The following is a 455,953-nucleotide window of genomic DNA, read 5'->3' as shown; positions in this document are numbered from 1 at the left end:
CTGGGCATGCTGATGATCTTCGTCGGCCTGTGGAGCCTGTGGCTGCGCAAGCGCGGCACACTGTACAGCTCGCGGCCGTTCCTCTATCTGACCTTGTGGATGGGGCCGTCGGGGTTGATCGCCATTCTTGCCGGCTGGTTCACCACCGAGATCGGTCGCCAGCCCTGGGTGGTCTATGGGCTGATGCGCACCGCCGATGGCGTGTCCAACCATAGCTACGCGCAGCTCGGCTTTACCCTGGTGATGTTCGTGGTGGTCTACTTCGCGCTGTTCGGCACTGGCATCGGCTACATGATGCGTCTGGTGCGCAAAGGGCCGAAGACCGGTGAGGGCGATGAACACACCCCCGGAGGTCCAGGCCAGAAACGTACGCCGGCGCGGCCGTTGTCCGCCGCCGATGATGATGGCCACGAGGCCGACTCCACCCGCCTGAGCAAGGGGAACTGAGATGGGTATCGATCTTCCGCTGATCTGGGCCGTGATCATCATCTTCGGCGTCATGATGTACGTGGTGATGGATGGTTTCGACCTGGGGATCGGCATGCTCTTCCCCTTCGTCAAGGACGAGCGTGACCGTGACGTGATGATGAACACCGTGGCTCCCGTGTGGGACGGCAACGAGACCTGGCTGGTGCTGGGGGGCGCGGCGTTGTTCGGCGCCTTCCCGCTGGCGTACTCGGTGGTGCTCGAGGCACTTTACCTGCCGTTGATCCTGATGCTGGTCGGCTTGATCTTCCGCGGCGTGGCCTTCGAGTTCCGCTTCAAGGCCAGGCCCCACAGACGCCACATCTGGGACAAGGCGTTCATCTGGGGCTCGCTGGTGGCGACGTTCTTCCAGGGCGTGGCCCTGGGGGCCTTCATCGAAGGCTTCAAGGTGGTCGATCGCAAGTTCGTCGGCGGCACCCTGGACTGGCTGACGCCGTTCACGGTGTTCTCCGGCCTGGGCCTGATCGTCGCCTACACCTTGCTGGGCTGCACCTGGCTGATCATGAAGACCGAGGGGCCGTTGCAGCAGAAGATGCATGACGTGGCCCGACCGCTGGCGCTGGTTCTGTTGGCGGTGATCGGCATCGTCAGCCTGTGGACGCCGATCGCCTACCCGCAGATCGCCGAACGCTGGTTCAGCATGCCCAACCTGATCTGGTTCATGCCAGTGCCGATCCTGGTGCTGGTGACCTTCTACGGGTTGCTGCGGGCGGTGGCGCGCAATGCGCACTACACGCCATTCCTGCTGACCCTGGTGCTGATCTTCCTTGGCTACAGCGGCCTGGGCATCAGCCTGTGGCCGAACATCATTCCGCCGTCGATCAGCATCTGGGATGCTGCCGCGCCGCCGCAGAGCCAGGGCTTCATGCTGGTCGGCACGCTGTTCATCCTGCCGTTCATCCTTGGCTATACCTACTGGAGCTACTACGTGTTCCGCGGCAAGGTGACCCATGAAGACGGCTATCACTAGGAGCGCCAGGCGATGACTATCGAAGAGAAGAAACCGTTGTGGCAGCGCCTGGGCTGGCTGGTGCTGATCTGGGTGCTGAGCGTGGCGGCGCTGGGTGTGGTGGCCTACGGCATGCGCATGTTCATGAGCGCGGCCGGCCTGAGCACCCACTGAGTCGCTGATCCATCGCGGGGCAAGCCCGCTCCCACGTCATTGCTGGACAGCCCGGCAATGACGTGGGAGCGGGCTTGCCCCGCGATGCTTTATTTTCTGGCCTTGAGCACCACGAACTTCGGTGTCGCCGCCACTTGTTCCACGCCCCGGAACAAGCGCGCCAGCTTGCTGTGGTAGCCCAGGTGCCGGTTGCCGACTATGTACAACGCGCCACCGACCTCCAGTGCCTCCCGGGCCTGCTGGAACATGCGCCAGGCGAGGAAGTCGCCCACCACCTGCTGCTGGTGGAACGGCGGGTTGCACAGCACCACGTCCAGCGATTGTTTCTCCTGGCCGGCGAGACCATCCGCCGCACGGACTTCCACCTCGCGAGCACCCAGCGCCGCTTGCCAGTTCTCCCGTGCCGACTGCACCGCCATGTACGACTCGTCCACCAGCGTGTAGTGCGCATCCGGGTTGAGCAGGGCGCTGGCGATGGCCAGCACGCCATTGCCGCAGCCCAGGTCCGCGACCCGGGCGCGGCCCAGGTCGCGCGGCAGGTGTGGCAGGAAGGCACGGGTGCCGATGTCCAGGCCCTCGCGGCAGAACACGTTGGCATGGTTGACCAGCGTCAGGGCTGGTGTATCCAGGTGGTAGCGAGTCGGGTAGGGGGAGCGTGCGCTCGGGCGCTCGGCCACGGTGGCGATGAGCAGGCGCGCCTTCTTTTGCGCCAGCGATGCCTGGACCGGACCGATGTACTTTTCCATCAGCTCGCCAGCGGCGCGCGGCAGGTGCTTGATCATGGCGCCGGCGATCACCTGGGCGCCGGGGGCCAGCTGGCCTTGCAGGCGGATCAGCTGTTCCTCCAGCAACGCCAGGGTCTTGGGCACGCGCACCAGCACACGGTCGAACGGGCCTTGCCAGTTTTCGCTGGCCGCCACGAAGGGCACCGCATCGAAAGGCCGGTGATTGCGCGCCAGGTTCTTCTCCAGCGCCATGCGCGCCAGGTGCGAGTCGCCACTGCTGGTCACTTCCATCTGGCCGGCAAGGCTCGCGGCCAGTGCCCCGAAGCTGTCGTTGAGTACCAGTACTCTGCGACCCGCAGCCGGCGACTGGGCTGCCAGATGCTCCAGCAAGTACTGGTCGGCGGCATCGAAAGCCAGCAGCGGGTCGTTGGCCTGTTCCGGCTGGCGGATCAGGTCGAGTTCGGCGAAGGGGCTGTTGAACAGGGGCATGACAAGGGGCTCTGCTGCGAATCTGCTTGAAGTGGGCGATTCTACAGGGCTTTGTGCGTTACAGGGGCGCGCAGGCGGTCAGAGCAGGCCGCGCATGACGGCAATGGCGATGGCTCCGGCCTTGTTGGAGGCGTTGGTCTTGGTAATCAAGCTGCGTATATGGAAGTTCACGGTGCTGGTCGACAACGTCAGGATGGTCGCCACTTCTGACGCGGTTTTGCCAGCGGCGGACCATTTGAGCACTTCCAGCTCGCGCGTGCTCAGTTGTGGCGCAGGGCATACCAGGTTCAGATGATGCTCGCTCAACGCGGCGTGCAAGACGTTGCACAGCCACATCACCTGGGCAGCTTTCTCGTACAGCTCATCATATGCAATGGTGTTTCTTGGCCTGGACACGCTGAGCTGGGTCTCGTTGTGCCTAACGTCATGGACTGACTGGGTCCAGCCATGGGTGATGCCGTGCGCACGCGCCCCTTCGCGAAGGTGCGGTACCTCATGGAATAGTTCGTCGCTCCACAGCACCGGCAACAATGATTGGTGGCACTTCGATACCACTGGGTCTATGGTGATGAAGTTGTCCGCTTTATAGCGCTCGTTCCATTCTCGCGGATAGTTGTTGTACAGCACCACCTGGGGGCTATGGGCAGCGACGTGCAGGTGTAGCGACAGACCGAGAAACTCCATGTCCAATGCCTGGACCAGTTCCACGGCGTTAGCGATCATATCCTTCGGCTCTTGCTGTCCCAGCATTTTTTCGAGCTGTTCAGGTTTCCATTGTGGCATCGATGTCGCTCCCTTCACGCTATCGTGGATCCAATGCGTGTGCTGTACCGGGGGGAGTGTAGGAAATGTCCTCATTCTGCGCTGGTTTTTTTTGCTATAGCTGCCGCAAATTTTTGGCTATTTGTTGCATGCCATGGACGATGCCTTACAAACCGACGGTTTTTATCCTGGCCGCTTTGCGCGACACTTGGCGCATTCGAACCATGGAGCTCGTCATGACCGCCAGCGCTGACAAATTCACCCGCCAGACCCTGCTCGACGTCCAGCCTTTGACGCCCAATCTGTTCTCCCTGCGGGTTACCCGCGACGCGGGGTTCCGTTTTCGTGCCGGGCAGTTCGCGCGACTGGGTGTGAGCAAGGCGGATGGCAGTGTGGTCTGGCGTGCCTATTCCATGGTCAGCGCCCCCCATGACGAACATCTCGACTTCTTTTCTATCGTCGTGCCGGGGGGGGAATTCACCAGTGAGCTGAGCCGTCTTGGCGAGGGCGATACGCTGATGATCGACCGTCAGGCTTTCGGTTACCTCACCCTCGATCGTTTCGTCGGTGGACGTGACTTGTGGCTGTTGGCCACCGGTACCGGCATCGCACCATTCATGTCGATCCTGCAGGACTTCGAGGCCTGGGAGCGTTTCGACAACATCAAGCTGGTGTACTCGGTGCGAGAGGCGAAGGAACTGGCTTACGTGGATGAGATCGCCGGGCTCGAGCAGCGTGAGTACCTGGCCGAATTCGCCGGCAAACTGCAGTTCATTCCGGTGGTTACCCGGGAGGCGCATCCAGGCGCGCTGAACGCGCGGATCACCACGCTCATAGAAAATGGCGAATTGGAAAAGGCGGCGGGGCTCGAGCTGTCGCCGGAGCACTCGCGGATCATGTTGTGCGGTAATCCGGAAATGATCGACGAGACGCGCAAGGTGCTGAAGGCACGCGACCTGCAACTGAGCCTGAGCAAGCGGCCGGGACAGGTGGCTGTGGAGAACTACTGGTAGCTGCAAGCTTCAAGTTGAAGCAGAAGCAGGCCAGAGGTAGCGTGCTCTACTTGCAGCTTGCAGCTTGCAGCTTGCAGCTTGCAGCTTGCAGCTTGCAGCTTTACTTCTGATTCTGCGCCTTGAGCAGGTCGCGGATCTCGGTCAGCAGGGTTTCCTCGGGGGTGGGGACCGGCGGAGCGCTCGGTGCCACGGCTTCTTCACGCTTCAGGCGGTTGATCGCTTTCACGCCCATGAAGATGGCGAAGGCGACGATGACGAAGTCGAGGATGGTCTGGATGAACTTGCCATAAGCCATCACCACTGCCGGCACATCGCCTTCGGCGGCCTTCAGCGTGATGGCCAGGTCGCTGAAGTCCACGCCACCGATCAGCAGGCCGATGGGGGGCATGATCACGTCGCCGACAAAGGACGAAACGATCTTGCCGAACGCCGCGCCGATGATGATACCCACCGCCATGTCGACGACATTTCCCTTGACCGCGAAGGCCTTGAATTCACTGAGCATGCCCATGCTGTATTCCTTTGTTACGAATGGAGAGGTAGTCGGAGTGTAAGCCACTAAAACGCTTCATGCGTGACGTTCGCAGCTAAAGACTCCGTTTAGAGCGAATAGTTTTGTCGCTCCCCGAGCTCTGCGGGACACGTCCACGTTCGGCTATCATGGCGGTTTTTGCCAGGAGACCCAGCCCATGGCCAAGGCCAAGCGCTTGTATGGCTGCACCGAGTGCGGCGCGACCTTCCCCAAATGGGCCGGCCAGTGTGGCGATTGCGGAGCCTGGAACACCCTGGTCGAGACCATGATCGAAAGCGGCGGTGCCGCGGCGCCGAGCGGGCGTGCCGGCTGGACCGGGCAGCAGGCGCAGATCAAGACCCTGGCCGAGGTGAGCGTCGAGGAGATCCCGCGCTTCACCACCAGCAGCACCGAGCTCGACCGCGTGCTCGGGGGCGGCCTGGTGGATGGCTCGGTGGTACTGATCGGCGGTGATCCCGGGATTGGCAAGTCCACCATCCTGCTGCAGACGCTGTGCAACATCGCCACCGCCATGCCGGCGCTCTACGTCACCGGCGAAGAGTCGCAGCAGCAAGTGGCCATGCGCTCTCGGCGCCTCGGCCTGCCCCAGGACCAGCTCAAGGTCATGACCGAAACCTGCATCGAGACCATCATCGCCACCGCGCGCCAGGAAAAGCCACGGGTAATGGTCATCGACTCGATCCAGACCATCTTCACCGAGCAGCTGCAGTCGGCCCCGGGCGGCGTCGCCCAGGTGCGCGAGAGCACGGCGCTGCTGGTGCGCTATGCCAAGCAGAGCGGCACGGCGATCTTCCTGGTCGGCCATGTCACCAAGGAAGGTTCGCTGGCCGGTCCCCGGGTGCTCGAGCACATGGTCGACACGGTGCTGTATTTCGAGGGCGAGTCCGATGGCCGCCTGCGCCTGCTGCGGGCGGTAAAGAATCGCTTTGGCGCGGTCAACGAGCTGGGCGTGTTCGGCATGACCGACCGTGGCCTGAAGGAAGTCTCCAATCCCTCGGCGATCTTCCTCAATCGCGCCCAGGAGGAAGTGCCCGGCAGCGTGGTCATGGCCACCTGGGAGGGCACCCGGCCGATGCTGGTGGAGGTCCAGGCGCTGGTCGACGACAGCCATCTGGCCAACCCGCGGCGCGTCACTCTGGGCCTGGACCAGAATCGCCTGGCCATGCTGCTGGCGGTCCTGCACCGGCACGGCGGCATCCCCACCCATGACCAGGACGTGTTTCTCAACGTGGTCGGCGGCGTGAAGGTGCTGGAGACCGCCTCCGACCTGGCCCTGCTCGCAGCGGTGATGTCGAGCCTGCGCAACCGCCCGTTGGCCCATGGCCTGCTGGTGTTCGGCGAAATCGGTCTGTCGGGCGAGGTACGCCCGGTGCCCAGTGGCCAGGAGCGACTCAAGGAAGCGGCCAAGCATGGTTTCAAGCGTGCGATCGTGCCCAAGGGCAACGCGCCGAAGGAAGCGCCCGCCGGTTTGCAAGTGATCGCGGTGACCCGTCTGGAGCAGGCACTGGATGCGTTGTTCGAATAAGCCTATTTCTTGCAACTGATTCTCAATAGCCAGTAGCATACCGCCACCTTGCGACCACCCCATGGAGTGCGTGTGGCGGAGTTCGACCTCAAGCGGCTGTTCGTAAAGCACGCGAAAAACCTTCAGGGCCTGCTCTCGCGCAAGGTGCGCGACCCTCAGCTGGCCGCCGACCTGGTGCAGGACAGTTTCCTGCGCCTGGCCGAGCAGCAGCGTCAGGCGCCAATCGAGAACGCCCAGGCCTACCTCTATCGCACCGCGCACAATCTGATGGTCGACCATGTGCGCCAGCAGCAGCGACGCAAGACCGACCTGGTCCCCCATGAAGCGCTCGAAACCATCGTCGAAGAACGCCCAGGGCTCGATGAACAGGCTGCCCGCGAACAGCACCTGCGCCGGCTACAGGCGATTCTCGGCGAGCTGCCCGAGCGCACTCGCGAAGTGTTTAGGCTCAACCGCCTGGAAGGCATGACCCATGCCGAGGTCGCGCGTCACCTGGGCATTTCCGACAGCTCCGTGCAGAAGCATCTGGCCAAGGCCCTGGCCTATGTGATGCAGTGCCTGCAGGAAACCGAATGACCAACGGTTTACTGACAAATGCCGCTTCAGACGTCAGCCCAGACATAACCAGATCGCGAGAGAACCGTGTGAGCAGCCAGAACGAGCAAGCCATCCGCGAGCAGGCCGCCGAGTGGGTGGTGCTGCGGCAGGCCGGTCCCCTGAGCCCGACGCAGCAGCAAGCCTTGGAGCAGTGGTGCGCCAGCGACCCTCGGCACGCCCGGGCCTATGACTTTGCCCAGGCCACCTGGGCCGACCTCGGGCAATTGGCGAACCTGCCCGCAGCCCCATCGCCTCGTGCAGTGGTCCCCCGGCACGGCACATCGCCGCGGCGCCGCCCGCGGCTGCGGCGAATCTTCGCCAGCGCGGCGGTGCTGTTGCTGGCGGTGCTGGCCGTGCAACAAGGGCCGCAAGCCTGGCTGGGCTGGCGCGCGGACTATCTCACTGGCACCGGGGAAGTACGCCAGGTGACATTGCCGGATGGCAGCCAGGTCGAGCTGGACAGCCGCAGCGCCATCGCGCTTGCCTTCGATGGCCACGAGCGCCGCGTGCGTCTGCTCTCGGGCGAGGCCGTGTTCAGCGCCGCACCGGTCACCGTTCAGGAAGCACGTCCATTCGTGGTCGAGTACGCCGGAGCCACCAGCCGTGCCCTGGGGACGCGCTTCGTGGTGGGCGCGGCGGGCGACGGGGGCTGGGTCGGCATGCTCGAGCACAGCGTCGCCGTCGAGCTGCAGGCGCCGCCGCAGCAAGGGCAGGCCAGCCAGGTGCTGGAGCAGGGCGACAGCCTGCGCTATGACCAGCGCCTGGGGGTACGACCATGGCCTGATCACGATCTGCGGCGGGCCACCGACTGGCAGCGTGGCGTGCTGGTGTTCGAACGCCAGCCGCTCGCCGATGTGGTCGCCCGGCTCAATCGCTACCGCGCGGGTCAGCTGGTGGTCGCCAACGATGCACTGGGCCGGCGCGAGGTCAGCGGGGTCTTCCGCCTGGACCAGTTGAGCCGCGCGCCGGCCGTGCTCGGTGACGAGCTCAAGGCCCGCCTGGTCGAGCTTCCGGGCCTGGCCGTGCTCTACTGACATGCCGCTTCGGCAAAAAACTTTCGATTTTATTTACTGACTTTTTCCGCGTTGCTCGTCTGATTGTTGAGATTGATTTTCATTACTAGAAAACGCCAACAACGGACGAGCAATCGCAGTGAGCACGCCACGACAACAACCCTTGCGCCCTCTGGGTCGCTTCGCCCTGGCCGGCAGCCTGGCCCTGGGCAGCTGTGCATTGCCGATGGGGATCGGCATGGCACACGCCACCGATTCGCCAAGCACCGCCAGTCGCAACCTGGTTCGCTTCGACATCCCGGCCCAGTCGCTCGACAGCGCGGTACTGGCCTACGCCGAGCAGTCCGGCGTGCAGGTGTTCTTCGACAGCCGCAAGCTGGCCGGCCTGCGCAGCGAAGGGCTGCACGGCAGCTACTTGGCCGAAGAAGGGTTGCGCCAGCTGCTGCGCGGCACGCCGGTACGCTACCACTTCAGCGCCGCCGGACAGGTCGGCCTGGAGCGTGTTGTCCAGGACGATGAGGCCCTGGAGCTGGGCGCGACCCATGTCGATTCGCAGCGCGATGGCGACTGGGTGTACCAGACCCCGCGATCGGTCAGCGTGATCACCCGTGAGCAGATCGACCAGCGCCCGCCACGGCATGCCGCCGACATGCTCGAACAGACCGCGGGTGTGTACACCGCCGTCAACCAGCGCGACCCCGGCCTGTCGGTGAACATTCGCGGCGTGCAGGACTATGGCCGGGTCAACATGAACATCGATGGCATGCGCCAGAACTTCAACGTCAACGGCCACCAGCAGCGCAACGGCGTGATGTTCATCGACCCCGAGTTCGTCCAGGGCATCGAGATCGACAAGGGCACCTCGGCCGGCATGGGCGGCGCCGGGGTGATCGGTGGCATCGCCAGCTTCAACACCATCCAGGCCAGCGACCTGCTTGGCCCGGGCAAGGAAGTTGGCGGCCGGCTGCGTGCCGGGCACGGCATCGGCGAGCTGGGCAACGGCACCTACTTCAACGGCAGCGCCCTGTTCGCCGCCGGCAACGAGATCGGCGACATCCTGGTCGGCCACAGCGAACGGCACTACGGCGACTATCGCAGCGGCACGCAGAACGCCGACAACCTGGGCACCCAGATCCGCGGCAAGCTGGACAACCGCGAGGCCTGGAAAGGCTGGCTCAACGGCGAGGTCGGCGCCATGGACAGCGTGACGCGCTCGCAGCTGTTCAAGCTGGGCCTGAACTTCGCCGACGATCAGCGTCTGCAGTTCAGCTACTTCGAAACCGATACCGACAGCAAAGACGCCTGGACCTACAGTGACTCGGTGACCAATCGCTACTACTACCGGGTCACCAGCACCAACGACATCAATGCCAAGAACGCTGCGCTGGACTACAGCTACAAGCCTGACAACGACCTCATCGATTTCAAGGCCAAGCTGTACTACGTCACCACCCGCCAGGACCGCTGGAACGCTGACAACATGTCATCGCTGGCAACAGGCAACCATGTGCAGGCCTACACCGATCGCTACCAGACCGACACCTGGGGCCTGCAGCTGGAAAACACCTCGCGCTGGCAGGTGGGCAGCGCTGGCGCGCTGGCCTTCAACTACGGCAGCGAAGCGTTCCAGGACACCTTCCGCCCCAGCACCAACCGCGTCGCCGCGCCCAACGAGATCGACGCGCTGCCCTATGTCGAAGGGCTGACGCCCAAGGGCAAGCGGATCATGGCCAGCCTGTTCGGCAACCTGCGCTACGACCATGGCGACTGGCTGACGATCGATGCCGGCCTGCGCTACGACCGTTTTCGCCTGACCGGCGAGACCGGGGTGACCACCTGGATGTACCCGATGGGCGTTACCGAGCCCAACCTGCGCCGCCAGGAAACCCACATGCTGTTCGATGTGGATCGCGAGCAAGGGCGCTTCTCGCCGACCTTCGGCATCGCCGTCAAGCCCGGCCCTGATTGGCTGCAGGTGTATACCCGCTGGGGCCGTGGCTGGCGCCCGCCGCAGGTCACCGAGGCGTTCATGACCGGCCGCCCCCATGGCGGTGGTTCGGAGATGGTCTATCCCAACCCCTTCCTCAAGGCCGAGGAGTCGCACAACTGGGAGCTGGGGGTGAACATCTTCCGCGAATCGCTGTTTCGCGACGGCGACCGCTTCGCCGCCAAGGTCGCTTATTTCGACACGCGTATCGACAACTTCTCGTTCCTCGATATCAACGCCACCCTGCCTGGGTCGAGCATCAGCGGTATCTCGCTGGGCCGCTCGGTGTACGAGAACAACCTCAGGACCACGCGCTTTCGTGGCGTCGAGTACAGCCTGGACTATGACGCCGGTGCCTACTACGGCCAGCTCAGCTACACCCACATGATCGGCAGCAATGACTTCTGCTCCAAGCAGTACTACCTCGGCGGCGCCCAGCGCCTGGTCAATGCCGGCACGGTGAGGCGTCCGGTGCAAGTGGGCAGCCGGATCATCATGCTGCCGGTGCGGGTGTCCCGCGCCGAGTGGGCGGACGACCAGAACGCCGTCACCAGCTGCGGCGAGATCATGGGCAACGCCGCCTACATGCCGGCCGACCGTGGCGCCTTGACCCTGGGCATGCGCTTTCTCGAGCGCACCCTCGACGTGGGCATGCGCGCCCGCTACAGCGAGGGCAATGGCGAGAATCTCAACACCCACACCTACAGCCAGATCGACCAGGCGCTATGGCCCAAGTACCTGGTCTACGACCTCTACGCCAGCTACTGGATGACCCCGCAGCTCAACGTCGCGCTGTCGCTGGAGAACGCCACCGACGAGGCCTACTTCGTCGCCATGGGCGATGGCAACAACCTGTCGCTGGCCCGTGGTCGGACCCTCTCCGGGATGCTCGAGTACCGCTTCTGAAACACCGGGTTTGCCCATTTCGGGCGACACGAAGGCCGTCATCGCGCCTTCGTCTCAACTGTGCAACATCGAGGAACCGTCAATGACTCTTTCCGTAACCTACGACGCCGCCTTCGCCGGATCCACCATCGACGACTACCTGGCCTTCTGGACCGCCGGCTTCGTCACCGCCGGCCATGGCTACAGCAACACCGGCGGCTTCAGCAACGGCACCTTCAATGGCGACCAGTACGCCACCCATGGCGCCAATGGCTCGGACTACGCGTTCATCGCCGACAGCAACACCGCCAACGGCCTGCACTACGTGTTCGATCCGTCCAAGGCCCCGGGTGACAACCTCAACCACTACCTGTGGGGCTCGCTGGACAACGTCTCCCTGGGCGAAGTGCTCGGTGGCGGCAGCGGCAGCGACTTCAGCCTGAGCAACTACGTGGTCAGCTTCAACGGCCTGGACCTGGATGCCGCACTGGGCGCCGGCCGTGCCGGCAACGAAGTGCAGAGCGTGATCTACGGCCTGATGCAGGGCAACACCAGCGCCCTGGAAAGCGCCCTGGACACCCTGCTGGCGGCCTATGGCACCTCGACCAACGACACCTTCGAAAGCGTCGCCGCGCACCTGGCCGCAGGCCCGGTCAATGCCGCCGAAGCCGTGGGCGTGCAGGCCCTGCCGGAAGACCTGGCACTGGCCGCCTGACAGCCGGGGACAAAAAAGCGATTGGAAGATCACTCCTCCAATCGCTGTCCACTCGTCGCCACATCCGCTGTCCTGGCCGGGCTCGGGAGTGGCGACACCGAATTCTGCGAGGCGGCGGCCCGCCGGTCAATGGGGCCGCCGTCCACTCTCCGGGATCATCAATGAAGACCAACCGCAACATGGCCCCTGGTGAACTGTGGCAGGCGCTGTCGGGTTGCCGCGCCGGCCTGGGCAACGTCGCCTTGTTCAGCGCCGTGATCAACCTGCTGATGCTGGCGCCGGCGCTGTACATGCTGCAGGTATACGACCGGGTGCTGTCGTCGGGCAACGAGATGACCCTGCTGATGCTCAGCCTCATGGTGCTGGGCCTGTTCGCCTTCATGGGTGCGCTGGAGTGGTTGCGCAGCCAGGTGGTCATTCGCTTGGGCACGCGGCTGGACCTCAGCCTGGCGCCCCGGGTGTTCGACGCCGCCAGCCAGGCCAGCCTGGCCGGGCACCGCGACGGCGCCCAGCAGGCCCTGAGCGACCTGACCGGGCTGCGCCAGTTCGCCACCGGCCAGGCGCTGTTCGCTTTCTTCGATGCCCCCTGGTTCCCGTTCTACCTGCTGGTGATCTTCCTGTTCAGCCCATGGCTAGGCCTGCTGGCCCTGGTCGGCGCGCTGTTGCTGGCGGCACTGGCCTGGCTCAACGAGCGGCTGACCCAGGCGCCATTCGCCGAGGCCGGACGTTTGTCGCACCAGGCCGGGCAGCAGGCCGCAGGCAACCTGCGCAACGCCGAGGCCATCGCCGCCATGGGCATGCTCGATGCCGTGCGTCAGCGCTGGAGTCTGTTGCAGCATGGCTTTCTGAGTCTGCAGAACCTGGGCAGCGAGCGCACCGCGGCGGTCACCGCGTTGTCCAAGGTGGTGCGCCTGGCCCTGCAGTCGCTGGTGCTGGGGTTGGGTGCCTGGCTGGCGCTGGAGCACCTGATCACGCCGGGCATGATGATCGCCGGATCGATTCTCATGGCCCGGGTATTGTCGCCGATCGACCAACTGATCGCCGTGTGGCGCCAGTGGGGCAGCGCGCGCCAGTCATACGAGCGCCTCGACGCTTTGTTGCGCACGTACCCACCGCAGACGCGCGGCATGCCGCTGCCAACGCCAAACGGACATGTGCGGGTCGAGCAACTGGTGGCGCTGGTGCCGGGCGGACAACGCCCGTGCCTGTCCGGTATTGGTTTCGAGCTGGCCGCCGGCGAGTCGCTGGGGCTGATCGGCGCGTCCGGTTCCGGCAAGACCACCCTGGCGCGGCTGCTGGTAGGCGCGGCCAGCCCGGCGACGGGCAAGGTCTGCCTGGATGGCGCGGCGCTGGGGCAATGGGACCGCGAGCGACTGGGCCGGCACATCGGTTACCTGCCCCAGGATGTTCAGCTGTTCGCCGGCAGTATCGCCGAGAACATCGCCCGCCTTGGTCCGGTGGACGCCGACCAGGTAGTGGCGGCGGCGCAGCTGGCCGGCGTGCACGAGCTGATCCTCAAGCTGCCGCAGGGCTACGACACGCTGCTGGGCGAGGGCGGCGCCGGCCTTTCGGGCGGGCAGCGCCAGCGCATCGGGCTGGCGCGGGCGCTGTACGGACTGCCTGCGCTGGTGGTGCTCGATGAGCCCAATTCGAACCTCGACGAGGCCGGTGAACGGGCCTTGTTGGCCGCCCTCGGCGAACTGAAGGCGCAAGCGCGCACGGTGGTGATGATCAGTCACAAGTCCAGTCTGCTGGCAGGTCTGGACAAGCTGCTGGTGCTGCAAGGCGGCCAGATGCAGAACTTCGGGCCGACCGCGCGGGTGCTGCAGGGCACGACCCGCCCAGCAACGGCATCGCCCGCCGCACGCGGCGGTGTCACTTACAGCTTCAATCAAGGCAGTCAGAGATCCTGAGCATGAGCGTGCATCCATTGTTTTCTTCAGGAGCCGCCAGCCAGGCGCAGAATGTCCAGCCGTTGCGCGACGATGCCCGGGGGCCGGCGCGGGCCGGACGCTGGCTGGTCCTTGTCGGACTCGGCGGTTTTCTGCTCTGGGGCGCGCTGGCGCCACTGGACAAGGGCGTGCCGGTCAGCGGCAACGTGGTGGTGGCCGGCAGCCGCCAGGCCGTGCAGCACCCCACGGGCGGGGTGATCGAGCAGTTGCTGGTGCGCGACGGTGACCAGGTCCACGCCGGCCAGGTATTGCTGCGTATGGACGCCACCCAGGCCGAGGCACAGCAGGGCTCGCTGCGCGTGCAGTACGTCAATGCCCGGGCCGGGGAGGCACGCTTGCTCGCCGAGCGTGATGGCAGGTCAGTAATCGACTTCCCGGCGATATTGCGTGAACAGGCCGCGACACCGTGGGTGGCCACGGCGCTGGAGGCTCAGCGGCAGCTGTTGGCCAGCCGTGGGCAGGCGCTGCGCCTGGAGCTCGATGGCCTGGGCGAGAGTATCGCCGGGGCCGAGGCGTCGCTGCTCGGGCTGCAGGGTTCGCTGGCCAGCAAGCAGGCCCAGCGTGATGCGCTCGACGAACAGCTCGGTGGCCTGCGGGAGTTGGCTCGCGATGGCTACATTCCGCGCAATCGGCTGCTCGACAGCGAGCGTCTGCTGGCCCAGGTCAACGGTTCCATCGCCGAGGACATGGGCAGTATTGGCCGGACCCGACGTCAGGTGCAGGAGCTGAAGCTGCGCATCGGCCAGCGCCACCAGGAATTCCAGAACGATGTGCGCCAGCAGTTGAGCGAGCTGCAGGCCAGCGCCGAAGACTTGGACAATCGTCTGCGCAGTGCCGGCTTCGAACTGGCCCACACCCAGGTGCGCGCGCCGGTGAGTGGCACCGTGGTGGGCCTGAGCGTGTTCACCAACGGTGGCGTGATTGCGCGAGGCCAGCAACTGATGGAGATCGTGCCCAGCGATGCGCCGCTGCTGGTCGATGCCCGTGCCTCCGTCGAGCTGGTCGATCGGCTCAGGCCCGGATTGCCGGTCGAGCTGCTGTTCGCCGCTTTCAACCAGAGCACCACGCCAAGGGTGCCGGGCGAGGTGACTCTGGTGTCGGCCGACCGTCTGCTCGACGACAAGACCCAGCAACCCTACTACCAGGTACGTATCAAGGTCAGCGAGCAAGGCCAGCGGCAGCTGGCCGGTCTCGACATTCGTCCAGGGATGCCGGTGGAGGCCTTCGTGCGCACGGGCGAGCGTTCGCTGCTCAACTACCTGTTCAAGCCGCTGCTGGATCGGGTGCATGTCGCCCTGGCGGAGGAGTGATGCCGATGCGACTGCTGTTGCCCGCCTTGTTGCTGGGCCTGAGTCTCCCCGTTCACGCCTTGGACCTGGGCGATGCCTATGCCCTGGCGCTGCGCAACGATCCGACCTGGCAAGGCTCCATCGCCGAGCGCCAGGCCGGGCTGGAGAACCTGGCGATCGGTCGTGCCGGGCTGCTGCCTCGGCTGTCGTACCGCTACAACCGGGCCCGCAATGACTCGGAGGTTACCCAACGCAGTCAGTTCGGCGACGTGACCACCCAACGCGACTACCGCAGCTACAGTTCGACCCTGACCCTCGAGCAGCCCCTGTTCGACTATGCCGCCTGGAGTGACTATCGGCGTGGCGTGGCCCAGGCGGCGTTGGCCGACGAACGCTATCGTGGCCGTGGCCAGGAGTTGATGGTGCGCCTGTTCGGCGCCTACAGCGAGGCGTTGTTCGCCAACGAACAGATTGCCCTGGCCCAGGCCCAGCGCCGCACCTACGCCGAACAGCTGACCCTCAACGAACGCTTGCTCAAGGGCGGCGAAGGTACCCGCACCGATGTGCTGGAGACTCGTGCTCGTTATGAGTTGGCCCAGGCCCAGGAAATCGAGGCCGGCGACAATCTTGATGCGGCGCTGCGCGCCCTCCAGGCGATCATCGGCGAGCCGGTGGCGGTCGAGGACCTGGCGCCGATGACTGGCGACTTCCGCGTCCAGCCCCTCACCCCCACGCGTTTCGAGCCCTGGCGCGACCTGGCCGTCGCCCACAACGCCGAGCTGGCCAGCCAGCGCCATGGGCTCGAAGTCGCCGAGCAGAACATCGAGCGGCAACGGGCCGGGCACCTGCCTTCGTTGAGCGCCTATGCCAGCAAAGGCATTTCCAGCTCCAGCTCCGAGAGCAGTTACAACCAGCGTTACGACACCGACAGCATTGGCATCCAGTTGAGCGTGCCGCTGTTCGCCGGTGGCGGTGTTTCGGCGTCGGTGCGCCAGGCCCGGGCCCAGCGTGATGCCGCGGGTTTCGAATTGGATGCGCAGATGCGTGACACGCTCAATCAGCTGCGTCGGCAGTTCAACTTGTGCGCCAGCGGCACGGCGAAGATCCGTGCCTATGACCTGGCGGTGAAGGCGGCTGCGGCGCTGGTGCAGGCCACGCGCAAGAGCGTGCAGGGCGGCGAGCGAGTCAATCTCGATGTGCTGGATGCCGAGCAGCAGCTGTTCGGTGCCAGGCGTGACCTGGCGCAAGCCCGGCATGAATACCTGCGGGCGTGGTTGCAGTTGCGCTATCTGGCGGGGGTGTTGGAGGCGGGGGATTTGAATGTGTTGAACCGGTACTTCGGGACGCACGGCTAGGGCGACTCAGCGGGGCATTGTGGGAGCGGGCCCCACAGGTTCTACGCCAACCTGTAGGAGCGGCCTTGCCGAGGCGTCGGACCGGTCGGAAAGGGCTGCGCAGCAGCCCCGGGATTTCAGCGTAGTTGCAGATATCGCTGGGGCCGCTTTGCGGCCCTTTCCGACCGGTCCGACGCCTCGGCAAGGCCGCTCCTACAGAGATCACGCCAGTTGAGAAAACTCAGCAAGACAGTTGCTCCCACAACTCCCGCATACCACGCATGCACCAGACGAAAAAAAGGAGCCGACGATGCGCGTCGGCTCCCCCTCGTCGACCGTCCTGGTCAGCGATCAGTGTTCGGCAACCGCCTTGCGCCTGGGCGTCTCGTTGCCATGTTCGTCCAGTTCGAGCACCGGCACTTCGTTGCCATCGGCGTCGAACAGCTTGCCATCCTTGAAGTAGTCGCCATCGCGCAGGGCCGAGATGTCCGAGTACTGGATGGTCCGTTCGTAGGCGGCGGCGAATACCGACTGGTTTTCCGAGTTGCCGGTGGTGAAGTGGTTGAAGATCAGGTTCAGCAGAATGGCCATGATCGCCGCCGAGCTGATGCCGGAGTGGAAGATGGTTTCGAACCAGCTCGGGAAGTTGTGGTAGAAGGTCGGCGCCGCGATCGGGATCATGCCGAAGCCCAGCGAGGCGGCGACGATGATCAGGTTGACGTTGTTCTTGTAGTTGACCTTGGACAGGGTACGGATGCCGCTGGCCGCCACGGTGCCGAACAACACGATGCCCGCGCCGCCGAGGACCGGGGTCGGTACCGCGGCGATGACCCGGCCCATGATCGGCAGCAGGCCCAGCACCACCAGGATTACCCCGCCGGTGGCCACCACGTAGCGGCTCTTCACCCCGGTCACGGCCACCAGGCCGACGTTCTGGGCGAAGGCGCTCTGGGTGAACGAGCCGAAGATCGGTGCCAGGATGCTCGATGCCATGTCGGCGCGCAGGCCGTTGCCCAGGCGCTTGGAGTCGACCTTGGTGTCGATGATCTCACCGACCGCGAGGATGTCCGCCGAGGTTTCCACCAGGGTCACCATGATCACGATGCACATCGACAGGATCGCGGCGATGTGGAAGGTCGGCATGCCGAAGTGGAACGGTGTGGGGAAGGCGAAGATCGGGCCTTCGGTGACCTTGCTGAAGTCGGTCATGCCCAGCGCCCAGGCAATGAGGGTGCCGGCGACCATGGCGAGGAGGATCGACAGGCGCGAGATGGTCGCGCTGCCCAGCTTGCTCAGCAGCAGGACGATGGCGAAAGTCAGGGCCGCCAGGCCGATGTTGGCCACGCTGCCGAACTCCGGTGAGGCGCTGTTGCCGCCCATCACCCAGCGTGCGGCCACCGGCATCAGGGTCAGGCCGATGGTGGTGATGACGATCCCGGTCACCAGCGGCGGGAAGAACTTGGTGATGCGCGAGAACACCGGGGTGATCAGGAAACCGATCAGCGAGGCCGCCATCACCGCGCCCAGCACCGAAGGCAAGCCGCCGCCACTCTGACTGCCGAGGATCGCGCCCATGGTCGCCACGCCCGCGAACGACACGCCTTGCACCAGCGGTAGCTGGCAGCCGAAGAACGGCAGGCCAAGGGTCTGCAGCAACGTGGCCAGGCCTCCCGCGAACAGCGAGGCGGCGATCAGCAGGCCGATTTCCGCCGGCGCCAGGCCCGCGGCCTGGCCGAGGATCAGGGGTACGGCGACGATCCCTCCATACATGGTCAGGACATGCTGCAGCCCGTAGGCCAGGTTGGCGCCAAGGCCGAGGTTCTCGTCCTCGGGGCGCGGGGCGGGAGACGTGCTGGGGGACGTGGTCATGGAGCAGGCTCTCTGTTTATTGTTGTGGCGCTACTGTAGACAACTCTTACAGAACATTGCCATAGGAATTGTATACAAAGTTTTGATCGTAGCGCCGGAAAGGGTGCGTACAGGATGCGCCAAGCCCCGATGCACGTTGTGTTCCAACGTGAAGGAGGCTGTTCCAGAGGGGTGTGTACAAGAGGGGGGAAAAGCAGGTAAAGCTGTCTGGCCGGACAGGAAAGCCGTTACGGCCAAATGATTAGCAGGCTAAGAGATATCAATCTTCGATGAGTTCGCGCAGCTCGCGCATCATTTCGGTGCTGTCAGCTAGGTTCAACTCCACAAGACGGTGCAGGTGGGTCATCGAATCGATGTCGATGTACAGGCAGACGAAGCCCAGGCGGGTCTCTTCTTCGTGACGCAGCTCGACCTGCATCCTGACTTGGGTGGTTCTATCGTTCAGGTGGATTACTGCATCGAAATCCTGGGTGAGATCGGCCTCCCACGGCCGCGGGCGCTCGATCAGCAAACCCTTGAGCGACAAATCGAGGAGCTTCGCCGGCCAGCGGCGTTCGCCCTGGCGCAGCTCGATGGGGGCATCGAAGGCGATGCGCTGGAAACGGCGGCGTTCGTCGTGATCGCTCATGGCGGGTTCTCCGGGTGACATCCTGACTATAGTTAGTTTGGTATGTGCATCAGGTACCGCAATCTGGCCGCAGAGGCTCTAGACCAAAGCAAGTGTGGCAATGCGCGATGACACGCCCTAGACTCGATGGGCGGTCTTTCCAATCCACCAGCTGGAAGTAAACCATGAACAACAATAATAGCCTGCTACGCCACATTCCGTGGCTGGCGCTGGCAGTCATAGGGGCCTGCGCGCTGGGTGTGGTTGCCCTGCGTCGCGGTGAGGCGATCAACGCCTTGTGGATCGTGGTCGCGGCAGTGGCCATCTACCTGGTTGCCTACCGTTACTACAGCCTGTTCATCGCCACCAAGGTGATGCAGCTCGACCCCCGCCGGGCCACGCCCGCGGTACTCAACAACGACGGCCTGGACTACGTCCCGACCAACAAGCACATTCTCTTCGGCCACCACTTCGCCGCCATCGCCGGCGCCGGCCCGCTCGTGGGCCCGGTGCTCGCGGCGCAGATGGGCTACCTGCCCGGCACGCTGTGGCTGATTGCCGGCGTGGTGCTGGCCGGCGCGGTGCAGGACTTCATGGTCCTGTTCCTGTCCACCCGCCGCAACGGACGCTCGCTGGGCGACATGGTCCGCGAGGAGATGGGCCGCATTCCCGGCACCATCGCCCTGTTCGGCTGCTTCCTGATCATGATCATCATCCTCGCGGTGCTGGCGCTGATCGTGGTCAAGGCCTTGGCCGAGAGCCCATGGGGCATGTTCACGGTGATGGCGACCATCCCGATCGCGATGTTCATGGGCATCTACATGCGCTTCATTCGCCCGGGTCGCATCGGTGAGATCTCGATCATCGGCGTGGTCCTGCTGCTGCTGTCGATCTGGCTGGGGGGCCAGATCGCCGCTGATCCGGTCTGGGGCCCGGCGTTCACCTTCACCGGCGTGCAGATCACCTGGATGCTCGTTGGCTATGGCTTCGTCGCCGCCGTGCTGCCGGTATGGCTGGTGCTGGCGCCACGCGACTACCTGTCGACCTTCCTCAAGATCGGCACCATCGTCGGCCTGGCCATCGGTATCCTGATCATTGCGCCCGAGCTGAAGATGCCGGCGCTGACCCAGTTCACCGACGGCACCGGCCCGGTATGGAAGGGCACCCTGTTCCCGTTCCTGTTCATCACCATCGCCTGCGGCGCGGTATCGGGCTTCCATGCGCTGATCTCCTCGGGGACCACGCCGAAGCTGCTGGACAACGAAACCAACGCCCGCTACATCGGCTACGGTGGCATGCTGATGGAGTCGTTCGTCGCCATCATGGCCATGGTCGCCGCCTCGGTGATCGAGCCAGGCGTGTACTTCGCCATGAACAGCCCGGCCGCGGTGGTCGGCGCCGACGTGGTCTCGGTGGCACAGACCGTCAGCAGTTGGGGCTTCACCATCACTCCCGAGCAGTTGGAAGCCACTGCCCGTGACATCGGCGAGCACACTATCCTGGCGCGTGCCGGCGGTGCGCCGACCCTGGCGGTCGGTATCGCGCAGATCCTTCACCAGGTGCTGCCGGGCGAGAACACCATGGCGTTCTGGTATCACTTCGCCATTCTGTTCGAGGCGTTGTTCATCCTCACCGCGGTGGATGCCGGTACCCGTGCCGGTCGCTTCATGCTCCAGGACCTGCTGGGCAGCTTCGTGCCAGCCCTGAAGCGCACCGAGTCGTGGACCGCCAACTTGATCGGCACTGCCGGCTGCGTGGCGCTGTGGGGCTACCTGCTGTACCAGGGCGTGATCGATCCGCTGGGCGGCATCAACACCTTGTGGCCGCTGTTCGGTATCTCCAACCAGATGCTGGCCGGTATCGCCCTGATGCTGGGCACCGTGGTGCTGATCAAGATGAAGCGCCAGCGCTATGTCTGGGTCACCCTGTTGCCGGCGGTCTGGCTGCTGATCTGCACCACCACCGCGGGCCTGATCAAGCTGTTCGACCCGAACCCGGCAGTGGGCTTCCTGGCCCTGGCCAAGAAGTACAGCGCCGCGCTGGATGCTGGCCAGGTGCTGGCGCCGGCCAAGGACATCGGCCAGATGCAGCACGTGATCTTCAACGCCTATACCAACGCCGGCCTGACCGTGCTGTTCCTGGTGGTGGTGTTCAGCGTGCTGTTCTTCGCCGTCAAGGTCGGCCTTGCCGCCCTGGGCCGCAAGGAGCGCACCGACAAGGAAACCCCTTTCCAGGCCCTGCCTGACGCTTGAGAGGACTGCCGCGATGTTCAACGACCTGGGTCGACTGGGTAAGTACCTGGGGCAGGCCGCCCGTCTGATGGTCGGCATGCCCGACTACGACAACTATGTCGAGCACATGCAGACCAAGCACCCGGACAAGCCGGTGATGAGCTACGAAGAGTTCTTCCGCGAGCGCCAGGAAGCGCGCTATGGTGGCAAGTCCGGGCCCAAGTGCTGTTGAACCCGCCTCATGGGTAAACAGGGGGAGGCAGGCAAATGGCCTCCCCCTGATTGCCACATCACTTTTTGGATTTGCCAGGACCCTGTGGGAGCGGGCTTGTCCGCGAATGCGCCGGTGAATTCAATGCCGCAGTCGCGGGCAAGCCCGCTCCCACAATGGCCCCCTGCAATCATTTCCTGATTCAGGAGTTTTCCGCGTGCAAACGCCCATTCCCGTTACCGTGCTGACCGGCTTCCTTGGTGCCGGCAAGACCACATTGCTCAAGCACATGCTCAAGGCCGAGCACGGCCTGAAGCTTGCCGTGATCGAGAACGAGTTCAGCGAGGCCGGCATCGACAGCCAGCTGCTGGGCGATGAGCCGGTGCAGGTCATGACCCTGGCCAACGGTTGCGTGTGCTGCAGCATCCATGGCGACCTGACCCGTGCCTTGTACCTGCTGCTCGAGCGCCTGGATGCCGGCGAGATCGCCTTCGACCGCCTGGTGATCGAGTGCACCGGCCTGGCCGACCCGGCGCCGGTGGCGCAGACGTTCTTCATCGATGAAGAGCTGCGCGAGCGCTATATCCTCGACGGCATCATCACCCTGGTGGATACCGCCCACGCCGAGCTGCACCTGACCCAGGCCATCGCCCAGGCCCAGGTCGGCTTCGCTGACCGCCTGCTACTGAGCAAGACCGACCTGGTCGAGCCACCGCTGGTGGAGGCTCTGCGCGAGCGTCTGGCGCGCATCAATGGCCGAGCGGCGATCCGCGTGGTGGAGCATGGTCGCATCGACCTGGCCGAGCTGCTCGATGTGCGCGGCTTCAATCTCAACCCTGACCTGGGACTCAGCCTCAAGCCGGGCCTGCGCCCGGTGCTCAAGCCCGCGACACCTGATCGCATTTCGACCCTGGTACTGCGTACCGAGACCCCGCTGGACATCGATCGTCTCAGCGACTTCATGAACGCGCTGCTCGAGGAGCACGGCAAGCAGTTGCTGCGCTACAAGGGCGTGCTGAACATCGCCGGCGAAGACCGCCGTCTGGTATTCCAGGGCGTGCTGAAACTGTACGGTTTCGACTGGGATGCCGAGTGGCGGGACGACGAGGCGCGGGAAAGCGTGATGGTGTTCATTGCCGATGAATTGCCGGAGGCGAGGATTCGGGCAGGCTTCGAGGCATTGGGACACGCATGAGTGGGATGTAGCTGACTGGTTGATGCCGCCGAATGGCGGCATTTTTTTGCTTCGTTCAATTGATCGGGCCAGCCGGCGTGGTCTCTCTTGAAAGGAGCACCTTTTTTGGTACACTTGGTCGCGACACCTCCTCAAGTCAGCGTGCTTTTCTTTCGCACAGAACTTGGCAACGAGCCCGTGCGGGAGTGGTTGAAAGCCTTGCCGCGCGATCAGCGCCAGTTGATCGGGGCCGAGATCAAGACCGTGCAGATCGGCTGGCCACTTGGCATGCCTCTGGTGCGAAAGATGGAAGGCGGGCTTTGGGAGATTCGTGTCGACCTGGGAGACACCGTGGGACGCGTGCTGTTCACGATCATCGATGGGGTGATGGTATTGCTCCATGGGTTCATCAAGAAAAGTCAAAAGACGCCCTCGGTCGACCTCGCATTGGCCAGGAAACGCAGGGCGAGCCTTAGGAGGCAAGCGATATGAACCCGCACATCGGTTCGGATTTCGACGATTTTCTCGCTGAAGAAGGCCTCCTGGAGGAGGTCACCGCCGCAGCGCTCAAGCGGGTGATCGCCTGGCAGCTGACAGAGGCCATGAAGCAGCAGAAGGTCAGCAAGAAGGCGCTCGCAGAGCGCATGCACACCAGCCGCACCGCAGTCGATCGAGCGCTTGACCAGACGGATGCCGGCATGACGCTGGCAACCCTGGCCAGCGCGGCGAGAGCCCTGGGGCAGCGTGTGGAAATACGCCTGGTGCCCGAGGTCACGCCAGCGCGATGAGGCGCATGAAAAAGCCCGGCACATGGCCGGGCTTTTTCACATCAGGCGTCTGCCAATCAGTTGCCGTACACCGGCAGCTTCTTGCAGATGGCCTTGACCTTCTCACGCACGGCGTCGATCACCGCTTCGTTGTTCAGGTCGGCCAGGATGTCACAGATCCAGCCAGCCAGTTCGCGGCACTCGGCTTCCTTGAAACCACGGGTGGTGACGGCCGGGGTGCCGAAACGCAGGCCCGAGGTGACGAACGGCGAACGTGGGTCGTTCGGGACCGAGTTCTTGTTGACGGTGATGAAGGCCTTGCCCAGGGCGGCGTCGGCGTCCTTACCAGAGATTTCCTGCTTGATCAGCGACAGCAGGAACAGGTGGTTCTGGGTGCCGCCGGAGACGACATCGAAACCACGCTCGATGAACACTTCGGCCATGGCCTGGGCGTTTTTCACCACTTGCTGCTGGTAGGCCTTGAACTCAGGCTGCAGCGCTTCCTTGAAGCAGATCGCCTTGGCGGCGATGACATGCTCCAGCGGGCCGCCCTGGGCGCCCGGGAACACGGCGGAGTTCAGCTTCTTCTCGATGTCGGCGTTGGCACGGGCCAGGATCAGGCCGCCGCGCGGACCGCGCAGGGTCTTGTGGGTGGTGGTGGTGACCACGTCGGCGAACGGAACAGGGTTCGGGTACACGCCGGCGGCGACCAGGCCAGCCACGTGGGCCATGTCGACGAACAGGTAGGCACCGACCTTGTCGGCGATTTCGCGGAAGCGGGCGAAGTCCAGGACCTGGGAGTAGGCGGAGAAGCCGGCGACGATCATCTTCGGCTTGTGCTCCAGGGCCAGCGCTTCGACTTCGTCGTAGTCGATCAGGCCGTTGCCGTCGATGCCGTACTGGATGGCGTTGTACAGCTTGCCCGAGGACGAAACGCTGGCGCCGTGGGTCAGGTGGCCACCGTGGGCCAGGCTCATGCCCAGGATGGTGTCACCGGCCGACAGCAGGGCCAGGTAGACCGCGGCGTTGGCCTGCGAGCCGGCGTGCGGCTGGACGTTGGCGTAGTCGGCGCCGAACAGCTCCTTGGCGCGATCGATGGCCAGCTGCTCGACCACGTCGACGTACTCGCAACCACCGTAGTAGCGCTTGCCTGGGTAGCCTTCGGCGTACTTGTTGGTCAGAACCGAGCCTTGGGCCTCCATGACCGCCGGGCTGGTGTAGTTTTCCGAAGCGATCAGCTCGATATGCTCTTCCTGGCGCAGGGCTTCTTGCTGCATGGCTTCGAAGAGCTCGGCGTCGTACTTGGCAATGGTCAAATCACGGCTGAACATGGCGGTCCTCAAGGATCGGGCAGAATTGGGGGTGCATTCTAACCGATTGATTCGCCGCTGGCATATGAAGTGGCATCAAGTCGCGGACCAATGGCCCTCATGTTGCAACCCGCGCCGTTTCTGGGCTGGAGTTGACTTCGGGGTCCGGTTTTCCAGCGCCGCGCCGTGCCCCTGTAGGAGCGGCCTTGTGTCGCGAAAGGGCCGTGCAACGGCCCCAGGATGTCAGCATTCACGCCAAGATCGCCGGGACCGCTTTGCGGTCCTTTCGCGACACAAGGCCGCTCCTACAGGGACCGTGTGGCGCTTCGATCACTGGAACATGAACAGGGTCTCGTTGCTGAACTGCGCCTCGAACTGGTTGGCCGGCATCGGTCGGCCGAACAGGTAACCCTGCACTTCGTCGCAACCGTGCTCGCGCAGGAACTCGAGCTGCTCGTGGGTTTCCACGCCCTCGGCGATCACCGCCAGGTTGAGGCTGTGGGCCATGGCGATGATCGCCCGGGCGATCTGCGCGTCCTGTTCGCCCTCGGGCAAGCCGTCGACGAAGGTGCGGTCGATCTTGAGCACGTCGATGGGGAATTGCTTGAGGTAGTTGAGCGACGAATAGCCGGTGCCGAAGTCGTCGACTGCGATGCTCAGGCCCAGGTTCTTCAGGCTGTCGAGGATCTGCATGGCTTCGTTGACCTCACGCATCAGGATGCTCTCGGTCAGCTCCAGCTCCAGGCACGCCGGCGGCAGGCCGGTTTCTTCGAGGATGGTGGCGATGCGCGTGCCGAGCTGGCCGTCGGAGAACTGCCGGGCGGAGATGTTCACCGACACTTTCGGCACCCGCACCTTCTCCATGTGCCAGGCCTTGAGCTGGCGGCTGGCCTCGCGCAGAACCCAGTCGCCGACATCGACCACCAGGCCCAGCTCTTCGATCACCGGGATGAAGTCGCCCGGCGGCACCAGGCCGCGGGTCGGATGGCGCCAGCGCAACAGCGCCTCGGCGCCGGTCAGGCGCTTGCCATCGCCGCTGAACTGCGGCTGGTAGTAGAGGATGAACTCGTTCTGCTCCAGGGCATGGCGCAGGTCGCTTTCCAGTTCCAGGCGCTCCAGGGCGCTGGCGTTCATATCGGCCTGGTAGAACTGGAAGTTGTTCTTGCCGCGTTCCTTGGCATGGTACATGGCGGTGTCGGCGTTCTTCATCAGCTGGCTGAGCTCGCTGCCATCCTGCGGGCTCAGGGCGATGCCGATACTGGCGGTGACGAAGAACTCGCGGTTTTCCAGGACGAACGGCGTGACCAGCCCGCCGAGGATGTTCTCGGCGACATGGATGGCGCGGTTGAGCGCCTGTTCGCGCGTGGCACGGGGTTGCAGCAGCAGGGTGAACTCGTCGCCGCCCATGCGCGCCACGGTGTCGTCGTCGTCGACGCAGGCCAGCAGGCGCTCGGCCATGTCCTTGAGCATGCGATCGCCCGCGGCATGGCCAAGGGAGTCGTTGATCGGCTTGAAGCGGTCGAGGTCGAGGAACATCAGCACCACCCAGGCCTTGTGCCGTTCGGCCTGTTGCAGGGCGGTGTAGAGGCGGTCCTGGAACAGCGTGCGGTTGGGCAGGTGGGTCAGGGCGTCGTAGTAGGCCAGGCGATGAATGCGCTGCTCGCTGGCCTTGCGTTCGCTGATGTCGGTGAAGAAGCACACGTAGCTGGCCAGGTCGCCTTCGTCGTCGAGCACCGCGGTGATGCCAACCCAGGCCGGGTAGTGTTCGCCATTGCGCCGTTTCAGCCATACCTCGCCTTCCCAGCTGCCGCGCTGGCTCAGCTGCTTGAGCACGTAGCCCAGTTGCGCACTCTGCTGGGTTTCGACGGTGAGCATGCCGGGCAATTGGTCGAGCACCTCGGCCACGGCGTAGCCGCTGACCCGGCTGAACGCTTCGTTGGCCTGAACGATGTATCCGGCCGGATCGGTGATGAGGATCGCCGAGGTGGAGTGCTCGAATACCGTCGCCGCCATGCGCAGGTCTTTCTCGGCGCGGCGCTGCTGGCTGATGTCGCGGCCCACGCCGAGCACGCCCTCGAAACGGCTGTGTTCGTCCCAGACCAGCACCAGGCGCAGCTCGATGGGAATCTTGCGGCCATCGGCGCGCAGGCAGTCGAACAGGAACAGCTGGGTGGGCAGGGTGTCGCGCAGCTGGTTCAGCTGGGTGCTGTCGCCCAGTGCCTTGCTGACCCGCTCCAGCAGGCTGTAGACGCCGGTCAGCTGGCCGGGGTTGGCGATGATCGACTGCCAGCCGTTGGCGAAGATCCAGTCGGCCTGGTAACCCAGTACTGCTTGCACCGAAGGGCTGACATAGTTGAGTTGCAGTTGATTGTCGGTGGAGAAGATCACGTCGCTGATACTTTCGGCGAGCATGCGATAGCGCTGCTCGCTGTCGCGCAGCGACTCGCTGGCCTCGATCTGCACCGTGACGTCCTTGCCCACGCCGATGATGCGGGTGACCTGGCCTTCGCTGTCGCGGGTCAGCACCTGCTCGCGGATGTCATAGCAGCGCCAGCCACCGTCGCGGTGGCGGAAACGCAGCTGGCAGTGCAGCGATTGCCCATAGCTGGTGTCGCGCTGCTGCTGGCGCAGGGTGCGATAGTGCTCGGCGTCGCCGGGGTGCAGCAGCATCTCCCAGAAGCGGTCGCCCATCTGGGCCAGTTCCGCGCGCGCATAGCCCAGTGTCTGGCCCAGGTGGCGGTTGCTGAAGATCATTCGCTGGCTGTTGACGTCCTGCACGTAGAGCTGGTCGGGCACGGTGCGCACCACGTCCGACCAGAAGCTCTCGCGCTCGAGCAACGACAGTTCCACCTGCTTGCGGCTGGTGATGTCGCTGATGCTCAGGATCACGGCCTGGTAGTCACGACGCTGCTGGGGCAGACGCGCCATCAGCCACAGGTGCAGCTCGCCGCCCAGCGGGGCGGGCAGGCGCACCTCGAGCTCCAGTTGCTGGCGTTCCTCGATCAGGGCATCGATCAGTTGCATGCCGATGCTGTCGCAACCATTACCGCTGCCCTGGATCAGGCGCTGCCAGGCACCTTCGTGGCACTCGACGTTGAGCAGTTGGCGCGCCACCTGGTTGATCTCGGTGATCTTCAATTCCGCCAGCAGCGTGCGCCGCAGGTTGCAGTCCAGCGCCAGGCTCTGCTTGAGCGCGGCGCGGTTGCGCAGGTGGTAGCGATCCAGTTGCCCGGGCAGGCTGGAAAGGTCGAGCACGCACAGGGCCACGCCAGTGCCTTCGAAGATTTCCTGGTAGCGCCGGCGATCCTCCTGCAGGGCGCGCTGGCGGCGGCGCATGTTGATCAGGGCCAGCACCGGCAGCAGGGCGCAGAACAGCACCAGCACGCCTTTGCCGAGCAGGGCCGGGAGCAGCTTGTCGCGGGCCTGGCCGGCATCGAACAGGCCACGCAGTTGCCAAGTGCTGTTGTCGATGAAGGCAAGCATCACGCTCTGCAGCGGCTCTTCGCTGGTCTGGCGATGGCCGTGGCGCTTGATCACCTCGGCGTTGCGGCTGTTTTCCAGCAGCCAGAGGGGGTGGCTCGCCGCGTCTAGGTGTTCGGTCAGCTCCTGGTAGAACCGGCTGTCCAGCCTCAGGAGCCAGTAGCCGCGGTCCTGTTCGGTCGGTTGGCGCAGCAGCAGGTAGATCCTTTGGTTGTCAGGTGCGTTGCCATAGAAGAAAGCGCGGCCCTGGTTCAGTTGCAGGAGCCCGTCAATCAACTGACGGTCTGGGGTGCCGTCCAGTGTGTCGCTGCGCACCTGTCCGGCGCTGTTCAGCCAGGCCAGGTCGCGCAGCGATGGCAGGCGCGCCTGCAAGGTGGCGAGCAAGGGGGGCAACGCGGCGGGTGTCGGCGGATTGACGTACGCTTGAACCAGATTCAGCGACTGCTGGGCCTTCAGGGCCATGTTCAGGCTCAGATGGTCGGCCAGTTCCGCGCTGGTCGCCAGGCTTTGCTGGCGCAGGTCGGCCTGGGTATGGCGGAACTGGGCGAACAGTTGCCAGAGCAGCAAACCCAGCAGAACCAGGGCGAGCAGCGCCAGCGCTCCCTTGAGCGAGCCACGCGGGTGCATGCCCGCCTTGGAGTCGGCAGGAGGCAGGGATGACGGTTGCGTGAGATTGGTCAAGCGTTGGGTCCTGCGATTGTGCTGGCGATGGCAGGGGGCTGCGATCCCGGTGCATGCACGGCGCGTGCCGTGGTCGCCGGGCGAACTATATAGGTGCACCGGGGAAGCCGGCTAGCATGCCTTCAAATATGGCAAAGTGCCAGTCCGTGTGTCCGATGGCGAGATGTCAACTGGTCATGTCGGTTCGGCAAGACCCTGCCAGCTGTGCGAGAATGCCGCCCGCTTCAATAGTCAACGCATCGGAGATGTACGGTTTTGGTTACCCACTATTCCACCAATGGCCTCGATTCCGCCTGTGGGCGCAGCAGTCAGACCCTGGTCAGCACTGCCGTGACCGAGGACGTATCCTGCAAGACCTGCCAGCGTTCGCTGGCCAAGCCGGACACGGCTGCCGCCAGTGCCAACAAGACGCCGTCGCTGGCCGAGCTGCGCAAGCAGGCCAAGCCTGCGCTCGAGGCCGTCGCCCCGGCGCCTGCCAAGCCTGCTGCCGCGCCCGCCAAGATCGCGAGCAAGCCCGCCGCCAAGGCTGCTGAAAAAACTGCCCGCAGCGGCGGCTTCAGCGTCAAGGCCGCCTGGGCCGCGCGCCTGGCCGAGCAAGCGGACCGTTGCCGCCTGCCGCGTGGCAAGGTCAAGCAAGCGCACGTCTGATTCCTGCAAGGCCGTTGTCGGCCCTTTCGCGGGCAAGCCCGCTCCCACAGGTGTTGCTCTGCCCACGCAGACCCTGTGGGAGCGGGCTTGCCCGCGAAAGGGCCCTGACAGGTGGACACGCCTAGGCGTGCCACTCGCTTCGGCCACCCTGTGCAATAACGCAGGTTGGCGTAGAATGGCCCACTTTGTTCAACGACACCCCGTAATCACATCCCCTGGCCCATGCCGGGGCGCATGTCTTTACCTATCTGATAGAGGGCTTGGTTTTGGCTCAATACGTCTACACCATGCATCGGCTGAGCAAGGTCGTGCCGCCGAAGCGGGAAATTCTCAAGAACATTTCCCTGTCGTTCTTCCCAGGCGCCAAGATCGGCGTGCTGGGCCTGAACGGCGCGGGTAAATCGACCCTGCTGCGGATCATGGCGGGCGTCGACAAGGAATTCGACGGCGAAGCCCGTCCGATGCCCGACATCAACGTCGGCTACCTGCCCCAGGAGCCGCAGCTGGACCCGGCCAAGACCGTGCGTGAAGTGGTCGAGGAAGCGGTCAGCGTGATCAAGGACGCCCAGGCCCGCCTGGACGAGGTCTACGCCGCCTACGCCGACCCGGACGCCGACTTCGACAAGCTGGCCGCCGAGCAGGCCAAGCTCGAGGCCATCCTCCAGGCCGCCGACGGCCACAACCTGGAGCGTCAGCTGGACGTTGCCGCCGACGCCCTGCGCCTGCCGGCCTGGGACGCGAAGATCGAGCACCTGTCCGGTGGCGAGAAGCGCCGTGTGGCCCTGTGCCGCCTGCTGCTGTCGGCCCCCGACATGCTGCTGCTGGACGAACCGACCAACCACCTGGACGCCGACTCGGTGGCCTGGCTGGAGCGCTTCCTCCACGACTTCCCCGGCACCGTGGTGGCGATCACCCACGACCGTTACTTCCTCGACAACGTCGCTGGCTGGATCCTCGAACTGGACCGCGGCGCCGGCATCCCTTACGAAGGCAACTACTCGGGCTGGCTGGAGGCCAAGTCGGATCGTCTGGCCCAGGAGTCCAAGCAGCAGAGCGCCCATGAGAAGGCCATGAAAGAGGAACTGGAGTGGGTGCGCAAAGGCGCCAAGGCCCGCCAGTCCAAGTCCAAGGCTCGTCTGCAGCGCTTCGAGGAGATGCAGTCGCAGGAATTCCAGAAGCGTTCCGAGACCAACGAGATCTACATCCCGGCGGGTCCGCGCCTGGGCGACAAGGTCATCGAGTTCAAGAACGTCACCAAGGGCTACGGCGATCGCGTGCTGATCGACAACCTGTCGTTCGCCATGCCCAAGGGCGCCATCGTCGGCGTGATCGGTGGTAACGGCGCGGGTAAATCGACCCTGTTCCGCATGCTGATGGGCAAGGAGCAGCCGGACTCGGGCAGCATCGAGATCGGTGAAACCGTGCAGCTGGCCTGCGTCGACCAGAGCCGTGAGGACCTGGACGGCAGCAAGACCGTGTTCCAGCAGATCTCCGACGGTTCCGACCAGATCCGCATCGGCAGCTACGAGATCCCGTCGCGCACCTATGTTGGCCGCTTCAACTTCAAGGGCGGCGACCAGCAGAAGTTCGTCAAGGACCTCTCCGGTGGTGAGCGTGGCCGCCTGCACCTGGCGCTGACCCTGAAGGAGGGCGGCAACGTCCTGCTGCTCGACGAACCGTCCAACGACCTCGACGTCGAAACCCTGCGTTCGCTGGAGGAAGCCCTGCTGGACTTCCCGGGCGCCGCCATCGTGATTTCCCACGACCGTTGGTTCCTGGACCGTGTGGCCACTCACATCCTGGCGTACGAAGACGATTCGAGCGTGGTGTTCTTCGAGGGCAACTACACCGAGTACGAAGCCGACCGCAAGAAGCGCCTGGGCGACGCCGCCGCCCAGCCGCACCGTGTGCGTCACAAGAAACTGGCCCAGTAAGCCGGTTTACGCTGCACAGCAATGGGGCCCTTCGGGGCCCCATTTTTGTGCCTGGAATATGCTGTTTGTTTTTGTTTGCGTGGGAGCGGGCTTGCCCCGCGATGGTCCGCGCCCAGGTAATCGCGGGGCAAGCCCGCTCCCACGATCCAACCATTGTTTTGTATACACTTATAAAAATTGCACCAAATAATTTCATAAAAACGACATTTCGCCCTGTTCCAGTGCGATTGGTTCTTGGTACATTCCTGAAAAAACCAAAAACAATCCCCTCTTGGTGAGATGTCTACCATGATCGAATCTGTCGACGCCTTCCTGGCCCGCCTGCAACAGCGCGACCCGGCACAGCCGGAATTCCACCAGGCCGTGGAAGAAGTGCTGCGCAGCCTGTGGCCGTTCCTCGAACAAAACCCTCACTACCTCCAAGCCGGTATCCTCGAACGCATGGTCGAACCCGAGCGCGCCGTGCTGTTCCGCGTGTCGTGGGTCGATGACCAGGGCAAGGTCCAGGTCAATCGCGGCTACCGCATCCAGATGAGCAGCGCCATCGGCCCGTACAAGGGCGGCCTGCGCTTCCACCCGTCGGTGAACCTGGGCGTGCTCAAGTTCCTGGCCTTCGAGCAGGTGTTCAAGAACTCCCTGACCTCGCTGCCCATGGGTGGCGGCAAGGGCGGCTCGGACTTCGATCCGAAGGGCAAGAGCGACGCCGAAGTGATGCGTTTCTGCCAGGCGTTCATGAGCGAGCTGTACCGCCACATCGGTGCCGACCTCGACGTGCCGGCCGGTGACATCGGCGTCGGCGCCCGCGAGATCGGCTTCCTGTTCGGCCAGTACAAGCGCCTGGCCAACCAGTTCACCTCGGTGCTGACCGGCAAGGGCATGACTTATGGCGGCAGCCTGATCCGTCCGGAGGCCACCGGCTATGGTTGCGTGTATTTCGCCGAAGAGATGCTCAAGCGCCAGGACAAGCGTATCGACGGTCGCCGTGTGGCGATTTCCGGCTCGGGCAACGTCGCCCAGTACGCCGCGCGCAAGGTCATGGACCTGGGCGGCAAGGTGATCTCGCTGTCCGACTCCGAAGGCACCCTGTTCTGCGAAGCCGGCCTCAGTGATGCGCAGTGGGACGCACTGATGGAGCTGAAGAACGTCAAGCGCGGTCGCCTAAGCGAGCTGGCCGGGCAGTTCGGCCTGGAGTTCCGCAAGGGCCAGACGCCGTGGGACCTGGCATGCGACATCGCGCTGCCGTGCGCGACCCAGAATGAGCTGAATGCCGAGGATGCCCGTACCCTGCTGCGCAACGGCTGCATCTGCGTGGCCGAAGGCGCCAACATGCCGACTACCCTCGAGGCTGTGGATATCTTCATCGAGGCCGGCATTCTCTACGCGCCGGGCAAGGCTTCCAACGCCGGTGGCGTGGCCGTGTCGGGGCTGGAGATGTCGCAGAACGCCATGCGCCTGCTGTGGACGGCGGGTGAGGTGGACAGCAAGCTGCACCACATCATGCAGTCGATCCACCATGCGTGCGTACACTATGGCGAAGAGGCCGATGGCAGCATCAACTATGTGAAAGGCGCCAACATCGCGGGCTTCGTGAAAGTCGCCGATGCCATGCTGGCCCAGGGCGTGGTCTGATCTCGGATCGTAGGGGGCCGCTCTGCGGCCCTTTCGCGACACAAGGCCGCTCCTACAGAAAAGCGCAATTCCCTGTAGGAGCGGCCTTGTGTCGCGAAAGGGCTGCAAAGCAGCCCCTCAACCCTCAACCTCGATCCCAGTAATTTCGATCATCTGATCACCTGCCGGCCTTCGCCACAGCACTTCATCCCCAGGCCCGGCCCCCAGCAATGCCTGCCCCAGCGGCGACCCCCAATTGATCAACCCACGCACCGCATCTGCCTGGTCCTCGCCCACCAGCTGCACCTGATGCTCCCGGTCATCCTCATCGACGAAGCGTACCCGGCTGCCAATCTGCACTTTCTCCGTGGAAGTGGCCGCCGGCACCACCTGCGCACTTTGCACGCGGGCGCTGAAGTAGCGCAGGTCACGCTCGGTCTCGGCCAACCGTTGCTGGTCGGCGCGCTCGCCCTGCGCCTGCAGTTCGCTGCGCAGTGCATTGAGCTCAACCAGACGTTGCTGCAACTGGGCAAGGCCCGTGGCGGTGACATAGTTGGGCTGGTCACTGACCCGTCGCTCCACCGGTTGGTCAGCTTGGGCGGCGGCCTGGTCCTCGTTGACGAATGCTCGGCTCATTCCAGCTCCAAGCTTGAAGCTGCAAGCTTCAAGCTGATCGAGAGTGGCAGGGATACGTGCTTGATCAGAAAGCTCGTTGGCTTTTGCTTGGAGCTTAGCGCTTGAAGCTTGAGGCTTGCGTGTCTGTTTGCGACGTTACTTGCGGCGATAGGCGCGGGCGGCATCCTGGTCCTTTTCCTGCTGCCAGTCGCGGTCGCGCTCGTCCCAGTAGCGTTCGCGGTACTCGCGCAGGTCTTCGTTGGACTGCATCGCGTGGCACTGGCGAAAGCCGTCGTCCCAACCGCTTTCGTACTGGCGATTGTGCAGGTAGCGCGGCACATCCTTGCGAAAGTCGCCGATCATCAGCCCGGCGGCCTGGCGTCCGCTGCTGCAGCCGTCCTGGAAACCATCGGCGTAGGCGGGGGGATAGCCTTGATTGACCATCTGCTCGTGGGTGGTTTCACAACCGGCCAGCAGCAATGCGACACACAGGCCCAACCAATACCGCGACATATCCACAAGACCTTTGACGTGATGGTGGAAAGTCTAGGGGGTGAATTGTTGGCGCGATGTCAAAACGCTGTCGAAGGATCGCGGCGCAGTCGTGGGAGTGGGCTTGCCCCGCGATAAGCCAGCAGAGGTATCGCGGGACAAGCCCGCTCCCACGAGGAAGGCCATGTTGATCAGTATTGGTACCACTTCAGCTCCAGCATCACCTCGTTCTGCGCCGTGGCCAGGTGGCTGAACTGCCGCGAGGCGCTCAGGCGCAACCCCAGGTCCCGGCTGATCTCCCACTGCTGAGTCAGGCTGATGCCGCGCCGCACCTCGCCGTTGATGAAGTAGTCGCCCTTGGCCTCCAGCGTCAGGTTGCCCAGCGGGTTGCGCCACAGCAGTCCGCCGTTGAACCCGGCGGCCGGCGATATGAATTCGGCGAAGTCGTTATGGTGTTCCACCCGTACCGTGCCCAGGGCGAAGCCCAGCAGGTCGTCGCTCAGTTGCCAGGTGCCACCGGCGCCGCCGTTGACATGGCTGACCAGCACTTCGTCGTCGTGCTTGCCCGGCACGCGCTCGAGGCCGCCGGCAACCTGCCACGACCACGGCTTGAGCAAGGCATTGCGCGGTGTCAGCGAGCGGATCGTGGCCAGGTCCAGGCGCTGTACCTGCCAGTCGTTGCCTTCGTACTGGCGCAGCTTGAGCTGCAGGATCTCGATCTGCGCGCCCAGCGGGAAACCGTACAGGTTGTCGTTGAGGTCGTGATAGGCCATGCGCAGGCCGTACTCGGCGTAGGCGCGATCCTCGCGCGTACCGACCCCCAGCTGCCAGGTGCGTGATTGATGGCCGTCCTCGGGCAGGCCTGGACGTTCGATCTGCAGTGGCGGGGGCGGGTTGCCGTTGATTGCCCTGAGCAGTTCGTAACTGCGCCTGGCCTGCGCCGGGTCGCGCTCCTGGCCGTTGGCCCGGTAGCGCTCCAGGCGGTAGGCGGCGTCCTGCACCAGGGCCTGGCGCGCGCGGGGCAGGGCGCTGAAGTCGGGGCTGTGCAGATACGCGGTGTCGGCGCTGATGGCCAGCACCTGTTGTTGCTCGTCGTGACTCAGCGGTTCGGCGCGGGCCAGCAGTTCGCGCTCGCGGGAGGGGCGGTAGCGCACGTCGCTGACCAGCCCGGACTGCTTCACGGCCTTGACCGTGTCGGTGGGGATGGCGGTCAGCGGGAACTGCGAGGTCAGGTCCAGGCTCGGACGCGCCACCTGCAGCAGCTCCAGCAGGCGGTAGGAGCAGTTCTCGTCGAAAAAGAAGTAGTCGAACTTGATCTGCTTGAGTTCCCACACGTGTTCGACCATGCGCCCGGTCTCCTGGGGCGTCAGGTCCAGCTGGTATTCCCACAGGTCGCGGTTCTCCAGGCTGCGGTATTCGGACAGTTTCTCCTGGTAGGGCATCATCGCGAACAGCCCGGGATAGCCGCCCATCAGGCCTTTCCAGGCGTACAGGATGCTGTTGTCGCTGCCTTCGATGTAGGCGCCGAAGTTGATCGCGTAGCTCAGCAGCGTGGTGTCGTCGCGGCGGGTGTTGGACTTGTCGATGCGCAGCAGCGTGTGACCGAACATCGACGATGGGCTGTTGAGGTAGGCGGCCGGGAAGATCAGCGCCGCGCTGTGGGGGTCGATGGATTGGTACCAGGTGGCGAACTCCTGGCAGTGCGGGCTCGGCAGGTCGGCGAGGTTCAATTGCTCGCGCAGCCAGCGGGTACGTGCCGGGAAGACGCACTGGGCGTGCTTGTCGCCCAGGCTGGCCGGGGCGTACAAGGCGGCGACCGTGGCCTGCAGCTCTTGCTCCGGATGGTGCGCGCCGTCCTCGGCGAGGAAGAAGCGCTCGTCGTCCACATAGCTGCGCCAGCCGCCGAGCTTGGCGGTCTCGTAGTGTCCCAGGGCTATCCAGTAGGGCGTGGCGGCCAACTGCTGGATACGGGCCGGGTCGATCTGCGGTGCGGCATGAAGCGGGGCGCTGGCGATGAGCGCCAGGGGAGCGAGGCGTTTGAGCATGTCGGGCAACTACATCCTGATGATGCCGAAAGGTGATGCGCCAGACCCGCCCCGCTGCCGGGGCGGGAGGCGTGGAACTCAAGCCTCGGTGGCGTACTTGGCCAGTTGCGGGTCGCTCTTGAGCACGGCCAGGGTGTTGCTGTGCACGGTCTCGGCAGTCGCGTCGGCGCTGCTGAAGATCTGCTGGAAGTGCTCGTGGGTGACGGCGGCGAAGTGCGCGCGGTCTTCAGGCGCCACGCCGAGGACCACGGCGTAGGTGGTCAGGGCTTCGCCCCCACCCTTGGCCATGTCTTCGGACAGCTCGTTCATCATGCCGTTCATGGCGAACCAGGATTTGCCGCCATAGGAGAGGGCGGCCTTGGTCGAGCAGCCGTTGGTGCCCGAGGTCATGCCGAAGGTGGCGTTGCCGGAGGTGCCGTTGGTGGTGGATGCCAGGAAGTGGGCCGGGGTGCCGCGCTGGCCCTCGAACAGCATGTTGCCCCAGCCGCAGTTCGGGCCGCCCGGCGCTTCGGCCATGGCGTTGATCGAGACAGCGGCGAACAGAGTACCCAGAAGAATCCGTTTCATAGCGTTGTTCTCTTTCTCAAGTGACGTACCAATGGTCAGGGTTCTGGCGGCAATGTCGCCAGGTCGGGGAGGTGAAAGCATCCCCCCGCGCAGCTTGGAGTTTAGGCACGATCCAAAGGTTGCGTTGTTTATTGCGAAAAATTGCTTGCGCGATGCGAGTTGTTGGGCTGCGACATAAAGTCCTGCCGAGCCTTGCCGCTGCGCGCTGGCAGCGCCAGAATGCCTCTCATCCGCCCCGCCGAAGTAAGGAAACCCAATGCCCGATCCTGTCGCCTCGCGCCTGCGTCTCGCGCCCGAAGCCCTGACCCGGCGTTTCTCCGCTGAACAGTTTGCCTTTACCAATACCGACGATCTGGAGCCGTTTCGTGGTGTCCTGGGCCAGGAGCGTGCCGTCGAGGCCCTGCAGTTCGGCGTGGCCATGCCGCGCCCCGGTTACAACGTGTACGTGATGGGCGAGCCCGGCACGGGCCGCTTCTCGTTCGTCAAGCGCTACCTCAAGGCCGAGGGCAAGCGCCAGCTGACCCCGGCCGACTGGCTCTACGTCAACAACTTCGAGGATTCCCGCGAGCCGCGTGCCCTGGAGCTGCCGGCCGGCAGCGCCCATGAGTTCATCAGCGACATGAACGGCTTGATCGACAACCTGCTGGCGACCTTCCCGGCGGTGTTCGAGCATCCGTCCTACCAGCAGAAGAAAGGCGCCATCGATCGCGCCTTCAACCAGCGTTACGACCGTGCCCTGGATGTGATCGAGCGCGCCTCGCTGGAAAAGGACGTGGCGCTGTACCGCGACAGCAGCAACGTCGCCTTCACCCCCATGGCCGACGGCAAGGCGCTGGACGAAGCCGAGTTCGCCCAACTGCCGGAGGAGGTGCGCGAGCGCTTCCATGAAGACATCGCTGAACTGGAAGAGCGCCTGAACGAGGAGTTGTCCAGCCTGCCGCAGTGGAAACGCGAGTCGAACAACCAGCTGCGCCAGCTCAATGAAGAGACCATCACGCTCGCCCTGCAGCCGCTGCTGGCGCCGCTGTCGGAGAAGTACGCGGAGAACGCCGCGGTCTGCGCCTACCTGCAATCGGTGCAGTTGAACCTGTTGCGCACCGTGGTCGAACAATTGGTCGACGACAGCAAGACCGACGCGGTGGCGCGCAAGATGCTCGAAGAGCAGTACGCGCCCAACCTGGTGGTCGACCATCCCGGCAAGGGCGGGGCGCCGGTGGTGTTCGAGCCGCACCCGACCTACGACAACCTGTTCGGTCGTATCGAGTACAGCACCGACCAGGGCGCGCTGTACACCTCCTATCGCCAGCTGCGCCCCGGCGCGCTGCACCGGGCCAATGGCGGCTTCCTCATTCTGGAAGCCGAGAAGATGCTGGGTGAACCCTTCGTCTGGGATGCCCTCAAGCGCGCCCTGCAGTCGCGCAAGTTGAAGATGGAGTCGCCACTGGGCGAGCTGGGCCGGGTCGCCACCGTCAGCCTGACGCCGCAGATGATCCCGCTCAGCGTCAAGCTGGTCATCATTGGCTCGCGCCAGTTGTACTACGCGCTGCAGGACCACGACTCGGACTTCCAGGAGATGTTTCGGGTGCTGGTGGACTTCGATGAAGACATGCCGATGGTCGAAGAGAACCTGGAGCAGTTCGCCCAGTTGCTGCGTACCCGCACCAACGAGGAAGGCATGGCGCCGCTGACCAGCGACGCGGTCGCGCGCCTGGCCACCTACAGCGCCCGCCTGGCGGAGAACCAGTCGCGCCTTTCGGCGCGCATCGGCGACCTGTTCCAGCTGGTCAGCGAGGCGGACTTCATTCGCCAGCTGGCCAACGAAGACATGACCGACGCCGGGCACATCGAACGGGCGCTCAAGGCCAAGGCCACGCGGACCGGGCGAGTGTCGCAGCGGGTACTCGACGACATGCTCGCCGGGATCATCCTGATCGACACCGAGGGCGCGGCGATCGGCAAGTGCAACGGCCTGACCGTGCTGGAAGTAGGCGATTCGGCGTTCGGCATGCCGGCGCGGATCTCGGCCACCGTCTATCCAGGTGGCAGCGGCATCGTCGACATCGAGCGCGAGGTCAACCTCGGGCAGCCGATCCACTCCAAGGGGGTGATGATCCTGACCGGCTACCTGGGCAGCCGCTACGCCCAGGAATTCCCCCTGGCGATCTCGGCGAGCATCGCCCTGGAGCAGTCCTACGGCTACGTCGATGGCGACAGCGCCTCGCTGGGCGAGGCCTGCACGCTGATCTCGGCGCTGTCGCGCACCCCGCTCAAGCAGTGCTTCGCCATCACCGGCTCGATCAACCAGTTCGGCGAGGTGCAGGCAGTCGGTGGAGTCAACGAGAAGATCGAAGGCTTCTTCCGCCTGTGCGAGGCCCGTGGCCTGACCGGCGAGCAAGGGGTGATCATCCCGCGTGCCAACGTCGCCACGTTGATGCTTGACGAGCGCGTGGTGCAGGCGGTCGAAGCGGGTCGCTTCCATGTCTATGCCGTGAGCCAGGCCGACGAGGCCCTGAGCCTGCTGGTGGGCGAGGAGGCCGGCGCGCTGGACGACAAGGGCCAGTTCGCCGAGGGCAGCGTCAACGCCCGGGTGGTCGAGCGCCTGCGGGAGATCGCCGAGATGATCAGCGAGGAAGAGATCAAGGAGGCCGAGAAGGAGCGGCTGGAAGAGGTCATCGCCCAGGCCAAGCCCGCCTGAGTCAATAATCCGGCGCTAACGGCGAAGTGCTACCGTTCAGCGCCGGTTTTCTAACTTATTCCTCAAGTCGGCTACAGTGGAACTTAAGGACGCTATCAGGGTTCAGGATGGAAACAGCCTGACGGTTTCGGGCTGAACAGGGCTTTACAGAGGGGACGCCGTCATGCGCAACCTCAGCCTCACCCGCCAGTGCCTGGGCCTGGTGACCCGCATCGAATGCAGCATCCGTCCACTGGCTGGCGACAATGGCATGTGGACCCTGCTGTTCGCCGCCGGCATGGCCGGTGAACAACCCTCGGCGATCAAGGCCCAGGGGCCGTTCCACGGCCCGCAGGTGGCCGAGTCGGTGATGAACGCCATCGTCGACAGCCTCACCCTTCATGGTTATCAGGTGGCGGAAGACCCGCAGATCTGGTGCTTGCACCTGCAGGCGCAGTTACGGCGGATCAATGGCGAGCGCTGCCGCAACCTTGGGGACTACCAGTTCCACCCCGAAACCTGAGCGTTTTTCCTGTGCAGCCAGGTTCCCGTGGGAGCGGGCTTGCCCCGCGATAAAGGTCCGGCTTGGCTATTGTGACAGGGCGGCTGGCGCCATCGCGGGGCAAGCCCGCTCCCACGAAGCCTCCTCCACAAAGCTCGCACGATGCGCTGCGGCAAGCCGCCGCAGGCTTTTGCTGTCGCAGGTGGCTGGCTATACTCGCCGTCGCTTTTCCAGTCACCTCACGAGTCCCCTACTGTCCATGGAACGTATCCTCGAAAACGCGATGTATGCCTCGCGCTGGCTGCTCGCCCCGATCTACTTCGGCCTCTCGCTGGGCCTGTTGGCATTGGCCCTGAAGTTCTTCCAGGAAATCATCCATGTCCTGCCCAACGTCTTCAGCCTGGCCGAGGCCGACCTGATCCTGGTGATCCTGTCGCTGATCGACATGTCGCTGGTCGGTGGCCTGCTGGTGATGGTGATGATCTCCGGCTACGAGAACTTCGTCTCGCAACTGGACATCGACGAGAGCAAGGAAAAGCTCAACTGGCTGGGCAAGATGGACTCTTCGTCGCTGAAGATGAAGGTCGCCGCGTCGATCGTCGCCATCTCCTCGATCCACCTGCTGCGGGTGTTCATGGATGCGCAGAACATCTCCACCGAGTACCTGATGTGGTACGTGATCATCCACATGACCTTCGTCATCTCGGCGTTCGTCATGGGTTATCTGGATCGCCTCACCAAGCACTGATGCCTGCAAGGGCCATTCGCGGGTAAACCCGCTCCCACAGGTCCTCTGCCAACCCTGTGGGAGCGGGTTTACCCGCGAAGAAGGCAATGCGCTGCAACTGACGAGTGGTGCCTTGTCTAATCCAAGGTTCTGTACAAAAAATGAGCACTCATGCGTGGTTCCCGCAGCGAGGTGCGCCCATGAACCTGCATCAGCTCAATACCGAGGCCAGGGCTGGCCATGTCGACGAACTCAATCTGATCGCCATCGAAGGCGGTGACTACCTGCTCGAGGCCCGGGTCAAAGGCCGTACCCATCCCTTGGACGACCAGCGTGGCCAGCGCCTGCGCGTGCACTCGGTCGAAGATGCGCGCCTGCTTCTGCAAGCGACCCCTTTGCTATCGATGAATCTGGTGCACTGGTCCGTGCAGGACGAGATGTGCGGCATGGGCTTGCACCCGGAAGAAGACCTCAAAGTCCCGATTTCCCAGCGTTCGGCCTGGTAGCTGCTTCGCGCGGCGCCAGTGTGCTAGGCTGCTCGCCCTTTTCATCAGGGCGCGGTTGCAGCGCGCCCTAAAGCGGAGCAAGCCAATGTCCGAACTCAACCTGTCCACCGACGAATCCCGCGTCAGCTACGGCATCGGCCGTCAGCTGGGCGGCCAGCTGCGCGACAACCCGCCACCAGGCGTCAACCTGGACGCCATCGTGCTCGGCCTGACCGACGCCTTCAACGGCGCCGACAGCCGCGTCAGCGAAGCCGACCTGTCGGCCGCCTTCAAGGTCATCCGCGAAGTGATGCAGGCCGAAGCGGCCGCCAAGGCTGAAGCCGCCGCTGCCGTCGGCAAGGAATTCCTGGCGGACAACGCCAAGCGCGAAGGCATCGTGACCCTGGCCTCGGGCCTGCAGTACGAAGTGCTGACCGCAGGCGAAGGCGCCAAGCCGTCGCGCGAAGACAACGTGCGTACCCACTACCACGGCACCCTGATCGACGGCACCGTGTTCGACAGCTCCTACGAGCGCGGCCAGCCGGCCGAGTTCCCGGTCGGTGGCGTGATCGCCGGCTGGACCGAGGCCCTGCAGCTGATGAACGCCGGCAGCAAATGGCGCCTGTACGTGCCGAGCGAGCTGGCCTACGGCGCCCAGGGCGTCGGCAGCATCCCGCCGCACAGCGTGCTGGTGTTCGACGTCGAGCTGCTCGACGTTCTGTAATGCCGCCGGGGCCGCTTTGCGGCCCATTCGCGGGCAAGCCCGCTCCCACAGGAAGCTCGCTGTAATCGAGAGCAATGAGAGACCTGTGGGAGCGGGCTTGCCCGCGAAGAGGCCAGTGATGCCGGCCTCAATTCCAGTCTGTTCCCCCGGGGCGCAACGCCCGCGCATAGCAGAACAGAAACAGATTCCTCACCAGCTCCTTGAGCACCCCAGGTTCACTCGAATTCAGGCCCATGAGGTCCAGGTCGCCCTGGTCGCGCAGTTCGTCGAGCGCGTCTTCCTCGAGCACGGCGCACACCTCGCCGGTTTCGCGATGCAGGATACGCAGGTAAGGGTGGGGGCGGTCGAGCCAGGCGTCGATCAGATAGGTCATGGCTATTCTCCTTGGATAGCGGTTCCAATGAGAATAATTCTTATTATCAAAATAGCAAGGGACTATTGGAAGAATTCTTCCGAATGGTGCAGGCGATCCTGTTGCAGGATCTGTCAGGGCCGCCCGCTGGGCAGCCCCGAGGGATAGGAGATCAGACCTTGCGCACGAACTCGGACTTGAGCTTCATCGCGCCGATGCCGTCGATCTTGCAGTCGATGTCGTGGTCGCCGTCGCACAGGCGGATGTTCTTGACCTTGGTGCCGACCTTGACCACCAGGGACGAGCCCTTGACCTTGAGGTCCTTGATCACGGTGACGGTGTCGCCGTCCTGCAGGACGTTGCCGACCGAATCCTTCTTCACCACGTCGTCGCTGGCGGCTTCGGCGTCGCCGTTGGCCGACCACTCGTGGGCGCATTCGGGGCAGATCAGCTGGGTGCCATCCTCATAGGTGTATTCGGAGTTGCATTGGGGGCAGGGTGGCAGAGTGCTCACGGCTTTTCCTTTCAAGTACAGGCGGGACAAAGGCGCACATTGTATAAGGTTTTGCCGGGAAAATGTGTTTTGCCTGTGCAAAAGCATTCGCGGGTAAACCCGCTCCCACAGGTATCCCATGCTTTTCAAGAGCAGTGGGGGACCTGTGGGAGCGGGTTTACCCGCGAAGAGGGCGACGCGATTCTTTTTAGTGAGTGCGTGCCACGGCAAATTCGCTCAGCTCGACCAGGGCATCCCGGTACTCGCTCGCCGGCAGCACTTCCAGGCAGGCGATGGCGCGGGCGACATAGTCGCGGGCCATCTGCGCGGTGTAGTCCAGGGCGCCGGACGCCTCGACGGCGATGCGGATCTGCTCCAGGTCTTCCAGGCCGCCCTTCTGGATCGCCTGGCGTACCAGCGCGGCCTGCTCCGGGGTGCCTTCGCGCATGGTGTAGATCAGCGGCAGGGTCGGCTTGCCTTCGGCCAGGTCGTCACCGACGTTCTTGCCCAGGGTCTCGGAGTCGCCCTTGTAGTCCAGCAGGTCGTCGACCAGCTGGAAGGCCACGCCCAGGTGGTCGCCAAAGGTGCGCAGGGCTTCGCGCTGCGCGTCGGTGGCCTGGGCAAGCGCGGCGGCGCTGTGGGTCGAGGCCTCGAACAGCATCGCGGTCTTGCCGCGGATGACGTCCATGTACACCTCTTCGGTGGTGCTGGCGTCACGCACGCGCGACAGCTGCAGCACTTCACCCTCGGCGATCACCCGGGTGGCCTTGGAGAGGATCTGCATGACCGGCATCGAGCCCAGCTCGACCATCATCTCGAACGAGCGCGAGTAGAGGAAGTCGCCCACCAGCACGCTCGGCGCGTTGCCCCACAGGGCGTTGGCGGTGGAGCGGCCACGGCGCATGCCGGACATGTCGACCACGTCGTCGTGCAGCAGGGTGGCGGTGTGCAGGAACTCGATGGTCGCCGCCAGCAGGCGCAGGTCGTCGCCTTCGCGACCCAGGGCCTTGCCGCACAGCAGCACCAGCAGCGGACGCAGGCGCTTGCCGCCGGCGGACGTGATATAGTCGCCGATCTTCGATACCAGCGGCACGCGCGAGGTCAGCTGCTTCTTGATGATCTCGTCGACGGCGCTGAAATCGTCAGCTACCGCGCGGTAGAAGGATTGGGGTTGCATCGGCTGCTCCATTGAGGTTGCGCGGCATGCTAGGTCGCAGGTACCGGTGTGTCAAGGCGCGGTGCCCGCGAGGCCTGGCCGCCACTTGCAAGCATTTATAGGGTTGCGTACAATCGCGCACCCTAACTTTCCTGGGCAGCACCTGCCTTACGCAATTGCACAGGGCCGTTCCAGCCCCGTGCAGCCATGCCAGCCAATACTCATCATATAAAGCGCTGGGTGAGCAGGATTATCGGAGATTCAAAATGTCTTACGCAGTAATCGTTACCGGCGGCAAGCAGTACAAAGTCGCTGAAGGTGAATTCCTCAAGATCGAAAAGCTGGAAGTCGCCACTGGCGAATCCGTGACCTTCGATCGCGTTCTGCTGGTCGCCAACGGTGAAGAAGTCACCATCGGCGCTCCAGTCGTTGCTGGTGCTAAAGTAGTGGCCGAAGTCGTTTCCCAAGGCCGCCACGACAAGGTTCGCATCATCAAGTTCCGTCGTCGTAAGCACCACATGAAGCGCATGGGCCACCGCCAGTGGTTCACCGAAATCAAAATCACCGGTATCCAGGCTTAATCGCCCCGATCCCCTGAATTTATTGGAGAATTGAACCATGGCTCACAAGAAGGCTGGTGGTAGTACTCGTAACGGTCGCGACTCAGAATCGAAACGCCTTGGCGTGAAGATGTATGGCGGCCAGGTTATCAAGCCAGGCAACATCATCGTCCGTCAGCGCGGCACCGAATTCCACGCTGGCTACGGCGTTGGCATGGGCAAGGACCACACCTTGTTCGCCAAGATCGAAGGCGTGATCAAGTTCGAGAAGAAAGGCGAGTTCATGCGCCGTTACGTGAGCATCGTCGCCGCTTAATCGCGACGTCGCTCCAGAAGCCCCGTCATGCGACGGGGCTTTTTCGTTTGTGGTGAGCCTCTTGCAAAGCTGTTTGAATGGGCTGCCGGCGTTGGTTTCTGGTTCGTACGGGGCCGCCGCGCTCATCTTCGCAAGAGCCTCATGGTTTTCTGGTTTTCGACTCGTCATCCGACGAGAGGCGGTTTTGAATGAAGTTTGTAGACGAAGTATCGATCCGGGTTAAGGCCGGTGACGGCGGCAACGGTTGCATGAGCTTCCGCCGCGAGAAATTCATCGAGAACGGCGGCCCCAACGGCGGTGACGGTGGCGACGGCGGCTCGGTGTACATGGTGGCCGACGAGAACCTCAACACCCTCGTCGACTACCGCTACACCCGCCACCACGAAGCCCAGCGCGGCTCCAACGGCGGCAGCACCGACTGCACCGGCAAGAAGGGCGACGACTTGTTCCTGCGCGTGCCGGTGGGCACCACCGTGATCGACGCGGCCACCCAGGAAGTCATCGGTGACCTGATCACTCCGGGCCAGAAACTGATGGTCGCCCAGGGCGGCTGGCACGGCCTGGGCAACACCCGCTTCAAGTCCAGCACCAACCGTGCGCCGCGCCAGACCACCCCGGGCAAACCCGGCGATCAGCGCGACCTGAAGATGGAAATGAAGGTCCTGGCCGACGTCGGTCTGCTGGGCCTGCCGAACGCCGGCAAGAGCACCTTCATCCGCTCGGTCTCGGCCGCCAAGCCGAAAGTTGCCGACTACCCGTTCACCACCCTGGTGCCGAACCTGGGCGTGGTCAGCGTCGACCGCTGGAAGAGCTTCGTCATCGCCGACATCCCCGGCCTGATCGAAGGCGCTTCCGAAGGTGCCGGCCTGGGTATCCGCTTCCTCAAGCACCTGGCGCGTACCCGCGTGCTGCTGCACCTGGTCGACCTGGCGCCGCTGGACGGCAGCAGCCCGGCCGATGCCGCCGAGATCATCATCAACGAGCTGGCGCAGTTCAGCCCGGCGCTGGTCGATCGTGAGCGCTGGCTGGTGCTGAACAAGGCCGACATGATCATGGATGACGAGCGCGACGAGCGCGTCAAGGAAGTGGTCGAGCGCCTGAACTGGGAAGGTCCGGTCTACGTGATCTCGGCCATCGCCAAGCAGGGCACCGAGAAGCTCAGCCACGACCTGATGCGCTACCTCGAGGACCGCGCCGACCGCCTGGCCAACGACCCGGCCTACGCCGAGGAACTGGCCGAACTCGACCAGCGCATCGAAGACGAGGCCCGCGCCCAGCTGCAGGCCCTGGACGACGCCCGCACCCTGCGCCGCACCGGCGTCAAGAGCGTGCATGACATCGGCGACGATGACGACTGGGATGATTTCGAGGACGACGAAGACGGCCCGGAAATCATTTACGTGCGCGACTGATCGGTTGCTATACACTGAACGCCGCTCTCTGGAGCGGCGTTTTTGTATCCACGGTATCTACAGATTCGACATAGGTTGGAAGAGAAGATGCGAAGCAAGGTGACTGGCGCCAAGCGCTGGGTCGTGAAGATCGGCAGCGCGCTGCTGACCGCCGATGGCAAGGGCCTCGACCGCGGCGCCATGGCGGTGTGGGTCGAGCAGATGGTGGCCCTGCGCGAAGCGGGCGTGGAACTGGTGCTGGTCTCCTCCGGGGCCGTGGCCGCAGGCATGAGCCAGCTGGGCTGGACCACGCGACCGAGCGCGATGAACGAGCTGCAGGCCGCCGCCTCGCTCGGCCAGATGCGCCTGGTGCAGGCCTGGGAGTCGAGCTTCGGCGAGCATGGCAAGCACACCGCGCAGATCCTGCTGACCCACGACGACCTCTCCGATCGCAAGCGTTATCTCAACGCCCGCAGCACCCTGCGCACCCTGGTCGACCTGGGCGTGGTGCCGGTGATCAACGAGAACGACACCGTGGTCACCGACGAGATCCGCTTCGGCGACAACGACACCCTGGCCGCCCTGGTGGCCAACCTGGTGGAAGCCGACCTGCTGGTGATCCTCACCGATCGCGATGGCATGTTCGACGCCGATCCGCGCAACAATCCCGAAGCCCAGCTGATCTACGAAGCCCGAGCCGATGATCCGTCGCTGGATGCCGTGGCTGGCGGCACGGGTGGCGCCCTCGGTCGCGGCGGCATGCAGACCAAGCTGCGCGCCGCGCGCCTGGCCGCCCGATCCGGTGCCCATACCATCATCATCGGTGGTCGTATCGAGCGCGTGCTCGATCGCCTGAAAGCCGGTGAGCGCCTGGGCACCCTGCTGTCGCCCGAGCGCGGCATGCTGGCCGCGCGCAAGCAGTGGCTGGCCGGCCACCTGCAGACCCGAGGCACCCTGGTGCTTGACGACGGCGCCGTGAAGGCGCTGCGCGAATCGAACAAGAGCCTGCTACCGGTCGGCGTGAAGACCGTGCAGGGCAGCTTCCGCCGTGGCGAGATGGTGGTCTGCGTCGGCCCCGACGGCCTGGAAGTGGCCCGTGGCCTGGCCAACTACAGCGCCCTGGAGGCGCAGAAGATAATCGGTCAACCGTCCGACGCCATCGAGAACCTGCTGGGCTACAGCGCCGAGCCTGAGCTGGTGCACCGCGACAACCTGGTCCTGGTCTGAAGGAGATCACCGTGCTGAAAAGGATGATTGCCGTGGCGGCGCTGGCGCTGCCGATGCTGGCCGGGGCCGAAGAGATTGGCCAGGTATCCACCGTGTTCAAGTTCGTCGGGCCGAACGACCGCATTGTCGTCGAGGCTTTCGATGATCCCAAGGTCGATGGTGTGACCTGCTACCTGTCGCGAGCCAAGACCGGTGGCTTGAAGGGTGGCCTGGGGTTAGCCGAGGATCGTGCCGAGGCGTCGATCGCCTGTCGCCAGGTCGGACCGATTCACTTCAAGGGTGAATTGAAAGACGGTGAAGAGGTGTTCAAAGAGCGCACCTCGCTGGTGTTCAAGACCATGCAGGTGGTGCGTTTTCTCGACAAGAAGCGCAATACGCTGGTGTACCTGGTGTACAGCGATCGGGTGATCGAAGGCAGCCCGCAGAATGCGGTGACGGCGATTCCGATTGTGCCGTGGGCACAGCAGTAACTTCCCGAATTTTGGGAGGCCTTTGGCCTCCTTTCGCGACACAAGGCCGCTCCTACAAGGGGTACGCAAATCCCTGTAGGAGCGGCCTTGTGTCGCGATAGGGCCGCAAAGCGGCCCCAATACATCGAATCAGGCCAGTTCCTCGGCCTCATCCTCGCGCACGATGGCTTTGACCTCGTCGCGACGGCTGATGTACTTCCAGTCCGCCTCGTCGATGTAGATGCCGTTCGGCCCGCTGCCGCCTTCCAGGTCGATCGCCACCCGCGCCGACACCTGCGGCTTCACGCTCGCCAGGATCGGCACGAAGCCCAGCTGCTGGCTGGTCTCCAGCAGCGCCGCCTGGTTGCGTTCGTCGATGTCCGCCGCCTCGTCGAGGTAGTAGGGCAGGCGAATGCGCCCGGCCAGGTCGCGGTCCATCAGGTGCAGCAACAAGTACATGTTGGTCAGCGCCTTGATGGTCATGGTGGTGCCGTTGGACGCGGCGCCGTCGATGTCGGCGTGGATCACCGGCTGGCTGTTGATCTTGGTGATCTCGAAGGCCAGTTCGAACAGGTCCTTCAGGCCCAGCTGGTTGTGGTTGGCTGCCACCAGTCGCGCCAGGTACTCCTTGGCCTCTTCGTTCTTGTGATCCTGTTCGGCGCTTTGCGTCAGGTCGAACACCGACAGTGTTTCGCCTTCCTCGTACTGGCCGGCACTGTGGATGATCTGGTCGATGTGCTTGAGCGCTTCCTTGTTCGGTGCCAGCACCACGCGGAAGCTCTCCAGGTTCGATACCTGGCGCTTGTTGATCTCGCGGTTGAACAGCGCCAGCTGGTGCTCGAGGCTGTCGTAGTCGCTGCGGATGTTGCGCAGGGTCCGGGCGATGTCGGTGACCGCCGCGCGGCGGGCCTTGGCCAGGGTCAGCGCTTCCTCGGTGCGGTGCGAGTAGGCGTTGATCAACAGCTGCAGGCGGCGTTCCATGTCGTCTTCGCTGTCGAACTTGGCCACGCCCTTGAGGCGCACCTGGGCGTACAGCGCCTCGATCTGGTTGTCCACGCGCTGCAGCGCCTGCCAGCTGTCCTGGTAGTCGTTGAGCAGCGGCAACAGGTTGTCCATGGAGTCGTCGATGGCTTCCATGAACGGCGTGCCGAACGGCAGGTCGGCCGGCAGCAGCTGGCGACGGCGCAGGGCGTCTTCCAGGGTGCGCTGCTTGGCTTCCAGGTCGGCGATCTGCCGGCCCACCAGCTGCAGCTTGGCCGACAGCTGCTGGACGCGTTCGGTGAAGGCGTCGCTGGAGCGCTTGAGTTCGTCCTGGGCGGCTTCCAGCTGGCCGAGCTGTTCCATCTTCTCCGGCTCTTCTGCGGTCAGGGTTTCGGTGCGGCGGAAGTCTTCCAGGGCCTTCTGCGCATCCAGCACCTGCTGGTACAGGGCTTCGGTCTGGGCCTTGCTGGCGGCGCGGTCGAGGGCCACGGCCTGCTGGGTCTTGAGCTGCTTGAGTTCTTTTTCCAGGCGCTCTTTCTGGTCGCGCAGGGCAGCGCGGTCGGCCAGGGCCTGTAGCGCGGGCGGGTCGATGTGCGAGATATCGATGGACAGGCCCGGCACTTCGAAGCGCTCGCCCTTGAAGCGGTCGAGCACGCCTTCGAGGGTCTTCACCCAGACGTCGCTGTCGTCCAGCTCGATGCCACGGTCACCCAGCGGCAGGCTGAACAGCGCGCCGTTGAACAGACGCATCAGGCGATCGACGTCCTGCTGCGAGAACTCCTCGCGCAGGCGGGCATAGCTGTTGTTGTCGGCGTGGTCGAGCTGCAGCTTGACCGCCTTCACGCGTTTTTCCAGGTCGCGCACGCGCTCGTCGAGATCCTCGGCGGAGAACTGCCGCGACTGGGCCAGGGCACCGGCCAGTTCGTCGTGGGCGTCCTTGGCGGCCAGCAGCTGCTGCTCCAGCACCTTGACGTCGGTGACCAGGGCGAAGCGGTGCTTGAGCACCGACAGCTCACCCAGCCAACGCTGGATACCGGTGATCTCGCGCTCCAGGCGCATTAGCTCCTGGGTGCCGCCGCGCTGGTCGTTCTGCAGGCGGTCCTGCTCGCCACGGTAGTGCTCGGACTGGATCACCAGCTCTTCCTTGCGCGCCATGGCGTATTCCTGCCAGGTGCCCAGCAGGTTGTCGAGCAGCGGCGAGATGCGGTGCAGCTTGCCGCGCAGGATGTCGCGCTGGGCCACGCCGCCGGCCAGGGCCTCGACCAGGGGGCCGGCGGCCACCAGGGCGTTGTAGTCGCCCTCCATGCGGCGTACGTCGCGGAAGGCCTCTTCGCAGGCGGCGATGTAGTCGACGCTGCCCGAGCGCAGGCTGTGCTCGAAGGCGTCGAGGAACAGCTGCTTGAGCTTGGCGGCGGTGATCTCGCGCATGTGCAGCAGGTTGATGAACAGCGCGCGGAAGGTCTTCAGGCTCTGCTCGCTGGTCGAGCGCAGCGGGATCAGGGTCAGGTCCAGCGGCACCGAGGTGTGGCCGCCGACCAGCAGCCGGCGCAGCTCGTCCGGCTTGAGCTCGTAGGCTTTGAGGCCATGGCGCTCGAGGTTGGTGAACAGCTCCTTCTGGCGCAGGCAGGTGTCGTCTTTCTGGTAGTGGGCCAGGTCCAGCTCGCCCTGGTAGGCGAAGAACTGGTGGCCGAAGCCGCCGCCCGGGCCGCGGCCGACCACGCCGATCACGTGCGGGCCGTGGGGCAGGTTCAGCTCGGTGAGGATGTAGCTGGTGTCGCTGGCGAAGTAGAAGCGCCGCGACTGCTCCAGGCTGTACTTGCCGAAGCTCATGTCGGACATGCGCGCCAGGATCGGGAACTGCAGGGCGTTGATCGACGCCGATTTACCCAGGTTGTTGGCGCCGTAGACCGACAGCGGGTGTTCCAGGGGGAACAGGCCGAGGCTGTAGCCGGCGGTGTTGAGCAGTGCGAAGCGGCGGATGCCGTAGCGTTCCTGGCTCATGCGTCAATCTCCTGTTGCTCTTCGCGGATCGCCCGGGCCAGGGCGTCCTCTTCGCTTTCCTCGCCGTCGAACGGGGTGAGGTCGAGCGGGTCGTCGGTGCGGTTGAGTTCCTCGGGGGTTTCCTCCACCACCAGCACGGGCACCGGCAGCGGCAGGTCGCTGTGCAGGGTGGCGGCCAGGTCGCGGTCCTGCTGGACCGACAGGCACACGTCGAGGAAGCGGTGCATCGGCGGCATGAAGCGGTAGATGCCGCCCTCCTCGAAGGCGAAGCCCAGCTGGGTCATGCGGCGCATGATCTTTTCTTCGAGCTCGTCGACGGTCTGCACTTCGGCCTGCAGGAACAGGTCGCGGTACTTGTCCAGCAGCGACGGCAGTTCGTCGCGGCCGATGCTGCCGCCGTCGAGCACGGCCATCGGGTCGCGGCCCTGGTCGGCCAGGTGCTCGACCAGGATGAAGGTGAACAGCGACAGGCGCTGGGCGGTCTTGTTGACCTGCGCGGCGGCCTGCTCGGGGACGAAGTAGTAGAAGCCGCGGGTGTCGCAGACCAGCTCGAAGCCCAGGGCCTTGAACAGGGTGCGGTACTGGTCCTGGAAGTTCGACAGCTGGGCGTACAGCTCCGGGTCGCGGCGGCTGATGTGGAAGCCCTTGAACAGCTCGCGGAAGATCGGCGCGAGCTGGGACAGTTCGGAAAGATCAAGATGCATGGACGGGGCTCGCGGTGGATTCGGTCGGGGTCGCCTGCTTGTTGTCGCGGCTGGAGGTCAGGGCGAAGGAGCGCAAGCTGACCAGGTGTTCGCGGGTAAGGTATTGCTGGCGATCGAGGCGCTCGCGGCTGAAGCGCTTTTCCCGCGACAGGCGCGAGAACCAGTACAGCAGCTCGTCGGTGGCGCCCTCGGGCTCCTGCTCCAGCAGCCAGACCATCAGGTCCGGCAGCGGCAGGGCGTCCTCGCAGCGTTCGAGCATTTCCTTGACCGTGCGCGGGGCGCGGGGCAGAGGGCCCTTTTGCGTCTTGTGCGCCTTCGGGAAGCGCGCAGGCTTCGGCTCGAAGCGGGCCAGGGCGTAGACGTAGGCCTCGACCTGGCTGGCGCTGCCGAGGAAGGTGCTCTGCGGGCGGGTGAACAGCGGCATGGCCGCCTGCGGCACGGCGTCGATGCCCTTCTTGCGGATCACCGACAAGGCCAGTGCGGCACCTCGGGTCACGGCGTTGTGCCGGCGCGCTTCTTCACGCAGCGGCAGCAGCAGTTCGCGGGCGTGGCGCAGGGTCAGCTGGGCGCTGGTCTGCATCTCGAGGATGCGCGCGTGGGTGCGCAGCAGCATGTCGTCGTCGACCAGGTGGCCGAGGCGCGCCTGCTCGCCCAAAAGGCGCAGCAGCACGGTCTCGACCTTGCGCACGCCTTGCTCGAAGGCGCCGTCGGCGTTGACCAGCTGGATCATCGGCTCGACGTACTCGTCCCAGGTCGCCAGTACCTCGGCATAGCGCTGGCGTAGAGGGATCTGCCGGTTGCTGGTCTTGGCCCGCTCGGCCACGGCCACCAGCGCCTGCTCGTCGTTGTCGAGTTTCTTCAGCACATCGCGCACGCGCATGTCGAGCAGGCGCAGCTGGCGCGCCAGGTCGTCGCTGTCGCGGTTGTCGAAGGCGTCCTGGATATGCCCGGCCAGGCGTTCCAAGTGGCGCAGGTAGGCCTCGATCTCCAGGCACAGGCCCAGCCGGTGTTCGCGGCGCAGGTAGGCGAGGAAGTCGTGGATCTGCGCGTTGAGCTCGAAGCGGTTCGGGCTCTTGGCCACCGGGACCAGAATGTCCAGGCGGATCCACACATCGAGCAGCTGGGTGATGTCCTGCGGGGTGCTTTCCACCTGCTGGCGGGCCAGCTGCTGGCGCAGCTCGACCAGGCTCAGGGTGCCCTGGTCGAAGCGCTCGCACAGCGGCTCGATCAGGGCCCAGTGTTCGGCTAGGGCGCGCAGGACGCGCTTGGGTTCGATCATTGGCGGGTCGACTCGTTGCCAAATAAAAGGGGCGATTGTACTGCATCCGGGGGGGAGGATTTCACCCCTTGGTCTGTTATGGGGATAACCCTGAGGCTTTAAGGGGGGATTCACCGGCCCCATCGCGGGGCAAGCCCGCTCCCACGCCCTAATGCAGGCGTGGGAGCGGGCTTGCCCCGCGATGGCCGATAATCTGTTGCGGCGCATCCGGGGCGACGGAGTTAGAATGCCCGCCTGATTTCGTCCACCGGATACCCGCGCCTTGCTGATCGAGTCCCGCCGCCGCGCCTACCTGTCCGCCATGCAAGTGGTGCACTGGCTGCCGCGCGCCGAACTGCCGTTCGCCGCCCCGTCGCGGCCGGAGCTGCTGTTGCCGGTGGCGCCGGTCGAGGAGGTCGACTTCGAGGTGCGTCCGGCCGCTCCGGCAGCGGTGCCGAGTGCCACCCCGGCAGCGCCCCTGGCGCGTGCCGAGCGCCCGAAGATCGAGATCCCGCGCCCTGGCAGCGCGCCGAAACCCGCCGCCAAGCCGGTCGAGGCCGAGCGGGAGGCCCCCGCGCCACGCCCGGCACCGGTGCCTCCACCCCGCTTCGCCCTGCAGTTGCTGCGTGCCGGCAGTTGCCTGCTGCTGGTCGAGCTGGCCACCGGCCAGCCGTTCCAGAGCCGCGACCCGTCGTACCTGCTGCTCAAGGACATGCTGCGCGCCGCCGGCCTGCCGGATTCCCCGCAGATCATCGGCGAGCCGGTGCGCTGGCCGCTGCTGATGCGCGGCAACATGGACCAGGGCCCGGATGCCGCCCGGGACTTCGTCCAGGGTTTCATCGCCGCGCGCCTGGAAGAAGCGCCATGCACCTGCCTGTGGCTGATCGGCCTGCCGGCCATTCGCTTCGCCGGCCAGGCCGACGCCGATGCTTACTACCAAGAACTCAAGGTCGACCTGCTCGGCGATGCCTGGGCCTTGCCTGGCCTTGAACTGTTGATGGATGAGCCGCCGCGCAAGGCGGACGTCTGGAAAGCCATGCGCCAGCTGATGGCGCGCTGGAAGAGCGTTGAATGAGTGACTCGATCAGTTTCCGCCCGGCAACCGAGGCGGATCTGGATGCCCTGCTTAAGATCGAATATGCCGCCTTCAGCCACCCCTGGACCCGCGGCATCTTCCAGGATGCGCTGAAGTCCTACGAAGTGTGGCTGATGTTCGTTGGCCAGCAGCAGGTCGGCCATGGCGTGATCAACGTGATCATCGACGAGGCGCACCTGCTCAACATCACCGTCAAGCCGGAAAACCAGGGCTGCGGGCTGGGGCTGCGCCTGCTCGAGCACCTCATGGCGCGGGCCTACCAGCTCAATGGTCGCGAGTGTTTCCTCGAAGTGCGCGCCAGCAACCAGTCGGCCTATCGCCTGTATGAGCGCTATGGGTTCAATGAAATTGGCCGGCGTCGTGACTACTATCCGGTGGCGGGTGGGCGGGAAGACGCGCTGGTGATGGCCTGTACGTTGCTCGAAGACTGAGCACCGTCCCCTGTAGTAGCGGCCTTGTGCCGCGAAAGGGGGGCGAAGCGCCCCCAGATCTGCGCATCAAGCGGATAATGCCGGGGCCGCTACGCGGCCCTTTCGCGGCGCGAGGCCGCTCCTACAGGGACCGCGTAAGCAGTCGGCTCAGATCTGCGGGTGTTCCACCTCGATCGGCTTGCGCAGATCTCGCAGGCTGCGCGTCACCGTTCCGGTATTGCACTTGGCCGCCGCCTGCTCCGGCTTCATGTCGCGGATGGTGCGGTAGAACAGCTCGCAGGTCTGCTTCTTCTGGGTCACCTGCCACTTGCTGGTGCAGGCTTGCAGGGTGAGCTTGGCATCGGCCTGCGGGTTGCGGCCCATGCCGGCCTGCCAGCAGGCAGCAGAGAGGTCCTGGCCCATCATCTTCAGGCCGGCGGCGTCGGCCTTGTCCTGGTCGCCGTCGTAGCTTTTCGGGTCGGCCGCGTACCAGATCGCGCTCGGGTGGTTGGCGCCGAGCACGGGCACCTTGGCGCTGTCCGGCTCCGGCACGATGCTGACCAGCCCCAGCACGTTGACCTTCGGCCCGTACTGCTGCTGGATCCACGCACGCACCGGCGCGCCGAAGGCGACCATCGGCAAGGCGGCCTTGCCGTCGTGGGTGAGGGCTACTTCCTTGACCATCCGCACCTGATAGTCGTTGAAGTAGGCGTAGACGCCCTCCAGGTCCTTGCCCGCGCTGGCGGGCGCGGCGATCGGGGCGATGTCGACGATGGTCTGGTAGGCCGGGGTCTGGGTCGCCTCGACGCCGTTGAAGGTCAGCAGCTGCGCCCAGCGGTCGGTGGTGTTGGACTTCAGGTAGTCCTGGTAGCGGGTCAGCGAATAGTCCGGCGGGAAGTGCAGCAACTCGACGCTGCGGCGGTTCTCCAGGGCCATCCCCAGGGGTAGGAACAGGTACCAGCTGTAGTCCCAGCCGCCTTTCTGGTTGAGGCGGGTAGCGCCCTGGTAGGCCAGATCGCCGCTGTCGAGCAGCTTGCGCAAGGGCTCGGTATAGCCGGCCGGCACGCCGGTGATGCTGGCGTGCAGCGTGTCGTGGTCGCGGTTCACCGTGACCTTGGCATTGGCGTAGCCATCGCGCTGCACGCTCTGGGTGAGGTAGTGCTCGACCGTCTGCTCGAGGCTCCAGTCGCGGTAGCAGATCACGTTGCAGTTGTTGGGGTAGGCGAACAACCGGGTGACCCGTTGGGCATCGCCCAGGTCGATCTGCGCGTCGGCCATGGCCAGGCCGCTGAAGGCGAGGGCGGCCAGGCCCGATACAGCAATTTTGTGCATGCTTAACTCCTTGTCAGTGGCCGCCAGGACGGCGGGCGCCCATGGTGGATGAAGAGGTGGGGGCATGAAAAGCGGCAAGGCATGGCTATTGGCTAGCCTGTTGATCGGGCAGGGGGCGGTCCAGGCGGACGAGCGGGATGTGTGGATGTTTGCCCAGTGGGCAGGCGATCACGAGAACCGCAAATTCCGGGAAATGCTGGTGGATGCGCGGTTGTACGGCGTGGTGCCGATCCACCAGCTGCTGCGCTCGGCCTCGGATTGGCGGCTGTGCAAGGCATCGCCCTTCGCGGTACCGCCGGCGAGCCACTGGCCGGCGGTACGCTCGACCCTGGCATTGATCAAGACGCTGGACGAACACGGGGCGCTGCGTCAGTTCGAAGTGGTCTCGGCCTATCGCGACCCACGGCTCAATGCCTGCGCTGGCGGTGCGTCGAGCAGCGCGCACATGCGCGCTTTCGCTGTCGACCTGCTATTGCCGCCCTGGGCCGATCCCAATCCGCTGTGCCTGTTCTGGCAACGGCATGGCCAGGCCTGGAACATGGGATTGGGTCGTTACCCCTCGGGGCGCATCCATATCGATACGGCCGGTTACCGAACCTGGGGCGGCGATGGCGGCGCCGGTTCGTCGTTCTGCAGCAAGCCCAGATGAGCCAGACAGGCTCGGCATTCGGCACTGACCCACTGCGCGAAGCGCTGGCGCTTGCTGCCGTCATCCAGTGCTTGTGGGCTGAGCAGGTGGTAGCTGGAGCCATCACGCAGGAAGCCGAAGGGGGCTTGTAGCTGACCGTTTTCGAGTTCGTCGCGAACCATCAGTGCTGACGCCACGGCCAGCCCCATGCCAGCGCTGGCGGCCTGGATCGACAGGTAGAAGTGCTCGAAGTCGCTGCGCTGTTCCTGGCGAATATCCTGGCCGCTCAAGCGCAGCCAGGTCGCCCAGGCATCCGGGCGGGTGGCGCTGTGCAACAGGTGCTGGCCGGCGAAGGCCGGCGTGGCGACCGGCCCGATCCATTCATCGCAGATCTTCAGGCTGTGCAGTTGGCGATCCCAGTGGAAGTCGTCGCGGCGCAAGGCCAGGTCGATGCCGCCACGCACGAAGTCCACCGGGCCGCCCGCCGCCACCAGGTGCAGCTGCAGGTCGGGATGTTCGGTGTTGAAGCGTGGCAGGCGCGGGATCAGCCAGCGCATGGCGATGGTCGGCTCGCAGGACACCACCAGCACGTTGTCCTGGAGGGGTTGCTGCAAGCGCTGCACGGTGCCTTCGAGCTGTTCGAAGATCGCCTGGGTGGTGGCGTGCAGGTCGCGCCCGGCGCGGGTGAGGAAGACCGCCCGGTTGCGTCGTTCGAACAGTTCCACGCCGAGGCTTTCCTCGAGCAGGCGCACTTGGCGGCTGACGGCGCCGTGGGTGACGTGCAGCTGTTCGGCGGCGCGCACGAAGCTTTCGCTGTGGGCGGCGATGTCGAAGTAGCGAAAGGCGGTGAGGGGAGGCAGTTTCATGTGCTGGCCTGTTCCGGCGCTATCGCGGGGCAAGCCCGCTCCCACGCGATAGCGGCGTTAGAGTTCATGAGGATATGTCAGGAAAACTAGCAGATCAGCCTCAATATAAATCGATTTTTACTTGTTCCAGGCATCAGGATAATCCCATCTTCCGTGAATTTTCATCGAGGATACCTGTTCGTGAACGAACTCATCGCCGTCGCCCTGTTCACCATTCTGGCCGTCATCAGCCCAGGCGCCGACTTCGCCATGGTCACCCGCAGCAGTTATGCACAGGGCCGCAAGGCAGGCCTCGCCGCCGCGGCGGGCATCGCCCTGGGCGTGCAGGTGCATGTGCTGTACACCGTGCTTGGCATTGCCGTGATCATCAGCCAGAGCCCGTCGCTGTTCCTGGCGATGAAGGTGGTGGGCGCGGGCTATCTGGTCTATCTCGGCTACAAGTCGCTGACCAACACCACGCGCATCAGCCTCGACGGCCTGGCGTCCAGCCAGGCAAGCGTGGCCAGCGCGCTGCGCACGGGCTTTCTGACCAATGCGCTGAACCCCAAGACCATGCTCTTCGTGGTCAGCGCCTACACCCAGGTGGTGCAGCCGGGCAGCCCGCTGGCGCTGGATTTCGCCTATGGTGCGTTCATGTCCTTCGCGCACTGGGTGTGGTTCAGCCTGGTGGCGGTGTTCTTTTCCAGCGCGGGCCTGCGCGCGGCAATGATCGAGCGACAGCGCGTCGTCGATCGTGTCATCGGGGTAGCCTTGATCGGCCTGGGGTTGGCGGTCGTGGTGGCGGGGGTGAAATAGACTTTTTCGCAGGCAAAAAAAAGGGCTTATCTTTCGATAAGCCCTTTTTAAAAGGTGGTGGCTACACAGGGACTTGAACCCCGGACCCCAGCATTATGAATGCTATGCTCTAACCAACTGAGCTATGTAGCCAACTTGGCGCGCATTATTAGCTCGAATCGCGATCCTGTCAACAACGTTTTCAAAAAAAATTTCCAACCTTTCAAAAACTTAGCCGAGAAGGGTGGTTCAGCGCACGATCAGCCAGTGGCCGAGCAGATTGTGCAGGCGCAGTTGCTGATCGGCGGCCAGGCGCTCGAGGCTCTGCGCCGGGCGGTCGAGGTCGAAATCGCCGCTGACGCGCTGGTAGGCCGTTTGCTCATTCATCATCCAGACCCGCTGGCCACCGTAGTTGGCCAGGCGTTCCAGTACCTCGCTCAACGGCAGGTTCCTGGCCTTCAACTGGCCGTTGCGCCAGGCATCGGCCAATTTGGCGTCGATCTTCTCGACCGGATTGATGCGGTTTTCGCTGAACGTCACCCGTTCGCCGGCATTGACCAGGCGCTGGTCGCCACCCTGCAACACCGCAGCCTTGCCGCCGAACACCACCAGTTCGTCGTAGTTGGCATGGCGGGCGATCTGCAGGCGGCTGCCGAACACCTGGATCCGGGTGTCATCGACCTGCACCTCCATGGCGCGGCCATCGAGCATCACCTCCAGGTACACCTGCCCTTGCACCAGTTGCAGCAGGCGGGTGCGGCCACGCAGGTCGACATTCATCGCGCTGGCGCTGTCCAGGTGCAGGGTCGAGCCATCGGCCAGGCGCACGCTGCGACGCTCACCGCTGTCGGTGTGCAGTTCGCTGCCCAGGCGCTGCATCACTGGCCAGTAGAGCCAGACCAGCGCGCCCACCAGCATTAGAAACAGCAGCGCCAGGCACAGTCCGGCACGGCTGCGGCGGACCTTGGCGATGCGTGGTCGCGGGCGCGTCGCCGGGACCTGCAATTGCTGCCAGTAAGCCTCGAGCTGGGCATAGGCCCTCGCGTTGAGCGGATCCTGGCACCAGCTGGCGAATGCCTGGCGCAGGGCCTCGTCGCAGCCGGGTTGGCGCAGGCGCGAGAACCAGTCCAGGGCTTCCTGTTCGGGGTCGGGCGTGGGCTGCAAGGCGGGCATCGGGCTCATGGGATCGGTCTGCTCGCAGGGGCGGGGCGGTTTCGCCCAGCGTTTACGGGGGAAAGAGGCAAGGATGCTAAATATATTGAGAATTATTTACAAGTACGTGTCGGATGGAAGGCGCGCCAGAATAAAAAGGTAGCTTCGTATCTATTTGTTTCACGATAATCGGAGCCCAACCCGCGGACGGACATCCAGCCCATGGCCATCAGCAGTACCACGACTTCCAGCGCCAGCAGCCCGGCAAGCCAGGCCTCCCCGTTGGTGATGCGCATCATCGGCTTCTGCGCCCTGGCGCACCTGATCAACGACCTGATCCAGTCGGTGCTACCGGCGATCTATCCGATGCTCAAGGCCAACTACGACCTGAGCTTCGCCCAGATCGGCCTGATCACCCTGACCTTCCAGATCACCGCCTCGCTGTTGCAGCCGTGGGTCGGCTTTTTCACCGACAAGCGGCCTACGCCAAACCTGCTGCCGATGGGGACCCTGTGCACCCTGGTGGGCATCGTGATGCTGGCGTTCGTCGGCAGCTTCCCGATGATCCTGCTGGCCTCGGCGCTGGTGGGCATCGGCTCGTCGACCTTCCACCCAGAGACCTCGCGCATTGCCCGGCTCGCTTCGGGCGGGCGCTTCGGCCTGGCCCAGTCGAGCTTCCAGGTCGGCGGCAACGCCGGCTCGGCCCTCGGCCCGCTGCTGGCGGCGGCGATCGTCATTCCCTTCGGCCAGAGCCATGTGGCCTGGTTTGGCGTAGCCGGGCTGTTCTTCTTCGCCGTGACCCTGATGCTGCGCCGCTGGTACAAGGAACACCTCAACCAGGCCAAGGCGCGCAAGGCGGTGCAGGCTACCCACGGCATCTCGCGCCAGCGGGTGATCCTGGCGCTGGTGGTGCTGGGGCTGCTGGTGTTCTCCAAGTACTTCTATATGTCCAGCTTCACCAGCTACTTCACCTTCTACCTGATCGAGAAATTCCAGCTGTCGGTGGCCAGTTCGCAACTGCACCTGTTCCTGTTCCTCGGCGCGGTGGCGGCTGGCACCTTCTTCGGCGGGCCGATCGGCGATCGCATCGGGCGCAAGGCGGTGATCTGGTTCTCCATCCTTGGCGTGGCGCCGTTCACCTTGGCGCTGCCGTATGCCGATCTGTTCTGGACCACCGTGCTCAGCGTGGTGATCGGCTTCATCCTGGCGTCGGCGTTCTCGGCCATCGTGGTGTATGCCCAGGAGCTGGTGCCAGGCAATGTCGGGATGATTGCCGGGATTTTCTTTGGACTGATGTTTGGTTTCGGCGGCATCGGCGCGGCGCTGCTGGGGTATGTGGCTGACCTGCGAGGGATCGAGTACGTGTATGGGGTCTGCTCGTTCCTGCCGTTGTTCGGGTTGTTGGCGGTGTTCCTGCCGTCCACCGGCAAGCGCTGAAAGTCTGCCGGATGCATTCTTTGTAGGAGCGGCCTTGTGTCGCGAAAGGGCTGCGAAGCAGCCCCGGCAATCTGTGCCTTAACGCGATAATCCTGGGGCCGCTGCGCAGCCCTTTCGCGACACAAGGCCGCTCCTACAGGGAAGTGTGTAGACCCTGGCGATTGACGGCCCGGATCCGCATGGCCTAGAGTGCCGCCTCCTCTTTACCTGCGTAGTCGATGCAATGCGCCGTACCCGTAGTCTCCGCTCCCATCGCCAGCCTGTCGCCCCGACAGCGCGCCGCGCGTGGCCGAGCGACACGGTGCTCAAGCGTCGACGCAGCGTGCTGTTCGCCTTCACCTTCTCGCCACACCTTGCCCTGATCTGATTCGCGCCCCTGCATCCCGCGCCTTTGCAGCGTGATCGCGGGCGTCTGCGTTCGAACATCTTTCAGCGGATTTTCCAGTCGGCCAGGGCCAGAGCTCCTGCGCGCCGGCTTGCAAGGAGTGGTACATGAACATGCGTTTGCTGGCGGGCCTGCTGTTCGCCGTGTCGGTGGTCGGTTTCAGCCTCGGGGCGAGCCTGCCGCTGGTGTCGTTGCGCCTGCACGAAGCAGGGGCGGGGACGCTGGAGATCGGCATCATCTCGGCGATCCCGGCGGCGGGCATGATGCTCTCGGCATTCATGGTCGATGTCTGCTGCAAGCACCTGACCCGGCGCGTCATCTACCTGCTCAGCTTCAGCCTGTGCACCCTGAGCATCGCCCTGCTGGAGTGGGCCTTCGACTCGATGGCGTGGCTGGCGCTGCTGCGCCTGGGGCTTGGCATCGGCATGGGCATCGCGATCATCCTCGGCGAGTCGTGGGTCAACGAGCTGTGCCCGGAGCACAATCGCGGCAAGATCATGGCCTTGTACGCCACCAGCTTCACTGGTTTTCAGGTGCTCGGCCCGGCGCTGCTCGCCCTGCTCGGCGCCGATAGCCCGTGGCTGACCGGCGTGGTCACGTTCTGCTACGGCCTGGCGCTGCTGTGCATCCTGTTCACCGTGCCCAACGACCATGTCGAGCACGAGGAAGGCGAGAAGAGTTTCGGCCTGGCCGGCTTCTTCCGCGTCGCCCCGGCGTTGTGCGTGGCGGTGCTGTTCTTCTCGTTCTTCGATGCCGTGGTGCTGTCGCTGTTGCCGGTGTATGCCACCAGCCATGGCTTTGCCGTGGGCGTGGCGGCGCTGATGGTGACCGTGGTGTTCGCCGGCGACATGATCTTCCAGCTGCCCTTGGGCTGGCTGGCCGATCGGGTCGAGCGCACCGGGTTGCACCTGGTGTGCGGGTTGGCGGCGATGGCCATCGGCATCGCGCTGCCGTGGCTGCTGCAGATGACCTGGCTGCTGTGGCCGCTGCTGGTGGTGCTCGGCGCTGTGGCGGGTGGCATCTACACACTGGCGCTGGTTTTGATCGGGCAGCGCTTCAGAGGCCAGGACCTGGTGACGGCCAACGCCAGTGTCGGCCTGCTGTGGGGTGTCGGCAGCCTGGTCGGACCCCTGGTCAGCGGCGCGGCGATGGATGTGGCGCCCCATGGCCTGCCCATGGCGCTGGCGCTGATGGCGGGGCTGTTCGTGTGCTTCGCGCGCCAGGCCTATCGCCGGGCGGGCAAGCTGCAGGCGGTGGCGGACTGATCCCCGGCCATCGCGGGGCAAGCCCGCTCCCACGCGTAACTGTGCTCGTGGGAGCGGGCTTGCCCCGCGATGGCCATGGTCAGGTCAGAACGTTCCGCGCAAGGTCACCGACACATTGCGCGGGTCGCCCCAGTAATACCCGGTCGGCGTCGGCGCCACCTGGCGGTAGTACTGCTTGTCGAACAGGTTGTTGGCGTTCAACTGCAGCGAATAGTGGTCGTTGAATCGGTAGTTCACCATCGCGTTGTACACCGCGTAACCCGACTGCGAGGCTTCGGCGCTGCCGCTGCGGTTGTAGATGTCGCTCTGCGCCTGCACGCCGCCACCCACGGTCCAGGCCTGCAACTCGCCCGGCAGGCGGTAGCTGGTGAACAGCCGCAGCATTCGCTTGGGGTCGGTGGTGCGGATTGGGTTGCCGTTGGTGCCGGTGGTGTCCTTGAGGTACTCGGTGGTGTTGTAGGTGTAGCCACCGGTCACGTTCCAGCCCGGCAGAACTTCGCCAGATATTTCCAGCTCGAAGCCCTGGCTGCGGTTCTTGCCCGCGGCGACCTTGCAATAGCCGCTGGTGTAGTTGGGCAGGCACGGGTTCGGTCCGCTTAGGTCGTCCAGCGCGTTGCCGACCTGGTAGATGCGGAAGAACGCCAGCGAGGTATTCAGCCGGCCCTCGTAGAACTCGCCCTTGATTCCCGTCTCGTACGCCTCGCCGGTGACCGGCTCGAGCACGGAGCCGGCGGCGTCGGTGTTGGTCTGCGGGTTGAAGATCTCGGTGTAGCTGGCGTAGGTGCTGAAGTTTTCGTTGAGGTCGTAGATCAGCGCGGCGTACGGCACGATCTCGTTGTCGACGCTGAACTTGCCGCTGGCCTTGGTGTTGTTCTCCTGCTCGTAGTCGTACCAGTTGGCGCGGGCGCCGATGATCGCGGTAAGCGGGTCGGCCAGGGAGATGCGCCAGGTGGCATAGGCGCCTTCCTGGGTGGTACGGGTGCGCACCGGGTGGGCGCTGATGTTGATGCTCGGGTTGGCCAGGCTGGTCTTCGGGTCCCAGGTGCGGATGTCGAACACGCCCGACTGCACATTGTTGGTGGCCGAGGCGTAGGAGTCATTGCGGATGCGCTCGACGCCCAGCATCAGCTCGTGGGTGCGGCCAAGCAGGTCGAACGGGCCGTTGAGGGTGGCGCTGAGGTTGTTCTGCAGGCTCTCGCCGCCATCGCCTTCGGTCACCTGGTAGCTCATCAGGTAAGGGTTGCGGGTCGGGTTGGCGGTGCCGGTGGCGCGGCTGAAGTAGGTCTGCTTGAAGCCGTTGTCGTCCAGCTCGAAATGGGTGCGCTGGGCCATCAGCTTGAGCGTCCAGTCATTGTCGAAGCGGTGCTCGAGCTCGGCGAAGGTCTGCAGGTTGCTGCGGTTCCAGCGGTTCCAGTCGGCGCCCAGGTAGGTGCTGCGACCGAATGGCAGCGGCGAGCCGTCGTAATCGGCCGGCAGATTGCCCCAGGCGCCGGTGGCGTCGAGCTGGGTCCATTCCAGGCCGGTGGTCAGGGTGGTGCTGTCGTCGAGGTCGAAAGCCATCACCCCGTACAGCACGTCCTTGCGCTCCTGGCGCGATTGCTGGAAGTGGTCCTTCTCGTCGTGCACCGCGATCACCCGGCCACGCACGTTGCCGGTCTCGGTCAAGGGGCCGGAGAGGTCGGCGACGTAGCGCTGGGCGTCCCAGGTGCCCAGGGTGACGCTGCCTTCGCCCTGGAACTCATAGGTCGGGCGCTTGCGCACCAGGTTGACGGTGCCCGAGGGGTTGCCGGCGCCGCGCAGCATGCCGGTGGCGCCGCGCAGGACCTCGGCGCGGTCGAGGATCGCCGAGTCGCTCTGGATGAACGAGCCGCCGCCGCTGCTCTGCACCACGGTGGCGCCGTCGTACTGGATGGCGTCGATCTGGTAGCCGCGCGAGAAGTACTGCACCCGCTCGCTGTCGGTGAGGTTGACCACCACGCCGGGGGTCTGTTCGAGCAGGTTGGTGAGGTTGGTGATGTTCTGGTCGTCGATCCGCTGGCGGGTGACCACGGTCACCGACTGCGGGGTGTGGCGGATGCTTTGCGGGGTCTTGCCAATGGTCACCGCCCCGGTGGTGTAGGAGCCGGTATTTTCCGTGGTCTCGCCCAGGCGGTTGCTGGAGATGCTGGTGGCGCCCAGTTGCAGGGCGTCGCCGACGTCCAGGGCCGGGAGCAGCAGGAAGCTCTTGTCGCTTTCCTGCTGGACCTGCACGTCGCTGCCCCGCAGCAGGATCTGCAGGGCCTGGGCGCTGTCATGCCGGCCCTGCACGCCCTGGGTGGTCTTGCCCCGCAGGCTGCCGGCGTCGAACGACAGGTTCAGTCCGCCCTGGCGCGCCAGCTGGTCCAGCGCGGCGGCCAGCGGGCCGGCGGGGATGTTCCAGTCGCGCTGCTGGCTCTGGCTGGCGGGGGCGGCAAGGGCGAGGGTCGGCAGCACGCCGGCGCAGGCCACGCCCAGGCCCAGGGCGGCGGCGCGGATGGCATGGCGCAGGGTGGCGTTGCGGGGGGAACACGGGCGGATCATGAAGCGCTCCTGAAGGTTGGCAGACCACTGTTCGGGCTTGTTTCCTTCAGGCCGGACGAGAATGAGATTCCACCTCATTTATTTTCAAAAGAGTTTTTCAGGCGGCGCCGATGCTCACCCAGAAGCGTGTGCGGTAATCGATGCGTACCGGCAGGCTGCGGGCCAGCAGCAGCAGGATCTGCTCGGTATCGTCCAGTTGATAGGTGCCTGAGACTGCAAGCCCAGCCACTTCCGGTGCGCAGCGCAGCACGCCGGGGCGGTAGCGCGACAGCTCGTCGACGAACTCGCCGAGCGGCATTTGCTGCACGCTGAGCACGCCGTCGGTCCAAGCCCAGGGGTCGCCGTGCAATGTGGCCGCTTGATAATCACCCGCCATGGCCACCTGCAGCACCTCGCCCGGTTTGACCCGATGTTCGGCGGCGGTGTCGGGGAACAGCGTTACATCGCCCTGGCGAACCGCCAGCAACAGCCCCTGGGCGTTCTCGCGCAGCAGCAGCTGGCCGCCTTGGGTGACCAGGCCACCGACGCGGGTGTCGATGCTGAAGGGCCGGTTGTCGTTGGCGTTGCTGTCCAGGCTGACTTCGCCGCGCAGCAGGGTCAACCGGCGCTGCTCGACGCTGTAGCGCAGGTCGATAGCGCTGGCGGTGTTGAGGCGCACGCGGCTGCCGTCGCTGCCCAGCACTTCGCGGCGCTCGCCGGTGCCGGTGCGGGTGTCGGCCAGCAGCGCCGGCAGCCCAAGCGGCTCGCGCGCGGCCCAGCCGGCGCCCGCAGTCAGCGCCAGCACCGAGAGCAGCTTGAGGTGCTCGCGGCGGTTCATGCGCTGGTGCTCGCTGCCGGCCAGCGTGCGTCGGCTCAGCTCGCCCGGCAGGTCGGCCAGCTCGTCGCCGAGCGTGCTGACTCGCTGCCAGGCCGCGGCATGCTGTGGATGGCTGGCCAGCCAGCGCTGGAACTGTTGCTCGGTGCGCGGGCCAGGACTGTCGTAGCGCAGCTTGACCAGCCACTCGATGGCCTGGTCGACCTGGGCCTGGGTGGGCGTTGCTTCAGGCGTCGGCATAGCGCAACCGATAGCAGACACCCAGGGCCCGGGCCAGGTCGCGCTCGACGGTGGCGCGGGAGACGCCGAGGCGCAGGGCGATCTGGGTGAGGGTCAGGCCGTCGAGCTGGGCCATCAGGAAGGCCTGCCGTGCTCGCGGCTTGAGGCGGTGCAGGGCGCGGTCCAGGCGCTCGAGGGTGTCGAGGATGACCAGGCGCTGTTCCTCGCTGGGCGCCTCCTGCTCGGGCAGGCTGGCCAGGCTCTCAAGGTAGGCGTTTTCCAGGGCGCGACGGCGGAACTGATCGATCATCAGGCCGCGGGCGATGCTGCTCAGGTAGGCGCGTGGCTCCTTGAGCGGCGACACCTGGCGGGCCTTGAGCAGGCGCACGAAGGTGTCCTGGGCCAGGTCCGCGGCATGTTCGCGGCAACCCACTCGCGCCCCGAGCCAGCCGCGCAGCCAACGATGATGGGCTTGGTAGAGCAGATCGACCTGGGCCGGTTTCAGCGTGTCATCGATCTGCATCGTCTGGCGTGCCTGCGGATAATGTGATTGTTAATAGTTCTCAATTCTAGGCGGAGCCGTGTTGCCGGATCAATGGTATGCCAGGTATTCGATGCGCAAGATTGAGCGTTTCACCGATGAGCGGTTGGGCTAGGCTGGGGGATCGTGTTCTGATCGAGCCTTATCGATGATCCTTGCAGACCTTTCACCCCAGGCGTTTGATGCCGCCGCCGCGTGGCTTGCCGAGCAGGATCCGGATTGGGCGCGGCACATCGCCGCGGTAGGCCCTTGCCTGCACCAGGCCACGCCTGGGCGCGAACCGTATGAGGCGCTGGTGCGGGCCATTGCCTACCAGCAGTTGCATGCGCGGGCGGCCGAGGCGATTCTCGGGCGATTGTTGGCATTGTTCCCGGATGTGGCGTTTCCCGCGCCCGAGCAGTTACTGGCGGTGACCCCGGAGACGATGCGGGCCTGCGGCTTCTCCGCGAGCAAGAGCGCCACCCTGTACGCGATCGCCCAGGCTTGCCTGGAGGGTGTGGTGCCAGGCCGGGAAGAGGCCATGCAGTTGCCTGACGATGAGTTGGTCGCGCGTCTGGTGTCGCTGCGTGGCGTTGGCCGGTGGACGGTGGAGATGCTGCTGATCTACAGCCTGGAGCGATCGGATATCCTGCCGGTGGATGACTTTGGCGTGCGCGAGGGGTATCGGCGCATGAAGGGCCTGGACAAGGCGCCGACGCCAGCGCAGATGCGGGTATTGGGCCAGGTGTGGAGCCCTTATCGCACTGTGGCGGCTTGGTACCTGTGGCGGGCTTGAAGCCTACCTGCATGGCCCTATCGCGGCTCCCACGAGGATGGACCATGCTCCTGTGGGAGCGGGCTTGCCCCGCGATAGGGCCCGTGAAAACACCGCAAGAATCGGAGTTCCACGCATCATCCACCCTGCCAGGCTGATGGTATCGAATCCCAGGAGAGGCCCCTGATGAAGCCCGCCCCGACCACCTATACCACCGACGCCGAACGCTGGCACGCCGTGCAGTCCCGCGACACGGCGGCGAGCGGCCACTTCGTCTACGCCGTGCGGACCACAGGCGTGTATTGTCAGCCCGCCTGCAAGTCGCGCCTGGCCAAGCGCGAGAACGTCGAGTTCTTCACGCTTGCCGACCAGGCCGAGGCCGCTGGCTACCGCCCCTGCAAGCGTTGCAAAGGCGGGCAGGGGAGCCGGCGCACCGAGCTGGTGGCGCGTGCCTGTCGCCTGATCGAGGCCAGCGAGACCGCGCCCAACCTCGACCGGCTCGGCGCCGAGCTCAATGTCAGCCCGTTTCACCTGCACCGCCTGTTCAAGGCCGAGACCGGGCTTACACCCAAGGCCTACGCCTCGGCGTTCCGCGCCCAACGCCTGCGTCAGGGCCTGGACGCAGGCGCCAGTGTCACCGACGCCATCTATGAGGCGGGCTACAACTCCAACAGCCGCTTCTACGAAAGCGCAGGCTCGCGGCTGGGCATGCGCCCGAGGGATTACCGTGCCGGCGGGCAGGGCGCGACCATCCGTTTCGCCCTGGCTCAGTGTTCGCTGGGGGCGATCCTGGTGGCGCAGAGCGAGCGCGGCATTTGCGCCATCCTGCTGGGCGACGAGCCCGAGCCCTTGCTCAAGGATCTGCAGGACAAGTTCCCCAAGGCTCACCTGATCGGCGGTGATGACGCCTTCGAGCGCCTGGTCGCCGAGGTGATCGGCTTCGTCGAGGCGCCGGCGCTGGGCCTCGCGTTGCCGCTGGATGTGCAAGGTACGGCGTTCCAGGAACGGGTCTGGCAGGCGCTGCGCGAAGTTCCGCCTGGCACGCGGGTCAGCTACACCGACATCGCCGAGCGCATCGGCGTGCCGAAGGCGGTCAGGGCGGTGGCCCAGGCCTGCGCCGCCAATGCGATCGCCGTGGCCATTCCCTGCCACCGCGTGGTGCGCCGTGATGGCGAGCTCAGCGGCTACCGTTGGGGTATCGAACGCAAACGTCAGCTGCTGGACCGAGAAACGGCACTCTCCTGAGCGTCCGGACCGCGTAGAATTCACGCCCTGTCGAGTTGTGTAAGAGGAACATTCGATGAGGCGTGTCAGCCTTGACCGATTTTACCCAGGGATTCTGGCCCTGCTGCTATGCCTGGCCATCCCGGCCTGGGCCGCGCCGGCCACGCCTGTATCGCGGCTGGCCGTGGCCGAACAGCAGGAGCTGGACGAAAACGCCAGCCTGGATACCTTGAGCGAACGGCTCGACCAGATCCGCCAGGGCGTCACCGGCGATGCCAACGACGACCTGCTCGCGCAGCTGCGCCAGTCGGCCCTGCAGGTGCAGCGCCAGGCCGATGTGCTGACCACCCAGCGCACCGCCGACGTGCAGCGCCTGGATGATCAGCTCAACGTGCTCGGTCCGCCGGTGGCCGAAGAGGCCGAAAGCCTGACCCGCCAGCGCAAGCAGCTCAACGACGAGAAAAACGCGCTGGTCGCCGAACAGAAGGACGCCACCACGCTGGCCCAGTCGGCCCGTGACCTGTCCACGCAGATCGTCAACCTGCGCCGCAGCCTGTTCAACTCGCAGATCACCAGCCGCGCCGCGAGCCCGTTGAGCCCGGCGTTCTGGTCGAGCCTGATCCGCCCCACCGAGGATGACGTTGCCCGCCTGCGCGACCTGCGCGGCGAGGTGGCCGATGCCGTGGACAGCGCCTTCGGCGCCGAGCACCGTTGGTGGTTCATCGGCGCCCTGGTGGCCGCGGTGCTGGTCTGGACCCTGGTACGGCGGATGTTCGAGCGCCTGCTGGCCGATGCCATGGTCCGCTGGCTGCCCGTGGGTCGCCTGCGCCGCAGCGCCTTGGCGCTGGGTGTCAGCCTGGCCACCCTGGGCACCATTTCCGGTTCGGTTTCGTTGCTGCGCTGGGGCCTGGAGAGCAGCGCGGATCTGGGCACCGATCTTGCCAGCCTGACCAATCACATCCTCACGCTGGTGATCTTCAGTGCCTTCATCTCGGGCCTGGGCCGCGCCATGCTGATGCTGCAGCGCCCGTCCTGGCGCCTGCCGCCGATCCCCGACGAAGTGGCCAGTGCCCTGGGCTGGTTCCCGCAGGTGCTGGCCCTGACGTTGATGGTGCTGCTGACCCAGGAGCGCATCAACAGCGTGATCGGCACCAGCCTGGCCCTGACCCTGGCCACCAACGGCCTGACCGCGCTGGTGGTGTCGCTGCTGTTCGTCGTGGCCCTGGTTCGCTACCGCCGCGCTCGCCGCCTGCACGATCTGGAACGGCCGAAGGGGCTGGCCGGGCTGATCCCGTTCGTGATCGTGGTGTGGGTGCTGGCGATCCTGCTGACCCTGCTGGCCGGCTACCTGACGCTGGCCTATTTCCTCACGGCCAAGCTGCTGTGGGTCAGTGTGGTGGTGACCTGCGCCTACCTGCTGGTCACGGTGTTCGGCGACCTCTGCGAGACATTGCTGTCGCCTCGTCAGCCAGGTGGCCTGGCACTGGCCTCGGCCCTCGGCCTGCAGCCTCGACACCAGGCGCAGGCCACCACGGTGCTGGCGGGCATCGGCCGCACCGTGCTGCTGTTCGCCGCCGCGCTGCTGGTGTTCATGCCCTCGGGCACCAGCCCCGGCGAGTTGCTGCTGAGCCTGGCGGATTGGGACGGCACCGGTGGCAAGGTGTTGGGCAACCTGAACATCGTGCCCCAGGACATCTTCCTGGCCGTGATCATCTTCCTCGGTGGCTGGTTCGCCATCCGCGTGGTCAAGCGCTGGCTGAGCGAGCGCCTGCTGCCGGAGACCGACATGGACGCTGGCATGCGCGCCTCGCTGGTGACCCTGGTCGGCTACCTGGGGTTCCTGTTCCTGGCCATGCTGGTGATGTCCACCCTGCACATCAACCTGACCAGTCTGACCTGGGTGGTCAGTGCGCTGTCGGTGGGTATCGGTTTCGGCTTGCAGCAGATCGTGCAGAACTTCATTTCCGGCTTGATCCTGCTCACCGAGCGCCCGGTGAAGGTCGGCGACTGGGTGAGCCTGGCCGGTGTCGAGGGTGACATTCGCCGGATCAACGTGCGCGCCACCGAAATCCAGATGTCCGACCGCTCGACGGTGATCGTGCCCAACTCGCAGTTCATCTCGCAGAACGTGCGCAACGTGACCATGGCCAATGCCCTGGGGGTGGTGAGCATCACGCTCACGCTGCCGCTGGAGACCGATGCCAACCATGTGCGCGAATTGCTGCTCAAGGCCTACAAGGAGCACGACTCGATCCTCGATGCGCCGGCCAGTTCGGTGACCTTCAAGGACCTGACCAGCAGCGGCATGGTGATCGCGGTCAGCGGCTACGTGGCCTCGCCACGGCAGGTGTCGAGCACGCGCAGCGACTTGCTGTTCACCATCCTTGGACAGCTGCGCGACGAGGGGATTGCCCTGTCGTCGCCGCAGAGCATGGTGCTGGTGCAGGAGAATGGGCGACCGGCCGACGAGCCGGCGTGATGCCATCTCGGCTCTTGTAGGAGCGGCCTTGTGTCGCGAAAGGGCCGCAAAGCGGCCCCGGCAATCTTTGCTCAACACTGAGATCTGGGGCCGCTACGCAGCCCTTTCGCGACACAAGGCCGCTCCTACAGGGATCGCGCAAGGCTTGAGGTTGGCGCGTGCTTGCCCCGCGATGATTTCAATGCTGCTTGGCTCGTCGAATCCTCATCAGGATTACCAGCAGCACCAACCCCGCCACCGGTGCCATCCCCAGCATCGCCTCCCGCGCCGTCAACCCCGCCCCCAGCACGTTCAGCCCGCCATACAGCAGCTTGAACAGGTTCAGCAGGTAATAGGTGATCGCAATGATCGACAAGCCTTCCACCGCCCGCTGGATCTTCACCTGAGCGTCGGCCCGGGCGTTGAGGCTGCGCAGGATCTCGGCGTTCTGCTCCTCCATCTCCACCTGTACCCGCGCCTGCAGCAGGTCGCCCAGGTTGGCGACATTCTTCGCCAGCTGTTCCAGCCGTTGTTCGGTGGCCGCGCAATAGCGCAGGGTCGGCTTGAAGCGTCGCTCGATGAACACTCCCAGGCGCTGGCAGTCGGCAACATGGCTCTCACGCAGTTCGCCCAGGCGCTCGAACACCAGTTGCGCATAGGCTTGGCTGGCGCCGAAGCGATGGCGGGTCTGTACCGTGCGGTCGACCACCTGCCGCGACAGCAGGGCGATGGCCTCGAGCAGGGCCTTGGAATCGTGGGCCGCGCTGCTGGCGCTACGTTCGGAAAGGTTCACCAGGGTCGCGTCGAAGGTGTCCAGTTCCTGGCTCAGGTTCTTGGCCGTGTCCAAGGTCAGCGAGGCCATCATGCGGTAGGTCTCGATCTCCAGCAGGCGGCGGATCATGCGGCCCTGGCGATAGGCGTTGAGCCGGCGGTTGATGAACAGGAAGCGGTTGGTGCCGTCCTCGGTCAGGCGGAAATCGCTCCACACCACCGCATCGCCGCCGCCGACGCTGGAGCCGCAGGGGTCCTTGAAGCCATAGCGGGCGAGGTCCAGGTCCTGTTCGCCGCGTACCAGCACCTGCACGGCGTTGATCACCTGCGCCGCCTGCGGTGCGATGGCTTCGGCCAGCACGTCGGGCAGGGGTTGCCAGTCGCTGTCGTGGCTGGCACAAGGCACCACCAGAGTCAGGGTGAAGAACTCGGCGTGGCGCTCCCACTTGAATGGTTGGCCGTCGAGCTGGGTGATGCCGTGGGTGGCCTGGGTGTCGAGGGCCTCTAGGCGGCAGCGTTGCAGCAGCGCCTGGCAGTCGGCCTCGCCGCCGAGCAAGGCGAAGTGGAAGACATGCGCAGGGTCGTCGAAGTACAGCGACGGGCGGGCGTGCAGTTCATTGTGCAGGACGGTGCGAAGTGAATGCATGGAGGTTGGCCTGGTGTTGTGATTGTGGGGCTACCAGGAGGTGTGACTTCGCAGGGCGGGGCAAAAGTCACGGGGTGCCGGGGCCGCGTGTTCGGGAATTACACCTGCCTGTGTAGGAGCGGCCTTGTGTCGCGAAAGGGCCGCTCCTACAGGGATCGCGCAGGGCAGGTCTGTTGGCGTCAGTCGCAAGAGCAGCAGTATTCGTCGAAGGTGTCTTCGATGCCGCGCATCAGCTGGATGGCGTGAAGCAGCGCCTCGGGGGTGGGTATTCGGAAATGTCTTACGGCTGAAGAGGTATTGATCGTCGTGGGAGCGGGCTTGACCCGCGATGGTGTTCCAAGTGATATCGCCAGAAGGCGACCATGTGTTCGCCGAGAGCCTTGCAGCGCCTGTGAGATCGAGCGCCGCCCGCGCGGCGCATCGCGACGCAAGGCCGCTCCTACATTTGTTGCAACGTGCCGAACCTGTCAGGCCATGGTTGCCCGCCTTGGTGCATGTCTTGAGACAGGTGAGGCGCCAGTGGTGCCCACGCTGCGACCGCGTCGTACCAACAAGGCGGACCCGGTAATGGCACAGGATTGACTGGCCCGAAACAGATGTAGGAGCGGCCTTGCGTCGCGATGCGCCGCGCGGGCGGCGCTCGATCTCACAGGCGCTGCAGGGCTGCCGTCGAACACCTGCCAGCCTCACGCGCCCTGTGAAAGGGCTCAGCTTCTCACCCCAGACACCGCGTCACATGCTTCACCGACTGATACCCCGAGAGCCCCCAAGGCCCAAGCTCTCGGCCAATCCCGCTGCCCTTGGTCCCGCCCCACGAGGTTTCGACGAACACCGCCTGCACCGAGTTGATCCACACATGCCCGACCTCCAGCGCGTCGGCCACGCGCTCGGCGCGTTCCAGGTCGGCGGAGCACACGGTGGCCACCAGCCCGAAGCGGCTATCGTTGGCCTGGGCGATAGCCTCGGCCTCGTTGCCGAAGCGCCGTGCGCACAGCACCGGCCCGAAGATTTCCTCGCCCCACAGGCGGCTGCTCACCGGCACATCCACATACAGCGTCGGGCTGACGAACCAGCCATCGCGGTCCAGCGCCTTGCCGCCGGCCAGGCACTTCAGGCCCTCTTCGCGGGCGGTGGCGAAATAGCCGGCAACCTTGAGCCATTGCGCCTGGCTGGTCAGCGGCCCCATGTCCACTTCTTCAGCCAGCGGGTTGCCCACGCGCAAGGCCTGCAGCGCCGCCTGCAAACGCGGCAGCAGCGCGTCGGCGATGCCTTCCTGCACCAGCAGGCGCGAGGTGGCCGAGCACATCTGCCCGGCGTTCCAGGTGATGCCGGCGACAATCCATTCCACCGCCTGGTCGACATCGCAATCGTTGAACACCACGATCGCCGACTTGCCGCCCAGCTCCAGCGTCACTGGTCTGCACTGGGCCGCGGCGGCGCGCATCACCTGGCTGCCGACACCGTTGCTGCCGGTGAACGACAGCTTGTCCAGGCCGTTGTGGCCGCTCAGCGCGGCGCCGGTCTCGGCCTTGCCGTTGACGATGTTCAGCACGCCGGCCGGCAGGCCCAGCACCTCGGCGATCTGGCCATAGGCCTGCTCGATCAGCGGGGTGACTTCGGAGGGCTTGAGCACCACGGTGCAGCCGGCTGCGAGGGCCGGGGCGAGCTTCCAGGCGCTGGTCACCAGCGGGAAGTTCCACGGCACGATCAGGCCGACCACGCCCACCGGCTCCAGACGGGTGCGGGCGGAGAAGCCCGGCGCGGCCAGGGGCACGTCGCGGTTCTTCGCCGGCAGTTGCTCGGCCAGGTCGGCGTAGTAGGCGAAGGTGGCGATGGCGTCGTCCAGGTCGATCTCGGCCTCGTGGCGCGGCTTGCCGTTGTTGCGCATCTGCAGGGCGATCAGTTCGTCGCGGCGCTGGCCCAGCTGTGCGGCGAAGCCGCGCAGGTAGGTGGCGCGCTCGGCGGCGCTGACTGTCTTCCAGGAGGTCAGGGCACGACGCGCGGCGGCCACGGCCTGGTCGACCTGGGCGCTGCTGGCGGCCATCAGTTCGGCGAACGGCTGGCCGTCGGACGGGTTGTGGACAACGATGCAGTCGCTGCCTTGGCCTTCGACCCAGCGGCCGTCGATGTAGTGAGGTGTGGTCATGGTCGGATTCCAGTCAGGCCATTTCGGCGGTGGTCACGGGCTTTACGGGCGTGCTTTTGCAGCGCACCCAGCGCGGGCCTTGTGGGCCATACACGCCAGCGGGTTCGGGGAACAAGTTGAGCAGGGTCAGGTACAGCACGGCGGCGATGCCGAGGGTCACCGGCAGGCTCAGGTCGATACCGCCGGCGAGTGTGCCCAGCGGGCCGACGAACTGCCCCGGCAGGTTGACGAAGCACAGGCCGACGACCGCGCTGGGGATCCACGCGCCCATGCCACGCCAGTTCCAACCGTGGTCGAACCAGTAGTGGCCGCCTTGCTGGCCACGGGTGAATACCTGCAGGTCGTCGGCATGGTAGAAGCCGCGGCGGGTGATCAGGCCGAGGATCATGATCACCATCCAGGGGCTTGTGCAGGTGATGATCAGCACGGCGAAGGTCGACACGCTCTGCACCAGGTTGAAGGTGAAACGGCCGACGAAGATGAAACCGATGGCCAGCACGCCGATCAGCAAGGTGGCGGCGGCGCGGCTGAGCAGGCGCGGGAACACGCTGGACATGTCCAGGCCGGTACCGTACAGCGCCGTGGTGCCGGTGGACATGCCGCCGATCACCGCGATCAGGCACACCGGCAGGAAGAACCAGCCCGGCGAGATCGCCAGCAGCCCGCCGACGTAGTTGTTGGCGGCGATGTAGTCCGGTGCCTGGCTGGCCACCAGGGTGGCGGTGCACAGGCCGAACAGGAACGGGATCAGTGTGGCCGCCTGGGCGAGGATCACTGCCAGCATGATGCGTGACTTGGGCGTTTCGCGTGGGATGTAGCGCGACCAGTCGCCGAGGAACGCGCCGAACGACACCGGGTTGCTCATGGCCAGGATCGCCGCGCCAACGAACGCCGCCCAGAAGCCAGCCTGGCCGAGATTGACGCTGCCGGCGTAGCCCGCGTCGAACGGCCCGGCGAAGGCGAAGATGCCCAGCAGGAACAGCAGGCTCGAGGCCCACACCGCGATCTTGTTGACCCACAGCATGAAGCGGAAGCCAAAGATGCACACCACCAGCACCAGCACCGCGAACAGGCCGTAGGCCAGGCCCAGGGTCAGGTCGGTTTCCGGCAGGCCGACCAGGCGCTTGGCGCCGCCGACCAGGGCATCGCCCGAGCTCCACACCGACAGCGAGAAGAACGCCACGGCGGTCAGCAGCGACAGGAACGAGCCGACGATGCGCCCGTGCACGCCGAAGTGCGCGCCGGACGACACTGCGTTGTTGGTGCCGTTGAGCGCGCCGAACAGGCCCATGGGCGCGAGGATCAGCGCACCGACGCCGACGCCGAGCAGGATCGCCCAGACCCCGGCCTGGAACGACAGCCCGAACAGCACCGGGAAGCTGCCCAGCACGGCGGTGGCGAAGGTGTTGGCGCCGCCGAAGATCAGGCGGAACAGGTCCAGCGGGGCGGCGTCGCGTTGATCGTCGGGGATCTGTTCGACGCCATTGGTCTCGATACCGGTCGAGTGGCTCATGGTGGTGCTCCAGCGCGAATGTTGTCGGCCGTCGGGCGGCCTTGTTGTGGATGCGATGGCAGTGCGGCAGGGCCGCTTGAAAGGAGATCAGGCCGGCGAGATGACCGACAGGTGCTCGTGACAGGCCAGCCAGCGTTCGTCTTGCCGGCGGAAGACGATGGTCTCGCGTTCGTTCAGGTCGAGGATTTCGCCAGCGACGCGCAGGCGCGTGGCCACATCGTGCATGAAGATCGCCACATCGCCCTGCAAGCTCACCTGCGCGTTGCTCGACTCACAGCCGAGCACGGCGAATCCGTCCGCCTGCCAGCTCGCCCAGAGATCTTCATAGGCGCGGCGAGACAGCAGCGGTTGCGGCACGGTGTGGAAAAGGAAGGTGGCGTCTTCGCTGAAGCAGGCGAAGTAGCGGGCGGTGTCGTTGCTGGCGAAGGCGGCGACGAGGTCGGCGGCGGCCTGCCGTACCTGGAGTGTCTGGTCCACGGGAGTGGCCTCACGGTTTATTGTGATTGTTGGTGAAGCGATTCTGGTGGGGGCAGGCGGGGGGAAAAATCGCTGCGGGCAAATAATCAGTTCAGAAATTTGTGAAGTGTTATGGGCTGCTCCCAAAACACTGTCCCGTTCAGATTCCTGCGATCCCTGTGGGAACGGGCTTGCCCCGCGACAGCGATATCGAACCGTGTGTCGTTCTTCATATGGAACTCTGAGGGTTCATCCATGGACCTACCGGCCCATGCCTCCATGCCTCTACCTTTGGGCTCGTTGCCCGCTTGGCCAAAGGCCGCTCGGGCTGCCTCGACATTTGTCGATTTCCCAAGGTCACCGACTGACGGTCGTCCCGATCAGCCGGTGTTGCCTAATCTCATAATCCCCACTGTGGACTTGTGGGTCGCGGTCCCTCCGCATTGGCCAGGATGGCCTGTTCTCCAAACCAACGAGGAGAGAACGATGAGCAATTTCGCGCAAGCCGCCAACTTCGAAGGTCAGGCCCCACGCATCGACCCCGATAACGCCACGATGCTGCTGATCGATCACCAGAGCGGTCTGTTCCAGACGGTCAAGGACATGCCCATGACCGAACTGCGGGCAAACGCCATCACCCTGGCCAAGATCGCCAGCCTGGCGAAGATCCCCGTCATCACCACCGCATCGGTGCCGCAAGGTCCCAACGGCCCGCTGATTCCGGAAATCCATGAGGCCGCGCCGCACGCGAAGTACGTGGCTCGCAAAGGCGAGATCAACGCCTGGGACAACCCTGAGTTCGTCGCCGCGGTGAAGGCTACCGGGCGCAAGCAACTGATCATCGCCGGGACCATCACCAGCGTGTGCATGGCCTTCCCCAGCATCAGTGCGGTGGCCGCCGGCTACCAGGTATTCGCGGTCATCGATGCGTCAGGCACCTACTCCAAGATGGCCCAGGAAGTGACCCTGGCGCGGGTGGTGCAGGCCGGCGTGGTGCCGATGGACACCGCCGCCGTCTGCTCGGAAGTGCAGCGTACCTGGAACCGCCCGGACGCCGCCCAGTGGGCCGAGGCCTACAGTTCGGTGTTCCCGCATTACCAACTGCTGATCGAGAGCTACATGAAGGCTCAGGCCGTCGTCACCCAGAATGAGCAACTGGACTCGCAGCGCAGCTGAACCACGCCTTTCAATCCACGCAAGGAGAAGCATCATGGCATTCCAATACAAGCGTCTGGACAAGAACGACGCCGCGGTATTGCTGGTCGACCACCAGACCGGGCTGCTGTCGCTGGTGCGCGACATCGACCCGGACCGGTTCAAGAACAACGTATTGGCACTGGCGGACCTGGCCAAGTACTTCAAGCTGCCGACCATCCTCACCACCAGCTTCGAGACCGGTCCCAATGGCCCGCTGGTGCCCGAGCTCAAGGAGCAGTTCCCCGACGCGCCCTATATCGCTCGCCCAGGCAACATCAACGCCTGGGACAACGAGGATTTCGTCAAGGCGGTGAAGGCCACCGGCAAGAAACAGCTGATCATCGCCGGTGTGGTCACCGAGGTGTGCGTGGCCTTCCCGGCGCTGTCGGCGCTGGAAGAGGGCTTTGACGTGTTCGTGGTCACCGACGCATCGGGCACCTTCAACGAATTGACCCGCGACTCGGCCTGGCGTCGCATGGAGGCCGCCGGCGCGCAGCTGATGACCTGGTTCGGCGTGGCCTGCGAGCTGCACCGCGACTGGCGCAACGACATCGAAGGATTGGGCACGTTGTTCTCCAACCACATTCCCGACTACCGTAACCTGATGACCAGCTACAGCAAGCTGGCCAAGTGACGGTGTGTCCGGGCCCCGGTGCGGGGGCCCGGACCCGCCTTGTCGGTTACGAGGTAATGGATGGCTCCACTGATTGCCTATTTCAGGCTTGCCCTGCGCCCCGGGCGCGATGTGTTGCTGTTCGCGCTGCGTACAGTGGTGGCGGGCCTGCTGTGTCTCTACCTGGCGTTCTTGTTCGACCTGGAACAACCGAAATGGGCGCTGATGACGGTGATCATCATCAGCCTGCCGCTGGCCGGCATGACCCTCAAGCGCAGCCTCGCGCAGGTGCTCGGCACCGTGGTCGGCGCGGCGGTGGCCGTGCTGCTGATGGCGTTGTTCGCACAGATGCCATACACCCTGGTGGTCAGCCTGGCGCTGTGGCTGGGGCTGTGTACCGCCGGCGGCACCTTGCTGCGCTACACCGATTCCCATGCCTTCGTGCTCAGTGGCTTCACCGCGGTGGTGGTGGCCATGCTGGCCGTGCCCGAGCCCGAGGGCACCTTCATGCTGGCCGTCACGCGGGTTACCGAGACCTTGCTGGCGGTGGCCTGCGTGGCCGTGGTCAGCCTGCTGAGCGCCCGTCCCCAGGCCGTGGCCAATAGCTATTTCGCCAAAGTCGACAGCCTGCTGAAACTGATCGCCCAGCATGCCGCCGAGGTGATCCGCACCGAAGAGGACGAAGCCGCATTCGGTCAGCGTCAGGCCCGGTTGATCGCCGAGGTCAGCGCTCTGGAGGGGCTGCGTCGGCACCTGTATTTCGATGCCCCGCACCTGCGCAGCGGCGATGGGCTGGTGCAACTGTTCGCCAACCAGCTGGTGCTGCTGGTTTCGCGACTGCTGGTGCTGCGTCAGCAGCGTGAGCTGATCAAGGCCCACTGGCAGGGGCCGCTGCCAGCGGATATCCAGTTGCTGCGCGACGCCGAACTGGCGAGCCTGGATGCGCTGGCGCGTGACGGCATGGCACTCTCGGCAGCGGACCGCGAGGCCCTGCGCACCCTGCACAAGGGGTTCGATGACGCCGCCGACCGTGCCGAATTTCTCAACGAGCCACTGCCCCCGCACCTGCGTGCCCTGGCCTGGGCCTTGCGCTGGGAGCAGGCGCGCCTGCTGCAGCAACTGGACGAGCTGATCGAACTGAACGAGGCGATCCAGCAGGGCCGTCTGGCCAGTTGTCCCCAGCAGCAGGGGCGCGCCAGCGCCTTGCACCTGGACTGGCCGCTGGCGGCGATGAACGCCGTGCGCGCCTGCCTGGCCCTGTTGCTGATCGGCGGGCTGTGGATCGAGAGCGCCTGGGACGGCGCGCGCTCAGCGGTGATTCTCATGGGCGTGATGTGCTCGCTGATGGCGACCTTGCCCCGACCTCTGCTGGCCAGCCAGAACTACAACCGCGGGCTGTTGGTGGGCATGGGCTTGTCCGCGCTCTATCAGTTCGCCCTGCTGCCGCTGTTCACCGACTTCGAGATGCTTGCCCTGTGCCTGGCACCGTTGCTGTACCTGGCGGCGGTCGGCCTGGCCAACCCGATGACCGCGGGGATCGGCATGGGCATCGGTCTGATCAGCCTGCTGATGATCGGGCCGCAGAATATCGGGGCCTATCACAACAGCGATATCCAGTGGTTCGAGTTCGCCGGTGGCTACCTGGTGGCCGGGGTGCTGGCGATGGCCGTGTTCGCGCTGGTATTCCCGTTCAATGCGCAGAAACGCATCGTCCGATTGTTTCGCCAGACCCGTGAGGATGTGCGCCGCCAGGTGCTCGGGAGCGGTTCGCTGGCTGGGCAGTTCGCCTTCGAGAGCCTGCTGCTCGATCGCCTGTCGGCGCTGATCGGTCTGTTGCCGGCCGCCCCGGACATTACCTCGCGCGAGCGTGTCGAGTGCGCGCTGGTATGTCCGGCGCTGGCCATCGCCCTGGGCCAGGCGCGCGCCTTGTGCAACAGTGACCTGGCGTTGCCGTCGGCGACCCGGACACGCTTGCGGGAAAGCCTGCAGGGTGTCGCCGACTTCATCGGTGGCCAGGGAGCGGTGGCGCTCGATCCGCTGTTGCGGGAACTGGACGACCAGGCGCAGCTGCTCGATGCCCTGCATGGCGCGCCAGGGCAGATGGGGCCTGACGCCTTGCGCCGACTGTTCATCCTGCGGGTGGCGCTGGCGGTGGCCGGGCAGTTGCTGGCGCGTTATCGCCAGGTGCTGGAAGCTGAACGATCGCGGCTGTCGCCGGAGGTGGCCAATGCCCATTGATTTCGAGGTGGGCGGGGTCTACCTGCCGCCCATCGCCCAGGCGCTGCTGTTGGCGCTGCCGTTGTTTCTGCTGGTCGATGCCTTGTTGCGCCGGGTGGGCGTGCTGGCATTCGTCTGGCATCCGGCGCTGTTCCAGGGTGCCTTGTACACCGCGATTTGCGCGGCCTTGCTGTTGTGGATGGGAGTGAGTGCGTAGATGTCGTCGATCAAGCCGCTGTTATCGCGCAGCCTGACCCTGGCCATGCTGGTGGTGGCCATCGTGCTGGGTTGGCTGGCCTGGAGCCATTACACCCAGGCGCCCTGGACCCGTGACGCCCGGGTGCGGGCTGATGTGGTCACCCTGGCGGCGGAGGTCAGTGGTCGCATCGTCGCCTTGCCGGTGCGGGACAACCAGTTCGTGCACAAGGGCGACCTGTTGCTGCGCATCGACCCGGCGCGCTATGAGCTGGCGGTGCTGCATGCTCGGCGCGCGGTCGAGGTGGCCCGGGCCGCCCTGGGTCAGTCGCAGGCCAATATCGTCGCCAACCAGGCACTGCTCAGGCAACGGCGTAGCGAGGAACAGCGCCGCAGCAAGTTGCAGTCACTGTCGGCGATTTCCGCAGAAGAGTGGGAAAAGTCCAAGACCGAGGTGGCGGTGGCCCAGGCCGACCTGCTGCGCGAGCAGTCCAGCCTTGGCCTGGCACAAGCCAATGTGCAGCTGGCCGAGGCCACGCTGGAGCAGGCGCTGCTGGACCTGCAACGCACCGAGCTGCTGGCGCCGGTCAATGGTCATGTCACCAACCTGCTGACCCGCCAGGGCGACTTCGCGCAGCCGGGCGCCGCGTTGCTGGCGCTGGTGGACAGCGACTCGTTCCATGTCAGTGGCTACTTCGAAGAGACCAAGCTGCCACGTATCGCCATTGGCAGCCGTGCGCGCATCGTGCTGATGAATGGCCAGGCCTTGCAGGGCACGGTGGAGAGCATCGCCTACGCCATCACCGACCGTGAGAACCAGCCGGGCAATCGCCTGCTGGCCAACGTCAACCCGAACTACACCTGGGTCAAGCTGGCCCAACGCGTGCCGGTGCGCCTGCGCCTGGATCCCCAGGGCAGCGATGCTCCACCCTTGCGGGCCGGGACCACCGCCACTGTGACGATCCTCGAGGAATGACGGATGATGCAGCGGTGAGCCGTGGACGAGTGTTGCCGATGTTCGACCTGAACGACCTGTATCTCTATGCCAAGGTGGTGGAACACAGTGGCTTCGCTCCCGCCGGACGGATCCTCGGCCTGCCCAAGTCGCGCCTGAGCCGGCGGGTGGCCAAGCTCGAGGAGCGCCTGGGCGTGCGTCTGATCCAGCGCTCCACGCGGCAGTTCCAGGTCACCGAGGTGGGGCTGGAGTATTACCGTCATTGCCTGGGCATGCTCGAGCAGGCTGTCGCCGCCGAGGATGCCGTCGAGCGCAACCGCGCCGAGCCGCGTGGCATCGTGCGCCTGGCCAGCAGCACCGAGTTGCTTGACTCGCGGCTGGCGCCGATGCTGGCGAGCTTCATGGCGCAGTGCCCGGTGGTCGAGCTGCTGGTCAAGAGTTTCAATCGCCGGGTGGATGTGATCGGCGAGGGTTATGACCTGGTGCTTAGCGTGCAGCACCAGCGCCTGGAAAGCAGCGAACTGATCATGCGCCGGCTGGCGCCGAGCCGGCAGTGCCTGGTGGCCTCCCCGGGGCTGTTGGCCGAGCATGGCCAGCCTGCTTCGCCGGCGGCACTGGATGCCTTGCCGAGCCTGTGCTGGGGGGGCAACGTTCAGGATTACACCTGGGCCCTGATCGGGCCGCAGGGCGCCGAAGCCTCCGTGCGGTTTCGGCCTCGGGTGGTATCGGACGACCTGGCGGTGCTGCGCGAAGGCGCCCTGGCAGGAGTCGGCATGGTGTTGCTGCCGGAGGAGGCAGTCAGGGCCGACCTCGCCAGTGGACGCTTGCGCCATGTCCTCGAAGGCTGGGCCCCACGGGATGGCGAGGTGGTGGCCCTGTTTCCTTCCCGGCGCGGCTTGATGCCGGCTGTGCGCAAGCTGATCGACTTCCTGGCCGATGCCTTCGAGCAGGAACAGCAGGACGCTATGCCAGCTCGCGCTCGCTGAAGCTCGATGGGCGGGGCGGGCGTGCCGACCAGAGCGCCAGTGCCGCCGCCATCGCCGTCAGCAGCGCGCCGGCCCAGGGCGTGGCGGCCAGCGTCGCTTGGCTGATCACCACGCCACCGATGGCCGAACCCAGGCCGACGCCCAGGTGCATCGCCGACATGTTCAGGCTCATGCCGGCGGGGAAGGTGTCCGGTCCACGGCTGGCCAGATAGCTCTGCACCACCGGCGAGGTGGTCCAGCTCAGCCCGCCCCAGAGCATCATCGCCGGCAGGAACAGCCAGGGCGAGCCCGCGCTGAAGGGCAGTAGCAACAGGCTGGCGAGATACAGCAGCGGCGCGATCGCGATCGCCTTGCCTGCGCCAAGCCGATCGGCCATCCAGCCACCGACATAGCCGCCCGATACCCCCGCGATACCGAATATGGCGAACACCGCGGCCAGCCACTGTACCGGCACATCGGCGACCAGTTGCGCATAGGGGGCCAGGTAGGCGAATACCGTGAAATGCCCGGCGATCATCAGCAGCGATACGGCCTGTGCGGCTACCAGGCGCCCGTCACGCAGATGGCGCAGGTAGCTGCCCAGCGCCACGCGTTCGCTGCTTTGCAGCTGTGGCAGCCCGCGCCAGGCCAGCAGCAACACCGCCATGGCCAGCCCGCTCAGCCCGATGAAGACCCCACGCCAGCCTGCCATGTCGCACAGCAGCATGCCGGCCGGAACCCCCAGCACCAGCGAACTGCAGATACCCATGAAGATCACCCCGATGGCCCGGCCACGCAGGGCCTCGGGAACCATGCGCGTGGCCATCAGCGTGCAGGTCAGGCAGGTGAGGGCGCTGGTCGCCGCCATGCCGATACGGGCGATCAGCAGCGCCGTGTAGCCCGGCGCCAGTGCCGCCGCGAGGTTGCACAGGGCGAACAGTGCCAGCGTGGCGCACAGCAGGCGACGCAGCGGCAAGCGTGTGGTGAGCAGGGGCGAGAAGGGCGCGGCAAGGGCGAAGCTCAGGGAGAAGACCGTGGTCAGTTGCCCGGCGATGCCCAGGGGGACGTCAAGGCCGTCGGCCAGTGCCGGCAGGATGCCGACGGTGATGTTTTCCGCCATGCCCGTGACGAACGTCGCCAGGGCCAGCAGCCAGATACGCGGGCTCATGTGTTGCCTCCGATAAACGGGCCGGCCAAGGTCCGGACCCATTCGTCCCGACGGTTGACCGGCAGTGGTCAGGTCCATCGGGTTTCGAGGCAGTGCTTCGGTTATCCCGGTTCAAGCAGGGGAGAGTGTAGAGGGTTACGCGGAGGCGGTGAAGCCTTGGAAAAGCGAAGCCTGTGGGAGCGTGTGTATCCGGGCTACTTCAACCCGGTCTCGATGAATACGATCTCGTGGTCACTGGCATTGATTGCATTGTGCTGGATTCCCGCCTGACGGAATTTGTGTCGTGGGGTAGCTTTTCCCCGCGCAAACGCATCGCGGGGCAAGCCCGCTCCCACAGATCCTCAATCGAGTCAGGGGGAGCGGGCTTGCCCCGCGATGGGGGACGCCGGCTTGCGCTTAGACGTTGAAGCGGAAGTGCATCACGTCACCGTCCTTGACGATGTAGTCCTTGCCTTCCAGGCGCCATTTGCCGGCTTCCTTGGCACCGCCTTCGCCCTTGAACTGGATGAAGTCATCGTAGGCCACCACTTCGGCGCGGATGAAGCCTTTCTCGAAGTCGGTGTGGATCACGCCCGCAGCCTGTGGCGCGGTGGCGCCGACGCGCACGGTCCAGGCGCGGACTTCCTGCACGCCGGCAGTGAAGTAGGTCTGTAGGTTGAGCAGCTCGTAGCCGGCGCGGATCACGCGGTTCAGGCCTGGCTCTTCCAGGCCCAGGGCCTCGAGGAACATGTCCTTCTCTTCGCCGTCGTCCAGCTCGGCGATCTCGGCTTCGATCTTGTTGCACACCGGCACCACCACCGCGCCTTCTTCTTCGGCGATGGCCTTGACCACGTCCAGGTGCGGGTTATCTTCGAAGCCATCTTCGGCAACGTTGGCGATGTACATCACCGGCTTGCTGGTCAGCAGGTGGAAGCCACGGATGACTGCTTTTTCGTCGTCAGCCATGTTCTTCATCAGGCTGCGTGCCGGCTTGCCTTCGGTGAAGTGCGGAATCAGTTTTTCCAGGATGGCCTTCTGCGCCAGGGCATCCTTGTCGCCGCCCTTGGCGTTGCGGGCGACCTTCTGCAGTTGCTTCTCGCAGCTGTCGAGGTCGGCGAAGATCAGTTCCAGGTCGATGATCTCGATGTCGCGCTTGGGGTCGACGCTGTTGGAAACGTGGATCACGTTCTCGTCTTCGAAGCAGCGCACCACATGGGCGATCGCGTCGGTCTCGCGAATGTTGGCGAGGAACTTGTTGCCCAGGCCTTCACCCTTGGAGGCACCAGCCACCAGGCCGGCGATGTCGACGAACTCCATGGTGGTCGGCAGGATGCGGTTGGGTTTGACGATCTCGGCCAGCGCGGCCAGGCGCGCGTCGGGCATCGGCACGATGCCGCTGTTCGGCTCGATGGTGCAGAAGGGGAAGTTCTCCGCCGCGATGCCGGACTTGGTCAGGGCGTTGAACAGGGTGGACTTGCCGACGTTGGGCAGGCCGACGATGCCGCAATTGAAACCCATGGATATTCCCCTTTCTTGAATGTCAGGCCTTCTGGCTGTGCAGCTCGCGCATGGCCTTGGCGAAGTCGCCGGCCAGCACGTCGGGCATCACGCCGAGGGCAAAATCGATGCTGGCGTCGAGCTTCTCCTGCTCGGCGCGCGGCGCGCGGCCCAGGACGAAGTTGGAGACCAGTTTGGCGTCGCCCGGGTGGCCAATGCCAAGCCGCAGGCGGTGGAAGTCGTTCTGGTTGCCGAGCTGCGCGATGATGTCGCGCAGGCCGTTGTGCCCGCCATGGCCGCCGCCCTTCTTGAGCTTGGCGACGCCGGGAGGCAGGTCGAGTTCGTCGTGGGCCACCAAGATCGCTTCCGGCTTGATGCGGAAGAAATTCGCCAGGGCCGCCACGGACTGGCCGCTACGGTTCATGTAGGTGGTGGGGATCAACAGGCGAACATCGTTGCCCTGATGGCTGAACTTAGCCGTCAGGCCGAAATACTTTTTGTCAGCGGACAGCGAGACGCGCTGGGCGCTGGCGAGGCGTTCAACGAAAAGAGCCCCTGCGTTATGCCGGGTCTGTTCGTATTCGGGGCCGGGGTTACCCAGGCCGACGATCAACTGGATGGCGGTCACGTCAGGGGCTCTTCCTTGGAGTTGGTGGGTTACGGTGCGCGCGGCACTGTAACCCGATCAACGCCGGCGTGCGAGTGGATTACTCGGCAGCGCCTTCAGCAGCGTCAGCGGCTACGCGCGGGGCGTGGACGTTGGCGACAGCTTTGTCATCACCGTGGGCCAGAGCGACGAACTCTACGCCTTTCGGAGCTTTCAGGTCCGACAGGTGGATGATGGTGCCGATTTCGGCCTTGGACAGGTCGACTTCGATGAACTCAGGCAGGTCCTTGGCTTCGCAGGACACTTCGATCTCGGAAACGACGTGCGAGATCTCGCCGCCTTTCTTGACCGGGGCTTCTTCACCGACGAAGTGAACTGGAACCTTGGCGGTCAGCTTCTGGCCAGCAACGACGCGAACGAAGTCGGCGTGCATGATGAAGCCTTTGGCCGGGTGACGTTGCATGGCCTTGACCACGACGTTCTGCTTGGCGCCATCGACGTTCAGCTCGATAACGTGGCTGAAGGCAGCTTCGTTTTCGAACAGCTTGGCGATTTCCTTGGCCAGGATGGTCAGGGATTGGGCTTCTTTATCGCCACCGTAGACAACGGCAGGGATGTTGGCGGAGTGACGCAGGCGGCGGCTCGCACCTTTCCCCAGGTCAGTACGCGCTTGGGCGTTCAGGATGAAGTCAGTCATTTTGTTTCTCCAAATTAGCCTCCCGCAAGGCGTTTGCGACCAGCGCCAGGCGGGGATGGCAAAAAAGCCCCGCCCCAACAACCAGTGTTGGGGCGGGGCGCTTTTCGTCAGCGAGTGTTCCGCTTAGCGGAACATCGCGCTGATCGATTCTTCGTTGCTGATGCGGCGCACCGCTTCAGCGACAACCGGTGCGATATCCAGCTGGCGGATACGGTCACAGGCTTGAGCAGCGGCGGACAGCGGAACGGTGTTGGTCACCACCAGCTCGTCCAGTACCGACTTCTCGATGTTCTCGATCGCACGGCCCGACAGCACAGGGTGCGTGCAGTAGGCATAGACCTTGGCGGCACCGTGTTCTTTCAGGGCCTTGGCCGCGTGGCACAGGGTGCCGGCGGTGTCGACCATGTCGTCTACCAGGATGCAAGTGCGTCCCTCGACGTCGCCGATGATGTGCATCACCTCGGAGTGGTTAGCTTTCTCGCGGCGCTTGTCGATGATCCCGAGATCGACGCCCAGGGACTTGGCGACGGCGCGAGCGCGCACCACACCACCGATGTCCGGGGAAACGATCATCAGGTTCTCGAAACGCTGGTCCTCGATGTCGTCGACCAGCACGGGCGAGCCGTAGATGTTGTCGACGGGGATATCGAAGAAGCCCTGGATCTGGTCAGCGTGCAGGTCGACGGTGAGTACACGGTCGATACCCACGACAGTGAGCATGTCAGCGACGACTTTGGCGCTGATGGCTACACGTGCCGAACGCGGACGGCGGTCCTGGCGGGCGTATCCGAAGTAGGGAATCACGGCGGTGATTCGCGACGCTGAGGAGCGGCGGAAGGCATCGGCCATCACTACCAGTTCCATCAGGTTGTCGTTGGTTGGAGCACAGGTGGGCTGAATGATGAAGACGTCTTTACCGCGGACATTTTCATTGATTTCAGCACTGATCTCGCCGTCGGAGAACTTACCGACAGACACGTCACCCAGTGGAATATGCAGCTGACGTACGACACGCCGAGCCAGATCGGGGTTGGCATTCCCCGTGAAGACCATCATCTTGGACACGCGCAGTACCTGGAGGCTGAGGGTAACCTGGATGAGTATAAGAAATGGCAGGGGCGGCTGGATTCGAACCAACGCATGGCAGGATCAAAACCTGCTGCCTTACCGCTTGGCGACGCCCCTGTATCTGTTGCTGCGAGCTCTTATGAACTCGACTTCTTGATCAGACTTTGCAGCTTGCGATGCAACATCGAAACGTTGCTTCCTTTCGCCACAAACCCTGTTTGGGTCTCTGAAAGAAGGGCCAGAACTCTATCAGCTTCGGCTTTGCTTGGGAAGGCCCCAAACACACAACTTCCAGTTCCGGTCATTCGAGCTTCGGTGAATTTACCCAGTGAAATCAGCGCATTGCGAACTTCTGGATAACGTTGCTCTACTACCGGTTGGCAGTCATTTCGACTGTTTCCCTCGGGAACGGGGCGCATCTTAAGGGGGAGGGAATCACGTGTCAACTCCGGATGCGAAAAAATTTCCGCTGTGCTGACAGACACTTGCGGCACCAGCACGACGTACCAGGGTTCCTCGGGATCGACCGGGGTAAGTTGTTCGCCAACACCCTGGGCGAACGCCGCGTGGCCGCGCACGAATACCGGCACATCGGCACCGAGCGCGAGGCCCAGCACGGCCAGGCGATCTTCGTCCCAATCGAGTTGCCACAGGTGGGCGAGTGCCAGCAGGGTGGTCGCCGCGTCGGAGCTGCCGCCGCCGATGCCGCCGCCCATGGGCAGTACCTTGTGCAGCCAGATGTCGGCGCCCAGGGTGGTGCCGGACCGTTCCTGGAGCATGCGCGCGGCACGCACGATCAGGTTGCTGTCGTGGGGGACGTCGGCGATCTCGTTGTGCAGGCGTATCACGCCGTCCTCGCGTAGCGCGAAGCCCAGTTCATCGCCGTGGTCGAGGAACTGGAACACGGTTTCCAGCTCGTGATAACCGTCGGCGCGGCGGCCGGTGATGTGCAACCACAGGTTGAGCTTGGCCGGGGCGGGCAGTGTGAGCTTTGCCATCGAATCAGTGCCCCAGCTGGCGAGGTTGCCAGTCCTTGACCACCAGGGTCACGTCGATGTTCTCGCCGTGCAGCTTCAGGCGCTCGGGCAGCCAGTAGCCGTTCTGTTCTATATAGCTGAGGTATTGGACCTTCCAGCCATCCTGGTCGAGGCTGGCCAGGCGGCTGTCGCCATCGAGGGTCAGCTGGCTCTTGCTGTCCGGGGCGGGCAGGCCGCGCACCCACCAGACCAGGTGGGACACCGGCAGGCGCCAACCCAGCTGTTCTTCCAGCAGGGTCTCGGGGTTCTCGGCCTCATAGCGGCCCTGGTTGGCCACTTCCAGCACCACACCGCCGGGGCGTCCGGTCAGGCGTGCCGCGCCGCGGCCCAGCGGGCCGGCCAGGCGGATGTCGTAGTAGTCCTGGCGCTGCAGCCAGAACAGCGTGCCGCTGCCGGAGTCGCGTGGGGCGCGGATGCCGACCTTGCCGCTGATCTGCCAGCCGTCGAGGTTGCCCAGTTGCTGCTTGTGCTCGCGCCACAGCTGTGGGCTGCCCTGGCCTTGCACGGCTTCCTTGCTGCCGAAACCGGCGCAGCCGGCGAGCAGGGCGATGAGGGTGAAGGTGATGCAATGACGCAGGAACATGGTTTACAGGCTCTCGGATCCGGTCAGGCGCAGCAGAGTCTTGCGCAGGATGGGGCTGTCGGCCTGGGCTTCGAAACCCTTGGCCCAGACTTGACGGGCTTCGCGGCGCTTGCCGTTGGCCCACAGGACTTCACCCAGGTGGGCGGCGACTTCATGGTCGGGGAAGCGCTCGAAGGCCAGGCGCAGCTGGCGCTCGGCCTCCTCGAGATTGCCCATGCGGTAGGCGATCCAGCCCAGGCTGTCGAGCACCGCCGGGTCGTCCGGGGTGAGCTGGTGGGCCTTATCGATCAGGGCTTTCGCCTCGGCGTAGCGGGTGGTGCGGTCGGCCAGGGTATAGCCCAGGGCGTTGAGGGCCATGGCGTTTTCCGGCTCGCGGACGAGAATGGCGCGCAGGTCTTTCTCCATCTGCGCCAGGTCGTTGCGCTTCTCGGCAAGCATGGCGCGGGTATAGAGCAGGTTGAGATCGTCCGGGTAGCGCTTGATCGCCTGCTCCAGTACCTGGCCGGCCTGGGCCTCCTTGCCGTTGTTGCCCAGGCTCTCGGCTTCGATCAGGTACAGCTGGATGGCGTAGTCGGGCTGCGCTTCGCGGGCTTCGGCGAGCAGGCGCGAGGCCTCGGCGGTGCGGCCATTGGCGATGAGGATGTCGGCCTGGCGCAATTGTGCTGGCAGATAGTCCGGGCCAGGGCCGACCAGGGCGTATTCGCGCAAGGCGGCGGCCGGCTGGCTGCGCTCTTCGCGGATGCGGCCGAGGTTGAGGTGGGCGGCGTCGACGTTGGCATCGCGCTCGACCAATTCCTGCAGGTAGCCCTCGGCTTCGTCCCAGTGCTTGGTTTCCAGGCATACCAGGGCCAGGGAATAGCGGATTTCGTCGTCTTCGGGGTACTGCTGCAGCAGGCTTTCGAACTCGGCCTTGGCATCGTCGATGCGGTCCTGTTCGACCAGGGTGCGCGCGTAGGTCAGGCGCAGGCGCTTGTCGTCGGGGTTGTCGCGGATCGCGCCGCGCAGCAGCGGCAGTGCCTCGGGGCCGCGGTCCAGCGCCTGCAGCAGGCGGGCGCGCAGCAGCACCGGGGCGATTTCACCGTTCTGCGGCGGGTGGCTTTCGAGCAGGTCGAGGGCCTGTTCGGGCTTGTCGTCCTGGTTGAGCAGCAGTGCCTTGCCGAAGATCAGCTGGCCGTTTTCGGGGTATTTCACCAGCAGGCGGTCGAAGCTTTGCATCAGGCCGTCGCGGGTGCCCTGGTCGGTTTCTGCCGCCGACAGGGCGAGGAAGTCGAAATGGGTGTCGCCCTGGCCCTGCAGTACTTTTTCCATGTAGACCATGGCGTCGTCGTAGCGTCCGGCGCGGGCCAGCTGGATGGCGGCGGCGCGCTGGGCGTCGAGGTCCTGCGGGGCGTTGCGGGCCCAGATCAGCGCGCTTTCCAGGGCGGGCTCGTCGGCGCCGAGGTATTCGGCGATGCGGTAGGCGCGCTCGGAGACGCCTGGGTCCTGGGTCTTCTCGGCCTGGTCGGTGTAGTTGGCCAGGGCGATGTCGAAGCGGTTGCGCTGGCCGGCCAGCTCGGCCACCAGCAGGCTGTACAGGGTGTCTTGCTTGAACGATCCGTACACCACGGGCTTTTCCGCGCTCTTGCTGGCGTCGGCGGCGGGCGACTGGGCGTCCGTCTTCTGCGGGGCCAGGCTCTGGCAGCCCTGGAGCAGGGCGAGGGCAAGCAGCAATGCGTAGGGTTTGTTCATAGGGGGCTTTGGAGGGCTAACCGGCGGTCGGAGCATGATGACACAAGCGCGGTGGCAAACCCACCTGCTAAGGTCGTGATGTGAAGCGGCGCTTCGCAGTATAGGGACAGTGCGCCGGGGCGGTGGTTCGCAACCACTCCACGGCATCCAGCTTTTGCCTTTGCCTTTGCCTTTGCCTTTCCGCGCGCGGTAGTTCAGGCAACGCAAAATGCGACTTCAGGAGGCCGAACGCAGGTCTTGCGGAGGGAGGTGACGGGCATGGATGCCCGTCAAGCGCTGCGCCCCAGGATGGGGCGTTCAGCGCGGTCCTCCCGGGAGCAAGACCGGAGTGAGGGGACCCCGGAGCGAAGCGTAGGGGCCGGATGAATGGAGCGAGGATTTTTTGGTTCCTTTTTGATCCTTCAAAAAGGGACCCGCCGTAAGGGCGGAAAGGTGACTACGCGTCGCCATCGCCAATGAATGAGCGTATAACTTTCAAAACTCACGCTCTGAAAGTCAAAGTCAAAGTCAAAGTCAAAGTCAAAGTCAAAGTCGGTCGGCGTGGGTTTCTACAGGTGCAAGCGCATTCATTTACGATGTCGACGCATAGTCACCTTTCCGCCCTTACGGCGGGTCACTTTTTGTCAAACGCGACAAAAAGTAACCAAAAAACGCTGCGCTCCATTCATCCGGCCCTCCGCTGCGCTCCGGGTCCCCTCACTCCGGCCTTGCTCCCGGGAGGACCGCGCTGAACGGCCCATCCTGGGCCGCAGCGCTTGACGGGCATCCATGCCCGTCACCTCCCTCCGCAAGGCCTGCGTTCGGCCTCCTGAAGTCGCGAAGTTACGGGCGGCGCCTGGACTGGCGCAGCTGTCGCTAGCTGGGTATGGCGCTAGACTCCTGATCGGCAACGGCAACGGCAACGGCAACGGCAACGGCAACGGCAACGGCAACGGCAACGGCAACGGCAACGGCGGGGAGGGGGAAGGTGCGGGCCGATAGACCGGCCTCATCAGCACAATAGCGAACGGTGGTTGTTCTAAAACCTGCGAAGTAGGACAATTATCGGCTTCACGTCCCAACCAGCGACCTTGCATGGCCTTTCTTGCACTTGGTATCAACCATAAGACTGCCTCGGTAGACGTACGCGAGCGCGTGGCGTTTACTCCAGAGCAGCTGGTCGACGCCCTGCAGCAGCTGTGCCGACTGACCGCCAGCCGCGAGGCTGCGATCCTGTCGACCTGCAACCGCAGCGAACTCTATATCGAACAGGACCACCTCGCCGCCGATGCCGTGCTGCAGTGGCTGGCCGACTATCACCAGCTGAGCCTCGAGGAGCTGCGTGCCAGCGCTTACATCCACGAGGATCACGACGCGGTCAGGCACATGATGCGCGTGGCCTCGGGCCTGGATTCGCTGGTGCTCGGCGAGCCGCAGATCCTCGGCCAGATGAAATCGGCCTACGCGGTGGCCCGCGAAGCCGGCACCGTCGGGCCGCTGCTCGGGCGCCTGTTCCAGGCCACCTTCAGCGCCGCCAAGCAAGTACGCACCGACACCGCCATCGGCGAGAACCCAGTGTCGGTGGCGTTCGCCGCGGTGAGCCTGGCCAGGCAGATCTTCTCCGACCTGGGCCGCAGCCAGGCGCTGCTGATCGGCGCCGGCGAGACCATCACCCTGGTCGCTCGCCATCTGCACGAGCAGGGCGTGCGCCGTATCGTCGTGGCCAACCGTACCCTGGAGCGCGCCAGCATCCTTGCCGAGCAGTTCGGCGCCCATGCCGTGCTGCTCTCGGACATTCCGCAAGAGCTGGCCAACAGCGACATCGTCATCAGCTCCACCGCCAGCCAGCTGCCGATCCTCGGCAAGGGCGCGGTGGAAAGCGCGCTGAAGCAGCGCCGGCACAAACCGATCTTCATGGTCGACATCGCCGTGCCGCGCGACATCGAGTCGCAGGTCGGCGAGCTGGACGACGTCTACCTCTATACCGTCGACGACCTGCATGAAGTGGTCGCGGAAAACCTCAAGAGCCGCCAGGGCGCGGCCCAGGCCGCCGAGGAGCTGGTTTCGGCCGGCGCTGACGACTTCATGGTGCGCCTGCGCGAGCTGGCGGCGGTGGACGTGCTCAAGGCCTACCGGCAGCAGAGCGAACGGCTGCGCGACGAAGAACTGCAGAAAGCCCAGCGCCTGCTGGCCAACGGCGGCAATCCCGAAGACGTGCTGCTGCAGCTGGCGAGGGGCCTGACCAACAAACTCCTGCATGCACCCAGCGTGCAACTGAAAAAGCTCTCTGCCGAAGGCCGCCTCGATGCGCTGGCCATGGCCCAGGAACTCTTCGCCCTCCACGAGGGCTCGACGGACAAGACCCCGCAATGAAAGCGTCGCTGCTGAACAAACTGGACACGCTCCAGGACCGCTTCGAGGAACTCACCGCGCTGCTCGGTGACGCCGAAGTCATTTCCGACCAGACCCGTTTTCGTGCTTACTCCCGCGAGTACGCCGAGGTCGAGCCGGTGATCGGCGCCTATAAAGAGTGGCGCAAGGTCCAGGACGACCTCGAGGGCGCCCAGGCGCTGCTCAAGGACGCCGACCCGGACCTGCGTGAAATGGCCGTGGAGGAAGTGCGCGAAGCCAAGGAGCAGCTGGTCGGGCTGGAGTCGCAGCTGCAACGCATGCTGCTGCCCAAGGACCCCAACGATGGGCGCAACGTGTTCCTGGAAATCCGCGCCGGCACCGGTGGCGACGAAGCGGCGATCTTCTCCGGCGACCTGTTCCGCATGTATTCGCGCTATGCCGAAAAACGCGGCTGGCGCCTGGAAATTCTTTCCGAGAACGAAGGCGAGCACGGCGGCTACAAGGAGATCATCGCCCGGGTCGAAGGCGACAGCGTCTACGGCAAGCTGAAATTCGAGTCCGGCGCGCACCGCGTGCAGCGCGTGCCCGAGACCGAGTCCCAGGGGCGCATCCACACCTCGGCCTGCACCGTGGCGGTGCTGCCCGAGCCCGACGAGCAGGTGGCCATCGAGATCAACCCGGCCGACCTGCGCGTGGACACTTACCGCGCCTCCGGCGCTGGCGGCCAGCACGTCAACAAGACCGACTCGGCGATCCGTATCACCCACTTGCCCACCGGTATCGTGGTCGAGTGCCAGGAAGAGCGCTCCCAGCACAAGAACCGTGCCCGCGCCATGTCCTGGCTGTCGGCCAAGCTCAACGACATGCAGACCAGCGCCGCGCAGAACGCCATCGCCAGCGAGCGCAAGCTGCTGGTGGGCTCGGGCGATCGCTCCGAGCGTATCCGCACCTACAACTATCCACAGGGCCGGGTCACCGACCACCGTATCAACCTCACCCTCTACTCCCTGGACGACATTCTCGCCGGCGGCGTGGAAGCCGTGATCGAGCCGCTGCTGGCCGAATACCAGGCCGATCAGCTGGCCGCCCTGGGGGATTGAATGACCATCATCGCCAGCCTGCTGCGCAACGCGCAGCTGCCGGAGTCACCGACCGAGCGCCTGGACGCCGAGCTGCTGCTGGCTGCCGCCCTGGGCAAGTCGCGCAGCTACCTGCACACCTGGCCCGAGCGCATCGTCAGCAGCGAGGCGGCCGAGACCTTCGCCGGCTACCTCGAGCGCCGTCGCGCCGGCGAACCGGTGGCCTACATTCTGGGCCAGCAGGGGTTCTGGAAGCTCGACCTGGAGGTCGCGCCGCACACGTTGATCCCGCGCCCGGATACCGAACTGCTGGTGGAAACCGCCCTTGAGCGGATGTCGCCGAAACCGGCGCGGGTGCTCGACCTGGGGACCGGCACGGGGGCCATCGCCTTGGCCCTGGCCAGCGAATGTCCGGGATGGCAGGTGACGGCGGTGGACCGTGTCGAGGAGGCCGTGGCACTGGCCGAGCGCAATCGCCAGCGTCTAGGGCTGGGCAACGTCCAGGTGCGCGTCAGCCACTGGTATGACGCCCTTGGCGGCGAGCGGTTCGACATGATCCTGAGCAACCCCCCCTACATCCGCGCGCAAGACCCGCACCTGGTGGCCGGGGATGTGCGTTTTGAACCCAGTAGCGCCCTGGTGGCGGGCGAAGACGGCCTGGACGACCTGCGGGTGATCGTCGCCCAGGCGCCGCAATACCTGCTGCCCGGTGGCTGGCTGCTGCTCGAGCATGGTTACGACCAGGCCAGTGCAGTGCGTGAGCTGCTGGCTTCGAGCGGTTTCACCGACGTTGCCAGCCGCCTCGACCTGGGTGGCCATGAGCGCATCAGCTTGGGGCGCCTGCCATGCTGACCGACCAGGAGCTGTTGCGTTACAGCCGGCAGATCCTGCTGTCGCAGGTGGATATCGACGGCCAGCTGCGCCTCAAGCACGGCAAGGCGCTGGTGGTCGGCGTGGGCGGGCTCGGCTCGCCGGTGGCGCTGTATCTGGGCGCGGCGGGTGTCGGCGAGCTGCATCTGGCGGACTTCGATACCGTCGACCTGACCAATCTGCAACGCCAGATAATCCATGACAGCGACAGCGTCGGCATGAGCAAGGTGGATTCGGCCATCAAGCGCCTGCGGGCGATCAATCCCGAGATCACCCTGGTCGCCCACCGCCAGGCCCTCGACGAGGACTCGCTGGCCGCTGCCGTGGCGGCGGTCGACGTGGTGCTCGACTGCTCCGATAACTTCACCACCCGCGAAGCGGTCAATGCTGCCTGCGTCGTTGCCGGCAAGCCGCTGGTCAGTGGCGCGGCGATCCGCCTGGAAGGGCAGCTGTCGGTATTCGACACGCGACGCGACAGCAGCCCTTGCTACCACTGCCTCTATGGTCATGGCAGCGACGCCGAGCTGACCTGCAGCGAGGCCGGCGTGATCGGCCCGCTGGTAGGGCTGGTGGGCAGCCTGCAGGCACTGGAGGCGTTGAAGCTGCTGGCAGGCTTCGGCGAGCCGCTGGTGGGCCGGTTGCTGTTGATCGATGCCCTCGGCACGCGCATGCGTGAACTGCGGGTCAAGCGCGACCCGGCCTGCGCCGTGTGTGCCAGCCGCCATGGCTGATCGCGCGGCGCCGGTCGGCGTGATGGACTCGGGGGTCGGCGGCTTGTCGGTACTTGCCGAGATCCAGCGGCTGCTGCCCAACGAATCGCTACTGTATGTGGCCGACAGCGGCCATGTGCCCTATGGCGAGAAGTCCCCGGACTACATCCGCCAACGCCTGCGCCATATCGCCGCGTTCTTCCACGAGCAAGGTGCCAAGGCCATGGTCCTGGCTTGCAACACTGCTACCGTGGCCGCCGTGGCCGATCTGCGCGAGCTGTATCCCGACTGGCCCCTGGTGGGCATGGAACCGGCGGTAAAACCGGCGGCGGCGGCGACCCGTTCGGGCGTGGTCGGGGTGCTGGCTACCACCGGCACGCTGCAGAGTGCCAAATTCGCCGCCTTGCTCGATCGCTTCGCCAGCGATGTGCGGGTCGTCACTCAGCCATGCCCCGGACTGGTCGAGCGCATCGAGACCGGCGACCTGACGAGTGCCGAGCTACGCCAATTGCTGCTGCAATATGTGCAACCTCTGCTGGCGGCCGGATGCGATACGCTGATCCTCGGTTGCACGCATTACCCGTTCTTGCGCCCGATGCTCGCGACCATGGTGCCAGCGGACGTCGCGATCATCGACACGGGCGCCGCCGTGGCGCGGCAACTGCAGCGCTTGCTGGGCGCGCGCGATCTGCTCAGTGACCAGCCGGCACGGACCACGGCGTTCTGGAGCAGCGGCGAGCCGGCGGGCATGCAGAAGGTGCTGCCGCTGTTGTGGACGCAGCCAGCCAGCGTGCAGCGCTTCTTGCCCTAGGACAAGGCGGGCCTCTATGGCAATGGCCACAGTTCGGTCGGGCTCAGAACCTCAAGCACCAGCTCCGAATCGCGTTGGTCCAGGCGCATCAACAGCGCCTGTGCCGCTTGTTCAGCCGTCCAGGGTTCCGGAATGGCCTGCAATGGGGTCACCGGTGTTTTCAGCGACTGTGGCGCCACGATGGTGAGGTCGATGCCCTGCGCCTTCATGTGCTGACGTCGTTCGCGCAGCCAGTGCACGGCACTGTTGTTCCCGCTCAGTGGTTGGTTCGGCTCGTGCAGTTGCAGTGCCGAATAAGGGCTGAAAATCCCCACCACCTGCGGTTTTTCCCCTTTGATCAGCAAGGGGGTGGCGTGCTCGACAAGGTTTTCCATCGCGCGCAGGTTGCTGCTGACGATCCGCTCGAACAGCTCGCTTTGCGGCAGGTCGGCTGGCAGGTAGTCGCAGGCCCCGGCGTTGATGATCAAGCCGTCGAGCATGCCCCATGTCGCCAGCAATCGCTGGCTGGCGAGTTCGGCTTGCGCGGGCTCCTGCAACTGCGCTGGCAGCGCCAGCAGGTCGGCGCCGTAGCGTGCCAGCAGCGCGTCGAGCGAAGGGCTTTCGCCACTGCTGACGGCAACTCGGTGCCCCTGTTCGAGTAGTTGTTCAGCCAGGGCCAAGCCCAGGCCCTGGGTGGCGCCGGTAACCCAGAATGTGCGTGTGCTGCTCACGAGAGCTCCCCCTGATACTGCATGCCAGGCAAGCTTTTGAATGCTTCCAGTGCCCGCTGGCGACTACTTTCAAGATCGACGATCGGTCTCGTGTAAAGGTCCGTTTCGAATAGACCGGCTGATTGCCGAGGTTGATGAATTCCTTTGTCATCGAGGTCTTTCAGCTCGGGGAGCCATTCTCGAATGAATACACATTTAGAATCAAATCTATTCGATTGGGTGATTGGGTTGAATATCCGGAAGTAGGGTACCGCGTCGGTACCGGTCGACGCGCTCCATTGCCAGCCGCCGTTGTTGGCGGCCAGGTCGCCGTCGATCAGGTGGCGCATGAAGTGCCGCTCACCCAGGCGCCAGTCGATCAGCAGGTTCTTGCTGAGAAACATGGCGACAATCATGCGCAGGCGGTTGTGCATCCACCCGGTGTGCAGTAGTTGGCGCATCGCGGCGTCAATGATCGGGAAGCCTGTACGGCCCTGTTGCCAGGCGGCGAAGTCGTCCGGGGCGTCGCGCCACGGCAGCGCCTCGGTGTGTGGGCGGAAGGCCCGGTGCCGTGAGACGTGTGGGTAGCCCACCAGGACATGCTTGTAGAACTCACGCCACAGCAGTTCGTTGATCCAGGTCTGCACACCTTTGCTGCCGCTGTCGAATTCGCCTTGGTTGCTGGCCAATGCCGCATGCAGGCACTGCCGGGGCGAAAGCACGCCGGCAGCCAGGTAAGGGGAGAGCTGGCTGGTGCCGGCTTCGGCGGGTAGGTCGCGCCGTTCCGGGTAGTCCTGGATGTCTTCGTCGGTGAAGCGTGCGAGCCTTCGTTGCGCTTCCTGTTCGCCGGCAGGCCAGTAGTCGCGCAAGGATTCGGGCGGTTTCTCGAACCCTTCGATATGCCGGGGAATAGGGTCGCTGGTGATGCCCACAGGCGCTTGGCGATGCACTGGAGGAATCAGGGCGGGCAGGCTGCGATGCAGATGGTCCAGGCAGACACGCTTGAACTGGCTGAATACCTGGAAGTAGCGACCACTGCGGTTCAGCACGCTCCCTGGCTTGAACAGCAACTGGTCGAGATAACCGGTCGCGTTGATGCCTGCATTGTGCAGCAGGTCGCGGGTCGCCTCGTCGCGTCGGCTTTCGTTGATGCCGTATTCATCATTCCAGTGCACGGCCTCGATCCGGTGCTGACGACAGACATCGAGCAGGCACTGAGGTACGTCGCGCCAGGTTGGTACTGTGCGGATCAGCAAGGGGATGTTCAGCGCCTCCAGAGACTGGCGCAGCAGGAGCAGGTTGCGCAGCCAGAAGTCGACTTTGCACGGCGCATCGTCATGAGCCAGCCACTGGTCGGGGCTGGCGATCCATAGCGCCACGGTCGGGCCGCGCTGGCAGGCGGCGCTCAGGGCGGTGTTGTCGGCGGTGCGCAGGTCGCTGCGTAGCCAGATCAGTTGCATAGGGACACAAGCCTGTCGGTCATGATTGCTGGAGGCCGCGCAGGGCGGCCATTGGGCTGTCGAACAGCTGCAAGCCTGGTAGATCCAGGGCATCGAGTTCAGCCTTATGAAGAAGGACCGCGGCGCCTCCCAGGAGTTTCGGTGCATCGACATCGTGCAGTGCGCGGCCCAGCGCGCGGATGTCGGGGTGGCCGCCAAGGTGCAGTACCAGTGCGCGTGCTCGCAATTGCGTCATGGCATGGCGCAGTTGGCGGGGCTCGACCGGCCACTCGAGGATTTCCAGCGCATGGCCATTGCTGCTCAGCAGCCAGGCACACAGCCAGAAGTGGGCGTCGAAAGGCGTCTCGTCGGTGCGCGCTAGCAACACGCTGGGGCCTGGCAGCGAATGACTGTCGTGGTAGACCCGGGCGCCCAGCTTGCTGCGTAGCCAGGTTTGGAAGAAGGCCTGCTCCAGGCGCGCATCGAAATCCGTTCGCCAGCGCAGGGCAAGCGCGTCGAGCAGGGGCAGGAGCAGGTGTTCGCAGACGGTCCGTGCGGGGTAGAGGGCCATCGCCTGGTTGAGCTGCTGGTCCAGTGGACGCTGGGCCAGGCGGCCTACGGCCCCGACCAGCTGTTCGATCCGCGATCCCCATTCACCCTGCGGCGCAGGCGCGTCCTGCGGGGCGCGATCCAGTAGCTCACGCACCTGACTCACGACTGCGCCGCGCTCCAGCCAGCGCAGGACGGCCTGGACCCGCACCACCTGCTCCTGTGGATAAAGGCGATGGCCCTTTGCTGTGCGCTCGGGCGTGATCAGCCCGTATCGACGCTCCCAGGCGCGCAGGGTGACCGGGTTGACACCGGTCAGGCGGGCCACCTCGCCGATGGGCAACAGTTCTTCAGATGGCATTGCGCAGTCCCATGGCTTCAGGGTGGGGGCGCAGGTAGGCCTGTTGCGCCAGGTATTCGGTGGGGTGGTTGCGCAGGTGGTGCCTGAGCAAGGTCAGGGGCACGACCAGTGGCACCATGCCTTGCTGGTACTGGGTGATGACCTGCTGCAGTTCGGCCTTGTCCGCCGGACCGAGATGGTTGCGCAGGTAGCCTGTCAGGTGCTGCAGCACATTGCCGTGGGTGCCCCTGCTGGCGCATCGGCGCAGAGCCTGCATCAGTTGCAGGAAGTAATGATGTCCCAGGTGTTCGGGGTCGTCCGTGCGGCTCATGTTGCCGAGCAGACGACCAAGCGCCCGGTACGCCTGGGGGTTGTGGGCCATCAGCAGGTATTTGTAGCGTGAGTGGAAGCGTATCAGGGCGCCGCGGCTCAGGCCCTGGCCTCGCAATTGTCGCCAGTCGGCGCAGGCATAGACGCGGGTGATGAAGTTCTCCCGCAGCACGGGATCGTGCAGACGGCCTTCCTCTTCGACCGGCAAGTCGGGGCGAAGGGCGCAGAATGTCGCGGCATAGGCGCCACGCCCGTGGAGAGGCGCACGGCCGTCTTCCTGGTAGACCTTGACCCGCTCCAAGCCGCACGATGGAGACTTCTGCATGAAGATGTAGCCGCAAATCGTCTGCAACTGCTCGGCCATCTGCTCGCCATATGCCCGCAGCGGGCCAGCCAGGTCGGTGCCGCCATTGCGTGAGCCGGTGACGACGGGATGAGCCGGATCACCGACCAGGCGAATGGGCTCGCGTGGCGTGCCCAGGCCAATGGCGACCTCGGGGCACACCGGGACCCAGTCGAAATGTTCGTCGAGCAGCTCCAGGCACAGGCTGGAGGCCTTGTGCCCTGCGTTGTAACGCACGTTGAGGCCGGTCAGGCAGGCGCTGATGGCCAGGCATGGCTTGTTCTGCGCGGAAGGGGCGTTCATCGCTGTCTCCGGAGTGACTTGTACAGGCGGCATGTTTTGTACAAGTCAATTCCAGCACACGTGAAAACTTATACAAGAAATATTTTTGTATAAGTTCCCGCTGCGTTACTCCAGATGCTCCAGCAGGCGTTTTGCCGCTTCCTGACCACTGAGCCAGGCCCCCTCGACTCGGCCGGACAGGCACCAGTCGCCGCAGGCGTACAGTCCCAGGTCGGCATCGGCCAGGGCACCCCATTCGTGGTTGCCGGCCGGGCGGGCGTAGAGCCAGCGATGGGCGAGGGCGAAGGTCGGGGCGGGGACCACGCAGCCGACCAGTTCGGCGAACTCGCCCCACAGCTGTTCGATCACCTCTTCCTTGGGCAGGTCGATGTGCTGTTTGCTCCAGCTGGAGGTCGCATGCAGCACCCAGGTATCCAGGTGCTCGTCGCGCTCTGGCTTGCTGCGGTTGCGCGCCAGCCAGTCGAGCGGGTTGTCCTGCACGAAGCAGCCTTGCATGGGCGTGTCGAGCGGCGTCTCGAAGCCCAGGGCGATGGCCCAGGTCGGCTCCATCTGCACCCCGGCGACCACCGCCGCGAGTTTGGGGGTTGCGGCCAGCAGCGGCGTGGCCTGGGGCGCCGGCACGGCGATCACCACCTGGCTGAATGGTCCATGGCTGCAGCCCTCGGTGTCCTGAAGGTGCCAGTATTGCTTGCCACGGAACACTTCGGCGATGCGGCAGCCGAAGTTGACCGTGACGTCCTTGAGCAGGCCGCGGGTAATGGCGCTCATGCGCGGTACGCCGACCCAGCGGATCTGCTCGTCGGGGGAGGGGGTCAGTTCGCCATCGCGGTAGTTGTACAGCTGCGGTTTCCACTGTGCCGCCCAGCCGTCGGCGACCCACTGTTGAACTTGCTCGACGAAGCGTCGGTCCCGGGCAGTGAAGTACTGAGCGCCGAGGTCCAGCGCTCCGGCTTCGCTGCGCTTGCTGGCCATGCGCCCCCCGCTGCCATGGCCCTTGTCGAACAAGTGAACGGTGTGCCCGGCCTTTTGCAGGGCCTGGGCGGCGGACAGGCCGGCGATGCCGGCTCCGATGATGGCGATAGGTACTGTCATGATGGCCTCTTCGAACCTAGCTATGCGCAGCCTACGCTGCCAGGCAAACCTGTACAATGCACAATGTTTGTATAAGGTTATTCCGCTCGATAGGCAGGTTGGCCTATGGTTATCCGAGAGCGTTTGGTCAAAAAAGTGCCTTGATCTTAAAAATAGACCACGCCCGCCAACTGTGAGGACACAGCCATGCATATATTGCTGACCGGCGGTACCGGCCTGATCGGCCAACACCTGTGCCAACTCTGGCGAGGCCAAGGGCATCGCCTGACGGTCTGGAGTCGCCGGCCCGAGCAGGTGGCGAGAATCTGCGGTACCGGTGTACGCGGTGTCGCCCGCTTGGATGACATTGCCGCTGACGATGCCGTGGATGCGGTCATCAACCTGGCGGGCGCGCCGATTGCCGATCGTCCCTGGACTGCGACGCGACGCTCGTTGCTGTGGGCTAGCCGGGTGACGCTCACCGAGCAGTTGCTGGCCTGGCTCGAGCGGCGAGAGCAGCGTCCGCAAGTGCTGATTTCCGGCTCGGCAGTGGGCTGGTATGGCGATGGCGGCGAGCGCGAGCTCACGGAGGCCTCACCCCCGGTGAAGGAAGATTTCGCCAGCCAGCTGTGCATCGCCTGGGAAGAAACCGCCCAGCGTGCCCAGGCGCTTGGCATGCGCGTGGTGCTGGTGCGTACCGGGCTGGTGCTGGCCGCCGACGGCGGCTTTTTGTCGCGCCTGCGCCTGCCTTTCAAGCTGGGACTGGGCGGGCCTTTGGGCGATGGTCGGCAGTGGATGCCTTGGGTGCATATCGACGATCAAATCGCCCTCATTGATTTTCTCTTGCAGCACAACGACGCCAGCGGTCCCTATAATGCCTGCGCGCCGGAGCCGGTGCGCAACCGTGAGTTCGCCAAGCGCCTGGGCCGCACCCTGCATCGTCCGGCGTTCATGCCGATGCCGGCGCTGGTGCTCAAGGCCGGGCTCGGCGAGCTGTCGACGCTGCTGCTTGGTGGCCAGCGTGCCCGTCCGGTGCGCTTGCTGGCGGCGGGCTTCACGTTCCGCTTCAACGATCTGCAATCGGCCCTGGACAACCTGTCCAGCCGCCTCTGACATAGGACGCTGCATGACCGATCACGCCCTGCTGCTGGTCAACCTGGGTTCGCCGGCCTCCACCTCGGTGGCCGACGTGCGCCGTTACCTCAACCAGTTCCTCATGGACCCGTACGTGATCGATCTGCCCTGGCCGGTGCGACGGTTGCTGGTGTCGCTGATCCTGATCAAGCGCCCGGAGCAGTCGGCCCATGCCTATGCCTCGATCTGGTGGGACGAAGGCTCGCCACTGGTGGTGCTGACCCGGCGTCTGCAGCAGGCGATGGCTGCCCATTGGCCCCATGGGCCGGTGGAGATCGCCATGCGCTATGGACAACCGGCCCTGCCGGAAGTCCTGGAGCGCCTGACCGCGCAAGGTGTGCGCAAGGTGACGCTGGCGCCGCTTTATCCACAGTTCGCCGACAGCACCGTGACTACCGTGGTGGAGTTGGCGAAGCAGACTATCGCCGAGCGCGAGCTGCCTTTGCAGACCCGCATTCTGCAGCCGTTCTACGATCACCCTGAATACATCGATGCCTTGGTGGCCAGTGCCCGTCCGTACCTGGAACAGGATTACGATCACCTGCTGCTGAGCTTCCATGGTTTGCCCGAGCGGCACCTGAAGAAGCTCGACCCCACCGGCAATCACGATTTCCAGGCCGCCGACTGCTGCAAGGACGCCAGCGCCCAGATGCGTGCGGTGTGCTATCGCGGCCAGTGCCTGGCCACGGCCAGGGCGTTCGCCGAGAAGATGGGCATCCCGGACGGCAAGTGGTCGGTGTCGTTCCAGTCGCGCCTGGGCCGGGCCAAGTGGATCGAGCCCTACACCGAGACGCGCCTGGACGAGCTGGGCAAGGCGGGTGTGAAGAAGCTGTTGGTGATGTGCCCGGCGTTCGTCGCCGATTGCATCGAGACGCTGGAAGAGATCGGCATGCGCGGCAGCGAGCAGTTCGTCGAAGCCGGTGGGAAGGAGCTGGTGCTGGTGCCGTGCCTGAATGATCACCCGGAGTGGGTGAGGGTGTTGGCGGGGATGTGTGAGAAGGCGTGAGAAACTTGCCTAGCTTTGAATCGAGGGGCTGCTTTGCAGCCCTTTCGCGACACAAGGCCGCTCCTACAGGGGACCGCGATCATCTGTAGGAGCGGCCTTGTGTCGCGAAAGGGCCGCAAGGCGGCCCCAGGATTTCAAGAAAGACTCAAGGCAGCTGATCATCCAGCTTCTTGTTCTTCCAGCCATCGTTGCCCGGCAGGATCAGGTTCAGCGCAATGGCCACTACGGCGCACAGGGCGATGCCCTTCAGGCCCCAGTCGTCCGGGCCGTCACCGCTGCCGATCAGCACGCCGCCGATGCCGAACACCAGGGTCACCGAAACGATCACCAGGTTGCGCGCCTCGGCCAGGTCGATCTTGTGGCGGATCATGGTGTTCATGCCCACCGCCGCGATCGAACCGAACAACAGGCAGAGAATGCCGCCCATCACCGGTACCGGAATGCTTTGCAGCAATGCGCCGAACTTGCCGATGAAGGCCAGGGTGATGGCGAACACCGCCGCCCAGGTCATGATCTTCGGGTTGTAGTTCTTGGTCAGCATCACCGCGCCGGTCACCTCGGCGTAGGTGGTATTGGGCGGACCGCCGAACATGCCCGCCGCGGTGGTGGCCAGGCCATCGCCGAGCAGGGTGCGGTGCAGGCCGGGCTTCTTCAGGTAGTCGCGACCCGTCACGCTACCCACCGCGATCACCCCGCCGATATGCTCGATCGCCGGGGCCAGGGCCACCGGTACGATGAACAGGATCGCCTGCCAGTTGAACTCCGGCGCGGTGAACTTCGGCAGCTCCAGCCAAGGAGCGGCGGCGATCTTGGCGGTGTCGACCACGCCGAAGGCGAACGACAGGCCAAAGCCTACCAGCACGCCTGCGATGATTGGCACCAGGCGGAAGATGCCCTTGCCGAACACGGCGACGATCAGCGTGGTCAGCAATGCCGGCATCGAGATCAGCATGGCGGTCTTGTACGGCATCAGCACGCTGCCATCACCACCCTTGCCCATGGCCATGTTGGCGGCGATCGGCGCCATGGCCAGGCCGATGGAGATGATCACCGGGCCGATCACCACCGGTGGCAGCATGCGGTCGATGAAGCCGGTGCCCTTGATCTTCACCATCAGACCCATGAAGGTGTAGACGAAGCCGGCGGCCATCACGCCGCCCATGGTCGCGGCCAGGCCGAACTGGCCCTTGGCGAGGATGATCGGGGTGATGAAAGCGAAGCTCGAGGCCAGGAACACCGGAACCTGACGACCGGTCACCAGTTGGAACAGCAAGGTGCCGAGGCCTGCGGTGAACAGCGCCACGTTAGGGTCCAGACCGGTGATCAGCGGCATCAGCACCAGCGCGCCGAATGCCACGAAAAGCATCTGCGCGCCCGAAACGACCTGACGCCAGAGCGGGTCGTTGAAGCCGTCCTGCATGATCAGGCGTCCTTCTGCTTGGTGCCGAAGATCTTGTCGCCGGCATCGCCCAGTCCGGGGACGATGTAGCCGTGTTCATTCAAGCGCTGGTCGATCGAGGCGGTATAGATCTGCACGTCCGGGTGGGCTTTTTCCACCACGTCGATGCCTTCGGGGGCCGCGACCAGGACCATGGCGCGGATTTCCTTGCAGCCAGCCTTTTTCAGCAGGTCGATGGTGGCGACCATCGAGCCGCCGGTGGCGAGCATCGGGTCGATGATCAGGGCCAGGCGCTGGTTGATGTCCGGCGCGAGTTTCTCGAGGTAGGTGTGGGCCTCGAGGGTTTCCTCGTTGCGGGCGACGCCCACGGCACTCACCTTGGCGCCCGGCACCAGGCTGAGCACGCCGTCGAGCATGCCGATGCCGGCACGCAGGATCGGTACCACGGTGATCTTCTTGCCGGCGATCTTCTCGACCTGGACCTTGCCGCACCAGCCGTCGATCTCATAGGTTTCGAGCGGCAGGTCCTGGGTGGCTTCGTAGGTCAGGAGCGCGCCGACTTCCTGGGCGAGTTCGCGAAAATTCTTGGTGCTGATATCGGCACGGCGCATCAGGCCGAGCTTGTGGCGGATCAGCGGATGGCGGATCTCACGAGTAGGCATAGGGGGAGGGCTCCGGGAGGCGGGCAAAAAAACCGCGCTAGATTAATCTATTCAGTCCTTGATGTCGTGCAGTCATTGTGCACGTTAGTCCATAAAGGCTTGATCTGGGACGAGCGGATGCGTACCTTTGCCCGCTTTTCCAAAACGCACCCCCTGGAGAGCGCCATGTCCGCCGATCTCGAGCATATCCGTCAAGTGATGCGCGAGGCTGATTGCCTGTACAACGAAGCCGAGGTCGAGGCCGCCATCGCCGAGGTCGGCAAACGGATCTGCCAGGACCTGCACGACAAGAACCCGGTGGTCTTCTGCGTGATGAACGGCGGCCTGATCTTCTCCGGCAAGCTGCTCACCCACCTGCAGTTCCCGCTGGAAGCCTCGTACCTGCACGCCACCCGCTACCGCAACACCACCAGCGGCGGCGAGCTGTTCTGGAAGGCCAAGCCGGAAGTGTCGTTCATCGACCGTGACGTGCTGATCGTCGACGACATCCTCGACGAAGGCCACACCCTCAGCGCCATCATCGAGTTCTGCAAGCACGCTGGCGCCCGGGCGGTGCACACCGCCGTGCTGATCGACAAGGATCATGACCGCAAGGCCAGCCCAGGCCTGAAGGCCACCTATAGCGGCCTGCCATGCGTGGATCGCTACATCTTTGGCTACGGCATGGACTACAAGGGCTACTGGCGCAACGCCAACGGCATCTTCGCCGTCAAGGGGATGTGAGCATGCGCCAGCCCGCGTTCCTCGATCAGGCGCTGTTCGACGGGCTGGCGCAGCAAGCCGCCGACAGTCCGCGCCGGCGTCAGCACCACAACTTCCATGACATGGCCGAGCCTTGCCACCGCCTGGCGGTGGGCTTGCAGCCGGATACCTACATTGCGCCGCACCGCCACCTGAGTGCCGACAAGGCTGAAGTACTGGTCGTGCTCAAGGGGCGTCTTGGCCTGCTGATCTTCGATGACCATGGCCAGTTGATCGACAAACGTGTGCTGCAAGCGGGTGGCGACTGCCTGGGAGTGGATCTGGCGCCCGGCACCTGGCATGGGCTGGTGGCGCTCGAGGCGGACAGCATTCTGCTTGAGTGCAAGGCCGGGCCTTATCGAGCGCTCGGCGAGGGCGAGCATGCGCATTGGGCGCCGCGCGAGGGCGACGAGGGCGTGGCCGAGTACCGTGCCTGGATGCGCGCGCAGTTCGACTGAGCGCGCTTGCCCAGCGGCAAGCCCTGTGCGTAGAGTGCCTGCTCATGCCTAGGAGCCTCACATGCGTGCGATCGTCCCCCTGCTGCTGGCGGTGAGCCTGCCACTGTCCGCCGCCCCGCTGCACAGCCAGTTCCTCCCGCCCGATGACCTTTCCCTGCGCCAGGAAGCCCCAGGCACTCAGCAACTGCTGCAGGTCACCGACTACACGGTGGTCGTTGCTACCCAGCGCCAGTCCGACCAGCAACCCATACCGATCACGTCCTCGTTGCAGATGCGCCTGAAGGGCAAGCCGCTGAGCAAGGGCGCGACCATCGGCCAGGTGCTGGTCAATTTCGACGGCGAGGGTGGCAAGAGCCTGAAGAAGCCGGTCTATGACGAGAAGACCCGGACCCTGACCCTCAATTACCCGGTGGCCGACTACCGGGTGATCATGGATCTGCTGCGCAACGAAACGCTCTACGTACAGTTCCTGACCTACGCCAACGGCCACGTCTGGGCCGACCTGCACACCGGCACCGTACGTACGCGTTGAGGCCCGCGGGTGCCGGGGGGTAAACTGCCGGCCTTCGAAAAATGCCCGTGATGGCCCAGTTGGAGTCGGCGATGCGTAAAGACAAGAAACAAGTGATTGGTGACGAGATCAGCGATGAGTACATCAAGGCCTTCCTGCAGTTCGAGCCGGCCGATGGCCTGACCTCGCCGTCGCATCACAAGCTGATCAAGGGCTACCGTGGCCTGCGGGTCGATGATTTCGAGCGTTTCGTCGGCTTCTTCGTCGAGGCGGGGTACGACCTCGATGGCAAGGACGAGCACGGCAAGACTTTCGCCGAAGTGATCGCCGACCAGCGCAATGCGCCGGAGTACATCGAGATCATCGACAACGCCCGCGTCTGATCCACAACCTGCATTGGCCTCTTCGCGGGTAAACCCGCTCCCACAGGAGGTGCACGCTACCTGTGGGAGCGGGTTTACCCGCGAAGAGGCCTGTACAGCCTGGCAAAGAGACAGGCAAAAAAAACGCCCCGAGGGGCGTTTTTTCGTTTCGGCCGGGTCAGGCGTAGTGCTTGGCCGGGCTGCTTTCCACCAGTTCCAGCGCCACGTCGTTGTCGGCGCTGATCTTGTGGTAGAGCGCGGCATCGTTGGCCAGGACCTTTTCGCGTGCCGGGAAGATCTCCTTGAGCTTGGCGGCCCAGGCGCCCTTGGCCTGCTCGGGGAAGCAGCGCTCGATCAGTTCGAGCATGATCGACACGGTGACCGACGCGCCTGGCGAGGCGCCCAGCAGGGCGGCCAGGCTGCCGTCCTGGGCCGCGACCAGCTCGGTGCCGAACTGCAGGATGCCGCCTTTCTTCGGATCCTTCTTGATGATCTGCACGCGCTGGCCGGCCACTTCCAGGCGCCAGTCTTCGGCCTTGGCCTCCGGATAGAAGCGGCGTAGCGACTCCAGGCGCTGCTCCATCGACTGCATCACCTCGCTGACCAGGTACTTGGTCAGGTCCATGTTGTCGCGGGCCACGGCCAGCATCGGGCCGATGTTGCCCATGCGCACCGACAGTGGCAGGTCCATGAGCGAGCCGTGCTTGAGGAACTTGGTGGTGAAGCCGGCGTAAGGGCCGAACAGCAGCGACTTCTTGCCGTCGACCACGCGGGTGTCGAGGTGCGGAACCGACATCGGTGGCGCGCCGACCGCGGCCTGGCTGTAGACCTTGGCCTGGTGCTGCTTGACGATTTCCGGGTTGTCGCAACGCAGCCACTGGCCACTGACCGGGAAACCACCGAAGCCCTTGCTCTCCGGAATCCCGGACAACTGCAGCAGCGGCAAGGCGGCGCCACCGGCGCCGAGGAATACGAAGCGAGCGTCGACCTCACGGCTGCCGCCGCTGTTGACGTCCTTGATGCTCACGGTCCAGCCGCTGCCGTTGCGGCGCAGGCCGACGACTTTCTTGCTGTACTTGACCTGGGCGTCCGGCGAATCGCCGAGCAGCTTGAGCAGCTTGTTGGTGAGCGCGCCGAAGTTGACGTCGGTGCCTTTCATCACGCGGGTGGCGGCGATGTGCTGATCGGCCGGACGGCCAGGCATCATCAGCGGCATCCAGTCCTTCATCACGGCTTTGTCTTCGGTGTATTCCATCTCGGCGAAGGCGTGGTGCTGCTTGAGCATCTCGAAACGCTTCTTGAGGAAGGAAACGCCCTTGTCACCCTCGACGTAGCTCAGGTGCGGCACCGGATTGATGAAGGCGCGCGGCGAGCCGAAGCTGCCCTTCTTGCTCAGGTAGGCCCAGAACTGGCGCGAAACCTCGAACTGGGTGTTGATGTGCACAGCCTTCTTGATGTCGATGCTGCCATCGGCGGCCTGCGGCGTGTAATTCAGCTCGCACAGGCCGGCATGGCCGGTACCGGCGTTGTTCCAGGGGTTGGAACTCTCCGCGGCCCCGGAGTCCATCGCCTCGACGACCTCCAGCTTGATCGACGGGTCGAGCTCCTTGAGCAGTACGGCCAGGGTGGCACTCATGATGCCCGCGCCTACCAGTACTACATCAACCGATTCGTTCTGCGCCATTTAACGCGTCTCCACAATCTACAGCACCTAATTGACAGCACAGGATTCCTGGGATGGCCAGGAACGCCATGTCCGACTCTTCGCAGTTCTTGCAACTTCCGCGGACACCGCCAATCAGTCTTGGGTGTTCGGCTATTGAACGCCCTTTGCCGCGGGTGCGGCAATTCGACTTATGGTCAAGTGGTCCGTCGTGCGTTATGGACCGGCCTCAGAGGCTCATCAGTGATGAACGCTTTTGCCGTCTGTTCAGGGCTGTTCGGGACACATCTGCCGCTCTTGCACATGCCAGACTGTTCATTTGCTCGCCACACTCTCGTGAAGTTGTGAAAAACCGTTTTTTCACGCTCTTTTGGAGTCGTGAACCTCAAAAGTGGACTGCGCGATGGCAACCCGCAGGTTCATGCGAAGCAGAAGGCCGGAAACAGCAGGCACGACAGCCAATGCAAGACCTGAGTGGAAGGCTCTCTGTGGGCGAAGCGTCGAGGGTGCCGGGGTCAAGCGGCGAATGCGGGGCCCGATCAGGAGACGTCCTTATAATCGGGGGGAGATTATAACGAGGTCGCGGGCAGAAAGGTCGTTCTTCTTGGTTTTTATTGCAGCGTTTGTCAGGCAGACAGGATGCGCTGTTGCCAACGGCGCGTTGCACGGGCGCAAACCCGGGCGCTGGCGGGTAGTGGCTGGCCGAGCCAGCCCAGGTACGCATCGCTGACCTGCACCCAGCCGCTCCCGGCGGGCTGCTGTACGCATTGCTTGAAGCCAAGACAGATGCCGTGGTCGTCAAGGCGGGCGTAAGTGTTGTGGCGCGGGCGGTGGAAGAGCAGGGTCCAGAGCGAGGCCATGGTGGCGAGTCCTGTGCGTGAGGGCTGGCGTAAGGATAACCGCAGGGGCATGAAACGATTGTGACAAAGGCGCAGCTTGCAAGTGACCAGGGCTGCTTTTTCTTGCCGCTTGCCGCTTACAGCTTGCCGCTAGGTATACTGTGGCCTTTGCCGCTTTTTCTGGAGAAATGCGCATGTTGCAACGTCTGTTGGTCGGTTTGTTCGCGGTGGCCAGCCTGAGCCTGGCCGGTTGTGCCCACAGCCCGCAGCAACTCAGCCCGCAACCCAAGCTCACCCAGCAGCTCGCCCCGGTCGGCCACGGTCAGCCCGTGGTGGTCAGGGTCGTCGATGGACGCGCCTCGCAATCGCTGGGCACCCGCGGTGGCATGTACCCCGAGACCAGCACCATCACCGTCAACGGCAACGACATCGTGCCGAAGCTGCAGGCCCAGGCCGAGGCGGCGGTGCGCCTGCTCGGCTTCACCCCGACGCCCAATGCCGGCAATGCGCCGCAGCTGACCGTGACCCTGGCCGAACTCAAGTACCAGTCGCCCAAGGACAAGATGTATGTGACCGAGGCGACCATCGGCGCCACCTTCCGTGCCGACGTGTCCAATGCCAACCGTCGCTACAGCGGCCGTTACGGGGCCTCCCTCGACCAGCGTTTCGGCATGGCGCCGAACCAGGAGACCAACACCAAGCTGGTGAGTGATGTGCTCAGCGATGCGCTGACCCGCCTGTTCAAGGACCCGACCATCGGTCAGGTGCTGGGCGAGTAAGGCATCAGAAATGAAGAAACCCGCCGCCTGTGCCCAGGTCGCGGGTTTTTTTGTTGCCTAGGGTTTGTACGAAAAGTCGCCGAGCGGCGATCAGGCAAGGCGAAAACAGGCGAGGAACGGTCGGAGTCGCGCTCGACTTTGCTAGTTGCAAATGAGCATTCCGAGCCTGTTTTCAACGCAGCATGATCGTCGCGCAGGCACTTTTCATACAAAGCCTAAAGCCGCTTCCACAGGGATCGCACTTGCGCAATTGCCGTGGGAGCGGGCTTGCCCGCGAAGAAGGCGATGCGATTCAGGCGGCCTGCACGTTGAAATCGAGCAGGCTGATCCCGGTGTGCGGGTCGACCTCCGGCAGGTCGTGGTGGGCATGGCCGCCCAGCGCGCAGTAGACCAGCCACTGACGATCCTGGACGTTGATCGCGAAGCCGTCGATCAGCGCCTGCTGCTCTTCGCTCTGGGTGACGAGATACAGGCGGTCCTGGTTTTCGGCGTGCAGCATGACAAGCTCCGGTTCGGTTGAAGGCCGACAGGGTGGCCTGCCTGGATGACGAGCGTGTGACAGATGAAATTAAATGACAGTTGGTCGCAAAGTCGCGGTTCGGCCTGTGGCCTTGGGTAGAATGCCGCCCTTTGTTGCACGTGATACCGAGGTCGCGCAATGTCGTTGCAAGTGCTCTGGGGCTTTCTGGCCGCCCATCCGGCCAAGCTGATCAACCTGCTGGCCCTGTTCATCACCTGTCCTGGCGGGTTGCTGCTGCAAAGCGCACGGCGGCGCGCGGCGCTGAGCCGGGAACGCCTGGCTGTGGATGAAGGCGTGGTGGATGGGCTCGAACAGCGGATGCCGCGCTACTACTACATTCTTGGCTTCTGCTGTCTGGCGATGGCCTTGCTGCTGTCCTGGTTCAGTACCTGGATCTGATTCGTGGGAGCGGGCTTGCCCCGCGAAGGCATCAGACCAGACAACATCATTGCTTGGTCTGACATCATCGCGGGGCAAGCCCGCTCCCATGAGTCGTATTGTCAGGCCGATGCCGGCTGACGCTTCACCTGGTACTGGTTGCGCACAGGCGTCGCATACTGCTGCACCAGATACGGCTGATGCTCCACCGGGCAGGCGTCCAGCCGGCGCTGCCACTCCTGCTTGGCCTTGGCCAGCTCATCGGCCGGGAACAGCGTCTCGGCGCTTGGCACCTCCAGCTCGGTCTCTTTTTCCGCCCACATCGCATAGGCCAGGTAATGCACCGGGAACAACCGGTAACCGCCGAGGATCTGTCGGTCGATCGCCTGCGCCAGCTGTTTGGTGTCCTCGTGGTACTCGGTCACCGGGGGGGCGAAGTTGATGTGTACCCGCCCTTTGTAGCCAGTGATGCCCTGGGCGATGCTGTTGTCGTCCTCGCCCGGCGCCTTCTTGTAGCTGCCGGTGGTGGCGCGGATGTACAGCTCGCGGGCCTTGGCCTGGTCGCAAGGATCGTATTCGTAGCTGATCGACACCGGGATCAGGTTGAGGCCCTGGATCACCGCGCCGAACGGTTCGTCCTTGCGGCTCATGTGGAACATCTTGAGGATCGCCGAGTCGGTGCGGTCGTCACCGTCCTTGGCGCGGCCCTCGGCCTGGGCAATCCAGATCGACACGCAATCGTTGCGGATCGAGTGGTTGATGTACGCCGAGAGCAGCTGATAGGCCGCCAGCTTTTCGCGGCGTCCGCTGATCGAGCGATGCACGATGAAGCTTTTGTTCAGGCGCATCATGTCGCTGACGAACGGCTTCTGCAGCAGGTTGTCGCCAATGGCGATGCGCGGCGTCGGCAGGCCGGCGTGGTACACCGCATAGTTGACGAAGGCCGGGTCCATCACGATGTCGCGGTGGTTGGCCAGGAACAGATAGGCAGTGCCGGACTTGAGCTGCTCGACGCCGGTGTAGGTGACGCCGTCGGTGGCACGGTCGATGGTGCGGTCGACATAGTACTCGACCTTGTCCTGCAGCGTGGACACGCAGCTCACGCCGGCGAACTCCTTGCGCAGGCGCCGGGCGATCAGCGGTTTGAGCAGCCAGCCGAAGGCGCCCGCCGCGCGGGGGAAACGGAAGTGGGTGAGGATATCGAGGAATGCCGGGTCGCTGAGCAGGCGTGCCAGAACGGCAGGGACCTCAGCGTCGTCGTACGGTCGGATGGCATCGAATTCGCCCATCATGCTCTCTTGTTGGAAACGGCTAGGGTAATAAGGTAGGGACGGGGTCCGAAAAACGGCTCGAACACACACAGGCCCCGTAAACAGACCGGCAATTATACGCACAAGTCACTCGGGAGGCCGCGATGCTGGAGACTGCGATCTACGATTGCCCCTATTGTGGTGAGGAAGTCGAAACCACCGTGGACCTGTCCGCAGGCGATCAGGAGTACATCGAGGACTGCCAGGTGTGCTGCAAGCCTATCCGTTTTGTGCTGCAGGTACATGGCGAGGAATGGATGCTGGACGTATACGGTGAGAATGACTGATGCAGCGAATCTACGACCCGGAAAGCCTGCTGGAGGCCCAGATGCTGGTAGGCATGCTGACCAGCGAAGGCATCGAGGTGCATCTGGTCGGGCGCGACCTGATGGGGGCGATGGGCGAGTTGCCGACCCAGGGGTTGCTGGGCCTGGCGGTGGCGGATGAACAGGCCGAGTACGCACGGCAGCTGATCGATGCGTACAATGCCGCCCAGCCACTTGCCGGCGACGAACCGGAGAGTTATCCGGGAACCCTGATCTGCTAGGTTTTGAATTCGCCCATGTGTGGACGCTATGCCCTGTTTCGCTGGTCCCAGGCCTTTGCCGGCTTGCCGGGCTTCCCCTCGGGCCAGCAGGCCCAATGGAACATCTCCCCCGGGGCCTCGGTGTTGATCCAGCGCCAGCTCGATGGCCAGCTGCAACTGGCCAGCGCGCGCTGGGGGCTCACCCCGGCGTGGCTTACCGACCTGTCCCGTACCCCGGCCCAGGCGCGTGCCGAGACCCTGGCCGAGCAACCCATGTTTCGCGAACCGTTGCGCAAGCGGCGCTGCCTGATGCCGGCCAACGGGTTCTACGAGTGGCGCGGCACCGCGCGCAAGCGACCGTACTGGGTGACGCCGGGGGAGGGGGCCTCGCTGTTCTTCGCCGCGCTGTGGGAAGTCTACCCGGTGCAAGAACAGCAGTGGCTGAGCTGCGCGGTGGTGACCCAGGCGGCGATGAACCAGCGCCGGCCACTGATTCTGGATGAGGCCGAGCAGGCGCTGTGGCTGGATCCCGAGACACCGATGGCGAGGCTGCACGAATTGTTGGCCAAGCCAGCGACGGCATTGCGTGAGCGAGCACTGGCGTTTTTCGTCAACGATCCGAAGCTCAATGGGCCGGAGTGCCTGACACCGGCGTAGGTGGCGTACGGTACTCCGTGTAGGAGCGGCCTTGCCGAGGCGTCGGACCGGTCGGAACGGGGCGCGTAGCGGCCCCAGATTCCGAGCCATCATCGAAATTGCTGGGGCTGCTGCGCAGCCCTTTCGCGACGCAAGGCCGCTCCTACAGGTGCGCGACCTGAGCTACACCCTGAACTGATTGATCAACCGCCGTTGCTGTTCCGCCAGCTTGGTCAGCTCGGCGCTGGCCTGGCTCGACTCGTCGGCGCCACCGGCCACTTCGCCGGCCACCTGGCCGATGTTGATCACGTTGCGGTTGATGTCCTCGGCCACGGCGCTCTGCTCCTCGGCGGCGCTGGCGATCTGGGTGTTCATGTCGTTGATCACCGACACCGCCTGGGTGATGCTCTCCAGCGCCTGCGCGGCGCGGCTGGCCTGCTGCACGCTGTCGTCGGTCTTGCCCTGGCTGTCCTCCATCACCTTGACCACTTCGCGGGTGCCCTGCTGCAACTGCTGGATCATCTGCTGGATCTCTTCGGTGGCCTGCTGGGTCTTCTGCGCCAGGTTGCGCACCTCGTCGGCGACCACGGCGAAGCCACGGCCCTGCTCGCCGGCGCGGGCCGCCTCGATGGCCGCGTTGAGCGCCAGCAGGTTGGTCTGCTCGGCGATGGCGCGGATGGTCACCAGGATGGCGTTGATGTTCTCGCTGTCGCGCGCCAGGTCCTGGACCACGGTCACCGCGCGGCTGATCTCGGTGGCCAGGGCGCCGATGGCGTGGGACGTGTCGCGCACGATGCCCAGCCCCTGGTTCGCCGCCCGGTCGGCATCGCTGGCGGCCTGGGCCGCCTGCGTCGCATTGCGTGCCACGTCCTGTGCGGTGGCGGTCATTTCATGCACGGCGGTGGCCACCTGGTCGATCTCGGCCATCTGCTTGTGCACGCCCTGGTTGGTGCGGATGGCGATATCGGCGGTATGTTCCGACGAGTCGCTGACCTTCTGCACCGAGCTCACCACCTGGCTGATCATCGCCTGCAGTTTGGCCAGGAAGGTGTTGAAGCCCTTGGCGATGGCGCCCAGTTCGTCGGCCCGATCGCTTTGCAGGCGGCGGGTCAGGTCGCCTTCGCCCTGGGCGATATCGTCGAGCATGGCCACCATCTGCCGCAGCGGACGGGCGATGCCATGGGCCAGCAGCCAGATCACCAGCAGGCCGAGCGCCGCGATGCCCAGGCCGACGATGGTCATGCCGGTGATGTCGGTACGACGCTGTTCGGCCAGGTCTTTTTGCAACTGGTTGGCGTCGGCCATCACGGTGCTCAGGGGCAGTTCGAGCAGCAGCGTCCAGCGTGCGTCGGTGCTGGCGATCTTGAACGGCAGGTACAGCTCGATGCGGTCCTTGCCGGCGTCCACCTGATACTGCAGGGCCTCGCCGCTCAGGCTCGCGAGGGTGCTGGCTTCGTCGCTGTCCAGCACATCGCTGGCCTTCTCGCCGAACTTCGCCGGGTCACGGGTGTAGGCCACCAGGCGGCCGTTGCTCGACACCAGCGCCAGTTCGCCGGCGCCATCGTACAGCTGGCGGTCGGCGGCATTGAGCAGGTCCTGGATGAAGTTGACCGACAGGTCGGCCCCAGCCATGCCCTGGAACTGGCCGTCGATCATGATCGGTTCGACGAACGAGGCGAGCATGACCATCTTGTCGCCTACCTTGTAGGGGGCCGGGTCGATCACGCAGGCCTTCTTCGACTCCTTCGGGCACAGGTAGTACTCGCTGGCGCGCACGCCTGTGGCCAGCACGGTGCGGTCGTCGACATCGGCCAGCTTGTCCTGGCCGAGGCTGCCGTCGCCGTTGCGGAACCACCAGGGCAGGAAGCGGCCGCTGGCGCTGTCGATGCCGACCAGTTGGCTGCCGACATAGCGGCTGTCGGCATGGTCGAGCGCGTTCGGCTCCCAGCCAAGGTAGGCGCCGAGCACGCTCGGGTTGACCTCGACGGTACGTTTGAGCTGGTTGATCAGGTGTTCGCGGTCGACGCGCATCAGTGGCTGGCCGTCGGCACCCTGCATGCCGATCATCGCATTGGCGGTGGCGAGGCTGCGGGCGATCGACAGGGGCGCCTCCAGGCCGCGCTGGATCTCGCTTACCTGGGTGCGCGCCAGGGCCGTGAGGCGCTGCTCGATGACCGTCTCGAACTGTTGCTGGGTGCGCGTTTGCACCAGCGACTGGGTCCGCTGCCCGGCATACACGGCATACAGCACCAGGGCCGCGACAATGCTCAGTACGATGGCTCCGGCCAAGGCGGCCACGGAAAACTGGATCGACTTGAATTTCATGGCAAGGCTCCGCGCGCAAGCAGGTTGTTACCGGGTGTTATCGGCGGGCTAATACCAAAGCATGAGGACCGTGCGAGAAATCTTCCCTGCGGCTCTGGCCCAGGCGGACGTCTGGGCCTAGGATACGCGGCATGTAAAAAGGGAGTGTTTTCATGCGTAAGTCATTCGTCGTCGGCCTGCTCGGTGCCAGCGTCCTGCTGGGCGGTTGCCAGGCGGTCAATACCACCAGCGGTGGCGCCGTGGGCGTCGAGCGCAAGCAGTACATGTTCAGCATGCTCTCGACCGACCAGGTCAACCAGATGTACGCGCAGTCATACCAGCAGACACTTGGCGAAGCCTCGAGCAAGGGCGTGCTGGACAAAAGCAGCAACGATGCCAAGCGCGTGCAGGCCATCGCCAAGCGCCTGATCGCCCAGGCGCCACAGTTTCGGCCGGATGCCGCGCAGTGGAACTGGGAAGTCAATGTGATCAAGAGCGATGAGCTCAACGCCAACTGCGGCCCGGGCGGCAAGATCATCGTCTACACCGGTTTGATCGACCAGCTGAAGCTGACCGATGCCGAGATCGCCGCGGTGGTGGGGCACGAGATCGCCCACGCCCTGCGTGAACACAGCCGCGAAGCGATGTCCAAGGCCTACGGTGTGGAAATGGCCCGCCAGGGCGCCGGGGCGATCTTCGGCCTGGGCCAGGACAGCATGGCCATGGCCGATACCGTGGTGAACTACGCCATGACCTTGCCCAACAGCCGGTCCAACGAGAACGAGGCCGACCTGATCGGCCTGGAGCTCTCGGCCCGCGCCGGCTATGACCCGAATGCCGCGATCACCTTGTGGAACAAGATGAGCAAGGCGTCGGAAGGCGCGCCACCCGAGTTCATGAGCACCCACCCGGCTTCGAGCAGCCGGATCGCCTCGTTGCAGGCGGCGATTCCGAAGGTGATGCCGCTGTATCAGGCGGCCAAGCAGTAAAAAAATAGCTTCAAGCTTCAAGCTGCAAGCTTCAAGAGGAAGCCGATACACTTTTGCTTGCAGCTTGCAGCTGTCTTACCCAATCCAGCCACTGGTCTTCATCGCCGAATACACCGCGACGATCGCCAGCACGAAGAACGCGGTCGCCGCCAGGCGACGGATCAGCGTCAGCGGCAGTTTCTCTGCCGCGAAGTTGCCCGCCAGAACCACCGGCACGTTGGCGATCAGCATGCCCACGGTGGTGCCGAGGATGACCATGATCAGGTGTGGATACTGAGCGGCCAGCATCACCGTGGCCACCTGGGTCTTGTCGCCGATCTCGGCGAGGAAGAAGGCGATCAGCGTGGTGACGAACGGCCCGAAGCGCCGCGCGTTGCTGGTTTCGTCATCGTCCATCTTGTCCGGTATCAGGGTCCACAGCGCGGTGGCGGCGAAGCTCGCGGCGAGGATCCAGTGCAGCACCGACTCGCTGAAGAAACCGCTGACCCAGGCGCCCACGGCACCCGCGGCTGCGTGGTTGGCCAGGGTCGCGGCGATGATCCCGGCGATGATCGGCCAGGGTTTGCGAAAGCGGGCGGCGAGAATGAGCGCGAGCAATTGCGTCTTGTCGCCGATTTCGGCGAGCGCAACGATGGCTGTGGGGACGAGCAACGATTCCAGCATCAGGATTCCTACGGGGGCGGGTCGACACGGCTATGACACGTACAACCTTCCCGCCCCGGGTAAGGTGTGCGTGTCATAGGTCTTGTCAAACCCTGGATCTGTCTGCGCAGATCGTGGGTCGCACGCGCCATGGCCTGTGGGCCAAGTGTGTTGACGCGTACCGGGCGAGCAGGGCGCTCGCGGGAGACTACTCCCCTAGGACGGAGCGGATTCTGCCTAGTGCGATCGCTTTCGGCAAGCTCTGTTTTTATCAGCGTGTTGCACGGTAGATCCGAAAGCCATGTGCTTCGGCACGGATTTCACAATTGCCCAAGGCGCCTTCGATCAGCGGTTGGTAGCGCAGGAAGCTGTTGGCGACCAGGCGTATTTCCCCGCCTTTTCGCAGATGTTCGCCTGATTTTTTCAACAGGTTTTCCGATGCCTGGTAATCGGTATGCACCCCGGTGTGGAACGGTGGATTGCTCAGGATCAGGTCCAGGCCGGTGGGCGCGGCATCGATGCCGTCACCGCTGATCACTTCGCCTTCCAGGCTATTGGCGGCCAGGGTCATGCGACTGGCCGCGACCGCGAAGGCATCGACATCGAGCAGGGTGATCCGGCTCTGCGGATAACGACGCTTGATCGTCGCGCCGAGCACGCCAGCGCCGCAGCCGAAGTCCAGGACATGGCCGGCGGGCAGTCCGTCGAGGTGTTCCAGCAGCAGCGCGCTGCCCTTGTCCAGACGCCCATGGCTGAACACCCCCGGCAGGCTGACCACGTGCAGCGGGCCATCGGCCAGTGGCAGTTCGAAGCGTTCGGCCAGGCTTTCCAGTTGTTTGGCCTCGGGGGCGTTGTCGATGGTCACCTGCCAGAGCTGGCAGTGTCTGGCGCTGTCGAGCTTGCGCGGTTTGCCGAAGGCCTGCAATTGCTTGGCCGCGCCTTCGATGCCGCCGCGCTTCTCCCCTACCAGGTACAAGATGCGCCCGGCCAGGCGCGAGGCCAGGGCGTTGAGCAGGTAGGCCGCCAGCTCGCGGGACTTGGGCAGGAACAGCACGGCGGCGTCGAAGGCCACCTCCGGCACCTCGACCCCATAGTGGCTGCGCCCGTCGAAGCGGCCTGCGAGCAACGCCTGGTCACCCGCGTGCCAGGTCCAGCCATGGGCGCCAGGCAACTGGCCGAGCAGGCCATCGGCCTGGACCCCGGCGATCAGCAGCGGGCCCTGGAACAGGTCCGCCTGGCGGAGCAATACTTCACTGCGCGGGTCCATGGACGACGCCTCCTGAAAAAAGTGGCGCAGTGTACCAGAGGCGTCGGTGGATCAGCCGACCACTCGCCGAGGCTGGCCAGCGAAGTAGGCCTGGGCGTTCTCGGCCAGCTGGCCGACGATGCGCTGGCGCGACTCCACCGCGCCCCAGGCGCTGTGCGGGGTGATGATCAGACGCGGGATGTCCGTCGCCAGCAATGGATTGCCGTCGACCGGCGGCTCGACGCTCAAGACATCGGTGGCGGCGCCGCCCAGGTGGCCACCCCGCAGGGCATCGACCAGGGCCTGCTCGTCGATTAGTCCGCCGCGGGCGGTGTTGACCACCAGCGCATGAGGCTTGAGCAAGGCCAGCTCGCGGGCGCCGATCATGTGCCGGGTCTGCTCGTTGAGCGGGCAGTGCAGGGTCAGGGCATCGACCTGCGGTAGCAGTTCGTCCAGCGGCAGGCGATCGGCGCGGGGCGGGCGCCCGGGGATCTGCCCGCTCAGCACGCGCATGCCGAAGGCTTCGGCCAGGTGCGCCACCGCGCCGCCCAGCTCGCCATGGCCGAGCAGGCCGAGGGTCTTGCCCTCCAGCTCGACGATGGGAAAGTCCAGCAGGCAGAACTGGCTGGCCTTGGCCCACTGCCCGGCCTTCACCGCCTGGTCGTAGTCGCACAGGCGCGTGGCCAGGGCCAGCAGCAGGGCCAGGGTGTGCTGGGCCACCGATGGCGTGCCGTAGCCCTGGCAGTTGCATACGGTGATGCCTTGGACGCGGGCGGCGGCCAGGTCGACATTGTTGGTGCCGGTGGCGGCGACCAGGATCAGCTCGAGCTGTGGGTTGGCGGCCAGCGTGGCGGCGTCGAGCATCACTTTGTTGCTGATCACCGCCGTGGCGCCTTGCAGACGTTCGGCGACCTGGTCCGCAGTTGTGGCGGCGTGCAGTTGCAGGTCATCGAACTGGGCATGCAGTGGCGAAAGGTCGAGGTCACCCAGGTCCAGTGACTGGTGATCGAGAAACACGGCGCGACGTGGGCTGGGCATGGAGGCTCCGGTGCAGGGCTGGATACATTCTTGGCGTTGGTTCGAGGCTGTGGGAGCGGGTTTACCCGCGAATACGCAGGCGAGCCCATTGCGCATTCGCGGATAAGCCCGTTCCCACAGGGCTCGCGATCCGTTCAGAACAGTGTCTGGCCCGGCATTGCCGTTCGTCAACGCCAGCATCGCCGCTCATACCTTGGCGCGGCAAATCATTCCTTCGGCTGATTTGACCGATGCGTCACCGCACTACAGTTGATCCCTGAATCGTCCGGCCCGCTTTGAAAAAGGGATACCCATGTTGCAGACGCGCATCATCAAGCCCGCCGAGGGCGCCTACCAGTACCCCCTGCTGATCAAGCGCCTGCTGATGTCCGGCAGTCGTTACGAGAAAACCCGAGAGATCGTCTACCGCGACCAGATCCGCCTCACCTACCCGCAGTTGAGCGAGCGCATCGCCCGTCTGGCCAACGTGTTGACCGCGGCCGGTGTGAAGGCCGGTGACACCGTGGCGGTGATGGACTGGGACAGCCACCGCTACCTGGAGTGCATGTTCGCCATCCCGATGATCGGTGCCGTGGTGCATACCATCAACGTGCGTCTGTCACCCGAGCAGATCCTCTACACCATGAACCACGCCGAGGACCGCTTCGTGCTGGTCAACAGCGACTTCGTCGGCCTCTACCAGGCCATCGCCGGCCAGCTGACCACGGTGAACAACACGCTGCTGCTGACCGATGGTCCGGACAAGACCGCCGACCTGCCGAACCTGGTGGGCGAGTACGAGCAACTGCTGGCCGCCGCCAGTGCGCATTACGACTTCCCTGACTTCGACGAGAACTCGGTAGCCACCACGTTCTACACCACCGGCACCACCGGCAACCCCAAGGGGGTGTATTTCACCCATCGCCAACTGGTGTTGCATACCCTGGCCGAAACCTCGGTGCTCGGCAGCCTGGACAGCGTGCGGCTGCTGAGCAGCAACGACGTCTACATGCCGATCACGCCGATGTTCCATGTGCACGCTTGGGGCATCCCCTACGCGGCGACCATGATGGGTATCAAGCAGGTCTACCCGGGGCGCTACGAGCCGGACATGCTGGTCAGGCTGTGGCGCGAGGAGAAGGTGACCTTCTCCCACTGCGTGCCGACCATCCTGCAGATGCTGCTCAACTGCCCGTCGGCGGCCGGTCAGGATTTCGGTGGCTGGAAGATCATCATTGGCGGCAGCGCGCTCAATCGCGCTCTGTACCAGGCTGCGCTGGCCCGTGGTATCCAGCTCACCGCCGCCTACGGCATGTCGGAAACCTGCCCGCTCATCAGCGCCGCGCACCTGAACGACGAGTTGCAGGCCGGCAGCGAGGATGAGCGCACCAGCTACCGGATCAAGGCCGGCGTGCCGGTGCCTCTGGTCGAGGCTGCCATCGTCGATGGCAATGGCAACTTCCTGCCCGCCGATGGCGAAACCCAGGGCGAACTGGTGCTGCGCGCGCCCTGGCTGACCATGGGCTACTTCCGCGAACCGGAGAAGGGCGAGGAACTGTGGCAGGGCGGCTGGTTGCACACCGGGGATGTCGCCACCCTGGACGGCATGGGCTATATCGAGATCCGCGACCGGATCAAGGATGTGATCAAGACCGGTGGCGAGTGGATTTCGTCGCTCGATCTCGAAGACCTGATCAGTCGCCATCCGGCGGTGCGCGAAGTGGCGGTGGTCGGTGTGCCGGACCCGCAATGGGGTGAGCGGCCATTCGCGTTGCTGGTGGCGCGTGACGGGCAGAGCATCGATGCGCGCGCGCTCAAGGAGCATCTCAAGCCATTCGTCGAGCAAGGGCACATCAACAAGTGGGCGATCCCCAGCCAGATCGCCCTTGTTACTGAAATTCCCAAGACCAGCGTCGGCAAGCTCGACAAGAAGCGCATTCGCCTGGATATCAGCCAGTGGCAGGCCAGTAACAGCACGTTCCTTTCCACGTTGTAACCGGGGAGCGGGTCATGCCCTTTCTAGCATGACCCGCGGACTAGACACCGTGCCGCCTTGTCAAACGCTGGAATTGAGCCATGCTTGAGCACTGCCAGCGCACGGGCCGGTCGTTCGGGGCGGCCATCAGCAGGGAACGCAAATCACACTTTAGAGGGATCAAGCACCTGTGGTCGCTGGCTATAGTCGGGTCAGGGGATTTTCAGGAATGGGGGAGGGCGTCGTACCGCAGCGGGCGACGTCACCGGCAGGAGCCTGCTTCAACCAGGCGCTCGGGCCGTTTCTGAAAGGACTCACTGCCATAACAAAAAAGTACATGGAGTAGCGTCGATGACATCTGCAAACCCGTTCTGGCGCCGGGCTAAACTGCCTCTGGCCGTCAGCCTCGCTTCTACGCTCGCAAGTCCAGCTTTCGCGGTCAGCTTCAACATCGGGGAAATCGAAGGCCAGTTCGACTCGTCGCTCTCCGTCGGTGCCAGCTGGTCGACCGCCAACCCCAACAAGAACCTCATCGGTGCCAACAACGGCGGCAGGGGGCTGTCGCAGACCTCCGACGATGGCCACCTGAACTTCAAGAAAGGCGAGACCTTCTCGAAGATCTTCAAGGGTATCCATGACCTGGAACTCAAGTACGGTGACACCGGCGTGTTCGTCCGCGGCAAGTACTGGTACGACTTCGAACTCAAGGATGAAAACCGCCAGTTCAAGGACATCAGCGATTCGGGCCGCAAGGAGGGCGCCAAGTCCTCGGGCGCCGAGCTGCTCGACGCGTTTGTCTACCACAACTACAGCATCGCCGACCTGCCGGGCACGGTGCGCCTGGGCAAGCAGGTGGTGAGTTGGGGTGAAAGTACCTTCATCGGTGGTGGCATCAACGCCATCAACCCCATCGATGTCTCGGCGTTCCGCCGTCCTGGCGCGGAGATCAAGGAAGGCCTGATCCCCGTCAACATGTTCTACGTGTCGCAAAGCCTGACCGATAACCTGACCGCCGAAGGTTTCTACCAGATCGAATGGGACCAGACCGTCGTCGACAACTGCGGGACCTTCTTCTCCCAGCCTGACGTGATCGCCGATGGTTGCAACAACAACCTGGCGGTGCTGGCCAAGCAGGCGAACGTGGCAAGAAGCCTGTCCGCACAGCTTGGCCCGTTCACCGGGGCGGCGATGAACGCGCTGTCCGGGCAGGGCGTGAGCTGGGGTTCGCCTGACGAGGGCGTGATCGTGCGCCGTGGGCCGGACCGCGATGCCCGTGACAGCGGCCAGTTCGGCGTGGCCCTGCGCTACATGTACGAGCCGCTGAACACCGAGTTCGGTGGTTATTTCATGAACTACCACAGCCGGGCACCGATCTTCAGTGGTCGGGGCGCGGCAGCTCGCTTCTACAACCCGGCCAACCTGGCTGGCGCATTGGCGCGCGCGGGCGTTCCGGCTGGCGCCGCAACCAACCCGGCCCTGCTCCAGGCGCTCATGCCCCTGTATGTCGCGGGCAACTCCAGCTACTACGTGGAGTATCCCGAGGACATCCGCCTCTACGGCCTGAGCTTCTCCACCACCTTGCCCACCGGCACGGCCTGGAGCGGCGAGATCAGCTATCGGCCGAATGCGCCCGTGCAGCTGAACACCACCGACATCCTGTATTCGGGCCTGACGCCACTCGACCCCAACACATCGGTGCTCAAAGGCACGCCGGACGCTGACCAGCCAGGCTATCGCCGCAAGGAGATCACCCAGCTGCAGACCACCTTCACCCACTTCTTCGACCAGGTCATGGGCGCCGAGCGTCTGACCATGGTCGGTGAAATTGGCTGGACTCACGTCGGCGGACTGGAAAGCTCTTCCAAGGCGCGCTATGGCCGCGACCCGGTCTACGGCCCCGGCCCGCTGCCCAATGGCCGCTGCCGAAGCCTCAACGCCACCACGCTGGCCGGTGTCGAGCAGAACAACCTGTCGCGCTACTGCGAAAACGAAGGCTTCACCACCTCCGACTCCTGGGGTTATCGCGTTCGCGCCATCTGGGACTACAACAACGTCTTCGCCGGTGTGAACCTGCGTCCGAGCGTGGCCTGGTCCCATGACGTCGATGGTTACTCCCCAGGCCCTGGCGGCAACTTCGAGGAAGGTCGCAAGGCGGTCAGCCTGGGCCTGGACGCCGAGTACCAGAACACCTACACGGCGAGCCTGTCGTACACCAACTTCTTCGACGGCAAGTACACCACCGTGGATGACCGTGACTTCGTCGCGCTCAGCTTCGGCGTGAACTTCTAAGAACCCTGATCCAGGACGACAACAGAATGAAAATGACCACACGTCTGCTGCAAGCCGGTGTACTGGGCATGTCCCTGCTGGCAACCAGCGTCATGGCTGCGGTTTCCGCCACCGAAGCGGCCAAGCTGGGCTCGACCCTGACCCCGATGGGCGCGGAGAAGGCCGGTAACGCCGACGGCTCGATCGGCCCGTGGGAGCCTCTCTCGAAGACTGCCGGCAGTGTCGACAGCAAGGGTTTCCTCTCCGATCCGTATGGCAGTGAGAAGCCACTGTTCACCATCACCGCGCAGAACGCCGAGCAGTACAAGGACAAGCTTTCGCCTGGCCAGCTGGCGATGCTCAAGCGTTACCCGGACAGCTACAAGATCCCGGTGTACAAGACCCACCGTGGCTCCACCGTGCCGGACGACGTGTTCGCCGCGATCAAGGAAAACGCCACCAAGACCACCCTGGTCGCCGGTGGCAACGGCCTGGAAAACTTCCGCACCGCCATTCCGTTCCCGATCCCCAAGGACGGGCTGGAGGTGATCTGGAACCATATCACCCGCTACCGTGGCGGCAGTGTGACCCGCCTGGTTACCCAAGCCACCCCGCAGCAGAACGGCTCGTACAGCCTGGTGTACTTCCAGGACCAGTTCGTGTTCCGCGACAAGATGAAGGATTACGACCCGGCCAACCCGGGCAACATCCTGTTCTACTTCAAGCAGGAAGTGACCGCGCCCGCTCGTCTGGCAGGCACCGTGCTGCTGGTCCACGAAACCCTCGACCAGGTCAAGGAGCCGCGCAAGGCGTGGATCTACAACGCCGGCCAGCGCCGCGTGCGTCAGGCGCCGCAAGTGTCATACGACGGTCCGGGTACCGCCGCCGACGGGCTGCGCACCTCCGACAACCTGGACATGTACAACGGCGCGCCGGATCGCTACGACTGGAAGCTCGAGGGCAAGAAGGAGATGTATATCGCCTCCAATGCCTACAAGCTGGACGATCCGAAGCTCAAGTACAGCGATATCATCAAGGCCGGGCACATCAACCAGGACTTGTCGCGCTACGAGCTGCGCCGCGTCTGGCATGTGGTCGCAACCCTCAAGCCAGGCCAGCGCCATATCTACGCCAAGCGTGACTTCTACATCGACGAGGACACCTGGCAGGCCGCGGTGATCGACCAGTACGACGGTCGCAACCAACTGTGGCGCGTGTCCGAGGCCCACGCCCAGCCTTACTACAACGTGCAGGTGCCGTGGTACACCCTGGAGGCCATCTATGACCTGCAGTCGGGCCGCTACCTGGCCCTGGGCATGAAGAACGAAGAGAAGAGCGCCTACAACTTTGGCTTCAGCGCCAGCAAGGCCGAGTTCCAGCCAGCCGCGCTGCGTCAGTCAGGCGTGCGTTGAGCTGAAAACCGCAAACTCCGTGTGATCCCCCAGAACGCCCCGGCTTGCCGGGGCGTTTCTGTTTGCCGCTGGCGTGGAGCGCAATCGGCATTGTTTCTTTTTGTCGTAGTCTTTTTGGACTATTGCTGGCCGATCGTCTTCAAATGTGTTGCGTTTGCCGTTAGTCTCGCAACCATCCGTACCGCCGCATTATTCCAATCAGAACGAGCCGGCCATGACAGACCTGTCCCGTACGCATGGAGTCGCCAGCCAGGCCCTGGGCCTGTTGGACGGGCGTTTTTTCCGGCCACCGTTGCCGGAAGCGCACGTTCCTCGGGCACGTCTGTGCCAGCGCCTGCACACGGGTCTGGCAGGGCGCCTGCTGCTGGTGAACGCCCCCGCGGGGTTCGGCAAAAGCTCGTTGGCCATCGAGTTCTGTCAGGGTTTGCCGGCCCACTGGCGTAGCCTCTGGTTGGGCCTGAGTCAGCGTGACGCCGACCCCGGTCGCTTCCTCGAGCGCCTGCTCGAAGGCCTCCAGCAGTTCTGCCCGGCGCTGGGTGGGCAAGCCTTGGGCTTGCTCAAGATGCGCCAGCGCCATCAGCCCTTCGCCTTCGAGGAATGGCTCGATGGCTTGCTCGATGAGCTCACCTTGTACCTGCAACCCGATACGCCCCTGCTGCTGGTGCTCGATGACTACCACCTGGCACAAGGGCCGGTGCTGGACCGTTGCCTGCAGTTCTTCCTCAACCACCTGCCCGCCGGGCTGTTGCTGTTGGTCACCAGCCGCCAGCGCCCCGACTGGCATCTGGCGCGCCTGCGTTTGTCGCGGCAACTGATCGAGCTCAACGAACAGGACCTGCGGCTCACTTCCGAGGAGGCCCTGGCGGTAATCGGTCGGCAACCCACCGGCTTGCGCGGCCAGGCCCTCGACAATCTGATCCAGCGCAGCGACGGCTGGGTGGCAGGGCTGCGCTTCTGGCAACTGGCGGCGAGCGAGTCGGGCGAAGACAACGCCTTGCCCCAGGCCTTGCACGGTGGGGAAGGTCTGATACGGGACTACCTGCTCGAGGAAGTCATCGACATCCTTCCCGCGCCGGTGCAGGCGTTCCTGTACGACACGGCCTGTCAGGAGCGCTTCTGCGCCGAGCTTTGCGACGCCCTGCGCGAGCGGCATGACAGCGCCGAAATCCTGCGCTATCTCCAGGCCCACCAGGTGTTTCTCGTCCCGCTGGATGAGCACGGGCGCTGGTTCCGCTATCACCATCTGTTTTCCGACCTGCTGCGCAGTCGACAGACTAGCGAGCCCCTGGCGGGCCTGCATCTGCGGGCCTGCCGCTGGTTCGAAAGCCAAGGGCTGCTGGACGAGGCGGTGGAGCAGGCGCTGCGTGCCGGACACCTGGATGTGGCGGCCGACCTCGTGCAAAGCCTCTCCGAGGAGCAGTTGCTGGCGGAGCAGAACGTCGGCATGTTGCTGCGCTGGAAGATGGACCTGCCCGATAGCCTGCTGATCAGCACGCCACGGCTGATCGTGCTATACAGCTGGGCCCTGGGGCTGGCCTGCCAGCTGGATGCCGCCGAGGAACTGGCGGCGTACCTGAGCCGTTTCCTGCCGGCGCCGTCGGCGACCGCGCAAAAGTCGATGCTGGCCCAGTGGCTTGCCCTGAGCGGTGTCATCGCCCGTGGCCGCGGTGATCGCGAGCGCACCCTGGCGTATTGCGGCGAAGCGCTGCAGAGCCTGCCGTGCAAGCGCTACGGGCAACGCCTGGTGTGCTTGTCGACGCTGTCCAACCTGGCGATCGCCGATGGCGACTTCTGGCGTGCCCGGGGCTGGAACCGCGAGGCGCTGGAGCTGGCGCAGCGGGTCGGCAATCCGTTGTTCGAGGCCCTGGCCCACTACGACCGGGCCAGGGTGCTGCATGCCCGTGGCGAAGTGCTGCGCGCACTGGACGAGACACGCCAGGGCTTGCTGCGCTTGCAGGGGCTCTCGGGGCAGCGGCTCTACGCGGTGCGTGCCCGTCTGACCCTGTACGAAGGCTATCTGCTCGCGGCGCGGTTGCAGCCAGGGCAGGGGCGTGCCCGACTGCGCGCGGGGCTGAGCGAGGCGCGCACCTGTCGCGACATCAGCGTGCTGATAGGGCACTGCGTGATCGCGTCGCTGGAAGGACGCGAAGGGCGTTTTGCCGAGGCGTTCGCCGAGCTGGCCGAGGCCGAGCGGCTGATGCATATCTGGGACGTGCCACCGATCTTCTACCTGGCCATGATCACCCTGGTGAAATGCGAGCTGTGGCTGGCCCAGGGGCGCACGGACCTTGCCGAGTCGTGGTTGTTGCGCCTGGGCCAGACGTACGGGGGCGAGCAGCCGGCGGCGGCCCCGGAGTTCCATCCACTGCTGCCGTTGCACATCGAGTTGCAGCAGGCATTGCTGGAGCGGGTGCTGGAGCGTCCGCGTGATGCCGAAGCGCGCTTGCGCGCACTCGTCGAGCGTGGCCAGGCCGGCGGCGGCATGACCCTGACGGTCAGTGCCGTGTGCCAGCTGATCCTGCTGTTGCTGGACGAAGGACGGGAGGACGAAGCCGGCAGGCACCTGCCCCTGGCCCTGGCGGCAGCGCAGGGCGGAGCCTTGCAGGCGTTTCAGCGCTTGCTGGAGGAGCGGCCGCACTGGCTGCGCGAGCAGCTCGCCACCTGCGCCGCCTGCCCAGTCCAGGTCGAGTTGCTGTCGCGCCTGCCAGAAGCCGCGCCATCCCTGTTGGCGACTGCCGACGCCCTGAGCGGTCGGGAACTGGCGGTGCTGGAGCTGATCGCCCAAGGCTGTTCGAACCAGCAGATCAGCGAGCGGTTGTTCATTTCGCTGCATACCGTCAAGACTCACGCCAGCCACATCAACAGCAAGCTGGGGGTCGAGCGCCGCACCCAGGCGGTGGCCAGGGCCAAGTCGCTGGGTCTGTTGGCCTGACGCACTGGATCTGCGCTGGCGTCGATCTTTGCGCGCTCATCTTTCCCCAACCCCTGCCGATACAGGTTTCGGCGGTACGCATCGCCACTTCCCTCTTCTCTCGATACAGGTCGTGTTGATGCTGCAGTACGGGCAAAAAAGCTTTCTCATCGTCGACGACTTCACCGACTTTCGCACGTCGACCCGCTCGATGCTTCGCGAGCTGGGCGCGCGCGACGTGGACACCGCCGACAGCGGCGAGCAGGCGCTGCGCATGTGCGGGCAGAAGCGCTATGACTTCATCCTCCAGGACTTCCACCTCGGCGATGGCAAGAAGAACGGCCAGCAAGTGCTCGAGGACCTGATCCTCGACAAGCTGATCAGCCACGAATGCGTGTTCATCATGGTCACGGCCGAAAGCAGCCAGTCCATCGTGCTCAGTGCCATCGAGCACGAGCCCGACGCCTACCTGACCAAACCGTTCAACCGGGTCGGGCTGGCTCAGCGCCTGGAGAAACTGACCCAGCGCAAGACGCTGCTCAAGCCGATCCTCCAGGCCCTCGACCGTGGCCGGCCCGCCGAGGTGCTGGCGGCCTGTGCCGAGCTGTGCAAGCAGGATCCGCGGTTCGCGCCGTTGTGCCTGCGCTATCGTGCCGATGCCTTGCGCGATCTCAACCGTTTCGAAGAGCTGGAGAAGTTCCTCAAGAACATCCTCGCCAGCCGCCCTCAGCCGTGGGTCTACGCGGCGCTGGGCAGCCTGCTGCACAAGCGTGGCCAGCATGCCCAGGCCCAGGGGGTCTACGAACAGGCGCTCAAGGCATTCCCGATCATGCCCAACCTGTATGACGGCATGGCCGAGGTGCTGGTGGCCCAGGGCGAGAGCAAGCGTGCCCAGCACATGCTCGAAGAGGCGGTACGCCTGTCGCCGCTGGCCGTTCGACGCCAGGCCGCGCTGGGCAAGCTGGCGCTGGACAACGCCGACTTCGACAGCGCGTCGAAGGCCTATCGCCATGCGGTGAACCAGGGGCAGAGCTCGCGCTACAAGGATGCCGAAAGCAACCTGGGCCTGGTTCAGGCGCTGATGAACAAGAACGTTGGCAACGGCCTCGATGCCCGTACCCGGGTCGAGATCAACACGGTGCTCAGCGAGGTGGCCAAGGAGAACGTCGAGGACCAGGGCCTGCAGGTGCGAGCACGGCTGATGAAGGCGGCCAGCCTGCAACAGGCCGGCGACCCGGAAACCGCGGCCAAGCTCACCGAGCAGGCCATGCAGCGCCTGGACAAGATGGATCAGTTCTTCTCCGTGGAAGCCGCCCTGACGGTCGCCAGGCAGTTGCAACAGCTCGGCCAGGATGCGGCGGGTACCTCGATCCTCAAAGGCTGCGTGGAAACCTATGGCGATGATCCCAAGGTCATGCAGAACGTGGCCAAGCTCACCGATGACCCCGTGGTGCTTGGCGCGGTAACCGAGGCGGTGGACCTCAATCGCCAGGGCGTGCGCAGCTATCAAGGCGGCGAACTGAACGAAGCGCTGGGCATGTTCCGCAAGGCGTTGTCGCTGCAACCGAAGAACATCAGCATCGCCCTGAACACCGCCCAGGCGCTGCTGCGCATCGGTGGCGAGACACCACCGCCGGCGCTCATGCAGGAGTGCCGCGACTGCCTCACCCGCGTGGCCGGCATCCCCGCCAGCGACAGCCGCTACGATCGTTATCGCAAACTGCACATCCGGGTCTTCGGCGCATGAACCAGGACAACCAGGGGCTGGATTTCTCCACGGTGATCGCCTCCACCGTGCACGACCTGAAGAACTCCCTGTCGGCGCTCACCCATGCGCACAGCCAGTGGCTGGCGCGCCTGCCCGAGGCGCTACGCGGGGGAACCGAGCAGGGCGTCGTGGAGCATGAGCTGAGCCATCTGAACGGCATGCTCGTGCAGTTGCTGGGCTTGTACAAGCTCGGCGTCAACCAGCTGCCCATCTGCCCGGACTACCATGAGCTGGACGATTTCATCGAGGCTCAGCTGGCGGCCCAGGAGGACGTGATCAAGCACCGCGATATCCTCGCCACCTGGCGCATCGAGACTGAAAGCCCGCTGGGCTTCTTCGACCGTGAACTGGTCGCCTCGGTGGTGGCCAATGTGCTCACCAACGCTATCCGCTACGCCGGCCATGCCCTGCTGATCAGCATCGAGGAAGAGGGCGAGCAGCTGGTGATCAGCGTCAACGACGACGGTGCCGGTTATCCACAGCGCATGCTCGAACGCCAGCACGACTACGCGCAGGGCATCGATTCGCAGAGCGGCAGCACCGGACTGGGGCTGTACTTCGCCGCGCGAATTGCCGCGCTGCATGAGCGCAACGGGGTACGCGGGCGGATCGAAATCGCCAATGGCGGGACGCTGGGGGGCGGGTTGTTCCGGTTGTACCTGCCTTGATGCCGGTGTCGTATTTTGTCGCCAAACCGGGGCCGCATCCCAAGATCAAGTGAGGCATTTCCCACTGGCATCAAGTGGACTTTTTCCGCAACTGGAGGAGTGGCAGTGTAGATACCTGGTCTCTACATTTCACTTGCTATCGCCGGGAGGGTTTCTACTATGTATCTACCGTGGGAGATACTTATGCAGATAAAGATTCAACAGTGGGGCAACAGCGCCGCCATTCGAATTCCCTCCACAGTCCTCAAGCAGATGCGTCTTGAAGTGGGGTCAACCCTGAGTCTGGACACGGCTGGCGAAAGCATGGTGCTCAAGCCTGTCAGGGCGAAGCCTAAATACACGCTTGAAGAACTGATGGCGCAATGTGATCTGAACGCACCAGAGCCGGAGGACATGGCCGCCTGGAATGCCATGCGTCCGGTTGGACGTGAAATGTGAGGCGCGCCAAGTTCGCCAGAGGGGACATCGTCAGGGTCAACCTGGACCCCACGGTCGGTCGGGAGCAGCAGGGCGCAGCGCGACCTGCGCTGGTTCTGACTCCGAACACGTTCAATGTTTCCGGGCTTGCGGTGATCGCTCCGATTTCCCAGGGCGGGGACTTTGCGCGGCACGCGGGTTTCGCGGTGACGCTCAGCGGTGCCGGTACGCAGACGCAGGGCGTCATGCTATGCAACCAGATACGCATCGTTGATCTGGCGGCGAGAAACGCCACGCGTATCGAGTCTGTTCCCGAAGCTGTCGTCCTGGATGCGCTGGCTCGCGTTCAAACACTTTTCGAGTAATTGGTTATCCCTTCATGGCACATCCTGCGACAGCCCTCATCCGCGAAACCTTCCCCGTAGGCCCCCTGCAGTGCAACTGCACCCTGATCGGCGACCCTGTCAGCAAGAAGGCGATTGTCGTCGACCCGGGCGGGGACGAGCAGAAGATCCTCGCCCGCCTGCAACACCACGGCCTGACCCTGGTGAGCATCATCCACACCCACGCCCACTTCGACCATTTCCTTGCCTCGGGCAAGCTCAAGGAGCTGACCGGCGCCACGCTGCACCTGCACAAGGCTGACCAGCCGCTGTGGGAAAACCTGGAAATGCAGTGCCAGATGTTCGGCATGCCCTATACGCCGGTGCCGTCGCCGGACCGCTGGCTGAGCGACGACGAGGAGTTGGCGTGCGGCTGTGGCGTGGCACTGCACACACCGGGACATACGCCGGGATCGATGAGTTTCTGGTTCGCCGAGCACAAGCTGCTGATCGCCGGCGACACCCTGTTCCGTCGCGGCGTCGGCAGGACCGATTTGTGGGGTGGCGATCAGCGGGCTATCGTTCGTTCCATCAAGGAGCGGCTGTACCGCCTGGATGAAGATGCCATCGTGGTGACCGGGCATGGCCCGCAGACCCGCCTCGGCGACGAGATGCGCGAGAACCCGTTCGTGCGCGCCTGAGGTTTCATGGAATTTTTTCACCGTGCTGCAATCCAAGGCTGGCACAGATCCGCGTGTGATCCGCCGCACTTTTGAATTTCAGTAGGAGCTTGTCCATGTTCACCATGCGTCGTCTGATTATCGTCGCTACCGCCGCTGCCCTGATGTCCGGTTGTGCCAGCCCCAACCCCTATGACAACCAAGGCCAGGCGCAGGGCTCCACAGGGATGAGCAAGACCGCCAAGTACGGTGGCCTGGGCGCGCTGGCCGGTGCCATCGCCGGTGCCGCCATCGACCACAACAACCGCGGCAAGGGCGCGCTGATCGGCGCGGCCGCGGTGGGCGCCGCCGCCGCCGGCTATGGCTACTACGCCGACAAGCAGGAGGCCGAGCTGCGAGCGCAGATGGCCAACACCGGCGTGGAGGTGCAGCGCCAGGGCGACCAGATCAAGCTGATCATGCCGGGCAACATCACCTTCGCCACCGATTCGGCGAATATCGCCCCGAGCTTCTACTCGCCGCTGAACAACCTGGCCAGCTCGTTCAAGCAGTTCAACCAGAACACCATCGAAGTGATCGGCTTTACCGACAGCACTGGCAGCCGCCAGCACAACATGGATCTGTCGCAGCGCCGCGCCCAGGCGGTCAGCACCTACCTGACCTCGCAGGGCGTCGATGCCTCGCGGGTCAGCGTGCGTGGCATGGGCCCGGACCAGCCGATCGCCAGCAACGCCGATGCCAACGGGCGGGCGCAGAACCGTCGGGTCGAGGTCAACCTCAAGCCGATCCCGGGTCAGCAGTATGACCAGCAGGGCACTGTTCAGCAGTATCCCTGAGCCGTTGCTGTAGCGAAGCGTCTTCAATCGGGGCCGCAAAGCGGCCCCGATTGCTGCCGGAACGGCAACGGTCATGCGACTTGGCGGCGTTTCCAGAAGGGTTGGTCGGCGTAGCGTGATTCGACGCCGTAATAGCCCCGTTTCATCGCCTGATACTCGCTGACGTGCCGTTGGATATCGATGCGATAGGCCTGGGACTGCTCGGCTTCATGGCTGGCGTCCGCGAGGCTGATGGCGGCCAGCCGGGCGCTCTGGATTCCCGTGCTCAAGGCATAGCCGATGCCCATCGACGACAGTGGGTCGAACGCCGCCACCGCGTCGCCCGCCGCCGCCCAGCCGTCGCCGCAGCACGGCACGAGTTGCTGCGAATGAGCCGGCCAGACGCGCAGGTCGCCTTCGATCGGTCGTTCGCCCAGGCGCGCACGGGTATTGGGCGCTTGGGCCAGTGCCGTGTGCCAGAAATGCTCGCGGTCATCGTGCGAGGCCTGGAGCAGATCGGCGTCGGTCATCAGCACGGCGATCAGGCGACCGTCCGGCACCGGGGCGCTGTACCACCAGCCCACTGCCACGGCTTCGACCAGCGAGCAACCTTCCACGACGCTGTCGCTGGCGGCGTGATACGCCGAAATGCCCACCAGCCGATCCTGCTGGACGCGGCTGGCGCCTACCGCTCGAGCCAGCCAGGCGCTGCGCCCGGTGGCATCGATCAGGTAGCGGCAACGCACTTCGGGTGAGCCTTCCAATCCATCTATCCGCAGCTTCCAGGCGTCGCCGTCGCGCTCTACCGCCCGCACCCGAACGCCGGTGAGCAACTGCGCGCCCATGCTGCGCGCGGCATTGGCCAGGCCGGCGTCGAAGCGCGTGCGGTCCAGGTGCCAGCCATGGCCGCGTCCGGTGAACAGAAAGTCCTGCGCGCGGACCTCGCTATCACCCCAGGCGGCGGTGAAGGCGAACGACTGACTGAAACCGGCCTGGCGAAAATGCTCGCCGACGCCGAGGTAGTCGAGCAGGGGCAGGACGCCGGGGGAGAGGGTCTCGCCGACCTTCTCCCGAGCGTATTCTCGTTGTTCCAGCACCATCACCGAGTGACCGCTGTGGCGTCGCAGGGTGAGGGCGGCCGCACTGCCGGCCGGCCCTCCCCCGACGACGACCACGTCCACGGTCCTCGGTTGGTCAGCGAACAAGATGCCCTCGGGCTGTGACCACTTGACGCCCATCGATGCTCGGTAGCTTCTCGTCCGGCTTGAGGTACCAGGTGTTGAAGAAGTTGCCGCTGGCGCCAGACAGCACGTACTCGGCCGGGCCGACGGCGTAGCTGGCCGCCACGAAGCGGTCGTTGTTGCGCTCGGTCTCGACGAAGTAGGGGTACAGGTCGCGCAGCGGCCCCTGGGCCTCATTGGTGATGAAGCCCAGGTAGTGCCAGGCCTGGATCATCTCGGTGTAGCCGTTGATGCCCCGACTGTAGATCGACTGCATGCCGGCCGAGATCCCCGAGGCCTGCTGGGCCGCGGCGGTCATGTCGGCGGGGATGACGTTCCACGGGCTTTGCGGTGGCCACCAGTAGGCGTAATAGGACGGTGCCTTCGGCACGCCGTCGTCCTTGTTGAGCGCAGGGTCGGTGAAGTTCACGTTCTGCACCGTGCACTGGTAGAAGTCGGCCTGCCACGGGATGGCCATGCGCTTGGTCAGGTCGCCGGGCTCGCAGCCCTGGAACGGCCCTTCCGGATCGGTTTCGTTCTCGCTGACGCTCAGGCCGTTGGCGTAGTAGTAGTCGCTGTCATGGCGATGCCTGATCTGATAGGGCTTGTCGTAGAGGGAGGGGCTGTAGAGGCTCCAGGTCACTTCGATGCCCGGGCACAGTGGGCCGCCCACGCAGTTGCCGATGCTCGCCTGATCCAGCGCGCTGACACCCGGCAACGGTTTCGGCGGTTCCACGACGAACTGGCCGGCCGCCCATTGCCCCAGCAGGAAGTACTGGGTGCGGGTCAGGGTGAGAAACTTGTCCAGCAGCTGGTTGCTGACCGAGTTGGAGCCGGAATTCAGCGGCATCAGCGGAATGCCGGACTTCTGGTCGAACAACTGCGCCTGGGCACCGTCGGTGAAGCCGTTGCTGCCGGGGTTGCGGAACAGCGAGAAGTAGTCCTGGCGCTGCTTGAGGCTCGCCGATGAGCGATCCTTGGCATCGAACGGGGGTGGCGAGAAGCTGTTGAGCGACGGGATCGCCGCGACCCAGCGATAGCCCGCAGGACGCCGCAGGATCGGCTCGATGTCGCGTTCGTAGTTGGCGATGTAGCTCGTCTGGTACTGGCCGTTGCGATACAGCTCCGGCAGCAGGTTGAGTTCACGCACCGCCACGTCGAAGGCCAGGTCGTCGAGGGTGACGATGTTCTCAAGCTCCGGGGCGAACTTCGGCGAGCCGACGATGCACCAGGCGGTGAGTACCTGTACGGGCTGGTTGGTCAGTTTCAGGGTGCAGGTGACGGGGCCGTCGGAGACATCGTCATGCCAGGTGTCGGCGCCAGCGAAGCTGCTGATCGATTCGTTGCCGCCGGCATGGCCATGCCCGCCAAGCACCAGCAGACGCCCCTTGGCATCGGTGCGCAGGGTGCCCAGGGTATTGATCTGCTGGCCCTGGGTGGCGCGTTTGGGGAAGGAGCGGAAACGGTAGTCGTTGCTGGTGTTTTCCCGGGAGAGTTCGACTTTGCTCTGGCGGCCGGACACAGGATAGGGGCCCGGGTCGATGATGAGTTGCTGGCGTTCGCTTGGATCGGTGACGGTGGCGTTGCGCAACGGCACGTCCTTGGCCTCGTAGCTGTTGTCCGCGCCCAGCAGCAGGTTGCCTTCCAGTTCGGCGAAGTTGTACCAGATGGCTTTCTTGTTGGCCAAATGGACCGACCAGGTCATGGACTCGACATTCGGGCTATCGAGGGTGAGCTCGGTGGCCTTGCCATTGTCGTCCACGGCGAAGATGCAGAATCGCGCGGCCTGGCGCTTGACGCTGCCATTGGCGTCCTTGTAGCGGCTGACGTACACCGGCTGCTGCTGTGGGTCGAACGTCTGGTTGCCGTACCCGTCGCACTCCAGCGGTCGGCCGCCGAGGGTTTCCGGGGCCAGGTAGAAGCCCGTCTCACTGTTGCCCACACGCGCAACCCCGATGCTGGGGCCTATGACGTATTTCATGACCACTCTCCTTGTCGTGCCTTTCCTTCACTGTGCGATCACGCCCGATCGCCTGGGTCTTGCGAGGTGACGCAAGCCGTTATGCCGCGCAGGCGGCACAGAGGACGGGATCAGAGACAGGGGAGGGCCGGATACAGCGGTCGCGCGCTCGCCATGGGTCGGGTCGAGCGCTGCGCTTCCTTGACGCCTGCTGTGATTTCATCCTGACAGCATTGAACGCTAGCCCTGGGCAAAGGGAAGTCAAATGACGTTGGTCGGCAGCCGACGAGGGGCGCGGAACCGCCCAAGAAGGGGCTGTCCGCCCCTCATGGGCAAGCTTCAGGAATTGCGCGGTCCTGTGGGAGCGGGCTTGCCCGCGATGGGCCGCAAAGCGGCCCCAGCATTACGGCTAGGCCGGCATCTTCCCGCCATGATGAGCCTGGATCGCGGTCAGCGCGATGGTGTGCACGATGTCCTCGACCTGCGCCCCGCGCGGCAGGTCGTTCACCGGCTTGCGTAGCCCTTGCAGCATCGGCCCCAGGCTGACGCAGTCGGCGCTGCGCTGCACCGCCTTGTGGGTGGTGTTGCCGGTGTTCAGGTCGGGGAACACGAACACCGTGGCCCGCCCGGCGACCTGGCTGCCAGGGGCCAGTTGGCGGGCGATGTCCGGGTTGGCCGCGGCGTCGTACTGCAACGGGCCGTCGATCAGCAGGCCATGTTCGGCTTCCTGCGCCAGGCGCGTGGCCTCGCGGACCTTCTCGACCTCCTCGTCGCTGGCCGCCGAGTCACTGGAGTAGCTGAGCATCGCCACCCGTGGCGCGATGCCGAACGACTCGGCCGACTCGGCGCTCTGCCGGGCGATCTCGGCAAGCTCCGCGGCGCTGGGATGAGGATTCATCACGCAGTCGCCATAGACCAGCACCTGGTCGGGGAACAGCATGAAGAACACCGACGACACCAGGCTGCTGCCTGGCGCGGTCTTGATCAGTTGCAGGGCCGGACGGATGGTGTTGGCGGTGGAGTGCACCAGGCCCGAGACCAGGCCGTCGACCTCGCCGAGCGCCAGCATCATGGTGCCGATCACCACCGGATCCTCCAGTTGCTGCTCGGCCATCGGCGCGTTGAGGTTCTTGCTCTTGCGCAGCTCGACCATGGGCTCGACATAGCGGCCGCGGATCAGCTCGGGGTCGAGCACTTCCAGGTCCGGCGGCAGGGTGATGCCTTGCGCCCGTGCCACCGCGTCGACCTCCTCGGGCTTGGCCAGCAGCACGCAACGCGCGATGCCGCGTGCCTGGCAGAGCGCCGCCGCCTGCACCAGCAACGGTTGCGCCCCTTCGGGCAGGACGATGCGCTTGTTGGCCTGCTGGGCGCGCTGGATCAACTGGTAGCGGAACACCGCCGGCGACAGGCGTAACTCGCGCGGGGTGCCGCAGCGCTGATGCAGCCAGGCGGCGTCCAGGTGGCTGGCGACGAAGTCGGTGATGAACTCGGCGCGCTCGCGGTCGTCCACCGGAATTTCGCGGTTCAACGAGTTGAGCTGGTTGGCGGTGTCGTAGGAGCCGGTGCCCACCGACAGGATCGGCAGGCCGGCCTGCAGGGCGCCGCGGCACAGTTCGAGGATGCGTGGGTCGGGCTTGCTGTCGCTGGTCAGCAACAGCCCCGCCAGGGGCACGCCGTTGATCGCGGCCATGCACACGGCGAGGATGATGTCGTCGCGATCGCCCGGGGTCACCACCAGGGTCCCGGAAGTGAGCAACGGCACGGTGTTGGCCACGGTGCGCGCGCAGATGATGATCTTGCTCATGCGCCGCTGATCGTAGTCGCCGGCGTTGAGCACCTGGGCGCCGAGCAGTTCCGCTACGTCACGGGTGCGTGGCGCGTTGAGCTCGGCCTGCCAGGGAATGCAGCCGAGCAGGCGGAAGTCGTTGCCGCGCAGCAGCGGCGAGTGTTCGCGCAGGCGCGTGGCGAAGTCGGCCATGCTTTCGTCGGTGCGTACTTTGTTGAGAATCACCCCCAGCACCTTGGGGTCGCGTGGGCCGCCGAACAGCTGTGCCTGCAGTTCGACGCGGCCGGACAGCTCGCTGAGCACTTCGTTTTCCGGCGCCGACACCAGGATCACCTCGGCGTCGAGGCTCTTGGCCAGGTGCAGGTTGACCCGCGCGGCGTAGCTGGCGTGGCGGGTCGGGACCATGCCCTCGACCACCACCACGTCCTTGCCTACGCAGGCCTGCTGGTACAGGCGGATGATCTGTTCGAGCAGCTCGTCGAGCTGGCCGTCGCCGAGCATGCGCTCGACGTGGCTCAGGCTCAGGGGCGTGGGCGGCTTGATACCGTGGGTACGGGCCACCAGTTCGCTGGAACGCTCCGGGCCGGTGTCGCCGGGGTGGGGCTGGGCGATTGGCTTGAAGAAGCCGACCTTGAGCCCGGCCCGCTCCAGGGTGCGGACCAGGCCCAGGCTGATGGAGGTCAGGCCGACGCCGAAATCGGTCGGCGCAATGAAAAATGTCTGCATGCGTGCTTCTCGAAATAAGCGATGCCAGGAAGTCAACGGCCAAGGGTAGCGCCAACGGCACCCTGTGCGCACCAGCCGCAGGCGAATGCCTGGCCGATGCGTCGCGCGCGCTCGTCGGCGTCGAGCACCCAGGGGCGTGCCTGCCACGGCGGCTGGTGGCGCAGGTGCTGGGTATGACCGCACGATAGCTCCACCACCCAGTGGCCTTCTTCGTCGCGGTGAAAGCCGATGATCCGACTGATGGGCTGCCCCTGATCGGGCTCGCGTTCGCAATCGGCCGGTGCGTTGGTTACACTTGTCCGTTCTACATTCTTTTGCAAAAGGTCTCGCCCCATGCTGATCGCCGCCAACAAGGCTGTCTCCATCGACTATACCCTCACCAACGACGCAGGTGAGGTCATCGACAGCTCCGCCGGTGGTGCGCCGCTGGTGTACCTGCACGGTGCAGCCAACATCATCCCAGGTCTGGAAAAGGCCCTGGAAGGCAAGCAGGCCGGCGACGAGCTGAGCGTTGCCATCGAGCCGGAAGAAGCCTACGGCGAGTACATGGCCGAACTGGTCAGCACCCTGAACCGCAGCATGTTCGAAGGCGTCGACCAGCTGGAAGTCGGCATGCAGTTCCACGCCTCGGCGCCGGATGGCCAGATGCAGATCGTCACCATCCGCGACATCGACGGCGACGACGTGACCGTCGACGGCAACCATCCGCTGGCCGGCCAGCGCCTGAACTTCAAGGTCAAGGTTGTCGACGTGCGTGATGCCAGCGAAGAAGAGATCGCTCACCGTCATATCCACGGTGAAGGTGGCCATCACCACTGATTTTCTGCGCTAAGCTCAGAGAGTCGCCAGGCGCTCGGGCAAGCCGGACTTGCCCTCCTCAGGAGGGTGGACGGTTTGGCCGCGCGCCTTTTTAGTGGGCGCGATTCGCCCCTGCGACAACCGGGAACCTGAGAGGGGAATCAACATGAGTGCATTTCACGACCTGACGTTGAAGGCGCTGAACGGCGAGGACCTGCCCCTCGCACCGTTCAAGGGCCAGGTGGTGCTGGTGGTCAATGTCGCCTCCAAGTGCGGCCTGACGCCGCAGTACGCGTCACTGGAAAAACTGCACCAGCAGTTCAAGGGCCAGGGTTTCAACGTGCTGGGCCTGCCCTGCAACCAGTTCGCCGGCCAGGAGCCTGGCAGCGAGAAGGAAATACAGGAGTTCTGCAGCCGCAACTACGGCGTCAGCTTCCCGCTGGGCGCCAAGCTGGAAGTCAACGGTCCACAACGCCACTCGCTGTACCGCCTGCTGGCGGGCGAGGGGGCTGAGTTCCCCGGTGATATCACCTGGAACTTCGAGAAGTTCCTGGTTGGCAAGGATGGTCGCGTACTGGCGCGTTTCGCGCCGCGTACCGCGCCGGACGATCCGACCGTGGTGCAGGCGATCGAGAAAGCGCTGGCCTGAACACCACTGCGGGGCGGCCCCGCGTCGAGGAGGGGCTGCGTGGCAGCCCCTCTGCGGTCGCCCGCGATACTGTGCAATCACTCCAATCAATAATGCTGTGCCCGCCGGCGGGCTCTCTCTAATCTCAGGCGCATTTCCTCATCTGCCGGGAGCGCCGCATGTCCAGCAACCCTTTGTTCCAGCCTTTCACCCTCGGCTCCCTCGACCTGCCGAGCCGTGTGGTCATGGCGCCGATGACTCGCACCTTCTGCCCAGGCGGCGTGCCCCATGACGGCGTGGTCGAGTACTACCGCCGCCGCGCCGCCGCCGGTGTCGGCCTGATCATCACCGAAGGCACCACGGTCGGCCACAAGGCCGCCAACGGTTATCCCAATGTGCCGCGTTTCCATGGCGAGGACGCCTTGGCCGGCTGGAAGCGCGTGGTCGATGCCGTGCATGCCGAGGGCGGGCGCATCGTGCCGCAGTTGTGGCATGTCGGCAGCGTGAGGCGCCTGGGCACCGAGCCGGACGCCGAGGTGCCGGGCTACGGTCCGAGCGGCAAGGAGAAGGACGGCAAGGTGCTGGTCCATGGCATGAGCCGCGACGACATTGGCGAGGTGATCGCCGCCTTCGCCCAGGCCGCGCGCGATGCCCAGGCCATCGGCATGGACGGAGTGGAGATCCATGGTGCCCATGGCTACCTGATCGACCAGTTCTTCTGGGAGGCCAGCAACCGTCGTGACGATGAGTACGGTGGCGACCTGGCCGCGCGCTCGCGTTTCGCCATCGAGCTGATCCAGGCGGTGCGTCAGGCGGTCGGTGCGGATTTCCCGATCATCTTGCGCTTCTCGCAATGGAAGCAGCAGGACTACAGTGCGCGCCTGGTGGAGACCCCCGAGGCCCTGGCAGCGTTCCTCGCGCCGCTGTCCGACGCGGGGGTGGATATCTTTCACTGCTCCACCCGCCGTTTCTGGGAGCCGGAATTCGCTGGCAGCGACCTGAACCTGGCCGGTTGGACCCGCCAACTGACCGGCAAACCGACCATTACCGTGGGCAGTGTAGGGCTGGACGGTGAGTTCCTGCAGTTCATGGTCGCCACCGACAAGGTGGCCAAGCCCGCCAGCCTCGAGGGCTTGCTGCGTCGGCTGCAGGACGAGGAATTCGATCTGGTGGCCGTGGGCCGAGCGTTGCTGGTGGATGCCCAGTGGGCGCAGAAAGTGCGCGACGGGCGTGAGGCGGACGTGCTGCCGTTCAGCCGCGAGGCGCTGACGACTCTGGCTTGATCGCCAGGACCGTCGATGGTGCCTGGATGTGGCTGTTTTCCTGGCCCCGACAGGCACCGTACAGATACCCTTCGAACTGCTCGACGATCGCCGGCCAGCCCTGGCGGCTGGCGTGCTGCCGGGCATTCAGGCGCACTCGGCGCAGGGTCTCGCATTCTTCCAGCAGCCAGCAGGCCGCATCGATGAATGCCAGCTGATCACCTGGCATGGCCAGGGCGCCGCTATGGCCATGGCGGATGTGCTGGGCCGCGGCGGCCTCATCGTAGGCGACCACCGCCAGACCCGAGGCCATGGCTTCCAGCACCACGTTGCCGAAGGTCTCGGTCAGGCTCGGAAACAGGAACAGGTCGCCACTGGCATAGTGTTCGGCCAGCGCCTCGCCACGCTGCGCGCCACAGAACAGCGCCTCGGGCAGTTGCTGTTGGAGTTGAGCGCGCAGCGGACCATCACCGACCACGATCAGGCGCAGACGCTGTCGTGGATAACTCTTCTGCAGTGCCTCCAGGCACGGGCGCAGCAGGGCCAGGTTCTTTTCCGCCGCCAGGCGGCCGACATGCAGCACGGCGATGTCATCGGCGCCCAGCCCCCACTGCTCACGCAGCGCCTGGCTACGGCGCGCCGGGTTGAACAGGCCGGCATCGACGCCACGCGTCATCAGCCCCAGCCGTTCGAAGCCACGGCGTTCCAGCTCCAGGCGCTGGCTGACGCTGGGCACCAGGGTGATGGCCGTGCGTCGGTGAAACCAGCGCAGGTAGTGGGTGAGCATCCGTGACAGCAGGCCCAGGCCGTACTGGCCCGAGTACTGCGGGAAGTTGGTGTGAAAACCGCTGACCACCGCCACCCCGAGGCGCCGGGCCGCGCGCAGGGCGCTCAAACCCAGCGGGCCTTCGGTGGCGATGTACAGCACATCCGGGCGCTGTCGGCGCCAGCGGCGCCACAGCTTGTGCATCGACACCTCGCCCCATTGCAGGCCGGGGTAGCCTGGCAATGGCCAGCCCCGACACAGCAGCAGTGCGTCCTGGGGGCCCGTGGCGGCGTCGGTGGCCTGGCGTGGGCGTACCAGCTCCACGTGATGGCCGCGCTGACGCAGCCCTTCGCTGAGCCGGCCAAGGGTGTTGGCCACGCCGTTGATTTCGGGTGGAAAGGTCTCGCTGACGAGGGTGACGCGCAAGGACGGTGTGCTCATGGCGAAAAGTGTCCGCCGGCCCGATTGCGCTCATTTGACGGTTTTGTGACGTGCTGATGACGCCTGATTTCCGGCACATTCATCCGTATGACTATTTCCTTGCAAGGCACTCAAGAACTCGCTGGAGCCAGCCGATGCAGATGCATTCGATTACCGCAATGCGCTCCGGGAGAGCGGCCATGTTCAACAGCAAACTGAAGCAAGAAATCCAGCAACTGCGCGAAGAGCTGATGTCCGTCGAGCAGGTCAAGAACAGCCTCGACAGCGAGATGCTGGTGCTCCAGCTCGATCCCCAGGGGCGCATCGAGTCGGTCAACGGCAACTTCGAGGCCGAAATGGGCTACCGCGCCGAGCAACTGATCGGGCGCAACATCGAGGAGATCGTGCCGGCTCATGTGAAGAAGCTCGATTTCTATCAGCGCATGAAGCATGCGATCACCCGTGGCGAGCACCTCAACGGCGCCTTCCGACTGTTGCGCGGCAATGGCGAGGAAGCCTGGCTGCGCTCGATCCTGCAGCCGGTGAAGAACAGCGAAGGGCGCATCAAGTACTTCTCCCTGCACTCCAGTGACCTGACCCGGACCATCGAGACTTCCCGCGAGCATGAAAGCCTGATCAAGGCCCTGATGCGTTCGACTGCGGTGATCGAGTTCAACCTCGAAGGCCAGGTGCTGACCGCCAACGACCGTTTCCTGCAGACCATGGGTTACAGCCTGGAGCAGATTCGTGGCAAGTCGCACCGCATGTTCTGCGAACCGGAAGAAGCCAACTCGCCGGGTTACCAAGCGTTCTGGGAGCGGCTGCGTCGTGGTGAATATGTTGCCGAGCGCTTCAAGCGTATCGACGCCCATGGCCGAGTGGTGTGGCTGGAGGCGTCCTACAACCCGATCATCGATGCCCACGACGTACTCTACAAAGTGGTCAAGTTCGCCACGGTGATCACCGATCAGGTCAACCAGGAGATGGCCGTGGCCCAGGCCGCGGACATCGCCTACAACACCTCGCTGGAAACCGACAGCAGCGCGCGCAAGGCCACCGACGTGGTGACCCAGACCGTCGAGGTGATGCGTGGCCTTGAAGGCTCGATGCAGGACGCCGCCGACGGCATCCAGGCCCTGGACAAGCAGTCCAAGGTGATCGGCGCGATCATCAAGACCATCAGCGACATCGCCGGGCAGACCAACCTGCTGGCGCTCAACGCCGCCATCGAGGCCGCCCGTGCCGGCGAGCAGGGCCGTGGCTTCGCCGTGGTCGCCGACGAAGTGCGCCAATTGGCCTCGCGCACCAGCAGCGCCACCGAGGAAATCGCCAAGGTCGTGCAGCAGAACGAACAGCTGGCCCAGGCCGCAGTGGACATCATCGACACCAGCAAGCGCCAGGCCGAGCAAGGGCTGGCCCTGGCGGCCGATACCGGTGGGGTGATCGTGGAAATTCAGGAAGGGGCGAAGAAGGTGGTGGATGCGGTGGGGCAGTTCTCCAGCCAGTTGAGTCACTGACCGGGTACTTGCCCCGCGATGGTCGGTCAACCGCGCTCGCGCACCCAGAACAACGTGGCGCCGGCCACCGCCGCCGGCATCATCAGCACGTTGACCCCCGGGATCATCAGCGCCAGATAGGTGATCCCGCCAAAACCCATCGACTGCCAGCGTTTTTCGCGCAGCCAGGCGAGCATGTCCTGCCAGCTCATCTTGTTGTTGTCCGCCGGGTAGTCGATGTACTGGATGGCCATCATCCAGATACCGAACACCAGCCACAGCGGCGCGGCGATCACATTGACCACCGGGATGAACGACAGGATGAACAGGCCGATGGCCCGCGGCAGGAAGTAACCCAGCTTGCGCATCTCGCGGCTGAAGGTGCGCGGCACCATGGCCAGCAGCTCGCCCCAGCTGAACGGTGGGAAATTGTCTTGCCCGCGCGCCACCACCTCGACCTTCTCGGCGAGAAAACCGTTGAACGGCGCGGCGATGACGTTGGCCAGCATCGTGAAGGTGAAGAACACCATCAACAGCAGCAGGGCGACGAACAGCGGCCAGAGGATATAGCTGAGGAAGCTCAGCCACTCGGGCAGGGTCGGCATCAGCGCATCGACCCACAGGCTGAACTGGTGCCCGGCGAAGTAGATCAGGCCACCGAACAGCAGCAGGTTCACCGCCAGGGGCAGCAGCACGAACAGCCGCAGGCCGGGGCTCAGGACCAGTTTCAGGCCTTCGCGCAGGTACTGTGGGCCGGAAAGGACGGGGGCTTGCATCGGAGTGCTCCGCTTGAGGAAATCGCGCTGACCTTACCGAGTTTGACGCGCCGACGAAAGGCGCGGCGCTTCAGGGACACGGCATGTAACAAAGGATCTGGACAATGCCTATCGGTTTCTTCATCGGATAGAGACTGTCTATAAGGTGGATTGTCGAAGGATATTTCCTTAATCTCTGCGGCCTCGCTACAGTGCGCTCAACTTTTTTGCTTTTGGACCGACGCGTTGTAGCCTTCCCCAAGTGCTGCGTGGGTCCTTTTTAATTCCAGCTGGCGCATCCGGCACCATGATGCCGGCCCCGTGCGGCCCGCTCGACAGGAGTTCGACATGTCTGAAGTACGTCATTCGCGCGTCATCATTCTCGGTTCCGGCCCTGCCGGTTACAGCGCCGCGGTGTATGCCGCCCGTGCCAACCTCAAGCCGCTGCTGATCACCGGCATGCAGGCTGGCGGCCAGCTGACCACCACCACCGAAGTCGACAACTGGCCGGGCGACCCCCATGGCCTGACCGGCCCGGCCCTGATGCAGCGCATGCAGGAGCACGCCGAGCGTTTCGAGACCGAGATCGTCTTCGACCACATCAACGCGGTCGACCTGGCCAACAAGCCGTTCACCCTGCGTGGTGACAGCGGCACCTACACCTGCGATGCGCTGATCGTCGCCACCGGTGCCAGTGCCCGCTACCTGGGCCTGCCGTCGGAAGAAACCTTCATGGGCAAGGGCGTGTCGGCCTGCGCCACCTGCGACGGTTTCTTCTACCGCAACAAGCCGGTCGCGGTCGTCGGTGGCGGCAACACCGCCGTGGAAGAGGCGCTGTACCTGGCCAACATCGCCAGCAAGGTGACCCTGGTACACCGCCGTGACACCTTCCGCGCCGAGAAGATCCTGATCGACAAGCTGCACGCCCGTGTCGCCGAAGGCAAGATCGAGCTCAAGCTCAACGCCACCCTGGACGAAGTGCTGGGTGACAACATGGGCGTGACCGGCGCGCGCCTGAAAAACAACGATGGCAGCTTCGACGAGATCAAGGTCGACGGCGTGTTCATCGCCATCGGCCACACCCCGAACACCTCGCTGTTCGAAGGCCAGCTGACCCTCAAGGACGGCTACCTGGTGGTGCATGGCGGCCGTGAAGGCAACGCCACCGCCACCAACGTCGAAGGCGTGTTCGCCGCCGGTGACGTGGCCGACCACGTCTACCGCCAGGCCATCACCTCGGCCGGCGCCGGCTGCATGGCGGCCCTGGACGTCGAGCGCTACCTGGACGGCCTGGCCAACGCCGCGCACTGATCCAGCCGTTGCGGGTCAGCCCCGCGATGAAAAAACCGGCCATCTGGCCGGTTTTTTCATGCCTTGCGAAAACCTCAGAGGCTAAGGCGCATCGACAGGTCCACCGCCTTCACGTCCTTGGTCATCGCGCCAATGGAGATGTAGTCCACGCCCGTCTCGGCGATCACCCGCAGGGTGCTCTCGTTCACCCCACCGCTGGCCTCCAGCTTGGCCTTGCCGGCGGTGATGCGCACTGCCTCGCGCATCTCATCCAGGGTCAGCTCGTCAAGCATGACGATATCGGCCCCGGCCGCCAGCGCCTGGCGCAGTTCGTCCAGGCTCTCCACCTCGATCTCCACCGGCTTGCCCGGCGCGATGCGGTGCGCCGCCGCCACGGCCTCGGCCACGCCGCCGCTGGCGGCGATATGGTTCTCCTTGATCAGGAAGGCGTCGTACAGACCGATGCGGTGGTTGTGACAACCACCGCAGGTGACCGCGTACTTCTGCGCCAGGCGCAGGCCCGGCAGGGTCTTGCGGGTGTCGAGCAGGCGCACCTGGGTGCCCTCCACCAGGTCGGCCAGAAAACGCGCGCGGGTGGCCACGCCCGAGAGCATCTGCAGGAAGTTCAGCGCCGTGCGCTCACCGCTGAGCAGCGAGCGTGCCGGGCCTTCGAGATGGAACAGCGCCTGGTTGGCCGTGGCCCGCTCGCCATCGGCCACCTGCCAATGCACCGCGACTCGCGGGTCGAGCTGGCGAAACACCGCATCGACCCAGGCGGTGCCGGCGACCACGCAGTCCTCGCGGGTGATGATGGTGGCCTTGGCCAGGCGCTCGGCCGGGATCAGCTGGGCGGTGATGTCGCCGCTGCCGATGTCTTCCAGCAACGCGCGGCGCACGTTGGCTTCGATTTCGGCGGTCAGGTCGGCGAGACGTAGGTTCGGCATGGTCGGCTCCACAAGCTAGGTGGCGGCGATTATAGGGCAGGGGGGCGGCGTGTACAGCTGCCTGGCCGATGACCTTTGGTCGGGACGCGCGAGCGGATTGGCGATTGCAGTGTCAGTTCAGGGCGTGCGAATACGCGCTGGCAGCTGTCACTTTTTTCACCGATAATGGCGCCCAGTATTTGGCGTCATAGCTTTGACGATTTTCCTTCCAGTCGAACAACCAACATCCAGCAAGGAGTCCGGGATGCATAAAGAAGGCAAGGTGGTGCCCTTGGCGACCACCCTCGACCGGGGCGCGCGCGCGTCCTCGCCGTGCCTTCCCGTGCTGCTCCTGCAAGTGCGCGACAAGGCTGCCCTGCAACTGCGCCAGGGCTTGCAGGCGTTGTTCGACAATGCCGACGACACCCTCTTCGAGATGGCCGACAAGGCCAGTGGGCGTCTCGACCAGAACCTCTACTTCGAAGCCATGCGCGACCTGCGCCTCAAGCGCAAGAGCATCGAGCGTGGCTTCCTCGATACCTTCTACGATGCCTTCGCCCGCATTGGGCAGAACGATGCGCTGGCGTCGCTGGTCCGTGCGCAGCTGGCCCAGGGCGGGGTGTCGCTGGAGCGCTCGGTGGCGGTGCAGGCCATGGTCGACCGGGTGCTGTCGCGCGATGGCTTCATGCTCGAGCACCTGAACCTGCGTTTCGCCGCATTGCTCGAGACGCCCCTGGACGAGCCACGCAACCCGCTTGGTCCCGCCAGCCTGTGTGGCTATTTCCTCGAGGCCGGGCGCAGCCTGGGCGTGGGCGCCAACGTCAAGCTGGTGCTGCTCAAGCTGTTCGAGCGCGCGGTGCTGCGTGACCTCGACTTGCTGTATGGCGAAGCCAACCAGTTACTGGCCAGTGCCGGGGTATTGCCCGACCTCAAGCCCGCACCGCGTCGGCGCGCCGAGGACCGACGCGACATCGCCCGGCGCACGCCGACTGATCCGGCCTTGCATGCGCCAGGGGCGGACAGCGCCGGCCAGGCGTTCTTCGCCTCCCTGCAGGCGTTGCTGGCGCCAACCCGGGGGCGCGTGGCACCGCGCCTGCATACCGTCGGCGTGGCCCAGCCGATCAGCAGTGGCGACCTGCTGCGACTGCTCACCCACCTGCAGCACTACGTGCCGGCACCCGGCGCGCCGGACGACTTCAACCTCGGCCAGCAACTCGAACAACTGCTGCTGCGGGTCAGCGTGCGCAGTGGCACGCGTCGGCGCATCGCCACCAGCGACGAGGACATGATCAACCTGGTGGACCTGTTGTTCGCCTTCATCCAGGCAGACGCCAACCTGCCCGCGAGCCTGCGGGCGTTGATCGGTCGCCTGCAGATCCCGCTGCTCAAGGTGGCGCTCATCGACAAGGGGGTGTTCAGCCGCGCCAGCCACCCGGCGCGCCGCCTGCTCAACGAGATCGCGTCGGTGGCGATCGGTTGGGAGAACAGCGCCGAAGGCCTGCGCGACAGTCTGCACCTGCAGGTGGAACGTATCGTCCAGCGTCTGCTCAACGACTTTTCCGAGGACTGCGGACTGTTCAGCGAGCTGCTCGACGAGTTTCTGGCGTTCAGCCAGGACGAGCGGCGGCGCAACGAGTTGCTGGAGCAGCGCACCCGTGACGCGGAGGAAGGCCGGGCGCGGGCGCTGCTGGCGCGCCAGCGGGTACAGCACGAACTGAACCTGCGTCTGCGCGGCCGGGTGCTGCCGCGTGCGTTGGTGCAGATGCTGGAACAGGCCTGGAGCCAGGTACTGCTGCTGGCCTGGCTGAAGCAAGGCGATACTTCCACGGCATGGGACGAGGCGCTGGCGACGGTGGACGAGCTGCTCGCCAGCGTCGCGCCGCAGCAGGACCCATCCCGTCTGCTGGCCCGGGTACCGAGCCTGCTCAAGGCCCTGCGCGAGGGCCTGGCGGGCGTGGCGCTGGACTCGGCGGTCACGCGCGACTTTTTCCTGCAACTGGAGCAGTTGCACCTGCGGGCCTGTGGCGGGGCGCTGCAAGGTGACGATGATCTGCCCGAAGTGCTGGTGCAGGACGATATCGTCCTGGCTGTCAGCGATGAGCTCGCCCCGAGGCCATGCCTGCAGCTCGACGACCAGGATCCGGCCCTGCGTCAGGTGCAGCGCCTGCCCGTCGGCACCTGGGTCGAGGTGCTGGATGATGACGAGCCGCTGCGCTGCAAGCTGGTGGCGCGCATCGACAGCAGCGATCGCATCGTGTTCGCCAACCGTACCGGCCTGAAGGTCCGCGAGTGGAGTCGCGCCGGGCTCGCCGTGGCGCTGCGCCGTGGCGAGGTGCGCCTGCTCGATGCCGGCTCGCTGTTCGAGCGCGCCCTGGATGCGGTGCTCGAGCAATTGCACGGGCAGCGGCCGCAGTGATGCCGCTGGCGCCCTGAAATCCGCGCACAATCATTTACATGCAAGCGCCATCGGCGCACGGCATACTGACGGCCTGCCTCCGGCGTTTTTCAGGATCTGCCCCATGCAATTGGACCGTGCGACCGGCTGGTTCTCCGGCGTCAGCCACTGCCCCTCGCCGAATTTCAATGCCCGCCCCGAGGGCGAGGCCATCTCGCTGCTGGTCATTCACAACATCAGCCTGCCGCCTGCCTGTTTCGGTACCGGCAAGGTGCAGCAGTTCTTCCAGAACCGCCTGGACCCGAACGAGCATCCCTATTTCGCGAGCATCAACCACCTGACTGTCTCGGCGCACCTGTTCGTCGAGCGCGATGGCGCGGTGACCCAGTTCGTCTCGTTGCTCGATCGCGCCTGGCATGCCGGGGTGTCGCGCTTCGGCGAGCGTGAGGGGTGCAACGATTTTTCCATCGGTATCGAGCTCGAGGGCACCGACGAGCTGCCCTACACCGATGCCCAGTACGCCACCCTGGAGCGGCTGACCCGCGAGATCCGTGCGGCCTGGCCGGTGATCGACTCGCAACGCATCCGCGGCCACAGCGATATCGCCCCGCAGCGCAAGACCGATCCCGGCCCGGCCTTCGACTGGGCGCGTTATCGGGCTGCGCTGCAACGCAACGAGGACAAGGCATGAGTTTTCTGGTGTTGGTGCTGGCGCTGTGGGTCGAGAAATTCTCCGCCTTGCGCCAGCGGTTGCAGCGCGACGGCTTCTATCTGGGCGAGCTGGTGCGTCTGGAGCGCAATGGCAAGGTCCATCCCTGGTGGACGCTGGCCATCCTGATCCTCGCGCCAGTGGCGCTGCTGGCGCTGCTGCTGCATGTGCTGGAGCCGGTGGCTTACGGCCTGCTGGCGCTGCCGGTGCATCTGCTGGTGCTGGTCTACAGCCTGGGGCGTGGCGATGTGAAAGCGGCGTTGGGGCCGTTCCGTGATGCCTGGCGCCGAGGTGACGAGCAGGCCGCGCTGCATGTGGCCGAGCGTGACCTGGGGCTGGCGGCCGACGATGCCCAGGGCCTGATCAAACGGGTCCAGGGGCATCTGCTGTGGCAGGCCTACCAGAGCTTCTTCGCGGTGATCTTCTGGTACTTCCTGCTGGGCCCGGGCGCGGCACTGGCCTATCGCTTGCTCGCCCTGACCGCCGACAACAGCCGTCAGCCGGCGCTCAAGACCCTGGCCGGGCAGCTGCGCCATGCCATGGACTGGTTGCCGGTGCGGGTGATGGCGGTGAGCTTTGCCCTGGTCGGCAACTTCGTCGCGGTGACCCGGGTGATGCTGCACGAACTGCTCGACTGGCACATCAGCGCCGGGCACCTGGTGGCCAAGGTCGGGCGCGTGGCCGATGACATTCCCGAGGAAGAAGATCGCCAGCGCGGCCTGGAGCGACTGGACAGTCTGTGGGAACTGCTGCTGCGCTGCGCGGTGCTGTGGTATGCCTGCTTTGCCCTGTGGACCGTTCTGGTCTGAGGTATTGCCGGCCAATACACGCCACGTTTAACCATAAGTTACAAACCTTGAATTCAATTTGCGCTATACAAGGCTTCGGCCCACAGATGGCCTAGTGCTACCCCGCAGAAAAACAAGAATTCAAGGAGGTGACCTGTGAAGCGTCTGCTCTATCCGGCCATCGCACTGATGGACCGTCTGAGTTTCGGCATGAAGTTCAGCCTGATCAGCGTCCTGTTCTTCCTGCCCATGCTGGTCACCAGCTTCTATCTGGTCCGCGATGCCTACAGCCAGCTCCAGGCCACCCGTGGCGAGCTGCAAGGGCTGGTGCCGCTCGCCGAGAGCCTGGCCTTGCGCGGCGACCTGGAGACCTTGGGCAACCTGTTGCAGATCAACGCCGTGCTCGGCCAGTCGGGCCAGGCCGGTGATGTGGAGAGCCGCGTCGCCACCCAGCAGGACAAGGTCCAGGCCCTGCTCGATACCCTCGAAGGCAGCGACCCGGCAGTCGAAGCCAAGCGCGGCGAACTGGCCGAGGCCTTTGCCCGCGCCAGGGGCGAGACATCGCTGCAGAACAAGCTGGCGCTGTTCGACAAGCTGCTGGTCCAGGCTCAGGTACTGGGCAGGCTGGTCGCCAGCCAGGCGGGGCTGACGCAGGACAGCGAGGCCTCGGTACGCCAGCTCAGCGAGCTGATCGGCAGCGCCACGGCGCAGGTCACCCAGGCGATCGGTGAAGGCCGGGCGATGGGCGCCGTGGCGCTTGGGCGGGGCTTCATGGATTCCTCCGCCAGCGCACGCTTCGAAGACCTGCTGCAGCGTCTGGAACGCTTGTCCGCCGATTATGCGCTGCGCCTCGACGACGCCCTGGCGGCCGATACGCAGGCCAAGGCCGCCCTTGACGCCAGTGCCCAGGCCAGTCAGGCCACGGTCAGGCAGGCCGCGACGTTGTTCGAGGACCAGGTGGTGGTGGCCGAGACCCTGGACAGCCCCTGGGTCGCTTTCTACCAGCAATCCAGCGAACTGATGGCCCAGACCTATCGCCTCAACGACGCCGTGCTCGCGCACCTGCAAGGGCAACTGGAGCATCGCCTGGGCCAGCACCAGTTGCGCATGGTCGCACTGGTTGCCGCCCTGGCCACGGTGTTTGCGCTGATCATCTATCTGTACAGCGGCTTCTATGTCTCCACCCGCGCCACCCTCGGCAATCTGGGGCGCGCCATGGATCAGGTGGCCGCCGGCGACATGACCGTCAGCTTCCAGGCCAGCAGCCAGGACGAGCTGGGTGAGTTGGGGCGTGGCTTCAACGAGACCGTGCGGCGCATTCGCGGCCTGATCGAGCAAGTCGGCAAGACCGTGGTCACGGTCGAGGAGCAGGCCGGCCAGGTGCTGTCGGTATCCAGTCGCAGCAACCAGGCGGTCAGCGGCCAGCGCGAGCAGATCGAGCAGGTGGCCACGGCCATGAACCAGATGAGCGCCACGGCGCTGGAGGTCGCGCGCAGCGCCGCCCTGGCCGCCGAGGGCGCGCAGCGCGTCAATCACGAGAGCGCTTCGGGGCGCGACCTGGTGGCCAGCCAGCAGGGCAGCATCGCCCGCCTGGCCGGCGAGATCGACCAGAGCGTGGCCACGGTGAACCAGCTGGCGGGCGACAGCCAGGCCATCGGCCGCGTGCTGGAAGTGATCCGCAGTATCGCCGAGCAGACCAACCTGCTGGCGCTCAACGCCGCCATCGAAGCCGCCCGGGCTGGGGAACAGGGCAGGGGCTTCGCGGTGGTTGCCGATGAAGTGCGCACCCTGGCCAGGCGTACCCAGGACTCCACCGAGGAAATCGCGCAGATGATCCAGCGTCTGCAAGAGGGCGTGGGCGCGGCGGTGCGGGTGATGGGCAGCAGTCACCAGATGGCCGCTGGTACCGTGGACGAAGCGCGCCAGGTGCAGCAGGCGCTGGGCAACATCCTCGGCGCGGTGGGCGGGATCGTCGAGCAGAACCAGCAGATCGCCGCCGCCGTCGAGCAGCAGACCGCCGTGGCCCACGACATCGACCAGAACATCGTGGCGATCAACCGGGCGGCGCAGGCCACGACCGAGGGCGCCTGCCAGACCGAGGACGCCAGCCGGGCGTTGTCGGCGCAGGTGGTGGAGCTCAAGCGGTTGATCGGGGCGTTTCGGGTGTGATCGATGGCGGTACGTTCCCTGCTGGAGATCACCTGCGTAGGGAACTTGGTGTGGGAGCGGTTTTACCCGCGAACACCGGCGGAGCCGGTGCCAGGCATCGTGTTGGATGCTTCGCGGGTAAACCCGCTCCCACAGAATCTAGCTAAATCAATGAGTTACATTCAGGTCTGCAGGAGTGGCCTGCCAGCCAAACAGCTCGCAGGCATTGCGGCTGCTGGCCTCGGCCAGCAGTCCTGGGTCTATCCCCATGACCTCGGCCAGCGCCTGGGCAATCTCGGGTAGGTGTTCCGGGCTGTTGCGCAGCCCTGGGAACATCGCCGGAGCCATGTCCGGCGCATCGGTCTCCAGCACCACGCTGTCCAGCGGCAAGCGCGGCAGCGTCTTGCGCAGGCGCAATGCCTGCGGCCAGGTGCCGGCACCGCCGAGCCCCAGCTTGAAGCCCAGCTTGATGTACTCCCGCGCCTCTTCGTAGCTGCCGGCAAAGGCATGGATGATCCCCGCCCGCGCCGGCTTGTAGCGCTTGAGCGTGGCGATCACCTGGGCATGGCTGCGACGCACGTGCAGCAGCGAGGGCAATTGGAAGTCGCAGGCCAGTTGCAACTGGGCCTCGAACAGTGCCTGTTGGCGCGCTGGGTCCAGCTCGGGCAGGTAGTAGTCCAGGCCGAACTCGCCGACCGCGCAGAGCTTAGGGTCGCCCCGCAGGCGTTCTAGCCAGTCGCGCAGTCGCACCAGGTGCTCGGGCCGGTGCTGCTCCAGGTACACCGGGTGCAGCCCCAGCGCCGCGTACACGCGCTCATCGCTGCAGGCCAGGTCCCACACGCGCTGGAAATTGTCCTGCGACACCCCCAGCACCACCATGCGCTCCACCCCGCGCGCCGCCGCGTCGGCCAGCAGGCGCGAACGGTCGGCGTCGAAGTCGGGGAAGTCGAGGTGGGTGTGGGTGTCGATCAGGCGCATGCTCAGGCCTTGGCGATCCGTTGCTTGAACGTGCGGCCGATGGCGTGCACGCCGGGTTCGTAGCGCTTGTCTTCGATGGCGGCCAGGGCCAGCTCCAGTGCGGTGGCGGCGATCAGCCCATGCTGCTGGGCCATGGCGTTGACCGGCAGCGGCAGGAAGTCGAGCAGCTGGTTGTCACCGAAGGTGCCCAGTTGCAGCTGACGCGAATCCTCCGGGCGTGCCTGCAGGGTGTCGAACACGCCCTGCAGCAGCACGTAGGAGGTCGTCACCAGGGCGTCCGGCAGGCCGCCCAGTTCATCGATCAATTGCTGCATCAGACGCTGGCCGCACTCGCGGCTGAAGGCTTCGCCCTGATAGCGACGCGCTTCGCCATCGAAGCCTTGCAGGGCTTCGTCGAACCCACCGGCGCGGGCCTGGCTCACCGACAGCTCTGGGCGGGCGCCGATCAGGGCGATGCTACGCGGACGGGTGCTCAGCAGGCTCTGGGCCAGTTGGCGGCTGGCGTCGCGGTCGTCGCTGATCACCGAGCAGAAGTGCGCCGGGTCCAGGCGTCGGTCGATGGCGATCACCGGCAGGCCCTTGGCTTGCAGTTCGCGATAGCTGTCGTCTTCCGGCGGCAGGCAGCTGGCGACGAACAAGGCGTCGCAGCGCCGGGCGCGGAACAATTGCTGCAACTGGCGCTCGCTGTCGGGTTGGTCGTCGCTGCTGGCGATCAGCAGCTGGTAGCCGCGGGCGCGGGCGCCTTGCTCCAGCTGCTTGGCGATGCGGGCGTAGCTGGGGTTCTCCAGATCCGGGAGAATGAAGCCCAGCGTGCGGGTATGCCGGCTGCGCAGGCCGGCGGCCTGGGGATTGGGCGTGAAGCCGTGGGCCTCGACCACCGCGCGCACGCGCTCGACGGTGCTGTTGCTGATGCGTTGCTGTTCGGCCTTGCCATTGATGACGTAGCTGGCGGTGGTCACGGACACACCGGCCAGACGGGCGATATCGCTGAGTTTCACCGAATTTTCCTTGTTGTTTCCGGGACTGGCTGCGGGGCTTGACCGGCTAGTTTCACCCATCGGCGGGCCCGCGCGCAGACGACCATTGTCGCAATTGTCCGACAGGATGGGGCTTTTTCGTCGGCAGATTATCGAGTAACGTGGCCGTCTGGTCAGATTAAACGTTTCAGCAAGGCGAAATTTCCTGCCGCGAAATCCGTGTTCGCCCCTTGCGCTGTTCGTTTTGGCGGCTTTTGCCAGCGAATTCCACAACAATACCTCGGTGGCCGACTGGGCCGCCGCAAAAGGAGAGGGTCATGCTCGAGCTTGCCGTGGAGCAGATTGCCATGGGCCAGCGCGCCGCCGACAAGGGTCAGGCACTGGCGCTGCTGGCCGACCGGCTGGTTGCCGATGGTCTGGTCGCAGAGGGTTATCTGGCGGGGTTGCAGGCCCGGGAGGCGCAAGGCTCGACCTTCCTTGGCCAAGGCATCGCCATCCCCCACGGCACGCCGCAGACCCGTGATCAGGTGTTCGCCACCGGCGTGCGCCTGTTGCAGTTTCCCGATGGCGTGGACTGGGGCGATGGCCAGATCGTCTACCTGGCCATTGGCATCGCCGCGCGTTCCGATGAACACCTGCGCCTACTGCAACTGCTGACCCGCGCCCTGGGCGAGACCGACCTGGCCGAAGCGTTGCGTCGGGCCGCCAGCGCCGAGGCGCTGCTCAAGCTGCTGCAAGGCGCGCCACGGGAGCTGGCGCTGGATGCCCAGCTGGTTGGCCTCAACCTGGCGGCGGAAGACTTCGACGAGCTGGCCTGGCGCGGCGCTCGCCTGTTGCAACGGGCCGGGTGCGTCGACAGCGGTTTCGCCGCCGTGCTGCAGCAGACCGAAGCGCTGCCGCTGGGTGAGGGCCTGTGGTGGCTGCACAGCGAACGCGAGGTGCGCCAGCCGGGCCTGGCTTTCGTCACCCCGCAACAGCCTCTGCGCTACCGTGATCAGCCGCTCAATGGCCTGTTCTGCCTGGCCAGCCTCGGCGCGGCCCATCAGGCCCTGCTCGAACGGCTGTGCGAGGTATTGATCGAGGGCCGAGGGCAGATGCTCTACCAGGCCACCAGCAGCCGCGCGGTGCTCGAAGTGCTCGGCGGCGAGGCGCCCGCCGATTGGCCGAGCGCGCGCGCGCTGCTGGCCAACGCCCATGGCCTGCACGCTCGCCCGGCCAAGGTGCTGGCGCAGTTGGCCAAGGGCTTCGAGGGTGAGATCCGTGTACGTGTGCAAGGCAGCGACCAGCCCGCCGTCTCGGTGAAGAGCCTGAGCAAGTTGCTGAGCCTCGGCGTGCGCCGTGGCCAGGTTCTGGAATTGATCGCCGAGCCGGGCGTTGCCGCCGATGCCTTGCCAGTGCTGCTGGCTGCCATCGAGCAGGGGCTGGGCGAGGACGTAGAGCCCTTGGCGCAAACGACAGCGGTGGAGCAGTCAGCGGTCGAAACCCTCCAGGCCCCGGCGCCCGGCAGCACCCTGCTGGGTGTCGCGGCCGCGCCGGGTATCGCCAGTGGCCCGGCCCATGTCTGCGTCGAGCGCGAGATTGACTATCCGCTGCGCGGCGAGTCGCCTGGCCAGGAGCGCGCCAGTTTGCGAGTGGCCATCGACAAGGTGCATGCCGACCTGCAGGCCCTGGTGCAACGCAGCGACAAGGCCATCGGCGAAATCTTCGTCACCCACCAGGAAATGCTGGCCGATCCGGCCCTGACCGACGACGTCGAGCTGCGCCTGGCCCAGGGCGAGAGCGCCGCCGCCGCATGGATGGCGGTGATCGAGAGCGCCGCCCGCCAGCAGGAGGCGCTGCACGATGCGCTGCTGGCCGAGCGCGCCGCCGACCTGCGTGACATCGGTCGCCGGGTGCTGGCACAGCTGTGTGGCGTGCAGCAGGGCGCCGAACCCGAACAACCCTACGTGCTGGTGATGGCCGAGGTCGGTCCGTCCGATGTTGCCCGCCTGGACCCGGCCCGGGTCGCCGGTATCGTCACCGCCCAGGGCGGCGCCACGGCGCACAGCGCCATCGTCGCCCGGGCCTTGGGCATTCCGGCGGTGGTCGGGGCCGGGGCGGCGATACTGTTGCTGCAAAGCGGCACGCCGCTGCTGCTCGACGGCCAGCGCGGACGCGTCGTGGTCGCGCCGCCAGAGGCCGAGTTGCAACGGGCCCTGGCCGAGCGCGATGCCCGTGAGCGCCGGTTGCAGATCGCCTGGGCCAACCGCCATGAGCCCGCGCAGACTCGCGACGGCCATGCCGTCGAAGTGTTCGCCAACATCGGCGAAAGCAACGGCATCGAAAAGGTGGTGGAGCAGGGCGCCGAAGGCATTGGCCTGCTGCGCACCGAACTGATCTTCATGGCCCATTCACAGTTGCCTGACGTGGCGACCCAGGAGGCCGAATACCGTCGGGTGCTCGATGGCCTGAACGGGCGGCCACTGGTGGTCCGTACCCTCGATGTGGGTGGCGACAAACCTTTGCCGTACTGGCCGATCGCGGCCGAGGAAAACCCCTTCCTCGGCGTGCGTGGCGTGCGCCTGACCCTGCAACGTCCGCAGGTGATGGAGGATCAACTGCGCGCCCTGCTGCGCGCGGCGGATGGCCGCCCGCTGCGTATCATGTTCCCCATGGTCGGCCAACTGCACGAGTGGCGCGCCGCCAAGGCCATGGTCGAGCAGCTGCGCCAGGAGATCCCGGTGGCTGATCTGCAGGTGGGCATCATGGTCGAGGTGCCCTCGGCTGCCTTGCTGGCGCAGCAGCTGGCTCGCGAAGTGGACTTCTTCAGCATCGGCACCAACGACCTCACCCAGTACACCCTGGCCATCGACCGTGGCCACCCGAGCCTCTCGGCCCAGGCCGACGGCTTGCACCCGGCGGTGCTCAACCTGATCGACATGACCGTGCGCGCCGCCCATGCCCAGGGCAAGTGGGTGGGCGTATGCGGCGAGCTGGCGGCCGATCCGCAAGCGGTGGCGGTGCTGCTGGGCCTGGAGGTGGACGAGCTGAGCGTCGCCGCCCGCAGCATCCCTGAAGTCAAGGCACTGGTGCGCCAGGCCGACCTTTCAACGGCCCGCGCCCTGGCGCGCGAGGCCCTGCGACAAGACAGCGCCGAGGCAGTTCGGGCGCTGGTGGAGCGTTATTGATGGCCAAGATCCTCACCCTCACCCTCAACCCGGCGCTGGACATCACCATCGGCCTCGATCGGCTGCGCCCCGGCGCGGTCAACCGCAGCCAGGCCCAGCACAGCCATGCCGCCGGCAAGGGGCTGAACGTCGCCCAGGTGCTGGCCGATCTGGGCCACCAGGTGACCGTCGGCGGTTTCCTCGGGCTCGACAACCTGGCGCCGTTCGAGGCGCTGATCGCCCAGCGCGGGTTTGTCGACTGCTTCGTCCGCGTGGCGGGCGAGACTCGCAGCAACATCAAGCTGGTCGAAGCCGATGGCCAGGTCACCGATATCAACGGGCCGGGGCCCGAGGTCGACGAGGCCGCTCGCGACACCTTGTTGCGCCGCCTGGCTCAGGTGGCCCCAGGGCATGATGCCGTGGTGGTGGCTGGCAGCCTGCCGCGGGGGATCAGCCCCGAGTGGTTGCGCGAGCTGCTGCTGATGCTCAAGTCGCTGGGCCTGAAGGTGGCCCTGGACAGCAGCGCGGACGCCTTGCGCGCTGGCCTGGAAGCCGCGCCCTGGCTGGTCAAGCCCAACACCGAGGAGCTGGGCGAGGTGCTCGGGTTGCCCGTGCAGGATCCGGTCGGCCAGCGCGCCGCCGCGCAGCGGTTGCTGGCCAGCGGCATCGAGCATGTGGTGGTGTCCCAGGGCGAGCAGGGCGTGAGCTGGTTCGCCGCCGACCTGGCACTGCACGCGCAACCGCCGAAAGTGCGCATCGCCAGCACGGTAGGTGCCGGTGATTCGCTGGTAGCGGGCATGGTCCATGGCCTGCTTCAGGCCGAAGCGCCCGCCGTCACCTTGCGCCGCGCCACCGCCATCGCCGCCCAGGCGGTCACTCAGGTCGGTTTCGGCATCCACGATCGCGAGCAACTGGCGCGCCTGGAAGCCGCCGTGCACCTGGCAGAACAACAAGAAGAGGGCTGCTGATGAACATCGCCATTGTCACCGCCTGTCCCAACGGCCAGGTATCCAGCGTGCTCAGCGCTCGCCTGCTGGCCGCCGCGGCCCAGCGTCGAGGCTGGAGCACCAGTGTCGAGGTGCAGGATGCCGAGCACCCCGAGCGCCGCCTGACGCCGGCACAGATCCTGGAGGCCGACTGGGTGCTGGTGGTCAGCACCGGGCCGGTGGACCTGGCGCGCTTCGCGGGCAAGCGTCTGTTCCAGAGCACGCCGGCCCAGGCGCTGGCGGACCGTGAAGGCTTTCTCGACGAAGCCGCGGCCGGGGCTCGGATGTGGGAAGCGGCGCCATCCTCACGGCAGAGTGCGCCGAAGATCGTCGCGGTGACCGCCTGCCCGACCGGCGTGGCCCACACCTTCATGGCCGCCGAAGCCCTGCAGCAGGCGGCGCAGGCCCTGGGCTACCAGCTCACCGTGGAAACCCAGGGCTCGGTCGGCGCGCGCAATCCACTACCGCCCGAAGCCATCGCCGACGCCGATGTCGTGCTGCTGGCCGCCGACATCGAAGTGCCCGCGGCCCGCTTCGCCGGCAAGCGCATCTACCGCTGCGGCACCGGCATCGCCCTCAAGCAGGCCCGCGCCACGCTGGACAAGGCACTGGCCGAGGGCAAGGTGGAAAGCGCGGCGGATGCGCCCAGCGCGTCGCCGAATGCCGAGAAGGCCGGCGTCTACAAGCACCTGCTGACCGGCGTCTCGTTCATGCTGCCGATGGTGGTGGCCGGCGGCCTGCTGATCGCCCTGTCGTTCGTGTTCGGCATCGAGGCCTACAAGGAGCCCGGCACGCTACCCGCCGCGCTGATGCAGATCGGCGGCGAAGCGGCGTTCAAGCTGATGGTGCCGCTGCTCGCCGGCTACATCGCCTGGTCCATCGCCGACCGTCCGGGCTTGGCGCCCGGGATGATCGGCGGCCTGCTGGCCAGCACGCTCGGCGCCGGTTTCATCGGTGGTATCGTCGCCGGCTTCCTCGCGGGCTACAGCGCCAAGGCCATCGCCCGTTGGGTTCGCCTGCCCAGCAGCCTCGACGCGCTCAAGCCGATCCTGATCATTCCACTGCTGGCCAGCCTGTTCACCGGCCTGGTGATGATCTACGTGGTCGGTCAGCCCGTGGCCGCCATGCTCGAGGGGCTGACCCATTTCCTCGACAGCATGGGCACCACCAACGCCATCCTGCTCGGGCTGCTGCTCGGCGGCATGATGTGCGTCGACCTCGGTGGGCCGATCAACAAGGCCGCCTATGCGTTCTCGGTGGGGCTGCTGGCGTCGTCGAGCTATGCGCCGATGGCCGCGACCATGGCCGCCGGCATGGTGCCGCCGATCGGCCTGGGCATCGCCACTTTCCTGGCCCGGCGCAAGTTCGCCCAGAGCGAACGCGAGGCCGGCAAGGCCGCCTTGGCGCTGGGGCTGTGCTTCATTTCCGAAGGGGCGATCCCGTTCGCGGCCAAGGATCCTTTGCGGGTGATTCCGGCGAGCATCGCCGGTGGCGCATTGACCGGGGCTTTGTCGATGTATTTCGGCTGCAAGCTGATGGCGCCCCATGGCGGGCTGTTCGTGCTGCTGATCCCCAATGCGATCAACCATGCGCTGTTGTACCTGCTGGCGATCGTGGCGGGGAGCCTGGTGACGGCGGTGGTGTATGCGGTGATCAAGAAGAGCGAGCAGGTCGAACTGGTGGTGGCGCCGGCCAAGGGGTAACCCGCCCTGCGCAATTCCTGTAGGAGCGGCCTTGTGTCGCGAAAGGGGCGCGAAGCGGCCCCGGCGATTGTTGCATGAACGCTGAAATCCAGGGGCCGCTTTGCGGCCCGATCGCGACACAAGGCCGCTCCTACAGAGGGCCGTCACCCCCGCGTCTTGCCCCGCAACGGTTTCAACAGATCGCCCAACCCGTTGTGGTCGATCTCGTGCATCAACGCCAGCAACCCGCCCAGCTCTCCGGGCGGAAACCCCTTGCGCGCGAACCATGCCAAGTAGTCGCCGGGCAGGTCGGCGATGATTCGCCCCTGGTACTTGCCGAAGGGCATGGTGCGGGTAACCAGCAGTTGCAGGGATTCGGGCTTCATCAGGTGGTGGCCTGTGGCGGGTGATGCGCGGACCATACTGCAAACTGCACGACGACCCAAGCGCCGATCATGCAGAACGCCGTTTCCCAGCGTTTTTATAAAAATATAACTTGTTGATTTAATTGGATTATTTTTTAGATTTCGGCCTGGCATGAAGCCTGCTCGGGTAAAGGTGACTTCCACCTGCCAAGGAGTAGTTGCCATGAGCAATCCCAACAAAGACACGATCGATGTGCTCAACGACCTGATCGAGTACAGCAAGGATGGCGAGAAAGGTTTCAAGACCTCCGCCGAGGATGTGAAGAACCCTGAACTCAAGGCGTTCTTCGCGCAGCGTGCCGGTGAGTGCGCCAGCGCCGCGGCCGAGTTGCAGAGCGAAGTGCGTCGTTTGGGCGGCGATCCGGAAACCAGCACCAGCATCAGCGGTGACCTGCATCGTGGCTGGGTGAACCTCAAGTCGATGGTTACCGGCAAGGACGAGGAAGCGGTGCTCAACGAAGTCGAGCGCGGTGAGGACCATGCCCTGAAAGCCTACAAGGAAGCGCGCGAGAAGCTGGTCAAGCTGGGGCGCTCCGCCAATGACCAGAGCTATGCGCTGGTGGAGAAACAGCTGCAGGGTGTGCAGCGCAATCATGACCAGGTGAAGGCGCTGCGTAACGCGGCGCGGGCTCGGTCTTGATACTTTTGGGGCCGTTCTGCGGCCCCTAGCCCTGAGGCCCTTCCACCCGGTTTCGCCCATTGGCCTTGGCCCGGTACAAGGCTTCGTCGGCGTCGCCCAACAGGGCCGTCAAGTCCTGCTGCATCCCGGGAACATGCAGGCCGATGCCGACGCTGACGGTCACCGAACGCTGGTCATCGCCGAACGGTGGCATCGCCTCGACGCTGGCGCGAATGCGCTCGGCCAGCAGCAGGGCGCCGGCCAGCTCGGTCTCCGGCAACACCACCTGGAACTCCTCCCCGCCGTAGCGTGCCGCCAGGTCCGCCGGGCGGCGGGTGCACAGCGCCAGGGTCGTGGCCACCTCGCGCAGCACATGGTCGCCACCGGCATGGCCATGGCGCTGGTTGAATGCCTTGAAATGATCCACATCCACCATCAGCACCGCCAGCGGCTTGCGGTTGCGCTGCGCGCGCGCCCACTCCTGGCGCAGCACCTGGTCCAGGCGGCGCCGATTGGCCAGCCCGGTGAGGCTGTCGGTCGCCGCCAAGGCCGCCAGGCCTTGCTCGGCATCGTGACGGCGGCGCAGCTCACGGCCCAGCAGCAAGGTGAGCCAGAGAATGCCGATGCACAGCACGCCAGTGGCGACGCTGACCAGGATCGCCGTGCGCCGCCACGACTGGAACACCTCGTCGGCCGAGTGCACCACCAGCACGATCAGCGGCAGGTCGGCGACTCGGGCGAAGGTGTACATGCGCTGGCCGCCCGTAGTCATGGACGTGGCGGTGAAGCTGCCGCTGCGCTCGATCAGGATGCGCTGGAAATTGGGGCGTTCGCTGTAGCTGGTCCCGATCAACGGATCCTGCGCACGGGTCGGCTGACGGGCCAGCAGTTGGCCGTTGGTGTTGAGCAGGTTGATGCTGCTGTCCACGCCGATGTCCAGGCGCTGGAACAGCTCGTTGAAATAGGACAGGCGCAAGGCGCCGGCGGCCAGCCCCTGGAATTCGCCGTTGGCGTCGGAAATGCGCCGGCTGAAGCTGATGCACCAGTCCAGATTGCCCAGCCGCGCCTTGAATGGCGGGCTGATCAGCAGGCCCAGGCCGGGGTGTTCGCGATGGGTCTGGAATGGCACCGTGTCGGCGAAGTTGGCCTGGCGCGGCACCGCGCTGGTGGAGTCACCGAGCACATCGCCCTTGGCGTCGAGCCAGAGGATGTCGCCGCGCACGGGGGCGGAGAAGGCCTGGTTGAACAGGATCTGTTGGCGCAGCTTGCTCGGCACGTTGAGCAGTTCGGGATGCTGCACGGCCCAGATCAGGCCCTTGAGTGACTGGTCGTAGAGCTCGACGTTGCGCAGGATGTCGCTTTCGATCAGCTGCACGATGTTGCTCGACGAACGCATGGCCGACTGCTCGACACTGTCGCGCTCACGGGCCAGCAGGTAGCTGACGATGGCAACAATGGCGAGCACGGCGAGGCAGCTGCCCAGGTTGAGGACCAGCTCGGGGTGCGACTTGTACAGGGCGGATCGTGGTGATCGGGTGGGCAACGTCATGCTCGCTACTGCATAAGCCCCGGGATCCATGGGGAGTGGGCCAAAAAGCGGCGGCGGTATTTTAGGCAAGAGGGGGATTGTCGGACAAGATCAAAGCTGTTTCGCCCGACGGAAATGCTTCAGCAGGGGCCTGCGCGAGCAACTGTCCTGCTCGGATGTCTCGATCTGGCGCGATCCGTGTGGGAGCAACTGTCTTGCTCAATTTTTAGAATCTGGCGCGATCCCTGTGGGAGCGGGCTTGTCGGGACGCCGAACCGCCGCGAACACGGGCGAAGCCCGTGCCATCCACCACGGTGTCGGCCTCGCGGGCAAACCCGCTTCCACAGGACACTGTGCAGTGCCTGTGGAAGCGGGCTTGCGGATCAGAACACGTTCAGCGGGTAATCCACGATCACGCGGAATTCGTCGTTGTCCGCCGCGTCCGAGTACGCCGCGTTGGCCCGGTGCGTGGCATAGCGCAGCAGCACCGACAGGTCCTTGAGCTGGCCTTCCTGGAACACGTACTTCAGGTCGAAGTCGCGCTCCCAGTGCCGGGCGTTCTGGCCCTCGGGATTGTAGAAATCATAGAACTGGGTGTCCTGGCTGGCCTTGGTCAGGTCGGCCTTGCCGCGCGAATACGACAGCGACGAGGTCAGGCCCGGCACGCCGAGGCCGGCGAAGTCGTAGTCGTACTGCAGCTTCCACGAGCGCTCGTTCGGCGCGTTGAAGTCCGAGTACATGCGCGAGTTGTCCAGGTAGATGCTGTCACCCAGGTTGATGTAGTCGAACGGCGTGTTGCCGTTGACCCGCTGGTAGGCGGCGGTGACGCTGTGGTAACCGGCGGCCACGGTGAAGTGCACGCTCCAGGTGTTGTTGTCGATGCTGCCCAGCTTCGATTCGCCGGTGTCCTGGGTGTGATAGAAGTGCACGCCCGGATTGAGGCTGACCAGGTCGTTGACCGCGTAGGTGTAGTCGAAGTCGGCGTAGTACTGGTTCCAGATGTCCTTGAGCTCGGCGGCATAGACATTGGCGGTGATGTTCTCGGTACCGCTCCAGGAAGCGCCAGCCCAGCTCAGGTTCTGGCTGTCCTGGTCCGGTGTCTGGTTGCTGTAGTAGGTGTTGATGCGGCGATGGCCGCTCTGGTTGTACGGCTTGGTGAAACTGACCTTGCCGCCTTCGAGCATCAGCCCGTCGATGCTGTTGTTGGTCACCGCGAAGCCACGGAAGGTCTGCGGCAGCATGCGTGTCTCGCCACCGGCGATCACCGGGTTGGTGAGGAACAGGTCACCGGCCTTGAGCTCGGTGTCGAAGCCCTTGAGCTTGATCGCGCCGCCGGCGGTGGAGAACGAGTGCGGCGCCGCGCCCTGGCTGCCATCGTCCTTGACGTGGTTCGGCAGGATCGAGGTTCCGGCGTGGCCGGCTCCGCCGTCCAGCTTCAGGCCGACCATGGCGTGGGCGTCCAGACCGAAGCCGATCACGCCCGGGGTGTAGCCGGACTCGAAGCGCGCCACGGCCCCTTGGCCCCATTCGCGCTTGTCGTTGTTGTCGTGGTTCTTCTCGTTGCGGTTGAAGTAGGCGTTGCGAAAATGCAGGTTCAGCGTGGAACCTTCGATGAAGCCATCAGCCTGGTCTTCATCGGCCTGTGCGGCGACGGGCATCGTTGCGGCCAATGCAACGAACAGCGGGGTGAAACGAAACGCGAAAGGCACCGGTACAAACTCCTTTGGTCAAGCGGTGGGGCAGTTTTTATTGTCGTGTCTGCAAGTTTCTTATTAGAGACGTAACAGCCTGGCTGATATTTTCGACACATAAAAAAAGCCGCTGATGGGCAGCGGCTTTGAAAGGCTAACATATCGTCACGGGCAGTGCCCATGGTGTAGCCAAGGGAAAACTGAGAAACGCGAGGCGCCGATCAACTGTCGGCATTGCCGTCGCTGGAAACCTTGGAAGCAGTCTGCTGTACGTCTTTCACCGTATCGCTGCGTTGCCCGGCATAGGCTTCGCGAGCCTCCTGATGCACGGCGGAGAGTTCGGCGTTACGGGCGACGAAGGCCGGGGATTCTTCTGCCATGGCCAGGGGCGACAACAACAGGGAAGACAGGACGAAGACGCTGGCAATACCCATACTGTTGGACATTTGATGCAACCTTCTTGCGATGCAAGTGTGAGTGGAGACAGGGCTAAAGTTAGTCCTGTCGACACCGGCGAAACAGAGCCTGTTCGGATAAGCACTCTTGCGCAAAAGGTAATGATTGCCGCGCAAATCCTCAGACTTTTACCGCAAACCCTTGTAGTTGAGCGCTTGGCAGGCTGATGCCGAAGGTGTTGGCACCGGCCTCGCTATGCACGAAGACACTGCCGCCATGCATCAGGGCGATGGCCTTGACGATCGCCAGCCCCAATCCGTGGTTGCCCGTGCCACTGTTGGTGCGGGCCGCGTCCACCCGATAGAAACGCTCGAACAGCAGTGGCAGGTGCTCTTCGGCGATCGCCGGCCCCGGGTTGCTCACGGCGATGCTGACCTGTTCCGCATCCGCCTCGATGCGCACCCGGATCACCTGCTGCGGCGCGGTGTGCTGCACGGCGTTGTTCAGCAGGTTGATCAGCGCCCGGCGCAGTTGGGCCTTTTCGATGCGCGCCTGGGCGTCGCCGCTGACGCTGACGCTGACCTGGGCGTCCTCGAGGATGTAGTCGAGGTAGTCCAGGGTGGTGGCCACTTCCTCGGCCAGCGAGGCGTGGCTCAGGGCCGTGGCCTTGCTGCCCTGGTCGGCGCTGGCCAGGAACAGCATGTCGTTGATGATGCTGCGCAGGCGCTCCAGTTCCTCGAGGTTCGATTGCAGCACTTCGAAGTAGTGCTCGGCGCTGCGGCCACGGGTCAGCGCGACCTGGGTCTGGCCGATCAGGTTGGTCAGCGGCGAGCGCAGTTCGTGGGCGACGTCGGCATTGAACGCTTCGAGCTGTGTATAGGCCTGGCTGACCCGGTCGAGGGCAGCGTTGAAGGCGCCGGCGAACTGCGCCAGCTCCGGCGGCAGGTCGTGGGTCTGCAGGCGCCCGTCCAGGCGTGGCGGGGCGAGGGTCTGGGCTTCGTCGGAGAGCGCTTGCAGCGGTTTGAGGCCGATGCGCGCGACCCAGTAGCTGAGCAGCGAGGCCAGCAGCACGCCCAGCACGGCCAGGCCGACGATGGCCACCAGCAGGCTGTGCTGGGCCTGCCAGAAGGTTTCGGTGTCGATGCCGATCAGAAAGCGCAGCGGCGGGCGGCTGCCGAGGGCCGGCAGTTCGCTGACCAGTACCTTGTAGGGGTAGGGGCTTGCGGCCAGGCGCAGCTCACGCATGCCCTGCGCGCCGTTGGCGAAGGCGCGGATCTGTTCGCTTGGCTTCCCGTATTCGAAGGCCGGGTCGCCACTCACCACCCAGAAGCGGATGCGCCGGTCTTCCTCGCCCAGCAGGTTGAGCTTGTTGTTGATCTTGGCCCAGTGCTCGGCGGTGCCGTAGCGGTTGAGGGTGGACTCGAGCACGCTGAAGCGCGCGTCCAGTTCGGCCTCGGGCAGCAGGTCGAGACTGCGGTCGACCTGGCGGTACAGGGCGCTGCCGATCAGCACGAACACGGCCAGGGCGACCAGGGTGAACAGGGCCGAGAGGCGTAGGGCGATCGAGTTGCCGGGTTTTCTACGCAAAAGGTTCATGGGCGACTACCCCAGGGGGCTGCCTTGCGGCCCTTTCGCGACACAAGGCCGCTCCCACAGGGGACCGCGATCCTCTGTAGGAGCGGCCTTGTGTCGCGAACGGGGCGCGCAGCGCCCCCCGGGTTAGCCACGGCTTTCCAGGACATAGCCCATGCCTCGGATGGTGTGCAGCAGCTTGTTGTCGAACGGCCCGTCGAGCTTGGCGCGCAGGCGCTTGATGGCCACTTCGACGACATTGGCGTCGCTGTCGAAATTGATGTCCCAGACCAGCTCGGCGATGGCGGTCTTGGACAGGATCTCGCCCTGGCGCCTGGCGAGCACGCTGAGCAGCGAGAACTCCTTGGCGGTCAGGTCCAGGCGTGCTCCGGCGCGGGTGGCCTTGCGCGCCATCAGGTCGATCCACAGGTCGGCCACCTGGATCTGCAACGGCTCGTGAATGGCGCTGCGCCGGGTCAGGGCCTGCAGGCGGGCGACCAGTTCGAGGAACGAGAACGGCTTGCCCAGGTAATCGTCGGCGCCTTCGCGCAGGCCGTGGATGCGATCCTCGACCCGCTCGCGGGCGGTGAGCATGATCACCGGCGTCTGTTTGCGGGCCCGCAGCGCGCGCAGCACGCCGTAGCCGTCCAGGCCGGGGAGCATCACGTCGAGCACGATCACCGCGTAGTCGCCCTCCAGGGCCAGGTGCAGCCCGTCGATGCCGTCCCGTGCCAGGTCGACGGTGAAACCCTGCTCGGTGAGGCCGCGATGCAGGTAGTCGGCGGTTTTCTCTTCGTCTTCGATGATCAGCACACGCATGGTCTTTTCTCAGCTGGCGGTCGGCGCTGGCACGGCGGTGGCCCGACGGCGGTGGAACAGACGCTCCAGCGCCAAGTATATGACCGGTGTGGTGAACAGCGTCAGGGCCTGGCTCACCAGCAGGCCGCCGACCACCGCGATGCCCAGTGGCTGGCGCAGCTCGGCGCCGGTGCCGAAGCCGATCATCAGCGGCACTGCGCCGAGCAGCGCGGCCAGGGTGGTCATGATGATCGGGCGAAAGCGTACCAGGCAGGCCTGGTGGATCGCCTGTTCGGGGGACATGCCGTGGTGGCGCTGGGCCTCGAGGGCGAAGTCGATGAGCAGGATGCCGTTCTTCTTGACGATACCGATCAGCAGCACCACGCCGATCAGCCCCATGATGGTGAAGTCCTGGCCCATGGCCCAGAGCATGAACAGCGCGCCGAGGCCCGCCGACGGCAGCGTCGAGATGATGGTCAGTGGATGCACGAAGCTCTCGTAGAGCACGCCAAGGATGATGTACACCGCCACCAGCGCGGCGAGGATCAGGTACGGCTGGCTCGCCAGCGAGCTCTGGAACGCCTGCGCCGCGCCCTGGAAACTGCCGGCGATGGAATCGGGCATGCCCAGCTCGCGCTGGGTGCGCTCGAGGATCTGCACCGCGTCGCCCAGGGCCACGCCGGGGGCGAGGTTGAACGACAGGTTGGCGGCCGGGAACAGGCCGTCATGGCTGATCGACAGCGGGCCGGTGCCGGGTGCGGCGACGTGGGCCAGCGCCGACAGCGGGACCATCTCGCCGGACAGCGGCGAGCGCAGGTAGAAGTAGTTGAGGCTTTCGGCCTTGCCGCGTTGGCGCGCGTCCAGCTCGAGGATGACCTTGTACTGGTTGGTCTCGGTCTGGAACTCGCTGATCTGCCGCTGGCCGAAGGCATCGTAGAGGGCCTGGTCGACGTCGGTGGTGGTCAGGCCGAAGCGCGCCGCGGCCTGGCGGTCGATCTCGATATGGGTGACGCTGGCGCCCAGTTGCAGGTCGTTGGACAGGTCGCGCAACGCCGGGCTCTCGCGCAGGCGCTCGGTCAGGCGCTGGGTCCACAGGTTCAGGGCCGCGCCATCGTTGCTCTTGAGCACGTACTGGTACTGGGTGCGCGTGGGGCCGGAGCTGAGGTTGATGTCCTGGCCGGCGCGCATGTACAGGACGATGCCGGGGACCTGGGCCAGTTGCGGGCGCATGCGGTCGATCCACTGGCTGACCGAGACATCGCGATCACCGCGCGGTTTGAGGGAAATCCAGAAGCGGCCGTTGGCGATGGTCTGGTTGCTGCCGGTGACGCCGACCGAATGGGAGAAGGCGCGCACCGCCGGGTCGGCGCCGACGATCTTCGCCAGGGCCTGGTGTTTCTCGATCATCGATGAATAGGAGACATCCGCCGCGGCCTCGGTGGTACCGAGGATGAAACCGGTGTCCTGCATCGGGAAGAAACCCTTGGGAATGGCGACGTAGCCGGCGATCGTCAGTGCCAGGGTGACGCCGAACACGCCCAGGGTGATGCGCTGGTGGGCCAACGCCCGGTCCAGGCCCTTCTCGTACCAGCGCACCAGGCGTTGGCCAAGGCCACCATGCTGCTCCTCGGGCGGACGACGCATGCACAGCGCGGCGAGGGTTGGCGCCAAGGTCAGCGACACCACCACCGAAATCAGGATGGTGGCGGTGGCGGTCAGGGCGAACTCCTTGAACAGCCGGCCGACCACGCCGCCCATGAACAGCAGCGGAATGAACGCGGCGATCAGCGAGAAACTGATGGAAACCACGGTGAAGCCAATCTCGCCGGCGCCCTTGAGCGCCGCGGTGCGGCTGTCGTCGCCCGCTTCCAGGTGACGATGGATGTTCTCCACCACGACGATGGCGTCGTCGACCACGAACCCCACGGCGATGACGATGGCCACCAGGGTGAGGTTGTTGAGGCTGAAGCCGAAGACGTACATCAGGGCGCAGGTGGCAATCAGCGAAACGCCGAGCACGCTGGAGACGATGAAGGTCGCCGACCACTGGCGCAGGAACAGCGCCATGACGCCGATCACCAGGACCACGGCGATGATCAGCGTCAGCTCCACCTCGTGCAGCGAGGCGCGGATGGTCTGGGTGCGGTCGTTGAGCACCGACACCTCGACCGACGCCGGGAGCATCTCTTGCAGGCGCGGCAGGGCCTCCATCATGCGGTCCACGGTGTCGACGATGTTCGCCCCCGGCTGGCGGAAGATCACCAGGTTCAGCGCCGGCTTGTCGCCGGACCAGGCCTTGGCATAGGCGTTCTCGGCGTCGTAGATCACCTTGGCGACGTCGGACAGGTGTACCGGGGCGCCGTTGCGGTAGCTGACGATCAGCCTGGCGTAGTCATCGGCGTGGAACAGCTGGTCGTTGGCGGCGATGGTCGAGACGCTGTGCTCGCCGTACAGCGCGCCCTTGGCCAGGTTCAGGCTGGTCTGCTGCACGGCCTGGCGGATGTCGGCCAGGGTCAGGCCGATGGCGGCGAGCTTTTCTGGCTGGGCCTGCACGCGGATCGCCGGGCGCAGCTGGCCGGTGATGTTGATCAGGCCCACGCCTTCGATCTGGCTGAGCTGGCGGGCCAGCAGGGTTTCGGCGTAGTCGCTCAGTTCGTTGCCGGGCATCTGCGTCGAGCTGACCGTCAGCACCAGCACCGGGCTGTCGGCCGGGTTGACCTTGCGCCAGGTCGGCGGGCTGGGCATGTCCTGGGGCAGGCGAGCGGTGGCGGTGTTGATCGCCGCCTGCACTTCCTGGGCGGCGGTGTCGATGTTCTTGTCGAGGGTGAATTGCAGGATCAGGTTGGTCGAGCCCAGGGCGCTGCTGCTGGTCATCTGGGTCATGCCGGGGATGGCGCTGAACTGCACTTCCAATGGCGTGGCGACCGAGGACGCCATGGTTTCCGGGCTGGCGCCGGGCAGCTGGGCGGTGACCTGGATGGTCGGAAAGTCGGCTTCGGGCAGTGGCGCTACCGGCAGGCGCGGGAAGGCGATGGCACCCAGCAGCACCAGGGCGAAGGTCAGCAGCAGGGTGGCGATGGGGTGGTCGATGCACCAGGCCGAGACGCCGTTGCGGGTGTTCATGGCTGGCTCCTGCGCTCGGCGATCTCGGCGGCGGCGGGGGCATCCGGGGTGACTTCGATGGTCGAGCCGGGCTTGAGCCGCGACTGGCCATCGAGTACCAGGCGGTCGCCGGCCTTGACCCCGGCGATGATGTTCAGCGTGCTGTCCTGGTACACCACCTTGACCGGCACGGCGCTGACCTTGTCGCCGTCCAGGCGGTAGACGAAGTGGCCATCGAGGCCGCGCTGCACCACCGGTGGCGGCACCACCAGGGCGTTCTCGTCGACGGCGGTGCGCAGGCGCACGGTGACCAGTTGGCCGGGCCACAGGCGCCCGTGCTTGTTGTCGAATTCGGCCTTGACCCGCACCGTGCCGGTATTGGCCGAGACCTGGTTGTCGATCAGCGTCAGGTGACCCTTGTCGAGCAGGCTGCGCTCGCCGTCGGCATCCATGTAGGCCTCGACTTCGGCGGGCGTGGCGGATTCAAGCAGGCCTTGCAGCACCGGGAGTTGCTGCTGGGGCAGGGCGAATTCCACGGCGATCGGGTCGATCTGGGTGACGCTGAACAGGCTTTGCGTGTCGCTGGTGCGCACCAGGTTGCCGGGGTCGACGTTGCGGATGCCGACGCGGCCGGTCACCGGCGAGCGGATCTGCGTGTAGCTCAGTTGCACGGCGGCATTGTCGATCGCCGCCTGGTTGCCCTTGATCGTCGCCTGCAGCTGATTGACCAGCGCCTGCTGTTGGTCGAGGGTCTGCTTCGACACGCCATCGTCGGTGCTGAGCAATTGGTAGCGCCTGAGGTTGACGTTGCCCACTTGCAGTTGCGCCTGGGTCTGGGCGAGCTGGGCGCGGGCCTGGTCGAGACTGGCGCGGATGGCCCGGTCGTCGAGGGTGGCCAGCAGGTCGCCTTCCTTCACCCACTGGCCTTCCTTGACCAGCACCTGGGTGAGCACGCCCTCGACCTGGGGGCGGACCTCGACGCTGTGCAGCGACAGCACCGAGCCGATCGCGCTGAGGTAGCGTGGCACGTCCTGCTGGGCCACGGCCACCACGCGTACCGGCACGGCACTGCTGGGGCGGTTGGCCGGGGCCTGCTGGCGCAGGCTCAGCCAGGCGCCGACGCCCGCCAGTAGAACCAGGGCCAGGGCTGCGAGAACGAGGGGGCGGGTTGGACGTCGCATCGTGGCGGGCACCTTGGCCGGAGGGCGGGGAAACGGGTCTGGGTAGTGACTGGTTATAGCGCGCCGACCGGGTCGCCAGCGTGACGCCTGGCTGTCACGGCTGTCAGTTTCGGCTCGCTGATGGCCAATTGCCAATATGCTGTCGTGGATCAATGTTTCGCCGGCCATTGGCCCTAGTGTCCTGTCTCGGAAATAAGCTGTTCACTTTTGGCGGCGTCTTGGGCGCCCGGCCGGCGTTGCCACTCCTCGCCATAGCCCTGCTATGACTCGTCGCGGCGCCTTGGCCGAGCACCCAAGCCACTCGCCAAAAGAGAACGTATTTCCGAGACAGGACACTAGAGTCGTACGCCCTGCCGATCTCCCGTACAACAACGAGAGCCTCCGATGAAGCGCAACATGCCCATTACCGGTCGCGAAGTGGATTACCCCGGCGACGCCAACATCCTGTCCACCACTGACCTGGACAGCCGCATCACCTATGCCAACGACGACTTCATGCGGATCAGCGGATTTTCCCGCGAGGAGCTGCTGGGCAACGCCCATCACATGGTCCGCCACCCGGACATGCCGTCCCAGACCTTCGCCCAGATGTGGCAAACGCTCAAGGCCGGGCGCTCGTGGATGGGGCTGGTGAAGAATCGCTGCAAGAACGGCGACCACTACTGGGTGAGCGCCTTCGTCTCGCCGATCAGCAATGGCGGGCAGGTGCTGGAGTACCAGTCGGTGCGGACCCGGCCCGGGGCCGAGCAGGTCGCGGCGGCCGAGCGTTGCTATGCGCGCCTGCGCGAAGGCCGGCGTAGCTGGTTCGAGCGTGTGCCGGTGCTGGGGCTGGGAGCGCGCTTGTCGCTGGCGGTGGGGGGCGTGCTGGCATTGGTGCTGGGGGGCGGGCAGTGGTGGCTGGGGGCGCCGTTGCTGGCGTCGCTGGTCGAAGTGCTGCTTGCCGTGGGGCTGAGCAGCCTGGCGATCCTGGCGTTGCTGCGCCCCTACGAGCGGCTGCGCCGACAGGCCCAGGCGATCGCCGACAATCCGCTCAGCCAGCAGTTGTATACCGGCCGGCGTGACGGCCTGGGACAGATCGAGTTCGCCATGCGCATGCTCAAGGCGCAGTTGGGCGCGGTGGTCGGTCGCATCGGCGACACCTCGTCGCGCCTGGCCGGGCATTCCGGGTCGCTGGTCGAAGCCTTGCACAGCAGCCATGCCAACAGCCTGGAGCAGCAGAGCGAAGCCGACCAGGTGGCCACGGCGATCCACCAGATGAGCGCCAGCGTGGCCCAGGTGGCGAGCAGCGCGCAGATGGCCGCCATGGCCGCCGACCAGGCCGAGGACGAGACCCAGTCCGGCCATCGACTGGTCGATCGCAACCGCTGCGCGATCCAGGACCTGGCCGGCTCGCTGGTCGAAGCCAGCGAGGTGATCCAGCAGTTGGAGAGCCACAGCAGCGAGATCTCCGGGGTGCTCGACGTGATTCGTGGCATCGCCGAACAGACCAATCTGCTGGCGCTCAATGCCGCCATCGAAGCGGCGCGGGCGGGTGACCAGGGGCGTGGTTTCGCGGTGGTCGCCGATGAAGTGCGCGGCCTGGCCCAGCGCACCGCGCAGTCCACCCACGATATCCAGCGCATGATCGGCGCGTTGCAGCAAGGTGCGCGGGCGGCGGTGCAGGTGATGCAGCAGAGCAGCGCCCATGCCGGGCACAGTGTCGAGCAGGCGCAACTGGCCAGTGACGCGCTGGACAGCATCAGCGTGCGGGTCAACCAGATCAACGAGATGAGTTTGCAGATCGCCGCGGCGGTGGAGCAGCAGAGCCAGGTCAGCGAGAGCATCAACCGCAACATCAGCAGCATTCGCCAGGCCAGCGAGGCGACGGTCAGCGTCGGCCAGCGCAGCCACAGCAGCGCCAGCGATGTGGCCGACCTGGCCAAGGACCTGCGGCGGCTGGCGGATGAGTTCTGGCGGCGGTGTCAGTGATTGGGTTGTCAGTACTGGCCCTATCGCGGGGCAAGCCCGCTCCCACAATAGTGGCCTCGAAGCCAGGAGTGTTGAGGGCCAGGGCGTGGGAGCGGGCTTGCCCCGCGATTGGATCTATCTAGAAACCGATGAACGCGTAGTAGACCGGCGCTTCGCCCGTCACCTGCAGGCGATGATCCTGTAGCTCGGTCGCAAGCGCCTCGTCCTGCACATGCACCACCCACGGCCCATCGACGGCTGTTGGCGCCTGTTCCAGCACCGCAGCAAACGCCGCCATGTCCGGCAACCACGCGGTAAACCCGTTGCCCTTCAGCGCACTGGTGGTCATCCCCAGCGCCTGACAGATCGCCACCTTGGCCGCGATATCGTCGCGGTCGGCCTGGCGCGAGGCTTCGATCAGCATCCGCAGTTCCTCGTCCACCGGCAGGCTGCCATGAATCAGCACCGGCCCCTGTTCCCAGGCTTCGCTTGGGCAGTCCTTGTTCTCTGGCCGCAACGGCAGGTGAGGGTTGATCTCCGCCGGGTAGATGCGACAGACCAGTGGCCGGCTTTCATAGATGCCGCACAGGTCGTTGTCATCGAGGTTGCGGCAGCGCCCCGGATTGAATGCGGCGAAGGTCACCGATACGCGCAGTTGGCCCGCGCCGCAGGCCACCGGGTGCGAGCGGCGCAGCACGTGATCGCGTTGATCTGCGGGCATGCCTGGCCCATCGCTGACGAAGCCTTCGATCAGCACCACCACCTGGCCGCCGGAACCGGCCCATTGGCCAGCCTCGGCGAGCGTCAGGGGGACATGGTGGCCGGTACAGCATTTGCCGCAGCCGGTGCAGGCGAATCGGATATCGCCGTTCATCTCCGGTCTTCGGCCCACTGCGTGACGAAGGCGTGCTGCTGGCGCTGGTCGCTCCAGGCCTGGGGCGAAGAGGCCCGGACGGTCAGCGCGGTCGGCACGCCAAGCAGGAGCAGGGTAGGGCGATTCATGGCATTGTCCACGTGCAAAACGGGGATTATGCCTTTGCCGTGGGTTCGTGCAAACGGGCATGCGCCGCACCTTGCCGACCGCTATTTCGAGCCTCGGTGCCTGCCCAGCCGCGGCAGCAGCATGCCGACGCGTTGCTGATAGTGCTGGTACGTCGTGCCGAAAACCTGCAGCAAGTCCCGTTCTTCGAGCCGTGTGCCGATGACGATGTAGGTCGAGCAGGCCAGCGCGAAGAGCAGGTGGCCGACACTCATGTCGGGCGTCGCCCAGAACAGGATCAGAAAGCCCAGGTACAGCGGATGACGCACCAGCTTGTAGAAGAATGGCGTGCGAAATGTTTCCACAGGCGCAGACCTGGGGCGAAAGCCATCGATGGCTTGCTTGATGCCGAACAGTTCGAAGTGGCTGAGCAGAAACGTCGCCAGCAGGACGATGAGCCAGCCTAGCCAATAGAGCGCGATCAGGGCCGTGCGGGCCAGCGGTGACTCGACCTGCCACACCGGATCGGCAATAGGCTGCCACAGGGCCAGCAGCAGGATCAGCGCCAGGCTGCTGAACAGGACGTAGGTCGCGCGTTCGATCTGCGCGGGACGAAGGCCCGCTGCTTGCGCTTGTAGCCTTGCCTGGCCATCACGCTGTGCTGGAGGGCGAACAGCGTGATCAGCACGAGGTCGATGGCCAGGGCGCTCAGCCACGGGCCTTGCTCGCCGCTATCGATGTGTTTGGGCACGAGGGTTCGCGACAGGAACCCCATCAGGTACAGCAGCGACAGCACGCACAGGGCATAGCTGAAACAACTGAAGAGCAGGCATGACAGGTTGAACGCGAGCGAGCGGGACGCTTGCTCGGGGCTGGGGGCGGTGTTCATGATCAGATCCTTTGAACATGAGCGTGGCCGCGACGGGCGGCCGACCGAAGGCGGTTGCGTCACAAATCCCATAAAGGCGGCGCTTCGACAACTGGCAGACATGACAGGTCAGGGCGCCGCTCGTCTCAGTGTTCGGCGAATATCACCGCCCGTGCCGCCACCACCAGGCAGTCGGTCAGCTCCGGCGAGGAGAACTTGGTCAGGATCGCGTTGGCGCCCGCCGTCTTGGCCTTCTCGCCACTCATGGTGCTGTCCAGCGAGGCGTGCAGGAGGATGTACAGACGCTGGAAGTCCGGGGTAGGCGGTGGGAAAGTGCAGCCATCCTTCGGATTCTTGACTTATATATTGTTATTGCGGAATCAAGGCACCGTAATAGGCACGGCTTCTGGCTGCGGCATCCTCTCGCTCTCTGATGCTATTGGCTTTGTTTCTGTGAGTTCGGTAGAACTGATGGCCAAGGCCACCTTGAAGCCCCATGTTCCCTGCAAGGGAGTTGATACGTTCAAATGACGACTGGCTCATTACTGACTGAGCAACAGGTGTTGAGAAGCGTGCGTATGCCATGCGCTTTTTAGTGATCTGAATTTCACCCCATAGGCCATTGGGGGTAGGTATGACGGCGTTGATTCCGCTATATCCTAGGGGGTCTTCTTGAGCATTAATGGATTTATATCTTCCACCCATGCTTTCAATATCTTGAAGCAATAAGGGTATCTTGCTTTTTTTTGAAATCAGCGAGTTTCTGACTATGTCTTTGAGTCTGGTAGGATCGCCATTGTACTTTTCAATGGTTTTCTCTAGGGCTCTCTCCATAGTCTTCTGGGGGGCGGGTAGCCATGTCGCTCCATGCGCTTGTCCTAGTTTTTGCGCAACGTTATCAATAAAGGTATTTGCCTCCGGTGCCTTTTGGAACATCGTATTCATAATTTCCTGGTTTGCCTTGGTCAAACTGTTATGTATGGGGGCATGTCCGCTGGGGTCTGAATAATTGATTGGGTTGTTGCCGCTGAATGCGTATGCGTTTAATCCGCCATTGCCGAAGGGACTCCAACTATCGGGGCTATTGAAACGCATCTGTGGCGGATTGGCGGCTCGGTATCCGTTTCCTAGCAAGTAATGCCCGGTAGACGATTCGCGTGGGGCACCATGGAACCAAAGGTGATGGCGGCCTTGCTTGGGAGTATGGCCAAATGGAGTGTAGGTAATGTGGCAGGTGGCGTCGTCACTCAAGCTGATAATTATCGAGTTTGCGCTATCAATTGCCAACAATATTATTGAGGGTGGTATCAGAGATTGGGTTCGCATAGTGTCTACCATTTGTCCGGCCTCTACACCATCATCAAAAAGTAACCTCTCCCTTGCAACTGGCAAAAATACCAGTTGCATATTAAACCGACCTTGCTGCTTTCAGCGCTCCTCGAACACCACCGCCCGCGCCGCCGTCACCAGGCAGTTGGTCAGCTCCGGCGAGGAGAACTTGGTCAGGATCGCATTGGCCCCCGCCAGCTTGGCCTTGTCGCCGCTCATCGCGCTGTCCAGCGAGGTGTGCAGCAGGATGTACAGGTGCTGGAAGTCCGGGGTTTCACGCAAGGTGCGGGTGAAGGCGAAGCCATCCATCTCGGACATCTCGATGTCGGAGACGATGATGTTGATCTCCCTGTCGGTGCCTTGCAGCTCCAGCAAAACGTTGATCGCATCCTTGGCGCTGCGCGCGGTATGGCACTCGATGCCGAGGTTACGCAGGGTGTGCACCGACTGCTGCAGCGCGACCTGGCTGTCGTCCACCACCAGGATATTGGCGGCGGCCAGCAGGCTTGCGTCTTCCTCGCTGACTTCGCCGGGGTGCGGTTCGTGCGGCGGCGGCGCGATGCCGTGGATGACCTTTTCGATATCCAGCACCTGTACCAGGGTGTTGTCGACCCGGGTCACGCCGGTGATGAACGAGCGATTGCCCGAACCATAAGGGGGCGGTTTGATGTCGGTGCTCAGGCAATGGACGATGCGGCTCACCGCCTGCACATGCAGGCCCTGGCGCGAGCGGCTGATCTCGGTGACGATCAGGCAGCCGCCATCGGGGTCGGCCAGGGGCATTTCGCCGATGGCGCGGGACAGGTCGATCACCGACAGCGAGTTGCCGCGCAGGGTGGCGACGCCTTTGACGTGCGGGTGGGCCTCCGGCAGCTTGGTCAGCGGCGGGCAGGGGATGATCTCGCTGACCTTGAGCAGGTTGATTGCCATCAGCTTGCCGCTGCGCAGGGTGAACAGCAGCAGGGACAGCGAATCCGCGCGGGCTTTTTGCGTGGCCATTGGGCAACCTTCGGTTCGAAATGGGAGGATGCCGGGTTATCGGCTTTCGGGCGCCGGGCTTTAGCTTAGTTTGCTATTGGCGATCCATCGCGGGGCAAGCCCGCTCCCACGCTGTTTACCCTGCCTGCTTGACCCGCCTGCGTAGGAGCGGGCTTGCCCCGCGATGACGTCCTCAGCGCAGCCCCAGCCGCTTGGCCAACCGGCTCAGATTGGCCCGGTCCAGCCCTAGCTCCCGTGCCGCGGCAGCCCAGTTGTCCCCGTGACGCGCCAGGCACGCTTCGACGATCTGTCGTTGATAGTCATCCACCGCCTCGCGCAGGCCGCTCTCGGGCAGCGGCGCATCGGCGGGAGGTGTCTCGGTCTCGACATGGACGATGGGCGCCATGGTGCGCAGATCAAGGTCAGCCGCCTCCAGTGTGAGAATCTTAGGCCGTTGCCCATGCTGCCCCAGCGCCTTGAGCGCCGAACGACCGATCAGGTGTTCCAGCTCGCGCACATTGCCCGGCCAGGCGTAGGCCAGCAGCGCAGCCTGGGCGTCGGTTGACAGGCGCAGGCTGCCCAGACCGAGTCGGGAGCGGTTTTGCTCGAGGAAGTAACCGGCCAGCAGCAGCACATCGCGACCGCGCTCGCGCAATGGCGGGACCTGCAGCGGATACACGCTCAGGCGGTGATAGAAGTCGGCGCGGAAGTTGCCGCTGCGCACTTCTTCGGCCAGGTTGCGGTTGGTGGCGGCGATCAGGCGCACATCCACCAGGTGCTCGCGATCGGAACCCAGTCGCTGCAACTGGCCGCTTTGCAGCACCCGCAGCAGCTTGGCCTGCACCGCCAGCGGCAGCTCGCCGACTTCGTCGAGGAACAGCGTGCCGCCATTGGCCAGCTCGAACTTGCCACGACGCTCGCCGTGGGCGCCGGTAAAGGCACCGCGCACATGGCCGAACAACTCGCTCTCCACCAGTGTGTCGGGCAGGGCGGCACAGTTGAGGCTGATCAACGGCTTGTCGGCGCGATGGCTGGCGCGGTGCAGGGCCTGGGCCACCAGCTCCTTGCCGACGCCGGTCTCGCCGGTGATCAGCACGGTCAGGTCGCTGCCACCGACCAGGCGGATTTCCTCGACCAGGCGTTTGTGCGCCGTGCTCTGGCCGATCAGCTCCCGGTCCTGGCCGCTGGCCTGGCGATACAATTCGGCGCGCTGGTGTTCATCCTCGGCGCGCAGGGCCAGGTGCTCGATGCGTTCGGCCACGGTGACGGTGGCGGCAGCCAGGCTGGCGAACGCCTGCAGGGCGTCCAGTTCCAGGCTCTGGAACTGACCGGGGCTGAGGGCATCGAGGGTCAGCAGGCCCCAGGGGCGTTCGTCGACCATCAATGGGCAGCCCATGCAGTCATGCACTTCGAGATCGACGTGCTGGGCATTGACCAGGCCGTCGTAGGGGTCGGGCAGCGGGCTGTCGCTGGCGAAGCGAGTCGGCCGTGGGCTGCTCAGCAAGATCTCGAAGCGCGGATGTTCGCTGACCCGGAAGCGTCGGCCCAGGGTATCGGGCGAAAGTCCGTCGACCGCCAGCGGCACCAGCCATTCGCCATCGAGCCGCAGCAGTGCGGCGGCGTCGCACGGCAGCAGGCCGCGCATGGCCTCCAGTAGCCGGCGATAGCGCTCCTGGTCGGGCAGGTCGCAGGACAGGTCGCTGACCAGGGGGAGCAGGGCGGTGAGCAGGGGCTTTGCAGTCATATGGACTCCTGTTGGTCGGATTGACTATACGCTTGAGTGTGTCGTTTTGACAGCGACTGGCTCAAGCCCCTGATTTCATGGGGTTTTGAAGTTGGCACGATTGCTGAAATAGCGAAGGCAACCATTCGAAGCCAAAGGCTCAGGAGTTGTCGCAATGCTCAATGCCGAACAACGTGCAATCATCAAGGCCACCGTCCCCCTGCTGGAAAGCGGCGGCGAGGCCCTGACCACCCATTTCTACAAATTGATGCTCAGCGAGTACCCCGAGGTGCGCCCGCTGTTCAATCAGGCCCACCAGGCCAGCGGCGACCAGCCGCGTGCCCTGGCCAATGGCGTGCTGATGTATGCCCGCCACATCGACCGGCTCGAGCAGCTCGGTGGCCTGGTCGGTCAGATCATCAACAAGCATGTGGCCCTGCAGATTCTCCCCGAGCACTACCCGATCGTCGGCAGCTGCCTGCTGCGCGCTATCGAGGAAGTGTTGGGCAAGGACATCGCCACGCCGGAAGTCATCGCTGCCTGGGCCGCGGCCTACGGCCAGCTGGCCGACATCCTCATCGGCGCGGAAGAGAACCTCTATAAAGAGAAGGAGCAGGCCGCCGGCGGCTGGCGCGGTAGCCGTGAATTCCGCCTGGCGCGCCGCGAGCAGGAAAGCCGCGAGATCGTCTCGTTCTACTTCGCCCCGGTCGATGGCAAGCCGGTGCTCAAGGCCGAGCCGGGCCAGTACATCGGTCTGCAGCTGTTCATCGATGGCCAGGAGCTGCGTCGCAACTACTCGTTGTCGGCCCTGTGCGACGGCGAGCAGTACCGCATCAGCGTCAAGCGCGAAGCGGGGGGCAAGGTCTCCAACTACCTGCATGACGGGTTGATGGTCGGCGATACCCTGCAACTGTTCCCGCCGTCCGGCGACTTCACCCTGGTGGCCAGTGACAAGCCGCTGGTGCTGATCAGTGGCGGCGTGGGCATCACTCCGACCTTGGCCATGCTCGAGGCGGCGCTCGAGACCGAGCGCGCGGTGCACTTCATCCATTGCGCGCGCAATGGCGCGGTACATGCCTTCGGTGACTGGGTCGATGATCTGGCCGCGAAGCACCCGCAGCTCAAGCGCTTCTATTGCTACGCCGAGGACGATGGCAGCCGCAAAGCCGACGCCGTGGGCCTGCTGGATCAGGCACTGCTGGGCGAGTGGTTGCCGCGAGAGCGGGACATCGATGCCTACTTCCTCGGCCCGAAGGGCTTCATGGCCGCGATCAAGCGCCAGCTCAAGGGCTTGGGCGTGCCGGAAGGGCAGAGCCGTTACGAGTTCTTCGGGCCGGCGGCGGCTTTGCAGTGAAACGCTGAGCCCATCGCGGGGCAAGCCCGCTCCCACGCTGAGCCAGGTGGTGCTGGCGTGGGAGCGGGCTTGCCCCGCGATTCATCCCAATCGCTGCGGTTCGGCGTTCTGTCGGGCCGGCAGCACCCGGATGCTCCCGGCCGTGGGTAATCGAGAACGAAACGGACGATGACATTCGGCGCTATCGGCGTGGCCGAGCGCCGAACCGCAGCGATTGGGCCTACCACCCTTCTCTATATAGAAAGAGATGAACGCGGCTACACCTGCGTTCATCTTTAATCCTCCTTTAATCACTGTATCCTTCACTCCTGAGTGTCGAGGGGCTTGGCCCTGTCCGGCGCTCGGGCTGCCGTGTTTTTCATCCGCGGCAGTTGAACCGAAACCGACCCGCTCGGTCCTAGGTCATCAATGGATAGCCGCGCACGCCCCCTCGATGCATTCACAGGTCATCTCCAGCGTGTAGACTTGGCGCCCCCGGGCAGCCAGCGCTGCCACTCTCCATCGAAGGAACCGGCAATGAACGAACTCACATCGCGCCTGAATCGGGAACGGCGCTTTCTGGTGCTTCTCGGCGTGATCTGCCTGGCGTTGATCGGCGGCGCGCTGTACATGCAGGTGGTGCTGGGCGAGGCGCCGTGCCCGCTGTGCATCCTGCAGCGCTATGCCTTGCTGTTCATCGCGGTCTTCGCCTTCATCGCCGCCGCTATGCCGGGGCGCAAGAGCCTGACCTTCTTCGAGGCATTGGTGGTGCTCAGCGCCATCGGCGGGATCGTTGCGGCCGGCAACCATGTGTATATACTCGCCAACCCGATGGTCAGCTGCGGCATCGACACGCTCCAGCCCATCGTCGACGACCTGCCCCTGGCCAAGCTCTGGCCGCTGGCGTTCCAGGTCGACGGTTTCTGCTCCACGCCGTACCCGCCGATCCTTGGCCTGTCCCTCGCCCAGTGGGCCCTGGTGGCGTTCGTGCTGACGGCGATCCTGGTGCCGCTGGGCATCTACCGCAACCGTCGTCGCGCTTAGACCAAAGTCCCGAGTTGACCCAGGTCTGTTGCGCGGCGAGATAAGTCGGAAATCTTTCCCCGCAGTTGATCCAGGTCAGGCTTTAGCCCTTGCGCAGCAAGGGTTTCAGGGCTATCAAGCGGGGTGCGACAAACTGTCGCGAAGTTGATTTTTTGAGCAGCATTGTTACGCATTCTGTAAAAGACTGTTGCTCAATAAGTCATAGTCAAGGTCTATCGACCTATCTACAATCGCCCCCAATTTCCGTTCGGCACTGCTTGCGAGTCGCAGGATTGATGGAAGCCGCAGCGCTTTCCATTTGCTGACTTCGACAAGTTTCGCCCAACGGCGATACCGGGCGGACCCCCCTCCGCGTTTTCCCGCACCAAATGGACTTGGTCTGAAGTACAGGCCTGTTGCCTACGAAACCATAAGCACCGCTAACACGCTTGACGCCAAGGTCCTGCAGTCGGACCCCGGGCAGGAGCGAGTACGGGCGCGAATTGCCGCACTTGGCAGGACGAAGTGTTGGCTACCAAAACACAAATTGCATTGAAGCAAGCTGATCTAGAGGTCGTGAGATGAGTAAAAAGCGTTACCCCAGACTGTTTGGCATATTGCCCTTTTTAGGCATGCTTTTACTCAGTGGGTGCAACTGGACCCTGCTCGATCCGAAGGGCCAGGTCGGCATTGAGCAAAAGAACCTGATCCTGATCGCCACCGGCCTGATGCTGCTGGTGGTCGTGCCCGTGATCATCATGACCCTGGCGTTCGCCTGGAAGTACCGTGCTTCCAACAAGGCCGCCACCTACACCCCCGACTGGTCGCACTCGACCAAGATCGAAGCCGCGGTGTGGATCATCCCGATCCTGATCATCATTGCCCTGGGCTACGTCACCTACCACTCCACCCACAAGCTGGACCCGTACCGTCCGCTGGATTCCGATGTGAAGCCGGTGCAGATCGACGTGGTCGCGCTGGACTGGAAATGGCTGTTCATCTACCCGGAGCAGGGCATCGCCACGGTCAACAAGATCGTCTTCCCGGCTAACACCCCGGTCAACTTCCGCGTTACCTCCGATGCCGTGATGAACTCCTTCTTCATCCCGGGTCTGGGCGGCCAGATCTACGCCATGGCTGGCATGACCACCAAACTGCACCTGATCGCCAACGAGAACGGTGTGTTCGACGGTATCTCCGCCAACTACAGCGGCGCCGGCTTCACCGGTATGAAATTCAAGGCTGTCGCCACTTCGCAAGCCGACTTCGATGCATGGGTCGCTGAAGTGAAGGCATCGCCGAAGAAACTGGACAAGGCCGAATACGACGCCTTGGCCAAACCAAGCGAAAACAACCCGGTCGAGCTGTATAGCGAGGCGCCGGCTGACCAGTTCCAGCGCATCGTCGACAAGTACGAAGGCATGAACCGCGGTCGTCCGAGCCACGAAGAAGCAGGCAGCAAAGATCTGGCCACAACCAAGGGTGTGGAATCGAGTATGCAACCAGCTGCCGGTGCAGAGGAGTAAGAGATGTTCGGTAAATTAAGCCTGGAGGCGATACCCTATCACGAGCCGATAGTCATGGTGACGCTTGCCATGATCGCGCTCGGTGGTATCGCCGTCGTTGGTGCCATCACCTATTTCCGCAAGTGGACCTACTTGTGGACCGAGTGGCTGACCACGGTCGACCACAAGAAAATCGGCGTGATGTACATCATCGTCGCTATGATCATGCTGCTGCGCGGCTTCGCCGACGCCATCATGATGCGTACCCAGCTGGCCGCCGCCACCGGTGGCTCCGAAGGCTACCTGCCGCCTGAACACTATGACCAGATCTTCACCGCCCACGGTGTGATCATGATCATCTTCATGGCGATGCCGTTCTTCACCGGCCTGATGAACCTCGCGGTTCCGCTGCAGATCGGTGCGCGTGACGTTGCCTTCCCGTTCCTGAACTCCCTGAGCTTCTACCTGCTGCTGGCAGGCGTGCTGCTGGTCAACATCTCGCTGGGCGTTGGCGAATTCGCCAAGACCGGCTGGGTTGCCTATCCGCCGCTCGCGGGTATCCAGTACAGCCCTGGGGTGGGTGTCGACTACTACATCTGGGCGCTACAGCTATCCGGATTGGGTACGACGCTTACCGGCGTGAACTTCCTCGTCACCGTGATGAAGATGCGCGCCCCTGGCATGAAGCTGATGGACATGCCGATCTTCACCTGGACCTGCACCTGGGCCAACGTGCTGATCGTCGCTTCCTTCCCGATCCTGACCGCCGCACTCGCCCTGCTGACCGTTGACCGTTATCTGGACTTCCACATCTTCACCAACGAGCTTGGTGGGAACCCGATGATGTACGTCAACCTGTTCTGGGCGTGGGGTCACCCTGAGGTCTACATCCTGATCCTGCCGGCCTTCGGCGTGTTCTCGGAAGTCACCTCGACCTTCGCGGGCAAGCGCCTGTTCGGTCACCACTCGATGATCTACGCCTCGGGCGCGATCGCCATCCTTGGCTTCGCGGTCTGGCTGCACCACTTCTTCACCATGGGTGCCGGCGCCAGCGTCAACACCTTCTTCGGCCTGGCGACGATGCTGATCTCCATTCCGACCGGTGTGAAGCTGTTCAACTGGCTGTTCACCATCTACCAGGGCCGTCTGCGCTTCACCGCGCCGATCATGTGGACCCTGGGCTTCATGGTCACCTTCTCCATCGGTGGCATGACCGGCGTCCTGCTGGCTGTTCCAGGTGCCGACTTCGTTCTGCACAACAGCCTGTTCGTGATCGCCCACTTCCACAACGTGATCATCGGTGGCGCGGTATTTGGCTACATCGCCGGCTTCGCCTTCTGGTTCCCGAAAGCCTTCGGTTTCACCCTGAACGAGAAGTGGGGCAAGGCTGCCTTCTGGTTCTGGATCTCCGGCTTCTACGTAGCGTTCATGCCGCTGTACGCCCTGGGCTTCATGGGCATGACCCGTCGTCTGAACCACTCCGACAACCCGCTGTGGGAACCCTACCTGTACGTAGCCGTGGTCGGCGCCGTGCTGATCCTGTTCGGTATCGCTTGCCAGCTGATCCAGATCTACGTCTCGGTTCGCGACCGCAAGGACAACATGGACGTCACTGGCGATCCATGGGGCGGCCGTACCCTGGAATGGTCGACTTCGTCGCCACCTCCGTTCTACAACTTCGCTCACATGCCTGAGAAAGTTGGCCTGGACGCCTGGCACGAAGCCAAGGAAGCCGGTGTCGCCTACAAGGCGCCTGCCAAGTACGAAGCGATCCACATGCCGAGCAACACTGCTACCGGCCTGTTCATGGGTCTGTTCCTGACCGTGTTCGGCTTCGCCTTCATCTGGCACATCTGGTGGCTGGTGGGCGCGAGCCTGGTTGCGACCATCGCTGTCTTCGTTCGCCACGCCGCGCGTGACGACCAGGGCTACATGGTTCCGGCCGAAGAAGTGGCGCGCATCGAAGGCGAGCGCATGAAAGCGCTGGCCCAAGCAGGTGCTCTGCCTGCCGGCGCACGTGTCGAATCGTTTGAACGGGTGTAATCAATGTCCAGTCAAGTAATCCACGGTGGCGCGCATGGCCATGACCATGCGCACGATGACCACCACCACGACTCGGGCCAGATGACCGTACTCGGTTTCTGGCTGTACCTGATGACCGACTGCATCCTGTTTGCGTCGCTCTTCGCCACCTACGCGGTGCTGTCCGGCGGTTTCGCCGGCGGCCCGTCGGGTCATGACATCTTCCAGCTCGACTTCGTGCTGGTCGAAACCGCGTTCCTGCTGCTGTCCTCGATCACCTTCGGCTTCGCCATGCTGAAGATGTTCGACGGCAAGAAAGCCGGCGTGCTGGGCTGGCTGGCCGTGACCTTCGTGTTCGGCGCGGCCTTCATCGCGATGGAAATCTATGAGTTCCATCACCTGATCGCCGAGGGCTACGGCCCGCAGCGCAGCGGCTTCCTGTCGGCGTTCTTCGCGCTGGTCGGTACCCACGGTCTGCACGTGACTGCCGGTCTGATCTGGATGGCGATCATGATGTATCAGATCAACAAGCACGGCATCACGCCGACCGCCAAGACCCGCATGAGCTGCCTGAGCCTGTTCTGGCACTTCCTGGACGTGGTCTGGATCTGCGTGTTCACCGTCGTCTACCTGCTGGGGGTTCTGTAATGGCTAGCGCACACGACACTCATCACGAGGGTAACCACGGTAGCGTGAAGTCGTACATGATCGGCTTCGTGCTCTCGATCATCCTGACCGCGATCCCGTTCGGCCTGGTGATGTTCCCGACCCTGCCGAAGAACCTGACCGTCCTGATCGTGGTGGCCATGGCCGTCATCCAGGTGGTGGTACACCTCGTGTACTTCCTGCACATGGACCGCTCGAAAGAGCAGCGCTCCAACGTGTCGACGTTCCTGTTCACCGTGCTGGTCATCGCACTGCTGGTCGGCCTGTCGCTGTGGATCATGTTCAGCATCCACTTCGAAATGATGGCCAAGTGAGGTAAGACTGCATGTCCGTTAAGCACCTTATCCAAATCACCAAACCGGGGATCATTTTCGGTAACGTGCTTTCCGTGGCAGGCGGTTTCTTCCTTGCCTCGAAGGGCCATGTGGATTTCGCCCTGTTCCTGGCGGTGGTGATCGGTACGTCCCTGGTGGTCGCGTCCGGATGCGTGTTCAACAACTGCATCGACCGCGACATCGACCAGAAGATGGAGCGCACCAAGAACCGCGTCATGGTCCAGGGCGGCATGTCGCTGCCCTTCGCGCTGCTTTACGCCACCCTGCTCGGGGTGGCGGGTTTCAGCCTGCTGTATGTCCAGGCCAACCCGCTGGCGGCGCTCTGCGCCCTGGTCGGCTTCATCGTCTACGTCGGTTTCTACAGCCTGTGGCTGAAGCGCAAATCGGTGCACGGCACCCTGGTCGGCAGCCTGTCCGGTGCCATGCCTCCGGTGATCGGCTACTGCGCCGTGAGCAACAGCTTCGACCTGGCCGCGGTGACCTTGCTGGTGATGTTCAGCCTGTGGCAGATGCCGCACAGCTTCGCCATCGCGATCTTCCGCTTCAAGGACTACAGCGCCGCCAACATTCCGGTACTGCCGGTGGCGCGCGGTATCCTCGCGGCGAAGAAGCAGATCGTGCTGTACGTGCTGGCTTTCGTCCTGGCGACCCTGATGCTGACCCTCGGCGGCTACGCCGGCCTGGGTTACCTCGCCGTGGCGGCCGCCATGGGCCTGTACTGGCTGTACATGGCCTGGGGTGGCTACAAGGCCGAGGACGACAGCAAGTGGGCACGCAAGGTGTTCGGCTTCTCCATCCTCACCGTCACCGCCCTGAGCGTGATGATGTCGGTGGACAGCCAGACCGCGGCCGATGTGCTGATGACCTACGCACGCTGATACCGCTACCTGTTGCAAGAAAAGCCCCGGCCTTGTGCCGGGGTTTTTTTATGCCTGTTCTCCTGTGCCGGCCTTTTCGCGGGTAAACCCGCTCCCACAGGGATCGCGCCAACCCTGTGGGAGCGGGTTTACCCGCGAAAAGGCCGGCCCTGAAAACATAAATCTTTGATTTTCAAAAAATACATCTGAAATATTTAATAAAAACAGGAAATTATCTTTTGCATTAATCGTGTTTCGGCACTATCTTCTGATTCAGGCCGTCACAGCGGCCAGCGTCGCTCGGACGGTTCCGGGCGCTTACGTCTCCAGAGGAAAGCATGGCCAACCCAGGTTCGCCGCGCCGCTTCGCGCGCATCGATCGTCTCCCCCCGTACGTTTTCAATATCACCGCCGAACTCAAGATGGCCGCCCGCCGCCGTGGCGAGGACATCATCGACCTGAGCATGGGCAACCCCGATGGCGCCACGCCGCCGCACATCGTCGAGAAGCTGGTGCAGGTCGCCCAGCGTGAAGACACCCATGGTTACTCCACCTCGCGCGGCATCCCGCGCCTGCGCCGGGCCATCTCGAACTGGTACAAGGAACGCTACGAGGTCGAGATCGACCCAGAAAGCGAAGCCATCGTCACCATTGGCTCGAAAGAGGGCCTGGCGCATCTGATGCTCGGTACCCTCGATCACGGCGACACGGTGCTGGTGCCCAACCCCAGCTACCCGATCCACATCTACGGCGCGGTGATCGCCGGCGCCCAGGTCCGGTCGGTGCCGCTGGTGCCGGGGGTGGACTTCTTCAACGAGCTGGAACGCGCGATCCGCGAGTCGATCCCCAAGCCGAAGATGATGATCCTCGGTTTCCCGTCCAACCCGACCGCGCAGTGCGTCGAGCTGGATTTCTTCGAACGCGTGGTGGCGTTGGCCAAGCAGTACGATGTGCTGGTGGTGCATGACCTGGCCTACGCCGACATCGTCTACGACGGCTGGAAGGCGCCGTCGATCATGCAGGTGCCGGGGGCCAAGGACATCGCGGTGGAGTTCTTCACCTTGTCCAAGAGCTACAACATGGCCGGCTGGCGTATCGGCTTCATGGTCGGCAACCCCGAGCTGGTCAGCGCCCTGGCGCGGATCAAGAGCTACCACGACTATGGCACCTTCACCCCCTTGCAGGTCGCGGCCATCGCCGCGCTGGAAGGAGACCAGCAGTGCGTGCGCGACATCGCCGAGCAATATCGCCAGCGCCGCAACCTGCTGGTCAAGGGCCTGCACGAGCTGGGCTGGATGGTCGAGAACCCCAAGGCGTCGATGTATGTCTGGGCGAAGATCCCCGAGCAGTACGCGCACCTGGGTTCGTTGGAGTTTTCCAAGAAGCTGCTGGCCGAAGCCAAGGTCTGCGTGTCTCCAGGCATCGGCTTTGGCGACTATGGCGATGACCATGTGCGCTTCGCCCTGATCGAGAACCAGGACCGTATCCGCCAGGCCATTCGCGGTATCCGCCAGATGTTCCGGGCCGATGGGCTGACCGGCAAGTAAGCAGGACCTGGCCAATCGCGGGGCAAGCCCGCTCCCACGTGCAGGCGTGGGAGCGGGCTTGCCCCGCGATGCTTTTGCGCCGATCAGCGGCGATCTTTTTTTGCTTCCCCCCTCTTCTCAGCCGTTCGCGCCTGGATTACAAATAGCGCCGCGGGCGCTCGCCCGGATAACAACAACCTCCCTTCCTGGCCATCATGTCCGAACAGAATCCTTGCCTGACCTGCGGCGCCTGCTGCGGCTACTTTCGTGTGTCTTTCTTCTGGGGTGAGTGCCAGTCCGCCGGCGGCCTGGTGCCCGACGATCTGGTGGTGCAGATCAACCCGACCCGTGTCGCCATGATCGGCACCGACGCCAAGCCCTGCCGTTGCGTCAGCCTGGGCGGCGAGATCGGCACGCAAGTGGCGTGCTCCATCTACGAGAACCGCTCCAGCCCATGCCGCGAGTTCGAGGCGTCGTGGGAAAACGGTGTGCACAACCCCAGTTGCGATGATGCCCGCGCGGCCTACGGCCTGCCGCCGCTGACGCCACCTGGCGCCAACGAACCCCACTGGCCGGACGATGGGGCGGAGGTCGCCTGACGCTGGCGCTCCATGGGCACAAAACAGAGCCTGTGGGAGCGGGTTTATCCGCGAATATGCCGTTGCGCCGAGTAACGCGTTCGCGGGTAAACCTGCTCCCATAGGGGCCCAATCGCTGACCGTTCGTCGGTTGGATCCAATGGATAAGTGGCTGAAACCCGCGAATCACGTGCCGCCTCGACAAAGTATTAACACCATTTGATCGGCTCCGACGCCTTACTCCCGGCTCCTGAGCGGCTACACATTCCTGCAAAGGAAACCTGTTAGCCATTGATCAGGCGTTTCGGCCGTCGCGTGTTTCGCGTCTCGCTTGCACCCCGCAGTACACGCATTCAAGGACTGAATTGCCTGATCCACGAAGGAGCTCTCCGTGGACAGACGTGCCGCCCCCCGTTCGCCCGCCCGTATCTCGCAATTGTCGCTTGCCGTCAGCCTGGCCGTCGGAACCTTGGCCTTCGGCCTGAGCAGTGAGCAGGCGCTGGCCGTCTGTTCCGCGGCAGGCGCCACGATCACCTGCAACGGCGCGGCCAACCCGTTGGCGCCGAGCTATACCAATGGCGGCAACAACCTCAACGTGACCGTCAACCCAGGCGCCTCGTTGGGCACCTTGCTGGGCGTCGGCGGCACCTCGCTGTCGCTGGCGGGTACTGGCAACACGCTGACCAACTCCGGCACCATCGATCCGACCTTGCTGGGCTTGCTGAGCATCCAGTCCACCGCGGTGCTGATGGGCAACACCGGCAACAGCGGCAACCTGACCATTACCAACAATGCCTCTGGGGTGATCAAAGGCACGGGTGCCTTGCTGGGCCTGAACCTGCTCAACCTTACCGGCATGGCGCTGGATGCCCGCAACGGCGCGAGCGGCACCACCACCATCAGCAACGCCGGGTCGATCGGTTCCTCGGCCCTGGCGGGGCTTTCGATCTTGAGCGAGGACACCCCGGTGATCGCGGTGACCGGCGGCGGCAGGGTGATTTTCACCAACACCGGCACCATCCTCGGGCGGGCGGCGTTCGAAGCTTCCACGACGGGCAACACCTTCACCAACGCGGGGTCCATCACCGGCAGCCTGTCGATGGGGGCCGGCAGCACCAACCGCTTCAACGCCATCACCGGCTCCAGCGTCAGTGCCGGGCTGGGGATCGGCGTGGCGTTGCTGGTCACCAGCAACCCCAACCTTGGCTTCGCGGCGGCGGGCAAGATCGACGGTGGCGCCGGTGGCACCAACACCCTGGCGCTGCAGAACGTCATTGGTGGCGGTAGCGGTACCAGTGGCAGCGGCACCATCAACGCCGCCAACTACATCAACTTCAACCGGCTGATCGTCGACGCCGGCACTTGGAGCCTGATCGGCCAGGTGCTCAACGGCACCACCCAGACCACCCTCAACGATGGCCAGCTCAACTTCGACAACGCCAGCGCGTTCGGTACCGGCGCCATCACCGTCAATGGCGGCGGCCTGGCGGGCACCGTCGGCGGGCTGAACCTGGCCAACAACCTGACGCTCAATGCCGGGTTGAACGTCGGCGGCGCCACGGACATGGGCCTCAATGGCGTGATCTCCGGGGTCGGCGGCCTGACCAAGACCGGTGCCGGCCTGCTTACCTTGGGCGGCACCAATACCTACAGCGGCGGCACCACCCTGGCCGCTGGCGGCCTCAACCTCACCAGCGCCGCAGCGCTGGGCAGCGGTGGCCTGACCGTCAGCGGCGCCGGCAGCCTGCAGGGCAGCGTACCGCTGGTGCTGAACAACGCCGTGACCCTGAACGCGGCGCTGACGCTGCCCGGCAGCAACGCCCTGACGCTTGGCGGCGTGCTCAGCGGCACTGGCTCGCTGGCCAAGAGTGGCACCGGCAACCTGACGCTGAACGGCCTCAACACCTTCAGCGGCGGTACCACGCTGGCCGGCGGCATCCTCACGCTAGGCAATGACGGCGCGCTTGGCTCCGGCGCCCTGACCCTCACCGGCAATGGCACGCTCGACAGCAGCGCGCCGCTCACGCTGGGCAACGCCATCGCTTTGGGCGGCAACACCCTCACGCTGCCGGGCAGCAACGCGGCGACCTTGAACGGCGTCATCAGCGGTACGGGCGGTCTGACCAAGAACGGGGCGGCCGACCTGATCCTCAATGGCGTCAACACCTACAGCGGCACCACCACGCTCGGCGCCGGCAAGCTCACCCTCGGCAACAGCGCCGCGCTTGGCACCAGTGGCCTGGCCCTGACCGGCAATGCCAGTCTCGATGCCAGCGGTGCGGTCAGCCTGGGCAATGCGATTGCCCTCGGGGCCAATACCCTCGACCTGCTCGGCACCAGCGCCATGACCCTGGGCGGCGTCATCAGCGGCACCGGCGCCCTGGTCAAGAATGGCGCCGGCGACCTGACCCTGAACGGCAACAGCACCTTCAGCGGCGGCCTGACGCTCAACACTGGCAAGCTCACGGTAGGGCACAGCAACGCGCTGGGCAGCGGTGCGCTGACCCTGGGCGGCAACGCCAGCCTCGACGCCAGTACTGCGGTCAACCTGGGCAACGCGGTCAATCTCGGCGCCAACACCCTCGACCTGCTGGGTACCAGCGCCACCACCCTGGGCGGGGTCATCAGCGGTACCGGCGCGCTGGTCAAGAACGGCAGTGCCGGCCTGACCCTCAATGGCAGCAACACCTTCAGCGGCGGCACCACCCTCAATGGCGGCGTGCTGACCGTGGGCAACAACAATGCCCTGGGTACCGGTGCGCTGACCCTCGGTGGCAACGCCAGCCTGGATGCGGGCGTGGCGGTCAACCTGGGCAATGCCATCAATCTGGCCGGCAACACCCTGACCCTGGCGGGCACCAGCGCCACCACCCTGGGCGGGGTGATCAGCGGTACCGGAGCACTGATCAAGAACGGCAGCACCAACCTGACCCTGGGTGGCGCCAACACCTTCAGCGGCGGGCTGAACCTCAATGCCGGTACCCTGACCCTGGCCAGCGCGGCGGCCCTGGGCACGGGCGACTTGACCGTCGGCGGAGCCTCGACCCTGGCCAACGCCGTGGCGATGACGCTGAGCAATGGCGTCAACCTCGGCGCCGACCTGACCCTGGCCGGCGCCAACAATCTCAATCTGGCCGGTAATCTCAGCGGTACGGGTGGCCTGATCAAGAACGGCAGCGCCAGCCTGACCCTGAGCGGCGCCAACACCCACAGCGGCGTCACCGCGCTCAACGCCGGCACCCTGGTGCTCGGCAGCAACACCGCGCTGGGCAGCGGCGCGCTCAACGCCGCCGCCAACACCACGCTGGACACCAGCGTCGCGGGGCTGAACATCGCCAATGGCTTGACCCTGGCCGGCAACCTGAACCTGCCTGGCAGCAACGACCTGACCCTGAGCGGCGTCATCGCCGGCGTTGGCGGCATCACCAAGGGCGGCAACACCAGCTTGACCCTGACCGGTGCCAACACCAACAGCGGCTCCACCTTCCTCAACAGCGGTACCCTGGTGGTCGGCAGCAACACCGCGCTGGGCACAGGAACCCTCAACACCGCCGCCGGCACCCACCTGGACGCCAGCACTGCCGTGAGCCTGGCCAACAACGCCATCATCGCCGGCCCCCTGACCATCGACGGCAGCGCCGACCTGGGCCTGAGCGGCGTGCTCAGCGGCATCGGCTCGCTGGTCAAGAACGGCAACGCCAGCCTGACCCTGAGCGGCAACAACGTCTTCACCAACGGCACCCAGCTCAACGCCGGCACGTTGATCCTCGGCAGCAACACGGCCCTGGGCATCGGTGGCTTGGCCCTGGGCGGCAATGCCAACCTCGACACCAGCACCTCGGTCGCGGCCACCAACACCATCAGCCTGGGCGGCAACACCTTGACCGTGCTGGGCAGCAACGCCACCACCCTGACCGGGCAGATCAGCGGCACCGGCGCGCTGGTCAAGAGCGGCAGCGCCGGCCTGACCCTCAACGGCAACAATACCTTCAGCGGTGGCACTACCCTCAACGCAGGCACCTTGACCCTGGGCAACAGCAACGCCCTTGGCACAGGTGCGTTGACCCTGGGTGGCAATGCCAGCCTCGACGGCAGCGGAGCGCTCAACCTGGGCAACGCCATCAACCTCGCCGGCAATACCCTGACCCTGGCGGGCAGCAATGCCACCACCCTCGGCGGCGTGATCGGTGGTACCGGTGGCCTGGTCAAGAACGGCGCCAGCAACCTGACCCTGAGCGGCGCCAACACCTTCAGCGGCGGCCTCGACCTCAACGCCGGCACCCTGACCCTGGCCAGCGCCGCGGCACTGGGGACCGGCGCGCTGAACATCGGCGGCGCCGCCACCCTGGCCAATTCGACGGCGATGACCCTGAACAACGCCATCAACCTGGGCGCCGACCTGTCGCTGCCCACCACCAGCAACCTGACCCTGGCCGGCACGCTCAGCGGCACCGGCGGCCTGATCAAAAGCGGCAGCGCCACCCTGACCCTCAGTGGCAACAACACGCACAGCGGTGCTACTGCCCTCAACGCCGGCACCCTGGTGCTCGGCAGCAACACCGCCCTGGGTACCGGCGCGCTCAATGCCGCCAACAACACCACCCTGGACACCAGCGTGGCCGGTCTGAACATTGGCAACGCACTGAACCTGGCCGGCAACTTCATCCTGCCCGGCAGCAACGACCTGACAGTGAGCGGCACCATCGCCGGCAACGGTGGCATTACCAAGAACGGCGCCACCACCCTGACCCTGACCGGCAACAACAGCAACAGCGGCCTTACCCGCCTCAACGACGGCACCCTGGTAGTCGGCAGCAACACCGCACTGGGTACCGGTACCCTCAACACACTGGCCGGCACCCACCTGGATGCCAGCACCGCGGTGAGCCTGGCCAACGACGTCACCATCGCCGGCCCCCTGACCATCGATGGCGGCGCCGACCTGGCCCTGGGCGGCGTGGTCAGCGGTATTGGTTCGCTGGTCAAGAACGGCAACGCCAACCTGACCCTCAGCGGTAACAACATCTACACCAACGGCACCCAGCTCAATGCCGGCACGCTCACCCTCGGCAGCAACACCGCGCTGGGGATCGGCGCCCTGACCCTGGGCGGCAACGCCAACCTCGATGCCAGTACCGCGGTGGCGGTGACCAACGGCATCGGCCTGGGCGGCAATACCCTGACCGTGCTGGGCAGCAATGCCACCACCCTCGGCGGCCTGATCAGCGGCAGTGGCGCGCTGGTCAAGAACGGCAGCGCCGGGCTGACCCTCAACGGCAACAACACCTACAGCGGCGGCACCACCCTCAATGCCGGGCTGCTGACCCTGGGCAACAACAACGCCATCGGCAGCGGCGCCCTGAACGTGGGCGGCAATGCCAGCCTCGAGGGCAGCGCCGCGCTCAACCTGGGCAACGCCATCAACCTGGGAGCCGGCGCCACCCTGACCTTGCCGGGCAGCAGCAACACCACGCTCGGCGGCGTGATCAGCGGCACTGGCGCGCTGACCAAGAACGGCAGCAGCAACCTGACCCTGTCGGGGGCCAACACTTTCAGCGGTGGTCTCAACCTCAATGCCGGTACCCTGACCCTGGCCAACGCCACGGCGCTGGGGACCGGCGCGCTGAACGTCACTGGCGCGTCGACCCTGGCCAACAGCTCGGCGCTGACCCTGGGCAACAACGTCAACCTCGGCGCCAACCTGACCCTGGGCGGCAGCAGCAACCTGACCCTGGGCGGCGTGCTTGCCGGCTCCGGCGGCTTGATCAAGAACGGCGTGTCCGACCTGACGCTTACCGGCAACAACACCTTCAGCGGTGCCATCGACCTGCAAGGTGGCAGCATCAGCACCGTTGGCGGCGCGGCCTTGGGCAATACCTCAGGGGTCAATGTCGGTGCCGGTGCCAGCCTCAACCTCGGCGCCAGTGCCACTATTGGCGGCCTGACCGGCGCCGGCACGGTGAACCTTGGCGCAGGCAGCGATCTGAGCGTGGGTGGCAACAACCTCAATGGCGTGTTCAGCGGTGTCCTGGCCGGCAGCGGCGGGCTGATCAAGCAAGGCACCGGCAGCCTGGAGCTGTCGGGCACGAACGTGTTCGGCGGCAACACCACGGTCAACGCCGGCCTGCTCAACGTAACCGGCTCCCTGGCCAGCGCCAGCGTGCAGGTCAACAGTGGCGCCAGCCTCGGCGGCACCGGCAGCCTGCTGGGCGCGCTCGACATCGCCAACGGCGGGCACCTGCTGGCCAACAGCGGCGCGACCCTCGGCACCGGCGCGCTGACGCTGCACAGTGGCTCGATCCTCGACTTCGGCCTGGGCTCGCCCGCCACTGGCGGCACGGCACTGGTCAACGTCAACGGCAACCTGACCCTGGACGGTACCCTCAACGTCACCGATCTCGGCGGTTTCGGCACCGGTATCTACCGGCTGTTCGACTACACCGGCGCGCTGGTCGACAACGGCCTGCTGGTCGGCAATGTGCCGGGTGCCATGCTGCCCGGCGACCTGCAGGTGCAGACGTCCATCGGCAGCCAAGTCAACCTGCTGGTTGGCGGCGCCACCGGCACCGTGCAGTTCTGGGATGGCGGCCAGAACGTGCCCAATGGCGTGATCGACGGCGGCACCGGCACCTGGAATGGCAGCAACACCAACTGGACCGATGTCAACGGCGTGCTCAACGGCAGCTGGGCCAACGATTTCGCGGTGTTCCAGGGCACCGCGGGGGATGTCACCGTGGTCGGCACCCAGGCCGCCACCGGGCTGCAGTTCGTCACCAATGGCTATCGCCTGATCGGCGCTGGTGGGCTGAACCTGGTCAACGGCAGCAATGGCGCCTTCGCCGTGCGTGTCGACCCCGGCGTAACCGCGACCCTCAACGTCGGTCTCTCGGGCAGTGGCCAACTGGCCAAGCTCGATATCGGCACCCTGGTGCTCAATGGTGCCAACAGCTACACCGGCGGCACGTTGTTCAACGGCGGCACGGTCGTGGTCGGCAACAACAGCGCTTTTGGTACCGGCTCGGTCAGTACCGCCAACGGCACCACCCTGGACAGCAACACCGCCGTGACCCTCGGCAACGCCTTCAATCTCAGCGGTGCCCTGACCGTCGCCGGTTCCGCCGACCTGGGGCTGTCCGGCGTGGTCTCCGGCCTTGGCAGCCTGGTTAAGGCTGGCGGCGCCAACCTGACCCTGGGCAACGCCAACACCTACAGCGGCGGCACCAGCCTGGGTGCTGGCACCCTGACCTTGGGCAACGCCCAGGCGCTGGGCACGGGCGGCTTGACGATATCTGGCGCCTCCAGCCTGGACACCACCGGCAACCTGGCACTGGGCAATACCATCGCCCTGAACGCCAACCTCACCCTGCCGGGCAGCAACGACCTGACACTCAATGGCGCGCTCAGCGGCAGCGGTGGCCTGATCAAGGCCGGCGCCGGCACGCTCACCCTCAACGGCAGCAACAGCCAGCAGGGCAGCACCAGCCTGAACGGCGGCACCCTGGTGGTGGGAAGCAATACTGCGCTGGGCACGGGTGCCCTGAACGCGGTGGGCGGCACCACCCTGAGCAGCAACGCCAACGTCACCCTGGCCAACCAGATCAACCTGGCCGGCAACCTGACCATCGCCGGGGCGCAGAATCTGACCCTGGGCGGCAGCATCGGCGGTGTCGGCGGCCTGACCAAGACCGGCAGTGGCACCCTGACCCTCAATGGCTCCAATGGCAACCTGGGCAACACCAACCTCAATGCCGGCACCTTGGTGCTCGGCAGCACCACCGCGCTTGGGCTCGGCCAGCTCAATGCGGCAGCCGGCACCACGCTCGATAGCAACACTGCGCTGAGCATCGGCAATACCGTCAACCTGGGGGGCGGTGTCACGATCGCCGGCAGCAACAACCTGGAACTGGGCGGGTTGGTCACGGGGGCCGGCAATCTGACCAAGAACGGCGCCGCCAACCTGACCCTCAGTGGCGCCAACACCCTGACCGGTGGCGTGACCCTCAACGCCGGCACCCTCACCCTGGGCAACAACCAAGCGCTGGGCACTGGCACCCTGACCGTCGGCGGTGCGAGCGAGTTGGCCACCCTTGGCGCGCTGACCCTGGCCAACCAGGTGACGCTCAACGACACCCTGAGCCTGATCGGCAACGACAACCTGGCGCTCAACGGCGTGATCAGCGGCACCGGTGGCCTGAGCAAGACCGGCAGCGGCAACCTGACCCTTGGTGCCGCCAACACCTACCAGGGCACCACCACCCTTGGGGCTGGCACCTTGACCCTGGGCAACAACAGCGCCTTGGGCACGGGCAGCCTGGCGGTGACCGGCAACAGCACCCTGGCCACTACCGGCGTTCTGCAGGTGGCCAACGCCATCGGCCTCGGCACCGGTGTCACTCTCGGCGTCGACAACACCCAGACCCTGACCCTCGATGGTGTCATCAGTGGTGCCGGGGCGCTGAACAAGCTTGGCGCCGGGCAACTGGTGCTCAATGGCAACAACACCTATGCCGGTGGTACTTCGCTGCAGGCCGGCAGCCTGCTGCTCGGCAATGCCGGGGCCCTGGGCAGCGGAGCCCTGACCGTCAACGGTGCCGCCAGCCTCGATGCCAGCCAGGCGCTGGTGCTGGTGAACGCCGTCAACCTTGCCGGTGGCAACCTGACCCTCGGCGGCAGCCAGGCGCTGACCCTCAACGGCGTGGTTTCCGGCAGCAATGGTCTGATCAAGAACGGCGCCGCCACCCTGACCCTCAACGGCAACAACACCTACAGCGGCGGCACCAGCCTCAACGCAGGCACCCTGGTGGTCGGCAGCAACACCGCGTTGGGCAGCGGCGACCTCAGCACCGACGCCAATACCAGCCTCGATGCAGGCGGCGCGGGCGTCACCCTGGCCAACAACGTGCACCTGGGAGGCACCCTCAACCTGCCAGGCAGCGCCGACCTGACCCTCACCGGTGTGGTGGACGGCGTCGGTGGCCTGAACAAGTCCGGGAGCGCCACCCTGACCCTAAACGGCGCCAACAACTACCTGGGCGGCACCACACTCGGCGCTGGCCGGCTGGTGGTCGGCAACGACAACGCGCTGGGGCAGGGCGCCCTGACCGTGGCCGGGGCCTCGACCTTGAGCAGCGGCACCGGCACCACCCTGGCCAACAACGTCACCCTCAATGCCGGGCTGACCGTCGACGGTGGCAACGACCTGACCCTCAACGGCGTGCTCAACGGCACTGCCGGCTTGACCAAGAATGGCAGCGGCAACCTGACCCTCAATGGCAACAACGGCTATCAGGGCGGCACCCAGCTCAACGCCGGGCGCCTGACCCTGGGCAGCAGCGGCGCGCTGGGCACCGGCACCTTGGCGGTCACTGCCGACGCCACCCTGGCCAACAGCACGACCATGGCCTTGGGTAACACCATCGCCTTGAGCAACGGTGCCAACCTGACCGTCGAAGCCGCCAGTGCGCTGATCTTCAGCGGCGACATCGGCGGCAGTGGCAACCTGGTCAAGACCGGCGTCGACGACCTTACCTTGGTCGGCGTCAAGACTTTCACTGGCAACGTCGACATTCAGGCCGGCTCGCTCACTACCCTCGGTAGCGGTGTGCTGGCCAACGTCGACACCCTTAACGTCGGCGCCAGCGGCCAATTCAACCTCAACGGCAACGCCAGCCTCGGCAGCCTGACCGGCAGTGGCCGGGTCGATGTCGGCATCGGCAGCGTGCTGAGCCTGGGTGGCAACAACCTGAGCGGTACCTTCGCCGGCGATATCAACGGTCTGGGCGGCCTGACCAAGGTCGGCAGCGGCACCCTGACGCTGACCGGCACCAGCAACCTGGCCGACAACACCCAGGTCAACGCCGGCACCCTGAAAGTGGACGGCACCCTGGGCAGCAACCTGCTGACGGTCGCCAGTGGTGCCACCCTGGCCGGTAGCGGCACCGCCAACGCCACGGTGGTGATCAGCAACGGCGGCCACCTGGCCGGGCAGAGCGGCGCCACCCTGGGCCTCGGCAGCCTGGTGCTCAACAGCGGCTCGATCGTCGATGTCGGCCTCGGCGCGCCGTCAACCGGCGGCACCGCGCTGTTCAACGTCGGCGGCAACCTGACCCTCGACGGCACGCTCAATGTCGGCAGCATCGGCGGCTTCGGCAACGGTGTGTACCGCATCTTCGACTACACCGGCTCCCTGACCGACAACGGCCTGGACTTCGGCAGCCTGCCACTGGGCGTGGGCCTGGGCGACGTGAGCCTGCAGACCGTCCTGGCCAACCAGGTCAACCTGCTGGTCAGCGCCGCTGGCCTGAACATCCAGTTCTGGGACGGCAGCCAGAGTGTGCCCAACGGCCAGATCGATGGCGGCACCGGCGTGTGGAACGCCGGCAACAGCAACTGGACCGACCTCAACGGCTTGCTCAACACCACCTGGGGTAGCACCTTCGCGGTGTTCCAGGGCACGCCGGGCGATGTCACCGTCGAGGGCAGCCAGACGGTCAACGGCCTGCAGTTCGTCAGCGATGGCTATCGCCTGCTGGCGGGCACCGGTGGCACGCTCGACCTGATCAACGGCAGCGGTGGCGACACCAGCGTGCGGGTCGACCCCGGCGCCACGGCGACCCTCGATGTCGGCCTGAGCGGCGTCGGCAAGCTCAACAAGCTCGACACCGGCACCCTGGTGCTCAACGGCAACAACAGCTACAGCGGTGGCACCCTGCTCAGCGGCGGTACCCTGGTCGTCGGCAATAACACGGCCCTGGGCAGCGGCGCGCTCGACACCGCGGCGGGCACCACCCTCGACAGCAACGCCTCGGTAACCCTGGGCAATGCCATCACCCTGGCCGGTCCGCTGACCATCGCCGGTACCAACGACCTGGCGCTCAACGGCAACATTGGCGGCGCTGGCGGCCTGGTCAAGGCAGGCAACGCACGGTTGGCGCTGGCCGGCAACAACACCTTCGCCGGCAACACCGCGCTCAATAGCGGCACCTTGGTGCTGGGCTCCAATACCGCGCTCGGCACCGGCAACCTGACCACGGCGGCGGGTACCAGCCTGGACAGCAGCCAGGCGGTTACCCTGGCCAACAACGTCACCACCACGGGCGACCTCACCGTGCTGGGCAGCAACGACCTGACCCTGGGTGGCACCGTCGCTGGCACCGGCCGCCTGATCAAGACAGGCACGGCCCGCTTCGCGCTGATGGGGACCAACACCTACAGCGGCGGCACCGAGCTGCAGACCGGCACCCTGGTGGTCGGCAACAACGCGGCGCTAGGCACTGGCGGTCTCGAGGTCACCGGCAACGCCAACATCGACAGTGCCAGCGCCGTCACCCTGGCCAATCCAGTCAATGTCAGCGGCGTGCTCAACGTGCTGGGCAGCAATGATCTGCAATTGGCAGGTGTGCTCAGCGGTGGGGGCGAAGTGAACAAGAGCGGCCTGGCCGACCTGACCCTGTCGGGCAACAACACCTTCAGCGGCATCCTCAACATCCTGTCCGGCAGCCTGAGCACCATCGGCACCACCGCCCTGGGTACCCAGAGCCAGCTGAACGTCAGCAGCGGCGCCAGCCTCAACCTCGACGGCAACACCAGCCTCGGCGACATCGGCGGTACCGGTGCGATCCAGATCGCCGCCGGCAACAGCCTCAACGTCGAAGGCGGTGTGTTCGACGGCAACATCAGTGGCTCCGGCACCCTGAACAAGCTCGGCATCGACACCCTGGCGCTGAACGGTGCCAACAGCCATACCGGCACCACCAACGTGCAGGGCGGCGGCCTGAAAGTCGATGGTTCCCTGGCCAGTGGCGCGGTGAATGTGGCCAGCGGTGCCAGCCTCAGCGGCGCCGGCAGCCTGGGCGGCGCGGTGACGGTGGCCAATGGCGGCAATCTCGCGGCTGTCAGCGGCAGCACGCTGAACGCCGGCAACCTGGTGCTCGACAGCGGTGCCAACTTCAATGCCTCGCTGGGCGCGCCGTCGACTGGCGGCACCCCGCTGGTCAACGTCGCCAACGACCTGACCCTGGGTGGCACGCTCAACGTCGCCGATATCGGCGGTTTCGGCGCCGGCGTCTACCGGTTGTTCGCCTACGGCGGCAGCCTGGTCAACAACGGCATGAGCTTTGGCACCACCCCGGTGCCGGTCACCGACCTGACCGTGCAGACCGCCGTCGCCAACCAGGTCAACCTGGTGGTCGGTGGCGCCAGCAACGTGCTGTTCTGGGACGGCAGCCAAAGTGTCGCCAACGGCGTGATCGATGGCGGCAGTGGCACCTGGGATGCCACCAACACCAACTGGACCGATGCCAACGGCGTGCTCAACAGCACCTGGAACGATACCTTCGCCGTGTTCCAGAACACCGCGGGCACCGTCACCGTCAATGGCAGCCACAACATCACCGGCCTGCAGTTCGTCACCGACGGCTATGTGCTCAATGCCGGCGTGGGCGGTGAGCTGCTGGGCAACGGCGCCACCAACCTGCGGGTCGACAATGGCGTCACCGCCACCCTCAACGTCGCCCTCAACGGCACCGGCAGCGTCGCCAAGCAAGATGCCGGCACCCTGGTGCTCAATGCCGCCAACGGCTACAGCGGCGGCACCGCGCTCAACGGCGGCACCCTGGTGGTCGGCAACGACAGCGCGCTGGGCAGTGGCGTGCTGACCGCCGCTGGCGGCACCACGCTGGACAGCAATACCGCCGTCACCCTGGCCAACGACACCGTGCTCAACGGCGCCCTGGCCATCGCCGGCAGCAACGCCCTGACCCTGGGCGGTGTGGTCAGCGGTAGCGGAGGGCTGATCAAGAACGGCAGTGGCGTGCTGACCCTGAACGGTGCCAACAGCTACAGCGGCGGCACCCAGATCAACGCCGGCAGCGTCGTGGGCAACACCACCAGCCTGCAGGGGGCGATCCTCAACAACGCCGCGCTGACCTTCGAGCAGAACGCCAACGGCAGCTACACCGGCAACCTCACCGGCAACGGCACCCTGGCCAAGAACGGCACCGGCGAACTGCTGCTGACCGGCGTCAACACCTTCACCGGCGCCACCAGCGTCAATGCTGGCAGCCTGCTGGTCAATGGCCGCCTCGACAGCGCCACCGTGCAGGTCGCTACCGGCGCCCGTCTCGGCGGCAGCGGCACCTACGGCGGTGCTGTGCAGATCGCCAACGGCGCCACCCTGGCCGCAGGCCAGAGCGCCACGCCGCTCACCGTCGGCAGCCTCGACCTGAGTTCGGGCAGTGCCCTGGACTTCAGCCTCGGCGCGCCGGCCGCCTCCACCACCGTGGTCAAGGTCAATGGCAACCTGGTGCTCGACGGCACGCTGAACATCACCGACGCCGGCGGCTTCGGCACCGGTGTGTACCAACTGTTCAACTATGGCGGCACGCTGACCAATAACGGCCTGGTGTTCGGTGCCATTCCTGGCAGCGTGGCCCTGGGCGACCTCAGCCTGCAGACCGCCATCGCCAACCAGATCAACCTGGTGGTGCAGAACGTCGGTGAAGATCTGCAGTTCTGGAACGGTGGCAAGACCAATCCCGATGGCAGCATCGGGGGTGGCAGCGGTACCTGGGGCCCGAATACCGGCTGGACCAACGCCAGCGGCACCAGCAACGAAGGCTGGAGTGGCGGCTACGCGGTATTCGGCGGCACCGCGGGGACCGTTACCGTGGTGGGCAACCAGTCGTTCGATGGCTTGCAGTTCCTCAGCGATGGCTATCAGGTGGTCCCCGGCAGCGGCGGCAGCCTGACCCCGGTCAATGGCGCCGACGGCAGCCTGGCCCCAGTGCGGGTCAACGCCGGCGCCACCGCCACGGTCAGCGCGCCGCTGGTCGGCACCGGCGGTATCGAGAAGCTCGATGCCGGCACCTTGATCCTTGCGGGCGCCAACACCTACAGCGGCGGTACCACCGTCAGTGGCGGCACGCTGGTCGGCAACACCACCAGCCTGCAAGGCAACATCCTCAACAACGCCAGCCTGGTGTTCGCCCAGGGCAGCAACGGCACCTTCAACGGCACCCTCAGCGGCACTGGCACCACCACCAAGCAAGGTGGCGGCACCTTGCTGCTGACCGGCAACCAGCCGTTCAGCGGCGCCTTCAACGTCAACCAGGGCGTGCTCCAGGTGGGCGACGCCGCCAACCCGGGCAGCAACCTCGGCGCCCAGGTGACCGTGGCCAACGGCGCCGCGCTGACCGGCAACGGCACCGTCGCCGGGCTGACCAACAACGGCACCGTGCTGCCAGGGCCTGCCGGCAACCTGAACGTCTCGGGCAACTTCACCAATGGCGCCAGCGGCACCCTGGTCATCGACCTGGGCACCTCGCCGGTGAACTACCTCAACGTCGGCGGTACCGCCAACCTCGGCGGCAGCCTGATGGTGGCCAACCTCGCCAGCGGCAACGGCCAGTACACCGTGGTCAGCGCCGCGGGCGGGGTCAACGGCACCTTCGCCACCACCAACCTGGCCAACTCGGCGTTCCTCAACAGCTCGCTGGACTATGGCGCCAACCAGGTGACCCTGTCGGTGAGCCGCAACGGCAACTCCTTCGCCGACGTCGCCGCCACCGGCAACCAACGTGGTGTGGCCACCGCCCTGAGCAGCGCCGGCGCACCGGCCACACTGGTGGAAAACCTGCTGCCGCTGGATAGCCAGAGTGCCCAGGCCGCGTTCGACAGCCTGTCCGGCGAGATCCACGCCAGCACCGCGACCGTGCTGATCGAGGACTCGCGCTACATCCGCGAAGCGGTCAACGATCGCCTGCGCCAGGCTGACTGCAGCGACCCGAACGATCCACGCCGTACCCTGGCGCCGACCGCCAACCAGCAGCTGACCAGCGAAGGTTGCCAGGGCCAGGCCGTGGGCTGGATCCGCGCCATCGGCGGCTGGGGCACCTACGACGGCAGCAGCAGCCATGCCAGCGTCGATCGCGACCTGTCCGGCTTCATGCTCGGCGTCGACCGTGCCCTGGATGACGCGTGGAAGGTCGGCGTCGCCGCCGGCTACACCCGTTCGAGCATCGATGCGCACCGTCGTCGCTCGGATGCGTCGGTGGACAGCTACCACCTGACCACCTACCTGGGTTACCAGATGGACGCCTTCGCCGCGCGCCTGGGCGTGGCCTACAGCTGGCATGACATCGACAGCAAGCGCGACGTCGAGGTGGGCGGCTACAACGACCGCCTGAAAGCCAAGTACGACGCACGCAGCGCCCAGGTGTTCGGCGAAGTGGGCTATGCCATCGACGCCGGTGGTATCGCGCTGGAGCCGTTCGCCGGGCTGGCCTATGTCAACTACGACAGCGACACCGCTCGTGAGAAAGGCGGGGCAGGGCGGTTGCAGGGCAGCGTGGATCAGGACGTGACGTTCTCCACCGTTGGCGTGCGGGCAGGCAAGCGCATCAAGCTCGACAACGGCAGCGAGATCACCCCACGGCTGTCGCTGGGCTGGCGCCATGCCTTCGGTGATGACAAGCCCGATGCCGACCTGCGCTTCATCGATGGCGGCGCCGGGTTCAGCACCGAGGGTGTGCCGATCGCCAAGGATGCGGCGGTGGTCGAGGCCGGGCTGGATCTGTCGGTCGGGCAGAGCGGCAAGCTGGGGGTTGGTTACTCCGGGCAGCTGTCCAGCGAGAACCGCGACCATGGTGTGGTGGTGAGCTTCAGCATGGGGTTCTGAGGTAGATTGCCGGGGGCTGCTCTGCAGCCCTTTCGCGACACAAGGCCGCTCCTACATTTGTTTCGGGCCAGTCCATCCTGCGCCATTGCCTGGTCCGCCTTGTTTGCCTGACGCGGTTTCAGCGTGGGCACCGCTGGCGCCCCATCTGCCTTGAGACATGCGCCAAGGCGGGCAGCGGTACTTTCACAGGACTCATTGGCCCGAAACAGATGTAGGAGCGGCCTTGCGTCGCGATGCGCCGCGCGGGCGGCGCTCGATCTCACAGGCGCTGCAAAGCTATCGCCAGGCCCCTGGCAGCCCCACCGCGGACCATTGGCAGCCCTCACCCCGCCCCAAGGCGTAAGACAATTCCGAACTTGAAACCAATTCCTTCAGCCTGACAGCGCTTGGGACCTATCCTACGCGCCTGCCGGAAGGCTCCGCATTGGCTGGGAAATACCCCGGGGGTAACGTCGCCGGGTCGTCACATTTGACGACCGGGTGTGAGAAGCCCGCTGTATTTCAACCCCGCTGGCCAGTTATGGCAGCTGTGCGCGTGCAGGCTCAGGCCTGGCCGTGATGGTTGGAACACGGTCTTCTCACCTCGCGCATGGCTGCCACCCTAGTTTGTGAGAAGGACGGAGGTGGTTGTTCAACAACATTTCCAACCGGTAACCACAAATGAAAAAGATCGTCCCTGATCCGCCATACCCAATCCCCTACATCACCATCATCAACGACCTCGCCCCCGAGGAAGCCATGGCCCAGGCCAACAAGCTGATGGAAACCCTCGCCGACACGGTCCACGCCTACGTGAACTGCCAGCCCGACGACCGTCTCGACGTGATGATGGACAGCGCCGAAATCCTCTCGCAACTGGTACTGGCCCTGATCCGCCACGCCCGAACCAAGGGGGCACCGGTATGAGCGACGACCTCAAGCCTGGCCCGACCCAGGGCCAGACCACCTGCCTCGAGATTTTCCGCATCCAGCCCGGCATCCCGTTCGATCATGCCTTCAGCGACCTCTCCGTGCTGCTCGGCTGCGTGGCGCACTTCACCACCGAGGCCGAAATGGAAGGCGACCTCATGGCCGGCAGCGCCGCGCGGATTCTCAGCGGCCTGGCCAAGGGGCTGATCGATGACATGGAATTGGGGTTGAATCAGCAGCGGTGAAATGGGGCTGTTGCGCAGCCCTTTCGCGGCACAAGGCCGCTACCTACCCGGAGTCGCTGTTTCCTGTAGGAGATCGCCCAGCCCTTCGGGCCCCCCTGTCGTGCAGGTAACAGAGTTCCAGCGTGGGAGCGGGCTTGCCCCGCGATGCGGCGTTTGGCACCGGCTACGCCGCATCGCGGGGCAAGCCCGCTCCCACGCTGCCCCAGTCAAATCAAAGAATTGTGTTTTGTTCCATAAGAGCGGCCTTGTGCCGCGAACGGGCCGCAAAGCGGCCCCAGGGATGCCAGACCGAGCCACTGTCGTTAGACTGTCATTTCCCCACCACCGGACAGGAGTCCCGGCGTGCCCGACCCCCGCAGTTTCCCCAGCGACCTGTGCCTCGACAGCCCACGCCTGCAGCTGCGCCCCATGCGCCATGGCGACGCGCAGCAGTGGCTGACCATCATGGCCGACCCCGAGGTGATGCGTTACTGGTACCACGCCCCCTGGCAGACCCTGGCCGAGGCCGAAAGCGCCCTGGCCGCCGACCGGGAAGCCTACGCCGCCGGCCAGCTGCTCAAGCTGGGCATGTACCGCCGCGACAACGGCGAGCTGATCGGCATGGTCCAGCTGTTCAATCTCGAAGAGGGCTCGCGCCGTGGCGAGATCGGCTATTGCCTGGCCAAGTCGGCCCAGGGTCGCGGATACATGGACGAGGCCCTGACCTGCTTCATCGACTACCTCGCCCACACCCTGCACCTGCGTCGCCTGGAGGCGGAAATCGACCCGCGCAACCAAGGCTCGGCGCGTACCCTGGAGCGCCAGGGCTTCGTGCTGGAAGGCACCTTGCGCGCCCGCTGGTGCGTGGCGGGCGAGTTGTCCGACTCGGGCCTCTACGGCCTGTTGCTCGAACCGCCTGTCGCCTGATGCCGACCTGCGCTATGGTCGGTGTTCGATCGACGACTGACGGAGCACCTGGGTGCCTGCTTTCTACCTGACCTGCAGCCTGGCGCTGTACCTGTCGAGCCTGGCCTTCGATGGCGCCCTGACCGGCGCCGGCCAGCATGTGCCGGCCTTGCAGATGCTGCTCTACGGGCCTTGGGGCATGGCCTTCGGCTTGTACCAGTGGTTCGCCAATCCGCTGCTGGCGCTGGCGATCCTCGCCCATCGCAGGTTCCGACGCCTGGCGCTGGTCTGCGGGTTGGCGGCCCTGTACCTGGCGGCCAGCAGCTTTGCCATCACCCGGCTGCCGGACAACCAGAGCTATGGGTTCCAGGACGTGAGCGGCTTTGGCGCGGGGTTCTACCTGTGGTTGCTGGCGATCCTGGTGTTCTGCCTGGGGCAGCTCTGGTGGTGCTGGAAGGCTCGCTCGGCCGACGATGTGCCGGGCTGGCGCTGGCTGGATGTGGCGCTGATCGCGGCGCTGGGCGTGACGATGTATGCGGCGACGCAGATGCCGTCGCTGCGTTTCGAGCCGCACAAGGTGATCGCGCCGCCGGAGCAGCCGCACACCTTGTGACCTTTCGCGCTTAAAGTGTTGAGAATTGGCATTCGACTTGGACTTGCCGGGGCTGCAAAGCAGCCCCAAGAATCGCAGAACCTTGAACGGAATGGTGCTTGCAGCGGGCTTCTATCCGAGTGAGCAAGAGCGTCTGAACTTCAGGTCACCTGGCGCACCGTCCCCCACTGCACCACGACCATGCCCAGCACGATCATGCCCACCCCGGCCAAGCGCATCAGGTTCACCGGCCGCTCCGGCAACCCCATCAGCCCGAACTGGTCGATCAGCAGCGACGACAGCACCTGCCCGGCCACCACGCAGACGATGAACCCCGCGGCCCCCAACCGTGGCGTCAGCACCAGCGCGGCGGTGATGTAGAGCACCCCGGCCACGCCGCCGAACCAGGCCCACCACGGCGCCTGCGCCAGCTGCTGGACCTGCGGCATGGGCGCGCGCATCAGCAGCAGGGCCGGCACCAGCATCAGCAGGCTGACCAGCAGCGACACCCCCGCCGCCCACAACGGGTGGCCCAGCAAGCGTCCGAGCGCGGCGTTGCTGCCAGCCTGGAACGGCACGGCGGCACCGGCCAGCAGGGCGACGAGCAGGGGAAGGGCGGACAAGAGGTTGGCGGGCATGCTGTCTACTCCTGATCAGAACACTGGCGCCAGTCTCCGGCATGCATTTCAATGATGGAAATTCGAATTTCACACAGGCTGTATTCGCACCATGGATGATCTGCGCCGCATCGATCTCAACCTGCTGCTCACCCTGCATGCCTTGCTCAGCGAACAGCACGTCTCCCGCGCGGCCTTGCGCCTGCATCGCAGTCAACCGGCGGTGAGCCACGCACTGGCGCAACTGCGGGAGATCTTCGCCGATCCGCTGCTGGTGCGCCGGGGCGGTCGCTTGCAACTCAGCGCCCGCGCCGAAGCCCTGCGCGAGCCCTTGCAGCAGGCGCTGGGGCAACTCGACGACCTGCTTGGCAGCCCAGGGTTCGAGCCCGGCAAGGCCCGGCGCAGCTTTCGTCTGGCCATGTCCGACTACGGTGCGCGGGTGGTGCTGCCGGCCCTGATGCACCTGCTGCGCCGCGAGGCCCCGGGCATCGACCTGGTGGTGTCGCAGGGCAGCCGCGAGGCGATGGTCGGCCAGTTGATCGACGGTGAGGTCGACCTGGCGTTGGGCGTGTTTCCCGAGTTGCCGGCCGAGATAGCGCAGCAGGTGCTGTTCGAAGAGTCCTTCGTCTGCCTGGCCGACCGCGCGAGCCTGCCGGCCAGAGGCGGCCTCGGCCTCGAACAGTGGCTGGCCCGGCCCCATGTGCTGGTGGCCGTGCGCCCCGGTATCGACAACGAGATCGACCAGGCCCTGGCCAGCCAGGGCGCGCGTCGCCGCATCGCCCTGACCTTGCCGCATTGGGGCGTGGCCCAGAGCGTGATCGCCGGCACCGACCTGGTGCTCACCGTCGCCCGCCGCAGCCTGGCTGGCGCCCGACTGGACCCAGCCTTGCGCCGGTTCGAGCCGCCGCTGGCGATCTCGCCTTTCGCCTTCACCCAGACCTGGCACGCCCGCCGCGAGGGGGATGCCGGGCATCGCTGGCTGCGCGGGCAGATCCAGGCACTGTGCATGCGCTAGGCTATGTCGCGTTCACCCCAGACAAGGAACCTCCATGTTCAAGCGTTATCTGCTCGGCACCGTCGCCGCGCTGGCCCTGGCCACGGCCCACGCCGAGGACTACTCGCCCACCTATACCCAATGCATGGACAAGGCCTCCAGCACCCTGGCCATGGGCGCTTGCGTCCAGGCCGAGACCCAGCTGCAGGACGATCGGCTGAACCGCGTGTACAAGCAGCTGATGGCCAAGCTCGACGCCCAGCGGCAGAAAGAGCTGCGCGAGGTGCAGCGCTCCTGGATGAAGTACCGCGACGGCAATTGCGCGTTTCACGGCAAGCTCAGCAGCGGCAGCATCTACCGCATCGAAGGGGCGATGTGCGAGATGGACATGAGCAAGGACCGCGCGGCGGAGCTGGAGCGGGTGCTCAGCCCGGGGCAGTGACCTGCTCGGGTTCCTCGATCCTGTGGGAGCAACTGTCTTGCTCAATTTTTAGACTCTGGCGCGATCCCTGTGGGAGCGGGCTTGTCGGGACGCCGAACCGCCGCGAACACGGGCGAAGCCCGTGCCATTCACCACGGTGTCGGCCTCGCGGGCAAACCCGCTCCCACAGGGGAACAATCAGCCGTTGCGGCGTTGGCGCCCGGCCCGGGCCTTGAGGTACTCGCGCACTTCCACGCCATCCCCGGCGAATTCGATCCGGCCAGACTTGGCCTCGCGCTGGAAGGCATACATCGGATCGTAGTACTCCTTGAGCAAGCCCTCGATCCAGCCCCGATGCAGGCTGACATCGCCACTGCGCAGCTGCTCTTCCAGCGCCTGGTCCAACAGCGCGGACAGCCGCTGGAAGCGTTCGCCGCCCAGGCGCTTGTGAATATTGGCCATGCTCTGGCGCATGCGTTCGGCGAACAGGCGACGCCCGTCTTCCTCACCCTGGACTTCGACGAATTCCGCGCACAGGTTGATCACGTAGTCACGCAGGATGCGCTCCACGCGGTTGGCGAAACTGTCCTCCAGCCACACCATCGGGTACTGCTGCATGCCCTGGTAGAGCTCCAGCGGCACCGAGCAGCTGCCGACGATACGCCCTTCGTCCTCCAGCACGAACTGATCGATGCCGCGTGCGCGTTTCTTCAGCACATCGATGGCCAGGCGGTTTTCGAAGTCGATCTGCGCCGGCTGCGCGGTGGCGCGCTTGCCGAAGCTGGAGCCGCGGTGGTTGGCGTGGCCTTCGAGGTCCAGCACGTTGTCCAGCTGGTGCAGCACGTCGGTCTTGCCGGTGCCGGTCAAACCGCCCACCAGCACGAAGTCGCATTCAGCGACGGCCTGTTGCGTGGTTTCCAGCAGCAGGGTACGCATGGCCTTGTAGCCGCCGACCACCTTGGGGTACTGGATGCCGGCGTCCCTGAGCCAGCCCTGGACGATCTGCGAACGCAGCCCGCCACGGAAGCAATAGAGATAGCCGTCGGGATGGGCCTGGGCGAAGGCCGCCCAGGCGTCCAGGCGTTGTTGCTTGAGCGCGCCGCCGACCAACTGGTGGCCGAGAGCGATGGCGGCGGCCTGGCCTTGCTGCTTGAAGCAGGTGCCGACCTTCTGCCGCTCCTGGTCGTTCATCAGCGGCAGGTTGATGACGCCGGGGAAGGCGCCCTTGGTGAATTCGATCGGCGCACGCATGTCCATCATCGGTACGTCGTCGAGGAACAGCTGTTTCAGCTCGGTGCAGTCGGGGCGCATCAGATCACCTCGACCGCGTGGCTCTGTCGCTCGACCAGCGCGCCGATCGGCGCCAGGTCCAGCCCCAGCTCCCGCGCCACGGCGAGGAATTCGGCCTCGCCTTCGGGCGTGACCGCCACCAGCAGGCCTCCGCTGGTCTGCGGGTCGCACAGCAGGTGCTTCTGGTCGTCGCTCAGCGCGCCGATCTTGTGGCCGTAGCTGTCGAAGTTGCGCAGGGTGCCGCCGGGGATGCAGCCCTCGGCCAAGTAGTAGTCGACGCTGGGCAGGCGTGGCACGGCATCGAACTGCAGGCGCGCGGTCAGGCCGCTGCCCTCGGCGACTTCGACCAGGTGGCCGAGCAGGCCGAAGCCGGTGACGTCGGTCATGGCCTTGACGCCGTCGAGCTTGCCGAAGCGGCTGCCCGGGGTGTTGAGGGTACACATCCAGTCGCGGGCCAGGCCCTGGTCCTGCTCGCGCAGCTTGGCCTTCTTCTCGGCGGTGGTGAGGATGCCGATGCCCAGCGGCTTGGTCAGGTAGAGCTTGCAGCCGACGCTGGCGGTGTCGTTGCGCTTGAGGTGGCGCTTGCTCACCACGCCGGTGACGGCCAGGCCGAAGATCGGTTCGGGGGCGTCGATGGAGTGGCCGCCGGCCAGCGGAATGCCGGCCTCGGCGCACACGGCGCGGCCGCCACGAATCACTTCGCGGGCCACCTCGGGTGGCAGCACGTTGACTGGCCAGCCGAGAATGGCGATGGCCATCAGCGGGTCGCCGCCCATGGCGTAGATGTCGCTGATGGCGTTGGTGGCGGCGATGCGACCGAAGTCGTACGGATCGTCGACGATGGGCATGAAGAAGTCGGTGGTCGAGACCACGCCGCGCTCGTCGTCCAGGGCATAGACCGCCGCGTCGTCGCGCGAGGCGTTGCCGACCCACAGTTTCGGGTCCAGGGCCTGGGTGCCGCTCTCGGCCAGGATCACATCCAGCACCTTCGGGGAGATCTTGCAGCCACAGCCAGCGCCATGGCTGTACTGGGTCAGGCGAATCGGCTCGCTCATACGCACCTCGGATTTTCGTGATGCGCGATTGTAGCAAAGCTGGCCTTTGCGCCAGTGGCTCTTATAATTCCCACGATTGCCCTCATCGTGGGGCAAGCTCGCTGCCACAGGCCGGTTTTTCGCGTGGGAGCGGGCTTGCCCCGCGATGCGACACCTCATTCTTCCCCGCTATTGAACCGGAGAACCCCCATGCTCAAACGCCCTCTGGCACTGGTTGCCGGCCTCGCGCTGTCTTGCTGCGCCGTGATCGCCCAGGCCGCCGACGTTCTGCGCGTCAGCGCGATCCCCGACGAAGCGCCGACCGAGCTGCTGCGCAAGTTCAAGCCGCTGGGTGAATACCTCGAGCAACAACTGGGCATGAAGGTGCAGTTCGTGCCGGTCGCCGACTACCCGGCAGTGGTCGAGTCGCTGGCCAGCGACCGCCTGGACCTGGCCTGGCTGGGGGGCTTCACCTTCGTCCAGGTACACCTGAAAGACCCGACCGCGACCCCCTTGGTGCAGCGAGAGCAGGATGCCCAGTTCACCTCCAAGTTCATCACCGCCAATCCGGACGTGAAGAGCCTGGCCGACCTCAAGGGCAAGACCTTCGCCTTCGGCTCGATCTCGTCCACCTCCGGCAGCCTGATGCCGCGCTACTTCATGCTCAAGGAAGACAACATCAAGCCCGAGAGCTACTTCAGCCGCGTCGCCTATTCCGGCGCCCACGATGCCACCGTGGCCTGGGTGCAGGCCGGCAAGGTCGACGCCGGGGTGCTCAACGCCAGCGTCTGGCAGAAGCTGGTCGACGCCGGCAAGGTCGACACCAGCAAGGTGAAGGTGTTCGCCACCACCCCGACCTACTACGACTACAACTGGACCGTGCGCGGCAACATGGACCCGGCGCTGAAAGAGAAGATCAAGCAGGCCTTCCTCGCCCTCGACCCGGCCAAGCCGTCGGACAAGGCGATCCTCGACCTGCAGGCCGCCAGCCGCTTCATCGAGACCAAGCCCGAGAACTACCAGGGCACCGAGCAAGCCGCGCGTGAGGCCGGCCTGCTCAAGTGACTATTCGTCTGCAAGGGGCCGGCCTGCGCCACGGCCAGGTCCAGGCCCTGAAGGCTGTCGACCTGCGTATCGACAAAGGCGAGCGGGTGGCGATCATCGGCCCGTCCGGGGCCGGCAAGTCCAGCCTGCTGCACCTGATGGCCACCGCCGTGCAACCCAGTGCCGGGCAACTGACGCTGCTCGACGTCCAGCCCTGGGCGGTGTCGGCGCGTGCTCGCCAGCGTCTGCGCGCGCGGGTCGCCCTGGTGCACCAGGCGCCGCCCTTGCCGCCGCGCCAGCGGGTGGTGACGGCGGTGCTGGCCGGGCGCCTGGGGCAGTGGGGCACCCTGCGCGGGCTGCTCAATCTGCTGCATCCGGGCGATGTGCCGGGGGCGCGCCAGGCGCTGGCCGAACTGGGCATGGCGGACAAGCTGTTCGTCCAGTGCGGGCAACTGTCCGGTGGCCAACTGCAGCGGGTCGGCATCGCCCGGGCGCTGTACCAGAACCCCGAGGTGCTGCTGGCCGACGAGCCGGTCTCGGCGATGGACCCGGTGCTGGCCGACCACAGCCTGGCGCTGCTCAACCGCCATGCCCTGGCGCACGGCGTGACGCTGGTGGCCAGCCTGCATGCGGTGGAACTGGCGCTGGCGCATTTCCCGCGGATCATTGGTATCCGTGAAGGACAGGTGGTGTTCGACTGCCCGGCCCAGGCGGTGAGCGATGACCTGCTGGATGCCCTCTATGCCAACGAGCAACTGCTCTCGCCGGTCGCGCCCGGGCCGACCCTGACGGTGCAGATTCCACGATGCTGAAAGCCGACGCCCGCGACCCCGCGGCGCTGCCCCGACTGCTGCTGACCTTGTTGTGCCTGGCCCTGCTGTGGCCGGGGCTGCAACTGAGCGAGCTGAATCCCGGCGTGCTGCTGCAGGCAGAGAACCGCCAGCAGATGGCCAGCTTCGTCAGCGCCTTCTGGCCCCCGGCCCATGACCGTGACTTTCTCGGGCTGTTGTGGCAAGCCACCTTGCAGACCTTGGCCGTGGCCACCACCGGCATGGCCCTGGCGCTGCTGCTGGCGGTCCCGACCAGCCTGCTGGCCAGTCGCGCCCTGTCGCTGCGCGCCGCCTCGCGCGGTGGCCGCCCGGGCTTCTGGTCGCGCGCCCTGCGCCTGCCCGTGCGCGGCCTGCTGGTGTTCCTGCGCAGCGTGCCGGAGATCGTCTGGGCGTTGCTGTTCGTGCGTGCCGTGGGCCTGGGGCCGACCGCAGGCGTGCTGGCCATCGCCATCACCTACAGCGGCATGCTCGGCAAGGTCTACGCGGAAATCTTCGAGTCGGTCGACCAGCGCCCGGCCCATGCCCTGCTGCAGGCCGGCAGCAGCCGCTTGGCGGCGTTCTGCTACGGCATCCTGCCCAACGCGGCGACCGAGCTGGTGTCGTACACCGTCTATCGCTGGGAGTGCGCGGTGCGCGCCTCGGTGGTAATGGGCTTCGTCGGCGCCGGCGGGCTGGGGCAGCAGATCGACCTGTCGATGCGCATGTTCGCTGGCGCCGAGGTGGCGAGCATGCTGCTGGCGTTCCTGCTGCTGGTGGTGCTGGCCGACCTGCTCAGCCGCTTTCTGCGCGGGAGGCTGGCATGAACCGGGCGATCAACCTGCTGGTGCTGCTGGGTATCGTCGCGGCGGTGGTGGCGTCGTTCGCCTACCTGGAGCTGGACCTGCATGCCGTTGTCGGCAACGGCGGCCTGGGGCAGATGGCCGAGTATGCCGGGCGTTTCCTGCACCCGGACCTCTCGCTCGAGCACCTGCGCGCCGTGAGCTGGGGCGCGCTGGAGACCCTGGCGATGTCCGGGCTCGGCACCTTGCTGGCGATGGTGCTGGGCATGTTGCTGGCGCTGCCGGCAGCGGGGCGCTTCGGCTGGCCGTTGCAGGGGGCGGCGCGTCTGCTGCTGAACGCGCTGCGGGCGATTCCCGAACTGGTGTGGGCGGCGCTGACCGTGCTCGCTGCCGGGCTTGGGCCCAACGCCGGTACCCTGGCCCTGGCGCTGCATACGGCTGGCGTGCTCGGGCGCTTGTTCGCCGAGGCGCTGGAGAATGCGCCCCCGGAGCCGGCCGCGGCGATTCGCCTGCAAGGTGGCAGTCAGGTCGCGGCGTTCTGCTTCGGCACCTTGCCCAACCTGTGGCCACAGCTGCTGGCGTACAGCCTGTACCGCTGGGAGAACAACATTCGCATGGCCAGCGTACTTGGCTTTGTCGGCGCGGGCGGGCTGGGGCAGATGCTCTACACGACCCTGAGCCTGTTCCAGGAGGCCCAGGCCAGCACGGTGATCATCGCCATGCTGGTGCTGGTGTTGCTGGTGGATGCCTTCAGCGATGCGCTGCGCCAGCGCTACGTAAGGGCCTGAAACGCGCTGTTCGTGGGAGCGGGCTTGCCCCGCGATGGCGATTACCTGGGTTGACGCGATCGCGGGGCAAGCCCGCTCCCACGGTGCATCACGTGGCCTGCGTCAATTCCCCACACTGCGCCTCGCGTTGCATGGACTCCAGGTTGCGCTCGATGGTCTCGCAGATGGTGTCCATCGGAATCTGATGCTCGCTGAAGCGAAACGGGCTCTGCAGGTCGGTACCGATGCGCTCGATCGCCAGCAGCATGAACCCCACCACCGTCGATGCCAGCGGCGTGAACCAGCCCAGCGACTCCACCAGCCCCACCGGCACGATCAGGCAGAACAGCGTGATGAACAGCCGTGGAAAGTACACGTAAGGGTAGGGCAGCGGCGTATTGGCGATGCGTTCCATGCCGCCCTGGGCGTTGGACAGGTCCACCAGCGTCGACTCCAGCCGTGCCAGGCGAATGCTGTCCAGGCGCCCAGCCTGGTATTCCCGCGCCAGCAACGCGGCCGAGCCGCCGAGAATGTCGTTGGCGAAGTTGTTCGAACGGTTGCGCCGCTCGAACTCCCCGGGCGGAATGAAGGCCATCAGCTCATCGGGGCATTTCTCGCCTTTGAGGTGCGCCGCCAGGCAATTGACATAGGCGATGTGCCGGCGCAGCAAAGTCGCTTTCACTGGGTTCGGCCCGTCAGCCGGGTCATCGACCAGCGTCAGCACCTGCCGCGCGAAGCTGCGCGAACTGTTCACCAGCGCGCCCCACAACGTGCGGGCTTCCCACCAGCGGTTGTAGGCGCTGCTGTTGCGAAAGCTCACCAGCACCACCAGCGCCGAGCCCAGCAAGGTCAGCGGGATCAGCGGCAGGGTGAACTTGCTGTTGAAGAACAGCATGAAGTCGATGGTGACCAGCACGTCCCAGATCAGCAGCCAGAACAGCGACCAGCCGATGTAGCCGAAGGTCTTGACCACCAGGCGGTATTTGCGGGCGAGGAGGGCTTTCACGTGGGGGAACCTCGATGCGGGGGATGCAGGTTCCGACGTCGCGGGAGGGGCAAGGTTCGGTGGGATTCGTCGCAGGGTGTTACGTGGTTTTTCTGGATAGCCTAAAGAAGGGACCTGATGTTTTAGCCATTACCAACGTGGGAGCGGGCTTGCCCCGCGATGGGCTGCAACGCAGCCCCAATCCAGACCACACCGAACAGCCGTAGACCACATCAAGCTCAGCCCAACACCTGCTTCATCTGCACCAGCGCTACCCGGCTTCCATCAGGCGCTTGCCGCTCCTCAATCCCAAACGGCACAAAACCCAGCTGAGGATAAAGCAGCAGCCCTGCGGTGTTGTGATTGAAACACGACACCCAGACCTCCCGCGCCGCGAACTCCTCGCGAGCAAGGGCGATCATGCACTGCACCAGATAACGTGCCACGCCCTGACCCCGCGCAGTTAGCGCCACCACCACATTACCCAGCGCGCAGATACCGCCGTGTTCGGCTTTGTAGAAATTGGCGAAGCCAGCGATCACCCCGTTAATTTCGACCACCGTCGAACCGCTGCGCTGGGCGATGGCTTCGCTTAGTTGTGCGGGTGTAAGCGGGTGAGTGGCTTTGGGGAACATATAGAAGAGTTCGTCCGGGCCTTGAGGCAAGTTGCAGAGCGTGGCGATGTCGGCAGGGCGGACGGGGCGATGGCTCAGTGGCATGGCTGATGTTCCGCTTTGTGGAGAGGTTACCAACCCTGTGTGGCTGGAAGGGTGGTGTTAGTGCTGGGCCGGCAAGTCATTACCTTACATCAGGAACCTGTGATCGCCCGCGCCAGCATCCGCGTCCTCCAGGGATAAGCAAAGCTCACCGAACAACTGCTCGACGGTCTCCACCACATAGCTCCAGAATGCTGGGTTTTCGATAGTCTGCGACACCACGTGCAAGGGAAGAAAGCGACGCATCTCCGCCTGGAAGTCACGCTGCGTCTGTGCCTGCTGCAAACAGGCGACTCGCTCCGTACCTTGCAGCAATAGCCAGTCGGCAGTAACCGCGTGGTCCCCAAGTTTGCGCCTGACCAGTGCGAAAGCCGGTATCACGGCGCGCTGTTTGAGCCAGGCCAAGTCCCAGAGGTCACGATTCTTGATGCGTCCTCGGCGCAGGGCGAAAGCCAGCAGCTTGTCGATGAAGATCTCTTCGAGACTCTGCGTGTTGACGATCAATCCTTCGGTTCCCATATCGACCCCGTAGGGGTTCAGCAAGGTCATGGGTTTGTATTGATAGGACGGGACTGCGCAGATATCGATGTGGATTCTCTGCGCGGGCAGGTTATGAGCCTCGGGGCGTGTCTGCACGCACAGCTTCCAGGTGTCCACATTGCCAGGCGTGTGCAGCGGCTCGCTCACATCGACCTGCAATCCGTACTTTTCACTCAGCCTTGCGATCAGGCTTTCCTTCAGTGCCGAAAAGTCTTCCCGTTTGAAATCCGCGCCACCGGTGAAGTCGAGATCTTCACTCAGGCGCCTGGAACCGTAGCAGGTTCGCAGGCAAGTGCCGCCGATAAAGCAGAGCCTCTGCAGCAAGCCGGACTCGCTGAGTATCCGCAGGATGTCGTGATGCAGCAGCTCCTTTTCCACCACCACTTGCAGTGGCGCGAGCTCAGGTGTGTTGCCCAGGGCGTGCTGGACAAGTCGATCAAACAAGTTCATTGGCCGTTTTCCAGTCGATCAGCTCCAGATTGCGTCTGGTCCGTTTCATGTCGGCCAAGGCCAGCGAGGCTTTGGCGCGCCATAGGCGGCAGCGGTCGTCGTAGTCGAGTTGGCCGTTGAGTTCGAGAGCGGTACGGGTGGTATGGACGAACTCGACCGTGCCGAAAGCTGCGCAGCTTATGGTCTGGCTTCGTCCTGACGACATGGTAGTCAGCCAGTTCTGTGGTACCTGAGAGATCACTCCGATATCGCTGAGGGCGCACTCGAGGCTGATGTAGTTGAGGTTGTCAGCTCGCAGGCGGGCCGCAGCGTGATAGAGCACGAGCCCAGGGTTGGGTTTGGCGGGAGTGAAGAGGTAAAGCCCCCTGCACACCCTGATCAGGATGCTGTCGTTGGACGCTCTGCTCAGCAGCGAGCGATAGGCACCGTCGGACAAGCCGGGCACCAGGGCGCGCATATCCGCTGGCGTGAACAGATAGCGCTGGGGCGTGGCGAGGTGATGCAGGCCTCGATAGAGGCGCTGGAGCGGCTGTGCAGGCATGGGACTGATTCAACAGAAAGTCACGGTTTGTGTAACTTAGTGTAGAACGGCAGCTGAGACTATGCAGTAAGTTGCACTATGTGTGATTTTCTGTGTGGTTAGGCGTGTTGGAAGGGGTTGAGGAAAGTGTGCGGACGTGCGGGCTGATGCCAAGCATGTAAACCCGCAAGGATGCTGCTGGCGGCGAAGGTTTTCTGAGCTGTTGAATAGGCCGCTCAGAAATGCTCATCTGGGTAGCTGCGTCGCTACTGTGAGCAAGGCTTCATGCCTCTTGGCGCCCTGCCATACAAGACCTACTGCGTCGGCGCGAGGTTGATGACACTGTAGGTAAACTCGTAGTCCTCGCGCACGCTGCCGTTTTCGGCGTCCTTCACCTTGACTCGATCATCATCGTGTACGACCAATACTCGGTGCTGATCAAGCACTTCGACACCTTCCGGCTTGTTGGCGAACTTTATCGGTGCTCCATCCTTGCCTCTGACGGGTTGTGGCTGTCCTGCAGCGCCTTTTTCCAGAGGTAGCATCCACAGGTAACCACCGAGGACATCACCTTTTTCGAAGCTGGTGACGGCAAAGAAACGGTCATTGTTGTAACGGTCGAACTCGATGCCTGACAGTCCGAGCTCCGCAAGCGAGCCGTCGGGCAGTCCCAATTCGCGCGCAAGCTTGTCGGGTGTGAGGTCCAGGATGACCTTGAACGCATCGCCCAGCATCAGTTCTCCATCGTGCTGTTTCAACGAAACCGAGAGCAGCAGGAAGGAGAAAGTGGCCCTCTTGCTGTCCTGCCCGTACTTGCGGATGCCGATCAACAAGGTGCCGTCGGGGGCGGTTGTCAGTGCTTCGATCTGAAAATAAGACGCGGCGGGCGAATGGGCGCCTCCTTCCTGCTGTTTGTGCAAGTCGATCGCCTTGAAGATCTTTTCCCGCAGTTCGCGCGAGCTGGTGATACCGCCTCGCGTCGAGGGCGACAGGACCTTGGCCTGGTCCGGCGCGCTTACAGGCCAGTACACCAGGGTATTGAGCACATCGAGCCCGGGGTTATCGCGGGTGCCTTCCTTGTTGAATGCAGTACTGGCGATGACGAACTTGCCGTCCAGGGTGGTGGTCAGGGCTTCGTATTTGTCGGCCTGGCTCAAGGCCTGGTTTTCCAGGTAGGTAGGAGGGCCGATGGCCTGGTCGTCCTTGAGCTGCATCGTGAACACTGCGGAGCCAGTGGGGGTGGGCATGCGCTTGTCATTCACGAGGATCAACCCGGCACTGCTGCGCACAACCCCGGACACCTCGCAATTGACTTTCTGTACGGGGCTGAAGCAGGGGGCGATAAAGTGTTGTACCGACTCGGCGGTGACGGCCATGACGTTGGTCGTGGACAGGCAGCACAACACGCCTGCCAACAGGATGGATACGTTCCGTGTGCACATGCGCTTGATTCCCTGGCAGTTGGGCGCCTGATTGCGTCCTTCACGGTCAACATACCCATGGTCTAGAGCCGAGGGTAACTGGCATTTTTGCCAGGTGCGAGGCAATGGCGAGAGCCGAGGGAAGGGCAGCTGCCAGTTGCAGGCGCAAAAAAACCGACCATAAGGTCGGTTCTTTGCGAGTCCTGATGTCCGAGAGAGCCGTTACCTACAGGTATATCGCATCACTCGCACGGCTATCAGCCGCCTGGTTCACTTCAGCGAAACTTCATTGAACTTGAGTGCCTGCTCTTCATTCATGCGAGTACGGAAGATGAGCTTGATGGATGGCGAGCGCTCGATCTTGCGATCAGCTTCCTGGAAAACCAACGTGACACGGGTGGGCACAGTACGAATCAGCTGGAACTCACCCCATGGATTGTTGCGTTGCTGGCCCACGCGCATTTCGCCGACACGCAACGGGGCGCCTGCTTCGTCGAACAGGCGGGAAGCGTTATCGAAGCGGAAATCACGGTCCATGCCCTGGTTGGTCAGCTCGAAGGTGCAGTTGGGGAAGCGGCCAATGTTCTCGCAACCGATCAGTTCGAACCTGACGTCATCCACCACCTCAAGGCGCTTGCCAAGCAGGTTGTTACCTTCGTTTTCGACCACGGTCGATTGCACCTTGGCGAACTCGAAGGAAGGCTTCGCATACTCCGTACCCAGAATGAAGAAAATGAACGAGACCGCGGCGATCAGGAAGGTCAGCAGCGTGCCGTGCAGTACTTTGGGCAGGTTGCGCATCTGCCAGCAGATCGACAGGCTGCCAAGCAGCGTGAAGGTACTCACCAGCAGCACGATATTGCGCCAGTTGATGAAGCCAAAGCCAAACACGCTGGGATCAGGCACCAGGTAAGTGATGACAGCCCACATGCCGCCGAGCAGTACACCTATCCCTGTCATTACCTTGGCCACGAGAGATGTGATTCGGCTGCTACGTGTGGAAGGCAAGGTCTGTTCTGCCTGGATCATGCGAACTCCGTTTCGAGGCTGGGATAAAGCGCTAGGCTGATTGCAAACTGCCATTATCGGCATCTGAAACGGGTTTGGTAAAGCGCATGACCGAGGGAGGGCATGAAAAGACGAGGGATCGGCACGTCGACGGATGCACCAATTTGCAGGCACAAAAAAACCGACCATAAGGTCGGTTTTTTCTGGATCTTGGTGCCCCGAGGGAGACTCGAACTCCCACTCCTTTCGAAAACGGATTTTGAATCCGCCGCGTCTACCAATTCCGCCATCAGGGCTTGTGGCGCCGCAGTATAGAGAGGTGCCTTTGCTCGGTCAATCGGCTTTCATGGTCAATTTTCACGCATTGGGCTAAACTTCCCGGCCCTGTCGAACCCGAACATCATCATGCGCGTCGCCGATTTTTCCTTCGAACTCCCCGATTCCCTGATCGCCCGCCATCCGTTGGCCGAGCGCCATGGCAGCCGCCTGCTGGTGCTCGACGGCCCCAGTGGCGAACTGGCCCACAAGCAGTTCACCGATCTGCTCGACTATCTGCGCCCGGGCGACCTGATGGTGTTCAACAACACGCGGGTGATCCCGGCGCGGCTGTTCGGCCAGAAAGCCTCCGGCGGCAAGCTGGAAGTGCTGGTCGAGCGCGTGCTCGACAGCCACCGCGTGCTGGCCCATGTGCGCGCCAGCAAGGCGCCGAAAGAGGGCGCGCAGATCCTCATCGACGGCGGCGGCGAGGCCGAGATGGTCGCTCGCCACGACACGCTGTTCGAGCTGCGCTTCAGCGACGAGGTGCTGCCGCTGCTGGAGCGCGTCGGCCATATGCCGCTGCCGCCGTACATCGACCGCCCGGACGAGGGCGCCGATCGCGAGCGCTACCAGACCGTCTACGCCGAGCGCGCCGGTGCCGTGGCGGCGCCGACCGCCGGCCTGCACTTCGACGAGGAGCTGCTGGCGAAGATCGCCGCCAAGGGCGTCGAGCGGGCCTTCGTTACCCTGCACGTCGGCGCGGGCACCTTCCAGCCGGTGCGGGTCGACAAGATCGAAGACCACACCATGCACAAGGAATGGCTCGAAGTGAGCCAGGACGTGGTCGATGCCGTCCAGGCCTGTCGGGCCCGTGGTGGCCGGGTGATCGCCGTGGGCACCACCAGCGTGCGTTCGCTGGAAAGCGCCGCCCGCGATGGCGAGCTCAAGGCGTTCAGCGGCGATACCGATATCTTCATCTTCCCGGGCCGGCCATTCCATGTGGTCGATGCCCTGGTCACCAACTTCCACTTGCCGGAGTCCACGCTGCTGATGCTGGTCTCGGCCTTCGCCGGTTACCCCGAGACCATGGCTGCCTACGCGGCGGCGGTGGCGAACGGTTACCGCTTCTTCAGTTACGGTGATGCCATGTTCATCACCCGCAATCCGGCGCCACGCGGCCCAGAGGATCAAGCATGAGTCGCACCTGTCGAATGTCGTTCGAACTGCTGGCCACCGACGGCAAGGCCCGTCGCGGCCGGCTGACCTTCCCCCGTGGCACCGTCGAGACCCCGGCCTTCATGCCGGTGGGCACCTACGGCACGGTCAAGGGCATGCTGCCGCGCGACATCGAGGCCATCGGCGCCGAGATCATCCTCGGCAATACCTTCCACCTGTGGCTGCGCCCGGGCACCGAGGTCATCAAAAAACACAACGGCCTGCACGACTTCATGCAATGGAAAGGCCCTATCCTCACTGATTCCGGTGGTTTCCAGGTGTTCAGCCTGGGCGCCATGCGCAAGATCAAGGAGGAAGGCGTGACCTTCGCATCGCCAGTGGATGGTTCGAAAGTGTTCATGGGCCCGGAAGAGTCCATGCAGGTCCAGCGCGACCTGGGCTCGGACATCGTGATGATCTTCGACGAGTGCACGCCGTACCCGGCCGAGCACGACGTGGCGCGCACCTCCATGGAGCTGTCGCTGCGCTGGGCCCAGCGCTCGAAGAACGCCCACGGCGACAACACCGCGGCGCTGTTCGGCATCGTCCAGGGCGGCATGTACCAGGACCTGCGCATGCGCTCGCTGGAAGCGCTGGTCAACATCGACTTCGATGGCCTGGCCATCGGCGGTCTGTCGGTGGGCGAGCCCAAGCACGAGATGATCAAGGTGCTGGACTACCTGCCCGCGCAGATGCCGGCTGACAAACCTCGTTACCTTATGGGGGTAGGCAAGCCGGAAGATCTTGTAGAGGGTGTGCGCCGCGGCGTCGACATGTTCGACTGCGTGATGCCGACGCGCAATGCGCGCAACGGCCATCTGTTCGTCGATACCGGGGTGATCAAGATCCGTAACGCATTCCATCGCCATGATGAATCGCCGCTGGATCCGACCTGCGATTGCTATACCTGCACCAACTTCTCCCGCGCTTATCTGCACCACTTGGACAAATGCGGCGAAATGTTGAGCAGCATGCTCAATACCATCCACAACTTGCGCCATTACCAGCGCTTGATGGCCGGTTTACGCGAGGCTATTCAACAGGGTAAATTGGCCGCCTTTGTCGACGCCTTCTACGCCAAGCGCGGGCTGCCTGTGCCGCCCTTGGACTGACTGTCCGCATCCATTATTAGAAAATTTCCATTAGGAGTGCCCAATGAGCTTCTTGATTCCCGCCGCCTACGCGGACGCAGCAGCCCCAGCCGCCGGCCCAGCCGGTACCGGCTTCGAGTGGATCTTCCTGGTCGGTTTCCTGGTCATCTTCTACCTGATGATCTGGCGCCCGCAGGCCAAGCGTGCCAAAGAGCAGAAGAACCTGCTGAGCAACCTGCAAAAAGGTGACGAAGTGGTCACCACTGGCGGCATCGCCGGCAAGATCGTCAAGGTCGCCGACGACTTCGTGGTCCTGGAAGTGTCGGACAACGTCGAGCTGAAGTTCCAGAAGGGCGCCATTGCCGCGACCCTGCCAAAAGGTACGCTCAAGGCTATCTGAGTTACCGGTTTCATTTTTCCAGTCGGGGCGCGCAAAGCGCCCCGCGTCTTGAACGGGCGGCGTGATGCTGAACAAATACCCTCTGTGGAAATACCTGCTGATCGTGGTGGTACTGGCGGTCGGCTTCATTTATTCCGCACCCAACCTCTACCCGGATGATCCGGCGGTGCAGATCAGCGGCGCCAGTTCCGCCCTGCATGTCAGCCAGGCCGACCTCGATCGCGTGACCAAGGCGCTGACCGATGCCGGGATCGCGGTCAAAGGCAGCAGCCTGGGCGAGAAGGGCAGTGCGCTGGTGCGCCTGACCAACCAGGAAGCTCAGCTGCCGGCCAAGGATGTGGCGCGCAAGACCCTGGGCGATGACTACGTCGTGGCCCTGAACCTGGCCCAGACCACCCCGCAGTGGCTGCGCAACCTGGGTGCCAGCCCGATGAAACTGGGCCTGGACCTGTCCGGTGGCGTGCACTTCCTGCTGGAAGTGGACATGGACAAGGCCATGACGGCCCGCATGAAAGTCTACGAAGGCGAGGTCAAGACCTTGCTGCGCAAAGAGCGCGTCCGCTACCGCAGCCTGCCTCAGCAGGACGGCGGCATCATGCTGGGCTTCGCCGACGACGCTACCCGCGAGCAGGCACGCAGCCTGATCCGCAAGAATTTCAACGATTTCGACCTGACCACCACCGAGCGCAACGAGCTCGCCGTGCTGCGCCTGGCGCTGACCCAGGCCAAGGTTGCCGAAATCCGTGAATACTCCATCAAGCAGAACCTGACCACCGTTCGCAACCGTGTGAACGAGCTGGGCGTGGCCGAACCGCTGGTGCAGCGCCAGGGCGCCAACCGCATCGTGGTCGAGCTGCCGGGCGTGCAGGACACCGCCGAAGCCAAGCGTATCCTCGGCAAGACCGCCAACCTGGAGTTCCGCTTCGGTGCCGAGCCGGGCGCGTCCAAGGCCACCACCGAGGTGTTCGAGTTCCGCGAAGGCGGCCGCTCCGCCGCGGTCGAGCGCGGCCTGATCATCACCGGTGACCAGGTTACCGACGCCCAGGCCAGCTTCGACGAGCATGGTCGCCCGCAGGTGAACATCCGCCTGGATGGCCATGGTGGCGAGCTGATGAGCCGTGCCACCCGCACCAACGTCGGGCGCAGCATGGCGGTGATCTTCATCGAGCAGAAGCCGGTCACCCGCTATCAGAAGCAGATGGTCGGTGGCGTCGAGAAGGAGGTCGCGGTCCAGACCTTCCAGGAAGAGAAGAAGATCATCAGCCTGGCGACCATCCAGTCGCCGCTGGGCAGTCAGTTCCGCATCACCGGCCTGAACGGCCAGGGCGAGTCCTCCGAGCTGGCGCTGCTGCTGCGTGCCGGTGGCCTGGCCGCGCCGATGTACTTCGCTGAAGAACGTACCATTGGCCCGAGCCTGGGTGCCGACAACATCACCAAGGGTATCGACGCATCCCTGTGGGGCATGCTGTTCGTCTCGCTGTTCATCATCGCCATCTACCGCGCCTTCGGCGTGCTGGCGACCATCGCCCTGGCGGGCAACATGGTCCTGCTGCTGGCGCTGATGTCGTTGCTGGGCGCCACCCTGACCCTGCCGGGCATCGCCGGTATCGTGCTGACCATGGGCATGGCGGTGGACGCCAACGTGCTGATCTTCTCGCGTATCCGTGAAGAGATCGCCGCTGGCATGTCGGTGCAGCGCGCCATCCACGAAGGCTTCAACCGCGCCTACTCGGCGATCGTCGATGCCAACCTGACCACCCTGTTGGTCGGCGGTATCCTGTTCGCCATGGGGACCGGTCCGGTCAAGGGCTTCGCGGTCACCATGTCCCTCGGGATTTTCACCTCGATGTTCACCGCCGTCATGGTGACCCGCGCACTGGTCAACCTGACCTGCGGCGGGCGTGACATCAAGAAGCTGTGGGTTTGAGGGAGCTGCGATGAAAACCATCAACTTCATGGGCGTGCGCAATGTCGCGTTCGCCATTACCGTGCTCCTCACCGTGCTGGCGCTGTTCAGCTGGTGGCACAAGGGCCTGAACTTCGGTCTGGACTTCACCGGCGGTACGCTGATCGAGCTGACCTACGAGCGTCCTGCGGACCTGGAGAAGGTACGTACCGAGCTGGTCGGCTCCGGTTTCCACGATGCCGTGGTGCAGAGCTTCGGCGCCACCACCGACCTGCTGGTGCGCATGCCGGGCGATGACCCGCAGCTGGGCAACCGCGTGGCCGAGGCGCTGCAGAAGATCGGCGGCGACAACCCGGCCACCGTCAAGCGTGTCGAGTTCGTCGGCCCGCAGGTGGGTGAAGAGCTGCGTGACCAGGGCGGCCTCGGCATGCTCCTGGCCCTGGGCGGCATCCTCATCTACCTGGCCTTCCGCTTCCAGTGGAAGTTCGCGGTCGGCGCCATCGTCTCGCTGATTCACGACGTGGTGGTCACCCTGGGCATCCTGTCGTTCTTCCAGATCACCTTCGACCTGACGGTGCTGGCGGCGGTGCTGGCGATCATCGGCTACTCGCTCAACGACACCATCGTCGTGTTCGACCGGGTGCGCGAGAACTTCCGGGTAATGCGCAAGGCTTCGCTGATCGAGAACATCAACATCTCGACCACCCAGACCCTGTTGCGTACCGTCGCCACCTCGGTGTCGACCTTGCTGGCCATCGCCGCGCTGCTGTTCTTCGGCGGCGACAACCTGTTCGGCTTCTCCCTGGCACTGTTCATCGGTGTCATGGCCGGTACCTACTCGTCGATCTACATCGCCAACGTGGTACTGATCTGGCTGAACCTGAGCAGCGAAGACCTGATTCCACCGGTCAAGACCGAGGGTGTGGACGACCGTCCTTAAGGAATCGTCCTACGCCATTTGGCGTAAAGAGAGGCGCGAGTGTTGAACTCGCGCCTTTTTTTTTGCTCCAAGGCAGGGAGAAGGCGGGCCGGAGCCCGTGGGTATGATCAGGAGGTTCACGTGAACAAATCAATGCTGGTGGGTGCGGTTCTGGGTGCTGTCGGTGTGACTGCCGGAGGTGCTGTGGCGACCTACAGCTTGGTGAACAAGGGGCCTGAGTATGCCCAGGTCACCGACGTGCAGCCGATCAAGCAGCAGGTGAAGACGCCGCGCGAGGTCTGCAAGGATGTCACCGTCACGCGCCAGGCGCCGGTCAAGGACCAGCACCAGATCGCCGGCACGGTAGTGGGCGCCATTGCCGGTGGCCTGCTGGGTAACCAGGTAGGTGGCGGCACGGGCAAGAAGATCGCCACGGTCGCCGGTGCGGTGGGTGGTGGCTACGCGGGCAACAAGGCCCAGGAGTACATGCAGGAGCGTGACACCTACACGACCACGCAGACCCGCTGCAACACGGTCAACGACATCAGCGACAAGGTGGTGGGGTACAACGTCACCTATTCGATCGGTGACCAGGTGGGCAAGGTGAAGATGGATCACGAGCCGGGCTCGACCATCCCGCTGGACAAGAATGGCAAGCTGATCCTGGGGCAGAACCAGCCGGGGCAGTGATCTCGGCACGGGCTGCTTTCTGTAGGAGCGGCCTTGTGTCGCGATAGGGGTGCGAAGCGCCCCAGGATCTTCGCTCTATCTGAAATCCCCGGGGCTGCTTTGCAGCCCTTTCCGACCGGTCCGACGCCTCGGCAAGGCCGCTCCTACAGGGGGATCGCATTCCTGGCTGGATTGCAGGCATAAAAAAAGCACCCCGAGAGGTGCTTTTTTGTGCTCGCAATCGGCGCTTAGCGCTTCATGTATTCCGGCAGGTGCGGCTGGATGGCGGTCAGCACGGCCTTGAAGCACTTGATGTTGCCGGCGACGATATGACCCTTCTCGAGGTGGTCGTGGCCACCGTTGAAGTCGCTCACCAGGCCGCCTGCTTCCTGAATCAGCAGCACGCCCGCGGCCATGTCCCATTCGGACAGGCCCGACTCCCAGAAGGCATCGAAGCGGCCAGCGGCCACGTAGGCCAGGTCCAGGCTGGCGGAGCCGGCGCGGCGGATGCCGGCGGTCTGGCCAGTCAGGGCGCGGAACATGCCCAGGTAGTTGTCCAGGTCGGCCATCTGGTTGTCGCGGAACGGGAAGCCGGTGCCCAGCAGGGCGCCTTCCAGGTTGGTGCGCGAGCTGACGCGGATGCGGCGGCCGTTGAGCTGGGCGCCACGGCCACGGCTGGCGGTGAATTCTTCCTGGCGAACCGGGTCGACGATCACGGCGTGCTCGAGGCGGCCACGGTATTTGCAGGCGATGCTGATCGCAAAGTGAGGAACGCCACGCAGGAAGTTGGTGGTGCCGTCCAGCGGATCGATGATCCACAGGTAGTCCTTGCCTTCTTCGCCGGTGCCGGCGTGCAGGCCGGTTTCTTCACCTTGGATCGAGTGGTTCGGGTAGGCCTTGCGCAGAGCATCGACGATGACCTTCTCGGCGGCGCGGTCGACCTCGGAGACGTAGTCCTTGGCCTGCTTTTCGTCGACTTTGATGCTATCCAGGCGTTCGATGGAGCGGAAAATCAGTTCACTGGCGCTGCGAGCGGCGCGCAGGGCGATATTCAGCATAGGCTGCATGGGCGTTTCACCTGGGGATGTTAAAGAGGAAAGCCGCATAGTCTATCAGAAATCCACGACGGCAGAAGGGTCAGATGCGCATTCGTGGCGTTACGCCCGTCGCTTCTGTAAGATCGTTTGCCCCTTTATCCCTACTCCGTGAGCTCAACACCTTGTTGCAGAATATTCGTGTTGTTCTGGTCAATACCAGCCACCCCGGCAATATCGGCGGCGCTGCGCGTGCCATGAAAAACATGGGCCTGTCGCGCCTGGTGCTGGTGCAGCCGAAAGAGTTCCCGTCCGGCGACGCTACCGCGCGTGCCTCGGGCGCCGACGACATCCTGGCCAATGCCCAGGTGGTCGACAGCCTCGAGGATGCCCTGGTCGGCTGCAGCCTGGTCATGGGTACCAGTGCCCGTGAGCGCAGCATCCCCTGGCCGCTGATCGACCCGCGCGAGTGCGGGGCCAAGGCCGTGGAGCACGCCGGGGGCGGCGAAGAAATCGCCCTGGTGTTCGGGCGCGAGCACGCCGGGCTGACCAACGAAGAACTGCAGCGATGTCACTTCCACGTGCACATTCCCTCGAACCCCGACTTCAGCTCGCTGAACCTCGCCGCCGCGGTCCAGGTGCTCTCCTATGAGGTGCGCATGGCCTGGCTGGCAGCCGAGGGCGCGCCCTCGAAAGTCGAGAAGTTCGATGCCAACTCGCTGCGCAGCAACGAGCTGGCGACCATGGACGAAATGGAGCTGTTCTATGAACACCTGGAAAAGACCCTGGTGGACATCGGCTTCCTCGACCCGGAAAAGCCCAAGCACCTGATGCCGCGCCTGCGCCGGCTCTATGGGCGCAGCGCGGTCAATCGTTCGGAAATGAGCATTTTGCGCGGCATCCTCACCGAGACCCAGAAAGTCGTACGGGGCGAGCCGCATAAACGGAAGGACTGAAGATGTTCGAGCGTCTGCGTGAAGATATCCAGAGCGTTTTCCATCGTGACCCGGCGGCGCGCAACACCTTTGAAGTACTGACCTGCTACCCGGGCATGCACGCCATCTGGCTGCATCGCCTCGGGCATGCCCTGTGGGTGCGCGACTTCAAGTGGCTGGCGCGCCTGGTGTCCAACTTCGGTCGCTGGATGACCGGCATCGAGATTCACCCTGGCGCCACCATCGGCCGGCGTTTCTTCATCGACCATGGCATGGGTATCGTCATTGGCGAAACCGCCGAGATCGGCGACGACGTCACCCTCTATCAGGGTGTGACCCTTGGCGGCACCAGCTGGAACAAGGGCAAGCGTCACCCGACCCTGGAGGACGGGGTGGTGGTCGGTGCAGGCGCCAAGGTGCTGGGGCCGTTCACCGTCGGTGCCGGGGCCAAGATCGGCTCCAATGCCGTGGTGACCAAGGCGGTGCCGGCCGGTGCCACGGCCGTCGGCATCCCTGGACGGATCATCGTCAAGGCCGAGGACGACGCCGTCGAGGTCAAGCGCAAGGCCATGGCCGAGAAAATCGGCTTCGACGCCTACGGTGTCAGCGGTGACATGCCCGACCCGGTGGCTCGCGCCATCGGCCAGATGCTCGACCATCTGCAGGCTGTCGACGAGCGCCTGGAAGGCATGTGTGGCGCGCTGACACGGATGGGCAGTGATTACTGTGCCAAGGAACTGCCGGCATTGCCCGCCGATGACTTTGCCGAGGCGTGCGCAGAAGAGCGGCAGGGCGACACTCGGTCGCATTGATTGCGTCGGGTCGATACAAGGGGCGTGTGCTTGCGCCCCTTGTCTGCTACACTCGCGCCCGCCTCCCACATGCATACCCGACTAAAGCACTAGGTCTAATAGTTGACTTAAACGCTCGGGAATCGCATACTCGCACACATCCTGTAACTCCCGTGGTACCCATACGCCATGCGACTGACTACCAAAGGCCGATACGCCGTGACCGCCATGCTTGACCTGGCGTTGCACGCGCAGCATGGGCCGGTGTCTTTGGCCGATATTTCCGAGCGCCAGGGCATTTCCCTCTCTTATCTGGAACAGCTGTTCGCCAAGCTGCGCCGCAGCAGCCTGGTTTCCAGCGTTCGCGGCCCAGGCGGCGGCTACCAGCTGTCGCGCGGCATGGAAACCATTCAGGTGGCCCAGGTCATCGACGCGGTCAACGAGTCGGTCGATGCCACCCGTTGCCAGGGCCTGGGGGATTGCCATGCCGGTGATACCTGCCTGACTCACCACCTGTGGTGCGACCTGAGCCAGCAGATCCATGAATTTCTCAGCGGCATCAGCCTGGCCGACCTCGTCATGCGCCGCGAGGTGCAGGAAGTCGCCCAACGTCAGGACCTGCGCCGTGTCGCGGGCCGAACCGCCCAGCTGGACAAGATTGAGACGTCCGCCGTCGACTGAAGCAGCGATGAGCGACGCCAACGCCTGATAGGAGATACTCAATGAAGTTGCCGATCTACCTCGATTACTCCGCGACCACCCCGGTCGATCCCCGTGTAGCCCAGAAGATGGCCGAATGCCTGCTGGTCGACGGGAACTTCGGTAACCCGGCCTCGCGTTCCCACGTGTTTGGCTGGAAGGCCGAAGAGGCAGTCGAGAATGGCCGCCGTCAGGTCGCCGAGCTGATCAACGCCGACCCACGCGAGATCGTCTGGACCAGCGGTGCCACCGAGTCCGACAACCTGGCGTTGAAGGGCGTGGCGCACTTCTATCAGACCAAGGGCAAGCACATCATCACCTCCAAGATCGAGCACAAGGCGGTCCTGGACACCGCTCGCCAGCTGGAGCGTGAAGGTTTTGAAGTTACCTATCTCGAGCCCGGCGAAGACGGCATCGTCACCCCGGCCATGGTCGAGGCTGTGCTGCGCGACGACACCATCCTCGTTTCGCTGATGCACGTGAACAACGAAGTCGGCTCGATCAACGATATCGCCGCCATCGGTGAGCTGACCCGCTCGCGTGGCGTGCTGTTCCACGTCGATGCCGCCCAGTCGGCCGGCAAGGTCGAGATCGATGTGCAAAAGCTCAAGGTCGACCTGATGTCGTTCTCGGCGCACAAGGTCTACGGCCCCAAAGGCATCGGCGCGCTGTACGTCAGCCGCAAGCCGCGCGTGCGCCTGGAAGCCATCATCCACGGTGGTGGCCATGAGCGCGGCATGCGTTCGGGCACCCTGCCGACCCACCAGATCGTCGGCATGGGCGAGGCCTTCGCCATCGCCAAGCAGGAAATGGCTGCCGAGAACACCCGCATCAAGGCCCTGAGCGACCGCTTCTTCAAGCAGGTCTCGGGCCTGGAAGAGCTGTACGTCAACGGCAGCCAGACTGCCCGTGTGCCGCACAACCTGAACCTGAGCTTCAACTACGTCGAAGGCGAGTCGCTGCTGATGTCCCTGAAGGACATCGCCGTTTCGTCCGGTTCGGCCTGCACCTCCGCTTCGCTCGAGCCGTCCTACGTCCTGCGCGCCCTGGGCCGCAACGACGAGCTGGCGCACAGCTCGATCCGCTTCTCTTTCGGCCGCTTCACCACCGAAGAAGAAGTCGACTACGCCGCGCAGAAGGTCTGCGAGGCCGTCAACAAGCTGCGTGAACTGTCGCCGCTGTGGGATATGTACAAAGACGGCGTCGACATCTCCAAGATCGAGTGGGCCGCCCACTAAGCAGTCGCCGGCAAGAGCGGCTCCCTGATGAGGAAGGAATTGCACCATGGCATACAGTGAAAAGGTCATCGACCACTACGAAAACCCGCGCAACGTCGGCAAGATGAACGCCGACGATCCGGATGTCGGCACCGGCATGGTCGGCGCCCCGGCCTGCGGCGACGTGATGCGTCTGCAGATCAAGGTCAACGAGCAGGGCGTGATCGAAGACGCCAAGTTCAAGACCTACGGCTGCGGTTCGGCCATCGCCTCCAGCTCCCTCGCCACCGAGTGGATGAAGGGCAAGACCCTGGACGAGGCCGAGACCATCAAGAACACCCAGCTGGCTGAAGAGCTGGCGCTGCCGCCGGTCAAGATCCACTGCTCCGTGCTCGCCGAAGATGCCATCAAGGCCGCTGTTCGCGATTACAAGCAGAAGAAAGGCTTGATCTGAGTCGCCTGACGCAAGGTAAGGAGTTCCGATGGCTATCAGCATGACAGAAGCCGCCGCCAACCACATTCGCCGCTCCCTCGACGGGCGCGGCAAGGGTGAGGGCATTCGCCTGGGCGTGCGCACCACCGGCTGCTCGGGCCTGGCCTACGTGCTGGAGTTCGTCGACGAGCTGGCTGCCGAAGACCAGGTATTCGAGAACCACGGCGTGAAGGTCATCATCGACCCGAAGAGCCTGGTGTACCTCGATGGCACCGAGCTGGACTTCGTCAAGGAAGGGTTGAACGAAGGCTTCAAGTTCAACAACCCCAACGTGCGCGGTGAGTGTGGCTGCGGCGAAAGCTTCAACGTTTGAGGCTGGCCGTGGGTACTCCTTGTCATTTCGCCCTGTTTGACCTGCAGCCCGGTTTCCGCCTGGACCTCGACAAGCTGGCCACTCGCTACCGCGAGCTGGCCCGCGAGGTGCATCCGGACCGTTTCGCCGATGCCTCCGAGCGTGAACAGCGCGTCGCCCTGGAAAGGTCGGCGGCGCTCAACGACGCCTACCAGACCTTGCGCAGCGCGCCGCGTCGCGCCCGTTACCTGCTGGCCATCAGTGGCCACGAGGTGCCGCAGGAAGTCACCGTGCATGACCCGGACTTCCTGCTGCAGCAGATGCAGTGGCGCGAAGAGCTCGAAGAGTTGCAGGACGAAGCCGACCTCGACGGTGTCGCCGTGTTCAAGAAGCGCCTCAAGGTCGCCCAGGACACGCTGAACGAGGATTTCGCCGCCTGCTGGGATGTTGCCGCGCAGCGTGAGCAGGCCGAGCGCCTGATGCGCCGCATGCAGTTCCTCGACAAGCTCGCCCAAGAAGTGCGCCAACTCGAAGAGCGCCTCGACGATTAACCCCGGCGTTGCCCGTGATGACGCCTAAGGTACTCAGATAAGCATGGCCCTACTGCAGATCGCCGAACCCGGTCAGAGCCCCCAGCCGCACCAGCGCCGCCTGGCGGTGGGCATCGACCTGGGCACCACCAATTCTCTCGTCGCCGCCGTGCGCAGCGGGCGCAGTGAACCGCTGCCCGATGCCCAGGGCAAGCTGATCCTGCCGTCGGCGGTGCGCTACCTGGAAGGCCGCAACGAAGTCGGCCAGGCCGCTCGCGACGCCGCCTCCAGCGACCCGCTGAACACCATCCTGTCGGTCAAGCGCCTGATGGGGCGTGGCCTGGCGGACGTCAAACAATTGGGTGAGCAGCTGCCGTACCGCTTTGTCGGCGGTGAGTCGCACATGCCGTTCATCGACACCATCCAGGGGCCAAAGAGCCCGGTGGAAGTGTCTGCCGATATCCTCAAGGTGCTGCGTCAGCGCGCCGAGGAAACCCTCGGTGGCGAGCTGGTCGGTGCGGTAATCACCGTGCCGGCCTATTTCGACGATGCCCAGCGCCAGGCCACCAAGGACGCCGCGCGTCTGGCCGGCCTCAACGTGCTGCGCCTGCTCAACGAGCCGACCGCGGCCGCCGTGGCCTATGGCCTGGACCAGAACGCCGAAGGCCTGGTGGCGATCTACGACCTGGGCGGCGGTACCTTCGATGTTTCCATCCTGCGCCTGACCGGCGGCGTCTTCGAGGTGCTGGCCACCGGTGGTGACACCGCGTTGGGCGGCGACGACTTCGACCACGCCATCGCCGGCTGGATCATCGAGCAGGCGGGGCTGTCCTCCGACCTCGACCCGGCCACCCAGCGCCAGCTGCTGCAGGCCGCCTGCGCCGCCAAGGAAGCCCTGACCGACGCCGATGTGGTCGGCGTCAGCCACGGCGCCTGGCAGGGCGAACTGAGCCGCGCCGCCTTCGAGGCCATGATCGAGCCCCTGGTTGCCCGCAGCCTCAAGGCCTGCCGCCGCGCCGTGCGCGACAGCGGCATCGAGCTGGAAGAGGTCGGCGCGGTGGTGATGGTCGGCGGTTCGACCCGCGTGCCGCGCGTGCGCGAGGCGGTCGGCGCACTGTTCGGCCGTACCCCGCTGACCTCGATCGACCCGGACCAGGTAGTGGCCATCGGTGCCGCCATCCAGGCCGACACCCTTGCCGGCAACCGTCGCGAAGGCGGCGAACTGCTGCTGCTCGACGTCATCCCGCTGTCGCTCGGTCTTGAGACCATGGGCGGGCTGATGGAGAAGGTGATCCCGCGCAACACCACCATTCCGGTGGCCCGCGCCCAGGAGTTCACCACCTACAAGGATGGCCAGTCGGCCATGATGATCCACGTGCTGCAGGGCGAGCGCGAGCTGATCAGCGACTGCCGCTCCCTGGCGCGCTTCGAGCTGCGCGGCATCCCGGCGATGGTCGCGGGCGCGGCGAAGATCCGCGTGACCTTCCAGGTCGACGCCGACGGCCTGCTTAGCGTCGCGGCCCGCGAACTGGGCTCGGGGGTGGAATCGAGCATCCAGGTCAAGCCGTCCTACGGCCTGACCGACGGCGAGATCGCCCGCATGCTCAAGGACTCGTTCGAGCACGCAGGCTCCGACAAGCACGCGCGCCAGCTGCGCGAGCACCAGGTCGATGGCGAGCGCCTGCTCGAGGCGGTGCAGGGCGCCCTGGACGCCGATGGCGAGCGCCTGCTCAGCAGCGACGAGCGCGAAGCGATCGAATTCCAGATGCAAGAACTACGTGATTTGCTGACCGGCACCGATGGCGCCGCCATCGAGCAACAGACCAAGCGTCTGTCGCAGGTGACCGACGCATTTGCCGCCCGTCGCCTTGATTCGACGGTCAAAGCCGCACTGGCCGGGCGCAACCTGAATGAGATCGAGGAGTAACCGATGCCGCTGGTGACATTCCTGCCGCATGAGAAGTTCTGCCCCGAGGGGCTGACCGTGGAAGTGCCGACCGGGACCAACATCCTGGAGCTGGCCCACGACCATCACATCGAGATGGAAAGTGCCTGCGGCGGCGTCAAGGCCTGCACGACCTGTCACTGCATCGTCCGCAAGGGTTTCGACTCGCTTGAAGAAGCGGACGAGCTCGAAGAGGACATGCTGGACAAGGCCTGGGGCCTGGAGGCGCAGTCGCGCCTGGGTTGCCAGGTGGTGGTGGGCGACGAAGACCTGACCATCGAGATCCCCAAGTATTCGCTCAACCACGCCGCCGAAGCGCCGCACTGAGGGATCACCCATGAGCCTGAAATGGATTGATGTACTTGAGATCGCCATCCAGCTTGCGGAAAGCAAGCCCGAGGTCGATCCTCGTTACGTGAATTTCGTCGATCTGCACCGCTGGGTGCTGGCACTGCCCGACTTCAGCGACGATCCGTCGCGCGGCGGGGAGAAGGTGCTCGAGGCCATCCAGGCGGCCTGGATCGAAGAAGCCGACTGAGCGCACGCTGCAGGTTAGGCAATCCCCTGGAACCCGCGTATAATTCGCGGGTTTAATTTTTCGCAACACTCATATTTCTGGAGTTTTCCATGGCTGTTCAACGTACTTTCTCCATCATCAAGCCTGACGCCGTTGCCAAGAACGTCATCGGCAAGATCACCACTCGCTTCGAAGAAGCCGGCCTGAAAATCGTTGCCTCGAAAATCAAGCAACTGTCCAAGGCCGAAGCCGAAGGCTTCTACGCCGAGCACAGCGCTCGTGGCTTCTTCGGCGACCTGGTTGCCTTCATGACTTCGGGCCCTGTCGTCGTTCAGGTTCTGGAAGGCGAGAACGCCATCGCTCTGAACCGTGAGCTGATGGGCGCCACCAACCCTAAAGAAGCTGCTCCAGGCACCATCCGTGCCGACTTCGCCGAGTCGATCGACGCCAACGCCGTTCACGGTTCGGACTCCGAAGCTGCCGCTGCTCGCGAAATCGCTTACTTCTTCGCTGCTACCGAGGTAACCACTCGCTAAGCGAAAGCTTACGGGTGAGGGTGAATCCATGACGACATCGACTGACAAGATCAACCTGCTGGGGCTGACCCTGGCGGAAATGGAACAGTTCTTCGACTCAATCGGGGAGAAGCGCTTCCGTGCCGGTCAGGTGATGAAATGGATTCACCACTTTGGCGTCGATGATTTCGCCGCCATGACCAATGTCGGCAAGGTCTTGCGCGAAAAGCTCGAGGCCGTTGCCGAGATTCGCGGTCCGGAGGTGGTCAGTGAAGACATTTCCGCCGACGGCACCCGCAAGTGGGTGGTCCGCGTTGCCTCCGGCAGCTGCGTCGAGACCGTCTACATTCCCACCGACGATCGCGGCACCCTGTGCGTGTCGTCGCAAGCCGGCTGTGCCCTGGACTGCAGCTTCTGCTCCACCGGCAAGCAAGGCTTCAACAGCAACCTCACCGCCGCCGAAGTGATCGGCCAGGTGTGGCTTGCCAACAAATCCTTCGGGACCGTCCCGGCCAAGATCGACCGCGCCATCACCAACGTGGTCATGATGGGCATGGGCGAACCCCTGCTGAATTTCGACAATGTCATCGCCGCCATGAAGATCATGATGGAAGATCTGGGCTATGGCATTTCCAAGCGTCGCGTCACCCTGTCCACCTCGGGCGTGGTGCCGATGATCGACGAGCTGGCCAAGCACATCGACGTGTCGCTGGCCCTGTCGCTGCACGCGCCGAACGACGAACTGCGCAACAAGCTGGTGCCGATCAACAAGAAGTACCCGCTGAAGATGCTGCTGGAGTCGTGCATGGGCTACATGTCCACCCTCGGCGGCAAGCGCGTGCTCACTATCGAGTACACCCTGCTCAAGGATGTCAACGACCAGCCCGAGCACGCCGCGCAGATGATCGAGCTGCTGCGTGACGTACCGTGCAAGATCAACCTGATCCCGTTCAACCCGTTCCCGCACTCGGGCTACGAGCGACCGAGCAACAATGCCATCCGTCGCTTCCAGGACCTGCTGCACCACGGCGGCTTCAATGTCACCACCCGCACGACCCGCGGTGACGATATCGACGCCGCGTGCGGTCAGCTGGTGGGGCAGGTCAATGACCGTACCCGCCGCAGCGAGCGCTACATCGCCGTGCGCCAGCTGGCTGCCGACGAGCCGCAAGACAGCGCCGCGCGCCCCTGACGAGCACTTGCCTCCATGACCCTGCGCGCCGCGCTGCCGATCCTGACGCTTTTGCTGCTGGCCGGCTGCGTGTCCGGTGGCGCGAGCGATCCCCTGGCCAGTCGCCAGGGGCGTGAAGACGCGGGCAGGGCGTATGTGCAACTGGGGTTGGGGTATTTGCAACAAGGTTTGACCGAGCAGGCCAAGGCACCCTTGAGCAAGGCCCTGGCCCTGGATGGCCGTGATGCCGACGCTCACGCCGCCCTGGCGCTGGTGTTCCAGGCCGAAGACGAGCCGGCATTGGCCAGCCAGCACTTCCAGAAAGCGTTGGCCGTACGCGCGGATGACACACGAATCCGCAACAATTACGGCAGTTTCCTATATGCTCAGGGCCGTTTCGGCGAAGCCCAGGCGATGTTCCGTCAGGCTGCCGCCGATACCCTGTATCCTGAGCGGTCCCGGGTCTACGAGAACCTGGGGCTGACCGCCCTGAAGCTAGGGCAGGGCGAGCAGGCGCGCGAATATCTGGAGAAGGCCCTTCGGCTCAATCAGCGGCAACCGAAGGCTTTGCTCGAAATGGCTGAGTTGTCCTACGAAAACAGGCATTATGTGCCGGCCCGGGACTACTACGATCGATTCAGCCAGCTGAGCGACCAGGACGCCCGCAGCCTGCTGCTGGGCACGCGCCTGGCTCGCGCCCTCGACGACCAGGGCAACGCGGCCCGCCTGGGCCAGCAATTACAACGACTTTATCCCGGTACGCCGGAATATCAGCAATACCTGTCGGAGCAACGATGAAAGCCGCGCACACTGAAGTAGCAGCAGCGACTCGCCAGAACCCCGGTGACGTCTTGCGCCAGGCCCGTGAAAAACGCGACTGGAGCCAGGCCGAGGTCGCTCGCAAGCTCAACCTCACGGTCTCTTCGCTGAACAACCTGGAAAACGGCGCCTTCGACAAGCTGCCTGGACACACCTTCGCCCGTGGTTACATCCGCGCCTACGCCAAGCTGATGGACATGGACCAGGCGCCGCTGGTCGAGGCGTTCGACCAGATCACCGGTACCCATGCCCAGGGCAGCGAGGTGCATTCGCTGGGGCGCATCGAAGAGCCGGTACGCCTGTCGCATAACATCCTGCGCGTGGTCAGCCTGCTGCTGCTGGTGGCGGTGGTCGGCGGTGGCTTCTTCTGGTGGCAGGACCAGAGCAGCCTGCGGGGCAAGGATCTGGCCAAGATCGCCCTGGAGCACGTCGAGGTCGAGAGCGCCGACGGCACCACCCAGATTCATCCGCTCGACGAGCCGGAAGACCAGGCCGTGAGCGAAGGCCAGCAGTCCGAAGGCCAGGCCCTGCCGCTGGAGCCGAGCGGTACCGAGCAGGCACCGGTCGCCGAAGCCGAGACGCCAGTTGCCAGCGCCGCGCCGACGCCGACCGCTTCCGCGCCAGTGGCAGCGGTTGTCGCGCCAGCCACTCCCGCTGTGGTCACGCCCGCCGCGCCTGTTGCCGCTGCGCCAGCCGCACCTGTCGTATCGACCGCTCCGGTCGCACCGGCTGCGCCCGCTGAAGCCGCACCGGCTCCGGCCGGCAGCGCCAAGGTCCACATCCAATTCACCGCCGATTGCTGGACCCAGGTCACCGATGGCAACGGCAAGGTGCTGTTCAGCGCGATCAAGCGCAAGGGCGACAACCTGGAACTGACCGGCAAGCCACCGTTCGCGGTACGCCTGGGCTTCGCCCGTGGCGCCCAGGTGAGCTACAACGGCCAGGCGGTCGATGTCGCCCCGTTCACCAGTGGCGAAACCGCTCGCCTGAAGTTGGGACAGTAAGTCATGCACGGCGAATCTCCGATCAAACGTCGCGAATCCCGCAAAATCTGGGTCGGCAATGTGCCGGTGGGTGGCGATGCGCCCATCGCGGTGCAGAGCATGACCAACACCGACACCAACGATGTCGCCGCCACCGTGGCGCAGATCCAGCGTCTGGTCGACGCAGGCGTGGACATCGTGCGCGTCTCGGTGCCGGACATGGACGCCGCCGAGGCCTTCGGCAAGATCAAGCAGCTGGTCAGCGTGCCGCTGGTCGCCGACATCCACTTCGACTACAAGATCGCCCTGCGCGTGGCCGAGCTTGGCGTCGACTGCCTGCGCATCAACCCGGGCAACATCGGCCGTGAAGACCGTGTGCGCGCCGTGGTCGATGCCGCCCGCGACCGTGGCATCCCGATCCGCATCGGCGTCAACGCCGGCTCCCTGGAAAAGGACCTGCAGAAGAAGTACGGCGAGCCGACGCCGGCGGCGCTGGTCGAGTCGGCCATGCGTCACGTCGAGCATCTGGACCGTCTGGACTTCCAGGACTTCAAGGTCAGCGTCAAGGCCTCCGACGTGTTCATGGCCGTCGAAGCCTACCGCCTGCTGGCCAAGCAGATCATCCAGCCGCTGCACCTGGGTATCACCGAAGCCGGTGGCCTGCGCTCGGGGACGGTGAAATCCGCCGTCGGCCTAGGTATGCTGCTGGCCGAAGGCATCGGTGACACCATCCGCATTTCCCTGGCCGCCGATCCGGTCGAGGAAGTGAAGGTCGGCTACGACATCCTCAAGTCGCTGCACCTGCGCTCGCGTGGCATCAACTTCATCGCCTGCCCGAGCTGCTCGCGGCAGAACTTCGATGTGGTCAAGACCATGAACGAGCTGGAAGGGCGCCTGGAAGACCTGCTGGTACCGCTGGACGTGGCGGTGATCGGCTGCGTGGTCAACGGCCCGGGTGAAGCCAAGGAATCGCACGTGGGCCTGACCGGCGGCACGCCGAACCTGGTCTACATCGATGGCAAGCCATCGCAGAAGCTGAACAACGAAAACCTGGTGGACGAGCTGGAAAAGCTCATTCGCCAGAAAGCGGCCGAAAAGGCCGAGGCCGACGCGGCGCTGATCGCCCGCGGCTGAGCACAGATTCGTAAGGACTATTCGTGAGCAAATCGCTGCAAGCCATCCGTGGCATGAACGACATCCTGCCCGACCAGTCGCCGCTGTGGCGCTACTTCGAGGGCACCGTGGCCGGCTTGCTGGACAGCTACGGCTATAGCCAGATCCGCACGCCGATCGTCGAGTTCACCGAGCTGTTCAAGCGCTCCATCGGTGAAGTCACCGATATCGTCGAAAAAGAGATGTACACCTTCGAGGACCGCAACGGTGATTCGCTCACCCTGCGTCCCGAAGGCACCGCCGCCTGCGTGCGCGCCGTGCTCGAGCATGGCATCACCGGCAACGGGCAGGTGCAGAAGCTCTGGTACATCGGCCAGATGTTCCGCCACGAACGTCCGCAGAAAGGCCGCTACCGCCAGTTCCACCAGATCGGCGTGGAGGTGTTCAACCTCGACGGCCCGGACGTCGACGCCGAGCTGATCATGCTCACCTGGCGCCTGTGGAGCCTGCTGGGTATCCAGGACGCGGTCGAGCTGCAGCTCAACAGCCTGGGCACCAGCGAAGCCCGCGCGCGTTATCGCGACGCGCTGGTCGAGTATCTCTCGGCCCGCCTCGAGCAACTGGACGAGGACAGCCAGCGCCGTCTGAAGAGCAACCCGCTGCGTATCCTCGACAGCAAGGACCAGAATACCCAGGCGGTGCTGGTCGGTGCGCCGAAGCTGGAAGACTACCTGGACGAAGAATCCCGCGTGCACTTCGAGGGCCTCAAGGCTCGCCTGGACGCCGCCGGCATTCCGTTCGTGATCAACACCAAGCTGGTGCGTGGCCTCGATTACTACAGCAAGACCGTGTTCGAGTGGGTTACCGACAAGCTCGGCGCCCAGGGCACCGTCTGCGCGGGTGGCCGCTATGACGGCCTGGTCGAGCAGATGGGCGGCAAGCCGACCCCGGGCGTCGGTTTCGCCATGGGCATCGAGCGCCTGATCCTGCTGCTGGAGACCCTGGGCAAGGTGCCCGAGTCGATCAGCCGCACCGTCGACGTCTACCTGTGCGCCTTCGGCGACGCGGCGGAGCTGGCCGGCCTGCGCCTGAGCGAGCGCCTGCGCGATCGCCTGCCGGGCCTGCGCCTGGCGGTCAATGCCGGTGGCGGCAGCTTCAAGAGCCAGTTCAAGAAGGCCGACAAGAGTGGCGCGCTGTTCGCCCTGATCCTCGGCGACGACGAGCTGGCCAAGCAAGAGATCGGCTTCAAGCCCCTGCGTGGCCAGGGCGAACAACAGAACATTGCCTGGGATGCTCTTGCCGAGCACCTGGAAACCGCGATCGCCCAGGCGTGACGCGGTCCGACAACGAATAGGCGAATAGGAGTATTGGGGTGTCGAGTACCGATGATGAGAGCCTGGCAGCGGCCAAGGACTGGTGGAACCGCAACGGCAAGCCGCTGCTGACCGGCGCCCTGCTGGCCGGCGTGGTGGTGTTGGGCTGGCAGACCTGGCACAAGTACCAGGCCAACCAGTCGCAAGGCGCCTCGGCGCTGTACCAGGCGCTGCTGGAAACCTCGCTGACGCCAGACGGCAAGCCGGACGCGACCAAGGTCGCCGAGCTGTCCGGCAAGCTCAAGAGCGAGTTCGGCGGCACCGCCTACGCCCAGTACGGCAGCCTGTTCGTGGCCAAGGTCGCGGTCGAGAGCGGCAAGCTGGACGATGCGGTCAGCGAGCTGAAGAACGTGATGGACAAGCCGGCCGACGCCACCCTCGGTGAGATCTCGCGCCAGCGCCTGGCCCGCGTGCTCGCCGCCCAGGACAAGGCCGAGGACGCGCTCAAGCTGCTCGACGGTGACACCGACAAGGCGTTCCTGGCCAGCCGCGAAGAACTCAAGGGCGACCTGCTGGTACAGCTGGGCCGCGCCGACGACGCGCACAGCGCCTACGAAAAAGCCAAGGCCGCGCTGTCCGACGACGCCGCGATCGGTGGCCTGCAACTGAAGCTGGATGACCTGGCCAAAGGGGACGCCTGAAGTGAAGGGTTGGAAACAAGCAGCAGTGCTCACCCTCGCCGTGCTGGCGGCGGGTTGCAGCAGCAACAGCAAGAAGGAACTGCCTCCGGCCGAGCTGACCAAGTTCACCGAGGAAGTGGTGCTGAAGAAGCAGTGGAGCCGTTCGATCGGTGACGGCCAGGGCGAGACCTACAACACCCTGGTGCCGGCCATCGAAAACGACCGTATCTACGCCGCCGATGTCAACGGCAAGGTCTTCTCCCTCGATCGCCTCACCGGCGACGTGGTGTGGAAGAAAGATCTCGAGCTGCCGGTTTCCGGCGCCGTGGGCGTGGGCTACGGCCTGGTCATGCTGGGGACCCTCAAGGGCGAAGTCATCGCGCTGGACTCCAGCACTGGTGAAGAGCGCTGGCGTTCCCGCGTCACCAGCGAAGTGCTGGCGCCGCCGGCCAACAACGGTGATGTGGTCGTTGTGCAGACTCAGGATGACCGCCTGATCGGCCTAGACGCCGCCACCGGCGACCGTCGCTGGATCTACGAGAACAGCCCGGCCGTGCTGACCCTTCGCGGTACCGGCGCGCCGGTGGTGACCAACCGCCTGGCGGTGGCCGGCCTGTCCACCGGCAAGGTGGTTGCGGTGGACATCAGCAACGGTGTGCCGGTGTGGGAGAGCCGCGTGGCCATCCCGCAGGGCCGTTCCGAACTGGATCGCGTGGTGGATATCGACGGTGGCCTGCTGCTGTCCGGTGGCACCCTCTACGTCAGCACCTACCAGGGCCGCGTCGCCGGCCTGGACCTGGAAAGCGGCCGCGTGCTGTGGCAGCGCGATGCCTCCAGCTACGTGGGTGTCGCCCAGGGCTTCGGCAACGTCTATGTGAGCGAAGCGTCGGGTACCGTGCAAAGCGTCGACGAGCGTTCTTCCAGCGCGCTGTGGAGCAACGACTCGATGGCCCGCCGTCAGCTGTCGGCGCCGGAGGTGTTCTCCAGCTACGTGGCGGTGGGTGATTTCGAGGGTTACCTGCACCTGCTCAGCCAGGTTGATGGCCGCTTCGTCGGCCGTGAGCGTATCGACAGCGATGGCCTGCGTGCCCGGCCGCTTGTGGTCGGCAACACCATCTACGTCTTTGGCAACAGCGGCAAGCTCGAGGCACTGACCATCCGCTGAGGCTAAGCTTGGGGCTCTGACCGGCCCCGGGCAGCGGCGCATGACGCGCCGCCCGAATACCGGCCGCTGCCTTGCAGCGGCCTTTGCATTTTCAAGAATTCAAGAGTGGAGAGCCGCATGGTTCCCGTAATCGCCCTGGTGGGCCGGCCGAACGTCGGTAAATCCACCATGTTCAACCGCCTGACCAAGACCCGCGACGCTATCGTCGGCGACCTGTCGGGCCTGACCCGTGATCGCCAGTACGGCGATGCCAGCTGGCAGGGTCGTTCCTACATCCTGATCGACACCGGTGGTATCACCGGTGACGAAGTGGGCATGGACGAGAAGATGGCCGAGCAGTCGCTGATGGCCATCGAAGAAGCCGACTACGTACTGTTCCTGGTCGATGCCCGTGCCGGCATGACCGCCGCCGACCAGATGATCGCCGATCACCTGCGCAAGCGGAACAAAGAGGCGATCCTGGTCGCCAACAAGATCGACAACATCGACCCCGATATCGCCCGCGCCGAGTTCTCGCCGCTGGGCATGGGCAACGCCATCCCGGTGGCGGGCTCCCAGGGCCGCGGTATCAATGCCCTGATGGAGTCGCTGCTCGGCCACATTCCCCGTGACCCCGAGGAAGAAGCCCTCGACGAGGATGTCGCCGAAGGCGAGGAAGCCACGCGCATCCCTGGCCCAAGCGAGAAAGATGGCATCAAGATCGCCATCATCGGCCGCCCCAACGTCGGCAAGTCGACCTTGGTCAACCGCATGCTCGGTGAAGAGCGCGTGGTGGTGTACGACCAGCCGGGCACCACCCGCGACAGTATCTACATCCCGTTCGAACGCGATGGCGAGAAGTACACCTTCATCGACACTGCCGGCGTGCGCAAGCGCGGCAAGATCCACGAGGAAGTCGAGAAGTTCTCGGTGGTGAAGACGCTGCAGGCGATCAAGGACGCCAACGTGGTGATCTTCGTCATGGACGCCCGCGAAGGCGTGGTCGACCACGACCTCAACCTGCTGGGCTTCGCCCTGGACGCCGGTCGCGCCGTGGTCATCGCCCTGAACAAGTGGGACGGCATGGAGTCGGGCGAGCGCGACTACGTGAAGACCGAGCTGGAGCGCCGGCTGTTCTTCGTCGACTTCGCCGACATCCACTTCATCTCGGCGCTGCACGGCACCGGCGTGGGCCACCTGTACAAGTCGGTGCAGGCCGCGTTCAAGTCGGCGGTCACCCGCTGGCCGACCAGCCGCCTGACGCAGATTCTCGAAGACGCCATCAGCGTGCACCAGCCACCGCTGGTCAACGGTCGCCGGATCAAGCTGCGCTATGCCCACCTCGGTGGTGCCAACCCGCCGCTGATCGTGATCCACGGCAACCAGACCGACAAGATCCCCAACTCTTACTCGCGCTACCTGGAGAACACCTACCGCCGGGTGCTCAAGCTGGTCGGCACGCCGATCCGCATCGAGTACAAGGGCGGTGACAACCCGTTCGAGGGCAAGAAGAACACCCTCACCGACCGCCAGGTCAACAAGAAGCGCCGCCTGATGTCGCACCACAAGAAGGCCGAGAAGAAGCGTCGCGACAAGCGCTAGTATCCGCTTGGCGTGCGCCTGTTCAGGCCATGCGAAACCCCTGTAGGAGCGGCTTTGCGTCGCGAAAGGGCTGCAAAGCAGCCCCGGCTATCTTGCAGTCCTGCTGAACCCTGGGGCTGCTGCGCAGCCCTTTCGCGACACAAGGCCGCTCCTACACGGACACGCGTAAACCCTGATCTCTCTCTACGCGTTGACCCACCGCAATCCCCCTATTGTTTCAACCTTTTTCCTGACTGCTTGATCCGCTATGCTCGGACCCAATCCCGTGCCGGACAAACCCCAGGAAAGAGGGCTCCATGATCCGCAGCAAACTGCCGAACGTCGGCACGACCATCTTCACCACCATGTCGCAACTGGCCATGCAGACCGGTGCGCTCAACCTCTCTCAGGGCTTCCCGGACTTCAACGGCCCCCAGGCCTTGCTCGATGCCGTCGGTCGCCATGTGGCCGCCGGGCACAACCAGTATTCGCCCATGACCGGCCTGCCGGCGCTGCGCCAGCAGGTGGCGGCGAAGATTGCACGGTTGTACGGCGCGAACGTCGATGCCGACCAGGAAGTGACCATCACCCCTGGTGCCACCGAGGCGATCTTCTGCGCCATCCAGGCGGTCATCCATGCCGGCGACGAGGTGATTGTCTTTGACCCTAGCTACGACAGCTACGAGCCGTCCGTGGAACTGGCCGGCGGGCGCTGCGTGCATGTGCCGCTGGCCGACGGCAGTTTCAGCATCGATTGGCAGAAGTTCAGTGATGCTCTAAGCCCGCGCACGCGCATGGTCATCCTCAACTCGCCGCACAACCCCAGCGGCGCGCTGATCAGCCGCGACGATCTGGACCAACTGGCCAGGCTGATCGGTGATAGGGATATCTATCTGGTCAGCGACGAAGTCTACGAACACCTGATCTACGACGGCGTGCGCCACGCCAGCGTGCTGGCTCACCCGCAACTCTACGCACGGGCGTTCGTCGTCAGCTCGTTCGGCAAGACCTATCACGTCACTGGCTGGAAGACCGGCTACGTGGTCGCCCCGCCGGCGCTCAGCGCGGAACTGCGCAAGGTGCACCAGTACGTCAACTTCTGCGGTGTGACGCCGCTGCAGTGCGCGCTCGCCGATTTCATGGCCGAGCATCCCGAGCATGTCGACCAGCTGCCGGGCTTCTACCAGGCCAAGCGCGACCTGTTCTGCGACCTGCTGCAGGCTTCGCGTTTCACCTTCACCCGCACGCCGGGCACCTATTTCCAACTGGTGGACTATTCGCAGATCCGGCCCGACCTGAACGATGTCGACATGGCCCTGTGGCTGACCCGTGAGCATGGCGTGGCCAGCATCCCGGTGTCGGTGTTCTACCAGCAACCCATCCCCGAGCAACGCCTGGTGCGCCTGTGCTTTGCCAAACGCGAGGAGACGCTGCGCCAGGCAGCGGAGAAACTATGCGCGATCTGAGTCAACTGCCGAACCTGAAAATCGCCCTGGTGCAGACCACCCTGGCCTGGCACGACCGCGAGGCCAACTACGCGCACTTCGAGGAGCTGATCGGCCAGGCCGGCGAGGTGGACCTGGTGATCCTGCCGGAGATGTTCACCACCGGTTTCTCGATGGAGTCCGAGCGCCTGGCCGAGCCGGAAAACGGCCCGACCTACAAATGGCTCAAGGCCCAGGCGAAGAAGGCCAATGCGGTGATCACCGGCAGCGTGATCATCCAGGCCGCCGACGGCAGCCACCGCAACCGCCTGCTGTGGGCGCGGCCCGACGGCGAGATCCTGCACTACGACAAGCGCCACCTGTTCCGCATGGCCGGCGAGCACAAGCACTACACCCCCGGCGAGCGCCAGGTGCAGTTCGAGCTCAAGGGCTGGCGCATTCGCCCGTTGATCTGCTACGACCTGCGCTTTCCGGTATGGAGCCGCGATGCCCAGGACACCGACCTTTTGCTGTACACCGCCAACTGGCCGGCGGCGCGGCGCCTGCACTGGAACCGGCTGCTGCCGGCGCGAGGCATCGAGAACCTGTGCTTCGTGGCGGCGGTGAACCGGGTGGGCACCGATGGCAAGGGCTTCGCCTATTCCGGCGACAGCCAGGTGCTGGATTTCCAGGGCGAGAGCCTGCTGAGCGCCGGGGAGGCCGACGGGGTGTTCACCGTGGTGCTGCGGGCGGCGGAGCTGGCGGCGTATCGGGCGCGGTTCCCGGCGAACCTGGATGCCGATACCTTCGAATTGCACTGATCATCGGTGTCGCCTTCTTCGCGGGTAAACCCGCTCCCACAGGGTTTCGCGGATCCTGTGGGAGCGGGTTTACCCGCGAAGAAGGCCACGCTGTTGCGTGATCAGTAGACGTCTCGCCGGTACCGCCCATCCTCGATCAGTTGCTGCACTGCTGATTCACCCAGGATCCCCTGCAGTGCCGCATCCACCCCCGCGGCCATGCCTTGCAGGCTACCGCAGACATACACGCAGGCGCCGTCATCGACCCAGCGCTTGAGCTCGGCGGCCTGCTGCAACAGCACGTCCTGCACATAGATCTTCTCCGCCTGGTCCCGCGAGAAAGCCAGGTCCAGCCTTTGCAGATCGCCGCTTTGCACCCAGCCTTGCAGCTCCTCGCCGCACAGCAGGTCGCAGGCCCGGTTGCGCTCGCCGAATAGCAGCCAGTTACGTTGCTCGCCCCCGGCAATACGGGCTTTGAGCAGGCTGCGCAGGCCGGCCAGGCCGGTGCCATTGCCGATCAGTACCATGGGCGCCGACTCGGCGGGCAGGTGGAAACCGCTGTTGCGACGCAGGCGTGCGCTGACGCTGCCTCCGTGCGGCAGGTACTCGGTCAGCCAGCCGGAGCCCAGGCCCAAGCTGCCATCGGCATGGCGCTCCTGGCGTACGATCAGTTCCAGCACGCCATCGCTGGCGATCGAGGCGATCGAGTATTCGCGGGCGCTCAGCGGGATCAGGGCATCGACCAGTGCTTGGGCGTGCAGGCCGATCAGGTGTTCGCGGCTGCTGGGCAGTTGGCGGCTGGCCAGGGCCTGCGCCAGGGTTTCCGGCAGGCCGTCGAGCTGTACCGGGCTGTGTGGATCGAGGCCCAGGCCCGCCAGAAGGGCATCGACACGGGGTTGGCCGTTACGCGGCAGGATCTCGATCAGGTCGCCGGCTTCCCAGGTCGCGGGCGTTTCCGCCTGCAGGCCCAGCAGATACACAGGCGCACCCTGGCTGCCTGGGTTGATCACTTCGCGGCGTGACAGGCGCCAGTTGCCGAAGCTTGGCGGCTGCCAGGCGGCGACCGGACGGGCGCCGGTCAATTGCGCGAGCTCCTGCTGCCACAGCTGCAAGGCGACGGGATCGGCATTGTCCACCTCGACCGGGCTGAAGGCGCTGGTGGCACCGCGCTCGGCGAGCCAGGCTTGCAAGCGTCGGGCGAAGCCGCAGAAATGCGGATACTGGCGGTCGCCCAGGGCGAGCAGGGCATAGTCCAGGTGTTGCAGCGCCCAGGGCTGGCCGAGCACCTTGCGCTCGAAGCCGCGGGCGCTGTCCGGGGCCTCGCCGTCGCCGAAGGTACTGACCACGAACAACGCGCGATTGGCCTGGCGCAGTTCGGATTCGCCCAGTTCGGCCAGCGGGCGCACCTGCACGGGCAAGCCGGCGGCCTGCAACTGTCCGGCGCTTTGCCAGGCCAGTTGTTCGGCAAAGCCGCTCTGGCTGGCGAAGCCGATCAGCCAGCTGTCGCCGTCGTTGGTGGCGGCCACCGCGCCACGGGCGGCGCGGACCTGGCGCTGCTTGCGCCGGCGGTCGAGGTACAGCAGCCAGCCGGTGATGAAGAACAGCGGCATGGTCAGGCTGGCGAGGGTGACGATGATGCGTCCCGGCAGGCCGAAGTAGCTGCCCACGTGCAGGGCATAGACGCTCTGCAGCAACTGGGCCTTGAACGACTTGTCGGTGTAGCGCTCGTGACGCTTGACCTGGCCGGTGGCCGGGTCGAGGGTGAGGGTGTTCAGGGCGCGCTCGTGATCGGCGCCCTGCAGCAGGTAGAACAAGGTCGCCGGTTGCCCGCCGACCGGCGGCAGGCGCAGGTTGTAGGTGGACAGGCCGGGGCCTGCGGTGGCCTTGAGATTGGTCCAGATGGCATCGTAATCGACAACAAGAGGCGGGGCGTTCTTGTCCACCTTGGGCGGGCCATGGCGACCGCCGCGGCCTTCGCCACGCTTCTGCTCGCCGGCTGCGGGCTGGTCGGCCAGCAGGCGATTGAGGCCTTCGCGGTACCACTCGTAGGACCAGAACAGCCCGGTCAGGGCGAACAGCAGGTAGAACAGCAGGCACCAGGTGCCGAACACCGCGTGCAGGTCCCAGTTGAAGGCACGGCCTGTCTTCGCCCAGTCCAGGGTCAGCCAGGTCCGCCAGTTCAGTGCCTTGCGCGGCCAGCGCAGGTACAGGCCGGACAGGCAGAAGAAGATCAGCATCAGGGTGCAGGCGCCGGTGATTTGCCGGCCGGTGTCGCCCATGGCCAGGAACCGGTGCAGGTTGAGCATGAGGTTGAAGAAGCCGAGGCCGGCGACATCGCCCTTGAGTTCGCCCGTGTACGGGTCGGCGTAGCGCAGCGCGCCACGTCGCTCGCCGGGGGCGGGGGTGAAGAAGATCCGTGCGGCGTTGCCCTCACGGGTATCGACCCAGAGCATCGAGACCTTGTCGCCTTGCGCGGCCTCGACCCGGCGCACCAGCTCGGCCGGCGGCAGCACGCCCTGCTGGCGTACCTCGACCTTGAGCACTTCGGCGTTGAACGCGCGCAGCAGCTCTTCCTGGAACGACCAGATCGCGCCGGTAACGCCCATCAGCGCCAGCACCAGGCCGGCGGTGATGCCAAAGAACCAGTGCAATTGGAACAGCGTCTTCTTCACCACATCGATCACCTTGTATTGCCGCCAGGAACTGCGCGGCGTGCATTATGCCTTGGTACGCAAACGCCCCGTTCACGGGAATGAACGGGGCGGGGTGTCCTGGGCCGGCCTCTTCGCGGGCAAGCCCGCTCCCACAGGTACAGCACTGACCTTCAGTGCGGTGGCGAACCTGTGGGAGCGGGTTTAGCCGCGAAGAGGCCAGTGCAGGCGCCGCTTACATCAGAAGTGCACGCTGGTGGTCAGCAACGCCGTGCGTCCCGCCGCCTGGTTGGCGAAATGGGTGGAGTACGCCTTGTCGTAGTAGACCTCGTTGGTGAGGTTCTGCACGTTCAGCTGCAGGTCGATGTTCTTGGTCAGCTTGTAGGCGGCCATCGCGTCGTAGCGGACATAGCTGTCGACCATCGTGGTGTTGGCCACGCTGCCGTAGACGTCATCGACATAGAAGGCGCCGCCACCGACGGTCAGCTTCGGCGTCAGCTGGTAGGTGGTCCACAGGCTGGCGCTGTTGTTCGGCGTGTTGGGCAACTGGTTGCCATCGTTCGCCTTGCCCAGCGTGCCACCGTCGATCTGGCGCGCCTGCATGTAGGTGTAGCCGGCGAATACCTGCCACTTGTCGGTCAGCTTGCCGCTGGCCGACAGCTCGATGCCTTGCACGCGGGTTTCACCGACGTTCTCGTAGGTGTTGGTGTTGACCTGGACCCGGGCGTTTTCCTTCTCGGTGCGGAACAGCGCCGCGGCCAGGGACAGGCGCTGGTCGAGCAGGTCCCACTTGGTGCCGATCTCGTAGTTGGTGGTTTCCTCCGGCTCCATGTCACTGTTCAGCAGGTTGCCGGAGCGATCGGTGGTATTGCCCAGCGGGTTGCCTTCGGTACCTTCGCCGAGCATGGCGCCGGGAGGCGTGGCAGAGGTGGCGTAGGACGCATAGATGCTGCCGTTGTCGGTCGGCTTCCACACCAGGCCCAGCTGGCCGGTGATGAACTCGCTGGTGTCCTTGCCCTTGGCCGTTACGCCCTTGCTGCTTACCGCAGTGCTGCCGTCGGCGTTGTAGCCACGGTACTGGGTGTCGAAGTGGTCGTAGCGCAGGCCCATGTTCAGCAGCCACTGGGGCGTCAGCTCCAGGGTGTCGAACACATAGAGCGCGCGGGTCTTGCTGCTGGTCTTGGTGCCGGCGTAGTTGCGCGCGACGGTGCCGACCCAGTCATCGTCCGGGTTCGGGCTGTCCAGCGAGGTGCAGCTACCGCCACTGCCTGGCCCTGTGCAGGTGAGCTTGCTGTTGGGGGAAACGGTGTAGCTCTGGCGGTCGGACTCTTCCTTGGTGAACTCGACGCCAGTGGAGAAGCTGTTCTTCAGTCCGCCCAGGTAGAACTCGCCGAACAGGTCGGTCTGGTTGGTGGTGGTGGCGGTGTTGCCCACACGGGTGTTGGCGCGACGCCAGACGCCGTTGTTGTTGACGTTGCCGGCGCTGTCGTCGGGCTGGGTCAGCACGTAGTCCTGCATGCTGTTGCCGTGGCGCAGGGTGTTCTTGATGGTCAGCGTGTCGGACAGGTCGTGCTCGATGGCGAAGGTCGCGATATCGACACGGGTCTTGCGGAAGTCGCGCCCGGTCAGGCCGTAGAAGTTGTCGCTGTCGCCACCGTCGACCGGCTTGTCCGGGTGGGCCGAGGTCCGTGCGTTGCTGCCTGCCCGTGGCACGCTGTAGGGGATGCCGGAGTCTGGCAGGTCATCGCTTTCCAGGTGGTAGTAGTCGAGGTTGACGCGGGTCGGCGTGCCCAGGCCGAAGGCCAGCGAGGGGGCGATGCCCCAGCGGTCGTAGTTGACCTTGTCGCGGCCGGCGACGTTGCTCTCGTGGGTCATCAGGTTGAGGCGGCCGGCGACGCTGTCGCTGAACTGGTAGTTGCCGTCGAAGGTGTAGCGCTGGGTCTGGTCGCTGCCCCAGGTCCAGGCGCCGTCCAGCGAGTTGCCCAGGTGCGCGCGCTTGCTCACCAGGTTGATGGTGCCGCCCGCCGCGCCGCGGCCACCGATGGCCGAGTTCGGCCCCTTGGCCACCTCGATCGACTCGACGGCGAAGATCTCGCGGGTCTGCGCGCCGGTATCGCGCACGCCGTCCAGATAGGTATCGCCCTGGGCGTCGAAGCCGCGAATGAACGGGCGGTCGCCTTGCGGGTTGCCGCCTTCGCCGGCACCGAAGGTGATGCCGGGTACGGTACGCAGGGCATCCTGCAGGGACATCGCGTTGGTGTCCTTGATGACTTGCTGCGGGATCACGGTGATCGATCGTGGGGTGTCCACCAGTGGCGCGGTGTATTTCGGCGACGAGGCTTTGTCGACCTTGTACTCGGTGCTCGCCTGCTCGGCCTTGCCGTTGACGCTGGTGGCGTCGAGGGTGATGGCGCTGTTGGCGGCAGGATCGGCGGCGTAGGCGGAAGTGGCGGTGATCGCCATGCCGATGGCGGAGGCGAGCAGACGCGGTGAACTCACAGCAGATGGCACGTGACGCATGGTTATGGACCTTCCCCAAGGTGTGAAGGCCGCGGAGCATAATGTAAGTGATTGTAACGAACAATTGAGAAGCGTTACCATTCGCTAAAAATTTACATTCTTTACAATTTTTCCTTACGGATTTTCCGGACTCATGCGTCTCGCCCCCTTCATGGGGGCTTGTGGTGAGTAAAAGGGAATCAATATCATTGTCGCCCAACTCCGCACCAGGTGCCGCCGTCATGCTGCTTCATATCCCCGGTCTGTTCGACGCCGATGAAATCTCGCGCATCCGCCAGGCCCTGGAGCAGGCCGACTGGGCTGACGGCAAGATCACGGCCGGGTATCAGTCGGCCAAGGCCAAGCACAACCTGCAACTGCCCGAGGGCCATGTGCTGGCCAAGGAGATCGGCAACGCGCTGATCGAGCGGCTGTGGCGCAACCCGCTGTTCATGTCGGCGGCCCTGCCGCACAAGGTGTTTCCACCGCTGGTCAACTGTTACCGCGAAGGGGGCAATTTCGATTTCCACATCGACAATGCCCTGCGCCAGCCCAAGGGCAGCCCGGAACGCATACGCACCGACCTGTCCTCGACCCTGTTCCTGAGCGAGCCGGACAGCTACGACGGCGGCGAGCTGGTGATCCAGGACACCTTTGGCGAGCGGCAGGTGAAGCTGGCGGCCGGTGATATGGTGCTGTACCCAGGCACCAGCCTGCACAAGGTCAACCCGGTGACCCGGGGCGCGCGTTATGCGGCGTTCTTCTGGACCCAGAGCCTGGTGCGCGAGGACAGCCAGCGTACCTTGCTGTTCGAGATGGACAACGCCATCCGCCAGCTGACCGCCGATGTGCCGGAGCATCCGTCGCTGCTGCAGCTGACCGGCACCTACCACAACTTGTTGCGCCGCTGGGCCGAGGTCTGAGCCATGGTCTATCAGGTACGTCGCGAGGATGATGTGGACGTCGCCGGGCTGCGAGCGATGCTCGAGCACAGTCCGGGCCAGGCCGCGCAGGCGATCCTGGCGGCGGCGGGACAAGGGGTGGTCGAAGCGCAGTTGCTGCTCGGGCAGATCCTGCTCGATGGGCGCGGTATTGAAGAGGATGCTGGCGTGGCCCGCCGCTGGTTCGCCATCGCCGCCCAGGGTGGCAGCGCCATGGCGCACAACATGCTCGGTCGTTGCCTGGAGCACGGCTGGGGAGGCGAGATGGATCTCGCGCAGGCGGCCATTCACTATGCCCGTGCGGCCGACGCCGGCCTGGACTGGGGGATGTACAACCTGGCCAACCTGCTGGCCACCGGGCGCGGGGTGCCGGCCGACCAGGCCCAGGCGTTGATGTGCTACGAGAAAGCCGCGCAACTGGGGCATGCCAAGTCGATGAACCTGTACGGGCGTTACCTGGAGCAGGGTATTGCTACTGTGCCGAGTCCTGCTCGGGCCGTGCGCTGGTATCGGCGTTCGGCCGAGGCAGGGGATTTTCGCGGGATGTTCAGCCTGGCGTTGGTGCTGGTCGAGCGCGGGGAAGTCGGGGAGGCCGGGCCTTGGCTGGAGCGGGCCAGGGTCGAGGGCAACCTTAACTTCCTGCGCAGTGCGCTGGTGACGTTGCAGGGGGCGGGGCCGGTGCTGATGGCCCATGCGGCGCGCTATGCCGAGGAGATCGAACTAAGGCCGGCGCCACCCCTGTAGGAGCGGCCTTGTGTCGCGAAAGGGCCGCATCGCGGCCCCAGGTTTTCAGCGTTGACGCATCAATCGCCGGGGCCGCTGCGCGGCCCTTTCGCGACACAAGGCCGCTCCTACAGGGGGCGAGGTGGTGTGCTAGCCAGCAAATGAAAACGGGGCCTTGCGGCCCCGTTGTGCATTACAGGTAGTAGGCTTTCAACGGCGGGAAACCGTTGAATTCCACCGCGCTGTAGCTGGTGGTGTAGGCCCCGGTGGACAGCCAGTACAGACGGTCACCGATCGCCAGGTTCAGCGGCAGGCCGTACTTGTAGTGTTCGTACATGATGTCGGCGCTGTCGCAGGTCGGGCCGGCGATCACCACTTCCTCGGTCTCGCCTTTCTTCTCGGTCCAGATCGGGAACTTGATCGACTCGTCCATGGTTTCGATCAGGCCGGAGAATTTGCCCACGTCGGTGTAGATCCAGCGCTCGACCGCGGTGCGCGACTTGCGTGCCACCAGCACCACTTCACTGACCAGGATGCCGGCGTTGGCGATCAGCGAACGGCCGGGTTCGAGGATGATTTCCGGCAGGTCGTCGCCGAAGTCTTCCTTGAGGAAGCGGATGATCTCTTCGGCGTAGGTTTCCAGGCTGTTGGTGCGGGTGATGTAGTTGGCCGGGAAGCCGCCGCCCATGTTGATCAGCTTCAGTTCGATGCCGTCTTCTTCCTTCAGGCGCTCGAAGATCACCTTGACCTTGGCGATGGCGGCGTCCCACACGCTGATGTCGCGCTGTTGCGAGCCGACGTGGAAGGAAATGCCGTAGGGCACCAGGCCCAGGTCGCGGGCGAGGATCAACAGGTCCATGGCCATGTCGGTCTGGCAGCCGAACTTGCGCGACAGCGGCCAGTCAGCGGTGGTGGAGCCTTCGGTGAGGATGCGCACGTAGACTTTCGAGCCCGGCGCGGCCTTGGCGATGTTGCGCAGGTCGGCTTCGGAGTCGGTGGCGTACAGACGCACGCCTTTCTCGTAGAAGTAGCGGATGTCCTTGGACTTCTTGATGGTGTTGCCGTAGCTGATGCGGTCGGCGCCGACGCCACGGCCCATGACCTTGTCCAACTCGTAGATCGAGGCGATGTCGAAGCTCGAGCCTTTTTCCTTGAGCAGGTCGATGATCTCGACCGCCGGGTTGGCCTTGACCGCGTAGTAGACCTTGGCGAATTCGAATCCGGCGCGCAGGTCGTCGTAGGCCTGGCTGATCATCTGGGTATCGATGAGTACGAACGGGGTTTCCTGCTTGTCGGCGAACGCCTTCATTTTCTGGAAGGTGTCGCGTGCGAAATAGTCTTCGACCTGGATCGACATGCTCAAGGGCTCCATGGGCAAACTGAAAAGATAAGTGGCTGCAAACTGAACGCCCTCCGTATCCCCACTTTGGTTCGCCTACTTCCCAAGGCATGTCGCCGAAAGCAAAAAGGTCAACCGTGCCGGTGAAGCGGCGGCGGGTGACCTTGCTGTCTCGTCGTCAGTACTTGAGCCGGATGGATCGTTTCCAGCATGGACGTTCGGCGCGCACTTTAGGACGTGAAAACCGCAAGATCAACAGGCAGGTCCGGGGTGTTCGTCGTGTATCGACGCCCCACCGTCGCAATAACCGACCGATGTGTGGCGTGGATGTTCCGGAAAAGGCCACAAGCGTTAAAAATTGTGGAATAGGTGGCGATCTGGTCGCGAACGGCTGATAGCTGGGTTCTTTGCATGTTGGCTGGGTTTCGCCGCGAAAGAGCCGAAGAATCGGCAGAAGACCGTTTGTCGGGGCTGTGTGGCTAACGGGGTTTTTCCGGAGGGTGTTCATATTTATGGCCACGGCACGACGCCCGTCATTTTTTTCGAAATCGCCATAAATTTTTTGTTACCGACACCGGAAACCACCCTTGGTCGGCTCAAGGCAGGGCCAATTGCCGTCATTGATGAGAAACATTACTATTCGCGACCTCATCTGCCTCCCTGACGACCCCGAACGTGTCCGGACACAAAGGCTTTCTCGACCACTACCATGAGCTGATCGGCACCTGGACGCGCAAGCTGCGCAGTCGTCAGCAGGCCGAGGACCTCACCCATGATGCCTTTGTCCGGGTTCTGGAAAACCCGAACGAACAGGTCGAGCAGCCGCGTGCCTACCTGCACCAGACCGCCCGTAACATCGCCGTCGATGGTTTTCGCCGCGAGGACCGTCGCCAGGCACTCGAACTGGAGGTGTTCGCCGACGGCGCCGCCATTGGTTCCGACCCGGAGGCCTACGTGCATGCCCTGGAACTGGCCGACAGCGTCGAGCGGGCGTTGGCCGAGTTGCCGCTCAACTGCCGCCGGGTGTTCATCTGGCAGAAACTCGAGGGCCTGACCCAGGCCGAGATCGCCGAGCGCATGGGTTTGACCAAGAACATGGTCGAAAAGTATATGATCCGCACGCTCCGACATCTGCGTGAGCACCTGGATGTGTCGGCCAGATGAGTCAGGAGACCCCATTGATCAGACAGCACGCGCCCGACCCCGTGGGCGAGCAGGCGGCCAGTTGGTTCGCCCAGGCCCAGGAGGCGCCGCATGACAGCGCCGTGCAGCAGGGCTTGCAGGCATGGTTGGCGCAGCACCCTCGCCATCGCGAGGAATACCAGCGCCTGGTACAGCTGTGGCGCGCCGCCGATTTCATCCCCCGACAACGCCTCGAAGCGCTGTGCCAGCCCGAGCCGGTGCGCCAGCTTCCACGCCGCCGCCTGCTGCGCCAGGCCTTGGCGGCCGGTGTAGCGGTGGCCGCGCTGGGGCTGGGCTGGGCAGGTTGGCAGTACCAGCAGCTCAACCATCAGGACACGTTGACTACGGCCCTGGGCGAGCGGCGTCAGGTCGAACTGCCGGACGGTTCACGGCTGGAACTCAACAGTGCAACCCAGGTGCAGGTGATGTTCTCTGCGGGGCGTCGCCATGTGCGCCTGGGGGCGGGCGAGGCGATGTTCATCGTCGCCCACGACAGTGGCCGGCCATTCGTGGTGAGCACCGCCCAGGGTGAAGTCACCGTCACCGGCACCCGTTTCGATGTGCGCCAGGAACCGACCAGCACCCGCGTGGCGGTGGAGCAGGGTTCGGTGAAGGTGCAGGGCGCAGCCGAGTCGCTGGCGCTGCTCGGTGCCGGGCAGGGCTCGCATATCGACGCCCAGGGCAAGGTCGCCGCGCCCTATGCAGTCGACGCCAACGCCGTGACCGCCTGGCGCCAGGGCAAGCTGGTGTTCGACAACGCCCCGCTGAGCGAAGTAGTGGCGGAGGTCTCGCGCTACCGCGCCCATCCCCTGCATGTGGCACCCGGCAAGGCCGCCGCGCTGCGCCTGTCGAGCACCTTCAGCACCGACGACCCGGACGCGCTGCTGCGGGCGCTGCCGAGCATCCTGCCGGTGCGGGTGACGACCCGTCCGGACGGCTCCAGCGAAATTGTTCTGAAATAAATTCAGGTTTTTTTCCGTTCGTTCGTCTTCCCCGCCAGCTGCAACTGCCAAGCATTTCCATTTGCATGCGGTTGGCGTTTATCCCGACTCTCAGGACCCCTCGAAGACGTGAACAACAATAAACCCCTTCTCCACCTGCGCCGCCTGGCGCTGGCCCTGGCGGTCAGCGCCGCCGCTGGCAACAGCTACGCCGACAGCATCCAGATCCAGGCCCAGCCACTGGCGGGCGCGCTCAAACAGCTAGGCCAGCAGACCAACCTGCAACTGTTCTTCAGCCCCGAACTGGTGGACGGCAAGCAGGCCCCGGCGGTGTCCGGCAACCTGGCGCCGGAGCAGGCGCTGCAGCAGCTGCTGCAAGGCAGCGGGCTGACCTTCGAGCAATCCGCGGACACCGTGGTGGTCAAGCCGGCTCAACCTGCGGGCACCTTGACCACCGGCAGCCTGGAGCTGGCGCCCACCGATGTGAAAGTGGTCGGTGACTGGCTGGGCGACGCCCAGCAGAGCGTGGTGCAGAACCATCCCGGCGCCCGCACCGTGGTGCGCCGCGAAGCGATGGTGGAAAAGGGCACGATGAACGTGCGCGACGCCCTGCGCGGCATCCCGGGTGTGCAGGTGCAGGACTCCAACGGTACCGGTGGCAGCGACCTGTCGCTGAACGTTGGCGTGCGCGGCCTGACGTCGCGCCTGTCGCCGCGCTCGACCGTGCTGATCGACGGCATTCCGGCGGCCTTTGCCCCCTACGGCCAGCCGCAGTTGTCGATGGCGCCGATTTCCTCGGGCAACCTCGACAGCATCGACGTGGTGCGCGGCGCCGGTTCCGTGCGCTATGGCCCGCAGAACGTCGGCGGGGTGATCAACTTCGTCACCCGGGCGATTCCCGAGAAGGCCACCGGCGAGCTGTCGACCACGCTGGAGACCTCGCGTCATGGTGGCTGGAAACACACCGAGTCGGCCTTCGTCGGTGGCACCGCCGACAACGGTATCGGCGTGGCGCTGCTGTACACCGGCGTGAACGGTGACGGCTACCGCAGCAGCAACAACGACAACGATATCGATGACGTGATGCTCAAGACCCACTGGGCCCCGACCGATGTCGACGAGTTCTGGCTCAACTTTCACTATTACGATGGTCGCGCCGACATGCCCGGTGGCCTGACCCAGGCCCAGTACGACCACGACCCCTTCCAGTCGGTGCGCGACTACGACTACTTCAGCGGTCGGCGCAAGGATGTGTCGTTCAAGTGGCAGCGCCAGATCGACGACGCCACCCAGTTCGAGGTGCTGACCTACTACACCGACAGCTTCCGTGGCAGCGCCATCGCCGCGCGCGACATGAAGACCCTGTCGTCCTACCCGCGCAATTATCACACCTTCGCCATCGAACCACGCCTGTCGCGGATCTTCTTCGTCGGCCCGACCACCCAGGAAGTCAGCGTCGGCTATCGCTACCTGAAGGAGGCCATGCGCGAGCAATCCACGCGCCTGGCGTTGATCGACAACGTGCCGACCGTCACCCCGACCTCCGACGGCCATGTGTTCCAGGACCGCAGCGGCGGCACCGAGGCCAGCGCCTACTACATCGACGACAAGATCGACGTGGGCAACTGGACCATCACCCCCGGCATTCGTTTCGAGCACATCAACACCGACTGGCGCGACCGCCCGGTGATGGACGCCAACTACCGCCCGGTGCCGGAGAAGAACCGCAGTATCACCAGCAACGAGCCGCTGCCGGCGCTGAGCGTGATGTACCACATGTCCGACGCCTGGAAGCTGTTCGCCAACTACGAGACCTCGTTCGGCAGCCTGCAGTATTTCCAGCTTGGCCAGGGTGGCACCGGCAACAGCACGGCCAATGGCCTGGAACCGGAGAAAGCCAAGACCTATGAAGTGGGTACGCGCTACGACAACGGCGGTTTTGCCGGTGAGTTGACCGCGTTCTACATCGACTTCGACGACGAACTGCAGTACATCAGCAACGACGTCGGCTGGACCAACCTGGGGGCGACCAAGCACCAGGGCATCGAAGCCTCGGTGCGCTACGACCTGGCCGGGCTCGACCCGCGCCTGGAAGGTCTGTCGGTCAATGGTGGCTACACCTATACCCGCGCTACCTATGAAGGGGAGATTCCCGGCTTCAAGGGCCGCGACCTGCCGTTCTACTCGCGCCAGGTGGCCACTGCCGGGCTGCGTTACGCCGTCAACCGCTGGACCTGGAACCTGGACGCCTACGCCCAATCCAAGCAGCGCGCGCCGGGGACCGGAATCAATGCCAATGGCAGTTTCAACGGTGACTACATCACCGAGCCGAGTGCCGACGGGCAGTATGGCGACATTCCTGGCTACGTGACCTGGCATGCCCGTGGCGGCTATGACTTCGGGCCGCAGCTGTCGAACCTGAAGCTGGCGGCGGGGGTGAAGAACCTTTTCGACAAGCAGTATTTCACCCGCTCCAGCGACAACAATGCCGGGATCTATGTGGGTGAGCCGCGTACCTTCTATGTGCAGGCCAGCGTAGGGTTCTGATTCGAGATTGCCGGGGCCGCTGTGCGGCCCATCGCGACACAAGGCCGCTCCTACAGGAGATCGCATTCCTCTGTAGGAGCGGCCTTGCCGAGGCGTCGGACCGGTCGGAAAGGGGCGCAAAGCGCCCCCGGCTTTCTATCAGGAGGTCACTGCTTCGGCAGGCGACACGATACTGGTCTTCGCCCCCCGCGAGCGCCCGGAACTCAGGTACGCCGCAATCGATTCCTGCGTCACCTCGCCCAGGAACACCTGCCCGGCATCCAGCACCGGCAACCACGCCCGGTTGAACTCGTACATCCGCGACAGCAGGATGCGCAGGTGCTCGTCATGCGCCGCGGTGGCATTGAACGGCCGCAGGAAATCCCCGCACGTCCCCACCTGGCGGTGCATGTCGCGCCGGCGCACATAGCCGAGCGCCTTGTTCTGCCCATCGGTGACCACCACGTAGCGACGGTCATGCTCGTCCAGCAGTTCCAGCGCATCGCTCACCGGCGTTTCCGGGCTCACCGACGGCGCGTTGTCCGCCGCATCCTCGGCACGTACCAGCAGCAGCCGTTTCAGCGTACTGTCCTGGCCGACGAAGTTGCTGACGAAGTCATCCACCGGATGGGCCAGCAGGGTGTCCGGATGATCCAGCTGCAGCAACTTGCCTGCGCGGAAAATGGCGATCTTGTCGCCCAGCTTGATGGCCTCGTCGATGTCGTGGCTGACCATGATCACGGTCTTGTTCAGCGCGCGCTGCATCTCGAAGAACTCGTTCTGGATCATCTCGCGGTTGATCGGGTCGACCGCGCCGAACGGCTCGTCCATCAGCAGCACCGGGGCCTCGGCGGCCAGGGCGCGGATCACGCCGATGCGCTGTTGCTGGCCACCTGAAAGTTCGCGCGGGTAACGCTGCAGGTACTGCTTGGGTTCGAGCTTGATCATGCTCATCAGCTCGCGGGCCCGGTCGTGGCAACGCTGCTTGTCCCAGCCGAGCAGGCGTGGGACCACGGTGATGTTCTCTTCGATGGTCATGTTGGGGAACAGGCCGATCTGCTGGATCACATAGCCGATGTGGCGGCGCAGGGTGACCTCGTCGAGGCCGCTGGTGTCCTCGCCGTTGATGAACACCTGGCCGGAGGTCGGGGTGATCAGGCGGTTGATCATCTTCAGCGTGGTGCTCTTGCCACAGCCCGAGGGGCCCAGGAACACGCAGATCTCGCCTTCGTTGACGGTGAGGCTGACCGCGTCGACGGCTTTGACGTCCTTGCCGTTGACGTTGAAGGTCTTGCTGAGGTTCTTCAGTTCGATCATGAGCGCAGTCCTTCTGGAGTCAGGGCACGTTGCAGGGTTTGCAGGAGCAGGTCGGCGATGATCGCCAGCAGGCTGACCAGCACGGCGCCGACCAGCAGCATCGACATGTCGCTGCGGCTGATGGAGGTGAGGATGAGCACGCCCAGGCCGCCGGCGCCGATGGTCGCGGCGATGGTCATCACGCCGATGTTCATCACCACGGCGGTGCGCACGCCGGCGAGGATCACCGGCACCGCGATGGGCAGCTCGACCATGCGCAGGCGCTGGCCGAAGGTCATGCCGATGCCGCGCGCGGCCTCACGGATGCCGGGCTCGACGTTGGTCAGGGCCAGGTAGGTGTTGCGCAGGATTGGCAACAGTGAATAGAGGAACACCGCGGTGATCGCCGGCAGCGGGCCGAGGCCCTGGCCGAACTTCGAGTAGAACGGCAGCAGCAGGCCGAACAGGGCGATCGAGGGGATGGTCAGCAGCACGGTGGCGCTGGCCTGCAGGGGCCCGGCGAGGGCCGGGAAACGGGTCATCAGGATGCCCAATGGCACGCCGACGATGATCGCCAGGCCCACGGCGATGCCGACCAGGGTGATGTGCTGCCCGGTCAGTTGCAGGACCTGGGCCCAGTCCAGGTGGGCGAAGGTGTCGAGCAGGCTCATGGCTGTACCTCGCTGTGCGGTGGATGGTCACGCAGGAAGGCTGCGGCGACCACGGTCGGGCTCTGGTGCTCGACGTCGACCTGGGCGTTGAGCCGGCGCATGGTCTGGTCGTCGAGCTGCTCGGCCAGCGGCTTGAGCAGGGTGGCCAGTTGCGGGTGGGCGTCGAGCACCGTCTTGCGCAGCACCGGGGCGGCGGTGTAGTCGGGGAAGTAGTGCCTGTCGTCTTCCAGCAGCTTGAGGTCGAAGGCGCTCAGGCGGCCATCGGTGGTGTAGACCAGGCCGGCGAACACCTGGTTGTTGCGCATGGCGGTGTAGACCAGGCCACCATCCATCTGGCGGATGTTGCGCCGGTCCAGCGGCAGGTCGTACATCTCGCGCAGGCCCACCAGGCCGTCGGGGCGATTGGCGAACTCGGTGTCCAGGGCCACCAGGTGATTGCGGCTGTGTTCGTCACGCAGTACCTGGTTGAGATCGCTGATGGTATTGACCTGCGGGTAGGCTTCGGCGACCTGCTTCGGCAGGCCCAGGGCATAGGTGTTGCTGAACTTCGACGGGCTCAGCCAGACCAGGCCCTTTTTCGCGTCGAGTGCTTTCACCCGCGCATAGGTGGCTGCGGCGTCGGGCATGCGCTCGTCGATATGGTTGTAGGACACCAGCGAGACGCCGGTGTATTCCCACATCAGGTCGAGTTGGCCGGTTTCCTGGGCCTGGCGGGCGATGTTGCTGCCAAGGCCGCTGGTCACGCGCACGTCGAAGCCATTGGCACGCAAGTACTGGGCGGTGATTTCGGCGAGCACGGTCTGCTCGGTGAACACCCGGGCGCCGATACGGATCAGCGGTTTTTCCGCTGCCTGGGCAAATCCTGCGAACAGCAGGACCGCGCCCAGGAACAAGGCGATTCTCTTCTTCATGCTTTCCCTCTTCTTATTGGGCCAGGCCACGTTCCAGCCAGCGCTTGCTGGAGAAACTCACCAGCGCGTCGAGCGCCAGGGCCAGCAGTGCCGTGCATGCGGCACCCAGCAACAGCTGTGGCTGGTTGTTCAGGGCGATGCCGGGAAAGATCAGGCTGCCCAGGCTGTTGGCGCCGATCAGGAATGCCAGCGGCGCGGTGCCCACGTTCAGCGCCAGGGCCACGCGCACCCCGCCGACGATGATCGGCACGGCATTGGGCAGTTCCACCTGCCACAGTTGCTGGCGCGGGGTCATGCCGATGCCGGTGGCGGCTTCCTTGAGCGAGGCGGGGACGTTTTTCAGGCCCTCGTAGGTGTTGCGCACGATGGGCAGGAGGGAGGCGAGGAACAGCGCGAAGATCGCGGGGCCGGCGCCGATGCCCAGGATACTCAGGGCGATGGCCAGGACGGCCAGGGGGGGAATGGTGTTGCCAACGTTGAAGAACTGCATGAAGCGCTCGGCCTTGTCGACCCGGTGCGGTCGACTCAAGGCAATGCCGGCGGGGATGCCCACGGCCAGCGCCGCCGCCATCGAAGCCAGCACCAAGACAAGGTGCGCTTGCAGGTAGAACCCAAGATCGTCGCGGTAGCGGGCGATCGTGTCGATGCCGATCCAGTGGACCAGCAGGGCCAGGATGACGAGCACGGCGGCCCATCCCATCAGCCCTTTTCCGTAGCGTGCAGCCACAGGCGGACTCCTTTTTGTAGTCGGCGCTCGCACTCCCGTGTGGCCGGCCATTCCTGGCGGCGGGCAGTGTGACCGCGAGTAGCAGCCCGATGCGTGGCATCAGGCCATGAGCCGAACCCCGTCGGGCTCGTGAAGCAGGTGAAACCAGCCCTGAACCGAAGCGGGTTGCAGGGGAGTGGACGTCTCCGTGAAGGCAAAGGTTCCCATCTAGGGCGGCATTTGGCCAGTGCTAATCACTGGCAAGATGGAAACGCATCGAGAAAAAAAATCGGATTCATGCGCTCTGGGCGTTGAAAACACTGCTTTGTAGCCATTTGTCGTGACCAGGCTGACGCTTTAGCGATCACTGGCCTCTTCGCGGGTAAACCCGCTCCCACAGGATTCCCACAGCCTTTGAGTCTTGTGCAGCACCTGTGGGAGCAACTGTCTTACGCAATTTTTAGAATCTGGCGCGATCCCTGTGGGAGCGGGCTTGCCCGCGAACACGGGCGAAGCCCGTGCCATCCACCACGGTGTTGGCTTCGCGGGCAAACCCGCTTCCACGCTGATCGCGCAGCGTTCTGGATTTACGTTGTACTTTCAGGTTGCGGCAGCACCAGGTCGCGCCATGATGTGCCCGTTCTGAGCATGGCATTTAGCCGTACGATGAAAGTCCTCATGCAGGCCACGATAGCAACCTTGGGAAGCTTCCCCCGCTCGCGCAGTGACTCATAACGCGCCTTGAGTGCTGGGTTGTACTTCATCGCCACAATGCATGCCATGTACAGCGATCGCCTGACCGCAAATCGCCCACCAGAGATAGAACGCTTGCCCACGGACTTCCCGCTGTCGTGGTTGAAGGGCGCGACCCCGACCAGGGAGGCAATTTCTCTGGATTCAACCCGACCTAGCTCCGGCAGCAGCGCTATTAATTTGCCCGCTGTCACCATCCCAATGCCTTTCACTGTGATCAGATGGGCAACCCGTTCGTCGTTCAGCATCGCGGTTTGCTGTTCGATCTCGCACTCAACCAGTTTGATCTGCGTCTTGAAGTGCTTCAGGTTGGCATTCAGGTAGTTAGCAACTGCAGTCGATTGCACCTGCTTCAGGCGTCGCAGGTCGTCATCTCGTTGTTGAACCAACCGATCACGTTGCTGAAGCAGCTCTCGCAGAAGCGCTCGTTCTGGGCTGACTCGCAGAGAGGGTTGATCTGGAATGACTTCGGCATAGTGCGCCAGAACTTCGGCGTCGATGGCGTCGGTCTTGGCCTTGATGCCCAAAGAGTCAGCGAATGACCTGGCCCGCCTGGGATTGACGCGTATGACCTTGTAGCCAGCGTCCTGTAGAAAACGCATGACATCTCGCTCGTAGCCACCCGTTGCCTCTAGCAGGACGCGCTTGATACTGAGCTTGCGAAGGCTCTTCAGTAGCACCTCAAAGCCTCTCGGATCATTGCTGATATGCAGTTTGATGCCCTGGGGCCGCACCGCAGCATCGAGCGAGATACTGGATACATCGATACCCAAGAAGGAAGCCATCACCAAAACCTCCTAAACTCAACACAGTGAGAGGACTTTGGCTTGGCCCACGCTTGTGATTCGAGATCAGAGCCGCATCCAACTGTTCGGGCTCTCGCCAAAGTGGAACGGTGAATGGCAGCTTGTGCTCCCACGCGTGCTCAAGGCACCTGCGGCATTCAGCTCTTGCCATTCACCGCTCTCACTCCAGATTCTAATCCCACCTCAAGACACAAGCGGGTTTACCCGCGAAGAGGCCGGAACAGGTGCATTGGGTTCAGCAGATTTTGGCCCATGCCCCGACTTCAGGTATGATATCGCCCCTTTTTGAATCCCCAGTCAGGCGATTTCCCATGACCAACCAGGCCGCCGAAGTCGCGAAGCGCCGCACTTTCGCCATCATTTCCCACCCCGACGCCGGTAAGACCACCATCACCGAGAAGCTCCTGCTGATGGGCAAGGCGATCTCCGTCGCGGGTACCGTGAAGTCGCGCAAGTCCGACCGCCACGCCACCTCCGACTGGATGGAAATGGAGAAGCAGCGCGGCATCTCCATCACCACCTCGGTGATGCAGTTCCCCTACCGCGAGCACATGATCAACCTGCTCGACACCCCCGGCCACGAGGACTTCTCGGAAGACACCTACCGCACCCTGACCGCGGTGGACTCGGCGCTGATGGTGCTCGACGGCGGTAAAGGCGTAGAGCCACGCACCATCGCCCTGATGGACGTCTGCCGGCTGCGCGACACGCCGATCGTCAGCTTCATCAACAAACTCGACCGTGACATCCGCGACCCGATCGAGCTGCTCGACGAGATCGAAGCAGTGCTGAAGATCAAGGCCGCGCCGATCACCTGGCCGATCGGCTGCTACCGCGACTTCAAGGGCGTGTACCACCTGACCGGCGACTACATCGTCGTCTACACCCCAGGCCACGGCCACGAGCGCACCGAAGCCAAGATCATCCAGAACCTGGACTCCGACGAGGCCCGTGCGCACCTGGGCGACCAGTACGACTCGTTCATCGAGCAACTGGAGCTGGTGCAGGGTGCCTGCCACGAGTTCAACCAGGACGAGTTCATCAACGGCCAGCTGACCCCGGTGTTCTTCGGTACCGCATTGGGCAACTTCGGCGTCGACCACGTGCTCGACGCGGTCGTCGACTGGGCGCCGCGCCCGCTGGGCCGCGTGGCCCACGAGCGGACTGTGGAGCCGGTGGAAGAGAAGTTCACCGGCTTCGTGTTCAAGATCCAGGCGAACATGGATCCGAAGCACCGCGACCGCATCGCCTTCATGCGCATCTGCTCGGGCAAGTACGAGAAGGGCATGAAGATGCGCCATGTGCGCCTGAACAAGGACCTGCGCATCGGCGATGCGCTGACCTTCTTCTCCTCCGAGCGTGAGCAGCTTGAAGAAGCCTTTGCCGGCGACATCATCGGCTTGCACAACCACGGCACCATCCAGATCGGCGACACCTTCACCGAAGGCGAGGCGCTGGGCTTCACCGGTATCCCGCACTTCGCCCCGGAGCTGTTCCGCCGCGTGCGCCTGAAGGATCCGCTGAAATCCAAGCAGCTGCGCCAGGGCCTGCAGCAGCTGGCCGAAGAGGGTGCGACCCAGGTGTTCTTCCCTGAGCGCAGCAACGACATCATCCTCGGTGCGGTCGGCGTGCTGCAGTTCGACGTGGTCGCCAGCCGCCTGAAGGAAGAGTACAAGGTCGAGTGCGCCTACGAGCCGATCACCGTCTGGTCGGCGCGCTGGATCAGCTGCGACGACAAGAAGAAACTCGAGGAATTCCAGAACAAGGCCATGGAGAACCTGGCCATCGACGGTGGCGGTCACCTGACCTACCTGGCCCCGACCCGGGTCAACCTGTCGCTGATGGAAGAGCGCTGGCCGGACATCAAGTTCCGCGCTACCCGCGAGCATCATTGATTAAAAATTGGGGCAGCGTGAGCTGCCCCAATTTTTCTAGTTGTCGCGTGCCTTTGCTCCGCGTACGAACTTCATTTTTAACGCTGATTTATAGACACGTCCAGCTCTCCACTTGGATGTATCTTTGGCTGTTTGCTCAAAGAACCCCATCTCTTTCATGGTTCTTAGTGCTGATTTTATTGATTCCTCAGTGATTGTTTCACCGATTTCAGTGTGAATTTTTTGGGTGAGCAACTCAAGCGAGAAAGGAGTTGCTTTTCCTTTGAGCGATTCTAAAAGAAGATTTACTTTTGTTCTGTTTTGATCAGGGTCAGAGTCAAGTGTAATGGCGTGCGCCAACTCTTGCCTTGCATCATTTATGAACTCTTTTGCAGCATTATCGTAGGACTCAAAGATTGCGGATTGTTCAATCCTTCTATTAAGGTCCAATGGATTTTGGATTCTCGAAAGCTGGCTGAATAATGAGGTGGTGAAATCCAAGAAAAGGCGTGGATAGAATGTGGCTAATTGTTCGTTGTCCTGTGATGATGCATCCCGGAAGTAAGTCTTTATAAATGTTATGGTTTTGATGTTGCTTCTGCGAAGGTTGTCAGGAAACACTTTCAGGAGGAATGCTTCGCACTCGTCAGTAGGGAGTTTTCCTAGGCAAATATCATGTTTGCGTTTTTCAATGTCAATTATAGTGTCGTGGAACATGGTTTTGGCCACAGGGTTTGCGGCAATACATGCAAGGGCGTAGTTCATCTGAGCTTGTTCATCCCAGTAGAGGTCAATTTTTCTACCAGATGTTTGTTGTTCAATGTTTTGACTGCCGATAGCTAAGTCAATTCGGATGAATAGCCTGACGGATAGGCGCTGGCGGAACTCGCTACTGTTCTGTATGGTGTTCATGCAGCGCAATGCACCCTCAACAAAAAGTCTAAGTTTGGTAGAGGGGACTGCAGTTTCAAGGCCATCGATGAGAAGAGTGATTTTTCTGCTTTTAAGCTTGTCAGAAACTTGCATTGAATTGGCAATGCTCAACAGGTCATCTGTTGGCATGCGTGCGTAGTCTTGAATGAGTGACTTATATTGTGAGTTAGAGCGCTCCGCCTCAAGTCGTGCAGAAACGAGGGCCCACCAAAATGCTTGGTAATTCTCTCCGAGCTTGCCTAGCAATGTGTCTATCACAGGATCGCTGCTATTAGGGACATTGTTGTCAACTTCGCCATACTCACTTGGTGCCAGAAGGGGCAAGCCTATACCTCGCTCAACCGACTCTTTGAATAACCGGCTTTTCCCCGTCCCCTTCCTGCCAAAAATGTAATTGAGATTAGAATCCTGTTGCAAAATGGCTCTTGTCATTTCAGATTCGACAAACCAAGTCTGATCAATAATGCCAGATGCAGAGCTTAATCTCTGTGAGGTAGGAGTGAGCAATTGGGGCTTTTCTGCAGGTTTATTTAAGCCTAATATCTCTTTCAGCTGACTGAGCGCATAAATGTTATCTGTCTGAAGTTGAGATATTTTAGGTAGGGTGCTGTTAAAAAACGCTCTATCATACATCCAGGGGATGTAGTAGCGTTCAAGCTCATCAGTTGGGAGAGGATCGGGGTCCTCAGCTCCAGTGGCTAAGGTTTCGGATAGAATGTCTAGAAGTTTTTCCTTGAATTCGGCTTCTGATTCCGTAGTGCTACCTTTCTTCTTAAGGTTGTCAATGGAAAAAGATATGAAAGCGCCTGGGTTTAGTGGGTTGAAGGAAAGAAGAGTTCTTATTCCGTGCATCCAAGTAGTCTGATTGTCCGGGCGGCTGAAAATAACGGAGGGGCCGGGAATCGTGCTGACAATGGGAATTACAGATGTGGTTGTGCCGGTTCTATGGTCGACAAGTACTGTATCAAATTCACCGTTTACTACTTGTTCGATGCTGAATATTCTTTTGAAAATGTTGGCGAGAGTGGCTGGGTCGAGAGTGCAACGCAATGAAAATGCTTCATAGTCCATTTCCCAAGCTTCATCGGTTGGACGACAACCAATGAAGTATACACCTGGAATTGTAGGGTTGGAGGTATAGCTTGGTTCTATTGCCCAGCCAGCATAACCCATTAGTGAGTTTTCGATATTGATCTCTTCAATTCCAAAAATGGTATGAAGTGTTGGGGCCTCAATGTCGGCATCAATCACCAATACTTTGTGACCATTGTCGGCAAGATCTCTCGCAAGGGCACCTACGACCGAGGAACGTGCTTGGCCGCCCTTTTGTCCGTAAAAGTGAATTACATTCAAGTGGTTAGTGATATCGTGCTTTATGTTTTCTTTAAAGCATGAGTTGTGCTGCGACAGCCAGTGATTGTTCGAATCGCTTTTTAGAATGAAATTATATTCTTCAGTTTCGCTGTCGGAAATAAGTAAAAGTTGAGAGGCGCTACTTGAAATTATGCGATTAAGTTCGTCTGCGTTTAACTGGCACTTGTCTAGCAGTCTCGATAGTCGCGTGTCGTCATCAGCGTCCAGAAAATCTTGGCTTGTGACTGCAATATAGACTGTTGGAAAGTTAAATCTAATCACAGCCTCATTGTAATGCTGCTGAATTTTTAGAAAAAGTTCCGACAAAGTCTTCATATTGCATATCCAAGTTGTTTAAGTGTGTGTATCGTGCTTTTTATTTTATTATTTAGATGTATTAGTTTTGAGTTGTCTGTATGAAGACTGTGCCAGTCACCAGTGAATCGAGTGTAACGAATATTTGGATAAGAGCCGTGAGGTAAGGGCTTTGTGCCTTTTGTTGACTCAACTTGAATGTCGGTGAAAGCAGATTTTAACTCTGTGATTCTGCTATTTAGTGCCGAGGCTGCTGGAGAGCCAGCTGATGTTTTTGATAGATTCTGTAATTTTACTATGATGTCGTGGCTTTTTAATGGTTTGATGTGTGCCAGTTTCAACTCAATTGCGATCATTCGACAGTAGCTTTCAAGTAGGGCGCTTCCGCAATTAAATCCAAGTTTAAATTCTGTTATATTTCTATTGTGGTGCATGAGTGACATCCCATTCATTCATGAAAGCAGATTGCTAATGGTACCCCTATTTTCAATCGCTGCCAAATGAGTCGCCGGAGTGATGTGTTTTAGTCTTAGGGTTTGTACGAAAAGTCGCCGAGCGGCGATCAGGCAAGGCGAAAACAGGCGAGGAAGCGGAGTTTACTGGTTGTAAATGAGCATTCCGAGCCTGTTTTCAACGCAGCATGATCGTCGCGCAGGCACTTTTCGTACAAAGCCTAGGTGCTTAGTCTTGGGGGAGGTGGTGCGGGTTAATTTGAGTCTAAGCTCTGTGCGAAAAGTTTTGTGGGAGCGGGCTTACCCCGCGATAGGCCCGATCAGACAACATCACTGTCTGATCGGGCCTATCGCGGGGTAAGCCCGCTCCCACGCAGTTTCTAATTGCCTGCTTTTATGCTGGTCCAGACCCGCGTCCTGATCCGGTCGATCTTCGCCGGCATCGCCTCCAGGGCATACAGCTTGCCCATCACATCCGCGCTCGGGTAGATCATCGTATTGCCCTTCATCGTCGGGTCCACCAGCGCGTCAGCCTGCTGGTTGCCATTGGCGTACTGCACGAAGTTGCTGATGTTCGCCATCACCTCCGGCTGCAACAGGTAGTTCATGTACGCGTAACCCGCCTTCTCGTTGGGCGCATCGGCGGGCATGGCGACCATGTCGAACCACATCGGCGCGCCTTCCTTCGGAATCGAATAGCCCACCTTTACCCCGTTCTTCGCTTCGTCGGCGCGGTTCTTGGCCTGCAGCACATCGCCCGAGAAACCCACCACCAGGCACACGTCGCCATTGGCCAGGTCGCCGGTGTACTTCGAGGAATGGAAGTAGCTGATATACGGGCGCACCGTCATCAGCAACGCCTTGGCCTTGTCGTAGTCCGCCGGATTCTGGCTGTGGTGCGGCAGGCCCAGGTAGTGCAGGGCGATCGGCAGCAGCTCGGGGCCGTTGTCCAGCACCGCCACGCCGCAGCTCTTGAGCTTGGACAGGTATTCGGGCTTGAAGAACAGGTCCCACGAATCGATGGGCGCGTTGTCGCCGAGCACCGCCTTGACCTTGTCGATGTTGTAGCCGATGCCGGTGCTGCCCCACAGGTAGGGGAAGCCGTACTGGTTGCCCGGGTCGTTCACCTCCAGCGCCTTGAGCAGCACCGGGTTGAGGTTCTTCCAGTTCGGCAGCTGCGACTTGTCCAGCTTCTTCAGGGCCTTGCCCTGGATCTGCCGGGCCATGAAGTGGTTGGACGGGAACACCACGTCGTAACCGGAGTTGCCGGTCATCAGCTTGCCGTCTAGGGTCTCGTTGCTGTCGAACACATCGTAGGTGGGCACGATGCCGGTGGTTTGCTGGAACTGCTTCAGGGTGTCCGGGGCGATGTAGCTCGACCAGTTGTAGATCTTCACCGAGTCGGCGGCGCCGGCAACGCTTGCGGCCAGCATCAGGGGAGCGAGAAGGAGCGTGCGCATGTCGGGGGTACCTTGCTTTGTCTGTTGTTATCGAAGGCAGGCGATCAGCGGATCAGAAAATCAGTACGTAGGTCTTGCGCACGGTCTCCTGGATATCCCAGGTGCCGAGGCTGTTGGCCGGTAGCATCAGGGCGTCTCCGGCTTCTATGACCAGGGGCTCGCCACCGTCGGGCGTGAAGGTGCAGCGGCCCTTGATGAAGTGACAGAACTCCTGCTGCACGATCTGCCGGCGCCAGCGCCCCGGGGTGCACTCCCAGATCCCGGTCTCGACGCCGTCACTGCGTTCGACGCAAGTGACCGAGGTGACCGCGACCGGCTCGCCGAGGGGCACGGCGACCGGGTTGGAGCTGTCCAGGATGGCGCTGTCGGTATGCTTGAACTGGGTGATGCTCATGACCGGTGGATCCTGTGTGGTGATAAAGGGAAGTCAGTGCATGAAACCTTCCATGAAGTCGGCCAACCCGCTGGCCAGGCGCCGCCGCCAGGGGGCGCTGGCCGGGTTGGCGAGGGTCCGGTCCTCGTGGACGAAACTCTGGATGATCGCGTTGTAGCCCAGCCAGCGGCAGGGCTCCGGTGGCCAGCTGGCCAGGCTCGACAAGGGGCGGTTGTCGTGTACCCAGGGTTGGGCGGTGAGTTCGTTGTGCTGGCCGAGGATCAGCGCGGCCAGGGTGCGCCCACCCAGGTTGGTGGCGCCGACGCCCTCGCCGCCGTAGCCACCGGACAAGGCGATGCCGCGCTGGCGATCGCACAGCATGTGCGGGCGGAAGCGCCGGGCCATGCCCAGGTTGCCGCCCCACGAGTGGGTGATGCGCACATGCTTGAGCTGGGGGAACAGTTCGCCGAACAGGTAGCGACGTAGCTCGACCTCGTTGTCGGTCAAGGTGAAGTCTTCGCGCAGGCGGCCACCGAAGCGGTAGCCGCCACGGGCGCCGAACACCAGGCGGTTGTCGGCGCTGCGCTGGCCGTAGGTGACCTGGCGGCTGTTTTCGCTGAAGGCCTGGCCCTGGCTCAGGCCGATCTGTTCCCAGGTCGACTCGGGCAGCGGCTCGGTGGCCACCAGCAGGCTCTGCACCGGCAACTGGTGCCGCCCGAGCGGTGGCAGGCTGGCGGCGTAGCCTTCGACGGCAGGCACCACCCAGTGGCTGCGGATGCGTGCCAGCGGGGTGCGCACTTCGCCGCTCTGCCAGTCGATGGCCGGGGTGTTCTCGTAGATCGGCACGCCCATGGCCTCCACCGCCCGCGCCAGGCCGCGCACCAGTTTGGCCGGTTGGATCGTGGCGACATGCGGGCTGTAGAGGGCGCCATAGGGGTTGCTCACCTTCAACTGGGCATCCAGCTGCTCGGGGCGCAGCCAGCGATAGTCGTCCTCGTTCATGCCCTGGCGATAGAGGTCATCGAGCCAGGCGCGCAGGCTGCGCTCCTGCTCCGGGTAGCGGGCGGCGCAGTACAGCACCCCGCCTTTGCGGTAGTCGCAGGCAATGCCTTCGCGCAGCAGCACGTCATGGACTTCGTCGGGGATGCCGTGCAGCAAGTCGATGCTTTCGCGACGCTGCTGCGGCGACAGTGTGGCGAGCAGGCGGTCCTCGCCCAGCAGGTTGCCCATCAGCCAACCGCCGTTGCGCCCGGAAGCGCCGAAACCGGCGATGTTGGCCTCGATCACGGCGATGTTCAGCTGCGGCGCCTGACGCTTGAGGTAGTAGGCGGTCCACAGGCCGGTGTAACCGGCGCCGATGATGCACACATCGAGGTCCAGGTCCTGGCGCAAGGCTGGGCGAGGGCACAGCGGCTCGTCGAGCTGGTCCATCCACAGGCTGATCGTGCGCAGGGCTTGCATCGGGTCGGGCTCCACATCCGCTGGGGTCTGTGGGCGATCCTAGTGAAGCGCGGGCGGGGCTGTCTTACGTGCGTGCACGCAGGGAAATCTGTTTGAGGTAGGCCTTGGGCGACAAGCCGGTGTGCTCGCGAAAGCATTTGTAGAAGGCCGACAGCGAGTTGAAGCCGGCATTGAAGGCCAGTTCGTCGATGGGGGTGCGCACACTGGCGTCGCCAAGGCTGGCCATCAGGTGCTGCAGGCGTGCCTGGTTCACGTAACGGTAGAAGCTTTGCCCGAGCACCTGGTTGAGCAGATAGGAAATCTGGTTGCGGCTGTAGCCACTCTCGTCGGCGACCTGCTGTAGATCGAGTTCTGGGTCGAGGTAGGGGCGCTGGCCTTGGAAGTAGTGCTCCAGGTCCTGGGCCATGGTCGACAATTGGCGCGGTGACAGGCCCAGGCGGCTGGTGGCTGGGCGGGGACCGCCCGGCAGGCTGGCGCTGCCGCCCTGGCGCACCAGGGTGGCGTATTCGTTGACCCGCCAGATCAGCCCGTCCTTGACGGTGATCGCTTCGCTGGACTGGAATGCCACCAATCCCTCGCCACCCTGGACCGTGACCTGGTACTGGATGAACGCGGTGCAGCCGTCGACGCGGATGCGGTCGCTGTGCACGATGTCCTCGCCGGCTTCATGGGGCAGGCAGGCGCGCACGTAGTCGCGCAGTTCGGCGAAGCCGAGCACGCGGTTCTGGAAGAAGTCGTGGTACTGGATGTCCGGGTGGTACAGCGCCATGACGCCGTCCAGGTCGCGATGCTTCCAGCACAGGTGGTAGCGCATGACGGTGTCGGCGGTGAGCGGGGTTTGCCCGGGGCCGTCGGGGAGGGGAGTGGCGGTCATGGGCGTGATAGTGCATTGCAGAAAACCCAGGCGCAAGGCTGCGGATCCGGCATATTGCACGGTTTTTTCAAGCGCTTATCGGCTAAGGGCTTGATTCATATGTATGTAATTTTTTGATACAGCTGGCATGGGGGCTGCACTTCCTTTGTTCAACACCGAACGAGGAGAACGGCCATGCGCTCGATACTGCTGTGGATGATTGGGGTGCCGATTCCGGTGATCATCCTGATTTGGTTCTTCATGCATTGAAGCAATCGCGGGGCAAGCCCGCTCCCACGAGGCCGAGCTGGCTTTCGTGGGAGCGGGCTTGCCCCGCGATGAAGGCTACCCGGACCTAGAGGAACTGCTCGGCATAGTGGCAAGCCACCTGCCGCGTGCTCACCTGGCGCAACGCCGGCACTTCCTTGGCGCAACGCTCGGTGGCATGCGGGCAGCGCTTGTGGAACGCGCAGCCATCCGGTGGATTCAACGGGTTGGGCAGCTCACCGGCGATGCGAATCTTCGGCTTCAGCGGATCCGGATGGATCGCCGGGGTCGCCGACAACAGCGCCTGGGTGTACGGGTGCAGCGGCTTCTCGTAGATATCCTCCTTCGGCCCCATCTCCGCCGGCCGCCCCAGGTACATCACCAGCACTTGGTCGGCCACATGGCGTACCACCGCCAGGTTGTGGGAGATGAACACGTAGGCGGTGTTGAACTCCTTCTGCAGGTCCATGAACAGGTTCAGCACCTGGGCCTGGATCGATACGTCCAGCGCCGAGGTTGGTTCGTCCGCCACCAGCACCTTGGGTTGCAGCATCATCGCCCGGGCCAGGGCGATACGCTGGCGCTGGCCGCCGGAGAACATGTGCGGATAGCGCTGGTAATGCTCGGGGCGCAGGCCCACCTGCTCCATCATCTTCTGCACTTTCTCGCGGCGCTCGGTCTTGATCAGCGAGGTGTTGATCAGCAGCGGCTCGGCCAGCTGGTCGCCGATCTTCTGCCGTGGGTTGAGCGAGGCGTAGGGGCTCTGGAACACCATCTGCACGTCGCGGCGCAGTTGCTTGCGCTGGTCCTTGCTGGCGCCCTTGACCTCATGGCCGGCGATCTGCAGCGAGCCGGAGGAGGGTTCCTCGATCAGGGTCAGGGCCCGGGCCAGGGTCGACTTGCCGCAGCCGGACTCACCGACCACGGCCAGGGTCTTGCCGGCCTCCAGTTCGAACGACACGCCATTGAGCGCGCGGACCAGCGCATGGCCCTTGAACAGGCCACGGGAGACTTCGTAGTGGCGGGTCAGCTCACGAGCGGAAAGAACGACGGCCATCACGCCACCTCCTGGTTCAGCGGATAGAAGCAACGCACCAGGCTGTGGGCCTGGGGATCGAGGGCCGGGCGCTGCCGGCGGCAGTTTTCCTGCACGTAAGGGCAGCGCGGCGACAGCAGGCAACCCTGCGGACGGTCATAGCGGCCGGGGACGATACCGGGCAGGGTGGCCAGGCGCTCGGCGCCGATGCTGTGCTCGGGAATGGCCGCCAGCAGCGCCTCGCTGTACGGGTGGGCGGGGATGTCGAACAGCTCCGGCACCTGACCGACTTCGACGGCCTGGCCCGCGTACATCACGCATACGCGCTTGGCGGTCTCGGCGACCACGGCCAGGTCGTGGGTGATGAGAATGAGCGCCATGTTGCGCTCTTTCTGCAGGTTGACCAGCAGCTCCATGATCTGCGCCTGGATGGTCACGTCCAAAGCGGTGGTCGGCTCGTCGGCGATCAGCAGCTTCGGCTCGCCGGCGATGGCCATGGCGATCGCCACGCGCTGGCTCATGCCGCCGGACAGCTGGTGCGGGTAGGCGTCCAGGCGGCTTTCGGCCGCCGGGATCTCGACTTTCTTCAGCAGCTCCAGGGCACGCTGGCGCGCGGCCTTGCCCTTCAGGCCGAGATGCTGGCGCAGTACTTCCTCGATCTGGTAGCCCACGGTGTAGCTGGGGTTGAGCGCGGTCATCGGGTCCTGGAAGACCATGGCGATGTCCTTGCCCACTACCTTGCGGCGCTGGCGGCCGCTTAGCTTGAGCATATCGATGCCGTCGAAGTTGAGCACGTCGGCGGTGATGCGTCCGGGGGCGTCGATCAGGCCCATCAGGGCCATCATGGTGACGGACTTGCCGGAGCCGGACTCGCCGACGATGGCGAGGATCTCGCCGGCATCCACGCTCAGCTCGAGGCCGTCCACCACGGGCACGGCATTGGCGTCGCCGAAGCGCACGTTCAGGTTGTTGATCTGCAACAGTGACATGGCGTTCTCCTCAGGCGGCGTTCTTGAGTTTCGGGTCCAGCGCATCGCGCAGGCCGTCGCCCATCAGGTTGATTGCCAGCACACTGAGCAAGATGGTCAGGCCGGGCAGGCTCACCACCCACCAGGCGCGCTCGATGTAGTCGCGGGCCGAGGCCAGCATGGTGCCCCACTCGGGGGTCGGCGGCTGCACGCCGAGGCCTAGGAAGCCCAGGGCGGCGGCGTCGAGGATCGCCGAGGAGAAGCTCAGGGTGGCCTGGACGATCAGCGGCGCCATGCAGTTGGGCAGCACGGTGACGAACATCAGGCGTGGCAGGCCGGCGCCGGCCAGGCGCGCGGCGGTGACGTAGTCGCGGTTCAGTTCGCCCATCACCGCGGCGCGGGTCAGGCGCACATAGGACGGCAGCGAGACGATGGCGATGGCGATAACGGTGTTGATCAGGCCTGGGCCGAGGATGGCGACGATGGCCACGGCCAGCAGCAGCGAGGGCAGGGCCAGCATCACGTCCATCAGGCGCATGATCGACGGGCCGAGGATCTGCGGGAAGAAGCCGGCCAGCAGGCCCAGCAGGATACCCGGGATCAGCGACATCACCACCGACGACAGGCCGATCAGCAGCGACAGGCGCGAGCCCTGGATCAGGCGTGACAGCAAGTCACGGCCCAGTTCGTCGGTGCCGAGGATGAACTGCCAGGTGCCGCCTTCGAGCCAGACCGGCGGGGTCAGCAGGAAGTCGCGGTACTGCTCGCTGGGGTTGTGCGGTGCCACCCAAGGGGCGAACAGCGCGCAGAACACGATCAGGCACATGAAGGCCAGGCCGGCCACCGCGCCTTTGTTGCGTGAGAAGGCCTGCCAGAACTCTTTGTACGGCGAAGGGTAGAGCAAGCTTTGGTCAACCGCGCTGGGCGGGGTGACGGATTTCGGAATCGGGCTGGTCATGGCGTAGTCCTCAGCGCTGATGACGGATGCGTGGGTTGGCCAGGCCGTAGAGGATGTCCACGACGAAGTTGACCAGGATCACCAGGCAGGCGATCAACAGGATGCCGTTCTGGACCACGGGGTAGTCACGGGCACCGATGGCTTCGATCAGCCATTTGCCGATGCCCGGCCAGGAGAAGATGGTTTCGGTGAGCACGGCGCCGGCCAGCAGCGTGCCGACCTGCAGGCCGAACACGGTCAGCACCGGGATCAGCGCGTTGCGCAGGCCGTGGATGAACACCACGCGCGATGGCGACAGGCCCTTGGCGCGGGCGGTACGGATGTAGTCCTCGCGCAGCACCTCGAGCATCGACGAACGGGTCATCCGGGCGATCACCGCCAGCGGGATGGTGCCCAGCACGATGGCCGGCAGGATCAGGTGCATCACCGCGTCCTTGAACGCGCCTTCCTCGTCGCTGAGCAGGGTGTCGATGAGCATGAAGCCGGTCTTCGGCTCGATGTCGTAGAGCAGGTCGATGCGTCCGGAGACCGGCGTCCAGCCCAGGCTCACGGAGAAGAACATGATCAGGATCAGGCCCCACCAGAAGATCGGCATCGAGTAGCCGGCCAGCGAGATGCCCATCACCCCGTGGTCGAACAGCGAACCGCGCTTGAGCGCGGCGATCACCCCGGCCAGCAGGCCGATCACGCCGGCGAACAGCAGGGCGGCCATGGCCAGCTCCAGGGTCGCCGGGAACAGGGTGAGGAACTCGTTCCATACGCTTTCACGGGTGCGCAGGGATTCGCCCAGGTCGCCCTGGGCAAGCTTGCCGACATAGTCCAGGTACTGGGCCGGCAGCGGTTTGTTCAGGCCCAGGCGCTCCATGGCCTGGGCGTGCATTTCGGGGTCGACCCGGCGTTCGCCCATCATCACTTCGACCGGGTCGCCGGGAATCAGGCGTATGAGCGCGAAGGTCAGCAAGGTGATACCGAAGAAGGTCGGAATCAGCAGGCCCAGGCGTCGGGCAATAAAACTCAACATTGTCGGGGGTACCTCATCAGCCGGTTAACGGCGGTGCCGCCGGGCCCTCGTGAGGCGTCGGCGGCTGTTGTTGTTGTTCTACTTCACCCGGGTAGTGGCGAAGTTGTTGTTGGTCAGTGGGTTGATGACATAGCCCTCGACGTTCTCGCGCATGGCGGTGAACATTTTCGGGTGGGCCATGCTGATCCACGGCTGGTCTTCATCGTACACCGCCAAAGCCTCGTTATAGAGCTTGGCGCGTTCGTCGTTGTCGATCACTTCGCGGGCGCGGGTGATCAGGTCCTGGAATTTCTGGTTGCACCAGCGCGCATAGTTCTCGCCGCTCTTGACCGCATCGCAGCTGAGCATCGGCGTGAGGAAGTTGTCCGGGTCGCCGTTGTCGCCGGCCCAGCCCGCCGATACCAGGTCGGCCTCGCCCTTCTTGGCGCGACGCAGCATCTCGGCCCATTCCATTACGCGGATATCGAGCTTGATGCCGATCTTGGCCAGGTCGGACTGGAGCATTTCGGCCGACAGACGCGGGTTGGGGTTGGTCGGGCCGCCGCCGTTGCGGGTGAACAGGGTGATCACCGTGCCTTCCGGCACGCCGGCTTCCTTGAGCAGGGCGCGGGCCTTGTCGAGGTCGTGGGGCGGATTCTTGTTGTCGGTGTTGTAGCCGATCATGGTCGGCGGGTACGGGTTGACCCCGACCAGCGCGTTGCCCTTGCCGAACAGCTGGTCGACGTGGGTCTGGCGATCGAAGGCCATGTCGATCGCCTTGCGCACGCGCACGTCGCTCAGGTACTTGTGCTGGGTGTTCATCGAGATGTAACCGGTGACCAGCGCCTCGATCTCGGCGACCTTGAGTTTCGGATCGGTCTTGATCCCCGGCACGTCGTCAGGCTTGGGGTACAGGGCGATCTGGCACTCGTTGGCGCGCAGCTTCTGCAGGCGCACGTTGCTGTCGGTGGCGATGGCGAAGATCAGCGCGTCGGCCGGTGGCTTGCCGCGGAAGTAGTCCGGGTTGGCCTTGTAGCGAACCTGGGCATCCTTGCTGTAGCGCTGGAACACGAACGGGCCGGTGCCGATCGGCTTGCTGTTGAGGTCGGAGGTCTTGCCGGCCTTGAGCAACTGGTCGCCATACTCGGCGGAGTAGATCGAGGTGAAGGCCATGGCCAGGTCGCGCAGGAACGGCGCTTCCGGGCGGGTCAGGGTGATCACCACGGTGTGTTCGTCGGTCTTCTCGACCGACTTGAGCAGGTCCTTGAAGGCCATGCTCTCGAAATAGGGGTAGCCGACGCTGGTCTTGTCGTGCCACGGATGGTCTTTCTTCAGTTGGCGGTTCAGGCTCCACAGCACGTCATCGGCGTTGAAGTCGCGCGTGGGGGTGAAGTAGTCGGTGCTGTGGAACTTGACGCCTTCGCGCAGGTGGAAGGTGTAGACCAGCCCGTCGGGGCTGATGTCCCAGCTCGTGGCAAGTGCCGGCTGGATCTCGGTGGTGCCGGGCTTGAAGTCGACCAGGCGGTTGAAGATGGCCTCGGCCGTGGCGTCGGCGGTGACGGCGGTGGTGTACTGGACGATGTCGAAGCCTTCCGGGCTGGCTTCGGTGCACACCACCAGCGGCTTGGCCGCCAGGCTCGATGCGGCGCCCAGGATGACGGCTGCCAGGGCAGCGCGTAGCGGTAGCGATTTCATGGAACCTCCCTGCAGTGCTAGTTCCAGCGTAGCCGCCACGGCCCGTGGGGAGTCGGGCCGTGGCGGCTACGGTCAGAGGATGTTGAACGGAATGGTGGTGACGATGCGCAGCTCGTCGAGGCTGCCGTCGGCCTGGGCCTTGCTGGCACGGTGCGCGGTGTAGGTGGCGCGGATGGTGGTGTCCTTCAGCATGCCGCTCTGTACCGCGTAGCTGGTGCCGATGCCCCACTCGTAGTGGGTTTCGCCGTCCATGCCGTTGACGTCATAGGCGGTGCCTTTGTAGTGGGTGCCATCGATGCCCCAGCCACGGGCGTTGTACAGGTTGAACTTCAGGCCTGGCACGCCGTAGGGCGCCATGTTCAGCACGTAGCTGATCTGCAGCGACTTCTCGTTCGGGCCGTTGAAGTCCGACAGCAGGGAGTTGGCCAGGTAGATGCCGTTGGTTTCATGCAGGTAGTCGAAGTACTCGTTGCCGTTGACCTGCTGCCAGGAGGCGGTGAGCGTGTGGGCCTGGTGGGTCAGGCCGAACGACAGGCTGTAGGTGTCGTTGTCGATCTCGCCCATCTTCTTGCTGCCTTCGTCCACGGTCTTGTAGTAGTTCAGACCGGTGGTCAGGCTCAGTACCGCGCTGTCGCCCAGCACATGGTTGGCGCCGAAGTAGTACTGGTTCCAGAAATCGTCGACTTTGGTGGCGTAGAGGCTGGTGGTCAGGCTCTTGAGCGGCTGGTAGCTGATACCGGCGGTGCTGGCGCGGTCGGTCTCGACGCCGGCGGCGCCGTACTCGCTGCGGAACTTGCTCAGGCTCTGTTCGGTACGCGGCGAGACGCGGTCGAAGGTGCCGAGGTCGAACGACAGGTTCTCGAACTCGGCGCTGTGCAGGAACGCACCCTGGAAGCTCGACGGCAGCGCACGGTTGCCGATGTAGGCGATCATCGGGGTATCGACCGACTGGCGGCCGACGGTCAGGGTCGTGTTGGACACACGGGCCTTGACGTTGCCCAGGCCCATCTTGCTCCACTGGCCGATCGGATCGCCGTCGCTGTGAGTCAGCGTGCGGTTGTTCGGGCCAGCGACGGCTGCGCGCCCCTGCTCGAGGGCGATCGCGTTGTAGGCCGCGGCCTCGACCGCGAAGCCCACGGTGCCTTCGGTGAAGCCCGAGCTGTAGTTGAGGATGGTGCCCTGCACCCAGTTGTCACGGCTGTGGGTGGCGTGGCGGGTGCCGTCGCTCTTGTAGTACTTCCACAGTGGCGCGCGGGTGGCGCGCTCACGGGCGTACCAGTTGCGGGTGGTGCCGGACAGGCTCTGGCCGTCGATGAAGCCTTTGGCCTCGGCCTGTTCGCTGCTGGACTTGAGCGTGATCGGCACGAAGTCCTGGCTGGTGGGTTCGGCTTGAGCAAGGGCGCAGAAAGCGCCGACGGACAAAGCCAGTGCGGTGGTTGTGGTACGAATCAACATGAAAGCTCCCTGATCTTTTTTTAGTTATCACCCGACCTTGTGGGCCGGGTTTGTCACGGTGACGCGGTACTGCAAGTGTTTGCCTTGGGGTCTCCAGGCAAATCCGGGCTGCACGGGAGCGCGGGAGTGGGTCGCACTCCCGGTCGCATGGCGCAGGGTCAATCGATGCTGACGTCGGAGAAAACGTTGCGTCCGAAGGGGCTGACCTTGAAGTCTTTCACGCTGATGCTCAGCGGCTGGTTGACCGTGGAGTGCGCGACCGGGGTGATCGGCACCTGTTGCTTGAGGCGTTGCTGGGCTTGTTCGTAGAGGCTGGTGCGCTGCGCGCGGTCGGTGACCTGCTTGGCTTTCTTGACCAGGTCGTCGTACTGCTTGTCGCACCACAGTGAATAGTTGTTGCTGCCGATGGCGTCACAGCTGAACAGCGTGCCCAGCCAGTTGTCCGGGTCGCCGTTGTCGCCGGTCCAGCCGATCAGGGCGATGTCGTGCTCGCCGTTCTTCATGCGCTTGAGGTATTCGCCCCACTCGTAGCTGACGATGCGCACCTTGAAGCCGAGCTTGCTCCAGTCGGACTGAAGCATTTCGGCCATCAGCTTGGCATTGGGGTTGTAGGGACGCTGCACCGGCATGGCCCACAAGGTGATCTCGGTACCGTCCTTGACCCCGGCCTGCTTGAGCAGCTGCTTGGCTTTTTCCGGGTCGAAGGGCGCGTCCTTGATCGACTTGTCGTAGGACCACTGGGTCGGCGGCATGGCGTTCGACGCGGCCTGGCCGGCGTCCTGGTAGACCGCCTCGATGATCGCCTTCTTGTTCACCGCCATGTCCATGGCCTGGCGCACTTCCAGGCGGTCGAACGGCGGGTGCTGGGTGTTGTAGGCGATGTAGCCGAGGTTGAAGCCGGGCTGGGTCATCACCTGCAGCTTGCCGTCCTGCTTGAGCGCGGGCAGGTCCGCCGGGCGTGGGTGCAGGGTGATCTGGCACTCGTTGCGGCGCAGCTTCTGGATGCGCACCGATGGGTCGACGTTGATCGAGAACACCAGGTTGTCGATCTTCACCCGGTCAGGCGCCCAGTAGTCCTTGTTGCCCTTGAAGCGGATCTGCGAATCCTTCTGGTAGCGCTGGAACACGAACGGGCCGGTGCCGATCGGCTTCTGGTTGATGTCGCTGGCCTTGCCGTTGGCCAACAGGTGCTCGGCGTACTCGGCGGAGAGGATCGAGGCGAAGGCCATGGCGATGTTCTGCAGGAACGCGGCGTCGACCTTGTTGAGGGTGAAGACCACGGTGAGCGGGTCGGTCTTCTCGACCTTGGCGATGTTCTTGTCCAGCCCCATGCTGACGAAGTACGGGAATTCGGTGGGGTAGGCCTTGCGGAAGGGTTGCTCCTTGTCGAGCATGCGGTTGAAGGTGAACAGCACATCGTCGGCGTTGAAGTCGCGGCTGGGCTTGAAGTCCTTGTTGGCGTGGAACTTCACCCCGGGGCGCAGATGGAAGGTGTACTTCAGGCCGTCCTCGGACACTTGCCAGTCGGTGGCCAGGCCCGGCTGCACGGCGGTGCCGCCGCGCTCGAACTCGACCAGGCGGTTGTAGATCGGCTCGGCGGCGTCGTTGTCGGTGGCCGCGGTGTACTGGGCGGTATCGAAGCCCGCCGGGCTACCCTCGGAGCAGAACACCAGGTTGTTGGCGAGGCTCAGGGGGGCCTGGCTCAGCAGGCCGAGGGCAAGCAGGGTGGAACACAGCGTGGTATGGCGCATGGCAGGTCCTTTGTCCGTATAGTCAAGCCGCGACAGGCAAAACGCGGCTGTGGCATCCCGGCCCTGACGATAGAAGCATCAGGATGCGGGAGCCAAGGTTCAGCTACTGGTATGGGGGCGGGAGCATTCCGGCGAGCGTGAAGGAATTACCTTACGTATCGCCCGGTCGTGTCACCGTCCCGCCGCAAACCGCTGCGGCGGGACGATCACGGCCGTTACTTGTCCACGCTGACCCCGTAGAAGGAGTTCAGGCCGAAGGGGCTGATCTTGAAGTCCTTAACCTTCGTGCTCATGGGCTGATACACGGTGGAGTGGGCGATGGGGGTCATCGGCACCTGCTCCTTGAGGAGGTGTTGCGCCTGCTTGTACAGCTCGGTGCGCTTGGCCTGGTCGGAGGTCGCCTTGGCTTGCTTGATCAGGTCGTCGTAGGGCTTGTAGCACCATTTGGAGAAGTTGTTGCCGTCCATCGCGTCGCAGCCGAACAGCGTGCCCAGCCAGTTGTCCGGGTCACCATTGTCGCCGCTCCAGCCAATCAGCATGGCGCCATGCTCGCCGCCCTTGGAGCGCTTGATGTACTCGCCCCATTCGTAGCTGACGATCTTGGCGTTGATGCCGATCTTCTTCCAGTCGGACTGGAGCATCTCGGCCATCAGCTTGGCGTTGGGGTTGTAGGGGCGCTGCACCGGCATGGCCCAGAGGGTGATCTCGGTGCCTTCCTTGATGCCGGCTTCCTTGAGCAGTTGCTTGGCTTTCTCCGGATCGTACTTGGCGTCCTTGATGGTGGTGTCATAGGACCACTGGGTTGGCGGCATGGCATTGACGGCCAGCTGGCCCGCGCCCTGATAGACCGATTCGATGATCTGCGGCTTGTTGACGGCCATGTCCAGCGCCTGGCGGACCTTGAGCTGGGACAGTGGGTTGGCGTCGTTGCTGCCCTTGACCTTGTCCATCACGTTGTAGGCGATGTAGCCGAGGTTGAAACCGGCCTGGTCGGGCATCTGCAGGTTCTTGTCCGCCTTCAGCGGCGCGATGTCGGCCGGGCGCGGGAACAGGGTGACCTGGCACTCGTTCTTCTTGAGTTTCTGCATGCGCACCGAGGCGTCGGTAGTGATGGCGAAGATCAGGTTGTCGATCTTCACGTCCTCGGGGTTCCAGTAGTCCTTGTTGCCCTTGAAACGGATCTGCGCGTCTTTCTGGTACTTGCTGAACACGAACGGGCCGGTGCCGATCGGCTTCTGGTTGATATCGGCTGGCTTGCCCTGCTTGAGCAGCTGGTCGGCGTACTCGGCGGACTGGATCGAGGCGAAGCTCATGGCCAGGTTCTGGATGAACGCGGCATCGACCTCGTTGAGGGTGAACTTCACGGTGTGGTCATCGACCTTCTCGACCTTGGCGATGTTCTTGTCCATGCCCATGTCGGTGAAGTACGGGAATTCGGTGGGGTAGGCTTTGCGGAAGGGGTGGTTCTTGTCGAGCATGCGGTTGAAGGTGAACAGCACGTCGTCGGCGTTGAACGCTCGGGTGGGCTTGAAGTAATCGGTGGTATGGAACTTCACGCCTTCGCGCAGGTGGAAGGTATAGGTCTTGCCGTCGTCAGAAATGTCCCACTTGGTGGCCAAGCCTGGAATCACTGCGGTGCCGCCGCGCTCGAACTGGCTCAGGCGGTTGAACATGGTTTCGGCGGAGGCGTCGAAGTCGGTTCCGGTGGTGTACTGGCCAGGGTCGAAACCGGCCGGGCTGCCTTCGGAGCAGAACACCAGGTTGGTCGCGGCGTGGGCGAGCGGTGAGCCGGCCAGCAAGCCTGCGCTTACCAGGAACGGAATGACTGCGTGTTTGAGCATGGTGGCCTCATTTTTGTCATTTTTCGAATTGAGGCGGCCTCGTGAGCCGACCTGCGGATACTTATGCAGGGGGTGTTCCCAATGCAACACTCAGCAGGATGGTTGACGCCAAAAAAGTGGGACGGACGTACATGGATGTCGCATCCGTATAACTTTGGCGAATGTTGATCGTTTGCGAAGGCAAAGAGAGCGAAATTTTCAGGATATTTCGCACTTTATGTGACAAGCAGATGCACCCAATTGGTGCGTAGGAAGGGTCTGAAACGGCTGTCCGAGACGGTTTTGACCATCTCGGACATTCAAGCGGGTGTCTCAGGGCACCTGCACCTCGATCAGACCGTCGGCGCTCATGCTGACTTCGCTGGTGCCGGCTTCGATATCGGGTGCTGGCGCGGCTTCGTCGGCAGCCCCCTTGGCCATCATCGCCATGGGTGCATTGCGCAGGTACGGACGCGGGTAGCCACTGCTGTTGAGGTTCAGGCTGACCACTTTGTAGCCTTTGCCGCCGAGGGCCTCGGTGGCCAGCTGGGCGCGGGCCTTGAATGCGGCGACGGCGTCCTTGAGCAGTTCATCCTCGTTGGACTTGCGGGTTGCCGGGGCGATGGAGAAGTCCATGCCGCCCATCTTCAGGTCCTGCAGCAGTTCCCCGGTGAGCTTGGACAGGGCCGGGAAGTCGGCGCTTTCCAGGCGCAGCTCGGCGCGTTCGCGCCAGCCGGTGATCTTCTGGCCCTTGGTGTCGTAGATGGGGTAGCTGTTGCGGCTGCCCTGGCTGATCTTCACGTCCTTGACCTGGCGTGCCTGCTGCACGGCCTTGTTCATGGTCTCGGTGATCTCTTTGGCGAGCTTGCCCGGATCGGTGTTCTGCGCTTCGCTGTACAGCGTCACGACCATCAGGTCGCGTGCCACTTCCTTGCTGACTTCGGCGCGCAGCGAAACCTGGTTGTAGCGCGGCTCGTCGGCCGCCAGGGCGGGCAGGCTGGCGAGCATGCCGCAGGACAGGGCAACGGCGGCGGCACCGCGACGGGGAATGTGCATGGTGGAGCTCCTTGGCAGTGAAGGGCGTGGCATCGAGTCCACGCATGGCCGATCAGACCGGAAACAGTGTAGTGGGTTCAAAAGTGCCATCATGAACTTGTGACAAAGTGTGGCGCTTTGCCGCATCGCTGCAGCGAGGCGCCCGGCTTCGGTATACTCCAGCCGATTTTCCTGGAGCACTCATTGGGAGAGCTCATGCTCGCCGCCGTACATCCGTTGTCCGCCACACGTCAGAACCTCTGGCGCCTGACCTTCATCCGTATCCTCGTCCTGGCGGCCCAGGCCGGCTCCGTTGGCGTTGCCTACTGGACCGAGCTGCTGCCGCTGCCGTGGTTCTCGCTGGCGGCGACGCTGGCCCTGTCGTCGCTGCTCTGTGCCTTCACCGCCTTGCGCCTGCGCCTGTCGCTGCCGGTCACCGAGCTCGAGTACGCCTTGCAGCTGGCCTGCGACCTGCTGATCCACAGCGCCCTGCTTTATTACTCGGGCGGCTCGACCAACCCCTTCGTCTCCTATTACCTGGTGCCGCTGGCGATCGCCGCGGTCACCTTGCCGTGGATCTACTCGCTGGTGCTCTCGGGCATCGCGCTGGTGGCCTACAGCCTGCTGCTGGTGCAGTACTATCCGCTGGAAACGCTGCCGCTGGCGCGCGACACCATGCAGGTCTACGGCATGTGGCTGAGCATTGCCCTGGCCGCGGCGGTGATCACCTTCTTCGCCGCGCGCATGGCCGAGGAGCTGCGGCGTCAGGAGAACCTGCGCGCCGAACGCCGTGAGGAAAGCCTGCGCGACGAGCAGTTGCTGGCCGTGGCTACCCAGGCGGCGGGCGCTGCGCATGAGCTGGGCACGCCGTTGGCGACCATGAGCGTGCTGCTCAACGAAATGCGCCAGGATCACGCCGATCCGTTGCTGCAGGAGGATCTGCAGATCCTTCAGGACCAGGTCAAGCTGTGCAAGGAAACCCTGCAGCAGCTGGTGCGCGCCGCCGAGGCCAATCGGCGCCTGGCGATCGTCGAGCAGGATGTCACCGTGTGGCTCGACGAGGCGCTCAACCGCTGGCACTTGATGCGCCCGGAAGCCAGTTACCGCTTCCAGCGCCTGCGCGATGGCGTGGTGCCGCGCCTGACGCCGCCGCCGGACCTGACCCAGGCTCTGCTGAACCTGTTGAACAATGCCGCCGACGCCTGCCCGGACGACCTGCAGGTGCGTCTGGATTGGGACGCCCAGGACATCGTCATCAGCATCCACGACCATGGCCCTGGCGTGCCGCCGGCCATCGCCGAGGCGATCGGCAAACCTTTCATTACCACCAAGGGCAAAGGCTTCGGCCTGGGCCTGTTCTTGAGCAAGGCCAGCGTGACGCGTGCGGGCGGTTCGGTGAAACTCTATAGTCATGAGCAGGGTGGCACCCTGACCGAATTGCGCCTGCCCCATGGCAAGCGAGGAGATGCATGATGAGCGAAGAAAACCAGGTCGAAGGCGAAGAGCTGCCGCACCTGCTGCTGGTGGACGACGACGCCACTTTCACTCGGGTTATGGCTCGGGCCATGGCCCGTCGCGGGTTCCGTGTCAGCACCGCGAGTTCGGCGGAAGAGGGCCTGAAGCTGGCCGAGCAGGACCTGCCGGACTACGCGACGCTGGACCTGAAGATGGAAGGCGACTCGGGCCTGGTGCTGCTGCCCAAGCTGCTGGAGCTGGACCCGGAGATGCGGGTGGTGATCCTGACTGGCTATTCGAGCATCGCCACGGCGGTCGAGGCCGTCAAGCGCGGGGCCTGCAACTACCTGTGCAAGCCGGCGGACGCTGATGACGTGCTGGCGGCGCTGCTCTCGGAGCACACCGACCTGGATACCCTGGTGCCGGAAAACCCGATGTCGGTGGATCGCCTGCAGTGGGAGCACATCCAGCGCGTGCTGGGTGAGCACGAAGGCAACATCTCCGCCACGGCGCGGGCGTTGGGTATGCACCGGCGCACGCTGCAGCGCAAGTTGCAGAAGCGCCCGGTACGGCGCTAGGCAAGCATCGCGGGGCAAGCCCGCTCCGACAGTCTGAACTCAGATTGTGGGAGCGGGCTTGCCCCGCGATGGCGTTCTGCAGCGTTAAACGGTTTTCAATCCAGAGCGGTCAACCCGCACCGCCAGTTGTCCAGCCCCCGATGGCGCCTCGAACGCCACCTGTCCCCCTGCCGGCACTTTCGCCCGGCCAATCACCTTGCCGGCCCGCAGCAATTCCAGCGGCATGCCTTCCATCGACTGGCCCGAAGCCAGTTCCAACTTGATCCTGATTGTCATCGGTGACCTCCTTGTCACGCGTTGCGATCGATATAGAGAGTGGTCTTGCCGTCCAGGCTGGCGATCAGTTCCGGTGAGCCGCCGCGGAACTGGCGGAACAGGTTGCGAGCGCGTTGTTTGCCGTCCGCCAGCACCTGCACGCTGGGGTGGAACTGGTCGGTCAGTTCGGCATAGGCGCTCCACGGGCCGATGTACGACTCGTTGAGCTGGTCGGTGACGCTGAAGGCGTAGCGCACCGCGTTGCCCCGCTGCCAGTTCAGGCCATCGGGCTCGCGGCGCTCCCAGCCGGTGATCGCTGGTGAGGTAGCCGGGGCATCGATGAAGCCGGTGGGCTTGTTCGGCTTGTAGTCCTTGAGCAGCAGGTAGGTGCTCCAGCCCCACCAGTCGCCGATACGGTTGCGGTCGTTGAGGTCATTGACGTCCTTGCGCCGCAGCACGGTCTTGCCGTCCTGGAAGTACAGCGGGGCGAAGTTGCCCGGCACCAGGTCCTGCTCGGTGGCCCGCAGGTCGGGCGCCAGGCGCAGCGCCGCGAAGTCCTTCACCGCTGGCGCGCGACCCTCGGCGAAGGCCTGGAACACTTCATCGGCCGAACGCTGCACGGCGCGGCCGACCTGGCGGCGGTTGGCCACGTCGACGCTATCGAAGTAGCGCTTGTCGCCGTAGGCGCGCCATTGCTCGCCCTCGGCATTGCGCACGGCCAGGCCGTACTTGCTGTCCTCGTCATGCATGAAGCGCGAGATCAGCGAGCCGACATCGCTTGGTGTGACGGTGTCGGCCAGTGCCTTGCGCGGCACCCGCAGGTGACCGGCGGAGAACAGGTCGGTGAGGAAGTGGTCGGCGAAGGCGTTCATCGCGTAGGCCATTTGCAGGTCGCGTTCCTCGCCGCTGGCGCGGGCCTTCAGCGCCTGCTGCAGGGCCGCGGCGTGGCCGGCCTGGTAGGCCAGTAGCGCCCAGGGCCCGAAGTGGTCCCAGTTGCTCGCGGCCAGCTTCAGGTAGCGGCCCAGGGGGAACAGGTCGGAGGCGAAGCTGCCGCCGCCGGTGATGCGGTTCCAGCGTGCCGACAGGCTGTCGCCCAGCGCGTCATAGGCCTCGTGTGGCTGGCGGCCATCCTTGATGGCCTGGTTGGCGGCGGCGATTTCCTCCTGCATCACCGCCAGGATCTGCTCGGCCTCCGCCTTGGCCGCCGGCAGGCGGGCGAGGGAGTCGAAGGCCAGGCCGAAGCGCGCGATCCGCTCGGCGTCGTTGGCGCCATCGGCGATGGGGCGGTCCGGCAGGCCGTAGAAATCCCCCCCGAGGGCGATCACCTGGCCGTAGGTCAGGGTCAGGCCGTTGGGCAGTGGCAGGGGGGACTGGTGAGCGGGGATACCGGGTTGGCCCACTTCATAGCGCAGCAGGGTGTTGTCACCGATGGCTGTGTGTTCGCCGCCTTCGAAGAACAGTTCAGGTCCTTTGCTCGGCTTGCCGTTGGCCGGTGGCGCGGCGAAACGATGGTACTTGAGGGTGTGATGCCCGTGCATGACCAGCACCAGGTGGCTGTCGGGGCCGGGCAGGGTGACGCCCTGTTCCTCGAAAAGCTGATCGAGGTCGGCGACCACCAGCGTGGCCTGGGCCGTCGAGGCCGCAGGCAGTGTTTGCATTCCTGACATGATTTGCTCCTTGCAATGTCGGGATAATCCATTTTTTAACTGTATGTATATACAGTGGTTGTCATCATAATCAGGAAATTTCCTACGTCAAGGTCTCTTTGTGCTGGCAACTGGCACCTGTGGCGGGCGCAAGCCCCCGGCAGTCACGTATGATTGCCCCCCTAACGGCAATTCTCAGGATCGCGTTGCATGCTCGCCCTTCTCATCCAGACACTGAACATCACGGCTCCGGTATTCGCCATGCTGTTCATGGGCGTGCTGCTCAAGCGCATCCGCTTGATCGACGACAACTTCGTCCGGGTCGCCTCCAAGCTGGTGTTCAACGTGTGCATGCCGGCGCTGCTGTTCCTCGGCATCTATCACGCCGACCTGGCGGCGGCGGTGAAGCCTGGGGTGATCCTGTACTTCGTGCTCGCGACCCTGGCGTGCTTCGGCCTGGCCTGGGGCCTGGCGATCTGGCGCTGCCCGCGGGCGGATCGCGGCATCTATACCCAGGGCGCGTTTCGCGGCAACAACGGCGTGATTGGCCTGGCCCTGGCGGCCAGCCTGTATGGCGACTACGGTATTTCCCTCGGCGCGGTGCTGGCCGGGCTGGTGATCCTCATGTACAACTCGCTGTCGGCGGTGGTGCTGGCGGTGTACAGCCCGGACCTGAAGTCCGATCCGTGGAGCATCTGCAAGAGCATTCTCAGCAATCCGCTGATCATCAGCGTGCTAGTGGCCACGCCGATGGCCTACGGCCAGGTGCCGCTGCCCAACTGGCTGCTGACGTCCGGCGACTACCTGGCGCAGATGACCCTGCCACTGGCGCTGATCTGCATCGGTGGCACGCTGTCGCTGGCGGCGCTGCGCGACAGCGGCAGGCTGGCTGTCGACGTCAGCCTGGCGAAGATGGTCTGGCTGCCGCTGCTGGGCACGCTGGGCGCCTGGCTCTGCGGTTTTCGCGGTGCCGAACTGGGCATCCTGTTCCTCTACATCGGCAGCCCCACCGCAGCGGCGAGCTATGTGATGGCGCGCGAGGCCAACGGCAACCATGAGCTGGCGGCGTCGATCATCGTGATCACTACACTGATGGCGGCGATTACCACCAACATCGGGATTTTCTTCTTGCAATGGGGTGGATGGATCTAGTCCATTGCGAGCAAAACCAATAACACTGCCTCACCTAAAGGACACTTCATGCAAGACCAGAGCACGCCCGAGCGCTTGCAGCGCGGGCTGAAGAATCGCCATATCCAGCTGATCGCGCTGGGTGGCGCCATCGGCACCGGGCTGTTCCTGGGCATCGCCCAGACCATCCAGCTGGCCGGCCCCTCGGTACTGCTGGGCTATGCCATCGCTGGCCTGATGGCCTTCCTGATCATGCGCCAGCTGGGCGAGATGGTGGTCGAAGAGCCGGTCGCCGGCAGCTTCAGCCATTTCGCCCACCAGTACTGGAGCGAGTTCGCCGGTTTCGTCTCGGGCTGGAACTACTGGGTGGTCTACGTGCTGGTGGGCATGGCCGAGCTCACAGCGGTGGGTATCTACGTGCAGTACTGGTGGCCGGAATTTCCGACCTGGGCCACGGCAGCGATCTTCTTCGTGGTGATCAACGCCATCAACCTGACCCAGGTGAAGGTGTATGGCGAGATGGAGTTCTGGTTCGCCCTGGTCAAGGTGGTGGCGATCGTCAGCATGATTGGTTTCGGCGCCTGGTTGCTGACCAGTGGTCACGGCGGGCCGGATGCCAGCGTCGCCAACCTGTGGCAGTACGGTGGTTTCTTCCCCAATGGCGTGACCGGATTGATCATGGCCCTGGCGGTGATCATGTTCTCTTTCGGTGGCCTGGAGCTGGTGGGCATCACCGCTGCCGAGGCGGCCAACCCGCGTGAGAGCATTCCGAAGGCGACCAACCAGGTGGTCTATCGCATCCTGATCTTCTATATCGGTGCGCTGGCGGTGTTGCTGTCGCTGTACCCATGGCAGAAAGTGGTGCAGGGCGGTAGCCCGTTCGTGATGATCTTCCACGAGCTGGACAGCGATTTGGTGGCCACGATCCTCAACGTCGTGGTGCTGACCGCCGCGCTGTCGGTCTACAACAGTTGCGTGTACGCCAACAGCCGTATGCTGTTCGGCTTGGCCACGCAGGGTGACGCGCCGCGTCAGCTGCTCAAGGTCAGCCGTCGTGGCGTGCCGCTCGCCGCGCTGGGCGTGTCGGCGTTCGCCACCGGTCTGTGCGTGGTGATCAACTACCTGATGCCGGGCGAGGCCTTCGGTTTGTTGATGGCCCTGGCGGTGTCGGCGCTGGTGATCAACTGGGCGAGCATCAGTATCACTCACTTGAAGTTCCGCAAGGCCAAGCTGGCTGCTGGCATCCAGCCGTTCTATCGCAGCCTGGGGCACCCGCTGACCAACTATCTGTGTCTGGCGTTCATTGTGTTGATTCTGGTGGTGATGTACCTGACGCCGCCGATTCGCATTTCGGTGATGTTGATTCCGGCGTGGATTGCGGTGTTATGGGTGGCGTTCCGAATCAAGAAGGCGCGTCAGGCTTGATTTGATTTATTACGGTTCCAGGATGCCGATGTCTGGTGTCTTGGAACCGTGTAGGTTGGATCTCTCGATCGCGGGTCTGTTTAGTCGACGCATTGCCAACTGTCTAACAATCAAATTCATATTTCTTGATCTTGATCTTGATCTTGATCTTGATCTTGATCTTGATCTTGATCTTGATCTTGATCTTGATCTTGATCTTGATCTTGATCTTGATCTTGATCTTGATCTTGATCTTGATCTTGATCTTGCTTCTAAGCGCGCGATAGTTCAGGCGCCGCCAATTGCGACTTCAGGAGGCCGAGCGGAGTTCTTGCGGAGGGAGGTGACGGGCATGGATGCCCGTCAAGCGCTGCGCCCCAGGATGGGGCGTTCAGCGCGGTCCTCCCGGGAGCAAGAACGGAGCGAGGGAACCCCGGAGCGAAGCGTAGGGGCCGGATGAATGGAGCGAGGATTTTTTGGTGACTTTTTGATCCTTCAAAAAGTTACCCGCCGTAAGGGCGGAAAGGTGACTATGCGTCACCATCGCAAATGAATGCGCATGTAACTTTCAAAACAAACTATTTAAAAGTCAAAGTCAAAGTCAAAGTCAAAGTCAAAGTCGGTCGGCGTCGGTTTTTATAGTTGTAAGCTCATTCATTTGCGATGTCGACGCATAGTCACCTTTCCGCCCTTACGGCGGGTCACTTTTTGTCAAACGCGACAAAAAGTAACCAAAAAACGCTGCGCTCCATTCATCCGGCCCTGCGCTTCGCTCCGGGTTCCCTCACTCCGGCCTTGCTCCCGGGAGGACCGCGCTGAACGGCCCATCCTGGGCCGCAGCGCTTGACGGGCATCCATGCCCGTCACCTCCCTCCGCAAGGCCTGCGTTCGGCCTCCTGAAGTCGCGAAGGTACGGGCGGCGCCTGGTCTGATGCAGCTGACGCTAGTTGCAGCTGTGTGATCTCAAGGTCGCCTTCGCGGGCAAGCCCGCTCCCACAGGGTCATATATATCCATGTGGGAGCGGGCTTGCCCGCGAAAGGGTCAGAGCAACCCATATTTGGATCACCCACATGGTTTACACATGTAGTTCACTCACATAGGTAACAGTCACGAGGCCAGGGCGCCTGCCCTCATCCGCAAGGCCTGCGTTCGGCCTCCTGAAGTCGCGAAGGTACGGGCGGCGCCTGGTCTGATGCAGCTGTCGCTAGTTGCAGCTGTGTGATCTCAAGGTCGTCTTCGCGGGCAAGCCCGCTCCCACAGGGTCATATATATCCATGTGGGAGCGGGCTTGCCCGCGAAAGAATATTTGGATCACCCACATGGGTTGCACAGTAGTTCACTCACATGGGTAACAGTCACGAGGCCAGGGCGCATGCCCTTAGTCCGTGGAACTCGCCTGATAGCTATCGATGACTTCCTGCGCCGCGCGAAACGCATCGATCGCCGCCGGCACTCCGGCATACACCGCGCAATGCAGCAGCGCCTCGCGGATCTCCTCGACGGTGCAGCCGTTGTTAAGCGCCCCACGCACGTGCCCCTTGAGTTCCTGCGGGCACTTGAGCGCGGTCAGGGTGGCCAGGGTGATCAGGCTGCGGGTCTTCAGCGCCAGCCCGTCACGGGCCCAGACGCTGCCCCAGGCATGTTCGTTGACGAAATCCTGTAGCGGTTGGGTGAACGCGGTCGCGTTGCCCAGGGCGCGATCGACGAAGGCATCGCCCATCACCTGGCGGCGAATGCTCTCGCCGGTCTGTTTCGTGTCAGCCATGTTGTTTTCCTTAGTGTTGGCGGCGCCAGGCGCGGATCGTGGTGTACAGCAGCACGACCCCGAGCACAGGCATCACATAGAACAGCATCAGTCGTTCAAGGCGCCCGGCCAGCGGCATGCCGGTGGTGAAGGCCACCACGTGCAGGCCGTAGGCCAGGTACAGGCACAGGAACACCAGGCCTTCGGCGCGAGTGACGCGGTAACCGGAATAGAACACCGGCAGGCACAGGGCGGCGACGCCGAGCATCACCGGCAGGTCGAAGTCCAGGGCGTTGGGCGAGATGGACAGGGGCTCGGGGGTGATCATTGCCGTGAACCCCAGCACCGCCAGCAGGTTGAACAGGTTGCTGCCGATCACCGTGCCCACCGCGATCTCCCGCTCGCCGCGCAGGGCCGCGATCAACGCGGCGGCAAGCTCCGGAAGCGAGGTGCACACGGCAACCACGGTCAGGCCGATGATGCGCTCGGACAGGCCCAGATCGGTCGCCACCTCGACTACAGCTTCAAGCAGCAGGTGACCGGCGAGGCTCAGAAGGCTCAGGCCCACGACAATCTGTAGCACCGTGCTGCTCCAGAACCGCAGCGCGCTGGCGTGCGTGGTACTCGGCGCGGGGTAGGTGCGGGCGTAGTGGCGGGATTGATGCCAGAGCATGGCCAGGTAGCCCAGCAGGCCGAGCAGCAGCAGACCACCCTCCAGACGTCCAAGCTGGCCGTTGAGCGCGAGCAGGTATACCAGCGCACTGGCCAGGATCATCAACGGGATATCCAGACGCACCAGCTGACGCGACACGCGCAGTGGAATGATCAGCGCCGCCAGGCCGAGAATCACCAGCACGTTGAAGATGTTGCTGCCGACGACACTGCCGACGGCCACGTCCGGGGCGCCCTGGTAGGCGGCCTGCAGGCTCACGGTCAACTGTGGCGCGGTGCTGCCGAAGGCTACCAGGCTCAGGCCGATGATCAGTGGGCGCACATGCAGTCGGGTGGCCAGGCGCAGGGCGGCGCGCACCAGCAGTTCGGCGCCGATGATCAGCAGCAGCAGGCCCAGGCCCAGTCGCAGTAGGCTGAAGGTGGGAAGGGTGGCCAGGTCGAAAATGGCGAAGGCTCCAGTCAGGTCAGTCGCTCAGACCTTGTACCCGGACTCGCGCGGTTCCGCTACGGAGCATGCCGATTTTTTCCGCGGCGGCGCGTGACAGGTCGATCAACCGGCCACGAGTATGCGGGCCGCGGTCGTTGATGCGCACCACGACGCTACGCTGGTTGGCGAGATTGGTGACCAGTACCCGGCTGCCGAAGGGCAGGCTGCGGTGGGCGGCGGTGAGGCCGTGCTGGTTGAAGGGCTCGCCGCTGGCGGTGCGTTTGCCGTGGTGGCGGGCGCCGTAGTAGGAGGCGGTGCCGGTCTGGTCGTAGCCGCGGGGGTCGAGGTCATGGCTGGCGCAGCCGGCCAGCAGGGCGAAGAGGGTGAAGGTGGTGAGGGAACGCTTGATCAAGTCGAATGCTCCGGTGCTGCCCTTCGCGGGTAAACCCGCTCCCACAGGTCCCGTGCCGTTCCAAAAGGGCAGCACAGTACCTGTGGGAGCGGGTTTACCCGCGAGCGAGGGCGAAGCCCTCGCAAGGCTACGGGGGTAAAACAATCACCCTTCGAGCTTGGCCTTGAGCAATTGGTTCACTTGCCCCGGGTTGGCCTTGCCTTTCGATGCCTTCATCGCCTGACCGACGAAGAAGCCAAACATCTTGCCGCGCTTGGCCTCGTCGGCGGCGCGGTACTGTTCGACCTGTTCGGCGTTGGCGGCGAGCATCTCGTCGAGCATCTTGTCGATCGCGCCGGTGTCGGTGACCTGCTTGAGACCTTTGCTTTCGATGATGCCGTCGGCATCGCCTTCACCGGCGGCCATGGCCTCGAACACGGTCTTGGCGATCTTGCCGCTGATCGTGTTGTCACGGATGCGCAGCAGCATGCCGCCGAGGTGCTCGGCGCTGACCGGCGACTGGTCGATGTCCAGCCCCAGCTTGTTCAGCAGGCTGCCCAGTTCGACCATGACCCAGTTGGCGGCCAGCTTGGCGTCGCCGCCGATCTTCACCACCTGCTCGAAGTAGTCAGCCTGTTCGCGGCTGGAGGCCAGCACGTTGGCGTCGTAGGCCGACAGGCCGTACTGGCTCTGGAAGCGCTCGACCTTCTGCGTGGGCAGCTCCGGCAGGGCGGCGCGCACGGTCTCGAGGAAGCTCGGCTCGATCACCACCGGCAGCAGGTCCGGGTCGGGGAAGTAACGGTAGTCGTTGGCTTCCTCCTTGCTGCGCATCGAACGGGTCTCGTCCTTGTTCGGGTCGTACAGGCGAGTTTCCTGCACCACCGTGCCGCCGTCCTCGATCAGGTCGATCTGGCGCTGGACCTCGTAGTTGATCGCCTTTTCGACGAAACGGAACGAGTTGACGTTCTTGATCTCGCAGCGGGTGCCGAACTCGGCCTGGCCTTTCGGGCGCACCGAGACGTTGCAGTCGCAGCGCAGCGAGCCTTCGGCCATGTTGCCGTCGCAGATGCCCAGGTAGCGCACCAGGGCGTGGATCGCCTTGACGTAGGCCACGGCCTCCTTGGCGCTGCGCATGTCCGGCTCGGAGACGATCTCCAGCAGCGGGGTGCCGGCGCGGTTCAGGTCGATGCCGCTGGCGCCGTTGAAGTCTTCGTGCAGGCTTTTGCCGGCGTCTTCTTCAAGGTGCGCGCGGGTCACGCCGATGCGCTTGATGGTGCCGTCTTCCAGGGCGATGTCCAGGTGGCCCTTGCCGACGATCGGCAGGTCCATCTGGCTGATCTGGTAGCCCTTGGGCAGGTCGGGGTAGAAGTAGTTCTTGCGCGCGAATACGTTGCGCGGGCCGATCTCGGCATCGATCGCCAGGCCGAACATGCACGCCATGCGCACGGCTTCCTGGTTGAGCACCGGCAGTACGCCGGGCATGCCAAGGTCAACCAGGCTGGCCTGGGTGTTCGGCTCGGAGCCGAAGGTGGTGGCGCTGCCGGAGAAGATCTTCGACTGGGTGGCGAGCTGGGTATGAATCTCCAGCCCGATCACAACTTCCCATTGCATGTGTGAACTCCTCAGAAGCCGTTGGGGGCGCGGGTGTGCCAGTCGGTGACTTGCTGGTAACGGTGCGCGATGTTGAGCAGGCGGCCTTCCTGGAAGTACGGGGCCAGCAGTTGCACGCCCACCGGCAGGCCGTCGACGAAGCCGGCCGGCATCGACAGGCCCGGCAGGCCCGCCAGGTTGGCGGTGATGGTGTAGACGTCTTCCAGGTAGGCGGCGACCGGGTCGGCGCTCTTGGCGCCAAGCTTCCAGGCCGGGTTCGGCGTGGTCGGGCCGAGGATCACGTCGACGTCGTGGAAGGCGGCCATGAAGTCGTTCTTGACCAGGCGGCGGATCTGCTGGGCCTTGATGTAGTAGGCGTCGTAGTAGCCGGCCGACAGGGCGTAGGTGCCGACCATGATGCGCCGCTGCACTTCCGCGCCGAAACCTTCGCCACGGGAACGTTCGTACAGGTCGATCAGGTTGGTCGGGTTCGCGCAGCGGTGGCCGAAGCGCACGCCGTCGAAGCGCGACAGGTTGGAGGAGGCTTCCGCCGGGGCGATCACGTAGTACGCCGGGATGGCGTGCTGCATGTTAGGCAGGCTGATTTCCTTGACCACAGCGCCGAGCTTTTCCAGCTCCTTGACGCTGGCCTGGACCAGCTCGGCGATGCGCGGGTCGAGGCCGGCGCCGAAGTACTCCTTCGGCAGGCCGATGCGCAGGCCCTGCAGCGAGGCGTTGAGGTTGGCGCTGTAGTCCGGCACCGGCTCATCGACGCTGGTCGAGTCCTTGGCGTCGAAACCGGCCATGCCTTGCAGCAGCAGGGCGCAGTCTTCGGCGGTGCGGGCCAGCGGGCCGCCCTGGTCGAGGCTCGAGGCATAGGCGATCATGCCCCAGCGCGAGACGCGGCCGTAGGTTGGCTTGAGACCGGTGAGGTTGGTCAGTGCCGCCGGCTGGCGGATCGAGCCGCCGGTGTCGGTGCCGGTGGTGGCCGGCAGCAGGCGCGCGGCCACGGCGGCGGCCGAGCCGCCGGACGAACCGCCCGGCACGTGCTCGAGGTTCCACGGGTTCTTCACCGGGCCGTAGTGGCTGGACTCGTTGGCCGAGCCCATGGCGAACTCGTCCATGTTGGTCTTGCCCAGGGTGACCATGCCGGCTTCGGCCAGCTTGGCGACCACGGTGGCGTCATACGGGGCGTTGAAGTTGTCGAGCATCTTCGAGCCGCAGCTGGTGCGCACGCCGTTGGTGCAGAACAGGTCCTTGTGGGCGATCGGCGCGCCCAGCAGCGCGCCGGTTTCACCGGCGGCGCGACGGGCGTCGGCGGCACGCGCCTGCTCCAGGGCCTGCGCCTCGGTGACGGTGATGAAGCTGTTGAGCTGCGGGTCGAGCTGCTTGATGCGCGACAGCAGGGCGCCGGTCAGCTCTTGCGAGGAAAACGATTTGTCGGCGAGACCACGGGCGATCTCGGCCAGGGTGAGTTGATGCATGGCAGGCGCAATCCCTTATTCGATGACTTTCGGAACCAGGTACAGACCGTTCTCGGTCGACGGGGCGACGGCCTGGTAGCGGTCGCGCTGGTTGCTTTCGGTGACTTGGTCGGGGCGCAGGCGCTGGGTGGTCTCCAGCGGGTGGGCGAGCGGTTCGATGCCGGTGGTGTCGACGGCTTGCATCTGGTCGACCAGCCCGAGAATGCTGTTCAGGGCATCGGTGATGCGTGGCAGTTCGCCTTCATTCAGGCCCAGGCGGGCCAGATGGGCGATCTTTTCCACGTCGGAGCGTTGCAGCGCCATGGGGATCTCCGGGAATTCGAGGAACGGAATGGGTCCGTGATGGGGAACATGCCGGGATTCCGGCGGTCAAAGGGCCGCGATCATCGGCAGGCATGCTCGGAAAAACAGCCAATTTAACATATTGGCTCCTTGCCCAAAATCCCTGCCATTGTTAGAGTTTGCCGCACTTTTTTACCCACGCTTTCCCCAGGGTCACTTTCCCATGTTCAAGAAACTGCGTGGCATGTTTTCCAGCGATCTGTCCATCGACCTGGGTACTGCCAACACCCTTATCTACGTGCGTGAGCGCGGTATCGTCCTGAATGAGCCCTCGGTTGTTGCCATCCGTACCCACGGCAACCAGAAAAGCGTCGTCGCAGTCGGTACCGAAGCCAAGCGCATGCTGGGCCGCACCCCCGGCAACATCGCAGCCATTCGTCCGATGAAGGACGGCGTGATCGCCGACTTCAGCGTTTGTGAAAAAATGTTGCAGTATTTCATCAACAAGGTGCACGAAAACAGCTTCCTGCAGCCCAGCCCACGTGTGCTGATCTGCGTGCCGTGCAAGTCGACCCAGGTCGAGCGCCGTGCCATTCGTGAGTCGGCCCTCGGCGCCGGTGCCCGCGAAGTGTTCCTGATCGAAGAACCGATGGCCGCGGCCATCGGTGCCGGCCTGCCGGTCGAAGAGGCCCGTGGCTCGATGGTCGTCGATATCGGCGGCGGCACCACCGAAATCGCCCTGATCTCGCTCAATGGCGTGGTCTACGCCGAGTCCGTGCGCGTTGGCGGCGACCGTTTCGACGAAGCCATCGTCACCTATGTGCGCCGCAACTACGGCAGCCTGATCGGCGAGTCCACCGCCGAGCGCATCAAGCAGGAAATCGGTACCGCCTACCCGGGTGGCGAAGTGCGTGAAGTCGACGTGCGTGGCCGCAACCTGGCCGAGGGCGTGCCGCGCGCCTTCACTCTGAACTCCAACGAAGTGCTCGAAGCCCTGCAGGAGTCGCTGGCGACCATCGTCCAGGCGGTCAAGAGCGCCCTGGAGCAATCGCCGCCGGAGCTGGCCTCGGATATCGCCGAGCGCGGCCTGGTGCTGACCGGCGGTGGCGCGCTGCTGCGCGACCTGGACAAGCTGCTGGCCCAGGAGACCGGCCTGCCGGTGATCGTCGCCGAGGACCCGCTGACCTGCGTCGCCCGCGGCGGTGGTCGTGCCCTGGAAATGATGGACAAGCACGCCATGGACCTGCTCTCCAGCGAGTGATCGCCGGCGAGTCGCGTATCCTCAGGTTTACAGGTGGCACGCACAGTGCTACCTGTATGCGCTGTGCTGGCGCCCCTCCGGGCGCCGTTTTCGTCAATCCGCAAGCAGGCCGGTGCATTGCCCCATGTCCAATGACCTCCTGAGTCGTCCACGAGGAACGGCCCATTAAACCGCTTTTCTCCAAGGGCCCCTCGCTGGGCGTTCGCCTGCTGGTAATGGTGGTGATGTCGATCGCGCTGATGGTGGTCGACTCGCGCTTCGACCTGCTCAAGCCGGTGCGTGGCCAGATGGGCCTGGTGCTGATGGAATCCTACTGGATCACCGATCTGCCGCAGCGCATGTGGCAGGGCGTGGCCGGCCAGTTCGGCAGCCGCACCGAGCTGATCGCCGAGAACGAGAAACTCAAGACCGAGGCCCTGCTGTTGCAGGGGCGCCTGCAGAAGCTGGCGGCCCTGACCGAGCAGAACGTGCGCCTGCGCGAGCTGCTCAATTCGTCGGCGCTGGTCAACGAGAAGGTCGAGGTCGCCGAGCTTATCGGTGTCGATCCCAATCCGTTCACTCACCGCATCCTGATCAACAAGGGCGAGCGCGACGGCGTGTTCCTCGGCCAGCCGGTGCTCGACGCCCGCGGCCTGATGGGCCAGGTGGTCGAGCTGATGCCTTACACCTCGCGGGTGCTGCTGCTCACCGACACCACCCACAGCATTCCGGTGCAGGTCAACCGCAACGGCCTGCGCGCCATCGCCAGCGGCACCGGCAATCCGGAGCGCCTGGAGTTGCGCCACGTGGCCGACACCGCCGACATCAAGGAAGGCGACCTGCTGGTAAGCTCGGGCATGGGCCAGCGCTTCCCGGCCGGCTATCCGGTGGCCACGGTCAACGAAGTGATCCACGATTCCGGCCAGCCGTTCGCCATCGTCCGTGCCATTCCCACCGCCGCGCTCAACCGCAGCCGCTACATGCTGCTGGTATTCAGCGACCGGCGCACGCCGGAAGAGCGTGCCACCGAAGCGGCGATCGCCCAGGAAGAAGCCGACCGCCAGGGCGCCAGCCATGGCCAGGCCCCGGCCAGCCCGGCGCCCGTCGCGCCAGCCGCCACGCCACCTGCCGCTGCACCCGTGGCGCCGGCACCCGCGGCCAACGGCGCGACCGAGGCCCATCCGCCCGCCGCGCCCGCTCAACCCCGGAGACAATAATGGCCAGCACCCGTAGCAGAAACGGCTGGGCCATCTGGCTGACCTTCGCCATTGGCCTGTTGCTCAGCGTCTCGCCCATGCCGCAGTTCATGGAAGTGTTCCGGCCCATGTGGCTGGCGCTGCTGCTGGCCTTCTGGACCCTTGCCGTGCCCGGCAAGGTCGGCATGACCACCGCCTTCGTGCTTGGCCTGGCCGAAGATGTGCTGTACGGCACCTTGCTTGGCCAGAACGCGCTGATCCTGACCCTGATCACCTTCCTGGTGTTGTCGTTGCAGCAGCGCCTGCGCATGTTCCCCATGTGGCAGCAGAGCCTGGTGATCCTGGTGGTCTTCGGCATCGCCCAGCTGATTCAGCTCTGGCTCAGCGCCTTGACCGGCAATCGCCTGCCAACCCTGGCACTGGTCTGGTCGGCGGTGATCAGCGCCTTGCTCTGGCCTTGGGTCAGCTTCGCCCTGCGCGGCCTGCGCCGTCGCCTGCACATCCACTGACGCGCCGTCATCGACAGGGAGAAGTCCAATGCCCCAGCTGTACCTGGCCTCCGGCTCACCTCGTCGCCGTGAACTGCTGACCCAGATCGGCGTGCCGTTCACTGTCGTCAGCGCGCCCATCGATGAAACCCCGCTGCCGGGCGAAGCGCCGGCGGCCTATGTCGAGCGTCTGGCCCAGGCCAAGGCCGTGGCCGGATTCGCCTATACCGATGAAGCGGGCGTGGTACTGGGCGCCGACACCACTGTGGTGCTCGATGGCCAGATCCTTGGCAAGCCCGAGAATCGCGAGCAGGCGCTGGCCATGCTCGGCGACCTTTCCAAGCGCGAACACCAGGTGCTGACCGCCGTGGCGCTGACCGATGGCCAGCGCAGTGTCAGCCGCTGCGTCAGCACCACCGTGCGTTTTCGCACCATCTCTTTCGAGGAAGCACTGCGCTACTGGGACAGCGGCGAGCCGGTCGACAAAGCCGGTGGCTATGCCATCCAGGGATTGGGCGCGGTGTTCGTCAGCGGCATCGAGGGCAGCTACTCGGCCGTGGTCGGCCTGCCCCTGAGTGAAACCGCCGAACTGCTCGAGCAATTCGGCGTGCCATGTTGGCAACTGCAAGAGGATTCCGCACAGCGCTAGCCAGCCACGCCGCAGCAATCCATCATTACCCCAGACCCCTGACGAGAGCGCGCCATGAGTGAAGAGATCCTGATCAACATCACCCCGATGGAATCGCGCGTGGCGGTGGTGGAGAACGGAGTCCTGCAGGAGGTGCACGTGGAGCGCACCCAGCGCCGTGGCATCGTCGGCAATATCTACAAGGGCAAGGTGGTGCGCGTGCTGCCGGGCATGCAGGCGGCGTTCGTCGACATCGGCCTGGAGCGGGCAGCGTTCATCCATGCCTCGGAAATCTCCCAGCGCGAAGGTTCGGCGGTGGAGACCATCACCGCCCTGGTTCACGAGGGACAGGCGCTGGTGGTGCAGGTCACCAAGGACCCCATCGGCACCAAGGGCGCGCGCCTGACCACCCAGCTGTCGATTCCGTCGCGCTATCTGGTGTACATGCCGCGCAGCAGCCATGTCGGCATTTCGTTGAAGATCGAAGAGGAAGCCGAGCGTGATCGCCTCAAGCAGGTGGTCACCGACTGCATGGCCCAGGAAGAGATGAAGGATGCCGGGGGTTTCATCCTGCGCACCGCCGCCGAGGGCGCCCGTGCCGAGGATATCCTCCAGGACATCCGCTACCTGCGCCGGCTGTGGGAGCAGATCGGCTCGCAGATCCAGACCTGCGGCGCGCCGACCGTCATCTATGAGGACCTCGGCCTGGCCCTGCGCACCCTGCGCGACCTGGTCAACCCGAAGATCGAGAAGATTCGCATCGACTCACGGGAGACCTTCCAGAAGACCACGCAGTTCGTCGCCGAGCTGATGCCCGAAATCGCCGACCGCCTGGAGCATTATCCCGGCGAACGACCGATCTTCGACCTGTACGGTGTCGAGGACGAGATCCAGCGCGCCCTGGAGCGCAAGGTGCCACTCAAGTCCGGTGGCTACCTGGTGGTCGACCCGGCAGAGGCGATGACCACGATCGACGTCAACACCGGCGCCTTCGTCGGCCATCGCAACCTCGAAGAGACGATCTTCAAGACCAACCTCGAGGCGGCCACCGCCATTGCCCGGCAACTGCGCCTGCGCAACATCGGCGGGATCATCATCATCGACTTCATCGACATGGAGGACGAGGAGCACCAGCGCCAGGTCCTGCGTACCCTGGAGAAGCAGCTCGAGCGCGATCACGCCAAGACCAACATCATCGGCATCACCGAGCTGGGCCTGGTGCAGATGACTCGCAAGCGTACCCGCGAGAGCCTCGAACAGGTGCTGTGCGAGCCCTGCGCCGCCTGCCAGGGGCGTGGCAAGCTGAAGACTCCCGAGACGATCTGTTACGAAATTTTCCGCGAGATCCTCCGCGAGGCCCGCGCCTACCAGGCCGAGGGCTACCGGGTGCTGGCCAACCAGAAGGTGGTGGACCGCCTGCTCGACGAGGAATCGGGTAACGTCGCCGAACTGGAGACGTTCATCGGGCGAACCATCCGCTTCCAGGTGGAGTCCATGTATTCCCAGGAACAATACGATGTGGTGCTGCTCTGACCCGTGCTGAAAGCGGTTGCCCCAAGGATGGGCTGGCAAAGCGCTATACACCGGCCATAGTTAAGGGACGACTTGGAGGGCCATGGCCATGGAACGTCTGACCCGCGTTCTGGGCGCCTTGACCCGCTGGGGGCTGGGAATCTGCGCCCTGCTGGCGGTGCTGGTGGCGCTGTATGTCAGCCTCGGTCGGCAACTGGTACCCCTGGTCGCCGAATACCGTGCCGATGCCGAGCTCAAGGCCGAACAGGCCTTGGGCCTGCCCGTGCATGTCGGCGCGCTGGAGGGCCGCTGGAGTGGGCTGGCGCCGGTATTGCGCGTGCGCGACTTGCAACTGGGCGAGGGCGCGGGCGCCTTGCGCCTGGACGATGTCAGGCTGGTGCCGGACCTGTGGGCCAGTATCAAGGCGCGTGAGGTGCGTCTTGCACGTATTCAGCTCAGTGGGTTGCAACTGATCCTGCGTGAAGACGAGCAGGGCGCCTGGGCCCTCGAAGGCCTGCCGAAAAAGGATGATGCACCGTTGGACCCCGCCGATGCGCTCAAGCGCCTTCGCCAGTTGGGGCGCATCGATGTGTTCGACAGTCAGGTCACCCTGCACGCCTGGAAACGCGATCCGCTGACACTCACCTATGTCAGCCTGGGCCTGCAAGCCGGGGCTTCGCGCCAGAGCATCGACCTGCGCGCCACGCTGCCCGATGGTCAGCCCCTGGCCGTGAGCCTGAATAGCCGCGCCAGCGCCAAGACCTGGCGTGACGGGCGGGTGCAGGCTTACCTGAGCCTGCCGCAGAGCGACTGGGCACGCTGGTTGCCGCCGAAGCTGCTGGGCCAGTGGCAGGCCGGGACGCTGCGTGCCGGTGGTGAGTTCTGGGTCGACTGGAGCAAGGGGCAGCTGCAACAGGCGACGGTCCGCCTCAACGCACCGCAGCTCAAGGGCGCCTACACCGGGCGCAAGGCCGTCACCCTGGACAACCTGGCCCTGTCGGCCTGGTTCCAGCGCCGGGACCAGGGCTTCGATGTCGCCGTCGACTCACTGGCCATGAGCCTGGGCAAGACCCGCTGGGAATCCCATCTGCAACTGGCGCAGCGCCCTGGACAGAATCCGGCCGAGGAAAGCTGGCAGGTGCAGGCCGATCGCCTCGACCTGACGCCGCTGACGCCGTTGATCGATTCCTTGGCGCCGCTGCCGGACAAGCTGATGACCGTGGTCGATGCGCTCAAGGTGACCGGCTCGCTGCGCAATGTACGCCTGGACATCCGTCCCAAGGCCGAAGGTGACCAGCGCGTGCGGTTCGCCGCCAATCTGGAGAAGGTCGGTTTCGACGCTTATCACGGCGCGCCAGCCGCCGGCAACGTGACCGGCGCCATCAGCGGTGATCTCGGCCATGGCGAGCTGCGCCTGGATACCCAGGCGTTCATGCTGCACCTGTACCCGATCTTCGGCAAACCCTGGCACTACCCGAAGGCCAACGCGCGCCTGACCTGGACGCTCGACAAGCAGGCCTTCACCCTGGTCGCCCCCTATATCAAGGTGCTGGGCGACGAAGGCAAGATCGCCGCGGACTTTCTTATCCGCATTCACCTGGAGCCCGGTCACGAAGACTACATGGACCTGCGCGTCGGCCTTACCGAGGGGGATGGGCGCTACACCGCCAAGTACCTGCCCGAGGTGCTCAGCCCGGCACTGGACGAATGGCTGCGCAGCGCCATCGTCAAGGGCAACGTCGATGAGGGCTACTTCCAGTACCAAGGCTCGCTGCACCACGACGCGCCGCCCCACGCCCGGGATATCAGCCTGTTCTTCAAGGTCCATGATGCGGCGCTGGACTTCCAGCCCGGCTGGCCGCAGGTGCAGCAGGTCGACGGCAATGTCTACATCGAGGACACCGGGGTGCGCATCAAGGCCAACCGCGGATTGCTGCTCGACACCCAGGTCAGCGATGTCAGCGTGAACATTCCCCATGTCGAGGGCGATCAGCACAGCCATCTGTTGCTCGAAGGCAACTTCGATGGCCGCCTTGGCGACGGCCTGAAGATCCTCAAGGAGGCGCCCATCGGCACGGGTGAGATCTTCGCCGGCTGGGAAGGCGAGGGGCCGCTCAAGGGCAAGGTCAAGCTCGATATCCCCTTGGCCCACGGCCAGCGTCCCAAGGTGCTGGTGGATTTCGCGACCGCTGACGCGACCTTGAAAGTAGCGCCGCCGAGCCTGGAACTGAGCCGTCTGAAGGGCAACTTCAGCTTCGATTTCGACAAAGGCCTCAGCGGCAAGGACATCACCTTGCAGGCGTTCGGCAAACCGGTCAGCGCCCAGATCGCCGCCGAAGGCCAGGACGGGCAGATCCAGACCCGCATCAGCGCCAATGGTCAGGTCGGCCTGAAGGCCTTGACCGACTGGCTGCAATTCCAGCAACCGTTGCCGGTGTCGGGCGAACTGCCCTATCAGTTGCAAGTGATGCTGGGCAGCCGTGACAACCGGCTTACCGTCAACTCATCGCTCAAGGGGCTGGCCATCGACCTGCCGGCACCGTTCGGCAAGAGTGCCGGGGAAACCCGTGACAGTCGCTTCGGGCTGTCGCTGCAAGGACCGGAGCGGCGCATCGATGCCAGCTACACCGACCTTGCCCGCTTCGCCTATGCCGCGCCCGCCGACAAGCTGGATCAGGGCCGAGGTGAACTGCTGTTGGGCACGGGCGATGCCAGCCTGCCGACCGGCCAGGGCCTGCGCGTGCGCGGTCGGCTCGAGGCGCTGGACCTTGCGCCCTGGCAGCAGCAGATGGAGCGCCTGGCCGGCAAGGACCCGGGCGGCAGCGCGCGGCAGAACCTGCAGGGCGTGGACCTGAGCATCGGCCAGCTCAAGGCCTTCGGCATGGACCTCAACCAGGCGGTGGTCCGCCTGGCGCGTGGCGGTGCGGCCTGGGACCTGCGCCTGGACAGCAAGGAGGTGATCGGCAATGCGCGCATTCCCGATGCCAAGGCCACGCCGATGACCATTCGTCTGCAGACCCTGCGCCTGCCCGCGGCCGACCCGAACGAAGCACAGGACGAAAACGCCCCGGATCCACTGGCCGATATCGATCCACGCAAGGTGCCGCCGCTGGACCTGACCATCGACAAGCTGTATCGCGGCGACGACCTGTTCGGCAGTGCCACCCTGAAACTGCGGCAGACGCCTCGCGGCACGGCGATGAGCGATATCGACCTGGACCTCAAGGGCTTGCATATCGACGGCAGTGGCGGCTGGGAAGGCGAACCCGGCAAGTCGTCGAGCTGGTACAAGGGGCGACTGGACGGCAAGAACCTGGGCGATGTGCTCAAGGCCTGGGGCTTCGCGCCCACCGTGACCAGCCGCGATTTTCGCATGGACGTGGATGGCCGGTGGTCGGGCTCGCCAGCCTGGGTCAGCCTCAACCGTTACTCCGGCAGCCTCGACGCGGCCTTGCGCAGCGGCCAGTTCGTCGAAGTCGAAGGCAGCGCCCAGGCCCTGCGGGTGTTCGGCCTGCTCAACTTCAACTCCATCGGTCGACGCCTGCGCCTGGACTTCTCCGACCTGTTCAGCAAGGGCCTGGCCTACGACCGGGTCAAGGGCCTGCTGGTGGCCAGCGAAGGGGTCTACGTGACCCGTGAGCCGATCACCGTCACTGGGCCGTCGAGCAATTTCGAACTCGATGGCACCATGGACTTCGTTCGCGACCGGGTCGATGCCAAGCTGCTGGTGACCTTGCCGGTGACCAACAACTTGCCGCTGGCCGCGTTGATCGTCGGCGCGCCGGCGGTCGGTGGCGCGCTGTTCCTGGTCGATCGCTTGATCGGTGATCGGGTGGCGCGCTTCGCCAGCGTGCACTATCGCGTCGAGGGGCCGATCAAAGAGCCTAGAATCACCTTTGTGAAACCTTTCGATAAATGAGCCCGGGGTGGCGATGATCTCAGCAGTGATCCAGATGGTCAGCCAGGACGATGTGCCGGCGAACCTGCAGCGTGCCAGGGTGTTGCTGGAACAGGCCGCCGCGGGTGGCGCTCGGCTGGCGGTGCTGCCCGAGAACTTCGCCGCCATGGGCCGGCGCGATGCCGCGGCGATCGGTCGGGCCGAAGCGCTGGGCGAAGGGCCGATCCTGCCCTGGTTGAAACGCACCGCTCGTGACCTCAGGTTATGGATTGTCGCCGGCACCTTGCCGCTGCCACCGGTCGGCGAGCCGGATGCCAAGGCGCATGCCTGCTCGCTGCTGATCGACGAGCACGGCGAGATCGCCGCGCGCTACGACAAGCTGCACCTGTTCGATGTGGACGTGGCCGACAACCGCGGGCGTTACCGGGAGTCCGACGATTATGCCCATGGCAGCCAGGTGGTGGTGGCCGACACACCCGTCGGCCGCCTGGGCTTGTCGGTGTGCTATGACCTGCGCTTCCCCGAGCTGTACAGCGCCTTGCGCGCCGCCGGGGCCGAGCTGATCAGCGCGCCGGCGGCGTTCACCGCGGTGACCGGTGCGGCGCACTGGGAAGTGCTGATTCGCGCGCGGGCCATCGAGACCCAGTGCTATGTATTGGCGGCCGCCCAGGGCGGCCTGCATCCGGGGCCGCGGGAAACCCACGGCCAGGCGGCGATCGTCGACCCCTGGGGGCGGATCGTCGCGCAACAGGCGCGGGGCGAAGCGGTATTGCTCGCCACGCGCGACAGTGAAGAACAGGCGTCCATCCGGGCGCGCATGCCGGTGGTCACGCACCGGCGCTTTTTCTCGCAGGACGCCTTGCGGCCTGCGCACACCTCGGAGTGACTATGAGCGAGATTTTATCCACCGTCAGCGAGCAGCTCCTGGCCCCGGGCGGTCTGACCCTCGACAGCTTGCAGACGGTACTGGGCGAGCTGGCCGGCCCTGGCATCGACGCCGCCGACCTGTACTTCCAGGGCCAGATCTCGGAGACCTGGGCGCTGGAGGACGGCATCGTCAAGGAAGGCAGTTTCAACCTCGACCAGGGCGTGGGCGTGCGCGCCCAGTCCGGCGAAAAGACTGGCTTCGCCTACAGCAACGCGATCAACCTCGAAGCCCTGACTTCCGCGGCCCGCGCGGCCCGTTCGATTTCCCGCGCCGGGCAGAACGGCAAGGTGCAGGCGTTCCGTAGTCAGGACGTGACCGCGCTGTATGCGCAGGACAACCCACTGGATGTGCTCAGCCGTGCCGAGAAGGTCGAGCTGCTCAAGCGTGTCGATGCCGCCACCCGCGCCCTCGATCCGCGTATCCAGCAGGTCAGCGTGAGCATGGCTGGGGTCTGGGAGCGCATCCTGGTCGCCGCCACCGATGGCAGCCTGGCCGCCGATGTGCGGCCGCTGGTGCGTTTCAACGTCAGCGTGATCGTCGAGCACAATGGTCGTCGCGAGCGCGGCGGGCAGGGTGGTGGTGGCCGCACCGACTACCGTTTCTTCACCGAGGAGCGGGTGATGGGCTATGCCCGCGAGGCGCTGCGCCAGGCCCTGGTGAACCTCGAGGCGATCCCGGCGCCGGCCGGCACGCTGCCGGTGGTGCTTGGCCCAGGCTGGTCGGGCGTGCTGCTGCACGAGGCGGTCGGCCACGGCCTGGAAGGCGACTTCAACCGCAAGGGCAGCTCGGCGTTCAGTGGCCGGATCGGCGAGAAAGTGGCCTCGAGCCTGTGCACCATCGTCGACGACGGTACCCTGGAGGGTCGTCGCGGCTCGCTCAGCGTCGATGATGAAGGCACGCCGACCGAATGCACCACGCTGATCGAGAACGGCATCCTCAAGGGCTACATGCAGGACAAGCTCAATGCCCGCCTGATGGGCATGGCGGTGACCGGCAACGGCCGGCGTGAATCCTACGCCCACCTGCCGATGCCGCGCATGACCAACACCTACATGCGCGCTGGCGACAGCGATCCCGAGGAAATCATCAAGTCGGTGAAGAAGGGCATCTACTGCGCCAATCTCGGCGGTGGCCAAGTGGACATCACCAGCGGCAAGTTCGTGTTCTCCACCAGCGAGGCCTACCTGATCGAGGACGGCAAGATCACCGCGCCGGTCAAGGGCGCGACCTTGATCGGCAATGGCCCGGAGGCGATGCGGGGGGTATCGATGGTCGGTAACGACCTGGCGCTGGACAGCGGCGTGGGCACGTGCGGGAAGGATGGACAATCGGTGCCGGTGGGCGTTGGCCAACCGACCCTGAAGCTGGATGCCATTACCGTGGGCGGTACCGGCGCTTGACGCCGAGCCTTGTGGGAGCGGGTTTACCCGCGAAGAAGACGACGCGGTGTATGGCACCGGCTGCGCCGGTGTTCGCGGGTGAACCCGCTCCCACAGAGGGCATCCATGCTTACCTGTGAGGGCGAACCGGTTCTGGGTTTAACGCAGGCCGCGCTGGACCTCGTCGAGGTCGCGGATGTACTTGAACACTTTACGCGCAGCCGCAGGCGGCTTGTTCCGCGCCTTCTCGTGCTGGGCATGACGGATCAGCGAGCGCAGGTGCTGGCGATCGGTGTCGGGGAACTCGTTGACGAAGCGCTCGAGGTCCTCGTCGTTGCCGTCGATCAGGCGGTCGCGCCAGCGCTCGAGGCCGTGGAAGCGCTCGTTGTACTGGCGGGTCGAGCTGTCGACTTGCTCGAGCACGGCATGGATGGCGTCCAGGTCCTGCACGCGCATCAGCTTGCCGACGAACGACATGTGGCGTTTGCGGGCGCCGTGGGCGGTGTGCTTGCTGGCTTCCTCCAGCGCCTTGCGCAGCTCGTCGGTGAGCGGCAGGCGAGCCAGGGTGTCGGCCTTGAGGGTGGTGAGGCGCTCACCGAGCTCGACCAGCGCATGCAGCTCGCGCTTGATCTGGGTTTTGCTTTTTTCGCCATCGAAGGCGTCGTCGTAAGAATCAACCATGGGGGCAGTCCGCAGGAAATCGCCGCCATGATAACCAGTCGGGGGCCGCTTGTCCGGCCCGGTCGTAGAATGACCCAAGCCGTACGCAGAATTTTCAGTGGAGAGAACCATGAGTGCAGTCCAGAGCGTAGGCCCCAAGGACCTGCCGGCGTTGCAGGAACAGGTCGAGGCGATCGTCGCCGAGGCGCGCCGCCAGGGCGCCAGCGCCTGCGAAGTGGCGGTGTCGCTGGAGCAGGGCCTGTCCACCACGGTGCGCCAGCGCGAAGTCGAGACGGTCGAGTTCAACCGCGACCAGGGCTTCGGCATCACCCTCTACGTTGGCCAGCGCAAGGGTTCGGCCAGCACCTCGGCCAGCGGCCCTGAGGCGATCCGCGAGACCGTCGCGGCGGCCCTGGCAATCGCCAGGCACACCTCCGAGGACGAGTGTTCGGGGCTGGCCGATGCCGCCTTGATGGCCCGCGAGATCCCTGACCTGGACCTGTACCACGACTGGGACATCGAGCCGCAGAAGGCCATCGAGATGGCGCTGGCCTGCGAGGCGGCGGCCTTCGATGCCGACAAGCGCATCCTCAATGCCGATGGCACCACCCTCAACACCCACCAGGGCGTGCGGGTCTATGGCAACAGCCATGGTTTCATCGGCGGCTACGCGTCCACCCGGCACAGCCTGAGCTGCGTGATGATCGCCGAGGGCGATGGACAGATGCAGCGTGACTACTGGTATGACGTCAACCGCCAGGGCCAGCTTTTGGCCGATCCGCGCAGCATCGGTCAGCGCGCCGCGCAACGTGCCGCCAGCCGCCTGGGCGCCCGCCCGGTGCCGACCTGCGAGGTGCCGGTGCTGTTCTCGGCCGAGCTGGCCGGTGGCCTGTTCGGCAGCTTCCTCTCGGCTATTTCCGGCGGCAACCTGTACCGCAAGTCGTCCTTCCTCGAGGGCTGCCTCGGCCAGCGCCTGTTCCCCACCTGGCTGACCCTCGACGAACGCCCGCACATTCCGCGTGCATTGGGTAGCGCGGCATTCGACGGTGATGGCCTGGCCACCTACGCCAAGCCGTTCGTCGACAAGGGCGAGCTGGTGTCCTACATCCTCGGCACCTATTCCGGGCGCAAGCTGCAACTGCCGAGCACCGCCAACGCCGGTGGCGTGCACAACCTGTTCGTCACCCATGGCGTGGAGGACCAGGCGGCGCTGATCCGGCGCATGGGGCGCGGCCTGCTGGTGACCGAGCTGATGGGGCATGGCCTGAACATGGTGACTGGTGACTATTCGCGTGGTGCTGCGGGCTTCTGGGTCGAAAATGGCGAGATCCAGTTCCCGGTCCAGGAAGTGACCATCGCCGGCAATATGAAGGACATGTTCCAGCAGATCGTGGCGATCGGCAGCGATATCGAGACCCGCAGCAATATCCACAGTGGCTCGGTGCTGATCGAGCGGATGACGGTGGCTGGCAGCTGATCGGCGCTCTATTGGCTGGGGAGCGTGGGAGCGGGCTTGCCCCGCGATAATCTCACCTGCAATCGCGAGGCAAGCTCGCTCCCACGCTGCCCTGCTCATGTCTTGCAAAGGACCCGGCCATCGCGCCGGGTTTCTTTTGCCTATCGTCTAGCTTGAACTGATTCTATTTATCACTTAATAATGAATATCATTATCCAGTCACCCGGCGATGATGTTCATGAAACCCGTCCTCCACGAACTGCCCTACCTGGAAAACTGGCGCTGGCTCAGCCGTCGCATCCGCTGCGCCCTCGAACCCGACGAGCCGCGCCTGATCGAGCACTACCTGGCCGAAGGCCGCTACCTGGTGTGCTGCACCGAGACCTCGCCCTGGACGGTGGCGCTGACCGCCTTCCGCCTGCTGCTGGATACCGCCAACGACCGCATGCTGCCCTGGCATTGGCGCTGCCTGTGCCTGGACCAGGCCTGGCGTCCGTTGCTGGACCTGCGCAACCTCGATCGCCGCGAACAGAACCAACGCTGGCAGCCCTATGCGCTGCAGCTCGCCAACTGCGTGCTGCTGCCGTCGATTTCTCCCGAAGAACTGATGCAAGGACTTGAAGACGATGAGTGATACCCGTATCGAGCGTGACAGCATGGGTGAGCTGCAGGTGCCGGCCCAGGCCCTGTACGGCGCCCAGACCCAGCGCGCGGTCGACAACTTCCCGGTCAGCGGCAAGCCGATGCCGACCCAGTTCATCCGTGCCCTGCTGCTGGCCAAGGCTGCGGCGGCCAAGGCCAATGTCGAGCTTGCGCAACTGAGCGCGGGGCAGGGCGAGGCCATCGTCAAGGCGGTGGAGCTGCTGCTGGCCGGCGATTTCATCCAGCACTTCCCGGTGGATGTGTTCCAGACCGGTTCCGGCACCAGCTCGAACATGAACGCCAACGAGGTCATCGCCACCCTGGCCAGTCGCGTGCTGGGCGAGCCGGTCAACGCCAACGACCACGTCAACTGTGGCCAGAGCAGCAACGACATCATCCCCACCACCATTCATGTCAGCGCGGCCCTGGCCCTGCACGAGCAACTGCTGCCGGCCCTGCGGCACCTGACCCAGGTGATCGACGCCAAGGCGGTCGAAGTGCACCAGTACGTGAAGACCGGCCGCACTCACCTGATGGACGCCATGCCGGTGCGCATGAGCCAGGTGCTCGGCGGTTGGGCGGCGCAGATCAAGGGCGCCCAGGCGCATATCGAAGACACGTTGCCGAGCTTGCAGGCGCTGGCCCAGGGCGGTACCGCCGTGGGGACCGGGATCAACGCCCATCCGCAGTTTGCCGCCGGTTTCGCCCGCCAGCTCAGCGGCCTGACCAAGGTCGAGTTCACCCCGGGAGAGAACCTGTTCGCCCTGATCGGCTCCCAGGACACTGCCGTGGCGCTCTCGGGCCAGCTCAAGACGGCCGCCGTGGCGCTGATGAAGATCGCCAACGACCTGCGCTGGATGAACTCCGGCCCCCTTGCCGGCCTCGGCGAAATCGAACTGCAAGGGCTGCAACCGGGCTCTTCGATCATGCCGGGCAAGGTCAACCCGGTGATCCCGGAGGCCACCGCGATGGTCGCCGCCCAGGTGATCGGCAACGACGCCACCATCGCCGTGGCCGGCCAGTCGGGCAACTTCGAGCTGAACGTGATGCTGCCGGTGATCGCCCGCAACCTGCTGGAGAGCATCGAGCTGCTGGCCAACGTCAGTCGCCTGCTGGCCGACAAGGCCATCGCCAGCTTCAAGGTCAACGAAACCAAACTCAAGGAAGCGCTGTCGCGCAACCCGATCCTGGTCACCGCGTTGAACCCGATCATCGGCTACCTCAAGGCCGCCGAAATCGCCAAGACCGCCTACAAGCAGGGGCGGCCGATCATCGAGGTGGCGCTGGAACACACCGACCTGTCGCGTGACCAGCTCGAAGCCCTGCTGGACCCGGAAAAACTCACCGCTGGCGGCATCTGAGCCAAGGCCGCCCTGGAGGCACGTCATGCAGCACTGGAGACGCACCACGCAAACCGCCAATCGCCTGTTCGAGCAGGGTGAGCTGGTCGATGCCCGGGAACACTACCTGCAAGCGCTGGCGCTGGCCCAGGTGCTGTTCGAGCGCTGGCATGACGTCGACGAAGCGGTGGCCGCGCTGGTCATCGCCCATCACAACCTGGCTGACCTGCACCTGCGCCTGAACCAGCCGCACGAAAGCGCCGACTACCTGTGTGCCGCCCACCAGCGGCTGCTCCAGGCCAGTCAGGAACAGCGTCTGCCCCAGGCGCTGCGCGATGCCGCGTTGCGCCACAGCGGGCGCACCTACACCGAATTGCTGAGCTTCATCGCCGAATACGGCCAGTATCCGCGCACCGAACGCCTGCTCAATCGCCAGGCGCCGGCTGCCAGCGAGCTGGCTGCACAAACGGATATCACTGATCGCACACCCGCCTACGGAATCCACTGATATGCCCCATACCTTGCCTACTTTGCCTTACGCCTACGATGCGCTGGAACCGCACATCGATACCCAGACCATGGAGATCCACCACAGCAAGCACCACCAGACCTATATCAACAACCTCAACGCCGCCATCGAAGGCACCGAGTGGGCCGAATGGCCGGTGGAAAAGCTGGTGGGCGCGGTCAAGCAGCTGCCCGAGAAGCTGCAGGGCGCGGTGATCAACCAGGGCGGCGGGCACGCCAACCACACGTTGTTCTGGACCGTGATGTCGCCCAAGGGCGGTGGCCAGCCCCACGGGCAGGTGGCCAAGGCCATCGAAACGCAACTCGGCGGTTTCGAGGCGTTCAAGGAGGCCTTCACCAAGGCCGCGCTGACGCGCTTCGGCAGCGGCTGGGCCTGGCTCAGCGTGACCCCGGAGAAAAAGCTGGTGGTGGAGAGCAGCGGTAACCAGGACAGCCCACTGATGCACGGCAACACGCCGATCCTCGGCCTGGATGTGTGGGAGCACGCCTACTACCTGAAGTACCAGAACCGTCGTCCGGAATACATTGGCGCCTTCTACAGCGTGGTCGACTGGGCCGAAGTGGAACGTCGCTACCTTGAAGCCCTGAAGTGAGCCTGACCGGTATGCGCGCCGAGGTGATGTCTGTCAGCAGTGTGCGCCTGTTCCGCCTGGCGCTTGGGACCATGCTGTTGCTGGTCGGCACCGCGTTGCTGGTGGCGCGGGGCATCGCCTGGCTGGACCTGGAGCCGCGCATGTTGCGTGCCCTTGAGGGCGGCGCATTGTGCGCACTGGGGACGGCGTTGGGCGCGGTACCGGTGCTGGTGATCCGCAACATGCCGGTGGCCCTGGCCGATACCCTGTTGGGCTTCGGCGCGGGCGTGATGCTTGCGGCCACCGCGTTTTCCCTGATCATTCCCGGGCTGGGGGCGGCCCAGTCCATCGGCTTCACTCCCTGGGGAGCCGGCGCCCTGATCAGCGCGGGCTTGCTGTTCGGGGCCCTGTGCCTGTTCCTGGTCGACCTGAAGGTCTCCGGGGCTTCACCCGAGGCCCTGGTGGGCACTGCGCAGCAGCCGGTGATCGCGGCACGGATCTGGTTGTTCGTCATCGCGATCATTGCCCACAACATTCCCGAAGGCATGGCCATTGGCGTTTCCGCCGGTGGCGGCATGCCCGATGCCGACAGCCTGGCCATGGGCATCGCCCTGCAGGATGTGCCGGAAGGGCTGGTGATCGCGCTGGTGCTGGCAGGGGCGGGCATGCCGCGTTTCAAGGCGTTCCTGATCGGCGCCGCGTCCGGGCTGGTCGAGCCGTTGGCGGCGGTGGTCTGCGCCTGGCTGGTGAATGTCGCCGAGCTGCTGCTGCCGTTGGGCCTGGCCTGTGCGGCGGGGGCGATGTTGCTGGTGGTGACGCAGGAGATCATTCCCGAGTCGCGCAGCAATGGGCATCACCGTTTGGCGAGTCTGGGGCTGTGTGTCGGGTTCTGCCTGATGATGGTCATGGACACGGCGCTGTCCTGAGCTCGGCACGGCCCCTGTAGGAGCGGCCTTGCGTCGCGAAAGGGCTGCGTAGCAGCCCCAAGATTTCAACAACACTGCTGGATTGCCGGGGCTGCTGCGCAGCCCTTTCGCGACACAAGGCCGCTCCTACAGGAAGCGTGCGCAGTCGCTGGCGGCGTTACTCGCCCTCGTCGAAGAAGTTCTCGATCAACGCGACCAGCGCCTCCATGGCTTCACCGTCCTGCTCGCCCTCGGTGTGCAGATGGACTGGAGTGCCCTTGCCGGCGGCGAGCATCATCACCGCCATGATGCTCTTGCCGTCCACCAGCTTGTCAGGCGCGCGGCCAACCCGCACCGCGCACGGAAAGCGCCCCGCCACGCCGACGAACTTGGCCGCCGCCCGGGCGTGCAAGCCCAGCTTGTTGATGATGGTGATTTCGCGGGCGGGCATCGTGGGGTGGATCCTGTGGGCTAGAGGTCGCGGTGGCGAACCTGGACGTTTTTCAGGGATTGCTGGAGCAGTTGGCCAAGCCGTTCGGTGATATACACCGAGCGGTGGTGGCCACCGGTACAGCCGATGGCAATGGTGACATAAGCGCGGTTGCTGGCGGCGAAGCGCGGCAGCCACTTGAGCAGGTAGCTGGAGATGTCCTGGAACATTTCCTCGACATCCGGCTGCGCGGCCAGGTAGTCGATCACCGGTTGTTCGAGGCCGGAATGGTCACGAAGTTCCGGCTTCCAGTAGGGGTTCGGCAGGCATCGCACGTCGAACACCAGATCCGCGTCCACGGGCATGCCGCGTTTGAAGCCAAACGATTCGACCAGGAACGCCGTGCCCGGTTCGGGCTGGTTGAGCAGGCGCAGCTTGATCGAGTCGCGCAGCTGGTAGAGGTTCAGGTTGGTGGTGTCGATCTTCAGGTCGGCCAGATCGGCGATCGGCCCCAGCAGCTCGCTCTCGACCCGGATCGCTTCGGCCAGCGAGCGGCTGTCGTTGGTCAGTGGGTGACGCCGCCGGGTTTCCGAAAAGCGCTTGAGCAGGGTTTCTTCGTCAGCGTCCAGATACAGCACGTCGCACTGGATGTGCCGGGCGCGCGCCTCTTCGAGCAATTCGGGGAAGCGTGACAGGTGGCTGGGCAGGTTGCGTGCATCGATGGAGACCGCGACCTTCGGTTGCAGCAGCTCGGTGTTGACCAGGGCATTTTCCGCCAGCTGTGGCAACAAGCCGGCAGGCAGGTTGTCGATGCAGTAGTAGCCGTTGTCTTCCAGCACGTCGAGGGCGGTGCTCTTACCGGAGCCGGAGCGGCCGCTGACGATGATCAGGCGCATGTTCAGTGCTCGTTCTGTGCGTCCAGGACGACCTGGTACAGGGTCTCGCTGCTGTCGGCGGCACGCAGGCGATCACGGACCTCCTTGCGATCGAGCATGCTGGCGATCTGGCGCAGCAGTTCAAGGTGGGCATCGGTGGCGGCTTCCGGGACCAGCAGGACGAACAGCAGGTCGACCGGGGCGCCATCGATGGCATCGTAATCGATGGGGGCATCCAGGTGCAGCAGGGCGCTCACTGGCGCGGTGCAGCCCACAAGCCGGCAGTGGGGGATGGCGATGCCATTGCCAAAGCCGGTGGAGCCCAGCTTTTCCCGAGCGATGAGCGTGTCGAAGACGTCTTGCATCTCCAGCTCTGGTACTTGCTCGGCAATCAGGGTGGCGACCTTTTCCAGGGCGCGCTTCTTACTGCCACCCGGCACGTTCACGAGGGAACGGCCGGGGGTCAGGATGGTTTCAAGTCGGATCATGGATGAGGGGATCAGCGGGCGGCTGCACCTTGCAGCAGGCTTTGCTGTTTTTCCTTGTGTTTTTTCAGTTGGCGGTCGAGCTTGTCGGCCAGGGCGTCGATCGCGGCATACATGTCTTGGTGTTCGGCGTTGGCGACGACCTCGCCACCGGGAATCTGGAGTGTGGCTTCAACCTTCTGCTGCAGCTTCTCGACCTTCATGATCACCGTCGCATTGGTGATCTTGTCGAAGTGACCCTCCACGCGGGCGAGTTTTTCGAGCACGTAATCGCGCAGAGGTTGAGTGACTTCTACATGCTGTCCACTGATGTTGACTTGCATACAGCTTCTCCTTTTGTTGCCCGTGCATAAAGGGCAGGTGTTGCACCTGCCGCTGAAACGCTGTGGCACATCCGGGGGCTACATCAGTCGCTTGCGCTCGCTCGAGGGGGCGATGCCCAACGATTCGCGGTACTTGGCGACGGTGCGACGGGCTACCTGGATGCCTTGTGCCTCCAGTAAACCAGCGATCTTGCTGTCACTCAATGGCTTTTTCTGATTTTCCGCGGCCACCAGTTTCTTGATGATCGCGCGGATCGCCGTGGACGAGCATTCGCCCCCTTCGGCGGTGCTCACGTGGCTCGAGAAAAAGTATTTCAGTTCGTAGATTCCGCGAGGCGTGTGCATGTATTTCTGCGTGGTCACCCGGGAAATGGTCGATTCGTGCATGCCCACCGCCTCGGCGATATCGTGCAGGACCAGCGGCTTCATGGCCTCGTCGCCATGGTCGAGGAAGCCACGTTGATGCTCGACGATCTGCGTCGCCACCTTCATCAGGGTCTCGTTGCGGCTTTGCAGGCTCTTGATGAACCAGCGCGCCTCCTGCAACTGGTTGCGCATGAAGGTGTTGTCGGCGCTGGTGTCGGCGCGGCGTACGAAGCCGGCGTACTGCGGGTTGACGCGCAGGCGCGGAACGGCTTCCTGGTTGAGCTCGACCAGCCAGCGATCGCTGTCCTTGCGCACGATCACGTCAGGGACCACGTACTCAGGCTCGCTGGACTCGATCTGCGAGCCGGGACGCGGGTTGAGGGTCTGCACCAGCTCGATGATCTGGCGCAGCTCGTCCTCCTTGAGCTTCATGCGCCGCATCAGCTGGCTGTAGTCGCGGCTGCCGAGCAGGTCGATGAAGTCAGTGACCAGGCGCTGGGCCTCGCTCATCCAAGGCGTCGAGGCGGGCAGCTGGCGTAGCTGCAACAGCAGGCACTCGCCCAGGGAGCGGGCGCCGATGCCGGCCGGTTCGAACTGTTGGATGCGATGCAGCACGGCTTCGATTTCGTCCAGCTCGATGTCGAGCTCGGGGTCGAAGCCGGCGCAGATTTCCTCGAGCGTGTCCTCCAGGTAGCCCTGGCCGTTGATGCTGTCGATCAGGGTGACCGCGATCAGGCGGTCGGTATCGGACATCGGAGCGAGGTTGAGCTGCCACAGCAGATGGCTCTGCAGGCTTTCGCCGGCGGAGGTGCGGGTAGTGAAGTCCCACTCGTCATCGTCGTTGCTGGGCAGGCTGCTGGCGCTGGTCTGATAAATGTCTTCCCAGGCGGTATCGACTGGCAGCTCGTTGGGAATGCGTTCTGCCCACTCACCGTCTTCCAGGTTCTCGCTGGTGCTGGTGGTGGTTTCCTGGAAACTGTTGTCCTGGACTTCGGCTGCCGGCTTGCTTTCGGCGTTGTCCGCCATCGGGTCGCTGTTGTCGAAGTCGTCGCCGTCTTCCTGACGTTCGAGCATCGGATTGGATTCCAGCGCTTCCTGGATTTCCTGCTGGAGGTCCAGGGTGGAGAGCTGGAGTAGACGGATGGCCTGTTGCAACTGAGGGGTCATCGTCAGTTGCTGGCCCATTTTTAGGACGAGCGATGGTTTCATGGCAGGGGCTTAATACCTTGTTCGCCGGCGCGCATGCGCCATCCACTACACGTAGGGCGCTTGGGCGCCGAATCTAAGCAAGTTATATGCCTGAAATTGCAGCGTTTGCCTAGAGCACTGTGACAACTTAAGCCCCGATTGGGCGCATTCGCCAGTGCTCCGGGCAGGCTGGGTCAGAGCCGGAACTCGTGCCCCAGGTACACTTCCTTGACCAGCTGGTTGGCCAGGATGGTCTCGGCGTCACCTTCGGCGATCAGCTGGCCATCGTTGACGATGTAGGCGGTTTCGCAGATATCCAGGGTCTCGCGAACGTTGTGGTCGGTGATCAGCACGCCGATACCCTTGTTCTTGAGGTGGTGGATGATCTGCTTGATGTCGCCGACGGAGATCGGGTCGACACCGGCGAACGGTTCGTCCAGCAGGATGAACTTGGGCGCGGTGGCCAGGGCGCGGGCGATCTCGACACGGCGACGCTCACCGCCGGAGAGGCTCATGCCCAGGTTGTCGCGGATGTGGCTGATGTGGAACTCCTGCAGCAGGCTTTCCAGCTCCTTGCGCCGGCCTTCGCGATCGAGGTCCTTGCGGGTCTCGAGGATGGCCATGATGTTGTCGGCCACCGACAGCTTGCGGAAGATCGAGGCTTCCTGCGGCAGGTAGCCGATGCCAGCCTGGGCGCGGCCATGCATGGGCTGGTGGCTGACGTCGAGGTTGTCGATCAGCACGCGCCCCTGGTCGGCCTGGACCAGGCCGACGATCATGTAGAAACAGGTGGTCTTGCCGGCGCCGTTGGGGCCGAGCAGGCCGACGATCTGGCCGCTGTCGATGGACAGGCTGACGTCGCGCACGACTTGCCGGCCCTTGTAGCTCTTGGCCAGGTGCTGGGCTTTGAGGGTTGCCATTTACTCGGCCTTTTTCTTCGGTTGAATGACCATGTCGATGCGCTGACGTGGTGCAGTCACGTTGCCACCACGCCCGGCGGTAGCCACCTGGGACTTGGTGTTGTAGACGATCTTCTCGCCTTCGGTAGTGTTGCCTTCGTTCTCGACCTTGGCGCGGTCGGTGAGAATCACCGTGTCTTTCTGCGCTTGGTACTGAATGGTCACGGCCCAGCCTTTCATCTTGTCGGGCTTGGCGGCGCTCTGCTGCTGTTCGAAATAGGCCAGGTTGCCCACCGAGGTGACCACGTCGATATCGCCGGAGGCGGCGCGGGTCATGGTCACGGTGTTGCCTTTGATCATCATCGAACCTTGGGTGATGATCACATCGCCGGTGTAGGTGGCTACACCTTGCTTGTCGTCCAGGTGGGCGTTGTCCGCCTGGATGCGGATCGGCTGGTCACGGTCGTTCGGCAGGGCCAAGGCGCTCGCGCTTCCCAGTGCTGCGCCCAGGCTGAGCAAAAGGGGGAGGGTTTTAACGAGCCTCATACTGTCCTCTTACGTTAGAGAGCAGGTCCATCCTGCCTTCTTTCAAATACGCTTTCATTCCTTTGCCCGTAGTCGTGCCACCGGCGCCGTCGATTCTAACGGCTTGCTCGGTCTGCGCATATTGCTTCTGCGGGAACACGGTCATGCGCGAGCTGGTAATGATGGTCTCGCGCTGTTTTTCGTCGGTACGCGCCACGCGCACTTCGTCGATCAGTTCGACCTCGGTGCCGTCCGGGTTGACCTCGGCGCGCTTGCTCTGCACGTGCCACGGATACTCCGTGCCACGGTACATGTGCAGGTCGGGCGTGGTCACCAGGGTGACTTCGCTGGCCTTGAGGTGCTCGACCTTGTCGGCGGTCATCTCGTACTGCAGCTTGCCGTCGGGCAGGAACTGCAGGGTGTGGGCGTTGACGGCGTAGTAGTCGATGGCGCTGTCGTTGGTCTGGACGGTCGGCTTGTCGAGGAAGCTCTCGGGGCTGATGTTCCAGTAGCCCACCGCCGCCAGCACTGCGGCGATCACGCCAAACAGCGCAAAATTTCGAACCTTCTTGCTGAACATGGGTGGCCTTACAGGTAGTTGGCGTTGGCAGCGTCCAGGGTGCCCTGGGCCTGCATGATCAGTTCGCAGAACTCGCGGGCGGCGCCTTCGCCGCCGCGAGCCTGGGTGACGCCGTGGGCGTGCTGGCGCACGAACGGCGCGGCGTTGTGCACCGCCATGCCCAGGCCTACGCGGCGAATCACCGGCAGGTCGGGCAGGTCGTCGCCCAGGTAGGCGACCTGTTCATAGCTTAGGCCGAGTTCGGCGAGCAGGCCGTCCAGTACCACCAGTTTGTCCTCGCGGCCCTGGAACAGGTGCGGGATGCCCAGGTTCCTGGCCCGGCGCTCGACCACCGGGGTCTTGCGTCCGCTGATGATCGCGGTGGTCACGCCCGAGGCCATGAGCATCTTGATGCCGTGGCCGTCGAGGGTGTTGAAGGTCTTGAACTCGCTGCCGTCCTCGAGGAAGTACAGGCGGCCGTCGGTGAGCACGCCATCGACGTCGAACACGGCCAGCTTGATGGCCTTGGCGCGTTGCATCAGGTCCTGGTTCATTTACATCACTCCGGCGCGCAGCAGGTCGTGCATGTTCAGGGCGCCGGTCGGGCGGTCGTCCTGGTCGACGACCACCAGTGCGCTGATCTTGTGGTCTTCCATGATTTTCAGAGCCTCGGCGGCGAGCATCTCGGCGCGGGCGGTCTTGCCGTGCACGGTCATGACCTCGTCGATGAGGGTCTTGTGCACATCGATGTTGCGATCCAGGCTGCGGCGCAGATCGCCGTCGGTGAAGACGCCGGCGAGCTTGCCGTCGCTGCCGAGGACGACGGTCATGCCCAGGCCTTTGCGAGACATTTCAAGCAGTGCGTCCTTGAGCAGGGTGCCGCTTTTGACCTGGGGCAGTTCTTCGCCGGCATGCATGACGTTCTCGACTTTCAGCAGCAGGCGGCGGCCGAGTGCGCCACCGGGGTGCGAAAAGGCGAAGTCCTCGGCGGTGAAGCCCCGGGCTTCGAGCAGGGCGATGGCCAGGGCGTCGCCCAGGACCAGGGCCGCGGTAGTGGAGGAGGTCGGCGCCAGGTTGAGTGGGCAGGCTTCCTGGGCGACGCTGGCGTCGAGGTTGACCTCGGCGGCCTGGGCCAGGGCCGAATCCGGGTTGCCGGTCAGGCTGATCATCTGGATGCCCAGGCGCTTGATCAACGGCAACAGGGTGACGATTTCGGCGGTGCTGCCGGAGTTGGACAGGGCAAGAATGACATCGTCACGGGTGATCATGCCCATGTCGCCATGGCTGGCCTCGGCTGGATGCACGAAGAACGCCGGGGTGCCGGTGCTGGCCAGGGTGGCGGCGATCTTGTTGCCGATGTGGCCGGACTTGCCCATGCCAACCACCACGACCCGTCCCTTGCTGGCCAGGATCAGCTCGCAGGCCTTGACGAAATCGCCGTCGATACGGGCCAGCAGGGCCTCCACGGCCTCGAGTTCGAGGCGCAGGGTGCGCTGGGCGGATTGGATCAGCTCGCTGGATTGGCTCATGTCGAAAACGCAATGCCTGATGAAAAGGCGGCGATTATAGCCGCAATGTGTGAAAGGCTCATCCTTCGAATGTCACAGGGTGATCGCGTCAGCCTGTCTGGGGCCTGAACGAGTCGGGCGACGGCCTTGGGGCGGGCCTACCAGCGGTGCTATAGTTCGCCGCTATTCGGCCCGCCAGGGACCTGTGTGCCTTCAAGATGAAGGCAGGCGTCCATGATGACGAGGCTGCACTAGCAAGGAGTCTAGATGAGTGTGGATAGCGCCTACGCGGTCGAGTTGAAGGGAGTCACCTTCAAGCGCGGTTCGCGCAGCATTTTCAGCAACGTGGACATTCGCATTCCCCGCGGCAAGGTCACCGGTATCATGGGGCCTTCGGGGTGCGGCAAGACCACACTGCTGCGCCTGATGGGCGCGCAGTTGCGCCCGGCCGCCGGCGAAGTCTGGGTCAATGGCCAGAACCTGCCCGCGCTGTCGCGCAGCGACCTGTTCGATGCGCGCAAGCAGATGGGCGTGCTGTTCCAGAGCGGCGCACTGTTTACCGACCTCGATGTCTTCGAGAATGTCGCCTTCCCGCTGCGGGTGCATACCCAACTGCCGGACGAGATGATCCGTGACATCGTCCTGATGAAGCTGCAGGCCGTGGGGCTGCGCGGCGCCATCGACCTGATGCCCGACGAGCTGTCCGGCGGCATGAAGCGGCGCGTGGCTCTGGCCCGAGCGATTGCCCTCGACCCGCAGATTCTCATGTACGACGAGCCGTTCGTCGGCCAGGACCCGATCGCCATGGGCGTGCTCGTGCGCCTGATCCGGCTGCTCAACGATGCCCTGGGCATTACCAGCATCGTGGTCTCCCACGACCTGGCCGAAACCGCCAGCATCGCCGACTACATCTACGTGGTGGGCGATGGCCAGGTGCTGGGGCAGGGCACGCCGGACGAACTGATGGGCTCGGACAATCCGCGTATTCGCCAGTTCATGAAGGGCGATCCGGATGGCCCGGTACCTTTCCACTTCCCTGCGCCTGACTACCGCGCCGATCTGCTGGGGACGCGTTGATGCGCAGAAAATCCTTACTTGAACGTATCCGCCTGTTCGGCCGTTCGGCCATCGATGTGCTGGCTGTGCTGGGGCGCTCGTGCCTGTTCCTCGGTCATTCGCTGGGCGGGCGCAGCGGCATCGGTGGCGGCTTCCAGCTGCTGGTCAGGCAACTGTATTCGGTGGGCGTGCTGTCGCTGGCGATCATCGTCGTGTCCGGCATGTTCATTGGCATGGTGCTGGCCCTGCAGGGCTACAGCATCCTCACCAAGTACGGTTCGGAGCAGGCGGTGGGACAGATGGTCGCCCTGACCTTGCTGCGCGAGCTCGGGCCGGTGGTCACCGCGTTGCTGTTCGCCGGCCGCGCGGGATCGGCGCTGACCGCCGAGATCGGCAACATGAAGTCGACCGAGCAACTGTCCAGTCTCGAGATGATCGGCGTCGACCCGCTCAAGTACATCGTCGCCCCACGCCTGTGGGCCGGCTTCATCTCGCTGCCGCTGCTGGCGCTGATCTTCAGCGTGGTCGGCATCTGGGGTGGGTCGTGGGTCGCCGTTGACTGGCTGGGCGTCTACGAGGGCTCGTTCTGGGCCAACATGCAGAACAGCGTTTCCTTCAGTGACGACGTGATCAACGGGTTGATCAAGAGCCTGGTGTTCGCCTTCGTCGTCACCTGGATCGCCGTATTCCAGGGGTACGACTGCGAGCCCACTTCAGAAGGGATCAGCCGTGCCACCACCAAGACCGTGGTCTATGCCTCGTTGGCAGTCCTGGGTCTGGACTTTATTCTGACCGCCTTGATGTTTGGAGATTTCTGATGCAAAACCGCACCCTGGAAATCGGTGTCGGCCTGTTCCTCCTGGCCGGGATCCTGGCGCTGCTGCTGCTGGCCCTGCGTGTCAGCGGGCTGTCGGCCAGCCCGAGCAGCGACACGTACAAAGTTTATGCGTACTTCGACAATATCGCCGGTTTGACGGTCAGAGCTAAAGTGACCATGGCCGGTGTGACCATCGGCAAGGTCACGGCCATCGATCTGGACCGCGACTCCTACACCGGTCGGGTCACGCTGCAGCTGGACAAGCAGGTCGACAACCTGCCGACCGACTCCACTGCCTCGATCCTGACCGCCGGCCTTCTGGGCGAGAAGTACATCGGCATCAGCGTCGGTGGCGAGGACGCGGTACTCAAGGATGGCAGCACCATCCACGACACCCAGTCGGCGCTGGTGCTGGAAGACCTGATCGGCAAGTTCCTGCTCAACTCGGTGGGCAAGGAACCGAAAGAAGCGCAACCGGCTAATTAAGGAGTTTCCATGATTTCGATCCTGCGACGTGGCCTGCTGGTCCTGCTGGCGGCCTTTCCCCTGCTGGCCCTGGCGGCGCCAGGGCAATCCGCCCGGGATGTGATCCAGGGCACCACGACCCAGCTGCTGAGCGACCTCAAGGCCAACAAGGAGCAGTACAAGGCCAACCCCGAGGCGTTCTACAACGCGCTCAACAGCAACCTGGGCCCGGTGGTCGATGCCGACGGAATCTCCCGGAGCATCATGACCGTCAAGTATTCGCGCAAGGCCACCCCCGCGCAGATGCAGCGCTTCCAGGAAAACTTCAAGCGCAGCCTGATGCAGTTCTATGGCAATGCCTTGCTCGAATACAACAACCAGGGCATCACCGTCGACCCGGCCAAGGCCGAGGACGGCGACCGCACCAGTGTCGGCATGAAGGTCACCGGCACCAACGGCGCGGTCTATCCGGTGCAGTACACCATGCAGAAGATCGACGACCAGTGGAAAGTGCGCAACGTCATCGTCAACGGCATCAACATCGGCAAGCTGTTCCGCGACCAGTTCCAGGACGCCATGCAGCGCAACGGCAATGACCTGGACAAGACCATCGACGGCTGGGCCGGCGAAGTGGCCAAGGCCAAGCAGACCGCCGACAGTTCGCCGGATAAGGAAGTCAAATGAGCGACGCCGTCGTGAGCATGGCTGAGCCGGGCGTTCTCGCCCTGGCCGGTGTGCTGGACTACCGCAGCGGCCCGGCCCTGCGCAAGCAGGGCAAGGCGCTGATCGCCGCCTGTCGCGAGCCGCAGTTGGTGCTCGACTGCGCCGCGGTGGTCAAGTCGAGCAGTGTCGGCCTGTCGCTGCTGCTGGGCTTCATGCGCGATGCCCAGGCCGCCGGCAAGACTTGGGAACTGCGCGGTATCCCCGAGGACATGCGGGAAATCGCCGGGGTCTACGACCTCGATGAAGTCCTGGCAGGCTGATGCCCTGCCGTTCGGGAAAGGCCCCTCGGTCAGCGCGCTCTCTCATGGGCTTCGCAGGCGAGGGGCTTTTTTGTATGATGGCCGACCCGCGCGCGTTGGGCGCCGATCGAGGTTGAGCATGCAGGCCGTAGAAGTCAAAAGCTTTCTGGAAGAGAAATTGCCGGGAACCCGGGTTGAAGTTGAAGGCGAAGGCTGCAACTTCCAGTTGAACGTGATCAGCGACGAGCTGGCCGGCCAGAGCCCGGTCAAGCGTCAGCAAGCGATCTATGCTCACCTCAATCCGTGGATCGCCAACGGCAGCATTCACGCGGTAACCATGAAATTCTTCAGCAGCGCAGCCTGGGCTGAGCGCACCTGAGCCAACTTGGCGGCGAGATACGTATGGACAAACTGATTATCACTGGCGGCCCGCGCCTCGACGGCGAGATCCGCATTTCCGGCGCGAAGAACTCGGCGCTGCCGATTCTCTCGGCCACCCTGCTGTGCGATGGTCCGGTCACGGTCGGCAACCTGCCGCACCTGCACGACATCACCACCATGATCGAGCTGTTCGGTCGCATGGGCATCGAGCCTGTGATCGACGAGAAGCTGTCGGTGGAAATCGATCCGCGCACCATCAAGACCCTGGTCGCCCCCTACGAGCTGGTCAAGACCATGCGCGCCTCGATCCTGGTGCTCGGCCCGATGGTGGCCCGCTTCGGTGAGGCCGAAGTGGCCCTGCCAGGTGGTTGCGCCATTGGTTCGCGTCCAGTCGACCTGCACATCCGCGGCCTGGAGGCCATGGGGGCGAAAATCGACGTCGAAGGCGGCTACATCAAGGCCAAGGCGCCCGAGGGCGGCCTGCGCGGCGCGCACTTCTTCTTCGATACCGTCAGCGTCACCGGCACCGAGAACATCATGATGGCCGCCGCCCTGGCCAAGGGCCGCAGCGTGCTGCAGAACGCCGCTCGCGAGCCGGAGGTGGTCGACTTGGCCAACTTCCTGATTGCCATGGGTGCGAAGATCCAGGGCGCTGGCACCGACACCATCACCATCGATGGCGTCGAGCGTCTGCAGCCGACCAACTACCGGGTCATGCCCGACCGTATCGAGACCGGCACCTACCTGGTTGCCGCTGCCGTGACCGGTGGCCGCGTCAAGGTCAAGGACACCGATCCGACCATCCTCGAAGCCGTCCTCGAGAAACTCAAGGAAGCCGGCGCCGACATCACCACCGGTGAAGACTGGATCGAATTGGACATGCACGGCAAGCGTCCGAAGGCCGTCAACCTGCGTACCGCGCCGTACCCGGCGTTCCCGACCGACATGCAGGCGCAGTTCATCTCGCTCAATGCCATCGCCGAAGGCACTGGCGCGGTGATCGAGACCATCTTCGAGAACCGCTTCATGCACGTCTACGAGATGCACCGCATGGGCGCGCAGATCCAGGTCGAGGGCAACACCGCCATCGTCACTGGCGTCAAGGCGCTCAAGGGTGCTCCGGTCATGGCCACCGACCTGCGCGCTTCTGCCAGCCTGGTGCTGTCGGCGCTGGTCGCCGAAGGTGACACCCTGATCGACCGCATCTACCACATCGACCGTGGTTACGAGTGCATCGAGGAAAAACTGCAGATGCTGGGCGCGAAGATCCGTCGCGTACCGGGCTAGCAGTCATCACGGCGCAGGGACGCGCCAGCCGAATCGTATGCGGTCGGGCCCCATGGCCCGGCCGGCAGTAGACGCTTAAGGACCGACGTTCCAATGTTGACCATCGCGCTATCCAAAGGCCGTATTCTCGACGATACCCTGCCACTGCTGGCCGAAGCCGGTATCGTGCCGACCGAGAATCCGGACAAGAGCCGCAAGCTGATCATCCCGACCACCCAGGATGATGTCCGCCTGCTCATCGTGCGTGCCACCGACGTGCCGACCTATGTCGAGCATGGCGCCGCCGACCTCGGTGTGGCCGGCAAGGACGTGCTGATGGAATACGGCGGCCAGGGCCTGTACGAGCCCCTCGACCTGCAGATCGCCCAGTGCAAGCTGATGACCGCCGGCGTAACTGGTGCGCCCGAGCCCAAGGGCCGCCTGCGCGTGGCCACCAAGTTCGTCAACGTAGCCAAGCGCTACTACGCCGAACAGGGCCGCCAGGTCGACATCATCAAGCTGTACGGCTCCATGGAGCTGGCCCCGCTGATCAACCTCGCCGACAAGATCATCGACGTGGTCGACACCGGCAACACCCTGCGCGCCAATGGCCTCGAGCCCCAGGAACTGATCGCCACGATCAGCTCGCGCCTGGTGGTCAACAAGGCCTCCATGAAAATGCAGCACGCCCGTATCCAGAGTCTGATCGACACCCTGCGCAACGCCGTCGAATCGCGACACCGCGGCTGACCTCTGCGCGCGACCTCCGCTGTCGCGCCCGTCTATCCGCGTCATAGCCAATTTTCTCAGGTGCCCGCGCGGATGGAGTGGTAGCTTTAGGGCGCCTGAACATCCGCTAATAACGAGGCCCTCGCCATGACCGTGTCCACTGCAATTGCCCGTCTCAACGCCGCTGACCAGGATTTCGCCCGACATCTGGATCATCTGCTGAGCTGGGAAAGTGTGTCCGATGACGCGGTCAACCAGCGCGTGCTCGACATCATCAAGGCCGTGCGCGAGCGCGGTGATGCGGCGCTGGTGGAGTTTACCCAGCGTTTCGACGGTGTCGACGCCAAGTCGATCGATGATCTGATCCTCGACCGTGCGCGCCTGGAACTGGCCCTGACCCGCATCACCCCAGTGCAGCGCGAAGCCCTGGAGAAAGCCGCCAACCGTGTGCGTATCTACCACGAGCGGCAGAAGCAGGACTCCTGGCAGTACACCGAGGCCGACGGCACCGTGCTAGGGCAGAAGGTTACCCCGTTGGACCGCGCCGGCCTGTACGTGCCGGGCGGCAAGGCGTCGTACCCGTCGTCGGTGCTGATGAACGCCATCCCTGCCAAGGTTGCTGGCGTGTCCGAGGTGGTGATGGTGGTGCCGACCCCGCGTGGCGAGATCAATGAGCTGGTGCTGGCCGCGGCCTGCATCGCCGGTGTCGATCGGGTCTTCACCATCGGCGGCGCCCAAGCGGTCGCGGCTCTGGCCTATGGCACCGAGAGCGTGCCGCAGGTGGACAAGATCGTCGGTCCGGGCAATATCTACGTGGCCACGGCCAAGCGCCATGTGTTTGGTCAGGTCGGCATCGACATGATCGCCGGTCCGTCGGAGATCCTGGTGGTGTGCGATGGCCAGACCGATCCGGACTGGATCGCCATGGACCTGTTCTCCCAGGCCGAGCACGATGAAGACGCCCAGGCGATCCTGGTCAGCCCGGACGCCGAGTTTCTCGATCGTGTGGCGGCGAGCATCGACAAGCTGCTGCCGACCATGGAGCGTGCCGAGATCATCGAGAAATCGATCAACGGCCGTGGCGCGCTGATCCAGGTGCGTGACATGCAGCAGGCCATCGAGGTGGCCAACCGCATCGCCCCCGAGCACCTGGAGCTGTCGGTGGCCGACCCGCAGGCCTGGTTGCCGCAGATTCGCCACGCCGGCGCGATCTTCATGGGCCGCCACACCAGCGAGGCGCTGGGCGACTACTGCGCCGGCCCCAACCACGTGCTGCCGACTTCCGGCACCGCGCGCTTCTCTTCGCCACTGGGCGTGTATGACTTCCAGAAGCGTTCGTCGATCATCTTCTGCTCCGAGCAGGGCGCGTCCGAGCTGGGGCACACCGCTTCGGTGCTGGCCCGTGGCGAATCGCTGACCGCCCACGCGCGCAGCGCCGAATACCGCATCCTCAACGAGAAGGGGAACTGAGCATGAGTCGTTTCTGGAGTCCCTTCGTCAAGGACCTGGTCCCTTACGTGCCGGGCGAGCAGCCGAAGCTTGCGCGGCTGGTCAAGCTCAACACCAACGAGAACCCGTACGGGCCGTCGCCCAAGGCGCTGGAAGCCATGCGTGGCGAGCTCAACGACAATCTGCGCCTGTATCCGGACCCGAACGGTGACCGGCTCAAGCAGGCGGTGGCGGAGTATTACGGCGTAGCGCCGGCGCAGGTGTTCGTCGGCAACGGCTCGGACGAGGTGCTGGCGCACATCTTCCACGGCCTGTTCCAGCACGACCGTGGGCCGCTGCTGTTCCCGGACGTGAGCTACAGCTTCTACCCGGTGTATTGCGGCCTGTACGGTATCGCGTTCGAGCAGGTGGCGCTGGATGAGCAGTTTCAGATCCGGGTTTCGGACTACAGCAAACCCAATGCCGGGGTCATCTTCCCCAACCCCAACGCGCCGACTGGCTGCCTGTTGCCGCTTGAGGCGGTCGAGCAACTGCTGCAGGCCAACCGGGATTCGGTGGTAGTGGTTGACGAGGCCTACATCGATTTCGGTGGCGAGACGGCCATCAGCCTGGTCGATCGCTATGACAACCTGCTGGTGACCCAGACCTTGTCCAAGTCGCGTTCGCTGGCGGGGCTTCGGGTTGGGTTGGCGGTGGGGCATCCTGATCTGATCGAGGCGTTGGAGCGGATCAAGAACAGCTTCAACTCGTATCCGTTGGATCGCATGGCGATTGTCGGGGCGGCGGCGGCGTTTGACGACCGTGAGTATTTCGATGAGACCTGCCGCAAGGTTATCGATAGCCGGGACGTGCTGGTTGCCGAGTTGGTGACGCGTGGGTTCGAGGTGTTGCCTTCGGCGGCGAACTTCATCTTCGCCCGGCATCCCGGGCAGGATGCTGCGGGGATCGCGGCGCGGCTTCGGGAGCAGGGGGTGATTGTTCGGCATTTCAAGCAGGAGCGGATTGCGCAGTTCCTGCGGATTACCGTTGGGACGCCGGAGATGAACCAGGCTTTGCTTGATGCTTTGAATTGATATCAGTGTTTTGACAGGGGGTGGATTGGAGTTGGTTGTTCTGACTTCTGATTCGCCCCTTGTTGTTGTTGTTGTTGTTGTTGTTGTTGTTGTTGTTTGGTGGTTTTGGAAGTTGTATGCGCATTCATTTGTGATGTCGACGCTTATTCACCTTTCCGCCCTTACGGCGGGTCACTTTTTGTCAAACGCGACAAAAAGTAACCAAAAAACGCTGCGCTCCATTCATCCGGCCCTACGCTTCGCTTCGGGTTCCCTCACTCCGGCCTTGCTCCCGGGAGGACCGCGCTGAACGGCCCATCCTGGGCCGCAGCGCTTGACGGGCATCCATGCCCGTCACCTCCCTCCGCAAGTCCTGCGTTCGGCCTCCTGAAGTCGCGAAGGCAGGGGCGGCGACTGGGCTGGCGCAGCTGACGCTAGTTGCAACTGGGTGATCTCAAGTCCGTATTCGCGGGTAAACCCGCTCCCACAGGGTTATGCATGCCTTCAACTTCCACCACTCTCCTGTGGGAGCGGGTTTACCCGCGAAAGGGCCAGAACAACCAATATATAAATAACTGGCCAAGAGCTAATTTGAAGTTTCTGCTCTTGCTCTTGCTCTTGCTTCTAAGCGCGCGATAGTCCAGGCGCCGCCAATTGCGACTTCAGGAGGCCGAGTGGAGTTCTTGCGGAGGGAGGTGACGGGCATGGATGCCCGTCAAGCGCTGCGCCCCAGGATGGGGCGTTCAGCGCGGTCCTCCCGGGAGCAAGAACGGAGCGAGGGAACCCCGGAGCGAAGCGTAGGGGCCGGATGAATGGAGCGCAGCGTTTTTTGGTTACTTTTTGTCGCGTTTGACAAAAAGTGACCCGCCGTAAGGGCGGAAAGGTGACTATGCGTCACCATCGCCAATGAATGCGCATAAAAAAATCAAAACAATCATCCCGATCCCGATCCCGATCCCGATCCCGATCCCTTGCCCCGCCCCAACCAACCCGCTATCCTCCCCACCTCAACAAAATTCATCCGATGACTGGACGTTCCCCCTAATGACCCCGCTCATCAAACGCTCCCTGGTAGAACAAGCCGTAGACCAGCTCCGCGACCGCATCGCCAAAGGCACCTGGTCGGTAGGCCAGCGCCTACCCACCGAACCCGAGCTGGCCAGCGACCTGGGCATCAGCCGCAACACCGTCCGCGAGGCCATGCGCGTGCTGGCCTTCAGCGGCCTGGTGGAGATCCGCCAGGGCGACGGCAGCTATTTGCGCACCGCCGTGGACCCATTGCAGGCGGTACAGGCCATGTCCCGCTGCGCCGTCGAACACGCCCGTGAAACCCGCCACATCCTTGAGGCAGAAGCCATCGGCCTGGCGGCACAGCGTCGCACTGAAGCCGACCTCCAGGCCCTGCGCGAAGCACTGCAACACAGCGAGCAGCACTTCCATGGCGATGTGGATACCTACGTCGAATGCGACCTGATCTTCCATCAGCGCCTGGTGGACGCCGCCCACAACCCCGCCTTGAGCGAGCTGTACCGCTACTTCTCCAGCGTGGTCGGCGCGGCCCTGCAGCACAACATGGCCACGGTGCCCCGCTGCCAGATCGTATTCGATCTGCACGGGCAGATCCTCGACGCCATCGAACAACGCGATCCGGAACGGGCCAAGCACCTGAGCCGGACCCTCATCGAATCCTGACCGCGAGAAGGCCATGACCGAACAACGTGAGATCGCTCCCCGCCAGGCGGAGCTCGATGAACTGCTGATCGACGCCGAAGCCGATGACGAGCAGGTCCAGCAACAACCCATACCGCTGCAACGGCCCTGGTTGCTGCTGCTGGGTCTGGTGTTGGTGGCGCTGAACCTGCGCCCGGCGCTGTCGAGCATGGCGCCGGTACTCGGGCAGGTTGCCGAAGGCCTGGGGCTCAGCGCCTCCCAGGCCGGCCTGCTGACCACCCTGCCAGTGCTGTGCCTGGGGCTGTTCGCACCACTTGCGCCCATCCTGGCGCGTCGTTTCGGTAGCGAGCGGGTGATCCTCGGCATTCTCCTGATGCTGGCGCTGGGCATTCTCGTGCGCAGTGCGTTGGGGGTGGCGGGGGTATTTCTCGGCAGCCTGATGGCCGGCGCGAGCATCGGCATCATCGGCGTGCTGCTGCCGGGCATCGTCAAGCGCGACTTTCCGCAACATGCCGGCACGCTCACCGGCGTCTACACCATGGCCTTGTGCCTGGGGGCGGCGATGGCTGCCGGCGCCACGGTGCCCTTGAGCCATCACTTCGCTGACAGCTGGGCGCTGGGGTTGGGCTTCTGGCTGATCCCGGCATTGCTGGCGATGTTGATCTGGTTGCCCCAGACCCGCCAGGGGCACGGCCAGCACAAGGTCGCCTACCGGGTGCGCGGCCTGTGGCGTGACCCGCTGGCCTGGCAGGTGACGCTGTACATGGGGTTGCAGTCGTCGCTGGCCTACATCGTGTTCGGCTGGTTGCCCTCGATCCTGATCGGTCGCGGATTGAGCCCGACCGAGGCCGGGCTGGTACTGTCCGGCTCGGTGATCGTGCAACTGGTCAGCTCGTTGAGCGCTCCGTGGTTGGCGACACGCGGCAAGGACCAGCGCCTGGCCATCGTGGTGGTGATGCTGGTGACCCTGGCCGGCCTGTTCGGCTGCCTGTATGCGCCGATCGGCGGGCTATGGGGATGGGCGATCGTGCTCGGCCTGGGGCAGGGTGGCACTTTCGCCCTGGCATTGACGCTGATCGTGCTGCGCTCCAGGGATGCTCATGTGGCGGCGAACCTGTCGAGCATGGCCCAGGGCATCGGCTACACGCTGGCATCCATGGGGCCGTTCGCGGTGGGGCTGGTGCACGACCTGACCGGAGGCTGGAGCGCGGTGGGCTGGATCTTCGCGGTGCTGGGCGTCGGGGCGATCGTGTTCGGTCTTGGCGCCGGTCGGGCGCTGCATGTTCAGGTCAGCAGCGAGCGCGTTTGAGGCGTGGCAGCAGGCTCGATCCGCGATCGTCATTCATGACGCGAATGGGCATGGTGTTGCTGGCATCCAGGCAGTATCTTGCGGGTTTCGCACCTTGCGCAGGAACAGTCCATGAGCGATGCCAACAGCGCCCTGATCACCCGTTTCTACCAGGCTTTCCAGCGCCTGGACGCCGAGGCCATGGTGGCCTGCTACAGCGAAGACATCATCTTCAGCGACCCGGTGTTCGGCACCCTGCGCGGGCGTGACGCGGGCGATATGTGGCGGATGCTCACTTCGCGTGCCAAGGACTTCACCCTGACCTTCGACGACGTGCGCAGCGATGGCGCGCACTGGGTGGCGACCTACCTGTTCAGCCAGACTGGGCGGGTGGTGGTCAACGATATCCAGGCGCGATTCGTGATCCGCGACGGGCTGATCTGCCAGCACGACGATACCTTCGACCTGTGGCGCTGGGCGCGTCAGGCGCTGGGCATGCCGGGCGTGCTGCTGGGCTGGACGCCGATGCTGCAGAACAAGGTGCGCCAGCAGGCGTTCAAGGGCCTTCGCGCATTCCAGCAGGCGCGCTGAGGCGTTAAGCTGGCCGCCCTCTTCCGTCGCACCGAACCGAGCCGTGAGCGAAACACCGACTTCCCCCGACTGCAAACCCTGGTATGTCTACCTGGTGCGCGCCGCCAACGGCTCGCTGTACTGCGGTATCAGCGACGATCCGCAGCGGCGCTTCGCCAAGCATCAGAAAGGGCAGGGCGCGCGGTACTTCAAGACCAGCCCGGCGCAGGCACTGGTGTATGTCGAGCAATGGCCGAACAAGGGCGAGGCGCTGCGTCAGGAGCGGTTGGTGAAGAAGCTGCGCAAGGCGGCGAAGGAGGCGTTGGTGGCGTCCTATAGCGGTGTCGGGGGTTAGTGGTCTAGCCGACGGTGGAGCGGGTTTCGTCTGTGGTCCTGATAGATCGCTGGGGCTGCTTTGCAGCCCTATCGCGACGCAAGGCCGCTCCTACAAATGATCGCGTTTCCCTGTAGGAGCGGCCTTGTGTCGCGATAGGGGCGCAACGCGCCCCCGGCGATCTCAGTCCTTGCGCCGCTTCAGCTGGTCGATCAGTTGCGTCGGCAAGCCCTTGATCACCAGCGTCCCGGCTTCCTCATCATACTCCACCTTCGACCCGAGCAAATGCGCCTCGAAGCTGATCGACAAGCCCTCGGCACGTCCGGTGAAGCGGCGGAACTGGTTGAGGGTGCGTTTGTCGGCAGGGATCTCCGGCGACAGCCCGTAGTCGCTGTTGCGGATATGGTCGTAGAACGCCTCGGGCCGGTCCTCGTCGATCAAGCTGGAGAGCTCCTCCAGCGTCACCGGCTCACCCAGCTTGGTCTGGGTGGTGGCGTAGTCGACCAGGGTCTGGGTCTTCTCCCGGGCGGACTCTTCCGGCAGGTCCTCTTTCTCCATGAAGTCGCTGAAGGCCTTGAGCAGGGTGCGGGTCTCACCCGGGCCGTCGACGCCTTCCTGGCAGCCGATGAAGTCGCGGAAATAGTCCGAGACCTTCTTGCCGTTCTTGCCCTTGATGAACGAGATGTATTGCTTGGAATTCTGGTTGTTCTTCCACTCGGACAGGTTGACCCGCGCCGCCAGGTGCAGCTGGCCCAGGTCCAGGTGGCGCGACGGAGTGACGTCGAGTTCGGCGTTCACCGCCACGCCTTCGCTGTGGTGCAGTAGAGCGATGGCCAGGTACTCGGTCATGCCTTGCTGGTAGTGGGCGAACAACACGTGGCCGCCGGTGGACAGGTTGGACTCTTCCATCAGCTTCTGCAGGTGCTCGACGGCGACGCGGCTGAAGGCGGCGAAGTCCTTTTCCTCATCCAGGTACTGCTTGAGCCAGCCGCTGAACGGGTAGGCGCCTGACTCGCCGTGAAAGAAGCCCCAGGCTTTGCCTTGCTTGGCGTTGTAGCTGTCGTTGAGGTCGGCCAGCAGGTTCTCGATGGCGTCGGAGGCTGCCAGTTCGCTGTCGCGCGCATGGAGCACGGCGGGGCTGCCATCGGGCTTCTTGTCGATCAGGTGAACGATGCAATGACGGATTGGCATGGAATTCTCGGTGGTCTGAGCGGTGAAAAGCCGCGCTGCAAAAGTCGCTCAGTTTACCTCAGGGTTGGGACGATGCAGTGGCCAGATATTGGCACAAATGCCAGTTGTTCGTTTTTTGTTCAAAATTTTGCGATTTTTCCGAAAACCCCCGAAAAACCTGCACAAAAACACTGTCGGCAGCGGATATTTATCGATTCCTGTGGTAGCTTTGCGCGGTCTTGCGCCCCTTGGGTGGCGCATTGCTGGCAGATCGCTTGCGCGGTGTCGAACCAAACGCCGATTTGCGTATCTACATAACGCGATCGACGCGGCCTCTGGAATGCTCCGGGCTGGCCCGACCACCGACCAAGCATGCTGCACAACCTCTGATTTGATAGGGAAGGAACACCACCATGGCACTGACCAAAGACCAACTGATTGCCGACATCGCTGAATCCATCGACGCGCCGAAAACCACCGCGCGCGCTGCTCTGGAGCAACTGGGCCAGATCGTTGCCGACCAACTGGAAAACGGCGCCGAAATCACCCTGCCAGGCATCGGCAAGCTGAAAGTCACCGAGCGTCCTGCCCGTACCGGCCGCAACCCTTCGACTGGCGCCGCCATCGAAATCGCTGCCAAGAAAGTCGTCAAGTTCGTGCCTGCCAAGGCTCTGAGCGACTCCATCAACAAGTAATTGTTGAGGCGTTGACGAAACCGCGCCCGGCTTGCCCGGGCGCGGTTTTTTCATGCCTGTGATTTGCGCAGTGCGTGCCATTGCTGGCGTGCGCTGTCGTCCTGGAAGCTCCAGGCGACCATGCGGCTCTGCTTCTGCCCCTGGCCCATCTCGACGATGCGCAAGGCCTTCACCCCGGCCTTCTTCAAGGCTGCCTCGATGCCCGGCAGGTTGCTGGCCTTGGACACCAGGCTGGTGAACCACAGCACCTGGGCCGCGTACTGGGCGCTTTCGGCGACCAATTGGCTGACAAAGCGGATCTCGCCGCCTTCGCACCACAGTTCGTTGTTCTGCCCGCCAAAGTTCAGCACCGGCAGCTTGCGCTTGGGGTCCTGCTTGCCGAGGTTCTTCCACTTGCGTTGGCTGCCGCGGGTGGCTTCCTCGCGGGAGGCGTGGAATGGCGGGTTGCACAGGGTGACGTCGAAGCGTTCGTCGGCCTGCAGCAAGCCACTGAGAATGTGCCTGGGCTGCGCTTGCTGGCGCAGGCTGATGGCCTTGTCGAGCTTGTTGGCCTGGACGATGGCCTTGGCCGAGGCCAGGGCCACGCCGTCGATGTCGGAGCCTGTGAAGCGCCAGCGGTAGTCGCTGTGGCCGAGCAAAGGATAGATGCAGTTGGCGCCGACGCCGATATCCAGGGCGCGCACCTGGGCGCCGCGGGGGATTTCGCCGGCATTGTCCTCGGCCAGCAAGTCGGCCAGCACGTGGATGTAGTCGGCGCGGCCAGGGATTGGCGGGCACAGGTAGTCGGCCGGGATATCCCAGTGCTGGATGCCGTACTGGGCCTTGAGCAGGGCGCGGTTGAACACCCGCACGGCCTCGGGGTTGGCGAAGTCGATGCTGGGCTTGCCGTAGGGGTTGGTGATGGTGAAGCGGGCCAGGTCCGGGTGCGCCTTGATCAGGGCGGGAAAGTCATAGCGGCCCTGGTGGCGGTTGCGTGGGTGCAGGGTGGGTTTGTTGGTCATGGTCGGTCCGGTGTTGCCGGCAGTGGGGCTGCTTTGCAGCCCTTTCGCGACACAAGGCCGCTCCTACAGGATAGCGGCGCCTTTCAAGCTGGCGCCGTCCTGTAGGAGCGGCCTTGTGTCGCGAAAGGGCCGCAACGCGGCCCCAGCGGTCTATCAGATTGTTACAGCGCAGCAATCCGCGCATGCTGCTCGGTGAAGTTGGCCAGGGCCTGCTCCGACTCGGCCAGCTTGGCGCGTTCCTTCTCGATCACCGCAGGCGGGGCCTTGTCGACGAAGGCGGCGTTGGACAGCTTGCCGCCGACGCGCTGGACCTCGCCCTGCAGGCGCTGGATTTCCTTGTTCAGGCGCGCCAGTTCGGCATCCTTGTCGATCAGGCCGGCCATCGGTACCAGCACCTGCAGGTCACCCACCAGCGCGGTGGCCGACAGCGGCGCTTCGTCCTGCTCGCCGAGCACGGTGAACGACTCGACCTTCGCCAGTTTCTTCAGCAGGGCTTCGTTTTCCTGCAGGCGACGCTGGTCGTCGGCGTTGGCGTTCTTCAGGAACAGCGGCAGTGGCTTGCCCGGGCCGATGTTCATCTCGGCACGGATGTTGCGCAGGCCGACCATCAGCTGTTGCAGCCATTCGATGTCGCCTTCGGCGCCGACGTCGATACGGCTCTCGTTCGCCACCGGCCATGGTTGCAGCATGATGGTCTTGCCATCGATACCGGCCAGCGGCGCGATGCGCTGCCAGATCTCTTCGGTGATGAACGGCATGAACGGGTGGGCCAGGCGCAGAGCGACCTCCAGCACGCGCACCAGGGTGCGGCGGGTGCCACGGGCGCGCTCGACCGGGGCATTCTCGTCCCACAGTACCGGCTTGGACAGCTCCAGGTACCAGTCGCAGTACTGGTTCCAGATGAACTCGTACAGCGCCTGGCTGGCCAGGTCGAAGCGGAACTGCTCGAGCTGGCGGGTCACTTCGGCTTCGGTGCGCTGCAGTTGCGAGATGATCCAGCGGTCGGCCAGCGACAGCTCGTAGGCCTCACCGTTCTGGCCGCAGTCCTCGCCCTTGTCCAGCACGTAGCGCGCGGCGTTCCAGATCTTGTTGCAGAAGTTGCGGTAGCCTTCGACGCGGCCCATGTCGAACTTGATGTCACGACCGGTGGAGGCCAGCGAGCAGAAGGTGAAGCGCAGGGCGTCGGTGCCGTAGCTGGCGATGCCTTCGGGGAACTCGGCCTTGGTCTGCTTGGCGATCTTCTCGGCAAGCTTGGGCTGCATCATGCCGCTGGTGCGTTTTTCCAGCAGGGCGTCGAGGGTGATGCCGTCGACGATGTCCAGCGGGTCGAGCACGTTGCCCTTGGACTTGGACATCTTCTGGCCCTGGCCGTCGCGGACCAGGCCATGCACGTAGACGGTCTTGAACGGTACCTGCGGGGTGCCGTCCTCGTTCTTGATCAGGTGCATCGTCAGCATGATCATCCGGGCGACCCAGAAGAAGATGATGTCGAAGCCCGTGACCAGCACGTCGGTGGAGTGGAACTTCTTCAGGAACTCGGTCTGCTCCGGCCAGCCCAGGGTGGAGAAGGTCCACAGGCCCGAGCTGAACCAGGTGTCGAGCACGTCGTCGTCCTGGCGCAGTTTCACCTCGCTGCCCAGGTTGTGCTTGGCGCGCACTTCGGCCTCGTCGCGGCCGACATAGACCTGGCCGGCCTCGTCGTACCAGGCCGGGATGCGGTGGCCCCACCACAGCTGGCGGCTGATGCACCAGTCCTGGATGTCGCGCATCCAGGAGAAGTACATGTTCTCGTACTGCTTGGGCACGAACTGGATGCGGCCGTCTTCCACGGCAGCGATGGCAGGTTCGGCCAGCGGCTTGGTGGAGACGTACCACTGGTCGGTCAGCCACGGCTCGATGACGGTGCCGGAACGGTCGCCCTTCGGTACCTTCAGCGCGTGGTCGTCGATGCTGACCAGCAGGCCCTGGGCGTCGAGGTCGGCGACCATCTGCTTGCGCGCGACGAAGCGGTCGAGGCCGGCGTACTGGGCAGGCAGCGAGGTGTCGATGTCGTCGATGACGCTGCCATCGAGGCTGAACGCCTGTACGGCGGCCAGCACGGTGGCGTTCTTGTCGAAGATATTCAGCAGCGGCAGGTTGTGGCGCTTGCCGACTTCATAGTCGTTGAAGTCGTGGGCCGGGGTGATCTTCACGCAGCCGGTGCCGAACTCGGGGTCGCAGTAGTCGTCGGCGACGATCGGGATGCGACGGCCGACCAGCGGCAGTTCGACGAACTTGCCGATCAGTGCCTGGTAGCGCTCGTCGCTCGGGTTGACGGCGACGGCGACGTCACCGAGCAGGGTTTCCGGACGGGTGGTGGCGACCACCAGGTGGTCCTTGCCTTCGGCGGTCTTGGCGCCGTCGGCCAGCGGGTAGCGCAGGTTCCACAGGTGGCCCTTCTCGTCGTGGTTCTCCACTTCGAGGTCGGAAATCGCCGTGTGCAGCTTGGTATCCCAGTTGACCAGGCGCTTGCCGCGGTAGATCAGGCCGTCCTCGTGCAGGCGCACGAAAGCCTCTTTGACAGCTTCCGACAGGCCGTCGTCCATGGTGAAGCGCTCGCGGCTCCAGTCCACCGACGAGCCCAGGCGGCGGATCTGGCGGCTGATGTTGCCGCCCGATTGATCCTTCCACTCCCAGACCTTCTCCAGGAACTTCTCACGACCCAGGTCATGGCGATTCTGGCCCTTGGCCTCGAGCTGGCGCTCCACCAGCATCTGGGTGGCGATACCGGCGTGGTCGGTGCCCGGCTGCCATAGGGTGTCGCGACCCTGCATGCGGCGGAAGCGGATCAGCGCGTCCATGATCGCGTTGTTGAAACCGTGGCCCATGTGCAGGCTGCCGGTCACGTTCGGCGGCGGGATCATGATGGTGTAGGACTCGCCTGCACCTTGTGGAGCGAAATAGTTCTCGGACTCCCAAGTGTTGTACCAGGAAGTTTCGATGGCGTGCGGCTGGTAGGTCTTATCCATGCGCGGCGGGACCCTTAGGCATTAATTCGGGAAAGCCGGGAAGTATAACCAACGCAGGAGGTTGAGGCGACAGGCGCCGGGGCTGCTTTGCAGCCCTTTCGCGACACAAGGCCGCTCCTACAGGAGATCGCGTTCCCCTGTAGGAGCGGCCTTGTGTCGCGAAAGGGCCGCGAAGCGGCCCCCAGAGAGTCACTCGGAACGCTTGAGCAACCGCTCCAGCCGCGCATCTAGGCGTCGCTTGATCTCGGTCTCGATATGCGGGGTGAAGTCGTTGATCACGTCCTGCATGATTTGCTGGGCGGCGGTGCGCAGCTCGGCGTCCAGGTGCAACAGGGTGTCCTGGCGGCGGGCCTGGGCATCTTCTGCGGGCGCTGGTGCTGGCGTGACAGCCGGCGGGGTCCCAGCAGGCTCGTCGAGCAGCAGGGGAATCTGCTCCACCGTCTCGGTCAGCAGCGGCGGTTGCAGGTCCGAATCGCCCAGCAGTTCGCGGATCGATTCAAGATCGTCGAGCAGGTGGGCGGAATGGGTGAGGGAGGTCAGCTGCTTGTCCATCTTCGTCAGAGTCGCTGTAAGCGGTGGTCTTGCAGAGCATAGCCCTGTTCGCGGTAGAAACGGAATCGTTCGCGAGCGGCCAGGCGGATGGCCGGTTCCTCGACGACGATCTCGGCGACGCGTTCGAACTGGCCGACGAAGGCGGGGATATCGCCGCCCAGGTTGATCAGCAGGTCACGGTGTTCGCCGGCATCGGTGCCGACACCCAGTGCGACGAGGGCGTCTCGGTGCTGTTCGGCGTGATCGTGGGGCACGAATGCCTCGCCCTTGAACTGCCACAGGCGCAGGTCGAGCTCGCTGCGCTGCGCATCGTCCTGACAATGCAGGTAGACCCGGTGGCCAAGCCGCCAGGCCTTCTCGCACAGCTTGCAGGCGAAATCCAACCGCGCCGACAGCGAGTCGGTGGGCAGGATGTAGAAATCGACTTTGCTCATGATCGTTCAGTGCCGACCGGTGGCGCGTGAGCACCACCGGTCGGGCGCCGTCAGGCGCCGGCGCGGTCCAGCAGGTACTGGGTGAGCAGCGGTACCGGACGACCCGAGGCGCCCTTGTCCTTGCCTCCGCTGATCCACGCGGTGCCGGCGATGTCCAGGTGCGCCCAGTCGTAGGCCTTGGCGAAGCGCGACAGGAAGCAGCCAGCGGTGATGGTGCCGGCCTTCGGGCCGCCGATGTTGGCGATGTCGGCGAACGGGCTGTCCAGTTGCTCCTGGTACTCGTCGAACAGCGGCAGCTGCCAGGCGCGGTCGTCGGCGCGCTTGCCGGCATCGAGCAACTGGCCGACCAGCTCGTCGTTGTTGCCCATCAGGCCGGAGGTGTGGCTGCCCAGGGCGACGACGCAGGCGCCGGTCAGGGTGGCGATGTCGATCACCGCCTGGGGCTTGAAGCGCTCGGCGTAGGTGAGGGTGTCGCACAGCACCAGGCGGCCTTCGGCGTCGGTGTTGAGGATCTCCACGGTCTGCCCGCTCATGGTGGTGACGATGTCGCCCGGACGGGTCGCGCCACCGCTCGGCATGTTCTCGGCGCAGGCCAGCAGGCACACAAGGTTGATCGGCAGCTGCAGCTCGAGCACGGCACGCAGGGTGCCGAACACGCTGGCGGCGCCGCACATGTCGTACTTCATCTCGTCCATGTTGGCGCCCGGCTTGAGGCTGATGCCGCCGGTGTCGAAGGTGATGCCCTTGCCGACCAGCACGAAGGGTTTTTCACTCTTCTTGCCGCCCTGGTAGTTGAGCACGATCAGGCGTGGCGGCTGGTCGCTGCCCTGGCCCACGGCGTAGAACGCGCCCATGCCCAGGTCCTTGATCTTCTTCTCGTCCAGCACTTCGACCTTGAGGCCTTTGTGGGCCTTGCCCAGGTCCTTGGCCTGCTCGGCCAGGAAGCTCGGGTGGCAGACGTTCGGCGGCAGGTTGCCCAGGTCGCGGGTGAAGGCCATGCCGGTGGCGATGGCGCTGGCGTGCTTGACGGCGCGCTCGGCTTCGGCCTGAGCGGCCTTGGCGGTGAGCAGGGTGACTTTCTTCAGGGCGCGTGGTTCGACTTTCTGGCTCTTGTAACGGTCGAATACGTAGTTGCTGTCCAGGAGGGTCTCGGCCAGCAGGCGGTACTTGCCGTAGTGGCCGTCGCGGCCGGTGACGGCGATGTCGTCCAGGGCCAGTACCGCGTCGCCCCCGCCCAGGCCCTTGAGCACGCCTGCCACACTGGCGACCAGTTTGCGCCAGGCACGGTCGCCGAGGGCCTCGTCCTTGCCGCTGCCGACCAGCAGCACGCGCTCGGCCTTCAGGCCAGGCAGGTTGTGCAACAGCAGGGTCTGGCCCGGCTTGCCGGCCAGGTCGCCACGCTTGAGCAGCGCGCTGATCGCGCCTTCGCAGGCCAGGTCGACGGCCTTGGCGGTGGCGCCGAGCTTGCGGCCTTCACCCACCGGTACGACCAGGGTGGCGGTCTTGACGGATACAGCGGCTACGCTTTTTACAACCAATTCCATGTCTGGGGTCCCCGAATGATCAGTCAGTTGGCGCTGTCTCGTGCAAGCGCTCGGAATGCCGCTGCGGCCACCTTTGCCTGCCAGCGGAAAAGCTGCCAGTTTGAGCCTGCCGCGACCTTCATGACAACCCCGGCATCGAGTGTCATGCGCAGCCAAGTGACAGGCGCCGTCAATCACAGGATAATGCGCGCACTTTTACATGGAGGTTCGCCTTGGCGAACCGGCATGGGGCTTGGCTGCCCGCATCGTTCGTCTGGCTTTGAGCCCCTGACAACCCAGGAGTGTCTGGTTTGATCGTCTTTCGTTATCTGTCCCGCGAGGTCCTGGTGACCTTGAGCGCCGTCAGCGCCGTGCTGCTGGTGATCATCATGAGCGGGCGCTTCATCAAATACCTGGCCCAGGCGGCCCAGGGCGTGCTCGACCCGGGCGTGCTGTTCATGATCATGGGCTTTCGCCTGCCCGGCTTCCTGCAGCTGATCCTGCCGCTGGGGCTGTTCCTCGGCATCCTGCTCGCCTATGGCCGGCTCTATCTCGAAAGCGAGATGACCGTGTTGTCGGCCACCGGCATGAGCCAGCAGCGCCTGCTGGCGATGACCATGGCCCCGGCCGCGCTGGTTGCCCTGCTGGTGGCCTGGCTGAGCCTGAGCCTGGCCCCCCTGGGCGTGGCCCAGGTGCAGAAGATCATTGCCCAGCAGGACACCCTGACCGAGTTCGACACGTTGGTGCCTGGGCGCTTCCAGACCCTGCGCGACGGTTCGCGGGTCACCTACACCGAACAGCTTTCCGATGACCGCATCAACCTGGCCGGGGTGTTCATCTCCGAGAAGCGTTTCAACCAGGACAAGACCAAGGACCGCGCGCCCTCGGTGCTGGTTGCCGAGAAGGGCCACCAGGAAGTGCAGGCCGACGGCAATCGCTACCTGGTGCTGGAGAACGGCTATCGCTACGACGGCAACCCGGGCCAGGCCGACTACCGCGCGATCAAGTACGACACCTATGGCGTGCTGCTGCCCAAGCCGGAGGTCGCCGAGGAGGTGACCGAGCGCGAGGCCATCCCCACCACCGACCTGATCGGCCATGACGGCGTGCGCGAGCGTGCCGAGTTGCAGTGGCGCCTGTCGCTGCCGCTGCTGGTGTTCGTCGTGACCCTGCTGGCGGTGCCGCTGTCGCGCGTCAACCCACGCCAGGGGCGATTCCTCAAGTTGCTGCCGGCGATTCTTCTGTACATGGCTTATCTGACGATGCTGATTTCCGTGCGTGGCGCCCTGGAGAAGGGCAAGCTGCCTCTCTCGCTAGGGATCTGGTGGGTCCATGGCCTGTTCCTGTTGATCGGCCTGGCGCTGATGTACTGGGAGCCGCTGCGCCTCAAGCGCGCCGCGCGTCGTGCGGAGGTGGCCCGTGGTTAAACTGGATCGCTACATCGGCAAGAGCGTGCTGCTGGCGATCGTCGCCGTGCTGGGCATCATTCTGGGGTTGGCCTCGCTGTTCGCCTTCATCGACGAGATGGGTGACCTGAGCGACACCTATACCGTGCTGGACGCCAGCACCTATGTGCTGCTGACGGCGCCGCGCCGGCTCTACGACATGCTGCCGATGGCAGCCCTGATCGGCTGCCTGATCGGCCTGGGCAGCCTGGCCAGTAGCAGCGAACTGACCATCATGCGCGCCGCGGGCGTATCCATCGGCCGCATCGTCTGGGCGGTGATGAAGCCGATGCTGGTGCTGATGCTGGTCGGCCTGCTGATCGGCGAATACGTGGCCCCGGTGACCGAGAACAAGGCCCAGGCCGACCGTTCGCTGGCCCAGGGCGGCGGCGAGGCGCAGAGCTCCAAGCGCGGCATGTGGCACCGCCAGGGCGAGGAGTTCGTGCATATCAACTCGGTGCAACCCAACGGCCTGTTGCTGGGTGTGACCCGCTATCGCTTTGACGAGCAGCGCAAGATCCAGACCTCCAGCTTCGCCCGTCGTGCGCAGTACGTCGAAGGCAAGTGGATGCTCAGCGACGTTTCCACCACTTACTTCCGTGGCGATCACACCGAAGTGGTCAAGGCGCCCGACGAGGTGTGGGATGTTTCGGTGACGCCGGAGCTGCTCAACACCGTGGTGCTGGCGCCGGAGTCGCTGTCGATCACCGGGCTGTGGGACTACATCCACTACTTGGCTGACCAGGGGTTGAACAACTCGCGCTACTGGCTGGCGTTCTGGACCAAGGTCCTGCAGCCGGTTGTGACCGCGGCGCTGGTGCTGATGGCGATCTCCTTCATCTTCGGCCCGCTGCGTTCCGTGACCCTGGGTCAGCGCGTGTTCACCGGCGTACTGGTGGGCTTCGTGTTCCGCATCGCCGGGGACCTGCTGGGGCCATCGAGCCAGGTGTTCGGCTTCCCGCCGTTGCTGGCAGTGGTGATCCCTGCGGGGATCTGTGCGCTGGCGGGCTTGTGGTTGATGCGCCGGGCGGGTTGATGGCCTGAGCTGCACAAAAAAGCCGACCCTTGGGTCGGCTTTTTTGTGCGCAAGAGGATGGTCAGGATTTACCCATCCCCTGTAGGAGCGGCCTTGCCGAGGCGTCGGACCGGTCGGAAAGGGCCGCGAAGCGGCCCCGGCGATCTGACTTGTGGCGCAGACCCTGGGGCCGCTTCGCGCCCCTTTCCGACCGGTCCGACGCCTCGGCAAGGCCGCTCCTACAGGGCGATCGTCGGTCCGGTCTACTTCTTGCGCTTGGGCAAGCGCACCAGCTGCGTCTCGGAATAGATGTCGTGCCAGCTGCGCTGGCGCTTGTCGACCAACGACCAGAAGAATCCCAGCCCCAGGCACAGCCAGGAGGCGATCGACACCAGGAAGCGCAGCAGCGCCTGCCACAGGCTGATGGCGCTGCCGTCGGCGTTCTGCACGCGCACGCCCCACACCTGCATGCCCAGTGTCTGCCCGCCATGGGTCCAGAACTTGGCGAAGAAACCGAACAGGGCGAACAGCAGGATGGTCGACAGCAGCGGGTCGCCGTCCAGCGCGCCGGCGTCGGTGAGTTCGCGCATGCGTGCCTCGCCGATGATCGCCATCTGGATCATCTTGTAGGCGCCGGCGGTGACGATCAGCAGGGCGGTGCACAGCAGGAAGTCATAGAACATCGCCGCCAGCCGGCGACCGAGGCCGACGGGGGGGAAATCACCCTGGGGTGAGAGCAGGGGCTTGGACATGCAGGACGGCTCCGAATGGCGAAGCCGCTATTCTACGGGCAAAAAAAAGCCCCTGCACTTGGCAGGGGCTTTTTGAATTCGGGTAATCGCTTAGGCGACGACCTGAACCTTGTCAGCCTGCAGGCCTTTCTGGCCTTGCACGGCTTCGAAGGTGACTTTCTGGCCTTCTTTCAGGCTCTTGAAGCCGTTGCCTTCGATAGCACGGAAGTGAACAAACAGATCAGCACCGCTCTCAGGGGTGATGAAGCCGTAACCTTTCTCGTCATTGAACCACTTGACGGTACCGTTCTGACGCTCAGCCATTGTCTTATTTCCTATGAAACTTGAATTTTGATGACAGTTTCTTTCACGCTTTTGTAAGTGAAAGACTACTGGGCTGGGTTGCAGGAAAGTAAGAGACGTCGAACGGGTTGTAGCAGATTGCGGCTACTGGCCCAGGTCACGAACTGTTGCGACCCATGCAAACACAGTGCGATGACTCTACGCCAACTGCCGAGCGAAAAACAAGCCCTGGCGGGGGGTGAAAATCAGGCTTTTCCCGATAACCGAACGATTTGTCGGAAACGGCGTGGCGCCTGGGCTGGCGCTATGTTCAGAAGTTATTGGACAGGTTCGAAAACGAATATGTCGAACCCGTCCAATCCACTCAATCAGCCACGGTAGTAACGCTGTGCCACGAAAGGCATTTTGCTGACTTTCAGGGCAACTTGCTTGCCACGCACGACGGCAAACAACGCCGTGTCGACGGCAGCATGTTCGCTATCGACATAGCCCATGGCCACTGGCGCGCCGAGCGTCGGACCGAAGCCGCCACTGCACACTTCGCCGACCACCTTGCCAGCCTGGTCGACAATCTGCGCGCCCTCACGCACTGGCGTGCGCTCCTGCGGCAGCAGGCCGACCCGCTTGCGCGCCACGCCCGCCTGTTGCTGGGCGTACACGGTTTCGGCGCCGGGGAAGCCACCGGCACGGGCGCCGTCGGCACGGCGGACCTTGGAGATGGCCCACAACAGGCTGGCTTCGATCGGGGTGGTGGTGGTGTCCATGTCGTGGCCGTACAGGCACAGGCCGGCTTCCAGGCGCAGCGAGTCGCGCGCACCCAGGCCGATCGGCTGAACCTCGGGCTCGGCCAGCAGACGGCGGGCCAGGGCTTCGGTGGCAGCGGCGGGTACCGAGATCTCGTAGCCGTCCTCGCCGGTGTAGCCCGAGCGGCTGACGAAGCAGTCGTTGCCGAGCAGGGTGACCGGGCGGAACTGCATGAAGGTCATGCCGGCCACTTCCGGGGCCAGGCGTTCCAGCACCTTGACTGCCGCCGGACCTTGCAGGGCGAGCAGGGCGCGCTCCTCGAACAGTGGCTGGATCTCGCAGCGATCACCGATATGTTTGCGCAAGTGCGCCAGGTCCTGGTCCTTGCAGGCGGCGTTGACCACCAGGAACAAGGTGTCGTCACCCAGGTTGGCGACCATCAGGTCGTCGAGGATGCCGCCCTCGGCGTTGGTGAACATGGCATAGCGCTGCATGCCCACCGGCAGGTCGACGATGTCCACCGGCACCAGGGTTTCCAGGGCACGGGCGGCATCGCTGCCGCGCAGGATGATCTGGCCCATGTGCGAGACGTCGAACAGGCCGGCCTGCTCACGGGTGTGCAGGTGCTCCTTGAGCACGCCCAGCGGGTACTGTACCGGCATGTCGTAGCCGGCGAAGGGCACCATGCGCGCGCCCAGTTCCAGGTGCAGGGCGTGCAGCGGGGTCTTGTGCAGTGTTTCGGACATCGGTGACTCCTCGTTTTTTGTTCGGGTCAACATTCGATGATGTTGACGGCCAGACCGCCGCGGGCGGTCTCCTTGTATTTGCTTTTCATGTCGGCGCCGGTCTGGCGCATGGTGCGGATGACCTTGTCGAGGGAGACGTAGTGCTGCCCGTCGCCGCGCAGGGCCATGCGCACGGCGTTGATGGCCTTCACCGAGCCCATGGCGTTGCGCTCGATGCAAGGCACCTGGACCAGCCCGCCGATGGGGTCGCAGGTCAGGCCCAGGTTGTGTTCCATGCCGATCTCTGCGGCGTTCTCCACCTGCTGCGGGGTCCCGCCCATTACTTCGCACAGGGCGCCGGCGGCCATCGAGCAGGCCACGCCGACCTCGCCCTGGCAGCCGACCTCGGCGCCGGAGATCGACGCATTCTCCTTGTAGAGGATGCCGATCGCCGCTGCGGTGAGCAGGAAGCGCACCACGCCGTCCTCATTGGCGCCAGGGACGAAGCGCATGTAGTAGTGCAGCACCGCCGGGACGATGCCGGCCGCGCCATTGGTCGGCGCGGTGACCACGCGGCCGCCGTAGGCGTTTTCCTCGTTCACCGCCAGGGCATAGAGGTTGACCCAGTCGAGCACCGACAGCGCATCGCGCAGACTCGCCTCCGGATGGCGACTGAGCTGGCGATACAGCGCCGGCGCTCGACGCTTGACCTTGAGCCCGCCGGGCAGGATGCCCTCGTGGCGGCAACCGGCGTCGACGCAGTCCTGCATCACCTGCCAGATGCGCAGCAGGCCGGCGCGGGTCTCGGCCTCCGGGCGCCAGGCGGCCTCGTTGGCCAGCATCACCTGGCTGAACGACAGCTGCTGCGCGGTGCAGTGGGCCAGCAGTTCCTTGCCGGTCTTGAACGGGTAGGGCAGCACGGTGCTGTCCTCGACGATACGGTCATGGCCCGCCGCGTCCTCGTCGACCACGAAGCCGCCGCCTACCGAGTAGTATTCGCGGCTGCGGATCTGCAGCCCCGCGGCGTCGAAGGCGCGGAAAATCATGCCGTTGGGATGGTAGTCCAGTGGCTTGCGGATCATCGCCAGGTGCTGCTTCTCGACGAAGGCGATTTCGTGCTCGCCGAGCAGGCGCAGGCGGCCGCTGTCACGGATCGCCTGCAGGCGGGCGGGGATGGATTCGGTGTCGACGGTGTCGGGGTGTTCGCCTTCGAGGCCCAGCAGCACGGCCTTGTCGCTGCCGTGGCCCTTGCCGGTGGCGCCGAGCGAGCCGTACAGCTCGGCCTTGACGCTGACCGTGCCAGCCAGCAGGCCATCACGGCGCAGGCCTTCGGCGAAGCGCGCGGCGGCGCGCATCGGGCCGACCGTGTGCGAGCTGGAGGGGCCGATGCCGATCTTGAACAGGTCGAAGACGCTCAGGGACATGGTGCAACCTCCTGGGTGAGTCGGCATGTGCGGGAGTGGACTGCGTGGGAGCGGGCTTGCCCCGCGATAGGGCTGATACCGCAAATCGCGGGGCAAGCCCGCTCCCACAAAGCCTGCTCCCACAGGCTCACTCCTACATGGAAGAGCTATCAGACGTCCTGATAGCTCTCGATCGACGGGCAGGCGCAGACCAGGTTGCGGTCGCCGAACACGTTGTCGACCCGGCCCACCGGCGGCCAGTACTTGCCTTCCACCAGGCTTGGCAGTGGGTACACCGCCTGCTCGCGGCTGTAGCCGTGGGTCCATTCGCCGGCCAGCTCCGCCGCAGTGTGCGGGGCGTTCTTCAGCGGGTTGTCGTCCTTGTCCAGGCTGCCGTTCTCGACCGCGCGAATCTCCTCGCGGATCTGGATCATCGCGTTGCAGAAGCGGTCCAGTTCCTCTTTGGACTCGCTTTCGGTCGGTTCGATCATCAGCGTGCCGGCCACCGGGAAGGACATGGTCGGGGCGTGGAAGCCGAAGTCGATCAGGCGCTTGGCCACGTCGTCGACGCTGATGCCGCTGGTGTCCTTGAGCGGGCGCAGATCGAGGATGCACTCGTGCGCCACCAGGCCGTTGCCGCCGGTGTACAGCACAGGATAGTGCTCTTCCAGGCGACGGGCGATGTAGTTGGCGTTGAGGATCGCCATCTGCGAGGCGCGCTTGAGGCCCGCGCCACCCATCATGCGAATGTACATCCAGGTGATCGGCAGGATGCTGGCGCTGCCGAACGGCGCCGCGCACACCGCGCCCTGGGTGTTCTCCAGCGCCGCGTGGCCGGGCAGGAACGGCGCCAGGTGCGACTTGACGCCGATCGGGCCGACGCCCGGGCCGCCACCGCCATGAGGGATGCAGAAGGTCTTGTGCAGGTTCAGGTGCGAGACATCGCCGCCGAACTTGCCCGGGGCGCACAGGCCGACCATGGCGTTCATGTTGGCGCCGTCGATGTACACCTGGCCGCCGTTGTCGTGGATGATCGCGCAGATTTCGCCGATGGCTTCCTCGAACACGCCGTGGGTCGACGGGTAGGTGATCATGATCGCCGCCAGGCGCTCACGGTGCTCGATGGCCTTGGCGCGCAGGTCGTCGATGTCGACGTTGCCGCGGGCGTCGCAGGCGGTGACCACCACGCGCATGCCGGCCATGTGCGCGGTGGCGGGGTTGGTGCCGTGGGCGGAAGACGGGATCAGGCAGATGTCGCGGTGGCTGTCGCCGCGGCTGCGGTGATAGGCGCGGATCGCCAGGAGGCCGGCGTATTCGCCTTGGGAGCCGGCGTTGGGCTGCAGCGACACGGCGTCATAGCCGGTGGCGGCGCAGAGCATGGCTTCCAGCTCGGTGGTCATCTGCAGGTAGCCCTGGCTCTGCTCGGCCGGGGCGAACGGGTGCAGATTGCCGAACTCGGCCCAGGTCACCGGGATCATTTCGCTGGCGGCGTTGAGCTTCATGGTGCACGAGCCCAGCGGGATCATGCTGCGGTCCAGCGCCAGGTCCTTGTCGGCCAGGCGGCGCAGGTAGCGCATCAACTCGGTTTCGCTGTGATAGCGGTTGAACACCGGGTGCTCGAGGATGGCCGACTGGCGCAGCAGGCTGGCCGGAAGGCGCACGGCGACGGTGTTGGCCAGGGTGGCGAAGTCAGGGATGGCCTGGCCGTCGGCGAACAGGTGCCACAGGGCCTCGACATCGGCCTGGCTGCTGGTTTCGTCCAGCGACAGGCCCAGGTGGGTGGCGTCGATCTGGCGCAGGTTGATGCCCTGGGCGCGGGCCTTGTCGTGCAGGGCGGCGGTGGCGCTGGCTGTGGCCAGGGTCAGGGTGTCGAAGAAGTCGCCGGTGACGACCTTCACGCCCAGCTTGGTCAGGCCGGTGGCCAGGATCGCGGTCAGCGCGTGGGTGCGCTCGGCGATGCGCTTGAGGCCGGCCGGGCCGTGGTACACGGCGTACATGCTGGCGATGTTGGCCAGCAGCACCTGGGCGGTGCAGATGTTGCTGGTGGCCTTCTCGCGGCGGATGTGCTGCTCGCGGGTCTGCATGGCCAGGCGCAGGGCGCTCTTGCCGAAGCGGTCGATCGATACGCCGACCAGGCGGCCCGGCATGTCGCGCTTGAACGCGTCGCGGGTGGCGAAGTAGGCCGCGTGCGGGCCACCGAAGCCCAGCGGCACACCGAAGCGCTGGGCGCTGCCGATGGCCACGTCGGCGTCGAACTCGCCGGGCGGGGTGAGCAGGGTCAGGGCCAGCAGGTCGGCGGCCACGGCCACCAGGGCGCCTGCGCCATGGAAGCGCTGCACCACATCGCGGTAGTCGAACACATCACCGTTGCTGGCCGGGTATTGCAGCAGGGCGCCGAAATAGGCGCTGACGTCGCTCAGTTCACGCTCGTCGCCCACCACCACTTCGATACCCAGAGGCTCGGCACGGGTGCGCAGCACGTCGAGGGTCTGTGGATGGCAGTGCACGGAGGCGAAGAAGGCGTGGCTGGCCTTGTTCTTCGACAGGCGCTTGCAGAAGGTCATGGCTTCGGCGGCGGCGGTGGCTTCGTCGAGCAGGGAGGCGTTGGCGATCGGCAGGCCGGTGAGGTCGCTGATCAGGGTCTGGAAGTTCAGCAGCGCTTCCAGGCGGCCTTGGGAGATCTCTGGCTGGTACGGGGTATAAGCGGTGTACCAGGCCGGGTTTTCCAGCAGGTTGCGCAGGATCGGCGCCGGGGTGTGGGTGTTGTAGTAGCCCTGGCCGATGTAGCTCTTGAACAGCTGGTTGTTGCCGGCAATGGCTTTCAGCGCGGCGAGGGCGTCGGCCTCGCTCTGGCCATCTTCGCTGCCGAGCACGCTGGTGCCCTTGATGCTGTCGGGGATGACCGCGGCGGTCATCGCTTCCAGCGAGTCGAAGCCCAGGGTGGCGAGCATGGCCTGCTCGTCAGCGGCGCGCGGACCGATGTGACGGGCGATGAATTCGTTGGCGGTGCCGAGGTTGATGGTCATGGTGCGGTACCTCAGGCGTCGTCGTTGGCTTTGAGGAGGCGGTCGTAGGCGTCCTGGTCGAGCAGGGCGGCCACTTCGTTCATGTCGGCGGGGATGAAACGGAAGAACCAGCCTTCGCCCAGCGGGTCTTCGTTGACCAGCTCGGGGCTGTCGTTCAGGCCTTCATTGACCGCGACCACTTCACCGGTGAGCGGCATGTACACGCCGCTGGCGGCCTTGACCGACTCCACGGTGGAGGCTTCGGCGCCCTTGTCGTACTGCTGCAGCTCCGGCAGTTGCACATAGACCACGTCGCCGAGGGCGTTCTGGGCGTAGGCGGTGATGCCCACGGTGACGCTGCCGTCGGTTTCGACGCGCAGCCATTCGTGATCTTCGGTGAAACGCAACTCGCTCATGGGAATTCCTCGGGAAGCAGGGGGCGTTGGGCGCGGTAGGCTCCGCGCTCTTAAGGTTGGAATTCCCTTAGCAATAATGCGGCCAGTCTATAAAAAACCTTTTAAATCAATCATTTAATAAATTTATGTTGTGTCGTCATGACTACTTTGGAACGAAATCGCTACACAAGGGCCGAGATTATAAAGCGTTGTGGGATCAAGCCCTTGCGTAGGCGCATTCGCATGAGTGTGTATTGATTTCGCTACGGTGTATCGATTTCAATCCGTGTCGATGCCGTCAGCTTGCGGCAAACAGGGGTAACGCCAGGTACAGCTTGATCACGATGACATTGATGATATCGATGAAGAACGCACCCACCATTGGGACGACCAGGAAGGCCAGCTGCGAAGGTCCATAGCGATGGGTGACCGCCTGCATGTTGGCGATGGCCGTCGGCGTGGCGCCGAGGCCGAAGCCGCAATGCCCGGCCGCCAATACCGCCGCGTCGTAGTTGCGCCCCATGACCCTGAATGTCACGAAGATCGCGAACAGGGCCATGACCAGTGTCTGCATGGCCAGCAGCATCAGGAACGGCAAGGCCAGGGAGGCCAGGTCCCAGAGCTTCAGCGACATCAGGGCGATCGCCAGGAACAGCGACAGGCTGACATTGCCCAGCACCGAAACCTCCCGCTCGAACACCTGGTACAGGCCCAGCGCCGATAGCGCGTTGCGCAGCAGCACGCCGACGAACAACACGCAGACGAAAGTCGGCAGCTCGAAGGCGGTCCCCAGGAGCAGGCCGTTGAGCAGCGAACCGGCCAGCAGGCTGACGGCAATCAGGGCAATGGTTTCAACCAGGGAAAAGGGGGTGATCAGACGCTCCTTGTTCGGCTGCTCGAAACCTTTCGGCAGTTGTGGCGTGACCTGTTCGCCACCGGGCGTGCGGATGCCCCTGACCAGCAGGCGGGCCACGGGGCCGCCGATCAGGCCGCCGAGCACCAGGCCGAATGTCGCGCAGGCCATGGCCAGTTCGGTGGCCGAGGCCAAGCCGTAGGTCTCGCTGAAGGTCGTGCCCCAGGCGGCGCTGGTGCCGTGGCCGCCGGACAGGGAAATCGAACCGGACAGCAGCCCCATCAGTGGATCGAGGCCCAGCGCCTTGGCCAGGCCGATGCCCATGGCGTTCTGCACCAGCAGCAGCCCCGTGACGACCAGCAGGAAGGTGCCGACGACGCGTCCGCCTTTCTTCAGGCTGGCGATGTCCGCGTTCAGGCCGATGGTGGCGAAGAACGCCAGCATCAGCGGCGACTGCAGTGAAGTATCGAACTGGACGCGGACTTCGAAGCTGCGCAGCCCCAGCAGGAGGAGGGCGACGATCAAGCCGCCGGCGACCGGTTCGGGAATGTTGTAGGTGCGCAGGAAGCCAATGCGCTTGACCAGTCCACGCCCGAGCAGGAGGACCAGCGAGGCGGCTACGAGTGTTCCGTAAAAATCGAGCTCAAGCATTCAACGTACTCTTCGTCATGGTGCGGAGGCCATTGGGAAGCGCCTCTCGGACAGAGTCGACATGGTACGTATCAGGATTCGGAAAGTATTAGTTTGCTTGTAGGGTAATTCTGAAAGGCTGCGCAGGTTTTTCGTATAGGCTCGGGCGCGAGTCAGGTCTTGCCTGGAATGCCGTATTTGCGCAGACGCTGGGCAATCGCGGTGTGCGATGTCTGCAGGCGTCCGGCCAGTTGTCGGGTCGAGGGATAGCTGGCGTACAAGCGCTGCAGCAGTTCCCGCTCGAAGTCCCCGACCGCCTGCTCCAGGCTCGCCACCTCGCCATCCTGGCCACGGGCGACCGAAGTGCCGGCGATATCCAGGTCACCGATGTTCACCATGTTGCCCTCGCAGATGGCCGCGGCGCGGAAGATCACGTTCTGCAACTGGCGCACGTTGCCCGGCCAGGGGTTGGCCAGCAGCGCCGGATGGGTGGCCGGGGCCAGGCGGCAGGGCGGACGCTGGATCTGGGTGCAGGCTTGCTGCATGAAAAAGTGCGCCAGCGAGAGGATGTCCTGGCCGCGCTCGCGCAACGGCGGTACCTGCAGGTTGAGCACGTTGAGGCGGTAGAACAGGTCTTCGCGAAAGGTGCCTTCGGCCACCATGCGTTCCAGGTCGCGGTGGGTGGCGCTGATGATGCGCACATCCACCTTCACCTCACGGTCGCCACCGACACGACGGAAGCTGCCGTCGCTGAGAAAGCGCAGAAGCTTGGCCTGCAGGTACGGCGACATCTCGCCGATCTCGTCGAGGAACACCGTGCCCTGGTTGGCCAGCTCCATCAGCCCGGGCTTGCCGCCACGCTGGGCGCCGGTGAAGGCGCCAGGGGCGTAGCCGAACAGTTCGCTCTCGGCCAGGCTCTCGGGCAGCGCCGCGCAATTGAGTGCCAGGAACGGTGCGCCATGACGGCTGCTGATGGCATGACAGGCGCGGGCCACCAGTTCCTTGCCGGTGCCGGTCTCGCCATGCACCAGCAAGGGCGCATCGAGGGTGGCCACGCGCAGGGCGCGCGCCTTGAGCGTGCGGATGGCCGGGGAGTCGCCGAGCATGGCGTCGAAGCCTTCGGCATGGTCGTGGTGCAGGGCTGACAGGCGCTCGCCCATGCGGTTGGGTGGGTACAGGGTGAGCAGCCCGCCGGCGTTGGTGATCGGCGTGGCGTCCAGCAGCAGGCTCTGGCCGTTGAGCTGCATTTCCCGCATGGGCAGGTGGAAATTGTTGTCCAGCAGGGCCTGGAGCAAACCGCGGTCGTTGAACAGCTCGCCCACCGAGCGCCCGGCCGACTCGCGTCCGCACAGGGCGATCAGCGCCGGGTTGGCCAGCAGCACATTGCCCGCGCTGTCCACCGCCAGCACCGGGTCGCTCATGGCGGCGAGCAGGGCGTCGAGCTGCAAGTGGCGGCGTTGGCCGGGGAGGATGTCGACCACTTGCACCGACTGCACGCCGTGGACCTCGAACAGGGCGTCGTGCAGCTCCTCGAGCACGGCTGGGCTCAGGGTCGGGGCATCGATGTAGACGTTCGGCGGAACCATCTCCACGGCGTCGAGGTTGAGGTTGCGGGCGCCGAGCAGGGCCAGGACTTCCTGGGTGATGCCGACGCGGTCGATGAAGCTGACGTGGATGCGCATGGGGGAGGCGTTAGTAGCCGAGGAGGGCGACAGTATGCCTTGCGATGTCGTTCTAGCCCACTATTGCCGGGGCTGCTGCGCAGCCCTTTCGCGACACAAGGCCGCTCCTACAGGTGCGTGCGATCCCTGTAGGAGCGGCCTTGTGTCGCGAAAGGGCCGCGTAGCGGCCCCGAGGATCATTCCAGATGCTCGGGCTTGATCGGGTCGCCCGATTTCACATCCAGCTTGGTGCGAATGTCTTCGAACATGTAGTCATACAGCTTGTGCGGCGAACCGAGGTTCTCGAACTTCTTCGGTGGCGGCAGGAACGACTGGGCCTTGCGGCTCAACTGCATCAGAAAGCTCGGCAGCACCTGGTCCTTGGACAGGAAGAATTTCTCATCGACGGTCTTGCCCTCGATGCTGCCATGCATGCGGAACTGGATACCTCTGCCTTCCGTGGGGTCGGTCGCCGCCTCGTATTCGATATTGAGGTCGTAGCTGTGGTCGTTCTTGTTCAGCGCGGTGCGCATGATATGTACATGACCAGGTTGATACTGGGCCATGGCGAATCCTCCGGAAGGTTGAAAACGGCGGGTGCCAGGCACCCGCCAACCGCATTCAACGGTAGCTGATGCCGGGCTTGGCGGTGGAAACCCGGGTGCCAGCGGTGCCCTTGACGATGTCCTCGATGTTCTCCAGCGAGCTGATCACCGCCACCTTGCCGGTGTGGCGGGCGAAATCGCAGGCGGCCTGGACCTTCGGCCCCATGGAACCTGCGGCGAAGCCCAGCCGTTCAAGTTCGTCGGGGTGCGCCTGGGCAATGGCTTTCTGCGTCGGCTTGCCCCAGTCGATGTACGCCGCGTCGACGTCGGTGGCGATGATCAGCAGGTCGGCTTCCAGCTGTTCGGCCAGCAGCGCCGAGCACAGGTCCTTGTCGATCACCGCTTCGACGCCCTTGAGCTTGCGGTTCTCGTCGTACATGGTGGGGATGCCGCCGCCGCCGGCGCAGATCACGATGCTGCTCTTCTCCAGCAGCCACTTGATCGGGCGGATCTCGAAGATGCGCTTGGGTTTCGGGCTGGCCACCACACGGCGGTACTTGTCGCCGTCGGGCTTGACCACCCAGCCTTTCTCCTTGGCCAGGCGTTCGGCTTCGTCCTTGGCGTAGACCGGGCCGATGAACTTGGTCGGATCCTTGAACGCCGGGTCGTTGGCGTCGACTTCCACCTGGGTGAGCAGGGTGGCGAACGGCACCTCGAAGGCCAGCAGGTTGCCCAGTTCCTGTTCGATCATGTAGCCGATCATGCCTTCGGTCTCGGCGCCAAGCACGTCCAGCGGATAGGCTTCATCCGGCTTGTACGACAGCCCCTGCAGCGACAGCAGGCCGACCTGCGGGCCGTTGCCGTGGGCGATGACCAGCTCGTTGCCGGGGTGGATCTTGGCGATCTGTTCGGTGGCGGTGCGGATATTGGCGCGCTGGTTGTCGGCGGTCATCGGTTCGCCGCGGCGCAGCAGGGCGTTACCGCCCAATGCAACAACGATACGCATGGGGAATGTCCTGTATTGAAGGGTTGCGCCCTGTGGGAGCGAGCTTGCCTCGCGATGGCGTCAGGTCAGACGGCGATGTCGTCGCGTCTGGCGCTATCGCGGGGCAAGCCCGCTCCCACAAAGGCCGTGGTTGTATCTCTAGAGATCAGCCAGGGTCGACACCAGGATCGCCTTGATCGTGTGCATGCGGTTCTCCGCCTGCTCGAAGGCAATGCACGCCGGCGACTCGAACACGTCATCGGTCACTTCGATGCCGTTGCTCAGGTCCGGATACTGTTCGGCGATCTGCTTGCCGACCTTGGTCTCGGAGTTGTGGAACGCCGGCAGGCAGTGCATGAACTTGGTGCGTGGATTGCCGGTGGCTTTCATCAGCTCCTTGTTCACCTGGTAGGGCAGCAGCTGCTTGATGCGCTCGCCCCAGGCCTCGACCGGCTCGCCCATCGACACCCAGACGTCGGTATGCACGAAGTCCACGCCCTTGACCGCGGCTTTCGGATCTTCGGTCAGGGTGATACGCGCGCCGCTTTCCTCGGCGTACTTGCGGCAGCGCTCGACCAGGTCGTCATGGGGCCACAGCGCCTTGGGTGCGGCGATGCGCACGTCCATGCCGAGCTTGGCGCCGATCAGCAGCAGCGAGTTGCCCATGTTGTTGCGGGCATCGCCCAGGTAGGCGTAGCTGATGTCGTGCAGCGGCTTGTCGCTGTGCTCGCGCATGGTGAGCACGTCGGCGATCATCTGGGTCGGGTGGTATTCGTCGGTCAGGCCGTTGAACACCGGCACGCCGGCGAACTTGGCCAGTTCCTCGACGATCTCCTGTTTGAAGCCACGGTACTCGATGGCGTCGTACATGCGCCCGAGCACGCGGGCGGTGTCCTTCATGCTCTCCTTGTGGCCGATCTGCGAGGAGTTGGGGTCGATGTAGGTGACGTTGGCGCCCTGGTCGTAGGCGGCGACTTCGAAGGCGCAGCGGGTGCGGGTCGAGGTCTTCTCGAAGATCAGGGCGATGTTGTTGCCCTTCAGGTGCTGCTGCTCGGTGCCGGTGTACTTGGCGCGCTTGAGATCGCGGGACAGGTCCAGCAGGTAGCGCAGCTCGCGAGTGCTGTGATGTTCGAGGCTGAGCAGGTTGCGGTTGTGGATATTGAACGCCATGACGGTTCTCCTTGGATTCGGTGATCGGCCCGGCCGGCACCGGGTAGGTGCGGCCGGGGGATGGACGTTTAGTAATCGATAGGGTCGCGCACGATCGGGCAGGTCATGCAGTGGCCGCCGCCGCGGCCCCGGCCCAGCTCGCCGGCGCTGATGGTGATGACCTCGATCCCGGCCTTGCGCAGCAGGGTGTTGGTGTAGGTGTTGCGGTCGTAGCCGATGACCACGCCAGGCTCCACGGCCACCACGTTGTTGCCGTCATCCCATTGCTCGCGCTCGGCGGCGAAGCTGTTGCCGCCGGTCTCGACCACGCGCAGCTTGACCCCCAGGTGCTCGCCGACCACCTCGATGAACGACTTGTTCTCGCGGCGCACGTCCATGCCATACGGTTTGCTTTCGTCCGGGCGGATGATGAACGGCACGATTTCCTTGACCACTTCCGGGAAGACCGTGACCAGGTCGCGGTCGCAGAAGCTGAACACGGTGTCCAGGTGCATCGCGGCGCGGGATTTCGGCAGGCCGGCGACGATGACTTTCTCCACCGCGCCCTTGGCGAACAGGTTCTGTGCCAGCTGGCCGATGGCCTGGCGCGAGGTGCGTTCGCCCATGCCGATCAGGACCACGCCTTTGCCGATCGGCATCACGTCGCCGCCCTCGAGGGTGGCGTTGCCGTGGTCCTTGTCCGGGTCGCCGTACCAGACTTGGAAGTCGGCGCCAGTGAACTCTTTGTGGAACTTGTAGATGGCGGTGGTCAGCAGGGTTTCCTGGCGTCGCGCCGGCCAGTACATCGGGTTGAGCGTCACGCCGCCGTAGATCCAGCAGGTGGTGTCGCGGGTGAACTGGGTGTTGGGCAGCGGCGGCAGGATGAAGCTGGAGTGGCCGAGGTAGTCGTTGTACATCTTGATCACGTCGGCGCCTTCACTCTGCGGCAGGTCCTGACCGGCCACGCCGCCGATCAGGAACTCGGCCAGGTGACGTGGCTCCAGGCCTTCGAGCCAGCTGCGCACTTCGTTGGTGAGGCCGACGCCGACGGTATCGGAGGTGATCTTGCGGTCGAGAATCCACTTCAGCGCATCGGGCTGCTGGACGATGTCGGTCAGCAGGTTGTGCATTTCCAGCACATCGACGCCGCGCTCGCGCATCTTGGTGACGAAGTCGAAGTGGTCGCGCTTGGCCTGGTCGACCCAGATCACATCGTCGAACAGCAGCTCGTCGCAGTTGCTCGGGGTCAGGCGTTTGTGCGCAAGGCCCGGGCTGCAGACCATCACTTTGCGCAGTTTGCCGGCTTCGGAATGAACGCCGTATTTCTGTTTCTCAGTGGACATGGTGAATCCTCCTGTAAAGCGAAGACGTGGGGTTCAGAGCGTCAGGAAGCCGTCGTACAGGCCGTAGGCCGCCACCAGGGCGCCCGCGACCACGGCGGCGAAGATCAGTTTTTCCACGCTGGTGAAGATCGGTTGGCCGACCTCACGCTTGGCCTTGGCGAACAGGATCGCGCCAGGGGCATAGAGCAGGGCTGAGAGCAGCAGGTATTTCACGCCGCCGGCGTACAGCAGCCAGATGGCATACACCAGGGCGATGCCGCCGATGATCAGGTCTTTCTTGCGCTCGGCCAGGGCTTGTTCGTAGGTCTCGTTGCGCCAGGCCAGCAGGAAGGCGTAGGCCGCCGACCACAGGTAAGGCACCAGGATCATCGAGGTGGCGAGGTAGATCAGCGACAGGTAGGTGCTGTTGGAGAACAGGGTGATGACCAGGAAGATCTGCACCATGGCGTTGGTCAGCCACAGGGCGTTGGCCGGCACATGGTTGGCGTTCTCGCGGCGCAGGAACGCCGGCATGGTGTGGTCCTTGGCGGCGGCGAACATGATCTCGGCGCACAGCAGCACCCACGACAGCAGGGCGCCCAGCAGCGAGATGATCAGGCCGACGCTGATCAGCACCGCGCCCCAGTGGCCGACCACGTGTTCCAGTACCGCGGCCATCGACGGGTTCTGCAGCTTGGCCAGCTCCGGCTGGGTCATCACGCCCAGCGACAGCACGTTGACCAGCACCAGGAACAGCAGCACGGTGACGAAGCCGATGACCGTGGCCTTGCCGACGTCGGAGCGTTTTTCCGCACGGGAGGAGAAGATGCTCGCGCCCTCGATGCCGATGAACACCCACACGGTGACCAGCATCATGTTGCGCACCTGGTTCATCACGCTGCCCAGCTCCGGGGTGCCCACGCCCCAGATGTCGGCGGTGAACACATCGAGCTTGAAGGCGAACAGGCAGATCAGGGCGAACAGCGCCAGCGGCACGACCTTGGCCACGGTGGTGACCAGGTTGATGAACGCTGCTTCCTTGATGCCGCGCAGCACGAGAAAGTGCACGGCCCACAGCAGGATCGAGGCACCGATCACCGCCGCTGGCGTGTTGCCCTCGCCGAAGATCGGGAAGAAGTACCCCAAGGTGCTGAACAGCAGCACGAAGTAGCCGACGTTGCCCAGCCAGGCGCTGATCCAGTAGCCCCAGGCCGAGGAAAAACCCATGTAGTCGCCGAATCCGGCCTTGGCGTAGGCATACACCCCGCCATCCAGATCGGGCTTGCGGTTGGCCAGGGTCTGGAAGACGAAGGCCAGGGTGAGCATGCCCACCGCGGTGATGGCCCAGCCGATCAGCACGGCGCCGACGCCGGCGCTGGCCGCCATGTTCTGCGGCAACGAGAAGATCCCGCCGCCAATCATCGAGCCGACGACAAGTGCGACGAGCGCACCCAGTTTTAGTTTTCCGGGAGAATCAGACATTTAACGACTCCGTACCAGGAGAAAGTTGGCTTCAGAATAAATCTGACGCCGGGATCATTAGCTGACTTAGATCAGTTCATGCCCGCATGAAGGCGTGAAAAATCCTTCATGCGTCTCCTGGAGGATGCCGACAGCGTTGCCGCAGGCCTTGTGCGCTGGCACCTCCGTGTCCATCCAGAGCAAACGCTCCGTTTTGCCTGCGAACTGTGAAGTTAGACACTTTTAGGCGTTTCGCAAATTTTTCACAGTAAACAGCGACAGGTTTAGGCGAGTTGCCAAATAGTTGGCAACTGTCATTTTTAACAGGTGGCGGCTATAGACAACTCTGTTATGAGTGCTATAGCTTTTAATGGCTTGATTTAATAAGAAACTTGTAACATTCATGCTGCTTAATTCGTTTACGCGTGCCCGCGCACGGGGAACCCCATGAGCGAACCCGGACAAAAGCTGCGCCTTGGCGCGCTGATCGCGTTGGTGGTCGGCTCGATGATCGGTGGCGGGATCTTCTCGTTGCCACAGAACATGGCCGCGCGTGCCGATGTCGGTGCGGTGTTGATCGGCTGGAGCATCACCGCGGTGGGCATGCTGGCGCTGGCCTTCGTGTTCCAGACCCTGGCCAACCGCAAGCCCGAGCTCGACTCGGGGGTGTATGCCTACGCCAAGGCCGGGTTCGGCGACTACATGGGCTTTTCCTCGGCCTGGGGCTACTGGATCAGCGCCTGGCTGGGCAACGTCGGTTATTTCGTGCTGTTGTTCAGTACCCTGGGCTTCTACTTTCCGGTGTTTGGCGAGGGCAACACGCCGCTGGCCATAGGCTGCGCCTCGCTGCTGCTGTGGGCCGTGCACTTTCTCGTGCTGCGCGGCATCAAGGAAGCGGCGTTCATCAACCAGGTGACCACCGTGGCCAAGGTGGTGCCGCTGCTGATCTTCATCGTCATCGCCGCCGTCGCCTTCCGCGCCGACATCTTCACCCGCGATATCTGGGGCCTGAGCAACCCCAAGTTCGGCAGCGTGCTGGAGCAGGTGCGCAACATGATGCTGGTGACTGTGTTCGTGTTCATCGGTATCGAGGGCGCCAGTGTCTACTCGGGGCGCGCGTTGCATCGTTCGGACGTGGGCAAGGCCACCGTGATCGGCTTTCTTGGGGTGCTGGCACTGCTGGTGCTGGTCAACGTGCTGTCGCTGGGGGTGATGACCCAGCCGGAGCTGGCCGGGTTGCAGAATCCGTCGCTGGCTTCGGTGCTGGAGCATATCGTCGGGCCCTGGGGGGCGTTGCTGATCAGCATTGGCCTGGCGGTGTCGCTGCTGGGCGCCTTGCTGTCGTGGGCGCTGTTGTGCGCGGAGATTCTCTTCGCCACCGCCCGCGACAAGACCATGCCGCGGTTCCTGGCGCGGGAGAACGCCAACCAGGTGCCGGCCAACGCCCTGTGGCTGACCAATGTGATGATCCAGGGCTTCTTGTTGATCACGCTGTTTTCGGCGGGCACCTATACCAGCCTGATCTACCTGGCGTCGTCGATGATCCTGGTGCCGTATTTCTGGTCGGCGGCCTATGCCGTGCTGCTGGCCGTGCGCGGCGAGGGCTACCAGGGGCAGGCCGGATTGCGCCGCAAGGACCTGCTGATCGCGCTGGTCGCGTTGCTGTATGCGGTCTGGCTGCTGTACGCCGGTGGCCTCAAGTATGTGCTGCTGTCGGCGTTGCTCTATGCCCCCGGGGTGATTCTGTTCGCCCGGGCCAAGCGCGAACAGGGGCAGGCACTGTTCACCCGCTGGGAGAAGCTGATATTCGCGGCGGTGCTGGTAGGGGCAGGATTGGCTGCATACGCGTTGTATTCGGGGTTGCTGAGCCTTTAGAAAATCGCGGGGCAAGCCCGCTCCCACGGATCCGTCACCACTGTGCCTGTGCCGAGCCCAGCTGCGATGCCCCTCGTTCCCAGCTCATCGACGCTTCACCCACTTTCAGCGGCCCTCTGATCCGTTGTGCCTCGCCCCAGGCCGTGCGTTCGATGGCGGGGGCGAGATCCTCGGGTGACTCCGCGGACAACGGCAGATCCTCCTCCATCGTTCCCCGCTCGATCAGCAGCTTGGCGGTACGCGCCAGCGACAGCCGGCTTTGGCAAGCCTCGCCACTGCGCAGGCGCTCGCTCAGCGCGCGTATCACCTCGGCGGCCATCAGGTACCCCGTGGCATGGTCCAGCGCCTGCACCGGCAACGGCACGGGCCGGTCCATCTGTCGCCAACGCATGCCTTCGCGCGCGATGCCAGTGCTCATCTGCACCAGGCTGTCGAATCCACGCCGATCCTTCCAGGGGCCGCTCCAACCATAGGCGTTGAGGCTCACATCGATCAGGCCGGGGTTGAGCTGGCGGCGTGGCTGCGCGCCGAACCCAAGGCGCTCGAGGGCATCGGCGCGGTAGCCGTGGACCAGTACATCGGCTTCGGCCAGCAGTTGTCGGAAAACCTCCTGGCCCGCGCGGGTGCGCAGGTCCAGGCGCGCGCAGCGTTTGCCCAGCGTGACCTCGGCGGCGACCGCCGGCTCTTCCCAGTCGGGTGGATCGAGGCGCAGCACATCGGCGCCAAAGCCGGCCAGCAGGCGAGTGGCAATGGGGCCGGCGAGAATGCGGGTGAGGTCGAGCACCTTGATTCCGTTCAGCGGCCTGGCCTCGCTGCCTTGCCAGGCAAGCGGCTCGCCCGCGTGAGACTCGCGCAGAATCAGCGGCTCGCGGTTGATCGCCAGGCCTTGAGGATGCCCGCACCACTCCTGCCAATTGCGCATGCGCGCCGCGCAGCCGCCGTTCTTGACGATGGCGGCTTCCAGGGCGTCGGCATCCCATGCGAGCACTCGATTGCTCACGCTGTCCCGGTCGGCCGGGCAGCCAAGCACCTGCAAGGCCGCGGCGCGATGATGGGGCGCATTGGTGTGCAGGCGTATCCAGCCATTGCGGGCCTGGTAGTCGCCGGCGATGGCATCCCACAAGGGCGGTGGCTGCCAGCCCAGAGGGCGCAGGCTGGTGCCGAACCAGAGCGATGCCAGGCGGCGATCGACGCTGACCGGCGGACAGTGGTGCAACTGGCTTGCCAGCAGCTTGGTCAAGGCCAGACCGCAGGCCGCGAAACTGGCCGAGGCCAGGCCGGTGACGGCGAACGCGGAGGGCAGGGCGCCGATACCGTGCCAGCGCACGGCATCGGTGTCCAGAGTCAGGGAGTCGGCGATGGTATCGAGCAACGGCCGCATGCGGGATCCTCCTTCGTGGACCCCATTGCAGTACATCTGGCGCCGCGGCGCAAATGAATCAACCTCGCAGTTCGACGGCGCCTTGCGTGGTCGGGCGTTCCGGGCGCGACCAGATCCACAGATTGCCCAGGGTCATGCCGCCGATGGCGAGGAACACCGGCCAGCGGTGTTCGAGAAAGGTCAGCATCAGGCCGGCACACAGCAGCATGCTGATGGTCGCGCTGATCTTGGCGCGCCGCTGGATCACCTTGCCGTTGCGCCAGTTGAAGAGAATCGGGCCGAACAGCCGGTGGTTCTCCAGCCAGGCCGATAGGCGCGGCGAGCTGCGGGTGGCGGCCCAGGCGGCGAGCAGGATGAATTCGGTGGTCGGCAATCCGGGGATGACGATGGCCACGAGGCCTATCCCCAGGCTGACGTAGGCGAGGATCGCGTAGAGCAGACGGGACAGTTTCGAGCGGGCGATTCGGGTCATGGTCTCACTGCAACGGTGCGGCCGCCCGCAGGCGGCCGGGGTAAAGCGTGTCAGGCCAGCGCCGCGTCGGTGGCGTAGGCATGCTTGAGCAGCTCGGTGAAGCGCTCGAAGGCGGCGACCGCGCCACGTTCGGCGGCGGCGTCTTCCTCGGGCGACAATTCCAGGCCGTCGAGGATCCGGGTGAACTGTTTCCAGCCTTCGGCGCGGCCACCGGCTGGCTCGCCCAGGTGACGAGCGCCGAAGGTCTCGGACAGTTCCAGGGCCACGGCACGCTTGATCAGGAACGCGGCGCCCAGTTTGGAGCCTTCGGAGACGAAGATCCAGCCCAGGGCCTCGCCCAGGCTTGGGTTTTGCAAGGCCCCGGCGAACGGCGCCGGCACTTCGGTGTCGAGGTCGGCCAGGTCCAGGCGGGCCTGTTCGGCGCGGCAGCGCTCGGCCAGGTCAGGAACGATGGCGATCAGCTTGGGGTCGGTGTACAGCGCTTGCAGTTCGGACTGGAACAGGTACTGGGCGACCACGAAGCGGGCGAAGCTTTCGCGGCTGTCGAACGGCTTGTGCGACTTGACCAGGGCGTCGAGCTCGGTGTGCGGGGCGTGGGTGACCTGGTTCAGGCGTTGGGAGCGCAGCGCGGCGCGTTCGGCGGACGGAGTGGTCATGGGGGCATCCTTGGGAAATGGGGCTGTCTAGTGACAAGACGAAAGAGAAGACGCGGGACAGTAAAAAAACCTCACCTGCGAAGTGAAATCATTCTCATGACTTGAAACGGGCGGCACCTGCATCGCGGGCGCCGCCCTTTTCAGTCGATCAGATATCCCACACCAGATTGATGGCGAAGTTACGGCCAGGGGCTGTCAGGCGATCCAGGTTGGCCGGCTGGGTAGCGGCTGCTTCGCTCTGCCCATTGGGGTTGCCGACCATGGCGTACTTGCGTACGTCATCCCATTGCCAGTACTTCTTGTCGGTAAGGTTGTACAAACCGCCATTGATGGTCAGATCGTCGGTGATCCGGTAGAACCCGGTCAGGTCGAGCACACCGTAGCCAGGGGTACGGAAATCGGAGCTGGAACCGTCGGGAGCAAAGAACTTGGTGTCGTCCACGCGGTTCTTGCGTTTGACCACGGTCCAGCTGAGCTGGGTGCCATAGTCAACTTGCTCGTAGCCCAGGCCGAACACGCCGGTCAGCGGGTTGACGCTGTTGAGAGGTTGGCCGGTGTCGTCGTTGCGCCCGTAGGCATAGGCGATGGAGCCGACGGTGTACAGGCCCTCTGGCGCGCCGAAGCGGTCCAGGTTCAGACGACCCTTGACCTCGGCGCCCTTGATGGTCGCGTGCTTGATATTGCTGGCCTGGAAGGCGCTACCCAGGTTGGACGATTTGACGGCCTCTTCATTGATGAAGTCGCGATACTTGTTGTAGAACACTGCCACATCGAAGTTGCCAGCGTCGAAGTTGCCACGCAGTCCGGTTTCGTAGCTCTTGCTCTTTTCCGGCTCCAGGCCTGGATTGGGCTCCACCGCATAACCTCCGGCGAGGTTCGTGAAGCGACCCCAGATGGCTTTGGCGCTTGGCGTACGGAAACCTTCGGCGTACTGGCCGTACCAGGTGTAGTTGTCGTTGAAGGCATAGGTCACCCCAAGCTTGGGCGACAGACGGTGCCACTTCTTGTCAGCATCATCGATACCGCTTTCCGGGGTCGGGCTGGTGTCCTGGACGCCCCGCAGGTACTCGGCGGTCATCTTCGGATCGATGCGGGTGTAGTCGTAGCGTGCGCCGGGCAGGAAGGTCCAGTTGTTCCAGCGGATCTCATCCTGGGCGAACAGGCTGTAGGTGTTGATGGTCGGATCCGGGAAGTCGCTGACCGGTGCCGGGGTGTCGGCCGGGCTGTTCTGGCCGATGAAGCGGCAGGCGCCGCCCACCACTAGGCAGGTGCCGTTGCCGGTACGCAGGCCGGTGATCTTTTCATGTTTGAGCGTGGTGCCGTAGGTGAGCAGGTGGTCGGTTTCACCGATACGGAACGCTTTGTCCAGCTGGGCATCGAGCACCCATTGGCGGTCCTTGTAGGTGGTGTCGCGTTCGCGCAGCACGGTGCGGCTGAACGGGAAGTAGATTTCAGAGGTTTCCTGGTCAGTCTTGGCGATCTGGTAGTTCAGGCTCCACTTGACGTGGTCGGCGAGCAGTGTGTCCAGGCCGAACTCGTGATTGATGCCGAAACGTTCGCGGGTAACGGTGTCGTTACCGGTACGGCTGCGGTACATGCCCAGGGGGCGGTTGCCGTCATACGGCCCACCCACCGCGCTGAGGATGTTCTGGTCGCGATCATCCTTGTAGTGCTCGTAGGTCAGCCCGAGTCGCGCGTCATCGGCGTAATTCCAGCCCAGCTTGGCCAGCACGTTGGTGGTGCGAACGTCTTCGGGGTTGGCCTTGGTTCGCGCGATGCCGGGGCCACCGTGCCCGCCATAGGACTCGGTCTCATGGCCGTTGCGCTGGCTCAGGTGCAGCAGGCCGTCGAACTCGCCCTGGCGGCCCGCGACGGTGGCCGAGGTCAACCAGCTTTCGTCGGCGGAGCTGTAGCCGGACTTCAGGCGTGCGCCGACATCCTTGCCTGGCTTGATGATGTCTTCCGGGTCTAGGGTGTAGTAGCTCACCGCGCCACCAATGGCATTGCTGCCGTACAGCACCGAGGCCGGGCCGCGCAGGATCTCCACCCGCTTGACGATCTCCGGATCGACGTAGTTGCGTTGTGTCTGGGCATAGGGACCGTAGAAGAAACTGTCGGGAATCGTTACGCCGTCCACCTGGGTCAGCACCCGGTCGCCATCGATACCACGGATGTTGTAGCCGTTCAGGCCGCTGCGCTGGCCGGTGCCGGACACCGAAACGCCGGGCTCGTAACGCACCAGCTGCTTGATGTCGTTAACGTTCTGCCGATCCAGCTGCTCACGGGTCTGCACGCTGACGGTGCTCGGCACCTGGCTGACATCCTGGGCGCTGCGCGTGGCGCTGACGGTGACCTGCTGCAGGGCGATGACGTTGCCCGCGGACTGGCGCTCGAGCACCACGTTGCCGTTGCCGATCTTGCGGTAGCTCAGGCCTGTACCGCGCAGCAGGCGCTGCAGTGCCGCCTCCGGGGTCAGCGAGCCCTGCACGCCCGGCGAGGCGACGCCGTCGGCCAGCGTGGCGCTGAAACCGACCTGCCAACCGGTCACCTTGCTGAAGGCGTTGATGGCTTCGACCAGCGGCTGCTGGGTGATGGCGAAGCGATAGTCGCCCATGCGCGGGCTGCTCGCCTGGGCCGGTTCCACGGCCAGCGCCGGCAGGCTGCAGGCGCCGCTGGCGAGCAGGGCCAGGGTCAACAGGGACAATTGCCCGCGACGGCGGGAAGAAGAGGACGGGCGGGTTTGACCTGTGGGCATCGAGAGCGCTCCCTGTCGCGCGTGGGTTATAGGCAGTGTTTGTTCTCGTTTTCGAACGAGAATCAATCGTATTGGCTATAACGAGACGGGCGACAGGGGGTGATCGCGTAAAAAAACTTCGGATCAGTTGAGAATCACCAGCGCGGGGTACTCGTGCAACTGCGCCGAGGTGATGTGAGCCAGGGCGCGAAGCGTTTCCAGCGGCTGGTCGAGACGGTAGTTGCCGGTGACCGCGACCTGCTCCAGCTCGGCATTGCGGCTGATGATCCAGCCGGGGTAGTAACGGCGGACTTCGGCCAGCACCTGGCTGAGCGGGCAGTTCTCGAACACCAGGCGGCCTTCGACCCAGGCCAGGTCCTTGCGCAGGTCCGCGCGCTGGCGTTCGCTGAAGCCCTTGGGGCCGACGCTGATGCTGTCGCCAGCGCTGAGGCGGATGCGCTGGTCGCTCGCCGCCTGCAGGTCGACATCGCCGCGTTGCACGCGGACCTGGGCCTCGCCATCGAGGTAGCGCACGGCGAAGTCGGTATCGCGCACGCTGGCGCGCAAGGGACCAGCCCTCACCTCCAGCGGGGGCTGGCTGCTGCCCGATACCTGGAAGTAGGCCTCGCCCTGCAGCAGGCGGGCCACCTGGCGACCACCCTGCACATCGCTGGCGAAGGCCGAGTTGGTGTTGAGCAGCACCTTGGCGCCATCGTCCAGTTGCAGGCGCTGGCGCTCGCCGACCACGGTAAGGTGGTCGGCCTGCAGGCGTACGGGCAGGTTGCCGAAGGTGAACAGCCCGACCAGCAGCACGGCGGCCGTGGCCAGCGGTTTCCAGTGGCTGCGCAGGCGTCCGCCAAGCGAGCGCCGCTGTCGGCGGTGCAGACGGTCGGCGGCCTGGCGCAGCGGCGTGCCGTTCCATAGCGCTTCGGCCTCGACGTAGGCCTCGGCATTCTCCGGCTCGGCGCCGAGCCAGTGCTCGAACGCCTGGGTGTCTTGCTCATCGGCGCACTGCAGGCGGATCAACCAGTCCAGCGCCTCTTCGCGGGCACGGGCGCGGGCGTCGGGCTCGGCGGGTGTCGGGCGAGGGGCGGGGTGGTCGGTCACGGGGAATCCTTGCAGCGGCATTTTTTTGCGCATGATCGGCCCAGGCCCGGCGCATGGCAAGGGGTTTGCGCGGATCGGCGGCGAGCGGTCGGGTCACTGGTGACGATCGGCCACGCCCATGCAGATGGCCATGATCAGTTTCAGTTCCTTCTGCACGGTGCTGGCCGAAACCTGCAACTGCTCGGCAATTTCCAGGTAACTGGCGCCGTGCAGGCGACTGAGGATGAAGATGCGTTGCTGGCGTGCGCTCAACTGGCCGAGGCTGACGCTCAGGTGCTTGAGCAACTGTTCGGCGTGAGCGGCGTCCTCGCTGCTGCCGACCTGGGCGGCGACGTTGTGCAGGACCTGCTCGGGCACGTCGTCCACCAGGGTCCGGGCCTGCACCCGGCGGGCGCGCAGGTGGTCCAGGGCGAGGTTGCGCGCGGTCTGGAAGACGAACGGCTCCAGGTGTTCGATGGGCCGCTCACCCAGGGCGCGGGTAACGCGCAGGTAGGTTTCCTGAAGCAGGTCCTCGGCTGTGCTGGGGTTGCCCACCATGCGCTGCAGCGTGCGCAGCAAGGTAAGGCGCTGGGTGAGGAACACTGAATTGAACCGGGACTGACTCACGGGGAAACCTGGTCGATTTTCGGGTGAATGATAATGCTTATCATCCGTGCGTCAGGTCAAGCACGGAAACGTCATGAACAGGTAAATATTGCGGTTAACGCGATCCCTGTAGGAGCGGCCTTGTGTCGCGAAAGGGCCGCGCAGCGGCCCCAGCAATTTCTGCATTCACATCGAAACCCTGGGGCTGCTCTGCAGCCCTTTCGCGACACAAGGCCGCTCCTACAGGGAACCGTGCAAAACGTCACCTGGCGTTGAACAACGCCAGGCAGTTGTCCAGCATGCGGTTGGAGAAGCCCCATTCGTTGTCGTACCAGGCCAGCACCTTGAGCATGCGCCCGTTGGCGCGGGTGTGGTTGGCGTCGAAGATCGACGACAGCGGGTTGTGATTGAAGTCGCACGACACCAGCGGCAGGGCGTTATAGCCCAGCACCCGGGAGTGGCGGCTGGCCTCGAGGAACAGCTGGTTGACTTCGTCGGCGTTGGCCTCGCGCTTGAGGTTGACGGTGAGATCGACCAACGACACGTTGATCACCGGCACCCGCACGGCCATGCCGGTGAGCTTGCCGGCCAGTTCCGGCAGCACCAGGCCCACAGCCTCGGCGGCGCCGGTCTTGCTCGGAATCATCGACTGGGTGGCCGAGCGGGCGCGGTACGGATCGCTGTGATAGACGTCGGTGAGCACCTGGTCGTTGGTGTAGGCGTGGATGGTGGTCATCAGGCCCTGTTCGATGCCGAACTCGCGGTGCAGCACCTGGGCGATCGGCGCCAGGCAGTTGGTGGTGCACGAGGCATTGGAGATGATCTGGTGCGAGGCGCGCAGCACATCGTGGTTGACCCCGTACACCACGGTGGCGTCGGCACCCTTGGCCGGGGCGCTGACGATCACCTTGCCAGCGCCGGCCGCCAGGTGGGCGGCGGCCTTGGCGCGTTCGGTGAACAGTCCGGTGCACTCGAAGACGACGTCGATGGCCAAGGTCTTCCAGGGCAGCTCGGCGGGGTTGCGGATGGCGCTGACGGCGATGCGATCGCCATTGACGGTGAGACTTTCGTGGTCGACCTCGACGCTGGCGTCGAAGGTGCCGTGGACGCTGTCGTACTTGAGCAGGTGGGCGTTCATCGCGCTGTCGCCCAGGTCGTTGATGGCGACGACCTGCAGGTCCTGGCGGTAGCCCTGCGTGTACAGTGCGCGCAGGACGTTGCGGCCGATGCGACCGAATCCGTTGATGGCGATGCGTAGGGTCATGGCGTTACCTCTGGCAGTCGGGTGAAGCCTGTGGCACAAAGGGCAGCTTCACTGAAACGGTTTTGTTGTTGGAATTACAAGATTATTCACAGAGAGATAGAAAACAAGCCTTTTTGCTGGCAGTATTTTGTTTAAACATACAACGAGTGGTCGGGTCAGCCCTATTTCGAACGGTCCAGGCACCTTTTTCTAGAGCCTAGGTCGCAATCGTTTGGAGGGGAAATGGCCAGTGGAGGCCGCCCCACAGTTAGCCTGGAGTCCAGTACATGCATCCGCGCATCCTTGAGGTCACCGAACGGCTGATCGCCCGCAGCCGCCGTACCCGTGAACGCTACCTTGAGCTGATCCGTGGGGCGGCCAGTGACGGACCCATGCGCGCCAGCCTGCAGTGCGCCAACTTCGCTCATGGCGTGGCCGGCTGTGGTGGCGAGGACAAGCAGACCCTGCGCCTGATGAACGCCGCCAACGTGGCCATCGTCTCGGCCTACAACGACATGCTCTCGGCGCACCAGCCGTACCAGCACTTCCCCGAGCAGATCAAGCAAGCCCTGCGCGAAGTCGGCTCGGTCGGCCAGTTCGCCGGCGGCGTGCCGGCCATGTGCGATGGCGTCACCCAGGGCGAGCCGGGCATGGAACTGGCCATTGCCAGCCGCGAAGTGATCGCCATGTCCACCGCCATCGCCCTGTCGCACAACATGTTCGACGCCGCTCTGATGCTGGGCATCTGCGACAAGATCGTTCCCGGCCTGATGATGGGCGCGCTGCGTTTCGGCCACCTGCCGACCATCTTCGTGCCGGGCGGGCCGATGGTCTCGGGCATCTCCAACAAGGAGAAGGCTGATGTGCGCCAGCGCTACGCCGAGGGCAAGGCCACTCGCGAGCAACTGCTCGAATCGGAAATGAAGAGCTACCACGGCCCGGGCACCTGCACCTTCTACGGCACGGCCAACACCAACCAGCTGGTGATGGAAGTGATGGGCCTGCACCTGCCGGGCGCTTCGTTCGTCAATCCCTACACGCCGCTGCGCGACGCCCTCACCGCCGAGGCCGCGCGCCAGGTCACGCGCATGACCAAGGCCAGCGGCAACTTCATGCCCATCGGCGAGATCGTCGACGAAAAGGCGCTGGTCAACTCGATCGTCGCCCTGCACGCCACCGGCGGCTCGACCAACCACACCCTGCACATCCCCGCCATCGCCCAGGCCGCCGGCATCCAGCTGACCTGGCAGGACATGGCCGACCTGTCCGAGGTGGTGCCGACGCTGTCCCACGTCTATCCGAACGGCAAGGCCGACATCAACCACTTCCAGGCCTCCGGCGGCATGGCGTTCCTCATTCGCGAGCTGCTCGACGCGGGCCTGCTGCACGAGGACGTCAATACCGTGGCCGGGCACGGCCTGCGCCGCTATACCCAGGAGCCGTTCCTCGAGGATGGCCAACTGGTCTGGCGCGAAGGGCCGCAGGACAGCCTCGACGAAAGCATCCTGCGCCCGGTGGCGCGGCCGTTCTCCGCCGAGGGCGGCCTGCGGGTCATGGAGGGCAACCTGGGGCGCGGCGTGATGAAGGTGTCGGCGGTGGCGCCAGAACATCGCGTGGTCGAGGCGCCGGCCCGAGTATTCCACGACCAGCAGTCGCTGGCCGATGCGTTCAAGGCCGGCGAGCTGGAGCGCGACTTCGTCGCCGTGGTGCGCTTCCAGGGCCCGCGTTGCAACGGCATGCCCGAGCTGCACAAGCTGACACCGTTCCTCGGCGTGCTGCAGGATCGCGGCTTCAAGGTGGCGCTGGTTACCGACGGGCGCATGTCCGGCGCCTCGGGCAAGATCCCGGCGGCCATCCACGTGTGCCCGGAGGCTTTCGACGGTGGCCCGCTGGCGCGGGTGCGTGATGGTGATATCGTGCGCGTCGATGGTGCCGAAGGCACGCTGCGGATCATGGTTTCGGCCGAGGAACTGGCCAGCCGTGAACTGCCCGAGCCGCCCACGGGCAACGACCTGGGCTGCGGGCGCGAGCTGTTCGGCTTCATGCGCGTGGCGTTCAGTTCGGCCGAACAGGGCGCGAGCGCCTTCACCTCGGCCCTGGAGAATCTCAAATGAATGCCTTGCTGGTCGGCGACATCGGCGGCACCAACGCACGTTTCGCCTTGTGGCGCGACAACGAGCTGCAGGCGGTCCAGGTGCTGGCCACCGCCGACTACACCAGCCCCGAGCAGGCCATCGAGGCCTACCTCGCCGACCAGGGCATCGCCCGTGGCGGCCTGACGGCGGTGTGCCTGGCGGTAGCAGGCCCCGTGGACGGCGACGAATTCCGCTTCACCAACAACCACTGGCGCCTGAGCCGCAGTGCCTTCTGCCAGACGCTGCAGGTCGAGCGCTTGTTGCTGATCAACGATTTTTCCGCCATGGCCCTGGGCATGACGCGCCTGCGCGACGGCGAGTTCCGCGAGGTCTGCGCAGGCCTCGCCGACTCGTCGCGCCCGGCGCTGGTGATCGGCCCCGGCACCGGCCTGGGCGTGGGCAGCCTGCTGCGCCTGGGCGAGCACTGGCTGGCGCTGCCGGGGGAGGGCGGGCATGTCGACCTGCCGGTGGGCAATGCCCGCGAGGCGGCGATCCACCAGGAGATTCACCGGCAGATCGGCCATGTCAGTGCCGAGACGGTGCTCAGTGGTGGTGGGCTGGTGCGCTTGTACCAGGCGATCTGTGTGCTCGACGGCGCCACGCCGACGCACAAGAGCCCGGCGCAGATCACCGACGCGGCCTTGGCCGGCGAGCCCCGGGCGCTGGCGGTGATCGAGCAGTTCTGCCGCTTCCTCGGTCGGGTGGCGGGTAACAACGTGCTCACCCTGGGCGCCCGGGGTGGGGTCTACATTGTCGGTGGGGTGATTCCGCGTTTCGCCGAGTTGTTCCTGCGTAGCGGATTTGCCGCGAGTTTCGCCGACAAGGGCTGCATGAGCGGTTACTTCGCCGGGGTGCCGGTATGGCTGGTGACGGCGGAGTTTTCCGGGTTGCTGGGGGCCGGGGTGGCCTTGCAGCAAGCGTTGGACCATTGATTGCTGGGGCCGCTTCGCGGCCCTTTCGCGACACAAGGCCGCTCCTACAGGGCAACGCGATCAACTGTAGGAGCGGCCTTGTGTCGCGAAAGGGCTGCGAAGCAGCCCCCACAGCAGACACAAAGATCTGCGTTTACAAGAGGACTGACCATTGTGACCACTGCCGGCAAATCGATCCTGATGGTCGACGACGACCAGGATATCCGCGAACTGTTGCAGACCTACCTCGCCCGCTGTGGCCTGCAGGTCCATGCCGAACCCGACGGCCAGGGCTTTCGCCGCGCCCTGGACGCCAACCCCTACGACTTGGTGATTCTCGATGTGATGCTGCCCGACGAGGACGGCTTCAGCCTGTGCCGCTGGGTCCGCCAGCACCCGCGCCAGGCGCGGGTGCCGATCATCATGCTGACCGCCAGCTCCGACGAGGCCGACCGGGTCATCGGCCTGGAACTGGGCGCCGACGACTACCTCGGCAAACCCTTCAGCCCGCGTGAGCTGCAGGCCCGGATCAAAGCCCTGTTGCGCCGCGCCGATTTTGGCCAGGCGGCGCCGGCCAGCGCGGTGCTGGCCTTCGACGACTGGCGCCTGGACACGGTCAGCCATCGCCTGTTCCACCGCGATGGCGAGGAGGTGATCCTCTCCGGCGCCGACTTCGCCCTGCTCAAGCTGTTCCTCGACCACCCGCAGCAGATCCTCGACCGCGACACCATCGGCAACGCCACCCGCGGGCGCGAGCCGATGCCGCTGGACCGTATCGTCGACATGGCGGTCAGCCGCCTGCGCCAGCGCCTGCGCGACACCGAAAAGCCCCCTCGGCTGATCCGCACCGTGCGCGGCAGCGGCTACCTGCTGGCGACCAATGTCTGCCCGGCCTAGCGAGCGCCGCTGGCGCCTGCTGCCGCGCTCCTTGCTGGGGCGCATGCTGCTGCTCACCTTGCTGGTGGTGTTGCTGGCCCAGGGGCTGTCCAGCCTGATCTGGGTGGCGCAATTGCGTGCCAGCCAGCTGCAGGGCCTGCGTGCCAGCGCCGGCAGCCTGGCTCATTCGATGAGCGCCAGCGTCAGCTACTTCCGTTCGCTGCCGGTGGCCTACCGGCCCATGGTCCTCGACCAGTTGCGCAGCATGGGCGGCACGCGCTTCTTCGTCTCGCTCAACGTCAAGCCGCTGGAGATGCCGGTGCTGCCGATCACCCCGCGCAAGCAGGCGGTGATCGACGTGTTCCAGGAGGTGTTGCACGAGCGCCTGGGCCAGCAGCTGGAGATCTCCGTCGAATTCGTCAGCCCCGATGACCTGCGGATCTTCAACAGCGGCCTGAAACTCGATGAGCTGCCCCGTTCCTGGGCGCACTACTCGTTGACTCTGGAGCCGCTCAACCCGCCGGTGCTGGTGACCCAGATCCGCCTGGGCGAGGGCGAGTGGCTGTACATCGCCTCGCTGTTGCCCGAGCCCTACACCAGCCTCGAGGCCGAGCGCCTGCCACGTCAGCAGATCGGCTTCATCGCCATGACCACCGCCCTGCTGTTGCTGTTCATCGGCCTGTTGGTGCACTGGCAGAGCCGGCCGCTCAAGCGCCTGGCGCGGGCGGCGCGGGAAATGTCGCTGGGCGCCGACGTGGCCCCGGTGGCCGAGGGCGGCGGCAGCGAAGTGGTCGAGGTGGGGCGGGCGTTCAACAGCATGCGCGAGCGGATCAGTCGCTATCTCACCGAGCGCGCCCAGCTGTTCAGCGCCATTTCCCACGACCTGCGCACGCCGATCACGCGCCTGCGCCTGCGGGTCGAGCTGCTCGAGGACGAGAAGCTGCAAGCGAAGTTCAGCCGCGACCTCGACGAGCTGGAGCTGCTGGTCAAGGGCGCGCTGCAATGCGTCAAGGACACCGATATTCACGAGAACATCGAGCCTATCGACCTCAACCAGGTGCTGGAGATGCTCGCCGAGCCTTACCTCGGCGACGGCCGCATCACCCTCGAGGGACAGGCGCTGGCGCCGTATCCCGGCAAGTCGCTGGCCCTGCGTCGCTGCATCGGCAACCTGATCGACAACGCCATCAAGTACGGCGAGCGGGCGCACCTGCGGATTATCGACAGTGCCGAGGGCTTCGTCCTGCAGGTGGACGACCAGGGCCCGGGGGTGCCGGAGCAGCGCCTGGAGCAGGTGTTCGAGCCGCATTTCCGGCTGGCCGGGCAGCAGCAGGGCTATGGGCTGGGGCTGGGGATCGCGCGCAACATCGCCCACAGCCATGGCGGCGAGGTGAGCCTGTTCAACCTACGTGAGGGTGGGTTGCGGGTGACTTTGTACCTACCCCGTACCGCCGAATGAGCCCTTATCGCGGGGCAAGCCCGCTCCCACGCCAACATGCGCGGCCAGCGTGGGAGCGGGCTTGCCCCGCGATAAAGGCTTCGATGTAACGATGTGGTGACAATCGAGCCGGTCTTCGTGACATGCCAGCCAGGACGGCTGACTAGAATCGGCTGACAACAACAAGGAAGACCACGCCCATGGCCAACCGCTGGATCGACTCCCCGACACACCATGCCTGGCTCGACGCCGAGGCCCTGCGCCTGCTCGCCTTCGCCAGGGCTTCGCGCCTGCCCCAGGGATTCGGCAACCTCGACGACGAAGGCCGCCTGCCCCGTTGCGCCCTGGCCGAGACCATGAACACCGCGCGCATGACCCACAGCTTCGCCCTGGCGCATATCCAGGGCGTTCCGGGTTGCCGCGAGCTGGTCGAGCATGGCGTCGGCGCCCTGCAAGGCCCGCTGCGCGACCAGGAATACGACGGCTGGTACGCGCAGCCCGAAGGCCATGGCGACAGCGGCAAGGCCGCCTACCTGCACGCCTTCGTCGCCCTTGCCGCCAGTTCGGCGGTGGTGGCGGGTGTCACACCGGCCCAGGCACTGCTGGATGCCGTGGTCCGGGTCATCGAGCAGCGCTTCTGGTGCGAGGAGGAGGGGGCCTTGCGCGAGTCGTTCTCCCGCGACTGGCGGCAGGCGGAGGCCTACCGTGGCGCCAACAGCAACATGCACGGCGTCGAGGCGTTTCTCGCCCTGGCCGATGTGACCGGCGACACGCTGTGGTTGCGCCGCGCCCTGCGGATCGTCGAGCGCTTGATCCTGGCCCAGGCCGCCGCCGATGGTTTGCGGGTCACCGAGCATTTCGACGAGCACTGGCAGGCATTGCCCGACTACAACCGCGACAACCCCGCCGACGGCTTCCGCCCCTACGGCACCACGCCCGGACATGCCTTCGAATGGGCACGCCTGGTGCTGCACCTGGAGGCGGCCCTGCAACGGGCGCAGCTGCCTGCGCCCGAGTCCTTGCTGCCCGCCGCCAAGGGCCTGTTCGACAGCGCCTGTCGCCATGCCTGGCAAGCCGATGGCGCGCCGGGGCTGGTCTACACCCTGGACTGGCGCAACCGCCCGGTGGTGCGCGAGCGCCTGCACTGGGTGCATGCCGAGGCCAGCGCCACCGCCGCAGCGCTGTTGCGGCGTACCGGCGAGGCGCAATACGAACATTGGTATCGCTGCTTCTGGGACTTCATCGCCAGCCATTTCATCGACCGCGTCCACGGCAGTTGGCACCACGAGCTGGACCCGGCGCTGTTGCCCAGTGCGCGGATCTGGGGCGGCAAGCCCGACCTCTACCACGCCTACCAGGCCCTGCTGCTGCTGCGCCTGCCGCTGGCGCCGAGCCTGGCTACGGCCCTGGCTATGTAACCAGATGATGACATTCGCGCATCCGTTCGTTACCTGGCTGCGGGCGCGGGCTCCTTACACTCCATGCCATGCAAGCGACAGTCTTGCCTCGCATAACAACAATAAAGGTATTCCCATGCATTCGACGCTTCGTCTCGCCGCCGCGATCTCCCTCGCCTCACTCTGCTCGCTCAATGCCCATGCCGCCGAATCCAAAGGCAACGTGGAGGTCGTCCATTGGTGGACCTCTGGTGGTGAAAAAGCTGCCGTTGACGTGCTCAAGGCGCAGGTCGAGAAAGATGGCTTTACCTGGAAGGACGGTGCCGTGGCTGGCGGTGGTGGCGCCACTGCGATGACCGTGCTCAAGAGCCGCGCGGTGGCCGGCAACCCGCCCGCCGTCGCCCAGATCAAAGGGCCGGATATCCAGGACTGGGCCGCGACCGGCCTGCTCGACCCTGACGTGCTCAAGGACGTGGCCAAAGCGGAGAAGTGGGACAGCCTGCTCGACAAGAAGGTCGCCGACACCGTCAAGTACGACGGCGACTACGTGGCCGTGCCGGTGAACATCCATCGCATCAACTGGTTGTGGATCAACCCGGAAGTGTTCAAGAAGGCCGGTATCGACAAGGCGCCGACCACCCTCGAAGAATTCTATGCCGCCGGTGACAAGCTCAAGGCCGCCGGCTTCATCCCGCTGGCCCACGGTGGCCAGCCGTGGCAGGACAGCACCGTGTTCGAGAGCGTGGTGCTCTCGGTGATGGGCGTCGAAGGCTACAAGAAGGCTCTCGTCGAGCTGGATGAAAAGGCCCTGACCGGCCCCGAGATGGTCAAGGCGCTTACCGAGCTGAAGAAAGTCGCCACCTACATGGACCCTGACGGCAAGGGCCAGGACTGGAACCTGGAGGCGGCCAAGGTCATCAACGGCAAGGCCGGCATGCAGATCATGGGCGACTGGGCCAAGAGCGAATGGACCCTGGCGAAGAAGACCGCTGGCAAGGACTACCAGTGCGTGGCCTTCCCCGGCACCGACAAAGCGTTCCTCTACAACATCGACTCGCTGGTGGTGTTCAAGCAGAAGGACAAGGGCACCGCGGCGGGCCAGCAGGACATCGCCCGCAAGGTGCTGGGCGAGGAGTTCCAGAAGGTCTTCAGCACCAACAAGGGCTCGATCCCGGTGCGTAACGACATGCTCGCCGACATGGGCAAGCACGGCTTCGACAGCTGCGCCCAGACCGCGGCCAAGGACTTCCTGGCCGATGCCAAGTCCGGCGGGTTGCAGCCGAGCATGGCGCATAACATGGCCACCACGCTGGCGGTACAGGGGGCGTTCTTCGATGTGGTGACCAACTACATCAACGATCCTAAGGCCGATCCTGCGGATGCGGCGAAGAAACTGGCCGCCGCAGTCAACGCCGCCAAGTAGCAGCAGGCGAGACTTCTGTGGGAGCGGGCTTGCCCGCGAAGCAGGCACCGCAGTGCCTGGCACCGGCCTTGCCGGTGTTCGCGGGCAAGCCCGCCCCCACAGGTGATGTGTTGACCCTTTTCTCCGGTATCCGACCATGACCACAGCAACCGCCCGCCTGCGGGCCTCCCCCTTGGACGCGCTGCAGCGCTGGCTACCGAAGCTGGTGCTGGCGCCGAGCATGTTCATCGTCCTGGTGGGCTTCTATGGCTACATCCTGTGGACCTTCGTCCTCTCGTTCACCACCTCGACCTTCCTGCCCACCTACAAGTGGGCGGGCCTGGCGCAGTACGCCCGGCTGTTCGACAACGACCGCTGGTGGGTAGCGAGCAAGAACCTGCTGCTGTTCGGTGGCCTGTTCATCGGTATCACCCTGGCCATCGGCGTGTTCCTCGCCGTGCTGCTCGACCAGCGCATCCGCCGGGAAGGGTTCATTCGCACCATTTACCTGTACCCCATGGCCCTGTCGATGATCGTCACCGGCACCGCCTGGAAGTGGCTGCTCAATCCCGGCATGGGCCTGGACAAGCTGCTGCGCGACTGGGGCTGGGAAGGCTTTCGCCTGGACTGGCTGATTGATCCCGACCGGGTGGTGTACTGCCTGGTGATCGCCGCCGTATGGCAGGCCTCGGGCTTCATCATGGCGATGTTCCTCGCCGGCCTGCGCGGCGTCGACCAGTCGATCATCCGCGCCGCCCAGCTCGATGGCGCCAGCCTGCCGCGCATCTACTGGACCGTGGTGCTGCCCAGCCTACGCCCGGTGTTCTTCAGCTCGCTGATGATCCTCGCGCACATCGCCATCAAGAGCTTCGACCTGGTGGCGGCGATGACCGCCGGCGGCCCTGGCTACTCCTCGGACCTTCCGGCCATGTTCATGTACTCGTTCACCTTCAGTCGCGGGCAGATGGGCATGGGTTCGGCCAGCGCGATCCTGATGCTCGGCGCGATCCTGGCGATCCTGGTGCCGTACCTGTATTCCGAATTGCGGGGCAAACGCCATGACTAGCCTGACCGACAAACCCGCACTGAACCTCAGTCGCATCGCCATCCACGGCGTGCTGCTGCTGGCCGTGCTGCTGTACCTGGTGCCGCTGGTGGTGATGCTGCTGACCAGCTTCAAGACCCCCGAGGACATCGGCACTGGCAACCTGCTGAGCTGGCCGACCGAGTTCACCTCCATTGGCTGGAGCAAGGCCTGGGCCACGGTCAGCGGCTACTTCGTCAACTCGATTCTGATCACCGTGCCGGCGGTATTGATTTCCACGGCCATTGGCGCGCTCAACGGCTATGTGCTGTCGATGTGGCGCTTCCGTGGCTCGCAGCTGTTCTTCGGCCTGCTGCTGTTCGGCTGCTTCCTGCCGTTCCAGACCGTGCTGCTGCCGGCCTCGTTCACCCTCGGCAAATTGGGCCTGGCCAGCACCACCAGCGGGCTGGTGCTGGTGCACGTGGTGTACGGCCTGGCCTTCACCACGCTGTTCTTCCGCAACTACTACGTGAGCATCCCCGAGGCGCTGGTCAAGGCCGCGCGCCTGGACGGCGCCGGGTTCTTCACCATCTTCGGGCGGATCATCCTGCCGATGTCGACGCCGATCATCATGGTCTGCCTGATCTGGCAGTTCACCCAGATCTGGAACGACTTCCTGTTCGGCGTGGTGTTCTCCAGCGGCGATTCGCAACCGATCACCGTGGCCCTCAACAACCTGGTCAACACCAGCACCGGGGCCAAGGAATACAACGTCGACATGGCCGCGGCGATGATCGCCGGGCTGCCGACGCTGCTGGTCTACGTGGTCGCGGGCAAGTATTTCGTGCGCGGGCTGACCGCCGGCGCGGTCAAGGGGTAAGTCATGGCAACACTCGAACTTCGCAATGTGCACAAGACCTATGGCGTGGGCCTGCCGGACACGCTCAAGGACATCCAGCTGGCGATCAAGGACGGCGAGTTCCTGATCCTGGTCGGCCCCTCGGGCTGCGGCAAGTCGACGCTGATGAACTGCATCGCCGGCCTGGAAAGCATCAGTGGCGGGGCGATCCTCATCGACGACGAGGACGTCAGCGGCATGAGCCCCAAGGATCGCGACATCGCCATGGTGTTCCAGTCCTACGCGCTGTACCCGACCATGAACGTGCGCGACAACATCGCCTTTGGTCTGAAGATCCGCAAGATGGCCCAGCCGGCCATCGACGAGGAGGTGGCGCGGGTCGCCAAGCTGCTGCAGATCGAGCACCTGCTCGAGCGCAAGCCCGGGCAGCTGTCCGGTGGCCAGCAGCAGCGCGTGGCCATGGGCCGGGCGCTGGCGCGGCGGCCAAAGATCTACCTGTTCGACGAGCCACTGTCGAACCTCGATGCCAAGCTGCGGGTGGAGATGCGCACCGAGATCAAGCTGATGCACCAGCGCCTGAAAACCACCACGGTGTACGTCACCCACGACCAGATCGAGGCGATGACGCTCGGCGACAAGGTGGCGGTGATGAAGGACGGCATCATCCAGCAGTTCGGCACGCCGCAGCAGATCTACAACGATCCGGCCAACCTGTTCGTCGCCAGCTTCATCGGCTCGCCGCCGATGAATTTCATTCCGGTGCGCCTGACCCGGCAGGACGGGCGCGTGCTGGCGCTGCTCGACAGCGGCCAGGCGCGCTGCGAGCTGCCGCTGGGCGTGGCGGCGGACGAGCTGGAAGGCCGCGAGATCATCCTCGGCGTGCGCCCGGAGCAGATCGCCCTGGGGGCGGAGCAGGGCAATGGCCTGCCGGGCATCCGCGCCGAAGTGCAGGTCACCGAGCCCACCGGGCCGGACCTGCTGGTGTTCGTCACCCTCAACCAGACCAAGGTCTGCTGCCGCCTGGCGCCGGATGTGGCGTGCCGGGTCGGCGACAGCCTCAACCTGCAGTTCGACCCGGCGCGGGTGTTGCTGTTCGACGCCGGCAGCGGCGAACGCCTGGACCTTGCCGCCACCGCCGTAAAGGACAACGTGACGCGTTTCAAAGGCCGTTGAACCGGACACGCTCCCACAGAAAAGACCTGGCCGTTGATTCGTTCTGTTAATAACAAGAAAAGAGGACGCAAAGGGATGGAACATCGCAATCGCATCAGAACGCTGGGCTCACTGGCACTGCTGGCCGTGGTCGGCAGCAGCGGGGCCCAGGCCGCCGAGGCTTTCTCGTCGGAATCGAAATGGATGACCGGCGACTGGGGCGGCACCCGCACCGAGCTGCTGGAGAAGGGCTACGACTTCACCCTCGACTACGTCGGCGAGGTGGCCGGCAACCTGCACGGCGGCTACAACGACGACAAGACCGCGCGCTACAGCGACCAGTTCGCCCTGGGCGCGCACCTGGACCTGGAGAAGATCTTCGGCTGGAAGGACACCGAGTTCAAACTGGCGATCACCGAGCGTAGCGGCCGCAACCTGTCCAACGACCGCATCAGCGACCCGCGCGCCGGGCAGTTCAGCTCGGTGCAGGAAGTCTGGGGCCGGGGCCAGACCTGGCGCCTGACCCAGATGTGGATCAAGCAGAAGTACTTCGACGGCGCGCTGGACGTGAAATTCGGCCGCTTCGGCGAGGGCGAGGACTTCAACAGCTTCCCCTGTGACTTCCAGAACCTGGCGTTCTGCGGCTCGCAGGTGGGCAACTGGGTCGGCGGCATCTGGTACAACTGGCCGGTCAGCCAGTGGGCGCTGCGGGTCAAGTACAACATCACCCCGGAATTCTTCGTCCAGGTCGGCGCCTACGAGCAGAACCCGTCGAACCTTGAGACCGGCAACGGCTTCAAGCTCAGCGGCAGCGGCACCAAGGGCGCGATCCTGCCGGTGGAGGCGGTGTGGTCGCCGAAGGTCAACGGCCTGCCGGGCGAGTACCGCCTGGGTTACTACTACAGCACCGCCAAGGCCGACGACGTCTACGACGACATCAATGGCAACCCGCAGGCGCTGACCGGCGCGGCGTTCAAGTCGCACTCCAGCAAGCACGGCTGGTGGGTGGTGGCGCAGCAGCAGGTCACCGCCCACGCCGGCGACGTCAACCGTGGCCTGAGCCTGTTCGCCAACTTCACCGTGCACGACAAGGCCACCAACGTGGTCGACAACTACCAGCAGGTCGGCCTGGTCTACAAAGGCGCCTTCGATGCCCGGCCCAAGGACGATATCGGCTTCGGCATCGCCCGCATTCACGTCAACGACGACGTGAAGAAGCGCGCCGAGCTGCTCAATGCCCAGAGTGGCATCAACGACTACGACAACCCCGGCTTCGTGCCGCTGCAGCGCACCGAGTACAACGCCGAGCTCTACTACGGCTTCCACGTCACCAATTGGCTGACCGTGCGCCCGAACCTGCAGTACATCAAGAGCCCGGGTGGTGTGGACGAGGTGGATAACGCGCTGGTCGCGGGGTTGAAGATTCAGTCGTCATTCTGAGAAAAATTGTTGTAAATTTACGCCATCCATCTCGACCTCCCGCTAACCACTGGCCAGCAGTGGTTAGCGGGCACGGGTCGAGACAGCGCTATCTCAAACAACAAAAGAGCTTGGAACCATGCCCGAACATCCGCTACATCGCTTCTTCACCTCGCAACGGCCCAGGCCGACCTTCGAGTGGGAGCGTTACCAGCAGCGCGATGTGCTGATCATCGACCACCCTAGCTGCCAGGCGGTGTTCAGCCGCCAGGGCGCGCAACTGCTGCATTTCCAGCCGGCCGGCGAAAAACCCTGGCTGTGGTGCGCCGAGCAGTGGCCACAGGTGGGCGCCATCCGTGGTGGCGTGCCGGTGTGCTGGCCCTGGTATGGCCGTCATCCCAGCGAGGACCTGTGGCCGGCCCACGGCTGGGCGCGCCTGCTGGACTGGAAGCTGGTGGACAGCCTTGAGGACGAGCAGGGCGTGACCCTGAAGTGGCGCCTGGACCTGTGCGACTGGCAGGTCGACCTGCACGCCCGGCTCGGCGCGAGCATGGAACTGAGCCTGAGCACCGAGCACCAGGACAGCGAGCCCTGCCAGCTGAGCCATGCGCTGCTGGCCTACTGGCGAATCAGCGACGTGTCGAAGATAGCGCTGTCCGGGCTCGAGGATATCCAAGGCTACGATCGCCTCAATCGCCAGGCCTGCCGTGAGGATGGCGCGCTGACCCTCAAGGGCGGCTGCCAGAAAGTCTACCCGGGCACACCCAAGGTGCAGTTGCAGGACCCGGACTGGCAGCGCGAGCTATGCATCGACACCGGCGACAGCGACGACACCGTGGTCTGGCACCCGGGCAATCGCCCGCTGATGGGCGTGACCGGGCGCGAATGCCAGGGCTTCGTCTGCGTCGAGGCGGCCAGCGGCAGTGGCGAGGGCCTGAGCCTGGCGCCGGGGGAGCGGGCGCACCTGCGGCTGCAGGCGCACCGGCTCAGTTGAGGTCGTCGTCCTCGATCGGGTAGCGACTGGCGTTGAGGCTTTCCTTGATCTTGCGCAGGTGCGGCTGGAAGTCCACGCCGCGGCGCAGGGTCATGCCGGTGGCGAGCACGTCGAGCACGGTGAGCTGGATGATCCGCGAGGTCATCGGCATGTAGATGTCGGTGTCTTCCGGCAGCGGGATGTGCAGGCTCAGGCTGCAGGCCTGGGCCAGGGGCGAGCCGGCGGCGGTCAGGCCGAGTACCGAGGCGCCGTTTTCCCGGGCCAGGCGCGCCACCTCGACCAGTTCGCGGGTGCGCCCGGTGTAGGAAATGATCACGAACAGATCGCCGGTGTGGGCCACCGAGGCCAGCATGCGCTGCATCAGCACATCGGCATGGGCCGACACGGCGAGGTTGAAGCGGAAGAACTTGTGCTGGGCGTCGAGGGCCACGGGGGCCGAGGCGCCGAGGCCGAAGAAGTGGATCTGCCGGGCCTGGATCATCATGTCCACGGCGCGGCTGACCTGCTGCGGGTCGAGCGCCTGGCAGGCGCTGTCCAGCGAGGCGATGGCGCTGCCGAAGATCTTTTGGGTGTAGGCGGCCGGATCGTCGTCGGCCTCCACCGCGCGGCTGACATAGGCGGCGCCGCTGGCCAGGCTTTGCGCCAGCTGCAGCTTGAGCTCGGGGTAGCCGCTGACACCGAACGAGCGGCAGAAGCGGTTGACCGTCGGTTCGCTGACCTTGGCCGCCTGGGCCAGGGCGGCAATGCTGAAGCGGGTGGCTTGTTGCGGGTTGAGCAGGATGACTTCGGCGACTTTGCGTTCGGCCTTGTTCAGCTCGTCGAGGCGGCCCTGGATCTGTTCCAGGAGGTTGCGCACGCGGTCCATGGTGTGTCCTTGGGTCGGGAAGCAGGCTTTTTGCGATGGCGTGTATCGTACTGTCGGTAAGATTGACACACCACTTGTCTGTAATAGCTGTATTGAATGTTGTGGTTTTTACTACATTAACCCTTGAAAAGCAGGGTTGAAACCGGTATTCCTAGTTCAACATTAATAAAAGAACCAACATCATGGCCGCGATCAGTGTCGAACCCTGCACCTTCGCCCTCTTTGGCGCCCTCGGCGACCTGGCGTTGCGCAAGCTGTTTCCCGCGCTCTACCAGCTCGACCGCGCCGACCTCCTGCACCCGGATACCCGCCTGCTGGCCCTGGCCCGCGAGCCGGGCAGCGTGCAGGAACACCTGAACAACATCGAAGCCCATCTGCGCCGTCATGTGCCAGAGGCCGAGATCGATGCCGCTTCCCTGGGGCGCTTCCTCGGGCGCCTGAGCTACCTGCACCTGGACTTCGTCGAGCCCGAGGGCTACCAGGCCCTGGCCGAGCAGGCGCCGAGCGGGCAGCCGCTGATCGCCTACTTCGCCACGGCGGCGGCGGTCTATGGCGCGATCTGCGAGAACCTCGACAAAGCCGGCCTGGCCTCGCGCACCCGAGTGGTGCTGGAAAAGCCCATCGGCCATGACCTGGAGTCGTCGCGCCGGGTCAACGACGCCGTGGCGCGGTTCTTCCCCGAGAGCCGGGTCTACCGCATCGACCACTACCTGGGCAAGGAGACGGTGCAGAACCTGATCGCCCTGCGTTTCGCCAACAGCCTGTTCGAAACCCAGTGGAACCAGAACTCCATCTCCCATGTGGAGATCACCGTCGCCGAGAAGGTCGGCATCGAGGGCCGCTGGGGTTACTTCGACAAGGCCGGCCAGCTGCGCGACATGATCCAGAACCACCTGTTGCAGCTGCTCTGCCTGATCGCCATGGACCCGCCCAGCGACCTGTCGGCCGACAGTATCCGCGACGAGAAGGTCAAGGTGCTCAAGGCCCTGGCACCGATCACCGGCGAAGGCCTGAGCACTCATGTGGTGCGCGGCCAGTACATCGCCGGCTTCAGCGACGGCAAGCCGGTGCCGGGCTATCTGGAAGAGGACAACGCCAACGCCCAGAGCGACACCGAGACCTTCGTCGCCCTGCGCGCCGATATCCGCAACTGGCGCTGGTCGGGCGTGCCGTTCTACCTGCGCACCGGCAAGCGCATGCCGCAGAAGCTGTCGCAGATCGTCATCCACTTCAAGGAAACCCCGCACTACATCTTCGCCCCGGAACAGCGTTTGCAGATCGGCAACAAGCTGATCATTCGCCTGCAACCGGACGAAGGCATTTCGCTGCGGGTGATGACCAAGGAGCAGGGCCTGGACAAGGGCATGCAGCTGCGCAGCGGCCCGCTGCAGCTGAACTTCTCCGACACCTGGCGCAGCGCGCGGATTCCGGACGCCTACGAGCGTCTGCTGCTGGAAGTAATGCGCGGCAACCAGAACCTGTTCGTGCGCAAGGACGAGATCGAATACGCCTGGAAATGGTGCGATCAGCTGATCGCTGGCTGGAAGACCAGCGGCGACGCGCCCAAGCCCTATGCGGCCGGTTCCTGGGGGCCGATGAGCTCGATTGCATTGATCACTCGTGATGGGAGGGCCTGGTATGGCGATATCTGAACTGCAACTGCCGGCGACGGTGAAGGCGCATCAGCTGGCTGATGCGAAAACCCTGGCGGCGACCCTGGCCCATGACGTGGCCGAGCGCCTGCGTCAGGCCATCGCCAGCAAGGGCCAGGCCTGCGTGGTGCTGTCCGGCGGCCGCAGCCCGGTGCCGTTTCTCGAGAAGCTGGCGGCAGAGGTGCTGGACTGGTCGAAGGTCACCGTGAGCCTGGCGGACGAGCGCTGGGTGCCGGTGGCGCACGACGACAGCAACGCCGGCCTGCTGGCCCGCCACCTGCTCAAGGGTGGTGCGGCCAAGGCGCGTTTCATCGGCCTGTACCAGAGCGGCGCGACCCTGGAGGCCGCCGCCGAGCAGGCTGATCAGGTACTCGCCGACCTGCCGCCGATCGATGTGCTGGTGCTGGGCATGGGCGATGACGGCCACACGGCTTCGCTGTTCCCGGCCAGCCCCAACCTGCGCCAGGGCCTGGCCAAAGTGGGTGAGCGTCGCTGCCTGCCGATGCTGGCGCCGAGCGTGCCGCACCAGCGCCTGAGCATGACCCGCGCGCTGCTGGCCAGCGCCGGCTTCATCGCCCTGTCCGTGCAAGGCGCGGGCAAGCTCGCCACCCTGCGTGCCGCCCTGGCGGCCGAAGACCCAACCGAAATGCCGATTCGCGCCTTTCTTCACGATCCCCTGGACATCTACTGGTGCCCATGAGCCAAGGACCCATTGTCATGACCACCCTCGAACGCCCACAGCCTTTGCTCTCGATGGCCGAGAAAGCCGAGCGCATCGACGCGATCTGCGACCAGGCGCGCATTCTGCCGGTGATCACCATCGCCCGTGAGGAGGACATCCTGCCCCTGGCCGACGCCCTGGCCGCCGGCGGCATCCGCACCCTGGAAGTGACCCTGCGCTCGCAGCATGGCCTGAAGGCCATCCAGGTGCTGCGCGAGCAGCGTCCGGAACTGTGCGTCGGTGCCGGTACCGTGCTCGACCGCGGCATGTTCGCCGCCGTCGAGGCCGCGGGCGCGCAGTTCGTCGTCACCCCGGGCATCACCCAGGACATTCTCGAAGCGGGCGTGGACAGCGACATTCCGCTGCTGCCGGGCATCAGCACGCCTTCGGAGATCATGATGGGCTATGCCCTCGGCTACCGTCGCTTCAAGCTGTTCCCGGCGGAGATCAGTGGTGGCGTGGCGGCGATCAAGGCCTTTGCCGGCCCGTTCGGCGACATCCGCTTCTGCCCGACCGGCGGGGTGAACCCGGCCAACGTGCGCAACTACATGGCCCTGCCCAATGTGATGTGCGTGGGCGGCACCTGGATGCTCGACAGCAGCTGGATCAAGAACGGCGACTGGGCGCGGATCGAGGCGTGCAGCGCCGAGGCGATGGCATTGCTGGACTGACAGATTTCGTTGTGTGCTACACGGCTTGTGGGGCGCTTGGTCGGCGCCCCTTTTTTTCGCCTGCGAAATTTGTGTTGCCAATGCTGGCCCTATCGCGGGGCAAGCCCGCTCCCACGCCTGCGATGAAAGGCACGTGGGAGCGGGCTTGCCCCGCGATAGGGCCTGTATAGGCAATAAAAAAGCCCGCATCGAGGATGCGGGCTTCGATCATCGGCGATGGTTTACGCCGCCTTGGCCTGCTGCTGGCTCAGCGACCGGTTCAGCGCGCTGAACAGCGCCTTGAAGCTGGCGGTGGTGATGTTCTCGTCGATCCCCACGCCGTGTACCGGACGCCCACCGGCCACGCGCAGCTCGATGTAGGCCGCCGCCTTGGCGTTGGTACCAGCGCCGATGGCGTGTTCGTTGTAGTCCATGATCTCCACGCTGACCGGCAAGCCGGCCACCAGCGCTTCCAGGGCGCCGTTACCTTTACCGTGCCAGTGCAGTGTGGTCTCGCCTTCACCGGAGACTTCCACCTGCACATGGCTGCTGCCGTTCTCTTCCTGCAGGCGGTGGCTGACCAGTGCATACGGTGCGTTGGCCTGGAGGTATTCCTTCTGCAGCAGCTTGTAGATCTGCTCGGCGGTCATTTCCAGGCCGAGACGGTCGGTCTCGCCCTGTACCACCTGGCTGAACTCGATCTGCATGCGGCGCGGCAGGCTGATGCCGTACTCCTGCTCGAGCAGGTAGGTGATGCCGCCCTTGCCCGACTGGCTGTTGACGCGGATCACCGCCTCGTAGCTGCGGCCGATGTCGGCCGGGTCGATCGGCAGGTATGGCACTTCCCACAGTTCGCCGTCCTGCTGTTTGGCGAAGCCCTTGCGGATGGCGTCCTGGTGCGAGCCGGAGAAGGCGGTGTGGACCAGGTCGCCGACATACGGGTGGCGTGGGTGTACCGGCAGCTGGTTGCACTCCTCGACGACCTTGCGCACGCCGTCGATGTCGGAGAAGTCCAGCTGCGGGTCGATGCCCTGGGTGTAGAGGTTCAACGCCAGGGTCACCAGGTCGACGTTGCCGGTGCGTTCGCCGTTGCCGAACAGGCAGCCTTCGGCACGGTCGGCGCCGGCCATCAGCCCCAGTTCGGTGGCGGCGATGCCGGTGCCACGGTCGTTGTGGGTGTGCAGGCTGATGATCACGCTGTCGCGGCGGTTGATGTTGCGGCAGAACCATTCGATCTGGTCGGCGTAGACGTTCGGCGTGGCGACTTCGACGGTGGCCGGCAGGTTGAGGATGATCTTGTGCTCGGGGGTCGGGTTCCACACCTCGATCACCGCGTCGCATACTTCCTTGGCGAATTCCAGTTCGGTGGCGCTGAAGGTTTCAGGCGAGTACTGGAAGGTCCACTGGGTGTTCGGCTGCTGGGCGGCGTATTTGACGAACAGCTTGGCGGCGTTGACCGCGATGTCCTTCACGCCCTGCTTGTCCTGGTTGAAGACGATGCGGCGGAACGACGGGCAGGTGGCGTTGTACAGGTGGACGATGGCCTTCTTGGCCCCGCGCAGGGATTCGAAGGTCCGGGCGATCAGGTCTTCACGGGCCTGGGTCAGCACCTGGATGGTGGTGTCGTCCGGGATGTGGCCGTCTTCGATCAGGGTGCGCACGAAGTCGAAGTCGGTCTGCGAGGCAGACGGGAACGACGCTTCGATTTCCTTCACGCCCACCTGCACCAGGGTCTTCCAGAACCGCAGCTTCTTTTCCGAGTCCATCGGCTCGATCAGCGACTGGTTGCCATCACGCAGGTCGGAGCTGCACCAGATCGGCGCCTGGGTGATGGTCTTCGACGGCCAGGTACGGTCAGGCAGGTCGATGGTCGGGAACGCGCGGTATTTCTTCGAAGGGTCTTTGAGCATGGTCATGCAAGCAATCCTTTTTATGTGCGGCCGTGATCGGGCCTGCCAAACGAAAACGAGAGAAAAAGGCGAGGCGACGCGATTCACCCTGGTAGTCGGGCGCTGACCAGGCAGAGGCTGCGGTGTTGTCGGAGCAGGGTGCTGAAGATGTTCATAGGCTCAACCCTAACCAGTGGGTTGGGGGATGGCAAGCATTGCGAGAAAATTGAGAGGAATGCTTAAAAAAACGATGCTTAGGAGTTTTTGTGGCTGCCAATAAGGTCTTATTGAGATATTATTGCGTGATGTTTTTTCATTGCGCAAATCGCGGGGCAAGCCCGCTCCCACGATGCCACCGTCGGCTGCGTGGGAGCGGGCTGGCCCCGCGATTACGCATTCAGGGCTGGAACGCGCCGATGAAAATCGCAGGATCGACCCGTGCATCGTTGAGGCTGACATTCCAGTGCATGTGTGGCCCGGTGGCCCGGCCAGTCGAGCCCACGCGGCCGACCACCTCGCCGCGGCGCAGCACCTGCCCCGGCTTCACGTCGATCTTCGACATGTGGCAGAACATGCTGATGAAGCCCTGGCCATGGTCGACGAACACCGTGCGGCCATTGAAGAAGTAGTCGCCCACCAGGATCACCTTGCCATTGGCTGGGGTCTTGATCGGCGTGCCGGCCGGTACGGCGAAGTCAAGGCCCGCATGGGGGTTGCGTTCCTCGCCGTTGAAGAAGCGGCGCACGCCGAACTTGCTCGACAGCGGGCCGTTGACCGGCTTGTCGAGGATCAGGTTGCTCGGCAGGGTCGGGCTGAAACTGCGGTAGGCCTTGATCTGTTCGGCCAGCTCGCGGTCGATGCGCTTCAAGTCCTCGGGCTCGGGGTTGACCTGGCGCTTGTTCTTCAAGGTGATGTGCTGCTCGGGGTATTTCTTGCTGCCCACGCTGAAGCGGATATCGCGTCCACCTTGGGTGAGCACGGCGCTGCCGGGCTTCTGGGTGAGCGGGATGCCGACGATGGCCAGCCAGTTGTCCTGCTCCTTCACCACCAGCACCGGCTTGCCGTCGAAGCGGGCGCTTGGCGCGCTGGCGGCCGGCCCCAGATTGACCACGGCCACGCCGCCGGGCACCGGCTTGTCGAGGGTGCGGGTGATGTAGCTGGCCTGGGCCGTGGTGAGCGGCAGCAACAGGGCGAGGGCGAGCAGGGGCGCGAACAGGCGGGGCATGTGTCAGTCCAGTAGCGAGAGGGTGACCGGAGTCTGGTGGTTGTCCTCGACCCGCACCTTGAGCTCGCCTTCCTTGAGGCGGGCGGTCAGGCGCTGGCCGTTGTGGGTCTGCGCGGCGCTGCGGATGGCCTGGCCACGCTCGTCGAGCAGGATGCTGTAGCCACGGGCAAGGGTGGCCAGTGGGCTGACCACCTGCAAGGTCTGCAATTGCGCCTGGAAACGCTGGCGACGGTCCTTGAGCACGTCGCGCATGGCCCGTGGCAGGCGCTCGGCCAGGCTGTCCAGGCGCTGGCGCAGCAATTTCAGGCTGCGCCCTGGATGCTGTGCGGCCAGGCGTGTGTCGAGACGGCCGAGGCGTTCGTGGCGCTGGCTCATGCCAAGCATGAAGGCGCGACGCAGGCGCATGTCCAGGTCGTCCAGGCGCTGGGCCTGCTGGCGCAGGCGCTCGCCAGGATGGCGCAGGCGTCGGGCCAGGCCCTCCACACGCAGACGGTCGTGGGCCAGGCGGCTCTGCATGCGCAGCAGCAGGCGCCGTTGCAGGCTGTCGAGGCGCTGCTGCAGGCCGCTGCTGTCCGGGGCGAGCAGTTCGGCGGCGGCCGATGGCGTGGGTGCGCGCACGTCGGCGACGAAGTCGCTGATCGACACGTCGGTCTCATGGCCCACGGCGCTGACGATCGGTGTCACGCAGGCGGCCACGGCACGGGCCACGGCCTCTTCGTTGAAGCACCAGAGGTCTTCCAGCGAGCCACCGCCACGGGCCAGGATCAGCGCGTCGAAGCCCTGTCGGTCGGCCATCTGCAGGGCGCGGACGATCTGCGCGATGGCCTCGCGGCCCTGCACGGCGGTGGGAATCAGGTTGAGTTCGACCTGCGGTGCGCGGCGGCGGAACACGCTGATGATGTCGCGAATCACCGCGCCAGTGGGCGAGGTGATGATGCCGATGCGTTGCGGATGCGCCGGCAGCGGCTGCTTGCGATCGGTGCTGAACAGCCCCTCGGCGCCGAGCTTTTCCTTCAAGGCTTCGAAGGCCAGGCGCAGGGCGCCGTCGCCGGCCGGCTCCACCGTGTCGAGGATCAGCTGGTAGTCGCCACGGCCCTCGAACAGCGAAACCTTGCCGCGCACCTTCACCGCCAGGCCATCACGCAGGGCCTGGCGCACGCGGGCGGCGTTCTGCCGGAACAAGGCGCAGCGGATCTGCGCGCCGCTGTCCTTGAGGGTGAAGTACAGGTGGCCGGAGGCCGGGCGGGCGAGGTTGGAAATCTCGCCTTCCACCCAGACGCTGCGGAACACGTCCTCGAGCAGCACGCGGGCGCGGCCGTTGAGCTGGCTGACGGTGAGGACCTCGCGGTCCAGGCCGAGTCGTTCGAAAGGGTCTCTGATCATGGCGGGCATCATAAAGGAGCGAAGGCCTGGTTGTCTGTGCCGGCCGCTATCGCGGGGCAAGCCCGCTCCCACGTACATACGACCTAGGGCGTGGGAGCGGGCTTGCCCCGCGATAGCGGCCTTCAGCCTTGCATGATCGCCACGAACTGGCGCACCAGCTCCCCGGCATCCCGCCGGCAAGCCAGCGCCACGGTACTTTGGCACGCCTCGGCCAGTGGCACGAAACGCACCAATGGCGGGGCGATCTCGCGCATGCTCGCCGGCAACAACGCCACCCCGAACCCGGCCTGGATCAGCTGCAGTTGCGTGGTCTTGCGCGACACCACCTGTGCCGCCTGGGGAAAGAATCCTTCGTTCATGCACAACGACGCCGACAGGTAGCTCAGCCCGCCGCGCTGGCGATGGGGTATGGAAATGAAGCGCTCCTCGCGCAGTTGCCCCAGCCGAACACTGTCCGCCGTGGCCAGTGGATGGCTTGCCGCCACCGCCAGCAACAGCGGTTCGTCGAACAGCGCATGCAGCTCCACGCCCTCGTGCTGGCGCAACACCGGCAGGCGCAGCAAGCCGATCTCCAGGCGGCCTTCGGCGATGTCTTCCAATTGCGCCTCCGACGATTGCTGGGCGATCTCCAGCGAGACGCCAGGGTTGTCCTCAAGGTAGGTGCCGAGGCGCTGCAGCAACTGACCGGTCAACGGCACGGTGCTGGAGTGGTTCAGCCGTAAGCTGCCGCGCAGGCCCTGGCCGACTTCCCGGGCCAGGCGTTCGGCCTTGTCCAGGTCGGCCAGCAGGCGCCGGGCACGCTCGAGGAACAGTTGACCGGCGGCGGTCAGCCGGGGTTGGCGCGCGGTGCGTTCGAACAAGGCCGTGTCGAGCTGCAGTTCCAGCTCCTTGATCTGCCGGCTCAAGGCCGACTGGGCGATGTATAGCCGTTCGGCGGCGGCGCTGAAGCTACCGCTTTCGGCGATTTCGACGAAGTAGCGCAATTGGCGGGTGGAAGTCATGTCATGCCTTTTCGAGATGGCTCATGGCGTAAAGGCATATTAGTCGGCATGGCTTGTCGCTGGCTAACCTTCAGCTGTCTTCCCAGGAGCTGTCGCGATGTTCGCTCAACTGCCGTTTTCCGCCCTCGACTGGCTACCGATCCTGCTCGGCGTGGCCGTGGCCTATATCGTCTTCGGCATCGCCGGCTTCGGTACCGCGCTGGTCGCAGGCCCGGTGCTGATCCATTTCATGCCGCTGTCGCGGATCATCCCGCTGCTGGTGCTGCTGGACTTCGTCGCCGCGCTCGGCAACCTGCTGCCGTCGCGGCGTGACGTGGTGCGCGGCGAACTGCTGCGCCTGCTGCCGTTCATGGCCGTGGGCTGCACGTTGGGCGTGGTGTTCCTGCTGCGCTTGAAGTCGGATGTGCTGCTGTTGCTGATGGGCGTGTTCGTCACCGCCTATGCGGTCTATGGCCTCGCGGTGAAGGTGCGACCGGCGAGCCTGTCGGCGTTGTGGGCGGCTCCCATGGGCACCGTGGGTGGGTTGTTCGGCGCCTTGTTCGGCAGCGGTGGCTTTCTCTACGCGATCTATCTGGGCGCACGGCTGGAGGCCAAGGAGCAGGTGCGCGCGACCCAGGTCGCATTGATCAGCTGCAGCACCGTGGTGCGCCTGTCGCTGTTCCTCATCGCCGGGGTCTATGCCGACGCCAGCCTGCTGTCACTCGCCGCCTGCCTGCTGCCGGTGATGGTCCTCGGCACCTGGCTGGGGCGGCGGCTGACCCTGAAATTGTCCCGCGAGGCCTTCGTGCGGCTGATCACCTGGCTGGTGCTGGCCAGCGGCCTGGCGCTGATCGGTCGCTATCTGAGTGTCTGAGCAGGCGGTAGAATGCGCGACCACCGCAGTCTGCAGGCCCCTCGCGCATGAACACCCAGAGCATCATCGTCCCCAAACTCTCCACCGTGCCGGTCCACGAGGCCCGTGCCCGCGCCATCCTGCGCTGGCTGGTGCGCGAGAAGATCGTCGAGGAACAGCTGACCACCTGTGGCCGCACCGGTAACCGCATGGGCCATGCCTTGGCCGAGGGGGCGCGCAAGGTAGCTCTGCACCCGCACAAGCTACCGCTTGGCGAGCAGGTCAATGGTCTGGAGGTGATGCTCAAGCGCTGCATCTACACCCCCACCGACGGTTTTCTCGAAGAGGCCGGCTGCCCGGAATGCCGGCGCGAGGTGGGCGAGCCGCTGTTCGAGAGCCTGGAAGAATGGATGCCGGGGGTGAGCGACAATTTCACCTGCCCGCTGTGCGGCTTCGAGGATGACATCAATGGCTTCCTCTACCTGCAGCCCTGTGCCTTTTCCAACCTGGGGTTCATCTTCAACAACTGGGGCGAGGCCGGGTTCACCCAGGCCTTTCTCGACAGCTTCGCCGACTGGCTGGACCAGCCGGTGGCGGTGGTACAGGTAAAACTGCCGCAAGGCTGACCGAAGGCCCTTATTTTGCATTGAGCGGCGCGCCATGGATGGGTATAATGGCGCGCTTCCATTTTTCCCTCCCGGGAGCCCCCGCGATGCTGCGTATCAGCCAAGAAGCCCTGACCTTCGACGATATCCTCCTTGTACCTGGCTACTCCGAGGTACTGCCCAATGAAGTCAGTCTCAAGACCCGTTTGACTCGTGGCATCGAGCTGAACATTCCCCTGGTCTCCGCCGCCATGGATACCGTGACCGAAGCGCGCCTGGCCATCGCCATGGCCCAGGAAGGCGGCATCGGCATCATCCACAAGAACATGACCATCGAGCAGCAGGCCGGCGAAGTGCGCAAGGTCAAGAAGTTCGAGGCCGGCGTGGTCAAGGACCCGATCACCATCGACGCCGACGCCACCGTGCGCGACCTGTTCGAACTGACCCGCCTGAACAACATCTCCGGTGTTCCGGTACTGGCCAACGGTGATCTGGTCGGCATCGTCACCTCCCGTGACGTGCGCTTCGAGAACCGCCTGGACGCCAAGGTGCGCGAGGTGATGACGCCCAAAGAGCGCCTGGTCACCGTGCGCGAGGGCGCCGACAAGAACGAAGTCCGTGAGCTGCTGCACAAGCACCGCCTGGAAAAAGTCCTGATCGTCGACGACAAGTTCAACCTCAAGGGCATGATGACCGTCAAGGACATCGAGAAAGCCAAGGCCTACCCGCTGGCCAGCAAGGACGACCAGGGTCGTCTGCGCGTTGGCGCCGCAGTCGGCACCGGCAAGGACACCGGTGAGCGCGTTGCCGCCCTGGTGGCCGCTGGCGTTGACGTGGTGGTGGTGGACACCGCCCACGGTCATTCCAAGGGCGTGATCGATCGCGTTCGCTGGGTGAAAGAGACCTACCCGCAAGTGCAGGTGATCGGCGGCAACATCGCCACCGGCGCCGCCGCCAAGGCCCTGGCAGAAGCCGGCGCCGACGCGGTCAAGGTCGGCATCGGCCCAGGCTCGATCTGCACCACCCGTATCGTTGCCGGTGTCGGCGTGCCGCAGATCAGCGCCATCGCCAACGTCGCCGCCGCGCTGGAAGGCACTGGCGTGCCGCTGATCGCCGACGGCGGCATCCGTTTCTCGGGTGACCTGTCCAAGGCCATCGTCGCCGGCGCTTCGTGCGTGATGATGGGTTCGATGTTCGCCGGTACCGAAGAGGCTCCGGGTGAAGTCGAGCTGTTCCAGGGTCGCTCCTACAAGGCCTACCGTGGCATGGGCTCGCTGGGTGCCATGGCACAGGCGCAAGGCTCCTCCGACCGCTACTTCCAGGACTCCTCGGCCGGCGCCGAGAAGCTGGTGCCGGAAGGTATCGAAGGCCGCGTGCCGTACAAGGGCGCCCTGGCCGCGATCATCCACCAGCTGATGGGCGGCCTGCGTTCGTCCATGGGCTACACCGGCAGCGCGACCATCGAAGAGATGCGCACCAAGCCGGAGTTCGTGCGCATCACCGGTGCCGGCATGGCCGAATCCCACGTGCATGACGTGCAGATCACCAAAGAAGCCCCTAACTACCGCGTAGGCTGAGGCTTCAAGCAATAGCAAGCGGGGCTGTCACGACAGCCCCGTGTCGTTTCCGATTTCCACTGACGAGATTGAGTCATGGCCCTCGACATTCACGCTCACCGCATCCTGATCCTCGATTTCGGTTCCCAGTACACCCAGCTGATCGCCCGCCGCGTGCGCGAGATCGGTGTGTACTGCGAGCTGCACCCGTTCGACATGGACGATGAAGCGATCCGCGAATTCAACCCGCGCGGCATCATCCTGGCCGGTGGCCCCGAGTCGGTCCACGAAGCCAACAGCCCGCGCGCCCCGCAGGCCGTGTTCGACCTGAAGGTCCCGGTACTGGGAATCTGCTACGGCATGCAGACCATGGCCGAGCAGATGGGCGGCAAGGTCGAAGGTTCCGACCTGCGCGAGTTCGGCTACGCCCGCGTCGACGTGGTCGGCAAGAGCCGCCTGCTCGACGGCATCGAAGACCACGTCGATGACGACGGCGTGCTGGGCCTGGACGTGTGGATGAGCCACGGCGACAAGGTCACCCAGATGCCGGGCAACTTCAGCGTGCTGGCCAGCACCCCGAGCTGCCCGATCGCCGGCATGTACGACGACGCCCTGGGCTACTACGGCGTGCAGTTCCACCCGGAAGTGACCCACACCAAGCAAGGCGGTCGCATCCTGTCGCGCTTCGTCCAGGACATCTGTGGCTGCGAAGCCCTGTGGACCCCGTCCAACATCGTCGAAGACGCCATCGCCCAGGTTCGCGAGCAAGTTGGTTCGGCTAACGTCCTGCTGGGCCTGTCCGGCGGTGTCGACTCCTCCGTGGTTGCCGCGCTGCTGCACCGCGCCATCGGCGACCAGCTGACCTGCGTGTTCGTCGACAACGGCCTGCTGCGCCTGCACGAAGGCGACCAGGTGATGGCCATGTTCAAGGAGAACATGGGCGTCAAGGTCATCCGCGCCGACGCCGAGAAGCAGTTCCTCGACAACCTGGCCGGCGAAGCCGACCCGGAGAAGAAGCGCAAGATCATCGGTCGCACCTTCATCGACGTGTTCGATGCCGAGGCCAGCAAGCTGGACAACATCCAGTTCCTCGCCCAGGGCACCATCTACCCGGACGTGATCGAGTCGGCCGGCGCCAAGAGCGGCAAGGCCCACGTGATCAAGTCGCACCACAACGTCGGTGGCCTGCCGGAGGAGATGAACCTCAAGCTGGTCGAGCCACTGCGCGAACTGTTCAAGGACGAAGTGCGCAAGATCGGCCTGGAGCTGGGCCTGCCGTACGACATGGTCTACCGCCACCCGTTCCCGGGCCCCGGCCTGGGCGTGCGCATCCTCGGTGAAGTGAAGAAGGAGTACGCCGACATCCTGCGTCGCGCCGACCACATCTTCATCGAAGAACTGCGCAAGGCCGACTGGTACCACAAGACCAGCCAGGCGTTCGTGGTGTTCCAGCCGGTCAAGTCGGTCGGTGTCGTCGGCGATGGCCGTCGCTACGCCTGGGTCGTGGCCCTGCGTGCCGTCGAGACCGTGGACTTCATGACCGCGCGCTGGGCACACCTGCCGTACGAGCTGCTGGAAACCGTCAGCGGTCGCATCATCAACGAAATCGACGGCATCTCCCGCGTCACCTACGACGTGTCGAGCAAGCCGCCGGCCACCATCGAGTGGGAATGATCGTGAGCCCGGCCCGGGCCGTGATCCGATAAGCGCAAAGCCCGCCGTCAGGCGGGCTTTGTCGTTTCTCAGCAGTGCCTGGCGACGCTGGCGTCCTGGCGTCGCTCAAGGCGTGTCAGGGACAGCAGCAGCGCTGCGCCTGCCAACGCTGCGGCCAACCACAGCATGTCGGCCAGGCCGAGCTCGTCCACGATCTGCCCTCCCGCCCACGATCCCAGGGCAATAGCGCCATTGAACACGGCAATGTACAGCGCCGTGGCCACCTCCACCGCCGATGGCGCCGCCTTGATCATCCAGGTCATCAGCCCGACCGAAACGCCGCCATAGGCCAGGCCCCAGGTCAGCAGCGCGATGGTGCCGCCGACGGGCGTGTGGCCGACGCTCAGAAACATCGCCGGCACCAGCAGCAGTCCCAGTGCGATCAGCGCCAAGGTCGTGCCCGGCCGCTTCGAGGCGAGCAGGCCGACCAGGAAGTTGCCGGTCATCCCGGCCACGCCATAGGCGAACAGCAGCGCGCCGATCCATTGGCCATCGAACCCGGACCAGCCAAGCAGCAGGGGGCGCACGAAGGTGAAGGTCAGGAAGTGCCCCGCTACCAGCAACAGGGTGAGCAGCAACCCGATCCGTAGCGTACGATTGCCCGATTGCGCGAAAAACTGCCGCGCTGTCACCGCGCTGGCGACAGGCAATGGCGGCAGCACGGCGAGGTGCAACAGCAGCACCAATGCGCTGAGCGCGGCCATGCCGGCGAACGCCCAGCGCCAGCCGACGAAATCACCGATCATCGCGCCCAGCGGCACGCCCAGCACCGAGGCGGCCGCCACGCCACCAAAGATGATGGCCGTCGCCAGGCCGACGGCAGGGTTGGCTACCAAGCGTGCGGCCAGCCCTCCGGCGATGGCCCAGATGCCGCCGATGCAGAAACCGACCAGCACCCGTGCCGCCAGCAGCCAGCCGATGTCCGGGGCCAGCGCCGAGGCGAGGTTGGCGAGCGCCAGCAGGCCCAGCAGGCCGCAGAGGATCCGCCGGCGGTCCACGCCGCCGGCGGCGACCACGACCAGAGGGGCGAACAGCGCGGCCAGCAGCGAGGGCAGGGTCAGTGTCAGGCCGGTGGTGCCGGTGCTGCTGTCCAGGGTTTCGGCGATGGGCGTCAGCAAGCCCACCGGCAACATTTCCGTGGTGACCACCGAGAAGGTGGCCAGACCCGCGGCGCCGACCGCGAGCCAATTGTCATGCAGGGGTGCTGCGCCAGTCGATGTGCCCATGATCCAGTCCCTTGTCACTGCGAGGTGTGTTGGCGAAAATACGTGCAATGCGTATGAATGGATCATATACATACGCTTTGAATGTAATCAATCATGCAGTGTGTATGTAAAGGAGAGAGCGCATGGTCCGACGCACCCGCGCCGAGATGGAGCAGACGCGAGCCACGCTGCTGGCCATGGCGCGCAAGGTATTCAGTGAGCAGGGCTACGCCAATACCTCGATGGATGACCTGACAGCCCGAGCGGGTTTGACACGGGGCGCGCTCTACCATCATTTCGGTGACAAGCAGGGCTTGTTGGCGGCGGTGGTGGCGCAGATAGACGGCGAGGTAGACGAGCGCCTGAACCGCATCACCGTTACCGCCGAGGATGCCTGGGAAGGTTTCCAGCGCCGTTGTCGCACTTACCTCGAGATGGCCGTGGAGCCGGATATGCAACGCATCGTGCTGCGTGATGCCCGGGCGGTGCTGGGCGCTGCCTCGCACGCCTCGCACCAGCAGTGCCTGGCGACCATGCAGCGGCTGGTGCGGCAGTTGGTCGAGGGGGGCGTGATGACCCAGGCCGATCCGCGGGCATTGGCGGCATTGATCTATGGCAGCCTGGCCGAGGCCGCGCAGTGGATCGCGCAGGGAGAGGATAGCGAGGCGCGCCTGGAACAGGGGCTTGAAGCCCTGAGGCTACTGTTGCGCGGGTTGTTGGCCCACAGGTGATGACCGATCCTGACGCGGCCCCGACACGATTGTTCACAGACGTCCTGCCGATTCTTGTCCACACTGCGTTTCTTCGGCTTTGTACAAGGACGCTGTGCCATGGCGCTTCATGCAGCAGTGGTGGGTGGCGGCATTCTCGGTGCCTCGATTGCCTGGCATCTCGCCCGTCGGGGGGCCAGGGTCACCGTGTTCGAGCGCGAGCGTGCCATGGGCCAGGGCGTCACCGGCCAATCCTACGGCTGGGTTGGCACGGGTAGCCGCCTGCCTTCCGAGCATCCCGCCCGGTTCGCACTCGAGCAGCAGGCGCTCGGCGAGTTCGCTCGTCTGGCACAGGCCCTTGGGCCATTGCCGGTGGCTGCGCAGGGCGCCTTGATCTGGCTCGACAGTGACCAGCAAACCCAGCGCATGCTCGCCGAGCAGCAGGCCGCTGGCGTGAGCATGGCGGAGGTCGGACGCAAGCAGATCCAGCAACTGGAACCGGCCCTGGTACGGCCGCCGGAGCTGGCGCTCTGGGCGCCTGAAGAGTTTGCCGTGGAACCGGACCAGTTGGCCCACCGCCTGCTGGCCGCCGCGCAAGCGGATGGCGCACGCTTGCTGGCCGGCTGTGAGGTTTCGGGTCTTGTACTCAATGGGCATCGGGTCTGCGGCGTGCGTACCCTGGGTGGCGTCATCCAGGCTGACGTGGTGGTGCTGGCCAACGCGATGGGCGCCCAGGCATTGGTCGGCCCGCTGGATGTGCAACTGCCTCTTTACGAAGAACCGGCGGTGTTGCTGCGCTTCGATGCCCGATCCGTATCACTGCGTCATCTGCTTTATGGCCAGTCCCTTGAACTGCGCCCGACGCTGGCTGGTGGCTTGTTGTCTGCCGCCGATTTTCCTGGGCATGACAAGCTGCAAGCCCTGGGCCGGGCCAGCCTGGCGGCGGTTCGCCAATCACTGCACCCGGACTGCGCGGTGACGTTGCGTTCGCTGCATGCCGTGCAACGACCCAAGACAACCGATGGCTGGCCGTTACGTCGGTTTCTGCCAGGCTTCGAGGGGCTGTTTGTCGCTGTCGCCCATCCAGGCGTCATTCTGGCGCCGCTGCTGGGCCGGCAGACCGCTGAAGACATACTTGCAGTGCAGTCGGCATGATTTGCTGCCGGCGATCCTGGCGAACCAGTGGGAGCCGTGCGCATAGGGCTCGGATGGATAATGGAGGCGTTGCGCCGCTGGCCGTCCTGCGACAAGACTTCACTTAATATTTCGCAAATGCAGGTGTATCGTATTCGCCCTTCATCGCCAGCCCCGCTGGCAGCTTGATCGCGCTGAAACGAGGTACCCGCACTGATGTCCTTTACCCGTCGACAAATGCTCAAGGGCCTGACCGGCCTGGTGGTGGTAGGTCTAGGCGCCGGAGGCGCGGCGCGCTACTGGCTGGGCAAGGTCGAGGACGACAACGCCGGGCACGACTACGAACTGATCGCCGCGCCCCTGGATGTTGAGTTGGTGCCAGGCTTCAAGACCGAAGCCTGGGCCTTCGGCCCGTCGGCGCCGGGCACCGAGCTGCGGGTGCGCCAAGGCACCTGGCTGCGGGTGCGCTTCATCAACCGCCTGCCGGTGGAGACCACCATTCACTGGCATGGCATTCGCCTGCCGCTGGAGATGGACGGGGTGCCGTACGTCTCGCAGCTGCCGGTCAAGCCGGGTGAGTACTTCGACTACAAGTTCCGCGTGCCGGATGCCGGCAGCTACTGGTACCACCCGCATGTGAGCAGCTCCGAGGAGCTGGGGCGCGGCCTGGTCGGGCCGCTGATCGTCGAGGAGCGCGAGCCGACCGGCTTCAGGCACGAGCGTACGCTGAGCCTGAAGAACTGGCACGTGGACGAGCAGGGCGCCTGGATGCCCTTCAGCATCCCCCGCGAGGCTGCCCGCAACGGCACCGCGGGGCGCCTGATCACCATCAATGGCCAACCTGAGTCGGTCACCGAACTGCCGGCGGGGCAGGTCGTGCGGGTGCGCCTGCTGAACCTGGACAACACCTGGACCTACCGGTTGAACCTCAAGGGCAACTGCGAGGCGATGATCTACGCCCTCGACGGCAATCCGGTCACTCCGCGTCCGCTGGACGACGAGTACTGGCTCGGCCCGGGCATGCGCATCTGCCTGGCGATCCGCATTCCCGAGGCCGGCGAAGAGATCTCCCTGCGCGACGGCTTCGTGCGCCTGGGTACCCTGCGCTCGGTGGCCAGCAGCGAAGCGCCTGGCGACTGGCCCAAGGCGCTGCCGCCCAATCCGGTGGCCGAACCGGACCTGGAGAACGCCGAGAAGCTCAACTTCAATTTCGAATGGGTCGGCAAGGTCTCGGTGAACACCGAGAACGGCAAGCCGCCGAGCCTGTGGCAGATCAACGGCCAGGCCTGGGACATCACCGACAAGACCTGCGCCGACCGGCCGATCGCCACGCTGCACAAGGGCAAGAGCTATATCTTCGAGCTGAAGAACATGACCCAGTACCAGCACCCGATCCACCTGCACGGCATGAGTTTCAAGGTGATCGCCTCGAATCGGCGCAAGATTGTCGAGCCGTGGTTCACCGACACCTACCTGCTGGGCAAGAACGAGCGGGCGCAGGTGGCGCTGGTGGCGGACAACCCCGGCACCTGGATGTTCCACTGCCACGTCATCGACCACATGGAAACCGGCCTGATGGCCGCGATCGCGGTGGTCTGATGCGACCGCAGATCATCGATCGCAGCCGCGACCAGGAATTCATGCGCCTGGCCCTGGAGCTGGCGGCGCAGGGCGCGGCTCTGGGCGAAGTGCCGGTGGGCGCGGTGCTGGTGCAGCATGGCCAGGTGATCGGCCAGGGCTTCAATCGGCCAATCATCGACAGCGACCCCAGCGCCCATGCCGAAATGGTGGCGATCCGCGCCGCGGCCAAGTCCGCCAGCAACTACCGATTGCCGGGCAGCACGCTGTACGTGACCCTGGAGCCGTGCAGCATGTGCGCGGGGTTGATCGTGCATTCGCGGGTGGCACGGGTGGTCTACGGGGCGCTGGAGCCCAAGGCGGGGATCGTGCAGAGCCAGGGGCAGTTCTTCAGCCAGGGGTTCCTCAACCATCGGGTGATGTTCGAGGGTGGGGTGCTGGCAGAGGAGTGCGGAACGATCTTGAGTGAGTTCTTCAAGGCGCGGCGGGCGAAAGGTCAATGATCGATCGCGGGGCAAGCCCGCTCCCACGGATATCGTGGGAGCGGGCTTGCCCCGCGATGGCATCACATCGGCGCCGGCTGCTCCGCCGGCTTGTCCTTGTTCACCGCCGGCACATGCAGGTTGCCCTCGGCCACCTGGCCTTCGAGCTGCGGCTGCGTCACCCAGGTGAGGATGTCGTAGTAGCGGCGGATGTTGGCCACGAAGTGCACCGGCTCGCCGCCGCGGGCATAACCGTACTTGGTCTTGCTGTACCACTGCTTCTGCGACAGGCGCGGCAGCATCTTCTTCACGTCCAGCCACTTGTTCGGGTTCAGGCCTTCGCGCTTGGCCAGGGTGCGGGCGTCTTCCAGGTGGCCGCTGCCGACGTTGTAGGCCGCTAGGGCGAACCAGGTGCGGTCCGGTTCCTTGATGCTGTCGTCGAGTTGGTCCTTGACCAGCATGAAGTACTTGGCGCCGCCCTGGATGCTTTGCTTGGGATCCAGGCGGTTGGACACGCCCATGGCCTGGGCGGTGCGCTGGGTGAGCATCATCAGGCCGCGCACGCCGGTCTTGGAGGTGACCTCCGGCTGCCACATCGACTCCTGGTAGCCGATCGCGGCGAGCAGGCGCCAGTCGACCTGCTCGACCTTGGAGCTGGTCTTGAAGTGCTTTTCGTACTTGGGCAGGCGCTGCTGCAGGTGCTGGGCGAAGGTGTAGGCACCGACGTAGCCGAGGACATCGACGTGGCCGTAGTAACGGTCCTTCAGGCGCTGCAGGGTGCCGTTCTTCTGCGACTTGTCGAGAAACTCGTTGATCTCGTTGAGCAGGCTGTTGTCTTCGCCGGCAGCCACCGCCCAGCGCTGGTCGCGGGTGTCGCCCAGGTCGAAGGCCACGCGCACGTTGGGGAAGTACACCTGGTTCATCGCCAGTTCGTTGGAGTCGACCAGGGTCAGGTCGATCTGGCCCTCGTCGACCATGCGCAGCAGGTCGACCACTTCGACGGCGTCGGACTCCTCGTACTCCAGCCCCGGGTTCTGCTTTTTCAGCTCGGCGAGCTGGTCGGCGTGGCTGCTGCCCTTGAGCACCATGATCTTCTTGCCCACCAGGCCCTTGACGCTGGTCGGCCGCGAGCGGCCATTGCGGTAGATGACCTGCGGGGTCACTTCAAGGTAGGGGTGGGAGAACTTCGCCTGGGCGGCGCGGCGTTCGCTGCTGACCAGGCCGGCGGCGGCCAGCACCGGGCCGGAGGGCTTGCCCAGCTGGTCGAACAGCTCGTCGAGGTTGTCGGCGGTCTCGATCTCGAGCTTCACGCCCAGGTCGTCGGCGAAGCGCTTGACCAGTTCGTACTCGAAGCCGGTTTCGCCGTTGCGGTCCTGGAAGTAGGTGGCCGGGCTGTTGCGGGTAATTACGCGCAATACGCCATCCTCCTTGACGCGTTCGAGGGTGCTGGGTTTTTCAACGCAGGCACCGAGCATCAGGAAGAGTCCGGTTGCGAGGAGCCATCTGGCGCATCGCTGGCGCAAAGCAGTGTGGGCGAACATAGGGTGCAGTATACGCAAAGGACCGGCGGCGCCATATCTCGACAATGGTTGGCAGGTCTGTTAGCGGGTTTTGTGCAGAAGCGGCTCGATTCCTTTGTAGGAGCGGCCTTGTGTCGCGATGGGCTGCGTCAGCGGCCCCCAAGGGTTTTCCCAGCACAGCAGTGAATTTGGGGCTGCTGCGCAGCCCATCGCGACACAAGGCCGCTCCTACAGAGACTGTGTGAAGTCGATGGTTTTTCTGACCCCTGGGTCCGGTTCCACCGCCCGGCAGCATTGGCTTTGAGCGGGTGCCGAAAGCCTGCGAATTAGGCTAGAATGCACGGCCTCTAAGCACACCCCTTCCTGAGGCTGTCCCGACGATGTTGATCCTGCGCGGCGCTCCTGCCCTTTCTGCCTTTCGCCACGGTAAATTACTCGAGCAACTGAGCCAGAAAGTCCCCGCTGTTACTGGTTTGTATGCCGAATTCGCCCACTTCGCCGACGTCGACGGCGAGCTGACCGCCGACCAGCAGCAGGTGCTGGGCCGTCTGCTCAAGTACGGCCCGAGCGTGCCGGTGCAGGAGCCAGCCGGCCGCCTGTTCCTGGTCGTGCCGCGCCTGGGCACCATCTCGCCCTGGGCATCCAAGGCCAGCGACATCGCCCACAACTGCGGCTTGCAGTCGATCCAGCGCCTGGAGCGCGGCATCGCCTACTACGTCGCCGGTAACATTTCCGATGCCGACGCCCAGGTGCTTGCCGCCGAGCTGCACGACCGCATGACCCAGCGCGTGCTGGCCAAGCTGGAAGACGCCGCCGACCTGTTCAGCCACGCCCAGCCCAAGCCGATGACCTCGGTGGACATCCTCGCCGGTGGCCGCGCCGCCCTGGCGCAAGCCAACATCGACCTGGGCCTGGCCCTGGCCGAGGACGAGATCGACTACCTGGTCAACGCCTTCCAGGGGCTCAAGCGCAACCCGAACGACATCGAACTGATGATGTTCGCCCAGGCCAACTCCGAACACTGCCGCCACAAGATCTTCAACGCCAGCTGGGACATCGACGGCCAGGCGCAGGAGAAGAGCCTGTTCGGCATGATCAAGAACACCTACCAGATGCACAGCGAAGGTGTGCTGTCTGCGTACAAGGACAACGCCTCGGTGATCGTCGGCAGCGTCGCCGGCCGCTTCTTCCCGAACCCTGAGACCCGCCAGTACGGCGCGGTACAGGAGCCGGTGCACATCCTGATGAAGGTCGAGACCCACAACCACCCGACCGCCATCGCCCCGTTCTCCGGCGCCTCCACCGGCTCCGGCGGCGAGATCCGCGACGAAGGCGCCACCGGCCGTGGCGCCAAGCCCAAGGCCGGCCTGACCGGCTTCACCGTGTCCAACCTGCGTATTCCGGGCTTCGAGCAGCCATGGGAGAAGCCGTACGGCAAGCCTGAGCGCATCGTCGACGCCCTCGACATCATGATCGAAGGCCCACTGGGCGGCGCCGCGTTCAACAACGAATTCGGCCGTCCGGCGCTGACCGGCTACTTCCGTACCTTCGAGCAGGGCATCAACACCCCGCACGGTGAAGAAGTCCGTGGCTACCACAAGCCGATCATGCTTGCCGGCGGCATGGGCAACATCCGTGAAGACCACGTGCAGAAGGGCGAGATCACCGTCGGCGCCAAGCTGATCGTGCTCGGCGGCCCGGCCATGCTGATCGGCCTGGGCGGCGGCGCCGCCTCGTCGGTGGCCACCGGTGCCAGCTCCGCCGACCTGGATTTCGCCTCGGTACAGCGCGAAAACCCGGAAATGGAACGCCGTTGCCAGGAGGTCATCGACCGCTGCTGGCAGCTGGGCGACAAGAACCCGATCGCCTTCATCCACGACGTCGGCGCCGGCGGCATCTCCAACGCCTTCCCGGAGCTGGTCAACGACGGTGGCCGCGGTGGCCGCTTCGAACTGCGCAACGTGCCCAACGACGAGCCGGGCATGGCCCCGCACGAGATCTGGTCCAACGAGTCGCAGGAGCGCTACGTGCTGGCGGTCAGCGCCGAGGACTTCGAGCGCTTCCAGGCCATCTGCGAGCGTGAGCGCTGCCCGTTCGCGGTGGTGGGCGAGGCCACCGAGGAGAAGCACCTCACCGTCACCGACAGTCACTTCGACAACACCCCGGTGGACATGCCGCTGGACGTGCTGCTGGGCAAGCCGCCGCGCATGCACCGTTCGGTCACCCGCGAAGCGGAGCTGGGCGATGAGTTCGACCCGAGCACCCTGGAGCTCAAGGATTCGGTCGAGCGCGTCCTGCGTCACCCGGCCGTGGCCAGCAAGAGCTTCCTGATCACCATCGGCGACCGCACCATCACCGGCCTCGTGGCTCGCGACCAGATGGTCGGCCCGTGGCAGGTTCCGGTAGCCGACTGCGCCGTCACCGCCACCAGCTTCGACGTCTACACCGGTGAAGCCATGGCCATGGGTGAGCGCACGCCGCTGGCCCTGCTCGACGCCCCGGCGTCCGGGCGCATGGCGATCGGCGAGACCCTGACCAACCTGGCCGCCTCGCGTATCGAGAAGCTGTCCGACATCAAGCTGTCGGCCAACTGGATGTCCGCCGCTGGCCACCCGGGTGAAGACGCCCGTCTGTACGACACCGTCAAGGCTGTCGGCATGGAGCTGTGCCCTGAGCTGGGCATCACCATTCCGGTCGGCAAAGACTCGATGTCGATGAAGACCCAGTGGAGCGAAGCGGGCGTCGAGAAGAGCGTTACCTCGCCGATGTCGCTGATCATCACCGGCTTCGCCCCGGTCACCGACATCCGCAAGACCCTGACCCCGCAACTGCGCATGGACAAGGGCGAAACCGACCTGATCCTGATCGACCTGGGCCGTGGCAAGAACCGCATGGGCGCCTCGATCCTGGCACAGACCCACGGCAAGCTGGCCGCCCAGGCGCCGGACGTCGATGACGCCGAGGACCTCAAGGCGTTCTTCGCCGTGATCCAGGGCCTGAACGAAGATGGCCACCTGTTGGCCTACCACGACCGCTCCGACGGTGGCCTGATGACCACCGTGCTGGAAATGGCCTTTGCCGGCCACTGCGGTCTCGAGCTGGAACTGGGTAACCTGACCAGCAAGCGCGAGAAAGTCGCGGCCATCCTCTTCAACGAAGAGCTGGGCGCGGTAATCCAGGTCCGTCAGGACGCCACCCCGGATGTGCTGGCGCAGTTCAGCGCCGCAGGCCTGGGTGAGGATTGCGTCGCCGTGATCGGCCAGCCGATCAACAACGGTGAAGTCCTGATCAACTTCGAAGGCGAAGAGCTGTTCAAGGGCGACCGTCGCCTGCTGCAGCGCCAGTGGGCCGAGACCAGCTACCAGGTCCAGCGCCTGCGCGACAACGCCGACTGCGCCGACCAGGAGTTCGACGCCCTGCTGGAAGAAGACAATCCGGGCCTGTCGGTCAAGCTGGGCTACGACGTCAATGAAGACATCGCCGCGCCGTACATCAAGAAAGGTGTGCGTCCGCAAGTGGCGATCCTGCGCGAGCAGGGCGTCAACGGTCAGGTCGAAATGGCCGCTGCCTTCGACCGCGCCGGCTTCGCCGCTGTCGATGTGCACATGAGCGACATCCTCTCTGGCCGTGTCGACTTCGAAGCGTTCAAGGGCCTGGTGGCTTGCGGTGGCTTCTCCTACGGCGATGTGCTGGGTGCCGGTGAAGGCTGGGCCAAGTCGGCGCTGTTCAACGCCCGTGCCCGCGACGCCTTCCAGGCCTTCTTCGAGCGCACCGACAGCTTCGCCCTGGGCGTGTGCAACGGTTGCCAGATGATGTCCAACCTGCACGAGCTGATCCCGGGCACCGAGTACTGGCCGCACTTCGTGCGCAACCGCTCGGAGCAGTTCGAGGCGCGCGTGGCCATGGTCGAGGTGCAGAAGTCCAACTCGATCTTCCTGCAGGGCATGGCGGGTTCGCGGATGCCGATCGCCATCGCCCACGGCGAAGGCCATGCCGAATTCGCCAGCGAAGAAGCGCTGCTGGAAGCCGACCTGTCCGGTTGCGTGGCCCTGCGCTACGTCGACAACCATGGCAAGGTCACCGAAGCCTACCCGGCCAACCCGAACGGCTCGCCGCGTGGCATCACCGGCCTGACCAGCCGCGACGGCCGCGTGACCATCATGATGCCGCACCCGGAGCGGATGTTCCGCGCCGTGCAGAACTCCTGGCGCCCGGATGAGTGGCAGGAAGACGCGGCCCTGATGCGCATGTTCCGCAATGCGCGGGTGTGGGTGAACTAAGGGTGTACAAGCTCGCCTTCTTCGTCCCCGACAGCCATGTCGAGGTGGTCAAGGCCGCCGTGTTCGCCGCCGGTGGCGGACGCATCGGCGACTATGACCACTGCGCCTGGCAAACACGCGGCCAGGGCCAGTTCCGTCCCTTGGATGGCAGCCAGCCGTACCTCGGGCAGACCGGCCAGGTCGAGGTGGTCGAGGAGTGGAAGGTGGAGCTGGTGGTGGCTGATGCGCTGATCGCCCAGGCGGTCGCCGCGCTCAAGCACAGCCACCCCTACCAGACACCGGCATACGAGGTCTGGCAACTGCTGGATCTGTGAACCCGATCGGGGCCGCGCAGCGGCCCCGATTTCATTGTGGTCAACGGAACGGGAAGAGCGTGCGGAAGCTTTCGCTGGTTTTCACCGGGGTATAGTTGCCGTTCGCAGCCAAGGCCCGTATCGTCTCGTGCGCTTTTGCCATGTACTCGTCACGCAGCCGTTCGAATTCGCTGGCGTATTTGCCAGCTTCGATTTGCGTTTGGTGAGTGCTCGCCCATTCGGCGACGATCGCATCCTGCCAGTCGCAGTCGTTGGGATGACACAGGAAGTTCACTGCAAGGTCCGCGGGCGGATAGCTGACCTCGTCGTTCCAGTGTGCCTGCATATGAGCACCTACCTGGCGAACCGCCTCGCGCGCCAGCAGCATGGCTAGCGTGTGGAACGGATGGGTGTCGTGATCCTTGGCCAGTTGTGAATGGGTAGGATCGACGCCTGGAGAGGTGTTGGGGTCGTCGCCCATGCTGGTTTGCAGGTCATCCACCAGATCTCCCAGTTTCACCAGCAACGACTGGAAAACGCGGTTGCAATAGTGGCCGACCAGTCGCAATGGCAGGGTCAGGGCCCAGAACCCGAGGTGCGCGAAGCGCAACAGTGGGTTGTCGGCGATCCGGTCACGCATGGCCAGCATGTTCTCCAGCGATTTCAGCCACATCGGGTTTTCCTGCTCGCGCAGCAGGATCAGCATCATCTGCTCGGCATCGCTGCGGTAACCTGCCCTGAGCGGTTCGAAGAGCAGGGGGTTGGCGGGAAACAGCATCTTGCTCAGCGGCTCGGCGATGCTGGCGAGAATGTCCAGGCCGCTGAACAGGCCGGTCACGACAGGGTAGTCGTGTTGACAGGGAACCTGCGTGGTCCACGGCAGCACGTCTTCGTACCCCAGCTTGCGCAGGCTCAGTTCGACAAAGTTGGAGTGGGCGAAATAATCCTCCAGCACGTGCAGGGCCTCGCCGAACAAACGCATGCCTTCCGGGGTTCGACCTGCCGTGGCAGCCTGGTAGATCCTGCTGTTCATGTACCTCGCCGGGCCGTCTATGTAGGCTTTCATCGAGGTGCTGTAGTAGACCTCGTTATCAGGGTCGTCGGGCAGTACCAGCGGCTCGAAATCCTCGTCGATCGTTTTCGGGTCGACGGGGTCGTTCTCGAGGTTGGTAGGGTTGTCGATATGCTCCGATGCGCGATAGACCCCAAGCAGTGCCTGGGTCACCCGGTAAGCCTCACGTCCACTTTCGGAGAGTTGCAGGCTGTTGAACGCCTTGAGCGCAAGCATGTCGACCACCTGGGTCAGTGCCTCCCTCGAGAGTTTCGCGGGGAACTGCTTGGGGGCGTGCTCCGGGCGAACCAGCTTGGGATCGATCAGTTGCGAGTGGTCACGTATCCAGTTGCCGAAGTAGATGGCTTTGCATTCCTGGTGGGAGAAGCCGACCTCGCTCAGTACCTCTTCCACCGATTCATGGCCGCCGTCTCCGGCACCGAATCGAGGTTCGATGGACAATTGCCATGCGTCTTCGGGCAAGAGTTCATCTACTGCTGGCGCCTCGCTCGCATCGAGTAGCAACGCCGCGTCGTGCTCGTCGCTGGTGTAATGGGCAAACACCGTCCCATCCCTGGTCTGGTCGTCGCAGAATGCCATCAGGCTGGCATAGCGTGAGCCGATGCTGCGCAGCTCCTGTGCTTGCGGCCTGGGCCAGTCGCTGTCGTCCGATGCGTAGAGGTCCGCCAGATACTGGCCGAAGGTACCGAGCAAGGCCATAAGCAGGTTCGGCGTGGAGCTTGGGGTGGTCAGTGCCAGTTCGATTTTTTCCGGGTTGACGACGATCACCCGGTGTTCGTCGTCGTAGCGGGCATTGTCCTGACCGCGATCCTCTACCACATAGCCGGGGTTGCTGATGTCGCCCGCCAGAAGATCTGCACGCAAGCGCAGGAACATCTCACTGGGCACTTGCGAACCGAAGATCGGCATGAACATCAGCACGAAATCCAGCTCTTCCATGTTCCTGGCGAAAGCGCATAACTGCTCCAGCGCGAAATCGCTGGTGAAGACCGGAGCATCGTTCAAGTGGTTCATGGCGTGTGTCCTCTCTGGTTGTTCGAGAGGAGCAGCCTGACGTTGCGGGTGCGGTAGCAGAATATGGAACGAATGCCTCGCGGCGAAGCAAGACCCGTCTTGCTTCTCATCGTCATGATTCCGTGGGCACGCTACGGCGCCTTCCCACGCGCAGTCGAGCGCAGCGATTACATCGCCTGCTCGTGAGCCCTGTCAGGTCTGCAGCGCCACGTTCAGCGCCTGCGCCCGTGGTCCCATCAGCAGGTGCCAGACGCCATCGGCCTGTGGGCTGATCCCCTGGCAGCCCAGCGCCATGAGGTGTTCCTGGCTGGCCTTGGCGGGATCTTTGAACTGAACCCGTACCCGGCTCAGTGCCACGCACTCGACCTTGAGCAGGTTGTCGCGTCCGCCGAGGGCCTGCAACCAACCGTCTGCCGGCAGTGGCTCGATGCTGTCGACTGTTGCGCCGACGTCGGCAGGCGTGGCTGCCAGGCCATGCGTCAGCTCGCCACGGATCTCGTCCGCCAACGCGTCGGCCATCGGGCCGACCACCACTTGCAGGCTGCCGCCACTGCCAGGACGCACCACGGCCATGGCCCCGAGCTTTTTCAGCGCTTCGTCCTGGGCCTGCGAGCGATCGGCCAGTACCAGGCGCAGGCGTGTGGTGCAGGCATCGACACCCAGCAGGTTGGCCGCGCCACCCAGGGCGTCGATATAGCGACGACCCCGGGGCGCTTCGGCGTTGTTGGCCTGCTCCGTGGGCTGCTCCTCGCGGCCCGGCGTCTTCAGGTCGAAGCGGCGAATACAGAAGTCGAACACGAAGTAGTAGAGCAGGCCATACAGCACACCGACCGGGAACACCAGCCAGCCGTTGCTCGAGCGGCCCCAGCCCAGGGCCATGTCGATGGCGCCGCCGGAGAAGGTGAAGCCCAGGCGGATGCCCAGCAGGTCGCAGATCGCCATGGACAAGCCGGTCAGCACCGCGTGGATCAGGTACAAAAGCGGTGCGAGGAACATGAAGGCGAACTCGATCGGCTCGGTCACCCCGGTCAGCGCCGAGGTCAGCGCCATCGACAGCAGCACCCCGCCGATCAGCTTGCGCCGCGCCGGCAGGGCGTGGCGATACATGGCCAGGCACGCGGCGGGCAGGCCGAAGATCATCATCGGGAACATGCCGGCCATGAACTGCCCGGCGTTGGGATCGCCGGCGAAGTAGCGCGCCAGATCGCCGGTCACCACCTGGCCACTGGCCGCCTGGAAGCTGCCGAAGACGAACCACACCAGGTTGTTGAGGATATGGTGCAGGCCGGTGATGATCAGCAGCCGGTTGAGCACGCCGAAGAAGAACGCGCCGATGCTGCCGCTCTCCAGCATCAGTTGGCCGAGCGCGTTGATGCCGTGCTGGATCGGTGGCCAGATCAGGCCGAACAGCAGCCCGAGGATCACCGCCGAAAGTCCGGTGGCGATCGGCACGAAGCGCCGGCCGCCGAAGAACGCCAGGTAGTCCGGCAGCTGGATGTCCTTGAAACGGTTGTACAGGCCGCCGCCGAGCAGGCCGCAGATGATGCCGGCGAGCATGCCCATGTCGATCTTCGGATCGATCACCTTCAGCGTCGCCACCAGCACCAGGTAGCCGATGGCGCCGGCCAGGCCCGCGGTGCCGTTGTTGTCGCGGGCGAAGCCCACGGCGATGCCGACCGCGAAGATCAGCGCCAGGTTGGCGAAGATCGCTTGCCCGGCGTCATGCACCAGGGCGATGTCGAGCAGGTCGGTGTCGCCCAGGCGCAGCAACAGGCCGGCGATGGGCAGGATGGCGATGGGCAGCATCAAGGCGCGGCCGAGCCGCTGCAGGCCCTGGATGAAGTGCTGGTACATGGTGCGCTCCGATTATTGTTGTAGGGCCACGGGGGCCGCGGGTTGGGCGTGGGATTGCGCGGCGAAGTCGCGGCAGGCCTGGCGTACGGCACCGGCGCTGGCCAGGCCCAGCAGGCCCTGGCTGAAACGGCGGCAGGCGCTGGCGTCGAGCTGGCGGACCAGGGCCTTGATCTCGCCGATCTGCGGCGCGCTGACCGACAGCTCGGCCACGCCGAGGCCGACCAGCACTGGCGTGGCCAGCGGGTCGCTGGCCAGCGCACCGCACACGCCGACCCAGCGGCCGTGTTTCGCCGCGCCCTGGCAGGTCAGCTCGATCAGGCGCAGCAGCGCCGGGTGCAGGGCATCGACCCGCGCCGCCAGCCCAGCATGGTCACGGTCCATGGCCAGGGTGTACTGGGACAGGTCGTTGGTGCCGATGGAGAAGAAGTCCGCATGCTCGGCCAGGCGCTCGGCGAGCAGCGCCGCGGCCGGCACCTCGATCATCACCCCCAGTTCGGCGCGTGCCGTCACGCCCAGCTCGGCGGCCAGCCGGTCGAGGCGCTGGCGGATGGCGATCAGCTCGTCGACCTCGGTGACCATCGGCAGCATGATCCGGCAGCGCCGCTGCGGGCTGACCTGGAGCAGGGCGCGCAGTTGCTGGTCGAGCAGCTCCGGACGGACTTGGCCCAGGCGGATGCCGCGCAGGCCCAGCACCGGGTTGGCCTCGGCCGGCAGGGGCAGGTAGTCGAGCTGCTTGTCGCCGCCGACATCGATGGTGCGGATGATCACCGGGCGTTCGGCCATGGCGTCGAGCACGGCCTGGTAGGCGTTGCGCTGCTCGGCCTCGTCCGGTGCGGTGGGGCGGTCGATGAACAGGAACTCGCTGCGCAGCAGGCCGATGCCGTCGGCGCCCTGGGCCAGGGCCTGGGCGGCTTCTTCGGCGCTGGCGACGTTGGCCGCGACCTCGATCAACTGGCCATCGCGGGTGCGCGCGCCTTGCTGCGCGGCGGCCTGCTGGCGCTGGCGGATTTCGCGGCGTTGCTGCAGGTGGCAGTGGACCTCGGCCAGGCGTTGCGGGTCGGCCTGGGTTTCCAGGCGGCCCTGGTCGGCGTCCAGCACCAGGGGCGTGCCGGCGGGCAGGTCGAGCAGCGCTTCGCCCAGGGCCACCAGGCATGGCAGGCCACGGGCACGGGCGAGGATGGCGACGTGCGAGGTGGCGCCACCGGCGGCCATGCACAGCCCGGCGACATCGTGGCGGGCGAGTAGCAACAGGTCGGAGGGGGTCAGTTCATGGGCGACGACGATGGCCGCCGGCGGCAGGCGCAGTTGCCGGGTTTCGCCGAGCAGGGCGCGCAGCACCCGCTGCTGCAGGTCGTACAGGTCGTTGGCGCGCTCGGCCAGCAACGGGTTGCCCAGGCTGCGCAGGACCTGGCACTGGGTCTCGATGGCGCGGCTCCAGGCATGGCTGGCGGCGACGCCGCCGGCGATATGCTGGCGGGCATCGCCGAGCAGGGCCGGGTCGTCGAGCAGGGCCAGGTGGGCCTCGAGGATCGCTGCCGCGTCCTCCTGGCCGCGAGGCAGGTGGCGCCAGTCGCGGTCGATGGCATGACGGACCTCGGCCAGGGCGCTGTTCAGCGCCTGGTGCTGCTCGGCGGGGTCGTTATCGCCGCTGTCCGCCGGCAGGCTGATGCCGTCCAGGCGCGCCAGTGGCCCGAGGGCGAGGCCGGGGGCGGCGCAGACACCGTTGAGCACGCCGGGCTCGGCATTGGGCTTGGGCGTGACGGTGCTGGTGGGCACGTGCGAGGCATGGCGCTCACCGACCGAGGCGGTCTGCACGGCGGCGATCAACGCCTGCAGCGCGGCCTGGCTGTCCGGCCCGGTGCAGATCAGTTCGATTTCGGCGCCTTCGCCAACGCCCAGGCCCATGACCGCCACCAGGCTGGTGAGGTCGGCCTCGCGCTCGGCGAAACGCAGCACGGCATGGCTCTGGAAGCCTTGCGCGGTCTGGCGCAGCAGGGCCGCGGGGCGGGCGTGCAGGCCGCCGTGATGAGCGACCCGGGCATGACCGCGCGCGCACTCATGGCTGACCGGTCGTGCATGCGCTCCGCTGCCCGTGGCCTCGACCTCCAGCAACGCCGCGCCCAGGCGCGAAGCGCCTGTGTCCAGTCGCGTCAGGCCAAAGCCCGGGCCATTGCTGACCAGCATCACGGTGACCAGGCTGACGCAGTGCTGCGCCACCAGGTCCATGTCGAAGCGCACCAGCGGTTGACCCAGGGTCACCTGGTCGCCCAGCGCCACCAGCGGCGAGAAGCCGCGCCCCTGCAACTGCACGGTGTCGACACCGATATGCAAGAGGACTTCCGCGCCGTTGGCCGCGCGCAGGGTCAGCGCATGGCCGGTGCGGGCCAGTTGCACCACTTCGCCCGCGCAGGGCGCGTGCAGCACGTCGTTCAACGGGTCGATGGCGACGCCGTCGCCCAGGGTGGCGCTGCTGAACACCGGGTCGGGTACCTGGTCCAGCGGTATCAGCGGTCCGGCGAGCGGGGCATGGAGGATGATCTTGTTATTGTCGGGCATGCGCTGTTCCTCGCGGCTTCACTGCGTGCAGGTCACTTTGCTCAGGTGGCGCGGCTGGTCGGGGTCGAGGCCGCGGGCCTCGGCCAGGGCCGCGGCCATGATGTAGAAGCTCTGGATCGCCAGCAGCGGGTCCAGGGCCGGGTGTTCGGCGCAGCTCAGGGTGAGGTCGCGCCCGGCGATATCGACCGGCGCCGCCAGCAGCACGCGGGCACCGCGCTGGCGCATGTCGGCGGCCAGCTGCAGCAGCCCGGCCTGCTCGACGCCACGGGGGGCGAACACCAGCAGCGGGTACTGGGCATCGATCAGGGCCATCGGGCCATGGCGCACTTCGGCGCTGCTGAAGGCTTCGGCCTGGATCACCGAGGTTTCCTTGAGTTTGAGCGCGGCCTCCTGGGCGATGGCGAAGCCCGCGCCACGGCCGATCACCATCAGGCGCTCGCTGTCGCGCAGGGTGTCGATGGCCGGGGTCCAGTCCTGCGCGGCGGCCTCGCGCAGCTGCGCGGGCAGGGCAAGGCCGGCTTCCAGCAGGGCGCGGTCCTGGCCCCAGTGGGCGACCAGGCGGGCGCCGGCAGCCAGGGTGGCGACGAAGCTCTTGGTCGCCGCCACCGACAGCTCAGGGCCTGCGCACAGCGGCAAGTGGTGCTGGCAGGCCTGCTCCAGGGGCGAGCCTTCGGCGTTGACCAGCGAGACCGTGGTCGCCCCGCACTGGCCCAGGCGGCGCAGGCTGTCGACCAGGTCCGGGCTCTGGCCCGACTGCGAGAAGCCCAGCGCCACCTGGCCACGCACCCGCAGCGGTGCCTGCTGCAGGGTCACCACCGACATCGGCAGCGAAGCCACCGGCAGCCCCAGTTGCTGCATGGCGATGTAGGCGAAGTAGCTGGCGGCATGGTCCGAGCTGCCTCGGGCCACGGTCAGCGCCACTTGCGGATCGAGCCGGCGCAGCTGTTCGGCCAGGGTTTCCAGGCGAGGGTCCAGCGTCTGCGTCTGACGTTCGACGACCTCGGCGCAGGCGCGGGCTTCTTCGAGCATCCTTGAACTCATGCGGTTTCTCCTTCGATCATCACGGCGGTCAGGTTCAGTTGGCGGTCCAGCAGCACCGCGTCGGCCCAGGCGCCCGGTTGCAGGCGGCCACGGTCGGCGATGCCGAGGTAATCGGCGGGATGGCGGGACAGGCGTTCGGAGGCTTCGGCCAGCGGCAGGCCGATCTTCACCAGGTTGCGCAGGGCCTGGTCCATGGTCAGGGTGCTGCCGGCCAGGGTGCCGTCGGGCAGGCGCACGCCGCCCAGGCACTTGGTCACGGTGTGGCTGCCCAGGCGGTATTCGCCGTCGGGCATGCCGGCGGCGGCGGTGGAGTCGGTCACGCAGTACAGGCACGGGATCGAGCGCAGGGCCACGCGCATGGCGCCGGGGTGCACGTGCAGCAGGTCGGGAATCAGCTCGGCGTAGCGGGCATGGGCCAGGGCCGCGCCGACGATGCCCGGCTCGCGGTGGTGCAGCGGGCTCATGGCGTTGTACAGGTGGGTGAAGCTGGTGGCGCCGGCCTCCAGGGCCGCCACGCCTTCTTCGTAGCTGCCCAGGGTGTGGCCGAGCTGCAGGCGGATGCCGCGTTGGCTCAGGGCCTGGATCAGCGGCAGGTGGCCGGCGATTTCCGGGGCGATGGTGATGACCTTGATCGGCGCCAGGGCCAGGTATTGCTCCACCTCGTCGAGCAGTGCCTGGTGGGCGAAGTTCGGTTGCGCGCCGAGCTTGCCGGGGTTGATGTACGGGCCTTCCAGGTGCACGCCGAGGATGCGCGCGCCCTGGCGCGGGTGCTTGAGGTGCTCGCCCAGTTCGGCGAGCACGCGGGTCAGTTCCTCGCGGGGCGCGGTCATGGTGGTGGCCAGCAGCGAGGTTGTGCCGAAACGCCGGTGGGTGCGGGCGATGGTGGCGAAGGCGTCGCCGCCCTGCATGATGTCGCTGCCGCCACCGCCGTGCACGTGCAGGTCGATGAAACCGGGCAACAGGTACGGCAGGTCGTTGGCCTGCGGGTCGCACGGCGTACCGTCGATGGCCCGGATGCGGCCGTTTTCGAGGTGCAGTTGTCCGCGCACCCAGCCGTCGGGGGTGAGGATGTTGGCGATGTCCATGGGGGCTCCGGTCAGCGTCGCAGTTCGGCGACGAAGTCGTAGTAGTCGTTGCGGCAGTAGGTGTCGGTCAGCTCGATGGCGGTGTTGTCGTCGAGGTAGCCGATGCGGGTCATCAGCAGCATGGCGGTGCCGGGGGCGATGCCCACCTGGGCGGCCAGCTCGTCGCCGGCGTTGATTGCGCGGATGTGTTGCAGGGCGCGGACCACCGGGCGGCCGAGCCGGTCGAGGTGCTGGTAGAGCGAATCGCCGATGGCCTGCGGGTCGCCGAGCAGGCGGGCGGGCAGGGTGCTGACCTCCACCGCCATGACGATGTCGTCGGCCTTGCGCAGGCGCTTGAGGTGGACCACCTGGTCGGTGGGCGACAGGCCGAGGCGGATCAGTTCGTCGTTGCTCGGGGTGCCGATGCTGCGCTCGAGCCACTGGGAGCTGGGCACGAAGCCTTTCATGCGCAGCATTTCGCTGAAGCTCGACAGGCGTGACAGGGGTTGTTCCAGGCGTGGCGTGATGAAGGTGCCGGAGCCCTGGATGCGCTGGATCAGGCCTTGTTCGAGCAGGACCTCGAGGGCCTTGCGCGCGGTGACCCGGGAGATGTCCAGGGTTTCGCTGAGGGTGCGCTCCGAGGGCAGCGCCTGGTCGGCGGTCCATTGGCCGGCGTGGATGGCCTGCTCAAGGTTGCGCGCCAGCTGCAGGTAGAGCGGGGTGGCGCTGGTGTCGTCGGGGCGCAGGGCCGATAGAGGACGCATGGGCGGTGTCCGGTATTGTTGTTGGGTGGAAATTAATACCACTTTAATACCAGGTCAATACCACTGGTCTGATCAGGAACCTCGTTTTTGATTCTGGGGGCGCTTTGCGCCCCTTTCCGACCGGTCCGGCGCCCCGGCAAGGCCGCTCCTACAGGAGTACGCGAATCCCTGTAGGAGCGGCCTTGTGTCGCGAAAGGGCTGCAAAGCAGCCCCGGCGATCCATCGGTCTACCCCACCCGGCGCACCAACCCACACGCCAGCAACCCCACCTCGAACAGCACCCACATCGGCACCGCCAGCAGGGTCTGGGAAAACACATCCGGCGGCGTCAGGATCATCCCCACCACGAAGCACCCGACGATCACATAGGGACGGCTGCGCCGCAGCGTGGCCACGTCGGTCAACCCCGCCCAGACCACGATGAAGGTCGCCACCGGGATCTCGAAGGCCAGGCCGAACGCCAGAAACAGCGCCATGATGAAGTCCAGGTACAAGCCGATGTCGGTCATCATCGCCACCCCGTCCGGGGTCACGCTGGCGAAGAAGCCGAACATCATCGGGAACACCAGGAAGAATGCGAAGGCCATGCCGCCGTAGAACAGCAGGATGCTCGACACCAGTAGCGGCAGGGCAATGCGTCGTTCGCGGCGGTACAGCCCCGGGGCGATGAAGCCCCAGGCCTGGTGCAGCAGCAGTGGCATGGCGACGAACAGCGCGCACATCGCCGTCAGCTTGAACGGCGTGAGAAACGGCGAGGTGACACTGGTGGCGATCATGCTGGCGCCTTCGGGCAGGTAGCGGCGCAGCGGTTCGGAGATCTGCGTGTACAGCGTCTGGGCGAAGGGGAACAACCCGCAGAACACCAGCGCGACCACCAGCAGGCAGCGCACCAGGCGCTTGCGCAGGTCGCGCAGGTGGTCGGTCAGCGGCATGCGCGCCGCCTGGTCAAGGGCGAGGGACATCAGGCGCTCTCCTTGGCGTGGGCGATCGGGGTCGGGTCATTGGCCGGCGTCGCGTCGAGCTGGATGCCTTGGCGGATCTCCTGCTCCAGGCGCTGCAGCGGCGCGGCATCCAGGGCGGGCATGTCGATCTCCCGCTCTACCTGTGCTTTCAACGCATTCAGCGCCCGCCGTGCCTGGCCCAGCCCACGGCCGAGGGTACGCGCCGCCACCGGCAGGCGCTCGGGGCCGAGCACCAGCAGGGCGACGATGCCGACCAGCAGCAGTTCGGTGAAGCCGATCTCGAACATCAGGCCTGACGATCCGTCTGCGCCTGCTGGACCGGCTGATTGTTCAGCACCTGCGGTTGTTGCTCGACGCTGTTGTCGGCAGTGCCGCCCATGGACTTGCGAAAGCCCTGGATCGCGTCGCCGACATCACTGCCCAGCCCTTTGAGACGCTTGGTGCCAAACAGCAGGAAGACGATCAACAGCACGATCACCAATTGCCAGATTCCGATGCCACCCATGTAAGACCACTCCTGTCAGGTCGAAGAAAAAGGAAGGCCAATCCTGCCCTGCGCAGATGACGGGCACATGACTGCCATCTGGCTGCAACAACCGCCGTGTTGACTGGCGCTTTTTACCGCTGACAGGAAGACAAGGATGGGGCGCAGGCGACAACAGGGCGCGGCACTGCTGATGGTGCTGGTGGTGCTGGCGATGCTCGCGGCGGGGCTGGCCTGGCTGGTGGAAGATGGCCGGCGCCAGGTGGACGAGGTGCGCCTGTTGCACCAGCGGGTGCAGGTACGGGCGATGGAGCAGGCCGGGCTGGCCTATGCCTCCCAGGCCCTGCGCGATCCGGCCTGGCGGGCCAGCCCGCTGTTCTGGCAGGCCCTGCGCGGGCAGCCGCTGGCTTATGACTTTGGTGCCGGCAAGGCGCAACTGCGGGTGATCGACCAGCATGGCTGCTTCAACGTCAATGCCCTGTTGGGCGAGGACGCTCCACGGGCCGAGCGTCAGTTGCGCCACCTGCTCGGCGACGACATGGCCGCCGAGCGGCTGGTCGATGCCCTGGCCGATTGGCTGGACGCCGACAGCGATGCCCGCTTGCAAGGGGCCGAGAGTGCCCAGTACCTGCGCCAGCAGCCACCCCGGTTGGCGGCCAACCAGCCGATGCTCGACACCAGTGAGCTCAACCTGCTGCTGGAGCCGGACAGTGGCCGGCAAGCCCGCTACCGAATGCTCTGCGCACTGCCATCGACCGGCGGCTGGCGGCTCAATGCCAACGCCCTGGGGCTGGGGCACTTGCCGTTGCTGGAGGCCCTGTATGAGGGGCAGTTTTCCCGTTCGATGCTCAGCCGCATCATCAGCGGCCGGCCGGCGGCGGGCTATGTGGATGCGGCGGCATTGCGCCAGGCGCTGGGCGCGGTGGATGACGAGACCTTCGCCCGACTCAGCGAAGGGTTGTTGCTCAACAGCGGCCATTTCGTGCTGCAGCTGTCGTTCGAGGAAGAGGGACGCACGTTGCGCAGCCAGTTCCAGATCGAGGCGCTGGGTGTGGTGCAATGGCATGCGCGGGTACCGGCGCAGCAGGTGCGGGTCAAGGGTAGGGAGGCAGGGGCCTGGTAGAACGTGATCGCGGGGCAAGCCCGCTCCCACAAGGACTTGCGTATTCCTTGTGGGAGCGGGCTTGCCCCGCGATTGGGCTGAAAGGCGATCGATCAGACGGTACCGATCTCCCCACCATCATTACGCTGGATCACCACCGTCGAAGCCCGTGGCCGCACCGAGGTGCCGGTCGGCGTAACGTCGGTGGCCTTGTCGGTGGTCGGCCAGTTGTCCGGGTGCTGGATGTTGACGAACATCGTCTTGTTGTCCGGGGTGAAGGCGATACCCGTCACCTCGCAACCGTTCGGCCCGACGAAGAAGCGACGCAGGTCCACCTGGTTGGTGGCGTTGACCGGGATCTGCTTGCCGTTGGCGTCCACCAGGTCGGTGGGGATCACCGCCAGCACCTGGTCGTTGGTGTAGCTGGTCAGGGTGGCCTCGCCGTTGTCGGTCTCGAACCACAGCACGCCACGGCTATCGAAGCTCATGCCGTCGGGGCTGGCGAACTGGTTCAGTTCGGTCAGGCCCGAGCGGTTGATGTCCGGGGCGCCGGCGGCGTTGGCGCCGAACACGAAGATGTCCCAGGTGAAGGTCTTGTGGTCGTCGCTGTCGTGCCAGCGGATGATGTGGCCGTGGCGGTTCGGGCCACGCGGGTTCGCCGCGTCGACCTTGGCGGCGGTGCGCGCGCTGTTGTTGGTCAGGGTCAGGTAGACGTCGCCGTTGAGCGGGTTGACGGCGGTCCACTCCGGGCGGTCCATGGGCGTGGCGCCCACGGCGTCGGCGGCGCCACGGGTGTTGAGGATGATGCCTGGCAGGTCGCCGAACAGCGCGCCGAGGGTGCTGCCGCCGGTGGTCGGGGTGGCGACGTCGAGCAGCAGCCAGGCGCCGGTGCCGTTGGCGTCGAAGCGGGCCACGTAGAGCTTGCCCTTGTCCAGGTACTTGGCGCCGGTGGCCAGGCGGTCGGCCGGGTTGGCGTCGGCCGGATCCCACAGGGCGTCGGAGACGAACTTGTACAGGTATTCGTTGTTGGAGTCGTCGCCGGTGTACCAGACCAGCGGCTTGCCGGCCACCGGCAGGCCCGGGCAGCAGCCTTCGTGGCGGAAGCGGCCCAGGGCGGTGCGTTTCACCGCCAGGGTGTTGCTGGTGTAGGGGTCGATCTCGACGATGTAGCCGTAGGTGCTGGCTTCGTTGCGGAAGTCGTCGGTGGCGCTGGCGCCGGTGGGGGTGATGTTGAAGCGGGCGAACTCATCGGCCACTTCGCTGGCGTCACCGGCGGCGGTTTCCCACTTGTACTGGCCACTGCTGGAGGAAACGCCGATCCGCACCTGGTCGGCCGGGCGCGTGCCTTTGTTGACGAAAATGCCCGGCCAGTTCTCCTCGCAGGTCAGGTAGGTGCCCCACGGGGTGTAGCCGTTGCCGCAGTTGTTGTTGGTGCCGCGGCACTGGGTGCCGGTGGGCGAGAACTTGGTCTTGACGTGGTCGGTGCCGCGCAGGGGGCCGGCGATGTCCATCAGCGAGACGGTGGTGAAGCGGCGGTTGAGCGGGTCGTTGTCGACCACCTGCCAGCGCCCGGCGACCTTGCTGATGCGCACCACGCCCGCGCCATGGGCGTTGATCTCCTTGCGCACCTCCTCGACCGGGCGCTTGCCGGCGACGGTGGTGGGGCCGGCCGGGTGCAGGGCGGCGGTGTCGATGTACTCGAAGTTGATCGCCAGCAGGCCATCGCTGGAGCTGCCGTTGATGGGGAAGAAGTGCATGCCGTCGTGGTGCATGCCCATGGCGTTGGCCTGGTCGGTGGAGGTGTTGCTGCCGTCGGCCTTCCATGGATTGGCGGTGGCGTTCAGCGGCGTGCCCCAGGGCGCCAGCACATAGGCGCTGTAGCCGGCGGCGACCACGCAGGCATCGGTGCGCGAGCCTGGGATGGAGTTGAAGCCCAGCTTGAGTTTCGGCTTTTCCGGTTCGGGAGTGGTCACGGGATCGTCGTGATCGGAGCCGCCGCCGCCGTCGAAGCAACCGGTCAGGCCGGTGCCGGCGATCATGGCGATGGCGGCGCCGAGGCTGCCGCGCACCACGGCGCGACGGCTCAGGTAGGTGTCCATGACACTGGCCATCGGCAGGTTGCCGCTCAGGTTCCGGTCCAGGTTATCGCCGGTATCTCGACTCATCAGGGTGTCCTTTTTTTGGCTGAGTTGAAGGAAACCGCGACTGTAGACGGCAAGTATGTCGATTGATTGGCAGAAATGTTAAAGGGCGTTTAAAACGCGCTGCTATTACTAAAGGTCTAATCAACGCTGTTTTGGAATTAGCAGCGGATTTCTGCCATCAAACTGTCACGCCAACGCCGCAATATCCGGGTCCCAACGTGAACAGGGATGGCGGAGTCGATGGTAAGCAGTGTGGGCAGGCGCGAGGTGATCGGGTGGATGGGCGTCGGTGCGCTGGCGCCGTTGCTCGGCGCCTGTTCCGCGCTACCGGGGCCGCGTGGCGGCAGCGACCGGGCGCTGGATCTGCTGTATGTGGCCGACACCCTCGATGCCCGCCAGCCGGGCCAGGCCGTGGTGCCGGCCACGCGCCTGGGGCCGGTGAGCCACCTGGGCCGCGCGCCGTGGATGAGCGGGCCCAACGCCAGCGCCGGGCAGCCGGAACTGGCGCCGTTGCTCGACGCGAGCTTGGCCGGCCAGGCCCGTACCGGTGGTTACGCGGTGCTGGCAGCGTTGCTCGAACAGTTGCGCGCCGAGGCCGGCAGTGAGCAGTGCCTGACCCTGGAGAACGGCCAGTGCTGGAACGGCAGTGGCCTGGCCTACCTCACCCAGGGCGAAAGCGGCGTGCAGGGCAGCCAGCTGCTGGGCAGCGAGGCGCGGGTCAGCAGCGATGAGCGGGTGCTGTGGCCGCAGCGCAGTGCCGGGCTCTATCGCCAGTCTTCTTCTATTACCCTCGGCGCCGGCCTTGCCGACACCCAGGCCAAGGCGCTGGGCGTTGAAGGCGTCAAGGTGTTCCAGCGCGCAGGTGTGCGCATTGCGGTGGTGGGGGTCACCGACCCTTACGCCCAGGACCAGAAAGCCTCCCTGAAACAGTGGTACCAGTCGCTGCAACCGAGCTTCCAGCAGGCCCGGCGCGAGGCCGATCTGGTGGTGGCGCTGGCGGATGTCGGTACCGGCCCCGGTCTGTGGCTGGCCGAGCGGGTACCGGAAGTGGATGTGCTGCTGTGCGCCCGTGGCCAGGACCTGTGGCCCGCGCCGGTACTGGCGAGCCAGGCCAGTGGCCGGCGGGTGCCGGTGCTGTTCGCCGGCTGCCGGGCCAGTGGCGCGTTTCGCCTGCGTTGCCGTCAGGCCGGTGGCCAGTGGCAGTTCGAGGCGCGGTTCTTCCCGGCCTTCGAGCACAGCCTCGGGCCGCAGGCCCAGGCCCGCGCCAGCCAGTTGCGCGGCGAGCTGCAACGCCAGCGCAGCGGCCACGCCGCCTGGCTCGACCAGCCCCTGGCCCGCGCCCCCGAGGCGCTGTGGCGCCGCGATACCCGTGGCGGCAGTTGGGACCGCGTGCTGCACCAGGCCCTGGCCGACGATTCGAGCATGCCGGTGCTGCTGCCCGGCCTGCGTTACGACTACCCGCTGCGGGCGGGCGAACCGATCACCCGTGAACACCTGATCAGCCTCACCGGCGGCTACCCCGCGCCGGTGGTCGAAGCCCCGGCGCGCCAAGTTGAACAGGTGCTGGAGAATGCCGCCGAGCAACTGTTCGGCGACCCGCTGCTGCTGGACAACAGCCAGGACCTGCCGCGCTGGCAGAGCCAGAACTGGCAGGTGAGCTACAGCCCCAACGGCAAGCGCATCATCGGTCTGCAGCCGGTCGAGGGCCTGTGCCGTACCTTCGGCCTGCACTTCGACGCCCAGGCCGGTGTACCGCTGTGGCAGACCCTGGAAGCCTGGTTGACCCGTCAGACGCCGGGCTGGGCGCTGGCAACGCTGCAGTTGCCGGCAGTGCGCTACGTCCAGGGTCATCCAGGCTGGCACCCGCACCAGGTGGCGGCGTGACCTCGCGCCTGGTCACCTTCGCCTTGCTGACCTTGGCCGGCTGGCTGGCGGCGCAATGCGTGCTGCTGCTCAGCCGCCAGCCGCTGCCGGCCAGCGCGCCGATTCAAGCGGACGTTGCGCTGCCGGGCTTGCTGGTGGAGCACTGGCAGGCTCCCGTCGATGACGGAAGCATCCCCATCACCCGCCTGCCCCTGGCCTACCTGGGCGGGCTCAAGGCTCAGCCGCTGTCGGCCAGCGTGGTGGTGCTGCGCCACGGCCAGCAGGTGCGCACCCTCGGTCGCGGCCAGCGCCTGGCGCCGGGCATCGTGCTGCAGGACATCGATGCCGATGGCCTGATCTTCGACAACAACGGGCGGCGCGAGCGCCTGCCCTGGCCGCCACGCCCCGCCGTGACCGGTTTCAAGCGCCAAGGATGAATGATGATCGCAAGGTACTGTCTGGTCGGGCTGCTGATGCTCGGCATGTCCCTGGCCCGGGCCGAAGAGCCGGAGGTGTTCGCCGACGACGGCACGCCGCTGTACGAGGTCAACTTCGTCGACACCGAGCTCGGTGAGTTCATCAATAGCGTGTCGCGCATTACCGGCACCACCTTCATCGTCGACCCACGGGTGCAGGGCAAGGTCACCGTGCGCACGGTCGACCGGCATGACGCCGACGCCATCTACGACATCTTCCTGGCCCAGCTGCGGGCCCAGGGTTTCGCCGCCGTGGATCTGCCCAATGGCAGCGTGAAGATCGTCCCCGACCAGGCCGCGCGCCTGGAACCGGTGCCGGTGGAAAGCGCCAGCAAGAAGTCCGAGGGCAGCGATGGCGTGGCCACTCGCGTGTTCAACGTACGCAACGCCGCCAGCGAGCAGATGCTCGGCATCCTCAAGCCACTGATCGACCCGCGGGTCGGTGTGATCACCCCGTACCCGGCCGCCAACCTGCTGGTGGTCACCGACTGGCGCAGCAACCTGGAGCGTATCGACAGCCTGCTGCGCCAGCTCGACCAGGTCAGCGACGAGCCGTTGCAGGTCATCCCGCTCAAGCACGCCAGCGCCGCCGACACCGCGGGCCTGGTGACCCGCCTGCTGGCCCGCGAGCAGGGCAGCGATGCCGCCCAGGTGGTCGCCGACCCGCGCAGCAACGCCTTGCTGGTGCGCGGCAGCGCCGACAGCCGCGAGCGGGTGCGGGCCTTGCTGGCCCAGCTCGACCGGCCCGGCGACAACCTGCGCAGCAGCAATACCCAGGTCATGTACCTGCGCCACGCCAACGCCGCCGAAGTGGTCAAGGTACTGCGCGGCCTGAGCCAGGCCGGCGCTGTGCCGGCCGCCGAAGGCGAGGGCAAGGACGCGGCGCCGGTGCCGGCGGCCAGCGACTCGGGGATTCGCCTGGAGTACGAGGAGGGCACCAACGCCGTGGTGATGGTCGGCCCGGACAGCGAGCTGGCGGCCTTTCGCAGCATCGTCGAGCAGTTGGACATCCGCCGGGCGCAGGTGGTGGTCGAGGCGATCATCGCCGAGGTGTCCGACAGCAGCGCCCAGGAGCTGGGCGTGCAGTGGCTGTTCGCCGACGAGAAGTTCGGCGCCGGCATCGTCAACTTCGGCGGCAACGGGGTGAACATCGCCAGCATCGCCGGGGCCGCCAGCAGCGGCGACAACGAAAAGCTCGGCAAGCTGCTGTCGGCCACCACCGGCGCCACCGCCGGCATCGGCCATATCGGCGGTGGCTTCAATTTCGCCATGCTGGTCAACGCACTCAAGGGCAAGAGCGGCTTCAACCTGCTGTCCACGCCGACCCTGCTGACCCTGGACAACGCCGAGGCGTCGATCCTGGTCGGCCAGGAGGTGCCGTTCGTCACCGGCTCCGTCACCCAGAACAACGCCAACCCCTACCAGACCATCGAACGCAAGGAGGTGGGGGTGAAGCTGCGCATCAAGCCGCAGGTCAATATCGACAACAGCGTGCGCCTGGACATCGTCCAGGAGGTGTCGTCGATCGCCGATTCCAGCGCCGCCAGCGACGTGATCACCAACAAGCGCGAGATCAAGACCAAGGTGATGGTCGAGGACAACGGCCTGGTGATCCTCGGCGGGCTGATCAGCGACGAGCTTGCCACCAACAACCAGCGCGTGCCGCTGCTCGGCGACATTCCCTACCTGGGCCGGCTGTTCCGCTCCGACGCCAGCAAGAACACCAAGCAGAACCTGATGGTGTTCATCCGCCCGCGCATCCTGCGTGACGGCGAGAGCCTGGCCGACCTGAGCCAGCAGAAGTACCAGAGCCTTCAGCAAAACACCCCGCTCAAGCTACCGGCGCTGGCCGAGGGCCTGCCGTTGCTGCAGGTGTTCCCCTCCAGCCGCGCGCGCCTCGAAGGCGGTGACTGGTGATGCTGCCCTATCGCCTGGCGCGCCAGAGCGGCGTGGCCATGGCGCCGATCGAGGGTGGCTGGCAGCTGTGGCTGCGCGGCGACGCCGACAGCGACCAGTTGCAGGAGCTGTTGCGCGTGCATGGCTTGCCGGCCAGCCTGGAACGCCTCGACGGCGCGCAGTTCGACGAGCGCCTCGGCCAGCTCTACCAGGCCGGCGAGGCGGCGACCGAGGCGCTGATCGAAGGCATCGGCGAGCAGGTCGATCTGGACAGCCTGATGAGCGAGATGCCGCGCATCGAGGACCTGCTGGAAAGCGACGACGAAGCCCCGGTGATCCGCCTGATCAACGGCCTGTTCGGCCAGGCCTTGCGCCTGCGTGCCTCGGATATCCATATCGAGACCTTCGAGCAGAGCCTGGTGGTGCGCCTGCGCGTCGACGGCCACCTGCGCGAGGTGCTGCGCCCGCCGCGGGCGCTGTCGGCGATGCTGGTGTCGCGGATCAAGGTCATGGCCCGGTTCGATATCGCCGAGAAGCGCCAGCCCCAGGACGGTCGCATCACCCTACGCGCCGCCGGGCGCGAGGTGGATGTGCGGGTCTCGACCCTGCCCGGCATCCATGGCGAGCGGGTGGTGATGCGCGTGCTCGACAAGCAGGCCAGCCTGCTGGCGCTGGACAACCTGGGCATGCCCGCCGCCGTGCTGCGCGGCCTGCGCGGCTGCCTGGCGCGGCCCAACGGCATCGTGCTGTCCACCGGCCCCACGGGTTCGGGCAAGACCACCACGCTGTACGCCAGCCTCAACAGTTTGAACGACGGCAGCCGCAACATTCTCACTGTCGAGGATCCGGTCGAGTACGCCATCGCCGGCATCGGCCAGACCGCCATCAACCCCCGCGCCGGGCTGACCTTCGCCAGCGGCCTGCGCGCGATCCTGCGCCAGGACCCGGACGTGATCATGCTCGGCGAGATCCGCGACCAGGAAACCGCGCAGATCGCCGTGCAGGCCAGCCTCACCGGGCACCTGGTGCTGTCGACCCTGCACACCAACAGCGCCGTCGGCGCGGTGACCCGCCTGCGCGACATGGGCATCGAGCCTTTTCTGATCGCCTCGTGCCTGCGCGGCGTGCTGGCCCAGCGCCTGGTGCGGCGACTGTGCAGTTGCGCGATAGCCCATCCCCTGCAAAGCGCGGAGCGCGAACTGTGGCCGGAACTGGGTAGCCTGCGTGAGAGCTATCATCCGGTCGGCTGCGAGCATTGCCAGGGCAGTGGCTATGTCGGTCGGCTGGGGCTGTACGAATTCATCGAGCTGGATGCCGGGCTGGTCGCCTTGCTCTACGACGGCGAGAGCGAGCTGGCCATGCAGGCCTACCTGGATGGCCGCCGGCAGAGCCTGGTGGCCATGGCCAGCGACTGCCTGGCCCGTGGCGAGACCAGCCTGGCCGAAGTGCTGCGCGTGGTGCAGGGCTGAGCATGCCGACCTATCGCTACCAGGCCGTGGACATGAACGGCAAGGCGCACAAGGCCAGCGTGCAGGCCGACAGCGAGCGGCATGCGCGCCAGTTGTTGCGCGAGCAGGGCCTGTTCGCCCGGCAGTTGCAGCGCCATGACCGCGCGCAGCCCCGTCGCCAGCGGCTGACCCGCGCCCAGCTGTGCGAGCTGACCCGCCAGCTGGCGACCCTGATCGGTGCCGGCATCCCACTGGTCGATGCCCTCGCGACGCTGGAGCGGCAACTGCGCCAGCCAGCCCTGCATGCGGTGCTGGTGACCCTGCGTGGTTCCCTCGCTGAAGGCCTGGGGCTGGCCCGTAGCCTGGCACGCCAAGGCGCGCCGTTCACCGGGCTGTACTGCGCGCTGGTCGAGGCCGGCGAGCGCTCGGGACGCCTGGGCCAGGTGCTGGCGCGCCTGGCCGATCACCTGGAGCAAGTCCAGCGTCAGCGCCACAAGGCGCGCACCGCGCTGATCTATCCGGTGGTGCTGATGGGCGTGTCGCTGGCGGTGGTGATTGGCCTGATGACCTTCGTGGTGCCCAAGCTCACCGAGCAGTTCGCCCATTCCGGGCAGAGCCTGCCGCTGATTACTTCGCTGCTGATCGGCATCAGCCAGGGGCTGGTCCATGCCGGGCCGTACCTGCTGGTGCTGGCGATCGGGCTGACCGTGGCCAGCGGCTGGCTGCTGCGCAAGCCGCACTGGTGCCTGCGCCGCGACGACCTGTTGCTGCGCCTGCCGCGTGTCGGTGCGGTGTTGCAGGTGCTGGAGAGCGCGCGCCTGGCGCGCAGCCTGGCGATTCTCTGCGGCAGTGGCGTGGCCTTGCTCGAAGCCTTGCAGGTGGCCACCGAGACGGTCGGCAACCTGCGTATCCGCGCCGCCATGGCGCAGGTACGACAGCAGGTGCAGGGCGGCACCAGCCTGCACCGGGCGCTGGACGGCGCCGGCCAGTTTCCGCCGCTGCTGGTGAACATGGTCGGCAGCGGCGAGGCCAGCGGCACCCTGGCCGACATGCTCGAGCGCGTGGCCGATGACCAGGAGCGCGGCTTCGCCCGCCAGGTGGACACCGCCATGGCGCTGTTCGAACCGCTGATGATCCTGGTCATGGGCGCGGTGGTGCTGTTCATCGTGCTGGCGGTGCTGCTGCCGATCATGCAGCTCAACCAGGGATTGCAACTGTGACAAGGAGACCTCTCATGCAACGACGACGCACCCGCCAACGTGGTTTCACGCTGATGGAAATCATGGTGGTGATCTTCATCATCGGCCTGCTGATCGCCGTGGTCGCGCCCAGCGTGCTGGGCAACCAGGACAAGGCCATGAAGCAGAAGGTCATGGCCGACCTTGCGACCCTGGAGCAGGCGCTGGACATGTACCGCCTGGACAACCTGCGCTTCCCCAGCAACGAACAGGGCCTGGCGGCGCTGGCGAAGAAACCGACCCAGGAACCGCTGCCGCGCAGTTGGCGCAGCGATGGCTATATCCGTCGCCTGCCGGAGGATCCGTGGGGCACGCCGTATCAGTACCGCATGCCCGGCGAGCATGGCCGGGTCGATGTCTATTCGCTGGGCGCCGACGGTGTGCCGGGTGGTGAAGGGCTCGATGCCGACCTGGGCAACTGGGCGCTCTGAAGTGTCTGCCCGAAGTGAGTGCAACTGCGTGGGAGCGGGCTTGCCCCGCGATGGCGATGTTGGCCATGCTACCGCCATCGCGGGGCAAGCCCGCTCCCACGCTGTCGCGATCCAACAGCGTGGTTTCAGCCTGCTTGAACTGCTGGTGGTGCTGGCCATCGCCGCGCTGATGACCAGCCTGGCGGTGGCCTGGCTCGACAGCGGCAGGAGCAGCGTCGACCAGACCCTCGACCGCCTGGCCGCCGCCACCGTGGCTCAAGCCGACCTGGCGCGCCATGCCGGGCAACTGCGGGGGATACGCTGGAACGGTCAGCGGCCTGAGTTCGTGCGCCGCCAAGGTGATCAATGGCAGGTGGAATCCGTGGCCTTGGGCGATTGGCCCAAGGGCCTGCGCCCGGACTGGCCAGCCAGCCAGGCTCCCGCGCTGCTGTTCACCCCCGATGGCTGGGCCCGCCCGGGCACTGTGCGCTGGCGCTGGGCCGAGGGCGGCCGGCGTTGGGACTGGGATCGCAGCGGCCAGTTGCGCGTGAGTGTGATGCCATGAAACGCGAGCAACGCGGGTTCACCTTGCTGGAGGTAAGCGTGGCCTTGGGCATCGCCGCAGTCCTGGCGGTGATCACCAGCCAGGTCCTGCGCCAGCGCCTGGCCGTGCAGGACACCGTGCAGCAGCATCGCCTGGGCCTGCTGTGCGCCCGCGAGCTGCAGGCGCGTTTTGCGGTCGAGCAGTACTGGCCGGCGACCAACCAGAACAGCGGTGTGCTGGTCGAGGGCGGGCAGGCCTGCCATTGGCAGCTGCAGTTGCGCCGTACCGGGGTGCGCGACCTGCGCCGTGGCGAGCTGCTGCTGCATGCCGATCGCGACCAGCGCCTGCCGCTGGGGCAGTACACCGTTTTCCTGGAGCGGCCATGAAGCGGCGCCAGGCGGGCATGACCCTGATCGAACTGCTGGTGGCCCTGGCCCTCACCGCCTTGCTCGGGGTGTTGCTGTCGGCGCTGGTCAACGGTTGGCTGAAGGTGCGCGAGCGGCTCGACCAACAGGTGCGTGAAACCGGGGTGCTGGATTTCTGCCTGGCCCTGGAGCGGCGCTTCGACAGCCCGGTGCTGCGTCGCCTGTATGAACAGCGCCTGCCGCTGGCGCCGCGCTGGCTCGACTGGCAACCCGATCGCCAGCAACTGTTGTGGGTCGCCGCCGCCGCCTGGCCGCAGGCCGAAGGTGGCTCGCGCCTGCAGCGCCAGCGCCTGCGTTTCGAGCCCCGCGAGCAACGGCTGCTGCTGGAGACCTCGGCTGACCTGTATGCCGCCGCGATGCCCCAGTGGCTGGTGCGCGAGCGGTTGGAGCGGGTCAGTGCCCTGAGCATCCTCTACCACCAGTCCGGTCGCTGGCTGGCCTGGCCTTCCGATCAATCGGCGCACCCTGGGCGTGGTGTGCGCGTGGAGCTTGTGCGTGATGGAGCACCCTATGTCTGTACCTTCGTTCTGCCCTGGGGGCGATCATGAAGCTTGAATGGCGTCGCCGGGCGTCACCGCAACCCTGGCTGCTGCTGCGCCCAGGTGTGACTTGGGACTGGTTGCTGGTCGAGCGCGGCCAGGCGGTACAGGCTGGACAGGGCCAACCACCTGCCGGGCTGGGCGCACGCGTCGCCCTGATCGTGCCTGCCGAGCACTGCAGTCACTTCCAGGTGCCCGCGCCGCCCGGGCTCAAGCGCGAGGAGTGGCCTTTGCTGCTCGAAGACAGGCTGGCGCAGGCGGTGGATGAGGTCTACTGCGCTTGTGTCGGGCGTACGCCCGGCCAGTTGCGTCTGGCGGTGCTGGCGCGACGCTGGCTGGACGAGTGGCGTGCCCAATGCGATGCGTGGGCCTTGCAGGTGGAGCGCTGCTGGGTGGAATTCCAGCTGCTGCCTGAGCGAGACAATGTCTGGCGTCGTGGCGAGACGACCCTGTGTACAGGCATCGGCAGTGATGGCCGGGCACATTGGTTGGCCTGGCCTCGAATGTTGGATATCGAGCCGCCGTTGGATTGGCAGGAGCGCGCGCCGGAAACCCTGGAGGGGACCTGGCCATCGGCGCTGGCCGATCTTGACCGTGTGCCTGCCTTGTTCGAAAACCGCCGTGCCCGACCGCGCCCGCAACTGGCCGTGTCGCAGTGGCGGCTCGCTACCGCCTGCCTGGTGCTGGCCGTGGCCTGGGGTGCGATGTGGGGCGCGCAGCAATGGCGTCAGGCCAAGCTGTACCGCGAGCAGGTCTTGGCGGTGACCGCTGCGCCGGCCACCCCGCGTCAGGCCGCCCAGGCTCTCAAGCGTCTGCGTGACGAGCAGAGTGAGCGTGAGGTACGCCTGCGTCGACTCGAAGCGTTGCAGGTACAGGTGCATGAGTGGCTGAGCAGCCATCCCGGCTGGCAGCTGCGGGCGGTGCGCTTCGATGGCCAGCGTTGGCACCTTGAGCTCGAGGGCGAAGGGGACACGCCGCCCTGGTCGGCAATGGCCACGGCCCTGGGCACGCCGGTGCAGGTGGAGGAGGGTGCGCATCGCGTGGTCTTCGACCTGGGGGCGACATCGTGAGCCGGCGTCATCGGCTGTGGCTGGCCTGGGGGCTGGTGGGCGTGCTACTGGCGTTTCTGGCATTGCGCGAAGGCTTGGGCCTCTGGCGTGAGTGGGCGCAATGGCGCGGTTTGGCCGAGTCGGTGGCGGGGCTGCGCGAGGGGCCGCCGCTGAGCCTGGAGCGCTTGCGTCAGTCGGCCCAGGCCCGCCACATCGATATCGTCGAGGTACAGCCCGACGGCGCGAGCTGGCAGGTACGCGGCAAGGTCATCGAGCCTCAGGCCCTGCAGGGGTGGTTGCAGGCATTGCGCGAGGACGGCGCGCAACCGCTGCAATGGGGGCTGGTGCGCGAAGGGGATGGGTTGCGCTTCGATGTACAGGTCTTGCCATGAGTCGCCGGGCCGGTGCCTGGCTGTGCCTGGTGTTCTGCCTGACCTTGCTGGCCCAGTGGCCGGCCCGCTGGCTGGGCCTGCCGTTGCAGGGCGTCACGGGTAGCCTGTGGCAGGGGCAGGCGGCACGCCTGGGCGTGGTCGGTCCGTTGCGCTGGGACCTGAACCCTTGGCGCATGCAGGCACAGGTCTGGCTGGGGTTTCAGGGGCAGGGCTGGCAGGTGCGCTTGGGCGGTTGGCCCTGGCACTGGCAAGCCGAGATCGAGGCCCTGGGGGCATGGCCCACTGTGGCGCAGTCGCTGCGCCTGGGTGGCCAGTGGCAAGGGGTGATGCGCCTGCAGGGGGCTGGGCGTCAGTGTCGGCAGGCACAGGGGCGGGTCACGGTGAACGACCTGGCACTGGTCGAACCCTGGTCGCTGGGGCTGGGGCGAGGGACGCTCGAAATGCATTGCCAGGAAGGCTGGCGGCTGTCCGGGAAACTGCAGTTGCCGGATCAGCACCTGCTGGTGCTGGACGCCGACCTGCTTGGGCGTCGGGCGACGGCGACGGTCGAGGTACAGCCTGAAGCCGCGCTGACACCGGTGTTGCGTGGAGTGCAGTGGCTAGGGACCGAAGCGTTGACGGGGCAGCGGGACGTACGCTGGTGATCTCGGGGCCATCTCAAGGAGATTTTCTTGAGTCTGAAACTGCGATGTAAGAAAGCTCTGGTGTTTGCGGGCAGATGATCACCACCTTGTTCGTTTAAGTAAAAATACAATCTGCGTAGTCTGGCTGCTCTTGTCTGTGTCGTAGGTATGGATCATCCGGATGCGGAGTTCGTGCCTACGCCTGACCTGTCCCATCATGCAACCAAGAATATTGTTCATGCCCAGACAGTCGGACCTGCGCTTCAGTTTCCAGCCCCTGGTGGGCCGCGCCGCATTCGAAGTGGTGTCGTTCAAGCTCGAAGAAGCGCTGAGCACGCCCTTCCAGTTGCACCTGGAACTCGTCAGCCACCAGGACGACATCGATTTCGGCCAACTGCTCGACCAGCCCGTGCTCTTCACCCTCTGGCGCGGCCAGCGCCCGCTGCGCCATGTCCACGGCCTGGTCAGCCGCTTCAGCCAGGGCGACAGCGGCTTTCACCGCACCCGCTACCACGCCCTGGTCGAACCGCAGCTGGTCCGCGCCGCCCTGCGCTCGAACTGGCGCATCTTCCAGCACAAGAGCGTGCCGCAGATCCTCGAACTCATGCTCGCCCGCCAGGGCATCGTGCAGTTCGAACTGGGCACCAGCGTCGACCACCAGGTCCGTGAGTTCTGCGTCCAGGCCGGCGAGACCGACCTCGCCTTCCTCGCCCGCCTCGCCGCCGAGGAAGGCTTCGTCTACCGCTTCGAGCACAGCGAAAAGCACCACAAGCTGCTGATCAGCGACCGCCTGCTGGCCTTTGGCCTGATCGCGCGGGGCGACGACGATCAAGACCCTGCCCGCCTCATCGGCGAGCCGGCCCTCGCCCCGCACAGCGTGCTGTACCACGCCAACGGCGGCGGCGACCAACCGCGCCCGTGCCTGCGCCGCCTGCGCTACAGCGAGCAGGTACGCAGCACCCGCCAGGTGCAGCGCGACTACACCTTCACCAACCCCGCCTACCGCCAGGAGCACACCGCCGTCAGCTACGAGGTGCCGCCCGGGGCCAACGAGTACGAGCGCTTCGACTACCCCGGCCGCTACAAGCGCGACGTGGTCGGCAAACCGTTCACCGCGACCCGCCTCGCCACCCTGCGCCATGACGCGCGCATCGCCGAGGTCGAGGGCGACGACCCGCGTCTGCAGCCCGGTTTGAGCTTCACCCTGGTCGGCCACCCGCGGGCCGACCTCAATGTGCATTGGCGGGTGGCCACGATCCGCCACGAGGGTAGCCAGTTCACCAGCCTGCAGGAAGACGCCGCCGACGCCAGCCGTGGCAGCCACTACGTGCAGCACGCGCAGCTGGTGCCCGGCATGGCCGAGTGGCGCCCCGAGCCGCTGCCCAAGCCACGCATCGACGGCCCGCACATGGCCACCGTGGTCGGCCCGCCCGGCGAGGAGATCTATTGCGACCAGTGGGGTCGGGTCAAGGTCAGCTTCCCCTGGGACCGGGAAAGCCGCGACAACGAGTTCAGCTCCTGCTGGGTGCGCGTTTCCCAAGGCTGGGCCGGCGGCAGCTGGGGCGCGATGGCCATTCCACGGATCGGCCAGGACGTGGTCATCCAGTACGTCAACGCCGACCCCGACCAGCCGATGATCACCGGGCGCACCTACTGCGGCAACCAGCTGCCGCCGTACGACCTGCCCGAGCACAAGACGCGCATGACCATCAAGAGCCAGACCCACAAGGGCGATGGCTTCAACGAGTTGAGGTTCGAGGATGAGCTGGGGCGCCAGGAGGTGTTCATCCATGCCGAGCGGGACCAGAACAATGTGGTCAAGCACGATGAGACCACGCGAGTAGGGCACGATCGAAGCGAATGTGTGGGGCACGATGAACGTATCGAAGTCGGGCATGACCGCGTAGGGCAGGTGAGCAACGATGAGACGCTTGTGGTTGGGCGTGATCAGAGAAGTCAAGTTGGACAAGACAGGTTCGATGCCACGCACCGTGATCTGGAACAGATAATCAGGCGCCACTCAACGACCCATGTGGGCGGAGACCTAAATGAGAAAATTAATGGTCATCGTGAGTCCCTGACAGACGGCAACTCGCTTCACCAGGTCGGTGGACGTTATCAGCTGTCTGCAAGAGAAGCGATTGAGGTGACGTCTCCCGATATTACCATTCAGGCTGGGAGGCGCCTGTCCTTGGTTGGACCTTCGGGGCGGATTGTTATCGATGACAGTGGCATATCGATAGAGGCGACTCATATAAAAGTCAACGGCCCGTTGAATGTCCAGACAGCATCTCAAGGTGGCATTCACTGGGTTGGGGAGGGGGTTGCTCCTGCCGGTGACCTTCAGGAGTTTTTTCAGCTCATCAATGCCGAGACTGGTCAGCCTTTGGTGGACCACCCTTATGAGGTCAGGCGCAGTAATGGAAGTATTTTCCGTGCGAACTCTGACGAGCACGGCAGAACACGCGTGTTCAATTCCTGCTTTTCAGAGTTATTCGAGATTTTTCCGCTGAGTCTCGACGCTCGTAGTAAAAGAATTTCGGCCAGCTACTGGGATGATGAAGCTGATGGTATGGAGTTGGACTTCAAAGATTGAATACTCCCGGAGTCGAAGATGGAAAATAGAAATGAAGGACGCAAAGTTGCCAGCCGTCCTTGTAACTCCAGAGTTGTGACAACCACAAAGCCGACTGCGACGGGTGCTGTTGTTCCTGTAACCGACCATCCCGATCTCTGGTATCTGTGCGAGAAGGCCAACTACGCTCAGCGCTTTCCCTATGTTCGTAGTGGCGACAATCGCGCAATGTATCAGCGGCGGGTTTCGTATTGGGCGCGGTTGGATAATGAAAACTTCGAATACCGGTTTCCTTACTGTGGGGAGGTCGGCTTCAACATGGCTCATCGTCCGCCCAGCCCGGTGATGAGCCTGAAGGAGCCGTACCGCCCCAGTACGTTCCCACTGTCGAAATATTCACTCATGCGCAACAAGTTGCTTGATGGATTGTCCGCCTTGTTTCTCGAGTATGATCTGCTCGACAAGCGCGAGGTGGAAGTTATGCTGGCGCGCCAAGACCTCGAGGACGGAGAGAGAATCCACATTGATCGTCGAATTACCAGGATTCTGGAAGGTGGTCATGTCAAAGGCTTGCTGCGGATTCCGGACATCGTCCGGCTGAGAACTTTCCATGAACCTGGCGTGGCACAGTACAGTCAGGGCAATTTGCAATCTGTTATCGAGATGAAATTTCCCGGTGATGTCCTGTCGCCTGCCCAGCAGGAAGCCTATGAACTCATTGCCGGGCCAGCGGGTCTGCGAGTCATGTACACGGAAACTTGCGAGTGCGCCGACCGAGAACAATGGCGGGAATGGGTAAGGGTCAGCGAGAAAGAACCTGTCTACAAGCCTATCCAGCAGGTTACTCGCCTGGGCTCGCGAATGAGTATCGAGAAAAACAAGCTGCTCGTCGCCCGTATCGATGCGGAACATGACGCGGTCAGGCGGTTACTGGGGGTTCAGGGGCCTGAGGCCCAAGGTCCTCAGTGGGTCGGGATGACTGATAGCCACGCTGCCCAGGCAAGCAATCGAAGGTCCGTGGCAGGAATGGAAATGGTTCTGGCTGCGCCTTTCGTGGCAGTCGGATCTGTTGCCGTTGCCGCACTTGCTGCTCCTGGCAGCGCGTTGTCTTCTGGCTCCACGGTTGCTCAAAGTGCAGGTCAGACGGTCACGTTCCGAGCAGTCCTAGAAGCGGCGCGCAAGTGGGTCCCTGCTTCGGTTGGGGGAGCAGCACCTGCAATGGCGAGCGAGGCGCCCGATAGGGCGAAGAGCAGTACCGTTCGCGAGCGGAACTGGAGCGAGTACGAGCTTCCCTCTTTGCAGAAAACCTATGTGCTTTGGGAAAACGCGGCGGTAAATGTTTATGAGTGATGATGAGTTTTTCGAGGGTTTTGCAAGAAGTCGCAATGACTTTTTATATGTCGATGATCGAGATGAAAGCAAAGTGGTAATAGATGTTGGTATTACCGCGGCTTTTCATGTCATGGGGGCTTACACGTCAGCCGGTCGTCAGCGTATTGCCGACGCCGTGCAAATATACTGCCGTTATCATGGTGAAAAATTGAAGTGGGGCTACACAGGGGCGGATGACCTGCAGGAGCATGACTACTCGCCAGCGAGCGCGATGGCGACGCTTGCCTATTTGAGGAAAGACGGGTTTGCAGAACCTCTGGCATTCCGCTGGGCTTGCGAAACGGGTTACGGGCAGGTCGCAAGTTACATGATCGATGGTTACTCACCTGCCGGCTGGGTCGAGGATATTCATGGCACCTTCACGACTATTCGGTTCTATCTGCCTATCGACGAGATCCTCGAAGGGCGTAAGTCTCGTTTCGAGTCATTGCTCAAGGAAATGCTCGAAGTACTCGCTCCCTCACATGCCGCGGCGGGTTTAGGCATACAGCACACCTATCAGTGGGAAGACTTCCAGCATATCGAGTACCAGATCGCCATGGCCTATCAAGGGCTGGATGTGGTTCGTCCGCGCGGCAATCCAAGCTGGCGCTCGGGCTACAGCAACCTCAACTGGTACACCTATATCAATAGCCAATGGATGGGCACACTGGGCACCCAGGACACCCTTCTGGCAACTCTGGATGACGTAAGGGTGGACATACAGTCGCTGGCAGATGGCATGCTGTTTCGCGCTGGTGACTGGCCTGTGTTGTGGAAAGTAGGCGTCGATCAACGGCCAGCGTTGTATGTGAGAGTCAATGAGGCAATCAAGACGTTGCGAGTAACCGATGCAGGGGCATTTCACTATGGGTCGATTGCCGGAGAGCCACGCATGAACCCGCTCGTCAGCAATGCCTGGATCAGGCGATTCGACCTGCCGGCTGGAATGGAGCTGCCGAGGACGCCCGTGCCGTATAGGCGTATATCGAAGGCGGAGCTGGAGCGCGCCGCAAGCAACAAGAAAATACTCGATGATTTTGTGGCATCCACGCCCCGCCACGACTGAGTCTCAGGGCCGAATCTCGATCAGCGTGCCGTCCTTGACCATGCTCCACACTTCCTGCATGTCGTCGTTGCGCATGGCGATGCAGCCCTCGGTCCAGTCGAGGGTGTGGAAATACCACTCCGGGTAATCCTCGTTGATCGGTGTGCCATGGATCATGATCATGCTGCCGGGCGCCACGCCTTCACGCCGGGCCTTGGCCGCGTCGCTGATATTGGGGTAGGAGATGTGCATGGACAGGTTGAAGCGGTCGCTGGTCTTGCGCCAATCCAGCCAGTACAGGCCCTCGGGCGTTTTCTTGTCGCCCTCGCGCTCCTTGGCGCCCTTGGGCTGCTTGCCCAGGGAGATACGGTAGGTCTTGAGCGGTTCGCCTCGGCTGATCAGCTGCAGGCGGCGCTCGGACTTGATCACCAGCACCTTGTCGATCATGCGCTCCTGCTGGGGCGTGCCGAGGGCTGGCTGGACCGGCGACGGGGTGGCCGACGGGGTCTGGCGGATGATGGTCTCGGTGAAGGCCGCTTGCGACACCGAGACGACACTGAGGCAGAAGAGGGCAAGCAGCCAGCGCATGAAACCTATCCCTGAAAACTTTAGGTGGTGGACGACGAGACGTTCATCGGCGGCAGGTATTCATGGCCTATCGGGTAGTGCTGCCTGATGCGGTCGCGATAATAGCATTCTAGTGTGCGTGTGACGGTGCGGAAAGCCAGCTCACTCCAAGGAATTTCGTGCTCCTCGAACAGCCGCACTTCCAGGCTCTCGACGCCGACGGCGAAGTCCAGGTCGGCGAGCTCGGCGCGAAAGAACACATGCACCTGGTTGATGTGCGGCAGGTCGAACAGCTGGTAGAGCGTGGTTTCGCCGACCCGGGCGCAGGCTTCCTCGACGGTTTCGCGACGGGCGGCCTGGTCGAGGGTCTCGCCGTTCTCCATGAAGCCGGCGGGCAGGGTCCAGAAACCGCGGCGCGGCTCGATGGCGCGGCGACACAGCAGCACCTGGCTGCCCCAGGTGGGCAACACGCCGGCGACGATATTGGGGTTCTGGTAGTGAATGGTATGGCAATGCTCGCACACGTAGCGCAGGCGGCTGTCGCCTTCGGGAATTCGCTGGGTGACCGGTTGGCCGCACGCGCTGCAGAATTTCATGCTTTATTCATTCCTGTGGGGTCGGGCTATCTTGGCGCGCTCGACCCGTCCACCGCAAGCGGCCTACGGGCGGGGCTTGGGTGCCTCGCGGCTTTGGTGCATCATGCGGGGCAGGCCTTGGAATCGAGAGTGCGTAATGCTGGACGAGCTTCTTCGCCGAATGAGCAACCACACCCCGGCATCGCTGGAGGTGGACCGCCGCTTTCCCGAGGCGGCGGTGCTGCTGCCCATCACCCGCAGCGACGAGCCGGAGCTGGTCTTGACGCTACGGGCCAAGGGCCTGTCCACCCACGGTGGAGAAGTGGCATTCCCTGGTGGTCGACGCGATCCGGAAGACCCTGACCTGGTGTTCACCGCCCTGCGTGAAGCGGAAGAGGAAATCGGCCTGCCGCCCGGCCTGGTGGAGGTGCTTGGACCGCTCAGTCCACTGGTCTCGCTGCACGGCCTGAAGGTGGTGCCATTCGTCGGCTTGATTCCCGATTATGTCGAGTACCGCGCCAACGACGCGGAAATCGCCGCCGTGTTCAGCGTGCCGCTGGCGTTTTTCCGCCAGGACCCGCGCGACCATACCCACCGTATCGACTATCAGGGCCGCAGTTGGTACGTGCCCAGTTATCGCTATGGCGACTACAAGATCTGGGGCTTGTCGGCGATCATGATCGTCGAGCTGGTCAACCTGCTGTTCGATGCCGGCATCAGCCTGCACCAGCCACCCGAGCGTTTCATCCAGAACTGAGCGGGGCTCACCCCGCCATCGACGCAACCGTGAGGAGCGATACATGAAATACCGCCTGGGCGACCTGCGGGTCGAGACCCATCCCGAGAGCTGGACCGCGCCCAACGCCACCCTGATCGGCAGGGTGCGTCTGCAGGCGCGTGCCAGCGTGTGGTTCGGCGCGGTGCTGCGCGGCGACAACGAGCTGATCGACATCGGCGAGGACAGCAACGTCCAGGATGGCACGGTGATGCACACCGACATGGGCTCGCCGCTGACCATCGGCAAGGGCGTGACCATCGGCCACAACGCCATGCTGCATGGCTGCACGGTGGGCGACTACAGCCTGATCGGCATCAACGCGGTGATCCTCAACGGCGCGCGCATCGGCAGGCACTGCATCATCGGCGCCAATGCGCTGATCCCCGAAGGCAAGGAGATCCCCGACGGTTCGCTGGTGATGGGCTCGCCAGGCAAGGTGGTGCGCGAGCTCAGCGAGCAACAGATGCGCATGCTCGAGGCCAGTGCCGCGCACTATGTGGAAAACGCCAGGCGTTACGCGCGCGAGTTGGTGATCGATGAAGACTGACGAACGGCCGGTGGCCTCGCCCTGTGTCAGCGTCTGCGCGCTGGACGAGCAGGACATCTGCACGGGCTGCCAGCGCACGGTGGACGAGATCAGCCGCTGGGGGCGGATGGACAACGCCGAGCGCCGTGCCGTGCTTGCGCTTTGCCATGCGCGGGCGGTGGCGGCGGGGCTGATCATCGGGCTGTAGGCCTCTTCGCGGGCAAACCCGCTCCCACAGGATCCTCGCTGTCTCTGGCTGTGGGAGCGGGTTTACCCGCGAAGAAGCTGGCGCTAATCTGTGCGGCTTGCCCACCAAACACACAGACCATGTTCTATCTCATCGCCTACATCAGCAGCGTGGTGCTGATCAACTACGCCTTTTCCAGCGCACCGCACCTGGACGTGATCTGGTCCGCCTGGGGCGGACTGGTGTTCATCCTGCGCGACATGGTGCAGACCCGCTACGGCCATGGCGCGTTGCTGGCCATGCTGGTGGCGTTGGTGCTGTCCTACGTGACCTCGGAGCCGGCCATCGCTTTGGCCAGCGCCACCGCGTTCTTCGTCTCCGAACTGATCGACTGGCTGGTGTTCAGCGTCACCCGCCGGCCCCTGCGCGACCGCCTGTGGCTGAGCTCAGCGCTGAGCATTCCGGTGGATACCTTCATCTTCTTCGGCATGATCGGCGCGCTGACCCCGGCGGTGATCGGCACGGCGCTGGCCTCGAAATTCGCCGGGGTCACGGCGGTCTGGTTGATCATGGCCTGGCGGGCACGGCGCGCAGTAGCCACATCCTGATGTAGAATACCGGTCCATTTTTCAGCGGGCGGCAGCCAGCGTGGCGCGGCCCCGGACGCCTTCGAGGACCTGAAATGACCCGTATCGGAACCCCATTGTCGCCCACCGCGACCCGTGTACTGTTGTGCGGCTGCGGCGAGCTGGGCAAGGAAGTGGTGATCGAGCTGCAGCGCCTGGGCGTCGAGGTGATTGCCGTGGACCGCTACGCCAATGCGCCAGCCATGCAGGTCGCGCACCGCAGCCACGTGATCAACATGCTCGACGGCGTCGCCCTGCGCGCGGTGATCGAAGCGGAGAAGCCGCACTACATCGTGCCCGAAATCGAGGCCATCGCCACCGCCACCCTGGTGGAGCTGGAGAACGAGGGTTTCAATGTGGTGCCCACGGCCCGCGCCACCCAGCTGACCATGAACCGCGAAGGCATCCGCCGCCTGGCCGCCGAGGAGCTGGACCTGCCGACCTCGCCGTACCACTTCGCCGATACCTTCGAGGATTACAGCAAAGCGGTCGCGGACCTGGGTTACCCGTGCGTGGTCAAGCCGGTGATGAGTTCCTCGGGCAAGGGCCAGAGCCTGCTGCGCAGCGCCGACGACCTGCAGAAGGCCTGGGACTATGCCCAGGAGGGTGGCCGCGCCGGCAAGGGTCGGGTGATCATCGAGGGTTTCATCGACTTCGAGTACGAGATCACTTTGCTGACCGTGCGCCATGTCGGTGGTACCACCTTCCTCGAGCCGGTCGGGCACCGCCAGGAGAAGGGCGATTACCAGGAGTCCTGGCAGCCCCAGGCGATGAGCCCGAAGGCGCTGGCCGAGTCGCAGCGCGTGGCGCAGGCGGTCACCGATGCGCTGGGTGGCCGTGGCCTGTTCGGCGTGGAGTTGTTCGTCAAGGGCGACCAGGTGTGGTTCAGCGAGGTCTCGCCGCGTCCGCACGACACCGGTCTGGTGACCCTGATTTCCCAGGACCTGTCGCAGTTCGCCCTGCATGCCCGGGCCATTCTCGGCCTGCCGATCCCGGTGGTGCGCCAGTTCGGCCCGTCGGCCTCGGCGGTGATCCTGCCGCAAGGCCAGTCGCAGCAGACCAGCTTCGCCAACCTCGGCGCCGCCCTGAGCGAACCGGATACCGCCATTCGCCTGTTCGGCAAGCCGGAGATCAACGGCACCCGCCGCATGGGCGTGTGCCTGGCGCGCGACGAGTCGGTCGAGGCCGCCCGGGCCAAGGCTACTCGTGCTTCGCAGGCGGTCAAGGTCGAGTTCTGATCTGAGATTGCTGGGGGCGCCTTGCGCCCCTTTCGCGACACAAGGCCGCTCCTACAGGGATCGCATAACCCCTGTAGGGGCGGCCTTGCCGAGACGTCGGACCGGTCGGAAAGGGCTGCAAAGCAGCCCAAGGGTTCAAAGCTCTGTATTACGGGTTTCTTTGAGACACAACACGGCAATCAGACTGATCACCGCCGCCACCGACACATATCCCCCCACCCAGCTCAATCCCCCCATGCTCACCAGCTTCTGGGCAAAGAACGGTGCCGCCGAGGCGCCGACGATGCCGCCCAGGTTGTAGGCAGCCGAGGCGCCGGTATAGCGCACATGGGTCGGGAACAGCTCCGGCAGCAGCGCGCCCATCGGCGCGAAGGTCACCCCCATCAGGAACAGCTCGATGGCCAGGAACAGCGCCACGCCCGTGGTCGAGCCCGAGGTCAGCAGCGGTTCCATGGTGAAGCCCGAGGCGATCGCCAGCAGGCCGCCGACCACCAGCACCGGCTTGCGCCCGTAGCGGTCGCTGAGCCAGGCCGACAGCGGCGTGGCCAGGGCCATGAAGACCACGGCGAAGCACAGCAGGCCGAGGAAGGTCTCGCGGCTGTAGCCCAGGGTGGTCACGCCATAGCTGAGCGAGAACACCGTGGAGATATAGAACAGCGCGTAGCACACCACCATGGCCGCGGCCCCCAGCAAGGTGGGCAGCCAGTACCGGGCGAACAGATCGACCACCGGCATCTTCACCCGCTCGTGGCGGGCGACCGCCTTGGCGAACACCGGGCTCTCCTCCAGTTTCAGGCGCACATACAGGCCAACCAGCACCAGGGCGGCACTGAGCAGGAACGGAATGCGCCAGCCCCATTCACGGAACTGCTCATCGCTGAGCACCAGGGCCAGGGTGAGGAACAGGCCGTTGGCGGCGAGGAAGCCGATCGACGGGCCAAGTTGCGGGAACATGCCGAACCAGGCGCGCTTGCCCTCGGGTGCGTTCTCGGTGGCCAACAGTGCCGCGCCACCCCATTCGCCACCCAGCCCCAGGCCCTGGCCGAAGCGCAGCACGCAGAGGATGATCGGCGCCCATACGCCGATGCTGTCGTAGCCGGGCAGCACACCGATCAGTGTGGTGGAGACACCCATCAGCAGCAGTGAGGCGACCAGGGTCGATTTGCGCCCGATACGGTCGCCGAAGTGGCCGAACAGCGCCGAGCCCAGCGGTCGGGCGAGAAAGGCGATGCCGAAGGTGAGGAACGCCGCGAGCATCTGCGCGGTGCCCGATCCGGAGGGAAAGAACACCGGGCCGATCACCAGCGCGGCGGCGGTGGCGTAGACGTAGAAATCGTAGAACTCGATGGCGGTGCCGATGAAGCTGGCGGTGGCCACCCGGGCCGGAGAATTGACCGGGGTCGCCGAGGCAGGTTCGGCGTAGGTGCTGCTGGTAGTCATGCGAAGGTCCCTGACAGTCATGCTCCATGGGGCACGGCCCATGTGACGGGCACACGGGAGCCGGAGCGTATTGTTGTTGGTCGCCCGACTGACGATAGCCCAAGGGATAGGGGAGGAACGGGTGCTGTTCAGGGTGTCGAAGCAGGACCGCGGGGCATGTCGGTGGTGCGGACTGGCCGTGGGGCGCCGGGTGCGGGTAGCAGGCGGACGGCAGGGCTGGGTAAGCGTGGACCGAGTATAGCTATCGAGTCACGGTCCAGACCAGTACCTTGCTGGCGCAGTTGTCCTCGGTCTCGAGGATCTCCAGGCGGTAACGGCCGATTTTCAGGCACACCGCGCTTGCCGGGATGCTTTCCAGGGCTTCGGTGACCAGGCCGTTGAGGGTTTTCGGCCCGCCGTCGCAGGGCAGGTGCCAGCCGAGCGTGCGATTGATCTCGCGCAGCGATGCGGTGCCTTCGATGACGAAGCGTCCATCGGGCTGAGGGTGGACATGGGGGTTGTCGAGGCTGTGCTCGTCCTCGAACTCGCCGACGATCTCTTCGAGAATGTCTTCCAGGGTGACGATGCCCAGCACTTCGCCGTACTCGTCCACCACCACGCCCATGCGCCGCTGCTGCTTGTGGAAGTTCAGCAACTGCATCTGCAGCGGGGTGCTCTCGGGGACGAAGTAGGGCTCGTAGCAGGCCGCCCGGAGCTTCTCCAGGGTCAGCTCGGCCCGCGGCAGCAGGTGGCTGATCAGTTTGGTGTTGAGCACCGCTTCGACCTGGTTGATGTCGTTGTGGTAGACCGGCAGGCGTGTGTGGCGGCTGACGATCAACTGCTCGATGATGCGTTCGATGGGGTCGTCGAGATTGACGCCGTCGACCTCGTTGCGCGGTACCAGGATGTCGTTGACGGTGATCTTGTCCAGCGCCTGCAGGCCATCCAGCAGGCCGGGGCGTGGCATATCGCCGGTGGCATCTTCATCGGCTTCGTCATCTTGCTGCGGATGCAGGGCCACGGCGCTCGGCTGCACGCGGAACGGGCGCAGGATCAGCCGGGCGCAACCATCGAGCAGGCAAGCTGGCGGCTGCAGCAGCGCCAGTGGCAGTCTCAGCAGGTTACCGCCCAGGCTCAGGAAGGACTGCGGGTTGCGTCGGGCCAGGCGGCGCGGCAGGTACTCGGCGAGCACCAGCAGGCCAAGGGCGGCGCCAAGGCCGGCCAACCAGAAGCCATGCTCGCCGCTGTAGCGCTGGCCGATCAGGCAGGCCAGGCCCAGTACCAGCAGCTTGCCGAGGCTGGCGCCGAGCACCAGGCCCTGGGCGGGCAGGGCGGGGTCCGCCTGGCCGTTGAGCTGCTGGCGGGCGGCATCCACCGCGGTAAACAGTGCCGACCACAGCAGGGCCAGTGCGATGATGCCGAGCAATGGGGCGTACGGCAGGGTGTCCATGGGCGGCCGTCAGATGTGCAGGATGAATTCGCGGACCAGCTTGCTGCCGAAGTAGGCCAGCATCAGCAGGCAGAAGCCGGCCAGGGTCCAGCGGATCGCCTTGTGGCCGCGCCAGCCCAGGCGGGTACGGCCCCACAGCAGCACGCTGAACACGATCCAGGCCACGCAGGCCAGCAGCGTCTTGTGCACCAGGTGCTGGGCGAACAGGTTGTCGAGGAACAGCCAGCCGGAAACCAGCGACAGCGACAGCAGCACCCAGCCCGCCCACAGGAAACCGAACAACAGGCTTTCCATGGTCTGCAACGGCGGGAAGTTGCGGATCAACCCGGACGGGTGCTTGTGCTTGAGCTGGTGGTCCTGGAGCAACAGCAGCAGAGCCTGGAACACGGCGATGGTGAACAGGCCATAGGCCAGGATCGACAGCAGGATATGCGCGAGGATGCCCGGTTCTTCGTTGATCAGCGGTGCCGTGCCGGGTGGCGCGAACTGGGCCAGCAGCGCGGTCACCGCGCCGAGCGGGAACAGCAGCACCAGCAGGTTTTCCACCGGGATGCTCAGGCAGGCCAGGAGCGTGAGACCGATCACTGCCGCGGCGATCAGGCTGGCGGCGCTGAAGAAGTCCAGGCTCAGGCCCAGCGGGGTGATCAGCTGGAAGAACAGGGCGCCACCCTGGGCGGCGACCGCCAGGGTGCCGAGCAGGCCAAGCAGCCGTTTGTCGGCGCGGGCGCCACGGGCCAGGCCGGTGGCCTGATAGACGGTCGCGGCCAGATAAAGGAAGGCGGCGATCAGATTGGGGATGAGGCTGGGTGAAGAGAACATAAGTCCTGGCAGGCAAGCCCTAAAGGGACGGAGTTTGGCATAGATCGCGGTGGGCAAGGAAGACCAGGAAGCCTTGCTCCGGTGCCTGGCGGGCGACTTGTGCCCCATATGCCGGCCTCTTCGCGGGTAAACCCGCTCCTACAGGGGCATACGCGATCTTTGTGGGAGCGGGTTTACCCGCGAATCAGGCCGGCATGGCCACCGAATATCCAGCGGTCCGGCGCCAAGGTGTGCGCCACCGTCGCTCTCAGCTATAATCGCCGCCTTGCTCTGCCCGGCGCGTGTACATATTCACCTGGGCACCTGAAAAACCTCGGCTTCACTGGGCCTGAAAGGATCACCATGTTCGAAAACCTGACCGACCGCCTGTCACAGACGCTGCGCCATGTCACCGGCAAGGCCAAGCTGACCGAAGACAACATCAAGGACACGCTGCGCGAAGTGCGCATGGCCCTGCTCGAGGCCGACGTCGCCCTGCCGGTGGTCAAGGATTTCGTCAACAGCATCAAGGAGCGCGCGGTCGGCACCGAGGTGTCACGCAGCCTGACCCCGGGCCAGGCCTTCGTGAAGATCGTCCAGGCCGAGCTGGAAAGCCTGATGGGGGCGGCCAACGAAGAGCTGACGCTCAACGCCGCTCCGCCTGCAGTCGTGCTGATGGCCGGTCTGCAGGGCGCCGGTAAGACCACCACCGCCGGCAAGCTGGCGCGCCACCTGAAAGAGCGCAAGAAGAAGAGCGTGATGGTGGTGTCGGCCGACGTCTACCGTCCGGCGGCAATCAAGCAGCTCGAAACCCTGGCCAATGACATCGGCGTGACCTTCTTCCCGTCGGACATCAGCCAGAAGCCGGTGGCCATTGCCGAGGCGGCGATCCGCGAAGCCAAGCTCAAGTTCATCGACGTGGTGATCGTCGACACCGCTGGCCGCCTGCATGTCGACGCCGACATGATGGACGAGATCAAGGCCCTGCACGCTGCGGTCAAACCGATCGAAACGTTGTTCGTGGTCGACGCCATGACCGGCCAGGACGCCGCCAACACCGCCAAGGCCTTCGGCGACGCCCTGCCGCTGACCGGCGTGGTGCTGACCAAGGTCGACGGCGACGCCCGTGGCGGTGCCGCGCTGTCGGTGCGCGCGATCACCGGCAAGCCGATCAAGTTCATCGGCATGGGCGAGAAGACCGAAGCCCTGGAGCCGTTCCACCCGGACCGTATCGCTTCGCGCATCCTCGGCATGGGCGACGTGCTCAGCCTGATCGAGCAGGCCGAGCAGAACATCGACAAGGCCAAGGCCGACAAACTGGCCAAGAAGCTGAAGAAGGGCAAGGGCTTCGACCTCGAGGACTTCCGCGACCAGCTGCAGCAGATGAAGAACATGGGTGGCCTCGGCGGCCTGATGGACAAGCTGCCCAGCATCGGTGGCGTGAACCTGTCGCAGATGGGCAATGCCCAGGGCGCTGCCGAGAAGCAGTTCAAGCAGATGGAGGCGATCATCAACTCCATGACCCCGGCCGAGCGCCGCGACCCCGACCTGATCAGCGGCTCTCGCAAGCGCCGTATCGCCCTGGGTTCCGGCACCCAGGTGCAGGACATCGGCCGCTTGATCAAACAGCACAAGCAGATGCAGAAGATGATGAAGAAATTCTCCGCCAAGGGCGGCATGGCCAAGATGATGCGTGGCCTTGGCGGGATGCTGCCGGGTGGCGGCATGCCGAAACTGTAAGGAATCCGGTGGGTTTCCTTATAAGAGGAAGCCCGCCAGAACCCCGCTACGGCGGGATCATGGCCGCCGCGAGGTGGCCCAAACCGGCGAAACTGAGCGGCAGGCCCTGGCTTTGCCGAAAAAGGCATTTGCAAATGTCCGTGTATTCCCCGAGAATATGCGGCCTTTTGGGCACCCGTGTGCCCATTGGGCATTCAGTTTTGCAGCACCGACTATAGGAACGATGTTCACATGGTAACCATTCGTCTGGCCCGTGGCGGCTCGAAAAAGCGCCCATTCTACCACCTGACCGTGACCAACTCGCGTAACGCCCGTGACGGCCGTTTCGTTGAGCGCGTTGGCTTCTTCAACCCGATCGCATCGGGCGCCGAAGTCAAGCTGTCGGTCAACCAAGAGCGCGTCACCTACTGGCTGAGCCAGGGCGCACAGCCGTCTGAGCGTGTTGCTCAGCTGCTGAAGGAAGCTGCCAAGGCTGCAGCCTGAGCAGTATGAACGCGACGCCAGAAAAGGCTGACGACCTCATCGTCGTTGGCAAGATTTTTTCGGTTCACGGCGTTCGCGGCGAGGTGAAGGTGTATTCCTTTACCGATCCGATTGAAAACCTGTTGGATTATCCGCGCTGGACGCTCAGGCACGAAGGCAAGGTAAAGCAGGTCGAGCTGGTCAACGGTCGTGGCTCCCAGAAGGGCCTGGTCGTGAAACTCAAAGGCCTCGATGATCGTGATGAAGCCCGTCTTCTGAGCGGTTACGAAATCTGCATCCCGCGGAGCCTTTTGCCCAACCTGGCAGCCGACGAGTACTACTGGTACCAGTTGGTGGGCCTGAAGGTCATCAATCAGGACGAACAGCTGTTCGGCAAGATCGATCACCTGTTGGAGACCGGCGCGAACGATGTAATGGTGGTCAAGCCCTGCGCAGGCAGCCTGGATGATCGCGAGCGTCTGTTGCCCTATACCGGGCAGTGCGTGCTGGCAATCGACCTGGAAGCAGGCGTGATGCGGGTTGAGTGGGACGCGGATTTCTAAACGATGGGTAACCTTCGCGTAGACGTCATTACGTTGTTCCCCGAGATGTTCTCGGCCATCACGGAGTACGGCATTACCAGCCGCGCGGTGAAACAGGGGTTGCTGCAAGTGACCTGCTGGAACCCGCGGGACTACACCACAGATCGCCACCACACCGTGGACGATCGGCCGTTTGGCGGTGGTCCGGGCATGGTGATGAAGATCAAGCCTCTGGAAGACGCCCTGGTTAGCGCCAGGCAGGCAACCGGAGCATCGGCAAAGGTGATCTACCTTTCGCCACAAGGCCGCAAGCTGACCCAGCAGGCGGTCAAAGGCCTGGCCGAACAGGAATCGTTGATCCTGATCGCCGGTCGTTATGAAGGCATCGACGAGCGCTTTATCGAGGCTCATGTCGATGAGGAGTGGTCGATTGGCGACTATGTGCTTTCCGGTGGCGAGCTGCCGGCCATGGTACTGATCGATGCGGTTACACGGCTGCTGCCCGGAGCTTTAGGGCATGTGGACTCGGCGGAGGAAGACTCTTTCACCGACGGTCTGCTGGATTGCCCGCACTACACCCGACCTGAGGTGTATGCGGATCAGCGTGTTCCCGACGTGTTGCTAAGTGGCAACCATGCACATATCCGGCGTTGGCGGATGAAGCAGTCCCTTGGTAGGACCTTCGAACGACGCGCCGATCTTCTGGAAAGTCGCTCGCTTTCTGGAGAAGAGAAGAAGCTGCTCGAGGAATACATCCGCGAGCGGGACGATAGTTAAACGTATCGATGGTGGATCGAGTATCCATCTTAGGAGCACAGCATGACCAACAAGATCATCCAGCAGCTCGAAGCCGAGCAGATGAGCAAAGAGATCCCGACCTTCGCGCCAGGCGACACCGTTGTCGTCCAGGTTAAAGTGAAGGAAGGCGACCGCTCGCGTCTGCAGGCGTTCGAAGGCGTTGTTATCGCCAAGCGTAACCGCGGTCTGAACAGCGCCTTCACCGTGCGCAAGATCTCCAGCGGCGTTGGCGTAGAGCGTACCTTCCAGACCTACAGCCCGCAGATCGACAGCCTGGCCGTGAAACGTCGTGGTGACGTGCGTAAAGCCAAGCTGTACTACCTGCGCGACCTGTCCGGCAAAGCCGCTCGCATCAAGGAAAAACTGTCCTGAGTACAGTTTGCCTGGCGGCCTAGGCCGCCTTGCGAGAAAAAAGCAGCCTTCGGGCTGCTTTTTTGCATTTTGCGATTTGTGTTGGCTGCTTCGCGGGTAAACCCGCTCCCACAGGTTCATCGCCCTCTGTGGGAGCGGGTTTACCCGCGAAGCAGGCGACCTTGCTTTCAGACTTTGCGATGTGAATCCTATGACGACGTCCCGAGACCAGGAAATCCAGCGCCGCACCGAGTTGTCGGTGACCCGCGTGACCAAGGCGGTGTTCCCCAACACCACCAACCACCACAACACCTTGTTCGGCGGCACCGCCCTGGCGTGGATGGACGAAGTGTCGTTCATCGCCGCCACCCGCTTCTGCCGTCTGCCACTGGTGACGGTGTCCACCGACCGTATCGATTTCAAGCACCCGATCCCGGCTGGTTCGATCGTCGAGCTGGTGGGCACGGTGATCAAGGTCGGCAACACCAGCCTGCAGGTGCAGGTGGATGTGTTCGTCGAGAACATGTACCTCGATGGCCGCGAGCGGGCGATCCATGGCGTGTTCAGCTTCGTCGCCATCGACGAGGACAAGCGCCCGGTGCCGGTGCTGTCGTTGGCTTGATTGCCTCAGGTGGATTTGGCGCAACCTTTGTAGAAGGTCGCCCCGCCCTTCGGACTTTGCTGTCGCGCAGGGAGCTGTACCTCTGTGGGAGCGGGCTTGCCCGCGAAGCAGGCGCCGCGGTATGTGGCACCGGCTTTG

At 64.7% G+C, this 455,953-nt stretch carries 401 protein-coding genes, 3 tRNA genes, 5 pseudogenes and 1 riboswitch (1 of these 410 cut by a window edge); of the genes and pseudogenes, 230 read left to right on the top strand and 179 right to left on the bottom strand.

The window, feature by feature from the left end:
* The 3 genes in view from ACYUME_RS22750 to ACYUME_RS22740 are tightly spaced (at most 12 nt apart) and all read left to right on the top strand, a layout consistent with a single transcriptional unit that may run on beyond the window.
* Nucleotides 1–447, top strand: partial view of a cytochrome ubiquinol oxidase subunit I gene (locus ACYUME_RS22750; protein ID WP_460417003.1) — the 3' portion only. The gene continues 993 nt to the left of window position 1, outside the view; only the last 447 of its 1,440 coding nucleotides appear in the window; its start codon lies off the left edge, out of view; it ends in the stop codon at nt 445–447.
* A gap of 1 nt (nt 448) precedes the next feature.
* A complete protein-coding gene (gene cydB / locus ACYUME_RS22745) occupies nt 449–1,456 on the top strand; it encodes a cytochrome d ubiquinol oxidase subunit II (protein ID WP_279887336.1) in 1,008 nt (335 codons plus the stop codon).
* 12 nt (nt 1,457–1,468) lie between these two features.
* On the top strand, nt 1,469–1,609 hold the full coding sequence (locus ACYUME_RS22740) for a DUF2474 domain-containing protein (protein WP_279887338.1): 141 nt from the start codon (nt 1,469–1,471) through the stop codon (nt 1,607–1,609).
* A gap of 89 nt (nt 1,610–1,698) precedes the next feature.
* Here ACYUME_RS22740 and ACYUME_RS22735 read toward each other — a convergent pair whose 3' ends face one another.
* Together ACYUME_RS22735 and ACYUME_RS22730 are read right to left on the bottom strand one after the other, a co-directional pair.
* On the bottom strand, nt 1,699–2,823 hold the full coding sequence (locus ACYUME_RS22735; RefSeq protein WP_460417001.1) for a methyltransferase: 1,125 nt from the start codon (nt 2,821–2,823) through the stop codon (nt 1,699–1,701).
* A 78-nt stretch (nt 2,824–2,901) separates the two neighbouring features.
* Nucleotides 2,902–3,606, bottom strand: coding sequence for an autoinducer binding domain-containing protein (locus ACYUME_RS22730; protein ID WP_460417000.1), 705 nt, complete (start codon nt 3,604–3,606; stop codon nt 2,902–2,904).
* A gap of 215 nt (nt 3,607–3,821) precedes the next feature.
* On the opposite strand from ACYUME_RS22730, the gene ACYUME_RS22725 reads away from it, so the two are divergent.
* Nucleotides 3,822–4,598 (top strand): ferredoxin--NADP reductase, encoded by a 777-nt coding sequence (locus ACYUME_RS22725; RefSeq protein WP_460416998.1) that lies wholly within the window; start codon nt 3,822–3,824, stop codon nt 4,596–4,598.
* Between the two features lie 100 nt (nt 4,599–4,698).
* Here ACYUME_RS22725 and mscL read toward each other — a convergent pair whose 3' ends face one another.
* A complete protein-coding gene (gene mscL, locus ACYUME_RS22720) occupies nt 4,699–5,109 on the bottom strand; it encodes a large-conductance mechanosensitive channel protein MscL (RefSeq protein WP_279887346.1) in 411 nt (136 codons plus the stop codon).
* A gap of 178 nt (nt 5,110–5,287) precedes the next feature.
* Here mscL and radA point away from each other — a divergent pair, with 178 nt between their 5' ends.
* The 8 genes from radA to ACYUME_RS22680 all read left to right on the top strand — a co-directional run bounded on the left by radA (nt 5,288) and on the right by ACYUME_RS22680 (nt 16,448).
* Nucleotides 5,288–6,655, top strand: coding sequence for a DNA repair protein RadA (gene radA / locus ACYUME_RS22715; protein ID WP_279887348.1), 1,368 nt, complete (start codon nt 5,288–5,290; stop codon nt 6,653–6,655).
* 72 nt (nt 6,656–6,727) lie between these two features.
* A complete protein-coding gene (locus tag ACYUME_RS22710; RefSeq protein WP_279887350.1) occupies nt 6,728–7,231 on the top strand; it encodes an RNA polymerase sigma factor in 504 nt (167 codons plus the stop codon).
* A gap of 68 nt (nt 7,232–7,299) precedes the next feature.
* The gene (locus ACYUME_RS22705) at nt 7,300–8,286 is read left to right on the top strand and encodes a FecR family protein (protein WP_460416996.1); all 987 of its coding nucleotides are present in this window, start codon (nt 7,300–7,302) and stop codon (nt 8,284–8,286) included.
* Nucleotides 8,287–8,491: 205 nt separating this feature from the next.
* Nucleotides 8,492–11,158: a TonB-dependent receptor gene (locus ACYUME_RS22700; protein WP_279887369.1), complete on the top strand. Its 2,667-nt coding sequence runs from the start codon at nt 8,492–8,494 to the stop codon at nt 11,156–11,158.
* 82 nt (nt 11,159–11,240) lie between these two features.
* Complete coding sequence (locus ACYUME_RS22695) at nt 11,241–11,852, top strand: heme acquisition protein HasA (RefSeq protein ID WP_279887354.1); 612 nt, start codon at nt 11,241–11,243, stop codon at nt 11,850–11,852.
* A gap of 161 nt (nt 11,853–12,013) precedes the next feature.
* Complete coding sequence (locus tag ACYUME_RS22690) at nt 12,014–13,765, top strand: type I secretion system permease/ATPase (protein WP_460416994.1); 1,752 nt, start codon at nt 12,014–12,016, stop codon at nt 13,763–13,765.
* A 2-nt stretch (nt 13,766–13,767) separates the two neighbouring features.
* The gene (locus tag ACYUME_RS22685) at nt 13,768–15,114 is read left to right on the top strand and encodes an HlyD family type I secretion periplasmic adaptor subunit (protein ID WP_460416992.1); all 1,347 of its coding nucleotides are present in this window, start codon (nt 13,768–13,770) and stop codon (nt 15,112–15,114) included.
* A gap of 5 nt (nt 15,115–15,119) precedes the next feature.
* Nucleotides 15,120–16,448, top strand: coding sequence for a TolC family outer membrane protein (locus ACYUME_RS22680; protein ID WP_460416990.1), 1,329 nt, complete (start codon nt 15,120–15,122; stop codon nt 16,446–16,448).
* 330 nt (nt 16,449–16,778) lie between these two features.
* Here the strand turns inward: ACYUME_RS22680 and ACYUME_RS22675 are convergent, their stop codons facing one another.
* Nucleotides 16,779–18,296 carry a nucleobase:cation symporter-2 family protein gene (locus tag ACYUME_RS22675; RefSeq protein WP_279887362.1) on the bottom strand — a complete coding sequence of 506 codons (1,518 nt, stop codon included), beginning with the start codon at nt 18,294–18,296 and terminating at the stop codon, nt 16,779–16,781.
* A 259-nt stretch (nt 18,297–18,555) separates the two neighbouring features.
* Nucleotides 18,556–18,924, bottom strand: a complete 369-nt coding sequence (locus ACYUME_RS22670; protein WP_279887364.1) for a PilZ domain-containing protein — start codon at nt 18,922–18,924, stop codon at nt 18,556–18,558.
* Between the two features lie 164 nt (nt 18,925–19,088).
* Here ACYUME_RS22670 and ACYUME_RS22665 point away from each other — a divergent pair, with 164 nt between their 5' ends.
* The 5 genes from ACYUME_RS22665 (at nt 19,089) to ACYUME_RS22645 (ending at nt 23,307) form a co-directional block, all read left to right on the top strand.
* Complete coding sequence (locus ACYUME_RS22665) at nt 19,089–21,155, top strand: carbon starvation CstA family protein (protein ID WP_279887366.1); 2,067 nt, start codon at nt 19,089–19,091, stop codon at nt 21,153–21,155.
* A 13-nt stretch (nt 21,156–21,168) separates the two neighbouring features.
* Nucleotides 21,169–21,366, top strand: coding sequence for a YbdD/YjiX family protein (locus ACYUME_RS22660; protein ID WP_460416988.1), 198 nt, complete (start codon nt 21,169–21,171; stop codon nt 21,364–21,366).
* A gap of 196 nt (nt 21,367–21,562) precedes the next feature.
* Nucleotides 21,563–22,540, top strand: coding sequence for a GTPase (gene yjiA, locus ACYUME_RS22655; protein ID WP_460416986.1), 978 nt, complete (start codon nt 21,563–21,565; stop codon nt 22,538–22,540).
* Between the two features lie 114 nt (nt 22,541–22,654).
* Nucleotides 22,655–23,011, top strand: a complete 357-nt coding sequence (locus ACYUME_RS22650; protein WP_279888019.1) for a type II toxin-antitoxin system RelE/ParE family toxin — start codon at nt 22,655–22,657, stop codon at nt 23,009–23,011.
* Entirely contained in the window at nt 23,008–23,307 is a 300-nt protein-coding gene (locus tag ACYUME_RS22645; protein ID WP_279888002.1) for a helix-turn-helix domain-containing protein, read from the top strand. Before ACYUME_RS22650 ends, ACYUME_RS22645 begins: the two co-directional genes overlap by 4 nt.
* Before the next feature lie 56 nt (nt 23,308–23,363).
* On the opposite strand, the gene glyA is transcribed toward ACYUME_RS22645, so the two are convergent.
* Nucleotides 23,364–24,617 carry a serine hydroxymethyltransferase gene (gene glyA / locus ACYUME_RS22640; RefSeq protein ID WP_460416984.1) on the bottom strand — a complete coding sequence of 418 codons (1,254 nt, stop codon included), beginning with the start codon at nt 24,615–24,617 and terminating at the stop codon, nt 23,364–23,366.
* A 309-nt stretch (nt 24,618–24,926) separates the two neighbouring features.
* Nucleotides 24,927–28,757: a sensor domain-containing protein gene (locus ACYUME_RS22635; RefSeq protein ID WP_460416982.1), complete on the bottom strand. Its 3,831-nt coding sequence runs from the start codon at nt 28,755–28,757 to the stop codon at nt 24,927–24,929.
* A 255-nt stretch (nt 28,758–29,012) separates the two neighbouring features.
* Here ACYUME_RS22635 and ACYUME_RS22630 point away from each other — a divergent pair, with 255 nt between their 5' ends.
* From ACYUME_RS22630 to gdhA, 3 genes are all read left to right on the top strand, one after another.
* Entirely contained in the window at nt 29,013–29,405 is a 393-nt protein-coding gene (locus tag ACYUME_RS22630) for a hypothetical protein (protein WP_460416980.1), read from the top strand.
* 266 nt (nt 29,406–29,671) lie between these two features.
* Nucleotides 29,672–31,339 carry an energy-dependent translational throttle protein EttA gene (gene ettA / locus ACYUME_RS22625; RefSeq protein WP_279888008.1) on the top strand — a complete coding sequence of 556 codons (1,668 nt, stop codon included), beginning with the start codon at nt 29,672–29,674 and terminating at the stop codon, nt 31,337–31,339.
* Between the two features lie 288 nt (nt 31,340–31,627).
* Complete coding sequence (gene gdhA / locus ACYUME_RS22620; RefSeq protein ID WP_460416978.1) at nt 31,628–32,968, top strand: NADP-specific glutamate dehydrogenase; 1,341 nt, start codon at nt 31,628–31,630, stop codon at nt 32,966–32,968.
* Between the two features lie 117 nt (nt 32,969–33,085).
* On the opposite strand, the gene ACYUME_RS22615 is transcribed toward gdhA, so the two are convergent.
* From ACYUME_RS22615 to ACYUME_RS22600, 4 genes are all read right to left on the bottom strand, one after another.
* Nucleotides 33,086–33,583: a GreA/GreB family elongation factor gene (locus ACYUME_RS22615; RefSeq protein WP_460416976.1), complete on the bottom strand. Its 498-nt coding sequence runs from the start codon at nt 33,581–33,583 to the stop codon at nt 33,086–33,088.
* Between the two features lie 135 nt (nt 33,584–33,718).
* Entirely contained in the window at nt 33,719–34,075 is a 357-nt protein-coding gene (locus ACYUME_RS22610; RefSeq protein WP_279888013.1) for a hypothetical protein, read from the bottom strand.
* 170 nt (nt 34,076–34,245) lie between these two features.
* Nucleotides 34,246–36,099 carry an Lnb N-terminal periplasmic domain-containing protein gene (locus ACYUME_RS22605; protein ID WP_460416974.1) on the bottom strand — a complete coding sequence of 618 codons (1,854 nt, stop codon included), beginning with the start codon at nt 36,097–36,099 and terminating at the stop codon, nt 34,246–34,248.
* A 78-nt stretch (nt 36,100–36,177) separates the two neighbouring features.
* Complete coding sequence (locus ACYUME_RS22600) at nt 36,178–36,666, bottom strand: DUF3015 domain-containing protein (protein ID WP_460416972.1); 489 nt, start codon at nt 36,664–36,666, stop codon at nt 36,178–36,180.
* A 256-nt stretch (nt 36,667–36,922) separates the two neighbouring features.
* On the opposite strand from ACYUME_RS22600, the gene ACYUME_RS22595 reads away from it, so the two are divergent.
* The 5 genes from ACYUME_RS22595 to ACYUME_RS22575 all read left to right on the top strand — a co-directional run bounded on the left by ACYUME_RS22595 (nt 36,923) and on the right by ACYUME_RS22575 (nt 41,778).
* Nucleotides 36,923–39,361, top strand: a complete 2,439-nt coding sequence (locus ACYUME_RS22595; protein WP_279888017.1) for a Lon protease family protein — start codon at nt 36,923–36,925, stop codon at nt 39,359–39,361.
* A gap of 163 nt (nt 39,362–39,524) precedes the next feature.
* The gene (locus tag ACYUME_RS22590) at nt 39,525–39,863 is read left to right on the top strand and encodes a PA4575 family protein (RefSeq protein ID WP_279807301.1); all 339 of its coding nucleotides are present in this window, start codon (nt 39,525–39,527) and stop codon (nt 39,861–39,863) included.
* Between the two features lie 238 nt (nt 39,864–40,101).
* The gene (locus tag ACYUME_RS22585; RefSeq protein WP_279888505.1) at nt 40,102–40,590 is read left to right on the top strand and encodes a TIGR00645 family protein; all 489 of its coding nucleotides are present in this window, start codon (nt 40,102–40,104) and stop codon (nt 40,588–40,590) included.
* Nucleotides 40,591–40,769: 179 nt separating this feature from the next.
* Entirely contained in the window at nt 40,770–41,075 is a 306-nt protein-coding gene (locus ACYUME_RS22580) for a DUF6482 family protein (RefSeq protein ID WP_279888506.1), read from the top strand.
* Nucleotides 41,076–41,160: 85 nt separating this feature from the next.
* Nucleotides 41,161–41,778, top strand: a complete 618-nt coding sequence (locus ACYUME_RS22575; protein WP_279888507.1) for an FKBP-type peptidyl-prolyl cis-trans isomerase — start codon at nt 41,161–41,163, stop codon at nt 41,776–41,778.
* Between the two features lie 127 nt (nt 41,779–41,905).
* On the opposite strand, the gene ACYUME_RS22570 is transcribed toward ACYUME_RS22575, so the two are convergent.
* From ACYUME_RS22570 to ACYUME_RS22560, 3 genes are all read right to left on the bottom strand, one after another.
* Nucleotides 41,906–42,151, bottom strand: a complete 246-nt coding sequence (locus tag ACYUME_RS22570) for a PA4570 family protein (protein ID WP_038707330.1) — start codon at nt 42,149–42,151, stop codon at nt 41,906–41,908.
* A 151-nt stretch (nt 42,152–42,302) separates the two neighbouring features.
* The gene (locus tag ACYUME_RS22565; protein WP_460416968.1) at nt 42,303–42,644 is read right to left on the bottom strand and encodes a zinc ribbon domain-containing protein YjdM; all 342 of its coding nucleotides are present in this window, start codon (nt 42,642–42,644) and stop codon (nt 42,303–42,305) included.
* Nucleotides 42,645–42,831: 187 nt separating this feature from the next.
* Nucleotides 42,832–43,800: a polyprenyl synthetase family protein gene (locus tag ACYUME_RS22560; RefSeq protein WP_460416966.1), complete on the bottom strand. Its 969-nt coding sequence runs from the start codon at nt 43,798–43,800 to the stop codon at nt 42,832–42,834.
* A gap of 245 nt (nt 43,801–44,045) precedes the next feature.
* On the opposite strand from ACYUME_RS22560, the gene rplU reads away from it, so the two are divergent.
* The 5 genes from rplU to ACYUME_RS22535 all read left to right on the top strand — a co-directional run bounded on the left by rplU (nt 44,046) and on the right by ACYUME_RS22535 (nt 47,743).
* Nucleotides 44,046–44,360 (top strand): 50S ribosomal protein L21, encoded by a 315-nt coding sequence (gene rplU / locus ACYUME_RS22555; RefSeq protein ID WP_003247466.1) that lies wholly within the window; start codon nt 44,046–44,048, stop codon nt 44,358–44,360.
* 37 nt (nt 44,361–44,397) lie between these two features.
* The gene (gene rpmA, locus ACYUME_RS22550) at nt 44,398–44,655 is read left to right on the top strand and encodes a 50S ribosomal protein L27 (RefSeq protein WP_003247464.1); all 258 of its coding nucleotides are present in this window, start codon (nt 44,398–44,400) and stop codon (nt 44,653–44,655) included.
* A 188-nt stretch (nt 44,656–44,843) separates the two neighbouring features.
* Nucleotides 44,844–46,067 carry an Obg family GTPase CgtA gene (gene cgtA / locus ACYUME_RS22545; RefSeq protein ID WP_050706889.1) on the top strand — a complete coding sequence of 408 codons (1,224 nt, stop codon included), beginning with the start codon at nt 44,844–44,846 and terminating at the stop codon, nt 46,065–46,067.
* Nucleotides 46,068–46,154: 87 nt separating this feature from the next.
* Nucleotides 46,155–47,273, top strand: a complete 1,119-nt coding sequence (proB, locus tag ACYUME_RS22540) for a glutamate 5-kinase (protein WP_460416963.1) — start codon at nt 46,155–46,157, stop codon at nt 47,271–47,273.
* Nucleotides 47,274–47,296: 23 nt separating this feature from the next.
* On the top strand, nt 47,297–47,743 hold the full coding sequence (locus tag ACYUME_RS22535) for a CreA family protein (protein WP_279888512.1): 447 nt from the start codon (nt 47,297–47,299) through the stop codon (nt 47,741–47,743).
* 129 nt (nt 47,744–47,872) lie between these two features.
* Here the strand turns inward: ACYUME_RS22535 and mksF are convergent, their stop codons facing one another.
* Genes mksF through mksB form a run of 3 tightly spaced genes read right to left on the bottom strand, consistent with a single transcriptional unit; the run spans nt 47,873 to nt 52,687 of the window.
* Nucleotides 47,873–50,704, bottom strand: a complete 2,832-nt coding sequence (gene mksF / locus ACYUME_RS22530) for an Mks condensin complex protein MksF (protein ID WP_460416961.1) — start codon at nt 50,702–50,704, stop codon at nt 47,873–47,875.
* Nucleotides 50,701–51,408 (bottom strand): Mks condensin complex protein MksE, encoded by a 708-nt coding sequence (gene mksE, locus ACYUME_RS22525; RefSeq protein ID WP_011532174.1) that lies wholly within the window; start codon nt 51,406–51,408, stop codon nt 50,701–50,703. Before mksE ends, mksF begins: the two co-directional genes overlap by 4 nt.
* A complete protein-coding gene (gene mksB / locus ACYUME_RS22520) occupies nt 51,398–52,687 on the bottom strand; it encodes an Mks condensin complex protein MksB (RefSeq protein WP_460416959.1) in 1,290 nt (429 codons plus the stop codon). The genes mksE and mksB overlap by 11 nt, the downstream gene beginning before the upstream one ends.
* Nucleotides 52,688–52,949: 262 nt before the next feature.
* Here mksB and ACYUME_RS22515 point away from each other — a divergent pair, with 262 nt between their 5' ends.
* Both ACYUME_RS22515 and rimI read left to right on the top strand, forming a co-directional pair.
* Nucleotides 52,950–53,741: an energy transducer TonB gene (locus tag ACYUME_RS22515; RefSeq protein ID WP_279888787.1), complete on the top strand. Its 792-nt coding sequence runs from the start codon at nt 52,950–52,952 to the stop codon at nt 53,739–53,741.
* Complete coding sequence (rimI, locus tag ACYUME_RS22510; protein WP_028691170.1) at nt 53,738–54,193, top strand: ribosomal protein S18-alanine N-acetyltransferase; 456 nt, start codon at nt 53,738–53,740, stop codon at nt 54,191–54,193. The genes ACYUME_RS22515 and rimI overlap by 4 nt, the downstream gene beginning before the upstream one ends.
* A gap of 147 nt (nt 54,194–54,340) precedes the next feature.
* Here rimI and ACYUME_RS22505 read toward each other — a convergent pair whose 3' ends face one another.
* A complete protein-coding gene (locus ACYUME_RS22505) occupies nt 54,341–55,504 on the bottom strand; it encodes a hypothetical protein (protein ID WP_460416956.1) in 1,164 nt (387 codons plus the stop codon).
* A 64-nt stretch (nt 55,505–55,568) separates the two neighbouring features.
* Here ACYUME_RS22505 and ACYUME_RS22500 point away from each other — a divergent pair, with 64 nt between their 5' ends.
* The gene (locus ACYUME_RS22500; RefSeq protein WP_460416955.1) at nt 55,569–56,153 is read left to right on the top strand and encodes a D-Ala-D-Ala carboxypeptidase family metallohydrolase; all 585 of its coding nucleotides are present in this window, start codon (nt 55,569–55,571) and stop codon (nt 56,151–56,153) included.
* On the opposite strand, the gene ACYUME_RS22495 is transcribed toward ACYUME_RS22500, so the two are convergent.
* Nucleotides 56,093–56,998 carry a LysR substrate-binding domain-containing protein gene (locus tag ACYUME_RS22495; protein ID WP_460416954.1) on the bottom strand — a complete coding sequence of 302 codons (906 nt, stop codon included), beginning with the start codon at nt 56,996–56,998 and terminating at the stop codon, nt 56,093–56,095. The two genes, ACYUME_RS22500 and ACYUME_RS22495, sit on opposite strands and share 61 nt — an antisense overlap.
* 180 nt (nt 56,999–57,178) lie before the next feature.
* Here ACYUME_RS22495 and ACYUME_RS22490 point away from each other — a divergent pair, with 180 nt between their 5' ends.
* Nucleotides 57,179–57,793 carry a LysE family translocator gene (locus ACYUME_RS22490; RefSeq protein ID WP_460416952.1) on the top strand — a complete coding sequence of 205 codons (615 nt, stop codon included), beginning with the start codon at nt 57,179–57,181 and terminating at the stop codon, nt 57,791–57,793.
* A gap of 55 nt (nt 57,794–57,848) precedes the next feature.
* On the opposite strand, the gene ACYUME_RS22485 is transcribed toward ACYUME_RS22490, so the two are convergent.
* Nucleotides 57,849–57,925: transfer RNA gene (locus ACYUME_RS22485), tRNA-Met, on the bottom strand.
* 96 nt (nt 57,926–58,021) lie between these two features.
* Complete coding sequence (locus ACYUME_RS22480; protein WP_460416950.1) at nt 58,022–58,954, bottom strand: FecR family protein; 933 nt, start codon at nt 58,952–58,954, stop codon at nt 58,022–58,024.
* A gap of 192 nt (nt 58,955–59,146) precedes the next feature.
* Between ACYUME_RS22480 and ACYUME_RS22475 the strand changes: the two genes are divergently transcribed.
* Nucleotides 59,147–60,361, top strand: a complete 1,215-nt coding sequence (locus ACYUME_RS22475) for an MFS transporter (RefSeq protein ID WP_279888799.1) — start codon at nt 59,147–59,149, stop codon at nt 60,359–60,361.
* Between the two features lie 492 nt (nt 60,362–60,853).
* Nucleotides 60,854–62,011, top strand: a complete 1,158-nt coding sequence (locus tag ACYUME_RS22470) for an MFS transporter (RefSeq protein ID WP_460416948.1) — start codon at nt 60,854–60,856, stop codon at nt 62,009–62,011.
* 84 nt (nt 62,012–62,095) lie between these two features.
* Here the strand turns inward: ACYUME_RS22470 and ACYUME_RS22465 are convergent, their stop codons facing one another.
* From ACYUME_RS22465 to ACYUME_RS22455, 3 genes are all read right to left on the bottom strand, one after another.
* Nucleotides 62,096–64,570 (bottom strand): TonB-dependent siderophore receptor, encoded by a 2,475-nt coding sequence (locus tag ACYUME_RS22465; RefSeq protein WP_460416946.1) that lies wholly within the window; start codon nt 64,568–64,570, stop codon nt 62,096–62,098.
* 97 nt (nt 64,571–64,667) lie between these two features.
* Nucleotides 64,668–65,624 (bottom strand): FecR domain-containing protein, encoded by a 957-nt coding sequence (locus ACYUME_RS22460; RefSeq protein ID WP_460416944.1) that lies wholly within the window; start codon nt 65,622–65,624, stop codon nt 64,668–64,670.
* Nucleotides 65,611–66,126 carry a sigma-70 family RNA polymerase sigma factor gene (locus tag ACYUME_RS22455; protein ID WP_279888533.1) on the bottom strand — a complete coding sequence of 172 codons (516 nt, stop codon included), beginning with the start codon at nt 66,124–66,126 and terminating at the stop codon, nt 65,611–65,613. The genes ACYUME_RS22460 and ACYUME_RS22455 overlap by 14 nt, the downstream gene beginning before the upstream one ends.
* A 166-nt stretch (nt 66,127–66,292) precedes the next feature.
* On the opposite strand from ACYUME_RS22455, the gene ACYUME_RS22450 reads away from it, so the two are divergent.
* The 3 genes from ACYUME_RS22450 (at nt 66,293) to ACYUME_RS22440 (ending at nt 70,601) form a co-directional block, all read left to right on the top strand.
* Nucleotides 66,293–66,919: a DNA-3-methyladenine glycosylase family protein gene (locus ACYUME_RS22450; protein WP_460416942.1), complete on the top strand. Its 627-nt coding sequence runs from the start codon at nt 66,293–66,295 to the stop codon at nt 66,917–66,919.
* A 165-nt stretch (nt 66,920–67,084) separates the two neighbouring features.
* Complete coding sequence (ada, locus tag ACYUME_RS22445) at nt 67,085–68,143, top strand: bifunctional DNA-binding transcriptional regulator/O6-methylguanine-DNA methyltransferase Ada (RefSeq protein WP_460416941.1); 1,059 nt, start codon at nt 67,085–67,087, stop codon at nt 68,141–68,143.
* Nucleotides 68,144–68,198: 55 nt separating this feature from the next.
* Nucleotides 68,199–70,601: a DUF3772 domain-containing protein gene (locus tag ACYUME_RS22440; RefSeq protein WP_279888530.1), complete on the top strand. Its 2,403-nt coding sequence runs from the start codon at nt 68,199–68,201 to the stop codon at nt 70,599–70,601.
* Nucleotides 70,602–70,779: 178 nt separating this feature from the next.
* Here ACYUME_RS22440 and ACYUME_RS22435 read toward each other — a convergent pair whose 3' ends face one another.
* From ACYUME_RS22435 to ACYUME_RS22420, 4 genes are all read right to left on the bottom strand, one after another.
* A complete protein-coding gene (locus ACYUME_RS22435) occupies nt 70,780–71,997 on the bottom strand; it encodes a DUF3422 domain-containing protein (protein WP_460416939.1) in 1,218 nt (405 codons plus the stop codon).
* A 715-nt stretch (nt 71,998–72,712) separates the two neighbouring features.
* Complete coding sequence (locus ACYUME_RS22430; protein ID WP_460416937.1) at nt 72,713–74,143, bottom strand: aldehyde dehydrogenase family protein; 1,431 nt, start codon at nt 74,141–74,143, stop codon at nt 72,713–72,715.
* A gap of 13 nt (nt 74,144–74,156) precedes the next feature.
* Nucleotides 74,157–75,656, bottom strand: coding sequence for a purine-cytosine permease family protein (locus ACYUME_RS22425; protein ID WP_279887967.1), 1,500 nt, complete (start codon nt 75,654–75,656; stop codon nt 74,157–74,159).
* Nucleotides 75,657–75,743: 87 nt separating this feature from the next.
* Nucleotides 75,744–76,133 (bottom strand): YybH family protein, encoded by a 390-nt coding sequence (locus ACYUME_RS22420; RefSeq protein ID WP_460416936.1) that lies wholly within the window; start codon nt 76,131–76,133, stop codon nt 75,744–75,746.
* Nucleotides 76,134–76,598: 465 nt separating this feature from the next.
* Here ACYUME_RS22420 and ACYUME_RS22415 point away from each other — a divergent pair, with 465 nt between their 5' ends.
* From ACYUME_RS22415 to ACYUME_RS22390, 6 genes are read left to right on the top strand one after another with little or no spacing between them, the layout of a single operon-like run.
* On the top strand, nt 76,599–77,288 hold the full coding sequence (locus ACYUME_RS22415; RefSeq protein ID WP_279887964.1) for a hydrolase: 690 nt from the start codon (nt 76,599–76,601) through the stop codon (nt 77,286–77,288).
* A 34-nt stretch (nt 77,289–77,322) separates the two neighbouring features.
* Complete coding sequence (gene ycaC, locus ACYUME_RS22410) at nt 77,323–77,943, top strand: isochorismate family cysteine hydrolase YcaC (RefSeq protein ID WP_279887962.1); 621 nt, start codon at nt 77,323–77,325, stop codon at nt 77,941–77,943.
* 60 nt (nt 77,944–78,003) lie between these two features.
* On the top strand, nt 78,004–80,160 hold the full coding sequence (locus tag ACYUME_RS22405) for an FUSC family protein (protein WP_460416934.1): 2,157 nt from the start codon (nt 78,004–78,006) through the stop codon (nt 80,158–80,160).
* Nucleotides 80,150–80,356 (top strand): DUF1656 domain-containing protein, encoded by a 207-nt coding sequence (locus ACYUME_RS22400; protein WP_279887960.1) that lies wholly within the window; start codon nt 80,150–80,152, stop codon nt 80,354–80,356. Before ACYUME_RS22405 ends, ACYUME_RS22400 begins: the two co-directional genes overlap by 11 nt.
* A 9-nt stretch (nt 80,357–80,365) precedes the next feature.
* Complete coding sequence (locus tag ACYUME_RS22395) at nt 80,366–81,310, top strand: HlyD family efflux transporter periplasmic adaptor subunit (RefSeq protein ID WP_460419429.1); 945 nt, start codon at nt 80,366–80,368, stop codon at nt 81,308–81,310.
* A 38-nt stretch (nt 81,311–81,348) separates the two neighbouring features.
* On the top strand, nt 81,349–82,275 hold the full coding sequence (locus ACYUME_RS22390; RefSeq protein ID WP_460419428.1) for a LysR substrate-binding domain-containing protein: 927 nt from the start codon (nt 81,349–81,351) through the stop codon (nt 82,273–82,275).
* On the opposite strand, the gene ACYUME_RS22385 is transcribed toward ACYUME_RS22390, so the two are convergent.
* From ACYUME_RS22385 to ACYUME_RS22345, 9 genes are all read right to left on the bottom strand, one after another.
* Nucleotides 82,253–83,422, bottom strand: coding sequence for an MFS transporter (locus tag ACYUME_RS22385; RefSeq protein WP_460416932.1), 1,170 nt, complete (start codon nt 83,420–83,422; stop codon nt 82,253–82,255). The genes ACYUME_RS22390 and ACYUME_RS22385 overlap by 23 nt on opposite strands.
* Nucleotides 83,423–83,818: 396 nt before the next feature.
* Nucleotides 83,819–84,919: a redox-regulated ATPase YchF gene (ychF, locus tag ACYUME_RS22380; RefSeq protein WP_103445718.1), complete on the bottom strand. Its 1,101-nt coding sequence runs from the start codon at nt 84,917–84,919 to the stop codon at nt 83,819–83,821.
* Between the two features lie 22 nt (nt 84,920–84,941).
* Nucleotides 84,942–85,526, bottom strand: coding sequence for an aminoacyl-tRNA hydrolase (gene pth / locus ACYUME_RS22375; protein WP_050703727.1), 585 nt, complete (start codon nt 85,524–85,526; stop codon nt 84,942–84,944).
* 79 nt (nt 85,527–85,605) lie between these two features.
* Nucleotides 85,606–86,202 carry a 50S ribosomal protein L25/general stress protein Ctc gene (locus tag ACYUME_RS22370; protein WP_460416930.1) on the bottom strand — a complete coding sequence of 199 codons (597 nt, stop codon included), beginning with the start codon at nt 86,200–86,202 and terminating at the stop codon, nt 85,606–85,608.
* Nucleotides 86,203–86,325: 123 nt separating this feature from the next.
* Nucleotides 86,326–87,267, bottom strand: a complete 942-nt coding sequence (locus ACYUME_RS22365) for a ribose-phosphate pyrophosphokinase (protein WP_016391678.1) — start codon at nt 87,265–87,267, stop codon at nt 86,326–86,328.
* Nucleotides 87,268–87,312: 45 nt separating this feature from the next.
* A tRNA-Gln gene (locus tag ACYUME_RS22360) sits at nt 87,313–87,387 on the bottom strand.
* A 20-nt stretch (nt 87,388–87,407) separates the two neighbouring features.
* Nucleotides 87,408–88,268 (bottom strand): 4-(cytidine 5'-diphospho)-2-C-methyl-D-erythritol kinase, encoded by an 861-nt coding sequence (gene ispE, locus ACYUME_RS22355; RefSeq protein WP_460416928.1) that lies wholly within the window; start codon nt 88,266–88,268, stop codon nt 87,408–87,410.
* A 4-nt stretch (nt 88,269–88,272) separates the two neighbouring features.
* The gene (gene lolB / locus ACYUME_RS22350) at nt 88,273–88,890 is read right to left on the bottom strand and encodes a lipoprotein insertase outer membrane protein LolB (protein WP_279887950.1); all 618 of its coding nucleotides are present in this window, start codon (nt 88,888–88,890) and stop codon (nt 88,273–88,275) included.
* A gap of 3 nt (nt 88,891–88,893) precedes the next feature.
* Nucleotides 88,894–90,618, bottom strand: coding sequence for a tetratricopeptide repeat protein (locus ACYUME_RS22345; protein ID WP_279887949.1), 1,725 nt, complete (start codon nt 90,616–90,618; stop codon nt 88,894–88,896).
* A 1,074-nt stretch (nt 90,619–91,692) separates the two neighbouring features.
* Here ACYUME_RS22345 and hemA point away from each other — a divergent pair.
* The 5 genes from hemA to murI are packed head-to-tail and all read left to right on the top strand — an operon-like array spanning nt 91,693 to nt 96,419.
* Complete coding sequence (hemA, locus tag ACYUME_RS22340; RefSeq protein WP_279883468.1) at nt 91,693–92,970, top strand: glutamyl-tRNA reductase; 1,278 nt, start codon at nt 91,693–91,695, stop codon at nt 92,968–92,970.
* Entirely contained in the window at nt 92,967–94,049 is a 1,083-nt protein-coding gene (gene prfA, locus ACYUME_RS22335) for a peptide chain release factor 1 (protein ID WP_166883864.1), read from the top strand. Before hemA ends, prfA begins: the two co-directional genes overlap by 4 nt.
* Nucleotides 94,050–94,880 (top strand): peptide chain release factor N(5)-glutamine methyltransferase, encoded by an 831-nt coding sequence (gene prmC, locus ACYUME_RS22330; RefSeq protein ID WP_279883467.1) that lies wholly within the window; start codon nt 94,050–94,052, stop codon nt 94,878–94,880.
* Nucleotides 94,874–95,629 (top strand): molybdopterin-synthase adenylyltransferase MoeB, encoded by a 756-nt coding sequence (locus ACYUME_RS22325; protein ID WP_279883466.1) that lies wholly within the window; start codon nt 94,874–94,876, stop codon nt 95,627–95,629. Before prmC ends, ACYUME_RS22325 begins: the two co-directional genes overlap by 7 nt.
* The gene (gene murI / locus ACYUME_RS22320; protein ID WP_460416925.1) at nt 95,622–96,419 is read left to right on the top strand and encodes a glutamate racemase; all 798 of its coding nucleotides are present in this window, start codon (nt 95,622–95,624) and stop codon (nt 96,417–96,419) included. The genes ACYUME_RS22325 and murI overlap by 8 nt, the downstream gene beginning before the upstream one ends.
* 14 nt (nt 96,420–96,433) lie before the next feature.
* Here the strand turns inward: murI and ACYUME_RS22315 are convergent, their stop codons facing one another.
* The 5 genes from ACYUME_RS22315 to ACYUME_RS22295 all read right to left on the bottom strand — a co-directional run bounded on the left by ACYUME_RS22315 (nt 96,434) and on the right by ACYUME_RS22295 (nt 101,504).
* Complete coding sequence (locus ACYUME_RS22315) at nt 96,434–97,129, bottom strand: SDR family NAD(P)-dependent oxidoreductase (RefSeq protein ID WP_460416923.1); 696 nt, start codon at nt 97,127–97,129, stop codon at nt 96,434–96,436.
* Nucleotides 97,126–98,568, bottom strand: a complete 1,443-nt coding sequence (phrB, locus tag ACYUME_RS22310; protein WP_460416921.1) for a deoxyribodipyrimidine photo-lyase — start codon at nt 98,566–98,568, stop codon at nt 97,126–97,128. Before phrB ends, ACYUME_RS22315 begins: the two co-directional genes overlap by 4 nt.
* Before the next feature lie 19 nt (nt 98,569–98,587).
* Nucleotides 98,588–99,457, bottom strand: a complete 870-nt coding sequence (locus tag ACYUME_RS22305; protein ID WP_460416919.1) for a MerR family transcriptional regulator — start codon at nt 99,455–99,457, stop codon at nt 98,588–98,590.
* Nucleotides 99,447–100,412: a YbgA family protein gene (locus tag ACYUME_RS22300; protein WP_460416917.1), complete on the bottom strand. Its 966-nt coding sequence runs from the start codon at nt 100,410–100,412 to the stop codon at nt 99,447–99,449. The genes ACYUME_RS22305 and ACYUME_RS22300 overlap by 11 nt, the downstream gene beginning before the upstream one ends.
* Nucleotides 100,413–100,517: 105 nt before the next feature.
* A complete protein-coding gene (locus ACYUME_RS22295; protein WP_460416915.1) occupies nt 100,518–101,504 on the bottom strand; it encodes an NAD(P)/FAD-dependent oxidoreductase in 987 nt (328 codons plus the stop codon).
* A 186-nt stretch (nt 101,505–101,690) separates the two neighbouring features.
* Between ACYUME_RS22295 and ACYUME_RS22290 the strand changes: the two genes are divergently transcribed.
* Nucleotides 101,691–102,596, top strand: coding sequence for a TIGR01777 family oxidoreductase (locus tag ACYUME_RS22290; protein ID WP_460416913.1), 906 nt, complete (start codon nt 101,691–101,693; stop codon nt 102,594–102,596).
* Between the two features lie 13 nt (nt 102,597–102,609).
* The gene (gene hemH / locus ACYUME_RS22285) at nt 102,610–103,623 is read left to right on the top strand and encodes a ferrochelatase (protein WP_460416911.1); all 1,014 of its coding nucleotides are present in this window, start codon (nt 102,610–102,612) and stop codon (nt 103,621–103,623) included.
* Between the two features lie 145 nt (nt 103,624–103,768).
* On the opposite strand, the gene ACYUME_RS22280 is transcribed toward hemH, so the two are convergent.
* Complete coding sequence (locus ACYUME_RS22280) at nt 103,769–105,043, bottom strand: uracil-xanthine permease family protein (protein WP_460416909.1); 1,275 nt, start codon at nt 105,041–105,043, stop codon at nt 103,769–103,771.
* Nucleotides 105,044–105,045: 2 nt separating this feature from the next.
* Nucleotides 105,046–105,684, bottom strand: coding sequence for a uracil phosphoribosyltransferase (gene upp, locus ACYUME_RS22275; protein ID WP_279883450.1), 639 nt, complete (start codon nt 105,682–105,684; stop codon nt 105,046–105,048).
* Between the two features lie 165 nt (nt 105,685–105,849).
* On the opposite strand from upp, the gene ACYUME_RS22270 reads away from it, so the two are divergent.
* From ACYUME_RS22270 to ACYUME_RS22255, 4 genes are all read left to right on the top strand, one after another.
* Nucleotides 105,850–106,407 carry a hypoxanthine-guanine phosphoribosyltransferase gene (locus tag ACYUME_RS22270; protein WP_279883447.1) on the top strand — a complete coding sequence of 186 codons (558 nt, stop codon included), beginning with the start codon at nt 105,850–105,852 and terminating at the stop codon, nt 106,405–106,407.
* A 2-nt stretch (nt 106,408–106,409) separates the two neighbouring features.
* A complete protein-coding gene (locus ACYUME_RS22265; RefSeq protein ID WP_460416907.1) occupies nt 106,410–106,883 on the top strand; it encodes a WbuC family cupin fold metalloprotein in 474 nt (157 codons plus the stop codon).
* Nucleotides 106,884–106,944: 61 nt separating this feature from the next.
* A complete protein-coding gene (locus ACYUME_RS22260) occupies nt 106,945–107,415 on the top strand; it encodes a hypothetical protein (protein ID WP_279883442.1) in 471 nt (156 codons plus the stop codon).
* 71 nt (nt 107,416–107,486) lie between these two features.
* On the top strand, nt 107,487–107,777 hold the full coding sequence (locus ACYUME_RS22255) for a PA4642 family protein (RefSeq protein ID WP_460416905.1): 291 nt from the start codon (nt 107,487–107,489) through the stop codon (nt 107,775–107,777).
* A 157-nt stretch (nt 107,778–107,934) separates the two neighbouring features.
* Here ACYUME_RS22255 and mqo read toward each other — a convergent pair whose 3' ends face one another.
* On the bottom strand, nt 107,935–109,440 hold the full coding sequence (gene mqo, locus ACYUME_RS22250; protein ID WP_279883437.1) for a malate dehydrogenase (quinone): 1,506 nt from the start codon (nt 109,438–109,440) through the stop codon (nt 107,935–107,937).
* A 605-nt stretch (nt 109,441–110,045) separates the two neighbouring features.
* Entirely contained in the window at nt 110,046–110,279 is a 234-nt protein-coding gene (locus ACYUME_RS22245; RefSeq protein WP_279883433.1) for a hypothetical protein, read from the bottom strand.
* Between the two features lie 173 nt (nt 110,280–110,452).
* On the opposite strand from ACYUME_RS22245, the gene ACYUME_RS22240 reads away from it, so the two are divergent.
* Nucleotides 110,453–111,037, top strand: coding sequence for a YajG family lipoprotein (locus ACYUME_RS22240; RefSeq protein WP_279807073.1), 585 nt, complete (start codon nt 110,453–110,455; stop codon nt 111,035–111,037).
* Between the two features lie 292 nt (nt 111,038–111,329).
* Here ACYUME_RS22240 and ACYUME_RS22235 read toward each other — a convergent pair whose 3' ends face one another.
* Complete coding sequence (locus ACYUME_RS22235; RefSeq protein WP_279883431.1) at nt 111,330–111,536, bottom strand: hypothetical protein; 207 nt, start codon at nt 111,534–111,536, stop codon at nt 111,330–111,332.
* Nucleotides 111,537–111,695: 159 nt separating this feature from the next.
* Here ACYUME_RS22235 and ACYUME_RS22230 point away from each other — a divergent pair, with 159 nt between their 5' ends.
* Complete coding sequence (locus ACYUME_RS22230) at nt 111,696–111,956, top strand: hypothetical protein (protein ID WP_460416902.1); 261 nt, start codon at nt 111,696–111,698, stop codon at nt 111,954–111,956.
* Between the two features lie 101 nt (nt 111,957–112,057).
* Here the strand turns inward: ACYUME_RS22230 and ACYUME_RS22225 are convergent, their stop codons facing one another.
* Nucleotides 112,058–113,224, bottom strand: coding sequence for a 1-acyl-sn-glycerol-3-phosphate acyltransferase (locus tag ACYUME_RS22225; protein ID WP_460416900.1), 1,167 nt, complete (start codon nt 113,222–113,224; stop codon nt 112,058–112,060).
* A gap of 125 nt (nt 113,225–113,349) precedes the next feature.
* On the opposite strand from ACYUME_RS22225, the gene ACYUME_RS22220 reads away from it, so the two are divergent.
* From ACYUME_RS22220 to ACYUME_RS22210, 3 genes are read left to right on the top strand one after another with little or no spacing between them, the layout of a single operon-like run.
* Entirely contained in the window at nt 113,350–113,532 is a 183-nt protein-coding gene (locus tag ACYUME_RS22220) for a CPXCG motif-containing cysteine-rich protein (protein WP_056795571.1), read from the top strand.
* Nucleotides 113,532–113,792, top strand: coding sequence for a putative signal transducing protein (locus ACYUME_RS22215; RefSeq protein WP_279883419.1), 261 nt, complete (start codon nt 113,532–113,534; stop codon nt 113,790–113,792). Before ACYUME_RS22220 ends, ACYUME_RS22215 begins: the two co-directional genes overlap by 1 nt.
* 15 nt (nt 113,793–113,807) lie before the next feature.
* The gene (locus tag ACYUME_RS22210; RefSeq protein ID WP_279883416.1) at nt 113,808–114,428 is read left to right on the top strand and encodes an SOS response-associated peptidase; all 621 of its coding nucleotides are present in this window, start codon (nt 113,808–113,810) and stop codon (nt 114,426–114,428) included.
* Nucleotides 114,429–114,590: 162 nt separating this feature from the next.
* On the opposite strand, the gene ACYUME_RS22205 is transcribed toward ACYUME_RS22210, so the two are convergent.
* Nucleotides 114,591–115,295 carry a methyl-accepting chemotaxis protein gene (locus ACYUME_RS22205; RefSeq protein ID WP_460419427.1) on the bottom strand — a complete coding sequence of 235 codons (705 nt, stop codon included), beginning with the start codon at nt 115,293–115,295 and terminating at the stop codon, nt 114,591–114,593.
* Between the two features lie 198 nt (nt 115,296–115,493).
* Nucleotides 115,494–115,553, bottom strand: a pseudogene (locus ACYUME_RS22200) (hypothetical protein); the annotation flags it as partial.
* A 1,331-nt stretch (nt 115,554–116,884) separates the two neighbouring features.
* Between ACYUME_RS22200 and ACYUME_RS22195 the strand changes: the two are divergent.
* Nucleotides 116,885–117,700, top strand: coding sequence for a M48 family metallopeptidase (locus tag ACYUME_RS22195; protein ID WP_279883411.1), 816 nt, complete (start codon nt 116,885–116,887; stop codon nt 117,698–117,700).
* A gap of 75 nt (nt 117,701–117,775) precedes the next feature.
* Here the strand turns inward: ACYUME_RS22195 and ACYUME_RS22190 are convergent, their stop codons facing one another.
* From ACYUME_RS22190 to ACYUME_RS22180, 3 genes are all read right to left on the bottom strand, one after another.
* Nucleotides 117,776–118,360 (bottom strand): TMEM165/GDT1 family protein, encoded by a 585-nt coding sequence (locus ACYUME_RS22190; protein WP_279883470.1) that lies wholly within the window; start codon nt 118,358–118,360, stop codon nt 117,776–117,778.
* A gap of 90 nt (nt 118,361–118,450) precedes the next feature.
* Nucleotides 118,451–118,572, bottom strand: a riboswitch (yybP-ykoY riboswitch).
* Nucleotides 118,573–118,613: 41 nt separating this feature from the next.
* The gene (locus ACYUME_RS22185; protein ID WP_460416898.1) at nt 118,614–119,609 is read right to left on the bottom strand and encodes a methyltransferase; all 996 of its coding nucleotides are present in this window, start codon (nt 119,607–119,609) and stop codon (nt 118,614–118,616) included.
* Between the two features lie 51 nt (nt 119,610–119,660).
* Entirely contained in the window at nt 119,661–120,626 is a 966-nt protein-coding gene (locus tag ACYUME_RS22180; RefSeq protein WP_460416896.1) for a 2-hydroxyacid dehydrogenase, read from the bottom strand.
* 292 nt (nt 120,627–120,918) lie between these two features.
* Between ACYUME_RS22180 and ACYUME_RS22175 the strand changes: the two genes are divergently transcribed.
* The 10 genes from ACYUME_RS22175 to ACYUME_RS22130 all read left to right on the top strand — a co-directional run bounded on the left by ACYUME_RS22175 (nt 120,919) and on the right by ACYUME_RS22130 (nt 133,863).
* Entirely contained in the window at nt 120,919–122,601 is a 1,683-nt protein-coding gene (locus tag ACYUME_RS22175) for a fatty acid--CoA ligase (protein ID WP_460416895.1), read from the top strand.
* 330 nt (nt 122,602–122,931) lie between these two features.
* Complete coding sequence (locus tag ACYUME_RS22170) at nt 122,932–124,869, top strand: DUF1302 domain-containing protein (protein WP_279883401.1); 1,938 nt, start codon at nt 122,932–122,934, stop codon at nt 124,867–124,869.
* A 26-nt stretch (nt 124,870–124,895) separates the two neighbouring features.
* Entirely contained in the window at nt 124,896–126,260 is a 1,365-nt protein-coding gene (locus ACYUME_RS22165) for a DUF1329 domain-containing protein (protein WP_460416894.1), read from the top strand.
* 214 nt (nt 126,261–126,474) lie between these two features.
* Nucleotides 126,475–129,192, top strand: a complete 2,718-nt coding sequence (locus tag ACYUME_RS22160; protein ID WP_460416892.1) for a LuxR C-terminal-related transcriptional regulator — start codon at nt 126,475–126,477, stop codon at nt 129,190–129,192.
* A 118-nt stretch (nt 129,193–129,310) separates the two neighbouring features.
* Nucleotides 129,311–130,918 carry a tetratricopeptide repeat-containing response regulator gene (locus tag ACYUME_RS22155; RefSeq protein WP_279883469.1) on the top strand — a complete coding sequence of 536 codons (1,608 nt, stop codon included), beginning with the start codon at nt 129,311–129,313 and terminating at the stop codon, nt 130,916–130,918.
* Nucleotides 130,915–131,607 (top strand): sensor histidine kinase, encoded by a 693-nt coding sequence (locus ACYUME_RS22150; RefSeq protein WP_279883392.1) that lies wholly within the window; start codon nt 130,915–130,917, stop codon nt 131,605–131,607. The genes ACYUME_RS22155 and ACYUME_RS22150 overlap by 4 nt, the downstream gene beginning before the upstream one ends.
* Nucleotides 131,608–131,766: 159 nt before the next feature.
* Nucleotides 131,767–132,045: an AbrB/MazE/SpoVT family DNA-binding domain-containing protein gene (locus ACYUME_RS22145; RefSeq protein WP_460416890.1), complete on the top strand. Its 279-nt coding sequence runs from the start codon at nt 131,767–131,769 to the stop codon at nt 132,043–132,045.
* Complete coding sequence (locus ACYUME_RS22140) at nt 132,042–132,389, top strand: type II toxin-antitoxin system ChpB family toxin (RefSeq protein ID WP_460416888.1); 348 nt, start codon at nt 132,042–132,044, stop codon at nt 132,387–132,389. The genes ACYUME_RS22145 and ACYUME_RS22140 overlap by 4 nt, the downstream gene beginning before the upstream one ends.
* A gap of 14 nt (nt 132,390–132,403) precedes the next feature.
* Nucleotides 132,404–133,048, top strand: a complete 645-nt coding sequence (locus tag ACYUME_RS22135) for an MBL fold metallo-hydrolase (protein WP_279883383.1) — start codon at nt 132,404–132,406, stop codon at nt 133,046–133,048.
* Nucleotides 133,049–133,143: 95 nt separating this feature from the next.
* On the top strand, nt 133,144–133,863 hold the full coding sequence (locus ACYUME_RS22130) for an OmpA family protein (protein ID WP_279883380.1): 720 nt from the start codon (nt 133,144–133,146) through the stop codon (nt 133,861–133,863).
* Between the two features lie 71 nt (nt 133,864–133,934).
* Here the strand turns inward: ACYUME_RS22130 and ACYUME_RS22125 are convergent, their stop codons facing one another.
* The 4 genes from ACYUME_RS22125 to ACYUME_RS22110 form a co-directional block, all read right to left on the bottom strand.
* Complete coding sequence (locus ACYUME_RS22125; protein ID WP_460416886.1) at nt 133,935–135,047, bottom strand: FAD-dependent oxidoreductase; 1,113 nt, start codon at nt 135,045–135,047, stop codon at nt 133,935–133,937.
* Nucleotides 135,037–137,043, bottom strand: coding sequence for a CTQ-dependent lysine 6-oxidase LodA (lodA, locus tag ACYUME_RS22120; RefSeq protein WP_460416884.1), 2,007 nt, complete (start codon nt 137,041–137,043; stop codon nt 135,037–135,039). Before lodA ends, ACYUME_RS22125 begins: the two co-directional genes overlap by 11 nt.
* Before the next feature lie 388 nt (nt 137,044–137,431).
* The gene (gene pta, locus ACYUME_RS22115) at nt 137,432–139,534 is read right to left on the bottom strand and encodes a phosphate acetyltransferase (protein WP_279883373.1); all 2,103 of its coding nucleotides are present in this window, start codon (nt 139,532–139,534) and stop codon (nt 137,432–137,434) included.
* A gap of 32 nt (nt 139,535–139,566) precedes the next feature.
* The gene (locus ACYUME_RS22110; protein ID WP_279883371.1) at nt 139,567–139,869 is read right to left on the bottom strand and encodes a DUF3565 domain-containing protein; all 303 of its coding nucleotides are present in this window, start codon (nt 139,867–139,869) and stop codon (nt 139,567–139,569) included.
* Between ACYUME_RS22110 and ACYUME_RS22105 the strand changes: the two genes are divergently transcribed.
* From ACYUME_RS22105 to ACYUME_RS22095, 3 genes are all read left to right on the top strand, one after another.
* The gene (locus ACYUME_RS22105; RefSeq protein WP_279883368.1) at nt 139,868–140,353 is read left to right on the top strand and encodes an FKBP-type peptidyl-prolyl cis-trans isomerase; all 486 of its coding nucleotides are present in this window, start codon (nt 139,868–139,870) and stop codon (nt 140,351–140,353) included. The two genes, ACYUME_RS22110 and ACYUME_RS22105, sit on opposite strands and share 2 nt — an antisense overlap.
* A gap of 145 nt (nt 140,354–140,498) precedes the next feature.
* Entirely contained in the window at nt 140,499–140,981 is a 483-nt protein-coding gene (locus tag ACYUME_RS22100) for a glutathione peroxidase (protein ID WP_460416881.1), read from the top strand.
* A 158-nt stretch (nt 140,982–141,139) separates the two neighbouring features.
* Nucleotides 141,140–142,243, top strand: coding sequence for an NADH:flavin oxidoreductase (locus ACYUME_RS22095; RefSeq protein ID WP_279883362.1), 1,104 nt, complete (start codon nt 141,140–141,142; stop codon nt 142,241–142,243).
* On the opposite strand, the gene ACYUME_RS22090 is transcribed toward ACYUME_RS22095, so the two are convergent.
* A complete protein-coding gene (locus tag ACYUME_RS22090) occupies nt 142,212–143,429 on the bottom strand; it encodes a glycosyltransferase family 4 protein (RefSeq protein WP_460416880.1) in 1,218 nt (405 codons plus the stop codon). The two genes, ACYUME_RS22095 and ACYUME_RS22090, sit on opposite strands and share 32 nt — an antisense overlap.
* Before the next feature lie 56 nt (nt 143,430–143,485).
* Between ACYUME_RS22090 and ACYUME_RS22085 the strand changes: the two are divergent.
* Nucleotides 143,486–144,331: pseudogene (locus ACYUME_RS22085) on the top strand (PAS domain-containing protein); the annotation flags it as partial.
* Between the two features lie 60 nt (nt 144,332–144,391).
* Nucleotides 144,392–144,925, top strand: a complete 534-nt coding sequence (locus tag ACYUME_RS22080; RefSeq protein ID WP_460419425.1) for a methyl-accepting chemotaxis protein — start codon at nt 144,392–144,394, stop codon at nt 144,923–144,925.
* Nucleotides 144,926–144,951: 26 nt separating this feature from the next.
* On the opposite strand, the gene cysZ is transcribed toward ACYUME_RS22080, so the two are convergent.
* Nucleotides 144,952–145,680, bottom strand: a complete 729-nt coding sequence (gene cysZ / locus ACYUME_RS22075; protein ID WP_279883354.1) for a sulfate transporter CysZ — start codon at nt 145,678–145,680, stop codon at nt 144,952–144,954.
* A gap of 327 nt (nt 145,681–146,007) precedes the next feature.
* On the opposite strand from cysZ, the gene trxB reads away from it, so the two are divergent.
* Nucleotides 146,008–146,970, top strand: coding sequence for a thioredoxin-disulfide reductase (trxB, locus tag ACYUME_RS22070; RefSeq protein ID WP_028689829.1), 963 nt, complete (start codon nt 146,008–146,010; stop codon nt 146,968–146,970).
* 74 nt (nt 146,971–147,044) lie between these two features.
* Here trxB and nadC read toward each other — a convergent pair whose 3' ends face one another.
* The gene (gene nadC / locus ACYUME_RS22065; protein ID WP_460416878.1) at nt 147,045–147,893 is read right to left on the bottom strand and encodes a carboxylating nicotinate-nucleotide diphosphorylase; all 849 of its coding nucleotides are present in this window, start codon (nt 147,891–147,893) and stop codon (nt 147,045–147,047) included.
* 244 nt (nt 147,894–148,137) lie between these two features.
* On the opposite strand from nadC, the gene ACYUME_RS22060 reads away from it, so the two are divergent.
* From ACYUME_RS22060 to ACYUME_RS22040, 5 genes and pseudogenes are all read left to right on the top strand, one after another.
* Nucleotides 148,138–150,288: a DUF1631 domain-containing protein gene (locus tag ACYUME_RS22060; RefSeq protein WP_460416876.1), complete on the top strand. Its 2,151-nt coding sequence runs from the start codon at nt 148,138–148,140 to the stop codon at nt 150,286–150,288.
* Nucleotides 150,289–150,391: 103 nt separating this feature from the next.
* Nucleotides 150,392–150,958, top strand: coding sequence for a 1,6-anhydro-N-acetylmuramyl-L-alanine amidase AmpD (gene ampD / locus ACYUME_RS22055; protein ID WP_279880720.1), 567 nt, complete (start codon nt 150,392–150,394; stop codon nt 150,956–150,958).
* Complete coding sequence (gene ampE, locus ACYUME_RS22050; protein WP_460416874.1) at nt 150,955–151,785, top strand: regulatory signaling modulator protein AmpE; 831 nt, start codon at nt 150,955–150,957, stop codon at nt 151,783–151,785. Before ampD ends, ampE begins: the two co-directional genes overlap by 4 nt.
* A 168-nt stretch (nt 151,786–151,953) precedes the next feature.
* Nucleotides 151,954–153,027: pseudogene (locus ACYUME_RS22045) on the top strand (methyl-accepting chemotaxis protein); the annotation flags it as partial.
* Complete coding sequence (locus ACYUME_RS22040) at nt 153,004–153,933, top strand: methyl-accepting chemotaxis protein (RefSeq protein WP_460419423.1); 930 nt, start codon at nt 153,004–153,006, stop codon at nt 153,931–153,933. The pseudogene ACYUME_RS22045 and the gene ACYUME_RS22040, both read left to right, overlap by 24 nt.
* A gap of 147 nt (nt 153,934–154,080) precedes the next feature.
* Here the strand turns inward: ACYUME_RS22040 and ACYUME_RS22035 are convergent, their stop codons facing one another.
* Both ACYUME_RS22035 and cra read right to left on the bottom strand, forming a co-directional pair.
* Complete coding sequence (locus tag ACYUME_RS22035; RefSeq protein ID WP_460416872.1) at nt 154,081–154,890, bottom strand: TatD family hydrolase; 810 nt, start codon at nt 154,888–154,890, stop codon at nt 154,081–154,083.
* A gap of 2 nt (nt 154,891–154,892) precedes the next feature.
* Nucleotides 154,893–155,888 carry a catabolite repressor/activator gene (gene cra / locus ACYUME_RS22030; RefSeq protein ID WP_279880712.1) on the bottom strand — a complete coding sequence of 332 codons (996 nt, stop codon included), beginning with the start codon at nt 155,886–155,888 and terminating at the stop codon, nt 154,893–154,895.
* Nucleotides 155,889–156,184: 296 nt separating this feature from the next.
* Here cra and ptsP (ACYUME_RS22025) point away from each other — a divergent pair, with 296 nt between their 5' ends.
* Genes ptsP (ACYUME_RS22025) through ACYUME_RS22015 form a run of 3 tightly spaced genes read left to right on the top strand, consistent with a single transcriptional unit; the run spans nt 156,185 to nt 161,702 of the window.
* Nucleotides 156,185–159,034, top strand: a complete 2,850-nt coding sequence (gene ptsP, locus ACYUME_RS22025; protein WP_460416870.1) for a phosphoenolpyruvate--protein phosphotransferase — start codon at nt 156,185–156,187, stop codon at nt 159,032–159,034.
* Nucleotides 159,034–159,981 carry a 1-phosphofructokinase gene (gene pfkB / locus ACYUME_RS22020; RefSeq protein WP_460416868.1) on the top strand — a complete coding sequence of 316 codons (948 nt, stop codon included), beginning with the start codon at nt 159,034–159,036 and terminating at the stop codon, nt 159,979–159,981. The genes ptsP (ACYUME_RS22025) and pfkB overlap by 1 nt, the downstream gene beginning before the upstream one ends.
* A complete protein-coding gene (locus ACYUME_RS22015; RefSeq protein ID WP_460416866.1) occupies nt 159,981–161,702 on the top strand; it encodes a PTS fructose-like transporter subunit IIB in 1,722 nt (573 codons plus the stop codon). Before pfkB ends, ACYUME_RS22015 begins: the two co-directional genes overlap by 1 nt.
* A 143-nt stretch (nt 161,703–161,845) precedes the next feature.
* Here the strand turns inward: ACYUME_RS22015 and ACYUME_RS22010 are convergent, their stop codons facing one another.
* Entirely contained in the window at nt 161,846–162,067 is a 222-nt protein-coding gene (locus ACYUME_RS22010; protein WP_110736839.1) for a DUF3820 family protein, read from the bottom strand.
* A gap of 202 nt (nt 162,068–162,269) precedes the next feature.
* On the opposite strand from ACYUME_RS22010, the gene ACYUME_RS22005 reads away from it, so the two are divergent.
* On the top strand, nt 162,270–162,746 hold the full coding sequence (locus tag ACYUME_RS22005) for a ferritin-like domain-containing protein (RefSeq protein WP_279880682.1): 477 nt from the start codon (nt 162,270–162,272) through the stop codon (nt 162,744–162,746).
* Between the two features lie 25 nt (nt 162,747–162,771).
* Here the strand turns inward: ACYUME_RS22005 and ACYUME_RS22000 are convergent, their stop codons facing one another.
* From ACYUME_RS22000 to ACYUME_RS21970, 7 genes are all read right to left on the bottom strand, one after another.
* Complete coding sequence (locus tag ACYUME_RS22000) at nt 162,772–164,268, bottom strand: GGDEF domain-containing protein (protein ID WP_279880726.1); 1,497 nt, start codon at nt 164,266–164,268, stop codon at nt 162,772–162,774.
* A 368-nt stretch (nt 164,269–164,636) separates the two neighbouring features.
* A complete protein-coding gene (locus ACYUME_RS21995) occupies nt 164,637–165,962 on the bottom strand; it encodes an OprD family porin (protein ID WP_460416863.1) in 1,326 nt (441 codons plus the stop codon).
* 203 nt (nt 165,963–166,165) lie between these two features.
* Nucleotides 166,166–166,390, bottom strand: a complete 225-nt coding sequence (locus ACYUME_RS21990; RefSeq protein ID WP_460416862.1) for a hypothetical protein — start codon at nt 166,388–166,390, stop codon at nt 166,166–166,168.
* Nucleotides 166,391–166,520: 130 nt separating this feature from the next.
* Nucleotides 166,521–167,936: a heavy metal sensor histidine kinase gene (locus ACYUME_RS21985; protein ID WP_460416860.1), complete on the bottom strand. Its 1,416-nt coding sequence runs from the start codon at nt 167,934–167,936 to the stop codon at nt 166,521–166,523.
* Nucleotides 167,937–168,059: 123 nt separating this feature from the next.
* On the bottom strand, nt 168,060–168,731 hold the full coding sequence (locus tag ACYUME_RS21980; RefSeq protein ID WP_279880674.1) for a heavy metal response regulator transcription factor: 672 nt from the start codon (nt 168,729–168,731) through the stop codon (nt 168,060–168,062).
* 9 nt (nt 168,732–168,740) lie between these two features.
* A complete protein-coding gene (locus tag ACYUME_RS21975; RefSeq protein WP_460416858.1) occupies nt 168,741–171,833 on the bottom strand; it encodes a multidrug efflux RND transporter permease subunit in 3,093 nt (1,030 codons plus the stop codon).
* Nucleotides 171,830–172,993, bottom strand: coding sequence for an efflux RND transporter periplasmic adaptor subunit (locus ACYUME_RS21970; protein WP_279880670.1), 1,164 nt, complete (start codon nt 172,991–172,993; stop codon nt 171,830–171,832). Before ACYUME_RS21970 ends, ACYUME_RS21975 begins: the two co-directional genes overlap by 4 nt.
* Nucleotides 172,994–173,377: 384 nt before the next feature.
* Between ACYUME_RS21970 and ACYUME_RS21965 the strand changes: the two are divergent.
* Nucleotides 173,378–173,659: pseudogene (locus ACYUME_RS21965) on the top strand (PAS domain-containing protein); the annotation flags it as partial.
* A 420-nt stretch (nt 173,660–174,079) separates the two neighbouring features.
* Nucleotides 174,080–174,961 carry a methyl-accepting chemotaxis protein gene (locus ACYUME_RS21960; RefSeq protein WP_460419422.1) on the top strand — a complete coding sequence of 294 codons (882 nt, stop codon included), beginning with the start codon at nt 174,080–174,082 and terminating at the stop codon, nt 174,959–174,961.
* 118 nt (nt 174,962–175,079) lie between these two features.
* Here ACYUME_RS21960 and ACYUME_RS21955 read toward each other — a convergent pair whose 3' ends face one another.
* The 8 genes and pseudogenes from ACYUME_RS21955 to norR all read right to left on the bottom strand — a co-directional run bounded on the left by ACYUME_RS21955 (nt 175,080) and on the right by norR (nt 180,838).
* Nucleotides 175,080–175,814, bottom strand: coding sequence for a YkgJ family cysteine cluster protein (locus tag ACYUME_RS21955; protein WP_460416855.1), 735 nt, complete (start codon nt 175,812–175,814; stop codon nt 175,080–175,082).
* Nucleotides 175,811–175,942, bottom strand: a complete 132-nt coding sequence (locus tag ACYUME_RS21950) for a hypothetical protein (RefSeq protein ID WP_460416853.1) — start codon at nt 175,940–175,942, stop codon at nt 175,811–175,813. Before ACYUME_RS21950 ends, ACYUME_RS21955 begins: the two co-directional genes overlap by 4 nt.
* Before the next feature lie 81 nt (nt 175,943–176,023).
* The gene (locus tag ACYUME_RS21945; protein ID WP_460416852.1) at nt 176,024–176,440 is read right to left on the bottom strand and encodes a methyltransferase family protein; all 417 of its coding nucleotides are present in this window, start codon (nt 176,438–176,440) and stop codon (nt 176,024–176,026) included.
* A 38-nt stretch (nt 176,441–176,478) separates the two neighbouring features.
* Nucleotides 176,479–176,808 carry a hypothetical protein gene (locus ACYUME_RS21940; protein WP_460416850.1) on the bottom strand — a complete coding sequence of 110 codons (330 nt, stop codon included), beginning with the start codon at nt 176,806–176,808 and terminating at the stop codon, nt 176,479–176,481.
* Between the two features lie 125 nt (nt 176,809–176,933).
* Nucleotides 176,934–177,107, bottom strand: a pseudogene (locus ACYUME_RS21935) (chemotaxis protein CheV); the annotation flags it as partial.
* Between the two features lie 49 nt (nt 177,108–177,156).
* Nucleotides 177,157–178,194 (bottom strand): RHS repeat-associated core domain-containing protein, encoded by a 1,038-nt coding sequence (locus ACYUME_RS21930; protein ID WP_460416848.1) that lies wholly within the window; start codon nt 178,192–178,194, stop codon nt 177,157–177,159.
* 21 nt (nt 178,195–178,215) lie between these two features.
* On the bottom strand, nt 178,216–179,115 hold the full coding sequence (locus tag ACYUME_RS21925) for a chemotaxis protein (protein WP_110736814.1): 900 nt from the start codon (nt 179,113–179,115) through the stop codon (nt 178,216–178,218).
* Nucleotides 179,116–179,287: 172 nt separating this feature from the next.
* Nucleotides 179,288–180,838 (bottom strand): nitric oxide reductase transcriptional regulator NorR, encoded by a 1,551-nt coding sequence (gene norR, locus ACYUME_RS21920; RefSeq protein WP_460416846.1) that lies wholly within the window; start codon nt 180,836–180,838, stop codon nt 179,288–179,290.
* A gap of 154 nt (nt 180,839–180,992) precedes the next feature.
* Here norR and hmpA point away from each other — a divergent pair, with 154 nt between their 5' ends.
* The 14 genes from hmpA (at nt 180,993) to ACYUME_RS21850 (ending at nt 208,990) form a co-directional block, all read left to right on the top strand.
* Nucleotides 180,993–182,171, top strand: a complete 1,179-nt coding sequence (gene hmpA / locus ACYUME_RS21915; RefSeq protein WP_460416844.1) for an NO-inducible flavohemoprotein — start codon at nt 180,993–180,995, stop codon at nt 182,169–182,171.
* A gap of 516 nt (nt 182,172–182,687) precedes the next feature.
* Nucleotides 182,688–183,194 (top strand): disulfide bond formation protein B, encoded by a 507-nt coding sequence (locus ACYUME_RS21910; RefSeq protein ID WP_279880658.1) that lies wholly within the window; start codon nt 182,688–182,690, stop codon nt 183,192–183,194.
* Nucleotides 183,195–183,754: 560 nt separating this feature from the next.
* The gene (gene cyoA / locus ACYUME_RS21905) at nt 183,755–184,699 is read left to right on the top strand and encodes a ubiquinol oxidase subunit II (protein WP_279880656.1); all 945 of its coding nucleotides are present in this window, start codon (nt 183,755–183,757) and stop codon (nt 184,697–184,699) included.
* Nucleotides 184,700–184,702: 3 nt separating this feature from the next.
* Nucleotides 184,703–186,721 (top strand): cytochrome o ubiquinol oxidase subunit I, encoded by a 2,019-nt coding sequence (gene cyoB, locus ACYUME_RS21900; RefSeq protein WP_279880654.1) that lies wholly within the window; start codon nt 184,703–184,705, stop codon nt 186,719–186,721.
* A 3-nt stretch (nt 186,722–186,724) separates the two neighbouring features.
* On the top strand, nt 186,725–187,348 hold the full coding sequence (gene cyoC, locus ACYUME_RS21895; protein WP_279807011.1) for a cytochrome o ubiquinol oxidase subunit III: 624 nt from the start codon (nt 186,725–186,727) through the stop codon (nt 187,346–187,348).
* Nucleotides 187,348–187,680 (top strand): cytochrome o ubiquinol oxidase subunit IV, encoded by a 333-nt coding sequence (gene cyoD, locus ACYUME_RS21890; protein ID WP_279880652.1) that lies wholly within the window; start codon nt 187,348–187,350, stop codon nt 187,678–187,680. Before cyoC ends, cyoD begins: the two co-directional genes overlap by 1 nt.
* An 11-nt stretch (nt 187,681–187,691) precedes the next feature.
* Complete coding sequence (gene cyoE / locus ACYUME_RS21885) at nt 187,692–188,579, top strand: heme o synthase (protein ID WP_460416841.1); 888 nt, start codon at nt 187,692–187,694, stop codon at nt 188,577–188,579.
* 317 nt (nt 188,580–188,896) lie between these two features.
* On the top strand, nt 188,897–190,105 hold the full coding sequence (alaC, locus tag ACYUME_RS21880; RefSeq protein ID WP_279880646.1) for an alanine transaminase: 1,209 nt from the start codon (nt 188,897–188,899) through the stop codon (nt 190,103–190,105).
* A 194-nt stretch (nt 190,106–190,299) separates the two neighbouring features.
* Nucleotides 190,300–190,683 (top strand): YkgJ family cysteine cluster protein, encoded by a 384-nt coding sequence (locus tag ACYUME_RS21875; protein WP_038707396.1) that lies wholly within the window; start codon nt 190,300–190,302, stop codon nt 190,681–190,683.
* Nucleotides 190,684–191,053: 370 nt separating this feature from the next.
* Nucleotides 191,054–206,338 (top strand): autotransporter-associated beta strand repeat-containing protein, encoded by a 15,285-nt coding sequence (locus ACYUME_RS21870; protein ID WP_460416839.1) that lies wholly within the window; start codon nt 191,054–191,056, stop codon nt 206,336–206,338.
* Between the two features lie 660 nt (nt 206,339–206,998).
* Nucleotides 206,999–207,244, top strand: a complete 246-nt coding sequence (locus ACYUME_RS21865; RefSeq protein ID WP_279880643.1) for a hypothetical protein — start codon at nt 206,999–207,001, stop codon at nt 207,242–207,244.
* Complete coding sequence (locus ACYUME_RS21860; RefSeq protein ID WP_460416837.1) at nt 207,241–207,492, top strand: DUF3077 domain-containing protein; 252 nt, start codon at nt 207,241–207,243, stop codon at nt 207,490–207,492. The genes ACYUME_RS21865 and ACYUME_RS21860 overlap by 4 nt, the downstream gene beginning before the upstream one ends.
* Before the next feature lie 342 nt (nt 207,493–207,834).
* Complete coding sequence (locus ACYUME_RS21855) at nt 207,835–208,398, top strand: GNAT family N-acetyltransferase (RefSeq protein WP_134690010.1); 564 nt, start codon at nt 207,835–207,837, stop codon at nt 208,396–208,398.
* Nucleotides 208,399–208,450: 52 nt separating this feature from the next.
* The gene (locus ACYUME_RS21850; RefSeq protein ID WP_460416835.1) at nt 208,451–208,990 is read left to right on the top strand and encodes a hypothetical protein; all 540 of its coding nucleotides are present in this window, start codon (nt 208,451–208,453) and stop codon (nt 208,988–208,990) included.
* Nucleotides 208,991–209,130: 140 nt separating this feature from the next.
* Here ACYUME_RS21850 and ACYUME_RS21845 read toward each other — a convergent pair whose 3' ends face one another.
* On the bottom strand, nt 209,131–209,607 hold the full coding sequence (locus tag ACYUME_RS21845) for a DMT family transporter (protein ID WP_279880636.1): 477 nt from the start codon (nt 209,605–209,607) through the stop codon (nt 209,131–209,133).
* Between the two features lie 91 nt (nt 209,608–209,698).
* On the opposite strand from ACYUME_RS21845, the gene ACYUME_RS21840 reads away from it, so the two are divergent.
* A complete protein-coding gene (locus tag ACYUME_RS21840; protein ID WP_460416834.1) occupies nt 209,699–210,601 on the top strand; it encodes a LysR family transcriptional regulator in 903 nt (300 codons plus the stop codon).
* Nucleotides 210,602–210,635: 34 nt separating this feature from the next.
* Nucleotides 210,636–211,022: a lysozyme inhibitor LprI family protein gene (locus ACYUME_RS21835; RefSeq protein WP_460416832.1), complete on the top strand. Its 387-nt coding sequence runs from the start codon at nt 210,636–210,638 to the stop codon at nt 211,020–211,022.
* Nucleotides 211,023–211,199: 177 nt separating this feature from the next.
* Here ACYUME_RS21835 and mnmH read toward each other — a convergent pair whose 3' ends face one another.
* Complete coding sequence (mnmH, locus tag ACYUME_RS21830) at nt 211,200–212,312, bottom strand: tRNA 2-selenouridine(34) synthase MnmH (protein WP_279880630.1); 1,113 nt, start codon at nt 212,310–212,312, stop codon at nt 211,200–211,202.
* Nucleotides 212,312–213,346, bottom strand: a complete 1,035-nt coding sequence (gene selD / locus ACYUME_RS21825) for a selenide, water dikinase SelD (protein ID WP_460416830.1) — start codon at nt 213,344–213,346, stop codon at nt 212,312–212,314. The genes mnmH and selD overlap by 1 nt, the downstream gene beginning before the upstream one ends.
* 189 nt (nt 213,347–213,535) lie before the next feature.
* On the opposite strand from selD, the gene ACYUME_RS21820 reads away from it, so the two are divergent.
* Genes ACYUME_RS21820 through phnE form a run of 4 tightly spaced genes read left to right on the top strand, consistent with a single transcriptional unit; the run spans nt 213,536 to nt 216,766 of the window.
* Nucleotides 213,536–214,390, top strand: a complete 855-nt coding sequence (locus tag ACYUME_RS21820; RefSeq protein WP_460416828.1) for a putative selenate ABC transporter substrate-binding protein — start codon at nt 213,536–213,538, stop codon at nt 214,388–214,390.
* On the top strand, nt 214,387–215,181 hold the full coding sequence (locus tag ACYUME_RS21815) for a phosphonate ABC transporter ATP-binding protein (RefSeq protein ID WP_460416826.1): 795 nt from the start codon (nt 214,387–214,389) through the stop codon (nt 215,179–215,181). Before ACYUME_RS21820 ends, ACYUME_RS21815 begins: the two co-directional genes overlap by 4 nt.
* A complete protein-coding gene (locus tag ACYUME_RS21810) occupies nt 215,175–216,002 on the top strand; it encodes a PhnE/PtxC family ABC transporter permease (RefSeq protein ID WP_279880623.1) in 828 nt (275 codons plus the stop codon). The genes ACYUME_RS21815 and ACYUME_RS21810 overlap by 7 nt, the downstream gene beginning before the upstream one ends.
* Nucleotides 215,999–216,766, top strand: coding sequence for a phosphonate ABC transporter, permease protein PhnE (gene phnE, locus ACYUME_RS21805; protein ID WP_460416824.1), 768 nt, complete (start codon nt 215,999–216,001; stop codon nt 216,764–216,766). Before ACYUME_RS21810 ends, phnE begins: the two co-directional genes overlap by 4 nt.
* 88 nt (nt 216,767–216,854) lie before the next feature.
* On the opposite strand, the gene ACYUME_RS21800 is transcribed toward phnE, so the two are convergent.
* The 7 genes from ACYUME_RS21800 to ACYUME_RS21770 form a co-directional block, all read right to left on the bottom strand.
* Nucleotides 216,855–217,751: a bestrophin family protein gene (locus ACYUME_RS21800; RefSeq protein WP_460416822.1), complete on the bottom strand. Its 897-nt coding sequence runs from the start codon at nt 217,749–217,751 to the stop codon at nt 216,855–216,857.
* A 218-nt stretch (nt 217,752–217,969) separates the two neighbouring features.
* Nucleotides 217,970–218,449, bottom strand: a complete 480-nt coding sequence (locus tag ACYUME_RS21795) for a GNAT family N-acetyltransferase (RefSeq protein ID WP_460416820.1) — start codon at nt 218,447–218,449, stop codon at nt 217,970–217,972.
* Nucleotides 218,450–218,533: 84 nt separating this feature from the next.
* Nucleotides 218,534–219,436 (bottom strand): nucleotidyl transferase AbiEii/AbiGii toxin family protein, encoded by a 903-nt coding sequence (locus ACYUME_RS21790; protein ID WP_460416818.1) that lies wholly within the window; start codon nt 219,434–219,436, stop codon nt 218,534–218,536.
* Nucleotides 219,423–219,977 carry a type IV toxin-antitoxin system AbiEi family antitoxin gene (gene abiEi, locus ACYUME_RS21785; protein ID WP_460416816.1) on the bottom strand — a complete coding sequence of 185 codons (555 nt, stop codon included), beginning with the start codon at nt 219,975–219,977 and terminating at the stop codon, nt 219,423–219,425. The genes ACYUME_RS21790 and abiEi overlap by 14 nt, the downstream gene beginning before the upstream one ends.
* A 293-nt stretch (nt 219,978–220,270) precedes the next feature.
* Entirely contained in the window at nt 220,271–221,332 is a 1,062-nt protein-coding gene (locus ACYUME_RS21780; protein WP_279880607.1) for a hypothetical protein, read from the bottom strand.
* Nucleotides 221,333–221,647: 315 nt separating this feature from the next.
* A complete protein-coding gene (locus tag ACYUME_RS21775; RefSeq protein WP_028689578.1) occupies nt 221,648–222,406 on the bottom strand; it encodes a hypothetical protein in 759 nt (252 codons plus the stop codon).
* Nucleotides 222,407–222,596: 190 nt separating this feature from the next.
* Nucleotides 222,597–222,681: transfer RNA gene (locus tag ACYUME_RS21770), tRNA-Leu, on the bottom strand.
* A gap of 109 nt (nt 222,682–222,790) precedes the next feature.
* Between ACYUME_RS21770 and queA the strand changes: the two genes are divergently transcribed.
* From queA to ACYUME_RS21740, 6 genes are all read left to right on the top strand, one after another.
* Nucleotides 222,791–223,840, top strand: coding sequence for a tRNA preQ1(34) S-adenosylmethionine ribosyltransferase-isomerase QueA (queA, locus tag ACYUME_RS21765; protein WP_460416814.1), 1,050 nt, complete (start codon nt 222,791–222,793; stop codon nt 223,838–223,840).
* Between the two features lie 14 nt (nt 223,841–223,854).
* Nucleotides 223,855–224,970: a tRNA guanosine(34) transglycosylase Tgt gene (gene tgt / locus ACYUME_RS21760; protein ID WP_023629281.1), complete on the top strand. Its 1,116-nt coding sequence runs from the start codon at nt 223,855–223,857 to the stop codon at nt 224,968–224,970.
* Nucleotides 224,971–225,013: 43 nt separating this feature from the next.
* The gene (gene yajC, locus ACYUME_RS21755; protein WP_279880600.1) at nt 225,014–225,349 is read left to right on the top strand and encodes a preprotein translocase subunit YajC; all 336 of its coding nucleotides are present in this window, start codon (nt 225,014–225,016) and stop codon (nt 225,347–225,349) included.
* 64 nt (nt 225,350–225,413) lie between these two features.
* On the top strand, nt 225,414–227,276 hold the full coding sequence (gene secD, locus ACYUME_RS21750; protein ID WP_279880597.1) for a protein translocase subunit SecD: 1,863 nt from the start codon (nt 225,414–225,416) through the stop codon (nt 227,274–227,276).
* Between the two features lie 10 nt (nt 227,277–227,286).
* Nucleotides 227,287–228,195: a protein translocase subunit SecF gene (gene secF / locus ACYUME_RS21745; RefSeq protein WP_279880596.1), complete on the top strand. Its 909-nt coding sequence runs from the start codon at nt 227,287–227,289 to the stop codon at nt 228,193–228,195.
* 120 nt (nt 228,196–228,315) lie between these two features.
* Nucleotides 228,316–228,864 (top strand): glycine zipper 2TM domain-containing protein, encoded by a 549-nt coding sequence (locus ACYUME_RS21740; RefSeq protein ID WP_279880593.1) that lies wholly within the window; start codon nt 228,316–228,318, stop codon nt 228,862–228,864.
* 227 nt (nt 228,865–229,091) lie between these two features.
* On the opposite strand, the gene suhB is transcribed toward ACYUME_RS21740, so the two are convergent.
* Complete coding sequence (gene suhB / locus ACYUME_RS21735) at nt 229,092–229,910, bottom strand: type III secretion system regulator SuhB (RefSeq protein WP_460416810.1); 819 nt, start codon at nt 229,908–229,910, stop codon at nt 229,092–229,094.
* 152 nt (nt 229,911–230,062) lie between these two features.
* Here suhB and trmJ point away from each other — a divergent pair, with 152 nt between their 5' ends.
* The 21 genes from trmJ (at nt 230,063) to ACYUME_RS21630 (ending at nt 248,860) form a co-directional block, all read left to right on the top strand.
* Entirely contained in the window at nt 230,063–230,833 is a 771-nt protein-coding gene (trmJ, locus tag ACYUME_RS21730) for a tRNA (cytosine(32)/uridine(32)-2'-O)-methyltransferase TrmJ (protein ID WP_279880589.1), read from the top strand.
* A gap of 2 nt (nt 230,834–230,835) precedes the next feature.
* A complete protein-coding gene (gene cysE, locus ACYUME_RS21725; RefSeq protein WP_279880586.1) occupies nt 230,836–231,624 on the top strand; it encodes a serine O-acetyltransferase in 789 nt (262 codons plus the stop codon).
* A 168-nt stretch (nt 231,625–231,792) separates the two neighbouring features.
* The gene (gene iscR / locus ACYUME_RS21720) at nt 231,793–232,284 is read left to right on the top strand and encodes a Fe-S cluster assembly transcriptional regulator IscR (protein WP_008092572.1); all 492 of its coding nucleotides are present in this window, start codon (nt 231,793–231,795) and stop codon (nt 232,282–232,284) included.
* A 41-nt stretch (nt 232,285–232,325) separates the two neighbouring features.
* A complete protein-coding gene (locus tag ACYUME_RS21715; RefSeq protein WP_279806986.1) occupies nt 232,326–233,540 on the top strand; it encodes an IscS subfamily cysteine desulfurase in 1,215 nt (404 codons plus the stop codon).
* Nucleotides 233,541–233,586: 46 nt separating this feature from the next.
* Complete coding sequence (gene iscU / locus ACYUME_RS21710) at nt 233,587–233,973, top strand: Fe-S cluster assembly scaffold IscU (RefSeq protein ID WP_011532337.1); 387 nt, start codon at nt 233,587–233,589, stop codon at nt 233,971–233,973.
* Between the two features lie 28 nt (nt 233,974–234,001).
* Nucleotides 234,002–234,325 carry an iron-sulfur cluster assembly protein IscA gene (gene iscA, locus ACYUME_RS21705; protein ID WP_023630636.1) on the top strand — a complete coding sequence of 108 codons (324 nt, stop codon included), beginning with the start codon at nt 234,002–234,004 and terminating at the stop codon, nt 234,323–234,325.
* 8 nt (nt 234,326–234,333) lie between these two features.
* Nucleotides 234,334–234,855: a co-chaperone HscB gene (gene hscB, locus ACYUME_RS21700; RefSeq protein WP_279880583.1), complete on the top strand. Its 522-nt coding sequence runs from the start codon at nt 234,334–234,336 to the stop codon at nt 234,853–234,855.
* 43 nt (nt 234,856–234,898) lie between these two features.
* Nucleotides 234,899–236,761, top strand: coding sequence for a Fe-S protein assembly chaperone HscA (gene hscA, locus ACYUME_RS21695; protein ID WP_460416806.1), 1,863 nt, complete (start codon nt 234,899–234,901; stop codon nt 236,759–236,761).
* 3 nt (nt 236,762–236,764) lie between these two features.
* Nucleotides 236,765–237,106: an ISC system 2Fe-2S type ferredoxin gene (gene fdx / locus ACYUME_RS21690; protein ID WP_264310212.1), complete on the top strand. Its 342-nt coding sequence runs from the start codon at nt 236,765–236,767 to the stop codon at nt 237,104–237,106.
* A 10-nt stretch (nt 237,107–237,116) separates the two neighbouring features.
* Nucleotides 237,117–237,317, top strand: a complete 201-nt coding sequence (gene iscX / locus ACYUME_RS21685; RefSeq protein ID WP_011532342.1) for a Fe-S cluster assembly protein IscX — start codon at nt 237,117–237,119, stop codon at nt 237,315–237,317.
* An 89-nt stretch (nt 237,318–237,406) separates the two neighbouring features.
* Nucleotides 237,407–237,832: a nucleoside-diphosphate kinase gene (gene ndk / locus ACYUME_RS21680; RefSeq protein WP_011532343.1), complete on the top strand. Its 426-nt coding sequence runs from the start codon at nt 237,407–237,409 to the stop codon at nt 237,830–237,832.
* A 28-nt stretch (nt 237,833–237,860) separates the two neighbouring features.
* Complete coding sequence (gene rlmN / locus ACYUME_RS21675; RefSeq protein ID WP_028689594.1) at nt 237,861–239,003, top strand: dual-specificity RNA methyltransferase RlmN; 1,143 nt, start codon at nt 237,861–237,863, stop codon at nt 239,001–239,003.
* A gap of 15 nt (nt 239,004–239,018) precedes the next feature.
* A complete protein-coding gene (pilW, locus tag ACYUME_RS21670; protein WP_460416803.1) occupies nt 239,019–239,780 on the top strand; it encodes a type IV pilus biogenesis/stability protein PilW in 762 nt (253 codons plus the stop codon).
* On the top strand, nt 239,777–240,805 hold the full coding sequence (locus tag ACYUME_RS21665; protein ID WP_460416802.1) for a RodZ domain-containing protein: 1,029 nt from the start codon (nt 239,777–239,779) through the stop codon (nt 240,803–240,805). The genes pilW and ACYUME_RS21665 overlap by 4 nt, the downstream gene beginning before the upstream one ends.
* Nucleotides 240,806–240,808: 3 nt before the next feature.
* Complete coding sequence (gene ispG / locus ACYUME_RS21660) at nt 240,809–241,918, top strand: flavodoxin-dependent (E)-4-hydroxy-3-methylbut-2-enyl-diphosphate synthase (protein ID WP_279880569.1); 1,110 nt, start codon at nt 240,809–240,811, stop codon at nt 241,916–241,918.
* Between the two features lie 23 nt (nt 241,919–241,941).
* Entirely contained in the window at nt 241,942–243,231 is a 1,290-nt protein-coding gene (hisS, locus tag ACYUME_RS21655; protein WP_279880567.1) for a histidine--tRNA ligase, read from the top strand.
* Nucleotides 243,232–243,269: 38 nt separating this feature from the next.
* On the top strand, nt 243,270–243,911 hold the full coding sequence (locus tag ACYUME_RS21650; protein WP_279880564.1) for a YfgM family protein: 642 nt from the start codon (nt 243,270–243,272) through the stop codon (nt 243,909–243,911).
* Entirely contained in the window at nt 243,886–245,055 is a 1,170-nt protein-coding gene (bamB, locus tag ACYUME_RS21645; RefSeq protein ID WP_460416799.1) for an outer membrane protein assembly factor BamB, read from the top strand. The genes ACYUME_RS21650 and bamB overlap by 26 nt, the downstream gene beginning before the upstream one ends.
* Nucleotides 245,056–245,172: 117 nt before the next feature.
* Nucleotides 245,173–246,636 carry a ribosome biogenesis GTPase Der gene (gene der / locus ACYUME_RS21640; protein ID WP_203650724.1) on the top strand — a complete coding sequence of 488 codons (1,464 nt, stop codon included), beginning with the start codon at nt 245,173–245,175 and terminating at the stop codon, nt 246,634–246,636.
* 296 nt (nt 246,637–246,932) lie between these two features.
* Nucleotides 246,933–248,081 (top strand): pyridoxal phosphate-dependent aminotransferase, encoded by a 1,149-nt coding sequence (locus tag ACYUME_RS21635; protein WP_460416797.1) that lies wholly within the window; start codon nt 246,933–246,935, stop codon nt 248,079–248,081.
* Nucleotides 248,069–248,860, top strand: a complete 792-nt coding sequence (locus ACYUME_RS21630; RefSeq protein ID WP_279880556.1) for an amidohydrolase — start codon at nt 248,069–248,071, stop codon at nt 248,858–248,860. The genes ACYUME_RS21635 and ACYUME_RS21630 overlap by 13 nt, the downstream gene beginning before the upstream one ends.
* Before the next feature lie 101 nt (nt 248,861–248,961).
* Here ACYUME_RS21630 and ACYUME_RS21625 read toward each other — a convergent pair whose 3' ends face one another.
* Together ACYUME_RS21625 and ACYUME_RS21620 are read right to left on the bottom strand one after the other, a co-directional pair.
* Complete coding sequence (locus ACYUME_RS21625; RefSeq protein WP_460419419.1) at nt 248,962–251,514, bottom strand: PepSY domain-containing protein; 2,553 nt, start codon at nt 251,512–251,514, stop codon at nt 248,962–248,964.
* A 216-nt stretch (nt 251,515–251,730) separates the two neighbouring features.
* Nucleotides 251,731–254,010, bottom strand: coding sequence for a TonB-dependent receptor (locus ACYUME_RS21620; RefSeq protein WP_460416795.1), 2,280 nt, complete (start codon nt 254,008–254,010; stop codon nt 251,731–251,733).
* 221 nt (nt 254,011–254,231) lie between these two features.
* Here ACYUME_RS21620 and ACYUME_RS21615 point away from each other — a divergent pair, with 221 nt between their 5' ends.
* Nucleotides 254,232–254,912 (top strand): Fe2+-dependent dioxygenase, encoded by a 681-nt coding sequence (locus tag ACYUME_RS21615; RefSeq protein ID WP_460416793.1) that lies wholly within the window; start codon nt 254,232–254,234, stop codon nt 254,910–254,912.
* Between the two features lie 3 nt (nt 254,913–254,915).
* The gene (locus tag ACYUME_RS21610) at nt 254,916–255,674 is read left to right on the top strand and encodes a tetratricopeptide repeat protein (protein WP_279911478.1); all 759 of its coding nucleotides are present in this window, start codon (nt 254,916–254,918) and stop codon (nt 255,672–255,674) included.
* Between the two features lie 172 nt (nt 255,675–255,846).
* Here the strand turns inward: ACYUME_RS21610 and ACYUME_RS21605 are convergent, their stop codons facing one another.
* Nucleotides 255,847–257,010: a type III PLP-dependent enzyme gene (locus ACYUME_RS21605; protein WP_279885278.1), complete on the bottom strand. Its 1,164-nt coding sequence runs from the start codon at nt 257,008–257,010 to the stop codon at nt 255,847–255,849.
* Between the two features lie 657 nt (nt 257,011–257,667).
* On the opposite strand from ACYUME_RS21605, the gene ACYUME_RS21600 reads away from it, so the two are divergent.
* The 3 genes from ACYUME_RS21600 (at nt 257,668) to ACYUME_RS21590 (ending at nt 261,662) form a co-directional block, all read left to right on the top strand.
* Nucleotides 257,668–258,156 carry a sigma-70 family RNA polymerase sigma factor gene (locus tag ACYUME_RS21600; RefSeq protein WP_279885281.1) on the top strand — a complete coding sequence of 163 codons (489 nt, stop codon included), beginning with the start codon at nt 257,668–257,670 and terminating at the stop codon, nt 258,154–258,156.
* Between the two features lie 17 nt (nt 258,157–258,173).
* The gene (locus ACYUME_RS21595) at nt 258,174–259,136 is read left to right on the top strand and encodes a FecR family protein (RefSeq protein ID WP_460419417.1); all 963 of its coding nucleotides are present in this window, start codon (nt 258,174–258,176) and stop codon (nt 259,134–259,136) included.
* A gap of 108 nt (nt 259,137–259,244) precedes the next feature.
* Nucleotides 259,245–261,662, top strand: a complete 2,418-nt coding sequence (locus tag ACYUME_RS21590) for a TonB-dependent siderophore receptor (RefSeq protein ID WP_460416790.1) — start codon at nt 259,245–259,247, stop codon at nt 261,660–261,662.
* Between the two features lie 138 nt (nt 261,663–261,800).
* Here ACYUME_RS21590 and ACYUME_RS21585 read toward each other — a convergent pair whose 3' ends face one another.
* From ACYUME_RS21585 to ACYUME_RS21565, 5 genes are all read right to left on the bottom strand, one after another.
* The gene (locus ACYUME_RS21585) at nt 261,801–262,958 is read right to left on the bottom strand and encodes an osmoprotectant ABC transporter ATP-binding protein OsmV (protein ID WP_460416788.1); all 1,158 of its coding nucleotides are present in this window, start codon (nt 262,956–262,958) and stop codon (nt 261,801–261,803) included.
* Entirely contained in the window at nt 262,955–263,608 is a 654-nt protein-coding gene (locus tag ACYUME_RS21580) for an ABC transporter permease (protein WP_460416786.1), read from the bottom strand. Before ACYUME_RS21580 ends, ACYUME_RS21585 begins: the two co-directional genes overlap by 4 nt.
* Nucleotides 263,605–264,519: a glycine betaine ABC transporter substrate-binding protein gene (locus ACYUME_RS21575; protein WP_460416784.1), complete on the bottom strand. Its 915-nt coding sequence runs from the start codon at nt 264,517–264,519 to the stop codon at nt 263,605–263,607. The genes ACYUME_RS21580 and ACYUME_RS21575 overlap by 4 nt, the downstream gene beginning before the upstream one ends.
* Nucleotides 264,520–264,532: 13 nt before the next feature.
* A complete protein-coding gene (locus ACYUME_RS21570) occupies nt 264,533–265,219 on the bottom strand; it encodes an ABC transporter permease (protein WP_279807081.1) in 687 nt (228 codons plus the stop codon).
* A 593-nt stretch (nt 265,220–265,812) separates the two neighbouring features.
* Nucleotides 265,813–266,763 carry an IS110 family transposase gene (locus ACYUME_RS21565; protein WP_460416782.1) on the bottom strand — a complete coding sequence of 317 codons (951 nt, stop codon included), beginning with the start codon at nt 266,761–266,763 and terminating at the stop codon, nt 265,813–265,815.
* A gap of 332 nt (nt 266,764–267,095) precedes the next feature.
* Between ACYUME_RS21565 and ACYUME_RS21560 the strand changes: the two genes are divergently transcribed.
* Nucleotides 267,096–268,679, top strand: a complete 1,584-nt coding sequence (locus tag ACYUME_RS21560) for a peptide chain release factor 3 (RefSeq protein ID WP_279885295.1) — start codon at nt 267,096–267,098, stop codon at nt 268,677–268,679.
* 36 nt (nt 268,680–268,715) lie between these two features.
* On the opposite strand, the gene ACYUME_RS21555 is transcribed toward ACYUME_RS21560, so the two are convergent.
* The 15 genes from ACYUME_RS21555 to ACYUME_RS21485 form a co-directional block, all read right to left on the bottom strand.
* A complete protein-coding gene (locus ACYUME_RS21555; RefSeq protein ID WP_460416780.1) occupies nt 268,716–271,280 on the bottom strand; it encodes an AAA family ATPase in 2,565 nt (854 codons plus the stop codon).
* A complete protein-coding gene (locus ACYUME_RS21550; protein WP_460416778.1) occupies nt 271,277–271,702 on the bottom strand; it encodes a hypothetical protein in 426 nt (141 codons plus the stop codon). Before ACYUME_RS21550 ends, ACYUME_RS21555 begins: the two co-directional genes overlap by 4 nt.
* A gap of 389 nt (nt 271,703–272,091) precedes the next feature.
* A complete protein-coding gene (locus ACYUME_RS21545) occupies nt 272,092–273,171 on the bottom strand; it encodes a polyamine ABC transporter substrate-binding protein (protein ID WP_460416776.1) in 1,080 nt (359 codons plus the stop codon).
* A 52-nt stretch (nt 273,172–273,223) separates the two neighbouring features.
* Nucleotides 273,224–273,565 (bottom strand): cupin domain-containing protein, encoded by a 342-nt coding sequence (locus tag ACYUME_RS21540; protein WP_279806958.1) that lies wholly within the window; start codon nt 273,563–273,565, stop codon nt 273,224–273,226.
* A gap of 33 nt (nt 273,566–273,598) precedes the next feature.
* Nucleotides 273,599–275,005, bottom strand: coding sequence for an NAD(P)/FAD-dependent oxidoreductase (locus ACYUME_RS21535; RefSeq protein ID WP_460416774.1), 1,407 nt, complete (start codon nt 275,003–275,005; stop codon nt 273,599–273,601).
* Between the two features lie 64 nt (nt 275,006–275,069).
* Nucleotides 275,070–275,879, bottom strand: coding sequence for an AraC family transcriptional regulator (locus ACYUME_RS21530; protein ID WP_460416772.1), 810 nt, complete (start codon nt 275,877–275,879; stop codon nt 275,070–275,072).
* 334 nt (nt 275,880–276,213) lie between these two features.
* Nucleotides 276,214–277,182, bottom strand: coding sequence for a peptide ABC transporter ATP-binding protein (locus ACYUME_RS21525; protein ID WP_460416770.1), 969 nt, complete (start codon nt 277,180–277,182; stop codon nt 276,214–276,216).
* Complete coding sequence (locus tag ACYUME_RS21520; protein WP_028689621.1) at nt 277,182–278,150, bottom strand: ABC transporter ATP-binding protein; 969 nt, start codon at nt 278,148–278,150, stop codon at nt 277,182–277,184. The genes ACYUME_RS21525 and ACYUME_RS21520 overlap by 1 nt, the downstream gene beginning before the upstream one ends.
* Before the next feature lie 10 nt (nt 278,151–278,160).
* The gene (locus ACYUME_RS21515; protein ID WP_279885308.1) at nt 278,161–279,087 is read right to left on the bottom strand and encodes an ABC transporter permease subunit; all 927 of its coding nucleotides are present in this window, start codon (nt 279,085–279,087) and stop codon (nt 278,161–278,163) included.
* Nucleotides 279,088–279,097: 10 nt separating this feature from the next.
* Nucleotides 279,098–280,108, bottom strand: a complete 1,011-nt coding sequence (locus ACYUME_RS21510; RefSeq protein WP_028689623.1) for an ABC transporter permease subunit — start codon at nt 280,106–280,108, stop codon at nt 279,098–279,100.
* Nucleotides 280,109–280,186: 78 nt separating this feature from the next.
* Nucleotides 280,187–281,782: an ABC transporter substrate-binding protein gene (locus tag ACYUME_RS21505; RefSeq protein WP_460416767.1), complete on the bottom strand. Its 1,596-nt coding sequence runs from the start codon at nt 281,780–281,782 to the stop codon at nt 280,187–280,189.
* 72 nt (nt 281,783–281,854) lie between these two features.
* Nucleotides 281,855–283,237, bottom strand: coding sequence for an OprD family porin (locus tag ACYUME_RS21500; RefSeq protein ID WP_279885315.1), 1,383 nt, complete (start codon nt 283,235–283,237; stop codon nt 281,855–281,857).
* 158 nt (nt 283,238–283,395) lie between these two features.
* Complete coding sequence (locus ACYUME_RS21495; protein WP_460416765.1) at nt 283,396–284,988, bottom strand: ABC transporter substrate-binding protein; 1,593 nt, start codon at nt 284,986–284,988, stop codon at nt 283,396–283,398.
* A 215-nt stretch (nt 284,989–285,203) separates the two neighbouring features.
* A complete protein-coding gene (locus ACYUME_RS21490) occupies nt 285,204–286,829 on the bottom strand; it encodes an ABC transporter substrate-binding protein (RefSeq protein WP_279885321.1) in 1,626 nt (541 codons plus the stop codon).
* A gap of 312 nt (nt 286,830–287,141) precedes the next feature.
* A complete protein-coding gene (locus ACYUME_RS21485; protein WP_279885323.1) occupies nt 287,142–287,864 on the bottom strand; it encodes an SIMPL domain-containing protein in 723 nt (240 codons plus the stop codon).
* A 195-nt stretch (nt 287,865–288,059) separates the two neighbouring features.
* Between ACYUME_RS21485 and ACYUME_RS21480 the strand changes: the two genes are divergently transcribed.
* Nucleotides 288,060–289,316 carry an ATP-binding protein gene (locus tag ACYUME_RS21480; RefSeq protein WP_279885324.1) on the top strand — a complete coding sequence of 419 codons (1,257 nt, stop codon included), beginning with the start codon at nt 288,060–288,062 and terminating at the stop codon, nt 289,314–289,316.
* A complete protein-coding gene (locus ACYUME_RS21475; RefSeq protein WP_044487744.1) occupies nt 289,316–289,876 on the top strand; it encodes a response regulator transcription factor in 561 nt (186 codons plus the stop codon). Before ACYUME_RS21480 ends, ACYUME_RS21475 begins: the two co-directional genes overlap by 1 nt.
* An 84-nt stretch (nt 289,877–289,960) precedes the next feature.
* On the opposite strand, the gene ACYUME_RS21470 is transcribed toward ACYUME_RS21475, so the two are convergent.
* Both ACYUME_RS21470 and ACYUME_RS21465 read right to left on the bottom strand, forming a co-directional pair.
* Nucleotides 289,961–290,152 carry a hypothetical protein gene (locus tag ACYUME_RS21470; protein ID WP_279885330.1) on the bottom strand — a complete coding sequence of 64 codons (192 nt, stop codon included), beginning with the start codon at nt 290,150–290,152 and terminating at the stop codon, nt 289,961–289,963.
* 14 nt (nt 290,153–290,166) lie between these two features.
* Entirely contained in the window at nt 290,167–291,798 is a 1,632-nt protein-coding gene (locus tag ACYUME_RS21465; protein ID WP_460416762.1) for a phospholipase, read from the bottom strand.
* A 189-nt stretch (nt 291,799–291,987) separates the two neighbouring features.
* On the opposite strand from ACYUME_RS21465, the gene ACYUME_RS21460 reads away from it, so the two are divergent.
* The 3 genes from ACYUME_RS21460 to ACYUME_RS21450 are packed head-to-tail and all read left to right on the top strand — an operon-like array spanning nt 291,988 to nt 294,772.
* Nucleotides 291,988–292,929: an AEC family transporter gene (locus ACYUME_RS21460; protein ID WP_460416760.1), complete on the top strand. Its 942-nt coding sequence runs from the start codon at nt 291,988–291,990 to the stop codon at nt 292,927–292,929.
* A 48-nt stretch (nt 292,930–292,977) separates the two neighbouring features.
* On the top strand, nt 292,978–294,333 hold the full coding sequence (locus ACYUME_RS21455) for an amino acid permease (RefSeq protein WP_279885338.1): 1,356 nt from the start codon (nt 292,978–292,980) through the stop codon (nt 294,331–294,333).
* Nucleotides 294,334–294,388: 55 nt separating this feature from the next.
* Nucleotides 294,389–294,772 carry a hypothetical protein gene (locus ACYUME_RS21450; RefSeq protein WP_460416758.1) on the top strand — a complete coding sequence of 128 codons (384 nt, stop codon included), beginning with the start codon at nt 294,389–294,391 and terminating at the stop codon, nt 294,770–294,772.
* 919 nt (nt 294,773–295,691) lie between these two features.
* Here ACYUME_RS21450 and ACYUME_RS21445 read toward each other — a convergent pair.
* The 6 genes from ACYUME_RS21445 to gatC form a co-directional block, all read right to left on the bottom strand.
* Nucleotides 295,692–296,078 (bottom strand): carboxymuconolactone decarboxylase family protein, encoded by a 387-nt coding sequence (locus tag ACYUME_RS21445; protein WP_279882027.1) that lies wholly within the window; start codon nt 296,076–296,078, stop codon nt 295,692–295,694.
* 10 nt (nt 296,079–296,088) lie between these two features.
* Complete coding sequence (locus ACYUME_RS21440) at nt 296,089–297,132, bottom strand: calcium/sodium antiporter (protein ID WP_279882145.1); 1,044 nt, start codon at nt 297,130–297,132, stop codon at nt 296,089–296,091.
* Between the two features lie 61 nt (nt 297,133–297,193).
* On the bottom strand, nt 297,194–297,568 hold the full coding sequence (locus ACYUME_RS21435) for a septal ring lytic transglycosylase RlpA family protein (RefSeq protein ID WP_460416756.1): 375 nt from the start codon (nt 297,566–297,568) through the stop codon (nt 297,194–297,196).
* 144 nt (nt 297,569–297,712) lie between these two features.
* The gene (gene gatB, locus ACYUME_RS21430) at nt 297,713–299,158 is read right to left on the bottom strand and encodes an Asp-tRNA(Asn)/Glu-tRNA(Gln) amidotransferase subunit GatB (protein ID WP_279882021.1); all 1,446 of its coding nucleotides are present in this window, start codon (nt 299,156–299,158) and stop codon (nt 297,713–297,715) included.
* Nucleotides 299,159–299,169: 11 nt separating this feature from the next.
* Nucleotides 299,170–300,621, bottom strand: a complete 1,452-nt coding sequence (gatA, locus tag ACYUME_RS21425; protein ID WP_279882019.1) for an Asp-tRNA(Asn)/Glu-tRNA(Gln) amidotransferase subunit GatA — start codon at nt 300,619–300,621, stop codon at nt 299,170–299,172.
* A gap of 15 nt (nt 300,622–300,636) precedes the next feature.
* Nucleotides 300,637–300,924, bottom strand: coding sequence for an Asp-tRNA(Asn)/Glu-tRNA(Gln) amidotransferase subunit GatC (gatC, locus tag ACYUME_RS21420; protein WP_134689941.1), 288 nt, complete (start codon nt 300,922–300,924; stop codon nt 300,637–300,639).
* Between the two features lie 202 nt (nt 300,925–301,126).
* Here gatC and mreB point away from each other — a divergent pair, with 202 nt between their 5' ends.
* From mreB to tldD, 8 genes are all read left to right on the top strand, one after another.
* Nucleotides 301,127–302,164 (top strand): rod shape-determining protein MreB, encoded by a 1,038-nt coding sequence (gene mreB, locus ACYUME_RS21415; protein ID WP_003255163.1) that lies wholly within the window; start codon nt 301,127–301,129, stop codon nt 302,162–302,164.
* Nucleotides 302,165–302,358: 194 nt separating this feature from the next.
* Entirely contained in the window at nt 302,359–303,360 is a 1,002-nt protein-coding gene (gene mreC / locus ACYUME_RS21410) for a rod shape-determining protein MreC (RefSeq protein WP_460419415.1), read from the top strand.
* A complete protein-coding gene (gene mreD, locus ACYUME_RS21405) occupies nt 303,360–303,848 on the top strand; it encodes a rod shape-determining protein MreD (RefSeq protein WP_279882015.1) in 489 nt (162 codons plus the stop codon). The genes mreC and mreD overlap by 1 nt, the downstream gene beginning before the upstream one ends.
* Before the next feature lie 28 nt (nt 303,849–303,876).
* Entirely contained in the window at nt 303,877–304,476 is a 600-nt protein-coding gene (locus ACYUME_RS21400; RefSeq protein ID WP_460416752.1) for a Maf family protein, read from the top strand.
* Between the two features lie 54 nt (nt 304,477–304,530).
* Nucleotides 304,531–305,988, top strand: coding sequence for a ribonuclease G (gene rng, locus ACYUME_RS21395; RefSeq protein WP_279882011.1), 1,458 nt, complete (start codon nt 304,531–304,533; stop codon nt 305,986–305,988).
* An 82-nt stretch (nt 305,989–306,070) separates the two neighbouring features.
* Nucleotides 306,071–309,886, top strand: coding sequence for a YhdP family protein (locus ACYUME_RS21390; RefSeq protein ID WP_460416750.1), 3,816 nt, complete (start codon nt 306,071–306,073; stop codon nt 309,884–309,886).
* Between the two features lie 13 nt (nt 309,887–309,899).
* The gene (locus tag ACYUME_RS21385) at nt 309,900–310,751 is read left to right on the top strand and encodes a carbon-nitrogen hydrolase family protein (RefSeq protein ID WP_460419413.1); all 852 of its coding nucleotides are present in this window, start codon (nt 309,900–309,902) and stop codon (nt 310,749–310,751) included.
* Nucleotides 310,752–310,753: 2 nt separating this feature from the next.
* Complete coding sequence (tldD, locus tag ACYUME_RS21380) at nt 310,754–312,193, top strand: metalloprotease TldD (RefSeq protein WP_279882006.1); 1,440 nt, start codon at nt 310,754–310,756, stop codon at nt 312,191–312,193.
* A 138-nt stretch (nt 312,194–312,331) separates the two neighbouring features.
* On the opposite strand, the gene yjgA is transcribed toward tldD, so the two are convergent.
* Complete coding sequence (yjgA, locus tag ACYUME_RS21375; RefSeq protein ID WP_028689647.1) at nt 312,332–312,853, bottom strand: ribosome biogenesis factor YjgA; 522 nt, start codon at nt 312,851–312,853, stop codon at nt 312,332–312,334.
* A 109-nt stretch (nt 312,854–312,962) separates the two neighbouring features.
* Here yjgA and pmbA point away from each other — a divergent pair, with 109 nt between their 5' ends.
* From pmbA to ACYUME_RS21345, 6 genes are all read left to right on the top strand, one after another.
* Nucleotides 312,963–314,309 (top strand): metalloprotease PmbA, encoded by a 1,347-nt coding sequence (pmbA, locus tag ACYUME_RS21370; RefSeq protein ID WP_460416748.1) that lies wholly within the window; start codon nt 312,963–312,965, stop codon nt 314,307–314,309.
* A gap of 208 nt (nt 314,310–314,517) precedes the next feature.
* Nucleotides 314,518–314,922, top strand: coding sequence for a FagA protein (locus tag ACYUME_RS21365; RefSeq protein WP_279881999.1), 405 nt, complete (start codon nt 314,518–314,520; stop codon nt 314,920–314,922).
* Nucleotides 314,915–316,291: a class II fumarate hydratase gene (locus ACYUME_RS21360; RefSeq protein ID WP_460416746.1), complete on the top strand. Its 1,377-nt coding sequence runs from the start codon at nt 314,915–314,917 to the stop codon at nt 316,289–316,291. Before ACYUME_RS21365 ends, ACYUME_RS21360 begins: the two co-directional genes overlap by 8 nt.
* Nucleotides 316,292–316,316: 25 nt before the next feature.
* Nucleotides 316,317–316,778, top strand: coding sequence for a hypothetical protein (locus tag ACYUME_RS21355; protein WP_460416744.1), 462 nt, complete (start codon nt 316,317–316,319; stop codon nt 316,776–316,778).
* Between the two features lies 1 nt (nt 316,779).
* Nucleotides 316,780–317,391 (top strand): superoxide dismutase, encoded by a 612-nt coding sequence (locus ACYUME_RS21350; RefSeq protein WP_460416741.1) that lies wholly within the window; start codon nt 316,780–316,782, stop codon nt 317,389–317,391.
* Between the two features lie 11 nt (nt 317,392–317,402).
* The gene (locus tag ACYUME_RS21345; RefSeq protein WP_460419411.1) at nt 317,403–318,296 is read left to right on the top strand and encodes a ZIP family metal transporter; all 894 of its coding nucleotides are present in this window, start codon (nt 317,403–317,405) and stop codon (nt 318,294–318,296) included.
* 157 nt (nt 318,297–318,453) lie between these two features.
* On the opposite strand, the gene ACYUME_RS21340 is transcribed toward ACYUME_RS21345, so the two are convergent.
* From ACYUME_RS21340 to ACYUME_RS21295, 10 genes are all read right to left on the bottom strand, one after another.
* A complete protein-coding gene (locus ACYUME_RS21340; RefSeq protein WP_279888282.1) occupies nt 318,454–318,726 on the bottom strand; it encodes an HPr family phosphocarrier protein in 273 nt (90 codons plus the stop codon).
* 20 nt (nt 318,727–318,746) lie between these two features.
* Nucleotides 318,747–319,601 carry an RNase adapter RapZ gene (rapZ, locus tag ACYUME_RS21335; protein ID WP_279888283.1) on the bottom strand — a complete coding sequence of 285 codons (855 nt, stop codon included), beginning with the start codon at nt 319,599–319,601 and terminating at the stop codon, nt 318,747–318,749.
* A gap of 2 nt (nt 319,602–319,603) precedes the next feature.
* On the bottom strand, nt 319,604–320,068 hold the full coding sequence (gene ptsN / locus ACYUME_RS21330; RefSeq protein ID WP_460416739.1) for a PTS IIA-like nitrogen regulatory protein PtsN: 465 nt from the start codon (nt 320,066–320,068) through the stop codon (nt 319,604–319,606).
* An 11-nt stretch (nt 320,069–320,079) separates the two neighbouring features.
* Nucleotides 320,080–320,388, bottom strand: a complete 309-nt coding sequence (hpf, locus tag ACYUME_RS21325) for a ribosome hibernation-promoting factor, HPF/YfiA family (protein ID WP_011532415.1) — start codon at nt 320,386–320,388, stop codon at nt 320,080–320,082.
* Between the two features lie 78 nt (nt 320,389–320,466).
* A complete protein-coding gene (locus ACYUME_RS21320) occupies nt 320,467–321,963 on the bottom strand; it encodes an RNA polymerase factor sigma-54 (RefSeq protein ID WP_279888287.1) in 1,497 nt (498 codons plus the stop codon).
* Between the two features lie 173 nt (nt 321,964–322,136).
* Nucleotides 322,137–322,862, bottom strand: coding sequence for an LPS export ABC transporter ATP-binding protein (gene lptB, locus ACYUME_RS21315; RefSeq protein ID WP_186658097.1), 726 nt, complete (start codon nt 322,860–322,862; stop codon nt 322,137–322,139).
* Complete coding sequence (gene lptA, locus ACYUME_RS21310) at nt 322,863–323,387, bottom strand: lipopolysaccharide transport periplasmic protein LptA (RefSeq protein ID WP_279809214.1); 525 nt, start codon at nt 323,385–323,387, stop codon at nt 322,863–322,865.
* Complete coding sequence (gene lptC / locus ACYUME_RS21305) at nt 323,374–323,946, bottom strand: LPS export ABC transporter periplasmic protein LptC (protein ID WP_279888291.1); 573 nt, start codon at nt 323,944–323,946, stop codon at nt 323,374–323,376. Before lptC ends, lptA begins: the two co-directional genes overlap by 14 nt.
* An 8-nt stretch (nt 323,947–323,954) precedes the next feature.
* On the bottom strand, nt 323,955–324,479 hold the full coding sequence (locus tag ACYUME_RS21300) for a KdsC family phosphatase (RefSeq protein WP_279888293.1): 525 nt from the start codon (nt 324,477–324,479) through the stop codon (nt 323,955–323,957).
* Nucleotides 324,480–325,454: a KpsF/GutQ family sugar-phosphate isomerase gene (locus ACYUME_RS21295; RefSeq protein WP_279888295.1), complete on the bottom strand. Its 975-nt coding sequence runs from the start codon at nt 325,452–325,454 to the stop codon at nt 324,480–324,482.
* 246 nt (nt 325,455–325,700) lie between these two features.
* On the opposite strand from ACYUME_RS21295, the gene ACYUME_RS21290 reads away from it, so the two are divergent.
* The 14 genes from ACYUME_RS21290 to ACYUME_RS21225 all read left to right on the top strand — a co-directional run bounded on the left by ACYUME_RS21290 (nt 325,701) and on the right by ACYUME_RS21225 (nt 337,494).
* Nucleotides 325,701–326,510, top strand: coding sequence for an ATP-binding cassette domain-containing protein (locus ACYUME_RS21290; protein ID WP_279888296.1), 810 nt, complete (start codon nt 325,701–325,703; stop codon nt 326,508–326,510).
* Nucleotides 326,510–327,307, top strand: a complete 798-nt coding sequence (gene mlaE / locus ACYUME_RS21285) for a lipid asymmetry maintenance ABC transporter permease subunit MlaE (protein WP_279888298.1) — start codon at nt 326,510–326,512, stop codon at nt 327,305–327,307. The genes ACYUME_RS21290 and mlaE overlap by 1 nt, the downstream gene beginning before the upstream one ends.
* Nucleotides 327,307–327,792, top strand: a complete 486-nt coding sequence (gene mlaD, locus ACYUME_RS21280; protein WP_248918845.1) for an outer membrane lipid asymmetry maintenance protein MlaD — start codon at nt 327,307–327,309, stop codon at nt 327,790–327,792. The genes mlaE and mlaD overlap by 1 nt, the downstream gene beginning before the upstream one ends.
* Nucleotides 327,793–327,801: 9 nt before the next feature.
* A complete protein-coding gene (locus ACYUME_RS21275) occupies nt 327,802–328,455 on the top strand; it encodes an MlaC/ttg2D family ABC transporter substrate-binding protein (protein ID WP_279888301.1) in 654 nt (217 codons plus the stop codon).
* Nucleotides 328,452–328,754 carry an STAS domain-containing protein gene (locus ACYUME_RS21270; RefSeq protein WP_279888303.1) on the top strand — a complete coding sequence of 101 codons (303 nt, stop codon included), beginning with the start codon at nt 328,452–328,454 and terminating at the stop codon, nt 328,752–328,754. The genes ACYUME_RS21275 and ACYUME_RS21270 overlap by 4 nt, the downstream gene beginning before the upstream one ends.
* A 118-nt stretch (nt 328,755–328,872) precedes the next feature.
* The gene (locus ACYUME_RS21265) at nt 328,873–329,112 is read left to right on the top strand and encodes a BolA family protein (protein ID WP_028689666.1); all 240 of its coding nucleotides are present in this window, start codon (nt 328,873–328,875) and stop codon (nt 329,110–329,112) included.
* Nucleotides 329,113–329,135: 23 nt separating this feature from the next.
* Entirely contained in the window at nt 329,136–330,401 is a 1,266-nt protein-coding gene (gene murA / locus ACYUME_RS21260) for a UDP-N-acetylglucosamine 1-carboxyvinyltransferase (RefSeq protein WP_279888305.1), read from the top strand.
* A 93-nt stretch (nt 330,402–330,494) separates the two neighbouring features.
* Complete coding sequence (gene hisG, locus ACYUME_RS21255) at nt 330,495–331,130, top strand: ATP phosphoribosyltransferase (protein ID WP_011532429.1); 636 nt, start codon at nt 330,495–330,497, stop codon at nt 331,128–331,130.
* Between the two features lie 126 nt (nt 331,131–331,256).
* Nucleotides 331,257–332,579: a histidinol dehydrogenase gene (gene hisD, locus ACYUME_RS21250; RefSeq protein ID WP_279888307.1), complete on the top strand. Its 1,323-nt coding sequence runs from the start codon at nt 331,257–331,259 to the stop codon at nt 332,577–332,579.
* Between the two features lie 2 nt (nt 332,580–332,581).
* The gene (gene hisC / locus ACYUME_RS21245) at nt 332,582–333,631 is read left to right on the top strand and encodes a histidinol-phosphate transaminase (protein ID WP_460416733.1); all 1,050 of its coding nucleotides are present in this window, start codon (nt 332,582–332,584) and stop codon (nt 333,629–333,631) included.
* Nucleotides 333,632–334,654: 1,023 nt separating this feature from the next.
* A complete protein-coding gene (locus ACYUME_RS21240; RefSeq protein ID WP_460416732.1) occupies nt 334,655–335,302 on the top strand; it encodes a FadR/GntR family transcriptional regulator in 648 nt (215 codons plus the stop codon).
* Nucleotides 335,303–335,315: 13 nt separating this feature from the next.
* Complete coding sequence (locus ACYUME_RS21235; protein ID WP_460416730.1) at nt 335,316–336,590, top strand: CynX/NimT family MFS transporter; 1,275 nt, start codon at nt 335,316–335,318, stop codon at nt 336,588–336,590.
* Between the two features lie 111 nt (nt 336,591–336,701).
* Complete coding sequence (locus ACYUME_RS21230) at nt 336,702–337,160, top strand: nuclear transport factor 2 family protein (RefSeq protein ID WP_460416728.1); 459 nt, start codon at nt 336,702–336,704, stop codon at nt 337,158–337,160.
* Nucleotides 337,161–337,203: 43 nt separating this feature from the next.
* Nucleotides 337,204–337,494, top strand: coding sequence for a GIY-YIG nuclease family protein (locus tag ACYUME_RS21225; protein WP_279888895.1), 291 nt, complete (start codon nt 337,204–337,206; stop codon nt 337,492–337,494).
* A gap of 162 nt (nt 337,495–337,656) precedes the next feature.
* Here ACYUME_RS21225 and yejK read toward each other — a convergent pair whose 3' ends face one another.
* Nucleotides 337,657–338,664, bottom strand: coding sequence for a nucleoid-associated protein YejK (yejK, locus tag ACYUME_RS21220; protein WP_460416726.1), 1,008 nt, complete (start codon nt 338,662–338,664; stop codon nt 337,657–337,659).
* Between the two features lie 392 nt (nt 338,665–339,056).
* On the opposite strand from yejK, the gene ACYUME_RS21215 reads away from it, so the two are divergent.
* The gene (locus tag ACYUME_RS21215) at nt 339,057–339,338 is read left to right on the top strand and encodes an HU family DNA-binding protein (RefSeq protein WP_279911629.1); all 282 of its coding nucleotides are present in this window, start codon (nt 339,057–339,059) and stop codon (nt 339,336–339,338) included.
* A 50-nt stretch (nt 339,339–339,388) separates the two neighbouring features.
* Here the strand turns inward: ACYUME_RS21215 and rlmF are convergent, their stop codons facing one another.
* The 5 genes from rlmF to ACYUME_RS21190 form a co-directional block, all read right to left on the bottom strand.
* A complete protein-coding gene (rlmF, locus tag ACYUME_RS21210) occupies nt 339,389–340,339 on the bottom strand; it encodes a 23S rRNA (adenine(1618)-N(6))-methyltransferase RlmF (protein ID WP_279911630.1) in 951 nt (316 codons plus the stop codon).
* A gap of 161 nt (nt 340,340–340,500) precedes the next feature.
* Entirely contained in the window at nt 340,501–343,347 is a 2,847-nt protein-coding gene (locus tag ACYUME_RS21205; protein WP_279888882.1) for a valine--tRNA ligase, read from the bottom strand.
* Nucleotides 343,348–343,536: 189 nt separating this feature from the next.
* Nucleotides 343,537–343,899 (bottom strand): DNA polymerase III subunit chi, encoded by a 363-nt coding sequence (locus tag ACYUME_RS21200; protein WP_279888880.1) that lies wholly within the window; start codon nt 343,897–343,899, stop codon nt 343,537–343,539.
* Between the two features lie 5 nt (nt 343,900–343,904).
* Nucleotides 343,905–344,333 (bottom strand): DNA polymerase III subunit chi, encoded by a 429-nt coding sequence (locus tag ACYUME_RS21195; protein WP_460416724.1) that lies wholly within the window; start codon nt 344,331–344,333, stop codon nt 343,905–343,907.
* 50 nt (nt 344,334–344,383) lie between these two features.
* The gene (locus tag ACYUME_RS21190; RefSeq protein WP_460416722.1) at nt 344,384–345,877 is read right to left on the bottom strand and encodes a leucyl aminopeptidase; all 1,494 of its coding nucleotides are present in this window, start codon (nt 345,875–345,877) and stop codon (nt 344,384–344,386) included.
* 290 nt (nt 345,878–346,167) lie between these two features.
* Between ACYUME_RS21190 and lptF the strand changes: the two genes are divergently transcribed.
* Both lptF and lptG read left to right on the top strand, forming a co-directional pair.
* On the top strand, nt 346,168–347,283 hold the full coding sequence (gene lptF, locus ACYUME_RS21185) for an LPS export ABC transporter permease LptF (protein ID WP_460416720.1): 1,116 nt from the start codon (nt 346,168–346,170) through the stop codon (nt 347,281–347,283).
* Nucleotides 347,276–348,337: an LPS export ABC transporter permease LptG gene (gene lptG / locus ACYUME_RS21180; protein WP_460416718.1), complete on the top strand. Its 1,062-nt coding sequence runs from the start codon at nt 347,276–347,278 to the stop codon at nt 348,335–348,337. Before lptF ends, lptG begins: the two co-directional genes overlap by 8 nt.
* Before the next feature lie 242 nt (nt 348,338–348,579).
* Here the strand turns inward: lptG and ACYUME_RS21175 are convergent, their stop codons facing one another.
* From ACYUME_RS21175 to arcD (ACYUME_RS21115), 13 genes are all read right to left on the bottom strand, one after another.
* Nucleotides 348,580–349,068, bottom strand: coding sequence for an RDD family protein (locus ACYUME_RS21175; RefSeq protein WP_279881754.1), 489 nt, complete (start codon nt 349,066–349,068; stop codon nt 348,580–348,582).
* Nucleotides 349,069–349,158: 90 nt separating this feature from the next.
* A complete protein-coding gene (locus ACYUME_RS21170; protein ID WP_050704121.1) occupies nt 349,159–349,371 on the bottom strand; it encodes a cold-shock protein in 213 nt (70 codons plus the stop codon).
* A 347-nt stretch (nt 349,372–349,718) separates the two neighbouring features.
* Entirely contained in the window at nt 349,719–350,840 is a 1,122-nt protein-coding gene (gene gcvT, locus ACYUME_RS21165) for a glycine cleavage system aminomethyltransferase GcvT (protein WP_279881750.1), read from the bottom strand.
* A gap of 26 nt (nt 350,841–350,866) precedes the next feature.
* Nucleotides 350,867–352,243 (bottom strand): L-serine ammonia-lyase, encoded by a 1,377-nt coding sequence (locus ACYUME_RS21160; RefSeq protein WP_460416716.1) that lies wholly within the window; start codon nt 352,241–352,243, stop codon nt 350,867–350,869.
* 149 nt (nt 352,244–352,392) lie between these two features.
* A complete protein-coding gene (gene gcvP, locus ACYUME_RS21155) occupies nt 352,393–355,248 on the bottom strand; it encodes an aminomethyl-transferring glycine dehydrogenase (RefSeq protein ID WP_279881746.1) in 2,856 nt (951 codons plus the stop codon).
* 11 nt (nt 355,249–355,259) lie between these two features.
* On the bottom strand, nt 355,260–355,643 hold the full coding sequence (gene gcvH / locus ACYUME_RS21150) for a glycine cleavage system protein GcvH (RefSeq protein ID WP_460416713.1): 384 nt from the start codon (nt 355,641–355,643) through the stop codon (nt 355,260–355,262).
* 277 nt (nt 355,644–355,920) lie between these two features.
* Nucleotides 355,921–357,126 carry a sodium/glutamate symporter gene (gene gltS / locus ACYUME_RS21145; RefSeq protein WP_279881740.1) on the bottom strand — a complete coding sequence of 402 codons (1,206 nt, stop codon included), beginning with the start codon at nt 357,124–357,126 and terminating at the stop codon, nt 355,921–355,923.
* A gap of 152 nt (nt 357,127–357,278) precedes the next feature.
* Nucleotides 357,279–358,787: a sigma-54-dependent transcriptional regulator gene (locus tag ACYUME_RS21140; protein ID WP_279881737.1), complete on the bottom strand. Its 1,509-nt coding sequence runs from the start codon at nt 358,785–358,787 to the stop codon at nt 357,279–357,281.
* A gap of 176 nt (nt 358,788–358,963) precedes the next feature.
* On the bottom strand, nt 358,964–359,332 hold the full coding sequence (locus ACYUME_RS21135; RefSeq protein WP_460416711.1) for a DUF5064 family protein: 369 nt from the start codon (nt 359,330–359,332) through the stop codon (nt 358,964–358,966).
* A 55-nt stretch (nt 359,333–359,387) separates the two neighbouring features.
* Entirely contained in the window at nt 359,388–360,317 is a 930-nt protein-coding gene (arcC, locus tag ACYUME_RS21130; protein WP_460416709.1) for a carbamate kinase, read from the bottom strand.
* A 138-nt stretch (nt 360,318–360,455) separates the two neighbouring features.
* On the bottom strand, nt 360,456–361,466 hold the full coding sequence (locus tag ACYUME_RS21125; RefSeq protein ID WP_279881731.1) for an ornithine carbamoyltransferase: 1,011 nt from the start codon (nt 361,464–361,466) through the stop codon (nt 360,456–360,458).
* A 68-nt stretch (nt 361,467–361,534) separates the two neighbouring features.
* On the bottom strand, nt 361,535–362,788 hold the full coding sequence (arcA, locus tag ACYUME_RS21120; protein ID WP_279881729.1) for an arginine deiminase: 1,254 nt from the start codon (nt 362,786–362,788) through the stop codon (nt 361,535–361,537).
* Nucleotides 362,789–362,821: 33 nt separating this feature from the next.
* A complete protein-coding gene (arcD, locus tag ACYUME_RS21115; RefSeq protein WP_279881727.1) occupies nt 362,822–364,249 on the bottom strand; it encodes an arginine-ornithine antiporter in 1,428 nt (475 codons plus the stop codon).
* Nucleotides 364,250–364,675: 426 nt separating this feature from the next.
* On the opposite strand from arcD (ACYUME_RS21115), the gene arcD (ACYUME_RS21110) reads away from it, so the two are divergent.
* The gene (gene arcD, locus ACYUME_RS21110; RefSeq protein WP_460416706.1) at nt 364,676–366,103 is read left to right on the top strand and encodes an arginine-ornithine antiporter; all 1,428 of its coding nucleotides are present in this window, start codon (nt 364,676–364,678) and stop codon (nt 366,101–366,103) included.
* 34 nt (nt 366,104–366,137) lie between these two features.
* On the opposite strand, the gene ACYUME_RS21105 is transcribed toward arcD (ACYUME_RS21110), so the two are convergent.
* The 7 genes from ACYUME_RS21105 to gap form a co-directional block, all read right to left on the bottom strand.
* The gene (locus tag ACYUME_RS21105; RefSeq protein ID WP_460416704.1) at nt 366,138–367,484 is read right to left on the bottom strand and encodes a CoA transferase; all 1,347 of its coding nucleotides are present in this window, start codon (nt 367,482–367,484) and stop codon (nt 366,138–366,140) included.
* A gap of 58 nt (nt 367,485–367,542) precedes the next feature.
* Entirely contained in the window at nt 367,543–367,956 is a 414-nt protein-coding gene (locus ACYUME_RS21100) for a YbaN family protein (protein WP_279881721.1), read from the bottom strand.
* A gap of 50 nt (nt 367,957–368,006) precedes the next feature.
* Entirely contained in the window at nt 368,007–368,612 is a 606-nt protein-coding gene (locus ACYUME_RS21095; RefSeq protein ID WP_279881718.1) for a biliverdin-producing heme oxygenase, read from the bottom strand.
* Nucleotides 368,613–368,760: 148 nt separating this feature from the next.
* Nucleotides 368,761–371,367, bottom strand: a complete 2,607-nt coding sequence (locus ACYUME_RS21090) for a TonB-dependent receptor (RefSeq protein ID WP_460416701.1) — start codon at nt 371,365–371,367, stop codon at nt 368,761–368,763.
* Between the two features lie 123 nt (nt 371,368–371,490).
* Nucleotides 371,491–372,453, bottom strand: coding sequence for a FecR family protein (locus ACYUME_RS21085; RefSeq protein WP_460416699.1), 963 nt, complete (start codon nt 372,451–372,453; stop codon nt 371,491–371,493).
* Nucleotides 372,454–372,546: 93 nt separating this feature from the next.
* Complete coding sequence (locus ACYUME_RS21080) at nt 372,547–373,059, bottom strand: RNA polymerase sigma factor (RefSeq protein ID WP_279881710.1); 513 nt, start codon at nt 373,057–373,059, stop codon at nt 372,547–372,549.
* A gap of 241 nt (nt 373,060–373,300) precedes the next feature.
* Nucleotides 373,301–374,302 (bottom strand): type I glyceraldehyde-3-phosphate dehydrogenase, encoded by a 1,002-nt coding sequence (gene gap, locus ACYUME_RS21075; RefSeq protein ID WP_279881708.1) that lies wholly within the window; start codon nt 374,300–374,302, stop codon nt 373,301–373,303.
* A gap of 266 nt (nt 374,303–374,568) precedes the next feature.
* Here gap and edd point away from each other — a divergent pair, with 266 nt between their 5' ends.
* From edd to ACYUME_RS21020, 11 genes are all read left to right on the top strand, one after another.
* Nucleotides 374,569–376,395 carry a phosphogluconate dehydratase gene (gene edd, locus ACYUME_RS21070; protein WP_460416697.1) on the top strand — a complete coding sequence of 609 codons (1,827 nt, stop codon included), beginning with the start codon at nt 374,569–374,571 and terminating at the stop codon, nt 376,393–376,395.
* Nucleotides 376,392–377,348, top strand: coding sequence for a glucokinase (locus tag ACYUME_RS21065; RefSeq protein WP_460416695.1), 957 nt, complete (start codon nt 376,392–376,394; stop codon nt 377,346–377,348). The genes edd and ACYUME_RS21065 overlap by 4 nt, the downstream gene beginning before the upstream one ends.
* A 180-nt stretch (nt 377,349–377,528) precedes the next feature.
* Nucleotides 377,529–378,224, top strand: coding sequence for a response regulator (locus tag ACYUME_RS21060; RefSeq protein WP_374119876.1), 696 nt, complete (start codon nt 377,529–377,531; stop codon nt 378,222–378,224).
* The gene (locus ACYUME_RS21055; protein ID WP_460416693.1) at nt 378,208–379,662 is read left to right on the top strand and encodes an ATP-binding protein; all 1,455 of its coding nucleotides are present in this window, start codon (nt 378,208–378,210) and stop codon (nt 379,660–379,662) included. Before ACYUME_RS21060 ends, ACYUME_RS21055 begins: the two co-directional genes overlap by 17 nt.
* A 179-nt stretch (nt 379,663–379,841) precedes the next feature.
* The gene (locus ACYUME_RS21050) at nt 379,842–381,059 is read left to right on the top strand and encodes a D-mannose isomerase (RefSeq protein WP_460416691.1); all 1,218 of its coding nucleotides are present in this window, start codon (nt 379,842–379,844) and stop codon (nt 381,057–381,059) included.
* A 115-nt stretch (nt 381,060–381,174) separates the two neighbouring features.
* On the top strand, nt 381,175–382,461 hold the full coding sequence (locus ACYUME_RS21045) for an ABC transporter substrate-binding protein (RefSeq protein ID WP_460416689.1): 1,287 nt from the start codon (nt 381,175–381,177) through the stop codon (nt 382,459–382,461).
* A 136-nt stretch (nt 382,462–382,597) separates the two neighbouring features.
* Complete coding sequence (locus ACYUME_RS21040) at nt 382,598–383,506, top strand: carbohydrate ABC transporter permease (protein ID WP_186713879.1); 909 nt, start codon at nt 382,598–382,600, stop codon at nt 383,504–383,506.
* Complete coding sequence (locus ACYUME_RS21035; RefSeq protein WP_460416687.1) at nt 383,499–384,344, top strand: carbohydrate ABC transporter permease; 846 nt, start codon at nt 383,499–383,501, stop codon at nt 384,342–384,344. Before ACYUME_RS21040 ends, ACYUME_RS21035 begins: the two co-directional genes overlap by 8 nt.
* A 3-nt stretch (nt 384,345–384,347) precedes the next feature.
* Entirely contained in the window at nt 384,348–385,496 is a 1,149-nt protein-coding gene (locus ACYUME_RS21030) for an ABC transporter ATP-binding protein (RefSeq protein ID WP_460416685.1), read from the top strand.
* Nucleotides 385,497–385,571: 75 nt separating this feature from the next.
* Nucleotides 385,572–386,915: a carbohydrate porin gene (locus tag ACYUME_RS21025; RefSeq protein WP_460416683.1), complete on the top strand. Its 1,344-nt coding sequence runs from the start codon at nt 385,572–385,574 to the stop codon at nt 386,913–386,915.
* Between the two features lie 118 nt (nt 386,916–387,033).
* Nucleotides 387,034–387,888, top strand: a complete 855-nt coding sequence (locus tag ACYUME_RS21020) for a D-hexose-6-phosphate mutarotase (protein WP_460416681.1) — start codon at nt 387,034–387,036, stop codon at nt 387,886–387,888.
* Here the strand turns inward: ACYUME_RS21020 and hexR are convergent.
* Nucleotides 387,881–388,744, bottom strand: coding sequence for a DNA-binding transcriptional regulator HexR (hexR, locus tag ACYUME_RS21015; RefSeq protein WP_172402443.1), 864 nt, complete (start codon nt 388,742–388,744; stop codon nt 387,881–387,883). The genes ACYUME_RS21020 and hexR overlap by 8 nt on opposite strands.
* A 191-nt stretch (nt 388,745–388,935) precedes the next feature.
* Here hexR and zwf point away from each other — a divergent pair, with 191 nt between their 5' ends.
* Genes zwf through ACYUME_RS21000 form a run of 3 tightly spaced genes read left to right on the top strand, consistent with a single transcriptional unit; the run spans nt 388,936 to nt 391,797 of the window.
* Nucleotides 388,936–390,405: a glucose-6-phosphate dehydrogenase gene (gene zwf, locus ACYUME_RS21010; RefSeq protein WP_186734093.1), complete on the top strand. Its 1,470-nt coding sequence runs from the start codon at nt 388,936–388,938 to the stop codon at nt 390,403–390,405.
* Nucleotides 390,392–391,105 carry a 6-phosphogluconolactonase gene (gene pgl / locus ACYUME_RS21005; RefSeq protein ID WP_460416679.1) on the top strand — a complete coding sequence of 238 codons (714 nt, stop codon included), beginning with the start codon at nt 390,392–390,394 and terminating at the stop codon, nt 391,103–391,105. Before zwf ends, pgl begins: the two co-directional genes overlap by 14 nt.
* A gap of 17 nt (nt 391,106–391,122) precedes the next feature.
* A complete protein-coding gene (locus tag ACYUME_RS21000) occupies nt 391,123–391,797 on the top strand; it encodes a bifunctional 4-hydroxy-2-oxoglutarate aldolase/2-dehydro-3-deoxy-phosphogluconate aldolase (RefSeq protein WP_279881680.1) in 675 nt (224 codons plus the stop codon).
* Nucleotides 391,798–392,018: 221 nt separating this feature from the next.
* Here ACYUME_RS21000 and leuA read toward each other — a convergent pair whose 3' ends face one another.
* From leuA to ACYUME_RS20980, 4 genes are all read right to left on the bottom strand, one after another.
* Entirely contained in the window at nt 392,019–393,692 is a 1,674-nt protein-coding gene (gene leuA / locus ACYUME_RS20995) for a 2-isopropylmalate synthase (RefSeq protein ID WP_186713889.1), read from the bottom strand.
* Nucleotides 393,693–394,062: 370 nt separating this feature from the next.
* Nucleotides 394,063–394,890 (bottom strand): M23 family metallopeptidase, encoded by an 828-nt coding sequence (locus tag ACYUME_RS20990; RefSeq protein WP_279881674.1) that lies wholly within the window; start codon nt 394,888–394,890, stop codon nt 394,063–394,065.
* Nucleotides 394,891–394,893: 3 nt separating this feature from the next.
* Nucleotides 394,894–396,273: an exodeoxyribonuclease VII large subunit gene (xseA, locus tag ACYUME_RS20985; protein ID WP_460416677.1), complete on the bottom strand. Its 1,380-nt coding sequence runs from the start codon at nt 396,271–396,273 to the stop codon at nt 394,894–394,896.
* A 122-nt stretch (nt 396,274–396,395) separates the two neighbouring features.
* Nucleotides 396,396–397,274 carry a LysR family transcriptional regulator gene (locus tag ACYUME_RS20980; protein ID WP_460416675.1) on the bottom strand — a complete coding sequence of 293 codons (879 nt, stop codon included), beginning with the start codon at nt 397,272–397,274 and terminating at the stop codon, nt 396,396–396,398.
* A 97-nt stretch (nt 397,275–397,371) separates the two neighbouring features.
* Between ACYUME_RS20980 and ACYUME_RS20975 the strand changes: the two genes are divergently transcribed.
* From ACYUME_RS20975 to guaA, 4 genes are all read left to right on the top strand, one after another.
* Nucleotides 397,372–398,127: a sulfite exporter TauE/SafE family protein gene (locus ACYUME_RS20975; protein WP_460416674.1), complete on the top strand. Its 756-nt coding sequence runs from the start codon at nt 397,372–397,374 to the stop codon at nt 398,125–398,127.
* Nucleotides 398,128–398,174: 47 nt separating this feature from the next.
* Entirely contained in the window at nt 398,175–398,732 is a 558-nt protein-coding gene (locus ACYUME_RS20970) for a sugar ABC transporter ATPase (protein WP_460416672.1), read from the top strand.
* Between the two features lie 86 nt (nt 398,733–398,818).
* Nucleotides 398,819–400,288 carry an IMP dehydrogenase gene (guaB, locus tag ACYUME_RS20965; protein ID WP_279881663.1) on the top strand — a complete coding sequence of 490 codons (1,470 nt, stop codon included), beginning with the start codon at nt 398,819–398,821 and terminating at the stop codon, nt 400,286–400,288.
* 75 nt (nt 400,289–400,363) lie between these two features.
* Nucleotides 400,364–401,941, top strand: coding sequence for a glutamine-hydrolyzing GMP synthase (gene guaA / locus ACYUME_RS20960; RefSeq protein WP_279881661.1), 1,578 nt, complete (start codon nt 400,364–400,366; stop codon nt 401,939–401,941).
* Nucleotides 401,942–402,009: 68 nt separating this feature from the next.
* Here guaA and ACYUME_RS20955 read toward each other — a convergent pair whose 3' ends face one another.
* A complete protein-coding gene (locus ACYUME_RS20955) occupies nt 402,010–403,206 on the bottom strand; it encodes an MFS transporter (RefSeq protein WP_460416670.1) in 1,197 nt (398 codons plus the stop codon).
* Between the two features lie 122 nt (nt 403,207–403,328).
* Between ACYUME_RS20955 and ACYUME_RS20950 the strand changes: the two genes are divergently transcribed.
* The 4 genes from ACYUME_RS20950 to tadA all read left to right on the top strand — a co-directional run bounded on the left by ACYUME_RS20950 (nt 403,329) and on the right by tadA (nt 407,110).
* On the top strand, nt 403,329–403,916 hold the full coding sequence (locus ACYUME_RS20950) for a TetR/AcrR family transcriptional regulator (protein ID WP_279881655.1): 588 nt from the start codon (nt 403,329–403,331) through the stop codon (nt 403,914–403,916).
* 99 nt (nt 403,917–404,015) lie between these two features.
* Nucleotides 404,016–405,050 (top strand): NAD(P)/FAD-dependent oxidoreductase, encoded by a 1,035-nt coding sequence (locus ACYUME_RS20945; protein WP_460416668.1) that lies wholly within the window; start codon nt 404,016–404,018, stop codon nt 405,048–405,050.
* A gap of 195 nt (nt 405,051–405,245) precedes the next feature.
* Entirely contained in the window at nt 405,246–406,628 is a 1,383-nt protein-coding gene (locus tag ACYUME_RS20940; protein WP_460416666.1) for a multicopper oxidase family protein, read from the top strand.
* Complete coding sequence (gene tadA / locus ACYUME_RS20935) at nt 406,628–407,110, top strand: tRNA adenosine(34) deaminase TadA (RefSeq protein ID WP_460416664.1); 483 nt, start codon at nt 406,628–406,630, stop codon at nt 407,108–407,110. The genes ACYUME_RS20940 and tadA overlap by 1 nt, the downstream gene beginning before the upstream one ends.
* Nucleotides 407,111–407,172: 62 nt before the next feature.
* Here the strand turns inward: tadA and mltF are convergent, their stop codons facing one another.
* Nucleotides 407,173–408,630 carry a membrane-bound lytic murein transglycosylase MltF gene (mltF, locus tag ACYUME_RS20930; RefSeq protein ID WP_460416662.1) on the bottom strand — a complete coding sequence of 486 codons (1,458 nt, stop codon included), beginning with the start codon at nt 408,628–408,630 and terminating at the stop codon, nt 407,173–407,175.
* Nucleotides 408,631–408,989: 359 nt separating this feature from the next.
* On the opposite strand from mltF, the gene purL reads away from it, so the two are divergent.
* Complete coding sequence (gene purL, locus ACYUME_RS20925) at nt 408,990–412,889, top strand: phosphoribosylformylglycinamidine synthase (RefSeq protein ID WP_460416660.1); 3,900 nt, start codon at nt 408,990–408,992, stop codon at nt 412,887–412,889.
* Nucleotides 412,890–412,891: 2 nt separating this feature from the next.
* Nucleotides 412,892–413,203, top strand: a complete 312-nt coding sequence (locus ACYUME_RS20920; RefSeq protein ID WP_460416658.1) for an NGG1p interacting factor NIF3 — start codon at nt 412,892–412,894, stop codon at nt 413,201–413,203.
* A gap of 40 nt (nt 413,204–413,243) precedes the next feature.
* Here the strand turns inward: ACYUME_RS20920 and ACYUME_RS20915 are convergent, their stop codons facing one another.
* The 9 genes from ACYUME_RS20915 to tatA all read right to left on the bottom strand — a co-directional run bounded on the left by ACYUME_RS20915 (nt 413,244) and on the right by tatA (nt 424,014).
* A complete protein-coding gene (locus ACYUME_RS20915) occupies nt 413,244–415,259 on the bottom strand; it encodes an HET-C-related protein (protein ID WP_460416656.1) in 2,016 nt (671 codons plus the stop codon).
* Between the two features lie 201 nt (nt 415,260–415,460).
* Nucleotides 415,461–417,122: an N-acetylglucosamine-specific PTS transporter subunit IIBC gene (gene nagE / locus ACYUME_RS20910; RefSeq protein WP_460416654.1), complete on the bottom strand. Its 1,662-nt coding sequence runs from the start codon at nt 417,120–417,122 to the stop codon at nt 415,461–415,463.
* A gap of 12 nt (nt 417,123–417,134) precedes the next feature.
* Nucleotides 417,135–419,678, bottom strand: a complete 2,544-nt coding sequence (gene ptsP / locus ACYUME_RS20905; protein ID WP_460416653.1) for a phosphoenolpyruvate--protein phosphotransferase — start codon at nt 419,676–419,678, stop codon at nt 417,135–417,137.
* 18 nt (nt 419,679–419,696) lie between these two features.
* The gene (locus ACYUME_RS20900; protein WP_460416651.1) at nt 419,697–420,719 is read right to left on the bottom strand and encodes an SIS domain-containing protein; all 1,023 of its coding nucleotides are present in this window, start codon (nt 420,717–420,719) and stop codon (nt 419,697–419,699) included.
* Complete coding sequence (gene nagA / locus ACYUME_RS20895; RefSeq protein WP_186713904.1) at nt 420,716–421,804, bottom strand: N-acetylglucosamine-6-phosphate deacetylase; 1,089 nt, start codon at nt 421,802–421,804, stop codon at nt 420,716–420,718. The genes ACYUME_RS20900 and nagA overlap by 4 nt, the downstream gene beginning before the upstream one ends.
* Nucleotides 421,805–421,815: 11 nt before the next feature.
* Nucleotides 421,816–422,547, bottom strand: coding sequence for a GntR family transcriptional regulator (locus tag ACYUME_RS20890; protein WP_460416649.1), 732 nt, complete (start codon nt 422,545–422,547; stop codon nt 421,816–421,818).
* A 227-nt stretch (nt 422,548–422,774) separates the two neighbouring features.
* A complete protein-coding gene (gene tatC / locus ACYUME_RS20885) occupies nt 422,775–423,509 on the bottom strand; it encodes a twin-arginine translocase subunit TatC (protein WP_279889001.1) in 735 nt (244 codons plus the stop codon).
* Nucleotides 423,509–423,796, bottom strand: coding sequence for a Sec-independent protein translocase protein TatB (gene tatB / locus ACYUME_RS20880; protein WP_279888999.1), 288 nt, complete (start codon nt 423,794–423,796; stop codon nt 423,509–423,511). Before tatB ends, tatC begins: the two co-directional genes overlap by 1 nt.
* Entirely contained in the window at nt 423,796–424,014 is a 219-nt protein-coding gene (gene tatA / locus ACYUME_RS20875; RefSeq protein WP_279888998.1) for a twin-arginine translocase TatA/TatE family subunit, read from the bottom strand. The genes tatB and tatA overlap by 1 nt, the downstream gene beginning before the upstream one ends.
* A 136-nt stretch (nt 424,015–424,150) precedes the next feature.
* Here tatA and gspK point away from each other — a divergent pair, with 136 nt between their 5' ends.
* Nucleotides 424,151–425,116, top strand: a complete 966-nt coding sequence (gspK, locus tag ACYUME_RS20870) for a type II secretion system minor pseudopilin GspK (RefSeq protein ID WP_460416647.1) — start codon at nt 424,151–424,153, stop codon at nt 425,114–425,116.
* Nucleotides 425,117–425,208: 92 nt separating this feature from the next.
* Here the strand turns inward: gspK and ACYUME_RS20865 are convergent, their stop codons facing one another.
* Nucleotides 425,209–427,260, bottom strand: coding sequence for a PhoX family protein (locus tag ACYUME_RS20865; RefSeq protein ID WP_460416645.1), 2,052 nt, complete (start codon nt 427,258–427,260; stop codon nt 425,209–425,211).
* A gap of 219 nt (nt 427,261–427,479) precedes the next feature.
* Here ACYUME_RS20865 and ACYUME_RS20860 point away from each other — a divergent pair, with 219 nt between their 5' ends.
* From ACYUME_RS20860 to ACYUME_RS20790, 15 genes are all read left to right on the top strand, one after another.
* On the top strand, nt 427,480–429,123 hold the full coding sequence (locus ACYUME_RS20860) for a bifunctional UDP-sugar hydrolase/5'-nucleotidase (RefSeq protein ID WP_460416643.1): 1,644 nt from the start codon (nt 427,480–427,482) through the stop codon (nt 429,121–429,123).
* A complete protein-coding gene (locus ACYUME_RS20855) occupies nt 429,120–429,539 on the top strand; it encodes a pilus assembly protein PilZ (RefSeq protein WP_460416641.1) in 420 nt (139 codons plus the stop codon). The genes ACYUME_RS20860 and ACYUME_RS20855 overlap by 4 nt, the downstream gene beginning before the upstream one ends.
* A 3-nt stretch (nt 429,540–429,542) precedes the next feature.
* The gene (gene gspD, locus ACYUME_RS20850) at nt 429,543–431,495 is read left to right on the top strand and encodes a type II secretion system secretin GspD (protein WP_460416640.1); all 1,953 of its coding nucleotides are present in this window, start codon (nt 429,543–429,545) and stop codon (nt 431,493–431,495) included.
* Nucleotides 431,495–432,943 (top strand): GspE/PulE family protein, encoded by a 1,449-nt coding sequence (locus ACYUME_RS20845; protein WP_460419410.1) that lies wholly within the window; start codon nt 431,495–431,497, stop codon nt 432,941–432,943. Before gspD ends, ACYUME_RS20845 begins: the two co-directional genes overlap by 1 nt.
* Before the next feature lie 2 nt (nt 432,944–432,945).
* Nucleotides 432,946–434,142: a type II secretion system inner membrane protein GspF gene (gene gspF / locus ACYUME_RS20840; RefSeq protein ID WP_460416638.1), complete on the top strand. Its 1,197-nt coding sequence runs from the start codon at nt 432,946–432,948 to the stop codon at nt 434,140–434,142.
* Nucleotides 434,143–434,156: 14 nt separating this feature from the next.
* Complete coding sequence (gene gspG, locus ACYUME_RS20835; RefSeq protein WP_279888432.1) at nt 434,157–434,591, top strand: type II secretion system major pseudopilin GspG; 435 nt, start codon at nt 434,157–434,159, stop codon at nt 434,589–434,591.
* A 109-nt stretch (nt 434,592–434,700) separates the two neighbouring features.
* Complete coding sequence (gspH, locus tag ACYUME_RS20830) at nt 434,701–435,135, top strand: type II secretion system minor pseudopilin GspH (protein ID WP_460419409.1); 435 nt, start codon at nt 434,701–434,703, stop codon at nt 435,133–435,135.
* On the top strand, nt 435,132–435,500 hold the full coding sequence (locus ACYUME_RS20825; protein ID WP_460416635.1) for a type II secretion system protein: 369 nt from the start codon (nt 435,132–435,134) through the stop codon (nt 435,498–435,500). Before gspH ends, ACYUME_RS20825 begins: the two co-directional genes overlap by 4 nt.
* Nucleotides 435,497–436,087, top strand: coding sequence for a prepilin-type N-terminal cleavage/methylation domain-containing protein (locus tag ACYUME_RS20820; protein WP_460416634.1), 591 nt, complete (start codon nt 435,497–435,499; stop codon nt 436,085–436,087). The genes ACYUME_RS20825 and ACYUME_RS20820 overlap by 4 nt, the downstream gene beginning before the upstream one ends.
* Complete coding sequence (locus tag ACYUME_RS20815; protein ID WP_460416633.1) at nt 436,084–437,148, top strand: type II secretion system protein GspL; 1,065 nt, start codon at nt 436,084–436,086, stop codon at nt 437,146–437,148. The genes ACYUME_RS20820 and ACYUME_RS20815 overlap by 4 nt, the downstream gene beginning before the upstream one ends.
* Entirely contained in the window at nt 437,145–437,519 is a 375-nt protein-coding gene (gspM, locus tag ACYUME_RS20810) for a type II secretion system protein GspM (RefSeq protein WP_279888437.1), read from the top strand. The genes ACYUME_RS20815 and gspM overlap by 4 nt, the downstream gene beginning before the upstream one ends.
* Nucleotides 437,516–438,163: a hypothetical protein gene (locus tag ACYUME_RS20805; RefSeq protein ID WP_460416632.1), complete on the top strand. Its 648-nt coding sequence runs from the start codon at nt 437,516–437,518 to the stop codon at nt 438,161–438,163. The genes gspM and ACYUME_RS20805 overlap by 4 nt, the downstream gene beginning before the upstream one ends.
* A gap of 217 nt (nt 438,164–438,380) precedes the next feature.
* The gene (locus ACYUME_RS20800) at nt 438,381–440,738 is read left to right on the top strand and encodes a type VI secretion system Vgr family protein (RefSeq protein WP_460416630.1); all 2,358 of its coding nucleotides are present in this window, start codon (nt 438,381–438,383) and stop codon (nt 440,736–440,738) included.
* Nucleotides 440,739–440,756: 18 nt separating this feature from the next.
* Nucleotides 440,757–442,067: a VRR-NUC domain-containing protein gene (locus tag ACYUME_RS20795; RefSeq protein ID WP_460416628.1), complete on the top strand. Its 1,311-nt coding sequence runs from the start codon at nt 440,757–440,759 to the stop codon at nt 442,065–442,067.
* Entirely contained in the window at nt 442,060–443,157 is a 1,098-nt protein-coding gene (locus tag ACYUME_RS20790) for a type VI immunity family protein (RefSeq protein ID WP_279886315.1), read from the top strand. Before ACYUME_RS20795 ends, ACYUME_RS20790 begins: the two co-directional genes overlap by 8 nt.
* Before the next feature lie 3 nt (nt 443,158–443,160).
* On the opposite strand, the gene ACYUME_RS20785 is transcribed toward ACYUME_RS20790, so the two are convergent.
* Together ACYUME_RS20785 and ACYUME_RS20780 are read right to left on the bottom strand one after the other, a co-directional pair.
* On the bottom strand, nt 443,161–443,724 hold the full coding sequence (locus ACYUME_RS20785; protein WP_279886314.1) for a L,D-transpeptidase family protein: 564 nt from the start codon (nt 443,722–443,724) through the stop codon (nt 443,161–443,163).
* A 20-nt stretch (nt 443,725–443,744) separates the two neighbouring features.
* Complete coding sequence (locus ACYUME_RS20780) at nt 443,745–444,299, bottom strand: NUDIX hydrolase (RefSeq protein WP_279886312.1); 555 nt, start codon at nt 444,297–444,299, stop codon at nt 443,745–443,747.
* 136 nt (nt 444,300–444,435) lie between these two features.
* On the opposite strand from ACYUME_RS20780, the gene ACYUME_RS20775 reads away from it, so the two are divergent.
* From ACYUME_RS20775 to purT, 5 genes are all read left to right on the top strand, one after another.
* Complete coding sequence (locus ACYUME_RS20775; RefSeq protein ID WP_279886310.1) at nt 444,436–445,035, top strand: CoA pyrophosphatase; 600 nt, start codon at nt 444,436–444,438, stop codon at nt 445,033–445,035.
* Nucleotides 445,036–445,078: 43 nt separating this feature from the next.
* A complete protein-coding gene (locus ACYUME_RS20770) occupies nt 445,079–445,603 on the top strand; it encodes a gamma carbonic anhydrase family protein (protein ID WP_460416625.1) in 525 nt (174 codons plus the stop codon).
* Nucleotides 445,593–445,790 carry a DUF1289 domain-containing protein gene (locus tag ACYUME_RS20765; protein ID WP_279886307.1) on the top strand — a complete coding sequence of 66 codons (198 nt, stop codon included), beginning with the start codon at nt 445,593–445,595 and terminating at the stop codon, nt 445,788–445,790. Before ACYUME_RS20770 ends, ACYUME_RS20765 begins: the two co-directional genes overlap by 11 nt.
* 119 nt (nt 445,791–445,909) lie before the next feature.
* Nucleotides 445,910–446,377 carry a VUT family protein gene (locus ACYUME_RS20760; protein WP_279886305.1) on the top strand — a complete coding sequence of 156 codons (468 nt, stop codon included), beginning with the start codon at nt 445,910–445,912 and terminating at the stop codon, nt 446,375–446,377.
* Between the two features lie 74 nt (nt 446,378–446,451).
* Nucleotides 446,452–447,633: a formate-dependent phosphoribosylglycinamide formyltransferase gene (purT, locus tag ACYUME_RS20755; RefSeq protein WP_279886304.1), complete on the top strand. Its 1,182-nt coding sequence runs from the start codon at nt 446,452–446,454 to the stop codon at nt 447,631–447,633.
* A gap of 135 nt (nt 447,634–447,768) precedes the next feature.
* Here the strand turns inward: purT and ACYUME_RS20750 are convergent, their stop codons facing one another.
* The 3 genes from ACYUME_RS20750 to ACYUME_RS20740 all read right to left on the bottom strand — a co-directional run bounded on the left by ACYUME_RS20750 (nt 447,769) and on the right by ACYUME_RS20740 (nt 451,321).
* Complete coding sequence (locus ACYUME_RS20750; RefSeq protein ID WP_460416622.1) at nt 447,769–449,073, bottom strand: MFS transporter; 1,305 nt, start codon at nt 449,071–449,073, stop codon at nt 447,769–447,771.
* 241 nt (nt 449,074–449,314) lie between these two features.
* Nucleotides 449,315–450,502, bottom strand: coding sequence for a transporter associated domain-containing protein (locus tag ACYUME_RS20745; protein WP_279886301.1), 1,188 nt, complete (start codon nt 450,500–450,502; stop codon nt 449,315–449,317).
* 9 nt (nt 450,503–450,511) lie between these two features.
* Nucleotides 450,512–451,321: a cytochrome C assembly family protein gene (locus tag ACYUME_RS20740; protein WP_279886299.1), complete on the bottom strand. Its 810-nt coding sequence runs from the start codon at nt 451,319–451,321 to the stop codon at nt 450,512–450,514.
* Between the two features lie 342 nt (nt 451,322–451,663).
* Between ACYUME_RS20740 and ffh the strand changes: the two genes are divergently transcribed.
* The 6 genes from ffh to ACYUME_RS20710 all read left to right on the top strand — a co-directional run bounded on the left by ffh (nt 451,664) and on the right by ACYUME_RS20710 (nt 455,815).
* On the top strand, nt 451,664–453,040 hold the full coding sequence (gene ffh / locus ACYUME_RS20735) for a signal recognition particle protein (protein ID WP_050704199.1): 1,377 nt from the start codon (nt 451,664–451,666) through the stop codon (nt 453,038–453,040).
* Between the two features lie 231 nt (nt 453,041–453,271).
* On the top strand, nt 453,272–453,523 hold the full coding sequence (rpsP, locus tag ACYUME_RS20730; RefSeq protein WP_011535318.1) for a 30S ribosomal protein S16: 252 nt from the start codon (nt 453,272–453,274) through the stop codon (nt 453,521–453,523).
* A gap of 5 nt (nt 453,524–453,528) precedes the next feature.
* Complete coding sequence (gene rimM, locus ACYUME_RS20725; RefSeq protein WP_279886297.1) at nt 453,529–454,065, top strand: ribosome maturation factor RimM; 537 nt, start codon at nt 453,529–453,531, stop codon at nt 454,063–454,065.
* A gap of 3 nt (nt 454,066–454,068) precedes the next feature.
* Nucleotides 454,069–454,821 (top strand): tRNA (guanosine(37)-N1)-methyltransferase TrmD, encoded by a 753-nt coding sequence (gene trmD / locus ACYUME_RS20720; RefSeq protein WP_028691588.1) that lies wholly within the window; start codon nt 454,069–454,071, stop codon nt 454,819–454,821.
* A gap of 42 nt (nt 454,822–454,863) precedes the next feature.
* Nucleotides 454,864–455,214 carry a 50S ribosomal protein L19 gene (gene rplS, locus ACYUME_RS20715; protein ID WP_011535315.1) on the top strand — a complete coding sequence of 117 codons (351 nt, stop codon included), beginning with the start codon at nt 454,864–454,866 and terminating at the stop codon, nt 455,212–455,214.
* A 190-nt stretch (nt 455,215–455,404) separates the two neighbouring features.
* Complete coding sequence (locus ACYUME_RS20710) at nt 455,405–455,815, top strand: acyl-CoA thioesterase (protein WP_279886294.1); 411 nt, start codon at nt 455,405–455,407, stop codon at nt 455,813–455,815.
* Nucleotides 455,816–455,953: the final 138 nt, after the last annotated feature.

Source organism: Pseudomonas sp. microsymbiont 2, from assembly GCF_054788395.1.
Note: the sequence above shows the minus strand (reverse complement) of the source record. Positions and strands in the feature narration are given on the sequence as shown.

What these genes read in the sequence shown, in the direction of transcription:
- ACYUME_RS21560 (WP_279885295.1), top strand. Translation starts at nt 267,096, where the DNA reads ATGACCAACCAGGCCGCCGAAGTCGCGAAGCGCCGCACTTTCGCCATC.
- ACYUME_RS22265 (WP_460416907.1), top strand. Translation starts at nt 106,410, where the DNA reads ATGCGCCAGCCCGCGTTCCTCGATCAGGCGCTGTTCGACGGGCTGGCG.
- ACYUME_RS22480 (WP_460416950.1), bottom strand. Translation starts at nt 58,954, where the DNA reads ATGAGCCCGATGCCCGCCTTGCAGCCCACGCCCGACCCCGAACAGGAA.
- ycaC (WP_279887962.1), top strand. Translation starts at nt 77,323, where the DNA reads ATGGCATTCCAATACAAGCGTCTGGACAAGAACGACGCCGCGGTATTG.
- ACYUME_RS21810 (WP_279880623.1), top strand. Translation starts at nt 215,175, where the DNA reads ATGCTGAAAGCCGACGCCCGCGACCCCGCGGCGCTGCCCCGACTGCTG.
- ACYUME_RS21265 (WP_028689666.1), top strand. Translation starts at nt 328,873, where the DNA reads ATGCAGGCCGTAGAAGTCAAAAGCTTTCTGGAAGAGAAATTGCCGGGA.
- ACYUME_RS21190 (WP_460416722.1), bottom strand. Translation starts at nt 345,877, where the DNA reads ATGGAATTGGTTGTAAAAAGCGTAGCCGCTGTATCCGTCAAGACCGCC.
- ACYUME_RS22390 (WP_460419428.1), top strand. Translation starts at nt 81,349, where the DNA reads ATGTTCGACCTGAACGACCTGTATCTCTATGCCAAGGTGGTGGAACAC.
- ACYUME_RS21480 (WP_279885324.1), top strand. Translation starts at nt 288,060, where the DNA reads ATGCTCGCCGCCGTACATCCGTTGTCCGCCACACGTCAGAACCTCTGG.
- mscL (WP_279887346.1), bottom strand. Translation starts at nt 5,109, where the DNA reads ATGGGCATGCTCAGTGAATTCAAGGCCTTCGCGGTCAAGGGAAATGTC.
- ACYUME_RS21290 (WP_279888296.1), top strand. Translation starts at nt 325,701, where the DNA reads ATGAGTGTGGATAGCGCCTACGCGGTCGAGTTGAAGGGAGTCACCTTC.
- abiEi (WP_460416816.1), bottom strand. Translation starts at nt 219,977, where the DNA reads ATGCCTGCACAGCCGCTCCAGCGCCTCTATCGAGGCCTGCATCACCTC.
- ACYUME_RS21775 (WP_028689578.1), bottom strand. Translation starts at nt 222,406, where the DNA reads ATGATCCAGGCAGAACAGACCTTGCCTTCCACACGTAGCAGCCGAATC.
- rapZ (WP_279888283.1), bottom strand. Translation starts at nt 319,601, where the DNA reads ATGCGCCTGATCATCGTCAGCGGCCGCTCCGGCTCCGGTAAGAGCACC.
- gcvP (WP_279881746.1), bottom strand. Translation starts at nt 355,248, where the DNA reads ATGACCATCAACCTCGGCACCGCCAACGAATTCATCGCCCGTCACATC.
- ACYUME_RS21100 (WP_279881721.1), bottom strand. Translation starts at nt 367,956, where the DNA reads ATGACCCGAATCGCCCGCTCGAAACTGTCCCGTCTGCTCTACGCGATC.
- ACYUME_RS21535 (WP_460416774.1), bottom strand. Translation starts at nt 275,005, where the DNA reads ATGCAAGCCCTGCGCACGATCAGCCTGTGGATGGACCAGCTCGACGAG.
- ACYUME_RS22665 (WP_279887366.1), top strand. Translation starts at nt 19,089, where the DNA reads ATGAACAACAATAATAGCCTGCTACGCCACATTCCGTGGCTGGCGCTG.
- ACYUME_RS21960 (WP_460419422.1), top strand. Translation starts at nt 174,080, where the DNA reads ATGCGCATGCTCAAGGCGCAGTTGGGCGCGGTGGTCGGTCGCATCGGC.
- ACYUME_RS21955 (WP_460416855.1), bottom strand. Translation starts at nt 175,814, where the DNA reads ATGAACGGCGATATCCGATTCGCCTGCACCGGCTGCGGCAAATGCTGT.
- glyA (WP_460416984.1), bottom strand. Translation starts at nt 24,617, where the DNA reads ATGTTCAGCCGTGATTTGACCATTGCCAAGTACGACGCCGAGCTCTTC.
- ACYUME_RS21530 (WP_460416772.1), bottom strand. Translation starts at nt 275,879, where the DNA reads ATGACCGCCACTCCCCTCCCCGACGGCCCCGGGCAAACCCCGCTCACC.
- zwf (WP_186734093.1), top strand. Translation starts at nt 388,936, where the DNA reads ATGGCCGCGATCAGTGTCGAACCCTGCACCTTCGCCCTCTTTGGCGCC.
- yajC (WP_279880600.1), top strand. Translation starts at nt 225,014, where the DNA reads ATGAGCTTCTTGATTCCCGCCGCCTACGCGGACGCAGCAGCCCCAGCC.
- ACYUME_RS22220 (WP_056795571.1), top strand. Translation starts at nt 113,350, where the DNA reads ATGCTGGAGACTGCGATCTACGATTGCCCCTATTGTGGTGAGGAAGTC.
- ACYUME_RS20865 (WP_460416645.1), bottom strand. Translation starts at nt 427,260, where the DNA reads ATGAGTCGAGATACCGGCGATAACCTGGACCGGAACCTGAGCGGCAAC.
- ACYUME_RS22590 (WP_279807301.1), top strand. Translation starts at nt 39,525, where the DNA reads ATGCGCAACCTCAGCCTCACCCGCCAGTGCCTGGGCCTGGTGACCCGC.
- ACYUME_RS20820 (WP_460416634.1), top strand. Translation starts at nt 435,497, where the DNA reads ATGAAGCGGCGCCAGGCGGGCATGACCCTGATCGAACTGCTGGTGGCC.
- ACYUME_RS20710 (WP_279886294.1), top strand. Translation starts at nt 455,405, where the DNA reads ATGACGACGTCCCGAGACCAGGAAATCCAGCGCCGCACCGAGTTGTCG.
- ACYUME_RS21040 (WP_186713879.1), top strand. Translation starts at nt 382,598, where the DNA reads ATGACCACAGCAACCGCCCGCCTGCGGGCCTCCCCCTTGGACGCGCTG.
- ACYUME_RS20890 (WP_460416649.1), bottom strand. Translation starts at nt 422,547, where the DNA reads ATGCGTCCTCTATCGGCCCTGCGCCCCGACGACACCAGCGCCACCCCG.
- gspF (WP_460416638.1), top strand. Translation starts at nt 432,946, where the DNA reads ATGCCGACCTATCGCTACCAGGCCGTGGACATGAACGGCAAGGCGCAC.
- gcvT (WP_279881750.1), bottom strand. Translation starts at nt 350,840, where the DNA reads ATGTCCGAAACACTGCACAAGACCCCGCTGCACGCCCTGCACCTGGAA.
- secF (WP_279880596.1), top strand. Translation starts at nt 227,287, where the DNA reads ATGAAAACCATCAACTTCATGGGCGTGCGCAATGTCGCGTTCGCCATT.
- rlmN (WP_028689594.1), top strand. Translation starts at nt 237,861, where the DNA reads ATGACGACATCGACTGACAAGATCAACCTGCTGGGGCTGACCCTGGCG.
- ACYUME_RS20970 (WP_460416672.1), top strand. Translation starts at nt 398,175, where the DNA reads ATGAACACCCAGAGCATCATCGTCCCCAAACTCTCCACCGTGCCGGTC.
- ACYUME_RS22080 (WP_460419425.1), top strand. Translation starts at nt 144,392, where the DNA reads ATGGCCGTGGCCCAGGCCGCGGACATCGCCTACAACACCTCGCTGGAA.
- ACYUME_RS22040 (WP_460419423.1), top strand. Translation starts at nt 153,004, where the DNA reads ATGACCGTCAGCTTCCAGGCCAGCAGCCAGGACGAGCTGGGTGAGTTG.
- ACYUME_RS22470 (WP_460416948.1), top strand. Translation starts at nt 60,854, where the DNA reads ATGAACATGCGTTTGCTGGCGGGCCTGCTGTTCGCCGTGTCGGTGGTC.
- ACYUME_RS21875 (WP_038707396.1), top strand. Translation starts at nt 190,300, where the DNA reads ATGTCCGAACAGAATCCTTGCCTGACCTGCGGCGCCTGCTGCGGCTAC.
- bamB (WP_460416799.1), top strand. Translation starts at nt 243,886, where the DNA reads ATGACCTGGCCAAAGGGGACGCCTGAAGTGAAGGGTTGGAAACAAGCA.
- ACYUME_RS20805 (WP_460416632.1), top strand. Translation starts at nt 437,516, where the DNA reads ATGAGTCGCCGGGCCGGTGCCTGGCTGTGCCTGGTGTTCTGCCTGACC.
- gdhA (WP_460416978.1), top strand. Translation starts at nt 31,628, where the DNA reads ATGATCGAATCTGTCGACGCCTTCCTGGCCCGCCTGCAACAGCGCGAC.
- gatA (WP_279882019.1), bottom strand. Translation starts at nt 300,621, where the DNA reads ATGCATCAACTCACCCTGGCCGAGATCGCCCGTGGTCTCGCCGACAAA.
- ACYUME_RS21235 (WP_460416730.1), top strand. Translation starts at nt 335,316, where the DNA reads ATGACCGAACAACGTGAGATCGCTCCCCGCCAGGCGGAGCTCGATGAA.
- radA (WP_279887348.1), top strand. Translation starts at nt 5,288, where the DNA reads ATGGCCAAGGCCAAGCGCTTGTATGGCTGCACCGAGTGCGGCGCGACC.
- ACYUME_RS21390 (WP_460416750.1), top strand. Translation starts at nt 306,071, where the DNA reads ATGGCCATGGAACGTCTGACCCGCGTTCTGGGCGCCTTGACCCGCTGG.
- ACYUME_RS21140 (WP_279881737.1), bottom strand. Translation starts at nt 358,787, where the DNA reads ATGCGCATCCACGTCAGCTTCATCGACCGCGTCGGCATCACCCAGGAA.
- ACYUME_RS22645 (WP_279888002.1), top strand. Translation starts at nt 23,008, where the DNA reads ATGAACCCGCACATCGGTTCGGATTTCGACGATTTTCTCGCTGAAGAA.
- ACYUME_RS20955 (WP_460416670.1), bottom strand. Translation starts at nt 403,206, where the DNA reads ATGGGCACATCGACTGGCGCAGCACCCCTGCATGACAATTGGCTCGCG.
- ACYUME_RS21350 (WP_460416741.1), top strand. Translation starts at nt 316,780, where the DNA reads ATGCCCCATACCTTGCCTACTTTGCCTTACGCCTACGATGCGCTGGAA.
- ACYUME_RS21545 (WP_460416776.1), bottom strand. Translation starts at nt 273,171, where the DNA reads ATGCGCACGCTCCTTCTCGCTCCCCTGATGCTGGCCGCAAGCGTTGCC.
- gap (WP_279881708.1), bottom strand. Translation starts at nt 374,302, where the DNA reads ATGACCCTACGCATCGCCATCAACGGATTCGGTCGCATCGGCCGCAAC.
- mreB (WP_003255163.1), top strand. Translation starts at nt 301,127, where the DNA reads ATGTTCAAGAAACTGCGTGGCATGTTTTCCAGCGATCTGTCCATCGAC.
- ispG (WP_279880569.1), top strand. Translation starts at nt 240,809, where the DNA reads ATGCACGGCGAATCTCCGATCAAACGTCGCGAATCCCGCAAAATCTGG.
- ACYUME_RS22450 (WP_460416942.1), top strand. Translation starts at nt 66,293, where the DNA reads ATGATCCTTGCAGACCTTTCACCCCAGGCGTTTGATGCCGCCGCCGCG.
- phnE (WP_460416824.1), top strand. Translation starts at nt 215,999, where the DNA reads ATGAACCGGGCGATCAACCTGCTGGTGCTGCTGGGTATCGTCGCGGCG.
- rplS (WP_011535315.1), top strand. Translation starts at nt 454,864, where the DNA reads ATGACCAACAAGATCATCCAGCAGCTCGAAGCCGAGCAGATGAGCAAA.
- ptsN (WP_460416739.1), bottom strand. Translation starts at nt 320,068, where the DNA reads ATGATCCGACTTGAAACCATCCTGACCCCCGGCCGTTCCCTCGTGAAC.
- ACYUME_RS21175 (WP_279881754.1), bottom strand. Translation starts at nt 349,068, where the DNA reads ATGTCCAAGCCCCTGCTCTCACCCCAGGGTGATTTCCCCCCCGTCGGC.
- gatC (WP_134689941.1), bottom strand. Translation starts at nt 300,924, where the DNA reads ATGGCGCTGCAACGCTCCGACGTGGAAAAGATCGCCCATCTGGCCCGC.
- ACYUME_RS20950 (WP_279881655.1), top strand. Translation starts at nt 403,329, where the DNA reads ATGGTCCGACGCACCCGCGCCGAGATGGAGCAGACGCGAGCCACGCTG.
- hisD (WP_279888307.1), top strand. Translation starts at nt 331,257, where the DNA reads ATGACCGTGTCCACTGCAATTGCCCGTCTCAACGCCGCTGACCAGGAT.
- ACYUME_RS22580 (WP_279888506.1), top strand. Translation starts at nt 40,770, where the DNA reads ATGAACCTGCATCAGCTCAATACCGAGGCCAGGGCTGGCCATGTCGAC.
- ACYUME_RS22130 (WP_279883380.1), top strand. Translation starts at nt 133,144, where the DNA reads ATGTTCACCATGCGTCGTCTGATTATCGTCGCTACCGCCGCTGCCCTG.
- ACYUME_RS22440 (WP_279888530.1), top strand. Translation starts at nt 68,199, where the DNA reads ATGAGGCGTGTCAGCCTTGACCGATTTTACCCAGGGATTCTGGCCCTG.
- ACYUME_RS21540 (WP_279806958.1), bottom strand. Translation starts at nt 273,565, where the DNA reads ATGAGCATCACCCAGTTCAAGCATACCGACAGCGCCATCCTGGACAGC.
- ACYUME_RS22725 (WP_460416998.1), top strand. Translation starts at nt 3,822, where the DNA reads ATGACCGCCAGCGCTGACAAATTCACCCGCCAGACCCTGCTCGACGTC.
- ACYUME_RS22730 (WP_460417000.1), bottom strand. Translation starts at nt 3,606, where the DNA reads ATGCCACAATGGAAACCTGAACAGCTCGAAAAAATGCTGGGACAGCAA.
- ACYUME_RS21500 (WP_279885315.1), bottom strand. Translation starts at nt 283,237, where the DNA reads ATGTTGATTCGTACCACAACCACCGCACTGGCTTTGTCCGTCGGCGCT.
- ACYUME_RS21355 (WP_460416744.1), top strand. Translation starts at nt 316,317, where the DNA reads ATGCAGCACTGGAGACGCACCACGCAAACCGCCAATCGCCTGTTCGAG.
- ACYUME_RS22500 (WP_460416955.1), top strand. Translation starts at nt 55,569, where the DNA reads ATGAAAAGCGGCAAGGCATGGCTATTGGCTAGCCTGTTGATCGGGCAG.
- ACYUME_RS22235 (WP_279883431.1), bottom strand. Translation starts at nt 111,536, where the DNA reads ATGCTGCACGCCGAAAACCAGGACCGCCTGTATCTCGTCACCCAGAGC.
- cydB (WP_279887336.1), top strand. Translation starts at nt 449, where the DNA reads ATGGGTATCGATCTTCCGCTGATCTGGGCCGTGATCATCATCTTCGGC.
- tadA (WP_460416664.1), top strand. Translation starts at nt 406,628, where the DNA reads ATGCGACCGCAGATCATCGATCGCAGCCGCGACCAGGAATTCATGCGC.
- ACYUME_RS21610 (WP_279911478.1), top strand. Translation starts at nt 254,916, where the DNA reads ATGGTCTATCAGGTACGTCGCGAGGATGATGTGGACGTCGCCGGGCTG.
- lodA (WP_460416884.1), bottom strand. Translation starts at nt 137,043, where the DNA reads ATGAAATACGTCATAGGCCCCAGCATCGGGGTTGCGCGTGTGGGCAAC.
- ACYUME_RS22505 (WP_460416956.1), bottom strand. Translation starts at nt 55,504, where the DNA reads ATGCACAAAATTGCTGTATCGGGCCTGGCCGCCCTCGCCTTCAGCGGC.
- cysZ (WP_279883354.1), bottom strand. Translation starts at nt 145,680, where the DNA reads ATGCAAGCCCCCGTCCTTTCCGGCCCACAGTACCTGCGCGAAGGCCTG.
- ACYUME_RS21515 (WP_279885308.1), bottom strand. Translation starts at nt 279,087, where the DNA reads ATGACCAGCCCGATTCCGAAATCCGTCACCCCGCCCAGCGCGGTTGAC.
- ACYUME_RS21665 (WP_460416802.1), top strand. Translation starts at nt 239,777, where the DNA reads ATGAAAGCCGCGCACACTGAAGTAGCAGCAGCGACTCGCCAGAACCCC.
- pmbA (WP_460416748.1), top strand. Translation starts at nt 312,963, where the DNA reads ATGAGTGCAGTCCAGAGCGTAGGCCCCAAGGACCTGCCGGCGTTGCAG.
- alaC (WP_279880646.1), top strand. Translation starts at nt 188,897, where the DNA reads ATGGCCAACCCAGGTTCGCCGCGCCGCTTCGCGCGCATCGATCGTCTC.
- tgt (WP_023629281.1), top strand. Translation starts at nt 223,855, where the DNA reads ATGTCGTTCGAACTGCTGGCCACCGACGGCAAGGCCCGTCGCGGCCGG.
- ACYUME_RS22605 (WP_460416974.1), bottom strand. Translation starts at nt 36,099, where the DNA reads ATGCTCAAACGCCTCGCTCCCCTGGCGCTCATCGCCAGCGCCCCGCTT.
- phrB (WP_460416921.1), bottom strand. Translation starts at nt 98,568, where the DNA reads ATGCAACTGATCTGGCTACGCAGCGACCTGCGCACCGCCGACAACACC.
- hemA (WP_279883468.1), top strand. Translation starts at nt 91,693, where the DNA reads ATGGCCTTTCTTGCACTTGGTATCAACCATAAGACTGCCTCGGTAGAC.
- ACYUME_RS21505 (WP_460416767.1), bottom strand. Translation starts at nt 281,782, where the DNA reads ATGAAATCGCTACCGCTACGCGCTGCCCTGGCAGCCGTCATCCTGGGC.
- ACYUME_RS21050 (WP_460416691.1), top strand. Translation starts at nt 379,842, where the DNA reads ATGGCCAACCGCTGGATCGACTCCCCGACACACCATGCCTGGCTCGAC.
- ACYUME_RS22570 (WP_038707330.1), bottom strand. Translation starts at nt 42,151, where the DNA reads ATGACCTATCTGATCGACGCCTGGCTCGACCGCCCCCACCCTTACCTG.
- ACYUME_RS21570 (WP_279807081.1), bottom strand. Translation starts at nt 265,219, where the DNA reads ATGGGATGGGCCGCCGTGCTCGTCATCCTGGCCCTGCTGGTCCACTGG.
- ACYUME_RS21090 (WP_460416701.1), bottom strand. Translation starts at nt 371,367, where the DNA reads ATGCCCACAGGTCAAACCCGCCCGTCCTCTTCTTCCCGCCGTCGCGGG.
- ACYUME_RS22135 (WP_279883383.1), top strand. Translation starts at nt 132,404, where the DNA reads ATGGCACATCCTGCGACAGCCCTCATCCGCGAAACCTTCCCCGTAGGC.
- norR (WP_460416846.1), bottom strand. Translation starts at nt 180,838, where the DNA reads ATGACTGCAAAGCCCCTGCTCACCGCCCTGCTCCCCCTGGTCAGCGAC.
- ACYUME_RS21360 (WP_460416746.1), top strand. Translation starts at nt 314,915, where the DNA reads ATGAGTGATACCCGTATCGAGCGTGACAGCATGGGTGAGCTGCAGGTG.
- guaA (WP_279881661.1), top strand. Translation starts at nt 400,364, where the DNA reads ATGGCCCTCGACATTCACGCTCACCGCATCCTGATCCTCGATTTCGGT.
- ampE (WP_460416874.1), top strand. Translation starts at nt 150,955, where the DNA reads ATGAGTTTTCTGGTGTTGGTGCTGGCGCTGTGGGTCGAGAAATTCTCC.
- ACYUME_RS22095 (WP_279883362.1), top strand. Translation starts at nt 141,140, where the DNA reads ATGTCCAGCAACCCTTTGTTCCAGCCTTTCACCCTCGGCTCCCTCGAC.
- ACYUME_RS21160 (WP_460416716.1), bottom strand. Translation starts at nt 352,243, where the DNA reads ATGTCCCTGAGCGTCTTCGACCTGTTCAAGATCGGCATCGGCCCCTCC.
- iscU (WP_011532337.1), top strand. Translation starts at nt 233,587, where the DNA reads ATGGCATACAGTGAAAAGGTCATCGACCACTACGAAAACCCGCGCAAC.
- ACYUME_RS22100 (WP_460416881.1), top strand. Translation starts at nt 140,499, where the DNA reads ATGAGTGCATTTCACGACCTGACGTTGAAGGCGCTGAACGGCGAGGAC.
- nagE (WP_460416654.1), bottom strand. Translation starts at nt 417,122, where the DNA reads ATGTACCAGCACTTCATCCAGGGCCTGCAGCGGCTCGGCCGCGCCTTG.
- ptsP (WP_460416653.1), bottom strand. Translation starts at nt 419,678, where the DNA reads ATGCCCGACAATAACAAGATCATCCTCCATGCCCCGCTCGCCGGACCG.
- xseA (WP_460416677.1), bottom strand. Translation starts at nt 396,273, where the DNA reads ATGATCAGAGACCCTTTCGAACGACTCGGCCTGGACCGCGAGGTCCTC.
- ACYUME_RS20780 (WP_279886312.1), bottom strand. Translation starts at nt 444,299, where the DNA reads ATGAAATTCTGCAGCGCGTGCGGCCAACCGGTCACCCAGCGAATTCCC.
- cyoB (WP_279880654.1), top strand. Translation starts at nt 184,703, where the DNA reads ATGTTCGGTAAATTAAGCCTGGAGGCGATACCCTATCACGAGCCGATA.
- ACYUME_RS20945 (WP_460416668.1), top strand. Translation starts at nt 404,016, where the DNA reads ATGGCGCTTCATGCAGCAGTGGTGGGTGGCGGCATTCTCGGTGCCTCG.
- ACYUME_RS20845 (WP_460419410.1), top strand. Translation starts at nt 431,495, where the DNA reads ATGCTGCCCTATCGCCTGGCGCGCCAGAGCGGCGTGGCCATGGCGCCG.
- ACYUME_RS21215 (WP_279911629.1), top strand. Translation starts at nt 339,057, where the DNA reads ATGGCACTGACCAAAGACCAACTGATTGCCGACATCGCTGAATCCATC.
- ACYUME_RS22435 (WP_460416939.1), bottom strand. Translation starts at nt 71,997, where the DNA reads ATGCATTCACTTCGCACCGTCCTGCACAATGAACTGCACGCCCGCCCG.
- lptB (WP_186658097.1), bottom strand. Translation starts at nt 322,862, where the DNA reads ATGGCAACCCTCAAAGCCCAGCACCTGGCCAAGAGCTACAAGGGCCGG.
- ACYUME_RS20790 (WP_279886315.1), top strand. Translation starts at nt 442,060, where the DNA reads ATGAGTGATGATGAGTTTTTCGAGGGTTTTGCAAGAAGTCGCAATGAC.
- pfkB (WP_460416868.1), top strand. Translation starts at nt 159,034, where the DNA reads ATGGCCAAGATCCTCACCCTCACCCTCAACCCGGCGCTGGACATCACC.
- yjgA (WP_028689647.1), bottom strand. Translation starts at nt 312,853, where the DNA reads ATGGTTGATTCTTACGACGACGCCTTCGATGGCGAAAAAAGCAAAACC.
- rpsP (WP_011535318.1), top strand. Translation starts at nt 453,272, where the DNA reads ATGGTAACCATTCGTCTGGCCCGTGGCGGCTCGAAAAAGCGCCCATTC.
- ACYUME_RS22230 (WP_460416902.1), top strand. Translation starts at nt 111,696, where the DNA reads ATGTCGTTGCAAGTGCTCTGGGGCTTTCTGGCCGCCCATCCGGCCAAG.
- ACYUME_RS20975 (WP_460416674.1), top strand. Translation starts at nt 397,372, where the DNA reads ATGTTCGCTCAACTGCCGTTTTCCGCCCTCGACTGGCTACCGATCCTG.
- ACYUME_RS21795 (WP_460416820.1), bottom strand. Translation starts at nt 218,449, where the DNA reads ATGCCACTGAGCCATCGCCCCGTCCGCCCTGCCGACATCGCCACGCTC.
- ACYUME_RS22295 (WP_460416915.1), bottom strand. Translation starts at nt 101,504, where the DNA reads ATGACAGTACCTATCGCCATCATCGGAGCCGGCATCGCCGGCCTGTCC.
- ACYUME_RS22015 (WP_460416866.1), top strand. Translation starts at nt 159,981, where the DNA reads ATGAACATCGCCATTGTCACCGCCTGTCCCAACGGCCAGGTATCCAGC.
- ACYUME_RS21035 (WP_460416687.1), top strand. Translation starts at nt 383,499, where the DNA reads ATGACTAGCCTGACCGACAAACCCGCACTGAACCTCAGTCGCATCGCC.
- ACYUME_RS21790 (WP_460416818.1), bottom strand. Translation starts at nt 219,436, where the DNA reads ATGAACTTGTTTGATCGACTTGTCCAGCACGCCCTGGGCAACACACCT.
- ACYUME_RS22305 (WP_460416919.1), bottom strand. Translation starts at nt 99,457, where the DNA reads ATGCCATCTGAAGAACTGTTGCCCATCGGCGAGGTGGCCCGCCTGACC.
- cysE (WP_279880586.1), top strand. Translation starts at nt 230,836, where the DNA reads ATGTTCGAGCGTCTGCGTGAAGATATCCAGAGCGTTTTCCATCGTGAC.
- ACYUME_RS21620 (WP_460416795.1), bottom strand. Translation starts at nt 254,010, where the DNA reads ATGCGTCACGTGCCATCTGCTGTGAGTTCACCGCGTCTGCTCGCCTCC.
- prmC (WP_279883467.1), top strand. Translation starts at nt 94,050, where the DNA reads ATGACCATCATCGCCAGCCTGCTGCGCAACGCGCAGCTGCCGGAGTCA.
- queA (WP_460416814.1), top strand. Translation starts at nt 222,791, where the DNA reads ATGCGCGTCGCCGATTTTTCCTTCGAACTCCCCGATTCCCTGATCGCC.
- ACYUME_RS21485 (WP_279885323.1), bottom strand. Translation starts at nt 287,864, where the DNA reads ATGCACATTCCCCGTCGCGGTGCCGCCGCCGTTGCCCTGTCCTGCGGC.
- ACYUME_RS22035 (WP_460416872.1), bottom strand. Translation starts at nt 154,890, where the DNA reads ATGCGCCTGATCGACACCCACACCCACCTCGACTTCCCCGACTTCGAC.
- iscX (WP_011532342.1), top strand. Translation starts at nt 237,117, where the DNA reads ATGAGCCTGAAATGGATTGATGTACTTGAGATCGCCATCCAGCTTGCG.
- ACYUME_RS22615 (WP_460416976.1), bottom strand. Translation starts at nt 33,583, where the DNA reads ATGAGCCGAGCATTCGTCAACGAGGACCAGGCCGCCGCCCAAGCTGAC.
- ACYUME_RS21125 (WP_279881731.1), bottom strand. Translation starts at nt 361,466, where the DNA reads ATGGCGTTCAATATCCACAACCGCAACCTGCTCAGCCTCGAACATCAC.
- ACYUME_RS21095 (WP_279881718.1), bottom strand. Translation starts at nt 368,612, where the DNA reads ATGACCACTCCGTCCGCCGAACGCGCCGCGCTGCGCTCCCAACGCCTG.
- ACYUME_RS22600 (WP_460416972.1), bottom strand. Translation starts at nt 36,666, where the DNA reads ATGAAACGGATTCTTCTGGGTACTCTGTTCGCCGCTGTCTCGATCAAC.
- ACYUME_RS22370 (WP_460416930.1), bottom strand. Translation starts at nt 86,202, where the DNA reads ATGACTGACTTCATCCTGAACGCCCAAGCGCGTACTGACCTGGGGAAA.
- ACYUME_RS20750 (WP_460416622.1), bottom strand. Translation starts at nt 449,073, where the DNA reads ATGACTACCAGCAGCACCTACGCCGAACCTGCCTCGGCGACCCCGGTC.
- ACYUME_RS21525 (WP_460416770.1), bottom strand. Translation starts at nt 277,182, where the DNA reads ATGGCCGTCGTTCTTTCCGCTCGTGAGCTGACCCGCCACTACGAAGTC.
- ACYUME_RS21320 (WP_279888287.1), bottom strand. Translation starts at nt 321,963, where the DNA reads ATGAAACCATCGCTCGTCCTAAAAATGGGCCAGCAACTGACGATGACC.
- mlaE (WP_279888298.1), top strand. Translation starts at nt 326,510, where the DNA reads ATGCGCAGAAAATCCTTACTTGAACGTATCCGCCTGTTCGGCCGTTCG.
- ACYUME_RS22680 (WP_460416990.1), top strand. Translation starts at nt 15,120, where the DNA reads ATGCGACTGCTGTTGCCCGCCTTGTTGCTGGGCCTGAGTCTCCCCGTT.
- ACYUME_RS21200 (WP_279888880.1), bottom strand. Translation starts at nt 343,899, where the DNA reads ATGGACAAGCAGCTGACCTCCCTCACCCATTCCGCCCACCTGCTCGAC.
- rimI (WP_028691170.1), top strand. Translation starts at nt 53,738, where the DNA reads ATGAGTGACTCGATCAGTTTCCGCCCGGCAACCGAGGCGGATCTGGAT.
- ACYUME_RS22215 (WP_279883419.1), top strand. Translation starts at nt 113,532, where the DNA reads ATGCAGCGAATCTACGACCCGGAAAGCCTGCTGGAGGCCCAGATGCTG.
- pgl (WP_460416679.1), top strand. Translation starts at nt 390,392, where the DNA reads ATGGCGATATCTGAACTGCAACTGCCGGCGACGGTGAAGGCGCATCAG.
- nadC (WP_460416878.1), bottom strand. Translation starts at nt 147,893, where the DNA reads ATGCCGAACCTACGTCTCGCCGACCTGACCGCCGAAATCGAAGCCAAC.
- ACYUME_RS22535 (WP_279888512.1), top strand. Translation starts at nt 47,297, where the DNA reads ATGATTGCCGTGGCGGCGCTGGCGCTGCCGATGCTGGCCGGGGCCGAA.
- gspG (WP_279888432.1), top strand. Translation starts at nt 434,157, where the DNA reads ATGCAACGACGACGCACCCGCCAACGTGGTTTCACGCTGATGGAAATC.
- ACYUME_RS22405 (WP_460416934.1), top strand. Translation starts at nt 78,004, where the DNA reads ATGGCTCCACTGATTGCCTATTTCAGGCTTGCCCTGCGCCCCGGGCGC.
- ampD (WP_279880720.1), top strand. Translation starts at nt 150,392, where the DNA reads ATGCAATTGGACCGTGCGACCGGCTGGTTCTCCGGCGTCAGCCACTGC.
- ACYUME_RS21025 (WP_460416683.1), top strand. Translation starts at nt 385,572, where the DNA reads ATGGAACATCGCAATCGCATCAGAACGCTGGGCTCACTGGCACTGCTG.
- ACYUME_RS21940 (WP_460416850.1), bottom strand. Translation starts at nt 176,808, where the DNA reads ATGAACACCGCCCCCAGCCCCGAGCAAGCGTCCCGCTCGCTCGCGTTC.
- ACYUME_RS20860 (WP_460416643.1), top strand. Translation starts at nt 427,480, where the DNA reads ATGGTAAGCAGTGTGGGCAGGCGCGAGGTGATCGGGTGGATGGGCGTC.
- ACYUME_RS20785 (WP_279886314.1), bottom strand. Translation starts at nt 443,724, where the DNA reads ATGCGCTGGCTGCTTGCCCTCTTCTGCCTCAGTGTCGTCTCGGTGTCG.
- ACYUME_RS21490 (WP_279885321.1), bottom strand. Translation starts at nt 286,829, where the DNA reads ATGCTCAAACACGCAGTCATTCCGTTCCTGGTAAGCGCAGGCTTGCTG.
- ACYUME_RS22425 (WP_279887967.1), bottom strand. Translation starts at nt 75,656, where the DNA reads ATGAGCCACTCGACCGGTATCGAGACCAATGGCGTCGAACAGATCCCC.
- ACYUME_RS21975 (WP_460416858.1), bottom strand. Translation starts at nt 171,833, where the DNA reads ATGAACACCCGCAACGGCGTCTCGGCCTGGTGCATCGACCACCCCATC.
- proB (WP_460416963.1), top strand. Translation starts at nt 46,155, where the DNA reads ATGCGAAGCAAGGTGACTGGCGCCAAGCGCTGGGTCGTGAAGATCGGC.
- ACYUME_RS21845 (WP_279880636.1), bottom strand. Translation starts at nt 209,607, where the DNA reads ATGCCCGCCAACCTCTTGTCCGCCCTTCCCCTGCTCGTCGCCCTGCTG.
- ACYUME_RS20815 (WP_460416633.1), top strand. Translation starts at nt 436,084, where the DNA reads ATGAAGCTTGAATGGCGTCGCCGGGCGTCACCGCAACCCTGGCTGCTG.
- hmpA (WP_460416844.1), top strand. Translation starts at nt 180,993, where the DNA reads ATGCTCAATGCCGAACAACGTGCAATCATCAAGGCCACCGTCCCCCTG.
- cgtA (WP_050706889.1), top strand. Translation starts at nt 44,844, where the DNA reads ATGAAGTTTGTAGACGAAGTATCGATCCGGGTTAAGGCCGGTGACGGC.
- cyoE (WP_460416841.1), top strand. Translation starts at nt 187,692, where the DNA reads ATGTCCGTTAAGCACCTTATCCAAATCACCAAACCGGGGATCATTTTC.
- murA (WP_279888305.1), top strand. Translation starts at nt 329,136, where the DNA reads ATGGACAAACTGATTATCACTGGCGGCCCGCGCCTCGACGGCGAGATC.
- ACYUME_RS22495 (WP_460416954.1), bottom strand. Translation starts at nt 56,998, where the DNA reads ATGAAACTGCCTCCCCTCACCGCCTTTCGCTACTTCGACATCGCCGCC.
- iscA (WP_023630636.1), top strand. Translation starts at nt 234,002, where the DNA reads ATGGCTATCAGCATGACAGAAGCCGCCGCCAACCACATTCGCCGCTCC.
- ACYUME_RS22225 (WP_460416900.1), bottom strand. Translation starts at nt 113,224, where the DNA reads ATGGGCGAATTCGATGCCATCCGACCGTACGACGACGCTGAGGTCCCT.
- cyoD (WP_279880652.1), top strand. Translation starts at nt 187,348, where the DNA reads ATGGCTAGCGCACACGACACTCATCACGAGGGTAACCACGGTAGCGTG.
- ACYUME_RS22245 (WP_279883433.1), bottom strand. Translation starts at nt 110,279, where the DNA reads ATGGCCTCGCTCTGGACCCTGCTCTTCCACCGCCCGCGCCACAACACT.
- ACYUME_RS21605 (WP_279885278.1), bottom strand. Translation starts at nt 257,010, where the DNA reads ATGTCGATCCAGGTCGAAGACTATTTCGCACGCGACACCTTCCAGAAA.
- ACYUME_RS21385 (WP_460419413.1), top strand. Translation starts at nt 309,900, where the DNA reads ATGATCTCAGCAGTGATCCAGATGGTCAGCCAGGACGATGTGCCGGCG.
- ACYUME_RS21345 (WP_460419411.1), top strand. Translation starts at nt 317,403, where the DNA reads ATGCGCGCCGAGGTGATGTCTGTCAGCAGTGTGCGCCTGTTCCGCCTG.
- arcD (WP_279881727.1), bottom strand. Translation starts at nt 364,249, where the DNA reads ATGTCTGATTCTCCCGGAAAACTAAAACTGGGTGCGCTCGTCGCACTT.
- hisG (WP_011532429.1), top strand. Translation starts at nt 330,495, where the DNA reads ATGTTGACCATCGCGCTATCCAAAGGCCGTATTCTCGACGATACCCTG.
- cyoA (WP_279880656.1), top strand. Translation starts at nt 183,755, where the DNA reads ATGAGTAAAAAGCGTTACCCCAGACTGTTTGGCATATTGCCCTTTTTA.
- murI (WP_460416925.1), top strand. Translation starts at nt 95,622, where the DNA reads ATGGCTGATCGCGCGGCGCCGGTCGGCGTGATGGACTCGGGGGTCGGC.
- gcvH (WP_460416713.1), bottom strand. Translation starts at nt 355,643, where the DNA reads ATGAGCGAGTTGCGTTTCACCGAAGATCACGAATGGCTGCGCGTCGAA.
- ACYUME_RS21205 (WP_279888882.1), bottom strand. Translation starts at nt 343,347, where the DNA reads ATGGATAAGACCTACCAGCCGCACGCCATCGAAACTTCCTGGTACAAC.
- ACYUME_RS21520 (WP_028689621.1), bottom strand. Translation starts at nt 278,150, where the DNA reads ATGTCACTGTTGCAGATCAACAACCTGAACGTGCGCTTCGGCGACGCC.
- ACYUME_RS22670 (WP_279887364.1), bottom strand. Translation starts at nt 18,924, where the DNA reads ATGAGCGATCACGACGAACGCCGCCGTTTCCAGCGCATCGCCTTCGAT.
- ACYUME_RS20760 (WP_279886305.1), top strand. Translation starts at nt 445,910, where the DNA reads ATGTTCTATCTCATCGCCTACATCAGCAGCGTGGTGCTGATCAACTAC.
- rplU (WP_003247466.1), top strand. Translation starts at nt 44,046, where the DNA reads ATGTCTTACGCAGTAATCGTTACCGGCGGCAAGCAGTACAAAGTCGCT.
- tatC (WP_279889001.1), bottom strand. Translation starts at nt 423,509, where the DNA reads ATGTCCCTCGCCCTTGACCAGGCGGCGCGCATGCCGCTGACCGACCAC.
- pta (WP_279883373.1), bottom strand. Translation starts at nt 139,534, where the DNA reads ATGCAGACATTTTTCATTGCGCCGACCGATTTCGGCGTCGGCCTGACC.
- ACYUME_RS21635 (WP_460416797.1), top strand. Translation starts at nt 246,933, where the DNA reads ATGATCCGCAGCAAACTGCCGAACGTCGGCACGACCATCTTCACCACC.
- ACYUME_RS22210 (WP_279883416.1), top strand. Translation starts at nt 113,808, where the DNA reads ATGTGTGGACGCTATGCCCTGTTTCGCTGGTCCCAGGCCTTTGCCGGC.
- tldD (WP_279882006.1), top strand. Translation starts at nt 310,754, where the DNA reads ATGAGCGAGATTTTATCCACCGTCAGCGAGCAGCTCCTGGCCCCGGGC.
- ACYUME_RS22290 (WP_460416913.1), top strand. Translation starts at nt 101,691, where the DNA reads ATGCATATATTGCTGACCGGCGGTACCGGCCTGATCGGCCAACACCTG.
- mnmH (WP_279880630.1), bottom strand. Translation starts at nt 212,312, where the DNA reads ATGCGCCCCGACTGCACCGAGCTGAAACAGCTGTTCCTCGACGACGTA.
- ACYUME_RS22740 (WP_279887338.1), top strand. Translation starts at nt 1,469, where the DNA reads ATGACTATCGAAGAGAAGAAACCGTTGTGGCAGCGCCTGGGCTGGCTG.
- ACYUME_RS22155 (WP_279883469.1), top strand. Translation starts at nt 129,311, where the DNA reads ATGCTGCAGTACGGGCAAAAAAGCTTTCTCATCGTCGACGACTTCACC.
- rpmA (WP_003247464.1), top strand. Translation starts at nt 44,398, where the DNA reads ATGGCTCACAAGAAGGCTGGTGGTAGTACTCGTAACGGTCGCGACTCA.
- hemH (WP_460416911.1), top strand. Translation starts at nt 102,610, where the DNA reads ATGACCGATCACGCCCTGCTGCTGGTCAACCTGGGTTCGCCGGCCTCC.
- ACYUME_RS22270 (WP_279883447.1), top strand. Translation starts at nt 105,850, where the DNA reads ATGTCCGCCGATCTCGAGCATATCCGTCAAGTGATGCGCGAGGCTGAT.
- ACYUME_RS21910 (WP_279880658.1), top strand. Translation starts at nt 182,688, where the DNA reads ATGAACGAACTCACATCGCGCCTGAATCGGGAACGGCGCTTTCTGGTG.
- secD (WP_279880597.1), top strand. Translation starts at nt 225,414, where the DNA reads ATGCTGAACAAATACCCTCTGTGGAAATACCTGCTGATCGTGGTGGTA.
- ACYUME_RS20990 (WP_279881674.1), bottom strand. Translation starts at nt 394,890, where the DNA reads ATGCCCCGCCTGTTCGCGCCCCTGCTCGCCCTCGCCCTGTTGCTGCCG.
- fdx (WP_264310212.1), top strand. Translation starts at nt 236,765, where the DNA reads ATGCCGCTGGTGACATTCCTGCCGCATGAGAAGTTCTGCCCCGAGGGG.
- ACYUME_RS22415 (WP_279887964.1), top strand. Translation starts at nt 76,599, where the DNA reads ATGAGCAATTTCGCGCAAGCCGCCAACTTCGAAGGTCAGGCCCCACGC.
- ACYUME_RS21240 (WP_460416732.1), top strand. Translation starts at nt 334,655, where the DNA reads ATGACCCCGCTCATCAAACGCTCCCTGGTAGAACAAGCCGTAGACCAG.
- ACYUME_RS21925 (WP_110736814.1), bottom strand. Translation starts at nt 179,115, where the DNA reads ATGGCCACGCAAAAAGCCCGCGCGGATTCGCTGTCCCTGCTGCTGTTC.
- ACYUME_RS22105 (WP_279883368.1), top strand. Translation starts at nt 139,868, where the DNA reads ATGCTGATCGCCGCCAACAAGGCTGTCTCCATCGACTATACCCTCACC.
- ACYUME_RS22430 (WP_460416937.1), bottom strand. Translation starts at nt 74,143, where the DNA reads ATGACCACACCTCACTACATCGACGGCCGCTGGGTCGAAGGCCAAGGC.
- ACYUME_RS21990 (WP_460416862.1), bottom strand. Translation starts at nt 166,390, where the DNA reads ATGTCCAACAGTATGGGTATTGCCAGCGTCTTCGTCCTGTCTTCCCTG.
- ACYUME_RS21630 (WP_279880556.1), top strand. Translation starts at nt 248,069, where the DNA reads ATGCGCGATCTGAGTCAACTGCCGAACCTGAAAATCGCCCTGGTGCAG.
- ACYUME_RS22165 (WP_460416894.1), top strand. Translation starts at nt 124,896, where the DNA reads ATGAAAATGACCACACGTCTGCTGCAAGCCGGTGTACTGGGCATGTCC.
- ACYUME_RS22345 (WP_279887949.1), bottom strand. Translation starts at nt 90,618, where the DNA reads ATGAACAAACCCTACGCATTGCTGCTTGCCCTCGCCCTGCTCCAGGGC.
- iscR (WP_008092572.1), top strand. Translation starts at nt 231,793, where the DNA reads ATGCGACTGACTACCAAAGGCCGATACGCCGTGACCGCCATGCTTGAC.
- ACYUME_RS22465 (WP_460416946.1), bottom strand. Translation starts at nt 64,570, where the DNA reads ATGATCCGCCCGTGTTCCCCCCGCAACGCCACCCTGCGCCATGCCATC.
- ACYUME_RS21195 (WP_460416724.1), bottom strand. Translation starts at nt 344,333, where the DNA reads ATGAGCAAAGTCGATTTCTACATCCTGCCCACCGACTCGCTGTCGGCG.
- ACYUME_RS21475 (WP_044487744.1), top strand. Translation starts at nt 289,316, where the DNA reads ATGAGCGAAGAAAACCAGGTCGAAGGCGAAGAGCTGCCGCACCTGCTG.
- ACYUME_RS21715 (WP_279806986.1), top strand. Translation starts at nt 232,326, where the DNA reads ATGAAGTTGCCGATCTACCTCGATTACTCCGCGACCACCCCGGTCGAT.
- upp (WP_279883450.1), bottom strand. Translation starts at nt 105,684, where the DNA reads ATGCCTACTCGTGAGATCCGCCATCCGCTGATCCGCCACAAGCTCGGC.
- ACYUME_RS21950 (WP_460416853.1), bottom strand. Translation starts at nt 175,942, where the DNA reads ATGAATCGCCCTACCCTGCTCCTGCTTGGCGTGCCGACCGCGCTGACC.
- ACYUME_RS21615 (WP_460416793.1), top strand. Translation starts at nt 254,232, where the DNA reads ATGCTGCTTCATATCCCCGGTCTGTTCGACGCCGATGAAATCTCGCGC.
- ACYUME_RS21060 (WP_374119876.1), top strand. Translation starts at nt 377,529, where the DNA reads ATGGTCGACGACGACCAGGATATCCGCGAACTGTTGCAGACCTACCTC.
- ACYUME_RS20800 (WP_460416630.1), top strand. Translation starts at nt 438,381, where the DNA reads ATGCCCAGACAGTCGGACCTGCGCTTCAGTTTCCAGCCCCTGGTGGGC.
- trxB (WP_028689829.1), top strand. Translation starts at nt 146,008, where the DNA reads ATGTCTGAAGTACGTCATTCGCGCGTCATCATTCTCGGTTCCGGCCCT.
- hpf (WP_011532415.1), bottom strand. Translation starts at nt 320,388, where the DNA reads ATGCAAGTCAACATCAGTGGACAGCATGTAGAAGTCACTCAACCTCTG.
- suhB (WP_460416810.1), bottom strand. Translation starts at nt 229,910, where the DNA reads ATGCAGCCTATGCTGAATATCGCCCTGCGCGCCGCTCGCAGCGCCAGT.
- ACYUME_RS20980 (WP_460416675.1), bottom strand. Translation starts at nt 397,274, where the DNA reads ATGACTTCCACCCGCCAATTGCGCTACTTCGTCGAAATCGCCGAAAGC.
- hscA (WP_460416806.1), top strand. Translation starts at nt 234,899, where the DNA reads ATGGCCCTACTGCAGATCGCCGAACCCGGTCAGAGCCCCCAGCCGCAC.
- ACYUME_RS22610 (WP_279888013.1), bottom strand. Translation starts at nt 34,075, where the DNA reads ATGTCGCGGTATTGGTTGGGCCTGTGTGTCGCATTGCTGCTGGCCGGT.
- ACYUME_RS20900 (WP_460416651.1), bottom strand. Translation starts at nt 420,719, where the DNA reads ATGAGTTCAAGGATGCTCGAAGAAGCCCGCGCCTGCGCCGAGGTCGTC.
- ACYUME_RS22560 (WP_460416966.1), bottom strand. Translation starts at nt 43,800, where the DNA reads ATGCAACCCCAATCCTTCTACCGCGCGGTAGCTGACGATTTCAGCGCC.
- ACYUME_RS20795 (WP_460416628.1), top strand. Translation starts at nt 440,757, where the DNA reads ATGGAAAATAGAAATGAAGGACGCAAAGTTGCCAGCCGTCCTTGTAAC.
- pilW (WP_460416803.1), top strand. Translation starts at nt 239,019, where the DNA reads ATGACCCTGCGCGCCGCGCTGCCGATCCTGACGCTTTTGCTGCTGGCC.
- ACYUME_RS21550 (WP_460416778.1), bottom strand. Translation starts at nt 271,702, where the DNA reads ATGTCACTCATGCACCACAATAGAAATATAACAGAATTTAAACTTGGA.
- ACYUME_RS22690 (WP_460416994.1), top strand. Translation starts at nt 12,014, where the DNA reads ATGAAGACCAACCGCAACATGGCCCCTGGTGAACTGTGGCAGGCGCTG.
- ACYUME_RS22090 (WP_460416880.1), bottom strand. Translation starts at nt 143,429, where the DNA reads ATGAGCACACCGTCCTTGCGCGTCACCCTCGTCAGCGAGACCTTTCCA.
- ACYUME_RS22240 (WP_279807073.1), top strand. Translation starts at nt 110,453, where the DNA reads ATGTTGCAACGTCTGTTGGTCGGTTTGTTCGCGGTGGCCAGCCTGAGC.
- ACYUME_RS21135 (WP_460416711.1), bottom strand. Translation starts at nt 359,332, where the DNA reads ATGGCCCAGTATCAACCTGGTCATGTACATATCATGCGCACCGCGCTG.
- ACYUME_RS21465 (WP_460416762.1), bottom strand. Translation starts at nt 291,798, where the DNA reads ATGTCAGGAATGCAAACACTGCCTGCGGCCTCGACGGCCCAGGCCACG.
- lptA (WP_279809214.1), bottom strand. Translation starts at nt 323,387, where the DNA reads ATGAGGCTCGTTAAAACCCTCCCCCTTTTGCTCAGCCTGGGCGCAGCA.
- ACYUME_RS21020 (WP_460416681.1), top strand. Translation starts at nt 387,034, where the DNA reads ATGCCCGAACATCCGCTACATCGCTTCTTCACCTCGCAACGGCCCAGG.
- ACYUME_RS22385 (WP_460416932.1), bottom strand. Translation starts at nt 83,422, where the DNA reads ATGAGCCCGCGTATCTGGCTGCTGGCCCTGGCGACGTTCGTCACGGGC.
- ychF (WP_103445718.1), bottom strand. Translation starts at nt 84,919, where the DNA reads ATGGGTTTCAATTGCGGCATCGTCGGCCTGCCCAACGTCGGCAAGTCC.
- ACYUME_RS22175 (WP_460416895.1), top strand. Translation starts at nt 120,919, where the DNA reads ATGTTGCAGACGCGCATCATCAAGCCCGCCGAGGGCGCCTACCAGTAC.
- ndk (WP_011532343.1), top strand. Translation starts at nt 237,407, where the DNA reads ATGGCTGTTCAACGTACTTTCTCCATCATCAAGCCTGACGCCGTTGCC.
- ACYUME_RS22695 (WP_279887354.1), top strand. Translation starts at nt 11,241, where the DNA reads ATGACTCTTTCCGTAACCTACGACGCCGCCTTCGCCGGATCCACCATC.
- ACYUME_RS21820 (WP_460416828.1), top strand. Translation starts at nt 213,536, where the DNA reads ATGCTCAAACGCCCTCTGGCACTGGTTGCCGGCCTCGCGCTGTCTTGC.
- ACYUME_RS21580 (WP_460416786.1), bottom strand. Translation starts at nt 263,608, where the DNA reads ATGAGCCTGCTCGACACCTTCGCCCACCTGGACTGGGCCCAGGTCCTG.
- ptsP (WP_460416870.1), top strand. Translation starts at nt 156,185, where the DNA reads ATGCTCGAGCTTGCCGTGGAGCAGATTGCCATGGGCCAGCGCGCCGCC.
- ACYUME_RS21055 (WP_460416693.1), top strand. Translation starts at nt 378,208, where the DNA reads ATGTCTGCCCGGCCTAGCGAGCGCCGCTGGCGCCTGCTGCCGCGCTCC.
- ACYUME_RS22455 (WP_279888533.1), bottom strand. Translation starts at nt 66,126, where the DNA reads ATGCAGATCGATGACACGCTGAAACCGGCCCAGGTCGATCTGCTCTAC.
- ACYUME_RS22010 (WP_110736839.1), bottom strand. Translation starts at nt 162,067, where the DNA reads ATGAAGCCCGAATCCCTGCAACTGCTGGTTACCCGCACCATGCCCTTC.
- ffh (WP_050704199.1), top strand. Translation starts at nt 451,664, where the DNA reads ATGTTCGAAAACCTGACCGACCGCCTGTCACAGACGCTGCGCCATGTC.
- ACYUME_RS21460 (WP_460416760.1), top strand. Translation starts at nt 291,988, where the DNA reads ATGCTCGCCCTTCTCATCCAGACACTGAACATCACGGCTCCGGTATTC.
- ACYUME_RS20770 (WP_460416625.1), top strand. Translation starts at nt 445,079, where the DNA reads ATGAAATACCGCCTGGGCGACCTGCGGGTCGAGACCCATCCCGAGAGC.
- tatB (WP_279888999.1), bottom strand. Translation starts at nt 423,796, where the DNA reads ATGTTCGAGATCGGCTTCACCGAACTGCTGCTGGTCGGCATCGTCGCC.
- rlmF (WP_279911630.1), bottom strand. Translation starts at nt 340,339, where the DNA reads ATGACCAACAAACCCACCCTGCACCCACGCAACCGCCACCAGGGCCGC.
- ACYUME_RS21860 (WP_460416837.1), top strand. Translation starts at nt 207,241, where the DNA reads ATGAGCGACGACCTCAAGCCTGGCCCGACCCAGGGCCAGACCACCTGC.
- ACYUME_RS21510 (WP_028689623.1), bottom strand. Translation starts at nt 280,108, where the DNA reads ATGTTGAGTTTTATTGCCCGACGCCTGGGCCTGCTGATTCCGACCTTC.
- mlaD (WP_248918845.1), top strand. Translation starts at nt 327,307, where the DNA reads ATGCAAAACCGCACCCTGGAAATCGGTGTCGGCCTGTTCCTCCTGGCC.
- ACYUME_RS20745 (WP_279886301.1), bottom strand. Translation starts at nt 450,502, where the DNA reads ATGGACACCCTGCCGTACGCCCCATTGCTCGGCATCATCGCACTGGCC.
- gltS (WP_279881740.1), bottom strand. Translation starts at nt 357,126, where the DNA reads ATGCTTGAGCTCGATTTTTACGGAACACTCGTAGCCGCCTCGCTGGTC.
- ACYUME_RS22685 (WP_460416992.1), top strand. Translation starts at nt 13,768, where the DNA reads ATGAGCGTGCATCCATTGTTTTCTTCAGGAGCCGCCAGCCAGGCGCAG.
- ACYUME_RS21495 (WP_460416765.1), bottom strand. Translation starts at nt 284,988, where the DNA reads ATGCGCCATACCACGCTGTGTTCCACCCTGCTTGCCCTCGGCCTGCTG.
- ACYUME_RS21065 (WP_460416695.1), top strand. Translation starts at nt 376,392, where the DNA reads ATGAATGCCTTGCTGGTCGGCGACATCGGCGGCACCAACGCACGTTTC.
- ACYUME_RS21835 (WP_460416832.1), top strand. Translation starts at nt 210,636, where the DNA reads ATGTTCAAGCGTTATCTGCTCGGCACCGTCGCCGCGCTGGCCCTGGCC.
- ispE (WP_460416928.1), bottom strand. Translation starts at nt 88,268, where the DNA reads ATGGCAAAGCTCACACTGCCCGCCCCGGCCAAGCTCAACCTGTGGTTG.
- ACYUME_RS22160 (WP_460416892.1), top strand. Translation starts at nt 126,475, where the DNA reads ATGACAGACCTGTCCCGTACGCATGGAGTCGCCAGCCAGGCCCTGGGC.
- ACYUME_RS21575 (WP_460416784.1), bottom strand. Translation starts at nt 264,519, where the DNA reads ATGAAGAAGAGAATCGCCTTGTTCCTGGGCGCGGTCCTGCTGTTCGCA.
- ACYUME_RS22060 (WP_460416876.1), top strand. Translation starts at nt 148,138, where the DNA reads ATGCATAAAGAAGGCAAGGTGGTGCCCTTGGCGACCACCCTCGACCGG.
- ACYUME_RS21300 (WP_279888293.1), bottom strand. Translation starts at nt 324,479, where the DNA reads ATGAACCAGGACCTGATGCAACGCGCCAAGGCCATCAAGCTGGCCGTG.
- ACYUME_RS21105 (WP_460416704.1), bottom strand. Translation starts at nt 367,484, where the DNA reads ATGCGGCCGTTGCTCGATACCATCGCCGACTCCCTGACTCTGGACACC.
- ACYUME_RS22280 (WP_460416909.1), bottom strand. Translation starts at nt 105,043, where the DNA reads ATGCAGGACGGCTTCAACGACCCGCTCTGGCGTCAGGTCGTTTCGGGC.
- mksF (WP_460416961.1), bottom strand. Translation starts at nt 50,704, where the DNA reads ATGAGCCAGGAACGCTACGGCATCCGCCGCTTCGCACTGCTCAACACC.
- ACYUME_RS21865 (WP_279880643.1), top strand. Translation starts at nt 206,999, where the DNA reads ATGAAAAAGATCGTCCCTGATCCGCCATACCCAATCCCCTACATCACC.
- hisC (WP_460416733.1), top strand. Translation starts at nt 332,582, where the DNA reads ATGAGTCGTTTCTGGAGTCCCTTCGTCAAGGACCTGGTCCCTTACGTG.
- ACYUME_RS21840 (WP_460416834.1), top strand. Translation starts at nt 209,699, where the DNA reads ATGGATGATCTGCGCCGCATCGATCTCAACCTGCTGCTCACCCTGCAT.
- selD (WP_460416830.1), bottom strand. Translation starts at nt 213,346, where the DNA reads ATGAGCGAGCCGATTCGCCTGACCCAGTACAGCCATGGCGCTGGCTGT.
- mksE (WP_011532174.1), bottom strand. Translation starts at nt 51,408, where the DNA reads ATGCATCTTGATCTTTCCGAACTGTCCCAGCTCGCGCCGATCTTCCGC.
- ACYUME_RS22145 (WP_460416890.1), top strand. Translation starts at nt 131,767, where the DNA reads ATGTATCTACCGTGGGAGATACTTATGCAGATAAAGATTCAACAGTGG.
- ACYUME_RS20940 (WP_460416666.1), top strand. Translation starts at nt 405,246, where the DNA reads ATGTCCTTTACCCGTCGACAAATGCTCAAGGGCCTGACCGGCCTGGTG.
- nagA (WP_186713904.1), bottom strand. Translation starts at nt 421,804, where the DNA reads ATGGACATCGCCAACATCCTCACCCCCGACGGCTGGGTGCGCGGACAA.
- ACYUME_RS22005 (WP_279880682.1), top strand. Translation starts at nt 162,270, where the DNA reads ATGAGCAATCCCAACAAAGACACGATCGATGTGCTCAACGACCTGATC.
- leuA (WP_186713889.1), bottom strand. Translation starts at nt 393,692, where the DNA reads ATGACCATGCTCAAAGACCCTTCGAAGAAATACCGCGCGTTCCCGACC.
- ACYUME_RS22660 (WP_460416988.1), top strand. Translation starts at nt 21,169, where the DNA reads ATGTTCAACGACCTGGGTCGACTGGGTAAGTACCTGGGGCAGGCCGCC.
- ACYUME_RS21365 (WP_279881999.1), top strand. Translation starts at nt 314,518, where the DNA reads ATGATGTTCATGAAACCCGTCCTCCACGAACTGCCCTACCTGGAAAAC.
- mqo (WP_279883437.1), bottom strand. Translation starts at nt 109,440, where the DNA reads ATGGCGCAGAACGAATCGGTTGATGTAGTACTGGTAGGCGCGGGCATC.
- trmD (WP_028691588.1), top strand. Translation starts at nt 454,069, where the DNA reads ATGGGTAACCTTCGCGTAGACGTCATTACGTTGTTCCCCGAGATGTTC.
- cyoC (WP_279807011.1), top strand. Translation starts at nt 186,725, where the DNA reads ATGTCCAGTCAAGTAATCCACGGTGGCGCGCATGGCCATGACCATGCG.
- ACYUME_RS21970 (WP_279880670.1), bottom strand. Translation starts at nt 172,993, where the DNA reads ATGCGACGTCCAACCCGCCCCCTCGTTCTCGCAGCCCTGGCCCTGGTT.
- ACYUME_RS22400 (WP_279887960.1), top strand. Translation starts at nt 80,150, where the DNA reads ATGCCCATTGATTTCGAGGTGGGCGGGGTCTACCTGCCGCCCATCGCC.
- ACYUME_RS22575 (WP_279888507.1), top strand. Translation starts at nt 41,161, where the DNA reads ATGTCCGAACTCAACCTGTCCACCGACGAATCCCGCGTCAGCTACGGC.
- ACYUME_RS21230 (WP_460416728.1), top strand. Translation starts at nt 336,702, where the DNA reads ATGAGCGATGCCAACAGCGCCCTGATCACCCGTTTCTACCAGGCTTTC.
- arcD (WP_460416706.1), top strand. Translation starts at nt 364,676, where the DNA reads ATGAGCGAACCCGGACAAAAGCTGCGCCTTGGCGCGCTGATCGCGTTG.
- ACYUME_RS21985 (WP_460416860.1), bottom strand. Translation starts at nt 167,936, where the DNA reads ATGAACCTTTTGCGTAGAAAACCCGGCAACTCGATCGCCCTACGCCTC.
- ACYUME_RS21295 (WP_279888295.1), bottom strand. Translation starts at nt 325,454, where the DNA reads ATGAGCCAATCCAGCGAGCTGATCCAATCCGCCCAGCGCACCCTGCGC.
- ACYUME_RS22675 (WP_279887362.1), bottom strand. Translation starts at nt 18,296, where the DNA reads ATGACCACGTCCCCCAGCACGTCTCCCGCCCCGCGCCCCGAGGACGAG.
- ACYUME_RS22460 (WP_460416944.1), bottom strand. Translation starts at nt 65,624, where the DNA reads ATGCCGACGCCTGAAGCAACGCCCACCCAGGCCCAGGTCGACCAGGCC.
- ACYUME_RS22180 (WP_460416896.1), bottom strand. Translation starts at nt 120,626, where the DNA reads ATGCCCAGCCCACGTCGCGCCGTGTTTCTCGATCACCAGTCACTGGAC.
- lptC (WP_279888291.1), bottom strand. Translation starts at nt 323,946, where the DNA reads ATGTTCAGCAAGAAGGTTCGAAATTTTGCGCTGTTTGGCGTGATCGCC.
- lolB (WP_279887950.1), bottom strand. Translation starts at nt 88,890, where the DNA reads ATGTTCCTGCGTCATTGCATCACCTTCACCCTCATCGCCCTGCTCGCC.
- mksB (WP_460416959.1), bottom strand. Translation starts at nt 52,687, where the DNA reads ATGATCGAACCCAAGCGCGTCCTGCGCGCCCTAGCCGAACACTGGGCC.
- ACYUME_RS21565 (WP_460416782.1), bottom strand. Translation starts at nt 266,763, where the DNA reads ATGGCTTCCTTCTTGGGTATCGATGTATCCAGTATCTCGCTCGATGCT.
- arcA (WP_279881729.1), bottom strand. Translation starts at nt 362,788, where the DNA reads ATGTCCACTGAGAAACAGAAATACGGCGTTCATTCCGAAGCCGGCAAA.
- prfA (WP_166883864.1), top strand. Translation starts at nt 92,967, where the DNA reads ATGAAAGCGTCGCTGCTGAACAAACTGGACACGCTCCAGGACCGCTTC.
- ACYUME_RS21445 (WP_279882027.1), bottom strand. Translation starts at nt 296,078, where the DNA reads ATGGCTGACACGAAACAGACCGGCGAGAGCATTCGCCGCCAGGTGATG.
- ACYUME_RS21455 (WP_279885338.1), top strand. Translation starts at nt 292,978, where the DNA reads ATGCAAGACCAGAGCACGCCCGAGCGCTTGCAGCGCGGGCTGAAGAAT.
- ACYUME_RS22300 (WP_460416917.1), bottom strand. Translation starts at nt 100,412, where the DNA reads ATGAACGCCCCTTCCGCGCAGAACAAGCCATGCCTGGCCATCAGCGCC.
- ACYUME_RS22110 (WP_279883371.1), bottom strand. Translation starts at nt 139,869, where the DNA reads ATGGGGCGAGACCTTTTGCAAAAGAATGTAGAACGGACAAGTGTAACC.
- ACYUME_RS21270 (WP_279888303.1), top strand. Translation starts at nt 328,452, where the DNA reads ATGAGCGACGCCGTCGTGAGCATGGCTGAGCCGGGCGTTCTCGCCCTG.
- mltF (WP_460416662.1), bottom strand. Translation starts at nt 408,630, where the DNA reads ATGTTCGCCCACACTGCTTTGCGCCAGCGATGCGCCAGATGGCTCCTC.
- edd (WP_460416697.1), top strand. Translation starts at nt 374,569, where the DNA reads ATGCATCCGCGCATCCTTGAGGTCACCGAACGGCTGATCGCCCGCAGC.
- ACYUME_RS21930 (WP_460416848.1), bottom strand. Translation starts at nt 178,194, where the DNA reads ATGCAACTGGTATTTTTGCCAGTTGCAAGGGAGAGGTTACTTTTTGAT.
- purT (WP_279886304.1), top strand. Translation starts at nt 446,452, where the DNA reads ATGACCCGTATCGGAACCCCATTGTCGCCCACCGCGACCCGTGTACTG.
- arcC (WP_460416709.1), bottom strand. Translation starts at nt 360,317, where the DNA reads ATGCGTATCGTTGTTGCATTGGGCGGTAACGCCCTGCTGCGCCGCGGC.
- ACYUME_RS22735 (WP_460417001.1), bottom strand. Translation starts at nt 2,823, where the DNA reads ATGCCCCTGTTCAACAGCCCCTTCGCCGAACTCGACCTGATCCGCCAG.
- rng (WP_279882011.1), top strand. Translation starts at nt 304,531, where the DNA reads ATGAGTGAAGAGATCCTGATCAACATCACCCCGATGGAATCGCGCGTG.
- gspK (WP_460416647.1), top strand. Translation starts at nt 424,151, where the DNA reads ATGGGGCGCAGGCGACAACAGGGCGCGGCACTGCTGATGGTGCTGGTG.
- yejK (WP_460416726.1), bottom strand. Translation starts at nt 338,664, where the DNA reads ATGCCAATCCGTCATTGCATCGTTCACCTGATCGACAAGAAGCCCGAT.
- ACYUME_RS21980 (WP_279880674.1), bottom strand. Translation starts at nt 168,731, where the DNA reads ATGCGTGTGCTGATCATCGAAGACGAAGAGAAAACCGCCGACTACCTG.
- ACYUME_RS21170 (WP_050704121.1), bottom strand. Translation starts at nt 349,371, where the DNA reads ATGGCTGAGCGTCAGAACGGTACCGTCAAGTGGTTCAATGACGAGAAA.
- ACYUME_RS21275 (WP_279888301.1), top strand. Translation starts at nt 327,802, where the DNA reads ATGATTTCGATCCTGCGACGTGGCCTGCTGGTCCTGCTGGCGGCCTTT.
- ACYUME_RS20740 (WP_279886299.1), bottom strand. Translation starts at nt 451,321, where the DNA reads ATGTTCTCTTCACCCAGCCTCATCCCCAATCTGATCGCCGCCTTCCTT.
- ACYUME_RS22195 (WP_279883411.1), top strand. Translation starts at nt 116,885, where the DNA reads ATGCGTAAGTCATTCGTCGTCGGCCTGCTCGGTGCCAGCGTCCTGCTG.
- ACYUME_RS20765 (WP_279886307.1), top strand. Translation starts at nt 445,593, where the DNA reads ATGAAGACTGACGAACGGCCGGTGGCCTCGCCCTGTGTCAGCGTCTGC.
- ACYUME_RS22260 (WP_279883442.1), top strand. Translation starts at nt 106,945, where the DNA reads ATGCGTGCGATCGTCCCCCTGCTGCTGGCGGTGAGCCTGCCACTGTCC.
- ACYUME_RS21470 (WP_279885330.1), bottom strand. Translation starts at nt 290,152, where the DNA reads ATGACAATCAGGATCAAGTTGGAACTGGCTTCGGGCCAGTCGATGGAA.
- ACYUME_RS21400 (WP_460416752.1), top strand. Translation starts at nt 303,877, where the DNA reads ATGCCCCAGCTGTACCTGGCCTCCGGCTCACCTCGTCGCCGTGAACTG.
- purL (WP_460416660.1), top strand. Translation starts at nt 408,990, where the DNA reads ATGTTGATCCTGCGCGGCGCTCCTGCCCTTTCTGCCTTTCGCCACGGT.
- ACYUME_RS22150 (WP_279883392.1), top strand. Translation starts at nt 130,915, where the DNA reads ATGAACCAGGACAACCAGGGGCTGGATTTCTCCACGGTGATCGCCTCC.
- ACYUME_RS22700 (WP_279887369.1), top strand. Translation starts at nt 8,492, where the DNA reads ATGGGGATCGGCATGGCACACGCCACCGATTCGCCAAGCACCGCCAGT.
- ACYUME_RS20775 (WP_279886310.1), top strand. Translation starts at nt 444,436, where the DNA reads ATGCTGGACGAGCTTCTTCGCCGAATGAGCAACCACACCCCGGCATCG.
- rimM (WP_279886297.1), top strand. Translation starts at nt 453,529, where the DNA reads ATGAACGCGACGCCAGAAAAGGCTGACGACCTCATCGTCGTTGGCAAG.
- ACYUME_RS21555 (WP_460416780.1), bottom strand. Translation starts at nt 271,280, where the DNA reads ATGAAGACTTTGTCGGAACTTTTTCTAAAAATTCAGCAGCATTACAAT.
- ACYUME_RS22255 (WP_460416905.1), top strand. Translation starts at nt 107,487, where the DNA reads ATGCGTAAAGACAAGAAACAAGTGATTGGTGACGAGATCAGCGATGAG.
- ACYUME_RS21000 (WP_279881680.1), top strand. Translation starts at nt 391,123, where the DNA reads ATGACCACCCTCGAACGCCCACAGCCTTTGCTCTCGATGGCCGAGAAA.
- gatB (WP_279882021.1), bottom strand. Translation starts at nt 299,158, where the DNA reads ATGCAATGGGAAGTTGTGATCGGGCTGGAGATTCATACCCAGCTCGCC.
- ada (WP_460416941.1), top strand. Translation starts at nt 67,085, where the DNA reads ATGAAGCCCGCCCCGACCACCTATACCACCGACGCCGAACGCTGGCAC.
- guaB (WP_279881663.1), top strand. Translation starts at nt 398,819, where the DNA reads ATGCTGCGTATCAGCCAAGAAGCCCTGACCTTCGACGATATCCTCCTT.
- ACYUME_RS22475 (WP_279888799.1), top strand. Translation starts at nt 59,147, where the DNA reads ATGGCCATCAGCAGTACCACGACTTCCAGCGCCAGCAGCCCGGCAAGC.
- ACYUME_RS21780 (WP_279880607.1), bottom strand. Translation starts at nt 221,332, where the DNA reads ATGGCCGTCACCGCCGAGTCGGTACAACACTTTATCGCCCCCTGCTTC.
- ACYUME_RS22185 (WP_460416898.1), bottom strand. Translation starts at nt 119,609, where the DNA reads ATGGACCCGCGCAGTGAAGTATTGCTCCGCCAGGCGGACCTGTTCCAG.
- gspD (WP_460416640.1), top strand. Translation starts at nt 429,543, where the DNA reads ATGATCGCAAGGTACTGTCTGGTCGGGCTGCTGATGCTCGGCATGTCC.
- ACYUME_RS20825 (WP_460416635.1), top strand. Translation starts at nt 435,132, where the DNA reads ATGAAACGCGAGCAACGCGGGTTCACCTTGCTGGAGGTAAGCGTGGCC.
- der (WP_203650724.1), top strand. Translation starts at nt 245,173, where the DNA reads ATGGTTCCCGTAATCGCCCTGGTGGGCCGGCCGAACGTCGGTAAATCC.
- ACYUME_RS22205 (WP_460419427.1), bottom strand. Translation starts at nt 115,295, where the DNA reads ATGACCGCCACCGCACAGGACGTGGCACGCAATGCGACGCAGGCGGCC.
- ACYUME_RS21030 (WP_460416685.1), top strand. Translation starts at nt 384,348, where the DNA reads ATGGCAACACTCGAACTTCGCAATGTGCACAAGACCTATGGCGTGGGC.
- ACYUME_RS21045 (WP_460416689.1), top strand. Translation starts at nt 381,175, where the DNA reads ATGCATTCGACGCTTCGTCTCGCCGCCGCGATCTCCCTCGCCTCACTC.
- ACYUME_RS22595 (WP_279888017.1), top strand. Translation starts at nt 36,923, where the DNA reads ATGCCCGATCCTGTCGCCTCGCGCCTGCGTCTCGCGCCCGAAGCCCTG.
- ACYUME_RS22170 (WP_279883401.1), top strand. Translation starts at nt 122,932, where the DNA reads ATGACATCTGCAAACCCGTTCTGGCGCCGGGCTAAACTGCCTCTGGCC.
- ACYUME_RS21585 (WP_460416788.1), bottom strand. Translation starts at nt 262,958, where the DNA reads ATGATCGAACTGAAGAACCTCAGCAAGACCTTCAACGTCAACGGCAAG.
- mreD (WP_279882015.1), top strand. Translation starts at nt 303,360, where the DNA reads ATGGCCAGCACCCGTAGCAGAAACGGCTGGGCCATCTGGCTGACCTTC.
- ACYUME_RS22585 (WP_279888505.1), top strand. Translation starts at nt 40,102, where the DNA reads ATGGAACGTATCCTCGAAAACGCGATGTATGCCTCGCGCTGGCTGCTC.
- ACYUME_RS21340 (WP_279888282.1), bottom strand. Translation starts at nt 318,726, where the DNA reads ATGCCCGCCCGCGAAATCACCATCATCAACAAGCTGGGCTTGCACGCC.
- ACYUME_RS22325 (WP_279883466.1), top strand. Translation starts at nt 94,874, where the DNA reads ATGCTGACCGACCAGGAGCTGTTGCGTTACAGCCGGCAGATCCTGCTG.
- tatA (WP_279888998.1), bottom strand. Translation starts at nt 424,014, where the DNA reads ATGGGTGGCATCGGAATCTGGCAATTGGTGATCGTGCTGTTGATCGTC.